General features: G+C 29.7%; 446 protein-coding genes, 5 tRNA genes, 3 other RNA genes, 3 pseudogenes and 1 riboswitch (2 of these 458 only partly in view). Of the genes and pseudogenes, 240 read left to right on the top strand and 217 right to left on the bottom strand.

The window, feature by feature from the left end; genetic code table 11:
* From CS884_RS04670 to mscL, 3 genes are all read right to left on the bottom strand, one after another.
* Nucleotides 1-820: the 5' portion of an ATP-binding cassette domain-containing protein gene (locus CS884_RS04670; protein WP_099320904.1), read on the bottom strand. 41 nt of this gene lie to the left of the window's left edge; only the first 820 of its 861 coding nucleotides appear in the window; it begins with the start codon at nt 818-820; the stop codon falls past the left edge of the window.
* A complete protein-coding gene (locus CS884_RS04665; RefSeq protein WP_099320903.1) occupies nt 807-1,181 on the bottom strand; it encodes a GntR family transcriptional regulator in 375 nt (124 codons plus the stop codon). The genes CS884_RS04670 and CS884_RS04665 overlap by 14 nt, the downstream gene beginning before the upstream one ends.
* A gap of 137 nt (nt 1,182-1,318) precedes the next feature.
* Nucleotides 1,319-1,723 carry a large conductance mechanosensitive channel protein MscL gene (gene mscL, locus CS884_RS04660; protein ID WP_099320902.1) on the bottom strand — a complete coding sequence of 135 codons (405 nt, stop codon included), beginning with the start codon at nt 1,721-1,723 and terminating at the stop codon, nt 1,319-1,321.
* An 89-nt stretch (nt 1,724-1,812) separates the two neighbouring features.
* Between mscL and CS884_RS04655 the strand changes: the two genes are divergently transcribed.
* The 12 genes from CS884_RS04655 (at nt 1,813) to CS884_RS04600 (ending at nt 13,650) form a co-directional block, all read left to right on the top strand.
* On the top strand, nt 1,813-2,391 hold the full coding sequence (locus CS884_RS04655) for a CoA pyrophosphatase (protein WP_099320901.1): 579 nt from the start codon (nt 1,813-1,815) through the stop codon (nt 2,389-2,391).
* Nucleotide 2,392: 1 nt separating this feature from the next.
* Nucleotides 2,393-3,223, top strand: a complete 831-nt coding sequence (locus CS884_RS04650; protein ID WP_099320900.1) for an aminoglycoside 6-adenylyltransferase — start codon at nt 2,393-2,395, stop codon at nt 3,221-3,223.
* A gap of 8 nt (nt 3,224-3,231) precedes the next feature.
* Nucleotides 3,232-4,440 carry a D-alanyl-D-alanine carboxypeptidase family protein gene (locus CS884_RS04645; protein WP_099320899.1) on the top strand — a complete coding sequence of 403 codons (1,209 nt, stop codon included), beginning with the start codon at nt 3,232-3,234 and terminating at the stop codon, nt 4,438-4,440.
* A 120-nt stretch (nt 4,441-4,560) separates the two neighbouring features.
* Nucleotides 4,561-4,637 (top strand) — tRNA-Arg (locus CS884_RS04640).
* A 60-nt stretch (nt 4,638-4,697) separates the two neighbouring features.
* Nucleotides 4,698-5,189 (top strand): nucleoside deaminase, encoded by a 492-nt coding sequence (locus CS884_RS04635; protein WP_099320898.1) that lies wholly within the window; start codon nt 4,698-4,700, stop codon nt 5,187-5,189.
* A gap of 102 nt (nt 5,190-5,291) precedes the next feature.
* Nucleotides 5,292-6,242, top strand: a complete 951-nt coding sequence (locus tag CS884_RS04630; RefSeq protein WP_099320897.1) for an NAD(P)-dependent oxidoreductase — start codon at nt 5,292-5,294, stop codon at nt 6,240-6,242.
* Nucleotides 6,239-6,868, top strand: a complete 630-nt coding sequence (udk, locus tag CS884_RS04625) for a uridine kinase (protein WP_099320896.1) — start codon at nt 6,239-6,241, stop codon at nt 6,866-6,868. Before CS884_RS04630 ends, udk begins: the two co-directional genes overlap by 4 nt.
* Entirely contained in the window at nt 6,858-8,663 is a 1,806-nt protein-coding gene (glgB, locus tag CS884_RS04620; RefSeq protein ID WP_099320895.1) for a 1,4-alpha-glucan branching protein GlgB, read from the top strand. Before udk ends, glgB begins: the two co-directional genes overlap by 11 nt.
* Nucleotides 8,656-9,114, top strand: coding sequence for a UPF0158 family protein (locus CS884_RS04615; protein WP_099320894.1), 459 nt, complete (start codon nt 8,656-8,658; stop codon nt 9,112-9,114). Before glgB ends, CS884_RS04615 begins: the two co-directional genes overlap by 8 nt.
* Nucleotides 9,111-10,274, top strand: a complete 1,164-nt coding sequence (locus CS884_RS04610) for an FAD:protein FMN transferase (RefSeq protein ID WP_257875750.1) — start codon at nt 9,111-9,113, stop codon at nt 10,272-10,274. The genes CS884_RS04615 and CS884_RS04610 overlap by 4 nt, the downstream gene beginning before the upstream one ends.
* 502 nt (nt 10,275-10,776) lie before the next feature.
* Nucleotides 10,777-12,057, top strand: coding sequence for a group II intron reverse transcriptase/maturase (gene ltrA, locus CS884_RS04605; protein WP_099320142.1), 1,281 nt, complete (start codon nt 10,777-10,779; stop codon nt 12,055-12,057).
* Nucleotides 12,058-12,174: 117 nt separating this feature from the next.
* On the top strand, nt 12,175-13,650 hold the full coding sequence (locus CS884_RS04600) for a DUF1846 domain-containing protein (protein WP_099320893.1): 1,476 nt from the start codon (nt 12,175-12,177) through the stop codon (nt 13,648-13,650).
* A 52-nt stretch (nt 13,651-13,702) separates the two neighbouring features.
* Here the strand turns inward: CS884_RS04600 and CS884_RS04595 are convergent, their stop codons facing one another.
* Nucleotides 13,703-15,838 (bottom strand): metallophosphoesterase, encoded by a 2,136-nt coding sequence (locus CS884_RS04595; protein ID WP_099320892.1) that lies wholly within the window; start codon nt 15,836-15,838, stop codon nt 13,703-13,705.
* Nucleotides 15,839-16,014: 176 nt separating this feature from the next.
* Between CS884_RS04595 and CS884_RS04590 the strand changes: the two genes are divergently transcribed.
* The 11 genes from CS884_RS04590 (at nt 16,015) to CS884_RS04540 (ending at nt 27,800) form a co-directional block, all read left to right on the top strand.
* Entirely contained in the window at nt 16,015-16,920 is a 906-nt protein-coding gene (locus tag CS884_RS04590; protein WP_099320891.1) for a hypothetical protein, read from the top strand.
* On the top strand, nt 16,907-18,913 hold the full coding sequence (locus CS884_RS04585; RefSeq protein WP_099320890.1) for a DHH family phosphoesterase: 2,007 nt from the start codon (nt 16,907-16,909) through the stop codon (nt 18,911-18,913). The genes CS884_RS04590 and CS884_RS04585 overlap by 14 nt, the downstream gene beginning before the upstream one ends.
* Nucleotides 18,891-19,340, top strand: a complete 450-nt coding sequence (gene rplI, locus CS884_RS04580) for a 50S ribosomal protein L9 (RefSeq protein WP_099320889.1) — start codon at nt 18,891-18,893, stop codon at nt 19,338-19,340. Before CS884_RS04585 ends, rplI begins: the two co-directional genes overlap by 23 nt.
* A complete protein-coding gene (dnaB, locus tag CS884_RS04575) occupies nt 19,340-20,689 on the top strand; it encodes a replicative DNA helicase (RefSeq protein ID WP_099320888.1) in 1,350 nt (449 codons plus the stop codon). The genes rplI and dnaB overlap by 1 nt, the downstream gene beginning before the upstream one ends.
* Complete coding sequence (locus CS884_RS04570; RefSeq protein ID WP_099320887.1) at nt 20,664-21,236, top strand: GNAT family N-acetyltransferase; 573 nt, start codon at nt 20,664-20,666, stop codon at nt 21,234-21,236. The genes dnaB and CS884_RS04570 overlap by 26 nt, the downstream gene beginning before the upstream one ends.
* A complete protein-coding gene (locus tag CS884_RS04565; protein ID WP_099320886.1) occupies nt 21,226-21,972 on the top strand; it encodes a DnaD domain-containing protein in 747 nt (248 codons plus the stop codon). The genes CS884_RS04570 and CS884_RS04565 overlap by 11 nt, the downstream gene beginning before the upstream one ends.
* A complete protein-coding gene (locus tag CS884_RS04560; protein ID WP_099320885.1) occupies nt 21,959-22,921 on the top strand; it encodes an ATP-binding protein in 963 nt (320 codons plus the stop codon). The genes CS884_RS04565 and CS884_RS04560 overlap by 14 nt, the downstream gene beginning before the upstream one ends.
* 9 nt (nt 22,922-22,930) lie before the next feature.
* Nucleotides 22,931-23,602, top strand: a complete 672-nt coding sequence (locus tag CS884_RS04555; protein ID WP_099320884.1) for an NAD(P)H-hydrate epimerase — start codon at nt 22,931-22,933, stop codon at nt 23,600-23,602.
* Between the two features lie 11 nt (nt 23,603-23,613).
* Nucleotides 23,614-24,564, top strand: a complete 951-nt coding sequence (locus tag CS884_RS04550) for a DUF4349 domain-containing protein (protein ID WP_099320883.1) — start codon at nt 23,614-23,616, stop codon at nt 24,562-24,564.
* A gap of 219 nt (nt 24,565-24,783) precedes the next feature.
* Nucleotides 24,784-26,073, top strand: a complete 1,290-nt coding sequence (serS, locus tag CS884_RS04545) for a serine--tRNA ligase (RefSeq protein WP_099320882.1) — start codon at nt 24,784-24,786, stop codon at nt 26,071-26,073.
* A 161-nt stretch (nt 26,074-26,234) separates the two neighbouring features.
* Nucleotides 26,235-27,800 (top strand): DUF5633 domain-containing protein, encoded by a 1,566-nt coding sequence (locus CS884_RS04540; RefSeq protein ID WP_143434411.1) that lies wholly within the window; start codon nt 26,235-26,237, stop codon nt 27,798-27,800.
* Nucleotides 27,801-27,875: 75 nt separating this feature from the next.
* Here the strand turns inward: CS884_RS04540 and CS884_RS04535 are convergent, their stop codons facing one another.
* From CS884_RS04535 to CS884_RS04525, 3 genes are read right to left on the bottom strand one after another with little or no spacing between them, the layout of a single operon-like run.
* The gene (locus CS884_RS04535) at nt 27,876-29,261 is read right to left on the bottom strand and encodes a peptidase S41 (protein WP_099320880.1); all 1,386 of its coding nucleotides are present in this window, start codon (nt 29,259-29,261) and stop codon (nt 27,876-27,878) included.
* 12 nt (nt 29,262-29,273) lie between these two features.
* Nucleotides 29,274-30,596 carry a cell wall metabolism sensor histidine kinase WalK gene (locus CS884_RS04530; protein WP_099320879.1) on the bottom strand — a complete coding sequence of 441 codons (1,323 nt, stop codon included), beginning with the start codon at nt 30,594-30,596 and terminating at the stop codon, nt 29,274-29,276.
* A complete protein-coding gene (locus CS884_RS04525; RefSeq protein WP_099320878.1) occupies nt 30,577-31,290 on the bottom strand; it encodes a response regulator transcription factor in 714 nt (237 codons plus the stop codon). Before CS884_RS04525 ends, CS884_RS04530 begins: the two co-directional genes overlap by 20 nt.
* A gap of 146 nt (nt 31,291-31,436) precedes the next feature.
* Here CS884_RS04525 and CS884_RS04520 point away from each other — a divergent pair, with 146 nt between their 5' ends.
* Complete coding sequence (locus tag CS884_RS04520) at nt 31,437-31,721, top strand: GlsB/YeaQ/YmgE family stress response membrane protein (protein WP_099320877.1); 285 nt, start codon at nt 31,437-31,439, stop codon at nt 31,719-31,721.
* 82 nt (nt 31,722-31,803) lie between these two features.
* On the opposite strand, the gene CS884_RS04515 is transcribed toward CS884_RS04520, so the two are convergent.
* Nucleotides 31,804-34,713: a transglycosylase domain-containing protein gene (locus tag CS884_RS04515; protein ID WP_099320876.1), complete on the bottom strand. Its 2,910-nt coding sequence runs from the start codon at nt 34,711-34,713 to the stop codon at nt 31,804-31,806.
* A gap of 136 nt (nt 34,714-34,849) precedes the next feature.
* Here CS884_RS04515 and hflX point away from each other — a divergent pair, with 136 nt between their 5' ends.
* The 17 genes from hflX to CS884_RS04430 all read left to right on the top strand — a co-directional run bounded on the left by hflX (nt 34,850) and on the right by CS884_RS04430 (nt 51,846).
* On the top strand, nt 34,850-36,088 hold the full coding sequence (gene hflX / locus CS884_RS04510) for a GTPase HflX (RefSeq protein ID WP_099320875.1): 1,239 nt from the start codon (nt 34,850-34,852) through the stop codon (nt 36,086-36,088).
* Nucleotides 36,063-36,698, top strand: a complete 636-nt coding sequence (locus CS884_RS04505; protein WP_099320874.1) for a YigZ family protein — start codon at nt 36,063-36,065, stop codon at nt 36,696-36,698. The genes hflX and CS884_RS04505 overlap by 26 nt, the downstream gene beginning before the upstream one ends.
* 8 nt (nt 36,699-36,706) lie before the next feature.
* Nucleotides 36,707-37,441 carry a YebC/PmpR family DNA-binding transcriptional regulator gene (locus tag CS884_RS04500; protein ID WP_099320873.1) on the top strand — a complete coding sequence of 245 codons (735 nt, stop codon included), beginning with the start codon at nt 36,707-36,709 and terminating at the stop codon, nt 37,439-37,441.
* Nucleotides 37,441-38,241, top strand: a complete 801-nt coding sequence (gene lgt, locus CS884_RS04495; RefSeq protein WP_180753294.1) for a prolipoprotein diacylglyceryl transferase — start codon at nt 37,441-37,443, stop codon at nt 38,239-38,241. The genes CS884_RS04500 and lgt overlap by 1 nt, the downstream gene beginning before the upstream one ends.
* Before the next feature lie 123 nt (nt 38,242-38,364).
* A complete protein-coding gene (gene mraZ, locus CS884_RS04490) occupies nt 38,365-38,778 on the top strand; it encodes a division/cell wall cluster transcriptional repressor MraZ (RefSeq protein WP_099320871.1) in 414 nt (137 codons plus the stop codon).
* Nucleotide 38,779: 1 nt separating this feature from the next.
* Nucleotides 38,780-39,700: a 16S rRNA (cytosine(1402)-N(4))-methyltransferase RsmH gene (gene rsmH / locus CS884_RS04485; RefSeq protein ID WP_099320870.1), complete on the top strand. Its 921-nt coding sequence runs from the start codon at nt 38,780-38,782 to the stop codon at nt 39,698-39,700.
* A 1-nt stretch (nt 39,701) separates the two neighbouring features.
* Complete coding sequence (locus tag CS884_RS04480; RefSeq protein ID WP_099320869.1) at nt 39,702-40,100, top strand: hypothetical protein; 399 nt, start codon at nt 39,702-39,704, stop codon at nt 40,098-40,100.
* Nucleotides 40,101-40,102: 2 nt separating this feature from the next.
* Nucleotides 40,103-41,053 (top strand): phospho-N-acetylmuramoyl-pentapeptide-transferase, encoded by a 951-nt coding sequence (mraY, locus tag CS884_RS04475; RefSeq protein ID WP_099320868.1) that lies wholly within the window; start codon nt 40,103-40,105, stop codon nt 41,051-41,053.
* The gene (murD, locus tag CS884_RS04470; RefSeq protein ID WP_099320867.1) at nt 41,050-42,375 is read left to right on the top strand and encodes a UDP-N-acetylmuramoyl-L-alanine--D-glutamate ligase; all 1,326 of its coding nucleotides are present in this window, start codon (nt 41,050-41,052) and stop codon (nt 42,373-42,375) included. Before mraY ends, murD begins: the two co-directional genes overlap by 4 nt.
* Nucleotides 42,372-43,472 (top strand): undecaprenyldiphospho-muramoylpentapeptide beta-N-acetylglucosaminyltransferase, encoded by a 1,101-nt coding sequence (gene murG / locus CS884_RS04465; RefSeq protein ID WP_099320866.1) that lies wholly within the window; start codon nt 42,372-42,374, stop codon nt 43,470-43,472. Before murD ends, murG begins: the two co-directional genes overlap by 4 nt.
* Nucleotides 43,456-44,289, top strand: a complete 834-nt coding sequence (locus CS884_RS04460) for a cell division protein FtsQ/DivIB (protein WP_099320865.1) — start codon at nt 43,456-43,458, stop codon at nt 44,287-44,289. Before murG ends, CS884_RS04460 begins: the two co-directional genes overlap by 17 nt.
* A gap of 24 nt (nt 44,290-44,313) precedes the next feature.
* Nucleotides 44,314-45,417, top strand: a complete 1,104-nt coding sequence (gene ftsZ, locus CS884_RS04455) for a cell division protein FtsZ (RefSeq protein WP_099320864.1) — start codon at nt 44,314-44,316, stop codon at nt 45,415-45,417.
* A gap of 1 nt (nt 45,418) precedes the next feature.
* A complete protein-coding gene (gene nrdR, locus CS884_RS04450; protein WP_099320863.1) occupies nt 45,419-45,868 on the top strand; it encodes a transcriptional regulator NrdR in 450 nt (149 codons plus the stop codon).
* 62 nt (nt 45,869-45,930) lie between these two features.
* A complete protein-coding gene (locus CS884_RS04445) occupies nt 45,931-47,250 on the top strand; it encodes a replication-associated recombination protein A (protein WP_099320862.1) in 1,320 nt (439 codons plus the stop codon).
* A complete protein-coding gene (asnS, locus tag CS884_RS04440; RefSeq protein ID WP_099320861.1) occupies nt 47,240-48,628 on the top strand; it encodes an asparagine--tRNA ligase in 1,389 nt (462 codons plus the stop codon). The genes CS884_RS04445 and asnS overlap by 11 nt, the downstream gene beginning before the upstream one ends.
* Before the next feature lie 8 nt (nt 48,629-48,636).
* Nucleotides 48,637-51,072, top strand: coding sequence for a leucine--tRNA ligase (leuS, locus tag CS884_RS04435; RefSeq protein WP_099320860.1), 2,436 nt, complete (start codon nt 48,637-48,639; stop codon nt 51,070-51,072).
* A 183-nt stretch (nt 51,073-51,255) separates the two neighbouring features.
* Nucleotides 51,256-51,846, top strand: coding sequence for a TVP38/TMEM64 family protein (locus CS884_RS04430; RefSeq protein WP_099320859.1), 591 nt, complete (start codon nt 51,256-51,258; stop codon nt 51,844-51,846).
* 59 nt (nt 51,847-51,905) lie between these two features.
* On the opposite strand, the gene CS884_RS04425 is transcribed toward CS884_RS04430, so the two are convergent.
* The 3 genes from CS884_RS04425 to CS884_RS04415 form a co-directional block, all read right to left on the bottom strand.
* Nucleotides 51,906-53,666 (bottom strand): ABC transporter ATP-binding protein, encoded by a 1,761-nt coding sequence (locus CS884_RS04425; RefSeq protein ID WP_099320858.1) that lies wholly within the window; start codon nt 53,664-53,666, stop codon nt 51,906-51,908.
* On the bottom strand, nt 53,650-55,404 hold the full coding sequence (locus CS884_RS04420; protein ID WP_099320857.1) for an ABC transporter ATP-binding protein: 1,755 nt from the start codon (nt 55,402-55,404) through the stop codon (nt 53,650-53,652). The genes CS884_RS04425 and CS884_RS04420 overlap by 17 nt, the downstream gene beginning before the upstream one ends.
* A 209-nt stretch (nt 55,405-55,613) precedes the next feature.
* Complete coding sequence (locus CS884_RS04415) at nt 55,614-56,240, bottom strand: hypothetical protein (protein WP_099320856.1); 627 nt, start codon at nt 56,238-56,240, stop codon at nt 55,614-55,616.
* A gap of 65 nt (nt 56,241-56,305) precedes the next feature.
* On the opposite strand from CS884_RS04415, the gene CS884_RS04410 reads away from it, so the two are divergent.
* Both CS884_RS04410 and holA read left to right on the top strand, forming a co-directional pair.
* Complete coding sequence (locus CS884_RS04410; RefSeq protein WP_099320855.1) at nt 56,306-58,486, top strand: DNA internalization-related competence protein ComEC/Rec2; 2,181 nt, start codon at nt 56,306-56,308, stop codon at nt 58,484-58,486.
* A 116-nt stretch (nt 58,487-58,602) separates the two neighbouring features.
* Nucleotides 58,603-59,616, top strand: a complete 1,014-nt coding sequence (holA, locus tag CS884_RS04405) for a DNA polymerase III subunit delta (RefSeq protein WP_099320854.1) — start codon at nt 58,603-58,605, stop codon at nt 59,614-59,616.
* Nucleotides 59,617-59,676: 60 nt separating this feature from the next.
* Here holA and rpsT read toward each other — a convergent pair whose 3' ends face one another.
* On the bottom strand, nt 59,677-59,946 hold the full coding sequence (gene rpsT, locus CS884_RS04400; RefSeq protein WP_099320853.1) for a 30S ribosomal protein S20: 270 nt from the start codon (nt 59,944-59,946) through the stop codon (nt 59,677-59,679).
* 149 nt (nt 59,947-60,095) lie between these two features.
* Here rpsT and lepB point away from each other — a divergent pair, with 149 nt between their 5' ends.
* Nucleotides 60,096-60,707 (top strand): signal peptidase I, encoded by a 612-nt coding sequence (lepB, locus tag CS884_RS04395; protein WP_099320852.1) that lies wholly within the window; start codon nt 60,096-60,098, stop codon nt 60,705-60,707.
* Nucleotides 60,708-62,528: a translation elongation factor 4 gene (gene lepA, locus CS884_RS04390; protein ID WP_099320851.1), complete on the top strand. Its 1,821-nt coding sequence runs from the start codon at nt 60,708-60,710 to the stop codon at nt 62,526-62,528.
* Between the two features lie 43 nt (nt 62,529-62,571).
* On the opposite strand, the gene CS884_RS04385 is transcribed toward lepA, so the two are convergent.
* Nucleotides 62,572-62,862, bottom strand: coding sequence for a cupin domain-containing protein (locus tag CS884_RS04385; protein WP_099320850.1), 291 nt, complete (start codon nt 62,860-62,862; stop codon nt 62,572-62,574).
* A gap of 135 nt (nt 62,863-62,997) precedes the next feature.
* Here CS884_RS04385 and CS884_RS04380 point away from each other — a divergent pair, with 135 nt between their 5' ends.
* The 9 genes from CS884_RS04380 (at nt 62,998) to CS884_RS04335 (ending at nt 72,955) form a co-directional block, all read left to right on the top strand.
* Entirely contained in the window at nt 62,998-63,516 is a 519-nt protein-coding gene (locus tag CS884_RS04380; RefSeq protein ID WP_099320849.1) for an adenine phosphoribosyltransferase, read from the top strand.
* A gap of 159 nt (nt 63,517-63,675) precedes the next feature.
* Nucleotides 63,676-64,602 carry a DnaJ domain-containing protein gene (locus CS884_RS04375; RefSeq protein ID WP_099320848.1) on the top strand — a complete coding sequence of 309 codons (927 nt, stop codon included), beginning with the start codon at nt 63,676-63,678 and terminating at the stop codon, nt 64,600-64,602.
* Nucleotides 64,603-64,604: 2 nt separating this feature from the next.
* Nucleotides 64,605-67,190, top strand: a complete 2,586-nt coding sequence (clpB, locus tag CS884_RS04370) for an ATP-dependent chaperone ClpB (protein WP_099320847.1) — start codon at nt 64,605-64,607, stop codon at nt 67,188-67,190.
* A 143-nt stretch (nt 67,191-67,333) separates the two neighbouring features.
* Complete coding sequence (locus tag CS884_RS04365) at nt 67,334-67,933, top strand: hypothetical protein (RefSeq protein ID WP_099320846.1); 600 nt, start codon at nt 67,334-67,336, stop codon at nt 67,931-67,933.
* A gap of 405 nt (nt 67,934-68,338) precedes the next feature.
* Complete coding sequence (nrdD, locus tag CS884_RS04355) at nt 68,339-70,459, top strand: anaerobic ribonucleoside-triphosphate reductase (protein ID WP_099320844.1); 2,121 nt, start codon at nt 68,339-68,341, stop codon at nt 70,457-70,459.
* Nucleotides 70,456-70,953, top strand: coding sequence for an anaerobic ribonucleoside-triphosphate reductase activating protein (nrdG, locus tag CS884_RS04350; RefSeq protein ID WP_099320843.1), 498 nt, complete (start codon nt 70,456-70,458; stop codon nt 70,951-70,953). Before nrdD ends, nrdG begins: the two co-directional genes overlap by 4 nt.
* A gap of 27 nt (nt 70,954-70,980) precedes the next feature.
* On the top strand, nt 70,981-71,571 hold the full coding sequence (locus CS884_RS04345; RefSeq protein WP_099320842.1) for a LemA family protein: 591 nt from the start codon (nt 70,981-70,983) through the stop codon (nt 71,569-71,571).
* Nucleotides 71,572-71,581: 10 nt separating this feature from the next.
* A complete protein-coding gene (locus tag CS884_RS04340) occupies nt 71,582-72,442 on the top strand; it encodes a YgcG family protein (protein ID WP_099320841.1) in 861 nt (286 codons plus the stop codon).
* 9 nt (nt 72,443-72,451) lie between these two features.
* Nucleotides 72,452-72,955 carry a nucleoside 2-deoxyribosyltransferase gene (locus tag CS884_RS04335; protein WP_099320840.1) on the top strand — a complete coding sequence of 168 codons (504 nt, stop codon included), beginning with the start codon at nt 72,452-72,454 and terminating at the stop codon, nt 72,953-72,955.
* A 64-nt stretch (nt 72,956-73,019) separates the two neighbouring features.
* Here CS884_RS04335 and CS884_RS04330 read toward each other — a convergent pair whose 3' ends face one another.
* Complete coding sequence (locus CS884_RS04330; RefSeq protein WP_143434410.1) at nt 73,020-73,538, bottom strand: folate family ECF transporter S component; 519 nt, start codon at nt 73,536-73,538, stop codon at nt 73,020-73,022.
* Between the two features lie 19 nt (nt 73,539-73,557).
* A riboswitch (THF riboswitch) is annotated at nt 73,558-73,649 on the bottom strand.
* A 47-nt stretch (nt 73,650-73,696) separates the two neighbouring features.
* Between CS884_RS04330 and CS884_RS04325 the strand changes: the two genes are divergently transcribed.
* Nucleotides 73,697-74,308, top strand: coding sequence for a DNA-3-methyladenine glycosylase (locus CS884_RS04325; RefSeq protein WP_099320838.1), 612 nt, complete (start codon nt 73,697-73,699; stop codon nt 74,306-74,308).
* A gap of 3 nt (nt 74,309-74,311) precedes the next feature.
* On the opposite strand, the gene CS884_RS04320 is transcribed toward CS884_RS04325, so the two are convergent.
* On the bottom strand, nt 74,312-75,076 hold the full coding sequence (locus CS884_RS04320) for a nitroreductase family protein (protein ID WP_099320837.1): 765 nt from the start codon (nt 75,074-75,076) through the stop codon (nt 74,312-74,314).
* 65 nt (nt 75,077-75,141) lie between these two features.
* Here CS884_RS04320 and CS884_RS04315 point away from each other — a divergent pair, with 65 nt between their 5' ends.
* Together CS884_RS04315 and rlmD are read left to right on the top strand one after the other, a co-directional pair.
* Entirely contained in the window at nt 75,142-77,502 is a 2,361-nt protein-coding gene (locus tag CS884_RS04315) for an ATP-dependent DNA helicase (protein WP_099320836.1), read from the top strand.
* Nucleotides 77,474-78,844, top strand: coding sequence for a 23S rRNA (uracil(1939)-C(5))-methyltransferase RlmD (gene rlmD, locus CS884_RS04310; RefSeq protein WP_099320835.1), 1,371 nt, complete (start codon nt 77,474-77,476; stop codon nt 78,842-78,844). The genes CS884_RS04315 and rlmD overlap by 29 nt, the downstream gene beginning before the upstream one ends.
* A 204-nt stretch (nt 78,845-79,048) precedes the next feature.
* Here rlmD and CS884_RS04305 read toward each other — a convergent pair whose 3' ends face one another.
* Nucleotides 79,049-81,151, bottom strand: a complete 2,103-nt coding sequence (locus tag CS884_RS04305; RefSeq protein WP_099320834.1) for a heavy metal translocating P-type ATPase — start codon at nt 81,149-81,151, stop codon at nt 79,049-79,051.
* Nucleotides 81,152-81,170: 19 nt separating this feature from the next.
* Nucleotides 81,171-81,620 carry a CopY/TcrY family copper transport repressor gene (locus CS884_RS04300; RefSeq protein WP_099320833.1) on the bottom strand — a complete coding sequence of 150 codons (450 nt, stop codon included), beginning with the start codon at nt 81,618-81,620 and terminating at the stop codon, nt 81,171-81,173.
* 1,026 nt (nt 81,621-82,646) lie between these two features.
* On the opposite strand from CS884_RS04300, the gene CS884_RS04290 reads away from it, so the two are divergent.
* The 5 genes and pseudogenes from CS884_RS04290 (at nt 82,647) to CS884_RS04275 (ending at nt 86,577) form a co-directional block, all read left to right on the top strand.
* Nucleotides 82,647-82,904, top strand: a complete 258-nt coding sequence (locus CS884_RS04290) for a hypothetical protein (protein WP_180753299.1) — start codon at nt 82,647-82,649, stop codon at nt 82,902-82,904.
* Between the two features lie 531 nt (nt 82,905-83,435).
* Nucleotides 83,436-84,041 carry a CPBP family intramembrane glutamic endopeptidase gene (locus CS884_RS04285; protein ID WP_099320832.1) on the top strand — a complete coding sequence of 202 codons (606 nt, stop codon included), beginning with the start codon at nt 83,436-83,438 and terminating at the stop codon, nt 84,039-84,041.
* A 655-nt stretch (nt 84,042-84,696) separates the two neighbouring features.
* A pseudogene (locus CS884_RS10700) lies at nt 84,697-85,695 on the top strand (catalase); the annotation flags it as partial.
* A gap of 15 nt (nt 85,696-85,710) precedes the next feature.
* Nucleotides 85,711-86,250: a catalase-related domain-containing protein gene (locus CS884_RS10695; protein ID WP_219350575.1), complete on the top strand. Its 540-nt coding sequence runs from the start codon at nt 85,711-85,713 to the stop codon at nt 86,248-86,250.
* Nucleotides 86,251-86,337: 87 nt separating this feature from the next.
* Nucleotides 86,338-86,577 carry a hypothetical protein gene (locus tag CS884_RS04275; protein WP_099320831.1) on the top strand — a complete coding sequence of 80 codons (240 nt, stop codon included), beginning with the start codon at nt 86,338-86,340 and terminating at the stop codon, nt 86,575-86,577.
* A gap of 155 nt (nt 86,578-86,732) precedes the next feature.
* On the opposite strand, the pseudogene CS884_RS10905 reads toward CS884_RS04275, so the two are convergent.
* Together CS884_RS10905 and CS884_RS04270 are read right to left on the bottom strand one after the other, a co-directional pair.
* Nucleotides 86,733-86,849: pseudogene (locus CS884_RS10905) on the bottom strand (hypothetical protein); the annotation flags it as partial.
* A gap of 165 nt (nt 86,850-87,014) precedes the next feature.
* On the bottom strand, nt 87,015-87,665 hold the full coding sequence (locus tag CS884_RS04270; RefSeq protein ID WP_099320830.1) for an IS256 family transposase: 651 nt from the start codon (nt 87,663-87,665) through the stop codon (nt 87,015-87,017).
* 237 nt (nt 87,666-87,902) lie between these two features.
* On the opposite strand from CS884_RS04270, the gene CS884_RS04265 reads away from it, so the two are divergent.
* The 9 genes and pseudogenes from CS884_RS04265 to CS884_RS04225 all read left to right on the top strand — a co-directional run bounded on the left by CS884_RS04265 (nt 87,903) and on the right by CS884_RS04225 (nt 97,005).
* Complete coding sequence (locus CS884_RS04265) at nt 87,903-88,604, top strand: CPBP family intramembrane glutamic endopeptidase (protein ID WP_099320829.1); 702 nt, start codon at nt 87,903-87,905, stop codon at nt 88,602-88,604.
* Between the two features lie 563 nt (nt 88,605-89,167).
* On the top strand, nt 89,168-90,337 hold the full coding sequence (locus CS884_RS04260; protein WP_099320828.1) for a M20 family metallopeptidase: 1,170 nt from the start codon (nt 89,168-89,170) through the stop codon (nt 90,335-90,337).
* A 1,324-nt stretch (nt 90,338-91,661) separates the two neighbouring features.
* Entirely contained in the window at nt 91,662-92,270 is a 609-nt protein-coding gene (locus CS884_RS04255) for a class I SAM-dependent methyltransferase (RefSeq protein ID WP_099320827.1), read from the top strand.
* Between the two features lie 27 nt (nt 92,271-92,297).
* A pseudogene (locus CS884_RS04250) lies at nt 92,298-92,923 on the top strand (L-2-amino-thiazoline-4-carboxylic acid hydrolase).
* A gap of 78 nt (nt 92,924-93,001) precedes the next feature.
* Entirely contained in the window at nt 93,002-93,943 is a 942-nt protein-coding gene (locus tag CS884_RS04245) for an alpha/beta hydrolase (protein ID WP_099320826.1), read from the top strand.
* Nucleotides 93,944-93,951: 8 nt separating this feature from the next.
* Entirely contained in the window at nt 93,952-94,449 is a 498-nt protein-coding gene (locus tag CS884_RS04240; protein ID WP_099320825.1) for an isoprenylcysteine carboxylmethyltransferase family protein, read from the top strand.
* A gap of 107 nt (nt 94,450-94,556) precedes the next feature.
* Nucleotides 94,557-95,729: an iron-containing alcohol dehydrogenase gene (locus CS884_RS04235; RefSeq protein ID WP_099320824.1), complete on the top strand. Its 1,173-nt coding sequence runs from the start codon at nt 94,557-94,559 to the stop codon at nt 95,727-95,729.
* A gap of 30 nt (nt 95,730-95,759) precedes the next feature.
* On the top strand, nt 95,760-96,695 hold the full coding sequence (locus CS884_RS04230; protein WP_143434409.1) for a serine hydrolase: 936 nt from the start codon (nt 95,760-95,762) through the stop codon (nt 96,693-96,695).
* Nucleotide 96,696: 1 nt separating this feature from the next.
* Entirely contained in the window at nt 96,697-97,005 is a 309-nt protein-coding gene (locus CS884_RS04225; RefSeq protein WP_099320822.1) for a DUF4298 domain-containing protein, read from the top strand.
* A gap of 97 nt (nt 97,006-97,102) precedes the next feature.
* Here CS884_RS04225 and CS884_RS04220 read toward each other — a convergent pair.
* Nucleotides 97,103-97,178, bottom strand: a tRNA-Thr gene (locus CS884_RS04220).
* Nucleotides 97,179-97,276: 98 nt separating this feature from the next.
* Here CS884_RS04220 and CS884_RS04215 point away from each other — a divergent pair.
* The 15 genes from CS884_RS04215 to CS884_RS04145 all read left to right on the top strand — a co-directional run bounded on the left by CS884_RS04215 (nt 97,277) and on the right by CS884_RS04145 (nt 114,244).
* Nucleotides 97,277-98,473 (top strand): hypothetical protein, encoded by a 1,197-nt coding sequence (locus CS884_RS04215; protein WP_099320821.1) that lies wholly within the window; start codon nt 97,277-97,279, stop codon nt 98,471-98,473.
* A 7-nt stretch (nt 98,474-98,480) separates the two neighbouring features.
* Nucleotides 98,481-99,254: a TraX family protein gene (locus CS884_RS04210; protein ID WP_099320820.1), complete on the top strand. Its 774-nt coding sequence runs from the start codon at nt 98,481-98,483 to the stop codon at nt 99,252-99,254.
* An 8-nt stretch (nt 99,255-99,262) separates the two neighbouring features.
* Nucleotides 99,263-101,344, top strand: coding sequence for a Tex-like N-terminal domain-containing protein (locus CS884_RS04205; protein WP_099320941.1), 2,082 nt, complete (start codon nt 99,263-99,265; stop codon nt 101,342-101,344).
* A gap of 6 nt (nt 101,345-101,350) precedes the next feature.
* On the top strand, nt 101,351-103,063 hold the full coding sequence (locus CS884_RS04200; protein WP_099320819.1) for a proline--tRNA ligase: 1,713 nt from the start codon (nt 101,351-101,353) through the stop codon (nt 103,061-103,063).
* A 52-nt stretch (nt 103,064-103,115) separates the two neighbouring features.
* Nucleotides 103,116-103,982: a class II fructose-1,6-bisphosphate aldolase gene (gene fba, locus CS884_RS04195; protein ID WP_099320818.1), complete on the top strand. Its 867-nt coding sequence runs from the start codon at nt 103,116-103,118 to the stop codon at nt 103,980-103,982.
* Nucleotides 103,983-104,040: 58 nt separating this feature from the next.
* Nucleotides 104,041-105,345: a transcription termination factor Rho gene (gene rho, locus CS884_RS04190; protein ID WP_099320940.1), complete on the top strand. Its 1,305-nt coding sequence runs from the start codon at nt 104,041-104,043 to the stop codon at nt 105,343-105,345.
* 70 nt (nt 105,346-105,415) lie between these two features.
* A complete protein-coding gene (gene rpmE / locus CS884_RS04185) occupies nt 105,416-105,619 on the top strand; it encodes a 50S ribosomal protein L31 (protein ID WP_099320817.1) in 204 nt (67 codons plus the stop codon).
* 36 nt (nt 105,620-105,655) lie between these two features.
* On the top strand, nt 105,656-106,450 hold the full coding sequence (prmC, locus tag CS884_RS04180; protein WP_099320816.1) for a peptide chain release factor N(5)-glutamine methyltransferase: 795 nt from the start codon (nt 105,656-105,658) through the stop codon (nt 106,448-106,450).
* Between the two features lie 2 nt (nt 106,451-106,452).
* Entirely contained in the window at nt 106,453-107,523 is a 1,071-nt protein-coding gene (prfA, locus tag CS884_RS04175) for a peptide chain release factor 1 (protein WP_099320815.1), read from the top strand.
* Nucleotide 107,524: 1 nt separating this feature from the next.
* On the top strand, nt 107,525-108,520 hold the full coding sequence (locus CS884_RS04170; protein WP_099320814.1) for a cation diffusion facilitator family transporter: 996 nt from the start codon (nt 107,525-107,527) through the stop codon (nt 108,518-108,520).
* Nucleotides 108,501-109,538 (top strand): L-threonylcarbamoyladenylate synthase, encoded by a 1,038-nt coding sequence (locus tag CS884_RS04165; RefSeq protein ID WP_099320813.1) that lies wholly within the window; start codon nt 108,501-108,503, stop codon nt 109,536-109,538. The genes CS884_RS04170 and CS884_RS04165 overlap by 20 nt, the downstream gene beginning before the upstream one ends.
* A gap of 8 nt (nt 109,539-109,546) precedes the next feature.
* The gene (gene upp / locus CS884_RS04160; protein WP_099320812.1) at nt 109,547-110,179 is read left to right on the top strand and encodes a uracil phosphoribosyltransferase; all 633 of its coding nucleotides are present in this window, start codon (nt 109,547-109,549) and stop codon (nt 110,177-110,179) included.
* An 11-nt stretch (nt 110,180-110,190) separates the two neighbouring features.
* Entirely contained in the window at nt 110,191-111,468 is a 1,278-nt protein-coding gene (gene murA / locus CS884_RS04155) for a UDP-N-acetylglucosamine 1-carboxyvinyltransferase (protein ID WP_099320811.1), read from the top strand.
* Nucleotides 111,469-113,625, top strand: a complete 2,157-nt coding sequence (locus tag CS884_RS04150; protein ID WP_099320810.1) for an ATP-dependent RecD-like DNA helicase — start codon at nt 111,469-111,471, stop codon at nt 113,623-113,625.
* Nucleotides 113,618-114,244: a ComF family protein gene (locus CS884_RS04145; protein WP_257875748.1), complete on the top strand. Its 627-nt coding sequence runs from the start codon at nt 113,618-113,620 to the stop codon at nt 114,242-114,244. The genes CS884_RS04150 and CS884_RS04145 overlap by 8 nt, the downstream gene beginning before the upstream one ends.
* A 46-nt stretch (nt 114,245-114,290) precedes the next feature.
* Here the strand turns inward: CS884_RS04145 and scfB are convergent, their stop codons facing one another.
* The 3 genes from scfB to CS884_RS04130 are packed head-to-tail and all read right to left on the bottom strand — an operon-like array spanning nt 114,291 to nt 117,247.
* On the bottom strand, nt 114,291-115,655 hold the full coding sequence (gene scfB / locus CS884_RS04140) for a thioether cross-link-forming SCIFF peptide maturase (protein WP_099320808.1): 1,365 nt from the start codon (nt 115,653-115,655) through the stop codon (nt 114,291-114,293).
* Nucleotides 115,656-115,708: 53 nt separating this feature from the next.
* On the bottom strand, nt 115,709-115,858 hold the full coding sequence (gene scfA / locus CS884_RS04135) for a six-cysteine ranthipeptide SCIFF (RefSeq protein WP_099320807.1): 150 nt from the start codon (nt 115,856-115,858) through the stop codon (nt 115,709-115,711).
* Nucleotides 115,859-115,918: 60 nt separating this feature from the next.
* Entirely contained in the window at nt 115,919-117,247 is a 1,329-nt protein-coding gene (locus CS884_RS04130) for an aminotransferase class V-fold PLP-dependent enzyme (RefSeq protein WP_099320806.1), read from the bottom strand.
* A 110-nt stretch (nt 117,248-117,357) separates the two neighbouring features.
* Here CS884_RS04130 and CS884_RS04125 point away from each other — a divergent pair, with 110 nt between their 5' ends.
* The 16 genes from CS884_RS04125 to CS884_RS04050 all read left to right on the top strand — a co-directional run bounded on the left by CS884_RS04125 (nt 117,358) and on the right by CS884_RS04050 (nt 134,273).
* On the top strand, nt 117,358-118,059 hold the full coding sequence (locus tag CS884_RS04125; protein ID WP_099320805.1) for an ABC transporter ATP-binding protein: 702 nt from the start codon (nt 117,358-117,360) through the stop codon (nt 118,057-118,059).
* 2 nt (nt 118,060-118,061) lie between these two features.
* Nucleotides 118,062-121,532: an FtsX-like permease family protein gene (locus CS884_RS04120; protein ID WP_099320804.1), complete on the top strand. Its 3,471-nt coding sequence runs from the start codon at nt 118,062-118,064 to the stop codon at nt 121,530-121,532.
* Between the two features lie 9 nt (nt 121,533-121,541).
* On the top strand, nt 121,542-122,111 hold the full coding sequence (locus tag CS884_RS04115; RefSeq protein WP_099320803.1) for a histidine phosphatase family protein: 570 nt from the start codon (nt 121,542-121,544) through the stop codon (nt 122,109-122,111).
* A complete protein-coding gene (locus CS884_RS04110) occupies nt 122,108-123,118 on the top strand; it encodes a metallophosphoesterase family protein (RefSeq protein WP_099320802.1) in 1,011 nt (336 codons plus the stop codon). Before CS884_RS04115 ends, CS884_RS04110 begins: the two co-directional genes overlap by 4 nt.
* Entirely contained in the window at nt 123,115-124,926 is a 1,812-nt protein-coding gene (locus CS884_RS04105; protein WP_099320801.1) for an ATP-binding protein, read from the top strand. Before CS884_RS04110 ends, CS884_RS04105 begins: the two co-directional genes overlap by 4 nt.
* Nucleotides 124,923-125,600 carry a metallophosphoesterase gene (locus CS884_RS04100; protein ID WP_099320800.1) on the top strand — a complete coding sequence of 226 codons (678 nt, stop codon included), beginning with the start codon at nt 124,923-124,925 and terminating at the stop codon, nt 125,598-125,600. Before CS884_RS04105 ends, CS884_RS04100 begins: the two co-directional genes overlap by 4 nt.
* Nucleotides 125,600-126,130, top strand: coding sequence for a class IV adenylate cyclase (locus CS884_RS04095; protein ID WP_099320799.1), 531 nt, complete (start codon nt 125,600-125,602; stop codon nt 126,128-126,130). Before CS884_RS04100 ends, CS884_RS04095 begins: the two co-directional genes overlap by 1 nt.
* A gap of 62 nt (nt 126,131-126,192) precedes the next feature.
* Complete coding sequence (pyrB, locus tag CS884_RS04090) at nt 126,193-127,119, top strand: aspartate carbamoyltransferase (protein ID WP_099320798.1); 927 nt, start codon at nt 126,193-126,195, stop codon at nt 127,117-127,119.
* A complete protein-coding gene (locus CS884_RS04085) occupies nt 127,112-127,540 on the top strand; it encodes an aspartate carbamoyltransferase regulatory subunit (RefSeq protein WP_099320797.1) in 429 nt (142 codons plus the stop codon). Before pyrB ends, CS884_RS04085 begins: the two co-directional genes overlap by 8 nt.
* A 1-nt stretch (nt 127,541) precedes the next feature.
* Nucleotides 127,542-128,732, top strand: a complete 1,191-nt coding sequence (locus tag CS884_RS04080; protein WP_099320796.1) for a dihydroorotase — start codon at nt 127,542-127,544, stop codon at nt 128,730-128,732.
* The gene (pyrF, locus tag CS884_RS04075; RefSeq protein WP_099320795.1) at nt 128,719-129,582 is read left to right on the top strand and encodes an orotidine-5'-phosphate decarboxylase; all 864 of its coding nucleotides are present in this window, start codon (nt 128,719-128,721) and stop codon (nt 129,580-129,582) included. Before CS884_RS04080 ends, pyrF begins: the two co-directional genes overlap by 14 nt.
* Nucleotides 129,569-130,294, top strand: coding sequence for a dihydroorotate dehydrogenase electron transfer subunit (locus tag CS884_RS04070; protein WP_099320794.1), 726 nt, complete (start codon nt 129,569-129,571; stop codon nt 130,292-130,294). The genes pyrF and CS884_RS04070 overlap by 14 nt, the downstream gene beginning before the upstream one ends.
* Complete coding sequence (locus tag CS884_RS04065) at nt 130,291-131,190, top strand: dihydroorotate dehydrogenase (protein WP_099320793.1); 900 nt, start codon at nt 130,291-130,293, stop codon at nt 131,188-131,190. Before CS884_RS04070 ends, CS884_RS04065 begins: the two co-directional genes overlap by 4 nt.
* 8 nt (nt 131,191-131,198) lie before the next feature.
* Nucleotides 131,199-131,777 carry an orotate phosphoribosyltransferase gene (pyrE, locus tag CS884_RS04060; protein ID WP_099320792.1) on the top strand — a complete coding sequence of 193 codons (579 nt, stop codon included), beginning with the start codon at nt 131,199-131,201 and terminating at the stop codon, nt 131,775-131,777.
* 54 nt (nt 131,778-131,831) lie between these two features.
* Entirely contained in the window at nt 131,832-132,545 is a 714-nt protein-coding gene (locus CS884_RS04055) for a glucosaminidase domain-containing protein (protein ID WP_099320791.1), read from the top strand.
* A gap of 72 nt (nt 132,546-132,617) precedes the next feature.
* Nucleotides 132,618-134,273 (top strand): alpha amylase C-terminal domain-containing protein, encoded by a 1,656-nt coding sequence (locus tag CS884_RS04050; protein ID WP_099320790.1) that lies wholly within the window; start codon nt 132,618-132,620, stop codon nt 134,271-134,273.
* Nucleotides 134,274-134,303: 30 nt separating this feature from the next.
* On the opposite strand, the gene cbpB is transcribed toward CS884_RS04050, so the two are convergent.
* The 3 genes from cbpB to CS884_RS04035 form a co-directional block, all read right to left on the bottom strand.
* Nucleotides 134,304-134,768, bottom strand: a complete 465-nt coding sequence (gene cbpB / locus CS884_RS04045; protein ID WP_099320789.1) for a cyclic-di-AMP-binding protein CbpB — start codon at nt 134,766-134,768, stop codon at nt 134,304-134,306.
* A 101-nt stretch (nt 134,769-134,869) separates the two neighbouring features.
* Nucleotides 134,870-135,136, bottom strand: an RNA gene (ffs, locus tag CS884_RS04040) — signal recognition particle sRNA large type.
* A tRNA-Ser gene (locus CS884_RS04035) sits at nt 135,136-135,228 on the bottom strand. Before CS884_RS04035 ends, ffs begins: the two co-directional genes overlap by 1 nt.
* Nucleotides 135,229-135,323: 95 nt before the next feature.
* Between CS884_RS04035 and dnaX the strand changes: the two genes are divergently transcribed.
* Genes dnaX through CS884_RS04015 form a run of 4 tightly spaced genes read left to right on the top strand, consistent with a single transcriptional unit; the run spans nt 135,324 to nt 138,888 of the window.
* Nucleotides 135,324-136,976 (top strand): DNA polymerase III subunit gamma/tau, encoded by a 1,653-nt coding sequence (gene dnaX, locus CS884_RS04030; RefSeq protein WP_099320788.1) that lies wholly within the window; start codon nt 135,324-135,326, stop codon nt 136,974-136,976.
* A gap of 10 nt (nt 136,977-136,986) precedes the next feature.
* Nucleotides 136,987-137,325, top strand: coding sequence for a YbaB/EbfC family nucleoid-associated protein (locus tag CS884_RS04025; protein ID WP_099320787.1), 339 nt, complete (start codon nt 136,987-136,989; stop codon nt 137,323-137,325).
* Nucleotides 137,325-137,930, top strand: coding sequence for a recombination mediator RecR (gene recR, locus CS884_RS04020; RefSeq protein WP_099320786.1), 606 nt, complete (start codon nt 137,325-137,327; stop codon nt 137,928-137,930). Before CS884_RS04025 ends, recR begins: the two co-directional genes overlap by 1 nt.
* Entirely contained in the window at nt 137,923-138,888 is a 966-nt protein-coding gene (locus CS884_RS04015) for a hypothetical protein (protein ID WP_099320785.1), read from the top strand. Before recR ends, CS884_RS04015 begins: the two co-directional genes overlap by 8 nt.
* A gap of 269 nt (nt 138,889-139,157) precedes the next feature.
* On the opposite strand, the gene CS884_RS04010 is transcribed toward CS884_RS04015, so the two are convergent.
* Both CS884_RS04010 and CS884_RS04005 read right to left on the bottom strand, forming a co-directional pair.
* Complete coding sequence (locus tag CS884_RS04010; RefSeq protein ID WP_099320784.1) at nt 139,158-140,255, bottom strand: tyrosine-type recombinase/integrase; 1,098 nt, start codon at nt 140,253-140,255, stop codon at nt 139,158-139,160.
* Between the two features lie 2 nt (nt 140,256-140,257).
* The gene (locus tag CS884_RS04005) at nt 140,258-140,734 is read right to left on the bottom strand and encodes a helix-turn-helix transcriptional regulator (protein ID WP_099320783.1); all 477 of its coding nucleotides are present in this window, start codon (nt 140,732-140,734) and stop codon (nt 140,258-140,260) included.
* A 129-nt stretch (nt 140,735-140,863) separates the two neighbouring features.
* Between CS884_RS04005 and CS884_RS04000 the strand changes: the two genes are divergently transcribed.
* The 8 genes from CS884_RS04000 to CS884_RS03965 all read left to right on the top strand — a co-directional run bounded on the left by CS884_RS04000 (nt 140,864) and on the right by CS884_RS03965 (nt 146,964).
* Nucleotides 140,864-141,064 carry a helix-turn-helix transcriptional regulator gene (locus CS884_RS04000; protein ID WP_099320782.1) on the top strand — a complete coding sequence of 67 codons (201 nt, stop codon included), beginning with the start codon at nt 140,864-140,866 and terminating at the stop codon, nt 141,062-141,064.
* A 12-nt stretch (nt 141,065-141,076) separates the two neighbouring features.
* Nucleotides 141,077-141,271: a transcriptional regulator gene (locus tag CS884_RS03995; RefSeq protein ID WP_099320781.1), complete on the top strand. Its 195-nt coding sequence runs from the start codon at nt 141,077-141,079 to the stop codon at nt 141,269-141,271.
* A gap of 10 nt (nt 141,272-141,281) precedes the next feature.
* Complete coding sequence (locus tag CS884_RS03990) at nt 141,282-142,067, top strand: helix-turn-helix domain-containing protein (protein WP_099320780.1); 786 nt, start codon at nt 141,282-141,284, stop codon at nt 142,065-142,067.
* 24 nt (nt 142,068-142,091) lie between these two features.
* The gene (locus CS884_RS03985) at nt 142,092-142,832 is read left to right on the top strand and encodes an ATP-binding protein (RefSeq protein WP_099320779.1); all 741 of its coding nucleotides are present in this window, start codon (nt 142,092-142,094) and stop codon (nt 142,830-142,832) included.
* A gap of 372 nt (nt 142,833-143,204) precedes the next feature.
* Nucleotides 143,205-143,876, top strand: coding sequence for a hypothetical protein (locus tag CS884_RS03980; RefSeq protein ID WP_099320778.1), 672 nt, complete (start codon nt 143,205-143,207; stop codon nt 143,874-143,876).
* A gap of 1 nt (nt 143,877) precedes the next feature.
* The gene (locus CS884_RS03975; protein WP_099320777.1) at nt 143,878-144,141 is read left to right on the top strand and encodes a hypothetical protein; all 264 of its coding nucleotides are present in this window, start codon (nt 143,878-143,880) and stop codon (nt 144,139-144,141) included.
* Between the two features lie 1,879 nt (nt 144,142-146,020).
* Nucleotides 146,021-146,749 carry a sigma-70 family RNA polymerase sigma factor gene (locus CS884_RS03970; protein WP_099320776.1) on the top strand — a complete coding sequence of 243 codons (729 nt, stop codon included), beginning with the start codon at nt 146,021-146,023 and terminating at the stop codon, nt 146,747-146,749.
* 20 nt (nt 146,750-146,769) lie between these two features.
* Nucleotides 146,770-146,964, top strand: coding sequence for a hypothetical protein (locus CS884_RS03965; RefSeq protein ID WP_099320775.1), 195 nt, complete (start codon nt 146,770-146,772; stop codon nt 146,962-146,964).
* 177 nt (nt 146,965-147,141) lie between these two features.
* Here CS884_RS03965 and ssrA read toward each other — a convergent pair.
* Nucleotides 147,142-147,494, bottom strand: a transfer-messenger RNA (tmRNA) gene (gene ssrA, locus CS884_RS03960).
* Nucleotides 147,495-147,642: 148 nt separating this feature from the next.
* Here ssrA and CS884_RS03955 point away from each other — a divergent pair.
* The 9 genes from CS884_RS03955 to CS884_RS03915 all read left to right on the top strand — a co-directional run bounded on the left by CS884_RS03955 (nt 147,643) and on the right by CS884_RS03915 (nt 160,617).
* A complete protein-coding gene (locus CS884_RS03955) occupies nt 147,643-148,776 on the top strand; it encodes a glucose-1-phosphate adenylyltransferase (protein WP_099320774.1) in 1,134 nt (377 codons plus the stop codon).
* A 1-nt stretch (nt 148,777) separates the two neighbouring features.
* Nucleotides 148,778-149,902 (top strand): glucose-1-phosphate adenylyltransferase subunit GlgD, encoded by a 1,125-nt coding sequence (gene glgD / locus CS884_RS03950; protein ID WP_099320773.1) that lies wholly within the window; start codon nt 148,778-148,780, stop codon nt 149,900-149,902.
* Nucleotides 149,902-151,332 carry a glycogen synthase GlgA gene (gene glgA / locus CS884_RS03945; RefSeq protein ID WP_099320772.1) on the top strand — a complete coding sequence of 477 codons (1,431 nt, stop codon included), beginning with the start codon at nt 149,902-149,904 and terminating at the stop codon, nt 151,330-151,332. The genes glgD and glgA overlap by 1 nt, the downstream gene beginning before the upstream one ends.
* Nucleotides 151,313-153,598 (top strand): glycogen/starch/alpha-glucan phosphorylase, encoded by a 2,286-nt coding sequence (locus CS884_RS03940; protein WP_099320771.1) that lies wholly within the window; start codon nt 151,313-151,315, stop codon nt 153,596-153,598. The genes glgA and CS884_RS03940 overlap by 20 nt, the downstream gene beginning before the upstream one ends.
* Nucleotides 153,567-155,456, top strand: coding sequence for a type I pullulanase (pulA, locus tag CS884_RS03935; protein WP_308216799.1), 1,890 nt, complete (start codon nt 153,567-153,569; stop codon nt 155,454-155,456). Before CS884_RS03940 ends, pulA begins: the two co-directional genes overlap by 32 nt.
* 1 nt (nt 155,457) lies before the next feature.
* A complete protein-coding gene (locus CS884_RS03930) occupies nt 155,458-157,149 on the top strand; it encodes a phospho-sugar mutase (protein WP_099320769.1) in 1,692 nt (563 codons plus the stop codon).
* Between the two features lie 190 nt (nt 157,150-157,339).
* Nucleotides 157,340-157,843, top strand: a complete 504-nt coding sequence (locus tag CS884_RS03925; protein ID WP_099320768.1) for an FHA domain-containing protein — start codon at nt 157,340-157,342, stop codon at nt 157,841-157,843.
* Nucleotides 157,830-159,095, top strand: coding sequence for an FtsW/RodA/SpoVE family cell cycle protein (locus CS884_RS03920; protein ID WP_099320767.1), 1,266 nt, complete (start codon nt 157,830-157,832; stop codon nt 159,093-159,095). Before CS884_RS03925 ends, CS884_RS03920 begins: the two co-directional genes overlap by 14 nt.
* Entirely contained in the window at nt 159,088-160,617 is a 1,530-nt protein-coding gene (locus CS884_RS03915) for a penicillin-binding protein 2 (protein ID WP_099320766.1), read from the top strand. Before CS884_RS03920 ends, CS884_RS03915 begins: the two co-directional genes overlap by 8 nt.
* 2 nt (nt 160,618-160,619) lie before the next feature.
* Here the strand turns inward: CS884_RS03915 and CS884_RS03910 are convergent, their stop codons facing one another.
* Nucleotides 160,620-161,405 (bottom strand): NAD(+)/NADH kinase, encoded by a 786-nt coding sequence (locus CS884_RS03910; RefSeq protein ID WP_099320765.1) that lies wholly within the window; start codon nt 161,403-161,405, stop codon nt 160,620-160,622.
* 43 nt (nt 161,406-161,448) lie between these two features.
* Here CS884_RS03910 and CS884_RS03905 point away from each other — a divergent pair, with 43 nt between their 5' ends.
* From CS884_RS03905 to CS884_RS03675, 47 genes are all read left to right on the top strand, one after another.
* Complete coding sequence (locus tag CS884_RS03905; RefSeq protein ID WP_099320764.1) at nt 161,449-162,303, top strand: RluA family pseudouridine synthase; 855 nt, start codon at nt 161,449-161,451, stop codon at nt 162,301-162,303.
* Nucleotides 162,304-162,444: 141 nt separating this feature from the next.
* Nucleotides 162,445-163,197, top strand: coding sequence for a DeoR/GlpR family DNA-binding transcription regulator (locus CS884_RS03900; protein ID WP_099320763.1), 753 nt, complete (start codon nt 162,445-162,447; stop codon nt 163,195-163,197).
* Nucleotides 163,194-164,099 carry a 1-phosphofructokinase gene (pfkB, locus tag CS884_RS03895; protein ID WP_099320762.1) on the top strand — a complete coding sequence of 302 codons (906 nt, stop codon included), beginning with the start codon at nt 163,194-163,196 and terminating at the stop codon, nt 164,097-164,099. The genes CS884_RS03900 and pfkB overlap by 4 nt, the downstream gene beginning before the upstream one ends.
* Before the next feature lie 8 nt (nt 164,100-164,107).
* Entirely contained in the window at nt 164,108-165,988 is a 1,881-nt protein-coding gene (locus CS884_RS03890) for a PTS fructose transporter subunit IIABC (protein WP_099320761.1), read from the top strand.
* 359 nt (nt 165,989-166,347) lie between these two features.
* Nucleotides 166,348-167,016: a YtxH domain-containing protein gene (locus tag CS884_RS03885; RefSeq protein ID WP_099320760.1), complete on the top strand. Its 669-nt coding sequence runs from the start codon at nt 166,348-166,350 to the stop codon at nt 167,014-167,016.
* A gap of 10 nt (nt 167,017-167,026) precedes the next feature.
* Nucleotides 167,027-167,470 (top strand): DUF948 domain-containing protein, encoded by a 444-nt coding sequence (locus tag CS884_RS03880; protein WP_099320759.1) that lies wholly within the window; start codon nt 167,027-167,029, stop codon nt 167,468-167,470.
* A gap of 48 nt (nt 167,471-167,518) precedes the next feature.
* Nucleotides 167,519-168,529: a LacI family DNA-binding transcriptional regulator gene (locus CS884_RS03875; protein WP_099320758.1), complete on the top strand. Its 1,011-nt coding sequence runs from the start codon at nt 167,519-167,521 to the stop codon at nt 168,527-168,529.
* Nucleotides 168,530-168,583: 54 nt separating this feature from the next.
* On the top strand, nt 168,584-168,844 hold the full coding sequence (locus CS884_RS03870; protein ID WP_099320757.1) for an HPr family phosphocarrier protein: 261 nt from the start codon (nt 168,584-168,586) through the stop codon (nt 168,842-168,844).
* 178 nt (nt 168,845-169,022) lie between these two features.
* Nucleotides 169,023-170,732: a phosphoenolpyruvate--protein phosphotransferase gene (ptsP, locus tag CS884_RS03865; RefSeq protein ID WP_099320756.1), complete on the top strand. Its 1,710-nt coding sequence runs from the start codon at nt 169,023-169,025 to the stop codon at nt 170,730-170,732.
* Between the two features lie 20 nt (nt 170,733-170,752).
* Nucleotides 170,753-171,385, top strand: a complete 633-nt coding sequence (locus tag CS884_RS03860; RefSeq protein ID WP_099320755.1) for a kanamycin kinase — start codon at nt 170,753-170,755, stop codon at nt 171,383-171,385.
* A gap of 79 nt (nt 171,386-171,464) precedes the next feature.
* Entirely contained in the window at nt 171,465-172,301 is an 837-nt protein-coding gene (locus tag CS884_RS03855) for a YitT family protein (protein WP_099320754.1), read from the top strand.
* Nucleotides 172,302-172,574: 273 nt separating this feature from the next.
* Nucleotides 172,575-173,126, top strand: a complete 552-nt coding sequence (locus CS884_RS03850; RefSeq protein ID WP_099320753.1) for an RNA-binding protein — start codon at nt 172,575-172,577, stop codon at nt 173,124-173,126.
* Entirely contained in the window at nt 173,119-173,859 is a 741-nt protein-coding gene (locus CS884_RS03845; RefSeq protein WP_099320752.1) for a peptidylprolyl isomerase, read from the top strand. The genes CS884_RS03850 and CS884_RS03845 overlap by 8 nt, the downstream gene beginning before the upstream one ends.
* Nucleotides 173,860-173,867: 8 nt before the next feature.
* Complete coding sequence (locus CS884_RS03840) at nt 173,868-175,247, top strand: hypothetical protein (protein WP_099320751.1); 1,380 nt, start codon at nt 173,868-173,870, stop codon at nt 175,245-175,247.
* Nucleotides 175,248-175,258: 11 nt separating this feature from the next.
* Entirely contained in the window at nt 175,259-175,684 is a 426-nt protein-coding gene (locus CS884_RS03835) for a DUF1292 domain-containing protein (protein WP_099320750.1), read from the top strand.
* The gene (locus tag CS884_RS03830) at nt 175,677-176,624 is read left to right on the top strand and encodes a TIGR01212 family radical SAM protein (RefSeq protein ID WP_099320749.1); all 948 of its coding nucleotides are present in this window, start codon (nt 175,677-175,679) and stop codon (nt 176,622-176,624) included. Before CS884_RS03835 ends, CS884_RS03830 begins: the two co-directional genes overlap by 8 nt.
* Complete coding sequence (locus CS884_RS03825; protein WP_099320748.1) at nt 176,625-177,044, top strand: hypothetical protein; 420 nt, start codon at nt 176,625-176,627, stop codon at nt 177,042-177,044.
* Nucleotides 177,045-177,084: 40 nt separating this feature from the next.
* Nucleotides 177,085-177,630: a DUF6648 family protein gene (locus CS884_RS03820; protein ID WP_099320747.1), complete on the top strand. Its 546-nt coding sequence runs from the start codon at nt 177,085-177,087 to the stop codon at nt 177,628-177,630.
* A gap of 1 nt (nt 177,631) precedes the next feature.
* Nucleotides 177,632-178,588, top strand: coding sequence for an RluA family pseudouridine synthase (locus tag CS884_RS03815; RefSeq protein WP_099320746.1), 957 nt, complete (start codon nt 177,632-177,634; stop codon nt 178,586-178,588).
* A gap of 11 nt (nt 178,589-178,599) precedes the next feature.
* The gene (locus tag CS884_RS03810) at nt 178,600-179,502 is read left to right on the top strand and encodes an ROK family protein (protein WP_099320745.1); all 903 of its coding nucleotides are present in this window, start codon (nt 178,600-178,602) and stop codon (nt 179,500-179,502) included.
* The gene (locus CS884_RS03805) at nt 179,492-180,190 is read left to right on the top strand and encodes a response regulator (RefSeq protein ID WP_099320744.1); all 699 of its coding nucleotides are present in this window, start codon (nt 179,492-179,494) and stop codon (nt 180,188-180,190) included. Before CS884_RS03810 ends, CS884_RS03805 begins: the two co-directional genes overlap by 11 nt.
* On the top strand, nt 180,181-181,620 hold the full coding sequence (locus CS884_RS03800; RefSeq protein WP_099320743.1) for a HAMP domain-containing sensor histidine kinase: 1,440 nt from the start codon (nt 180,181-180,183) through the stop codon (nt 181,618-181,620). Before CS884_RS03805 ends, CS884_RS03800 begins: the two co-directional genes overlap by 10 nt.
* Nucleotides 181,604-183,085, top strand: coding sequence for a hypothetical protein (locus CS884_RS03795; RefSeq protein ID WP_099320742.1), 1,482 nt, complete (start codon nt 181,604-181,606; stop codon nt 183,083-183,085). The genes CS884_RS03800 and CS884_RS03795 overlap by 17 nt, the downstream gene beginning before the upstream one ends.
* Nucleotides 183,086-183,135: 50 nt before the next feature.
* Nucleotides 183,136-183,720, top strand: coding sequence for an RdgB/HAM1 family non-canonical purine NTP pyrophosphatase (rdgB, locus tag CS884_RS03790; protein ID WP_099320741.1), 585 nt, complete (start codon nt 183,136-183,138; stop codon nt 183,718-183,720).
* Nucleotides 183,717-184,187 (top strand): YfcE family phosphodiesterase, encoded by a 471-nt coding sequence (locus CS884_RS03785; protein WP_099320740.1) that lies wholly within the window; start codon nt 183,717-183,719, stop codon nt 184,185-184,187. Before rdgB ends, CS884_RS03785 begins: the two co-directional genes overlap by 4 nt.
* Nucleotides 184,188-184,197: 10 nt before the next feature.
* Entirely contained in the window at nt 184,198-184,743 is a 546-nt protein-coding gene (locus CS884_RS03780; protein ID WP_099320739.1) for a hypothetical protein, read from the top strand.
* Nucleotides 184,744-184,753: 10 nt separating this feature from the next.
* Complete coding sequence (locus tag CS884_RS03775) at nt 184,754-185,497, top strand: HAD family phosphatase (RefSeq protein WP_099320738.1); 744 nt, start codon at nt 184,754-184,756, stop codon at nt 185,495-185,497.
* Between the two features lie 171 nt (nt 185,498-185,668).
* The gene (locus CS884_RS03770) at nt 185,669-186,388 is read left to right on the top strand and encodes a hypothetical protein (protein WP_257875747.1); all 720 of its coding nucleotides are present in this window, start codon (nt 185,669-185,671) and stop codon (nt 186,386-186,388) included.
* A gap of 30 nt (nt 186,389-186,418) precedes the next feature.
* Nucleotides 186,419-186,913 carry a crossover junction endodeoxyribonuclease RuvC gene (gene ruvC, locus CS884_RS03765; RefSeq protein ID WP_099320736.1) on the top strand — a complete coding sequence of 165 codons (495 nt, stop codon included), beginning with the start codon at nt 186,419-186,421 and terminating at the stop codon, nt 186,911-186,913.
* Nucleotides 186,913-187,500, top strand: a complete 588-nt coding sequence (ruvA, locus tag CS884_RS03760) for a Holliday junction branch migration protein RuvA (protein WP_099320735.1) — start codon at nt 186,913-186,915, stop codon at nt 187,498-187,500. Before ruvC ends, ruvA begins: the two co-directional genes overlap by 1 nt.
* A gap of 12 nt (nt 187,501-187,512) precedes the next feature.
* On the top strand, nt 187,513-188,520 hold the full coding sequence (gene ruvB, locus CS884_RS03755) for a Holliday junction branch migration DNA helicase RuvB (protein ID WP_099320734.1): 1,008 nt from the start codon (nt 187,513-187,515) through the stop codon (nt 188,518-188,520).
* Nucleotides 188,521-189,543, top strand: coding sequence for a tRNA preQ1(34) S-adenosylmethionine ribosyltransferase-isomerase QueA (queA, locus tag CS884_RS03750; RefSeq protein ID WP_099320733.1), 1,023 nt, complete (start codon nt 188,521-188,523; stop codon nt 189,541-189,543). It begins immediately after the preceding gene.
* An 8-nt stretch (nt 189,544-189,551) separates the two neighbouring features.
* Nucleotides 189,552-190,673, top strand: coding sequence for a tRNA guanosine(34) transglycosylase Tgt (gene tgt, locus CS884_RS03745; RefSeq protein ID WP_099320732.1), 1,122 nt, complete (start codon nt 189,552-189,554; stop codon nt 190,671-190,673).
* Nucleotides 190,670-190,930, top strand: coding sequence for a preprotein translocase subunit YajC (locus CS884_RS03740; protein ID WP_099320731.1), 261 nt, complete (start codon nt 190,670-190,672; stop codon nt 190,928-190,930). Before tgt ends, CS884_RS03740 begins: the two co-directional genes overlap by 4 nt.
* 71 nt (nt 190,931-191,001) lie before the next feature.
* A complete protein-coding gene (gene recJ, locus CS884_RS03735) occupies nt 191,002-192,732 on the top strand; it encodes a single-stranded-DNA-specific exonuclease RecJ (RefSeq protein ID WP_099320730.1) in 1,731 nt (576 codons plus the stop codon).
* 7 nt (nt 192,733-192,739) lie between these two features.
* Nucleotides 192,740-194,929 (top strand): bifunctional (p)ppGpp synthetase/guanosine-3',5'-bis(diphosphate) 3'-pyrophosphohydrolase, encoded by a 2,190-nt coding sequence (locus tag CS884_RS03730; RefSeq protein ID WP_099320729.1) that lies wholly within the window; start codon nt 192,740-192,742, stop codon nt 194,927-194,929.
* A complete protein-coding gene (dtd, locus tag CS884_RS03725) occupies nt 194,929-195,378 on the top strand; it encodes a D-aminoacyl-tRNA deacylase (RefSeq protein WP_099320728.1) in 450 nt (149 codons plus the stop codon). The genes CS884_RS03730 and dtd overlap by 1 nt, the downstream gene beginning before the upstream one ends.
* A complete protein-coding gene (locus CS884_RS03720; RefSeq protein WP_099320727.1) occupies nt 195,378-195,980 on the top strand; it encodes an MBL fold metallo-hydrolase in 603 nt (200 codons plus the stop codon). Before dtd ends, CS884_RS03720 begins: the two co-directional genes overlap by 1 nt.
* 9 nt (nt 195,981-195,989) lie before the next feature.
* Nucleotides 195,990-197,762: an aspartate--tRNA ligase gene (gene aspS / locus CS884_RS03715; protein WP_099320726.1), complete on the top strand. Its 1,773-nt coding sequence runs from the start codon at nt 195,990-195,992 to the stop codon at nt 197,760-197,762.
* Complete coding sequence (locus tag CS884_RS03710) at nt 197,746-198,162, top strand: SoxR reducing system RseC family protein (RefSeq protein ID WP_099320725.1); 417 nt, start codon at nt 197,746-197,748, stop codon at nt 198,160-198,162. The genes aspS and CS884_RS03710 overlap by 17 nt, the downstream gene beginning before the upstream one ends.
* Before the next feature lie 85 nt (nt 198,163-198,247).
* Nucleotides 198,248-199,567, top strand: a complete 1,320-nt coding sequence (der, locus tag CS884_RS03705) for a ribosome biogenesis GTPase Der (RefSeq protein ID WP_099320724.1) — start codon at nt 198,248-198,250, stop codon at nt 199,565-199,567.
* Nucleotides 199,564-200,139, top strand: coding sequence for a glycerol-3-phosphate 1-O-acyltransferase PlsY (gene plsY / locus CS884_RS03700; RefSeq protein ID WP_099320723.1), 576 nt, complete (start codon nt 199,564-199,566; stop codon nt 200,137-200,139). Before der ends, plsY begins: the two co-directional genes overlap by 4 nt.
* Before the next feature lie 16 nt (nt 200,140-200,155).
* Nucleotides 200,156-201,139, top strand: coding sequence for an NAD(P)H-dependent glycerol-3-phosphate dehydrogenase (locus CS884_RS03695; protein WP_099320722.1), 984 nt, complete (start codon nt 200,156-200,158; stop codon nt 201,137-201,139).
* 66 nt (nt 201,140-201,205) lie between these two features.
* The gene (locus tag CS884_RS03690) at nt 201,206-201,847 is read left to right on the top strand and encodes a cell division protein SepF (protein ID WP_099320721.1); all 642 of its coding nucleotides are present in this window, start codon (nt 201,206-201,208) and stop codon (nt 201,845-201,847) included.
* Between the two features lie 59 nt (nt 201,848-201,906).
* The gene (locus CS884_RS03685; RefSeq protein WP_099320720.1) at nt 201,907-202,671 is read left to right on the top strand and encodes a YlmH/Sll1252 family protein; all 765 of its coding nucleotides are present in this window, start codon (nt 201,907-201,909) and stop codon (nt 202,669-202,671) included.
* Nucleotides 202,668-203,117, top strand: coding sequence for a signal peptidase II (lspA, locus tag CS884_RS03680; protein WP_099320719.1), 450 nt, complete (start codon nt 202,668-202,670; stop codon nt 203,115-203,117). The genes CS884_RS03685 and lspA overlap by 4 nt, the downstream gene beginning before the upstream one ends.
* The gene (locus CS884_RS03675; protein ID WP_099320718.1) at nt 203,114-203,791 is read left to right on the top strand and encodes a uracil-DNA glycosylase; all 678 of its coding nucleotides are present in this window, start codon (nt 203,114-203,116) and stop codon (nt 203,789-203,791) included. The genes lspA and CS884_RS03675 overlap by 4 nt, the downstream gene beginning before the upstream one ends.
* On the opposite strand, the gene CS884_RS03670 is transcribed toward CS884_RS03675, so the two are convergent.
* Nucleotides 203,786-204,691, bottom strand: a complete 906-nt coding sequence (locus CS884_RS03670; protein ID WP_099320717.1) for a ribonuclease H-like domain-containing protein — start codon at nt 204,689-204,691, stop codon at nt 203,786-203,788. The two genes, CS884_RS03675 and CS884_RS03670, sit on opposite strands and share 6 nt — an antisense overlap.
* Nucleotides 204,692-204,757: 66 nt before the next feature.
* Here CS884_RS03670 and CS884_RS03665 point away from each other — a divergent pair, with 66 nt between their 5' ends.
* The 20 genes from CS884_RS03665 to CS884_RS03570 all read left to right on the top strand — a co-directional run bounded on the left by CS884_RS03665 (nt 204,758) and on the right by CS884_RS03570 (nt 219,734).
* Entirely contained in the window at nt 204,758-205,879 is a 1,122-nt protein-coding gene (locus CS884_RS03665; RefSeq protein WP_099320716.1) for a cysteine desulfurase family protein, read from the top strand.
* On the top strand, nt 205,876-207,036 hold the full coding sequence (gene thiI / locus CS884_RS03660; RefSeq protein WP_099320715.1) for a tRNA uracil 4-sulfurtransferase ThiI: 1,161 nt from the start codon (nt 205,876-205,878) through the stop codon (nt 207,034-207,036). The genes CS884_RS03665 and thiI overlap by 4 nt, the downstream gene beginning before the upstream one ends.
* Before the next feature lie 109 nt (nt 207,037-207,145).
* A complete protein-coding gene (rplU, locus tag CS884_RS03655; RefSeq protein WP_099320714.1) occupies nt 207,146-207,460 on the top strand; it encodes a 50S ribosomal protein L21 in 315 nt (104 codons plus the stop codon).
* A complete protein-coding gene (locus CS884_RS03650; RefSeq protein WP_099320713.1) occupies nt 207,460-207,771 on the top strand; it encodes a ribosomal-processing cysteine protease Prp in 312 nt (103 codons plus the stop codon). Before rplU ends, CS884_RS03650 begins: the two co-directional genes overlap by 1 nt.
* A 13-nt stretch (nt 207,772-207,784) precedes the next feature.
* Nucleotides 207,785-208,075 carry a 50S ribosomal protein L27 gene (gene rpmA / locus CS884_RS03645; protein ID WP_180753297.1) on the top strand — a complete coding sequence of 97 codons (291 nt, stop codon included), beginning with the start codon at nt 207,785-207,787 and terminating at the stop codon, nt 208,073-208,075.
* 51 nt (nt 208,076-208,126) lie between these two features.
* Nucleotides 208,127-209,407 (top strand): GTPase ObgE, encoded by a 1,281-nt coding sequence (gene obgE, locus CS884_RS03640; RefSeq protein WP_099320711.1) that lies wholly within the window; start codon nt 208,127-208,129, stop codon nt 209,405-209,407.
* Nucleotides 209,408-209,415: 8 nt separating this feature from the next.
* Nucleotides 209,416-209,700, top strand: coding sequence for a ribosome assembly RNA-binding protein YhbY (gene yhbY, locus CS884_RS03635; RefSeq protein WP_099320710.1), 285 nt, complete (start codon nt 209,416-209,418; stop codon nt 209,698-209,700).
* A gap of 12 nt (nt 209,701-209,712) precedes the next feature.
* Nucleotides 209,713-210,303 (top strand): nicotinate (nicotinamide) nucleotide adenylyltransferase, encoded by a 591-nt coding sequence (nadD, locus tag CS884_RS03630; RefSeq protein ID WP_099320709.1) that lies wholly within the window; start codon nt 209,713-209,715, stop codon nt 210,301-210,303.
* Nucleotides 210,296-210,850 carry a bis(5'-nucleosyl)-tetraphosphatase (symmetrical) YqeK gene (yqeK, locus tag CS884_RS03625; RefSeq protein WP_099320708.1) on the top strand — a complete coding sequence of 185 codons (555 nt, stop codon included), beginning with the start codon at nt 210,296-210,298 and terminating at the stop codon, nt 210,848-210,850. Before nadD ends, yqeK begins: the two co-directional genes overlap by 8 nt.
* Entirely contained in the window at nt 210,843-211,151 is a 309-nt protein-coding gene (rsfS, locus tag CS884_RS03620) for a ribosome silencing factor (protein ID WP_099320707.1), read from the top strand. Before yqeK ends, rsfS begins: the two co-directional genes overlap by 8 nt.
* Before the next feature lie 28 nt (nt 211,152-211,179).
* Entirely contained in the window at nt 211,180-211,812 is a 633-nt protein-coding gene (locus CS884_RS03615) for a helix-hairpin-helix domain-containing protein (protein WP_099320706.1), read from the top strand.
* An 8-nt stretch (nt 211,813-211,820) separates the two neighbouring features.
* Complete coding sequence (locus CS884_RS03610; RefSeq protein WP_099320705.1) at nt 211,821-212,213, top strand: Rrf2 family transcriptional regulator; 393 nt, start codon at nt 211,821-211,823, stop codon at nt 212,211-212,213.
* 18 nt (nt 212,214-212,231) lie between these two features.
* Nucleotides 212,232-214,847: an alanine--tRNA ligase gene (alaS, locus tag CS884_RS03605; protein WP_099320704.1), complete on the top strand. Its 2,616-nt coding sequence runs from the start codon at nt 212,232-212,234 to the stop codon at nt 214,845-214,847.
* 11 nt (nt 214,848-214,858) lie between these two features.
* Nucleotides 214,859-215,119 (top strand): IreB family regulatory phosphoprotein, encoded by a 261-nt coding sequence (locus CS884_RS03600; RefSeq protein ID WP_099320703.1) that lies wholly within the window; start codon nt 214,859-214,861, stop codon nt 215,117-215,119.
* Nucleotides 215,112-215,531 carry a Holliday junction resolvase RuvX gene (gene ruvX, locus CS884_RS03595; RefSeq protein WP_099320702.1) on the top strand — a complete coding sequence of 140 codons (420 nt, stop codon included), beginning with the start codon at nt 215,112-215,114 and terminating at the stop codon, nt 215,529-215,531. Before CS884_RS03600 ends, ruvX begins: the two co-directional genes overlap by 8 nt.
* On the top strand, nt 215,524-215,766 hold the full coding sequence (locus CS884_RS03590) for a DUF1292 domain-containing protein (RefSeq protein WP_099320701.1): 243 nt from the start codon (nt 215,524-215,526) through the stop codon (nt 215,764-215,766). Before ruvX ends, CS884_RS03590 begins: the two co-directional genes overlap by 8 nt.
* The gene (locus CS884_RS03585; protein ID WP_099320700.1) at nt 215,756-216,205 is read left to right on the top strand and encodes a Fur family transcriptional regulator; all 450 of its coding nucleotides are present in this window, start codon (nt 215,756-215,758) and stop codon (nt 216,203-216,205) included. Before CS884_RS03590 ends, CS884_RS03585 begins: the two co-directional genes overlap by 11 nt.
* A complete protein-coding gene (locus tag CS884_RS03580; protein WP_099320699.1) occupies nt 216,195-217,874 on the top strand; it encodes a ribonuclease J in 1,680 nt (559 codons plus the stop codon). The genes CS884_RS03585 and CS884_RS03580 overlap by 11 nt, the downstream gene beginning before the upstream one ends.
* On the top strand, nt 217,861-218,490 hold the full coding sequence (locus CS884_RS03575) for an O-methyltransferase (RefSeq protein WP_099320698.1): 630 nt from the start codon (nt 217,861-217,863) through the stop codon (nt 218,488-218,490). Before CS884_RS03580 ends, CS884_RS03575 begins: the two co-directional genes overlap by 14 nt.
* Nucleotides 218,490-219,734, top strand: a complete 1,245-nt coding sequence (locus tag CS884_RS03570; RefSeq protein ID WP_099320697.1) for a U32 family peptidase — start codon at nt 218,490-218,492, stop codon at nt 219,732-219,734. The genes CS884_RS03575 and CS884_RS03570 overlap by 1 nt, the downstream gene beginning before the upstream one ends.
* An 86-nt stretch (nt 219,735-219,820) precedes the next feature.
* On the opposite strand, the gene CS884_RS03565 is transcribed toward CS884_RS03570, so the two are convergent.
* Nucleotides 219,821-220,081: an elastin-binding protein EbpS gene (locus CS884_RS03565; RefSeq protein WP_099320696.1), complete on the bottom strand. Its 261-nt coding sequence runs from the start codon at nt 220,079-220,081 to the stop codon at nt 219,821-219,823.
* 172 nt (nt 220,082-220,253) lie between these two features.
* Here CS884_RS03565 and dut point away from each other — a divergent pair, with 172 nt between their 5' ends.
* From dut to CS884_RS03535, 6 genes are read left to right on the top strand one after another with little or no spacing between them, the layout of a single operon-like run.
* Nucleotides 220,254-220,685: a dUTP diphosphatase gene (dut, locus tag CS884_RS03560; protein ID WP_099320695.1), complete on the top strand. Its 432-nt coding sequence runs from the start codon at nt 220,254-220,256 to the stop codon at nt 220,683-220,685.
* A gap of 59 nt (nt 220,686-220,744) precedes the next feature.
* A complete protein-coding gene (locus CS884_RS03555; protein WP_143434408.1) occupies nt 220,745-221,221 on the top strand; it encodes a hypothetical protein in 477 nt (158 codons plus the stop codon).
* Nucleotides 221,222-221,271: 50 nt separating this feature from the next.
* On the top strand, nt 221,272-223,878 hold the full coding sequence (mutS, locus tag CS884_RS03550) for a DNA mismatch repair protein MutS (protein WP_099320693.1): 2,607 nt from the start codon (nt 221,272-221,274) through the stop codon (nt 223,876-223,878).
* On the top strand, nt 223,878-225,671 hold the full coding sequence (gene mutL, locus CS884_RS03545) for a DNA mismatch repair endonuclease MutL (protein ID WP_180753293.1): 1,794 nt from the start codon (nt 223,878-223,880) through the stop codon (nt 225,669-225,671). The genes mutS and mutL overlap by 1 nt, the downstream gene beginning before the upstream one ends.
* Complete coding sequence (miaA, locus tag CS884_RS03540) at nt 225,661-226,608, top strand: tRNA (adenosine(37)-N6)-dimethylallyltransferase MiaA (RefSeq protein ID WP_099320691.1); 948 nt, start codon at nt 225,661-225,663, stop codon at nt 226,606-226,608. Before mutL ends, miaA begins: the two co-directional genes overlap by 11 nt.
* Nucleotides 226,598-227,875 (top strand): methionine gamma-lyase family protein, encoded by a 1,278-nt coding sequence (locus tag CS884_RS03535; protein ID WP_099320690.1) that lies wholly within the window; start codon nt 226,598-226,600, stop codon nt 227,873-227,875. The genes miaA and CS884_RS03535 overlap by 11 nt, the downstream gene beginning before the upstream one ends.
* Nucleotides 227,876-227,887: 12 nt before the next feature.
* On the opposite strand, the gene CS884_RS03530 is transcribed toward CS884_RS03535, so the two are convergent.
* The 11 genes from CS884_RS03530 to gmk all read right to left on the bottom strand — a co-directional run bounded on the left by CS884_RS03530 (nt 227,888) and on the right by gmk (nt 241,495).
* Nucleotides 227,888-228,868, bottom strand: coding sequence for a tyrosine recombinase XerC (locus CS884_RS03530; RefSeq protein WP_099320689.1), 981 nt, complete (start codon nt 228,866-228,868; stop codon nt 227,888-227,890).
* 262 nt (nt 228,869-229,130) lie between these two features.
* Nucleotides 229,131-230,672: a ribonuclease Y gene (rny, locus tag CS884_RS03525; RefSeq protein ID WP_099320688.1), complete on the bottom strand. Its 1,542-nt coding sequence runs from the start codon at nt 230,670-230,672 to the stop codon at nt 229,131-229,133.
* 106 nt (nt 230,673-230,778) lie between these two features.
* Nucleotides 230,779-232,533: an ABC transporter ATP-binding protein gene (locus tag CS884_RS03520; RefSeq protein ID WP_099320687.1), complete on the bottom strand. Its 1,755-nt coding sequence runs from the start codon at nt 232,531-232,533 to the stop codon at nt 230,779-230,781.
* The gene (locus tag CS884_RS03515; protein ID WP_099320686.1) at nt 232,530-234,263 is read right to left on the bottom strand and encodes an ABC transporter ATP-binding protein; all 1,734 of its coding nucleotides are present in this window, start codon (nt 234,261-234,263) and stop codon (nt 232,530-232,532) included. Before CS884_RS03515 ends, CS884_RS03520 begins: the two co-directional genes overlap by 4 nt.
* A gap of 89 nt (nt 234,264-234,352) precedes the next feature.
* Nucleotides 234,353-235,021, bottom strand: coding sequence for a translation elongation factor Ts (tsf, locus tag CS884_RS03510; protein WP_099320685.1), 669 nt, complete (start codon nt 235,019-235,021; stop codon nt 234,353-234,355).
* Nucleotides 235,022-235,031: 10 nt separating this feature from the next.
* The gene (rpsB, locus tag CS884_RS03505) at nt 235,032-235,874 is read right to left on the bottom strand and encodes a 30S ribosomal protein S2 (protein ID WP_099320939.1); all 843 of its coding nucleotides are present in this window, start codon (nt 235,872-235,874) and stop codon (nt 235,032-235,034) included.
* 139 nt (nt 235,875-236,013) lie between these two features.
* Nucleotides 236,014-237,156 carry a signal recognition particle-docking protein FtsY gene (gene ftsY, locus CS884_RS03500; protein ID WP_099320684.1) on the bottom strand — a complete coding sequence of 381 codons (1,143 nt, stop codon included), beginning with the start codon at nt 237,154-237,156 and terminating at the stop codon, nt 236,014-236,016.
* Nucleotides 237,157-237,165: 9 nt separating this feature from the next.
* Nucleotides 237,166-239,520, bottom strand: coding sequence for a primosomal protein N' (gene priA, locus CS884_RS03495; RefSeq protein ID WP_308216800.1), 2,355 nt, complete (start codon nt 239,518-239,520; stop codon nt 237,166-237,168).
* A gap of 19 nt (nt 239,521-239,539) precedes the next feature.
* Nucleotides 239,540-240,712, bottom strand: a complete 1,173-nt coding sequence (gene coaBC / locus CS884_RS03490; RefSeq protein ID WP_099320682.1) for a bifunctional phosphopantothenoylcysteine decarboxylase/phosphopantothenate--cysteine ligase CoaBC — start codon at nt 240,710-240,712, stop codon at nt 239,540-239,542.
* Entirely contained in the window at nt 240,709-240,894 is a 186-nt protein-coding gene (gene rpoZ / locus CS884_RS03485; RefSeq protein WP_099320681.1) for a DNA-directed RNA polymerase subunit omega, read from the bottom strand. Before rpoZ ends, coaBC begins: the two co-directional genes overlap by 4 nt.
* Complete coding sequence (gene gmk, locus CS884_RS03480; RefSeq protein WP_099320680.1) at nt 240,887-241,495, bottom strand: guanylate kinase; 609 nt, start codon at nt 241,493-241,495, stop codon at nt 240,887-240,889. Before gmk ends, rpoZ begins: the two co-directional genes overlap by 8 nt.
* Before the next feature lie 84 nt (nt 241,496-241,579).
* Here gmk and CS884_RS03475 point away from each other — a divergent pair, with 84 nt between their 5' ends.
* Nucleotides 241,580-243,322, top strand: coding sequence for an NFACT family protein (locus CS884_RS03475; protein ID WP_099320679.1), 1,743 nt, complete (start codon nt 241,580-241,582; stop codon nt 243,320-243,322).
* Between the two features lie 49 nt (nt 243,323-243,371).
* Here the strand turns inward: CS884_RS03475 and CS884_RS03470 are convergent, their stop codons facing one another.
* The 9 genes from CS884_RS03470 to rpiB all read right to left on the bottom strand — a co-directional run bounded on the left by CS884_RS03470 (nt 243,372) and on the right by rpiB (nt 253,367).
* The gene (locus tag CS884_RS03470; protein ID WP_099320678.1) at nt 243,372-243,650 is read right to left on the bottom strand and encodes an HU family DNA-binding protein; all 279 of its coding nucleotides are present in this window, start codon (nt 243,648-243,650) and stop codon (nt 243,372-243,374) included.
* Between the two features lie 85 nt (nt 243,651-243,735).
* The gene (locus CS884_RS03465) at nt 243,736-244,638 is read right to left on the bottom strand and encodes a peptidylprolyl isomerase (RefSeq protein WP_257875745.1); all 903 of its coding nucleotides are present in this window, start codon (nt 244,636-244,638) and stop codon (nt 243,736-243,738) included.
* Nucleotides 244,619-245,692: a peptidylprolyl isomerase gene (locus tag CS884_RS03460; RefSeq protein WP_099320676.1), complete on the bottom strand. Its 1,074-nt coding sequence runs from the start codon at nt 245,690-245,692 to the stop codon at nt 244,619-244,621. The genes CS884_RS03465 and CS884_RS03460 overlap by 20 nt, the downstream gene beginning before the upstream one ends.
* Nucleotides 245,676-249,182: a transcription-repair coupling factor gene (gene mfd / locus CS884_RS03455; RefSeq protein WP_099320675.1), complete on the bottom strand. Its 3,507-nt coding sequence runs from the start codon at nt 249,180-249,182 to the stop codon at nt 245,676-245,678. Before mfd ends, CS884_RS03460 begins: the two co-directional genes overlap by 17 nt.
* Nucleotides 249,175-249,753 carry an aminoacyl-tRNA hydrolase gene (gene pth / locus CS884_RS03450; RefSeq protein WP_099320674.1) on the bottom strand — a complete coding sequence of 193 codons (579 nt, stop codon included), beginning with the start codon at nt 249,751-249,753 and terminating at the stop codon, nt 249,175-249,177. Before pth ends, mfd begins: the two co-directional genes overlap by 8 nt.
* Nucleotides 249,754-250,740 (bottom strand): ribose-phosphate pyrophosphokinase, encoded by a 987-nt coding sequence (locus tag CS884_RS03445; protein ID WP_099320673.1) that lies wholly within the window; start codon nt 250,738-250,740, stop codon nt 249,754-249,756.
* Nucleotides 250,740-252,131, bottom strand: coding sequence for a bifunctional UDP-N-acetylglucosamine diphosphorylase/glucosamine-1-phosphate N-acetyltransferase GlmU (gene glmU / locus CS884_RS03440; RefSeq protein WP_099320672.1), 1,392 nt, complete (start codon nt 252,129-252,131; stop codon nt 250,740-250,742). The genes CS884_RS03445 and glmU overlap by 1 nt, the downstream gene beginning before the upstream one ends.
* An 8-nt stretch (nt 252,132-252,139) precedes the next feature.
* The gene (gene deoD / locus CS884_RS03435; RefSeq protein ID WP_099320671.1) at nt 252,140-252,853 is read right to left on the bottom strand and encodes a purine-nucleoside phosphorylase; all 714 of its coding nucleotides are present in this window, start codon (nt 252,851-252,853) and stop codon (nt 252,140-252,142) included.
* Nucleotides 252,854-252,926: 73 nt separating this feature from the next.
* Nucleotides 252,927-253,367, bottom strand: a complete 441-nt coding sequence (gene rpiB / locus CS884_RS03430) for a ribose 5-phosphate isomerase B (protein WP_099320670.1) — start codon at nt 253,365-253,367, stop codon at nt 252,927-252,929.
* Between the two features lie 133 nt (nt 253,368-253,500).
* Between rpiB and murC the strand changes: the two genes are divergently transcribed.
* Nucleotides 253,501-254,904, top strand: a complete 1,404-nt coding sequence (gene murC, locus CS884_RS03425; RefSeq protein WP_099320669.1) for a UDP-N-acetylmuramate--L-alanine ligase — start codon at nt 253,501-253,503, stop codon at nt 254,902-254,904.
* Between the two features lie 62 nt (nt 254,905-254,966).
* Here the strand turns inward: murC and CS884_RS03420 are convergent, their stop codons facing one another.
* The 14 genes from CS884_RS03420 to CS884_RS03355 all read right to left on the bottom strand — a co-directional run bounded on the left by CS884_RS03420 (nt 254,967) and on the right by CS884_RS03355 (nt 270,672).
* The gene (locus tag CS884_RS03420) at nt 254,967-255,320 is read right to left on the bottom strand and encodes a type II toxin-antitoxin system PemK/MazF family toxin (RefSeq protein ID WP_099320668.1); all 354 of its coding nucleotides are present in this window, start codon (nt 255,318-255,320) and stop codon (nt 254,967-254,969) included.
* Entirely contained in the window at nt 255,310-256,428 is a 1,119-nt protein-coding gene (gene alr / locus CS884_RS03415; protein WP_099320667.1) for an alanine racemase, read from the bottom strand. Before alr ends, CS884_RS03420 begins: the two co-directional genes overlap by 11 nt.
* A gap of 3 nt (nt 256,429-256,431) precedes the next feature.
* Nucleotides 256,432-257,607 (bottom strand): NAD(P)H-hydrate dehydratase, encoded by a 1,176-nt coding sequence (locus CS884_RS03410; protein ID WP_099320666.1) that lies wholly within the window; start codon nt 257,605-257,607, stop codon nt 256,432-256,434.
* Nucleotides 257,604-258,866, bottom strand: a complete 1,263-nt coding sequence (locus CS884_RS03405) for an amidohydrolase (protein ID WP_099320665.1) — start codon at nt 258,864-258,866, stop codon at nt 257,604-257,606. Before CS884_RS03405 ends, CS884_RS03410 begins: the two co-directional genes overlap by 4 nt.
* A 21-nt stretch (nt 258,867-258,887) precedes the next feature.
* On the bottom strand, nt 258,888-260,312 hold the full coding sequence (gene gatB / locus CS884_RS03400; protein ID WP_099320664.1) for an Asp-tRNA(Asn)/Glu-tRNA(Gln) amidotransferase subunit GatB: 1,425 nt from the start codon (nt 260,310-260,312) through the stop codon (nt 258,888-258,890).
* Nucleotides 260,309-261,715 carry an Asp-tRNA(Asn)/Glu-tRNA(Gln) amidotransferase subunit GatA gene (gene gatA / locus CS884_RS03395; protein ID WP_099320663.1) on the bottom strand — a complete coding sequence of 469 codons (1,407 nt, stop codon included), beginning with the start codon at nt 261,713-261,715 and terminating at the stop codon, nt 260,309-260,311. The genes gatB and gatA overlap by 4 nt, the downstream gene beginning before the upstream one ends.
* An 8-nt stretch (nt 261,716-261,723) precedes the next feature.
* A complete protein-coding gene (gene gatC / locus CS884_RS03390) occupies nt 261,724-262,002 on the bottom strand; it encodes an Asp-tRNA(Asn)/Glu-tRNA(Gln) amidotransferase subunit GatC (RefSeq protein WP_099320662.1) in 279 nt (92 codons plus the stop codon).
* A gap of 1 nt (nt 262,003) precedes the next feature.
* On the bottom strand, nt 262,004-264,004 hold the full coding sequence (gene ligA, locus CS884_RS03385; protein WP_099320661.1) for an NAD-dependent DNA ligase LigA: 2,001 nt from the start codon (nt 264,002-264,004) through the stop codon (nt 262,004-262,006).
* A gap of 1 nt (nt 264,005) precedes the next feature.
* On the bottom strand, nt 264,006-266,201 hold the full coding sequence (locus tag CS884_RS03380; RefSeq protein ID WP_099320660.1) for an ATP-dependent helicase: 2,196 nt from the start codon (nt 266,199-266,201) through the stop codon (nt 264,006-264,008).
* 109 nt (nt 266,202-266,310) lie between these two features.
* Nucleotides 266,311-266,634 (bottom strand): YerC/YecD family TrpR-related protein, encoded by a 324-nt coding sequence (locus tag CS884_RS03375; RefSeq protein WP_099320659.1) that lies wholly within the window; start codon nt 266,632-266,634, stop codon nt 266,311-266,313.
* 99 nt (nt 266,635-266,733) lie between these two features.
* Nucleotides 266,734-268,389, bottom strand: coding sequence for a formate--tetrahydrofolate ligase (locus CS884_RS03370; RefSeq protein WP_099320658.1), 1,656 nt, complete (start codon nt 268,387-268,389; stop codon nt 266,734-266,736).
* A 5-nt stretch (nt 268,390-268,394) separates the two neighbouring features.
* Nucleotides 268,395-269,039, bottom strand: a complete 645-nt coding sequence (locus tag CS884_RS03365; RefSeq protein WP_099320657.1) for a type 1 glutamine amidotransferase — start codon at nt 269,037-269,039, stop codon at nt 268,395-268,397.
* The gene (locus CS884_RS03360; RefSeq protein ID WP_099320656.1) at nt 269,036-270,364 is read right to left on the bottom strand and encodes a Mur ligase family protein; all 1,329 of its coding nucleotides are present in this window, start codon (nt 270,362-270,364) and stop codon (nt 269,036-269,038) included. Before CS884_RS03360 ends, CS884_RS03365 begins: the two co-directional genes overlap by 4 nt.
* A 38-nt stretch (nt 270,365-270,402) precedes the next feature.
* Entirely contained in the window at nt 270,403-270,672 is a 270-nt protein-coding gene (locus CS884_RS03355; RefSeq protein ID WP_099320655.1) for an acylphosphatase, read from the bottom strand.
* 91 nt (nt 270,673-270,763) lie between these two features.
* Between CS884_RS03355 and CS884_RS03350 the strand changes: the two genes are divergently transcribed.
* The gene (locus CS884_RS03350; protein ID WP_099320654.1) at nt 270,764-273,319 is read left to right on the top strand and encodes a heavy metal translocating P-type ATPase; all 2,556 of its coding nucleotides are present in this window, start codon (nt 270,764-270,766) and stop codon (nt 273,317-273,319) included.
* Nucleotides 273,319-273,594, top strand: a complete 276-nt coding sequence (locus tag CS884_RS03345) for a metal-sensing transcriptional repressor (protein WP_099320653.1) — start codon at nt 273,319-273,321, stop codon at nt 273,592-273,594. Before CS884_RS03350 ends, CS884_RS03345 begins: the two co-directional genes overlap by 1 nt.
* 74 nt (nt 273,595-273,668) lie before the next feature.
* On the opposite strand, the gene CS884_RS03340 is transcribed toward CS884_RS03345, so the two are convergent.
* Nucleotides 273,669-274,163 carry a QueT transporter family protein gene (locus CS884_RS03340; protein WP_099320652.1) on the bottom strand — a complete coding sequence of 165 codons (495 nt, stop codon included), beginning with the start codon at nt 274,161-274,163 and terminating at the stop codon, nt 273,669-273,671.
* A gap of 117 nt (nt 274,164-274,280) precedes the next feature.
* Between CS884_RS03340 and CS884_RS03335 the strand changes: the two genes are divergently transcribed.
* A complete protein-coding gene (locus tag CS884_RS03335) occupies nt 274,281-275,177 on the top strand; it encodes a C39 family peptidase (protein ID WP_099320651.1) in 897 nt (298 codons plus the stop codon).
* Nucleotides 275,178-275,223: 46 nt separating this feature from the next.
* Nucleotides 275,224-275,299 (top strand) — tRNA-Lys (locus CS884_RS03330).
* A 103-nt stretch (nt 275,300-275,402) separates the two neighbouring features.
* Here the strand turns inward: CS884_RS03330 and CS884_RS03325 are convergent.
* The 6 genes from CS884_RS03325 to CS884_RS03300 are packed head-to-tail and all read right to left on the bottom strand — an operon-like array spanning nt 275,403 to nt 280,841.
* Nucleotides 275,403-275,888 (bottom strand): ATPase, encoded by a 486-nt coding sequence (locus CS884_RS03325; RefSeq protein ID WP_099320650.1) that lies wholly within the window; start codon nt 275,886-275,888, stop codon nt 275,403-275,405.
* Between the two features lie 9 nt (nt 275,889-275,897).
* On the bottom strand, nt 275,898-276,380 hold the full coding sequence (coaD, locus tag CS884_RS03320) for a pantetheine-phosphate adenylyltransferase (RefSeq protein WP_099320649.1): 483 nt from the start codon (nt 276,378-276,380) through the stop codon (nt 275,898-275,900).
* The gene (gene rsmD, locus CS884_RS03315; RefSeq protein WP_099320648.1) at nt 276,377-276,919 is read right to left on the bottom strand and encodes a 16S rRNA (guanine(966)-N(2))-methyltransferase RsmD; all 543 of its coding nucleotides are present in this window, start codon (nt 276,917-276,919) and stop codon (nt 276,377-276,379) included. The genes coaD and rsmD overlap by 4 nt, the downstream gene beginning before the upstream one ends.
* Complete coding sequence (locus CS884_RS03310; protein WP_099320647.1) at nt 276,919-278,907, bottom strand: ATP-dependent DNA helicase RecG; 1,989 nt, start codon at nt 278,905-278,907, stop codon at nt 276,919-276,921. The genes rsmD and CS884_RS03310 overlap by 1 nt, the downstream gene beginning before the upstream one ends.
* A complete protein-coding gene (locus tag CS884_RS03305; RefSeq protein ID WP_099320646.1) occupies nt 278,907-280,481 on the bottom strand; it encodes a DAK2 domain-containing protein in 1,575 nt (524 codons plus the stop codon). The genes CS884_RS03310 and CS884_RS03305 overlap by 1 nt, the downstream gene beginning before the upstream one ends.
* 6 nt (nt 280,482-280,487) lie before the next feature.
* A complete protein-coding gene (locus CS884_RS03300) occupies nt 280,488-280,841 on the bottom strand; it encodes an Asp23/Gls24 family envelope stress response protein (protein WP_099320645.1) in 354 nt (117 codons plus the stop codon).
* Between the two features lie 280 nt (nt 280,842-281,121).
* Between CS884_RS03300 and CS884_RS03295 the strand changes: the two genes are divergently transcribed.
* The 6 genes from CS884_RS03295 (at nt 281,122) to CS884_RS03265 (ending at nt 286,388) form a co-directional block, all read left to right on the top strand.
* Nucleotides 281,122-282,048: a (Fe-S)-binding protein gene (locus CS884_RS03295; protein ID WP_099320644.1), complete on the top strand. Its 927-nt coding sequence runs from the start codon at nt 281,122-281,124 to the stop codon at nt 282,046-282,048.
* Nucleotides 282,049-282,062: 14 nt separating this feature from the next.
* On the top strand, nt 282,063-283,223 hold the full coding sequence (locus tag CS884_RS03290) for a sulfurtransferase (RefSeq protein WP_099320643.1): 1,161 nt from the start codon (nt 282,063-282,065) through the stop codon (nt 283,221-283,223).
* A 347-nt stretch (nt 283,224-283,570) separates the two neighbouring features.
* Complete coding sequence (locus tag CS884_RS03280) at nt 283,571-284,374, top strand: rhodanese-like domain-containing protein (protein ID WP_099320641.1); 804 nt, start codon at nt 283,571-283,573, stop codon at nt 284,372-284,374.
* Between the two features lie 11 nt (nt 284,375-284,385).
* The gene (locus CS884_RS03275) at nt 284,386-285,117 is read left to right on the top strand and encodes a TVP38/TMEM64 family protein (RefSeq protein WP_099320640.1); all 732 of its coding nucleotides are present in this window, start codon (nt 284,386-284,388) and stop codon (nt 285,115-285,117) included.
* Nucleotides 285,092-285,766: a TVP38/TMEM64 family protein gene (locus CS884_RS03270; protein WP_099320639.1), complete on the top strand. Its 675-nt coding sequence runs from the start codon at nt 285,092-285,094 to the stop codon at nt 285,764-285,766. Before CS884_RS03275 ends, CS884_RS03270 begins: the two co-directional genes overlap by 26 nt.
* The gene (locus tag CS884_RS03265; protein WP_099320938.1) at nt 285,735-286,388 is read left to right on the top strand and encodes a TIGR04283 family arsenosugar biosynthesis glycosyltransferase; all 654 of its coding nucleotides are present in this window, start codon (nt 285,735-285,737) and stop codon (nt 286,386-286,388) included. Before CS884_RS03270 ends, CS884_RS03265 begins: the two co-directional genes overlap by 32 nt.
* Nucleotides 286,389-286,400: 12 nt before the next feature.
* Here CS884_RS03265 and CS884_RS03260 read toward each other — a convergent pair whose 3' ends face one another.
* The 11 genes from CS884_RS03260 to CS884_RS03210 all read right to left on the bottom strand — a co-directional run bounded on the left by CS884_RS03260 (nt 286,401) and on the right by CS884_RS03210 (nt 301,295).
* A complete protein-coding gene (locus CS884_RS03260) occupies nt 286,401-287,228 on the bottom strand; it encodes a nucleoside hydrolase (RefSeq protein ID WP_099320638.1) in 828 nt (275 codons plus the stop codon).
* Nucleotides 287,225-288,148 (bottom strand): ABC transporter ATP-binding protein, encoded by a 924-nt coding sequence (locus CS884_RS03255; RefSeq protein WP_099320637.1) that lies wholly within the window; start codon nt 288,146-288,148, stop codon nt 287,225-287,227. The genes CS884_RS03260 and CS884_RS03255 overlap by 4 nt, the downstream gene beginning before the upstream one ends.
* Entirely contained in the window at nt 288,136-288,927 is a 792-nt protein-coding gene (locus CS884_RS03250) for an ABC transporter permease (RefSeq protein WP_099320636.1), read from the bottom strand. The genes CS884_RS03255 and CS884_RS03250 overlap by 13 nt, the downstream gene beginning before the upstream one ends.
* On the bottom strand, nt 288,908-289,765 hold the full coding sequence (locus tag CS884_RS03245; protein WP_099320635.1) for an ABC transporter permease subunit: 858 nt from the start codon (nt 289,763-289,765) through the stop codon (nt 288,908-288,910). The genes CS884_RS03250 and CS884_RS03245 overlap by 20 nt, the downstream gene beginning before the upstream one ends.
* Nucleotides 289,741-291,069 carry an ABC transporter substrate-binding protein gene (locus CS884_RS03240; RefSeq protein WP_099320634.1) on the bottom strand — a complete coding sequence of 443 codons (1,329 nt, stop codon included), beginning with the start codon at nt 291,067-291,069 and terminating at the stop codon, nt 289,741-289,743. Before CS884_RS03240 ends, CS884_RS03245 begins: the two co-directional genes overlap by 25 nt.
* Nucleotides 291,059-291,496 carry a C-GCAxxG-C-C family protein gene (locus CS884_RS03235; protein ID WP_099320633.1) on the bottom strand — a complete coding sequence of 146 codons (438 nt, stop codon included), beginning with the start codon at nt 291,494-291,496 and terminating at the stop codon, nt 291,059-291,061. Before CS884_RS03235 ends, CS884_RS03240 begins: the two co-directional genes overlap by 11 nt.
* A complete protein-coding gene (locus CS884_RS03230; protein ID WP_257875744.1) occupies nt 291,489-292,979 on the bottom strand; it encodes a TIGR04282 family arsenosugar biosynthesis glycosyltransferase in 1,491 nt (496 codons plus the stop codon). Before CS884_RS03230 ends, CS884_RS03235 begins: the two co-directional genes overlap by 8 nt.
* A 27-nt stretch (nt 292,980-293,006) precedes the next feature.
* Nucleotides 293,007-296,543: a pyruvate:ferredoxin (flavodoxin) oxidoreductase gene (gene nifJ, locus CS884_RS03225; protein WP_099320631.1), complete on the bottom strand. Its 3,537-nt coding sequence runs from the start codon at nt 296,541-296,543 to the stop codon at nt 293,007-293,009.
* Between the two features lie 120 nt (nt 296,544-296,663).
* Complete coding sequence (gene hprK, locus CS884_RS03220; protein WP_099320630.1) at nt 296,664-297,665, bottom strand: HPr(Ser) kinase/phosphatase; 1,002 nt, start codon at nt 297,663-297,665, stop codon at nt 296,664-296,666.
* 13 nt (nt 297,666-297,678) lie between these two features.
* On the bottom strand, nt 297,679-299,529 hold the full coding sequence (gene uvrC, locus CS884_RS03215; RefSeq protein WP_099320629.1) for an excinuclease ABC subunit UvrC: 1,851 nt from the start codon (nt 299,527-299,529) through the stop codon (nt 297,679-297,681).
* The gene (locus CS884_RS03210) at nt 299,526-301,295 is read right to left on the bottom strand and encodes an aminopeptidase P family protein (RefSeq protein ID WP_099320628.1); all 1,770 of its coding nucleotides are present in this window, start codon (nt 301,293-301,295) and stop codon (nt 299,526-299,528) included. Before CS884_RS03210 ends, uvrC begins: the two co-directional genes overlap by 4 nt.
* Before the next feature lie 160 nt (nt 301,296-301,455).
* Here CS884_RS03210 and ychF point away from each other — a divergent pair, with 160 nt between their 5' ends.
* The gene (ychF, locus tag CS884_RS03205) at nt 301,456-302,553 is read left to right on the top strand and encodes a redox-regulated ATPase YchF (protein WP_099320627.1); all 1,098 of its coding nucleotides are present in this window, start codon (nt 301,456-301,458) and stop codon (nt 302,551-302,553) included.
* Nucleotides 302,546-303,172, top strand: a complete 627-nt coding sequence (locus tag CS884_RS03200) for a thymidine kinase (protein WP_257875743.1) — start codon at nt 302,546-302,548, stop codon at nt 303,170-303,172. The genes ychF and CS884_RS03200 overlap by 8 nt, the downstream gene beginning before the upstream one ends.
* Nucleotides 303,173-303,210: 38 nt before the next feature.
* Here CS884_RS03200 and CS884_RS03195 read toward each other — a convergent pair whose 3' ends face one another.
* The 7 genes from CS884_RS03195 to CS884_RS03165 all read right to left on the bottom strand — a co-directional run bounded on the left by CS884_RS03195 (nt 303,211) and on the right by CS884_RS03165 (nt 310,389).
* Entirely contained in the window at nt 303,211-303,597 is a 387-nt protein-coding gene (locus CS884_RS03195; RefSeq protein WP_099320625.1) for a hypothetical protein, read from the bottom strand.
* Nucleotides 303,597-304,367: a YdjY domain-containing protein gene (locus CS884_RS03190; protein WP_099320624.1), complete on the bottom strand. Its 771-nt coding sequence runs from the start codon at nt 304,365-304,367 to the stop codon at nt 303,597-303,599. The genes CS884_RS03195 and CS884_RS03190 overlap by 1 nt, the downstream gene beginning before the upstream one ends.
* A gap of 100 nt (nt 304,368-304,467) precedes the next feature.
* Nucleotides 304,468-305,001 (bottom strand): GNAT family N-acetyltransferase, encoded by a 534-nt coding sequence (locus CS884_RS03185; protein WP_099320623.1) that lies wholly within the window; start codon nt 304,999-305,001, stop codon nt 304,468-304,470.
* Nucleotides 305,002-305,013: 12 nt separating this feature from the next.
* Entirely contained in the window at nt 305,014-305,820 is an 807-nt protein-coding gene (gene map, locus CS884_RS03180) for a type I methionyl aminopeptidase (RefSeq protein WP_099320622.1), read from the bottom strand.
* A gap of 41 nt (nt 305,821-305,861) precedes the next feature.
* Nucleotides 305,862-306,662 carry a nitroreductase family protein gene (locus tag CS884_RS03175; RefSeq protein WP_099320621.1) on the bottom strand — a complete coding sequence of 267 codons (801 nt, stop codon included), beginning with the start codon at nt 306,660-306,662 and terminating at the stop codon, nt 305,862-305,864.
* Nucleotides 306,663-306,790: 128 nt separating this feature from the next.
* Nucleotides 306,791-308,566, bottom strand: coding sequence for a [FeFe] hydrogenase, group A (locus CS884_RS03170; protein ID WP_099320620.1), 1,776 nt, complete (start codon nt 308,564-308,566; stop codon nt 306,791-306,793).
* Nucleotides 308,560-310,389 (bottom strand): NAD(P)-binding protein, encoded by a 1,830-nt coding sequence (locus CS884_RS03165; protein WP_099320619.1) that lies wholly within the window; start codon nt 310,387-310,389, stop codon nt 308,560-308,562. Before CS884_RS03165 ends, CS884_RS03170 begins: the two co-directional genes overlap by 7 nt.
* 194 nt (nt 310,390-310,583) lie before the next feature.
* On the opposite strand from CS884_RS03165, the gene CS884_RS03160 reads away from it, so the two are divergent.
* The 3 genes from CS884_RS03160 (at nt 310,584) to CS884_RS03150 (ending at nt 313,763) form a co-directional block, all read left to right on the top strand.
* Nucleotides 310,584-312,383: an ATP-dependent helicase gene (locus tag CS884_RS03160; RefSeq protein ID WP_099320618.1), complete on the top strand. Its 1,800-nt coding sequence runs from the start codon at nt 310,584-310,586 to the stop codon at nt 312,381-312,383.
* Between the two features lie 42 nt (nt 312,384-312,425).
* Nucleotides 312,426-312,935, top strand: coding sequence for a type 1 glutamine amidotransferase domain-containing protein (locus tag CS884_RS03155; protein WP_099320617.1), 510 nt, complete (start codon nt 312,426-312,428; stop codon nt 312,933-312,935).
* Nucleotides 312,936-313,055: 120 nt separating this feature from the next.
* Nucleotides 313,056-313,763 carry a heparan-alpha-glucosaminide N-acetyltransferase domain-containing protein gene (locus CS884_RS03150; protein WP_099320616.1) on the top strand — a complete coding sequence of 236 codons (708 nt, stop codon included), beginning with the start codon at nt 313,056-313,058 and terminating at the stop codon, nt 313,761-313,763.
* Between the two features lie 36 nt (nt 313,764-313,799).
* Here CS884_RS03150 and CS884_RS03145 read toward each other — a convergent pair whose 3' ends face one another.
* The 12 genes from CS884_RS03145 to nth all read right to left on the bottom strand — a co-directional run bounded on the left by CS884_RS03145 (nt 313,800) and on the right by nth (nt 324,427).
* Nucleotides 313,800-314,417, bottom strand: coding sequence for a DUF4230 domain-containing protein (locus CS884_RS03145; protein ID WP_099320615.1), 618 nt, complete (start codon nt 314,415-314,417; stop codon nt 313,800-313,802).
* Nucleotides 314,418-314,521: 104 nt separating this feature from the next.
* Nucleotides 314,522-315,145, bottom strand: coding sequence for a tRNA (guanosine(46)-N7)-methyltransferase TrmB (gene trmB / locus CS884_RS03140; RefSeq protein ID WP_099320614.1), 624 nt, complete (start codon nt 315,143-315,145; stop codon nt 314,522-314,524).
* Between the two features lie 45 nt (nt 315,146-315,190).
* Nucleotides 315,191-316,540 carry a branched-chain amino acid transport system II carrier protein gene (gene brnQ, locus CS884_RS03135; protein ID WP_099320613.1) on the bottom strand — a complete coding sequence of 450 codons (1,350 nt, stop codon included), beginning with the start codon at nt 316,538-316,540 and terminating at the stop codon, nt 315,191-315,193.
* A 115-nt stretch (nt 316,541-316,655) separates the two neighbouring features.
* Entirely contained in the window at nt 316,656-317,006 is a 351-nt protein-coding gene (locus CS884_RS03130) for a Spx/MgsR family RNA polymerase-binding regulatory protein (RefSeq protein ID WP_099320612.1), read from the bottom strand.
* Between the two features lie 100 nt (nt 317,007-317,106).
* Nucleotides 317,107-318,402 carry a phosphopyruvate hydratase gene (gene eno, locus CS884_RS03125; protein ID WP_099320611.1) on the bottom strand — a complete coding sequence of 432 codons (1,296 nt, stop codon included), beginning with the start codon at nt 318,400-318,402 and terminating at the stop codon, nt 317,107-317,109.
* A 25-nt stretch (nt 318,403-318,427) separates the two neighbouring features.
* A complete protein-coding gene (gene tpiA, locus CS884_RS03120) occupies nt 318,428-319,180 on the bottom strand; it encodes a triose-phosphate isomerase (RefSeq protein WP_099320610.1) in 753 nt (250 codons plus the stop codon).
* Between the two features lie 9 nt (nt 319,181-319,189).
* Nucleotides 319,190-320,386: a phosphoglycerate kinase gene (pgk, locus tag CS884_RS03115; RefSeq protein WP_099320609.1), complete on the bottom strand. Its 1,197-nt coding sequence runs from the start codon at nt 320,384-320,386 to the stop codon at nt 319,190-319,192.
* Between the two features lie 60 nt (nt 320,387-320,446).
* On the bottom strand, nt 320,447-321,451 hold the full coding sequence (gap, locus tag CS884_RS03110) for a type I glyceraldehyde-3-phosphate dehydrogenase (protein ID WP_099320608.1): 1,005 nt from the start codon (nt 321,449-321,451) through the stop codon (nt 320,447-320,449).
* A gap of 94 nt (nt 321,452-321,545) precedes the next feature.
* Nucleotides 321,546-322,475: a thioredoxin-disulfide reductase gene (gene trxB, locus CS884_RS03105; protein WP_099320607.1), complete on the bottom strand. Its 930-nt coding sequence runs from the start codon at nt 322,473-322,475 to the stop codon at nt 321,546-321,548.
* Nucleotides 322,476-322,487: 12 nt separating this feature from the next.
* Entirely contained in the window at nt 322,488-322,946 is a 459-nt protein-coding gene (locus CS884_RS03100) for a tRNA (cytidine(34)-2'-O)-methyltransferase (RefSeq protein ID WP_099320606.1), read from the bottom strand.
* The gene (locus CS884_RS03095) at nt 322,939-323,790 is read right to left on the bottom strand and encodes an HAD family hydrolase (protein WP_099320605.1); all 852 of its coding nucleotides are present in this window, start codon (nt 323,788-323,790) and stop codon (nt 322,939-322,941) included. Before CS884_RS03095 ends, CS884_RS03100 begins: the two co-directional genes overlap by 8 nt.
* Nucleotides 323,783-324,427, bottom strand: a complete 645-nt coding sequence (gene nth, locus CS884_RS03090) for an endonuclease III (RefSeq protein ID WP_099320604.1) — start codon at nt 324,425-324,427, stop codon at nt 323,783-323,785. The genes CS884_RS03095 and nth overlap by 8 nt, the downstream gene beginning before the upstream one ends.
* A gap of 106 nt (nt 324,428-324,533) precedes the next feature.
* Here nth and rodA point away from each other — a divergent pair, with 106 nt between their 5' ends.
* Nucleotides 324,534-325,721, top strand: a complete 1,188-nt coding sequence (gene rodA, locus CS884_RS03085) for a rod shape-determining protein RodA (protein WP_099320603.1) — start codon at nt 324,534-324,536, stop codon at nt 325,719-325,721.
* Here rodA and CS884_RS03080 read toward each other — a convergent pair.
* The 26 genes from CS884_RS03080 to efp all read right to left on the bottom strand — a co-directional run bounded on the left by CS884_RS03080 (nt 325,718) and on the right by efp (nt 348,780).
* Nucleotides 325,718-326,353, bottom strand: a complete 636-nt coding sequence (locus tag CS884_RS03080; RefSeq protein ID WP_099320602.1) for a V-type ATP synthase subunit D — start codon at nt 326,351-326,353, stop codon at nt 325,718-325,720. The two genes, rodA and CS884_RS03080, sit on opposite strands and share 4 nt — an antisense overlap.
* A gap of 1 nt (nt 326,354) precedes the next feature.
* Nucleotides 326,355-327,719, bottom strand: coding sequence for a V-type ATP synthase subunit B (locus tag CS884_RS03075; RefSeq protein WP_099320601.1), 1,365 nt, complete (start codon nt 327,717-327,719; stop codon nt 326,355-326,357).
* The gene (locus CS884_RS03070) at nt 327,719-329,470 is read right to left on the bottom strand and encodes a V-type ATP synthase subunit A (protein WP_099320600.1); all 1,752 of its coding nucleotides are present in this window, start codon (nt 329,468-329,470) and stop codon (nt 327,719-327,721) included. The genes CS884_RS03075 and CS884_RS03070 overlap by 1 nt, the downstream gene beginning before the upstream one ends.
* On the bottom strand, nt 329,454-330,059 hold the full coding sequence (locus CS884_RS03065; RefSeq protein ID WP_099320599.1) for an ATPase: 606 nt from the start codon (nt 330,057-330,059) through the stop codon (nt 329,454-329,456). The genes CS884_RS03070 and CS884_RS03065 overlap by 17 nt, the downstream gene beginning before the upstream one ends.
* 12 nt (nt 330,060-330,071) lie before the next feature.
* Complete coding sequence (locus tag CS884_RS03060) at nt 330,072-330,311, bottom strand: V-type ATP synthase subunit F (RefSeq protein WP_099320598.1); 240 nt, start codon at nt 330,309-330,311, stop codon at nt 330,072-330,074.
* Nucleotide 330,312: 1 nt separating this feature from the next.
* On the bottom strand, nt 330,313-330,738 hold the full coding sequence (locus tag CS884_RS03055; RefSeq protein ID WP_099320597.1) for an ATP synthase subunit C: 426 nt from the start codon (nt 330,736-330,738) through the stop codon (nt 330,313-330,315).
* 30 nt (nt 330,739-330,768) lie between these two features.
* Nucleotides 330,769-332,646: a V-type ATP synthase subunit I gene (locus tag CS884_RS03050; RefSeq protein WP_257875741.1), complete on the bottom strand. Its 1,878-nt coding sequence runs from the start codon at nt 332,644-332,646 to the stop codon at nt 330,769-330,771.
* 102 nt (nt 332,647-332,748) lie between these two features.
* Complete coding sequence (locus tag CS884_RS03045) at nt 332,749-333,636, bottom strand: hypothetical protein (RefSeq protein ID WP_099320596.1); 888 nt, start codon at nt 333,634-333,636, stop codon at nt 332,749-332,751.
* 2 nt (nt 333,637-333,638) lie between these two features.
* Nucleotides 333,639-334,619 (bottom strand): V-type ATPase subunit, encoded by a 981-nt coding sequence (locus CS884_RS03040; protein ID WP_099320595.1) that lies wholly within the window; start codon nt 334,617-334,619, stop codon nt 333,639-333,641.
* A gap of 92 nt (nt 334,620-334,711) precedes the next feature.
* The gene (gene miaB, locus CS884_RS03035) at nt 334,712-336,061 is read right to left on the bottom strand and encodes a tRNA (N6-isopentenyl adenosine(37)-C2)-methylthiotransferase MiaB (RefSeq protein ID WP_099320594.1); all 1,350 of its coding nucleotides are present in this window, start codon (nt 336,059-336,061) and stop codon (nt 334,712-334,714) included.
* 62 nt (nt 336,062-336,123) lie between these two features.
* Nucleotides 336,124-338,262 (bottom strand): bifunctional 4-hydroxy-3-methylbut-2-enyl diphosphate reductase/30S ribosomal protein S1, encoded by a 2,139-nt coding sequence (locus CS884_RS03030; protein WP_099320593.1) that lies wholly within the window; start codon nt 338,260-338,262, stop codon nt 336,124-336,126.
* Nucleotides 338,240-338,857 (bottom strand): 1-acyl-sn-glycerol-3-phosphate acyltransferase, encoded by a 618-nt coding sequence (locus CS884_RS03025; protein ID WP_099320592.1) that lies wholly within the window; start codon nt 338,855-338,857, stop codon nt 338,240-338,242. Before CS884_RS03025 ends, CS884_RS03030 begins: the two co-directional genes overlap by 23 nt.
* On the bottom strand, nt 338,847-339,500 hold the full coding sequence (cmk, locus tag CS884_RS03020) for a (d)CMP kinase (protein ID WP_099320591.1): 654 nt from the start codon (nt 339,498-339,500) through the stop codon (nt 338,847-338,849). Before cmk ends, CS884_RS03025 begins: the two co-directional genes overlap by 11 nt.
* Complete coding sequence (locus CS884_RS03015) at nt 339,497-340,711, bottom strand: NAD(P)/FAD-dependent oxidoreductase (protein WP_099320590.1); 1,215 nt, start codon at nt 340,709-340,711, stop codon at nt 339,497-339,499. The genes cmk and CS884_RS03015 overlap by 4 nt, the downstream gene beginning before the upstream one ends.
* Entirely contained in the window at nt 340,708-341,409 is a 702-nt protein-coding gene (locus tag CS884_RS03010; protein WP_099320589.1) for a pseudouridine synthase, read from the bottom strand. The genes CS884_RS03015 and CS884_RS03010 overlap by 4 nt, the downstream gene beginning before the upstream one ends.
* Entirely contained in the window at nt 341,399-341,932 is a 534-nt protein-coding gene (scpB, locus tag CS884_RS03005) for an SMC-Scp complex subunit ScpB (RefSeq protein WP_099320588.1), read from the bottom strand. The genes CS884_RS03010 and scpB overlap by 11 nt, the downstream gene beginning before the upstream one ends.
* Nucleotides 341,933-341,938: 6 nt before the next feature.
* Entirely contained in the window at nt 341,939-342,634 is a 696-nt protein-coding gene (locus CS884_RS03000) for a ScpA family protein (RefSeq protein ID WP_099320587.1), read from the bottom strand.
* Nucleotides 342,618-343,178: an NUDIX hydrolase gene (locus tag CS884_RS02995; protein ID WP_099320586.1), complete on the bottom strand. Its 561-nt coding sequence runs from the start codon at nt 343,176-343,178 to the stop codon at nt 342,618-342,620. Before CS884_RS02995 ends, CS884_RS03000 begins: the two co-directional genes overlap by 17 nt.
* Entirely contained in the window at nt 343,165-344,865 is a 1,701-nt protein-coding gene (gene recN / locus CS884_RS02990) for a DNA repair protein RecN (protein WP_099320585.1), read from the bottom strand. Before recN ends, CS884_RS02995 begins: the two co-directional genes overlap by 14 nt.
* Nucleotides 344,865-345,317 (bottom strand): arginine repressor, encoded by a 453-nt coding sequence (locus tag CS884_RS02985; protein ID WP_099320584.1) that lies wholly within the window; start codon nt 345,315-345,317, stop codon nt 344,865-344,867. The genes recN and CS884_RS02985 overlap by 1 nt, the downstream gene beginning before the upstream one ends.
* A gap of 9 nt (nt 345,318-345,326) precedes the next feature.
* Nucleotides 345,327-346,154 carry a polyprenyl synthetase family protein gene (locus CS884_RS02980; RefSeq protein WP_099320583.1) on the bottom strand — a complete coding sequence of 276 codons (828 nt, stop codon included), beginning with the start codon at nt 346,152-346,154 and terminating at the stop codon, nt 345,327-345,329.
* Nucleotides 346,147-346,332, bottom strand: a complete 186-nt coding sequence (gene xseB / locus CS884_RS02975) for an exodeoxyribonuclease VII small subunit (RefSeq protein ID WP_099320582.1) — start codon at nt 346,330-346,332, stop codon at nt 346,147-346,149. The genes CS884_RS02980 and xseB overlap by 8 nt, the downstream gene beginning before the upstream one ends.
* Nucleotides 346,325-347,512 carry an exodeoxyribonuclease VII large subunit gene (gene xseA / locus CS884_RS02970; RefSeq protein ID WP_099320581.1) on the bottom strand — a complete coding sequence of 396 codons (1,188 nt, stop codon included), beginning with the start codon at nt 347,510-347,512 and terminating at the stop codon, nt 346,325-346,327. The genes xseB and xseA overlap by 8 nt, the downstream gene beginning before the upstream one ends.
* Nucleotides 347,512-347,886 carry a transcription antitermination factor NusB gene (locus CS884_RS02965; RefSeq protein WP_099320580.1) on the bottom strand — a complete coding sequence of 125 codons (375 nt, stop codon included), beginning with the start codon at nt 347,884-347,886 and terminating at the stop codon, nt 347,512-347,514. Before CS884_RS02965 ends, xseA begins: the two co-directional genes overlap by 1 nt.
* Nucleotides 347,886-348,212, bottom strand: coding sequence for an Asp23/Gls24 family envelope stress response protein (locus CS884_RS02960; protein WP_099320579.1), 327 nt, complete (start codon nt 348,210-348,212; stop codon nt 347,886-347,888). The genes CS884_RS02965 and CS884_RS02960 overlap by 1 nt, the downstream gene beginning before the upstream one ends.
* 10 nt (nt 348,213-348,222) lie before the next feature.
* The gene (gene efp / locus CS884_RS02955; RefSeq protein ID WP_099320578.1) at nt 348,223-348,780 is read right to left on the bottom strand and encodes an elongation factor P; all 558 of its coding nucleotides are present in this window, start codon (nt 348,778-348,780) and stop codon (nt 348,223-348,225) included.
* 128 nt (nt 348,781-348,908) lie between these two features.
* Between efp and CS884_RS02950 the strand changes: the two genes are divergently transcribed.
* Entirely contained in the window at nt 348,909-350,066 is a 1,158-nt protein-coding gene (locus tag CS884_RS02950) for a nucleotidyltransferase family protein (RefSeq protein WP_099320577.1), read from the top strand.
* 66 nt (nt 350,067-350,132) lie between these two features.
* Here CS884_RS02950 and CS884_RS02945 read toward each other — a convergent pair whose 3' ends face one another.
* The 6 genes from CS884_RS02945 to CS884_RS02920 all read right to left on the bottom strand — a co-directional run bounded on the left by CS884_RS02945 (nt 350,133) and on the right by CS884_RS02920 (nt 353,700).
* Nucleotides 350,133-350,306, bottom strand: a complete 174-nt coding sequence (locus CS884_RS02945) for a 4Fe-4S binding protein (protein WP_099320576.1) — start codon at nt 350,304-350,306, stop codon at nt 350,133-350,135.
* Nucleotides 350,307-350,435: 129 nt separating this feature from the next.
* The gene (locus CS884_RS02940; protein ID WP_099320575.1) at nt 350,436-351,242 is read right to left on the bottom strand and encodes a regulatory iron-sulfur-containing complex subunit RicT; all 807 of its coding nucleotides are present in this window, start codon (nt 351,240-351,242) and stop codon (nt 350,436-350,438) included.
* Nucleotides 351,243-351,245: 3 nt separating this feature from the next.
* Complete coding sequence (locus tag CS884_RS02935) at nt 351,246-352,034, bottom strand: DNA polymerase III subunit delta (protein ID WP_099320574.1); 789 nt, start codon at nt 352,032-352,034, stop codon at nt 351,246-351,248.
* Nucleotides 352,031-352,360, bottom strand: coding sequence for a cyclic-di-AMP receptor (locus tag CS884_RS02930; protein WP_099320573.1), 330 nt, complete (start codon nt 352,358-352,360; stop codon nt 352,031-352,033). Before CS884_RS02930 ends, CS884_RS02935 begins: the two co-directional genes overlap by 4 nt.
* 1 nt (nt 352,361) lies before the next feature.
* The gene (gene tmk / locus CS884_RS02925; protein ID WP_099320572.1) at nt 352,362-352,985 is read right to left on the bottom strand and encodes a dTMP kinase; all 624 of its coding nucleotides are present in this window, start codon (nt 352,983-352,985) and stop codon (nt 352,362-352,364) included.
* Between the two features lie 67 nt (nt 352,986-353,052).
* Nucleotides 353,053-353,700, bottom strand: a complete 648-nt coding sequence (locus CS884_RS02920) for a 50S ribosomal protein L25 (RefSeq protein ID WP_099320571.1) — start codon at nt 353,698-353,700, stop codon at nt 353,053-353,055.
* A gap of 120 nt (nt 353,701-353,820) precedes the next feature.
* Between CS884_RS02920 and tpx the strand changes: the two genes are divergently transcribed.
* Nucleotides 353,821-354,327: a thiol peroxidase gene (tpx, locus tag CS884_RS02915; protein ID WP_099320570.1), complete on the top strand. Its 507-nt coding sequence runs from the start codon at nt 353,821-353,823 to the stop codon at nt 354,325-354,327.
* A 70-nt stretch (nt 354,328-354,397) separates the two neighbouring features.
* On the opposite strand, the gene ltrA (CS884_RS02910) is transcribed toward tpx, so the two are convergent.
* The 9 genes from ltrA (CS884_RS02910) to dnaG form a co-directional block, all read right to left on the bottom strand.
* Nucleotides 354,398-355,678: a group II intron reverse transcriptase/maturase gene (gene ltrA, locus CS884_RS02910; RefSeq protein ID WP_099320142.1), complete on the bottom strand. Its 1,281-nt coding sequence runs from the start codon at nt 355,676-355,678 to the stop codon at nt 354,398-354,400.
* 520 nt (nt 355,679-356,198) lie between these two features.
* Nucleotides 356,199-357,185, bottom strand: coding sequence for a peptidoglycan bridge formation glycyltransferase FemA/FemB family protein (locus tag CS884_RS02905; RefSeq protein WP_099320569.1), 987 nt, complete (start codon nt 357,183-357,185; stop codon nt 356,199-356,201).
* Nucleotides 357,186-357,187: 2 nt separating this feature from the next.
* The gene (locus tag CS884_RS02900) at nt 357,188-357,979 is read right to left on the bottom strand and encodes a bifunctional 5,10-methylenetetrahydrofolate dehydrogenase/5,10-methenyltetrahydrofolate cyclohydrolase (protein WP_099320568.1); all 792 of its coding nucleotides are present in this window, start codon (nt 357,977-357,979) and stop codon (nt 357,188-357,190) included.
* 45 nt (nt 357,980-358,024) lie between these two features.
* Nucleotides 358,025-359,629 (bottom strand): C40 family peptidase, encoded by a 1,605-nt coding sequence (locus tag CS884_RS02895; protein WP_099320567.1) that lies wholly within the window; start codon nt 359,627-359,629, stop codon nt 358,025-358,027.
* A 210-nt stretch (nt 359,630-359,839) separates the two neighbouring features.
* An RNA gene (rnpB, locus tag CS884_RS02890) (RNase P RNA component class A) lies at nt 359,840-360,176 on the bottom strand.
* Between the two features lie 41 nt (nt 360,177-360,217).
* A complete protein-coding gene (locus tag CS884_RS02885) occupies nt 360,218-360,991 on the bottom strand; it encodes a Nif3-like dinuclear metal center hexameric protein (RefSeq protein ID WP_099320566.1) in 774 nt (257 codons plus the stop codon).
* Nucleotides 360,973-361,665, bottom strand: coding sequence for a class I SAM-dependent methyltransferase (locus CS884_RS02880; RefSeq protein WP_099320565.1), 693 nt, complete (start codon nt 361,663-361,665; stop codon nt 360,973-360,975). Before CS884_RS02880 ends, CS884_RS02885 begins: the two co-directional genes overlap by 19 nt.
* Nucleotides 361,665-363,479, bottom strand: coding sequence for an RNA polymerase sigma factor RpoD (gene rpoD / locus CS884_RS02875; RefSeq protein WP_099320564.1), 1,815 nt, complete (start codon nt 363,477-363,479; stop codon nt 361,665-361,667). The genes CS884_RS02880 and rpoD overlap by 1 nt, the downstream gene beginning before the upstream one ends.
* Before the next feature lie 17 nt (nt 363,480-363,496).
* The gene (gene dnaG, locus CS884_RS02870; RefSeq protein WP_099320563.1) at nt 363,497-365,143 is read right to left on the bottom strand and encodes a DNA primase; all 1,647 of its coding nucleotides are present in this window, start codon (nt 365,141-365,143) and stop codon (nt 363,497-363,499) included.
* Between the two features lie 334 nt (nt 365,144-365,477).
* On the opposite strand from dnaG, the gene CS884_RS02865 reads away from it, so the two are divergent.
* Entirely contained in the window at nt 365,478-366,335 is an 858-nt protein-coding gene (locus CS884_RS02865; protein WP_099320562.1) for an AraC family transcriptional regulator, read from the top strand.
* Nucleotides 366,336-366,410: 75 nt separating this feature from the next.
* On the opposite strand, the gene CS884_RS02860 is transcribed toward CS884_RS02865, so the two are convergent.
* Entirely contained in the window at nt 366,411-367,784 is a 1,374-nt protein-coding gene (locus CS884_RS02860; RefSeq protein WP_099320936.1) for a putative glycoside hydrolase, read from the bottom strand.
* 409 nt (nt 367,785-368,193) lie between these two features.
* Nucleotides 368,194-369,390, bottom strand: coding sequence for an elongation factor Tu (gene tuf, locus CS884_RS02855; RefSeq protein ID WP_099320561.1), 1,197 nt, complete (start codon nt 369,388-369,390; stop codon nt 368,194-368,196).
* Between the two features lie 124 nt (nt 369,391-369,514).
* On the opposite strand from tuf, the gene CS884_RS02850 reads away from it, so the two are divergent.
* Nucleotides 369,515-369,590 (top strand) — tRNA-Thr (locus CS884_RS02850).
* A 372-nt stretch (nt 369,591-369,962) separates the two neighbouring features.
* Here the strand turns inward: CS884_RS02850 and CS884_RS02845 are convergent.
* The 9 genes from CS884_RS02845 to CS884_RS10495 form a co-directional block, all read right to left on the bottom strand.
* Nucleotides 369,963-370,370, bottom strand: a complete 408-nt coding sequence (locus CS884_RS02845) for a type II toxin-antitoxin system HicB family antitoxin (protein ID WP_099320560.1) — start codon at nt 370,368-370,370, stop codon at nt 369,963-369,965.
* Between the two features lie 99 nt (nt 370,371-370,469).
* The gene (locus tag CS884_RS10815) at nt 370,470-370,598 is read right to left on the bottom strand and encodes a hypothetical protein (protein ID WP_257875740.1); all 129 of its coding nucleotides are present in this window, start codon (nt 370,596-370,598) and stop codon (nt 370,470-370,472) included.
* Nucleotides 370,599-370,709: 111 nt separating this feature from the next.
* Nucleotides 370,710-371,255, bottom strand: coding sequence for a CPCC family cysteine-rich protein (locus tag CS884_RS10810; RefSeq protein WP_257875739.1), 546 nt, complete (start codon nt 371,253-371,255; stop codon nt 370,710-370,712).
* Nucleotides 371,256-371,283: 28 nt separating this feature from the next.
* Nucleotides 371,284-371,499: a hypothetical protein gene (locus CS884_RS02830; RefSeq protein WP_099320559.1), complete on the bottom strand. Its 216-nt coding sequence runs from the start codon at nt 371,497-371,499 to the stop codon at nt 371,284-371,286.
* Nucleotides 371,496-371,795: a polymorphic toxin type 50 domain-containing protein gene (locus tag CS884_RS02825; RefSeq protein ID WP_099320558.1), complete on the bottom strand. Its 300-nt coding sequence runs from the start codon at nt 371,793-371,795 to the stop codon at nt 371,496-371,498. Before CS884_RS02825 ends, CS884_RS02830 begins: the two co-directional genes overlap by 4 nt.
* Before the next feature lie 95 nt (nt 371,796-371,890).
* Nucleotides 371,891-372,094 (bottom strand): hypothetical protein, encoded by a 204-nt coding sequence (locus CS884_RS02820; RefSeq protein ID WP_143434407.1) that lies wholly within the window; start codon nt 372,092-372,094, stop codon nt 371,891-371,893.
* A 449-nt stretch (nt 372,095-372,543) separates the two neighbouring features.
* Entirely contained in the window at nt 372,544-372,966 is a 423-nt protein-coding gene (locus tag CS884_RS02815; protein WP_099320556.1) for a GTP pyrophosphokinase, read from the bottom strand.
* Nucleotides 372,963-373,175 (bottom strand): hypothetical protein, encoded by a 213-nt coding sequence (locus CS884_RS02810; protein WP_099320555.1) that lies wholly within the window; start codon nt 373,173-373,175, stop codon nt 372,963-372,965. The genes CS884_RS02815 and CS884_RS02810 overlap by 4 nt, the downstream gene beginning before the upstream one ends.
* An 11-nt stretch (nt 373,176-373,186) precedes the next feature.
* Nucleotides 373,187-373,474, bottom strand: coding sequence for a hypothetical protein (locus CS884_RS10495; protein ID WP_143434406.1), 288 nt, complete (start codon nt 373,472-373,474; stop codon nt 373,187-373,189).
* A 95-nt stretch (nt 373,475-373,569) separates the two neighbouring features.
* On the opposite strand from CS884_RS10495, the gene CS884_RS02805 reads away from it, so the two are divergent.
* Nucleotides 373,570-374,478 carry a neutral zinc metallopeptidase gene (locus CS884_RS02805; RefSeq protein ID WP_099320554.1) on the top strand — a complete coding sequence of 303 codons (909 nt, stop codon included), beginning with the start codon at nt 373,570-373,572 and terminating at the stop codon, nt 374,476-374,478.
* A gap of 81 nt (nt 374,479-374,559) precedes the next feature.
* Here the strand turns inward: CS884_RS02805 and rplL are convergent, their stop codons facing one another.
* From rplL to purF, 16 genes are all read right to left on the bottom strand, one after another.
* Nucleotides 374,560-374,943 (bottom strand): 50S ribosomal protein L7/L12, encoded by a 384-nt coding sequence (gene rplL, locus CS884_RS02800; protein ID WP_099320553.1) that lies wholly within the window; start codon nt 374,941-374,943, stop codon nt 374,560-374,562.
* A gap of 70 nt (nt 374,944-375,013) precedes the next feature.
* On the bottom strand, nt 375,014-375,568 hold the full coding sequence (gene rplJ / locus CS884_RS02795; protein WP_099320552.1) for a 50S ribosomal protein L10: 555 nt from the start codon (nt 375,566-375,568) through the stop codon (nt 375,014-375,016).
* Between the two features lie 198 nt (nt 375,569-375,766).
* On the bottom strand, nt 375,767-376,477 hold the full coding sequence (gene rplA / locus CS884_RS02790; protein ID WP_099320551.1) for a 50S ribosomal protein L1: 711 nt from the start codon (nt 376,475-376,477) through the stop codon (nt 375,767-375,769).
* Nucleotides 376,478-376,515: 38 nt separating this feature from the next.
* Nucleotides 376,516-376,944 (bottom strand): 50S ribosomal protein L11, encoded by a 429-nt coding sequence (rplK, locus tag CS884_RS02785; RefSeq protein WP_099320550.1) that lies wholly within the window; start codon nt 376,942-376,944, stop codon nt 376,516-376,518.
* Between the two features lie 64 nt (nt 376,945-377,008).
* Complete coding sequence (gene nusG, locus CS884_RS02780) at nt 377,009-377,632, bottom strand: transcription termination/antitermination protein NusG (RefSeq protein WP_099320549.1); 624 nt, start codon at nt 377,630-377,632, stop codon at nt 377,009-377,011.
* A gap of 7 nt (nt 377,633-377,639) precedes the next feature.
* A complete protein-coding gene (gene secE, locus CS884_RS02775) occupies nt 377,640-377,822 on the bottom strand; it encodes a preprotein translocase subunit SecE (protein WP_099320548.1) in 183 nt (60 codons plus the stop codon).
* A gap of 9 nt (nt 377,823-377,831) precedes the next feature.
* Nucleotides 377,832-377,981: a 50S ribosomal protein L33 gene (gene rpmG, locus CS884_RS02770; protein WP_099320547.1), complete on the bottom strand. Its 150-nt coding sequence runs from the start codon at nt 377,979-377,981 to the stop codon at nt 377,832-377,834.
* A gap of 100 nt (nt 377,982-378,081) precedes the next feature.
* On the bottom strand, nt 378,082-379,428 hold the full coding sequence (glmM, locus tag CS884_RS02765) for a phosphoglucosamine mutase (RefSeq protein ID WP_099320546.1): 1,347 nt from the start codon (nt 379,426-379,428) through the stop codon (nt 378,082-378,084).
* 153 nt (nt 379,429-379,581) lie between these two features.
* Nucleotides 379,582-380,262 (bottom strand): phosphoribosylaminoimidazolesuccinocarboxamide synthase, encoded by a 681-nt coding sequence (locus tag CS884_RS02760; RefSeq protein WP_099320545.1) that lies wholly within the window; start codon nt 380,260-380,262, stop codon nt 379,582-379,584.
* A gap of 9 nt (nt 380,263-380,271) precedes the next feature.
* Nucleotides 380,272-381,291: a phosphoribosylformylglycinamidine cyclo-ligase gene (purM, locus tag CS884_RS02755; RefSeq protein WP_099320544.1), complete on the bottom strand. Its 1,020-nt coding sequence runs from the start codon at nt 381,289-381,291 to the stop codon at nt 380,272-380,274.
* The gene (gene purE, locus CS884_RS02750) at nt 381,291-381,767 is read right to left on the bottom strand and encodes a 5-(carboxyamino)imidazole ribonucleotide mutase (RefSeq protein ID WP_099320543.1); all 477 of its coding nucleotides are present in this window, start codon (nt 381,765-381,767) and stop codon (nt 381,291-381,293) included. The genes purM and purE overlap by 1 nt, the downstream gene beginning before the upstream one ends.
* 9 nt (nt 381,768-381,776) lie before the next feature.
* Nucleotides 381,777-383,228, bottom strand: a complete 1,452-nt coding sequence (guaB, locus tag CS884_RS02745) for an IMP dehydrogenase (RefSeq protein ID WP_099320542.1) — start codon at nt 383,226-383,228, stop codon at nt 381,777-381,779.
* Nucleotides 383,228-388,120 (bottom strand): phosphoribosylformylglycinamidine synthase, encoded by a 4,893-nt coding sequence (locus CS884_RS02740; RefSeq protein WP_099320541.1) that lies wholly within the window; start codon nt 388,118-388,120, stop codon nt 383,228-383,230. The genes guaB and CS884_RS02740 overlap by 1 nt, the downstream gene beginning before the upstream one ends.
* 10 nt (nt 388,121-388,130) lie before the next feature.
* Complete coding sequence (gene purH / locus CS884_RS02735; RefSeq protein ID WP_099320540.1) at nt 388,131-389,636, bottom strand: bifunctional phosphoribosylaminoimidazolecarboxamide formyltransferase/IMP cyclohydrolase; 1,506 nt, start codon at nt 389,634-389,636, stop codon at nt 388,131-388,133.
* The gene (locus CS884_RS02730) at nt 389,624-390,178 is read right to left on the bottom strand and encodes a phosphoribosylglycinamide formyltransferase (protein ID WP_099320539.1); all 555 of its coding nucleotides are present in this window, start codon (nt 390,176-390,178) and stop codon (nt 389,624-389,626) included. Before CS884_RS02730 ends, purH begins: the two co-directional genes overlap by 13 nt.
* Nucleotides 390,175-391,527, bottom strand: coding sequence for an amidophosphoribosyltransferase (purF, locus tag CS884_RS02725; RefSeq protein ID WP_099320538.1), 1,353 nt, complete (start codon nt 391,525-391,527; stop codon nt 390,175-390,177). Before purF ends, CS884_RS02730 begins: the two co-directional genes overlap by 4 nt.
* Nucleotides 391,528-391,799: 272 nt before the next feature.
* Between purF and CS884_RS02720 the strand changes: the two genes are divergently transcribed.
* The gene (locus CS884_RS02720; RefSeq protein ID WP_099320537.1) at nt 391,800-392,501 is read left to right on the top strand and encodes a tRNA1(Val) (adenine(37)-N6)-methyltransferase; all 702 of its coding nucleotides are present in this window, start codon (nt 391,800-391,802) and stop codon (nt 392,499-392,501) included.
* A 12-nt stretch (nt 392,502-392,513) separates the two neighbouring features.
* Nucleotides 392,514-393,347, top strand: a complete 834-nt coding sequence (gene rsmI / locus CS884_RS02715) for a 16S rRNA (cytidine(1402)-2'-O)-methyltransferase (RefSeq protein ID WP_099320536.1) — start codon at nt 392,514-392,516, stop codon at nt 393,345-393,347.
* A gap of 43 nt (nt 393,348-393,390) precedes the next feature.
* Here the strand turns inward: rsmI and rpsU are convergent, their stop codons facing one another.
* The 8 genes from rpsU to hemW form a co-directional block, all read right to left on the bottom strand.
* The gene (gene rpsU, locus CS884_RS02710; protein ID WP_099320535.1) at nt 393,391-393,573 is read right to left on the bottom strand and encodes a 30S ribosomal protein S21; all 183 of its coding nucleotides are present in this window, start codon (nt 393,571-393,573) and stop codon (nt 393,391-393,393) included.
* Between the two features lie 48 nt (nt 393,574-393,621).
* The gene (locus tag CS884_RS02705; RefSeq protein ID WP_099320534.1) at nt 393,622-393,957 is read right to left on the bottom strand and encodes a histidine triad nucleotide-binding protein; all 336 of its coding nucleotides are present in this window, start codon (nt 393,955-393,957) and stop codon (nt 393,622-393,624) included.
* A gap of 79 nt (nt 393,958-394,036) precedes the next feature.
* A complete protein-coding gene (gene mtaB / locus CS884_RS02700; protein WP_099320533.1) occupies nt 394,037-395,332 on the bottom strand; it encodes a tRNA (N(6)-L-threonylcarbamoyladenosine(37)-C(2))-methylthiotransferase MtaB in 1,296 nt (431 codons plus the stop codon).
* On the bottom strand, nt 395,332-396,450 hold the full coding sequence (gene dnaJ / locus CS884_RS02695; protein WP_099320532.1) for a molecular chaperone DnaJ: 1,119 nt from the start codon (nt 396,448-396,450) through the stop codon (nt 395,332-395,334). The genes mtaB and dnaJ overlap by 1 nt, the downstream gene beginning before the upstream one ends.
* 99 nt (nt 396,451-396,549) lie before the next feature.
* Nucleotides 396,550-398,367, bottom strand: a complete 1,818-nt coding sequence (gene dnaK, locus CS884_RS02690) for a molecular chaperone DnaK (protein ID WP_099320531.1) — start codon at nt 398,365-398,367, stop codon at nt 396,550-396,552.
* A 12-nt stretch (nt 398,368-398,379) separates the two neighbouring features.
* A complete protein-coding gene (gene grpE / locus CS884_RS02685) occupies nt 398,380-398,946 on the bottom strand; it encodes a nucleotide exchange factor GrpE (RefSeq protein WP_099320530.1) in 567 nt (188 codons plus the stop codon).
* Between the two features lie 11 nt (nt 398,947-398,957).
* A complete protein-coding gene (gene hrcA / locus CS884_RS02680; RefSeq protein ID WP_099320529.1) occupies nt 398,958-399,968 on the bottom strand; it encodes a heat-inducible transcriptional repressor HrcA in 1,011 nt (336 codons plus the stop codon).
* Between the two features lie 79 nt (nt 399,969-400,047).
* The gene (gene hemW / locus CS884_RS02675; RefSeq protein WP_099320528.1) at nt 400,048-401,172 is read right to left on the bottom strand and encodes a radical SAM family heme chaperone HemW; all 1,125 of its coding nucleotides are present in this window, start codon (nt 401,170-401,172) and stop codon (nt 400,048-400,050) included.
* Between the two features lie 120 nt (nt 401,173-401,292).
* Between hemW and CS884_RS02670 the strand changes: the two genes are divergently transcribed.
* The 4 genes from CS884_RS02670 to CS884_RS02655 all read left to right on the top strand — a co-directional run bounded on the left by CS884_RS02670 (nt 401,293) and on the right by CS884_RS02655 (nt 404,764).
* Nucleotides 401,293-401,964 carry a response regulator transcription factor gene (locus CS884_RS02670; RefSeq protein WP_099320527.1) on the top strand — a complete coding sequence of 224 codons (672 nt, stop codon included), beginning with the start codon at nt 401,293-401,295 and terminating at the stop codon, nt 401,962-401,964.
* A 134-nt stretch (nt 401,965-402,098) separates the two neighbouring features.
* Nucleotides 402,099-403,010, top strand: coding sequence for an ABC transporter ATP-binding protein (locus CS884_RS02665; RefSeq protein ID WP_099320526.1), 912 nt, complete (start codon nt 402,099-402,101; stop codon nt 403,008-403,010).
* Between the two features lies 1 nt (nt 403,011).
* The gene (locus tag CS884_RS02660) at nt 403,012-403,857 is read left to right on the top strand and encodes an ABC transporter permease (RefSeq protein WP_099320525.1); all 846 of its coding nucleotides are present in this window, start codon (nt 403,012-403,014) and stop codon (nt 403,855-403,857) included.
* A 73-nt stretch (nt 403,858-403,930) separates the two neighbouring features.
* Nucleotides 403,931-404,764, top strand: coding sequence for a HAMP domain-containing sensor histidine kinase (locus CS884_RS02655; protein WP_180753292.1), 834 nt, complete (start codon nt 403,931-403,933; stop codon nt 404,762-404,764).
* An 84-nt stretch (nt 404,765-404,848) separates the two neighbouring features.
* Here CS884_RS02655 and CS884_RS02650 read toward each other — a convergent pair whose 3' ends face one another.
* Nucleotides 404,849-406,006 (bottom strand): AI-2E family transporter, encoded by a 1,158-nt coding sequence (locus tag CS884_RS02650; RefSeq protein ID WP_099320523.1) that lies wholly within the window; start codon nt 406,004-406,006, stop codon nt 404,849-404,851.
* Nucleotides 406,007-406,110: 104 nt separating this feature from the next.
* Between CS884_RS02650 and CS884_RS02645 the strand changes: the two genes are divergently transcribed.
* From CS884_RS02645 to CS884_RS02635, 3 genes are read left to right on the top strand one after another with little or no spacing between them, the layout of a single operon-like run.
* Entirely contained in the window at nt 406,111-406,611 is a 501-nt protein-coding gene (locus CS884_RS02645) for an RNA polymerase sigma factor (RefSeq protein WP_099320522.1), read from the top strand.
* A complete protein-coding gene (locus CS884_RS02640) occupies nt 406,589-407,476 on the top strand; it encodes a hypothetical protein (RefSeq protein WP_099320521.1) in 888 nt (295 codons plus the stop codon). The genes CS884_RS02645 and CS884_RS02640 overlap by 23 nt, the downstream gene beginning before the upstream one ends.
* Nucleotides 407,477-407,519: 43 nt before the next feature.
* Nucleotides 407,520-407,858, top strand: coding sequence for a VOC family protein (locus CS884_RS02635; protein WP_099320520.1), 339 nt, complete (start codon nt 407,520-407,522; stop codon nt 407,856-407,858).
* A gap of 55 nt (nt 407,859-407,913) precedes the next feature.
* Here the strand turns inward: CS884_RS02635 and CS884_RS02630 are convergent, their stop codons facing one another.
* From CS884_RS02630 to secG, 4 genes are all read right to left on the bottom strand, one after another.
* Nucleotides 407,914-408,867, bottom strand: coding sequence for a 3-hydroxyacyl-CoA dehydrogenase (locus tag CS884_RS02630; RefSeq protein WP_099320519.1), 954 nt, complete (start codon nt 408,865-408,867; stop codon nt 407,914-407,916).
* Nucleotides 408,868-408,942: 75 nt separating this feature from the next.
* On the bottom strand, nt 408,943-409,386 hold the full coding sequence (gene smpB / locus CS884_RS02625) for an SsrA-binding protein SmpB (protein WP_099320518.1): 444 nt from the start codon (nt 409,384-409,386) through the stop codon (nt 408,943-408,945).
* Nucleotides 409,349-411,490, bottom strand: a complete 2,142-nt coding sequence (gene rnr, locus CS884_RS02620; protein WP_099320517.1) for a ribonuclease R — start codon at nt 411,488-411,490, stop codon at nt 409,349-409,351. Before rnr ends, smpB begins: the two co-directional genes overlap by 38 nt.
* A 61-nt stretch (nt 411,491-411,551) precedes the next feature.
* On the bottom strand, nt 411,552-411,779 hold the full coding sequence (gene secG / locus CS884_RS02615; protein ID WP_099320516.1) for a preprotein translocase subunit SecG: 228 nt from the start codon (nt 411,777-411,779) through the stop codon (nt 411,552-411,554).
* 178 nt (nt 411,780-411,957) lie between these two features.
* Between secG and CS884_RS02610 the strand changes: the two genes are divergently transcribed.
* The 3 genes from CS884_RS02610 to CS884_RS02600 all read left to right on the top strand — a co-directional run bounded on the left by CS884_RS02610 (nt 411,958) and on the right by CS884_RS02600 (nt 414,171).
* Nucleotides 411,958-413,337, top strand: a complete 1,380-nt coding sequence (locus CS884_RS02610; protein ID WP_099320515.1) for a leucyl aminopeptidase — start codon at nt 411,958-411,960, stop codon at nt 413,335-413,337.
* 109 nt (nt 413,338-413,446) lie between these two features.
* A complete protein-coding gene (locus CS884_RS02605) occupies nt 413,447-413,707 on the top strand; it encodes a hypothetical protein (protein ID WP_099320514.1) in 261 nt (86 codons plus the stop codon).
* Between the two features lie 110 nt (nt 413,708-413,817).
* A complete protein-coding gene (locus CS884_RS02600; protein ID WP_099320513.1) occupies nt 413,818-414,171 on the top strand; it encodes a class II SORL domain-containing protein in 354 nt (117 codons plus the stop codon).
* A 74-nt stretch (nt 414,172-414,245) separates the two neighbouring features.
* Here CS884_RS02600 and CS884_RS02595 read toward each other — a convergent pair whose 3' ends face one another.
* The 7 genes from CS884_RS02595 to hpf form a co-directional block, all read right to left on the bottom strand.
* Nucleotides 414,246-414,731, bottom strand: a complete 486-nt coding sequence (locus CS884_RS02595) for a hypothetical protein (RefSeq protein ID WP_099320512.1) — start codon at nt 414,729-414,731, stop codon at nt 414,246-414,248.
* Nucleotides 414,732-414,830: 99 nt separating this feature from the next.
* Complete coding sequence (locus tag CS884_RS02590; protein WP_099320511.1) at nt 414,831-415,526, bottom strand: YjjG family noncanonical pyrimidine nucleotidase; 696 nt, start codon at nt 415,524-415,526, stop codon at nt 414,831-414,833.
* Nucleotides 415,527-415,539: 13 nt separating this feature from the next.
* Nucleotides 415,540-416,847: a sodium-dependent transporter gene (locus tag CS884_RS02585; protein ID WP_099320510.1), complete on the bottom strand. Its 1,308-nt coding sequence runs from the start codon at nt 416,845-416,847 to the stop codon at nt 415,540-415,542.
* A gap of 149 nt (nt 416,848-416,996) precedes the next feature.
* Nucleotides 416,997-418,088, bottom strand: coding sequence for a tryptophan--tRNA ligase (gene trpS / locus CS884_RS02580; RefSeq protein ID WP_099320509.1), 1,092 nt, complete (start codon nt 418,086-418,088; stop codon nt 416,997-416,999).
* 37 nt (nt 418,089-418,125) lie between these two features.
* A protein-coding gene (gene prfB / locus CS884_RS02575; protein WP_099320508.1) for a peptide chain release factor 2 occupies nt 418,126-419,242 on the bottom strand; the annotation gives its coding sequence in 2 pieces (ribosomal slippage) (nt 418,126-419,166 and nt 419,168-419,242; 1,116 coding nt in all).
* A gap of 2 nt (nt 419,243-419,244) precedes the next feature.
* Nucleotides 419,245-422,004 (bottom strand): preprotein translocase subunit SecA, encoded by a 2,760-nt coding sequence (secA, locus tag CS884_RS02570; RefSeq protein ID WP_099320507.1) that lies wholly within the window; start codon nt 422,002-422,004, stop codon nt 419,245-419,247.
* A gap of 253 nt (nt 422,005-422,257) precedes the next feature.
* A complete protein-coding gene (gene hpf / locus CS884_RS02565; RefSeq protein WP_099320506.1) occupies nt 422,258-422,794 on the bottom strand; it encodes a ribosome hibernation-promoting factor, HPF/YfiA family in 537 nt (178 codons plus the stop codon).
* 141 nt (nt 422,795-422,935) lie between these two features.
* Between hpf and CS884_RS02560 the strand changes: the two genes are divergently transcribed.
* Genes CS884_RS02560 through CS884_RS02550 form a run of 3 tightly spaced genes read left to right on the top strand, consistent with a single transcriptional unit; the run spans nt 422,936 to nt 427,293 of the window.
* Nucleotides 422,936-424,846 carry a S9 family peptidase gene (locus tag CS884_RS02560; protein ID WP_099320505.1) on the top strand — a complete coding sequence of 637 codons (1,911 nt, stop codon included), beginning with the start codon at nt 422,936-422,938 and terminating at the stop codon, nt 424,844-424,846.
* Nucleotides 424,846-426,390, top strand: coding sequence for a 5-formyltetrahydrofolate cyclo-ligase (locus tag CS884_RS02555; protein ID WP_180753291.1), 1,545 nt, complete (start codon nt 424,846-424,848; stop codon nt 426,388-426,390). Before CS884_RS02560 ends, CS884_RS02555 begins: the two co-directional genes overlap by 1 nt.
* A gap of 42 nt (nt 426,391-426,432) precedes the next feature.
* Complete coding sequence (locus tag CS884_RS02550; protein ID WP_099320503.1) at nt 426,433-427,293, top strand: DUF4300 family protein; 861 nt, start codon at nt 426,433-426,435, stop codon at nt 427,291-427,293.
* A gap of 27 nt (nt 427,294-427,320) precedes the next feature.
* Here CS884_RS02550 and CS884_RS02545 read toward each other — a convergent pair whose 3' ends face one another.
* Nucleotides 427,321-428,511 (bottom strand): ATP-grasp domain-containing protein, encoded by a 1,191-nt coding sequence (locus CS884_RS02545; RefSeq protein ID WP_099320502.1) that lies wholly within the window; start codon nt 428,509-428,511, stop codon nt 427,321-427,323.
* A gap of 82 nt (nt 428,512-428,593) precedes the next feature.
* On the opposite strand from CS884_RS02545, the gene CS884_RS02540 reads away from it, so the two are divergent.
* Together CS884_RS02540 and CS884_RS02535 are read left to right on the top strand one after the other, a co-directional pair.
* Nucleotides 428,594-429,283, top strand: coding sequence for an aspartate/glutamate racemase family protein (locus CS884_RS02540; protein WP_099320501.1), 690 nt, complete (start codon nt 428,594-428,596; stop codon nt 429,281-429,283).
* Nucleotides 429,284-429,349: 66 nt separating this feature from the next.
* Nucleotides 429,350-431,203 carry an acyltransferase family protein gene (locus CS884_RS02535; RefSeq protein ID WP_099320500.1) on the top strand — a complete coding sequence of 618 codons (1,854 nt, stop codon included), beginning with the start codon at nt 429,350-429,352 and terminating at the stop codon, nt 431,201-431,203.
* Between the two features lie 81 nt (nt 431,204-431,284).
* Here the strand turns inward: CS884_RS02535 and thyX are convergent, their stop codons facing one another.
* The 12 genes from thyX to CS884_RS02475 form a co-directional block, all read right to left on the bottom strand.
* Nucleotides 431,285-432,043 carry an FAD-dependent thymidylate synthase gene (thyX, locus tag CS884_RS02530; RefSeq protein WP_099320499.1) on the bottom strand — a complete coding sequence of 253 codons (759 nt, stop codon included), beginning with the start codon at nt 432,041-432,043 and terminating at the stop codon, nt 431,285-431,287.
* A gap of 88 nt (nt 432,044-432,131) precedes the next feature.
* Nucleotides 432,132-433,295, bottom strand: a complete 1,164-nt coding sequence (locus tag CS884_RS02525; RefSeq protein WP_257875738.1) for a YrzE family protein — start codon at nt 433,293-433,295, stop codon at nt 432,132-432,134.
* Nucleotides 433,296-433,399: 104 nt separating this feature from the next.
* Entirely contained in the window at nt 433,400-434,326 is a 927-nt protein-coding gene (locus CS884_RS02520) for a hypothetical protein (RefSeq protein WP_099320498.1), read from the bottom strand.
* A gap of 19 nt (nt 434,327-434,345) precedes the next feature.
* Nucleotides 434,346-435,359 carry a transglutaminase domain-containing protein gene (locus CS884_RS02515; protein ID WP_099320497.1) on the bottom strand — a complete coding sequence of 338 codons (1,014 nt, stop codon included), beginning with the start codon at nt 435,357-435,359 and terminating at the stop codon, nt 434,346-434,348.
* Between the two features lie 105 nt (nt 435,360-435,464).
* Nucleotides 435,465-436,445 (bottom strand): HAMP domain-containing sensor histidine kinase, encoded by a 981-nt coding sequence (locus tag CS884_RS02510; protein ID WP_099320496.1) that lies wholly within the window; start codon nt 436,443-436,445, stop codon nt 435,465-435,467.
* Nucleotides 436,442-437,113 carry a response regulator transcription factor gene (locus CS884_RS02505; RefSeq protein WP_099320495.1) on the bottom strand — a complete coding sequence of 224 codons (672 nt, stop codon included), beginning with the start codon at nt 437,111-437,113 and terminating at the stop codon, nt 436,442-436,444. The genes CS884_RS02510 and CS884_RS02505 overlap by 4 nt, the downstream gene beginning before the upstream one ends.
* Nucleotides 437,114-437,115: 2 nt before the next feature.
* Nucleotides 437,116-439,014 carry an FtsX-like permease family protein gene (locus CS884_RS02500; protein WP_099320494.1) on the bottom strand — a complete coding sequence of 633 codons (1,899 nt, stop codon included), beginning with the start codon at nt 439,012-439,014 and terminating at the stop codon, nt 437,116-437,118.
* Nucleotides 439,011-439,763, bottom strand: coding sequence for an ABC transporter ATP-binding protein (locus CS884_RS02495; RefSeq protein WP_099320493.1), 753 nt, complete (start codon nt 439,761-439,763; stop codon nt 439,011-439,013). The genes CS884_RS02500 and CS884_RS02495 overlap by 4 nt, the downstream gene beginning before the upstream one ends.
* A 30-nt stretch (nt 439,764-439,793) precedes the next feature.
* Complete coding sequence (locus CS884_RS02490) at nt 439,794-440,531, bottom strand: hypothetical protein (protein WP_099320492.1); 738 nt, start codon at nt 440,529-440,531, stop codon at nt 439,794-439,796.
* Nucleotides 440,532-440,623: 92 nt separating this feature from the next.
* Complete coding sequence (locus CS884_RS02485; RefSeq protein ID WP_099320491.1) at nt 440,624-442,720, bottom strand: DEAD/DEAH box helicase; 2,097 nt, start codon at nt 442,718-442,720, stop codon at nt 440,624-440,626.
* Nucleotides 442,717-444,042 (bottom strand): ATP-binding protein, encoded by a 1,326-nt coding sequence (locus CS884_RS02480; RefSeq protein ID WP_257875737.1) that lies wholly within the window; start codon nt 444,040-444,042, stop codon nt 442,717-442,719. The genes CS884_RS02485 and CS884_RS02480 overlap by 4 nt, the downstream gene beginning before the upstream one ends.
* Nucleotides 444,032-445,780, bottom strand: coding sequence for a tellurite resistance TerB C-terminal domain-containing protein (locus CS884_RS02475; protein ID WP_099320490.1), 1,749 nt, complete (start codon nt 445,778-445,780; stop codon nt 444,032-444,034). The genes CS884_RS02480 and CS884_RS02475 overlap by 11 nt, the downstream gene beginning before the upstream one ends.
* Before the next feature lie 331 nt (nt 445,781-446,111).
* On the opposite strand from CS884_RS02475, the gene CS884_RS02470 reads away from it, so the two are divergent.
* Nucleotides 446,112-446,369: a hypothetical protein gene (locus CS884_RS02470; protein ID WP_257875736.1), complete on the top strand. Its 258-nt coding sequence runs from the start codon at nt 446,112-446,114 to the stop codon at nt 446,367-446,369.
* A 56-nt stretch (nt 446,370-446,425) separates the two neighbouring features.
* On the opposite strand, the gene pcp is transcribed toward CS884_RS02470, so the two are convergent.
* The 5 genes from pcp to CS884_RS02445 are packed head-to-tail and all read right to left on the bottom strand — an operon-like array spanning nt 446,426 to nt 451,667.
* On the bottom strand, nt 446,426-447,067 hold the full coding sequence (gene pcp / locus CS884_RS02465) for a pyroglutamyl-peptidase I (RefSeq protein WP_099320488.1): 642 nt from the start codon (nt 447,065-447,067) through the stop codon (nt 446,426-446,428).
* An 11-nt stretch (nt 447,068-447,078) separates the two neighbouring features.
* A complete protein-coding gene (locus tag CS884_RS02460; RefSeq protein WP_099320487.1) occupies nt 447,079-448,095 on the bottom strand; it encodes an alpha/beta hydrolase in 1,017 nt (338 codons plus the stop codon).
* Nucleotides 448,088-448,297 carry a cold-shock protein gene (locus CS884_RS02455; protein ID WP_099320486.1) on the bottom strand — a complete coding sequence of 70 codons (210 nt, stop codon included), beginning with the start codon at nt 448,295-448,297 and terminating at the stop codon, nt 448,088-448,090. Before CS884_RS02455 ends, CS884_RS02460 begins: the two co-directional genes overlap by 8 nt.
* A gap of 2 nt (nt 448,298-448,299) precedes the next feature.
* Complete coding sequence (locus CS884_RS02450; RefSeq protein WP_099320485.1) at nt 448,300-449,028, bottom strand: class I SAM-dependent methyltransferase; 729 nt, start codon at nt 449,026-449,028, stop codon at nt 448,300-448,302.
* On the bottom strand, nt 449,028-451,667 hold the full coding sequence (locus CS884_RS02445; protein ID WP_099320484.1) for a valine--tRNA ligase: 2,640 nt from the start codon (nt 451,665-451,667) through the stop codon (nt 449,028-449,030). Before CS884_RS02445 ends, CS884_RS02450 begins: the two co-directional genes overlap by 1 nt.
* 331 nt (nt 451,668-451,998) lie before the next feature.
* On the opposite strand from CS884_RS02445, the gene ppsR reads away from it, so the two are divergent.
* Both ppsR and ppdK read left to right on the top strand, forming a co-directional pair.
* Nucleotides 451,999-452,808 (top strand): pyruvate, phosphate dikinase/phosphoenolpyruvate synthase regulator, encoded by an 810-nt coding sequence (gene ppsR / locus CS884_RS02440; RefSeq protein ID WP_099320483.1) that lies wholly within the window; start codon nt 451,999-452,001, stop codon nt 452,806-452,808.
* An 11-nt stretch (nt 452,809-452,819) separates the two neighbouring features.
* Nucleotides 452,820-455,447: a pyruvate, phosphate dikinase gene (gene ppdK / locus CS884_RS02435; protein WP_099320482.1), complete on the top strand. Its 2,628-nt coding sequence runs from the start codon at nt 452,820-452,822 to the stop codon at nt 455,445-455,447.
* A gap of 76 nt (nt 455,448-455,523) precedes the next feature.
* Here ppdK and CS884_RS02430 read toward each other — a convergent pair whose 3' ends face one another.
* From CS884_RS02430 to CS884_RS02420, 3 genes are all read right to left on the bottom strand, one after another.
* Entirely contained in the window at nt 455,524-455,859 is a 336-nt protein-coding gene (locus CS884_RS02430; RefSeq protein WP_099320481.1) for a hypothetical protein, read from the bottom strand.
* Nucleotides 455,852-457,099: a DUF1576 domain-containing protein gene (locus CS884_RS02425; RefSeq protein ID WP_099320480.1), complete on the bottom strand. Its 1,248-nt coding sequence runs from the start codon at nt 457,097-457,099 to the stop codon at nt 455,852-455,854. The genes CS884_RS02430 and CS884_RS02425 overlap by 8 nt, the downstream gene beginning before the upstream one ends.
* Before the next feature lie 101 nt (nt 457,100-457,200).
* Nucleotides 457,201-458,088 (bottom strand): DegV family protein, encoded by an 888-nt coding sequence (locus tag CS884_RS02420; RefSeq protein ID WP_099320479.1) that lies wholly within the window; start codon nt 458,086-458,088, stop codon nt 457,201-457,203.
* A 141-nt stretch (nt 458,089-458,229) separates the two neighbouring features.
* Between CS884_RS02420 and CS884_RS02415 the strand changes: the two genes are divergently transcribed.
* On the top strand, nt 458,230-459,120 hold the full coding sequence (locus CS884_RS02415) for a radical SAM protein (protein ID WP_099320478.1): 891 nt from the start codon (nt 458,230-458,232) through the stop codon (nt 459,118-459,120).
* Nucleotides 459,121-459,148: 28 nt separating this feature from the next.
* On the opposite strand, the gene CS884_RS02410 is transcribed toward CS884_RS02415, so the two are convergent.
* The 5 genes in view from CS884_RS02410 to CS884_RS02390 are tightly spaced (at most 35 nt apart) and all read right to left on the bottom strand, a layout consistent with a single transcriptional unit that may run on beyond the window.
* A complete protein-coding gene (locus CS884_RS02410) occupies nt 459,149-459,550 on the bottom strand; it encodes a hypothetical protein (RefSeq protein ID WP_099320477.1) in 402 nt (133 codons plus the stop codon).
* Between the two features lie 13 nt (nt 459,551-459,563).
* Nucleotides 459,564-460,331, bottom strand: a complete 768-nt coding sequence (locus CS884_RS02405) for a nucleoside phosphorylase (protein WP_099320476.1) — start codon at nt 460,329-460,331, stop codon at nt 459,564-459,566.
* A 35-nt stretch (nt 460,332-460,366) separates the two neighbouring features.
* Nucleotides 460,367-460,840: a GNAT family N-acetyltransferase gene (locus CS884_RS02400; RefSeq protein WP_099320475.1), complete on the bottom strand. Its 474-nt coding sequence runs from the start codon at nt 460,838-460,840 to the stop codon at nt 460,367-460,369.
* 5 nt (nt 460,841-460,845) lie between these two features.
* Nucleotides 460,846-461,346, bottom strand: a complete 501-nt coding sequence (locus CS884_RS02395) for a prolyl-tRNA synthetase associated domain-containing protein (RefSeq protein WP_219350574.1) — start codon at nt 461,344-461,346, stop codon at nt 460,846-460,848.
* A gap of 15 nt (nt 461,347-461,361) precedes the next feature.
* Nucleotides 461,362-461,373 carry the 3' end of a hotdog domain-containing protein gene (locus CS884_RS02390; RefSeq protein WP_099320473.1) on the bottom strand. It continues 465 nt past the right edge of the window, so 12 of the gene's 477 nt are visible here — the last part of the coding sequence; its start codon lies off the right edge, out of view; the stop codon is at nt 461,362-461,364.

Below are 461,373 nucleotides of genomic sequence, written 5' to 3'. Positions count from 1 at the left end.
TTAATCTATTTATTTCAGCTACTTCTCTTATTTTTCTAAGCTCATCATCTGTAAAATTATCATAGATATATAAAATGATTTGTTTTCCTATATTAGATTTTTTGATGATATTTTTGCTTTCAAAAAAGCTTAAATTTTCTTCATTTGTTGTGATTAGTAAAGCTTTTTCCAAAAGCTCGTCTATAGGGTCGTTTACTATAATTTTTCCATCATTTATAATAATTAGGTTTGTAACTAATTTTTCTATATCTGATAAAATATGAGAAGAAATTATAATAGTTGAATTATCGATTTCTTGGTATTCAATCAATTTTTTATAAAATAAATCCCTATTTATTTCATCAAGGCCTGTTGATGGTTCGTCTAATAATAAAAATTGGGCTTTTAAAGATAAGGCGACAATATTTCTAAAAAGGCTTTGATTACCATAAGAAAGTTTCCTATATTTGGCTAATAAATCAATTTTAAAAAGAGCGCTTAGTTCATCAAATCTTTCTTGGTTAAATTTAGGATACAATTCTTTTATATACTTTACAGTCTTTATTAGCTTTTTTTCTTTCAAATTATAAGTCAAAAAATCTTCTCCTATGTAAATTAGATTTTTCTTTAAATTATTGCTAAGTAAAATATTTGAGTCCTTATAGTAAATTTCACCTTGGTAATTTATAATTTGATCAGATAAAATTTTCATCAAAGTTGTTTTTCCAGCACCATTTCTGCCAATTAAGCCGTAAATTTTGCCCTCTGTAATCTCTAAATTTATATTGTCCAAAACTAATTTATTGCCGTAAGTTTTGGATAAATTATTAATTTTTATCATCTGTTAGTTCTCCATAAATTTTTTCAATTTCTTTTATTAGATCTTCTTTACTTATTTCTAGTAATTTCAAATTGTTTATTAAGTCGGGCAAAATATTTTCTAAATATTCCTTTTTCCTTTTTTCCTTAATAATTTCTTTAGCATCCTTAGTAACAAACATTCCCATTCCTCTTTTTTTTATCAAAACTCCCTCATCAACCAAAATATTAAGTCCCTTTCTTGCCGTTGCGGGATTTATGCCATAGGCATTGGCAAATTCTGTGGTTGAGGGAGATTGGTCATCAGTTTTTAACAAGCCATCTAAAATTTGATTTTCGACAATTTCTGCAACTTGTTCAAAGATAAGCTTATTAGAATCCATCCATATAACCTCCTTAACTAATTGGTTAGTTACACAAGTAATTAACTAACTTAATTATATTATAGCCAGATTAATTTCATTGTCAAGGAAATTTTTCAAAAAAAAAAAGAACCTCCTTTAAGGTTCTAAAATTAATTTTATGCATTTTCATTATGATATCCAACTAGCTCGCTTGTGCAATGTGGACATCTTGTTGCATCTATAGCAATTTTTGATTTGCAATATGGGCAAACTTTGGTATCTTCTTTAACTTCTTCTTTTTTGTTTCTATTAAATGATTTCATAATTAAAAATAATACAAAAGCTACAATTAGAAAAGTTATTATATTATTTATTAAGTTACCAACCTTTAGAGTTGCACCTGCAACATTGACAGTTAAGTTTTGAAAATCAACCCCAGCCGTAAGACCAGTAATTATTGGCATCAATAAATCCTCAACAACTGAATTTACAATAGCTGTAAAAGCAGTACCCATTATGATACCAATTGCCATATCCAAAACGCTGCCTTTTGAAATAAATTTTTTAAATTCTTCTAGCATATTCTTCTCCTTTTTTTAAAATACAATAATACTATACTATATAGTTGACTAAAGCCTATTAATTTAATATCATTTAATTAGAGGTAATTATGAAAAATTTATTGGTAGATGATGAATTTTATCAAAAAATAAAAAATTACGCAGTATTTATCCCTTTAATAAAAATTGATGGTAAGGATCATATACTCCTTGAAGTAAGAGGTAAAAATATTGCCCAAGCTGGAGAAGTTTCTTTACCTGGTGGAAAGCTTGAGGAAAATGAGTCTTTCAAAGATGCTGCCATTAGAGAAACAATGGAAGAGCTTCTCTTAGAAAGAGATGATATCTTGTATATGGGGTACTCTTCTATGATATTAAACTCTTCTTATATGCACATCAAATCATTTTATGGGAGAATTAATAAAAATATTGAAGAAATAAAGTATAATGAGGAAGTAGAATCAATATTTGCAGTATCAGTGGATTTTTTGAAAAAGAACCAGCCTATTATGTACAGGGCGCCCTACAAAATGGAATTTCCAAACGATTTTCCTTTTGAAAAAATTCCCAATGGTAGAGATTATAAATTTGTATCTTTATACCACGATATGTATTTTTATGATACTAATCCAGTAATATGGGGCTTGACTGCAAAATTATTAAAAAACTTTATAGAAAGCTTAGATTAATATGAATAAAGAAATAAGTAATAAATTAACAGATTATGCAAGAGAAAACGAAGCTATAGAAACGATATTCTATGTTTTAAATGACAATTATGACTCTATAATCCATGTTTACACTGTTGTAAATGATATAATTATTGGCAAATTAGAAGAAGAACTTGTAGGACTTTTTGATAATTTGATAATGGTAAATAGGAGCAAGGGTGAATTTTCTTATAATAAAACTTATATAAATTATACGAATTTAAATATTTATACAGATGACAATTTAAAATTAACCGAGTCTATAATTTCTAGCGAATATGCAGATGATTTTATAAAAACAATTGATGGTGATATAAAAATTTTATACAGCAAGCCTGGATATAATAGCTTTGATATTGAAAGCAAATTTATTTTTGACAAGCCTAAAGAATATGAAGTGATTGCTAATATTAAGAATTTCTTTGCAAGCGCTTATGAAGTATCACTTTATGTCGATCAAAAAGATCAACTAGCAGCTTGTATGAAAATGGATTCATTGAGAAATTATTTAATAGCAATGATAAATTTCTATATCAAAGATAAATATTCATATAAACTTGACATGGGAGATGACGGCCAAAGACTCCACAACACATTGGAAGTTGATATCAAAGAAAACCTACTTCTAACATACAATCATGACGATTTGATGGATATATATTATTCATTGTTTAAGGCTACTGTATTATTTAGAAAATTAGCAATGGATATTTGTAAGAAATTTAATTTTATTTATCCAAAAGAAATAGATGTTGAAACTCACAAAGTTTTAAGAAATAATTATAAAAAACTTGAGTCTTTTTTAAGCTAGGAGCTATTATGAAAAAGAAAATAAATTTAATTTTGATATTTACATTTTTATTTTTTATTTCTCCAATAAAATCTATGGCAGCAAATCAAACCCAAATTGTAGGCCTTGATAAAAATGTAAAAGCTTACATTATTGCCAACGAAGAAAATGGTGATATTTATTACGAGAAAAATGCGGATGAATCTTATCCAATGGCTTCACTTAGCAAATTGATGACCTATTTGCTAGTAAAAGAAAGCATAGATGATGGCAAGCTAAGCATGGATCAAGAAATTACAGTAGGAAAAGAAGCGGCAAAATTCCATAATTGGGAATATTCTTATCTTGGATTAGATGAGGGAGATGTCTTTACTGTAAAAGAATTACTAGAAGGATTGATGGTTGCAAGCGGTAACGATTGTGCCTATCAATTAGCTGTAACAGTTAGCAAGAGTGAAATAGAATTTGCCAGAAAAATGAATATAAAAGCAGCAGAATTGGGATTATCAAGCCAAGTTTACTACAACGCTAGTGGAGTAGAAACAGAAGATGATCAACAAAACTCATCATCTGCCAAAGATTTACTTACCTTAAGCAAATATATAATTGACAAATATCCAGAAGTTTTAGAATATGCGAAAATAAGATCAATTGTCGATCAAAGACGAGAAATTGATGTAAATTCAACAATTCCTTTAGTTGGAGAAATACCAGGAGTTGATGGTCTAAAAACAGGATCAACTAAAGAAGCTGGATATTGTTTGGTTACTACAACTAATATGCAAGAAATTGACGACAAGGATAAATTTAGAACTATTGGCGTAGTTTTAGGCGCAGATCAAAAAGATACAAGAAATAAAGTAATGAGCGATTTGATATACTATGTAAGTAGATATTATGATAGCGTAAGTGTTTTAGATAAAAATGTTGCCTACGAATCACTAAAAGTTAACACAGCTAAGCAAGGATATGTCGATTTATACCCTGATCAAGATATTAATTTGATAGTAAAAAAAGGTGAAAATCCATCTATAAAGGCAAGTTTTAATGACTCTATAAAAGCACCAGTAAAGGCTGGCGAAATTTTGGGCTTGGCAAAAGTAAATTATCAGGATAAGGAATTTGACGTTTCTTTGATTTCAAAAACAAATCTTGAAGAAGCTACACTTTATTCTAAAATGTTAAGAGCTGGAGAAGATGCAACAAACTTTTTGCTCCAAGCCTTAATTGCAAGATAAAATACATTAGAGTATATTATTAAATATATTTTTAAGAGCTTTATTTGAGGTCCGTGCTAGGCTGCGGAATTTCGTGCTTGTTGGCACGAGTGCTCCAGAAGGCGCACGGCCTAGTTTCTTGTTTCAGTAGCTCAGCTGGATAGAGCACCGCCCTCCTAAGGCGGGTGTCGGAGGTTCGAATCCTCTCTGGAACACCATTTTTTTTGAAAAATATCTTTTTTTTAAAGGTATTTTTTTTATTTTGTAAAGGAATTTTTATGACTGATCTTAATTTTTCTAAGAAAGATTATTTTTTTATGAATGAGGCAATTTATGAGGCAAGACTTGCTCGTTTAATCGAGGAAGTGCCAATAGGTTGCGTCATTACTTTTGAGGATAAAATCATTGCACGCACTCACAATTATACCTTTAAGGGCAAGTCTGCCCTAAAGCATGCAGAAATTTTAGCAATTGAAAAGGCAAGTGCCTATATTGATGATTTCAGACTAGAAGATTGTACAATGTATGTCACCATGGAGCCTTGTTCTATGTGCGCTGGAGCTATAATTAATTCTAGGATAAAAAGACTAGTTATAGGACTTGCCGATTACAAACGTGGAGCTTGTGGGTCAAATACAAACATAACAGGTGATAGAAGTCAACTTCATTACCTTGATGCGGAATTTTCGCTAATGGAAGATGAATGTCTTTACGAAATACAAACATTTTTTAAAATGTTAAGAAATAGAAATAAAATAAAGGATAAATAAGGATTTTTTGGGAAAAATTGTTCTCATTAGGTCTTTTTTGTTTGTAAATTCCTTTAGTCTTTAAATTTTATAGTATAATCATATTAGAGCTAGGAGGAAGAAATGAAAATAACTTTACTAAATCCTTTGGAAGTTGATGAAAAAATTATTATTGAAAATAAAAATAAATTAGAAGAAGCTGGTCATGAATTTGTTTTTTATGATGATATTGCAAAAGATGACCAAGAGATCATTAATAGACTCAAAGATTCCGATATAGCAATAATTACCAACAAAAGATTATCCGCTGATGTTATAAATGCTTGCAAAAATTTAAAAATGATTGACGTTGCTTTTACAGGAGTTGATCATGTTGATTTGAAGGCTGTTAAAGAAAATAATATCAAGCTTTTAAATGCAAGTGGTTATAGTGATGATTCTGTAGCTGAGCTTGTAATAGGTCTAAGCCTTGCTATTTTGAGAAAATTTGATGAGAATCGTAAAAATATTTTTGAAAAAACCAATTTTCCTCTAATGGGAGAAACTTTGAAAAATAAGAAATTTGGAGTAATTGGAACTGGAAAAATCGGCAAAAAATTAATTGAAATGTTAAAAGTTTTTAATTGCCAAATTTTAGCTTATTCGAGAAGCGAAAAAGAGGAAATTAAAAATATGGGTGTAAAATATGTGGACTTGGATACTCTTTTAAAAGAATCTGACCTAATTTCCCTTCATATACCAAATAATGAAAAAACAAAAAATTTCCTAGACAAATCCAAACTTGATTTATTAAAAGATCAGGCAATTCTAATAAATTGTGCTAGAGGACCTGTTGTAGACAATGAATATTTAGCAAAAATATTAAATGAGAGCAAAATTCGAGCTGGAATTGATGTTTTTGATATGGAACCTCCTTTGCCAGATGATTATCCACTTAGAAATGCAAAAAATGTAATTTTGACCAACCACGTTGGTTTTTACACCAAAGAAGCTATGGAAAATAGGGCAGAAATCGTCTTTAATAATTTATATGAATTTCTGAAAGGTAATATTGTTAATGAGATAAAGTTATGACAGATATAAAAATAATTGCTATAGCTGGTGGTTCTGCTTCAGGAAAATCATCTATAGTAAAGCAAATTTCCCAAATATTTAAGGATGATTTGATTGTAATTGGCCATGATAATTATTACAAGGCGCACGATGATTTGTGCTTTGAAGATAGAACTAAGCTAAATTACGATTATCCGGGTGCTTTTGATAATGATTTATTTTATGAGGATTTATTAAAACTTCAAGAAGGGTTAATCGTTGATATGCCAACCTACGATTACACAATTCATACTAGAAGTAAGAAAACTATAAGAATCAGTCCTAAAAAAATTATTTTGATTGAAGGCATTTTGGTATTAGAAAATAAAGAAATAAGAGATATTACCGATACGAAAGTATATATAGATGCCGATAGCGATATAAGATTAAAAAGAAGAATACTTAGAGATACAAAAGAACGTGGCAGAAGCCTAGAATCCGTGTTGGATCAATTTATAAAACAAGTAAAGCCAATGCATGAAAAATATGTCGAACCGACAAAGAAATATGCAGATATAATTATTCCACGTGGAGCAGAAAATACCAAGGGTATAGAGATTTTAGTAAAGCATATAGCAGATATGATCGAGGGGAAAAATGGATGTTAATCTAATGGAAACTGATTATGCTAAAATTAAAGCATACATCGAAGGAAATTCAAACGAAGGTCATAAGATATGGGGAGCTCTAGCAAGGGATGATGGTTATATATTCAGACTCTATGCTCCAAATGCCGATAAAGTTTATATAAAAGGTGATTTTACAAATTGGCAAAATGTCGAAATGACCAAAAACGTAGATTATGGTTATTTTTTCATCAAGTTAAATGCCAAAGTAAATGATTATTACAAATATGTTGTCGTTAAAGATGGTAATTATGTCGACCATGCAGATCCCTTTGGCAAAGCTATGGACTATGAGGGAAATTTTGCAAGTCTAATTACAGATGATTCTTATGAATTTGCTGATAAGGATTTTTTAGAAAAAAGATCCAAAAATTTTAATAATCCTATGAATATTTACGAACTTCACATTGGTTCGTGGATAAGATATGGAGATAGGGTAAATTTTTTAGATATAGTTGATAAACTGGTAAAATATTTAAAAGATATGAATTACACTCACATAGAGATCATGCCTATTACAGAATATCCATATTATCCATCTTGGGGTTATCAATCTACGGGATTTTTTGCCACATCTTCTCGATATGGCAGACCAGTTGATTTTAAGAAATTTGTAGACCTACTTCACCAAAATGGAATTGGAGTAATACTTGATGTGGTTGCAGTTCATTTTGCAAGTGATTTTTATGGGCTAAAAACTTTTGATGGCTCTCATCTGTATGAATCGCCTTATGAAGATCTCACTTATTCTCAGTGGGGATCAATAAATTTTGACTATTCAAAAGCTCATGTAAGAAGCTTTATGAAATCATCCTTTAGCTATTGGATAGAAAATTTCCACTTAGATGGGATAAGAGTTGATGCTGTAAGCTACATGATTTATTACAATGGCAATGAAAATAGGGGAATTCATAAGGATAATATCTATTTTATCAAAGACTTAAACCAAACATTAAAAGAAAAATATGAAGATGTTATGCTAATTGCCGAAGATTCTTCTTCATATCCTTTGGTAACAGAAAGTGTTTTAAATGGCGGTCTAGGTTTTGATTACAAATGGGACTTAGGTTGGATGAATGACACCATAAAATATTTTAAGGTCGATTCATATAACAGATCCCATTATCATGACAAAATAACATTTTCTATGTATTATTTTTATAATGAAAAATTTATTTTACCATTAAGTCATGATGAAGTTGTCCATCTAAAAGGATCTATGATAAATAAAATGAATGGTTCTTATGAAGATAAGTTTAAGGAATTAAAAGTTTTGTACACTTATCAAATGGCTCATCCAGGTAAAATTTTAAATTTTATGGGCAATGAAATTGCAACTTTTGATGAGTGGAATGAAAATGCTAGCATCAATTGGGATATTAGATCATATCCTAAGCATGATGATCTTAACAGATTTGTAAAAGATATTAATTATTTATACAAAAATAATCCGGCTTTTTACAAATACGATTATGAAGAAAAAGGCTTTATGTGGAAGGTGGTAGATGATTCAAACACTTCTGTTTTTGCCTTTGAAAGAGTAGCCGAAAATAGTAGATTTTTGATAGTGTTAAATATGACAAACACCTATCATAGTTCATATGAAATATATTACGATGAGAATTTAACATTTGAAGAGAAAATAAATTCTTTTAATCCTAGATATGGTGGAGCAAAAACTTATTTAAGGAATATAAAAATTGAGAAAGGAAGTCCGCTAAAGTTGGAGCTTTGGGAATATGAAGCTGCAATTTTTGAGATAAAAAATAATGAATAAGACAATTAATTTATCTTGGTTAGTAGAAAAATGGACCTTGTTAGATGAGGATTCTTATTTAAAAAATATCTGGCTAAACACAGAAAGTTTAGATATAATTAGAATTAACCAAGGAGAAACTGAAGAAGATATTATAAAAAATTATATTGATATTGATGATGATATTGAAAACTATGTATTAATGCCAACTGCAGATGAATTTGATGAAGAAAAGGTAAGGCAAGCTTTCTTTGAAACCCTATCAAGACAACAAAAAGACCTAGTAATTGACCAATTTGATGGAATGGCGCCTAGAGAAGAATTTTTGGATATAATCTATTCTTTGGGTTTAGAAAAAGAATTTAATGAGTTTACCGCAAAAGTAGTAGCATATATACTTCTTAATTGGGCAGAAGATGAGAGAATATCTGTGAATAAAGATATGGAAACCATAAATATTGATAAGTTATGAAAATTAAAAAAATTATTTTGTTTTTAGCTTTTGTCATAAGTCTAAGTTCTTGTTCACAAACTAGAAAAAGCACAAATGATACGGATCCTAAAAATGTTCCGAGCATAAAGAAAGTTGAAACTAGCGAAAACTCAGATACAAAAGAAAAAACAGACAATGAAAGCTTAAAAGAAACAAATCCTTCCACAGATTTAACTAAGCACGATAAGGTTTATTATGACTATTTTGATACTGTAACTACTTTTACAGCTTACACAAAAACTGAGGAAGAATTTAAGAAATATTTAGATCTTTTAGAAAAAGCTATGCAAAGATATCATGAATTATACAATGGTTATAATTCTTTTGAAGGTATAAATAATATCAAAACTATTAATGAAAATGCAGGCAAAAAACCAGTAGAAGTTGACCCGGAAATAATTGAACTAATTAATTTTGCAAAAGAAATATATAAGGATAGCGAAGGCAAAATTAACATAGCCTATGGAAGTGTCTTAGAGCTTTGGCATAATGCTAGAGAATCTTATCTAAAAACAGAAAACAAAGATGTAATTCCAACAAAAGAAGAATTAGAAGAAAAGGCCAAGCACAAAGATATTGACAAAGTCATAGTTGACGAAGATAATAATACTGTTTTTTTAGAAGATCCAGAAATGAAACTTGAACTTGGAGCTGTTAACAAGGGTTTTGCAATAAAAAAACTTGGGAAAATATTAGTTGATGCTGGAGTTAAGAACGCGGTTTTATCAGTAGGAGGAGATGACCTACTAATTGGCGATAATCCATCAAGAGAAAATGGAGAATGGAACATAGCAATCCAAAATCCAGATCTTAACTCAGAAGAAAATTACAGATCCATAGTTGGATTAAAAAGCACAACAGTTGTTACAAGTGGCGACTATCAGAGATTTTTTGAAGTAGATGGAGTAAGATATCATCATATAGTAGATACTGATACAAATATGCCAGCAAGGTATTTTAGGTCGGTTTCTGTTATTTGCGATGATATTGCCTTAGCCGATGGCCTAAGCACATATTTATTTACCATAGATTTAGACAAAGGCAAAGAAGTTTGCAAGAAATTTGGAATTGAAGCTTATTGGATAGATCTTGAGGATAAAGAATATAAAACAGAAGGTTGGAAAGAACTAGAAGAATAATCGGACAATCGTCCGATTTTTACAGTATGACGGGCATGTTCTAATGCTGGGGTGAAAATCCCTACAGAGCGTAGTTACCAACGAATCTAATAGCGACCCCGAAGTTTTAGGTGGCGACATCTAGGAGAGAAGAACGGGTAGCGAAATCGTGGCTTGACGAACAGGAACAGAATATAAGGCGTAACAGGTGGGCAAGCTAGCTGTAGATAGCAAAGACCCAAAAGGTAACCGTAAACCCAAGGCGTAAATTCTGCAAGTAAACGATGAAAGTATTAGGGCTTATCCCGTGAGGTCTCACTAGCGAAGAAGTAGTAACAACGAATAGTGAGAAGTCAGCAGAAGTCATAGTAGGTGGAAACACCGAAGGACCGAACAATTTAAAAGCACAAGCAAAATGTATGTAGCATAACAAATCTGACAGAGAAAGTAGAAGAAACGTAAATGAAATCAAAATCTTACACCTAAGAAAAAGTTATGTAAGCGGAAAGGAGCAAGTGCACACATGGAAGATAAACTAATCAGTCAAATCCTAAACCCAGAAAACATGCACCAAGCAAAAGTAAAAGTCATCTCCAACAAAGGAGCAGCTGGAACAGACGGCATAAGTGTAGAAGAAATAGATGAATACATCAAAGAAAACTGGGCAGGGATAAGACAAGAAATAATCGAAAGACGCTACAAACCACAACCAGTACTCCGAGTAGAAATCTCAAAACCAAACGGAGGAAAAAGAAAACTTGGAATACCAACAGTAATGGACAGAATAATCCAACAAGCAATCGTACAAGTCCTAACCCCGATAATAGACAAAAGATTTTCTGAAACAAGCTATGGCTTCAGACCAGAAAGAAACTGTCAAATGGCAATAATCAAAAGCCTAGAATATTTAAACGACGGGTACGAATGGGTAGTAGACATAGACCTAGAAAAATTCTTCGACAAAGTGCCACAAGATAAACTAATGAGCATAGTCCATGAGCACATCAAAGCACCAGACACAGAATCACTAATCAGAAAATACCTAAAAGCGGGAATAATGAACAAAGGTATATACGAGAAAAGTGAAATAGGAACCCCACAAGGAGGAAACCTATCACCACTGCTAAGCAACATAATGCTAGACAAACTAGACAAAGAACTAGAAGCAAGAAAACTTAGATACATCAGATACGCAGACGACTGCTTAATATTTGTAGGAAGTAAAGCAGCAGCCACAAGAGTAATGCACTCAATAACAAGATTCATAGAAAAGAAACTTGGCCTAAAAGTAAATGCAGAAAAAAGTAAAATAACAAGACCAAGCAAAATAAAATATCTAGGATTTGGCTACTGGAAAGACAACAAAACAAATCAATGGAAAGCAAGAGTCCATGAAACATCATTTAAAAGATTCAAAGACAAAATGAAGAAACTCACCACAAGAAAATGGTCAGTATCCTTAGAATACAGAATCAAAAAGTTAAATGAAGTAATAAGAGGCTGGATAAACTACTTTAAAATAGCTAGTATGAAAAGTAAACTAAAAAGTTTCAGCGAGCACCTAAGAACAAGACTAAGAATAATCTGCTGGAAAATGTGGAAGGTACCGAAGAAAAGACAATGGGCGTTAAGGAAAATGGGAATAGTAAAAGACCTAGCAAGATTAACATCCTATTGTGGAGATAGGTATTATTTTGTAGCAACGAAAACCTGCTTAGTAAGAGCAATCACAAAAGAAAGGTTAAGCAAAACAGGCTTAATTGACCCTTATGATTACTATATAAGCAGGACATGTGTAAATTAAATTGAACCGCCGTATGCCGAACGGCACGTACGGTGGTGTGAAAGGGGCTAGATCTTAGCCCCTATTCGATTTTAATTTTATTTGTATTTTTTAATGTAAATTTATAAGGAGTAAGCGATGAATAAATTAGCCTTTGACAATGACAAATATATAAAACTCCAATCGGAGAAAATTCTTGAACGAATTAGTCATTTTGACAAATTATATCTAGAATTTGGTGGAAAATTATTTGACGATGGACACGCATCAAGAGTATTACCAGGATTTTTGCCAGATAGTAAGCTAAGGATGCTTGATAGTATAAAGGAAAAAATCGAAATAATAATAACTATTAATTCTAACGATATAGAAAACAATAAAATCAGAGGAGATAATGAAATTTCCTATGACACTGAATCAATCAGATTAAAACAAGCTTTTGAGAAGAGAGGATTTAAGGTAAATTCCATAGTATTAACCCAATTTGCCAATCAGGATAAGGCTATAAGATTTGAAAAATATTTGGATAATTTATCCATAAATCATTACAGAACTTATGATATTAAAGGTTATCCAAATAATATCGATCTTATTTTATCAAAAGATGGATTTGGCAAAAATGATTATATAGTGACAGATCGTCCACTTGTAGTAATAACAGGTCCAGGTCCCGGTTCTGGGAAAATGGCAACTTGTCTTTCTCAAATGTATCTTGACAATGAAAAGGGCAAAAGATCATCTTATGCAAAATTTGAAACATTCCCAATTTGGAATTTAGGCCTAATGCATCCAGTAAATATGGCTTATGAAGCAGCAACTGCAAATCTTAATGATGTAAATATGATTGATCCTTATCATCTTGAAGCCTACGGCATATCAGCTGTAAATTACAATAGAGATGTTGAAGCGTTTCCGGTTTTAAAAAGAATACTTGAAAAAATCATGGGAGAAACTCCATATAAATCTCCTACTGATATGGGTGTAAATATGGTAGGATTTTGCATAGTTGATGACAAAGCTGCAATAGAAGCTTCCAAAGAAGAAATCATTAGAAGATATTACAACGCTTTGGTAGATGTTAGACTTGCCAAAGAATCAAATCAAACCATAGAAAAAATTCAAACCCTAATGAGCAATCTTGATATTAATGCTGATGATAGGATTGTCGCTTTAAAAGCTAGGGAAAAAGAGAAAATTACAGGAAAAGAATCCTTTGCAATCAAATTAAATGATGGAAATATTATCGAGGGCAAAAAATCAAAACTATTTTCAGCACCAGCTGCTTGCATCTTAAATGCCTTAAAAAAACTTGGAAATATCGATGATGAAATTTTGCTTTTAAGTCCACACATAATTGAACCTGTTTCAAATCTTAAAACAAAATCTCTTGGAGAAAGCAAACCATCACTTTCAATAAATGAAATGCTTATAGCTCTTGCAATCTCTGCTACAACCAATCCTCTAACTCACATGGCAATAGAAGAGATTAAAAACTTAGAAAATTTAGATGCTCATAGCACGGTAATTTTAAATGATAGTGAAAAAAGAATGTTAAGAAAACTAAAAATGAATTTCACTCAAGATCCAGTTTTTGGCGAAGATAGTGGTTATTAATAATTTTAATAAAGGATAGGAGCTAGAAAATTCTAGCAACCTATCCTTTTTTCTATTTGTTGTAATCATCATATTCAACATAGTTAAAATATTTTTCTAATTCATTGGTATCTTCATTTTGGTAAATTTCTACCATCTCATCGCTCATGGAATTAACCATATCAATTACAAACTTTCTAAGACTTGCTTGACCAAACATAGTCGTTGAGAAGCTTTCCTTGGCTTTTATCAATGATTTTGACCTTACAATTGTCTTTGCTAAATCAACTCCGCTAATTTTTTTCTCTTTGGTGATATTCATAGAGAAGAAATCTAGCAAATCTCTTAGGGTATTAACCTTAAATTTTAAATATTTATAAGCTAATTTAAACCAAAGTCCTCTAATTTCTGCAAGGTCATCAAAAAATAGATCTTTGGAATTATTTTTTTCAAACTTTACCAAACTAGCTAATTTATCAAAACTTTCGTTTATGTCATCTTTCATGTAATCTAGTAATAGATTAATTATATCATAGCTAGGATCATTGAGATTATCAATCATTTTATTTACAAAATCCGGGCGTTGGTCTTCTCCCAAAGGCTTGTATTGGTATAAATAATTTGCAAAATCGTAAAGTTTGTGGCCGTATTCGTCTATTGGCATATCAAGACCTTTGTTGATGTTTTTATCCCAATATCTTACGATTTTGTAGGGAGTTAATATTTTATCTTGAATTTGATCTAAAATTATATTAATAGCTTCTTCAAGCTTACTAGCCTTAATTATAAAATAATTTTTGGATTTTTCAACTACTAGCTGGTATTCTCCATCTATCTTTCTTAGATAAATATTTCCAATATGTTTTTTATAAATAGGTAGAAATTTTTCTACCATAGGAAATAGAAGCTCATTTACATAGCCTTTTTCTGGAATTTTTATATTTAGTCTTGAAGAAATTTGATTGGAAATTTCATTTTTTAGATTCAAATGTTCAAACTTAGGACTATTTACCTGAATTCTTATGTAATTGTGCAAAACATCTCTAAGTGAAAGTTGCTTATTTATGGTATAGTTTATAGCATCATAAACCACTTCAATTTCATCATCTAAGTTTTTGTAAGTAAATTCTTTTATAAGCTCAGTTTTGATATAAACCTCATAGCCATTTTCTTCGGCCACCCTATTTACAACCTTTATATGCCTAATAGGCAAGGGATAAGTTATTGGAGAGCCTGTTTGGATGTCATAGATAACATTGCCAATTTCTGAAGTATACTTAGCAGTACCATTTTCATGCAAATGACCTGTAAAAACAAATTTTACTCCATTATCAGCTAATACCTCAATTGGAGTTTTTCCATTTATTTTTGGATTATCATCAACATATTTACTTCTCCATTCTTTTATTATAAAAGGAGAAAAAACTAGTTCTTGATTTCTAAAATTTGGCATAATAGCATGGTGAGCCATGACAAAAATTAGATCTTTACGAGCTTTGGCTTGATCAATTTTTTCTACAATCCACTTCATTTGACTTAAAGTTATAGATCCTGCTACATTTTCTCTTTGATCTCTGTGATTTTGCTCAGTGTCTGCTGAATAAATGGATGTGTCAATTGATATTAAAGTAAGGCCAGTGCTATCATTTCTATTGCTTGGAATTCTAGCTACATATGAAAAATATCCATGAGCGTAATAAGAAAATTCTTCTTTTCTATCGTATTTTTTGTTGACTTCATCTAAATAAGTCTTAAAAATATCAGAATCCTTATACATTTCAAGTATATAAGGATTTTTGAAAACAAAATCGTATAAATCCAAAAATTCCCTTGGATTTATATTTTTTGTAGGTTTATCTTTTTTAAAATCGTAGGATTTATGATTATTTAAGTCATGGTTACCTGGAATTAGAAAAACTTCTCGTTTTTCATCTTTATTTTTCCAAGCCAATAAATTTTCTTTTACAACTTGATGAGATTTATATTCGCCATCTTTTACTAGATCACCAGGAATAAATAAAAATTCACTATTTGCTTTATCTACTAAGCTTAAAGCCTCCTTAAACAAGGCTTCGCTTTCAACCATTAATTTTCTATCTATTTTAATTTCTTTTTTAAAATCTTCAGTATCTGCTATTAAATCAAAGCTAAGTACATGAGGATCGCTTATAATCGATATATCGTAATCATCTATTTCCTGTAATTGCATAGGACACCCCTGTATTTTCGTTATAGTTATAGTATACCGACACTTATTAGTAATTACACTTAAAGAAATTAGAGAGATTTTGTAAATAATTATTGATAAGCTGATTTTTTGAAGTAATATAAATAAACACTGTTTTAAAATAGGGATATATGCTAAAATAAGTTAAGAGGATGTTTATGAATATTAGCGAAAATTTCAAGCAAATTATAAATATTTTATTGGGGATTTGCATAGTTACTATTTTATTTTTAATTAGTGATGCATCCTTATTAGTCATCGCACTTTGCCCAATATTACTTGCTATAGTTTGTTTTTCTTATGGCTTAAGCAAATATTTAATAGCCTTAGGTCTTGGCTTATTGATGGCTTATATTTTTTCAAATTTTAAATTTATCATTTTAAATATCTTGCCTTTTTTAATAATTAGTTTGATTTTTATTGCTATTATTAAATCGGGAATCTCTGATAAAGAGCAAATAGTAATATCTTGGATATTTATTAGTTTGATTTTAATTTTAATCTGTAAGCTTTCAATGCTAATGGAAAATGTTGATATAAATAAGCTTGCAAAGGAGCTTAAAGGAGCTTTAGAAGAAAGTACTAATTACAAAATTCCAATTAGCTATTATAAAGCATCTTTTGCTCTATATCCAGCAATACTTTCAAGTATTTCATTAATTTATAGCCTTATAGGCCTTAAAATTATTAGAAATTTTTTATCTTATAAAAATCTTGGCAAAGATTTAGCTAATGTAAATACTTTTAGATTAGAAAAGAAAGATCTGCTTGTAATTTCTATCTTTTCCCTAGTAAGTTATTTTTTGTTAGGCTTTTTTGGGGTAAATAAATCATATATAATGCTTAACATTATTTTTATGCTTTTAGCGATTTTTACCTTTAATGGGATGTTCACCTTTGACTATATTCTTACTTATAGGCAAAGTCTTTTAAGCAGGAGTTTGCAGTGGTTTTTTATATTGATGTTTTTTTATTTGCTAGCTATAATGTTTTTCATTTTAGGTATAATTGATCTATTTATGGATTTAAGAAAAAAACTTGGAGGAATCTATGGAAAAATTTAAGATAAGAGGAAAAGAACAAATACCCGGGATTTTGGCTCTACCAATCGTAATTTCTTTTATCCTTATATATTTTAATCCAGTTCTTGGAATAATTGCTCTAATACTATGTCTCGCCTTATATTTTCATCTGAGAAATATAGTTGATTACAACCAAGATCTTTTGCAAAAATACGTAGATGAAGTAGACATTAGTTTTAATAGCATCACAAAAAGTTTGGTTTTTGAAATGCCATTTCCGATTGTCGTTTTAAATGAAAAAAAACAAATAAAGTGGCACAACACCTACTTTAGAAACTTATTTCCAGACGATGAACTAATAGGAAGTGATATTAGTAAAATAATACCAGCAATTGCCAAATTAAATTTTAACGAAACAAAATCTGATCGAGCTTTAGTGGCTGAGATTGGAGATAAAAAAATTCAGTTTCATTTTAATAATGTCAAAAATGATGAACTAGATGAAATCGAAACTTTTATCTACGGCATTGATAACACTTACGATGAGTCAATCAAGCAACTTTTTAAAGATAAGAGATTGGTATTTTTTACAATTTATTTAGACAATTATGAAGATTTGAGAAATGCAACCGATTCATTAAATAGACCTCAAGTTTTGGGGGCAATTGATAGAACGATTAACGAATATTTCAAATCAAGAACAGGTGTAGTAAGAAAATACGAAAATGATAGATACTTGGTCGTCATGGAATATCAAGATTACATGAAAATATACGAAAGCAAATTTTCAATCCTTGATGAAGTTAGGAAAATTAGCTATGGAAATCTAATAAATCCTACCTTATCTATAGGAGTTGGGGTTTTGGGCCAAAATCCAAATGAAATTTACAATGATTCTAGGGTTTCAATAGAAATAGCCTTATCCCGTGGTGGAGATCAAGCGGTAGTAAAACATAAAGATAATTACGAATATTTTGGCGGCAAAAGCAAGGCCACAGAAAAAACATCAAAAGTAAAATCTAGAGTTATTTCAGGAGCCTTAAAGAGGATTGTAGAATCAAGCAGCGATGTATTTGTTATGGGTCATAATAATCCGGACATGGATTCTTTTGGCTCAGCTTTGGGAGTTTACGAAGGGGTAAGATTTTTAGAAAAAGATGCTTATTTAGTTTTAAATGAAATTCCAAGACAAATTGAAAATATTTACAACAGCTCTATTAATAATTTGGGGGAACTTAAAGATCATATTTTGACAGAAGAAGAAGCTTTATCAAAAATCAAACCATCATCTTTGATTGTAGTTTGCGATAATCATAGGAAAAACTCAACTGAAGCACCAAGTCTTATAGATAAAACTGATCAAATATTTATAATTGACCACCACAGAAGAGGTAAAGATTATATTAAAAAATCTACTATTTCATATATCGAACCCTATGCTTCATCAGCTTCAGAATTAGTAACTGAAATACTTAATTATTTGGATGAGAATTTCAAGGCAAGAACGCCAGTTGCTGAAGCACTTCTTGCTGGAATTACAGTTGATACCAAAAACTTTGTATATCAAACAGGTGTAAGAACTTTTGAAGCTGCAAGTATATTAAAGCGTTGGGGAGCAGATACAGTTTATATAAAACGAATGTTTAAAGATGACTTTGAAATTGTTAGATATAAATCTGAAGTAATTGCAGATTCGAGTATAGTTAATGATATGATTGCTATTGCTCATTTTAATAGAGATATAGACGGTTCAACCCTTATAGCAAGCCAAGCTGCCGATGATTTATTAAGCATAAAAGGTGTAAAAGCAAGCTTTGTTTTGACAAGAGCAAATAATAAAATTCACATTTCAGGTAGAAGCTTAGGCGATATAAGTGTACAATTAATACTAGAGCGTATCGGAGGTGGAGGCCATCTAACGGCTGCAGCCACCCAATTAGATATGAGCATGGAAAATGCTGAAAAATTGCTCAAAAAAGCAATAATTGAATATTTAAGAGAGGAAGAAGAAGATGAAAGTAATACTAACAGATAATATTGTAAGAGTAGGCGTAAAAGGAGATTTGGTTGATGTAAAACCAGGATATTTTAGAAATTTCCTTAACCCACAAGGATTAGCAGTAGAAGCTAACAAGAAAAACATGGCAGAGCTTGAAGAAATGCAAGCTAAGTTAAAAGAAGAAGAAGCTCAAAATAGAAAAGAAGCTGAAGAATTAAAAGCAAAAATCGAAGCACTAACAATTACTCAAAAAGTAAATGTTGGCGAAGATGGAAAACTTTTTGGATCAGTAACTAACAAATCTCTAGCAGAAGCTTTAGCTGAAAATGGCATAGAAATTGATAGAAAAAGAATTGAAAATGTTGAATCAATCAAATCAGTTGGTGAATATGAACTAAATGTTAGATTGTATCCAGAAGTAAATGCTAATCTAAAAGTTGAAGTGGTAGCTGAGGCAGAATAATGACTGAGGCAAATAGGCCTCTTCCATACGACTTTTTAGCAGAGAAAGCTATTATCGGAAGTATAATCAAAAAAAATGAAACTTTCGATAGAGCAAATCAAATAATAAAACCTGTGGACTTTTACGATTCCAGAACTCAAAGGATATATAAATCAATCGTAACTATGTTTGAAAAAGACATAAAAGTTGACGAAGTAAGCTTAATATCCCAGTTAAGGAATGAAAATATATTAGAAGAAGTTGGAGGGGAGGAGTTTATCGCTGAGATTACCCTCTCCTCATTTTATACTCCAAATATCGATACATACGCAAAAACGGTCAAAGAAAAATCTCTGCTAAGAAATCTTATAGAGGCAAGTGCGGATATAATGGAGGATAGCTACAGGCAAAGTGACGATATTGGCACAATCTTAGAAAAAGCTGAAAGTAAAATTTTTGATATATCACAAGATAGACTTAATGATGGCTTGGTTAGAGTATCAGATACCCTAGATGAAACCATACAAAAGATAAACGAGCTATCTTTAAACGATGGAAATATAACAGGAGTTCCAACTGGCCTATCCTTAGTGGATATGAAACTTTCAGGTTTGCAACAATCTCAACTAATACTTTTGGCAGCAAGACCAGCCATGGGAAAAACAGCTCTTGGCCTTACAATTGCTTGGAACGCAGCAAAAGCTGGCAAATCTGTAGGATTTTTCTCACTTGAAATGTCTAGCTTACAACTTAACTATAGACTTATTTCTATGGTAAGCTTGATAGAACTTGATCAAGTAATGAATGGAAGAATAAAAGATCATGAATGGCAACTTTTATTTGATTCTGTAAAAGAAATAGCAAGCAAAGATTTGTATGTTGACGAAACTCCAGCAATTTCCTTATCAGAAATGCGAAGTAAACTAAAAAGATTAAAGGCAGAAAAAGGCTTAGATCTAGTTGTAATAGATTATCTTCAGCTGATGACGGCAGAAGGAAACAAGGAAAATAGGCAAAATGAAATTGCCTCTATTTCGCGTGGGTTAAAAAGTTTATCCAAAGAATTAAACTGTCCAATTCTTTCTCTTGCCCAATTATCTCGTGAGGCAGACAAAAGAGCCGATCATAGGCCGATACTATCTGATTTAAGAGAATCTGGAGCTATTGAACAGGATGCAGATGTGGTTATGCTTCTTTATAGGGAAGATTATTACAACGAAGAAGAAAATCCAAATATTGCCAAAATAATTGTAGCAAAACATAGAAATGGTTCTACAGGAACTTTGGATTTATTTTTCAACAAACCTTGCACAACTTTTAGAGATTTAAGCTTAAAAGAAGAAAATGGAAAAGAAAAATCAACAAACTAATGTATATCTTGAAAAAATAAATAGACAAGTAGCAAGCGAATTAAGTCAATGGGGAAATTTCTCAGATCCACGCTTATCTGGCTATAATTATGGAAATTTAAGCAGCTTTGAGATAAGTTTTTGGTATAGCTCAGTAACTACGCCCAGGAAAAAATATTTTGCCGTAAAAAGAACATCCGATAATAGATTTATTGGATTTTTGGGATTAAAAAATTATAATCCACTAACAAAAAGAGCAAAACTTGGTATAGTTTTTGATCCTAATTTCACATCTATGGGCTATGGCTACGCAGCTATGGAAATTTTACTAGATTATTATTTCAATACCCTAAAATTTAGAGAATTGCTTTTGGAAGTAAACTTATTTAACGATAGGGCCTTAAAACTTTACAAAAGTTTAGGATTTAAAGAAACTGGATTAACAAGCGAAGTGTTTGAAAATCAAGATATAGAATTTGATCAGAGATATTTTGAAGAAAAAAGAGGACTTATATATTCAAAAATATTAAAAATGAAACTTACAAAGGATGATTATTATGGAATTTAAGATAGAAAGCTTAAAAGTTGACTTGGGAATGACCCCGTTTGAAAATATGTTTTTGAATATGTATGTAGATAAGGCTAGTGGCGACGCCCTTAAATTCTACTTGTTAGTTTATAAAGATATTTATAACCAGGGAAATGCCGACCTTAACAAAATTCAAAGACAGCTAGATTTTTCTGATGAAGATATTAAAAGATGCATAGATTATTGGATAAGTATGGGAGTTTTTAGAGAAAAAAAATCAATGGACAATCAATCTTACATAGAAATAGTTTCGTTTAGACAGATGTATTTTGGTGATGACGAAAATCCTATAAATGAAAATAGTTTTGACTTATCAAGCAGAAAACAAGTTATGTTTGAAAATATTATAAATATAATAAATAGAGCCCTCACACCCGCAGATATTACAAGAATTCAGGAAACTTTAGAAGAATATAAGCAAGATCCGGAGCTTATAACAGAAGCCTTTAGACAAGCCAAAACTTCAGGCAATGTCGATGTAAAATATGTTATGGGTTACCTAAAAACTTGGAGAGATCAAAATATTTTTAAGCTAAATGACCTAAAAGTCCAAGAAGAAAGACAAAAACTTCTAAGAAAAAATTCTCCACGCCAATATAAAAGATCAAAAAACACAAACTTATCCAACGATGATTATAAATCATACGCAGAAAAAGCAAGAGCGAAGAGATTCAAAAAAATGCTAGAAAAGGAAGATAGCTATGAACAAAAATAGCAAAGCCAGTGAAATATTAGCCAAAAGACGCGAAGAAAATATAATAAATTTGCAAAATAGAGTAAATGAAGTTTATGGAAAAATTCCAAATATGAAAGCACTTGATAAAACTATAAAAGACTTGGGTTTTAAGATTGTAAGTTTTGGTTTAGATAATATAAATACAGAAGATCTTGAAAATGAGCAAATAAAACTTTTAGACCTAAAAGAAAAACTCTTGGTAGAAAATGGTTTTTCCAAAGACTATTTACAAATGCATTACCACCACGAGCTTTGCAAGGATACTGGCTTTGTCGGAACAGAGATCTGCTCTTGCAGAAAGCAAATTATTATAGAAGAAAATTACAGCAATTCTTCCATAAAAAGCTTGATTCTTAGGGAAAATTTCGATTCTTTTGATGAAAATTTATTTTCAGCAAATCCCTACAAAGACTATCCTATAAGTCCTAGAGAAAATATTTTGCTAATAAAAGATGAACTTCTAAAATTTGTCAATAATTTCGATAAAGAAAAATCAAATCTTTATATTTTTGGAGATGTGGGCAGGGGCAAAACTTTTTTACTAAATGCCCTTGCCAAAGAAATTTTAGACCAAAATTATTCTGTTTTTTATATCACATCTTCTAGTCTTTTTAAATTTTTAAACGATTATAACTGGGCCTTTGAAGAGCAAAGATCTAAACATCAAGAAAAATACGATTTTATTAAAGAATGTGATTTGTTAATAATTGACGATTTGGGTAGTGAAGCAACTAGTAAAAATGATCCAGCAAATTTATTTGATATTGTAAATAGTAGGATGATTAGCGAAAAACCAATAATTTTTTCTACAAATTATGACGAGTCCATGCTTTCAGAAGTCTATGGTGGACGCATATTTTCAAGAATTGTGGGTAATAGTAAAGTATACGAAGTATTTGGAGAAGATTTGAGATTAAAAGAAAGATAGGTGCTAGCAATGATTGTTGTAGATAAAGATCAAATGCAAAAAATAGATCAATATGCTATTAATGAGCTAAAAATTCCTTCCATTTGTTTGGTGGAAAGAGCAGCTCTTTCTGTCATCAAAAATATTGATTTGAATGTAAGAAAAACCTTTGCCCTTGTAGTAGGAATTGGCAATAACGGTGCTGATGGCTTGGCTCTTGCAAGAAATCTTCTTGCCAGAGATTATTATGTCGAAGTCTATATAATAGGAAATATAGAAAAAGCTAAAGAAGATTTTATCTTAAATTACCAAGCAGTCAAAAATTTAACTGACAAAATTTATTTGATAGATACTATTTTGGATTTGGAAGTAATGGAAAAAAATATTTCCAAAGTTTCTACAATTATCGAAGGAATTTTTGGAACTGGACTTGATAGAACGATTACTGGTACTTACGCCTATGTTATAGCCATGCTAAATAGGTCGATGAAATACATAATTTCCATAGACATTCCATCAGGAGTGGATTCTACAACTGGAGAAGCTTGGGGAGAAGTGGTTGATAGCGATTTGATCGTTTCTATGCAGCTTATGAAAAAAGGAGTTTATGACAGATCGATTTATAAAAACAAATGCGTCGTAGAAGATATAGGCATACCTCAAAAGGCAATTGACCATGTCCTTAATGAAACTTATCCTTAGAGGAGTTAATTATGAAATTTAAGAAAAAATTACTAGTAAATCTATTTTTGATTCTAGCTTTAACTTCTTGTGGAAGCAATAAATCTTTACAAAATTCTTCATATGATAATATGAAAAGTGAAGAAGCTTCTGAGCAAGAGATTTCAGATACTACTGAAGAAGCAACTGACAATATAGGCGATTCTTTTGATATCAGTGGTCAGATTGAAGAAAATAATCAAGTAAAAGATAGAAAGATCGAATATTTTTACGAATACACCATAGAAACAACAACTTATGACGATGATTATAAAAAACTAATTGAACTAACAAGCAAATACAAGGGATATATCAATTCTTCTGATTTTTATATGGATAGAAGAAATGATGATAAAATTGATCTTAGAAGTTATCAGGTTGTAATAAAAATTCCTAGAGATACATCAGCTGGTTTTGCCAAAGATCTTACAAAAATTGGAAAAATTAATAATATAAGTCAATCTAGCAATGATTTGACCAAAGACTATAAAGATATAAATTTAAGACTTGAAACCAAGAAAAAAGAACTAGAAAAACTCAACCAGCTAATGGAAAAATCCGAAAATATTGAAGAAACTATGGCCATTAGTCAAAGGATCCTTGAAGTAGAAAGTGAAATAGATCAAATTAAGTCAAATCTTAGAGAATTAGACCAAAGAGTAGATTACAATACTTTCACAATTTTTCTAAGAGAAGTTTACGATTATAATGATATTTCCAAAAACAATCCTCGCTTTGGCGAGAGAATAGCAGAAGCTTTTGGAAATTCCATTGGAATTTTTCTAAATTCTATTATGGATCTACTGGTTATAATTGTATCCTATTGGCCAATCTTAGTTCTAATCATTATAATAATTATTATAATTGTAAAGTTTATAAAAAAGAAAAATAAGGCTAAAAAAATAGACAAAACAAGCAAAGATTTGCCAAATAATCTTGATTAAATTTTAGAAAACTCGTATACTATAGTTAACTAAATAAAGCAATGATAAGACTTAGTACCCTTAGGAAGTTTTTAGAGAGAAGATGGTTGGTGAAAATCTTTGATGGAATTTGGAGAATCTACCTTTAGCTTATAAAATTAAGAAAAAAATTGGGTGGCACCACGAGACCTTCGTCCCATGTAGGGAGGAGGTCTTTTTATATGCCAAAAAGGAGTAATAATGATTGACATTAAATTTTTAAGAGAAAATCCAGATCTTGTAAAAGAAAATATTAAAAAGAAATTTCAAGATCAAAAACTAGTTTTAGTAGATGAAGTTTTAGAACTAGACGAAAAACAAAGAGCTGTCAAAACCGAAGGCGACAATCTAAGAGCAGAAAGAAACAAACTTTCAAAAGAAATCGGCGCTTTGATGGGTCAAGGCAAAAAAGATGAAGCAGAAAAAACTAAAGCCCATGTAGGAGAAATAAACGATAGACTTCTAAAAATCGAAGAAGAAACCAAAAATTATGCAGATCAAGTAAAAACTCGTATGCAAAAAATCCCACAAATAATTGATGAAACTGTTCCAATAGGCAAAGATGACAGCGAAAATGTTGAAAACGAAAGATTTGGAGAGCCAATTGTTCCAGAATACGAAGTTCCTTATCACGTTGACATCATGGAAACATTTGACGGAATTGACCTTGATGCATCAAGAGAAACATCTGGTTCAGGTTTTTATTATCTAAGAGGTGATATAGCAAGACTTCATTCAGCAATCCTTTCTTATGCAAGAGATTTTATGATAGATCGTGGCTATACTTATTACATTCCACCATTTATGATAAGATCTGATGTTGTAACAGGCGTTATGAGCTTTGAAGAAATGGAAAATATGATGTATAAGATAGAAGGCGAAGACTTATACCTCATAGGAACAAGCGAACACTCCATGATAGGCAAATTTATAAATACAATTAATGAAGAAGAAAAAATGCCTCTAAAAATGACTTCCTATTCACCTTGCTTTAGAAAAGAAGTAGGAGCTCATGGTATAGAAGAGCGTGGAGTATATCGTATCCACCAATTTGAAAAACAAGAAATGGTAATCATTTGTAAGCCAGAAGATTCAAAAACTTTATATAACGAATTATGGAATAACACAGTAGATTTCTTTAGAAGTCTAGAAATTCCTGTAAGAACTCTAGAATGTTGCTCAGGAGATCTTGCAGATCTTAAAGTAAAATCTTGCGATGTAGAAGCATGGAGCCCACGCCAAAAGAAATACTTTGAAGTTGGATCTTGCTCAAATCTTGGAGATGCCCAAGCAAGAAGACTAAACATAAGACTAAGAGGAGAAAAGGGAACATATTTTGCTCACACCCTAAATAATACAGTAGTAGCTCCACCAAGAATGCTAATAGCCTTCCTTGAAAACTTACTACAAGAAGATGGCAGCGTAAAAATCCCAGCTCCACTTCAAATGTACATGGGTGGAAAAGATAAAATAATTCCAAAAAATAAATAAGACTATTAAAAGAAAACTCGGCATTAATGTGTCGAGTTTTTTAGTGAAATTGAAAATATACTATTAGTATAAAAAATTGCAAATTCATATATATTTTTATATAATAGAGGTAAATAATAATTAATTATTTGATTATGTAATTATAAAAAATTGGAGGAGAAATGAAAAACAAAAAGAGCACCATACTAGCTTTAGCATTGTCAATTTCCTTTGTAGTTTCAGCACAAACTGCATTTGCTGAAGAAGCTAAGAGTGAAGAAAATCATCCAACTGAAGCTATCGAAACTTTAAAAGAAGAAACTAGCGAAGAAAATTCCGAAGAAGAAATTTCTGAAGAAAAAAAACAAGAAACTGAAAAAGAAAAAGAAGAAACTAAAGAAGAAGCTCAACCATTAGAAGAAACTGAAAAAGCTTTAGATAATGACGGTCTTCAAATTAGTGACTTTGAAGAACCTGAAGCTCTAGAAAGTCCAGAATCTGATAAATTTGAACAAGCTGCTGATAGTATGTTTGATGGAATTTCTAAAAAAGAAGGAGTTTATGAAGCTGTTTACGATAAATATGGCAAGAATGTAACAGTAACAATCCTTGATGAAAGTCAAAGTGCAAAAGAAATTAGCGGAACTGGTATAGTAGCAGGTTTAACTAATTTATATAAAAATAATAATCTTGTAAAAGTACAAGTGGATGGCCAACCAGTAAGAGATCTAACATCTTTAGCTGCTGCTGCACCTAGTTCAGGAATGACTGTAGAGCAATTATTCAAATTAACTTTTGGAGCTGATATATTAAATGCAGTTCAACAACCAGGAAATAACACTGGCAAACTTAAAGATTTTGTAGGCAAAACTGTTAATCTTGTATTAACTGTAAAAAATGGGGACGGAACCGAAGAAACTCTAGTTTACACAATTAATGGCGTAAACAAAAATGGAGAAATTCCTGAAGAAAAACCTGAAGAAAAACCAGAAAACAATGAAAATGGCTACAAAACAAAAGAAGCAGCCGAAAAAGCAGCTCAAGAAGCTTTAAAGAATGATCCAGTTAACAAATCATACACAATCAGCCAAAATGCAGACGGTAGATATATTTATCTCCTATCATCATATGAAAAAATAGATACTCCAGAAGAAGATCCAGAGGATCCTCAAACAGACGAAAAACCAGAAAACAATGAAAATGGTTACAAAACAAAAGATGCTGCTATAAAAGCTGGCGAAGAAGCAATGCCAGAAAATATGAAAAATAACTTTAAAGTTACAGCTGACCAAGGAGCAAATGGAAGATGGTTTTATAGATTTGAAGTAAAAGAAGAAGAAAAACCAACTCCAAATCCAGATAAACCAGTAGTTCCAGATCATCCATCAAATCCAGTTGTACCAGGCACAACAAGTGATTCTGATGACAAAACTGAAGTTGACACTGATGATAAAGTTCAAGAAGAAAATAAAGATGAAAACAAAGCTAAGGATTTAATAGATAAAATTACTAAAAATACAAAAGAGATTGAAAAAATCCTTAAAGAAAACGAAGCAAATCAAGAAGGAAACGACAAGAAAGAAGATCCTACAAAAGATCCAGAAAAAGACAATAAAAAGGAAGAAAAACAAGCTCCTGCTAAAAAACACTCAAATCCAAAAACAGGTGTAGTTAGCATGGCACCAATTGTTGCAAGCTTTGCAATTTCTATGTCATCTCTTGTTGCTTTAAGGAAAAAGAATGATTAATAAACTTAATTTAGAATAAGCGACAAATTAAAACGCCTCCATAAGTTTTATCAAAACTTAGATGGGGGCGTTATTTTATTGATTTACTATGCTTAGCATATTTGACCTAGGATCTTTGGAATTTATTTTCTGATCGTAAGATAGGTAGATATTTTCATCGTTTTTGCAAAAAGATGAGTTTATCGATAAGATTAGACCAGAATGTTCTAATAAGTAAAGATCAGTTGGAGCATTGTAAACTATGTCATTTTTTGTTTCTTTGGAGTCAAGAGCATTTTTTACAACATAAGCTCCATTTTTTTTCAAAAAGTCTGCAAATTTTATTGCTTCGTTGGCTGTGTTAGAATTTGTCAAGACATAAATTTTTCTTGTTGAATAATCTGTATTTTTCCTTATTGACAAGTCTAATTGGTCGTAATATAAATAGTCACTAGGATTAATTAATTTCTTAACTTCCTTGTATTTGCTTGCATCATTTTTTGCAAGAGCTGTATCATAAGGACTATTTTCGTCTTCCTTAAAAGTTTTTAGTGAATCTTCAAATAACTTTGATCTGTAAAAAATTATATTAGATTCTTTGTAGTCTTCAGGAATTAAAATTCTTGCAAATTTGTTCCAATAAACATGATCTATTGAATTATTATTTGATAAGTCTATGATTAGTTTGCCAACTGGTGGATTTGCCAAAAATGTGTCGGTTATTTTTTTTAGATCATTTTCAAATTCTTTAGGTCTAAAATCTTCCATGCTTATTATCATTAGGCCGTTTGTTATGATTTCACCTTTTGTAGCTTCCTTTTTGATATTTACATCAGTTATTAACCTTTTGTACCTATCGACAGCTTGAGGATCTTCAAGGACAGATTTTTTGTTTGAATTTTTCTTATCCTTATAATAATTAAAGAGGTTTTGGTAAGTATCTTTTTCCAAAATAAAGGTTCTGCTATCATCAAGTATTGCTAGGTACTGATTTATTAGTGTAAAGTATTCTTGGTCAGTTTTAGATAGGGCGATTTTTTTTCTAAAATCGTTGTATTGACCTAAAAATTTCTTGTAGTTTTCTTTATTTTCATTATCTACTGCGTAAGATCTTTGGATTACATTATATAGACTCTCAAAATCTGTAATTTTTTCGCCAGCACTTAAGGATCTATTTTCTGATGGAGAAACAAAAACTTCTCTTCCCAAACTTTCCAAGACTTCATCTCTAAAGTCAGGATAGCCCATAACTTTGTATGAGTTTATGGCATTAGAAATAAATTTTGTTGTGAAAATCACTAGAACAAACAATAATAGTCCAAGGATTATTCTACGTCTTATAAATTTTTTCCTTCTTTGAAGTTTTTTTCTTTCGGCTCTTTTTCTTTGAGAATCTGATTGGATTATATATTCTTCTCTATCATTATTTGTTAATGGTTCAGTGTTTTTAGTTTTTCTTTTATTTATGCTTTTTCTTGACATAACATTCCTACTTTATTTTGTAAAGATAAGTGTGAAGCAAGTACCATGATTAAGTTTCGAATCTACTTTTATTTTTCCACCTAAGGCTTCAACAAAATTTTTGCTAATTGCAAGCCCTAAGCCATGGCCGTTGTCACTTGTATTTCTCGAATCTTCAATTCTATAGAACCTATCAAAAATTCTATCGATTTTATCTTCTGCAATTCCAATACCATCATCAATAACTTTTATTTCTATTTTTTTAACATCTTCATTTAGATAAATTTCAATATTTCCATTTTCACCTATAGCCTTAATGGCATTTGAAATGAGATTATTTAAAATTTGTGTGAATTTATTCTTGTCAGTGTTCATAATAACATTTTCAGCAAGATTTTCTGTGATTTTTATGTTATTTTGTTCTGCTTTTGGCAAGAAAGCATAGGCAATTCTTTTAATAAGATTGGTAATATTTGTATCTTCATTTCTTACTTGGATAAATTCAACATTTTCATCAAAGGTCTTTTTTAGTCCAACTATCAAATCTTGCAAGCGTATTACATCTTCAAGCAAAATATCCATTGTTTGACTATCAGCTTCAACAATCCCATCTTTGATTGCTTCTATGTAAAGTTGCAAATTCGTTAGGGGAGTGCGCAATTCGTGAGATATATCTTGAGCGTATTGTTTTCTAATATTTTCTTGATTTTTTAAGTTGTTTGATAAATAAGTTATATTATCTTGAAGGTTTTCAATTTCTATAATATCGGTATTTCTATCAGTAACCTCGTATTTGCCATCTTTAATTTTTAATGTATCATCGCTAATTAACATTATAGGCTCTGAAATGTTTTCTGATAAAATTAAACTTATTACAAATCCAATTATCAAAGAAATGATCAATCCATAAATTATTGCAGTTGTAAAATTTCTTTGCAAATCTTCTATTGGTTCGGGATTAACATTGTAGGTTATATTTAAAGTTCCAGATCTCTTGGCTTTATCAGCATTAAATAATTTCAAATGTTCTTGTTTTAGCGGATAAGTATTTGAAGGATCTCTACCCAAAACTTCATAAGAAATAGTTCCGTCAGGCTCTTCAAAAGTTATATCAACCTTAAGATCTTTAGCAAGATTATCAAGTCCTTGCCACATTTCTTCGATGCTTATCTTGGGATCCTTTTGATACTTTATAAACCATGAGCTAACTTCTGTAACTCTAACATCTTTCATTTCCATTAACATCTGTCTATAGTTAAAGGTGACAAAAAGAGTAACCAAAATTGAGAATACCAAAACGCAAGCTAAAATACCCGCAACAAAGTTTCTTATTATTTTACTCTTTAATGTAATCATCTACTCCACCGGATTTATAGCCCATACCATAAATTGTTTTGATATAAGCAGGTCTTTTTGGATTATCTTCTATCTTCGATCTAATATTTTTTATATGAGTATCAATTGCTCTGTCATAGGCATCGTAATCATAACCAAATGTGAGAGCTATAATCTCATCTCTTGAGAAAATTTTATTAGGAGAAGAAAAGATAGTTTTTAAAATTTGAAATTCGTTTTTCGTTAACAAAATTTCTTTTCCATCTTTAAATATCCTATTGTATTGTAAATCCATCTCTAATCTTCCGTCAGAAGTTTTTATTATATCGGCTCTTGGAATGTTATATTTTTCGATTCTTCTAAGAACTGCCTTTACTCTTTCAACCAATTCTTTTGGGGAAAATGGTTTGGTCACATAATCGTCAGCCCCAAGTCTTAGGCCTTCCACGCGATTATCTTCCTCAACTTTTGCAGATACCATAATTATTGGCAAATCAGACTTGTTTCTAATTTCTTTTATAACTTCTTCACCAGGTAGTTTTGGCAACATTAAATCGAGTATAACTAGATCTACTTCATTATTATTAAAAAGTTCTAAGCCCTCTTTGCCATCAAAAGCTTGTAAAACACCATAACCTTCTTTTTCAAAATAAGATTTCATTATAGTTGAAATTTTCTTTTCGTCTTCAATTATTAAAATATTGATATTATTCAAAAAACTCACCTCTTATTTCATTATACCACACAAAAGCTAGTATTATTTTTACTTTATAAAAATGTTTAAAAAAGTAAAAAATGGATATAAATATAAAGTAATTGAAAAATTTATTACGAACTTTTAAAAAAATGAAAGGAGAAGTTATGTTAAGTGGAAAAGGTATATTAATGACTTTAATATTAGGAGCTTTAGCTGGCTGGATTGCTAGTAGGATAATGGGTAAGGATTCTCAGATGGGAAGTCTTGCAAATATAATCGTAGGAATTATTGGCTCTGTAATTGGAGGTTGGATTTATAATTCGTTTTTCCTAAAAGCTGGTGGACCAGGAACTTTTGCAATAATTTTATGGTCAGTAATAGGTGCTGTAATTTTATTGTGGGTTATTAACCTAGTTACAGGGAAAAACAAAGGACCTATGAAGAAGTAACATTATAAAAATTTCAAAAAAATCAAAAATTTTTTGTAAAAAAAGGGGACTATAGGAAAATTTTCTTATAGTCCCTTTAATTTTATGGATTTGTGTTTTGTTTTTGGTCAGGATTTTGATTTTTTTCTTTGTTGTCGTTAGGATTTTTATCCTTGCCGTCCTTATCTTTTTCTTTATCCTTTCCGTCTTTATCTTTCTCGTCATCCTCTTGCTCTTCTTCTTCAGGATCTTCTCCTAAGTTTGAATATGCGCTTGGAGGTCTATAACCCCAATCTCTAGGATAAATTCCACCAAATTCGTTAGGATTGTAATTACTTTTTGGGCTAATGAATACTCTATTTGTTACATGCTCTTTTGGTGTCATATCTGATGCTAAAAGATTATTTCTATCATCAACTGTTATCATAACATGAACATCATCTACTTCAGTAGGCGTATTGTTTGGACCAAAAATTTCTGTTCTTATTGTTCCTCTTGGATCCCATCTGGATATGTCTGAAGGTAGTTTTCCACTCATGGTATCTACTTGCATTTCTACTATGCCATCTGGAATTTCAAAATTAGCGACTTCATAGCCGTCAAGGATATGATTATTGATTATATTCCACATCAAAGCAGCTCTTTGTATAGAATTGCCAGTCATGCTAAGATTTTGATCATCTGCACCCATCCAAATTCCAACAGTGTAGTAAGGAGTATAGCCCATGCACCAAAAATCTACTTTATTATCGGTAGTACCAGTTTTTGTTGCATAATCTATATCGTTTATATAGATGTTTTTGTAGCTTTGACCAGTTGACTCTAGGGCAGAGGTTATTTGGTAAGCTGTTTCAGCTGATGTTACTTGATGAGTTATTACATTTTTATCATCAAATAAAACTTTGCCTGTTGAATCTTCAATTTTAGAAAATGTCAATGGTTCGTTGTATTTTCCTTGATTTGCCAAAGCTGCGTAAGCTGCAGTCATATCCAAAGTTGTAAGACCATTTGTCATGGAACCTAAACCTAAGGCTGCTAAATTCTCATCGTTAGTTCTAGGGTTATCTTCTTTGCTAACAAAGTTATCTTCGCCATCTTCTCTTATTATTCCAAAATTCTTTAAGTATTCTAAGCTCTTAGCAATACCTACTTCTTTTAGAGTTCTTACCGCAATGGTATTTATGGATAATTCTATAGCCTTTCTAATAGGGACAAGACCCATATAGTATTCGTAAACATTCTTTGGCCAAGGTTGATCCTCTTCATTTTTCATCAATGGAACGTCATCCATGCCAGTAGCTAGGTTAAATCCATTGTCAAAAGCTGCTGTGTAGGTTGCAATAGGTTTTATTGAAGAACCAGGTTGTCTAGGTATTGCAGAAGCTCTATCCAAAATTCTTATACCTCTTTGATCACGACCTCCCATAATTGCCTTAATATGACCGTTTGTTTGGTCCATAATGACTGTTGATGATTGAGGTTGGATAACTCCTTCTAAGTCAATACCATAGAAATCTTTGTTTATTGAAAAGGTTCCGTCTTCATAAGCTGTTATGAGATTTTTATTTTCATCTAAGAAATTCTTTGATATAACTATGTTTTCATCCTCATCAAGGCTTGCATCTTCGTTACTTTTAAAGGTAATGTGGCCAGTTTTGTGAGTTCTTAAATTTTTGTTATTTTTATCTAAAGAATAATAATTTCTAAAATATAGATTAGTTTGATCAAGGTAGGCTTTGTAAGTTGATAGAACTAAATTTCCATCATCGTCATACCAAGCTTCATCATCTCTAAGTCTAATATCGTTATTATCATTTAATATGTTTTTTTCTGCATAATACAATAAATTGCCATCGCTATTTATTATATTTCCATATTGATCATAGCGTAAATCAAGAAGTGGCGCTTGCTTCCAGCCTGATGTATCCCCCATCAAATATGAAGAGAAGTCTGCATAGATATTTTCCAATTCTTTTTGCATGTCTTCATCTATGGTAGTTGTTATCCTTAATCCACCATAATAAAGTCTATCCCAAGCTTGATTTTCGCTTAAATTATAGATTTCTTGTAATTTTCTTACAACTTGTTTTTCTAACAAGGAGTTAAAATAGCTTGCAATTTCGGTATTTGATCTTTCAGCAGGCTTTATTGTGCTTGCTACATCAAAATCTTTTGCCTCGTTGTATTCTTTTTTTGAAATCATGCCAAGTTCAAGCATCTTTTCTAGGGCAAATTGTTCCCTCTCATAAGGATTTTCATTGTAAACGGCTGCATATTTTTCTCCATCAATACTAAATTCTCCCAAAACTCTTTGATCTGTAACTTCACTTACTTTTATTGCTTTGTAAAGAGAATTATCTGATGGTGATTGAACTATACTAGCAAGAGTTGCACATTGAGCTAGGTTAAGCTCTGTAACGTCTTTGTCAAAATAAGTCCTTGCTGCTGCTTGAACACCATAGGAATTTTGTCCCATAAATACTCGGTTAAGATAAGCTCCTAGTATTTCATCTTTGCTCAAGGCCTTTTCTATCTCTAAAGCCAAATAAATTTCCTTAATCTTTCTTTCGTAGGTTTGATCATTAGAAAGATAGGTATTACGAGCAAGCTGTTGAGTTATTGTGGAGCCTCCACGAACAATGCTACCAGCTCTAAAATTTTCTAGGGCAGAGCCTATAATAGATTGAAAATCCAAACCCGGATGCTTATAAAATCTTTCGTCTTCTATGGCGACGAAAGCAAGCTTTAAAGCTTTTGGGATTTTTTCATAATCAATTATTTCTCTATATTCGCTTGTAGCTATAGAATCAACTTCATTTCCATTTTCATCAACTATAGTGGAATTTTGACTCATTTCATACTTAATAATGTTTGGATCGATTTCTGGGGCGGTTTTCATAACTTCAAGAATAGCTCCTCCCATAAGTCCTCCAAATACAACAAGGATAGATCCTATGCCAAGTATTATTATCAAAATTAGTTTTATCACTATAGAGGCGATTTTTTTAAACATTTGGCCTCCTATATTTATTATTTTATTTATTTATTTCAATATCATCTCTATTTTATCATTTTTTTAATAATATATCTATATCTTAGTATCTTTATAATATTTATTGCTATCGTATAATCTTTTAGAAAGGAAGTTTATGCAGGAAGTTATACAAGTAAATGTTTTAAATAGAGAAGATGATCTTGATAATAGAATATACAAACTAGAATCGTTAATAAATACAGCCGGTGGCAAATCTATTGCTTATGTAAGCCAGGTTGTAGAAAAAGTCAACCCAAGATTTTTTATAGGCAGTGGAAAAGTTTCTGAAATTAAAGATTTGGCAAAAAAACTAGAGATAGATACTGTGATTTTTGATGTGGAACTATCAGCCAGTCAATTATATAATCTTGAAGAAGAGCTAAAACTTCATGTTGTTGATTGGACTAGTCTGATCTTAGATATCTTTGCCCAAAGAGCAAATACTAAAGAAAGCAGACTTAAAATTAAGCTTGCTCAACTAAAATACCAATTGCCAAGACTTAATAAGTGGTTTTCATATTTATCAAGGCAAGCTGGCGGTATAGGAACAAGAGGTCCTGGTGAAACCATGCTTGAAACCGACAGGCGTGCAGTAATACGTGACATAAAATCTCTTGAAAAACAATTAAAAGATGTAGAAAAGACAAAAATTACAAATAGAAAATCAAGGGATAATATCTATAATATTTCTTTATTAGGATATACTAACGCTGGAAAATCAACAATACTTAATGGTATGATGCATTTGTACGGTAAAGATAAATTTGTTTATTCTGATGATTTATTGTTTGCAACCTTAGATACATCTACCAGAAGATTAGATTTCTCAAATACCAAGGTAACACTTACCGATACTGTTGGTTTCATCGATAATCTATCCAAAGAATTAAATGATTCATTTTTGACGACTTTAGAAGAAATTAAATTTGCTGATATGCTCTTAATTGTAATTGATGCAAGTTTAAATATCGATCATCAAATAAAAACCATAGAGAAAGCAGTAGAGGACATAGATTTAGAAGATAAGCATATCTTATATGTTTTTAATAAAATGGACAAAATTGATGATGATTTTAAAGTTAAACTTTTTAAAAGAGATAAAGATAGGATTTATATCTCAGCAAAAGATGAGAAAGATTTAGAAAAACTTAAAGAAAAAATCGTAGAAATTATAAAAAAAGATTATAAAAAAGTTTCTATGCACATACCTTTTTCAGATGGAGATGTTTTAGATTATTTAATGACAAATTATGATATTTTGGATACAAAATACGATGGTCTTGGAACTATCATTCAATTTGAAATATCTAGTGAGGATATGAATAAGTATGGAAAATATATCGAAAGCATATAAAACTGTAAAAGGCGAAATAAAAAGTGAGTTTATCGAACAAAAATCTATTTTTATCAGCAACATAAGCCATGTTGAAAGTGAAGATGACGCTAATAAATTCATAGAAGAAATATCTGAAAAATATAAGGATGCTACTCATAATTGCACCGCCTTTATAATCAATACAAATCCTTTGATTAAAAGATATAATGACGATGGTGAACCCACTGGTTCTGCTGGCCTTCCCATGCTAAGTGTTTTAGAAAAAAATGACGTAAAAAATATTGTAGCGGTTGTTACAAGATATTTTGGCGGCAAACTTTTGGGCAAGGGGGGACTTATAAGATCCTACTCCAAGGGCGTAAGTGAGTGCTTAAATAATAAAATTATTTACAAAAGACCTTTTTTTGTAGTAGAATTAATTCATTCTTATAATGTCTTAGGTCAAATTGAAAATTATCTAAATGAAAATAAAATATATATTATTGACAAAGATTTTACAGATAAGGTAAAGATGAATATTTATTTGTCAGAAGAATCTTATGATAAAACATCAGAGGATTTGATAAATTTGACCAGCGGAGAAATTTCAATAATAAAAATTAAAACTGAAATGCTTTATAGTAAATAGGAGGATTTATGTCAGGACATAATAAATGGAGCAAGATAAAAAATAAAAAAGGAACAGAAGATGCTAGACGTGGTAAAATTTTTACCAAACACGCTAGAAATATTACAGTTGCTGCAAGGCAAGGGGGAGATAATCCAGATTATAACCCAACATTAAAAGCAGCAATTGATAAGGCAAAAGCTGATAATATGCCAAATGATAATATCGAAAGAGCAATCAAAAAAGCAACTGGTGAAGGAGCTGCTGATAATTATCAAAGAGTAATTTACGAAGGTTACGGTCCAGGAGGAGTTGCTATAATTGTTGATTGCCTAACAGATAATATCCAAAGAACAGCCCCAGATGTAAGGCATGCTTTTGATAAAAATGGTGGAAATCTTGGAACTGATGGATCTGTTATGTTTATGTTTGAACATAAGGGTGAGATATTAGTAGATAAAACCAACAAAGATTTCGATCAATTTATGATGGATGCACTTGAAGCAGGCTGCGATGATGTAAATGAATATGGCGATTATTACCAAGCCCTAACAAGCCTTGAAGCCTTTAACGATGCTGTCGATAAGCTTAAAGAATTAGCCTATGATATAAAAAGTGCAGAAATTTCATATATAGCATCAAATCTTATAGAAGTTTCTAGTGAACATTTTACTAATTTGGGAAAATTAATTGACACTCTTGAAGATAATGACGATGTCCAAGATGTCTATACAAACTGGGATTTACCAAGTGAGGAAGAATAATGGAATTTAATTTTAATCCAGTAGCTTTTTCTATTTTTGGTATTGAAATACGTTGGTATGCTTTGATAATAATAGCTGGTATGCTTTTGGGAAGTTATTTTGCCAAAAAAGAATTTGTAAGACGTGGATTTGATGAAGATTTCGTCTACGATGTCTTATTTGTAATTGTTCCAATTGGAATCTTGGGTGCAAGATTTTGGTATGTTTTATTTGAATGGGACTATTATTCTTTAAATCCAATCCAAATCCTAAATATAAGAGCAGGAGGACTAGCCATTCACGGTGGAATAATTTTTGGACTTTTAGCCTTGTATATTTATGGCAAGAAAAAAAATCTACCATTTTGGGATATGGCTGATGTCCTAATTCCTTCACTTGTTTTAGGACAAGCAATAGGCAGATGGGGAAATTTTATGAATCAAGAAGCTCATGGAGGACCAACAGACCTTCCTTGGGGGATTATAATTGATGGGGTTAAAGTTCATCCCACTTTCTTATACGAATCTATTGGTGATATAATAATTTTTCTTATTTTAATTAATTGGAGGAAAAATAATCCGGACAAGGGAAAAATTTCTGCGACATATTTTATAGGATATGGAATTTTGAGATTTTTTGTAGAAGGATTAAGAACTGATTCCCTATACATTGGACCAATTAGAACTGCACAATTGATGTCTATATTATTTGTAATCCTTGGAATAATTTTATTTTACATCTCAGATAAAAATAATCTCCCACCTTATTTTAAAGAGAAAAAATTGGTAAAAAAAGAAGAAAAGATTATAAATTTTAAATAAATTAACAAATAAATATAAAAACAGACAAAAATCGACTTAAATAGTCGATTTTTTGTTTGCTTTAATTTCAAATATGGTATAAAATAATTATGAAGTGGAATAAAGTGGTTAATGGTGGTAGAGATGTTTTTAGGAGAATTTACTCACAAATTGGATAATAAAAATCGAATAATGATGCCTAGTGAGTTTCGTGATATTTTATCAGAAGAATTTTATATCACAAAAGGTCCTGAAAATTCTTTAGTAATTTATACAAAAGAAGAGTTTGAAAAACAAAGTCAAAGACTTGATAACCTAGTAATTGAAAACAAAAAAAACAGGGCGATAAAAAGATTATTCTTCTCATCTACTATCAAAACAAGTCTTGACAAACAAGGTAGAGTCTTGCTTAACAAAAATTTGAGAGATTATGCAAATATTGCTAGCGAGGCGATGATTATTGGCAACAATACAACCATAGAAATATGGGATGTAGCAACTTGGGAAGCTTACATTAATGAAGTCGAGGTGAATTTATCCGATATAATGGATAGTTGATATGGAGTTTAGTCATGTATCAGTTTTAGCTGATGAAGTCATAGAAAATTTAAATATTAAGCCAGATGGAATTTATGTAGATCTTACCTTGGGAAAGGGTGGACATAGCAAAAGAATTTTACAAAAACTTTCTTCAAAAGGAAAATTAATTGGTCTTGATCAAGACGCTGAAGCAATCAAAGCTAGTAAGGAAAATCTTAAAGATTTTTCAAATGTCTTATATTTTCAATCAAATTTTGAAAACATAGATGAAGTTTTGCAATCAATAGCTATAGAAAAAGTAGATGGTTTTTTGATGGATATTGGTGTCAGTTCATATCAAATCGACAATGCAGAAAGGGGATTTTCCTATATGCATGATGGTCCTTTGGATATGAGGATGGACACAAGTAATGAGTTAACAGCAGAAAAAATTATAAATGAATATTCACAAGATGAACTTTCTGAGATTTTCTCTAAGTATGGTGAAGAAAGATTTTCAAAAACCATAGCTAGAAATATTGTCGAATATAGAAAAAAACAGCGAATAGATACGACTTTTAAGCTTAGGGATATAATAAATCACAGCGTAAAATCTAAAGAGGCCCATCCAGAAAAAAGAGTTTTTCAAGCTCTTAGGATAAAGGTGAATAGAGAATTAGATGTCTTAGAAAATACTATTGAAAAAGCAGTTGATCAGCTAAATGTTGATGGAAGATTATGTATTATAACTTTCCATTCCCTAGAAGATAGAATAGTAAAAAATAAGTTTAAGGACTTAGAAAAAGACTGTATATGTCCACCGGATTTTCCGGTTTGTGTTTGTGGGAAAGTTTCTAAAATAAAGATTATTACAAACAAACCTATTGTTGCAAGCAAAAAAGAGCAAAAAGAAAATTCAAGGTCAAAAAGTGCAAAATTAAGAGTATGTCAGAGGATTTAATATGGCTGAGATAAGAATTAGGGCAAATTCAATAAATACTAATATTAATAGAAAAAGACTTAAAGTAAAAGAAACTAAAGAAGTATCTCCTAAATATAGAAATAGAAGCTTAGAAAAAAGAGCTTTTCGCTTTAAGAGAATTTTTACTGTATTAACCATATTTATTATTGCCAGTTTTGGATATTTTAATTTACAAAAAAGAAAACAATTGAATAATAAAAGATACGAGTATAATACACTTATGAATGAAGTTATATCAAAACAACTAAAAAAAGATAGATTAAATGCAAAACTTGAAAATGCTATTGATCTAAACAGAATCCAACGCTATGCACTAGAAGAGCTTGGAATGGTATATGCTAATAATGATAAAGAAGTGGCAAATGATAATGGTAACTAGATATGAATCAAATTTTTAAAATAGCTTTAGTAAGTATTATATCTTCAATCGTCTTAGGTTATGCTATAATACCTATACTTAAGAACATGAAAGTCGGTCAAAATATTAGAAAAGAAGGACCAAAAAGTCACTATCAAAAAGCTGGTACCCCAACAATGGGTGGAATAATTTTTATAATTGCAGCTTTTTTGATAACCCTGATTTTTGTACCTTTTGATTTAAGTACATTGATTTTGCTACTTTCAACAATAGGTTTTGGTGCTATTGGCTTTGTAGATGATTTTAGAAAACTTGTCTTAAAACAATCTGAAGGTTTAAAACCCAAAGAAAAAATTGTTTTGCAATTTTCTCTTGCAATAATTATCACAATACTTACTTTTGTTTACGACAAAGAATCAGTCACAATGATGACTATTCCTTTTTCTAATTATCAACTACCAGTAAGTTTTTTGGGCTTTCCAATTCTAATATTTATTATTGTTGGAACAACTAATGCAGTTAATCTTACTGATGGTTTAGATGGACTTGCAGCAAGCGTATCAATTCCAGTATTTTTGTCATTATTTTTGTTAACTAGCAAAGATACGAGCAGAATGTTTTCTGTGATAATGTTTGGAGTTTTATTAGGATTTTTATTTTTTAATTCAAATCCAGCTTCTGTTTTTATGGGAGATACAGGATCAATGGCAATTGGTGGAGCGGTGGTTGCTCTTGCAATTATAGAAGAAATACCAATTTATCTTGTAATATTTGGTGGAGTATACGTTGTAGAAACTTTATCAGTAATAATCCAAGTCTATTCCTACAAACATAGAAACAAAAAAAGAGTGTTTTTGATGACTCCAATTCATCATCATTTTGAATTGAAAGGATATAAAGAACCAAAAATAGTGACAGCCTTTACAATAGTAAGCGTTGTACTATGTTTAATAACTTTGGTGGCTATTTTATGAAAAATGTTTTAGTATACGGATTAGGAATAAGCGGAATATCTGCAGTAAAAACTTTAAGCAAAATGGGATATGAAGTTTATACTTATGATAAAAATAAAAAAGAAATTGATGAATTAAAGGGCTATGATTATAGCCCTATTTCTGATTGTAGATTAATGGAAAATTCTTATGATTTTGTTGTAAAATCTCCTGGAATTAAGCCAAGTGATGAAATTTTAAGAAAATTAGCTGAAAAATTCGAGATAATTTCTGATATAGAACTTTCTTATAGACTTTTCCCTGATAAAAAATTTCTTGCAGTAACAGGGACAAATGGGAAAACATCAACTACATCTATGATAACTCACATTCTAAATGAAAATGGAATAACAGCTGTTTCTGTAGGAAATATTGGCGAGGGAATCTTGTGGCAAATGTATGAAAAAGATTGTGTATTTGTAGAAGAATTATCTTCTTTCCAACTAAAAGATACCTACAAATACCATCCACATATTGGAGCGCTCCTTAATATTACACCTGATCATATAGACTGGCATGGATCTTTTGATGATTATATAAATTCAAAGCTAAATATTACAAAAAATCAAAATTCTAATGATTATTTAATTATTAACCATGAAGATGAAATTTTACAGGATAAGAAAAATCAAATAAAAGCAAATATTTATGAATTTTCTTCAAAAAATAAGATTGATAAGGGTTTATATTTAGAAAATGACAAGATAAAATTTGTAGAAGATGGGAAAACAAGTGAAATTCTTGATGTAAAAGATTTAAAAATCATAGGCAATCACAATTACGAAAATCTCATGGCTGCAATACTAGAAACATATTTATTTGGCTTAAATTTTGAAGAGATTGCAAAAGCTTCAAAAACATTCGTGTCAATTGAACATCGTTTAGAATTTGTAACAGAAGAAAAAAATGTAAAATTTTACAATGATTCCAAGGGTACTAATGTCGATAGCAGTGTCAAAGCAATAGAAAGTTTTAACGATCCTTTAATAATAATCGCAGGAGGTTACGACAAAAAAATCGACTACACAAACTATGTCAAAGCCTTTAAGAAAAATGGCAAAGAAATGATTATCATGGGTCAAACCAAAGATCAACTTAAATCTCTATGCGAAAAATTTGAAATTTCCTATAAAATAGTAGAAAATATGGAAGAAGCCGTAAAATATGCCGTAAGTTTTGCAAAAAGTGGAGATATTATCTTACTATCACCAGCAAGTGCTAGCTGGGATATGTACAAATCTTACGAGATTAGAGGCAAAGATTTTAAAAATTTAGTCAATAAATACAAAGGAAATATTAGATGAGAGTAATAATTTCTGGTGGTGGAACTGGCGGACATATTTATCCAGCCATAGCCATTGCTCAAAAACTTCAAGAAAATATTAAAGATTGCCAAATTCTTTATGTTGGTATTAAAGGTGGCCCTGAAGAAAATATTGCAAAAAAATATTCTTACGAATTTAGACCTATCGAGGGAATGGGATTACCAAGAAAAATCAACAAAAGATTTTTCAAATCCTTAACTACCAATTTGAGAGGCTTTAGTGAAGCTAGAAAAATTGTAAAAGAATTTAAACCTGATATAGCAATAGGAACAGGTGGTTATGTATGTGGTCCAATTCTTTTCCAAGCTGCAAGTGCCAAAGTCCCAACACTTTTACACGAGTCAAATTCTTACCCGGGAGTGACATCTAAATTTTTAAATAAAAAAGTTGATGTTTTGTGCATTTCTTATAAAGAAGCTTTAAAACATTTTAAATATAAGGATAATATTGTAGTAACGGGAAATCCTGTTAGAAATAATTTTAAAAATGAATTTTCCGATTCTGATTTAGAAACTTTAGGAATAAAAAAAGATAGGCCAGTAGTATTCTCTTTTGGTGGATCAAACGGTTCTTATGCTCTTAACAAAGCTGTTTTAGAATTATCAAAAAATATTGGAGGAGAGTATTATCTACTTCATCAAACTGGCAAAAAAAATTACGATAAATTCATGGAAGAAATGACTGAAAATGAATTTATAAAAGTTTTTGCTTATATTGATAATATAGATTTGTTTTATGCAGTAAGTGATTTGGTAATCGCCTCAAGTGGAGCTATGAGTCTTGCTGAAATATCTTCTGTAAAAAAACCTTCAATTTTAATTCCTAAAGCTTATACCACTGAAAATCACCAGCAATATAACGCTATGACTTATGTGGATAATAAGGCATCGCTAATGATTTTGGAAAAAGATTTGAGTGGAGATATGTTAAATGAAACTATTTTAAAAATGATTTCTGATAAGGAAAAACTTAAAGAAATGGGCGATGCTAGTGGAAAACTTGCCCATAAGGATGCAAGCGATAAAATTTTGGAATTGGTAATAGGACTTACAGAAAAAAATGAAAAACACAAATGATGATAGATATCTTAAAAAAAATGGAAAAACTGTAAAAAAGAATTATGTTGCTAGGAAAAATTCTTTAAAAAAAGATACTAACAAGAAATTATTTTCTAAAGGATTTGTATTCATACTAATAATTCTTGCTTTAGCAACTATCACTATCTGTGCGTATTTTCATCCTTATATGCAAATTTCTGATATTTATGTTACTGGCAATAACACCATATCCGATAGTGAAATAATTGGATATTTATCTAATCCAATAGGCAAAAATATATTGTTCTACAAGATAAATGACAGCGAGGAAAATTTAAAAAAACTCGACAAAATTGACGATGTAGAAATAAAAAAAGTTTTTCCAAATATTTTAAGCGTAAAAATTGACGAAAATTATCCTTTGTTTTATCAAGAAAACGAAAATGAAATTTATTTTATCTCTAATAAATGCAAAGTTTTAAAAGCTGATATTAAAGATTATGACAAGTCTTTGGTAAAAATAAAAGGTACAAAAATCAAAAAAACCATAGGTCAAAATTTTACAAGCTCAAAAGCAACAATTGATTTTATCAATGAAATTCAAAAATATCCTTACTTTAAGGATCTTAAAGAATTAAATTTGGAAAATAAAACCGAAATTGGTATAATGTTAAGAGATATAGATGTAAATTTCGGTGATTTAAATAATATCAATTTTAAATTAAAATTGTTAGATCATATTCTTAGTGAAATCAAAAATAAGGACATAAAAGTTAGTTCAATTGATCTAAATAATGGAAAAAATCCAATTGTGAAAGTTTACAGCAAATCTTTTAATGAGAATCTCAATAAGTAATAAATATGAATGATGGGGGAAAATATGGCAAATATTAACATGGAAATGGACAATTACTCTTTGGCAAAAATCAAAGTAATAGGTGTCGGCGGAGGCGGAAATAACGCTATAAGCCGCATGAGAGAAAATGGATTATCTGGAGTAGAATTCGTAGCAGTAAATACTGATTTACAAACTCTTCAAGAATCAAACTCAGATATTCGTTTACAAATAGGTGAAAAACTTACAAGAGGCCTTGGTGCTGGAGCAAATCCTAGTGTAGGAGAAAAAGCTGCAGAAGAATCCAAAAACGAAATAACAGAAGCACTAAAAGGTGCTGATATGGTATTTATTACAGCTGGTATGGGTGGCGGAACTGGAACTGGTGCTGCACCTGTTGTAGCAAGTGTTGCTAAGGATTTAGATATACTTACTGTTGGCGTTGTAACCAAACCATTTACTTTTGAAGGTCGCAAAAGGCAATCTCAAGCTGAAGCTGGAATTGAAAAATTAAAAGAAAACGTAGATACTCTTATAACAATTCCTAACGATAGATTATTACAAATTGTTGAAAAAAGAACATCAATGGTAGATGCATTTAAACTTGCTGATCAAGTTTTGATGGATGCAGTTTCTGGTATCTCAGAATTAATAGCTGTACCAAATGTAATAAATCTAGACTTTGCAGATGTTGAATCAATAATGAGCGATCAAGGCATAGCTCACATGGGAATAGGAAGAGCTAATGGTGAAAATAGAGCTGTTGATGCTGCTAAAGCTGCAATTAACTCACCACTATTAGAAACAAATATCGATGGAGCAAAAGCAGTCTTATTAAATGTCACTGCAGCTGAAGTAGGTCTAATGGAAGCAAATGAAGCAGCTGAGCTAATTAGAGAAAATATCGATTCTGATGCAAATATTATCTTCGGAGTTGGTAGCGATGAATCTCTAGGCGATGATATCAAAATTACTGTTATTGCAACAGGTTTTGATAATGGTCAAAGACCATCAAGAAGAGAAGAGATAAGTCCACAAAGATCTCAAAGAAGAGATTTTGAGGCTCCAAGCAGAAATAGAGTTGCAGAAGAAAAAAAGGCTAAAAAAAATCCATTTGACGATATAGAATTACCAGATTTTTTGAAATAAAATGAAATGTCCATATTGTCATTCAACTAACACAAGAGTAATCGATTCAAGAGCTACAGAAGATGATACTGCAATAAGACGCAGAAGAATGTGCGAAGATTGCAAAAAGAGATTTTCAACATACGAGAGATATGAAGACAACACCATTATGGTTGTTAAAAAAGATGATACGAGAGAATCATTTAATCCAGCCAAAATTATTTCTGGGGTTGTAAAAAGTTGTCAAAAAAGACCTGTAAGCATGGAGCAAATTGAACAAGTTGCCAAAAATATTGAAGTAAAAATCAATAATGAAGGTAATAAGGAAGTTACATCAAATTATATAGGAGAGCTTGTTATGGACGAGCTTAAGAAACTTGATCCTGTAGCATATGTTAGATTTGCATCAGTATATAGAGAATTTAAAGATGTAGATTCATTTTATGAAGAGATACTTAATTTAAGAGATTAAATATGATGCTAGTATTTAGCTAGAAAATAGCTTCTAGCATCTTTTTTATTAGGAAGTTTTCTATGGATTTATTTGAGCTAAATAAAAAATATGAATTGGAAAAATCTGCACCCTTGGCAGATAGATTAAGGCCAAGACGCTTAGAAGATTATATAGGGCAATCTCATTTGCTTGCAGAGGGAAAAATTATAAATAGAATGATTAAGGCAGATAGAATTTATTCTATGATCTTATATGGACCTCCAGGTGTCGGCAAAACTACCCTTGCCAAGATAATTTCAGAGTCAACACGTATGGATTTTGAAGAATTGTCAGCAGTATCATCTGGAATTTCTGATGTCAAAAAAAAGATTGAAATAGCCAAAGATAATCTAAAATATGAAAACAAAAAAACCATTTTATTTATCGATGAAATTCATAGATTTAATAAATCTCAACAGGATTATTTGCTTCCTTTTGTTGAAAATTCAACGATTATTTTAATAGGAGCGACAACAGAAAATCCTTATTTTGAAATAAATAAGGCCTTGATCTCAAGAATGTATGTCTTTGAGCTTATGCCTTTGAATAATTCTGATTTAGAAAAACTTATAAATCAAGCGCTAACTAAAGATAAAATTCTTTTTAGCAAAAATATTTTATTTACTAAAACTGCCAAAGAAAGCCTTATAAAATATTCAAACGGCGATAGCAGAGCCTTATTAAATGCACTAGAAATTGCAATATTTTCACAAGAAGCAAAAGATGGTAAAATCACTATAGACCAAGAATCTATAGAAAATTCTATCCAAAAGAAAATTGCAATTTATGATAAAAATGGAGATAGACATTATGATACTATTTCTGCTTTTATCAAATCCATGCGAGGATCTGACATTGATGCAAGCCTTTATTATTTGGCAAAAATGCTAGAAGCAGGTGAAGATATTAAATTTATCGCAAGAAGAATGATGATTTTTGCCTCAGAAGATATATCAAATGCTGATCCCAATGCATTAATATTGGCAAGTTCAACTTTTGATGCAATTAATGCTGTTGGCATGCCAGAAGCAAGAATAATCCTTGCTCAATGTGTAACTTATCTTGCAGCTGCACCAAAGAGCAATTCTACATATCTAGCAATAGAAAAAGCTAGTAAATTTATAAAAAATAATCCGGATAGAGAAGTTTCTAACAAATTAAAAGATTCTCATTATCCACAAAGTAAAAAGTTTATCAAAGATACCTATCTTTATCCTCACGATTATGGGGGTTATGTTAAGCAGGATTATCTTCCAGAAGATTTTGTAAATGAAAAATTTTACCAAGCAAAAAATGTTGGATATGAGAAAATAATGATAGAAAATTTAAAGAAAAGAAAAGAGGGAAATAATGAAAATTAGACAAATGCTTTCAGATATTGAAAAATATCTTGACAAAGAAGTAATAATTGAAGGTTGGATAAGAAATTCAAGATTTGGTAAAAACGTTGGTTTTATCGAATTAAATGATGGATCTACTTTCAAAAATTTACAAATAGTTGTTGGAACTGACAAAGAAAATTACGATGAACTTTCTCATCAATTCTTATCAACAAGTCTTTGGGTTAGGGGGAAATTAGTTGCAACAGGCAATAACAAGACTCCTTACGAAATTCAAGCAGATGAAATTAAAATTTTGGGAGAATCTTCAGATAAATTCCCAATCCAAAAACAAAGACAAACTCTAGAATTTATGAGAACAATTCCACATTTACGTCCAAGAACTAATACCTTTAGAGCAGTGTTTAAAGTAAGAAGCTCTCTTGCTTTTGCCCTTCACAAATTTTTCCAAGAAAGAGGATTTTTGTATGTAAATCCACCAATAGTAACATCTTCAGATGCTGAAGGTGCTGGAGAAATGTTTAATATAACTACAATTGACCCTAAAGATCCACCATTGACAGAAGATGGAGAAATTAATTACAACAAAGATTTCTTTGGCAAAAAGTCATATCTAACAGTATCTGGCCAACTAGAAGCTGAAGATTATGCACTAGCTTTTGGCGATGTTTATACTTTTGGTCCAACTTTTAGGGCAGAAGTTTCAAATACTCCAAGACATGCGGCAGAATTTTGGATGCTTGAACCTGAAATAGCATTTGCCGATTATAACGTATGCATGGATGTGGCAGAAGATATGATAAAATATGCCATTAATTATGTTTTAGAAAATAACAAAGAAGAAATGGAATTTTTCAATAGATTTATAGATGAAAATTTATTTGAAAGATTAGATAAGGTTAGAAATGCAAAATTTGCAAGAATTACCTACACAGATGCCATAGAAAAATTAAAAGCAAGTGGAGAAAAATTTGAATTTCCAGTTGAGTGGGGCATGGATTTACAAACTGAACATGAAAGATATTTATCAGAAGTTATAGTAGATGGGCCAGTATTTGTAACAGATTATCCAAAAGATATCAAAGCTTTTTATATGAAAAGAAATGCTGATGGCAAAACAGTAGCAGCATTTGATATGCTTGTTCCAGGTGTAGGTGAATTAATCGGAGGTTCACAAAGAGAGGAAAATATAAACGAACTTTTACAATCATTCAAAGAAAATGGTCTAAAAGAAGAAGATTATCAAAACTATCTTGATCTAAGAAGATTTGGAAGTGTCGTTCACTCTGGTTACGGTTTAGGATTTGAAAGAGCTGTAATGTATGTGACAGGAATGAAAAACATTCGTGATGTAATCCCTTATCCAAGATATGTAAATGCCTTTGGAGCTAAGAACTAGGAGTAAAAATGACAGAAAATAACAAAAATTATAAAGAATACAATCCTAATTTCATAGAAAAAAAATGGCAAAAATATTGGGATGAAAATAAAACTTTTCATAGCCAAATTGATAAGGATAAAGAAAAATTTTATGCTCTAGTAGAATTTCCTTATCCATCAGGTCAAGGCTTACACGTAGGTCACCCGCGCCCTTATACAGCTTTAGATGTTGTATCTAGAAAAAGAAGACTTGAAGGCTATAACGTTTTATTTCCAATGGGCTTTGATGCCTTTGGACTTCCAACAGAAAATTATGCAATAAAAAATAAAATTCATCCTGCAAAAGTTACTGAAGATAATATAAAAAATTTCAAAAATCAATTAAAGTCAATTGGATTTTCTTTTGATTGGGATAGGGAAGTAAACACCACAGATCCTGATTATTACAAGTGGACTCAATGGATTTTTATCCAATTATTTAAACATGGTCTAGCTTATAAAAACGAAATGAGCGTAAATTGGTGCCCATCTTGCCAAGTAGGTCTTGCCAACGAAGAAGTTGTTGATGGCAAATGTGAAAGATGTGGTAGTGAAGTTATTCATAAGATGAAAAATCAATGGATGCTAAAAATTACTGATTATGCCGATAGACTCATAGATGATCTAGACTTAGTTAATTATGAAGATAGGATAAAAGCTCAGCAAATAAATTGGATTGGAAGATCTAAGGGCTGTAATGTAGATTTTAAAATCAAAGATAGTGATGAAAAACTTACAGTTTATACAACTCGCCCAGACACAATTTTTGGTGTGACCTATATGGTAATATCACCAGAGCATCCTATATTAGATAAATATAGAGAAAAAATCAATAATTTTGATGAAATTTTGGCTTATCAACAAAAAGCTCGCAAAAAATCTGATTTTGAAAGATCAGAGTTAAATAAAGAAAAAACCGGAGTTATGATTGATGGAATTTCTGCAATTAATCCACTTTCTGATAAAGAAATTCCAATTTGGGTATCAGATTATGTTCTTATGACCTATGGAACAGGTGCAATCATGGCAGTTCCAGCTCATGATACACGTGATTTTGAATTTGCAAAAACATTTGATATGCCAATAATTCCAGTATATCAAACTGAAGATGATGAAGATCTTCCAGTAACTGACATTAATAAGGGAATTTCAATTAATTCTCAGTTTTTAAATGGCTTACCAGCAACAGAGGCTAAGGTAAAAGCTATAGAATATATAGAAGATAAAAATTTAGGAAAAGCTACAACTAATTTTAAACTTCGCGATTGGGTATTTTCTCGTCAAAGATATTGGGGAGAGCCAATTCCTATGGTTTATTGTGATGAGCATGGTTGGGTTCCAATTGATGAATCAGAACTTCCGCTTTTATTACCAGAAGTAAAATCTTATAAGCCAACAGCTACAGGAGAATCTCCACTATCTGAAATAGATGAATTTGTAAATACAACTTGTCCTATTTGTGGAAAAGCTGCCAAAAGAGAAACTGATACCATGCCTCAATGGGCAGGAAGCTCTTGGTATTATCTAAGATACATGGATCCACACAATGATAAGAATCTTGCAAGCAAGGAAGCGCTAGATTATTACTCACCAGTAGATTGGTATAATGGTGGAATGGAGCATACAACCCTACACTTATTATATTCAAGATTTTGGCATAAATTCCTCTATGATATAGGAGTTGTTCCAACAAAAGAACCTTATATAAAAAGAACAAGTCATGGAATGATTCTTGGAGAAGATCATCAAAAGATGAGCAAATCTCGTGGAAATGTTGTAAATCCAGATGATATAATAAGAGATTACGGAGCTGATACTCTAAGATGCTATGAAATGTTTATAGGAGATTTTGGTTCAACTGCAATTTGGTCAGATGAAGGAGTTCGTGGTTGTAGGAAATTCCTAGAAAGAGTTTACAATATGATAGACTTAATATCTGAGGGTGATAATTATTCAAAAGAGCTTGAAGTTTCAATTCATCAAACTATCAAGAAAGTTTCTGAAGACTATGAGAATTTGAAGTTTAATACAGCCATAGCAGCTCTAATGAGCTTATCTAATGAGATGAGAAGTCTTGGAAAGATCAGCAAAGCTGACTTTAAAACTTATATAACTTTACTTAATCCAGTAGCGCCACACTTAACAGAAGAATTATGGCAAATGGCTGGCTTTGATGGTTACTTAAACGAAAGTACTTGGCCAAGCTATGATGAAAAGAAACTAATCCTTAATGAATTTGAAATGCCAGTACAAATTAATGGAAAAATGCGTGGCAAAGTTATGATGAAAATAGATGCCAATAAAGAAGAGGCTATTGAAGCAGCAAAAGCTGATAGGAATGTAAGTAATTATCTACTTGAAAAAGAAATTAAAAAAGTAATTTACGTTCCAGGAAAAATATTAAATATTGTAGTAAGTAAATAAAGGCTTTTTTTAGCCTTTATTTTTTTAAATTAATTTATAATGAAAATAATAATTGACAAATACGCTCCTGTGGTGTATTATTATACATGGTACGTCGGTTATTTTTTTAGTCAAATTAATTTGACATAATCAAAATATAATCGCATGATTGTATTAGATTTATAGTAAAGATCGAGAGCATTTATGAAAGAATTTCTTATAAAAAATAAATACAATATAATAGCGGTCATAGCCTTGGTAAGTCTAACTATTTTAGGATATATAGGATACAAGAAGGGTCTTTTCAACTCAATTGAAAGTTTTAGAGAATTTGTTTTATCCTACGGTACTAAGGCACACATAATATTTATGCTTATTCAAGTCATTCAAATAGTAGTGCCAATAATTCCTGGCGGACTTACTACTGTTTTTGGTGTTGTAATTTTTGGGGCTTTTTGGGGATTTGTATATAATTATATTTCCATTTGTCTTGGTTCAATGCTGGTATTTTTCATTTCAAGAACCTTTGGAAAATCCATTATTCTAGATATTTTTGGCCAAGAAACTTATGATAAGTATAAACATAAACTAAAAGATAAAACTTACGAGAAATTTTTTGCTCTTGCAATTTTATTGCCAGTTGCGCCAGATGATTTCTTGTGTTATCTTACAGGACTTACTGATATGAGTTTTAGGAAGTTTGCAACAATAATTCTTTTGTGCAAACCGCCATCAATTTTCCTATATTCCATGGGATGGGCTATGGGACTTGATTTTATTGTAAATAAATTTTAAAAAACGATTAGATTTGATGTGATCCCAAGATTTGGATCACATCATTTTTCTAATCGTTTTTAAGTGTATAATTCTGCTTGTGTTTCAAACATTTCTTTGTATAATTTATTTTTCTTCATTAGCTCATCGTGAGTTCCAGTATCTTCTATACAGTGATTGTTGCAAACGAGGATTCTATCTGCATATTTGGTTGAAGAAAGTCTGTGAGATATGAATAGGGAAGTCTGATCTTTTGTTATCTCTAGCATATTTTCAAAAATTTCCTGTTCACTTCTAGGATCTAGTGCACTTGTTGGCTCATCCATTATAATGAATTTGCCCTTATGGTACATAGAACGAGAAAGTGCTAGTTTTTGACCAAGACCTCCAGATGGCTCGATTCCCTTATCGTCAAATAGGCTAGTAATATAATTGGCTTTTTTCTTAGTTAAAGAATCGACCCAATTTTTGATATTTAAAAGCCTAAAAGACCTATCCATTTCCTCATAATCCTTATCGGTAATTTCTTCATGACCAATAGTTGCGACATTTTCATCAATCCTAAAAGGAAAGAGTCTAAAATCTTGAAAAGTTGGAGAAAGTATTTGGTAATAGTAATTTTTGTCTATATTTTCTATATTAATGCCATTTAGTAAGATTTCTCCGCTACTTACATCATAAAATCTACACAAAAGCTTTACTATGGTAGATTTACCTGCACCATTTCTTCCAACAAGAGCAAGTGTTTCGCCAGGATTGATGACAAATGAACAGTCTTTTAAGATATAGTCTTCACTTGTCGGGTATTTAAAAGATACATCCTTAAATTCAATTTTCACTTTTGATAAATCTATATCTTTTATCCCATTTTCTGTATTTTCATCTTCTTTTATAGCAAGAAATTCAAATAGAACTTCAAGTATTGTATTAGCACCCATGACATTTGCAGCATTTTGCTGGAGGATATTTAAACCATCTATTAGTCTTATAAGAGAGTTAAAATATAAGGTGAAATTTGCTATAGAAAGCGTATTTTCAATAAGTCTAAAGCTTAAATATATAAATGAAACAATTACTCCAGAGTTATTAATCAAATTCATTAAGCCTAAATAAGCACCATTTGAAGTGAAATATTTATGGTTAACTTTATACATCTGATTAAGATGGAAAGCGGCTTTATCCAAAATTAGTTTTTCGCCCTTGTAAATTTTTAAGTCTTTTGAATATTTAAAGTCTTTAGAAAAATACATATAGTATCTATAAATTCTCGATTCAATGGCGCTTTTTTCTGTATAGCTAACTTCATTCTTTTTGATTTTTTTGGCTAAGGGAATATTTAATAGAAATAGTCCAAATATCAAAAAAGGGACAAATATATTTAATCTAATCAGGATTATGATCGATATTATTCCCGTAATAAGAGCACCAACAACCATTGTAAATACATCAAAAAGACTATAGACATACCAAATAGACTCAGAGGCTTGCTCTACCTTGTTTTGTATAGATTTTGAATCGGTTAATTCTATAGGAAGTCTTAAAACTTTTTCATTGACCATAAATTGTAATTCAAAGATGAAATTTTGAAAAATTTTCATATAATAAAATCTTGAATAAAAATTTATCTCCGAGCTTATAAAATTAATAAGAAGAACTCCAAGTACTATCAAAAGCATAATTGAAAATCTTCTGGCTCCGTTAAATTCGTCAATTACAAGTTTTGGCGCAATGATATTATATAAGGGTAGGATACCTAGAATTAAGGAAAATGAGATTGCTTTTAGCAAAAATCCTTTGTTTTTTTCATTCATCAATTTTAAAATTTTAAAGAGATTCTTCATAAATATTCTCCTTGTAATTTTTGGCTTGAATATCAAATAATTCCTTGTACTTGCCATTTGCATCTAAAAGTTCTTGATGAGTTCCTTCTTCTGTAATTTCTCCATTTTCCAAATAAATAATTCGATCGCAAAATTGCGTTGAAGCAAGTCTATGAGAAATAAATACACTTGATAAATCATCAGTCAAAGTATTATAAAGTTCATACAAATCTCGCTCTGCAATGGCGTCCAGCTGGGCTGTCGGCTCATCTAATATTAACATCTTTGCATTTTTTTTATTCAAGGCACGAGCTAAAAATAATCTTTGTTTTTGGCCACCAGATAAGTCAACACCCTGATCATCTAGAGTTCTTAACAATATTTGCTCATCTTTTTTTTCAAATTTTTCTACTATTTCATCAAGCCCTGTCAATTTGTAAAGATCATCCAAGTTTTCTTTGTTAGAATTAAGCAAAATATTTTCTTTAATGCTATAAGGTAAGAGCAAACTATCTTGAAAAACAGCAGATACAATTTTTGTTAAATCAATATTACTTTCGCTAAGGTCTTTTCCATTTATCAAAACTTTGCCACTTGTTACTTGGTAAAGGCCTGCAAGAATTAACGCAAGGGTTGATTTACCTGCTCCATTTTCTCCAACAAGAGCTATCTTTTCGCCTTTTTTAATCTTTAGATTGATATTTTTTAAAGTGTAGTTGTCATTTGATGGATATTTAAAATAAACATCTTTTAGTTCGATATCAAAATCGTCTTCGGAAAACTCTTCATAATTTTGGATATTTTTGTCTAAAATCTTAAAATAAGATTTGGCAAAACCTATATCTTTGATGTAAGAACCAAAATATAAGGAAAATCTTTCTACAAATAAGATAAAGGAAAAAACAGCTGTAAAATATATGTAAAATTGACCTATATTTATATTGCCATCGTGAAAATTTTTTATCATCCAAGAAAATATGATTACATCCCTTAATAAAGAGATCAAAGTAAAGATGCTTATTAATTTCATGCTTTTTTTAGTGACATCTTTAGTCTTTTCATTTTTATAATCCATTAGATTTTGAAAATATTTTCTAAACAGTCCAATTATGTCATACATTATCAAATCAAGCTTAGATAAGGGATTTTTTATCTGATAATTCATTTGCATAAGTTGTTCTTCACATTCTTCCATTTCAACCCAATAATCGCTTTCAATATTAGCTGCCTTTCTATGAAAAAAAGCCGCGATTAAAGTTAAAATTATTGTTAGGGCAAGAATGTAAAAATCCATAGACGAAAAAATCCAAATGAATCCAAAACTTGAAATTATAAGCCCAATCATATTTGGCATCTGTAAAATCATGCCACCAATCCCTTGAAAAGGATTATCCACAGCGCGCAAGGCATTATTAATAATTTCTCTTTGTTTCTTATCTTGCTGATCAATGTAGGATAAATTTAGACTATAATCAATGATATTTATAGCAAGTCCATATCTAATGTTATTCATTCTCATTCTGTAATTTCCAGTAAGAAATGAAACTAAAAAGCTTGATAGGCTTGTGATTAAAAATAATACGATAAAAAAGGGAATAAAAAACTTCATTCCGAGTGTTCTGTTTTCTATGACATAAGCTGGTGCCAAAATCCAAACAAAGGGAATGATTCCATTAAGTAGTGATGTTACGAGTATTATAAAATACATAAATGGGTCTTTTGACCACATTTCTTTAAAAACAAATTTTAGTTCTTTCATATATGAGGATAAACCTCGACCTCCTTGATTTTCTTAGTCAAGGTAAGGTATTTACTTACAATGACTTTAGTTACATTTTTCTCCGAATTTTCTATTTCTTAATTTTGTCATTTTTCTACTCCTTTCATAAAATATGATAAAATTATATCACTTTATTAATTTAATGTAAATACTTTTAAATAAAATTAAAAAATGACGGCATCAAACCGTCATTTTAGAATATCGTCACAAGCTTTTATTTTTATTTTAAGAGAACTTTTGTTTACGTCTATATTTTCAAAAACAAGTCCACGAACTTTTCCTGTATAATCAAAGCAAATAAAATTATTGATCACATCTCCAATAGGGTCAATTTTTGTAATTCCTTGTTTGCTTTCAATTTTTAGATTAGCTCCTATTAGAAAATTTATTTGATCAAGTATTAATTTTTCATCAAAAACATCATAAAAATCATTTACTTCAATGAAAAAATCTTCCTCTTTTCTTATTAGATTTATGGAGCTTGACCTATAAAAAGAATCAAAAATTAGCTTAAAAATTATGTAAGCGGTGTTATAAGAGAGATTTTTTCTTCTGTTTGTCATATCAAGATCAAGAAAAACTTCGGATTTTTGAGGCTTTCCTTGGATGGTGTGGATTATATTGTCCTTTTTTTCTTCTACATTTAAAACTTCCATAGCAGAGATAGTTCCCTTATCAGCTAAAAATTCTTTTGAATTTGGCATAAAAATTGTCCTATCTAGGATTATTTGAGTTTTGTCATCTAGATAGCGTCTTGAGATTATATTTGCTTTTATTTTTGAAATTTCTGGGTAGTCCATATATAATTTTTGCATTTTTCTCTCCTATAAATTTCATCTTTAAATAAATTCTTATGATATAATATACCCGAGGAAAGGCCATGAGAAAGTTTATTTTTTTATTTTTGATTTCTTTAGTAAGTGGAATTGGAATTTTCATTAATTTTGAAAATCTTAATCCGCTTGTTTTACTAGGATTTATCTTAGTAATATCTATAATTTTACTTTTTATTGACAAGAAATACTTACTTATAAGCCTTGGCATTGGTCTGGGATTTTCATTAAGTCTTCTAAACTTTAATTCTTATAAGCTAAAAGGTTTCAAAAATATCAAGGCTAATGTAACAATTCTTCAAAAAAGAGAAACAAAGGATTCTTATAGGTATTTTGTAAGAGTAAAGGGTAAAAAAATCAAGGAGAAATCGGTCATTTTCTCTGATTATGAATTCGAAATAGGGGATAAACTATTTGTTGATGCCGATATTAATATTCCAAATAGAAATACCAATCCAAATCTTTTCAATTATAGAAATTATCTGATTTCCAAAAATGTAGCAAGTAATCTTGATATAAAAGAATTTAAAAAAATAGGGGAAACTTCTAATTTTTTATTAAAATTAAGGAGAAAATTTTATTCTTATATCCACGATATATATGAAAAAAATCTAAGCAAGAAATCATCCTCTTTTGTAATTTCGGTTATTTTAGGGGAAAATTTGCTGGAAAATAACGATATTAGAGATCTGGGACTATCTCATATTTTGGCAGTTTCTGGTCTTCATATCGATTTGCTTTTTGCATCTATTATTTTTATTTTTAATATTTTTAATTTAGATTACAAAAAGGCTTACATTTTTGCTCTTTCTACCTGCTTATTTTATGGATATTTAATTGCTTTTCCATTTTCTGTTATAAGAGTTTTGTTGGTTAATTTGATAGGATTTTTAGGATTTTTGTACAAGAAGCCTTTCGATAAAATCAAAGCTTTGCTAATAGCAGCTACACTAATTTTATTAGTTAATCCCTTTGCTATATTAAACTCTGGCTTTATTTTATCTTTTGTTGCAACAAGTGGAGTTTACTTAATCTATCCAAAATTTAAAAAGTATTTTAAGGATAAGCTTATAATGGAAAATCTTGGATTTACAGCTACTATTCAGGCTACACTTTTTCCATTTTCAATTTATTATTTTGGTAAAATAAATCTATTAAGCATCTTGGCAAACTTTTTGATAGTTCCAATTTTTACCCTAGCTATGTATTTGATTTTTGGCATAACTTTGCTCTATCCATTGGCGAAAGCTTTTCTAAAACCAGTTTTTACAATACTTAATTATCTTGTTTTAAGTATTACAAATATTAGCTATCTATTAAACAAAATAAAATTTCTAACAATTGACTTTGCCCATCCTAGCATTTTAATTTGCATATATTTTTATTTGTTAGTTTTAACGCTAATCTACATAAAAAAATCTAATAAGGCTTTTTTTAAAAAATTTCTTATAATAAATTTACTTTTTGTAAGCATAAGTCCTATAAAAGATTTGCTAAAACCTGAAGTAAGCTTTTCTATGATAGATATTGGTCAAGGAGATGCATTTTTGTTAAATGATGGATGTGATTATTACTTATTTGATGTAGGTGGTCCCAAATACGATGATTATGACTCAGGTCAAAGAATTTTAGTTCCTTATCTTAAATCACTAGGAATAAAAAAAATAAAGGGAGTTTTTATCTCTCACGAAGACTCAGATCATAGTGGAAATTTAAAGATTTTATACGACAATTTCAAAGTTGAATGTCTAATAACAGGGCCATTAAATAAAAAAATAATCAAAAAATATAAGGCAAAAGTTATAAAAGAAAACCAGGAAATAAAACTTAAAAATGGGACAATGAAATGCGTTTTTCAAGGAATTGAAGGAGAAGAAAATAGCCATTCAACAGGATTTATGATTAATATAAAAGGAAAAAAGATACTAACTTTGGGAGATTTGCCAAAAGAATATGAAGATAAATTAGATTTAAGAGCCGATATATTAAAAGTATCTCATCATGGGTCAAGATCTTCTACTTCTAAATATTTTTTATCCAATGTAAAGCCAAAAGTAGCTCTAATATCTGCAGGTAGAAATAATATATATGGACATCCACACAAGGAAGTTATAGAAAATTTATCAGGGGTAAAAATTTATAATAGCCAAAAAGATGGATTAGTAAAAATTAGTTTTTATAAAAAAGTAAAAATAGCTCCATATTTGAAAGGTGGATATTTTAGATGAAAATTTCAGCATTTATATTATAAACTTCTTTCGATGGTTTAAGCTTGAACTTTTTAATTTTTTTGGTGCATAAAAAATAAAATACAGGTATTATCAATAAAAGGAAATGAGATTAAATGAATTACAAAGAATTTATGAATAATCTGCTAGATAAAAATACAAAAGGAATTTATCTTATAGATTCAGAAGAAAAATTTCTATCTGATAGCATTATTGAAACGACAAAAACTTTGGTTAATATTGCTGATTTTAATTATATAGAAATAAAAGGTTTGTGTGATTTTGAAACCATTAAAACAGCCTACGAAACATATCCAGTTATGGAAGAAAAAAAATATATAGTCTGGAAAAATATAGATCTTTCAAAAAACTCTATAAAAGATTATGAAGAAATACTTGCAAATATCACAAAGGACCTTGAAAATTTCCCGGATTATGCAAATTTCTTGATTTTTTCTGATAATAGACCTTTTAAAGGAAAGTTTTATAAAAAAGTAGAAAAATATGCTAATATTGTAAAAATTGAAAGACTTAGCAAAAAAGACCTTGAAACTTTTATTGGAAGAAGATTTGTTAGAAATAATAAAAAAATACAAAAATCTATGATAGGAGAAATTATCGATAGATTTTCTTATCTACAAAAAGATAGCGAAATCGACTTATATGAAGTTGTAAACACAATTGATAAAATAATAGCAAATTCAACTGATGAGATTATAAAAATTGAAGATGTAAGAAATCAGCTTGATGAGATATTAAACTTAAATATTTTTAATTTAACTGATGCTATAAGTATGAGAAATGCAAAATCCGCTTCAGAAATATATCTAAAAATGGCGGAAAAAGATGATGATTTATTTATGATTTTTCATATGATTATAAGACAAATTAGAAATTTAATAGCCTATAAGACACTAAAAATTAATGGCAAGAACGATTCTTTTATAATGAAAAATATTTCCATAGGAACTTATGAACTTAAAAAACTAAGGGAATTTGAAAAAAATTTCACTTTGGATGACTTATTTTCCGCTCACAAAAGACTTTTTGATATGGAAATTAGACAAAAATCTCAAGATTTTGATATGAAAAGAGAAACTTTAATTTTTATAAATAAAATATGCAAATAAAAAATGAGTAACTATCAGTAATCATATGTGAGGATCCAATACTGATAATTACTCATTTTATTATGCGTTTTGTGCCTTGTTTAAAGCTTTTTGTAATCTAGAACTTGTTCTAGCAACTTTATTTTTGTGGAATACATTCTTAGATTCAGCTTGTTTTAATCTTTTGTCAACGTGTTTGAAGATTTGATTAGCATTGTCTAAATCACCAGCTTCTAAAGCTTGATCAAATTTTTTGATATAAGTTTTGATTTCAGACTTGCGAGATTTATTTCTTAGAGTATCTCTTTTGTTTGTTTCAATTCTCTTTTTTGCTGATTTGATATTTGCCATATTTTCACCTTCTTTCTTGCTTTTATTTTTGCTTGACTGATTTATTCTACCATACATTTGTATATTTTACAAGTGGAATTGCTAAAAATTTATATTTTTGAAGTTTTTTAATTTTAGTTTATAATATAAGAGAATACGAGGAGAAATTTATGGAAGATAATAAAGAGAAGATAAAAATACAAAAAAATAAAAAAGAAGTAAAGAAGGATAGCTTAAAAGATACTATCATAGATTGGATAAAGACAATTCTTACAGCTTTAGTGATAGCCTTAGTTCTTAAACTTTTCATTGTTGATGCTACAAGAGTTTCCGGCAAATCAATGCTTAATACTCTTCATCATGATGATATGCTCTTGGTAAATAAAATAAGTAAGCATTTTACAAGCTATAAAAGAGGACAAATTGTAATTTTGGATGCTCCAGATTATCCTAATAGACTTTATGTAAAAAGAGTTATAGGAATTCCTGGAGATACAATTTCACTAAAAGATGACAAAGTTTATCTAAATGGTGAACAGCTACAAGAACCTTATACTTCTGTAGATTATACTTTGCCAGAAAATGACGGATTAGAATGGAAACTTTCAGAAAATGAATATTTTGTCATGGGAGATAATAGATTAGAAGGTGCAAGCAACGATTCAAGAAACTTTGGACCAATTTCAAAAGATGAAATAGTAGGACACGCTTTCTTTAGATTTTATCCATTTTCTGATTTTGGTTTAATAGATAACAATCCTTATGGAGAAAAGACAAATTAGATGAGTACAAAAAAAGATAACATTAGAAATTTTTCGATAATAGCCCATATAGATCATGGTAAAAGCACCTTGGCTGATAGACTTATAGAAAAATCTGAAAATATTGATTTTAGAGAAGTAAGCAACCAAATTCTCGATGATATGGAACTAGAAAGAGAACGTGGGATTACTATAAAATTAAAGTCAATAAAAATTCATTATTCAGCAAAAGATGGTAAGATTTACGATCTAAATCTAATAGATACCCCAGGACATGTTGATTTTAATTATGAGGTTTCAAGATCTCTTAAAGCTTGTGAGGGTGCTATTCTTGTTGTGGATGCTTCTCAAGGAGTTGAAGCACAAACTCTTGCAAATACATATCTTGCTTTAGAACAAAATTTGGAAATTTTGCCAGTATTAAACAAAATCGACTTGCCATCTGCAAGAGTTGATGAAGCAAAAGCTGAAATTGAAAGTCAAATAGGCTTAGATACCGATAACATACCACTAGTTTCTGCTAAAACAGGTTTAAATATTGAAGATGTTTTAGAAGATATAGTAAAAAATATTCCGGCTCCTGAAGATCACGATGATAAGCCTCTTAAAGCCTTGATATTTGATTCATATTATGATTCTTACAGAGGAGTAATTTGCTATGTGAGAATTTTTGAAGGAATTGTAAGACCAGGCGATACGATAAAAATGATGAATACAGGTAAGACCTATGAAGTAAATACAGTAGGCTACACCATGAGAACTCGTATAGAAACCAAGGAATTAAGATCAGGTGATGTTGGTTTTATAGAAGCAAGTATAAAAGAAGTTAAGGATGCAAGAGTTGGTGATACCATAACAAATGCCAACAATCCTACAGCAAAAGCACTTGAGGGTTACAAAGAAGTTTTGCCTATGGTTTATTCTGGAATCTATCCAGCAGAAGGGGAAAGCTTTGATAAACTTCGTGACGCCTTAGAAAAATTACAGGTAAATGATGCAGCCTTGGTCTACGAACAAGAAAATTCACAAGCCTTAGGTGTTGGTTTGCGTGCAGGATTTTTGGGATTATTACACATGGATATAATAACCCAGAGACTAGAGCGTGAATATGATTTAAACATTATCGCAACAGCTCCATCTGTAATATATAAGGTAAAGATGAGAAATGCCGATGATGAAATTGAGATACAAAACCCTAACGATTTTCCAGAAGCTGCAAACATTGAATATATAGAAGAGCCTATTACAATGGTAGAAATTATTACCCCGAAAGATTATATAGGACAGGTCATGAATCTTTCTCAAAATAGAAGGGGAGAAATGGTTGATATGACCTATATTGATCAATCGAGAGTTTCTATCAAATATAAAATTCCACTAAACGAAGTAATTTATAACTTTTTTGACTCTTTAAAATCAAGAAGCAAAGGCTATGCTTCACTGGATTATGAGTTAATAGGCTATCAAAAAGCAAAACTTGTAAAACTTGAAATTTTAATAAATGAAGAAGTTGTCGATGCTCTATCAATTATAGTTCATGAAGATAGTGCTTATAGTAGAGGAAGATCAATTGTAGAAAAACTAAAAGAAGAAATTCCTCGCCAACAATTTGCAGTGCCAATTCAAGCAGCCATTGGCGGCAAAATCATAGCTAGAGAAACTGTAAAAGCCTTGAGAAAAGATGTAATTGCCAAATGTTATGGTGGCGATATTTCTAGAAAGAAAAAGCTTCTTGAAAAACAAAAAGAAGGCAAGAAGCGTATGCGCCAATTAGGAAATGTGGAAGTTCCACAAGATGCATTTTTGGCAGTTCTTAAATACGACGACGAAAATACCAATTAAAAAAATAAAGCGATCAGGAAAAATTTCTAGATCGCTTTTTTAGTTATTCTGCTAATTTTGATTTGATTACCATTAACTTACTATCTGCTTTTGCTAATAAGCTGTGACTAACTCCAGGTTTTAGACTAACTATATCTCCAGGCTTTATAACAAAAGTATTACCATCTTCTGTAAAAGAAACTTCTCCTTGATAGATAACAACTATTACAGTCATTGGGCTATCATGACTTGGAATTTCCTCACCTTTTTTAATATTTAGATGAGTAACAACTTGATTTTCTGATTCATAAATATTATGAGCTCTTTTTTCTTGGTCGATTACGCTATATTTCATAAATATAACCTCCTTATTATTACAATATATTTATATCCAAAATTAAAAGAATAAAACAACATAAAAAATCTTAACAAAAATATCTATTTCGAAAAATTAGCTTCATTTAGGGTATAATTTTAATTGGAGGATGATATGGAATTAAAATCAAAAATTAGAGTAATTGAAGATTATCCAGTAGAGGGAATATCTTTTAAGGATATAACAACTTTGCTAAAAGATAAGGAAGCTTTTAAAGAATCTTTAGACTTTTTGGAAAAAGAAGTAGCTTCTTTGGACTTTGATTATATAGTTGGCATAGAATCAAGAGGATTTATTTTTGGTGCACCTCTTGCAGATAGACTTGGTGTTGGCTTTATACCAGTTAGAAAACCAGGAAAATTACCAGCAGAAATTGAAAAAGTTTCTTATGATCTTGAATATGGTCAAAATGAACTTGAAATGCACAAAGATGCTCTAAACAAAGGAGATAAGGTGCTTATTATCGACGATTTGATAGCTACTGGTGGTTCTGCACAGGCAACAGCTAAATTAATCGAATCTCAAGGAGCAAAGGTAGCAGCTTTTGCTTTCCTAATAGAATTAACCTCTCTAAAAGCCAGAGAAAAACTAAGCGATTATAAAATTATTTCCCTTGTTCAATACGATCATTAAAATAAGCCTTCTTTTGAGGGCTTTTTTATGATTAATAAGATAATTTAAACTTGTTTAATTTTTTATTTTTTTTAAATTAATTACTTGAATACTAATATCAAGATAGTATAATTCTATTAAGGTCAGAGATGGTCAAACACAAATACGATGGAGGGTAAGATGAAATATAGAGATTATTATGAAATTTTGGGAGTGGACAAAAAAGCAAGTGATGCCGAAATTAAAAAGGCCTATAGAAAACTTGCCAAAAAATACCACCCAGACCTTCATCCAGATGATAAAGATGCAAAAGATAAATTTTCCGAAGTAAACGAAGCTTACGAGGTTTTATCAGATCCCGAAAAGCGTAAAAAATACGATACTTTTGGCAAAAATGCCAATTTTTCAGCTGGTCAAAACTTTAATCCAAATGATTTTGGCTTTGATTTTGGAAACTTTGGAGGATCTTCTTACACATATACTACAGGTTCTGATAGTGGATTTTCAGACTTTTTTGATTCTTTGTTTGGAAATTTTGGCAAAAGTACATCAAACTTTAGACCGGGATCGCAAAGATTTACCAATGGATCAACTTTCACTTCAAAGAAAAAAAATACCTTAAATGCCATAATAGAAATTTCTATTGATGAGGCAATTAAAGGTTGCAAAAAATCTGTAAGTGTAAAAGATTCTAAAGAAATAAAAAATATAGAAATTAATATCCCTAAGGGAATTAAAAATAATAATAAGATAAAAATTGATGGATCAAAATATGGAATAAATGCTTATATTTTAGCAAAAATTATTATTAAGGATGAAGATGATAGAAGACTTGATGGAATTGATATTATAAAAAGAGAAAGAATACTTCCATGGCAGGCGTATTTTGGCTGCAAAAAGAAGATATCAACCATGGATGGCAATCTTATGGTAAATATTCCAAAAGAAACTAATTCAGGTCAAAAAATGCGATTAAAAGGATACGGTTACACTGATAGAAAGGGTAATAAGGGCGATTTGATTTTAGAATTAATCATCGACAACCCTAAAAATCTATCAAAAGAAGCAAAAGAATTATACGAAAAATTACAAGAATTGGAGGAATAATTATGGATTACAACAAATTTACACAAAAATCATTAGAGGCTATAAATAATGCCAATAACATAGCTATCAAAAATTCAAATCCTGATGTTAATGAAATTCATTTAAACTTTGCCTTGATTGAGAATTCAGATTCCATAGTTTCACAAGTAATTAAAACTATGGATATTGATTTTAATAGCTATAGAGAAGAAATTAAAAATATGATGGAAAAACTCCCACAAGCGAAAGGTGGATCAAATATTTACCCTACTCAGACTTTTACGAGAATTTTACTAAAATCTGAAGATGAGGCAAAGGCTATGGGAGACAGCTTTGTATCTTTAGAGCACATTTTCCTATCTTTATTAAATGAAAAGAGCGATGTATCTGATACTAACAATTCCTATGGTTTAACTTATAAGAATTTTAAAAATTCTATAGAAAAGGTCAGGAAAGGTCAAAAAGTTACTACAGATAATCCAGAAGAAACCACAAATCCTTTGGAAAAATTTGGTAGAGATTTGACCAAAGAAGCAAGAGAAGGAAAAATCGACCCTGTAATAGGAAGAGATAATGAAATTAGAAATGCTCTAAGGATTTTATCAAGAAGAAAGAAAAACAACCCAGTTTTGATAGGTAATCCTGGCGTTGGTAAAACTGCAATTGTAGAAGGTTTAGCTCAAAGAATTGTAAATAATGATGTGCCAGAGCCACTCCAAGGCAGAAAAATATTTTCTCTTGATATGGGCGCTTTAGTAGCAGGAGCAAAATATCGTGGACAATTTGAGGAAAGATTAAAGGCAGTTCTAAATGAAATAGAAAAATCTGATGGTCAAATTATAATGTTTATAGATGAAATTCATACTCTTGTTGGAGCTGGAAAAAGTGAGGGAGCAATGGATGCATCAAATATTATGAAGCCGATGCTAGCTCGTGGAGAAATAAAGGTAATTGGAGCTACAACTTTAAATGAATATAGGGAATATATTGAAAAAGATGGAGCCTTAGAAAGACGTTTCCAAAAAGTAATGGTAAATGAACCATCAATTGAAGATACCATAAGTATTCTTAGAGGAATCAAGGAAAAATACGAAATTTTCCACGGAATTAGAATTCAGGATAGTGCAGTAATTGCAGCTGCAGAATTATCAGATAGATATATAACAGATAGATTTTTGCCAGATAAGGCAATAGATCTTATGGATGAAGCTTGTGCGACAGTTCGTACAGAAATTGACACCATGCCAACCTACTTGGATGAACAAAAAAGAAAATTATTGCAAATTCAAATTGAAATAACCGCTCTAAAAAAAGAAGAAGATGAAAATTCTAAAAAAAGACTAGAAACTCTTGAAAAAGAATTGGCAGATTTGTCAGAAAAATACGACCAAGATTTCCTAAAATGGAAAGAACAAAAATCATCAATTGACGATATCAAAAAAATAAAAGAAGAAATTGATAGAGTTAAAGTTGAAATAGAACAAGCTGAAAGAAGATACGACTTTGAAAAATTATCAGAATTAAAATATGGTAAATTAGCATCTCTTGAAGAAAAATTAAAAAATGCGAGTCTTGAGTCTAAGCAAAACGAAGATGATTCTATCAAAGAAGAAGTAACAGATGAAGATGTTGCAGATGTAGTTAGCAATTGGACTGGAATTCCAGTATCTAAGCTTGTAGAAGGCGAAAAGGAAAAAATTCTAAAACTTCCAGAAAAACTTCATCAAAGAGTCATAGGCCAAGAAGTTGCCATAAAATCTGTTTCTGATGCAATAATTCGTGCTAGAAGTGGACTAAAAGATATAAATAAGCCAATTGGTTCATTTATTTTCCTAGGACCAACTGGAGTTGGTAAGACTAAACTTGCAAAAGCTTTGACAGAAGCAATGTTTGATGATGAAAAACACATGATAAGAATTGATATGAGTGAATATATGGAAAAATATTCCGTTTCAAGATTAATCGGTGCTGCTCCAGGATATATTGGTTATGAAGAAGGTGGGCAACTTACAGAAGCTGTACGTCGTATGCCTTATGCTGTAATTTTATTTGATGAAATAGAAAAAGCTCATCCAGATGTATTTAACATTTTATTGCAAGTTTTAGATGATGGTAGGCTTACCGATTCAATGGGAAGAACTGTTGATTTTAAAAACACAATCATAATCATGACTTCAAATATCGGTAGCCATTACCTCCTAGACGGCTTAAAAGATGATGGAACAATTGACCAAAATAGTAAAGATTTGGTTAAAAAAGCTCTTGAATCATCCTTTAGACCAGAATTTTTAAACAGAATTGACGATATAGTAATGTTTAACCCACTAACTGGAGAGGAAGTTTATAAGATAATAGACCTACAAATAGCAGAAATTCAAAAAAGACTTGATCATTTAGATATTAAACTTGAAATAACAGGAGCTGCTAAAGAATACATTTTAGCAAAAGCTTACGATGTAGAATATGGAGCAAGACCTGTAAAAAGATTTTTACAAACTCATGTTGAAACAGAACTTGGTAAAATGATAATCGAGGGAAAAATAATAGAAAAAGATACTGCTATTTTGGATGTAGATGAAAATAAAGAGCTAAAAATTAGAAAAAAATAAATAGCTAAGAAAGTGCCAACTTAATTTATAAATATTAAGTTAGGCACTTTTTCTTTTATATAAAATATTTAAGACTTTCTATTGACGAAATAAATTTCTAGATTTAATATATTATTGATAATTAATAAGACAAGGATCAAATTATGAAAAAGAAGCTAATGCTAATGATATCTATATTAATATTTTTACAATCAATTTCTTATTCTTATGCATATTCACAAGTAGAGAACACTAGTAATTTTAGTACTTTTAGAAATGAAGAGTATGAAAATTATACGACTGTAGAAAACACAAAAATTACAATTTTAGAAAATGATAAAACAAGAACAGTTAGAATGTTAAGTTTAGATAAGGGAACCATAGATGAATTAATTTTTTACAAGAATGAAAATAAGATTTATTCTACAATTACTGGTAAATATACATCTCTGGATACAAATTTACATAATAATAATTTGTTCACATACCGTTTTGCAAGAAAAGGAGTAAACAAAACGTATTACTTTTCATATTATAAGTTAACAAACATCTTGGGGAAAAGTGCAACTGCTGCTGGTGTTGCATCATTAGTTGCTTCAACAATAGGCATTGCATTTCCACCTGCAAATATTGTTGCGGCAATATTTGGCGGTTACTCAACTGGAGTTTCAGCAGCTTTGTGGGACGCTAGTACTAGTAAAAAACATGGAATCTATGTGACAGTTAATCCGAAACCCTATTTTTCATATTATTGGTGTAGGTAAATACTAATGAAAAGTTTTAGAGATATAATTATAAAACTGCTTGCTATTATTTCTGTAATAATTTTATTATTTTCAGATAAATTTTTTGATAGAACCTATGCATTTTATTCGTCTATAGTTTCAATAGTTATAATAATATATTTTATTAATTTTAATAATTACTTTAAAAAAAATATGAAAATAATACTATCAATAACTTTTCTTAGTCTAATCATTGCAAAAATGTCACTATTTTAATATTAAAATAGCTTACTTACTTGTATTTTACTAGAAATATTAAAATTACAAGCTTAAGTAAGCTTTTTTTAATTACAAGTTTTTTACTATTATATACTATATATAGTTAGCTATTGCAAAAAGCATACTACATATGGTATAATTTAATCACAATATAGGAGGAGCGTCATGACAACAGTAATAAAAAGAGATAATAAAAAAACTGAATTTAATAAAGAAAAAATCACCATAGCAATTGAAAAAGCTATGCATTCTCCATCAGGAGTTTACATAAAAGGCCAAGCAGATCAAATAGCTAGTGAAATCGAAAATGAGAAAAAAGATACAGATGAATTAAGTATTTATGAAATTGAAGACTTGGTATATTACAAATTAATAGAAAAAAATAATCCAGCAACTGCAAGAGCCTACGAATCCTACAAATCTGTTCAAGCTTACAAGAGAGAGCAAAATACATCAGATAAGGATATCTTAGGTTTATTAAATATGACTAATATCGATGTAATGGATGAAAATTCCAACAAAAATCCACTAATTGCATCAACACAAAGAGATCTTATAGCAGGAGAAGTTGCCAAAGATATCGCAAAAAGAAAATTAATACCAGCAGAATTGGTAGAAGCTCACGAATCAGGAGCCATACATATTCACGATTTGGATTATCTAATTCAACCTATTTTTAACTGCTGTCTAGTTGATATGAAAGATATGCTAGATAATGGAACGATTATAAATGGCAAATTAATAGAAACACCAAAATCTTTTCAAGTAGCTTGCAATGTCATGACTCAAATAATAGCTCAAATTGCATCTAACCAATATGGCGGTCAATCAATAAACATTAGTTGTCTAAGTCCTTATTTAAAAAAATCCTATAATAAAAATCTAAAACTTGCAGAAAAAACTTTAGGCGAGGGCGAAGTTTCAAAAAAAATGGCAGAAGCTATGACTCAAAAGGATTTGGAATCTGGTATACAAACAATCCAATATCAAATAAATACGCTAATGACTAGTAACGGTCAAGCTCCATTTGTAACATTGTTCATGCATACAGATGAAAATGATCCAAATCTTGATCAAACAGTTAAAATCATCGAAGAAATTATAAAACAAAGATATTTGGGAATAAAAAACGAAGCTGGAGTATATGTAACACCTGCTTTTCCAAAATTAATCTATGTTTTAGATGAAAATAATATCCATAAGGATAGCAAATATTACTATTTAACACAATTAGCTGGAAAATGTACAGCAAAAAGAATGTATCCAGATTATATTTCCGCAAAAAAAATGCGTGAAAATTACGAGGGCAATGTCTTCTCTCCAATGGGTTGCAGAGCATTTTTGCCTCCATATAAAGATAGCCATGGCAATTATAAATTTGAGGGCAGATTTAATATGGGAGTTTGCACAATAAATCTCCCACAAATTGGAATACTTGCTAGAAATGATGAGGAAAAATTCTTTGAAATTTTGGAAAAAAGACTTGAATTGGTAAAAGAAGTTGGACTATTAAGATACGATCACTTATCAAAAGTAACAAGCGATTCTTCTCCAATACATTTTTCTCATGGAGCAATTGCAAGACTTCCAAAACATACGCCTATTAAGCCACTATTAGAAAATGGATACGCAACTGTAACCATCGGTTATATAGGAATTTACGAAGCTAGTATACTTGTAACTGGCAAATCTCATACAAGCAAAGAAGGCAAAGAATTTGCTCTAAAAATAATGAGAATGTTAAATGAGAAAAAAGAAGAATGGTCTAAGGAATATGGCATAGCCTTTGCTGTTTACGGAACTCCAGCAGAAAGCTTAACCCATAGATTTGCATCAATAGATAAAAAAAGATTTGGAGATATAAAAGATGTGACCGACAAGGGTTATTATACAAATTCTTTTCACGTTGATGTAAGAGAAAAAATTTCTGTTTTTGAAAAGTTTGATTTTGAATCGGAATTTCAAAGCTTATCAACAGGAGGTTGTATTTCTTATGCAGAAATTCCAAATATGACCAATAATATTGAAGCTGTCATGACAATGATTAGATATATTTACGATAATATTCAATATGCAGAATTTAACACCAAATCTGATTATTGCAGCGAGTGTGGCTTTGATGGAGAAATATTATTAGATGATGAAAATAATTGGTATTGTCCAAATTGTGGCAACAAAGATCGTAGCAAATTAACAGTTGTAAGAAGAACTTGTGGTTATCTAGGAGAAAATTTCTGGAATGAAGGACGTACAAAAGAAATCAAAGCTAGGGTTTTGCACATATGAATTATGCCCAAATTAGAAAATATGATATAGCCAATGGTCCAGGAATAAGAACAAGTTTTTTCGTAACTGGTTGCTCACTTAATTGCAAAAACTGCTTTAATAAAGAATATCAAGACCATAATTTTGGCGAAAAATGGACTTCTGATACAACAAAAGTACTTATAAGTTATTTGAAAGATCCAAATGTTTCAGGCTTAACTATTCTAGGTGGGGAACCTTTTGAGAATTTGGACGGACTAGTAGATATTGTAAAAATGATTAGAAAAGAAATAGATAAGTCAATATGGATTTATTCTGGTTATACTTTTGAGATATTAATTAGAATTGAAAAAGCTCGTGAATTACTAAAACTAATAGATGTTTTGGTTGATGGACCTTTTATAGAAGAAAAAAAAGATTTAACACTTGCTTTTAGAGGCTCAAAAAATCAAAGGATTATTGATGTAAAAAATTCCTTAAAAGAAAATAAGATTATACTTTTAGAGGGGTATTAATATAATATAAATAATTGAGGAGGAAAAATGAACCAGAATTATCAAAAAAAACGTGGTCTCGGACCTATAGGAATAATAGCAATTGTAGCTATAGCTTTATTTCTAATCGTTCCTACCTATAATAGATTGGCAGGAGCTAGAGAAAATGTAAATGAAGCCTATGCTCAAGTACAAAATGTCGTACAAAGAAGAGCAGACCTTATACCAAATTTGGTAAATACAGTCAAAGGTTATTCTGATTATGAGGGCGAAACTTTAACAAAGATAACAGAAGCTAGAGCTGGTGTTACTAATGCAAAAACTCCAGGTGAATTGGCAAATGCTAACGAAAATCTAAGCCAAGCTATTCGTGATATTAATGTAGTAGTTGAAAATTATCCAGATTTAAAAGCAAATACCCAATACACCCAATTAATGGATGAGCTAGCAGGTTCTGAAAATAGAATTTCTGTAGAAAGAGGAAATTACAACCAAGCTGTGAAATCTTACAACTCTGATATTAGAAGATTTCCGACAAATCTTATAGCAAAAATTACAGGCTACCAAGAAGCTGAATATTTCCAAGCCAGCGAAAAGGCTCAAGATGCACCAACAGTAGATTTTAACAAAAATAATTAAGGAGAAAAAAATGAAGAAAGGAAAAATATTTACAATAAACTTGGTTTTACTCATTAGCCTATTAATTTTTCCTTTTTTTTCTTTGGCTAATGAAAGCTTACCAGATCCTCCAAGTGATTATTATTTGGATGAGCTAAATATGCTTGATCAAAGTGCAAAGGATAATATAAATTCCACCAACAAAGAGCTAGAAAGTAAAACAGGTTCACAGGTCGTAGTTGCAACTGTCAAAAATACTCAATCGCTTCCAGCAAGTGATTTGGCAGTAAAAATTTTTAATAAATGGAAAATTGGCGATAGTAAGAAAAAAAATGGAGTTTTAATACTTATAAGCCAAGATGACACAAGTGGAAAAAGAGAAGTTTTTATTGCAACTGGCTACGGAATTGAGGGAAGACTTAATGATGGTAAAGTTGGAAGAATTATAGATAATTTTATGCTTAGCGATCTAAAAGCTTCTAATTATTCTAAGGCCCTAAACGAAGGATTTAATGCTGTTGTTGCAGAAATTGCCGATGAATATCAAATCAAATTAGATGGAAATTACGATCAATATCTAAAGAAAAATAATCCAAGTCAAAAAGGAATAAGTTTAGGGACATTGTTTTTAATGTTAATTTGTTTTATAATTTTTTCTAATTTGATTAGGAGAATGGTTCACAAAGCTTATCCATCTAGAAAATATTACAATGGATTTCCAATAAACAGGAGAAATTATTATAATAAATCAAATGAAAAAAGCTTTGGAGATCTATTTGATAGTACATTTTCAAGTGATGATTTTGGTTCTTCTTCATTTGGTGGATCATCTGGTGGATTTTCTGGTGGCGGAGGTTCATCTGGTGGCGGCGGAGCTGGAAGAGGTTTTTAAGGAGAAAAAATGTATGGATATTTAGCAAGTCATTTTTTTAATGATGCTATGTTTACCTGGACAGAAAATTTAGCAAAGTATATAGAAGAAAAGACTGATTTGATTTTGTATGTTCCTCAAAGAAATGCAGATATCAACGATAAGAAAAACAATGACGATATAATTACCGATATAAAAATCGCCCAAGCAGACACCGCTGAACTAAAAAAGGCAAATGTATTGATAGCTTGCCTTGATGGACTATCAATTGATGATGGAGTAGCAGCAGAAATTATGGCTCACGGGGTTATGGCGGAATTTGAAAAAGAGAATGGAATTGATTTTCCAAGGCTTATAATTGGAATCATAACTGATATGAGATACATAGGAACTGGCGAAAATAAATTATATAGAAATTTGATGATTGTTGGAAAAGTCAAAGAGCATGGACATCTGATAGTTGGCTATGCAGGAGATGATTCTTACAAAAAAGAATTGGTAGATTTAATAAATGATTTTATGAATGAAAATTAAAAAGCTTTAAGCTTTAGGTAAAATTTCGCTTGCATTTTTTTACTTAAAAGCTTAAAGCTATTTTTTATGCGTATTTTCTTATTCTTGGTAATAATATTTTTAATACAAAGATATTTAGAACAGTTTCAATAGCTTGTTTAGGAACTCTACCTAAAACATAAATCCAATATGGGTTTTTGGAATATTGAACTAACCATATTGAATCAACTAATAATCTTACAAGCATAAATACTAAAATTGAACTAATTATAATGATCCAATTTAATTTTTCATCTAAATCTTTATGAAAAATTTTAAATGAAACAATGCCCGGTAAAAATCCTATCAAAAATGCACTAAAGGTAAAACCAGGGTGGAAAATCCCATCCGGATTTAAAAGCATACCAACTACATCAGCCAAAGCACCCGTAATTCCTCCAAGACTTGGCCCATACAAAATACCTGACATAATTATTGGAATATAACCAATGCCAAGTTTTTTGTTTACAGGAATTGTAATTGTAAAATACCTTCTTAGAACAACTGATAAGGCTGCAAGAATTGCAATCTTTGTAAGCGTGTTAATAGTTAACTTCTTATTCATTTTTCCCCTTTCTATCAGAGGCAGCGGTTGCGATAGAAAATCATAGCCTTTGGCTTCGTCTAGAAACAACAACCCATTTTCTAGCACTTGATGCTTCCTATCTACTCTGATGATTATATGATATCATATAAATAGAAAAATAAAAACATTGAGGGCTTATGATAAAGAGAGAATTTTTTGATAGAGATACATTAGAAGTGGCAAAAGATTTGCTGGGGAAAATTATAATAAGAAGAGATAATAATATAATCTACAAAGCAAGAATTGTAGAAACTGAAGCTTATATGGGAATAGAAGATAGAGCCTGCCAGACTTTTGGAAATAGAAAAACTAACAGAAATAAAATAATGTATGAAGATGCTGGAACTATTTATATCTACCAAACTTATGGCATACATTATCTAATGAATTTTATAACCAGAGATAAAAATCATCCAGAAGGAGTATTGATAAGGGCTATAGAACCGCTATCAGAAATAGACAACTTTTCCTTAAATAGATTTGGCCTAAAGTATGAAAATCTATCGCCATATCAAAAGAAAAATTTAACAAATGGTCCAGGCAAAATAACCAAAGCCTTAGCCATAGATAAAAAACTAAATGGAAAAAATCTATTTACAGAAAATTTTTATATTGAAGATGATCTAAAAGATTTTCAAATAATAACAGATAAAAGAATCGGTATCGACTATGCCAAAGAAGCAAAAGATTATCCCTATAGATTTTATATAAAAGATAATCCTTATGTTTCAAAAGTCAAAAAAGGATAAGATCTAAAGAGTCTTATCCTTAAAATTAATCTTAAATCCTTGGTCTATAAGTGTTTCAAACATTTTAGACCTATTTTTCTTAGTAGTTCCTTGCTTTTTAGGAATTTGTTTGGAAAATGAATCAGAACCTTTATTATGATCTCTCAAATCATAATAAGTAGTGATTATTTCATCATAATCTTTTATCATTTCATTATAATTATCAAAAATTTTGTAAGAATTTTCAAAAGTTTTTAATTTTATATCAATCCTTGGTTTAAGTTGTGGTTCTTGGTTAGCAATTCCAAATCCTACTCCCACAGCAGGATAGGTATATTTTGGAAGTTTTAGCAAATCTATAACCATTTTTGTATCATTGTGGATATTACCAAAATAATTACATCCTAGGCCAAGACTTTCACAAGCGATAGTTAAATTTTGTGCTGCTATTATTGCATCAGAAAATCCCTGGATAAATTTATCAAAGCCAATCATTTCATCATTTTCTTCATTATTTTCTTTTGCTATCAAATAATTTCTAAACAAATCGACTACAAAAATAAAAAGATGAGGAACTCTTGCCATATATTCTTGGTCGCCATTTTCTGCAAATTTTACCTTAATCTTTGGATCTGTAACATTTATTATGGAAAAATATTGCATACCATTACTTGAAGCAGATCTATTTGCAACTTCTAATAATTTGTCGATAATTTCATCATCAAGTTTTTCGTCCTTAAATTCTCTAATTGTTCTGTGATTTAGTTGATCTTTGATTGTGTTATTCATGTTTACTCCCTTTCTTTCTATACATTTATACCCAGCCTTAAGGTATATTAATAAAAGGTGATAAAATGATAGTTAAAATTTCTGTAAGAAATTTAATAGAATTTGTGATGAGATCAGGCGATATCGACAATACTTTTAGAGATAATGCAAGACTTATTGAAGGAATTAGAGCTCATCAAAAAATCCAAAGCTCTTTTGGGGATAACTATAAAAAGGAAGTTTCTCTAAAAAATTCAACGACAATTTCTGATGTCACATTCAATGTTTTTGGTAGAGCAGATGGACTTATAAAAGATGGAAGCGATTTTATTATCGATGAAATCAAATCTACTGCAAGAGATCTTTCTGATATTGACGATACGAACAAACTCCACCGGGCTCAAGGAATGTGCTATGCGTATTTTTATGCATTAGATAAGAAATTATCTAAAATATATATAACTTTAACCTATGTAAGTATTGAGGATTATTCTACAAAGATTTTTAAAAAAGAATTTAGTATTGAAGATTTGCACAAATTCTATATGAATTTATTGGAAAATTATCTAAAATTTTCAGAAATTTTAGCTAAAAATATAGAAAAAAGAAATGAAAGTATCAAAGTTTTAGACTTTCCTTATAAAGATTACCGCAAGGGTCAAAGAAAAATGTGCCTTGCTGTTTATAAATCTATTTTAGATTCCAAAAATTTATTTGTGGATGCACCAACAGGCATTGGCAAAACAATATCGACGGTTTTTCCATCAGTAAAATCAATGGGAGAAGACTTATCTGATAAAATTTTTTATTTAACCAGCAAAAACACCCAAGGCAAAGAAGCCATGAAAGCCATAAAAATTTTAAGAGAAAAAGGCTTATTTATCAAGGCTTTAAATATAACTTCCAAGGAAAAAATTTGCCTAAATGATGAAGTTAAATGTAACCCCATCGATTGTCCCTTTGCCAAGGGTCATTTTGACAGGGTAAATGAGGGGCTTTTAGATATAATCTCAAATGAGGAGATAATAGATTTTGATAAAGTGACTTCTTATGCAGAAAAATACAGAATTTGTCCTTTTGAATTTGAGCTTGATATCTCAAATTATGTAGATTTTATTATCTGTGATTATAATTATGTCTTTGACCCAAACATTTATTTAAAAAGATTTTTTGATGAAATATCAAGTAGATATATATTTTTAGTAGATGAATCACATAATTTGCTAGAAAGGTCAAGAGAAATGTATTCCTTTACGTTTTCAAAAAATAGTTTCACTGATTTGCTAGAAAAATTAAAAGGGAAAAAATACAAAAAAATTTCTAAAATTTTCAATGAAATTATTGATAAATTTGACGAATTATACAATAAACATGGCAAAAAATTATATTATTACCAGGAAAATCTTATCGATGACTTTGATGAATATTTTCAAAAATTAATAAAGCCCTTGCAAAGATTTTTGGTAGAGGAAAAAAATGATACTAATTATGAGGACTTGTTAAATTTATTTTTTGATATAAATAAATATTTTAAGATAAGCGATTATTATACCAAAGGATTTTATTCGATCATATCTTTTGATGAAGAAAATCAAACTATTAATTTTCAAATCAAATGCATTGATCCTTCAGAAGTTTTGGATAATAAGTATAAATTTGCAAGAACAGTGGTGTTTTTCTCTGCAACCTTATCTCCAATTACTTATTTTATGAGAATACTAGGGGCAGAAAATAGCTTAAAACTAAGGCTAGATATGCCATTTCCTGAAAACAATTTTGCCATATTTAGTAGAGAAATTAGCACGAGATACAAAGATAGAAATAGAAATTTAGAGCAAATTTCACAAAGTATAAATGAATTTATCAATTCAAAAAAAGGAAATTATTTTATATTTTTCCCATCTTATGCTTATTTAGAAGAAGTTTATGAAGACTATAAGGAAAAATTTGACGATGAAATTTTATTACAAGATAGGTCGATGAGCGAAAAAGATATAAAGAAATTTCTTAAAAATTTTGATGAAAAATCTGCTAAAACTGCTTTTCTTGTATTGGGTGGAGTTTTTTCTGAAGGAATTGATCTTCTTGGAGAAAAATTAATTGGTGCTATGATAATTTCAGTTGGAATGCCTAAAGTTTCAAGCCTTAGAAATTTAATCAAAGAACATTTTGACAAATTAGGATATTCTGGCTTTGATTATTCCTACACTTATCCAGGCATAAATAAAGTATTCCAAGCAGCTGGACGAGTTATTAGAAGTGAAAACGATAGGGGAATAATCTATCTTTTAGATGATAGATTTACAAGTCGAAAATATCAGATGCTTTATCCAAAACATTGGAGAAAAAAAGAAATTAAAATTGTAAATACGGACTCTTTGCTAAAAGAAGAAGCTAATAATTTTTGGGAGGAAAATATTGAGAAAAAAACAAATTTGCCAAGTTAAGATAAATGAAATGCAATATCCAAATATTTCTCTAGGTCTTAATGAAAAAGGTCAAATAGTTGAATTTAAGGGCGGACTTAAAGGCCAAATTGCCCAGGTAAAAATTACCAGAAATAGAAATAATAAAAAAATCGGAAAATATTTAGGACTAATAGAAGATTCTCCTTTGGAAAGTAATGAAAATCATTGTCCCAATGCCGATATTTGTGGAGGTTGCTCTTATCAAAAATTATCTTATGAAGTTGAATCAGATTTAAAAGAAGAAATGATAAAAAAATTACTTGTAACTAACAAAATAGATATCGATAGTGATATTATCTTCAATTCGCCTCCTAAAATCTATGAGTATAGAAATAAGATGGAATATACTTTTGGTGACTCCTACAAGGGTGGAGAATTAGTCCTAGGCTTACATAGGCAAAATAGATTTTATGAAATTGTGGATACTATAAATTGTAACATAGTAGATGGCGACTTTAACAAAATTAGAGAAGAAGTTCAAAATTATTTTAGAGAAAAAGGTACGGAATTTTACCACAAATCAAAAAAAGAAGGCTTACTAAGACATTTTATCATAAGAAAAGCCCACAAAACTGGTCAAATAATGGCAATATTAGTAACAACAGACGATCAAAGTTTTGATATAAATGAAAAAGATAAATTCGTAGAATTTTTATTAAGTCTTAAACTAGCAGGTAAACTAGTATCCATTTATCATGTTACAAATAATTCAGTAGCTGATGCTGTAATTGCGGAAAAAATTGATCTCTTGTACGGAGAAGAATTTATTACAGAAGAAATGTCGGGATTAAAATTTAGAATTTCTCCATTTTCATTTTTCCAACCAAACTTATTTGCAGCAGAAATAATATATGAAAAAGTCATAGAATTTGCCGATGTAAATAAAAATATAAATGTTCTTGATCTATACTCTGGCACAGGAACTATAACCCAACTAATGGCAAAAAATGCAAAATCAGCAACAGGAATTGAAATAGTTGCAGAAGCAGTAGAAAAAGCCAAAGAAAATGCCAAAGAAAATGGAATCGAAAATATAAATTTTCTAACAGGAGATGTGTTAGAAGAAATAGAAAAAGTTAAAGGTAAATTTGATCTAGTTGTACTCGATCCACCAAGATCTGGAATAAATGAAAAAACTTTAGAAAAAATCCTACAAGTAAATCCAGAAAAATTCGTCTACATATCCTGTAACCCAAAAACTCAAGTAGAAAACTTAAAAACATTCCTAGCAAATGGCTACCAAATAAAAAACTACCAAATAATAGACCAATTTCCAAGATCAAGACATTTGGAGACTGTAGCGTTGATGACAAGAAAATAGAATAACAAGCTATAAAAGTGCTGAAATCAATGGCTTTTAGGATTTTAAAAGAAATCAGTTCTATAATAAATTAAAAATCGTGTTGGTAGAAAAATCGTCTACTTCTACCAACACGATTTTACAAATAGCCAGTACTTACATCTCTTTTTCTCCTGTAAAACTATTGTATCTTGATACTTTAAGGAGTTTCAATTATTCGATCTGTTAACCGTTATTTTTTGGATCTAAATTTAATAAAATAGCATTAATGGCGACGATGACTGTTGACACAGACATTAGAATTGCTCCTAATGCAGGGCTTAATGTGATACCAATAGGAGCCAAAATTCCTGCAGCTAGAGGGATAGCTATAAAGTTATAACCGGCTCCCCAAAAGAGGTTTTGTTTCATTTTACGAGTTGTTTTGTGTGCTAATTCAATAAATGATTCAATATCTCCTGGATCAGATTGAGTCAAGATGACATCAGCTGAATCCAATGCCACTTGGGTTCCAGCGCCTACAGCTATACCAACGTCTGCTAAGGCAAGAGAAGGGGCATCATTAACACCGTCACCTACCATTATAACTTTTTTTCCTTCTTCTTTAAGTGTTTTTACTAACTCATATTTGTCTTGTGGAGATTGATTTGATCTATATTCAATCTCTAAATCTTCTGTCGCGCCTTGAGCTGCTTTTTCATTATCACCTGTTGCCATAATTGGTTGAATATTGTTCTTTTTAAGAACTTTAATTAACTCTTTGCTCGTTGGTTTTAATTCATCCCCTAAAGCTACAGCACCAATAGCATCATCGTTTTCTACTAAGACACTGAGAGTTGCTCCTTTTGGAATATCCATATCCAGATTACGTCCGTATGCTTTTTGGCTGATTAATTGGTAACTATGGCCCTTGGCTTTGCCTTCTACGCCAGCACCGGAAATCACATCAATTGAATCAAAAGATACTGGACTTATACCTTGCTGCTTAGCGAAACTAATAATTGATTGAGCAATCGGGTGACTAGACCCTCCTTCAATACCTGCCAGTAAGGCAATGATTTCCTCTTTATTATATTTGTTATTAAAAAGTTCAACGTCTAATACTTTAAACTCACCAGTTGTTAAAGTACCCGTTTTATCTAAAATCATCACATCTGCATCTTGAGCTATTTCTAAGGCTTGGCGGTCTTTTACTAGTAAGCCACGGCTAGCTCCTAAGCTTGTGCTACGGGCGGTTACCAATGGAATAGCCAGACCCAAAGCGTGAGGACAAGCTATAACTAATGTTGTGATAGCAAATTTTACTGCCGTTGGGATGTCCGCTATAAGCGTCCATACTACAAAAGCAATTAGCGCGACAATAACAGCAATATAGAAGAGCCATCCTGCAACCTTTTGAGCAATATTTTCTGCTCTGGAAGGCTGACTTTGAGCTTGGCTAATTAAAGTCTGTACTTGAGAGATGAAGGATTGATCACCTGTCTCAAGCACTTTAATATAAAGAACCCCTTCTCCATTTGTTGAGCCCCCGATTACTTCATCGCCAGGACCTTTTTTTACTGCTTTTGACTCCCCAGTTAGAAGAGCTTCATTTAAACGTGATTCGCCACGCTCGATAATCCCGTCTGCTGGCACATTTTCTCCGGCTTGAACACGAATTAAATCACCTACCTTTAAGTCAGCAACTGGTCGTGTTTCAATTGAATCGTCTTCTAATACAACGTGAGCATCTTTCGGCACTAACTTAGCCAATTCTGCTTGTGCGTCTCCTGCTTCTCCAATAGCTTTCATCTCAATCCAGTGACCTAATAGCATGATTAATAGTAATGAAGCAAATTCAAAGAAAAAGTCCATAATTTGTTCACCTGTTACGTAGCTTGCTATTACAGTATAAATACTATATAAATATGAAACACTTAAACCTAAAGAAACGAGAGCCATCATTCCAGGTTCTTTTTGTTTAAATTCGTCAACTGCCCCTTGATAGAATGGACGTCCACCATAAATAATTAATATAGTAGATAAAATAGCTACTACAATATCAGAATATGGAAAAGTAAACTGGAATGGTAGGTCAAACCCAGCCATAGGGGATAAGAGCATAATAATGATTCCTAGTGGCAATGATTTTAAGAAAAGTTCCTTAAAGTTTCCGTGATGATGGTGGTCATGCCCACTGTGCCCGCTGTGATCATGTCCAGCATGATGTTCTTGATGTTGATCTTTATGGTCTCCATGTTCATCTGTGATTCCATGCTCGTGTTTTAACTTATCCATGTCGTCATAATCATGGTGATTATGGGACGAATATCTGTTGTCATTATTCATTTTAAATTCCTCCTTATACTTAATGATGATGTAAATGACATTTGCATTGTCCTTCTGGACAATTGCAATCCACTTCTTCTACTGCGAAAGATTTTTTCATCTCTAATATTTTTTCTAGTCGATCTATATCATCGAAGCTTAAAACATGATCTTCAATGATACTTCCTATTACATTTCCGACTTTCTTATTGCAAATACGGTTAAAAATATCTTCTGCATAATCCATTACGGCTTCTGTCTCTTCAATATTGGCAGTGTAAATAAACTTTCTACCTTCTTGCTCTGTATTTAGTACGCCTTTTCCAACTAATCGACCTAAGATCGTTTTGATAGTGGATTGTGTCCAGTCCATTTTTTCTTGCAATACGGAAATCACTTTTTTACTAGTTACTCGATCATTTGCCCAAACTACACGCATGACTTCCCATTCTGCATCTGTGATATGAGTATTGTATACTATTACACCCATTGTCTTTCCCTCCTTATTGTTTACGAGTATAGACTTAATACTTAAAATAAGTTTACTCTTGTAAACTTATCTTGTCAAGTATTTTTAATAAATGTAATCAACGATTATTACGCTTTTTTTCCCAATTTCTTCTCAGTACGATTTATAAGGTTATCATTGATTTACATTTATCGCTCTTTTAATTCCTTATTTTTAATAATATGATAAATATGATGATACCTTTTCTGAATTTATTGTTTAGCTAAATATATAGTCATAAATTTCACAAATTCTACCCTTTCATTTTTTATGGTAGTTTGATTTACTTCACTTCAGGAACTTTACTCAAAATTTGTAGATTTATTTAAATGAAAGTTGTGAAATTGATTCATCTTATTAAGAAAAATCTGGAGAAGTTTTTCATAAGAATATAGGGCCTATTGTTTAAAAATTAGTGACTATGTAAGGTTTACAACCGATTTTTATTCTGTACTTTTATCCAATGGAATTAATGGGCTAAAACTTTGAGATGGTGTTAAGAATCAAGGACTAAAATTAAAAAGTGATTTTATGTAAATTAGTTATTGTGCAAGTTTCGAAGGCTATATTGTAATGAATTTAAAATTTGTCTTTATATAAAGGTTATAGGAGAAATCTTCACACAATAACTATAAAGCTTGAAATATCAATGTAAGAAAAGGTGATAGAATCAAGTTTAGTTAATAAGATAAAAGTGAATAGAGGGCTTTGTCTTAAATTTACATCCCCATAAATGACAGAAATACCAGATAGGATAATACTTCTGCCAAAAAGAAAGATTGAAATTATTGAAACAAAAAGACCTGGAAGAGAACCAAGACCAATTCAAAAAAAGGATAAGGCCATTTAAAAAATTAAATTAATGTTTATGTTCTTGATTTTAAAGAAAATATTGATGAAATAATAAAAAGAATCGAAGATGACAACTTAGAATACACTCTACGTAAATATAAAAACTATCCTACTGAATTTATAAAAGAAAATAGAAAATCGTCACTTTTACTAGATATGGGTTTAGACAAGGTGGTTATAGGCCTAATGGCTATAAAAGATTTATTCTTTGATGCTTTTGCAATTTCTAAAGTTTTAATCATAGTACCATTAAGTGTTGCCAAATATACTTGGAAAGAAGAGATATCAGGGTGGTCCCACCCTGATATCTTAAAATATTCAGTATTAATAGGTAGTGAAGAAGAAAGAATAAAAGGAGTAGATATATTCCCAAGAACGAGGCTTTTGAGAAATATTAAAATTTATCCATACTGACCACTCAAGCCATGTCGAGACGGTGGTGTTGATATCAAGAAAAAAAGATAAAAAATTATAATACTCTCAATGATGTGTTTGCATTGATCGAAATAAAAAGCGAGGACTGCAGGGGTGGAATACTCATGAAAATACCTGATGAGAAAGTACAGAAACGTTTTCGAGTATACCCACATATTGGAAGGGTAAAAATATTATTCAATTTGCTTCGTCAAAAAATCATATAGGAGTATATCTAGGAGAGGAAGGAACTGAATATTTTAGGGATAAATTAACAGATTATGATATAACTAAAGCTACGTAAGGCTGCCCTATTCTAGGCCATTGCCTAAAGATCTGTTAGCTGAGATATCAAAAGGGTGTTATGAAAAATATTCAAAAAGCGATTAACTTAAGAGATTTAATCAAATATTATAATTTATAGATAAGGTTTATATATAGGTGAAGAAAATATTTTACATTTCTCAAGTTTTAAATATGCATATATGGGCATAATATAAATGTACTTTTATATTATATCAAGGAGGGATTATGAGTTTAGTAATTAACAAACTTATTAGTAGTTTAATTCAAATCGTTTTATTTTCACTTATACCATTTGTTTATTGGTATTTTAAAGTTAGAAAAAATCAGAAATTTACAGAATGGATAGGGCTTAAAAGAATTAAAAGGGTAGACAAGACTTTGATATTATCAATATTTATAGTAACCATTATCTATCTAATAATAGGCATAATTCTTCTAAATAGTCTAAGTGGAGTTAATAATGCAACTAGCGAGTTTGCGGGACTTAGATTCAAGGCTATTTTGCCTATTATAATTTATGCAGCCCTTAACACCGCTTTACCTGAGGAGATTTTGTTTAGGGGATTTGCACTTAAAAGGCTAGTTAGTAAAATAGGATTTAATAATGGAAATCTTATACAATCAATATTGTTTGGACTGGTTCACGGAGTGATGTTTTTTCCTATTGTAGGTGTATTAAAATCTCTTTTAATTATTTTTGTTACAGGGTGTATAGCCTATGCTATGGGATATATCAACGAGAAGTTATCAGAGGGATCAATTATTCCAAGTTTTATCATACATACAGTGTCTAATTTAGTAGCTGGTTTATATGTTGCATTTTTTCTTTAAATTTAGTAAGACATGAGCTTAGAGTTTATCTATAGCCTATGTCTTTTTTATTTTTATAAATTAATTATGGATATGTATTCTGATAAGATAAATATAAGGACTTTTAAACAAGAATCCAAGTAAATTAAGATAATATAGAAAATATAATAGGACACCTATAGATAGAATGAAAATCTATAATCTAAAAATAAACCGACATCAGATTTTGTATGTTGTTTTTTTATGCGACTTTTATTGATATATTAGATTTTATCCATACTGACCACTCAAGCCATGTGGAGAGTTTCGTATTGATGTCAAAAGCAAGAGTCTAGATTTATTTTATATCTAATGATTTACCATATTATCTTTTGGGTATAATTCGTATAAGAAAGAATGTTAGAATTTAAAGAAAATGGTAGGAGGCCAAAATGGCAGGTAAAAAAGATAAGAACAAGCACGAATTTATTAAAGCGCCTTTAACACCAAATGGATCTGAAATGGTAATCCTGTAAAGGATAACGACAAGATTAAAGATCTAGAGAAAAATAAGGTTGATAACAAGGGTAAAGCTTTTACTACTAACAAGGGCCTTAAGATGGCATAAGATGAGTTTACACTTAAGGCTGGCAGTAGAGGACCTAGTCTTCTTGAAGATTTTCATTTTAGGGAAAAAATTATGCACTTTTATCATGAGAGGATTCCAGAAAGAATTGTCCATGCTCGTGGTGTGGGTGCTCATGGTATTTTTAAATCTACTAAGGATATGAGTGAGTATACAAAAGCATGTCTATTTTCAGGTCACAATAAACAAACTCCTCTATTTTCAAGGATATCTACTGTAGCAGGATTTAGAGGTTATACAGATACTCCTCGTGACGTACGTGGTTTTGCTATTAAATTTTATACAGAAGATGGAAACTACGATATAGCTGGTAATAATGTGCCAGTATTTATTATCCAAGACGCTATAAAGTTTCCTGATTTTGTTCATGCAGTAAAACCAGAGCCAGATACAGAAGTTCCTCAAGCCCAATCTGCTAACGATACTTTTTGGGATTTTGTAACAAGAAATCAAGAGTCAGCTCATATGGTTATGTGGCAAATGAGTGATAGGGCAATTCCTTTAAGTCTGCGTATGATTGATGGTTTTGCAGTTCATACCTTTAGATGGATAAATAAGAATGGCAAGGCAACCTTTGTTAGATATCAGTGGAATCCTCAATTAGGTGTTCACTCAAGAGTTTGGGATGAAACACTTAAAGTTTCTGGAAATGATCCTGATAGTCAAAGAAAAGATTTGTACGAAGCAATTGATGAAGGAAATTATCCAGTCTGGGATTTTTGCGTTCAGCTACTTCCAGAAGAAAAGGAACATGACTTCCCATTTGATATCCTAGATCCTACAAAGGTTTGGCCAGAAGAGTACATTCCTAAGATAAAAATCGGTGAAATGATTTTTAATAGAAATGTTGACAATTATTTTGCAGAAACAGAACAAGTTGCCTTTAATCCAGGAAATGTTATTCCAGGAATTGATTTTTCAAATGACCCTCTACTTTAAGGAAGACTTTTCTCCTACACAGATACCCAACTTCTAAAACTAGGTGGACCAAATTTTGCTCAAATACCTATCAATAGACCAATTTCTGAAGTTCACAACAACCAAAGAGATGGATGGCATCAACATATGATAAATAAGGGACCAGTTTCTTATATGAAATCATCTATTGATGACCAATCACCTTTCTATGAAAGTCCAGAAAATGGTGGATATGAACATTACCAAGAAAAAATAGATGCAGAAGTTATAAAGGCAAGAGATGATAGTTTTAGAGATCATTTCAGCCAAGCCACAGCATTTTATAAATCAATTAGTAAAGTAGGACAAAATCATATTATTAATGCGTCTTCATTTGAATTATCAAAAGTTAAAAGAGAAGAAATAAGACAAGATGTCGTAGATATGTTTGCAAATGTTGATAAAAAAATGGCAGAAGAAATAGCCAAAAATGTAGGATGTGAAAAACCTGATGCTGAACGTGGATTTGACCCTTCAGGATTAAAAGCAAAAAAAGAAGCTTTAAAAGTTAGAATGCCTGAATTTTCTCAAGAAAATACCATATTTAAGGTTGATACTTTAAAAGTTGGAATATATTCAGATGACGATGATGATTTTGATTTTAAATCTTTGGTTAAAAAAATAGAAGATAACAAAGCAAAGGCTTAAATTATCCAAGCTAATTTAAGTGAGACAAAAGATGGTCAAATTGTTAGCCACAGATATGCTACTGTTCATCCTGTATTAGAAGATGCAATGATTGTAGTTATTCCTAAAAAACCATCCACAGAATTTAGTAAAAATGTAAATGAATTTGTAAATGAAACTTTCAACCATTACAAACCTTTATGGATTATTGGAGATTCTTCTGGTATTCTTGATAAAAAACAAGAAAAAGCAGATGGAGTTATGGTTACAAAAGATGCTAAAGATACAAGTAAGTTTATAGAAAATCTAGGTAAACAAAGATTTTGGAACAGAGAAGGTTCAATTTAAACATTTATAGATAAGAGCTTAGTAATCGCTAAGCTCTTATTTTTATAGAATAGTTTTATTTAATCCTTAAAAAAATCAAGTCAAGTCCATAATATTGTGTAAAATTTACTAGAACAATATTTAGTATTTCATTCTAGTAAACAATTTAGAAGATGTTATCCAATCCTCATTGATATCAATGAGGTTTGGTCTCCAAAAGCCGACGAGCTGAATATTAATCTAATAACTGATTCTTGATTAGGGAATATCCTAATTACTTTTTCACGTCTTCTAACTTTTTAGTTTATTCTTTCTTGGCAATTGGTTGACCTAAGTCTACTATGAACCACTTCATTAGCTAGATATGCAAAAGCATCTTCAAATCCTTCATCTAAGGTGTTTAAAGAGTTTTGATATTTATTTTCGGTTTCGTATTTTAAGAAGATCTCATCTTTTATTTATCTTGCTAAGCCCATATCTTGGATTTTAAATAGTGTTTTGATATCAGTTCTAAATCCTTCAGTGTTTTTCTTTGGTACTTTTGATAGGATATTTCTTAAGAAATGTACATGACATCTTTGCCATATTACATTTAAGAATGTTTCCTTTATTGCTTTTACTAGGCCTTTGTGGGCATCTGATATTATCATTTTAAGTCCAGATAGTCCTCTAGCTTTTAAATATTCAAAGAAGTTTGACCATGAGTATTCACTTTCGCTATCGCTTAGGTCTAAGCCTATGATTTCTCTGTTTCCTTTTTCAGTTATTCCTATTGCAATATAGCGCGCTTTTGATACTACACGATTGTTTTCCCTTACTTTTATGTATACTGCATCTACAATTATATAGGGATACTTAGTAGCACTTAGGTCGCTATTTCTCCATAGTTTTACTTCTTCGTCTAGCTCTTTAGTTAGGGATGATACAAAGGATTTAGAATATTTTTTACCACACATATTTTCTATTACCTTGGATACTTTTCTTACTTGTACTCCTTGGACATACATTTCTAACATGGTTGCAAGTAGTGCTTTTTCATTTCTTTGATATCTTTCAAAAACCTCTGCACAGAATTTACCATCTCTTGTTCTAGTACACTTAGATTTAATGTTCTTATTTTTGTTGTATAGTCACGTTCATAGTAGCCTTAACGATAAGTACTTCTATACTGACTTTATCTTAATACGTAATAGCAAATATATTTATTAAGATATTTTGTAAGTAGATAGATAAAGTAAAATTTTTTTTACAAACTTGCTTTTAAATTTGATCTTATTATAGTAAATATATAGAAAAAACCAGAAATTTTATTGTATAAATTAATGAAAAATTAAAAGGGGTTAGAAATGTATCGAATTTATCAAAAAAATGAACTTAATTTTGCAATTTTTTGGATTGTCATTTACTGTTTGATTACTACTTCAATTAGGGGAAATTTTGGGGATGAAAGTTTCTTTATGCTCATCGGACTAATCTTTATTGCTTTTTCTATTACTTTTTTTATAAATAATCATAAACTTAAAGAAAAATATGGTCTTGATAAGTATCCAGAAAATTCCAAGAGATATTTGTACTTTATTCCAGTATGGATTCTTGTAACTGGCAATTTATGGGGTGGGCTTAATCTTGTTTATTCTGGGATTTCCCAGGTATGGTCTATTATTTCAATGCTTTTAATTGGATACATAGAAGAGATAATTTTTCGTGGTTTTTTATTTAAGGCTATTCTAGAAAAAGATGGGGCAAAAAAGTCTATCATAATTGTAGCTTTAACTTTTGGCATTGGTCATATTGTTAATCTATTTGCTGGCCAAGCGAGTCTAGAAACGATAGCTCAAGTATTTTTCGCCATTGCTTGGGGTTTTATAATGGTAGTTATTTTTTATAAAAGTAAGAGTTTAATTCCATGCATTATTGCACATGGATTGATAGATGCTTTTTCTAAATTTGGCGTAGAAGGTTCATTTTCTCAGTGGATTTATATAGTTGCGACAATTATAATTGCATTTTTTTACTGCAAATATTTGTTGAAACTTGAGGATAAATAAAATTTGGTATGGTTGAATTTACTTTTAATAATGTTTTAAATAATATAATAGGAAAAAACAAAGGGATTAGATTAATATAAATTTTGTCATGTATTATTTTTAGATAACAATAAATGAATTTAATCTTAGCTTGTTCTTATTACAAACAATAAAGATGATATAATATGGAATAATGTTAATAAATATATTCCCATATACGAGGTTTTTGAAAGAAATTAAATTTTATCCATACTGACCACTCAAGCCATGTGGAGAGTGTCGTGTTAATATCACGTGTTAAGGACTCATAGGCACTAGGGCCCGTTAAAGTTTATTTTAGAAACAGTGGTTTTAAAAGAAGATAAAATTATAATATTTGGAATCATATCTATCGCAGGTTTATAAGTTTCTGTGCCTACTATAAGCACTGCAACTGACCCGAGTGTAGGTGAAATTGCAAGCGTTGTGCTTGTACAAATTGTATTGACGCGGTGCTAACAATTATTATCACACCAATATTAACTGGAAAATATGCATAAAAACGCAATATAACAAAGAATAGTATAATTATGTAAGGAGGAATTATGACTAATTATTTTAAAGAAGCTTTGGAATACAAGAGTGAGCTGATTGAAAAAAGAAGAGCTTTACACCAAATTCCAGAAGTTGGACTAGATTTACCAAAAACAAAAGCATATGTAAAGGGCGAACTTGAAGGACTTGGCCTTGAAGTAAAAGAATACGGTTCTTCTGGTTTATCTACTCTTATTCAAGGTGAAAAAGGCCAAGGAAAATGCATTATGATTAGGGCAGACATGGATGCACTTCCAATGAATGAAGAAAGTGGTTTGCCATTTGCTTCAAGTGGAAATACTGCCCACACTTGTGGACACGACCTTCACTCTGCTATTGCCCTAACTGCTGCAAAAATTTTATTAGAAGAAAAGGCAAATTTCAAAGGTACAGTTAAATTTATGTTCCAACCAGCTGAAGAAATTTTCGCTGGATCTAGAATGATGATTGAAAATGGATTATTAGAAAATCCTAAAGTTGATAGGGCAATTGCACTTCACACCGCTCTTGATAGAGAAACAGGTTCAATTTGTTACAATGAAGGCTATATTGCTACAAGCTCAGATAACTTTAAAATTACAATTAAAGGTAAAGGCGGCCATGGTGCATATCCTCACACTACAATTGACCCAATAAATGTGGCTGTAAATATTTACACAAATTTCTTAGAGTTAATCGCCCGTGAATCTCCACCTCAAGAAACGAACACATTGACATTTGGGATGCTAAGTGCCGGCTCAAATTCAAATATTATTCCAGAAATTGCTGAAATGCAAGGAACACTTCGTTCATACAATCCGGAAGTTAGAAACAAATTAAAAACAAGAATGCTTGAAATTATCGAAGGTTTAAAGATTTCAACAAAAGCTGAAATAGATCTTGACTTCTTCACCGGAGTTCCAAGTCTTTATTCAGATCCAGAATTCACAAGAGAAATTGTGGGATATATAAAAAATAGTGATTTTGATGGCGAGCTCATTCCAGACACACAAGTAATGGCAAGCGAAGATATGGCTCTTGTAGCTGAAAAAGTTCCAACCGCATATTTCAATGTAAACTGCAAATTGCCAGGCAACAATTTTAGCCATCACAATCCTGGAGTAAATTTTGACGAGAATATGATGCCGATTGGGCTGGGACTAATGCTTACAGCCGTTGTCAACTGGCTAAACAACAACTAATTTGCTCCAACAGGTCAAAGTGTTGATAAAATAATTTCAAGCTTGAAATAGAAAATAAAAAAATGATGCTTGGAAATTATTAAAAGATTTCAATTCTGGTATCCAGAAATCATAGCTTTTGAACGCTTCTAGTATAAGTATGAAATAGACCATAAGAGGTTTTTGTTTCAACCAAAGCTTGGATCTTGGCTTAAAAAAGAAAAACAAAATGAATTAAAATAAGACTTAGATTCCTTTCGTGGATATAAAAGCTTAATTATAAGGAAAATAGAAAATTGATAAATACCAGATATGAGACTTCTGCAAAATTGTCTTAATTTATTCATACTGTAATTTCAAGAGATGTGGAGACTATAGCGTTGATACCAAAGAAATAATCTCAGTAATTCTGCATTTGTACTTTCAACAAGAGTAGCTTAAAAGGCTGCTCTTTTTTTTATTAAATAGGTTTCATTCTTCAAAAAATAAAATACTCATAAGCTAACTTTACATATTCTGTCTTATCCCTACTAACGATTGGACTAGTAAACGAAATGTTTACAGAAAAGAATAATGACGACTACAAATACAAAGAAGTAGCTACTCAAGATGATTTTGATGGATTCTTATTAAATAGGTTAATGGTATAGTAAAATCAAATAGTAATATTAATCTATAAGAGGAGTAAAGTCGTGAGATATAGTGATTTAAGTAAAGAAGAGTTGGAGTTTTCAATAAAGGGCAATCTCTAGAAGAATATAAGTCTGATATTAAAAGATGGTTGATGTTATGTCCTTGGAAATATTCTTCAAAGCTTGCTGATGACACTATTGAATTCTATAGTACTTATATTTCCTTAGCTTATTTTAATGAAGAGCCTATTGTGAGTATCGCCTGTGATATAGGATATTGTTGTGGCTAAAATAAGTATGCGATTAAATTAAGCATCTATCAAAAAATGATAGGTGCTTTTCTTTTGTGTAAAATTCATTAAGCAGAGATATAGGTGATATGTGTTAACTAAAAAGAATTTAGGCAGTCAAGTCTTTAAAAATTATCTTTTGAGGTTCCAGCTTTAAAAGTGGACGATAGTTAATAATTTTATACGAATATTTTCAGATTACAAAAAATGTAGAAAAAAAATTTTCATTAAAGCTTAAATGGCTAATCGACACAAATATAGCTTTTTATAGAACAATAAGAGTTATAAATGATAGATATGAATTCATTAAGGTGTTTAGATATTGATAATTTATAAAAAGTGCACATTTTTACTAAAAATATTTAATTTTAAAAGTAAACATGATATAATATAATTGATAATCAGTATCAATGGGAGGAGGAAATGTTTAAGAGTTTTTTTGAAAATTTTAGAAAGCCGAAAGACAATTTTGGCGGAAGATTTATGTTAAAAAGTATGAATAGTGGTCATGAGAAATTAGCTAAGTGGGGAAGATCTTACTTAAATATTGATAAAGATTATACTGTATTAGATTTGGGCTGTGGTGGTGGAGCCAACATAGAATATTTTTTAACTAAAGCAAAAAAAGTTTACGGAATTGACCACTCAGAAACAAGTGTAAAAATGTCAAGTGAGATAAATAAAGAAGCGATTGAGTCAGGAAGATGCGAGATTTTTCTGGGAGATGTAAAGAATCTTCCTTTCGAAGATGAATCTATAGATATCGTCACTGCTTTTGAAACTATATATTTTTGGAATGAAATAGAAGAATGTTTTAAAGAAATTTATCGTGTGCTTAAAAAGGGCGGACAATTTTTAATATGCAATGAAGTATCATCTATGAAAAGAAGAGATGTAAAAAAATTAGCGCATATGATAGAAATGGAAGTATACACACCCGACGACTTAACAAAAATGCTTGAAAAATTGGGCTTTAATTGTCAATATCATTTGGACAGAAAAAAACAAGTCGTTTTCATCGCAAGAAAATAGATAAGATAAAGAAAGGCAAAGGATAAAATGAAATATCACAGTTTTTATTTCTATCAGTTTCAACATCCTATGAAAAAAGTTTTGGTGGAAAAATATGGAAAGGAGTATGCCAAGAATATCCTCAAAAAAAGCAAAATAATTTATCGAAAACTAGTAGAAGAAGCAGATGATATCGGCAATGATAATCCCATGGCATACAATGAGATGTTCGCTCTTGTATTTGTTGCACCATATTTAGCAAGTGAAAAAGAAATTGCACCAGAACCATCCAGGAAATGATGCGTCGCTCTCTGTATTTTGTCAAATGGTTTTTTTCATTAACTAATCTAAATACTAAGAGAGGAAAAGAAGCCAATAAGAAAAATATAGTTAAGTATTATAAATGGTATACAGAAGAAAAAGAAAAACTCTATCCCACATCATTTAAGGTCGATTTTGAGGGAGAACCATATGAGGGCGCTTGTTATTACAGAATTACTCGTTGTCCTATTTGTACATACACTAAAAAGCTTGGGGTACATGAATTAATGCCGCTATTCTGTGAATTGGATGAGCTTATGATAAGTCTTCAACATGGAGTTTTACATAGAAAAGGCACGATAGCAAATGGAGCAGATTTTTGCGACTATTTCATTACAGGAGATAGAGAATAAATCTGGGTTATAAGAGTATGATATGCGCGTTAATTTAAGAAACTAAGATCGATAAGTTATTTAAGGGAGTGAAATAAAATGAGTTTAACCTATAAAATTGCATCATCAATAGTAAGACTTATCGGAGTCAAAAAAATGTTTTTAAAGAACAAAGAAGAGATGCTAGAGTACGCAAAGAAAGAAAACGCAAAGGCGGTATTTGATTTAGATAAGGCAAGGAAGAGAGCCGAGAGAAAAAAATACTATCTCATTGTAAGAGATGTAATGGGTTACAGGCTCCTTTCATATCAAAAAAATCAAACGCCCGCCGACGGTACAGTTCTTTATCTATTTGGCGGAGGAATGATTACACAACCGAATAAACTGGATTTTAAATTATCGGAAAGAATAATGCAACAAACCGGAAAAGATGTATGGTTTTTATTTTATCCACTTTGTTCAGAAGATGTAAAGATAGATAAGACATATGAAGTATCATTTGAAACCTATAGACTTATGACCCAAACATATAGGGCAGAAAACATAAGTGTCCTTGGATTTTCATCAGGAGCTTGTCTATCACTAGGGATTTTTCTAAATAATAATGCTTTAGGAAGACCGCTTCCAATGCCAGGCAAGATTATTTCAGTTTCTCCGGGAGGAATTCCGGATGTAACTGTCGATGAGAACAAAGAAATTTGGGAGAAATTAAAAGAACTTAACCACAATGACATAATGATTGAACCTACGTATATTAAAACTGCAAGAGAAATCTCAAAAGGAGATAAAGACATACCTGAATATATGCTTGACGGAACGGTGGGAGATTTTACCGACTTTCCGAAAACATATTTTTATTACGGCGAAAATGAATGCCTCTATGCCTTTGCTGACGAATTTAAAAAAGCAATGGAAAAATATCATGTTCCATATGAAATTATTGTAGGCAAGGGAATGTGTCATTGTTATCCATTGGTAAGATTTTTTAGAGAAGGAAGAAATGCACAAGATGAAATTATTGAATTGTTAAAACAATATTAGAGAAGAAAATGAAATCGGAAGAATTTAAAATGCCTTCATTTGGCGTTGGACCTATATATGTAATTACTTGTTTAATTCTTACAATATTAGGAATATGCCTTCATCTTAGAGGATATCTAAACCTAGGAGAACTAAGGCAAGGTAAAATATTTTTTATTATTGTGGGAATATTATTAATGCTTTTAGGCATATACTTATGGATACAAGCAGTAATAATTCAGAAAATAAATAAAAAAGTTACAGAAAAAAAGTTGATAACAACAGGAGTATACAGCATAGTAAGAAATCCCGTTTATTCAGCATTTATATTTATATTCACAGGTCTACTTTTATTTACAGCAAACTATATTTTATTAATACTGCCATTAGTATTTTGGGCTTTTTTAACAATATTAATGAAAAATACAGAAGAAAAATGGTTAAAAAATGAATTTGGCAAAGAATATGAAGAATATTTAAAAGAAGTAAACAGAGTAATACCTCGGGTTAGAAGAAAAAGAAATTAATTTTATTTTAGCATCTGCGAAAGTAGATGCTTTTTTTCTTGCTTATTTTTACTGGAAATAGGGTAGAAATTAAAAGATAAAGGTAATTTTACAATTAAGGAGAGTTTATGAAAGATTTTACATTTGACATTTCAACAAAGATTTTATTTGGCAAAGACCAACTTAAAAATTTAGCAGGAGAGATAAAAAAATACGGAAATAAAGTGCTTTTAGTTTATGGACAAAAAAGCATAAAAAAAATTGGTCTTTATGATCAAATAATAAAAACATTTTCTGAAAATTCGATTGAATATTTCGAGTTGGAAGGAATTATTCCAAATCCAAGAATAGATAAAGTTCGTCAGGGTGTTAAGATAGCTAAAGAAAATAAAATCGACTTCATACTTGCTGTCGGTGCTGGTTCTGTAATCGATACTGCAAAACTTGTTGCAGCTGGAGCTTTGATTGAAAATGACCCTTGGGATATTGTAATTGGCAAAGCAAAAGTAGAAAACGCACTTCCTATTGGAAGTATCCTAACACTTGCAGCAACTGGTTCTGAGATGGATACATCTTCTGTAATCACCAATGAAGAAACTTCCCAAAAATTGGGTTGGGGTTCAGAATTTGTAAGACCAAAATTTGCAATTATGAATCCAGAATACACTTATACTGTAAATTCTTACCACACGGCAGCTGGAACAGCTGATATTATGAGTCACACCATGGAAAATTATTTCTCTTTAAATGACGGATGTTATTTGCAAGATAGATTTTCTGAAGGAGTATTAAAAACTTGTATAAAATATGGGCCAATAGCAATAAAAGATCCAGAAAATTACGAAGCTCGCGCTAATTTGATGTGGGCAAATTCCTGGGCAATAAATGGCTTATTGGATGCTGGAAAATCAACTGCTTGGTCAGTTCATGCGATGGAACATGAATTATCAGCACTAAGAGATATAACCCACGGTGTAGGACTAGCAATTTTAACTCCATATTGGTTGGAATATTGTTTAGATGATCAAACTAGTGAAAAAATTGCCGAATTTGGCTACAATGTATTTAACTTAGAAAAAAGCGAATCAACCAATGAAGATGCAAAAAAAGCCATTGAAGCTCTAAGAGAATTTTTCTCATCTATTGGAATCCCTACAAAGCTTAGAGATGAATCATTTAGAGAAGAAGATTTACCAATCATGGCAAAAAATTGCATGAATAATAGAAAAACTCCAGAAATAAATGGATTTAAACATTTATTAGAAGAAGATGTCTTAAACATCTATAAAAAAGCCTTTTAACAATTTGGATAAATATTGAATTTAAAAATTATGGAAAATATTGAAAAATTTGCAAAACAAATAATCGAAAATAAAAATTCAGCAGAAAGTTTGATAATATATGAGAATAATTCGGATTATATTTTAGATCTAGCAAATGATAAGGTCTTTGATGTTAGATCCATATCAAAAACTGTCCTCTCTTTAGCATGTGGGATATTAATTGATAAAACATCTGGCGAATTTTCATTGGAAACTGAAATTTTTCCTATTATTAAAGATAAAATCAATTTAACCAATAAGAAAAATTTAAAAAATCTCAAAGAAGTCAAAGTAAAACACTTACTGACACATACTACTGGATATAGAGATTTGTTGCTTTTTTCCAAGGATTTAAAAGAAAGTGACTATGATAATCTTTTTGATTATTGCATTAACTATCCACTTTATTATAAGCCTGGAAAAGAATTTTTGTATTCTAATGCTGGATATTATTTGCTTTCCGCAACTATGGAAGAATATTTAGAATATGATCTTTTTGATTTTATAAATGAGGATTTGCTTGTTCCCTTGGATATAAAAGATAGATCTTGGGGAAAATATGGAAAATATCTAGCAGGTGCTACAAAAATAAAATTAAACGCCTATGACATGCTAAAAATTGGCAAGCTTATAGCAAATAATGGAATATTTAATGGTAGAAAAATTATTGATAAATCATATGTAGATCTAATGCAAAAGCCAATAGAAAAAAATACCAATGAAAATCAAAGAAAATTTTTGTCAGAAGATTATTATGGCTTGGGGATTTGGATTTCTGATAAAAATACTATTTTTGCATCAGGAACTGGTGGACAATTAATTGTTTTTTTGAAAAATTTGGATATAATAATTGTTGCCACAAATAGTGGATCTTTGAGCAAAGCTCATAAGATAAAAGAAGATATTGACCAAATAATAGAAAAAATTTACGAAATAAGAGGATAAAATGAATTACGAACACATTAAAGATTATACAAAAATCTACGAAGACCATATCAAAATCACAGAAAATTTAAGACAAGCCTTGGAAAAATTTAAAAACCACCAAAAAGAATTAGAAAAATTGGAAAAATATTATTATTCTAAGGATTTTATGGATGATTTTGATGCTTCAAACGAAGGTAAAATTCCAGAAGATATAAACCAAGGAATTTTAACAGAAGATGCAATTTACGATCTTTTGGGCGATAATTATTATATGGCAAAAGATTTGCTTGACTTGGCAAATTATATAATACAAGATAAGGATAATTAGGAAAAGATTTAATAAAAAAAATAAAATTTTGAAAATTCAAAATGAAATTGTTTTTAAAACAAGAAAGACCTAGATTAAATCTAGGTCTTTTAAATTTTGGAGCTTCAAACAGGAATTGAACCTGCAACCTACGGTTTACGATACCGTTGCTCTGCCAATTGAGCTATTGAAGCATATTTTTTATTATACTTTCTTTTATAATTAATCCAAAAATATTAAAAATAAATTTGTAAGCTTAAACGAATTTGATATAATTATACAAGGAGTTATTATGGATTATTCTTTTATTTTAAGACAATTACAAGCAATACCTACTAATAATTATATGATTTACATAGGATTGGGCTTAATTATCTTATTTTTGCTTATATTTTTGATATCAAAAACCTTTAGAAAAACAGGACTTTTACTGCTAATTTTTGCCTTTGGCATAGACTATACAATAAAAAAATTACCATTTAATATCTATGATAATTATCCACAAGTTTATAATGGGGTGACTGTACTTTATGTATTGGGATTTCTAGTATTTTTTGTAAAAGTATTTAAAATGCTAGTAAAAAAAGAAAGTCTTAGTGAAGAAAAAGAAGTAGTTAAGAAATCAAAACTTAAGGACTTTTTGAATTTTTCTGGAATATCACCTTTCATGCTAATGCTTGTGATAAATATTTTAAATTACAAGAATTTTATTCCCAAAGATATTATTAGATTAGCAACGTCTATAAGTTTTTTGTATATGGTTTTCAAAACGACTTACTCTACCTATAAATATTTATCAAATAAGGATAATATATTAATAAATGAAAAAATGAATTTTAAAGAGATCAAAGATTTCTTAAATGAAGATGAAAAAGAAAAAAAATCTCCTAGTCAGTCCAAAAATCAGGGTAGAAGGATCAGAAAAAGTGAATTTAGCAAAAATGACGATGATCCAACAGATACCATAGACAGCAAAAAAATTAAGGAGGAACTCCTTAAATCAAAAATTGACGACAAAGAAGAAAAAATAGAAGTTCCAATAAATAAAATTAAGGAAGATGAATTTATTAATAAATTATCTAATACTGACCTACTAAAGATAATTTCAATGGATTCAGAAGATTATATCAACCTAAGTACAATGACAATTACCAATTTATCCACTAAAGAAAAACTTTCTTATACTAGTGATAAGGCTAAATTTAAGATCCAAGAAAATGATCAATACAAAATCGACTTGGAATTTAAAACTTTTAATGAATACGATTATGGTAGATTTATTGATATTTTAATACAATATGCCAAAGATAAAGATGCTTATAAGTTTGAACTAGAAATTTCGCCAAAAACTAAGCCTTTTAGCAAAGTTGTATTTTTTGACCCATCAAATATCTTTGATATTGATCAAATGGATTATGCAAATGTTGGAGGCAAGAATATAAGCATGAATTTTCCTAAATATAAAATAAACTTTATTTCAGGCAATTAGGTGAATTATGGAAATTATAAATTTAAAATCAAAAGAAGAATACAAAAAAGTCTGGCTTAGAGATAGGAATTTTCTTACAGGCGGACAAATCAAAATAATAGCAATTATTGCCATGTTTTTATCTCACCTTGCTCAAAGTGATTTTCTCTATTTACTTGGAGAAAAATATTGGATGCTTGCTGATATATTTGTCTTTATCGGTAGAATTTCTATGCCAATTTTTTGTTTTTTTACAGTGCAAGCTGTAATTTATAGCTCGGATATAAAAAAATATTTTTTAAGGATGTTAATTTTTGCTCTAATCTCAGAAATCCCCTTTGATTTGGCATTAAATGATTCCTTATTTTACTTTGGAAGCCAAAATGTAATTTTTACCTTGCTTATTGGAGCATTAACCATATTTGCCATAGAAAAAGTTTTTCAATCAGAGAAAAATGACATTATCAAAATAATTATAATAATTTTTATAAGTCTTGTCGGAATGGCTCTTGGAAATATTTTAAAAACAGATTATAGTTATAAGGGTGTATTGGCGATAGTTTTGATATATCTAACAAGAAATAGTAAAATTTCTACGGCTATTGCTCTTTTCGTTGGATTTTTCTTCGAATTAGAAGTATGGGGTTATGTTATCGAAATGACCTATGGTTTTGTCTATTTATCAATCCCACTACTTATGTTATATAATGGCAAAAAAGGCAAAGAAAGCAAATGGCTATTTTACATATTTTATCCAGCCCATTTGTTGTTAATTTATTTTTTGAAGTTGTTTATTTTATAAAGGAAATTATGGATATAGTAAATATTTTAGCTGAAGATTTAAAAATCGAAGCAAGTAAAATTGAAAATGTAATAGAACTTTTGGATGAAGGCTCAACTGTAGCTTTTATTGCAAGATATAGAAAAGAAAAAACCGGTAATCTTACTGATGTTGAAGTAAGAGAAATCGAAAAAAATCTTAATAAATTAAGAAATATAGAAAAAAGACAAGAAGAGATTATAAGTGCTTTGGAAAATTCAGGTAACTTAACTGATGAATTAAAAGCAAAAATTTTAGAGACAAATTCCCTAACTTTGTTAGAAGATATTTATAATCCCTATAAGAAAAAAAGAAAAACTCGTGCCGATATGGCAAAAGAATTGGGACTTGAGCCACTATTTGCTTATCTTTTTTCTAAGGCAAAAGACGAAGATGACGCAATTAACTTTGCAAAAGAGTTTGTAAACGAGGACATAGAATCGCCAGAGCTTGCAATTGAAAAAGCTCTTGATATTATGGCAGAAGATATAAATAACAACCTAGATGCTAGAAATATCGTAAGACGTGATGGCTTTATGAGGGCAAGAATTCTTGTAAGCAATAAAGAAGATGAAAAAAATCTATACGAACCCTATCATGATTTTAATAAAAAAATAAAAGATCTTAAGGCTTACCAAACTCTTGCCATAAATCGTGGAGAAAAAGAAGGAGCTTTAAGCGTAAAACTTGAATTTTCTGATGAATATAATAAAAAACTTATAAGCAATTTATATCAAACAGATAATTCCTATCAAAAAGAATTATTAGATATTTGTATAAACGATGCTTACAAAAGATTAATTCTACCGTCAATTTCTACTGAAATGAGAAATAATATTACAGAAATTGCTGAAGATGAATCAATCAAAGTTTTTTCTAAGAATTTAAAACCTTATTTATTACAAAGACCAATAAAAAGCAAGGTTGTTATGGGCCTTGACCCAGGTTATAGAACTGGATGCAAAGTTGCAGTAGTAGATAGCAACGGGAAATATTTAGACCAAGCGGTAATTTACCCGGTAATTCCTCACAAAAAAGAAAAAGAAGCTTTAGAAATACTTACAAATCTTATTAAAAAACATGGAGTAAATTTAATAGCTCTTGGCAATGCAACTGCAAGTCGTGAAACAGAAATTTTTGTAAATAAGCTTATTGAAAGTTTAGATGAAAAAATTTCTTATGCAATTGTAAATGAAGCTGGGGCGTCAGTTTATTCTGCATCAAGCCTTGGAGAAGAAGAATTTCCAGATTTGGATGTAACAATCAGAGGAGCAATTTCTATGGCTCGTAGGCTTCAAGATCCAATGGCAGAACTTGTAAAAATTGAGCCAAAACACATAGGCATCGGCCAATACCAGCACGACTTAAATGAAAAGAAATTGGACAATGAACTTTCAAAAGTTGTGGAAGATTCTGTAAATGAGGTTGGAGTAAGCATAAATAACGCTTCTTACAAGTTATTATCATACGTTTCTGGTCTAAACTTAACTTTAGCAAAAAGAATTGAAGAAGACTTCAAAGAAGGCAAATTAATTTATAGGAAAGACCTAAAAAAAGTTAAAGGTCTTGGGGATAAAACCTATAAATTAGCAGCAGGATTTTTAAGATTTCCTGATTCACCAGAAATTTTAGATAATACATCAGTACACCCTGAAAGTTATAAAATTGCCAAAGAAATAATAAATTACGATCTTGATGATATAAATTTAGAAGAAATTAGCGAAAAATTAGAAGTTGGATTGCCAACTCTAAAAGATATTATCGATGAATTAAAAAAGCCTGGAAGAGATCCAAGAGATGATAACCCAGAAGTTTTAACAAAATCAGAAATTATGACAATAGACGATTTAAAAATTGGAGATAAAATTTCTGGAAAAGTTAGAAACATAACGGATTTTGGTGCTTTTGTCGATATTGGTGTTGGAATTGATGGACTTATTCATATATCAAATATGAGTGATAAATTTATAAAAAACCCAAACGAAGTTTTGACAAATTCAGATATTGTCGAAGTAAAAGTTATTGAAATAGACAAAGAAAAAGAAAGGATAGGTTTATCCCTAAGGGATTAAAAAAATATGAGATTATCGAATTATTATATGCCAACATTAAGAGAAGACCCAGTTGATGCTGAAACTGTAAGTCACAAATTATTAGTAAGAGCAGGATATATTAGAAAACAAGCATCTGGAATATATTCATTCTTACCATTAGGCAAGTTAGTTTTAAATAAAATTGAAAAAATTGTTAGAGATGCTATGAACGAATATGGAGCAATTGAAGTTTCCACATCAATTTTGCAACCTAGAGAAATTTGGGAGGCATCAGGTAGATGGGATACATTTGGTCCAGAGATGTTTAAATTAAAAGATAGACACGAAAGAGAATATGCCCTTGGACCAACAGCTGAGGAAGCCTTTGTGGCATTAATAAAAGATGAAATAAATTCCTACAAGCAATTACCTCTTAATCTTTATCAAATTGTAGATAAATTTAGAGATGAAAAAAGACCTAGATTTGGTATAAATCGTTCAAGAGATTTCCTAATGAAAGATGCCTATACTTTTGATAAGGATTATGAGAGTCTTGAAAAATCTTATATGAATATGTGGAAAGCTTATGAATATGCCTTTGATCAGATGAAACTTGATTATAAGATAGTTGAAGGTGACAATGGGGCAATGGGTGGTAGAAAATCACATGAATTTATAGCTCTTGCTGAAAGTGGAGAAGGTGTAATTTTATACACCGATGGAAGTGATGATGCCTACACAGATGAAAAAGCAAGAATAAAAATCGATCCTATAAGAGAAGAAGAAAGAAAACTAGAATTGGTAGAAACAATCGATACCAAAACTATCGAAGAAGTTTCTAACTTTTTGGATGTAGATCCTTCAAAATGTGCAAAGGCAATTGATTTATTGGTAGAAGGAGAACCAGTTTTCGTATTTATTCCTGGAAATAGAGAGCTAAATATGGCAAAACTCATATCATATCTTAAAGTTCCAGAACATGAAATCCAAATGTTAGATGATGAATCTATCTTAAAAATTACTTCTGCCAAAGCTGGATTTACAGGACCAATTGGCCTAAAAGATGCAAAAATTATCATAGATAAAAGTCTTACAGAAATAAACAATCTTGTTGTTGGAGCAAATAAAGACGACCATCATTATATCAATGCAAATTATGGTAGAGATTTTGATGGCGAAATTGCAGAAGATTTGATTTTGGCAAAAGAAAATGATCCAGCATACAATGGTTCAGGATTATACAAATCAGCAAGGGGTATAGAAGTAGGAAATATTTTCCAACTTGGAACAAAATACTCAGAAGCTTTAAATGCAAACTTTCTAGATGAAAATGGTGTAAGTAAGCCATTTATTATGGGCTCTTACGGCATAGGAGTATCAAGATCAATATCAGCAATCGTTGAGCAAAATTATGATGAAAATGGAATAATTTGGCCAACATCAGTTGCACCATTCCATGTGATTATTACACTTGTAAATACTAAAGATGAAAATCAAGTTAAACTTGCTGAAGATATATATCAAAGCCTAAAAGATAAGGGTATTGAAGTTTTATTAGATGATAGAAAAGAAAGAGCTGGAGTTAAATTTAACGATAGAGATCTAATTGGAATTCCTTATAGAATAACAGTTGGAAAAGATGCCATAAATGGACAAGTCGAATATTCTAAAAGAATTGATATGAAGAATTTGTTAATTGATAAAGGAGAAGCAATTTCTAAAATAGTATCTCAAATTAGTGAAGATTTAAGAAAATAATAGGGTATTATGATAATAGTTGGAAATTTTGAAATTTTATAAGGAGAATGAAATGTTAGTTAATGCAAAAGAATTTTTGGACAAGGCTTATGAAAATGGTTACGCTATAGCTCATTTTAACACAAACAACTTAGAATGGACCAGAGCAATTTTAGAAGCAGCAGAAGAGAAAAAAACAGCAGTTATCATAGCATCAAGTGAAGGTGCTGCAAAATACATGGGCGGATTTAAAGTTGTTGCAGATTTAGTTCGCGCTATGCATGATAGCTTAAATATCACAGTTCCAGTAGCAATTCACCTTGACCATGGTTCTTATGAGGGAGCAAAAGCTTGTATAGAAGCTGGATTTACATCAGTAATGTTTGACGGTTCTTCATTGCCACTAGAAGAAAATATCGAAAAAACAAAAGAAATAGTAGCTCTTGCTCACAGCAAAAACATCTCAGTTGAAGCTGAAGTTGGTGGAATCGGTGGAGAAGAAGATGGAGTTGCAAGCGAGGGTGAACTTGCAGATGTTGAAGAATGCAAAAAAATTGCCGCTTGCGGCATAGATTTCTTGGCAGCAGGTATAGGTAATATCCATGGAGTTTATCCAGCTAATTGGAAAGGCCTAAATTTTGATAGACTAAAAGAAATATCTGATGCTGTGAAAATGCCATTAGTATTACACGGTGGAACAGGAATTCCAGAAGATCAAATCAAAAAAGCCATTAGCCTTGGCGTTTCAAAAATAAATGTAAACACTGAATGTCAAATTGCTTTTGCAAAGGCAACAAGAGAATATATTGAAGCTGGCAAAGATAAAGAAGGCAAGGGATACGATCCTAGAAAATTATTGGCTCCAGGAACAAAAGCAATCAAAGAAGTTTTATATGAAAAAATTGCTATGATGGGCAGTGAAGGCTCAGCTAACAAATAAAAAAATTATTAGGGGTTGCAACTTAATATTAAGAAGCAATCCCTTTTTTAAGGTATATATGGAAAATTTAACAGAAAATACTGTAGCTAGTCTAAGGGAAATTGCAAAGTCACTAGAGATTCCTTCAGTTACTAGGTACAAAAAAGATGAACTTATAAAATTAATAGAAGAGGCAAAAAAAGAAAAGGAAGAAGAGCAAAAAGAAAAACAAGACAATGATTTGGGTGAAAAATTCGATTGCGAAGGTGTACTTGAAATTTTGCCAGATGGATTTGGATTTCTAAGATCTGACTTATATGAACAAGGTGATGACGATATTTACGTACCACCTAAGCAGATAAAAATGTTTAAGCTAAAAACAGGAGATTATATAAGGGGAATTGCTCGAGAAAAACACGACAAAGATAAATTTGCACCATTAATATTTGTAAGCGATGTAAACGGCCTAAAGCCAGCAGATGCATTTAATAGAGTTGGATTTGATGATTTAACCCCAATTTATCCAAATCAAAGAATTAAATTAGAAACTAGCAATAGAGATATTTCTGGAAGAATTGTAGACATAATTTCCCCAGTTGGAAAAGGTCAAAGAGGTCTTATCGTATCTCAACCTAAGGCTGGAAAAACAACTCTTATCAAAAACATAGAAAGATCTATTGAAAAAAATTACGATGATATTAAAATATTTGTTTTGCTAATAGATGAAAGACCAGAAGAAGTTACAGATTTCATAAGATTTGTAAATGAATACAGAGATCCAGACAATGACTATATGAGAACAGAGGTTGCATCATCAACTTTTGATATGCCACCACAAAATCATGTAGAAATAGCAGAGATGATCTTGGAACGTGCCAAAAGATTTGTCGAAGATAAAAAAGACGTGGTAATACTATTAGATTCAATAACAAGACTTGCAAGAGCCTACAACATCATAACTCCACAATCTGGAAAAACTTTATCTGGAGGTCTTGATCCTATGGCTTTGGTAGGTCCAAAACAATTTTTTGGAGCTGCAAGAAATGTTGAAAATGGTGGATCACTTACTATTCTAGCAACAGCTTTGGTTGAAACAGGATCTCGTATGGACGATTTGATTTTTGAGGAATTCAAAGGAACTGGAAATATGGAAGTTCATTTGGATAGAAGATTATCAGATAGAAGAATTTTCCCAGCTATAAACATAGAAAAATCATCAACTAGAAAAGAAGAATTATTATTATCAAAAGAAGAACTTGAAGCAATTTTCAAAATTAGAAAATCACAAATGGATGCGACTGGTTCAATTGTTGAATTAATTGATCTTTTAAGAAGAACAGATTCTAACGAAAGATTTGTAGAATTAATAAATAGAACACTTTAACTTGATTTGTTTTTAAAAACATGGTATAATAAAAAATGCTTATTGAATGAAGGAAAATAGAGGTGTTTATATGAAAAAAGAATTACATCCAGAATATCACCAAGCTAAAGTTACCTGCATTTCTTGTGGAAACGAATTTACAGTAGGTTCTACAGAAGAAGAAATCAAGGTAGAAGTTTGCAGCAATTGCCATCCATTCTACTCAGGTAAACAAAGAAATGCTGAACGTGGTGGTAATGTAGAAAAATTCAACAAAAGATATGGAAGAAAATAATAAGGTTAGGCAACTAACCTTATTTTTGTGTGCATAATGAAAATAAAAGATATAATAGAAAGAAAGAACGAAGATTTAATAATAGCTCTAACTTACTTATTGGATAAACCAAAATCATATTTGTATTTAAATCCAAATCAAAAGCTTGATAGTGATTTAAGCAAGAAAATTCTAGAAATTGAAAGTAAAATAGAAAAAGGATATCCACTCCAATATGCAATTGGCTATTGGAATTTTTATAATCTTAAATTAAAAGTAGATCAAAGAGCCTTAATTCCAAGATTTGAAACTGAGATAATAATAGATTATATAATTAAATCGAATTATAATAAAGAAAAAATATTAGACGTCGGTTCAGGATCAGGTGCAATAAGCTTAAGCTTAGCTTACAATCTTCCTAATTCAGAGATTGTTGGTCTTGATATAAGTAGAGAAGCTATTGACCTATCAAATGAAAATAAGAATAATTTAAGCTTACCAAATGTGGAATTTAAAATTTCTGATTTATTTGATAATATCGAAGAAAAATTTGATATAATAATTTCAAATCCACCTTATATCAACAAAAAAGATTATTTGAATTTGGATGAAAAATTGTATTACGAGCCTAAAAATGCTCTTTATGGTGGAGAAGATGGCTTATATTTTTACAGAAAAATCATAAGTGAAGCCAACAAATTTTTAAAAGAAGATGGTCATTTGATTTTTGAAATTGGATATGATCAAAAGAATGAGATAAATAAGCTGTTGGTCAAATCTGATTTTAAAAATATTGAAAATTTAAAAGATTTTAATGATTTTGATAGATTTGTTATAGCAAAGAAAGGATAAATATGTTTGATAATTTAAACCATATAAGAGAAAATTACAAAGAACTTGAAAGTAAACTTGCCGATCCAGCAATTTTATCTAATATAGATGAGTTTACCAAAATTTCTAGAGAATACAATTCCCTTAAACCAGTTGTAGAAAAATACGAAGAAATTTTAAAAGCTGAAGCCACAATTGAGGAAAATCAAGAATTACTAAACGAAACTAACGATAGCGAAATGGTTGAAATGCTAAAAGATCAAATTGCAGAAGAAAAGAAAAATTTAGAAATTTACAATAATGATTTAAAAATTCTTCTTATTCCAAAAGATCCTAACGACACCAAAGACGTTATTGTTGAAATTAGACCAGGTGCTGGTGGAGATGAAGCTGGACTTTTCGCTGGTGATTTATACAGAATGTACAATATGTATGCTGATAAGGCTGGCTTTAAAACAGAAGAAATAGAAGTTCAAACTCAAGGAGTTGGAGGAATAAAAGAAGCTACTTTTGTCGTAAAAGGCGAGGGAGCGTATTCAAAATTAAAATATGAATCTGGAGTTCACAGAGTTCAACGTGTGCCTGAAACAGAATCAGGTGGAAGAATTCATACCTCAACAGCAACAGTTGCAGTTTTGCCAGAAGTAGATGATGTAGATATAAATATTGACCCGAATGACATAAGAGTTGATGTTTATAGATCATCTGGAAATGGTGGACAATCTGTAAATACAACAGATTCTGCCGTAAGAATTACCCACATTCCAACAGGCTTAGTTGTAACTTGCCAAGATGAAAAATCTCAAATAAAAAATAAAGATAAGGCAATGAGAGTTCTTAGAGCTCGTCTTTATGAAATAGAAGAAGAAAAAAGAAACAAGGAAATAGCCGATAATAGAAAATCTCAAGTTGGTACTGGAGATAGAAGTGAGAGAATCAGAACCTATAATTTTCCACAAGGAAGAATTACAGATCATAGGATAAATAAAACTATTTATCAACTAGAAGATTTTTTAAATGGAGATATCGAAGAAATGATCGATTCATTAATAGCAGAAGATCAAACAAGAAAACTTGAACATATAGGAGAATAATTTGTTTAATTTTCTTTCTGAAAAATTTATTAAGGACTACAAAAATACGGATAATCCTGAAGTGAGATTAAAATTAATTTCTCTTTCATCTTCAATATCCATTATCTTAAATATAATACTAGCTATCAGCAAGTTAGTGATAGGCCTAATAGCAAATTCAGCAAGTATAATAAACGACGCCTTTAACAATTTATCTGATACAATGGTTGCTATTTTAGCATTTTTGGGTTCAAAATTAAGTAGAAAACCTGCAGATAAAGAGCATCCTCACGGCCATGGGAGGATGGAGTTTTTAGTTTCTATGTTTGTAGGAATTTTAATAATGTATGTAGGATTTCAATTATTTCTAAACTCTATTGGCAAATTCAAAGAAGATAATTTTGTAAAAATGAATTTTACAATTGCTTTAATTCTTATTTTAAGTATTTTGGCAAAAATTTATATTTATATTTTAAATAGGAGACTCTATTTTAAATTAGATTCTGAGCTAAACTATGGAGTTATGGTAGATTCAAGAAACGATATCTTATCAACACTTGCAATCATTATAAGTTTATATATCCAAAAATACGTGGATTTCAATGTAGATGCAATTGCAGGTATTTTCTTATCTGTAGCAGTCTTTATCCCTGGATTTAATATGTTTAAGGATACGCTAAATTATTTGATTGGCGAAAGAATAAATCCGGAAATTGAAGAAAAAATTTCAATTATACTTCTTGATAATGATTTTATAGTAGGTTTTCATAATTTGGAAATCCACGAATACGGAAAAGGTCATGTAGATGGTTCTGTGGATGTTGAAATTGCACAAAATTTATCTTTGCTTGTTGCCCATATGCTTATAACAGATATACAAAAAAGAATAAAAAAAGAAGTGGGAATAAAACTAAGCATACACATGGATCCTACTTATACCTTGATAATCGATGATGATATAAAAAAACAGATAGAAAATTTAGAAGAAAAGGCAAAATATGATTACGAAGATTTCTAAATTAGATAGCAAAAATATAGATGAAAATATTATAAAAAAAGCAAGTGACCTTATAAAAAATGGTGAGCTTGTAGCTTTTCCTACAGAAACTGTTTATGGATTAGGAGCTGACGGACTAAATGAAAATGCATGTAAAAAAATATTTGAAGCTAAGGGTAGGCCATCAGATAATCCATTAATTTTACATATTTCTAATATATCTATGTTGTATAATTTAGTAGAAAATATAGATCCAAAATCAAAAAAATTAATAGATAAGTGCTGGCCAGGCCCACTAACTATAATTTTTAAAAAATCAAAGATAATACCAAATATTATAACTGCAGGACTTGATACTGTAGCTATTAGATTTCCAAGCAATAAGATTGCACAAAGCCTAATCGAAACTTCAAATACTCCAATAGCAGCACCAAGTGCCAATATTTCAGGAAAGCCATCTCCAACAAGAGCAGATGATGTATATAATGATATGAATGGCAAAATCAAGCTCATTTTAGATGGTGGAGAATCTGATATTGGAATAGAATCAACTGTAATTGACATGAGTGAAGATATTCCAACTATTTTAAGGCCAGGATTTTATACTTTTGAATTTATCAAAGAAATTTTATCAGATGTAAGATTAGATGATAGCTTAGTTGATAATTCAAAAATTCCTAAATCTCCAGGACAAAAATATAAACATTATGCACCAAAAGCAAAAATGGAAGTTTACCTAGGAGAAAAATCAGAAGAAGCTATAAAAACAAAGGCTTTGGAATTAGAAGAAAAAGGATTAAAAGTTGGTGTATTAGTTTTTGATCAATATAAGAATGATTTTAAGGACTATTTTTTAATTAGCTTAGGAGATAAAGCTGACTTATCTTATATGAGTCATGTTTTATTTACATCCTTAAGATTGATGGATATGGAAAATGTAGATGTAATCCTAGCTCAAGGAGTTGAAGAAATAAACTTGGGTAAGAGTATAATGAATAGGATGAAAAAATCAGCATCAGGAAATGTAATTTACTTATAGGAGAGATTATGCAAGAGAGAGTAAAAGTATTAGACCACCCAGTAATTAAACACAAAATTTCTATTTTAAGAGATATAAATACTGGATCAAATGAGTTTAGATCAATAATTAAAGAAATTGCAATGATTTTAGCTTATGAAGCCAGCAAGGATTTAGAATTAGAAGAATATGAAGTTGAAACTCCAATAACAAAAACAACTGGCTACAGACTATCAGGTAAAAAGCTTGGTATTGTGCCAATTCTTAGAGCAGGACTTGGAATGGTTGATGGAGTTTTGGAAGTTTTCCCAGCTGCCAAAATTGGACATATTGGTATGTATAGAGATGAGAAAACTTTAAAACCAGTTGAATATTATTCAAAACTACCACTAGATGTTGATAAAAGAGACATTTTTGTAATTGATCCTATGCTTGCTACAGGTGGATCTGCTTGCGATGCAATAGAAAACCTTAAAGCAAAAGGTTGTAATTCTATAAGATTACTTTCTATAATTGCAGCTCCAGAAGGCCTAGAAAAATTAGGCAAAGAGCATCCAGATGTGGCTATAACTGTAGCTCAACTTGATGAAGGATTAAATGAAAATAGTTATATTGTACCAGGTCTTGGCGATGCGGGAGATAGATTATTTGGCACAAAATAAAGGAATATTAAATGGATAATAAAGAAATATTAGTAATAAATGGAGGCAAGCCTTTAGAGGGAGAGGTTTGTATATCAGGAGCAAAAAACTCAGCCTTACCAATACTTGCAGCTTGCGTTTTGGGAACTGAAGAAATTATCTTAGAAGCAGTTCCAAAGCTAAAAGATGTGGAGATAATGATTGATGTTTTAAGACATTTAGGCAGTAAGGTTGAATACATTGATGATGAAACTGTAAGAATTGATTCTTCAAATATAAACACCTGCGAAACTCCGTTTGAATTGATGGATAAAATGCGTGCATCTTTTGTGGTTATGGGTCCTCTTTTATCAAGATTCAAAAAAGCCTACACAAAAGCTCCTGGAGGATGTAATATTGGTGCAAGACCAATCGATCTACATCTTAAGGGTTTTCAAGCACTAGGTGCAGAAAGCATGGTAAATGATGATGAGATTTCAATAACAACAGATGGTGAGCTTTTTGGCAATGAAATATATCTTGACTTCCCATCAGTAGGTGCTACACAAAATATAATGATGGCAGCAACTTTAGCAAAAGGTGAAACAACCATAGAAAATGCAGCAAAAGAACCAGAAATTGTTGATTTGGCTTCATTTTTATCAAAAATGGGTGCAAAAATTAAAGGAGCTGGAACATCTACAATTGTGATTGAAGGAGTTGAAAAACTTACAGGAGCTCGTCATACAATCATCCCTGATAGGATTGAGGCTGCAAGTTATATGATTGCTGCAGTGATGACAAAAGGGGATGTAACAATAAAAAATGTTATAGGATCTCACATTAGACCAATCATAGCAAAGCTTATTGAAATGGGAGCAAGTGTAGAAGAATATGAAGATGAGGATATAATCAGAGTTAGTACTAATCATAGGTTAAAACCAACCAATGTTCAAACTCTACCATATCCAGGTTTTCCTACAGATGCACAAGCTCAATTTATGGCACTAATGACAGTTTGCAATGGAGAAAGTAAAATTCAAGAAACTGTTTTTGAAAATAGGTTTATGCATGTTGAACAACTTAACAAAATGGGAGCTGCGATTGCAACTAGTGGCAATAGGGCGACTGTTGTTGGCGTTGACAGACTCCATGGAGCTAGCGTAAAAGCGACAGATCTTAGAGCTGGTGCAGCTTTAGTTATGGCTGGACTTACAGCAAAAGGCGAAACTAGAGTTTCTGATATTTATCATATAGATAGGGGCTACAGCGACCTTGAGGGTAAATTTAGAAAATTGGGAGCTGACATAAAGAGAGTTAAAGAAAAATAAATGGAAATTAAAGGCATAGTAACTAATATAATTTATAGAAATGAAGAAAATGGCTATACTATAATAAAGCTAAAAACATCTGACGATTCTATAACTTGTGTTGGTACTATGCCTATTTTTAATGAAGGCGACAATGTAAATATCATTGGAACTTTTGTTTATCATGATAAATATGGTGAACAGATAAATGTAGATTCTATAAGTTTAGTAAAACCAAATGACAAGACAGGAATTATAAATTTTCTTGCCAATTCAAATATCAAAGGAATAGGCAAAAAAACTGCTATTGTTATATATAATGAATTTGGCAAAGATTCCATCGATATTATTTACAAAAATCCTGAGAAGCTTTTAAAAATAAAAGGCATTGGCAAGAAAAAATTAGAAGAAATTAAAATTTCATCAAATGATCTAAAAGAATCAAGGGATACCATTTTATTTTTACAAAACTTAAATATTTCCTACAACTTATCAATGAAAATTTATAAGCTTTATAAGGAGAACACCATAGATATCATCAAATCAAACCCCTACAAGCTAGTAGAAGATATTTCTGGCATAGGCTTTGCTATTGCTGATAAAATTGCCTTTAATATGCAAATAGCATCAAATTCAAAATTTAGAATTTCGGCTGGTATAAATTATATTTTATCCTACGAAGCTGATTTTAACGGTCACTGCTCTATAGAATACGATTTGCTTGTAAAAAAAGTTTCAAAGCTATTAAATATCACAAGCGAAGATATAAAAAAAGAGATAGACGATGATGCTATCGAGAGAAAAATCGACATTGTCATAATAGAAGATAAGAAATATGTTTACAAAAATTCCTTGTTTAAGGCTGAAAAATTTATAGCAACCGCATTATTTTTAAAGAAAAATAGTCCTTATATTTTTGATGTAGATATAGATTTTGATTTCTCTATATTTTCAAAAGAGCAAGAAAACGCAATTACTGAGGCTTTTAAGAATATGCTTTTAGTAATAACTGGTGGTCCTGGTACTGGAAAAACCACAGTTATAAAGGCTATTACAAAAATATTAACCGACAACAAACTAACTTATGCTCTCCTTGCACCAACTGGCAGAGCAGCAAAAAGAATTCAAGAATCTTCAAACGAACAAGCCTACACAATTCATAGACTATTAGGCATCAAACCTGAAGAAAAAGTCGCCCTATATAATCAAGATAATCCAATTGATAAAGATTATATTATCGTAGATGAGATGAGTATGGTTGATATTTATTTGATGCGACAACTTTTATCAGCTATTTCTGAAAATACAGCCCTAATTATGGTAGGAGATAGCGACCAACTTCCTTCTGTGGGCCCTGGAAATGTTTTAAAAGATATTATAAATACAAATATCAAAACCGTAAGACTTGAAAAAATTTATAGGCAATCACTTAAATCAAATATCATAGTAAATGCTCATAGAATAAACAAGGGTCAGTACCCGATATTAAATGAAGCTGACAAGGACTTTTTTTTCATAGAGGCAAATCAGAATAATTTTGATTTTGTACTTGGAGATTTAGTTTCCAATAGACTAGCAAAATTTTATAACTTTGACAGCATAAAAGATATACAAATATTATGTCCAAGCAAAAAAACTAATTGGGGTTCTCAAAATATCAATAAAAATCTTCAAAAATTGTTAAATAAATCAGAAAAAAGCCTTAAAATAAATGATAAAAATTTTAAAGTTGATGATAAAGTTATGCAAATTAGAAATAATTATGATCTAATTCCAGAAAATTCATCAGTAGATGCTGAGGGAGTTTATAATGGTGATATTGGCTTTATCGACAGTATAGATTATCAAGAAGAGATGATAAAGGTAATTTTTTATGATGGATCTTTGGTAAGCTACAATAAAGAAGATATAAAAGATTTGGAACTTTCCTATGCAATTACAATTCATAAGTCACAAGGTTCAGAATTTGATTGTGTAATAATCCCGATGATGCAAGTTGCTCCAATGCTTTTAAATAGAAATCTACTATACACAGGCATAACACGTGCTAAAAAATTGCTTGTCTTAGTTGGAGAAAAAAGAATTTTAAAGCAAATGATAGATAATAATTATTCCAACAAAAGATTTACAAATTTATCCTATTGGATAAAGGAAATGGAGAATATGAATTTTGATTGACTTTTTATTTTTGGATAAAAATACCTGCTATCTTTGCAAGGAAAATCCTATTTCCCATCATTCTTTGTGCAAAAAATGCTTGAAAAAATTGGATTATGTGGCAAATAAATTTGATATTGATGATATTTCTGCTCATGCTATCTATTACTACAACGAAGAAATGAAAAAATTAGTAGCAGATTACAAATTTAATAGAAATACTTCTTTAGCTAAAGTATTCGCCAGCATGATTTTTGATTATGGCAAAGTAAATGATTTGTTTTCATGCGATTATATTTTACCATCACCATCTTCAAAAAAAGTCTTAAACAAAAGAGGTTTTGACCATATCAAAATGATAACAGATTATTTTATTGACCAAATCAAGCCAAATTACCTTGAAAATTTTAGAAAAATTTCTGAAACAAAAGCCCAACATAAGCTAAATAAAGAAGAAAGATCTTATAATCTAAAGGGAGCTTTTAGTATAGACTCTGATTTAAAAAATAAATCTATTTTGATAATTGATGATATTATAACGACTGGAAATACCGTAAAGGAAATTGGAAAAGTTTTAAAAGAAAAAAATGCTAGGGAAGTAAAAGCACTAGCAATAACATCAGAACATAGATTAAGTTAAAAAGAACTCTTTAGATTAGTTGCTAATCAATAAAGAGTTCTATTTTTTAAGCTTCTTTCATATATTGGTAAATTTTAATAGCTATTGCCATTTCAATTCTTTTTCTAAATAGTTTGCAAGAATAATCGCAAGTTGAATTTATATCGCCGTTAGCATTGTAATTATTTGCAGCACAGCCACCAGAACAATACATACTTGCCCAACAAGTTTTACATTCTTCTTTGGAATAACAATTGCAAGTCTTAAATTCGTTTATCAAGTCATTTCTAAGAATTCCTTGATCAAGATTTCCTATTACAAAATCGCTATTTCCAACAAATTGATGGCAAGGATATAAGGATCTATCAGGAGTAATTGCCATATATTCGCTCCCAGATCCACAACCACTTATTCTTTTTTGAGCACAAGGACCATTTTCAAGATCTATCATAAAATGATAAAAAATAAATTCGTCATCCTTATCAATTGCTTCTATCATCATATCGGCTAATTTTTCGTATTGGTCATACAAAAAAGGCAAATCTTCATCTTTTAGGGCAAAATCTTCCTTGGAATTTCCCACAACTGGCTCAAGTGATGTTCTTTTAAATCCCAAATCAAGATAAGTTTTTATATCATTTGTAAAATCAAGATTATTAGCTGTAAAAGTTCCTCTTATATAGTATTCCTTATCTTTTCTTTGCTTAACAAAATTTTGAAAGTTTGGAACTACAAGATCAAAAGAACCCTTACCAGATAAGGTTTTTCTAAAATTATCATGTACTTCAGCTCTGCCATCAAGAGATAATACCACATTTTTCATATTCTCATTTAGATATGCAATTTTTTCATCATCTAAAAGCATGCCATTAGTTGTAAGGGTAAAATTAAAATGCTTATTGTATTTTTCTTCTAAACTTCTTGCATAAGTTACAGTTTCTTTTACAACCTTCCAATTCATTAGTGGCTCTCCACCAAAAAAATCAATATCAAGATTATAATGATTTCCAGAATTTTTTATAAGAAAATCTACCGCATCTTTGGCAGTTCCAAGAGTCATTAGGGCATCTTTTCCTTGATATTTGCCACCCTTTGCAAAACAATATTGGCAGGAAAGATTGCATGTGTGAGCTACATTAAGACAAATTGCCTTAACGTAAGTTGGTCTTTTATTAAGATCTATGGATAAATTTGAAAAGTTATCAGTTGAAAATAACAAATTTTCTTTAACTAAATTATTAACTTCTTCATAAGCTTCATCATATTCTTCATCTGATAAGTTATATTTTTCTAACTTTTTTCTAATCTCATCCTTATTATAATTTTCAAATAAGGAAATAATCTCATAAGTAACATCATCGACAGCGTGGACTGAACCACTAAATGTATCTAAAACTATATTAAAGCCTTTGGCTTTATATTGGTGTATCATCATTTCTCCTTAACTTAAATAAATCACAAAAGAAAAAAATAAGGGCTAATCCCTTATTTTTCTTTATGGCTAACACATTCTTGGTTAGCAACTCCACAAGATGTTTTGCAAGCAGATTGGCAAGAGGTTTGGCATTCACCACAACCACCATTTTCTTTGCTCTTGTGAAGATTTCTAGTGTTTAAAGTTACTATTCTTTTCATATGTATGCTCCTTTATATAATCGCTATACAACTTAATATTATCAGTTTTATAATAATTTGTCAATTTAGGATAAAAATCCTATCATCAATATTTAAATCAATAGAATTTTTTTGAAAATATTTGATATTGTCAATTATATTTCTGGAAATAATCTCTCCTGGAGCAATTATTGGAATGCCTGGTGGATAAGCGTAAACAAACTGAGCGGATATTTTATTTTCTGCTAAATTTAAATCTATAAGAGTTTTTCTAGCTAAGATTGCACGACTAATCTCCATAGATTTTTTAGGGATTTCATAGGAAAAGTCCATATTTGTATTTCTATATTCTATGGCTCTATCGATTTTTACTAAGGCATTTTTTAATCTTTCAAAGCCTTCTTTTCTATCAAAAATACTTGATATAAGTAGGGCGTAGGAAGGATAAGCCATTTCAATTTCAATTTTTTCTTCTCTTAATTTATTTGCCAGCATTTCCCCAGAAATATTTGTATTTATTGTAGAAATTAGTATTTTTGACCTATCTTTATTTTTTTTATCAATTAATTTTAGTTTATCTAAATTTATATTGTAAATATCATCTAAATATAAATCTAAGATTTCATACATCTTATAAAAAGAATCAAATTTTTCAAGCATTTCATCTATTGATTGCAAGACCACATAAGAGGGGGAAGATGTTTGGAAAATAGCCATATTTCTACGTATCTCATCTGATAAGCTTAGATCATTAATTAAAACAGCTGAGCTAGGTGTAAGTGCTGATAAATTTTTATGAAAAGATGTTATTGCAATATCAAAATTATTCTCATATTTTCCAAAAAGTAAGCTGTGAGAACCATGAGCCATATCTAAGATTAAGGCTGTTTCATATTTTTTTGTAAGTTGATAAATTTTTTTTAAGTCTAAATAATAGCCTTCATAAGATGAGGAAGTTATGACAAGAGCCGCGTATTTTTTTGATTTTAATTTATTTTCCAAATCTTTATAAGAAATATCAATTATAGATCCAATATCATCAACTGAAACATTTACATAATCACTATGTAAATTAAAAATTTCGATGGCATTGTAAACTGATTTATGGCAAGATCTTTGAATTAAAATATTTTTATTTTCATAAGTTAGACTTCTAATTGTAGATAAAATTCCACAAGTTGAGCCATTGGTAGAAATTATTGAATCTTTTACCTTATAAATTTTAGCAATTTTTTCTTCCATTTTTAAAAAAATATCCCTAGGATCATTTAGATTATCAAAACCATAAATTTCTGTTAAATCTCTTTTGTATGGCAAATCAGAACGTAAGATATCAGTTCTTTTTGCTCCTGGCATATGAAAGGGATAATAATTTTCTTTTAAATAAGCATCAAGTTTTTCATTTAGCATAGGTAACTCCTGATAAGTATTTTACTCTAAAAAAATTCTTATAATAATACAATGACTAAAAGTCTAATTTTGGTATAATATTATTTATAAAGTATATTAGAAAGGTTTTTATGGCATACATAAAATTAAACAATTTAAGAAAAGAATATAAATCTGGTAGTAGCATCATTGTTGCTAATGATAACATTAGTTTTTCACTTGAAAAGGGAAAATTATTAGTTATTGTTGGTGCATCCGGTGCCGGCAAAACTACTCTTTTAAATATTTTAGGTGGCATGGAAAAAGCAAGTTCTGGAGAAGTTTTTATAGATGATAAGGACTTATCCAAATTAAACGATATTGATTTAACTAGTTATAGAAGAAATGACGTTGGTTTTGTCTTTCAACATTATAATCTTGTTGGCAATTTAACTGCTTTGGAAAATGTAGAATTATCTGCAGAAATTGCAGAAAATGCCCTAGATCCAAAAAAGATTTTAGAAGAAGTTGGCCTTAGCAATAGGTCAAATAATTTTCCTTCACAACTTTCTGGAGGAGAGCAACAAAGAGTTGCCATAGCAAGAGCTCTTACAAAAAATCCAAAGTTGTTATTATGTGATGAACCAACAGGCGCTCTAGATTATGAAACAGGCAAAAACATTTTAAAGCTTTTGCAAGATGCATCTCATAAAATGGGAGCAACAGTAATAATAATTACCCACAACTCGCTTATAAAACCAATGGCAGATCAGGTAATTGAACTTAGAGATGGAAAAATTATAGAAAACTATATTAATGAAAGTCCAGAAGATATCGAAGAAATTGAGTGGTAAAAATGAACAAGACCTACTTGAAAAATAATTTGAGAGATATAAAAAATAACAAAGGTAAAGTATTATCAATTGCTATAATGATTGGGCTTGCAACTCTTGTAGTAGTTGCAATGACCTTAACTGGGCCGTCAATGAGAAATACCTTAAATAAATCTCTTAATACTTACAAACATCCAGATATAATAGTTAAATCTACTTATGGCTTGGATTATGAAGATGATTTGATAATAAGCAAAGATAAGGATATTGAAAAAATCACAAAAATCAAAGCTTCCGACCTTCTTATCGATGATAATTTGATAAGAGTTAAAGCCTATAATGATAATATAAAAAAATCAGTCCTTACAAAAGGATATATGCCTAGGAAAAAAGATGAAATTGCCTTAGAAGATTCCTTAGAAGATTCTTATAAAATCGGGGATAAGATAAAATTAAAATACATCAAAAACTCAAAATTTGATGAAAAAGCTCTTAAAAATTTAACCTATGAAGTTGTTGGCTTTTACAAATCTTCTGATCATTTTATGGAAGATATGAGAGAGCTTTCTTTTGCTGCAAAAAAAGAATTAAGTGGATATGCCTATGTATTAGAAGAAAATTTTGATACTGATAAATTTTCTGAAATAAATATTGTATATAAAAATACTAATAATTTAGATAAAACAAGCAAGGATTACGAGAAATTTGTAGAAGATAAAAAAGAAAAAATCGAAAAAGATATTGCTAATAGACCAAAAGAAGTTTTAGAAAAAATAAAAAAAGATTCTAATGATGATATCAAAAAAGCTCAAAATGACATAGATTCTGCAAAAAAAGAGCTTTCTGATGGAGAGAAAAAATTAGATGATGCAAAGGAAGAACTTGATAAGGGTTTTAAAGATTATGAAAAAGGCAAAAAAACATTTGACCAAAAAATCCTAGATGGGAAAAAATCTTTAGAATCTTCCAAAAAAGAACTTATTGACGGTGAAAAAAAATTAAAAGATGGTCAAAAAGAATATGAAGAAAATATAGCAATTTTTAATGATAAGATAAAAAAAGCTGAAGAAGAAATTGCTAAAAATGAGAAAGAATTAAAAAATGGCCAAAAACAAATTGATGAAGGCTATTTAAAAATTAACCAAGGCTATAAATTATTAGATGATGAATTTTCTAAAGCTAGAGAAAAGCTAAATGCTGGAAAAGTTCAACTTGATAAGGCAAAAGAAGAAATTGATCAAAAAGAAAATGAACTTTTAAAACTTGAACAATTATTAAATCAAAGTCCTAAAAATAATCTTGGAATGGAAATTCCAAACGAATACAAAAATTTAAGCGCTTCTGATTTATTAAATATGAAAGCTCAATTAGAAGAAGCAAAAAATCAATATAATGAGGGTCTAAATGATTATAAGGCCAACAAACTTTTGCTAGAAAATAAGTACAATGCTGAAAAATCAAAGATAGATGATCAAAAAGCTATTCTTGACCAAAAACAAAGTGAAATAAATTCTGGCATAAAGAAATTAAATGAAGGAAAAAGTAAGCTAGAAAGTCAAAAAACTTCAGGAAAGAAAGAATTAGATCAGGCAAAGAATAAAATATCAAATTCCAAAAAAGAAATTGCTGATGGTTGGCAAAAATATAATGAGGGAATAAAAGACTTTAATTACCAAAAACAAAAGGGTGAAAAAGAGCTTAGAGATAATTACAAAAAACTTTTAGATGGCAAAGACGAATACGATAAGAATTTAGAAAAATTTACCAAAGAAAAAAATGACGCCCAAAAAGAAATTGCCGATGGCGAAGTTGAAATTGAAGATGGCAAAGATGCTTTGGCAAGATTAGTTGATCCAAAGTACACAGTAGAAAATATTTTTGAAAATCAAGGGATAAATACCTATTATCAAAATAGTTTGAATATGGATCAAATGACGAAAGTTTTTCCGACATTTTTCTATCTAGTAGCAATGCTTGTTTCTTTAACAACTATGAAACGTTTTATAGATGAGCAGAGAGTTATAAATGGAACTTTAAAATCATTGGGCTATACAAACTCACAAATAAGCCAAAGATTTTATTTTTACGGTCTAATTCCGACTATTATTGGCTCTCTAATTGGAGCTATATTGGGTAGATTAATTGTAGCAGAAGTAATTATAAAAGCCTATTCATCTGGTTTTAATAATTTAGGAATTGATTATGTAAATCCAATTTCTTATATGGCTTTTGCTATACTTTTATCAGCATTTTTGATAGCAATAACTGTTCATTTATCCTCAAATGAAACCATTAGAGAAACTCCTGCAAGCTTACTTAGAGGTAAATCTCCAGAAGTTGGCAAAAAAATCCTAATGGAAAAGATAAGTCCAATTTGGAGAAGACTTTCATTTTTGCAAAAAATTACCGCAAGGAATTTATTTAGGTATAAATCTAGGATGTTTATGACCTTATTCGGCGTTGGAGGGTGCACTGCTCTTACATTTTTCGGTTTTGCGATGATCGATTCAATAAAAGATACAGTGAACTTACAAAAAAATGCAATTAATCATTACGATGTTGTTGCAGCAATTGATGAAAAATCAAAAGAATCTGATTTAGCAAGTTTTTATAAAAAAATTGAAGATTTTGATCACCTTCAAATAAAAATGCAAGAAGTAAAAATCACAAAAAATAATGAAAAACGTAAGCTAAATTTTGTGGTATTTAATGATACAGATAATTTGGATAAATTTGTAAGTCTTCACACCAACAAAGGAAAAGCTATAGATTTATCAAAAGAAGAAGCGGTTATTACTGAAAAGGCCTTCAATAAATTAAATTTAAAGAAAAATGATTTGATAAAATTTGACAAAGATGGCAAAGAAATAAAAGTCAAAGTAACAAATTTTTCTGAAAATTATACTGGTGATTTTATTTACATGACAAAAGAAAAGTATGAACAAGTCACAGGAGAAAAATACCAAACTAATGCAGTTTATCTAAAGGGAAATTCAGATAAAATAATAAAGAAAATTGAAAATGAAAATTCTATAAACGCGATTACTAATACAAGCGTGATTTATTCATCAATAGATGTATTGATGGCAAATTTAAATTTAGTAATTGGAGTAATAACTTTAATTTCAATAATGCTAGCTCTTGTAGTTTTGTACAATTTGATAAATATCAATGTTAGTGAAAGAAAAAGAGAATTGGCAACAATAAAAGTTTTGGGATTTTATCCAAAAGAAGTTACTAGCTACATCTCAAGAGAAATTTCAATTCTTACTTTGCTTGGAATTTTGCTTGGTTATGTTTTAGGAATTGCTATGTTTAGATACGTAATAGCTGTAGTTGCACCAGAAAATGTACTACTCGCTTACAGAACTCACCCTAGTGCCTATATTTTTAGTGGAGCTTTAACAATACTAATACTTCTTGTTCTTATAATTTTTGTTCACAAAAATTTAAAGAAAATCGATATGGCTGAAGCGATGAGTTCTGGAGAATAGGAGGATTATATGGAAATAATTTTAGTCCGCCATGGCTTAACTAAGGCCAACAAAGAAAGAATTTTTTCCACAGAAGATACAAGTCTTGATGAAAGTTCCTATGAACTATTGAAAAAAACAAAAGAAAAGCTTAAAGATTTTAAAATTGATAGAATATATACTTCAGATCTTCTAAGAGCCAAACAAACTGCACAAATTTTAGGCTTTGAAAATTTTACTAGCGATAGCAGGCTTAATGAGATGGATTTTGGAGATTTTAAGGGCAAATCTTATGATTATGTCTTTAATACTTACGATAATTTTTTCCAAAATCAGAAAGATGATATTTTTCATATAAAATATCCAAATGGGGAAAATAGATTAGATCTTATTAATAGACTTAGTGAATTTTACGATGAATTAGTAGAAAAAAATGAGAATGCCCTTTGCATTTCCCATGGAATTGCCATAAAAGCTTCTTTATTTTGGATATTAAAAGATCTTTCAGCTTGGGATAATTTCTGGATAGAAAATGGGTCTATAACAGTTTTTCAAATAGAAGATAAGAAAAAATTAATAAAGGCACTTAACATATTATGAAATTTATTCATCTAGCAGATTGCCATTTATCAACAAGAAATACTTATGATGATAATAAAGGAAATTTTATTAATAAGATTAGATGGGAATCTTTTGAAAATATTTTTACATCTAATAAAGATGCTAATTTTGCATTAATCTGTGGAGATTTATTTGAACGAGATTATTTTTCCCAAAAAGATTACAAGTATTTATTTAATATTTTTGAAAATTTTTCCAAGGACATTTATTATGTAACTGGCAACCACGATTATATCGATCAAACAAATGAGATTTTTTTAAAATCAAAGCCTTCTAATTTTCATATCTTTATGAACGATAATTTATCTTTTTATGAGAATGACGGTATTAGAATTTACGGCCTATCTTACAAAGATAGGATATATGATAAAGATTTTCCTTATGAATTAAAGCTTGACAAATCGTTTTATAATATACTAATGGTTCATGGAAATTTATCAAATACTAAAAGTTCTTATCTTGATTTAGATTTTAATAAATTAAATGCCTTAGGATATGATTATATAGGCCTAGGTCATATTCATAAGACTTTTATAAAAAATAATATCTATAATCCAGGATCTGTCGAGCCTTTTGATTTTACAGATCATGGTGATTTTGGATATTTTTTATACGATAATGGGAAAATTGATCATATTTCGTCTAGTCAAATGAAATATAATATTTTTGATATTTCGTCTGAACAATTTAAAGATGAAGAAGAAATTATTAGATTTGTAAATGAAAATCTTTCGGATAAAATAAATTTTTTGAGATTAAATTTTGATCAAGCAAATGATTTTGATATTTCTATAATAAAAAATTCTATAAACTCTCATTATATTGAGATTATATTTACAAAAGAAAATACTTTTGAGAATGAAATCAAATTATTTCCCAATTCTCTTTTAAGTAAATTTGCCGATGACTTTGAGAGGCCTTTAAATGAGATTGAAAAAAGAGCCTACCAAATAGGAATGGATGCAATTTTAAGGAGCAAAAAATGAGCGTTTTTATAAAAAAATTGCATATCATTTCCTTTGGGCAATTTTCTGATACCAGCATAGAATTTAGTAAAAATTTTAATCTTATATATGGGAAAAATGAATCGGGCAAATCTACAATTGTAAGTTTTATCGAAGCCTTGCTTTATGGCTTTGACGATGGTAAAAAAATACGTCATTTTAATCAAAAACACGAAATTTATAGGCCGCTTTCATCATATAAGTATAGTGGTTATGGTATTTTTTCTAAGGATGATGTGGATTATAGGATTAGCAGAAATTTTTCAGATGGATCTTATGAAATTTACGATTTGAATTCTAAGGAAATCGTGGCTAGTAAAAATAGCAATTTAGCTTTCCCAGGAGAATTTTTACTAGGAATTTCTTATGATATTTACAAAGATTTGACTTCCATTTATCAAAGTCAAGAATCAAGTTCACAAACAAAAGAGAAAATATTAGAAATGCTTATCAACAAAGATGATTATATTTTTTCATCTTCCAATGCTTTAGAAATTTTGGATAAATCTTTAGCTGATATTGGAACAGATAGGGCTTATAGCAAGCCTTACGCAAAAACTAAAAAACAATTTACTTATTTAGAAAATGAAATCTCAAAACTAAAAATACTTAGAAATTCTTACATCGAAGAATTTAAAAATTTGGAAAAAAATAGAGAAGAAATTGCTAGGATTTCTGAGGATTTAAATAATTTTAAAGATCTAAGAGATTCCTTTAGAAAAAATCTTCGAAATAATAACCTCAAAGAGCAGCTAAAATATGAAAACCAACTAAAAATGGTTGATAAGAAGCTTGAAAAATATAAAAACTATGATGACTATTATGCCAATAGAAACGAAAATTTAACTTTTAATAAAAATAATTATTTTATAGGTCTAGCTTTGCTTATTATATCGGCAATTTTTGCTTTTTATAAAAATAATATTTTTATTTTTGCCCTTGGATTAGTATTGGCTACTTTATTTTGTCTATTTCAATGGCTTAAATTTAATAATCTAAGTAAGATTAGCAATAAAGAGTATAATGCTAATGAGAGCAAGTATTTAGAATTTATTGAGATAAAAAATGAAAAAGAAAAGATAGAAGAAATATTAAGTATTCTTGAAAATCAAGAAAAATCAGAAAATTTAGAAAATTATTCCAGTAAGCAAGATATAAATATTAGAGAAGTTGAAGATAAAATTAATATTTACGAAAATGAACTTGAATCTTTGATAAAAACAAATGTAGATTTAGAAAAAAATCTAGCAATATTTGAAGATGAGCTTTCAAAATTGCCAAATCTTACTAATGAATTTGAAACTTTAAAAGAAAAGCTTAATGATATGGAAAATGAAATCAAAGCTATTAATTTAGCTAAAGATAAGATAATTGCAATAATTGAAAGCTCTAAAGAATCTTTAGATGACTACGACAAGAAAGTTTCAGAAATGATTAACATTTTGACTAGAGGAAGATATGAAAAAATCATCTACGATAAGGATTTAAAGGCAAAAGTATTTACCAATAGTGGAGAAATTTTAGGTATAGATAGACTTTCTACTGGTTTTTATGATCAATTAAATTTTGCCTTTAAGTATTCGATTAACGAAAAAAATTCTCATGACTTTTTGATTTTTGATGATGCTTTTATAAATTATGATTTAGATAGACTTAGAAACGCCTTGTATTTTTTGTTGGATTTGACTAGGTCTAGACAGATAATTTATTTTACTTGCCATAAAAGAGAAATGGAAATTTTAGATTCTGAAGCTATAACTTATAATAAAATTTATTTGGAGGAAATATGATCTTTGCTCTGGCTGATTTACATCTTGATTATACAAACCAAAAGAGCATGGAAGTATTTGGAGATGATTGGAAGGATTATCAGGAAAAAATTTTTAAAAACTGGAATAAATTTGTAGGAAAAGATGATTGTATCTTAATCCCTGGTGATATTTCTTGGGCAATGAGTCTTGATGATGCTTATATAGATTTAAAAAAGATTGATGATTTGAATGGAAGAAAAATTTTGCTAAAAGGAAATCATGATTATTGGTGGACTTCTCTTAGTAAAATTAATAATTTGGGTCTAAAATCTATGGAATTTTTACAAAACAATCATTTTTCCTATGAGGATTATGATATATGTGGGACTCGTGGCTGGATTTCAAGAGATAGCAAGGATTTTACTGAACACGATGAGAAAATTTTTCAAAGGGAATTACTTAGATTAGAAAATTCGTTAAAGGAAAGTAAAGCTAATAAAAAAATTGTGATGTTACATTACCCTCCGATAAATTCTTCAGGAGATTTTAATGAATTTTTTGATATATGTTTAGATTACCAGGTGGATTTTTTAGTATATGGTCACCTCCATGGCTTTGGACATAGATTGATAAAAGAAGGGAATATTAAAGGAATAGGGGTAAGGTGTGTATCTGGTGATTACCTTGATTTTGCCCCGGTAAGGATTATATAATGCAAAGAGAAATTGAAGTAAAAGTATTAAATATTGATGTAGAAGAGATGGAAGATAAATTACTTTCATTGGGAGCAAAGAAGATCTCTGAAGAAGAGCAAACAAATTATACATTTATTCCAGAAGAAGGAGAATTTGCTGATGGATATTTGAGGATTCGTGAAAGCAAGTTTGAAGATGGAAAAAAAATCATTGAATTAACTTTTAAAGAATTTAAAAATTCTGATGATTTCAGAGTTAATAATGAGTATACTGTTAATATAGATTCTGTTTCTGTTATGACAAGTATTTTAAGCAAACTTGGCATAAAATTAGAATATAAGGGAGATAAAAAACGCAAGTCTTATTCTTATAAGAATCAAAGATTTGACATTGACATTTGGGATAAAAAAACTTATCCTGATCCTTATATGGAAATAGAATTTACAAACCAAGGCAAAATCGATGAAATCATTGATGACTTGGGAGTTGATAGGGATAATGTAACAACTTTATCTATTAGCGAGCTAAGAGATAGGTTAAAAAATTAAAAATTACTATTGACTTAATACTTATTTTCGTGTAAAATTTAAAAAAACTTAAGGAGTGCTAAATGATCAACATAAAAAATTTATTAAGTTCTGAAGATTTAACCAAAGAGGATTTATATGAAATAGTTGACTTAGCAAATGAAATAGTTAAGAGTCCAGAAGATTTTTCCCATGTATGTGATGGAAAAATCTTAGGGACTCTTTTTTTTGAGCCTTCAACAAGGACAAGACTTTCATTTACTGCAGCTATGGACAGATTAGGCGGAAAAGTTTTAGGCTTTTCAGAAGCTGGATCTTCTTCTACAACAAAAGGAGAAAGCTTACAAGATACAGTAAGAACTGTTAGCCAATACGCAGATATTATTGCTATGCGTCACCCTCAAGAAGGTGCAGCATATCTTGCAAGTCTTACAGCTGATTGTCCTATAATAAATGCTGGCGATGGTGGCCACCAACATCCAACTCAAACTTTAACAGATGTATTAACCATTAGCCAATACAAACACAGTTTGGAAAATCACACCATTGGTTTGGTTGGAGATTTAAAATATGGTAGAACAGTCCATTCATTAATAAAAGTTATGAATTTATTTGATAATAACAAATTTATTCTAATTTCTCCAGATGAGCTAAAACTTCCTCAATATGTAAAAGAAGAAGTATTTGATGCCAATTCACAATACAAAGAAGTTAGAAACTTAGAAGAAGTTATACCAGAATGTGATATTCTTTATATGACAAGAATTCAAAAAGAAAGATTTTTCTCTCAAAGTCAATACACCAGACTAAAAGATTCTTATGTTTTGGATTGTGAAAAGATGAAACTTGCAAAAGATGATATGATAGTTCTACATCCACTACCAAGAGTTAATGAAATAGCAACAGAAGTGGATAAAGACCCAAGAGCAGTTTATTTTAACCAAGTAAAATTTGGTATGTATGTAAGAATGGCACTTATTATGAAATTATTGGAGGCAAACAATGCTTGAGATTACCAGTTTAAAAGATGGAATAGTAATAGATCACATAAAAGCAGGTAACGGTTTAAAAATCTTTAACCTTTTAAATTTAGAAAGTTTAGAAGATGAGGTTGCACTAATACTCGGAGCTTCTTCTTCAGCAATGGGCAAAAAAGATATAATTAAAATTGAAAATCACACAGATCTAAACTTAGATGCAGTTGCAATAATAGATCCATCTGCTACAGTAAATATTATTAAAGATGAAAAAGTTGTTGAGAAAAAATCGCTTGAACTTCCAGAAGAAATTGAAGACATATTAGTTTGCCAAAATCCAAAATGCGTTTCAACTTCTGAAAGAAGCGTAAAATCAAAATTTGAACTACTACATAATGAAGAAAAATCATATAGATGTGTTTATTGTGGACACATTTACGATGTAGAAGAATAAAATGAAAAAAGTTTTCCAAAATGCTTATTGTTTTGATGATGTCAAAATTTCAAATAAGCCTATTTATGTAAAAGATGGGATAATAGTTGAAGAATTTGAAATTGACGATCAAACTGAGCTTATAGATTGTAATAATCTTGCTCTACTTCCTTCTTTTGTAGATATGCACGTTCACTTTAGAGATCCTGGATTTACCTACAAAGAAGATTTAGAAAGCGGATCAAAAGCTGCCCTAAAGGGTGGCTTTACTTCTGTTCTTTTGATGGGTAACACCAAACCAACTGTTTCATCAGTTGAAATTTACGAAGACATAATGAAAAGAGCAAAAGATCTTGATTTGATAGATATAAATCAAGTTTATACCATAACGAAAGATTTTGATGGAAAAACCTTGGATCATTTGGATAATTTGCCAAAATCAGTTAAATTCATTTCAGATGATGGACATGGAGTAGATGACGATTTAACCATGTATAAGGCAATGCTTAAAGCAAAAGAGCTTGGTGTAAATATGACTTTGCACGAAGAAGTTAGGGGAGTTTCACCTATTGATTACGAAATTGCAGAAGATGCTATGACTCTTAGAGATTGTTATTATGCTTATAAACTTGATTGTCCAGTGCATTTTTCCCATGTTTCCACCAGGGGATCAATTAAAGCTATAGAATATTTTAAAAACTTAGGAGCAAAAATAACTTGCGAAGTAACACCTCACCATCTTTACTTAGCTGATAAAAAAAGAGAAGAAGTAAAGGTAAATCCACCAATAAGAAGTGAAATTGATAGATTAACTCTTATAGAAATGATAAAAAAAGGAGTTGTAGATTGCATATCTACAGACCATGCTCCTCATTCCAAAGAAGACAAAGAAAAAGGATCTCCAGGATTTTTGGGACTAGAGACAAGTTTTTCAACCGTCTATGAAGTTTTGGTAAAATCTGGAGAAATATCTTTAAATCATCTTATAAAACTAATGTCAACAAATCCAGCAAAAATTTTGGGATTAAATAAGGGAAAACTTAAAATCGGTTATGAGGCTGATTTTACATTGATAGATTTAGATGAAGAATATACTTATAGGGAAGATGAAATTTTGTCAAAATCAAAAAATTCCCTAATGATAGGAAAAACTTTAGCTGGACGAGTAAAGAGAGTTTATAAGAAAGGAGTTTTAAAATATGAAGATAATTGATAGACTTTATGAGGAAGTTTCCCAAAAAGGCTTTGTTTGTGTGGGTCTTGATACTTCTTATGATTATATTCCAGATCAAATGAAAGAAGGCCTAAGATTAAGCCAGGCAATTTTTAATTTTAACAAAGAAATAATTGACCACACTTATGATGTTTGTGCAATTTATAAAATTCAAATTGCCTATTACGAATCTTATGGAATTGAAGGAATGATAGCTTATAGAGATACTTTAAAATATTTAAGAGAAAAAAATCTCTTATCTATCGCGGATGTCAAAAGATCTGATATAGCAGCCTCAGCAAGCCAATATGCCAAAGCTCACTTTGAGGGAGATTTCGAAGCTGATTTTATAACTTTAAATCCTTATATGGGCATGGATTCAATTTCTCCATATTTGCCTTATATTGAAAGTGGAGAAAAAGGAGTTTTTGTCTTACTTAGAACTTCAAATCCTGGTGCAAATGATTTTGAAACAGTTATGACTAATGATGAAGAATTATTTTTTGCCATAGGCGATAAAATGAAAGAATTAAATGATAATTACTTAGGACAATGTGGTTTTGGACCGATAGGACTTGTTGTTGGAGCAACTCATACTAAAGAAGTTGAAAAAATTAGACAAAGATATCCTAATCAATTTTTCTTAATTCCAGGTTTTGGTGCACAAGGAGCTGATAGTTTAAACGTCTTTAAACTTTTGAAAAATAAAAATGGTGGAGTTGTAAATAATTCCAGAAAAGTTCTTAAAGCCTATATGGATTATGAAGATGGCAAAGATAATATAGGAAAATACGCAAGAGAAGCAGCTATAAAAACCAGAGAGGTAATCTTGGCTAATGAAAACTTATAAAATCGGACCTATAACAGAAAATACAAAAATTTCAACTGACATTTATAAAATGCTTGTCGATGTAAATTTAGATGCTAAGCCTGGTCAATTTTTCATGTTTAGAACTGAAGATTTCAGAAATGAACCCTTATTATCCAGGCCTTTTGGAGTTTGTGATGATGAAGATGGCAAGCTAACACTCCTATATCAAGTTGTAGGAGAGGGAACTGAAATAATGTCTGGCCTTAAAGAAGGTCATAAGGTAAAAATTTTAGGACCTTTGGGCAATGGCTTCGATTTAAGTGATTCTAAGGATAAAAAAATCGCCATAGTAGCTGGTGGGATTGGCATAGCTCCCTTATTATATTTAGCAAAAATTTTAGAAACTAAGGCTGATTTTTTTGCAGGATTTACCTACGATCCTTATTTTGTCGATGAATTTAAGCCTTATGTAAAATCCGTATCTTATACATCATATAAAAATGATGGTAAATTAGTGACAGATCTTTTTGATCCAAATGATTACGATATAATTTATGCTTGCGGACCAAATCCAATGCTAAAAGCTATCCATGAAAAAAACAAAAAAGCAAAAATTCAAGTTTCCATGGAAGCTCATATGGCTTGCGGAATCGGTGCTTGCCTTGGATGTACTGTAGAAAATGCAAGTCATGATTTTATAAGAGTTTGTAAGGATGGCCCTTGTTTTGATTCAAAGGAGGTTTTCGGATGAATTTATCAGTAGAAATTGCTGGAGTTCATTTTAAAAATCCAGTTATAGCAGCAAGTGGTACATTTGGTTTTGGTAGAGAATTTGCAGAATATATAGATTTATCAAAGATTGGTGGTATATGTTCAAAAGGTCTTACTTTAAATAAAAATTTAGGCAATAAAGGTATTAGAATTTATGAAACACCAGCAGGAATAATGAACTCCATTGGACTTCAAAATCCCGGTATTGATTATTTTGTAAAAGAAGAATTAGCTTTTTTGTTAAAACAAGATACTGTTACAATTGCAAATCTTGGGGGTCATAGCGTTAGCGATTATGTCAAAGGAGCTAGTATTTTAGATAAGACTGAAGTTCCTATGATAGAATTGAATATTTCTTGCCCAAATGTAAAAGAAGGTGGCATGGCTTTTGGCACTGATCCTATTAAAGCAAGTGAAGTTATAAGAAAAGTAAGAAAAGCAACCCAAAAACCATTAATGGTAAAGCTATCTCCAAATGTTGGTTCAATAGGAGAATTTGCAAAAATTGCTGAAGATGAGGGTTGCGATGCAATTTCTTTAGTAAATACCTTTAATGCTCTAGCAATTGATATTAGAAAAAAAGCTCCGATTTTTGCCAATAAAACGGCTGGACTTTCAGGTCCTGCAATAAAACCAATAGCTTTAAGAATGGTTTATGAAGCAGCTAATGCTGTTGATATTCCAGTTGTTGGCATGGGTGGAATAATGAATTATAAAGACGCCCTTGAATTTATCATGGCAGGAGCAGTAGCAATAGAAGTTGGAACGGCTAATTTTATTGATTATAATACAATGATAGATATTGCTAATGGAATAGAAAAATATATGCAAGAGGAAAATATAAGTAATTTAAGTGAAATTACGAAAATAATATAGGAGAAAAAATGGATAAAACATTAGAATTGTTAAAAAAATCAAACGCCTTACTTGAAGGTCATTTCTTATTGTCATCAGGCAAACATTCAGACAGATATATTCAATGTGCAAAATTAATTGCTCATCCAGAATACTGTGAAGAAGTTGCAAAAATTATAGCAGAAAAAATTAAAGAAAAATCTATAAAAGTAGATCTTTGTGTTGGACCTGCTATGGGTGGAATTATAATAGCTTATGAAGTAGCAAGAGCACTTGGAGTACCAGCAATTTTTACTGAAAGAGTTGACAATATTATGACACTTCGCCGTGGTTTTGAAATAGAAGAAGGGGCAAATGTTATAATTGTTGAAGATGTAATTACTACAGGCAAATCTTCATTTGAAACAGTCGATGTAATCAAAAATCTTGGCGGAAATGTTTTGGCACTAACATCAATAGTAAATAGATCAAAAAAAGACGAAATAAATGGACTTCCAATAATTTCAGCAACAAAACTTGATATAAATACTTGGGATGCTGATGATTTGCCAGATAGTTTAAAAGACACACAAGCTATCAAACCTGGCTCAAGAAAAATGAATAAATAGCTTGCTAATATAGCCTTACAAGTATATAATCTATAAAAAAAGTAAGGTTATTATATGAAAAGAAAAAAGAAAAATTTTAAAATAATAAGCTTAGGATTTTTAATAATCTTAATGCTTATTTTTATTACTACAAGATTAGCCTATGCCAGTAAAGAAGAAAAAAAGAAAAATCTTATGGCTGGATTAAATCAAATAAATTATCAAACTAGTCTTTTAAAAGAAGAAAGAGCTTTAGTTTTTAACAAATTAAAAAAGGATCTTGATGACTTTAAAAATAAAAAATCAGCTAAAATTAACGAAAGTAGTAGCTTTTATCTTTTAAAAGAAACAGAATTTACAGCCGATGAATTAGAATCTGCCATAGAAGATACAGGTCTTAGGGGTCTTGGTAAAGATTTTAAAAAAGCTGAAGAAACTTATGGAGTAAATGCTATTCTTTTAATGGCAATGGCAAAACATGAAACTGGCAATGGAACAAGCCAATTATTTGTAAACAAAAATAATCTTTTTGGCTTTAACGCCTATGATGACGATCCGTATAACAAAGCAAGCAATTATGAGTCTCCTGCTGATTCTATTAACACAGTAGCAAAACACTTAAAAGAAAATTATCTAAATCCAAAAGGAACTTACTACAAAGGAGTTTCCACAGAAGCCATAGGCAAATCCTACGCAACAGACCCTGATTGGGCAAAAAAAGTAAATTGGATGATGTCTGAAGTAGCTGAAACTATGATAAATAAATTTGAAGAAAGTACAAGCAATTAGCTTGTATTTTTTGTGATTAAATGGAATTTTGCAAGATTAATTTAAAAGAATATAATGTTTTTGAGGTGAATTATGGATACAAGAGAGTATTTACAAGGCTTATCTAGTGATGGTTATAAATTTTTTGGCTCTCACAAAAAAGATAAGGGTTACATATTTAGAATTCTTGCTCCAAATGCAAAAGAAGTTCATATAATTGGTGATTTCAACGATTGGCAAGAATCAAAACTTAGATCTTATTCAACTGGAGTTTTTTCTATTAATATAAAAAACGCCAAAGTTAAGGATAGATATCAATATATAATAACGGATAAAAATGGTCAAAAATTTAAAAAAATTGATCCTTTTTCAAGAAAAATTCTAATTAATGAGAATTCTTCAGTGGTAACTGATGATTCTTATAAATTTAATAATAAAAAAACAAAAATTAGTCCAACTAATATTTATCAAGTCCATCTAGGCTCATTATTTAAGGACGATAGCAAGGACAAAAATCAAATTCTTGATGATTTGTTAGAACATGTAATTGCTAATAACTTTACTTATATTAAGTTTTTGCCAGTTACAGAATATAAAAATTACAAATCTTATGGCTTTAATAGCATAGGTCTTTTTGCTTTTACTAATCGTTATGGAGAAAGTAAGGATTTTAAGAAATTTATTGACAATTGCCATAAAAATAAAATTGGAATAATTTTAGATTTAGATTTTAGCCAATTTGATCCAGATTCTTATTACCTGAATGATTTTGACGGTACAAGGCTTTATAATTACGATTACGATGATATAAATTACACTTATCATAATACAATAAATTTTGACCCTGAGAAAAATTTGACCAAATCTTATCTAAAATCTTGCATAAGTTTTTGGATAAATGAATTTAATGTAGATGGGATTGAACTTTCTAATATCGATTCTATGATTTATTGGCAGGGAGATTTTTCAAGGGGAGTAAATGATAAATTTATGGACCTAATAAGAGAATTGATTGATCTTATCCATGCAAATAAATCTCTAGCTCTATCAAGTTTTAATGGAAATTATGATTTTGATTTAGGATTTGACTATGTTTATGATTATTCCTTAAGACCTCTTATAAGAATCAATCAAAAACAGCCGTTTGAAAGAAATCATTATAAAAAAGATATAGGTAAAATTATAAATGCTAATAATTCAAATAAAATTTTAGGTTTTTCATATATAGATAGTTTCTTAGATGAGGCAAGTCTTGCTATGAAAATGTACGGAAGCGAAAAATCAAAGCAGATGAAGACAATTTTCACCTTATTTTATAGCTTAAATTCTTCTAAGATGCTTTTTATGGGAGATGAGATTTTATCTAATCAAACATTTTCAGTTTATGAAAATATAGATATGCATGAATTGGATAAAAACCAAGGTACTTTTAATAAATTCTATAAAGATCTATCAAAAATTTATTTGAATTATAAGGCCTTAAATGATGAAAAGTCAAAAACTACAATTCTTGATATAGAAGGTTATAGCCTTTATGCTTTTGTCAGAGAATTTGAAGATGAAAAATTGTTGGTAATTATAAACCTTACAGATATTGATTACAGCATAAAAAGTCCTTACAAAATTAAAGAATTGATAAATAGTGAGGATATTTCCTATGAAGGTTCTGGAAATATAAATGGAAATATAGAAAAAAACGAAAAAATTTATATTAGTCCACACGGATCTGCAATATTTAAAATTTTATAGAAAAATAAAACTCCAAGTTAATCCTTGGAGTTATTTTTCTTTGAGTTCATATATATTTTCTAAATTATGGGCAATGTGGGTAAATCTTTCCATTACAACTTTTCTAGGAATTATTCCAACGAAATATCCATTTTTATGAGTTATACAAATGAAGTTATTGTTGATTAATAGTCTTAAAACTTCTTCAAGATTATAATTATCAAAAAGAATAGGAACAATTTGATTCATAACTTCAGAAACTTTTATTTGCGATAAAGTATCCTCATCAAAGATTGATAGCTCGTGGGGATTGGTTACAATATTTGAAATAGAAATAAGACCTCTTACGCGATTTTCATTATCAAGAACTGGTATAGTTTGATATCCAGAAGACGATAAAACAAGGATTGCATGAACGAGGTTATCTTCTTCGTGGACAATAGCAACATTGCTTGCGGGAATCATAAGATTTTCGGTGGGTTCATTGAACATTTTTTCTATTTTTTTACCTATCATTATTTGCTCCTTTGTATTTATTATAAATCAAATAAAAATAAAATAAAAGATTAAAAAAGTCTTGTAGAATAGATAATTATCTCCACAAGACTTATATATGTAAGCACACCTAGCTTCGAGGCAAATTCCAAATACAGTTTCTAGTAATGTTAGCTCATGATAGGTGACCTTACGGCACACAGAAAGAATTGCTTAATGCTGCTACGTTCCCGTCCTGACATGATTCACAAGTTTCTGTTGCGTAAGACCCATCAATCAACACTAAAATTAATAGGCTTATATTGAAATTTACACCTTAGACTAGGAATTAAACCCTGCTGTAGCGGATTGCAGGTTACAAGGCACCGCTAGTTCCCCGTCTAGTGCATGGCGGAGAGCATGGGATTTGAACCCATGATACACTTTATATATGTATACACGATTTCCAATCGTGCTCCTTCAACCGCTCGGACAGCTCTCCATGCAATTAACATATTAAATTATACCTTTTTTTAAAATTCTTGCAAAAGCTATTAAGCATTTATGGTATAATAAATAATATTAGGAAGGAAAAATATGGCAAAAGCTTTATACAGACAATATAGACCCAAAACTTTTGATAAAGTTTTAGGCCAAGATAGAGTTGTCAATGTCTTAAAAAATCAAGTTAAATTAAATAAAATAAGTCATGCATATTTGTTTGCTGGAGAACGAGGTACTGGTAAAACTTCTTGTGCAAAAATTTTTGCCAAGGCTATCAATTGCCTAAATCCTGTTGATGGCTCACCATGTGGTAAATGCGAAAATTGTTTGGCTATTGAAGAAGAAACGACAATTGATGTTGTTGAGATGGATGCTGCAAGCAATAGGCGTATTGATGATATAAGAAATCTTAAAGATAATGTAATATATCCACCAAATAAGCTAAAATACAAAGTCTATATTATAGATGAGGCTCATATGATAACAAGAGAGGCTTTTAATGCCCTACTAAAAATCATGGAAGAACCTCCAAGTCATTTGGTATTTATATTAGCTACAACTGAGATTGAAAAAATTCCGCAAACGATTTTATCAAGGCTTCAAAGATTCGAGTTTAATAAAATTGGCAGAAAAGAAATTTATCAACAAATCAGTAAGATATTAAAAGATAAAAATATTAGTATGAATGATGATGCTATAAATTTGATAATAAAAAAATCAAATGGAGCTATGCGTGATGCCTTATCTCTTTTGGATCAGGTATTATCTTTAGAATTGGATAATTATTCATTAAAAGATGTTGAATCCCTTATCGGCGTGGTTGATTTTTATGAAATAGACAAATTAACTGAAGCTATAATTAAAAAAGACAGTTTCAAATCTCTTGATACACTTTTTTCCATTAGAGATAAAAATAAAACTAATAGGGAAATAATTAGCTCTTTGATAGCATATTTTGATGATATTTTAATCCACAAAATGACTAATAATGATTCTTTTTTTAAGGATGAAGAAAGACTATCCTATATCAAAAAAAGATCAGAAGATATTAACGATTTAGAAGTTAGCGATTATTTGGATCTGCTTATAGATTATGAAAATAAATTAAAATTTGCTGATAATACAGATGTATTGACAGAAGTTTGTTTGCTAAGACTTGTGAAGTTAAAAAATATGGAAAATTTTGAATCAAGAATTAGAGCAATCGAAGTAAATTCATCTAATGATATAGAAGAAATTGTAAATAATTTGATAGATCAAAAGCTTAAAAATTATAATTTTTCAAAACCTTTGATAGATAATCCAAATGTTAAAGTATCAAACACAAATTCACCAAAATCTAGTAATGAAGTTGATAAAACAAATGAATCAGAAGAAAAAATTGAATTTTCCAAGCAAATTTTTGATAGACTAGATCCCAAAAAAGAAAAAGAAATCCAAAAGATGATAATTAATACTGCTGGAGGTTTTTTGACAACATTATTTAATAATGAGGGTTTTAATTATAAAATAAAAGAAAATGAATTTATAATGCTTTGCAATGATGACTATTATAAGATTTTTATAGAAACAAAAATAGACGATATAGAAAAAAATTTAATGTCTATCTTAGGAAGAGCTTACAAGTTTTCTCTTGATAGAATAGAAAATTTAGATAATAATAATACTATAGAAGAAAGTAAAGAAAATAATGACTACTCTCAAAAACTCAAAGAAGTTTTTGGAGATGATCTAATTATAGAATAGGAGAATAATTATGGCAAGAGGCGGATTCCGTGGTGGTTCACCAAATATGAATAATATGATGAAACAAGTTAAGAAAATGCAAGAAGAGATGCAAAAGGCTCAACTTGAAATAGAAGAAACAGAATTTGAATCAACATCAGGTGGCGGAGTAGTATCTGCAAAAGTTAACGGCAAAAAAGAACTAGTTGCTCTTAAAATTGATCCTGATGTAATAGATCCTGAAGAAAGCGATATGCTTGAAGATTTAATAATAGCTGCAATAAACGATGCTATGAAAAAAGCTGACGAATTTAGCGGTCAAAAAATGGATAAATTAACAGGTGGAATAAACATACCTGGACTTATGTAATGGCTATATATCCAGAAAGTTTATCAAATTTAATAGAACAATTCCAAAAATTACCTACTATAGGCAAAAAATCTGCCCAAAGACTTGCAATGAGTATAGTTTTTCGCGATGAAAAAAGCGTAAAAGAATTTGCTGATGCTCTAATTGATGTTAAAGAAAAGATAAAATATTGTGAGATTTGTGGAAATATCACAGAAGATAATCTTTGCGATATCTGTAAGGACATAACAAGAAATGAAGATTGTTTGTGTGTAGTTGAAGATATTAACGACCTTATAGCTATTGAAAAATCTGGAGCCTTTCATGGCAAATACCATGTATTAGGTGGCTTAATATCTCCATCAGATGGAATTGGTCCAGAAGAATTAAACATAGATAAACTCTTAAAAAGAATCACTGATGAAAATATAAAAGAGATAATTCTTGCAATTTCTTCAACCATAGAAGGAGAAACAACAAGTATATTTTTATCAAATTTACTAGCTGAAAAAAATGTTAGACTATCAAAAATCGCCCAAGGCATACCAGTTGGTTCCAATCTTGAGTATTTTGATCAACTAACTTTAGAAAGAGCAATCGAGGATAGGAGAGAAGTTAATGATTAAATTTAAAAAAATAACTCTCATAATAATGTTTCTCTTAATATTTGTTTCATGCAAAAAAGAGAATTTAGAAAAAGAAAATATTGATGTTACTATTAATGTAGAAAAACCAAAAGAAAAGGAGACTGATTATAAAATTACATCCATGACTTTTGGTGGTGATCTATTAATAGATAATATCGAAAAAAGTGATGATTATAAAATAAATACCGATAAGGTCAATAATTATAGTAGTATTGAGCAAGGAAAATTTGATATAGGGATAATTCCTGCATATTTGGGACCATATTTTAATAATAAAACAAATCAAGCCTTTGAAATTGCTGCTATCACTCAAACAGGTGAACTATATATGCTTAGTGATACTGAAATTAGGGGACAAGAAGACTTAAAAGGCAAAAATGTATTTATTCCAGATCCAATTGGCAACATATCAAAAGTATTAGATAAAAAAATCGGTATATTTAACTTATTTTTGAGATTAAAAATAGAATATCATCCAGATATAAACGATATTGTAAGTAAAAGCAAATCATCAAATAATTTCGTGTCCTTATTGGTAGAGCCATATTATAGCAAAGCAAAAAAAGATAATTTATACAAAACAAATCTTAATACCTTACTACCAATTGGAAAAGGTGAATTACTAAGAGATATAATAATAGTAAATAAAAATTATCTTGTAAATAACAAAGAAAACTTTGACAAATTCTTAGACTTGTGCAAAAAATCAATAGAAAAGATCAATCAAGATCCAGAAATAAGCGATAGCTTATGTGAAAAATACAAAATGTCCAAAGAAGAGTTAAGCAAAGCAATTGATAAAATGGACTTTAGCTACATAGATAAAGATACAATGAAAGGAACTTATCAAGTATTTTTAGAAAGATTAAAACAAATCGATGAATCATTACTCGGAGAAATAAAACCTAGTGATAGCTTATATTATATCGATAAATAAAGGAACAATTAAAAAACAGGGTTAGTCCCTGTTTTTATTTTGCTTAAATTAAATTTTAACTATTATGTTGCCAAAAAGTTGCCAGTAAATTTTTAGATGTTAAGAATTCAATGCTCGTATGTATTTGGTGGAGATGATGGGAGTCTGTCGGGCATTGTTTTATTTTCTATAATGTTGAAATTTAGACATTTGTTTTTTTTAAATTGCTCCCAATTCCACCGTTTTTATGGGTTTTTTAATTTTTTAGTATCATTTTAGTATCAATTTCTTCATGCTTCACTGTTCATTATTTCGATTAGATTTGTTTCAGATGTTGGGTAAAAATGTGCATAAATATCTAATGTTGTTGAAGTGTCTTTGTGTCCTAGTCTCTTTGAAATTAATACTATATTTACGTTATGATTTATTAAAAAACTTGCGTGTGAGTGTCTTAGGTCATGCACTCTAATTCTTTTTATTAAATCTTTTTTTATTTCGTGGGTTTTGTTGTATTTTTCAATCTCTAAGTTGGTTTTGTTTCGTCCGTTTTTTATTCCATTTTCAATAAATCTCTTTTCCCAATTGAAAATATAATCATCATCATTGTGATTGTAACACTTGCTTTTATAGTATTTCATTAGTGCTATTGTTGTGTCTGGTAGGCTTATTTCTCTATTCTCATATGTTTTTGTTTGCGTGATTATGTTCTTGCCCTTAATTCTTTGTAGAGATCGGTTGACTAGTAGTGTCTTTTTATCAAAATTAATTTTTCTCCATGTAAGTGCTAATAATTCACCTTTACGTATTCCTGTCCAATATAAGAGATTTATGGCAGTTTTCGCCTTTAGGTCATCGATGTTGTTATATACACTTTGGTATTCTTCTAAAGTCCAAAATTGTTTTTCTTCTGGTATATAATTGGGATTCTTTGCTCTCTTTACTTGTCTAAATGGGTTTTTAGGTAGATTGTAGTAGTTTACGGCGTGGTTTAGTAGGGTGCTGAACTCTGTTCTTAAATTGGTTATATACCCGTCAGAATAGTTATTCTTGATTAGCTTATTTTGCCAATGTTTTAAGTCCTTGGGTGTGATTTCGTTTATTGGCTTATCTTTAAATGTTTCTAAAATCTTTTTATGTTTAGATGTTTTTGTTAATTGGCTTCTTGCCCTTAATTGTGGGTATTGGTCAAGTCTATATAAGTCGATGAAGCTAGATAATAGCATTGTCGGCAGTCCTTGACGTGCTAACAAATATTCACGTTCGTATTCTTGTGCTTTTTTCTTTGTGTCAAAGCCTCGTTTTAGTTTTTGTATGTTGTTTTCTTCTTCATCTTGACAGTAGAATTTACAGTACCATTTACCCGTTTTTTCGTCTTTGTATGCTGGCATGGTTATTCTTCATTTTTCTCTTTGCTATTATTATCATAATCATTTAGTGTATAATCGTCTATTTTGTAAATATCCTTTGTAAATTCTAAAACTTTATTTACGCCATCGGCATTCAGATATTCTAAGTATTCATTTATTTCATGAATTGCATAATGTATGTAATCGCTATAAAAATCATCATCTATATTGAATTTAAGAAGTAGGCTATCAATCTTTTCAGCTTGTTTTTTAAAAGCTTCATAATCTTCAGCCTTTACATAATCCTTGGTAAAATACGCTAATGGAGCATTGAAAAATTGAACATAGATATTTAGATTTTTATTGCTAATTAAATAATGACCATTCTCCCGGTTAGAAATCATTGATTTAGAAATACTTGTCCCGTAATTACGGTTGAATTCTTCTTTTAGTTTATCCATTGTAAGGTTATTTAATTCTCTAATATATTTTAGCTTTTTGCCAACTATTAGCTTATTCATAAAAATACCTCTCTCGAATTCAATTATAAACTAATGTTCCGTAAATGTAAATAAATTACTATAAAAGTATTGACAAACAGAACACAAATGATAAAATATTACCATAAACAGAACAAGATGGGAGGAAAAATGCAAATCAATTCATTAAAAATAAAAATGATAATGCTAGAAAAAGATTTGAATATTGGTGATTTGGCTGAACTAATGCAATCGTCAAGGCAATGGGTCGGTGCAATTTTAGACCGTGGACATGCTACATTGAACATGGTTAATAAAATTGCTAAAGCCTTGAATGTTGAACCTAAAGAGATTGTAAAACTTGATGAATAAGGGGGTGAAAAAATGTTACTAAATGTTAGGCAAGTTATGGAAATTTTAAATTGTAGTCAAAGTATGGCGTATAAGTCCATAAAGATCCTAAATAAAGAACTTGAAGAAGACGGCTTTTTAACTATGCAAGGGCGTGTACCTGCTGAATATTTAGCTAATAGATACAAGCTTGATGATGAAGATATTAAAAAGCAAGTGGTTAAATAGGGGGTGGTAATTGAATGATATTCAAGGAAACGTAAAAAAATCAAATAATCAACAGATCGATGAAGGTGGTGGATATTATCACAAAATACCTAATAAAGTTTTTTATGATACTGATTTAGCTGATAAGCAAAAGCTTATATATGCGGAGATATACCAATTGTCTTACAAAGACGGCTACTGTTATGCTAGCAATGGTTATATTGCTTCAAAGCTAAATGTTACGCCTTTAACTGTTTCAAGAGCTATTACAAAGCTATCAGATAAAGGCTACATAACTAAGCAATCAGTCAAAAAAGAAGCGACTAATCTATACACTAGAAAATTATTTATAAATTATTTACCCTTATCACAAGAGATAAAGGGGGTAGCTTCTAAAGATGAGGGGGTTATCTCTAGAGATAAGGGGGCTTATCTTTTGAATGACAATGGGGTTATCTCTAGAGATAAACAGAATAAGATAAGTAAATATATAAATAATATATATGATCATGATAGATCTATAAAGACGATTAAAGATAAATGGAATAGCATTGATGAATTAAATTCAATCGAAGCTATAACCGACAAAAGATATCAAGACGTTAGCTATTTAATAAAAACTTATGGTTTAGAAAAAATATTACAAGCTATCGACAATATCAAAAATAGTCAATATTTACTTGGTAAGTTGAATAGTCCACCCGTTAAATTTGATTGGTTTTTAATTGCTGATAATTTTGTAAAGGTGCTAGAAAATTATTATAAAAATCGTGAAGATGGGACAGATTCAACGTTAGCTAATAATTATTCTTGGTAAATAATAAAAAAATAAGGAGAATTTATGAATATTAATAATATGTTAAATGATTATGAAGAAATGGGAAAAAAGAATGGTAATAATGGCAATTCCGCCGAAGAATTGAGAAAACAAAAAGAAGAAGAACTACAAAAAAAAATAGACGAAGCTTGTAGGCAAAAAGACAAGAAAGCTGAATATGAAGCCTTTAAGAGAATGCCACTAAATACCATGGATATGACGTTAAATGACATTAAAAATACTTGGAGCGTTGAAGAGAGCAAGCAAGTAGATAAGGCGATAAAATTTGTCTATGACTTTAATAAACTTGATACTGGATTGTACTTATATAGCAAGCAATCGGGTACGGGTAAAACTACACTAGCTTCTGCTATTGCAAGAGCAGTATTTAAACATCAATCAGTACCAATATTTTACGGTAGTGAAGAATATATATTGTCAAAAATTAGGGAAACTTATCAAGAAAATTCAAGCATAAGCGAAGACGATTATATTAAAAAAATAGCAAAAAACAAGTTAGTTGTTATTGACGAATTAGGTCAAAATGTTTCAGATTGGTCAATAAAAACACTCAAAAGGCTACTAGATGAGATGATGAATTATAATTCTATCTTAGTCGTTACCTCAAATTATGGGTTAAATGACTTAGCTATTAGATTATTGAATAATCAATCAAACAATGAAAATAGAACTGTTACACAATTATTAGATAGACTTAAAGGAATGACCGAACCTGTAAAATTTGGTGATAAAAGTTTCAGATAAAAAATACCTCATTGCTAAAACAACAATGAGGTAGGCAAAAAGAAATATTTAATAAAAATAAGAGTTGGGCAAATCTTATCAATATCAGTATATCAGAATAGGGCAAATTGTCAAAATTTGATAGGTAGATTAAATCAAAAATAAAAAAAGGTGTATTTATATGCTTATGGTCATAAAATCTCTTAAAACTAAAAATATGACGTTTAGAGATGATATAGTTATAAATCTTAGATACACAAATAATTTTATAGATCTATACGGCTTTTAAATTAAAAATAATCGGTTGATGGGGTAGTTAGTACCGACCTCATCGCCGATATTAAAAACAAGAGATTTTAAAATATTTAATTTAAAAAATAAGTGAGGGAGTAAATGAATAAAAACGAATATTTAAAACAAGAAAAAACACAATTAGAGCAATCAAAAGAGCGTATTGTTGACAATATAGGAGTTGACTATATGGCTGGTTACAGAGATGGTTACGACCTAGCATATAGCAACATTATAGGCTATCTTAAATGCTTAGATTTCATGGTTGAAGTTGCTAAAGCGACTAGAGAAGCTTACGAATTATTAAATACAACAGATTTAATTAGTACTAATATGAGTACCGTGAATAAAGAATCTCTAAATTTACACGATTTGAAGATTTATAATAATAATGTTTTTGATTTAAAGGCAACGAATTTAAAATTAATGCAAAACCTAGACAGATTAGGCAAAATTGGGGCATCGCTCGAATACCTAAACGGTACTAGAGAGTTAGACAATTCTATAAATTTCAATGTATCAATTAATGAAGTGGCTGATATGATAAAACAGTATAAATATACAGATGATGAGATTGACGTTATTCTAAAATGCATTAAATCAGAAGCCGACTACTACATTGAATTAGGTAAAGAAATAGCTGAGGAATTAGACGCTAACGTAAATGACGATTACTATAAAATTGATAAAACACAAAGACAAAAATTTATTGAAAAGCAATTGTTAACATTGTATAAAAATAGAAATAATCTGCATAATTGCATAGGAGCATAATATGACAAATAAAGAATTAAGCGATATGACTCTTAAATTACAAAATTGTATGTATGACCTAAATCAAAGTATTAAATTATTAACTTACAAAGTAATACCAGTAGATAGAGAGATATACGGCGACGAAGATTATTGTTTCCCTTTACTATCTCTTATTGGAAAACAAGGCGACTATGTGCTTGGTTTAATCAATGAATTAAATAATATTGTTGAACAAGATAGCATAAAAGAGATAAAGAATAAAACAGATTTAACAGATCGATGATATATGGGGGGGTGCATTTTGTACCTCCTTTATTGATTGCTGATGTTTAGATAATAAATACCATAAGAGATTATAATTTTTTATAATTGAGTCCCTAAAACGGGGCAACGTCAAATTGCCACAAATGTAACACCCTAAAAAGGCTATGGCGACATTCACGATACCATAAAAAGGGAATAGGTAAAATGCTGAACTAGCTTTATGATACTGTCCATAGTATAGACGGCGTCATTAATACTGACGCTATAAAAAATAATACAAAACTAATACAAAACTAACACAAAAAGCTATGATGTTAAAAATCTATCAAAATTATTGTAATTTTATTTTGCTTATATTATGTATATATTATGTATATAAATTTGTAAATTTTTCCTGGAGAATCCTAGTGTAAAAGCCTATGATGTTAAAAATATAACGGTATTACTTACGCCACTAAGATTATGTAAATTGTTAGAAAAAGATAGTGTAAAAGCTTGTGTTGATAAAAAGTTAACAGAATAAGAAAATTATCAGAGATTTTTGAGAAAAAAAGGTCTGAAACCGTTGAAAACAATCCATTAGATGAAAAACCACTAGTGGTAAATAATACTGACTTTTTACTGACTTTTTACTAACTTTTAGCTAACTTTTTATTAGCTGATTTTAATTAATGGCATAGTCAAGTTATGCAAATTATTTACGACCTAATTACTAATTAGGGCGTTGATTACAATGTATTATGGGGTCATTAGTAATGAGGTCATCGATTATAAAATAAAACGGGATCATTAGTGATGAGGTAGGAGGTCATTACTATGGACACCCTTTAAAATAGTGCTAAGGTTTACCCTAATGTAAATACGTCTTTACATTTGAAATCACTCTATAAAATGGTGCTGATGTACCAAATTGCAACATTAGCATTTTTATTATTGCATAAAATAATATGGCTCATTGTTAAGGTTTGTTAAGGTTTGCTAAGGTTTCGATTTTTAAGAGATTGTAAGCCGATATAAATATATTTGAATATAAATATAAGTGACTAAATGTACATAAAATAAAATTAGTGGTATTTTGAAAATTATTAAAAGGTGGTATAATATTTGTGAGTAAAGAAATACAGATTCATGTAAATCACAAAAAAAGCAAGGCGACCGACCTTGCTTTTCTATTTAATGGGCTAGTTATCACGTTTGCAGTGTTCGTCTAACCACTTGTTAATGTAATGAGTAGTTACACCAACCATGACAGACACCAAAAAGAAATACAGTGAGTCCATGCAAATCACCTCCTAACTGTTATCAGTATAGGCGTGATAACAAAATAATTATATCAAATATAATCAAATCAATAAATATCTTGTATTGCAAAAAAATAAGAATAATAATAATATATTAGCGTATTCTCATAAAAAAATTATTTTATGTAAAAGGCACGTTACGGCGTGCTTTTTATTTTTCTTAAAAATCTCTTATGGTATCAAAATATTTAATAATCATCATCAATCAAAAAGTTAAAAAACTGAAAAAATTTAAGATAAAAACATAAATTTAATTTATAATGGCAAATTAGCAAATAATTTTATTAAATAATATTAAATTGGCTCAAGTATTCATAGGTAGATTGCACGATATCAATTATAGGCATATAAATATATGGCTAATAAAATAAAATCGCTTAAATCGAAGAATAGAGCGTTAAGGCTTTTCAAAAGATTTCAGAAGAGTTATAATTATGAATAATATACAGAAATTACAAATGGCTAAACTTAAACATTTATTAAAAAATATTTTTTAAATAATTACACAAAATTTATATTTTGTGCAATAATTTCTACTGATTGGAAAATATTATACAATTATACAAAATCTATACATACATATAAAAAGGCTTGATTATGACTGATACTGAATTATTTTTAGATTATCAAAATAATAGAAATATTGAACTAAGGAATAAGATTGCATTAAATAACTTTGGCTTAATACCGTTAGTCATTAAAAAGATTTATATAAAAGATTATCACGATTATGAAGAATTACAACAAGAATGTTTTTATTGGCTTTTAAAGGCAGTCGAAACATTTAACCCTACATTAGGCTTTAAGTTTTCAACTTATGCTTATAGTCAGATTCTACAAGCTTCAAGGCATAGGCTAGACTACAACAAAGATGTTTCACTTGATACGCCTTTAACTGATTCTGAAGATTCTGAAAATATTTCATTGATCGATACTATCGAAGACGAAAATATAAACATTGAAGAAACAACAGAATATAATCATATTTCTGATAGGTTGAGGGTTCTCCTAAATGATAAGGAATACACAATTCTAAAAATGCATTTTAGATACGGTTATAATTTTGCTGAAATTGCTGATAAAACAAACATAAGCATAAATGTAATTTATGACATAAAAAGGCGTGCTATAAACAAGATTTATACTGACCCTTATTTTTTAGATTATAGACGTGAGATGATGAGGGAAAAAGAAATCTCTTACATTGGCGCTTATGATTATACACAACCTAGAGTACAAACATCAGAAATAAATTCACCAGTATGGCGAACGTTGTTACAACTAGAAAAAGCAGACAACGACATTTATAGAAAAGCTTTTAGATAAATTCAATAAGGAGGTAGTAGATGAATAAAAGCGATTTAAACAAGGTTATTAAAGGCATACTAAGTCAATCGAATGAAGAAGATATTAGGTTATTGCTTGAAGTAATGCAAGCTTACAAGATAAATACGATTGATGAAGCAGTAAAGAAGTTATATAAAATTAATAATTACGGTGATTATTTAGAAATGCTTTTAGAAAATGGGGGTCTATTATAGACTCTTATTTTTTTGTAAAATTAATAATTATTAGATTTTCAAGTATTTTTATACATAAGAGATTTTTTTAAAAAGGGAGAAAAAAATAAAGATTTCAAACGATAAAAAAATATTTATAGTATCATTTTAGTATCAGTAAATTTTTAGATGTTGAAATATCAACGTTTAGAAGGCATTTGGTGGAGATGATGGGAGTTGAACCCATGTCCGTGGAAGCTTCCTTTTTAATATCTACAAGTTTAGTAAGTTTAGAAATTTCGCATAAGAATCATTAAACTTACAAATAATTTTTATGCTAGCTTCATCATTGAACTTTTAGTTCAAAGCTTTACTAAAAGTTGTGTCGCTAAAATATGAAACAAATTATAAACTTGCGACGAGTTTATAATTTATTGCCGCCAGTTCTTAGGCAGCTAGTGCGAAGTTTGCTTCGCTATTATTGTTTGCGTTTATATTTAATGGCTGATTTACGATCAGTAAACGACTTGCAATTAAAAATTTTTCGACCACGTCGAAACCTTGGCATCCCCAAGTATTGTAAATTATACTTTCCAAATTGAATATTGTCAAAAATGATAAAATTTTGTAAAATATAAGATAAGAAAAGGTTTTTATGCACTTAATATTTAATAATGGGTATTAATACATTAAGAAGTTTTATTATTAACAGGAGGACTTATGAGAAATTCAAACAAAACGGCTGCCATGCTTTTAGCTGGTGGTCAAGGTTCCAGACTTAAAGCTTTAACTAAAGATATGGCAAAGCCTGTTGTTCCTTTTGGAGGAAAATACAGAATTATTGATTTTGCTTTGAGTAATTCAACAAACTCAGAGATAAAAGATATAGGAGTTTTAACTCAATACAAGCCACAACTACTAAATAGACACTTAGGAATTGGTTCTGCTTGGGATTATGACAGAAACCACGGTGGTCTAAGAATTCTTTCACCTTATTATACAGAAGAAGGTGGTAAGTGGTTTGAGGGAACTGCCAGTGCTATTTTTGAAAATATTAATTACCTAGACCAAGTTAATCCTGAATACGTTTTAATTTTATCTGGAGATCATATCTACAAGATGGATTATAGAGAATTATTAGATGTACATAAGTCAAAGGGTGCTAGTGCAACAATTGCTGTTATGGAAGTTGAATGGGAAGAAGCTAGTAGATTTGGAATTATGAATACTGACGAAGAGGGTAGAATTACAGAATTTGAAGAAAAACCAGCAAATCCTAAGTCAAATCTCGCTTCAATGGGAATTTATGTATTTAATTGGAAAGTTTTAAGGAAAGCTTTAATTGAAGATGATAAGGATAAAAATTCTACAAATGACTTTGGCCATGATATTATCCCAAAAATGTTAGCTAGCGGCGCTCCCCTTTATGTTTATAAATTTGATGGATACTGGAAAGATGTTGGAACTGTAAGAAGCTATTGGCAGGCAAATTTAGATTTAATAGATCCAAACAATGAGTTGGATATTTACGATGAAGATTGGAAAATTTATACGACTAGTCTTAATTTGCCACCACATAGAATTGGTCCAAAAGCTGAACTTAAAGATGCTTTAGTTAATGAAGCTTGTGTTATCGATGGGAAAGTTGATAATTCAGTTTTATTTTCTAATGTAAAAATAGAAGAAGGTGCAGAAGTCTATAATTCAGTGCTTTTATATGGATCTCATGTTAAAGCAGGGGTAAAAATTTACAATTGCGTAGTTGCTGAAGATGTAGAAATTAATGAAAATATTGGATGTGAAAATTCCAAGAGCGTCTATTTGGTTAGCAATGAAGGTATAGAGGAGGAATAGGATGGATAGTGTATTAGCTTTAGTTTATAGTTCTGAATTCAACCCAGCTAATTATGGTGAATTATGTAAGGTTAGACCAGATTATATGTTGCCTTTTGGTGGAAGATATAGAATCATTGATTTCACCTTATCAAATCTTACTAATTATGATATTACAAATGTAATTTTGTTTGCTGGCAAAAAAATGAGGTCAACCCTTGACCATATAGGAAATGGCAAAAGTTGGGAATTAAACAGAAGACATGGGGGACTAACAATAAATCCACCAAATTATGATATAAAAGATCCATCTGAGGTAAGTAAATATTTTGAATCTTTACCTGCTTATGAACAAAGTAACGCAGAGTTTGTTTTTATTACAAATCCAATGTATATTACCAAGGTGGATATTGGCGATGCAAAAGAAAGAATGAAATCAAATGATACAGATGTCTTGATCTTTACTCAAAAAACTAGAGATGACAATGGATTCTTATTAAACAGAAGAATTATCAATTCTGATGAGAATAATAAGCCACTAAATACTGGGATAAACCTCGGATTAAGTGATGAATTTGATTTATTTGCTGGATCAATTCTAATCAAAAGAGAAGTGTTTATTAAGGTATTAAGATATGCTGTAGAAATGAATAATATAGATTCTTTGCTTTCAGCTATATTTAAGTATCCTTCAAATTTAAGTAAAGATTTTTATAGAATTGACAAGCAATTACAAATTATAATGGATACTTACTCATTTTTTGATGCTAATATAAAATTATTGGATAGAGAATATTTTGATAATATTTTCTACAAAGACGGCTTAGTTTATACAAAATCTAAAGACGAGCCTTCAACTTCTTATACAAAAGATTCTTTAGTAAAAAATTCTTTGGTTGCAAATGGATCAATTATCGAAGGAGAGGTAGAAAATTCAATAATCTTTAGAGGTGTAAATATCAAAAAGGATGCAGTTGTAAAAAATTCTATAATTTTTCAAGATAGCGTAATTGGTGAGGATGCAATTTTGAACTTTACTATATGCGATAAAGGAACAGAAATTGGAAATAATATGAAATTATTTGGAAATAGATCACATCCTTTTGTAAGTAATAAAAATGAAAAATTAAACAAGAGGAGTTACTAATGAAAGTTCTTTATCTTACAAGCGAGGCTGTACCTTTTATAAAAACTGGTGGTCTTGCCGATGTTGCAGGATCCTTGCCTAAAGAGCTTAAGAATCTTGGCGTTGATATAAGAGTTGTTCTTCCAATGTATGAAACTATTGATGAGAAATATAAATCAATGATGGAAAAAGTAACTGAATTTTATGTAGATCTTGATTGGAAACATCAATATGCTGGTATTTATCAATTGGATTTAGATGGAGTAAGCTACTATTTTATAGATAATAAAGAGTATTTTTCAAGATCTTATCCTTATGGATTTGGAGATGATGCTGAAAGATTTATTTATTTTTCAAAAGCTTGTACACTTTTGCCAAAAGAGATTAATTTTAAACCAGATATAATCCATTCTAATGATTGGCATACTGCTATGGTAAATGTTTTTGTCAATGATTTTAGACATGGTGATTCTTATTACGATGATATTAGGACCTTATTTACCATTCATAATCTTAAATATCAAGGCGTATTTGACCCTGATGTGATGAGACTTGCTGGTCTTGACGGTGGATATTTCAATGAAAATGACCTAAAATACTACGATGCAATAAACTTTATGAAAGGTGGTATAATTCACGCCACTGCAGTAAATACAGTATCAGAAAATTATGCTAGAGAAATTCATTATCCTTTTTATGGTGAAGGTCTAGATGGAGTAATTAGACAATATGATTACAAACTATCTGGTATTATCAATGGTATTGATTATAAACATTGGAATCCAAAGACTGATAAGCTTATAGATTATAATTATGATATCAAAACTATAAAAAATAAAAATAAAAATAAATTAGCCTTACAAAAATTATATGATCTTCCTCAAAGAGAAGATGTGCCTATGATTGGGCTTGTATCTAGGCTAAATGAAATGAAAGGAATGGATCTTATTAGATATATATTAGATGAACTTTTATCTGAGGATATACAATTTGTCGTTTTAGGTACTGGAGAATATACTTACGAGGAAATGTTTAAATATTTTGCTTGGAAATATCCAGAAAAAATGGCAGCAAGAATATATTTTAATTCAAAAGAAAGCAATAAAATATATGCAGCAAGTGATTTTTATCTAATGCCTTCTATATCTGAACCTTGTGGAATAAGTCAACTTATAGCCATGAGATATGGTTCGCTACCTATAGTGCGTGAAGCAGGTGGACTAAAAGACACGGTTATTCCTTACAATGAATACACCGGTGAGGGAACTGGTTATTCTTTTTCAAATATTAATGCTCATGAACTATTGTTTGCAATAAAAAATGCTATTAGTATCTACAAAAACAATCCTAAGGCTCATAAAGAATTAGTTAAAAATGCTATGAAAATTGATTTGGATTGGCAAATTTCTGCAGAAAAGTACTTGGATTTGTATGAGAAAACAAAAGCTTAATATAAGCAAAGATTTGATTATAGAAAGAATACAAAATTATTTGTATTCTTTTTACGCTAAGGATCTTTCTTTTGCAAGGGAAAAAGAAGTTTATGATTCTTTGTGCAGATTTGTAATGGAAATTGTCGGTAAAACTTGGGTGGAAAGCAAAAAAATTAAGGAAGGCTATGAAGTTTATATCTTAAGTTTTGAGTATTTGCCAGGTGGATTTTTAAAAAACATTTCCCAAAAACTAGAAATTGAAGATCAAATAAAAGCTGCCTTAAATGAGATTGGTTTTGATTATGATCATATTTTAAATTTTGACAAAGATCCAGCTTTAGGAATTGGAGATATGGGCATGGGAAGCTCTTATTTGATAGATGCGCTTACCAATGCAAAAATAAAAGCAACTGCTTATGCTCTAAGATATGAGTCAGGAGATTTTAAACAATCAATCGAAAATGGTGTACAATTAGCTAAGTCTGATTCATGGCTTAAAGATGGATCAAATTTTGAACATCAGAAATCTTTTACAAATATTATTGATATATACGATAAGAAAGATCAAGTGAAAACTTTTGATATGCCAATAGTTTCAGATGATGGAAGTTTTGTAAATACCTTAAGATTATTTAAATCTGATCCAATTTCCGATGTAGATATAATAGATTTCACTAGAGGAGATCTTATAAAAGCATATGAAAATTATATAAACAGTTCTTCTCTTACGAAATTTTTGTATGTAGATGATTCTACCTATGATGGAAAGATTTTAAGACTAAAACAAGAATATTTTTTTGCAGCAGCATCTATGAGAGATTTTGTAAGAAGATATATCTTGTATTACAAAGATATTAGAAATATAAACAAGCAAACTAATGTAGTTATAAATGATATACATCCGAGCTTAGCTTTAGTTGAATTTATCCGAATACTAAAAAGCCAATATGATTTTTCGATTAAGGAAGCTTTAGCATACACAAGAGAAATATTTTATCATTTGGTTTTTTCTATTACTGATGATTCTTTAGAAAAATATCCTGTAGATGAAATTAGAAAAATGAATCAAGACTTATTTAATACTATAGTTGAAATTCAGGCAGAATTAATAAAAGATGAAAACTACCTGCCATTAATCGAAGATTCTTTTGTAGTTTTTAAAAATATTAATAAATCATTATCAAAAGAATACATTTTTCTTTCAAAAACACTTTACGAGGATAGAAAAGCAAACGATAATACAAGCTTTATAAATATGGGAACAGACACTTTTACTTATGTGAAAAGTGCTAATTCCAAACTTTATAGTTTATTAAAAGATTATAAGATTTATGATATAAATAAAGATAAGGATAAGTTAAATTCTTTAATAAATAACAAAAGATTTTCTGCTGATCTTGAAGAAATTAAATTTGAAAATAAAGAAAAGCTTATAAAGAAATTGGAAAAAGAAAAAGATATCAATCCATACTCAATATTTGATATGCAACTATCAATTATGCATGAGGGTAAAAGGCAAATATTAAACGCCCTAGCCATAGCTTATGAATTTTTCTATTTAAGAGATAATTCCAATACTTATTATATACCTAAGACTTATATTTTTTCTGGCAAAGCCAATGAGGGATATTATGTGGCCAAAGAAGCTATAAAACTAATAATGGCACTAAAAAAACTTGTTGAATCAGATAAAATAATTAGGGAAAAAATAAAAATAATTTTTGTAGAAAACTTAAATGTAAGTCTACAAAAATTTCTCTACCCTGCTTGCGATATTTATTCAAATTTGACCAATCCATTACTAGATAATATGAATTTTGATATTCTTAATTCAGCAATAAATATGTCTAATATAATTTCCACAAGAGGTGGGATTATAAATAATTTACCAACTGAGAATTCATTTTATCTACTAGGTGAAAGCTTTGAAGATTACAAAAAAATGAAAAATAATAAGACATATATGGCTTATGATGTATTAAAAAATGATGATATGGTTACTTATACGACAAATAATTTGATTAATGAATCCTATCAAAATTTTCCTTATAATTTCAAAGCTTTATTGGATGAAATTTTGCTATATAATGACTCATTTAATGTTTTATTAAATTTATCAGAGTTAATTAATTTACGTAAAAATATTTCTTTGGATTATTTGGATATAAATAAATGGACTAGTAATGAGATAAAAAATTTGATGTGGTCTAGTGAATTTAGCGTAGATGATATTTTGCAAAGGAAAAAAAATTTTGTTAACGAAAATAGAAGAAATAAAATATGATGATATAAAAGATATAAATTTTGGGGCAATTTATGATAAATCTAAAACAATATTTAGAGTTTTTGCTCCAGATCCTAAAAAAATAGAATTAAAAATAGGTAAAAATTACAATAACCCTAGAAACAAAAAATTTCCTATGAAGAAAAATAATCTGGGGATTTTTGAAGTGACTTTAAATGGCGATTACCATGGATATTTTTATTCATATATTATCGATGATATCTATGAAGTTACAGATCCTTATTCCTACGCATCATCTATTAATAGTATGTATTCTGTTGTTTGTGATTTGAGAAAAACAGATCCAAAAGGTTTTAGAAATTCTAAAGTTCCCAAAATACAAATTGACGATGCGATAATTTATGAAATGAACGTAAAAAATTATACTGCTGATAAATCAAGCAACGTAAACAATGCTGGAAAATATCTTGGACTTTGTGAAAAAAATAGAAAATATCACGGTTTTTCCACAGGAATTGACAATATAATCGATTTAGGTATTACTCATGTCCAATTGCTACCGATTTTTGACTTCTTTAGTGTAGATGAAGTCTCTGATAAGTTTTTTGATGATGATAACTATAATTGGGGTTACGATCCAGAATTATATTTTGTCCCAGAAGGTTCATATTCTACAGATCCCAAAGATCCCTTAAATAGAATTTACGAATTAAAAAAGATGATAGAATGTTTTCATCAAAATAACATTGCTGTTGTTATGGATGTTGTTTTTAACCATACTTTCAAATCCTATGATTCAAATCTCTATAGCTTATGTAAATATTATTATAGGTTAAATGAAGATGAAACATTTTCAAATGGATCTGGAGTTGGAAACGAACTTGCAAGTGAGAGAGCCTTCGTAAGAAAATTAATAATTGATTGCCTAAAATTTTGGGTAAGCGAATATAAAATAGATGGCTTTCGCTTTGATTTGATGGGCCTAATTGATATAGACACAATGAAAATTGCAGTAAAAGAGTTAAGGAAAATAAATCCAAATATAATAATTTATGGCGAGCCTTGGTTTGCTTTATCTACTACTTTAGCTTCTGAAAAATTAAGCATAAAAGGTAGGCAAAGATCTCAAGGATTTGGAGTTTTTAATGATATATTTAGAGATGCAATAAAGGGAGATACCGAATCATTTGCCATAGGTTATATTCAAGGAGATTTTAAATTAAAAGCTCTTGTAGAAGAAGGAATTAGAGGGTCAACTTCAATTAATAGTTCTATAGGATTTGCAGATAAGGCAAATGAATCGATTAATTATCTAAACTGTCATGATAATTTGATCTTGTATGATAAATTACAAATTTCCTTATCAAATCTTGATAAAATTGACGATTATGTCAAACTTAGTATGGGAATAATAATGCTTTCTTATGGAATTCCTTTCTTATATGAAGGTAATGAATTTAATCATTCTAAAAAAAATGACAGAAATTCCTACAATTCGCCTTTATTTGTAAATGCAATTAATTGGGCAGACAAAGAAACTAATTATGGAATTTTTACCTATACAAAAGATCTAATTACTTTAAGGAAAAGCCTTGGAATATTTTCCAATACAAGTAGAGAAAATATAAAGAAAAATTTAGAATTTATGCAAACAGAAAATGATTCTACGATAATCTACAAAATTTCTGGGCAAGAATGTTTGTTTCTAATAATAATAAATTCCGAGAACCAAATAGAGAATATTAAGAAAGTAGACTTGGAAAAATTCCTTGGCAAAAATATTTACAATATTGAAAAGATTTTTTCTAAAGAGGGTAAAAATACTTATAAGATAGAAATTAATGATACTTTAACAGTTGATGAATTATCAGTAAACGTATATAAAATTGGAGGTTAATATGGATTACAGGAAAAATTTTGAGAGTTGGTACAACAACGACAAATTTGATGAAGAAACAAAAAGAGAATTAGAAGAAATTAAAGATGATGATAAGGAAATTAAAGATAGATTTTATAGCTCTTTAGAATTTGGAACAGCAGGCTTGCGTGGTAAACTTGGAGCAGGAACTAATAGAATGAACGAATATATGGTTGCTCAAGCAACCCAGGGTTTTGCAGATACCATTTCTGAAGGTGGAGAAGAAGCCAAAAAAGCAGGTGTTGCAATTGCCTATGATGTTCGTCACAAATCAAAAGAATTTGCAAAAATAACTGCTGAAGTATTTGCTGCAAATGGCATTAAAGTTTATATTCACAAAGATATAGAGCCAACACCAGTTTTATCCTATACAGTTAGACATCTAAAAACTTCCGCTGGAGTTATGGTAACAGCAAGTCATAATCCAAGAGAATATAATGGCTATAAGGCTTACAATTCAGAAGGAAGTCAAATATTAGATGAAACTGCAAATAAAATCTTAAAGCACATATCAGAACATCAAGACTTTTTTGCAATCCCAAGAATCGATTTCGAAGAGGGATTAAAAGAAGGAATTATTGAATATGTCGATGATCAATTGATAGAAGATTATGTAAAAGAAGTTTTAGCTTGCACTATAAATGAGGATATAGATAAGGATATTAAAATTGTCTACACTCCACTTAACGGATGTGGCAACAAACTTGTAAGACGAATATTGGATGAACGTGGATTTAAAAATATATACATTGTAAAAGAGCAAGAAAATCCTGACCCAGATTTTACAACAGTTGGTTATCCAAATCCAGAAATGCCAGCAGCATTTGAATATTCAGAAAAATTAGGCAAGGAAGTAGGAGCAGACTTATTACTTGCAACAGATCCTGATTCTGATAGATGTGCTGTAGAAATTAAAGATGATAAGGGAGAATATGTATTCTTATCTGGAAATAAAATTGGATCTTTATTAACAAACTATATTCTAGAAGCTCTAGAAAAGAATAATGAACTTCCAGAAAATGGTGCAGTAGTAAAATCATTAGTTTCAACAGATTTGATAAAACCAATAGCCGCAAAATACAATGTAAAAACTTATGATGTTCTAACGGGTTTTAAAAATGTTTATGAAATTGCCAATAAATTAGAAAAAGACAATTCTGGCAAATTTATCTTTGGTTTTGAGGAATCTATCGGCTATAACTACAAAGACTTTGTAAGAGATAAAGACGCAGTAAACTCTGCAATGATGATAGCTGAAATGGCAGGATATTACAAAAAAATGGGTAAAAGCATGCTAGATGTTCTTGAAGAAATATATAAAGAACATGGATTTTATGCAAATGATGTAATTTCTATAACCTTAACTGGAATAGACGGACAAGAACGTATAGGTCGTATTATGGAAAGCGTTCGTCAAAATCCAATAAAAGATCTTGCAGGACTTAAAACAGACCATATAATTGATTACAAAAATGACGATACTGGTTTGGCAAAATCAAATGTATTAAAATACTTTTTTAAAGATAACTCATGGCTTGCTTTAAGACCATCAGGCACAGAGCCGAAAATTAAAGTTTATGTAAATGCCATAGATAAAGATGAAAAGTCTTCAACCGAGAAAAAGGATCTATTGATAAAAGAAATGAATGATATCATCGATTCTATTGAATAGAGTTTATTTAGACCTTTAAAATTAATAATATTAAATCATTAGAATCTAGTCTAATATTTTGGATTAGATTCTTTTTTTCTTGTAAGATGATTGGTATATATGTGTAAAAGCTTGTTATTACATAAAATATGGTGTTTTCAAATACTTTTTATGTGGTAAAATATAAGAACAAAAGTAAAGGATGAATATTATGGATAATTTTTTTAATTTTATAGATAGAATTTTTTCAATAAATGTATTTGGAAATTTAACATTATATCAATTGATTTCGACAATATTAAAGTATATCTTTGTAATTGTTGTTTTTTATTTTATATATTCCATTATAAGAATTATATATTACGATGTAAAAACAACTTTGTTAAAGGAAAAAGAATCTGATACCTATCTAAAATTAATCAACAAAAATGACGCCTTTAGATTTATGGTTCAGGAATACTATTTTATTGGCGAAGAAGATACAATTGGTCGTGATGATAGAAATACTATTTGTATAAAGGATAAGTATTTGTCAAAATTTCACGCAAGAATAATTCAAGATGAAGATATATATTTCCTTGAAGATTTGAAATCTGCCAACGGAACATTCTTAAATGGAGAAAGAATAGAAGATGCAATTGAACTAAAGACAAATGATATCATCCATCTTGGTCAATTACAATTCTTGTTTATCCAAGGAGATGAAAATGAATAAAGACTTAGATTTAACTTTAAGAGAAAATAAGTATAGCAATAAATCAACTATTTTACTTTTTATTTTTACTTTTTTGTCTCTTTCACTTGCGCTTGTTTTTAATATAAAAAATATCGGCAATACGGATTTTTATACTTATTTGGCGATTTTAGCAGTAGTTGTATTATCAACAAGCCTTGTAAGTAAGCTTACAAAAGCAGATAATATCTTAGTTTTAATTGTAAATATGCTCTTTACTATAGGAGTTTCTATGATATATAGGTTAAATCCTTCATACGGGAAAAGACAATTACAATTTTACTTAGTAGGGATAGCTTTATTTTTTATTACATTTTTTATACTAAAAGCATTTAAGTTTTGGTCTAAAATAAGTATTTTTTATGTTGTAATTTCTGTTGGTTTATTTGTTGCAACACTTGTTTTTGGTACTTATCTTGGAGGAGCCAAAAACTGGATAGTTATTAAGAATTTTTCTTTTCAGCCATCTGAATTTATCAAAGTTCCACTAGCATTTTTCGTTGCAAGCTTTTATGCTCGTTATAATGAAATTGTAAGCAAACCCTTTGGTAGATATTATATGGAATTTGTCATTTTAATGTTTATTGGCTTTTTGTTTTTGCAAAAAGACTTAGGAACTGCATTGATATTTTTTGGTCTTATGATTTTAAGCCAATTTGTCTATGAAAAAGATAGGTTTTTTATTGCCTTTAACATAATTTCAATGATTATAGGTTCAATTCTTGCTTATTTTATGTTTGGACACGTAAGAATAAGAGTTGCAACTTGGCTTGATCCTTGGACGGATATAAATAAAACAGGATATCAAATTACTCAGGCTTTATTTGCCACAGCTAGTGGTGGATTATTTGGAACTGGAATTGGTTTGGGACATCCAGATTATATACCAGTTGCAGAATCTGACTTTATTTTTTCGGCTATTACGGAAGAAATGGGAGTATTCATGGGAATTGCAGTAATTCTTTTGTTTATGATTTTGGTATATAGAGCTTTTAAAATTTCATTAACTCAACAAGATAAATTTTTTTCAACGCTAGCGTTTTGTATTGGAGTTTTATTTGCCTTACAAACTTTTATTATACTTGGTGGAGTTTTGAAAGTTATACCCCTAACTGGAGTAACCTTACCTTTTATATCACAAGGTGGTTCTTCCATGCTTTCAGGTTTTATACTTCTAGGTTGTTTGCAATATTGTGCTACAAATATTAAATACGGAGATGAAACTAATGAGTGAAGATAAAAATTTTAAGGCAAAGAAAAAAAGGAAAACTGAAAAAAGCTTCATTGATAAAATAAAAGAATTAGAAAAAGAGCAAAGAATTAAAGATAGCAGAGAATTAAAAGTCCTATCAAAATCAACCCTAAACAAGAGATTGCTTTTTGTAATGATCTTTTTTGTACTTCTTTTTATGGGCCTTGCTATGTATATTGTCTATTTTCAACTTTTCAAAGCCAAAGAGATAGCAAAAAATGAAAATAACAGAAGATTGTGGGTAAATGAGGATGCAATTGATAGGGGAATAATTTATGATAGAAATGGGAATATTTTAGCTTATAACCAAGAAAATCAAGATGGAAGTAAGGAAAGAATCTATAATTACGGCAAAGCTAGTGCAGCAGTTACTGGTTATAATTCAAAAACTTATGGCAAAACTGGTATAGAGAAGACTTATAATAATTGGTTACTAAATTTAAAAGAAGAAAATTTAAGTCAGTTTAGAAAAATGGTTGTAAAAACTGACAAAGGAAATGATTTACATCTAACTATAGATCAAAATATCCAAAATTTAGCTTATAATTATTTGAGTCCTCATCAAGGTGCAATAGTTATTATGAATCCAAAAACAGGTGAAATTTTAGCATTGACATCGGCTCCTACATTTGATCCTAATACTGTAAATAGAGATTGGGAGAATCTAATAGCCAATAATAATGGACCTTTGGTAAATAGGGCAACTTCAGGCTTATATAGACCAGGATCAATTTTTAAAATCATTACATCTAATGCAATGCTTGAAAATAATATTGATAAGTCATACGAGGATACTGGTACAGAAACTATACAAAATTTTGATATCAAAAACTTTGGTGATCAAGTTTTTGGAAGTCTTGATTTAAGAAGTGCTTTTGTTCATTCTGTAAACACATATTTTGCATCAAAAACTAACAAATTAGGCAAGGAATCTTTGATGAAGATGACCGATAAATATATGTTTAGTAAAACTTATGACTTTGATCTGGAAAAATACGATTCAACCATTCCATATAAAGAATTAAATCAAGTTGATTTGGCCATGACTGGTTTTGGTTATGGTAAAACAAAGACAACTCCACTTCACATGGCAATGATGGTTTCTACAATTGCCTCTGAAGGAAAAATGATGAGGCCAAGGCTTGTTTCATCTATAACAAATAAAGAAGGTGAAACTCTTTGGAAATCAGAGGAAGAAGTCTTATCAAAAGTTACAAGCACAGAAAATGCCAATATTATAAGAGATATGATGGTAGATGTAGTTAAGGAAGGAACTGCAAAAGGAGCTTATATTCAAGGAATACAACTAGCAGGAAAAACTGGTACTGTTGATAAAAACGACGGACTAATTGATTCATGGTTTGTAGGATTTGCTCCTGCATATGACCCGAAACTTGCTATTGCAATTGTAATAGAAAATTCTAAAGACACAGCAGGAGTAACTGTAGCGCCTATTGCAAGAAATTTAATTTTAGACATCTTTAATCAAGTAAACTTAGAATGAGACTACAATAACTTATTTTTGATATTAGTCCAATAGTGATTATTGTCAAGAATAAGTTTTTTTATTGTCTTATTTGAAACTTTAATGCTAATTTTATAATCTTTTGTTTGATGTTCTTTTCCATCAAAGATAAAAACAGTATGGTAATTATCCCTTCTTGATACTAAGATATCGACTATAGCATTTTCTGGTAAAACTATAGGACTTTTAAGGGATTTGTTTATATTTGAATAAATAGGAGCAATTGGAGTTAGCTCAAAACCTTTTAAAGATTGGTGAAGAATTGCACCGCCAGCAGATAAATTATAAGCTGTAGATCCATGGGGAGTTGAAATTATCAATCCATCACCTTGAAAATTTTCTACAAAAATCCCATCAATAAATACCTTTAATCTAACAATTTGATTCCTATCACTTTTAACAACAACTTCGTTTAGGCAAGAAATATGATTTCTATTTACATTTGAATCCAAAACTGTAAGCTCTTCTGTAAAATATGACCTGTTTTTTAGGGCCTTTGCAAAAGATTCAATTTCGTTAACTTCAATCTCTTGATAAAAACCCAAGTGTCCTGTGTTAATTCCAATAAAAGGAATATCAGTAAAATTCGTATCGTGAACTGCTTTAAGAAATGTTCCATCACCACCAATAACTAGATTTAGCATGGCATTAGGATCATATGTTTTAGAAATAGAAAAACCATAATTTTCTAAAATATCTTTGCTTTTATAAAAAATATTTTTACTAAATTTCGATTTATTTTTAAATATATTTATAACATTTGTCATCTTGAAAACCTCTCATATAATACATTATAACATAGAGGTTGATATGAATAGTATAAATTTTAAAATAAATGAAAAAATAACTACAAAAAAATTCTTATTAGAAAATAGTTTTTCCAAAAGGGCAATTAAAGATATCTTTGAAAATGGCTATTTCGTTAATGATGATAAGGTTAATAAAAATTTCAACTTAAATATAGATGATTCTTTAATTATTCCAATAGAAGATGAAAAGATTGACTATGATAAAGCTAAAGGTGAATTAGAAATTATTTACGAAGATAATCACATATTAGTAGTAAACAAATCTTATAGTTTGACAGTAAACTCCAAAGGTCAAATTTCTTTGGCTAATTATCTTGCCTATTACTTTTCTGTAAATAATATAAAGGCAAAAATAAGACTAGTTAATCGCTTGGATATGAACACTTCTGGATTATTGATGGTTGCAAAAAATCCTTACTCAATGGCATATTACCAAAATCAAATTGAAAAAAATTTTTTTAAGAAAAAATATTTGGCAGTGATCGAAGGAAAATTAGACATAGATAAACTAATAAAAATAAATTTAGCCTACAATGAAGAAGAAAAAAGATATGAGATTTCAAAAAATGGCAAAACTGCCATAACTTACTTTAAAACTTTAAACTATGACCCATCGAGAAACATAACATATATTAATGCAGATATAAAAACAGGAAAAACTCATCAAATTAGAGCATCTTTAGCAAATCTTGGCTATCCAATTTTAGGAGATGAACTTTATGGATCAAAATTCAAGTTAGATAGATTTTTGCTCCATGCCTATAAAATAGAATTTATTAGATTTATAGATGGTAAAAAAATTATACTTAAGTCAAATGCGAATTTTGGGAAATTCCTAGATTCCATAATAAATTGAAAATTTAATATTTTAATCTAAAGTTTCACATTTTAATATAATTTGAAACTTTATTTTTTTGTAATAAATGATTTATTTTGATTTAAAATGCTTGACAATGATTTAGTATTATTCTATAATAGATTATAGAAAGGATTTGCCATGCTAAAGGAAGAAAGATTTTCAAAAATAATAGAGTTAGTAAATGAGAAAGGCTCTGTCAAAACTACGGAAATATCAGAAGTTTTGGACACTTCGTTGGCAACTGTAAGAAGAGATCTTAATGAACTTCATGCCCTTAATAAAATTGTAAAAGTTTTTGGTGGAGCTAGTTCAATCAAAAACGCTCAATTTATTTCAACTGAAGACGACTTGGATTATAAATTTACAATTAACACCAAGGAAAAAGATCTTATTGGAAAATTTGCTGCAAGTTTAATTTCTGAAAATGACTTTGTTTACTTAGATGCAGGAACAAGCGTTGAGGCTATTATTGACTACATAAGTGCAGATTATACATATTATGTCACAAATTCTTTAGCTACCGGAAAAAAGTTATCGCTTATTGGTAAGAAAGTATTTATAGTCCCTGGAGAGTTTAAAAAAGGAACAGGAGCTTTGATTGGTGCAAGCACTTGTGATTATTTAGATAACTTCAACTTCAGTATTGGATTTTTTGGCACTAATGGCATACATGAACAAGTTGGTTTTACAACTCCAGATATAAACGAAGCTATGGTAAAATCAAAGGCTATTTCAAGGTGCAGAAAAGTTTATTTTTTGGCGGATTCTTCAAAGTTTGGGAAAGTTTCTAAGGTTACATTTTCTAATGATCCTAATTTAGAAATTATAACTAATGTAAAAAATGATGGAAAGGACGAAATTGTTATAAGAAAGTTAAAGGAGGGCCTATGATTTATACTTTAACTTTAAATCCTGCCCTAGATCACATTGTAAGAGTAAAACATTTGGATTTAGGAGAAACAAATAGGATGGATGAAGAAAATATTAAGGCGGGCGGTAAAGGGATAAATGTTTCAAAGCTTTTGAAAAATCTTGGTATGGATTCACTTGCCTTAGCCTACATAGGTGGATTTACAGGAAAAGAGCTAGAAAGATTAGTTAAAGAAGATTGGGGACTTAAAACGGATTTTATTGAAATTTCTAAAGGCTTAACAAGGATAAATGTAAAAATTAAAGCTAATAATGAGACAGAAATAAATGGTAAGGGCCTTATAATTAACGAAAACGAGCAGAAAGTACTTTTTGAAAAATTAGAAAAATTAGGAGATAATGACTATCTATTCTTATCAGGTTCAATACCAAAGTCCTTGGGCGATGATTTTTATGCGAAAATAATGAAAGATTTAGAAAACAAAAACGTAAAGATCATTGTAGATGCATCTGGAAATGCCTTAAAAGAAAGTCTGTCTCTAAAACCTTACCTAATAAAACCTAATCAAAGAGAACTTGAAGAAATATTCGATGTTGACATTAAAACTGATAAAGATTTAAGCTTGTACGGAAAAAAACTTCAAGATTTAGGAGCAAGAAATATTATTATTTCTTTGGGAAAAAAAGGTGCATTTTTGCTTGATGAAAATGGAGATGAATATTATTCAAAAGCTCCAGAAGGAAAATTGGTTGATTCAGTAGGATCAGGAGATTCAATGCTTGCAGGTTTTGTTTATGGAATAATAAGTGGTTTTTCTAAAGAAGATGCCTTTAAATTTTCACTAGCCTGCGGATCAGCAACTGCTTTTTCAGAAAATATCGCAACAAAAGAAGAAATTTATAATTTATATGAAAATATTTAGGAGTAAAAATGAAAATTATTGACTTGTTAAAGAAAAGCTCCATAAAACTTGGGGAAAGTCCTGCAAGTAAGGAAGATTTAATTGGAAAACTTGTAGACTTAATGGAAACTAGTGGCAATTTAAATGACAAAGAAATTTACAAGAAAGATGTACTGTTAAGAGAAAAATCTGGAACTACAGGAATTGGTGAAGGCATTGCAATTCCACATGCAAAATCAGCAGGAGTAAACTTCCCTCAGTTAGCAGCTATGACAATTCCACAAGGAACAGATTATGAGTCTTTGGATGGAGAAGATACTAAACTATTTTTCCTTATAGCAGTACCAGAAAAATCATCTGAAGAACACATAATTCTTTTACAAAGACTTTCAACCATGCTTATGGATCAAAGTTTTAGAGAAGATTTACTAAATTCCAAAGATGAGGATGAATTTTTAACTATAATAGCTAATAAAGAAAAAGAAAAATTCCCAGATGATTTTGTAAAAAATACTGAAAATACTTTAAAAGGATCCTACGACCTATTAGCAGTAACAGGTTGTCCTACAGGTATAGCTCATACATTTATGGCCGCAGAAGCTTTAAAAGAAAAAGCAAAAGAAATGGGTTACACTATGAAAGTTGAAACTCACGGATCAACAGGAATAGAAAATGCACTAACAAACGAAGAAATTAAAAATGCTAAAGGCATTATAATTGCTTGCGATGTAGGAGTTGAAAAATCAAGATTTTCAGGCAAAAGATTAGTAGAAACAAAAGTTTCTAATGGAATAAATAAGCCGGCAGAACTTATAGAAAAAGTTTTAAATGAAAATACGAAAACTTACAATTCTGATGTAAATATTAAAGAAGAAGATGTAAGTGAAAAAGCTTCATTAGGTCAAACAATTTATAAACATCTTATGAACGGTGTTTCACATATGCTACCATTTGTAGTTGGTGGAGGTATTTTAATTGCCCTAGCATTTTTACTCGATGATTATACAATTGATCCTGCAAACTTTGGTTCAAACACACCGATTGCAGCTTTATTTAAAGAAATTGGTGGTGCAGCATTTGGATTTATGTTACCGGTTCTTGCTGGTTTTATAGGAATGTCAATAGCAGACAGACCTGGACTAACAGTTGGTTTTGTCGGAGGATTTTTGGCGAACGCTGGAGGAGCAGGATTTTTGGGAGCTTTAGTAGCTGGATTTTTGTCAGGATATATAATTATCCTCTTAAGAAAAATAACAAGTCCACTACCAAAATCATTAGACGGAATTAAACCTATGCTAATTTTCCCATTATTTGGAATTTTATCGATAGGTCTTATAATGTTACTATTACTAAATCCACCACTTGCAGCACTTAATAAATCTATAACAAATTGGCTAGAAACCATGGGCAGTGCTTCAAAAATTGTACTAGGCTTCTTGCTAGGCGGAATGATGTCAGTTGATATGGGTGGTCCAATCAACAAGGCGGCTTATTTATTTGGAACAGCATCTTTAGCATCTGGATCATCTTTAGTAATGGCAGCTGTAATGGCTGGAGGAATGGTTCCACCACTAGCACTATCACTATCAATGATATTCTTCAAAGATAAATATAGTGAAAAAGATAGACAAACAATACCGACAAATATTATCATGGGACTTTCATTTATTACAGAAGGAGCAATTCCATTTGCAGCAGCAGACCCACTAAGAGTAATACCAGCTTCAATAGTTGGTAGTGGAATAGCAGGAATGCTATCTATGGTATTTAATTGCTCATTAAGAGCACCTCACGGTGGAATTTGGGTAATAGGAGTTATAGAAAATCCAATAATGTATCTACTAGCTATAGTAGTGGGATCATTGGTATCTGCACTTCTATTAGGTGTATTAAAGAAAAAAGTAAATTAATAATAAGAAGCAAGGCAAAGACCTTGCTTTTTTCTTAATCTAAAATAAATTTGATTTATAATTAAAAGTCAAAAACTTATTGAAAATATTTTCCTAATGTATTATAATTGAATCATCCTAAGGAGTATAGGTCCGTATTTAAACCTACATCAATTATATGGGATTGCCTTGTTCCAGCTTGGATGGAAAGCCTCCACAGAGTGGACTTCAGATATTCTGGACAGCTTGCCCACCTTCACAAAAGCGAAGGTTATAATTAAGGGCCACCTTAGGATTTTATTTTTTTAAAAACTTGTGTTATATCCTTTACTTTTAGGGTATATATTATCTAGTAAAACTTAAAAGGAGTGATGAATTATATGTCAATAACTGATTATATTGAACAAAAAGCAAGAGCGAAACAAAGAGAAATTAAATATGAGATTTGGAAAGCTAAAAATCATGATAGCAGAATGAGAACTCAAGGAGCATTATTAGGTGCTTTAGTGGGAGTTACAGCTGGTATATTATTAGCTCCAAAATCTGGTAAAGAAACTAGAGAAGATATAGCAGATGCTTTTGATGAAACCATAAACAATGTTAAAGACACTACTTATGATTTGATGGATAGTGCTACTGATATAGTTTATAATGCAAAAGATTCTTATGAAGATTTAAAATATAGAGCTTACACAGATTTACAACCTGTTAGAGAAGGTTTTGATTATGGCAAAGAAATTGCCAAACAAACTGGAGAACAAATTGCAGAAACAGCTAATAACGTAAAAGAAAACGTAGCTGAAGGGGTTTCTGAAGTAGGTAAAATTGTAAGTCATACAGCAAAAAATATAAAAGAAGACGTTAAAGAAGGCGCTGACGAAGCTTCTGATGTTATAGAAGAAAAACATCAAGAAAATAAAAAAGAAGCTGACAAAGGAAAAGAAAAAGTAAAGGAAAATGTAGAAGATCTTGCTGATAAAGCAAAAGAAACAAAGGAAGAAGTAAAAGAAGCAGATAAAAAAGCTCAAAACGATAATAAGAAAAACTAGGGAGTTTTAAATGTTAACTATAAATTTTAATCTTCTTGGTAATATTATCCTAACAATTGTTGGGATTGTAGCTTTGATATTTTTGATAATGACACTATCAAATATCAACAAATTAATCAAATCTTTCCAAGGGATACTAGAAAAAAATGAAGATAATCTTGATGATGTTATTGATAAACTTCCATCAGTTGTAGATCAAGCAAATACTCTTGTAAACAATATAAACACAATAGTACAAGATCCAAATTTAAGAATGGCAATTGCCAAAGCTAACGATACTATGACAAATGTAAGTAGTATTAGTGATGACATCAGAGATACTGTAAATTATGTTGGTGTTACAGCTGTTGATAGTATTGATACTGTTAATGCTGGAATTTCATCCGTTAGTGATTATTCTTCACTAATTATGGATGTAATTGACATAGTAAAAAATGTAATATCTGGCAGATAGGAGAAAGGTCATCAAAAAAGATGGCCTTTTAATTTAAGAGGGTGAATTATGGGACAACCAACAATAAAAGATGTGGCAAAGCTTGCAGGTGTATCAATATCTACAGTATCAAGAGTAATGAATAATTCTAAACCTGTAAGTCCTGAAGCAAAAAGAAAAGTATTAGATGCTATAAACAAACTTGATTTTAAACCAAATGAATTAGCTAGATCATTAGTAATGAGAAAATCTAATTTGGTAGGTGTAATAGTTTCTGACTTAGGCATAGAATATATGGCTCATTTAGTTAGAGGTATTGAAGAAATTGGTAGAGTCTATAAGTATGATATTTTGCTTTCAAGTTCTTATGGTGCAGAAGATGCAATAAATAATGCAATCGATTTTTTGGCTACCAAACAAGTAGAAGGTTTAGTAGTTATAGATGAAAATATTAGTGATGAAAGTTTATTAAAGCTTAGAGAAACTAAAATACCTTTTGTTTTATTAGATAAATACTATTTTTCTAAAAATCTACATACAGTAAGAATTGATTATAAAAAAGAGGAATACAAACTTATAAAATATCTTTTAGACAATGGCCATAAAAATGTTTTATTTCTAGAATCTAAAGATGATAATATTGTCAAAAAAGCAAAATTAGAAGGCTATAAAAAAGCAATTGAAGAAAATAAGAAAGAAAGTTTTATAGTTGAATTAGATGGCCTTACAAGTAATGACGGCTATAATATCGGCAAAAAAGTTATAGAATTATGCAAAAAGAATAAAATAAGTGCTGTAGCTTGCGAAAATGATGAAGTAGCCATAGGATTTATAGACTATTGTGCAGATAATGGCATAAATGTGCCAAAAGATTTATCCGTAACAGGTTTTGGAGATAGATCAATAGCTAATATTTATAGACCAAATTTAACAACTGTAGCAATACCACATTATGACATTGGTGCTATAGCAATAAGAGCTTTGATTAAAAGAATCAAAGATGAAGATGATATTTTAACTGAGGATTGGATAATAGATGCAAATTTAAAAATAAGGCAATCTAGTAAATCATTCAGTTGAAAATATACAAAATAACTTATATAATATATGTAGAAAATTAATAGGGAGGCTATTATGGCAGAAAGAAAAGTAATTGTTGAAAATGAAACTGGTTTACATGCTAGACCTGCAGCTAGCTTAGTTCAATTTGTAAAAAACTACTCTGGTGAAGTAAAAATTATTAAAGATGGTAAAGAAGCAAATGCAAAATCAATATTTAACGTTATGAGCCTTGGAATTGCTAAAGGAGCAGAAATAGAACTTGTAATTGATGGCGAAGATGATGAAAAATTTGCAGATCAATTAGTTGATTTTATTAAAAACTTATCAGAATAATTTTATCATTAGGGGATGCTGCATAAAATATAAACTGATTTTGTTTTATCTAGATTTTATTTATTATCAAATCCTTGTATTTTTAAAAATATAATCGATTATGATAAATGAATGATAAGCAAAAAAGTTTATATAGCAACAGCCTCTTTTTTTTATAAATTTTTAGGAAAGGATGATTATGAGTAACAAATATCAAGGTATAAAGGCAAGTTCAGGTATAGCAATAGGTAATATTTATCTTTTTAATAGACAAAAAATAGATATTAATCAATCAAAAATAAATAAGGATATGATTGAAAAAGAAAAATCAAAAGTAAGTGAAGCTATAAGTTCATATGTTGAAGAACTTTCAAATACAAAAGGAGCCAACCAAGCACAAATAAATATAGCTAACGCTCACAAAGAACTTTTGCAAGATCCATATTTTTCAGATACGATAGAATCTAAAATAACTAATGAATTAAAAAATGCAGAGCTTGCTTTAAGTGAAACCATCAACGAAATGGTAGAAATAATGAGCCAAATTGACGATGAATATTTAAAAGAACGCGCAAGTGATTATAAAGACATTGGCTATCAATTAATGTATAAATTAAAGGGAATTATTCCAAAAGATTTATCCAACATTGAAAAAAATACAATTATTATTTCTAAAGAACTTACGCCATCAGATACTTCCAATATGAATAAGGAAAACGTTGCGGGTTTTGCAACAGATTTAGGTGGAAAGACCAGTCACACGTCAATTATAGCTCAAACTTTAGATATTCCTGCTCTAGTAGGAATGAAAGATATTTCTACTAAAGTTGAAGATGGAAAATTAGCAATAATAGATGGCAATGATGGTTTTATTATCATCGATCCAACAGAAGAAGAGCTAGAAAATTACAAAGCAAAGATAAAAGAAGAAGAAGAATTAAAACAAAGATTAAAATTAGTAAAAGATAAAAGAGCAACCAGTAAAGATGGAAGAAGTGTTGAAGTTTCTGCTAATATAGGAAACTTAGAAGATCTAAAAATAGCAATCGAAAACGGCTGCGATGGTGTAGGATTATTTAGAACAGAATTTCTATATATGGAAAACACTCATTTTCCAACAGAAGATGAACAATTTGAAGTTTACAAACAAGCTACAGAAATGCTAGGCGAAAAACCACTTATAATAAGAACTCTAGATATAGGTGGAGATAAGGGCTTAGATTATTTTGAATTTCCAGTAGAAGAAAATCCATTCTTAGGTTACAGAGCAATAAGACTATGTCTTGATAGAGAAGATATCTTTATGACACAATTAAAGGCTTTGGTTCGTGCTTCAGCATTTGGTAATTTAAAAATCATGATCCCAATGATTATTAATATTTCAGAATTTAAAAGAACTTTAGAATTAGTTGATCAAATAAAATCTCAGTTTGATAAAGATGGAATATCTTATAATAAAGATCTTGAAATCGGAATAATGGTTGAAACACCTGCTTCTGTTTTTATGGCAGATAAATTAATAAAATACGTTGACTTTTTCTCAATTGGAACAAATGATTTATCTCAATACACCCTAGCTTGTGATAGAGGTAATGAAAATATTTCTTATCTATATTCAAACTACAACCCTGCGGTACTTCGTGCAATAAAACATGTAATTGATGAATCTCACAAGGCTAACAAATGGACAGGTATGTGCGGTCAATTTGCATCTGATACTCAAGCTACAAAGTTGTTATTAGGTCTAGGTTTGGATGAATTTTCAGCAGCATCATCAAAAGTTGCAGAAATTAAAGATATTATAATAAATTCTGAATTTAGTAAGGAAGAAGATTTTGCCATTAGCTTATTAGATCTTGAAACTCCTGATGAAATAGAAGAAAAAGTAAAAGCTCATAACAATGATTAGATTGGAAGTTTTTTTAATCTATGGATAAAGAATATAATTTAAAAAAATATTTATCTAGTCATACAAAAGAAGAAAATTATAAATTAGGTCTAAAATTTGGGGAATACCTAAGAAATATTCATCAAAATAAAGCAAAAAATAATATAAATTCATACGATTTATTTAACACAAAATCTAACTATCTTTTTTATAGACATGGTTTAAGCGATGATATTGGAGATAATGATTATATTTTAGTGGATTATATAAATCAAAACAAGCATCTAACAAAAAATATTGAATCCAAAAGAATAATTGGGCAAGTTAATTTTGAAAATATTTTACTTGATGACGATAATAATTTTCTAATAATAAATAAAGAAAATTTTCTTTACGGTGACCCTACTTTTGATTTTACAAATATTAACAAAATATCTAAAATTAGCGAAGATTTCTCAAAAGCTTGTTACAAAAGCTATTTCTTAGACAAAAAAGCGCCTATAAAGTTTTTTAGGTTATTAGCAATGTATCAAGCATATATAATTTTAGAAGATATTGTTAATAAAAGAGATGGAAGTGATAGATATTTAACTGATGATGAATTTGAATATTTATTAAAAACTTATGATCATTTTAATAATATTATTCCTAGACGGATTAAAGAGAGCAATTAGCTCTCTTTTTTTTATATAGGTAATTTACGAAATAAGATTTTTGTGGTAAGCTTAAATAAGCAAAAGATGGAGGAAGAGGATGAAAAAAAACATTAATATTTTTATAGGATCTGTTATACTTGCTTGTGGTTTACATTTTTTCCTATTACAAAATAATATTTCGGCTGGTGGAGTATCTGGTCTATCACTTGTTTTATCAAAGGTGACGGGAATAAATCTTGGTGTTTTAAACCTTATTTTAAACGTTATTGTTCTAATTTTGGGAGTGATTTTCATAAATGTTGACTTCACAAAAAAATCTATTTTATCGGCAGCTACTGTATCAGTTGTACTGATAGTTCTAGAAAAATGTTTACCACAAAAAGCTCTTACAGAAGAGATAATGCTTAATGTTATATTTGGACCGCTATTGGCTGCAATTGGTATTGGTATTATATTTTACAACGGTGGTTCTTCTGGTGGTACGGATGTAATAGCAGCTATTATTAATAAATACACAAATTTTCCTATACATATTAGCTTATTTATTACAGATTTTATTGTAGTATTATCATCCACATTTGTAATAGGTTTAGATAAAGGTCTATTCGCTATTTTAGTAATAATGATTCAAGATATAACAATTGATTATGTAATTCAAGGTCTAGGAAGAAAAATTGCTATATTTGTAATTAGCGATAAATATGAAGAAATAAACAACTTACTTATTAAAAAACATGATAGAGGTGTAACTTTAATTCATGCTGAAGGTGGATACACAGGTAGAGAAAAAAGATTGGTTTTTACAATCTGTGCAACTAGAAAATATCCTATAATAAAAGATGATATATTATCTGTTGATGATAGAGCATTTATATTCTCTCATACAATATCAGAAGTATTTGGAGAAGGTTTTACAATTAAAGAATTACGATAGGAGCAAATTATAAATAAATATAGATTAAAAAGATTTACAAAAAACAAAGCCTACTTAGCAACCCGATTTGGGGATGCAACTATTGATAAGAAGGAAGTCAAAGATAGAAGACAAGGTGATTTAATAAGCGCATATCTTTATTACGATAGAAATAAAGTAATTAAGGCGACAATAGACTTTCCTTACGAATTTAATAAAATTTATGATCTTAAGGCGGTTGAGGTCGATAAAGACGGTGTTTATTTTGAAATAATAAACAACAACCACATTTTTATGCCTTTTACAGAAAGAACTTATAGGATAATTAAAGAAATGACTTATCCTGTTACATTTAAAATTGATAAAAATGGTTTTATAATACTTTCCTCAAAAATTAGAAATTTACTTAGCTTAGATCACGATTTTAAAGAAAATGACGAAGTAAGCGGCAGAATTTACTCAATAAATAAATCTATTGGAGCATTCATAGCCATAGACAATAAATATGATTCCTTACTAAGACTAAATGAATTGCAAGGCATTCATATTGAAGGCGAGCTTATAGAAGCAAGAGTTAAAGAAGTTAAAAGTGACGGAAAAATAGAATTATCATTAAGAAAAAGAGCTTATCTAGAAATTGATAATGACTCAGATAAAATATTAGATTATTTATATGAAAATGATGGAGTTGCTTACATTTCTGATAAGTCATCACCAGAAAAAATAAAAAAACTCTTTGGAATTAGTAAATCATCTTTTAAAAAAGCCATCGGTAGACTATATAAAAATAATGATATTAAAATATACACTAATAAAATAGAATTAATTGAGGGTAAAAATGTCTGAAAATAAATTAATTGCTGAAGTAAACGGGGTAAAAATTTATCAAGAAGATTTGTTTAATCTTCTATCTTCAATAGAAGATAAGAATAGATTTAACTCTAAAGAAGGCCTAAATATCTTGGCAGATGAATTAGTTAACCAAGAACTTTTGTTACAAGACGCAAAAGAAAACAAACTTGACAATGAAGAAGAATTTGCAAAAGAACTTGAAATAGTAAAAAATAATATGCTAAAAAATTATGCAATGCACAAGATTTTTGAAAAAGTTAGTGTAAGTGAAGATGAAATCAAAAATTATTATGAAGAAAATAAAGACGCTTTATTTTCACCAGTAACCTACACCGCCAGCCATATTTTATTAGAAAATGAAGAAATGGCGGATAAGGTTATGGATGAAATAAATAAGGGACTAGATTTTAAGGACGCAGCAAGAAAATATTCACTTGATCCTACAAAAGATAATGGTGGTTCTTTAGGATCTTTCCCAAGAGGAGTAATGGTCAAAGAATTTCAAGAAGGATTAGATAGCCTAAAGATTGGCGAAATTTCTAAACCAATAAAAACACAATTTGGTTACCACATTATTAAACTTGATAACAAAGTGGATTCATCAAATACCTACGATGACATAAAAGATAAAGTAAAATCTACATACGAAATGGTAAAAAGACAAGAAAAATATATAGAAAAGATAAAAGATCTTACAAAAAAGGCAGAAATAAATAAATATTACTAGGTGAGTTTATGGATTATGAATCATTAACGGATAAGCTAAAATTTAATATCGAAAATCTATCGGATTTCATTATAAATAATCAAGCAAAAAATCCTGTATTAGAATATATGAGTAATATTGCTGTAGAAAATGGCTTTGAAGTTACTGGTGTCAATGATGCGATTTATTTTAAAAGAGGAGATAAGCCATCTGCAATAATTCATTTAAATTTGGAATATAAAAATAGAAATTACAATCTTTCTTTAGATGAAAATAATCCTTCACAATTAGTATCTACTTGTGAAAGTACATATATAAATGCAATTTTGATAATTTCCTTATTGGTTTTAGATCAAGATGCCAATTTTGATATACTTATCACAAATAATGTTATACAAAGTGAAAATAAGAGTTTTAAAACTTTAGCAAATATAATTAGAAGTCAAAACATTATAAATTTAAATCTAAATAAAAGTTTTTGCCTAGCAGATCAATTTAGTTCCTTAATATTATCTAGGATAAATATACCGGTGGAAAGATTTGAGATTACATATGATTATAAGAAATTTAGAATTTCATTGAGTAATCTGATTGGTGGTCATACAGGCGAAGATTTGGATAAACTAAGACTAAATTCAATAAAAACTCTGATAGGATTTATTAGAAAAATAAAATCTAAGGTAGATATTGATATTACTAATATTACTGCTGGAGAAAGATATGATAATATACCAAGCGGTGGTTTCATCGATTTTGTGGTAAAAAGCCAATATGAAAATGAACTATTAGATATTTTCGAGATAATTAAAAATAAATATATAGAAAAAAATTTAAAACACGAGCCTGAAATGGATTTGTCAATTAAAGAAATTGATAAAATCGATTATTTACCAATTACTCAAACAAGTTTTAATCATCTTTTATCATTTGTGGAATTAATTCCTTCTGGAGCCTATAAGGTGGATAATATATCCAATGAACTTATTAGCTCTATCAACTTATCGACAGCTAGAACTTTTGAAGATTTATTCGCATTTGTCATAGTTTATAGATCTCTGTCAGAAGAAATAATGAATGAGATGCAAAATAAGACATCAATAGCTGCTAAAATAAGTTATGGAGAAATAATTACAAATCTTGTAATACCAAAATGGAAAAATACGAATGATAATTTAGTAAACGCTTTTAGAAGAGCATATACAAATATTTTCAATGAAGATTTGCAAGTTATTAAAACCCAATATTCTTTAGATTCTAGTATAATATTTAACAATTTAAATGTTAACTTGGTATCATTAGGGGTAGAATATAAACAAGGGGATGATGGTAATTATTATAGTAAGTTAGCTGATATTGTTAGTGAAACAATGCTAATAGATAATGCTATTACCCAATTAGAAGAAAATTGAGGAGGACATGTGTGAGCGAAAAATTACAAATACATGGTCATGAGCTAGAATTTTTAAAAAATGAAGGCAAAGCTGTAATTCAGTTAGATTTTGGGGAAGATTCTGAAGAGTGCTATTTAATTGATATATTCTCAGTAGATGATGTTGATTATGTGGCCTTAATATCAAGTATGAGTAATGAAATTTATTTATTTTATTACGAAGATTCTTTTGATAATGATGAAAATGAAATAGATTTAAAAACAATAGAAGATGATGATGAAATAGAAGAAGTTTTCCACTTATTTAGTCATTATTGGAATGATGATGCAATCGATCAATTAGTAGAAGATTACAATACTGATTTGGAAATACGTGAAAATACTGAAGATGTAATAATCGATGAAGAAATTATATACGAAAAAGAGGACATTGATTTAGAAGATAAAGATGAATAATGCATATTATTCAGTCAGTGAATATTATAAAACAAAATATGGTGAAAAAATATATAAGTTACCAATAAAATTATCTCTTACTTGTCCAAATAGGGATGGTGAAGCTTCTTACGGCGGATGTATATATTGTTCGGAAGATGGTGGAAGTTTTGAAAATTTACCGTCCTGCTTAAGTGTTGATGAACAATTAGCTAGCAACAAAGCTTATATAGGTAAAAAATACAAAATAAAAAAATTTATTGCCTACTTTCAAAACTTCACTAATACCTATATGGATTTACAAACTTTTAAAGAAATAATAAAAGCTTGTGATAAGGATTATATAGTTGCAGTTGCTATATCAACTAGATCTGATTGTATAAGCGAAGATAAGCTTAGCTTTTTAAAACAATGGAAAAAAGAAACTGGCAAGGATATAATTTTTGAACTCGGTTTACAAACTGCCAATTATAAAACTTTAGAAATATTAAATAGAGCCGAAAGCTTGGCAGATTTCATAAAAGCTTGTATTTTGATAAATAAGTATAATTTTAGAATTTGTGCTCATGTAATACTTTCCCTACCCTGGGATGATATAAGAGATGTCAGAGAAACGGCTAGAATTATTAATGTGCTAAATGTCAATGAAGTAAAAATTCATTCCTTATTTATCATAAAAGGGACTAAGCTTTGCCAAATGTATGAAAATAATGAATTTATCTTGCCAAGCAAAGAAGATTACGAGAAAAATGTTATTGAATTTTTAAGAATATTAAAGAAGGATGTAGCAATTTCTAGATTAGTTGGCAGAGCTCCAAGCGAAAAAACTGTATTTTGCAACCGGAATACATCTTGGTGGCTTATTAGAGATGAAATTGTGCAAATAATGGTTGAAAATGGATTTGTCCAAGGCGATAAGTCCAATGAAAAAATATACAAAAAAATAAAGGGGGACATGTAAATGTTATACTATGTAATTGGAAAATCAGGCTCAGGAAAGACTCAATATTTAGTAGATGAGGCAACAAAAGAAAAGGAAAAAGACGTAAACAACGTCGCTTTTGTAACAACTGAAGATGATAGAACAAGAATTCTAAATCATAAAGTTAGAGTAATAAATGCAAAATCATATAACATTAATTGCATAGGCCAACTCAGAGGTTTTATAGCTGGTATTTTAGCTCGTGATTATGATATCGGCAAAATTTATGTAGATGGAGCTTATGAGATAGCAGATATAAACAAAGACAACTTAGAAAAACTTACTGACGGTTTAATGAAATTATCAGAATATGCAAAATCAGATATTTATCTAAGTTTAGACTGGTCAAAAGAAGATATACCTGAATCTATTAAAGCTGAAATAATAGAAGTTAATTAAAAGATTTATGTGACCGTCTCCTAAGAGGCGGTTTTTTATTATGATAAAAGAAGTAGATAAACTAAAGTCGTTTGAAAATTTTAGAAAGGAAGCCATCGATTTATTAGAAGAATCTAAAATAGATAAAGATAAATTTTTACAATCAAATTTAGATTACATAAAAAAACTTGATCTAAAACCATTTTCTAATATTAAAAATGTAGAAGAAGCAATCTATAATTACCAGTATTACAATCTCTTGGCTAAAAAATCCAATGCGGAAGCAAAAATAATTGTAAACAATTATAAAAAAAGGAAATTATATGCAAGGCTAATAAATGAAAGAGAAAATTATTATTACCTAAAAGATGTTGCAACACAAAGAATATTAGAACTTTTAGATTATAAGTTTGTAGAAAGTTATTTTATAATCCTTAATTCAAAAAGATTAAGAGGCGAAATTTTTGAAATAAATGTAAAATCCATAGAAAAATTAATTTTACATTCAAAAAACAAGAAAATCCTAAATGAATTAAAAAACCATGGTGTATTTTTGGACTATTCTAAGCCATCTTTAATTGATTCTTATGTAAATAAATCTTACTAATATGATAGAAATTACTATAAATAAAAATGATGCCAATCAAAGATTTGATAGATTTCTAAGAAAATATTTTTCTAATGCACCACTTTCATTATTACAAAAAAACATAAGAAAGAAAAACTTTAAAATTAATGGTAAAAGAGCCAAAGCAGAAATGTTTGTTAATGAAGGTGATCTTATAAATATGTACATTTCTGAAAACGACTATAATAAATGGATAAGAAAAACTGATTATAAAGCCAGCGATTTTGATTTGGACATAATATATGAAGATGAAAATATAATAATTTTGGATAAAAAAAGTGGTCTATTAACACATTCATCAGATTCAAAAGATTATGGTAACAACTTAGTTGACCAAATGATTTCTTATCTTATAAAAACTAATAAAGTCGATAGTAGAGATAAAACTTTTACACCAGCCGTCGTAAATAGACTAGATAGAAACACCGAAGGTTTGGTAATAGGTGCTAAAAATGCTATGGCATTGAGAAAGCTAAATAAGGCCATAAGAGAAAATAAAATTTCCAAGTATTATTTGACTATAGTAAAAGGCGAGATAAAAGAAGAATTTACCGTAGACACTTATATATCAAAAAATGAAAATCGAAATAAAGTGAAACAATCAGAACAAGGTTCTAGGATAATTACAAAATTTAGACCTATTGAAAGTAATGGAAACTTTAGTCTTATAGAGTGTGAACTATTAACAGGGAAAACTCATCAAATCAGATATTCATTAAAAAAGAATAAGACTCCAATAATTGGTGATAGTAAATATGGAAATAAAGAAATAAATAATATTCTATATGATAAATTATCAATTAAAAATCAAGTTTTATTGGCTTATAAACTAAAATTTGGACAGATAGAAGGTTTAGAATATCTTAAAGATAGAGAATTTTTTTCAAAGAAAAAAGACAATATAATAAGCCTAAAAAATAAAGTATTTAAATTGTAGGAGATTTGCTAATGGATAAAGTCATAGGTATTGATTTAGGTGGAACAAAAATAAACGCTTGTCTTATTGATAGAAACGGGAAAATAATAGATAAAAATAGCATCGACACTCAAGCAAAAGAGGGTCGTGATGTAGTTTTAAATAATATCAAAAAAGCTATTTATGGCTTAGATTACAAAGAGGCCATAGCAATAGGCATTGGAACTCCTGGTTTTATCGATTCAGAAAATGGAATTGTAACATTTGCTGGTAATATTGAAGGATGGAGTGGTTTAAATCTAAAAAAAGCTGTAGAGGAATTTGTAGATATACCTGTTTATGTAGAAAATGATGCAAACATTGCCTTACTTGCAGAAAAATGGTTAGGATCTTGCAAAAATGCAGATGACATTGTAATGATAACACTTGGAACTGGAGTAGGTGGTGCGGTTTATAACTCTAAAAGAGGGATGTTAACAGGATCACATTTCCAAGGAGCAGAGCTTGGTCATTTAATTCTTCATCCAGCTGGCGATTATTGCACTTGTGGTCAACATGGATGTGCAGAAGCCTATTGCTCAGGAGCTGCTATATCTAAAAATTACAAAAAACTAACAGGTGAAGATTTAAGTGGAGAACAAATCCTAAAAAGAATTGAAATAGATCCTTATGCTAAAGAAGTTTTAAATACCTATCAAGAAGATTTGGCATATTTTTTGACAAGCCTAAGAAATATATTTGATCCAGAAGTAATAGTTATTGGCGGTGGAGTTATAAATTCAAAAGATATTTGGCGGGATGGTATGATTGAAAAATTTAACGAAATTTGCAATAATACCTTAAATATAAGCGTAATTCCTGCTAAATTTATGAATGATTCGGGAGTTATTGGAGCAGGTAAAATTGCTTTTGAAAGGAAAGATAATGGAAAATAATAAAGTCTTAATATTAGATGATGAAAATTCAATCAGACAATTTATGAAAATCAACTTGGAATATCAAGGCTATAAAACTTGTGAAGCATCTACTGGTGAGGAAGCTTTAAAAGTGTTTGAAGAAGAAAATCCAGCAGTTGCAATACTAGATGTTATGCTTCCTGGTATCAATGGATTTGAAGTTTGCCAAAAAATAAGAGAAAAATCTCCTAAAACAGGTATCATCATGGTTTCAGCCAAAAGCCAAGATATAGATAAAATTTTAGGACTTGAAAGAGGTGCAGATGATTATATTATCAAACCCTTTAATCCACAAGAACTAATACTTAGAGTAAGATCTCTTATGAGAAGAGTTAATTTAACTAATGATAAGGCAGAAGGAGAGAAGACAAATTCTATAAACGATGGTCCTTTTACTCTAGACTTATATGCAAAAACTTTTTACAAAAATGGCATTGAAATTGATCTTACACCCACAGAGTTTGCTATACTTAAAATTTTTATTAACGCAAAAGGCAAAGCAATGACACGTGATGAAATCATGAAGAAAACTTGGGGAGAAAATTATAGCAACGATACTAAAATAGTAGACGTTAATATAAGAAGAATTAGAGCAAAAATCGAAGAAGATCCAGCAAAGCCTAAATATATTGAAACTGTTTGGGGTACAGGTTATAGATGGAATTAATAAATAATAAATTGAATTTAAATTCTTCTTATAGAATAACAATAGTTAGATTCATAATGATGTTTGTTATAACCGTTGTAATAGGTTTTGAAATATTTGCCTTTAATAGCATTAAAAATTACTATCAATCCACCTTGATAGGATCAATGCTTAACCAAGCAAAAATAGATCAATTACAGTTTAACAATTATTCAAATAAATATGATCTTGCCGATATAATTATTGGAGATAAAAACGCTTTTTATAGAGGTAATACAACTCAAGTTCAAATATTAGATAATTCAGGGACAGTACTTTTTGATTCTCAAGCGTCTGTTGAAGTTGGGGAAAAGTTAAAAAATGTAGATGTAAAAGCTTCCAAAGAAGGTAAGCAAGGAATTTATAGACGCAAAAATATTAAAACTAAGGAAGAGATAATTTCTCTATCATATCCTTTAAGTTCAAATGAGAAACAAGCTGGAATATTAAGATTAACCAGCTCAATGTCTAAAGTTAACCAAAAAATTAGAGCAGATATGGTTATTTATGTTATATTTGGTCTATTTGTTGTTATTTCTGCTTTTATACTAGCTTTAGTCGCATCAAAAAGTCTTGTTGCTCCAATTCTTAAATTAATAAATGTTTCAGAAAAATTAGCCCAAGGCAATTTCAATGCAAAAGCTGAAATTAATGGAACTGATGAATTATCAGAATTAGGTCAAACTTTAAATTTTATGAGCGAGAATATTATAAGAAGAGAGGATATGAAAAACGAGTTTATATCTTCAGTTTCTCACGAGCTTAGAACACCACTTACATCTATCAAAGGATGGGCTATTACTTTACAGTCTAAGGAAATTCAGGAAAATAAAGATATGCTTAATCAAGGACTTAGCATCATCGAAAGTGAAGGTGATAGATTATCTATGATGGTAGAGGATTTATTAGATTTCTCTAGGTTACAATCAAGTAATTTCAAATATGAGAAAGAAAAAATTGACATAGTAGAACTTGTAAAGCAAGTTCATGCTCAATTAAGTCCTAGAGCTGAAAATGAGGGAATAAATTTTACTCTAACATCATTATATAAATCTATCTATGTTTTTGCTGATAAAAATAGAATGAAAGAAGTTTTTATAAATATAATAGATAATGCCATAAAATTTACAGATGAAAATGGTAATATCGATATACTCATAGAGCAATTAAATGATTATGTAACAATAACTATAAAAGATGATGGTGAGGGTATTAAAGAAGATGAAATTGCCTTTGTAGCAAGTAAATTTTATAAGGGTTCTTCTTCCAAATCACAAACAGGTCTTGGATTATCAATATGTGAAGAAATCGTAAAAGCTCATGATGGAAATATGATTATTAAAAGCAAATATGGCTCTGGAACTTCAGTAATTATAGAAATACCGAGGATGCAAGATGAAAAAGATTATTAGATGTTGTTTGTTTTTTATTTTTAGTATATTTTTAGTATCTTGTTCTAAGGGATCAGATGATGAATTAAACGATCTAATTTTAACTCCTGAACTTGATAGTCCAGTTTTACAAGGAACTTGGCAAGTAACAAAAGTTAATAATATAACTGGCGTTAACAATACAAATTCACCTAAAATTGGCGATAAATTGTATATTAATAATAACTTGGTGGCAATAAATAAAGAATATGCTTTTCCTCCAACTTTCACTTCTAAATATGTAAATTTAAGTGATTATTTAGTAAATCGTGGTTATAATTTTGACAATGTAGCAATAGATGAAAATGTTGTGGTTGTAAACGCCTCACAAGGTCAATATTTTTCAAGAGATTTTATTAAAACATCTGATGATGAAATTTTTTATATAGCCGATGATAATATGATATTTCTATCAAAAGTATCGGATGATGTTGACTCTGAAGTAATAAATTCATTTAAAGTTCTAGCAATATTTGAAAGAAGCAAAGATAAAAATCCAACAAAAAATGATGAAGATGAAGCATTATTATTATCAGTAAGAGAAAGAGATGATCTAGCTGATAAAGAGGTAGAATACAACTATTACACTTATTTAATAAAGATTGCCCAAAATGATAAAATCACTTATAAAAAATCAGAAGACATATTCATAAGAGGAAAAGATGATTATTGGAAAGTACGTAGCAAAAAAAATAATTTAAGTGGTCTATATGATAATATTGAAGCTTATCCAGCCAGATTAGAAGATCAGATGGATCTAGAAGATAATATCAATAGATATAGCTTTAAAGATTATGATATGGATTTAAGGATAAACTTTGTAGATATAAATTATATATCATTTTCTTATACTAAATTATTTGCAGAAAATACTATAAATAAATATGGCTTCTTAGCTACTAACGAATTGCAAGATAATAGATTAATTTCAATAGATGAATTTACAGGTGAAAATGCTGCAACTGATCAATTTCAATATATGGTGTTAAATGAAGCAACTTCTGCTGATTCCGAAATAAAACCTAAAGATATAATAATAGATAACACAAATTTTGGGTTGGTTAGAGATCTTGGAAATTGGATAATACAAACATCTATTTATACAAAAGGAAAACAAATAAAAGCAAGTACGCAAATTCCAATGAGAAATCATATTGAAAAATCAGCTGCAAGTCCTATAGATATTTCAAAAGATCAAGTAAGAAATATTAACTCACAATTTAAAGACTACTATATTTTTAATGACGGAAAATATATTTTAATTCAAACTGCTGATGAAATATTGATTCACAAAATTAATAAAAAATATATAGAAAAAAAACCGATATTTTCAATACCAACAGATAAATCAACTACATTAATATCTATAGATCAACAAAGTGGTGCAAACGTAAAAAATATAGAGGAAAGTTATATAAACAACAATGAGATAATTGATAGTAATTAGTTTTATTGAAAGATTTTTGTTAAAATGTTATTATTAAAAAGGAGAATATAATGGAAATTGTTTTTGCAACGGGAAACAAAGATAAGCTTAAACAAGTTGAATTAATGTTAAAAGATATTGTACTAAAATCTCCTAAAGATTTTGGCTATGAAGATTTTGAAGTTGATGAAGATAAGGATACATTAGAAGGAAATGCTTTAAAAAAAGCAATAACTTTTTATAATTTGACTAAAATTCCTACATTTTCTGATGATACTGGATTATTCGTTGAAGCATTGGATAATAGACCTGGAGTATTTGCTCATAGATATGCAGGAGAAAATGCGACATATAAAGACAATAGGATAAAACTATTAGATGAACTAAAAGGCAAGAAAAATAGAAAAGCTTATTTTAAAACTTCGATTTGTTTTGTAGATAATAATGGCAAAGCCCATTATTTTGAGGGAAGATTAAATGGAGTAATCACAGAAGAAGAAATTGGACCTTACGATTTTGGCTATGATCAAATTTTTAAGCCTGATAATTCAAACCTTACCCTAGGTCAAATGAACGCTTGCCAAATTAATGAAATTTCTCATAGATCAAAAGCTATAAAAAATTTTGTTGATTTTCTAGAAAAAGAATATATATGAAAATACTAATAACTAGTGATACACACGGATATTACGTTCCTATAAGTGAATACATTCTATCTCATGATGATATTGATTTATTAATTCATGCTGGTGATGGAATCGAAGATGTTAAAAATATATATTATGAAACTGGAATAAATTATTACACAGTAAAGGGAAATAACGACTATTTTTCAAATGAATCTTATGATAAAATAATAGAGATTTTAAATAAGAAAATTTTTATAACCCATGGTCATAAGTACAAAATAGATTTTTATTTTGATAAAATTCTCGAAAAATCAAAAAGTTTAAAAGCAGATATAACTATATTTGGCCATACTCACAAATATTATAATAATTATATTGATGGTATTCTATTTATAAATCCAGGTTCTGTGTCTTTGCCAAGAGATGGAAATCCCGGATTTATGATTATGGATATATTAAATGAAAAATTCTCTTTAGAGAGAATTTCCCTATAAAGGAGGTACTATGACAGGAATTATAAACTTAATATCAAATTATTCCTCAAAACTTAATATTTTACCGATAATAGTTGTTATGAATATTATTGTAACAATACTCATACATTTTCTAACAAAAAAGAAAATAACTAAATATTTACCTTCTTTTGTAATGTTAATAGCAGCTATAATAATTTTTGTATACGCTTTATCTATTTTTACCACGAGTAAAGGTCTTAATTTTAGTTGGATTGCTGTATTTTTAGCTTCAGCTGGACTTGTTGGAATATTTGTATCATTAATTATAGATTTAATAAAATCAATTAAAAATTCACAAGAGATAGATGAAGATAAATCTGTAGGAAAAAAAGAATCATCCAATAAAAAACCAGAAAAACTTCTAGCAAATCCTAAAAGAGTTGCTAAAAAAAATAGAAAGTTTAAGCAAAAAAACTCAATCGAAAGTAAATTCGTCACAAAAAAAATTGATACTAAAAGTATAAATAACAAGATTAAAGCTTATAAATTTAAAAAAGAAAATCACGATTTCAATAATAACAAAAAAGATAAATAAAGGTAAAGCTATGCATGAAAATAAAGCTGCATTTTTTGATATTGACGGTACTTTATTTAGAAATAGTCTATTAATAGAGCATTTTTTGCTACTTACAAATGATGGAATAATTCCTAAAACTGCACGGGAAAATGAAATTGGCCCCTTGTATGAAAAATACCAAAATAGGCTAGGAGCTTATGAAGACTATCTGGATAAGGCTTCTCTAGTTTACCAACAAAAGCTAGTAGGTATAGATAGAAAAACCATAGATAAGTACTCTAAGATAGTTATAGAAAAAAATAAAAATAAAGTTTATATGTTTACTAAAAAAGCTGTGGAATTTCATAAAAAAAATGGTTATCTGATATTTTTTATTTCAGGATCTCCAGAATTTTTAGTAGATAATTTTGCCAAAATTTATGGAGCCGATCTAAGTATTGCCACAAAATATGAATTTGATAATGAAGATAAATTTACTGGGACCGTAAGACCGATGCGGGATGGAAGAAATAAACTTCAAGCAGTAATTAAACTGGCAGAAACTTATAAACTAGATTTAAGTAAATCTTATGCTTATGGCGACACAAATGGTGATATAACCATGTTTCAAATGGTGGGATTCCCACATGCTATAAATCCATCTTTTGAACTAATAGACAAACTTTTTGAAGATGAGGAATTAAGAAAAAAAACAGTAATTGATATTGAACGCAAGGATGTAAATTATAGTTTTAATCTTTCCAATTTAAAAACAAATTTTAAAAAATTTTAAATGAATAAAATTTTATTTTAAAAATTTTATAAGCTAAATTTTTAGAGCATTATTCAAATATTTAATCATAATGCATATTTTTACTTAAAATTTAGCTTTTTTTATTTTTCTTGGAAATATATCTAAATAAATATATTAAATTTTGTGTTAAAATGTAATAACGAGGTAGAAATGATGAAGGCACAAGCTAGTGAACAATATCCAATAATTGAAAAACTTGAATATAACTTTTTGATTAATGAAGATATATACTCATTTAATACGCTTATGTCTTTATTATATGATAGAAATTTTGTACAATTTTCAAAAAATGATTTTTATATGAAAGATTATGTCATAAAAAATATAAAAAAGTTTTTTTACGATTTATCTAATATTGATCAAATTATTAATAATTTAGAAAATCTTATTTCAAATGATTTGAATCGTTATGAATATTTGATATCAATTAAAGCTCAATACAGAGCTTTTAGAGATAAAAAAATGATAGATAAACTTGAATATGAACTAATTGAGACTTTTGGAGTTTCTTACATGATGGATACTTTGTCTTATCCAAGTTCAAAAAGGGAAAGCAAAATTTTACAAATTGGTGAGAATTTTAAGGAAAAGATATATTCTGATAAGGCACTTGTATCAAATCTTACAAGAGATATGGGAAAATATTGCAAGTTAAAGATAAAGGCTAATATATTAACTTTGGATCAAAGCACCCATAGGCAATTGAAGTTTGACGATTCAAATTCTATTTATGCGGAAGATATTACCTTAAAGCAAATGAAAAAAATATATGAGAAATCTGTTTCTTATTTATATAAATCCGTAGTAGATGTTTATGCAGAATATTATTTCAGAGGACTCATAAGAGAAGTATTAGAAAGATATCAATAGAGCTTTAAAAGCTCTTTTTTATTAGGAATTATGATAATTTTAGGAATAGATCCAGGGATTGCAATCATGGGTTATGGCGTGGTTGAATTTGATGGAAACAAGGTTAAAGTAATAGAAAATGGTGTAGTTACTACATCCAGTAAGAGTAAAACTCCCCATAGGTTAAAGGTACTTTATGATAATTTAAATGATATTATAAAGGAATTTAAACCTGATGAGTTTGCCATTGAAGAGTTATTTTTTAATCAAAATGTAAAAACAGCCATAACAGTTGGCCATGCAAGAGGAATACAAATTCTATGTGCAGAAGAAAATGCTCTTCCAATTTATGAATATACACCCTTACAAATTAAACAATCAATTACAGGTTATGGCAGAGCTAGTAAAAGTCAAATGCAAAAAACGGTTACTACTCTTTTAAATTTAAAACAAATACCCAAACCTGATGACGCAGCAGATGCCTTATCTGTTGCACTTTGTCATGCTTTAAGTCAAAAATATAAAGAAAATTTTAGGATGAATTAATGATTTCATATATAATCGGAGATGTTAGATCGATAAGCGAAAGTGAATTTGTTATAGAAAATAATAACATTGGATATTTGATAAAGTCTTCTCTTTCAACACTTTCTTTAATAGAATTAAATAATGAATACAAAATTTATACTTCTTTGCAAGTTAGAGAAGATGATATGAGTCTGTATGGTTTTTACTCCAAAGATGAACTTGAGATGTTTTTACTTTTAACATCTGTTTCATCAATAGGACCAAAAAATGCCATAGGAATCTTATCATCTCTTGAAGTAGATGATATAAAACTAGCGATAATAGAAAGTGATATTGATAAATTAACCAAGGCTAAGGGAATTGGAAATAAAACTGCAAGTAGGATAATTTTAGAACTTATTGATAAAATTAAACAAATGCCAAATATTAAAACTGATTCCAAGAAAACACTTACTAATGTTAATGAAGATATTGAGGTTGCTAGAGAAGCTTTAATAAATCTTGGCTATGCACAAAACGATATCAATCATGTCTTAAATGAATTAAAGACTTCAGATTTAACTTTAGAAGAGCTTGTTAAAGAAAGTCTTAAAAGACTTTTGTAGGGAGTGGATGTAATGTATGATGCAAATGAAAGAATAGTTGGATCTAACGAGTTAGTGGAAGATTTGACTAATGAAAATTCAATAAGACCTAAGTGGCTTAAAGAATATATTGGTCAAGATAAGGTTAAGGAAAAACTTGATATATTTATTAAATCCTCACTTTCAAGAAAAGAACCACTAGATCATGTACTTTTGCAAGGCCCGCCGGGACTTGGTAAAACTACCCTATCTACAATAATAGCAAACGAACTTGGTGTAAATATTAGAGTTACAAGTGGTCCAGCCATAGAAAGACCTTCTGATCTTGCAAGTATTCTTACAAATTTGAAGTACGGCGATGTGCTTTTTATTGATGAAATTCATAGAATTAATAGGTCTGTAGAAGAAATATTATATTCTGCCATGGAAGATTTTGTCCTTGATATCATTGTAGGTAAAGGTCCTAACGCACAATCTATTCGTATTGATCTGGAAAAATTTACCCTTGTCGGAGCTACCACAAGATCTGGTATGCTATCTGCACCACTAAGAGATAGATTTGGTGTTATGCTATCATTAAATCTTTATGAAGCAGATGATTTAACAACAATTATAAAAAGATCTGCTGGGATTTTAAATATTGAAATAGAAGATGATGCAGCTTATGAAATTGCCAAAAGATCTAGAGGCACACCGAGGATTGCCAACAGATTATTAAAAAGAGTTAGAGACTATGCAATTGTAAGAAAAGATAGAAAAATCGATTATCAAACTAGCAAAGAGGGACTTTCTTTGCTTGAAATTGATGAGATGGGTCTTGATACTATGGATAAAAAAATAGTTATGACTATGTATGAAAATTTTAACGGTGGACCTGTTGGCGTAGATACAATTGCAGCATCTACAGGAATAGAAAATGTAACTATAGAAGATGTTTATGAGCCTTATCTTTTGCAAATTGGTTTTTTATCAAGAACTCCAAGAGGTAGGATATTAACGAGAAATGCTTATAAACATTATGGACTAAAATACGAGGAATGAATGAAGACAGACGATTTTGATTATTATTTACCAGAAGAGCTAATAGCTCAACACCCAACTGAAAAAAGAGACCATGCAAGAATGCTTGTCTTAGATAAAAAAACTGGAAAAATCGAAGATAAGTATTTTTATGATATTATCGATTATCTAAATTCTGGGGATGTTCTGGTGATGAATGATACTAGAGTAATACCAGCAAGGCTTTTTGGTCATAGGGAAGATAAAGAAGAAACTATAGAAGTTTTTATATTAAATAATATCGAGGGAAAAACTTGGGAATGTTTGGTTCGTCCAGGCAAAAAAATGAAAATAGGAACAAAACTAATTTTTTCTGATGATCTTTCCCTAACAGTAAAAGACATAAAAGATGACGGAAATAGAATAGTTGAATTTGAATATCAGGGGATATTTAACGAAATATTAGACAAATTAGGAAATGTTCCACTACCTCCTTACATTAAGGAAGAATTAAAGGAAGCTGAAGATTATCAAACAGTTTATTCAAAAAATCCTGGATCAGTTGCAGCACCAACAGCTGGCTTACATTTTACCAAGGAACTTTTAGAAAAAATAGAATCTAAAGGGATAAAACTTGCCTATCTAACATTAAATGTTGGTTTGGGAACCTTTAGACCAGTAAGTGTAGAAGATGTTAGCGATCATAAAATGCATAGCGAATTTTATACGATTTCTAAAGAAACTTGCGACATTATTAATAAAGCCCATGAAAATGGCAACAAAGTTATAGCTACAGGGACTACAACTATTAGAACTCTTGAATCAGTTTATAAAAAATGTGGCAAACTTTGTGAATCATCAGGTTGGACTGATATCTTCATCTATCCAGGCTTTAAATATGAAGTTGCTGATGCAATGATAACTAATTTCCATTTACCAAAATCAACCTTGATTATGCTTGTTGCAGCTTTTACATCAAAAGAAATGATATTAGAAACCTACAAATATGCAGTCGAACAAAAATATAGATTTTTCAGTTTTGGTGATGCGATGTTTATTCACTAAGGAGAAGTATGAGTTTAACATTTGAAGTTTTAAAAAAAGATAAATATACAAATGCTAGAGTTGGTGTAATCCACACAGCCCATGGAGATATACCTACTCCAATTTTTATGCCAGTAGGAACTTTAGGAACAGTAAAAGCTATGACTGTTGATGAACTTAAAGAAATTGATGCAAAAATAATTTTGGGTAACACTTATCATCTTTACTTAAAACCAGGCATGGAAATTATGAGAGAAGCTGGTGGCTTGCACAAATTTATGAATTGGGATAGGCCGATTCTTACAGATAGTGGTGGATTTCAAGTTTTTTCCCTATCAGATATGAGAAAAATTTCTGAAAATGGAGTAGAATTTAGATCTCATATAGATGGCTCAAAACATTTTTTCACCCCAGAAAAATCTATTTCCATCCAAAATGACATCCATTCAGATATAATGATGAGCTTTGATGAGTGTGTAGATGCAAATGCTGATTATGATTATGTAAAAAAATCTATGGAAAGAACCATAAGATGGGCCAAAAGAGGACTTGATTACCATAAAGAAAATTCACACCCTGACCAATCTCTTTTTGGCATAATCCAAGGTGGTATGTTTAAAGATTTAAGAGAAATTTCAGTTAAGGAAACCAGTGCAATGGATTTTGATGGATTTTCTATTGGTGGACTTTCAGTTGGTGAAAGTAAAGAAACTATGATAGATATCTTAAACTTCACCACACCATTGTTACCTGAAAATAAACCAAGATATAATATGGGAGTAGGTTCTCCAGATTATTTATTTGAATCTTATCAAGCTGGTATTGATATGGCAGATTGTGTTTTGCCAACAAGAATGGCAAGACATGGTAGTGCCATGACATCTGAGGGAAGATTAGTGATAAAAAATGCGACCTACAAAGACGATTTTTCTCCACTAGATCATGATTGTGGTTGTTACACTTGCAAAAATTATTCAAGAGCTTATCTAAGACACTTAGTAAATGTAAATGAAATTTTAGCAGCAAGATTACTAACCTACCATAATTTGTATTTTTTAATTAAGCTTTGTGAAAATATAAGAAAAGCTATTATGGAAGATAGATTTTTGGAATATAAAGAAGAATTTTATAGAAAATACGGATATAAATGAAATTAGAATATATAATTTTGATAATACTTTTAATATCCTTTTATGAGTTTTCTCTAAAAGATTATATAAAAGAAAAAAAGAATAGAGAATATATCAAAAATCATCTTGAAGTCGGCTCTAAAATAATTTGCAAAAATGGTTTGATAGCTTATGTAAAAGAAATAAATAATGATGAATTACTCATAGTAAGTGGTACTAATGAAAAACATTCGTATATGACAATTCTAGATTCTGATATAAGAAGTATTTTAAGTTAAGGCCTAAGGGCCTTTTTTCTTTATAAACTTTCTAAAAATGGTATAATTTTTTGTATATGAAAGGTGATGTTATGACAAATTGGTTTATATATAATAAAAAATCTAATTATGAAATTAATCTAAAAAATGAAGGGATTACAAAATTACAAGCTCTAATTTTGGCAAATCGTAACATTACCGATCCAAAGATTGTAGAAATGTTTTTAAATCCAAGCTTATCAAAATTACACGATCCATTTTTATTAAAAGATATGGATAAGGCAGTTGATTTGATAATAGAAACTATGCAAAACAATGGTGAAATAAGAATTTTTGGTGACTACGACCAAGATGGAATTGCATCTGTAATGACACTTATGGACGGACTTTTATTTTATTATGATAATATAAGTTACGATATTCCTCATAGAGTTGATGAGGGATATGGCATGAGTGATGGGATGGTTAGTAAGGCCATTTATGATAATGTTTCTTTAATTATCACTTGTGATAATGGCATAACTGGTTTTGATCAAGTGGAAGCTTTAAAGGCTAAGGGTATCAAAGTAATAATAACTGACCACCATGAAATTGAAACTGAAACTGATGGCCAATGGAAAAGCCAAAAATTACCGGAAGCTGATGCTGTAATAAATCCCAAAAGAATTGATAGCTCATACCCTTTTAAAGACTTGTGTGGAGCAGGAGTTTGTTTTAAATTAATTTCCGCCCTTTATGAAAAATTAGAAGGGGATTTAGAATATCTCTATTCTTTATTAGAATATGTAGCCATGGGAACAGTTTGCGATATGGTTTCGTTAACTGATGAAAATCGCATTTTCGTAATCGAAGGGCTAAAGAGATTAAATTATACAGAAAAATTTGCAATAAAAGCTTTATTAGAAGAAAGTTCGTGGAATAAGAAAATTGACGAATATACTTTAGGGTTTATTATTGGTCCAATTATGAATGCTAGTGGAAGACTCGCTTCAGCAAAACTTGCCATAGATTTACTTATGGAAGAAGATATAGATAATATTTACAATATGTCAAAACAATTAGTTGACTTAAATAATAAACGTAAACTTTTAACTGATAAAGCTTTAGAAAAATGTTTGAATCTAATCAAAGACCAAAAGCTATATAAAGATGATATAATTATAGTATATGATGATTCAATTAACGAGTCTATTTGCGGGATAGTTGCAGGACGAATTAAGGAAAAATATTACAAACCTACTATAGTTTTATCCAAATCAAAAGAAGATGATATTGCAAAAGGTTCGGGTCGTTCAATTGATGGTTTTAATATATTCGAATCAATAGACCAACTTAGAAATATGTTAAAGTCTTTTGGTGGTCATCCTATGGCTTGTGGCTTATCAATTGACATTTCAAAAATAGATGAATTTAGAAATTTAATTAACAAAAATTCAACTTTAAAAAAATCTGATATGCAAAAAGTTGTAAATATAGATACGGTCATTACTCTTGATAAACTGTCCTTAGAATTAGCTGAAAGCATTGATAATTTACAACCATTTGGCAAAAACTTTGAAAAGCCGATTTTTGCTGATAAAGGTGTGATAATTGAAAATCTGGAAATGATAGGAGCTAATAGAAAAACTATGAGATTGCTATTAAATAAAAATGGTCAAAGAATAAATGCCATTAAATTTAATGGAGAAGATAGTCTTTCTTATTTAAGAAACAAATTTTCCAATAAAATCCTCGGTAGCAAGATTGATATAGCATATTACACAAGTATAAATGAATTTAGAGGCAATAGAAAGCTACAAATATTGATAAAAGATTTGAGATGAGGGAATTATGACAACTGATTTTATAAAAGAATTTGAAATATTCAAAGATTATATACTTGAAAATAATCCAAATGCAGATATTAACCTCATTAAAAAAGCATTTTATTTCGGAGAGTTTAATCATAGGGGACAAAAAAGAAATTCTGGAGAAGATTATTTTATCCATCCAATTGCTGTAGCTAAAACTTTATCGAGAATGAAGCTTGATGATCAAACAATTTGTGCTGGTCTTATGCATGATGTATTGGAAGATACTGATGTAACTTATGAGCAGATGAAAGATGAATTTGGCGAAGAGATAACCTTTTTAGTTGATGGAGTAACCAAACTTAAAAATTTAAACTACAGTTCAAGAGAAGAAAAGCAAGCTGAAAATATCCGTAAAATGGTAATGGCTATGAGTAACGACGTAAGAGTAGTCCTAATAAAGCTTGCCGATAGACTTCACAATATGAGAACTTTAGAATACAAGACTCGTGAAAAACAAATTCAAACTGCTACAGAAACTATTGAGATATATGTGCCATTAGCTCATAGACTAGGGATTTATTCTATAAAATGGGAACTAGAAGATTTATGTTTTAGATATAGGGAGCCAGAAAAATACTATGAATTGGCACAAATGGTAGCAAGTAAGAGAAGGGAAAGAGAAGCCTATATTAATGAAATAATTGAAGCTCTTACTAATAGCTTAAAAAATAGCGGTATAGATTTTGAAATAAGTGGCAGACCAAAATCTCTTTATTCAATTTATAAAAAAATGATTAGAAATGATATCGAATTTGAAGAAATTTACGATCTTACAGCCGTTAGAGTTTTGGTAGATACCATAGCTGAGTGTTATGCTGTTTTGGGAAAAGTTCATTCCTTGTGGAAACCAATACCAAATAGAATCAAAGATTATATTGGCCAACCAAAGCCAAATGGTTATAGGTCTTTACACACTACAGTTTTTGGAGAAGATTCAAAACCATTTGAAGTTCAAATTAGAACTAGGCAAATGCATAAAGAATGTGAATATGGTGTTGCTGCCCATTGGAGATACAAAGAAAACAATAGTAAAGAAACAGACTTTGACAATGCCATGGAATTTTTAAGAAGAATTATGGAATGGCAAAGAGAAGGCGGAGCTCATGAAGATAATAAGCAGTTTATGGAGACGCTTAAAAATGATTTTTTCTCAAGAGAAGTTTATGTTTATTCACCAAGAGGTGAAATATATTCTTTGCCATTAGGTTCATGCTCAATAGATTTTGCCTACAAAGTACATACTGAAGTAGGTAATAAATGTATTGGTGCAAAGGTAAATGGATCTATAGTTCCAATAACCCAGCAACTAAAAACCGGAGATGTGGTTGAAATTTTAACATCAAAAAATTCTTCAGGACCTAGTAAAGATTGGTTAAATATTGTTAAAAGTTCTCAAGCGAAAAACAAAATAAAACAGTTTTTCAAAAAACATGAAAAAGAAGATAACATAGAAATTGGCAAAAATCTTATCATAAGAGATATTAAAAAGCAAAGAGAAGGCTATAAAAATCTCTTAAAAGATGAATGGATTAATGAAATTGCTAACAGCTTGGGATTTCCAAGTGACGAGCAAATGTATGCAGCAGTTGGTTATGGTAGAATTACAAGTGAACAAGTAATTCAAAAATTGATAAAAAAAGAAAAAGATCTTGAAAATAAAGAGAAACTTTTAAATGAACCAATAGAAGTTCATAAAACTTACGCTTCAAATCAAAGCTCTAAAAAAGAAGTAAGAGTTAGTGATTTAGAAGGAAATATCGATGTTAAATTTGCAAAATGCTGTACACCAGTTCCTGGAGATCCAATCATCGGCTATATAACAAGAGGTAATGGAATATCAGTTCATACAAAATCATGTCCAAACATTATTAATAATAAACAGCCAGAAAGACTTATTGATGTTTACTGGCAAAACGAATCTACTGATAAATTCCCAGTAAAAATTCAAATAATTGCACATAATACTCCTTCTGTTATATACGATGTTACAAAAAATTTATCATCTTTAGATGTTAATATCGTTGGAATGAACGCTAGAGTTAATGATAATAACGAGGGTATTATAGATTTATCAGTTGAGGTTAATAGCACAGATCAGCTTAACGATGTAATAAGTAAGTTAAAGTCTATAAAAACAGTATATAGTGTATTTAGGGTGAGTAATTAATGAGAGCAGTAATACAAAAAGTTAGCAAAGCAAATGTTATAGTAGAAAATGAAGAAGTAGGAAAAATAGATAAGGGTTTATTGGTCTTGCTTGCAGTTAAAGAAACTGACGATAAAGAAGACATTGCTTATATCAAGAAAAAAATTGAAAAATTAAGAATTTTTGAAGATGAAGAAGGCAAAATGAATCTTTCAGTGGAAGATGTTGGTGGAGAAATACTTTTGGTTTCGCAATTTACCTTGTATGGAGATGTAAGAAAAGGAAATAGACCATCATTCATTGAATCTGCAAAAGCAAATAAGGCTAATGAATTTTATGAAATATTAAAAGAAGAATTAGTAAATGACGGATTTAAAGTTCAAACGGGAAAATTTCAGACTCATATGCTAGTAAATCTTACAAATGATGGACCTGTGACAATAATTATAGATAGTGAAAGGGTAATTTGATGGAAGTAAAAAAATTTACTATAGGACCAGCATTGGCAAACTTATATGTTGTTAGCAAGGATGGCCATGGATTTATTGTTGATTGTGCAGATAAAGATGAAGCTGTTGATAAATACATTAAAGATAATAATATAAAAATAGAATTTATCTTACAAACTCATACACATTTTGACCATGTAATGGGCTTAGAATATTATAAAAACTTGTATGATGTAGATGTATATGCAAGCGAAGATGCAAAAGATATAGCAAATGATCCAACATATAACCTAGGGTCCTATTATCACGATCTATATGTTCCAATAGATAAATATCTAAAAGATGGAGAAATTATCGAACCTTTTCATATCAATGCTATAAAAACTCCAGGTCATACTCTTGATTCTATGAGTTTCTTAGTAGATGATGATATTTTTACTGGTGATTGTCTATTTAGATTATCCATTGGAAGATATGATTTTCCAGGTGGAGATTATGATACAATAATTGATTCAATAAAAAATAAAATTTGCGTTTTGGATAAGGACATTAAAGTTTATCCAGGACATAGATCAAGTTCAACGATTGGTTATGAAATAGAAAATAATCCGTTTTTAAAATAAGGAGTAATAATGGAATTTAAAAGAAGCCACATGTGTGGCGAATTAAGAAAAGAAGATATCGGTAAAGAAGTTGTATTGATGGGTTGGGTTGCCAAAAAAAGAAATCTTGGATCTCTAGTATTTGTTGATCTTAGGGATAAAACAGGAATAACTCAAATAGTAGTTAGGGAAGATGACAAGGAAAATCACGAAACAGCAAGTCATTTGGCAAGTGAATATGTAATTGAAGTAAAAGGAATTGTTAGAGAAAGAGAAAGCAAAAATCCTGATATTGCAACAGGCGATATAGAATTAGTAGCTTTGAAAATAAATGTCTTAGATAAGGCAAATACTCCTCCAATCTACATCAAAGATGATGATGATGTAGCAGAAAATTTGAGATTAAAATATAGATATCTTGATATGAGAAAACCATCCGTACAAAGGAATTTAAAACTTAGATCAGATATTATTAGAACAATAAGAGAGCATATGTATGAAAATGGTTTTACCGAAGTTGAAACTCCATTTTTAACAAAACCAACACCAGAAGGGGCAAGAGATTATATAGTACCTTCACGTTTACAACCAGGTGAATTTTATGCCCTTCCTCAAAGCCCACAACTATTTAAGCAAATTTTGATGATAGGATCTCTTGATAGATATTTTCAAGTTGTTAAATGCTTTAGAGATGAAGATTTAAGAGCCAATAGACAACCAGAATTTACCCAACTTGACCTAGAATTATCTTTTGCTAACCAAGATGACGTAATCGAAGTTAACGAAAGTTTATTAAAAGAACTTTTTGATAAATACACAGATTATGATTTAAAATTACCAATTCCTAGAATGGATTATTCTGAAGCAATCGAATCTTATGGTTCAGATAAACCTGATTTAAGATTTGGCTATAAAATAAAAAATATCTCTGAAATATGGAAAAATTCTGATTTTAAAGCTTTCTCCGAAAATACAAGTGATGGAAAATCAGTTAGAGCAATAAACTTTAAGAATCTTGCTGATAAATATTCTAGAAAAGCTCTTGATAAGCTAAGCGATTTTGTAAAAGATTATGGCTTAAAGGGTCTTTCATATATTAAATATGCAGATGAAATCAATTCTTCAATATCTAAATTTTTAACCGATGATATTATGGACAATTTAAAAGTTCAATTAGAAATCGAAGATAATGACTTAATTTTAATAGCAGCTGATAAGGATAAAAAAGTTTTAGAAGCTTTGGGTGCACTAAGAAATAAAATTGCTCGAGATAACAATCTATACGAAAAAGACTATGCACTCACATGGGTAGTAAACTTCCCAATGTTTGAATACAGTGAAGAAGAACAAAGATATGTTTCTCAACACCATCCTTTTACGATGCCTAATGAAGAAGATATTCCACTATTAAAAACTCATCCAGAAAAGGTAAGAACTCAAGCTTACGATATTGTAATAAATGGAGATGAGATGGGTGGTGGATCTGTAAGAATTAATAATTCTGATCTACAAAAAGAAATCTTTGAAGCATTAAATCTTACAGAAGAAGATATAAAAATAAAATTTGGATTTTTCATTGAAGCATTAAAATATGGAACACCTCCTCATGCTGGACTTGCTTATGGCCTTGATAGGCTATTAATGTTATTTGCTAAGACTGATAATATAAAGGATGTTATAGCATTTCCAAAAACTCAATCAGCCTCTTGCCCACTAAGTGAAGCACCAACAATTGTAGATAAGAAAACATTGAATGATTTGGGAATTTATATAAGGAGTGATATTGATGTCAACAATGACTAAAGAAGGTGTAGTTGTCGAAAATAATAAAGGAAATTTGTTAGTAAGTGTCATGAGAAATGAAGCTTGCGGATCTTGTGCGGCTAATGGAACTTGTGGTCAAAAGCAAGAGACTTTAATAAATGTCTTTAGTCCAGATGATATAAAAGTAGGAGATAAGGTTATACTTGAATCAAAAGCTTCAGATATAAATAAATATTCAATATATGTTTATATCTTTCCAGTTATTATGATGGTTTTGGGAGCATTTTTAGCAAATGTATTTTTTAAAAATACTAATTACGATTTAAACCTTATGACACTTTTATTTGTTGCGATTTTTTTACTAATTTCATTTTTACTAGTAAAAAAACTTGATTCTAAGATAAAAAGTAAAAAAATAATGAAAGTGAGAAAAATTTAATGAGTAAAAAATTAAATGGACTTTTCAAAAAGATTACTAATAAAAAATCAAATCTTAGAAATAATTTTAATTATGGAGAAAAATAATGGCAATGCCTATTGTTACATTAGTAGGTAGAACTAATGTTGGGAAAAGTACTTTATTTAATAGACTTGTTGGCAAGAAAAAATCTATCACAGAAGATGTAAGTGGCGTAACTCGCGATAGAGTTGTTGATAAGGTAGATTGGCTGGGCAAAAAATTTAGTCTTGTTGATACAGGCGGTCTTGATATTTCTAATAAGGAAATAATGAATCAAGAAATAAAATCTCAAGTTGAAAAAGCTCTAATAGAGACAAATCTAATTTTATTTGTTGTCGATGGAAAAGAAGGTCTTAGTCCTTATGATAACGAAATCGCTGATGTTATTAGACGATATAATAAGCCGGTAATTATTGTTGTTAATAAAATTGATAATAATAAAATTCCTGATGATATTTATGATTTTTATGCATTGGGTTTTGATGATTTAGCAGTTATTTCAGCAGAACAATCAAAGGGATTGGGAGATTTATTAGATAAAATAATAGAAAAGATAAATTTTGATTCTTTTGAGAATATTGAAGATGAGACAAGAATTGCAATTATAGGAAAACCAAATGCAGGCAAATCTTCACTTGTTAATTTGCTTGTTAACGATCAGAGAATGATAGTTACAGATATTGCTGGTACAACTAGAGATGCTGTAGATACAAACTGGACCTATAATGATAAAAATTATGTATTAATAGACACAGCTGGATTACGCAAGAGAAATAAAGTTAAAGAAAATGTTGAATACTATGCAAATCAAAGAACATTTGATGCTGTTGATAGTGCTGAAATATGTTTGTTTTTGATTGATGCAACTGTAGGAGTAACAGAACAAGATACAAAAATTGCTGGATATGCCCACAATAATAGAAAAGCCATTATAATAGTCGTTAATAAATGGGATATTGTTGAAAAAGAAACCAATACAATGAAAGATTTTGAAAAAGAAATTAGAAATTCATTATCTTTTGCTCCTTATGCACCTATAGTTTTTGTATCTGTTTTGAAAAATCAAAGAATAGATACACTTCTAGATATGATAGAAGTTGTAGACAACAATTATAATACCAGAATTTCCACAGGAGTCCTTAACACAATCTTACAAGATGCTATAATGCTTAATCAACCACCACAAGATAAAGGAAAAAGATTAAAGATATTTTATATGACACAAGTATCTACTGCACCACCAAAATTTATGCTTTCTGTTAATGATAGAAACTTGATGCATTTTTCATATATGAGATATCTAGAAAATCAAATTAGGAAAAATTACAACTTAATAGGTGTTCCATTTAGCTTTATACTAAATGAGAGAGGAGCAAGCAAATGATAATTATAGCTGCAGTAATTGCATTTATTTTAGGTTCTATACCTTCAGGATATATTATTGGCAAAGCTTGGTTTAATACCGATATAAGAAAATTAGGGTCAGGGAATGTAGGTTCGACTAACGCCTTAAGGAACTTTGGATTAAAAGCTGGTGGAGTAACTTTTGCTATAGACATTTTAAAGGGATTTTTGGCAGTGCTCATCGGGGAAAAGTTATCAGGATATAATGGCATGCTAATATGTTATATTTCTGTAGTAATGGGTCACATGTACAGTGTGTTCCTAAATTTTAAAGGCGGTAAAGGAGTAGCTACAACCTTTGGTGGACTCTTATTTATAGACTACAAGTATGCTTTGATTTTGGTTGTTGTATTTGCTCTTGTTTTTTTGCTAAGTCATATCGTATCTTTAGCTTCAATCCTATCTGCGATAACTGTTTTTCTAGCAAGCCTTTTTAGATATGGATTTACACCTATTTGTTGGGTAATGATGTTTTTAAGCTTTATGGTGGTCTTTAGACACAGATCAAATATTGATAGATTAATTCATGGACAAGAAAAGAAACTTTTTTAACAAAAAAGAGGATTTTATGGAAATTTCAATAATTGGTGCAGGTTCTTGGTCAATAGCCATTGCAAGTGTCTTATCGGAAAATTTTGATGTATTAATCTATAGCAGAAATGAAGAAGATGTAAATTATATAAATGCCAAGCATTATAATAGAAAATATTTAAATAATTATTCGCTTTCAAAACGTATAAGAGCTACTAATGATATTTCCGATTTATTTAAAAATAAATATATAGTTAATGGAATTCCAACTCAAGCAGTTAGAGAAGTTTTGGTAAATTGCAAAAATTTTGTAAATAAAGATCACATATTTATTAACTTATCCAAGGGCCTAGAACTTAAAACTCATTATAGAATATCTCAAATATTTAAAGAAGTAATAGGAGATAATCCCTATATTATTTTATCTGGACCAAGCCATGCTGAAGAAGTAATAATAAAAATGCCTACAACCGTTGTTTGTGCTTGCGAAGATGAATCATTAGCAAAAGATGTTCAAAAAATATTTAATACTGATTACTTTAGAGTTTATTCTTCAACTGATGTAGTAGGAGTTGAATTAGGTGGTGCAATTAAAAATATTTTAGCCCTATGCATAGGAATGCTTACTGGTTTAGGATATGGTGATAATACAAAAGCTGCAATTATGACTCGAGGAATTCACGAGATGACTAAATTTGCCGTAAACTTTGGCGCTAATCCAAAAACAATTAACGGACTTGCTGGAATTGGTGATTTAATAGTTACTGCAACTAGCAAACATTCTAGAAATAATAGAGCTGGTATCTTATTTGGCAAGGGATGTACAATTGATCAAGTTACAAACGAAATAAATATGGTAGTCGAAGGTATTCCTACAACACGTGCAATTTATGAAAAAGCTAATGAAAATAATATTGAGCTTCCGATAACCAATGAAATTTACAAGGTTTTATTCGAAGGGAAATCCGCAAATGATTCTGCTTGTGATTTAATGGGTAGAAACTTAAAAAGTGAATTTTAAAAAAATTTTTACTAATTGATATTATAAGATATAATATAAGTAAGAAAATATAGTAAAGGGAATGTTATGTTTGAAAAATTTAAAGAATTTATTGGTATAGACGATAATTACGAAGATGATGAAGATTATTACGATGATTATCCAAAAAATGAAGATGAATCTAAATCAACCGTTAAGGAAAATTACACTAATTTACTAGATGATAGTGATTATACTGACAATAAAGATAAATCTTTAACTTATGAAAGTGATTATTCCGATAGTAACACTTTTGATAGCTCTTTTAATTACTCATCATCAAGTAGTTTTAGCAATTTTGATTCTAGTTATAAAAACAGTGATTATGGTTTGTCAAACAATTATAAACGACCATCAAAAAGAGGAGATAGTATAGGAAAAATGAATGATAATAATTTTGCAAATAGATCAACTATGAGAATTAGCATCCACGAACCACTCGATTATGAAAAAGATGCACCAAGTGTAATTGATGATATCTTAGATAAAAAAGTAGTAGTTTTAAATCTCGAAATGGTTGATACCGATATGAGAAGAAGAATATTTGACTTCGTATCTGGAGCTGTTTATGCCCTAGAAGGAACTGTAGAAAAAGTTACAAAAGGAATTTTTGTGATTTCTCCAAAAGGCGTTGAAGTAAATAGTGCTATAACAGATCAAATTTCTGAAGGCAATTATAATCAACTTTAATCTCAATTAATAGCTGCTTACTTATAATTATTTATTAGCTAGCAGCTTATTTTATTTGTATGAAATTAGAATATAATTTAAATTTTATAAGTGATAAAAGTAAAAAATCTTCTATAAGGAAAGCTTTGACAATACTTGAAAGATCTTATATTAGAGATTCAGAAGAATCCAGCTTCTTTTTGGATCCATTTGAGCAAAAAGTTATAGCAAATATAGCTGAAAAAAACAATATAAAGATAGATTTCATTGGCGGCAATGACTTGGCTGAAAGAAAAATATTTGTTTCCTCTTCTTATTATGAACTTGACCAATCTAATTATATAAGTATTTTAGAATTTGACCATGAAAATCTAAGTCATCCTGATGTATTGGGAGCTTTAATGAGTCTTAATATTGATAGGGAAAATATTGGAGATATAGTAATCAATGACAATATTTGCCAGATGGCAGTTTTAAATAAGATTTCTAATTTTATAAGATTTAACTTAAATAAAATAAAAAGAGAATCTATTAATATTAGAATTAAAGAGATACAAAATCTTGAAATAACGCCATTAACATATATTGACCATAGAGGATTTGTGGCATCAACTAGATTAGATATTTTGGTAGCTGAATTTATAAATTTATCAAGATCTAAGGCAAAAGAAATTATAAAAAACAAAAACGTCAAAGTAGATTTTGAAATGATCGATAATCCATCAAGGATAATAGATGAAAATTCTATGATTTCAATTAGAAAATATGGACGTTTCATCTTCGAAGAAATAACTGGGAAAAGTAAAAAAGGTAATTTTCACATTACTTACAAGGAAATTAGATGATATATATATTAATTATAATACTTGGTTTAATTTTAGATAGAGTTAGTAAAATTTATGCTATAAATAATTTTATAGAAAATCCAATATCTGGAAAGATATTAAACTTTACTTATTTAGAAAATAGGGGAGCAGCCTTTGGAATTTTACAAAACAATAGATTTTTCTTTTTAATACTTACAATTGCTATTGTAGGATTTTTAATTTATTATTTTATTAAAAATTATAAGAAAAATAACAAATTTTTAAATATTGCAATAGCATTTATTATAGCAGGAGCTTTGGGAAATTTTTACGATAGACTATTTAACGCATATGTTGTAGATTTTATAGAGTTCGCCTTTGTAAAATTCCCTGTTTTTAACGTTGCTGATATTTTTGTTACTTTAGGTAGTGGACTACTCATAATATATATGATATTTTTTGACCAAGGCGAGAAAATTAAATGAGTGTTAATATCGGAAATGATTGGGATATGCTTTTAGCTGACCAATGGGATAAGGCTTATTATCAAAATTTAAGAAAATATCTTATAAAGGAATATAAAACTTACAACATATATCCAGATATGTACGATATTTTTAATGCCTTAAAATCTGTTTCTTATAAAGATTGCAAAGTAGTAATTTTAGGACAAGATCCCTATCATGGTAAGGGACAAGCTCATGGTTATGCTTTTTCAGTAAAAAAAGGTGTGAGAATTCCACCTTCATTATTAAATATTTATAAGGAAATGCACGATGATATCAAAACTTATATTCCAAATAATGGATATTTAATAAAGTGGGCAAATCAAGGAGTTTTGTTATTAAATACTTCCTTAACTGTAAGAGAAGCAGAGGCTAATTCACACCAGAATATCGGTTGGGAAATCCTTACGGATAATATAATAAAGATTTTAAATGATAGAGAAAAACCTATGGTATTTATTTTGTGGGGTAGAAATGCTCAAAGTAAGGAAAAATTAATTACAAATGCAAATCATTTGATTATAAAATCTGTTCATCCTTCTCCACTTTCAGCATCTAGAGGATTTTTTGGATCTAAACCTTTTTCTAAGACAAATAATTTTCTAATATCAAATGGCCTTGAGCCAATAGATTGGCAAATAGAGAACTTATAGCTGGTTCTCTATTATTTTTTTTGATAATTTTAAGATGTTTTTGTAATTGTATCTGTGATTTTCTCTTATAATCAATAATTTTGGATCTATTATAGTGTCACTTTCATTTTCTATATTGAAAGTATTTAAAGTTACATGACCCTTATTTTCTTTATCAAATCGCCCGTAAATAACCTGAAGAATAATCTCTATAGAATTTCCATTTGTTCTTAATTCATAATTTTCGGAAGTAAAATAAGATTCTATAAGTGGAGTTTTACTTATAAGATTTATCTTGGCCAAATCATTATTTATCCAAATTGAATTTAAAGTAAGTTTATTTGCTTTAGAATCAATAGTAAGCTCTTTTAGAAAATATTTTTCTATATTTGCCAATTTTTCTGTAGCTATCAAATCATTTTCGTTATGGATCATTATAGGTCTTGGATTATCTCTTTTAGAGATATCATCAGTTAATTTGCTAATTGTCTTATATCTGCTTGGATCATTACGAAATATTCCTATATTTTTTTCTATATCGACTAATTTCATAGATTCAAAAGTAAAAAATTTTCTATAATTACAAATAATACTATAAATATCGTAAGATTCAGGAAAGATTGGCATCAACTTATATTTTTCCAATCTATAATTTAGAAAAGGAATATCAAATTTATTGCCGTTAAAATTTATAATTTTTTTGTTTTCTGCAATTTTTAAATAAATTTGTAATAGTCTTTTTTCTTCGGAATCATCCTCTGCAAAATATTGCCTTATATAACACTTATCATCTTCGTAAGTGATTAATCCAAGGAGAACTAATTGGTCTTCACTCTTATCTAAGCCTGTTGTTTCGATATCTAAAATGATTTCGTTTTTATTTAGATTTTCTGGTGCATATAATTTTTTAAAGCTAATCATAAATCCATTATACTTGATTTGCCATATTTATTCTTAGTAATATAATTATATAATTAAGGAGTATTGATGATATATTTAGATAATGCAGCAACAACAAAAATTTATAAAAAAGCTCAAGAAGCCAGAGATTATGCAGAAGAATATTGTTTTGGAAATTCTTCATCTTTAAATAGTTTTGGCATGAAATCTGAGAAATTGATAAAAACGAGCAAAGAAATTATAGGAAAAATTATTAATTCTAATCCAAATGAAATTTATTTCACCAAGGGAGCAACTGAATCTAATAATATTGTAATTAAATCTTTTTCAAGTCCAAATTCAATAGCAATTACTAGTAAAATTGAGCATTCTTCAGTATTTGACGCTTTTAAAAACAATGATTATAAAGAAATTATTTACTTAAAAAATGATCAACATGGTTTTATTGATCTGGACGATTTAAGAAAGAATTTAACCCATGAAGTTAAACTAGTTTCTATTATCTATGTTAACAACGAAAATGGTGCCATACAAAATGTAGAAGAAATTTCTAAAATCATTAAGGCATTTGATAAAAATATCATTTTCCATATTGATGCAACCCAAGCTCTTGGCAAAGTATCTTGCGATGTAAAAAAACTAGACGTTGATTTAATGAGTTTTTCAGCTCACAAATTTCACGGCCCAAAGGGCGTTGGAGCCTTGTATGTAAATAGTAAAATAATAGGCAAAATTTCTCCAGTTTTATTTGGAGGTAGGCAACAGATTATTTCATCAGGAACAAATAATCATCCAGCTATTTACGCCATGGGAATAGCATTAGATGAACAGGTTAAGATTTATAATAAAAATTATATAAATGAATTAAATTTATATTTTAGAAATCTAATTAAAGAAAATATAAAGGATTACTACATTGTTACTCCTGATACAAATTTTTGCCCTAATATATTAAGTATTGGATTTGCTAAGATAAAATCAGAAGTGCTCTTACATATGCTAGAAGATAAGGAAATTTATGTAACAAGTGGTTCTGCTTGCTCAAAGGGAAATAACAATAGAATTCTTGAAGCTCTTGGAGTTGATGATAAGTATAAAGATGGGGTAATAAGATTTTCTTTTACAGATACAAATACAAAGGAAGAATTAGATCAAACAATATGTATTTTAAAAGAGAAGATAGAAGAAATTAGAAAGGTTATGATATGAAAGCTTTATTAGCAGTAAGCTTTGGAGAATTATTTTTAAAGGGTGCAAATAGAAAAAAATTCTTCAACGATGCTTTAGCTCATATAGAAAATAACATTAAAGTAATTGGTTATGATAATTTCTATTTAGAAAGTGGGAAATTATATATTGATGCAAATATCGATAATTTTGACCAACTAATTGAACAAATACAAAAAGTTTTTGGTATAGCATATATTGATAAAGTTTATAAAGTAAATAAAGATGAGAATGATATTTATTTAGCTGTAAAAAAATCAATCCAAGAAAACTATGGGAATGAAAATAAAACTTTTAAGGTAATTACAAAAAGAGTCGATAAATCTTTTAAATACACTTCACCTGAGCTGAATGTGATAATTGGTGATAAGATCCTAGATGATTTTAATAATCTTAAAGTAGATATTCACAAACCAGATTTTAAAGTTTTCATAGATATAAAAACTTCAGCCTATGTCTATACAAAAAGATATCCAGGTCTTGGTGGACTTCCAATTGGTAGTAGCGGTAATGGGCTACTCTTATTATCTGGTGGAATTGATTCTCCAGTAGCAGGATTTTTGATGGCAAAAAGAGGAATGAAAATAAATGCTATACATTTTCATTCCTACCCTTATACTTCACTAAAAGCTAAAGAAAAAGCCATAGATCTTGCTAAAATAATGTCTAATTATACAGGAAAAATGCAATTATTTATCATAAATCTATCTGAAATATATAAGGCTATTGCAAGTAATTGTGATAGAAGAAATACAACTATTATTTCAAGAAGATTTATGGTTAGAATTTGTGAAAAATTAGCTAATAAATTCGATTTTCAAGTTTTAGTAACAGGTGATAGTCTAGGACAAGTAGCAAGTCAAACTTTAGAATCTCTTACTGTTGTAGAAAATGCATCAGCTTTACCAATATTTAGACCATTAATTGCCATGGATAAAAAAGATATAGTCGATCTATCAAAAAAGATCGGTTCATATGAGAAATCCATCGAACCTTTTGATGATTGTTGTTCAATATTTGCACCAGATAAACCAGTTACAAAACCAAGATTAAAATATATAGAAAATGATGAAAATAATTTAGACATAGAAAATTTAATTAATGAAGCTTTAGAAACTTTAGAAATTATTGAAATTTAAATATTATAGTTGACAAACTATAATACAAATAGTATCATTTAAAGGTAAACCGCTCAGTTTAGGTACTGATCACCCACACTGGCGAGAATTTTAAGTTAGGAGGACACCTATGTACGCAATAATTAAAACAGGTGGTAAACAATATAAAGTATCAGAAGGTGACTTAGTAAGAGTTGAAAAACTACCTTACCAAGTAGGAGAAACTGTTGAATTTGAAGATGTACTACTAGTAGCTAACGATGATGATGTAAAAGTTGGATGCCCAACAGTTGAAAACGCAAAAGTTTCTGCAACAGTAGAAGATCAAAACAAAGCAAAGAAGATTGTGGTTTTCAAATATAAACCTAAAAAAATGTATAGAAAAAAACACGGTCATAGACAACCTTATACTTTAGTAAAAATCGATAGCATCAAAGCTAACTAATGATTAAAGTAGAGATAATCTATATTGATGATCTTATAAGAGGTTTTAAAATTACTGGTCATGCAGATTATGATGAATCTGGTAAAGATATAGTTTGTGCTGCAGTATCAATGCTTGCTTATACTACAGTTAATTCACTCGATTCATATAATTATGATTTTGAATTTAAAGATGATGAAGAAACTATGAAATTATTAGTTAAAAATCCATCTCACGATTCAGAAGTGATTTTAAATACTTTTTCTACAGGAATTTGGACACTAACGCAAAGTTATGATGACTTTGTAAAAGCTTATACAAATATATTATAGGAGATATGAAATGATATTAAATATTAATCTACAAAGATTTTCAAGTAAAAAGGGAGTATCTTCTTCTAAAAACGGTAGAGATTCAGAAAGCAAAAGACTTGGAGTAAAAAGAGCTGATGGTCAATTTGTAAATGCTGGAACTATCATTGTTAGACAAAGAGGTACAAAAATCCACCCAGGTAACAATGTAAAAAGAGGTGGAGATGATACACTTTATGCTTTAAATGAAGGTATTGTAAAATTTGAAAGAAAAGGACGCGACAGAAAACAAGTTTCTGTTTATCCAAAACAAGATATTGCTTAAGAAACTAAAGCTTGCTTTTCGGCAAGCTTTTTTATGTGAGAGGAATTTATCATGATAGATTTGGCAAAAATAAGTCTAAAAGCAGGCAATGGCGGAAATGGAGCTATAGCTTGGAGACGTGAAAAATATGAGCCAACCGGTGGTCCTGCAGGTGGAGATGGAGGAGATGGTGGCAGTATTATAATAAAAGCTACAAGAAATCTCTCTACTTTAGATGACTTTAAATTTAAAAAGATTTTTAAGGCTGAAAATGGAGAAGCTGGTGGCAAGAGCAAAAAATTTGGCAAAAAAGGCGAAGATTTAATTATAAAAGTTCCTGTAGGCACAATATTAAGAGAAGAAACATCTAATAAAATTATAAAAGATTTTAAAGTTGATGGAGAAGAATTTTTAATTGCAAAAGGTGGCAGGGGCGGAAGAGGAAATGTTCATTTTAAAAACTCCGTAAGACAAGCTCCCCGATTTGCAGAAAATGGTAAAAAAGGTCAAGAGATAAATCTTATATTAGAATTAAAAATACTTGCCGATGTAGGACTAGTTGGTCTTCCAAATGTCGGAAAATCAACACTAATATCTGTTATTTCAAAAGCAAAACCAAAAATAGCAAATTACCATTTTACAACACTAAATCCAAATTTAGGGGTTGTAAATATTGACAAAGAAAGGTCATTTATTGTAGCTGATATACCAGGACTTATAGAAGGTGCTAATGAGGGAGAGGGTTTAGGTCACGATTTCTTAAGGCATATAGAAAGGTGTAGAGTTTTAATTCATCTTGTTGATATTTCTGGCATAGAAGGAAGAGATCCTATAAAAGATTTTAATCTTATAAATAAAGAGTTAGAATTATATAACAAGGAACTTGCTAATAAACCAATGATAGTTGCCCTAAATAAGATAGATTTAGACTTTAATGACAATGCAAGTAAATTTATAGAAACTTTTAAAAATGATTATAAAATTTATAAAATTTCTGCAGCTACAACTAATGGTATAAAAGAATTATTAGATGGAGCCTATGATTTATTATCAAAATCTGAGGATAAACAATTTGATTTATTAGAAGAAGTTGATGAGAATTTTTTGGAAGAATTTTATAATAAAGAAATTGAATTTGATCTTAATTTTTCTAAAGAAAACGACGTTTTTGTTGTTACAGGTAGAAGAGTTGATAATTTACTTGAAAAAATAAATATGGAAGATTACGATTCAAGGATGTTTTTTGAAAAGAAACTTCGAGAAATGGAAGTTTTTGATAAATTAAAAGAAATGGGAATAAAAGAAGGAGATAGTGTAGCAATTGGCGATATTGTCTTTGAATATTATGAATAGGAGGAAATATGATTAATGCTAAAGAAAGAGCAAAGCTTAAATCTTTAAGTCACGATTACAAACCAGTAATAAATATAGGAAAAAATTCTATTACCGATGAAGTAATTAGGGCAATAGATGAAGCTCTTAGTTCTAGAGAATTAATAAAAATTAAAATACTAAATAATAATTTAGACGATCAAGATGAAATACTTGAAAATATATTAAATAGTTTAAATGCTGATTTTGTAAATCACTTAGGAAGTATAATAACAATATATAGAAAAAGTGATGATAATAAATTCGAATTATAATCAGGTATAACTATGAAAATCGGACTTTTTGGTGGAACTTTTGACCCAATTCACCTAGGGCATTTGATAGTTATGGAAAATGTTCTAAATTTTATGAATCTAGATAAAATTATTATTTTGCCAAGTTCAAATCCTCCCCATAAGCTAAATAAAGATAAAACTGATGTGAAGCTTAGAGTTGATATGGTCAAAAAAGCTATAGAAAATAATAATAGAATAATTCTTTCCACTTTTGAAGCAGATAATAACGAAGTAATTTATAGCTATCAGACTATAAATTACTTCAAAGAAAAATATCCATCTGATGAATTTTATTATATTATGGGCGAAGATTCTTTTATGAACATAGAAAGTTGGAAAAATTATAAGGATTTATTAAAAGAAAACTTAATAGTTTTTGCAAGATCAAGCATCGATTCTCAAAGTAGTCTAGTAAAAAAAGTTAAGGAAACTAACAAAGAAAATATTTATCTTATCAATAATCTAAATATTAACATTTCATCAACATTAATTAGAAATTTAGTAAGAGATAAAAAGAGTATTAGATATTTAGTGACAGACGATGTTTATGACTTTATCATGGAGAATAAACTTTATGTATGACATTAAAAAATGGGAAAATAATTTAATTGAAGATATTGGAAGAAAAAGATTTGAACACTCCAAAAGAGTTATGGATGCAGCTATTAAATTAAACAATGATTTAGATGAGGATTTTGTAAGGACTGCTGCGATTTTACACGATTGTGCTAAATATAATGAAAAGAAATATTTAAAACTTTATGGCGATAATATTAATAAATCAGATTTAGAATTTAAAAATGTAATTCATTCATTTCTTGGAGCAGAAGTTGCCAAAAAAGTGTATAATATAAATAATGAATATATATTGGATGCAATAAGATTTCATACTACAGGGAGAGCTAGTATGACAAAGCTTGATAAAATTATTTATCTTGCAGATGCCATAGAAAGTAAAAGAAACTATCCAGGAGTAGATCAGATTAGAAAACTTGCTGAAAATGATATGGATAAGGCTATTTTATATAGCTTAAGTCGCAATATCACTTACTTGGTGGAAAAATCTATTCTTATTCATCCATTAACTATAGAAGCATATAATTATTTAATTAGGGAGCATAATGAGTAAATTAGAGATAATATTAAAAGTTTTAGAAGATAGATTAGCAGAAGATATAAATGTAATTAATCTGAAAAATTCTTCAATTGCAGATACAATTGTAATCGCTACAGGTACTTCAGTTATACAAACTAAAGCTCTGGCTGATTACATTGAAGAAGAATTAATCAAGAATGGTTTTTCTTTAATTTCTAAAGAAGGATTTAGAGAAGGCGAATGGATATTGATAGATGCTAATGATATTATTGTACATATATTCACAAGAAAGCAAAGAGAATTTTATGGCATAGATAATTTGTTGAGTGAGTAATCTTTGCCAATAATATCTAGGTGTGAAAATGGAAGATAAGATTAAAGATAAGCTTATAATTGGACTAATAATAGCTTTAGTGGCTTTAATAGCAAATAATTTTATAGATCATAAAGAAGATGGTTTTTCTGACTCAAAAATCTCCTTGTTTAGCTCAGATGATGAATTCGAAGAAACAGAAGAAACAAAAGAAGATTCTAATCAAACACAAGCTAATGAAACAATAAAAGTACATATAGCTGGTGAGATAAACAAAGAAGGAGTCTATGAAGTAAATAATGGCGATAGATTAGATGATTTGGTAAAAAGAGCTGGTGGTTTAACTAAAGATGCTAATAGCAAAAAAATAAATTTAGCTATGAAATTAGAAGATCAAATGAAAATTTACATACCTAGCATCTATGATTTTGAAGATGAACCATCAACTACAAATGAAAATCTATTGATATTAGATAAGCCATCTACTGAAATAGAGAAAATAAACATCAACAAAGCAAGCAAAGAAGAGCTTATGACATTACCAAATATTGGTGAAAAAAGAGCTGAGGCTATTATAGAATATAGAGAAAATACTCCTTTTAAAAAAATAGAAGACATTAAAAATGTAACTGGCATAGGAGAAAAATTTTATCAATCATTAAGAGATTTGATAACTGTATAGGTGGTATTATGAAATTATCAACTAGAAGTAGGTATGGTTTAAGGGCCGTTTGTTATTTAGCAGAAAATGAAATTAGAGGATACATACCAGTATCAGAAATATCCGAACAATTATCTTTGTCAGAAAATTATTTAGAACAATTAATTAGAATACTAAAAAAAGAAAAAATTGTAAAATCTATTAGAGGTCCAAAAGGCGGTTATAGACTAATCAAAAATCCATCAGAATTAACGGTTGGCGAAGTTTTAAGGATTTTAGAGGGAGATTTTAGCATTAGCGGTTGCTTTGATAATAAAGATCACTGTGATAATAAGTGCAACGCTTTTTTAGCTTTTAACAAAATAGATGAAGCTATAAATAATACTATAGATTCTTTAACTATAGATGAAATTATAAATTAACATGATTTAGGAGAATAAATGAAAAATTTAGGAGTAAACGAGTTAAGAAAATTATATATTGACTTTTTTGGCAATGAGAAAAATCACACTATTTTAAAATCATTTCCATTAATACCAAAAGACGATGAGTCTTTACTATTGATAAATGCAGGGATGGCTCCTCTTAAAAAATATTTCACTGGTGAAGAAAAAATGAAAAATAATAGAGCTACTTCTTCACAAAAATGTGTGCGTACTGCTGATATTGAAAGAGTTGGAAAAACTGAACGTCACGGAACATATTTTGAAATGCTAGGAAATTTTTCTTTTGGAGATTATTTCAAAAAAGAAGCTATATCTTGGGCTTATGAATTTCTAACTCAAAAATTAGAAATTTCTAAAGATGAACTTTGGGTTACTGTATACAAGGATGACCAAGAAGCATTTGATATATGGAAAAATGATATTGGAATGCCAGAAGAAAGAATCCTAAAACAAGGTAAGGAGGATAATTTCTGGGAACTAGAAGTTGGCCCTTGCGGACCATGCTCCGAAATTTTTGTAGATAGAGGACAATCAAAAGCCATTGACAGTAACGACAATAAGCCTGGCAATGATAATTCAGATAGATTTTTGGAAGTTTGGAATCTAGTATTTACTCAGTTTAACAAAGATAGCCAAGGAAACTACACACCACTTGCTCATCCAAATATTGATACTGGTATGGGTCTTGAAAGAATTGCTATGATAGTTCAAAATAAAGATAATATTTTTGAAGTTGATATAGCTCAAGATATTATTTCAGAAATAGAAAAAATTTCTAATAAAAAATATAAAGAAAATCCTAAGGATGATGTTTCTATAAGAGTTATAACAGATCACGCTAAGGCAATGACATTCCTTATTTCCGATGGTGTTTTACCATCTAATGAAAAACGTGGTTATGTACTTAGAAGACTCATAAGAAGAGCCTATAGACACGGAAAATTATTGGGCATTCAAGGTGAATTTTTATCAAAAATAGTAGATAAGGTTATAGATTCTTATAAAGTAGAATATGAAGAGCTAGTTACAAATAGAGAAAATATTCTAAATGTAGTTATAGAAGAAGAAGAAAGATTCCAAAAAACTATCGAGCAAGGACTTGAAAGACTTAACACTTTAATTGATGAAATTAGAGAGAAAAAATCTAAAATTCTAGATGGAGTAGAAGCTTTCAAACTTTATGATACTTATGGATTTCCAATAGATCTTACAAAAGAAATTTTAAACGAATCTAATTATGATGTTGACATAAAAACTTTTGATCAAGAAATGGAAAAACAAAGAGAAACAGCTAGAAATGCAAGAAAAAAAGATGCTGGTTGGTCTTTAGATAATATAGTAACTGATGGAATTAAAATAACTGAATTTATTGGCTATGATAATTTCACAACAAAAGCTAAAATTTTAAATTTATTTGACAAAAATAGCGGATTGGTATCGCTAAAAGAAGGTCAAGAAGGTATAGTAGTAAGTGATAAGACTTCATTTTATGCTGAAGGTGGCGGCGAAGTAGCAGATACTGGTTTTATTTTAGGAGAAAATACAAAAGTTCGTGTAAATGATGTTCAAAAGAAAAATGATATTTATTTTCATTATGTTGAAGTTTTAGAAGGGACATTAGAAACAGAAAAGGAGTATTTATTCCAGATTGATAAAAACAGACGTTTAGCTATAACACGCAATCACTCAGCAACACATCTTTTAGACCAGGCTCTTAAAGATATTTTAGGTAACGAAGTAAAACAAGCAGGTTCTTTAGTTGATGAAGAAAAATTAAGATTTGACTTTACCTACAACCAATCTTTAACTAAAGAAGAAAAAAGACAAATAGAAGATATTATTAATGATAAAATCTGCCAACAATTACCAGTAAATAAGGAAATTGTTCCATTTAAAAAATCTCAGGAGATGGGAGCAATTGGATTATTTGAAGATAAATATAGGGATGAAGTAAGAGTTGTTTCTATTGGTGATTACTCAAAAGAATTGTGTGGTGGTTGTCATGTTGATAATTCATCAAATATTTTAATGTTTAAAATAGTAAGCGAATCATCAGTATCAGCTGGAGTTAGAAGAATTGAAGCAATAACTGGCAATAAAGTTTACAATTTACTCCAAGAAAAAATTTCAAAAATCGATGAGATAGCAAATTTAATTTCTTCTAGACCAGATTTTATAGAACAGAAAATAGAATCTCTAAAATCAGAAATTAATAATCAAAAAGATGAAATTAAAAAATTGAAATCCACATCAAGCAAAGATGTTTTTGAAAATTTAAAATCAAATGTTATTCAAAAAGAAAATTTCAATTTATTGATATACAAATTTGATGATGCTAGTATTGATGAAATGCGCGATTACGAAAATAGGTTAAAACAAATATTTGATAAATTAATCATTGTTTTTGTAAGTGTTTTAGATGGAAAAATTGTATTTACAGTATCAGTTGATCAAGATCTTACCGATAAATATAATGCAGGTAAAATTGTAAGAGAAATAAGTCAAATTACAGGTGGCAACGGTGGAGGAAGAAAGAACTTCGCCCAAGCTGGTGGAAAAGATATTTCAAAGATTGATCTTGCTTTAGAGAAAGCACGTCAATTAATATAAAGGGAGTTAAAATGACTGATAATAATAACTTAAATGAAACTATTGCATTTAAACCTGAAAGAGATCAGAAAAAAGATATTAGAGATATTTTAAATACTGTATATTCTGCTCTTGAAGAAAAAGGATACAAACCTACAGGTCAAATTGTCGGTTACCTATTATCCGGAGACCCGACATATATAACTGCTCACAATGGGGCTAGAAAACTAATCAGAGCCGTTGATCGTGATGAAATAATTGAAGAATTATTAAATAGCTATATCAATGACTAGAATCATGGGCCTGGATATAGGAGATAAAACAATAGGGGTTGCATTAAGCGACCCTATGTTTTTGATAGCTAATCCATTAGAAACAATAAAAAGAAAGAAAGCAAGTTTAGACATAGTAAAGTTACTTAAAATTATCGAAGACAATCAAGTTAGCCAGATTGTTGTAGGTTTACCTAAAAATATGAATAATTCAATTGGGCCTCAATCAATGAAAGTAATGAGCTTTGTAGATTTATTAAGAAAACAAACTGATAAAGAAATTGTATATGAAGACGAAAGAATGACCACATTACAATCTGAGAGAGTTCTTATAGACATGGATGTAAGGCGTGAGAATAGAAAAAAATATATTGATAAAATAGCTGCAACATTTATATTGCAAACCTATTTAGATAGGAGAACCAATGGATAATATCATTTTATACGATGAAAATAATAATGAAGTCAAATTTAATATAATAGACACTTTCGGAGTTGATGATAAAAATTATTGTGCATTACAAAAAGATAATGATGATATGATTCTTATCATGGAAGTAATAAATAACGATAAAGAAGTTTTATTTAAGAGTATCAGTGACCAAAAAGAATTAGATGAAATTATCGAACTCTATGAACAAATGAAAGATGAAACAGATGGAAACTAGTGATATAAAAAAAATTTTTGAAAAAAATAATCAAAAATATACTAAACAAAGAGAAATAATATTTAAAGCTTTAAAAGAAAGTTCACCAAAACATGTTACCCCAGAGGAACTTTTTTCTATAGTGCGCGAAAAAAATAAACAAGTTGGCATTGCAACTATATATAGAACGCTTAATATATTCGACGAATTAGGAATTGTAAATAAACAAGAATTTACTGATAATGCTTATACTTACGAGTTGATTGATTCTTCTAATTCCCATCATGATCATATTATTTGCACAAATTGTGGAAAAATTATCGAAGATGAATGTATATCAACAAATCAGTTAAAAAAAGAATTGAAACAAAGATATGACTTTGATTTAAATTACTATTCACTTAGGATCTATGGTACTTGCTCCGAATGTCAGAAATCAAGGAGTAAAAATGACAAATGAAAAAAAATTAAAATTGATACCAATTGGAGGAATGCAGGAAATTGGTAAAAACTGTGCAGTAGTAGAATATGGTAATGATATGGTAATGATAGATTGCGGTCTAACATTTCCAGACCAAGATATGCTTGGAGTTGATATAGTAATTCCAGATTTTACTTATATAGAAGAAAATAAAGAGAAATTAAAAGGAATTTTTGTAACCCATGGTCATGAAGATCACATAGGTGCAATCCCATATTTTTTGAAAAATATAGATACAAACGTTTATTGTTCCAAATTAACTAAGGGTTTATTAGAAAGTAAGTTTAAAGAACATGGCTTAAATCCTAATAGAATAAAAATGGTTAACGTAAATAATAAGGTCAAAGTTGGAGAAATGAGTCTTGAATTTATTAGAGTTAGCCATTCAATACCTGACTCTTGTGCCATTGCTCTAAAATCACCTGTAGGTAGTATATTATTTACTGGAGATTTTAAGATGGACTTTACGCCAATAGATGGCGATCCAACTGATATCCAAAGAATAGCAGAGCTTGGTAGAAAAGGCTTATTGGCTCTTTATGCTGATAGTACAAACGTAGAAAGACCCGGTTTTTCAATAAGTGAAAAAGAGGTTGGTGATACATTTATTAGAATATTTGGACAAGTTACTGGTAGAATTATTGTCGCAACTTTCGCAAGTAATCTTCATAGAGTTCAACAAGTAATCTATGCTGCAGAAAAATACAACAGAAAAGTAGCACTTTCTGGTAGAAGTATGATAAACAACGTTAAAATTGCTAGTGATTTAGGCTATTTAAAAATTAATAACAATACTTTGATTGATATGAAGAATATCAAAAAATATTCTGATGATCAAGTTGTTGTTCTTTCTACTGGAACACAAGGAGAGCCTTTATCAGCATTAACTAGAATGGCAAATGGTGAGCATAAGCAAATTCATCTAAATGAAACAGATACTGTAATTTTATCCTCATCAGCTATTCCTGGAAATGAAATTTCTATTAACAATACAATAAACAAATTAACAAGAATAGGTGTAAATATAATATATGCTTCACTTGCCAAAGTTCATGCCTCAGGACACGCTTGTCAAGAAGAAATTAAGCTTATGTATCAATTAACTACACCAAAATACCTCATTCCTGCCCATGGAGAAGCAAGACAATTGCAAACCCATGAAAAAATTGCTGAAGATATGGGAATGGAAAAAAAGAATATTTTCACTTTAGACAATGGAGATATATTAGAATTTACAAAAAAATCTGCCAAAGTTTCTGGAAAAGTGCAAGCAGGTAAAGTTTTAATTGACGGTTCTGGTATTGGCGATGTTGGTAATATAGTTCTAAAGGATAGAAAGCATTTATCTGAAGATGGATTGATGGTTGTTTCAATAACTTTTGATAGAAATAGTCAAACTTTATTGGCAGGTCCTGAAATTGTATCACGTGGTTTTGTTTATGTTAAAGAAAATCAAGATATCATTGAAAATTCAAAGGAAGTAGTATTAAGATCAATAGAAAAATGCCAAAAAGAAGAAATCAGAGCTTTAAGTCAAATCAAATATCAGATTAGAGAGGATTTAAAATCATACCTTTACAATGAATTAGGTAGAGATCCAATGATTCTTCCAGTTATTTCTGAAGTCGATAATAATGAAATATATTAATTATCCACATACTTCAGCTTATCTAAAAAATATTATTGAAGACAATGATTTTTTGGAATTAAGAGCTTATGCTGAAAAACACAATGTTCCAATTATGAATATTGAGACAAAAGAGTTTATAAAAGCAATATTGGAAATAAATACTCCGAAAACTATTTTAGAGATTGGAAGCGCAATTGGTTATTCTTCCTTAGTATTTTATAAATATACTAAGGCAAAGATCACAACAATAGAAATTGATGAAAAAACTTCTGATATTGCAAAAAATAATTTCAAAAAATATAATGCACCGATTAATTTAATAAATGATGATGCAATTAAAGCCTTGAGTAAAATAAACCAAGGCTTTGATTTTGTTTTTATTGATGCAAATAAAGCGCATTATATTGACTATTTTAAGATAACTTCGAAGTTATTAAATAAAAATGGAATAATAATTGCCGACAATGTATTATTTAGAGGCATGGTTCTAAACGATGATTTAGTCGATAAGAGAATGATAACTATAGTTAAAAGACTAAGAAACTATTTGGCTTATGTTGTCGATAGAGCTGATTTTAGAAGCACTATCGTACCTATTGGCGATGGACTAACTTTAAGTGTTAAGGAGAATTAATGCAAGAAAAAAAAGTAGAATTACTTGCTCCAGCTGGAGATATGGAAAGACTAGAAGCTGCAGTAAAATTTGGAGCTAGTGCTGTATTTATGGCAGGCGATAGCTTTGGACTTAGAGCTAATGCTAAAAATTTTGATAGAGAAGCTATGAAAGAGGCTGTAAATTACGCTCACGCTAACAATGTGAGAGTTCATATAACTATGAATATTTTACCCCACGATTCAGATTTGGATGGAATAGAGGATTATTTGAAGTTTTTGGAAGAGATAGGAGTAGATGCTCTTATCATATCAGATCCTGGAATATTCTCATTAGCAAAAGAACTAACAGATATAGATATCCATGTAAGCACTCAAGCCTCAGTTACAAATACTGCTACAGTAAATTTTTGGTACAAAATGGGTGCTAAAAGAGTTATTCTTGCTAGAGAACTATCTTTAGAAGAGATTATTGAAATCAGAAAAAATACTCCAAAAGATCTAGAAATTGAAGTCTTTATTCATGGAGCTATGTGTATTTCTTATTCAGGAAGGTGCTTACTAAGTAATTACATGACAGGTCGTGATGCAAATAGGGGAGATTGTGCCCAAGCTTGTAGGTGGAAATACAGCATACAAGAAGAAACTAGACCTGGCGAATATTATCCAATAGAAGAAGATGGATCTGGTACTTTTATTATGAATTCGAAAGATCTTTGCCTAATTGATGAGATTGATAAGCTTATAGAAGCTGGCATAGATAGTTTTAAAATTGAAGGACGAATGAAAACAGCTTTTTATGTAGCAACCGTTGTAAGATCATATAGACAAGTAATAGATGCTTATTATGAGGGGAATTATAACAAAGAAATAATAGATAAATATTTTACAGAACTACAAAAAGCAAGTCACAGACATTATACCAAAGGCTTTTTCCATAAAAAACCAGATGGCAACGATCAAATTTACGAAAATTCTTCTTATATTAGAAATTATGATTTTATAGGTACGGTTTTAGATTACGATAAAAATAGTAAAATAGCAACAATAGAGCAAAGAAATAGATTTTTTTTAGATGAAGAAATAGAAATTTTTGGAAATTCTAAAGATTTTTACAAATTTAAAATCGATAATATGAAAAATACCAAGGGTGAAAATATAGAAGTAGCTAACAAACCTAAAGAAAAAATTCTGATATATATTGATTTACCTCTTGAAAAAGGTGATATGTTAAGAAGAGAAATCCTAGAAGATGATAATATTTAAATGTTATAATAAAAGGATGTCAACTTGTAGTATTTACAATATTGACATCCTAAATTTATAATATTTATGTAAAATATTTTTATAAATTAATCCATAGAAGGATTTTCTGATAAATCATCTTCTCTTGTTCTTCTAGCTTCAACACCAACATTTGAAATTTGATCAGCTTCGTCTACTTCGGTTTTAAGCTCTTCTTGATCAGGACTTAATTTTTTATCAATATCCTCTCCACCTTTGGTGGCTTCTGATTGACGAGTTTTTCTATCAAGTTCCTCATTTCCAGCAAATTGGCTAGATTTTTTAATTTCTCCACTGGTAGGATCTAGTAATTTATCATTTTTACTCATAGCAATTCCTCCTTATCGATTTTTAATTTACTATATTATTATTATATAACAGTTAAATTTCTTTAGCAATTCTTTTAAAATAAAGACAATATAATTGACCACAACTTTATCGAACTAAAAATTTTGTAATTATTGTAAAAAATTGGTATATTAAGCATATGAAGGTGGTAAAATGTTAAAAAAATTAAAAGTGATCTCAGAAATTAAAAATTTAGAATATCAGACATCAGGAGCAGCAGGGATTGATTTACCTTGCCTAACTGATGAGGATATAGTTATCAATCCTGGTAAAACAGAAAAAATCAACACAGGAGTAAAAGTTCAAATACCAGAAGGATTTTTTGGTGCAGTTTATCCTAGATCTTCAACCGGAGTAAAAAAATCTTTGATGCTAGCAAATACTGTTGGGGTAATAGATTCTGATTATAGGGGAGAAATAGTTATATTCTTGTATAATTACGGTCAAGATAAACAAATAATAAAAAATGGTGACAGGTTAGCGCAATTAATAATACAACCATATCAAAGATGTGATATTGAATTTGTTGAGGAACTTTCCCAATCAGTACGTGGTGAAGATGGATTTGGATCAACTGGGCAATAATGATTAGAAAAAAATTTAATAAAGGTATAAAGAAAAATAAATATAGAATAGCGCTAGTTATGGCTTTTATTGTAACAATATTAATTTTAAGTCTTATATTTTTTAAAGTTTCTAAAGAAAAAGAAATTGCAAAATACGATAATGAAATAATAATTTTTAAAGGGAATGGAGATCAATTAGAAGCTATAACTTTAAAAGAACTTAGAGAAATTGGTTCTGAAGTTAAGAATGTTTCAATTAATAAAGGATTAGAAAAAACTTCAATCGAAGGGGTCTCTCTTGAGAAGATAATAGGAAAGCTTGATTATAATTTCAAAGATAGTTCAGTAATAGCTGTTGAAGATGATGAGGGGAATTCTAAGAAAATTTCTATGTCGCAAGCTCTAGAACCAGATAGAGTCTATTTAGTTTATAAGTTAAGTGACACTCCAGTGTACGATGTTAATCCAAAATACGGAAAAGTCATCTTAATAGACATAGCTTCTGATTCTTCGTCATCTTGGATTACAAATGTTAAAACGCTTGATATTAGATAATACTCACAATAAGTGAGTATTTTTACTGTAGATTAATTATGGAGGATGAAATGAAAGATAAATTCACTTATGAGAAACTTTCTCCAATGTTAAAACATTACGTTAATGTTAAAAATAATTTAAAAGATACTTTATTGCTCTATAGAGTAGGAGATTTCTTTGAATCTTTTTTTGATGATGCAATAATTATTAGCAAAAATTTAGGACTTACTCTTACTGGTAAAGATTGCGGCCATGAAAATAGAGCACCTATGTGTGGAGTTCCTCACCATGTTATTGACAATTATGTTGCTAAACTTGTAAAAAAAGGTTATAAGGTTGCCTTATGTGATCAAATTGAAGATCCTAAAGATGCTAAGGGCTTAGTAAAAAGGGCAGTTACAAGAGTTATTACTCCTGGAACAATAACTGATATGGATTCCTTGGAAAATACTGAAAATAACTATCTATTATCAATTTTTCATAATATTTATGGCATAGGCTTATCTTATTGTGATATTTCTACTGGTAAGCTTGTTTGCTTTGAAATAAAAGGATCTACTAGTCTTATAGAAAAAAGGACAATTGATCAAATAGAAAAAATAAATCCTTCAGAATTAATAATTAACGAAAAATTTGATCTAAATGAGCTAAAAAAATATCTTAATTATCAATCTAATATTTTTGTAAACTACATAGAAGATGACAAAGACTACGATAGTAGAAGCCAAAGCGTTTATTCATATCTTGGAGCCGAAAATTTTGAAAAGATAAAAAATTTAAGATTATCTATAATTTCCTTAGCAAATTTATTAGATTATATTTACAAATTTTACGATGATAAGCTTAGTCACATAAATAGTGTTGAAATACTTGAAATAAATGATTTTTTAGAACTAGAAGCAAATACCAGCAAAAATCTCGAATTACTCAGAAATTTAAACAATAATTCAAAAGCTGATACAGTTATAGAAATTCTCGACAAATGCGATACTGTTATGGGCTCAAGGCTTATCAAAGAATGGTTGGAAAGACCTCTTATAGATAAAGAAAAAATAGACAAAAGACTAGATATAGTTGAATATTTTTCAGAAAATAGGATTGAATCTCAAAATATTTCAAATTACTTATCGAATATTTTTGATTTGGAGAGATTACTTGGAAAAATCTCTTATAAAAGAGCTAATGCCAGAGACTTTATTTCTTTAAAAAATTCCATAAAAGATATTCCTAAATTAAAATCTTACTTATTGAATTTAGATAATGAAGATATGAAAAATCTTGGAATTAATTTACCAGATATGGATAAATTGTACGATTTATTGGAAAATTCAATAGTGGACGATCCTCCTATTTCAATAACTGAAGGAGGAATAATAAAAAAATATTATGATGATTCCTTAGATGATTTGGTAGAAAAATCAAATCATGCAATTAATGATTTAAAATCTTATGAAGAGTCCGAAAAGGAAAGAACTGGAATTAAAAACTACAAAATTGTTTATAACAAAAATAATGGATATTCTATAGAAATAACTAAAACAAACATCGATAAAGTGCCAAATTCTTATATCAGAAAGCAAACTCTTAAAAACCAAGAAAGATATACTACCGAAAAACTAGAAGAATTAGCAAATTTAATAATTAATGGCAATGATAAGAAAAATGAATTAGAATACAAAATTTTTAACGAAATTAGAGATAAAATTTTAGGGGAAACTTTACATTTGCAAGCCTTAGCTAAGATGATTGCAAATATTGATACCTTAAATACTTTGGCTAAGGTTGCCGTAGAAAATAATTACACCAGACCTATTTTAACTAATGATAATGAAATAATAATAAAAGATGGTCGACATCCAGTAATAGAACAAAAATTAAAAGAAAATGAATTTATAGCAAATGACACAGATATCGGTGAAGATAATAACATTATTCAAATAATAACCGGCCCAAATATGGCTGGCAAATCTACTTACATGAGACAGATTGCAATAATAATAATTATGGCACAGATGGGTTCATTTGTATCTGCATCCTTTGCTAGTATTGGTATTTGCGATAAATTATTTTCTAGAATTGGTGCTAGTGATAACATATCAAAGGGTGAATCTACATTTATGTTAGAAATGAATGAGGTTAGCAATATTTTAGAAAATGCTAGCGAACGATCTTTTGTTATCTTAGATGAAGTGGGTAGAGGAACTTCATCTGATGATGGTTTAAGCATTGCTATGGCTTTAGTGAATTATATTTCCAAAAAAAAGAAATTTAAAACAGTCTTTGCAACACATTTCCATGAACTTACCGAATTAGAAAATGAATTAGATAATGTCAAAAATTTAAAAATTGAGATTTTAAATGATAAGCAAAATTTGGTTTTTCTTAGAAAAATCTCTTATGGCAAGTCTGATAGATCTTATGGAATTGAAGTTGCTAAATTAAGTGGTTTACCAGATGAACTTATTGCCAATGCACGAATATTTATGGATAAAATTGACAACGAAAATTTTGAAGATAGTAAGGCAAATAATATTAAAAAAACTATTAAAACAATAGAAGATGAAAATTATAAGTATATTAAAGGATTAGCAAGTGAAATAAATGTTAATGATCTTACTCCTCTAGAAGCAATAAATAAATTAAATTTCTTAGTTGAAAGGATTAGTGAGCTATAATGCCGATTGTAAAATTAGATAAATATACAATAGATCAAATAGCGGCAGGGGAGGTGATAGAGTCACCTCTTTCAGTTGTCAAAGAGTTATTTGAAAATTCTATAGATGCAAAGGCAAAAAATATAACTGTAGAAATTAAAAACGGCGGGAAAACCTATATCAGAGTAACTGACGATGGAGTTGGCATTGAAAGTAATCAATTAAAATTAGCTTTTGACAAACATACTACATCAAAAATAGTAGATTTTAAAGATTTATATAGCATTTATTCCTTAGGTTTTAGAGGTGAGGCTCTAGCTAGCATAGTTAGTGTAAGCGAAGTGACTGCTATTTCTAAAACAAAAGAAGAAAAAATAGGTCAAAAAATACTTTTAAATGGTAAAAAAATAAGTCAATCACCTATAGCTACAAACACTGGTACAAGTATTGAAGTTAGAGATATTTTTAAAAATTTACCAGTTAGAAAAAAATTCTTAAAGTCAGATATTTCTGAAACAAATGCAATTTCAAAGCTTATGTATTCTCTAGCCTTTGGTTATAATGATGTCTCTATCAAATATATTAAAGATGGTAGACTAGAATTTCAAACTCGTGCAAATGAAAATCTTTATTTAAGAATTACAAATTTATTAGACGATAAATTAAAGGATAATTTGATAAATATAAAAAATTCTAATGATATATATCAAATACATGGTTACATTTCAGATGCTAATTATTATAGAGGCACACGAGCTTTACAATATATCTTTGTAAATAAAAGACTTATATCTAGTAATTTTATAATTAATATTTTTGAAAATGAGTATAAAAACCTAATACCTAGTGGTAGGTATCCCGCTTTATTTTTATATATTGAGACTAATCCTAAAAATATCGATATCAACGTTCATCCAAATAAAAGAGAAATAAAATTTGTCTACGAAGATGAATTAGAAGATTTAATTCTGGCTACAGTTGCTAATGCATTGAGAGATAAGATAAGTCCAGCACAAATACAGGCTCCAGAAGCGAGAGATAATTCCTTATTAGATTTAAGTGATTATGAAAAATTGCTAGATAAATATAAATCTCTATCAAAAGTAGGCGAAGATCAAGCTTCTTATGAAAATGATGATTTTTTTGATGTTAATAAAAAATTAGAAAATAATAATCAGCCTATAAACACTATTGATGAAGAATTATTAGATAATAATAAGATAGAAGAAAATGTAAGTTTTATTGAAAAAAAATTAACTTATAGATATTTAACAAGCATATTTAATAGATACTCAATTTTTTTGACTAGTGATAACAAAGTTCTAATTCTTGATCATAGAAGAGCTGACGAAGCTTTAAAATATGACTATTTTTTAAAAAATTTTGATAAGGATAATATAGATAGTCAAATTTTATTAGATCCAATTATTGTGAATTTAAAAGCTAGTGATAGAATAAAATACAAAAATAATAAAGATTTATTAATAAAATTAGGCTTTGAAATAGATGATTTTGCAAATGATAAAATCATAATAAGATCTATCCCTCAAATATTTGAAAATCCAGAATCCGATCAGTTTTTTTATGATCTGTTGGACATTGAATTGGATAATAAAAAAGATATTCTTTTTGATCATATCAATAAGATAATTAAATCAAATTCCTTTAGAAGAGGTCATTCTATTGGTGCTTTAGAAGCAAATGAACTACTTGATAAGTTATTTAGCCTAAAAAATCCTTATAAAACTCAGCAAGGTAAAAAGACCATGCTAATTTTGACAAATGAAGAATTGGAGAAATATTTTGACAAATAATTTAATTATTATTACAGGTCCTACAGCAAGCGGTAAAAGTGATATAGCTATTAATATTGCTAAAAATTTTAATGGAGAAATAATATCAGCAGATAGCCAGCAAGTTTATAAATATATGGACATAGGAACTAATAAAGTTTTAGATTATGAAAATATAGCTCATCACATGATAAATATAATTAACCCTAATGATAACTTTTCTGTTGATGATTATTCTACCATGACAAGAAATTTAATTAAGGATATAAATAATTATGGAAAAATTCCTATTTTAGTTGGAGGAACTGGTTTTTATATAGATTCAATTTTATTTGATATGAATTTTGGAAATAGTCCAAGAAATGACGATATTCGCAATAAACTAAATGAAATTGTAAATAAAAAAGGTAATGATTATTTATATAATCAGCTAAAAAAAATCGATCCGATTTCTGCAGAAAAATATCATCCTAATGAAACAAACAGGATAATTAGAGCCTTGGAAATATATGAAACAACAGGAGAAATTCCTTCTAAGGCAAGAAGAGGAAATAAAAAATTAAATGAAAATATCAATCCAATTTTATTTTTTCTAAATTACAAGGATAGAAGTAGACTTTACGAAAAAATTAACAATCGAGTAACTTCTATGATGGATGATGGATTGATTGAAGAATTTATAGACTTAGTTAAGATATATAAATTGAATACTTATAGTCAGTCTATGGCTGCAATAGGTTATAAAGAAATCTTTCCATATATTAGTGGGGATATTGGTATAGATCAATTAATAGATAATATACAAAAAAATACCAGACATTACGCAAAAAGACAAGTTACATGGATGAAAAGATACTTAGATTATAGTTTCTGCCACGAAATATTTATGGATAATATAAATAAAACAGATGCTTCCGACATAGTTACAAGCATTATAAAGGATACTTATGAATTTTGATAGTATATATAATTTTTTTAATTTAGATAAATCATTTGAATATTTAATTAAAAGTAAAGAAAATGAACTAAAAGATAATTTTGACAGTTTGGAAGGAATTTCTGAATTTAATCAATTAAAAGTTTTAAAAGCTTTTAATAAAAATAAACTTTCTACCCAAGATTTTATTTCAGCAACTGGTTATGGCTACGCTGATGTCGGAAGAGCCAAAGTTGAAGCAATTTTTGCTGATATATTTAAAGCTGAAGATGCTCTTGTAAGACCATCTATTGTTGCTGGAACTCACGCCTTGTCCTTAGTTTTATTTTCTCTATTAAATTATGGTGATAAGATGGTCGCCATAACTGATGATCCTTATGATACTATGCAACAAGTAATTGGAATTGTAGGAAATAAAAAAGGAAATTTATTATCAAAAGGAATAAAGTATGAAAAATTGGCCTTGGATGATAATTTACTTATAGACTATAAAAATATTTCACAAGTGATAGATAAAGATACCAAACTTGCCTTAATACAAAGATCAACTGGTTATACTGAACGTAGGGCTTTTACTATTGATGAAATTGAAAAAGCGATAATCGAAATAAAAAAAGCAAATCCTGAAACAATTGTATTTGTGGATAATTGCTATGGAGAATTTACCGAAGATAAGGAACCTATAGAAGTTGGGGCAGATATATTGGCAGGATCTTTAATAAAAAATCTTGGTGGGGGAATTGCCATTACCGGTGGCTATATTTGTGGAAAAAAAGATCTTATAGAATATTGCTCAAATACCCTTACTGCACCAGGAATTGGCAAAGATGAAGGCTTAAGCTTTGGAACAAGTAGATCAGTTTTGCAGGGCTTATATTTTGCTCCACACATAGTAAAGGAAGCTATCAAAGTAGGAATGCTATTTGCTAAAATATTTGATTCATTTGGTTATGAAGTAATTCCAAAAATAAACGATCCTCAAAGTGATGTGGTTCAAGCAATAAAATTTAAAGACCCTAATAAGGTGATTACTTTTTGTAAATCTATCCAAGAAGCCTCAACCGTAGATTCATTTTTGATACCAGAACCATTTCCTATGCCAGGATACGAAGATCCTGTAATAATGGCCTCCGGTGGTTTTGTCGAAGGAGCAACATCTGAATTATCAGCAGATGGACCTTTAAGAAGTCCTTATATAGCATATTTACAAGGTGGCTTAAATTATTATCAAGGAAAGCTCGCTCTAAAACTCGTTTTAAGCAATTTTAAAAAACAAGGATACATATAAGTACCCTTGTTTTTAAATCTCCAAATTTGATAAAGGATTTTTTTTAACTGCATTTTTCAAATCTTCATCATCTAAGTGTGTATATATTTGCGTAGTTGAAACATTAGCGTGTCCTAGTATATCTTTAAGAGCTCTAATATCGACATTACCATACTTATACATCAATGTAGCTGCTGTATGACGTAATTTATGAGTAGAATATATAGAAGTGTCAAAACCAGCTTTTCGTAAGTATTTTTCAATTGTAGCTTGAACAGCTCTATTGCTGATTCTTTTTTTTCTAGTTGAAATAAATAAAGCATCAACATATTGGCCTTCTAAATATTCATTTCTTATTTTTAGATATTGATGGATCAATACTAATGCGTTATCTGTCAAATAAATAGTGCGTTCTTTATTTCCTTTACCGATAATTTTAAAATGATCATCTTCGATATCACTGACGTTAATACTTACAAGCTCAGAAAGCCTCATACCAGTTGTTAAAAATGTAAAAACGATAGCCATATCTCTATTTCTTAAAAAAGTATTTTTTTCGGTATTTATAACATCCAAAAGTCTTTCCGTTTCGTTTAGGGTAAGATATACTGGTTGTCTTTGACTTATTTTAGGGTTTCTTAGTTTTTCTGTGATATTTTTATCAATAACTTCAATTTCTTGATATAGGTATTTATAGAAAGACTTCAAAGCAGAAATTTTTCTTGATCTGGTAGTTGGATTATCATCTTTTTCATTATCGAGAAAAGAAAGATATGCGTAAAAATCAGTTATGTTTAGATTTTCAAGAAAAGATGGATTTATAATCTTGTTAATATCCTTGTAATTGAAATTCTTCTCAAAATCTAATTCGTCTCCAAAATAAATCTTTCTAATAATTTGAAATTTTAAAAATCCTTCTAGGTCATAAGAGTATTCTTTAATTGTTTTTGTAGAAAGACCTCTAACAGATTTTAAAAAATTTAAATAGTCTTTTAGTATGATTGATTTAGTCATATTGTTAAAAACTCCAGTATTCTAATAATCTTAATGTTATTTTACTTCTTAGTTTTGATAATTGCAATTATTGCACAAAATAACTATTTTGTGCAATAATTTATTTTTCTTTATAGCTCTCTTTTCTCTTATATTTATTTGCTTCAATAAATCGGCAAAATAAAATTCCTCTAATTTTATTAAATTATACTTTTTTCAGTCAAAAATAATTTAAAAAGAGCCTTGTAAATAAATTTATTTACTAAGCTCTTAATTTTAAAACTTATCTTGCATATTCTATCGCATTTGATTCTCTTAGAACGTTAACCTTAATTTCTCCCGGATACTCTAATTCACTTTCGATTCTCATTGCAATCTCTCTAGCAATTACAATCATTTTATCATCGCTTATTTTTTCTGGTTTAACCATTATTCTTAGCTCTCTACCAGCTTGTAAAGCAAACGATTTATCAACTCCATCAAAAGTATTAGCTATTTGTTCAAGATTTTCTAATCTCTTAATATAATTTTCCAAACTTTCACGACGTGCACCTGGTCTAGCAGCTGATATTGCATCAGCAGTTTGTACTAGAATAGATTCCACACAATTTGGAGCTACATCTCCGTGGTGTGATGCTATGGCGTTGATTACATATTTATTCTCTCCATAGCGAGTAGCCATTTCTACTCCAAGATCAACATGTGTTCCGGATACTTCTTGGTCTATAGATTTACCTATATCGTGTAATAAACCGCCTCTACGGGCAATTTGCGCATCCGCGCCGATTTCTTCAGCCAACATTCCAGCTAAGTTTGCTACTTCTACAGAATGTTTCATAACATTTTGCCCATAGCTTGTTCTAAATTTCATTTTACCAACTAATCTAACTAATTGTGGATGTAAATTACGAACTCCTGCAGCATCTACGGATTTTTCTCCATCTTCTATTATTCTCTGCTCAACTTCTTCTTCTGCTTTTAATAGAGTTTCTTCAATTCTTGATGGATTAATTCTTCCATCTAAAATTAATCTTTCTAAAGCAACTTTAGCAACTTCTCTTCTAACTGGTTCAAATGAAGATATAACAACAGCTTCTGGCGTATCGTCAATTATTAGATCAACTCCTGAAAGTTGTTCAAAAGCTCTTATATTTCTACCTTCGCGACCAATAATTCTTCCTTTCATTTCATCATTTGGAAGATTTACAACTGAAACGGTATTTTCTGCTACCTGATCTGATGCATATCTTTGTATGGTAGTAGCAAGAATTTCTGTTGCAATTTTTTTGCTTTCTGTTTTTATTCTTTCCTCAGCTTCTTTAATAAGTTTTGCAGATTCGTGAATAGTATCTTTTTTTACATTTTCTAAGATTATTTCTTTAGCTTCACTATTTGTAAGCCCAGCGATTTTTTGCAATTCTGATTGTTGTTTTTCAATCAGTTTATCAATGCTGTCTTCTTTTTGTTTTAACCTCTTCTGATCACTAGAGATTTGATCAGCCTTTTTGTCAATCAATAAAGCTCTATTGTCAAGACTTTCTTCTTTTTTAAACAAACGAGCTTCTTTTTTATCTAGCTCATCTGTTTTTTTATTAAACTTTTTATCGTTTTCTAGTTTTATTTTAGATATCTCATCTTTAGCTTCTTTAAGTGTATCACGTCTTAAAGTCTCAGCTTGCTTATTTGCATCTTCAATGATTTGGCGGCTAAGTTCTTCAGCCTTGCCGATCTTTTTTTCACTAGATTTTTTTTGATAAATAAAGCCCAAAATAAAAGCTAACAATACGAAGGCGACAGTAATGATTATAACAATTGGATTATCCATTTATTATCACCTCCTATTTGATTTATCGGAATAATAATTCCTTTATAATTATACCATATTTTGATATTTATACGAAACTTATTTTTTGATTATTTATAAATTACTTTTAAATGCTATAAGTATTTTTATCTTTCATTTGTTTTTTGTACATTTCTTTGTAATAACCATCAAATTTCATCAAATCATCATGATTCCCCATTTCAACAATTGTCCCGTAGGATAAAACTATTATTTTATCTACATCTTTTATGGTAGAAAGTCTATGAGCTATAATAAATGTTGTTCTATTTTCTTTTAATTTATTTATCCCATCTTGAATTATTTTTTCTGTTTCAGTATCAATGTTACTTGTTGCTTCATCTAAAATTAAAATTTTTGGACTTCTTATATAGGCTCTGGCAAATGAGATTAATTGTTTTTCTCCTTGAGATAAATTAGATCCTCCTTCCATAACAAGAGTATGGATGCCTTTTTTTACTAAATTTTCACCACCTACGGCTCTTAATGCCTCTTTAATTTCTCTATCGGTGAAATCTTGATCTAAAGTAATATTTCTTGCTATGTCAGATTTAAATAAAAAAGAATCTTGCAAAACAACCGCCATGTCTTTTCTCAAACTTTGCCTATTTACAATAGCTATATCAACTCCACCAATAGTTATTTTGCCTGAATCAACTTGATAGAAATTTAAAAGTAAATTTATAAGTGTTGATTTACCAGAACCAGTTTGTCCAACAAAAGCAACAGATTCTCCCCTATCAACTTTAAAAGAAATTCCCTTTATTACTTCTTCACCATCTATATATGAAAATCTTACATCATCAAAAACTATTTCTTTATCAATTGAATCAATGTTTTTAGTCAAGTTCTCTTGACTTTCAAGTTTTAAGAGTTCAAAAATATGATCGGCAGAAGCCATAGATTCTTCTACTTCACCAAATCTCATAATTGAAAATCTAATTTCATTAAAAAGTCTACTGGTATAATCAAAAATCACATACAAACTTCCAATGCTTACCTTATACCAATCGGTCACTTGTCCTAAGCCAAAGTAAATTAATACTATTATAGATGCAAGGTAAGATACAATATCCATGGCTCTAAAACCAGAATAGGATCTGATTTTTGCAAGTTTTGAAGAAAGTTCAAAAATTTTGCTATTTGTTCGGTCAAATTTTTCTTTTATATAATCTTCTTTATTATAGACTTGTATTATTTCCATGTTTTGAATGTATTCATTAATTTGTGCGTTAATTTCAGATGTGTTTTTTCTAATTTCACCAGTGTATTTTCTCGTGTAAGTCGTATAAGATTTAAAGATAATATAGACTAATGGAGCTAATATTAGAAGCATCAGACCTGCCCTATAATTTGTGACAAATATAATTATTATCAATCCTATAATCTGAATTTGTGAAGTTAAAAGATCTGAAAACAAGAGCTTAAACATATTTTTAACTTTATTTGTATCATTTGTTATTCTAGAAGAAATCTTCCCAGCAGGTAGGCTATCAAAATAGCTTATAGGAAAGGAATTCACTTTTTTATAAACATCTTTTTGTATATTGTAAGCAACATTATTTGCCGCAATAGAAAATGAAATCAAAGTTTTATTTAAGAAAAATCCAGCCAAAAAATTGATAATTAAATACAATAGCAAAAATAAGATTATTTTCGTAAATTCATCAACTGACATATTTTTCTTGATCAAATTATTTATTATATTAGCTATTATCAAAGGTGATATAATTTGTAGAATTGTACAAAGAACAGAAAATATAAATCCTTTAATAAAATCAATTTTTTCAGAAATTGCATAAGATTTTAATGTTTTGATTTGATACTTATTTTTCTTTATCATTCTATAGCACCTCCTATGATTTGATTCTCATATTGCCTTTTATACCAGCTATCTTTACTCATCAATTCATCATGATTGCCTTCTTCTACAATTTTTCCATCATCAAGAACTATGATTTTATCGCAATTTTGAACTTGACTGATCCTATGAGCAATAATTATTGTTGTTTTATTATCTCTAATTTCTTTTAAATTATTAATAATGTTTTTTTCAGTATTGGCATCTACAGCACTCATGGCATCATCAAGAATTAGAATTTGAGGATCATTTAAAACAGCTCTAGCAATAGAAATTCTTTGCTTCTGTCCACCAGATAAGGAAACTCCCTTTTCACCAGTCATTGTATTAAGTCCGTCTGTAAATTCGTCTATATCTTTTGTAAAATCAGCTATTTTTATAGCTTCATTTATTTCTTCATAGCTAGCAGAAGGATTTGAAAATTTAATGTTATTTTCTATAGTATCAGAAAAAATCATATGCTTTTGAGGAACATAACCAATTAAATTCTTTAGAGAAGCGCTAGAAACGTCGCTATAATACTGATCTCCGATAATTATTGTGTCCTTATCAACTTTATATAAATCCAAAAGTTGTCTAATTATAGTTGTTTTCCCACTGGCAGTTTTTCCAATAATTCCTAGAGAACTTCCATTTTTTATAGAAAGATTAATATTTTTTAAAACATCATCTTTGCTTGTAGGATATGAAAAATTATGATCTTTGAAAATAATATCTGGATTATCATTAACTCTTTTAAATTTGCTGGAATCTTCAATTTCCTCTCTATAAACTAAAATTTCATTAATTCTATCCATGGCCGCACTAGCTTGCTGATGAAGATTTAAAAATTCTCCAATAGCAAAAACTGGCCAAATAAGCATATTCAAATAATAAGTGAAAGATACTAATTGTCCAAGGCTAAGTTTTCCGTTAGATATCAAATAAGAACCAAAAGCTACTGCAATTACAAAAGACAAAGCTGTTAGAGATCTTTCAACAGGTTCTATTATGGCATCCGTTTTTGCAAGCGATACGTTATTATCAGCTAAAATTCTAGCTTTTTCTTTAAAAGCTTCTTCTCTAATATTTTCTATATTATATACTCTTATAATTCTAATACCTTCAACATCTTCAAGAACCTTATCTGTAAGGTCATCAAAAGATTTATTAACTGCTTTGCTCTTTGAGTAAATTTTCTCCATTATTTTAGTTAAAACAAGGCCCAGCAAAGCTAAAGGTAAAATTGAAAATACAGTTATTTGAAATCCAGTATTTATAACCATCATTATTATTATAAAAATAGGGAATAAAATTGCATCAAAAAAAGCCAAAACTCCAAAACCAGCATACATTGCTGTTTGGCTAACATCTTGAGTTGACTTACTCATTAAAGATCCAGTAGGATTCTTTTCAAAAAATCTTTGAGATTGCCTTAAAAACTTATTCATTAATTTATCTCTTGATATATATTCCATCTTTGCTGATGCCTTAAAAATATTATAAGACCAAGCAATAGCAGTAATGTATTTTAAAAATACCATAAATAGTGCAAATAAGATTAAGTTTCTAAATGTGACAGAATCAAGTGAATTATTATAAACAATATCTATAAGTTTTCCAGTAATGTAAGGTAAAAATAAAGAAATAATATCAGTTACAATCAAAGAAATAGATCCTATCAAATAATTTTTTTTGGAATATTTTAAAAACCATTTAAAATTTTTAAACATTATCCCCTCCTATAATTACTAAAAAAGGGTCGTTGCTAAACTAGTAAATAGTTTTATTAGCAACGACCCTATAGTTTGAAATTTTTTTATTAAGCGTTGATTTGTGATGCTACTTCAGCAGCAAAATCTTCTTCTTTCTTTTCTAGACCTTCACCTACTTCAAATCTTGCGAATCTTCTAATTTTTATGTTTTCACCAACACTATTTGCAGTATCTCTTAAGTATTGTTCAACAGTTTGATCTGGATTTTTGATGTAAGCTTGATCTAATAAGCAAACTTCAGACATATATTTTTTAAGTCTTCCCTCTACTTTTTTCTCAGCAATCATTTTTTTCTTATCTTCAGGCATATTTGCATTTGCTTCATTGATTGCTTGTTTGATTAAAATTTCTCTTTGTTCAGCTATATCAGCTTCATCAGCATCTTCTTCAGAAATATAAAGTGGATTAGATGCTGCAATATGCATAGCTATATCACGAGCAAAATTTTTAACTGTATCGGTATTAGCAGAGAAATCTGTTTCAGTATTTATTTCTACTATAACACCGATCTTGTTGTTATGAATATAAGAACCAATTACACCCTCAGCTGCTATACGTCCAGCTTTTTTATCAAGTGTTGCTTGTCCTTTTTCTTTTAAGAGTTTTACAGCTTGATCTACATCACCATTTGTTTCTTCTAAAGCTTTTTTGCAGTCCATCATTCCTGCACCGGTTATTTCTCTTAATTCTTTTACTAAACTTGCACTTATAGCCATATTATTCTCCTTAGATTTCTTCACTATCTTCGATAGCTGATGCTTCGATTTCTTCTTTAGCTGCTTTTATTTCTTCGTCTGATACTTCTATATTATCAGCTTCATCATCATTTTCTTCTATATCTTCTTCTAATTGATCGTTTAAATCATCTTCTCTTGGGGCAAATTCACTACCTTGATTAGCTTCTATAACAGCATCTGCAATTACAGATGTGATTAGTTTTACGGCACGAATTGCGTCATCGTTTCCAGGAATTGCCATATCAACTTCATCTGGATCACAGTTGGTATCAACGATTGCTACAACAGGGATTCCTAAGATTTTTGCTTCGTGAACTGCAATTGATTCTTCACCTGGATCTACTACGAATAAAACATCAGGAAGTTTTTCCATTTCTTTTATTCCGCCAAGATTCTTTTCAAGTTTATCCATTTCTTTTTGATATTGTAAAACTTCTTTTTTTGGTAGAAGGTCAAATGTTCCATCTTCTTCCATAAGTTCATATCTTTTTAGTTTGTCAATGCTTTTTCTAATTGTATTAAAGTTTGTTAGCATACCACCTAACCATCTGTTAGAAACGTAGTATTGTCCACTTCTTTTTGCTTCATACTCTATAGCATCTTGAGCTTGTTTTTTTGTACCAACAAATAAAACTTCTCCACCATCAGCTACAATATCTCTAACCATTAGATAAGCTTGATCAATTTGATTAGATGTTTTTTGTAAATCTATAATATAGATTCCGTTTCTTTCTGTGAAGATGAATCTAGACATTTTAGGATTCCATCTTCTAGTTTGGTGTCCAAAGTGTACACCTGCTTCAAGTAATTTTTTCATTGAAACTACTGCCATATAAATTCCTCCGTTTTCTTCTTCCATCCTCTTCTTATAAATATTTAACCCAATAGTAAGGCAACGAAATACTTATCCAAGGATGTGTATATTTTTGTAGTACCCTTTTATTTTACTATATAATTATTAAAATTCAATACTAAAACAAAGCCTTAACGAAAGATTTAGAATCAAATTTTTCTAAATCATCTATTCCTTCACCCAGACCTATATATTTTACAGGTACATTAAGCTCTGATTGTAGAGGAAATATTATTCCTCCTTTTGCAGTTCCATCTAGTTTTGTTAAAATAAGGCCGGTAATGTCTGTAACATTTTTAAATTCCCTAAGTTGACTTACTGCATTTTGTCCAGTTGTAGCATCTAAGACCAATAAATTATCTCTGTTAGCTTTACCAGCGTGAGTATCTATTGTCTTATTAATTTTTTCTAATTCTTTCATTAGATTTTTCTTATTATGAAGTCTACCTGCAGTATCACAAATTAAGACATCAATATCTTTGCTTTTAGCAGATCTTATGGCATCAAAAATTACCGCTGACGGATCAGCTCCTTGATCAAGAGCTACCATTTCTACATCTGCCTTATTTGCCCATTCTCCAAGCTGTTCTATAGCTGCTGCTCTAAAAGTATCTGCTGCAGCTAACATTACTTTCTTTCCTTCTTGTTTTAAATCATAAGCAAGTTTTCCTATTGTCGTTGTTTTGCCAACACCGTTTACTCCGATTACTAATATAATAGATAGCTCATCTTCTTTAATATTTAGTTCATTGTCTAAATTATTCTTATCCAAATGTTTAATCATTATCTCTTCAAGTAGAGGATAAATTTCATTTGTATCTTTGATTTTTCTTTCTTTTATTTCATCTCTAAGACTATCTACAATTGCTAAAGTACTATCCATTCCTATATCTGCTGATATAAGGATTTCTTCTAATTCTTCAAATAAATCATCATCGATTTTTACATTGGCAGTAAAAAGATTTTTAACCTGAGATGAAAATTTGTCACGTGTTTTAATAAGTCCATCTTTTAGCTTATCAAAAAAACTTACTTTTTTTATATTTTCTTCTATTTCTTCTTCTGCATTATTTAGATCAGTATCTACTTCCAAATAATCGTGTGTTTCATCGATTGGATTTGATTCTAAATTTTCGAAATTTTCTAATTCTACAATATTTTCATTAGAATTATCATCTTTACTTGTATTATCTTCTAAGCTTTCTTCGACTTCTTCTATTTCATCTTTAATATCTTTTTTTCGTCTAAAAAAATCAAACATTTTAGCTCCTTAATTTATATTAGTTGGGTTAAGCGCTGGTATAAAACTAGTTTCAATGTATTTACTGATAAATTCATTGCGTATAAAATTAATTGTTTTTATTAGTTTATCTAAGTCTTTATCAAATGACTTAACAATTATATTATACCTGTATTTATTGTTAATTCTTGATATCTTACAAGGATTAGGACCTATTATATCAACATCTTTATCATTTTTTAAATATTTTCTTAATTGATTAACAAATTCCTTAGAAATTTCTATTGTGTTATTTCTATCACTATTTACAACTTTTAAACTTATGATATTTTTATAAGGTGGATATGAGAAAGCCTTTCTTTGAGCCAATTCATTCTTATAAAAACTCATATAATCATTTTCTTTTACAGCTTGGATTACAAAATTATCTGGTCTATAAGTTTGTATTATAACTCTTCCAGATTTTTCGGCTCTTCCACTTCTACCAGCAACTTGAGTTAAAAGTTGAAATGTATTTTCTTGAGCCCTAAAATCTCCAACATTTAAGCTAAGATCTGCAGAAATAATTCCTACAAGGGTAACATTTTTAAAATCTAAACCTTTAGCAATCATTTGAGTTCCCAATAGAATGTCGATTTTATTATCTTTCATTCCCTCATACATAGCTTGATATTTTTTTTTATTATTTGCTACCATGCTATCCATTCTCATTATTCTAGCATCTTTGAAAATTTCTCTTACCTCTTGTTCAAGTTTTTCAGTACCAGCACCAAATTCTTTAATTTTTTTTGAATGGCAATTAGGGCAAATTTTAACTTGTTTACTAGTTCTTCCGCAATAATGGCAAACTAACCTATCTATTCCTTTATGATAAGTCATAGCAACATCACAAGCTTCGCATTTTACTACATAGCCACATGTTCTACAAAAAGTAAAAGAATCATGACCAATTTTATTTAAAAACAAAATACTTTGTTCTTTATTTTTTAGATTTATTTCAATTTCTTCACGCAATCTATGGCTAATCACTGAATAATTTGATTTTTTAAGCTCTTCTCTTAGATCAATAATCTCTATTTTTGGCATAGACTGGTTAATACGATTTTTTAGATGAATTAATTCATAAATCCCATCTTCAGTTTTTTTCATTGTGCTAATAGAGGGTGTTGCAGAGGCAAGGATTAAATTGCAGTTATTATAGCTTGCTCTAAATCTTGCTAGATCTTCTGTATGATATTTAGGATCTTTTGATGAAATGTAGGAGCTATCATGCTCTTCGTCAATAATAATTACTCCCAAATTATTAAAAGGTGCAAAAATTGCAGATCTTGCTCCAATTGCAATTTTTACTTCCTTATTACTTATCATTTTCCACTGATTAAAGCGTTCTTTTGGGGTCAATCCAGAATGTATTATAGCTATTTTTTCTTTAAATCTACCCTTAAATCTTTCTATGGTTTGAGGAGTAAGTGAGATTTCAGGAACTAAAATTATCGCTTCTTTTCCATTTTTTATAACTTCTTCTACTATTTGCAAAAAAATTTCAGTTTTCCCTGAACCTGTAACCCCAAATAATAGAAATTGTCCAGAGGAGTTGGATTTAATTTTATCAAAGGCTTCTTTTTGTTCTGTAGATAAGTTGTGCTTTTTATAAATATCACAATTTAAGTTTAATTCTCTATTTTGTTCGACTTTTTCAATATTTATATATCCTTTATTGTAAAGAGATATCAAGCTTGATTTACTTGTCTTTGTTTTTGCTAATAATATTTTTAAATTAGTCTTTCCATTTTTTTCTAAAAACTCAAGAATTTCTAATTGTTTCTTTGCGTTTTTATTAAGGATAAAGTTTGTATTTGACTTTAAGCTAACAAATTCGTCATAAGTATCATTTTGCGTTTTTTTAACATCGTAAGTTACATTTATTTTACCTTGATCGACTTTGCTTAAAACTTGATCTTCATTATTTCCGAATTTTGCTCTTATTTCATCCATGGTTTTAGGAAATTTTAGAAATTTCAAAAGATCATTTTCTTCTTCACATACAGATTTATAATAAGTTAGAATGTTTTTTATCTCGGTAGGCGGCATTACTTGTTTTAAAGAAGCTTGTATTGGCGACATATATGATTTTGTCATAAAAAATGCCATATTCATCAACTCATTTGAAATAATTCGTCTTTCATCGATTATTGCAAGTATATCCTTAATCTCATAATCTGCATCAATATTTTCAACTATTTCATAAACAAAAGCAACGCTAGTTTTGTTACCTTTGCCAAAAGGAACTAAAACTCTCATTGCTATTTCTAATTTATTATTAAATTTTTTTGGTATCTGATAAGTAAAAGCTCTATTTAAAAATCTGCTTTTACTATCGATAATTACTTTTGCGTAAATACTATCACCTTATTAAATTTAAAATTTCATTTGCAAGTTCTGCTTTAGTCATTAGTTCTAAATTTTTTACAGAATCTTTAGAAATAATACTTGCAATATTTGTATCTGTGTTAAAACCAGCACCTTCTCTTTTAAGGTCGTTAGCAATTATATAATCAGCATTCTTACTAGTAAGTTTTTTGTTGGCATTTGCTATTAAATCGTCAGTTTCTGCAGCAAAGCCTATTACAGTTTGATTATTTTTCTTACTAGAAAAATATTTTAAAATATCCAAATTTTCTATGAATTCTAGATGCAAGCTTTCTCCTGATTTTTTTATTTTTTTATCAGAAACTTCTTTACACTTATAATCTACAGGAGCTGCAGCCATTATTAGACCATCAGCACTAGCAAAATGCTTTTCAATTGCTTCTTTCATTTCGATATTTGTTTTTACATTTATTTTTGTAATTCCTTTAATTTCAAAAGGATTTACAGGACCAGATACTAAAACTACATCTGCTCCTCTTTTTTTAGCCTCTCTTGCTATATTGTAGCCCATTTTCCCTGAAGAATGATTGGTTATATACCTTACATAGTCAATAGGCTCTATTGTTGGACCTGCTGAAACTATTATTTTTTTGCCTGATAAATCTTTTGTTGTAAAATAGTATTCCAAATACTCAACAATATTTGAAGGCTCTTCCATTCTACCATCACCTATGGTATTACAAGCAAGTATTCCAGATTCTGGATTAATAACTTTTACACCATAGGAAATTAAAGTTTCAATATTTTTCTGGGTCGCAGGATTATTTAACATTTGAGTATTCATTGATGGAGCTATTATAACATCTTTTGAACAAGCTAAATATGAAGCTATTAAAAAATTATCAGCTATAGCATTTGCCATTTTCCCTATAGTAGATGCTGTAGCTGGAGCAATTAAAAAAACATCTGCCCATTTGGAAAGTTCTATATGGTAAACTTCCTTGTGATGACCTTGCCACATATCTTCGTAAACTTCGCATTTGCCCATAGTTTCAAAAGCTAAGGGCCTGACAAATTCTATTGCAGATTTTGTCATTATTATTTTTAGATTAGCACCTTTTTTAATTAATCTTGAGCAAAGTTCCAAATCTTTATAACAAGCTATTCCACCACTAATGCCTAGTAAGATATTTTTCCCTCTAATCATTTCTTTGTAACTTTTCCCTCGATTACTTCATGTAATGCTTGTGTAACAGGTTTAGCCTCAATATGTTTAGTTAATGGAGCTGATCCGCTAACTATTCTTCTAGCTCTTTTTGCTACCATCATACAAATGTCATATCTGCTAGAGCTAATTTCTGAAAGTTTTTTAAAAGATGGATTATTCATCTAAAATCTCCTTTATGTTAAAATCTTCTTCCCTAAATACCTTGTGTTTTTCGGCATTTATTATCTCATTTACTGAATTTATTGCTGAATTTATATGATCATTAATTACTAAATAATCATAATATTTTATATATTGAAGTTCTTTTCTAGCATTATTCATTCTAAGATTTATGTCATTTTCTGTTTCAGTACCCCTTCCTACTATCCTATTTTTTAATTCTGATAGGCTAGGAGGAGCTAAGAAAATAAATACAGCATTATCTGTATTGTTTTTTACATTTACAGCACCTTGAACATCAATTTCTAAAACTACTATTTTGCCTTCGCTAATTTTCTTTTCTACAAAATCCTTAGGAGTTCCGTAATAATTGTTATGTACATAAGCATATTCTAAAAACTTATCTTCGCTAATCATCTTTTCAAATTCTTCATGACTCTTATAAAAATAACTCACGCCTTCAATTTCGCCATCTCTTTTTTTTCTAGTCGTAGCTGAAACTGAATAAACTAAATTTTCTTGAGTATTCATAAGATCATGAAGAACAGTTCCCTTTCCTACTCCGGAAGGGCCTGATATAACCAATAAAAATCCTTTATTCATTACGCCTCCTTATCATATGTATTTTACTTTTATGAAAGCTTATTACAAGTTGATTTTATAGTATAGTAAAAAAAAGGAGATTTTATGAGTTACGATGGAATAGTTACAAGAAAAGTAGTAAATGAATTAAAAGATAAGCTTTTAGGTGGAAAAATACAAAAAATTACCCAACCTTCAAAAAATGATGTAATTTTAAATATATATTCAATGGGCCAAAGTTATAAGCTATTAATTAGTGCCAATAATAATGAGGCTAGAATAAATTTAACTAATAAAAAATATGAAAACCCAGAAGTACCACCTAATTTTACTTTTGTTTTAAGAAAACATATTAACCAAGCAAAAATAGTAGATATTGAGCAAAAAGGTTTAGATAGAGTTGTAATATTTTCTATAAGCTCTATTGATGAAATGGGATTTAATAAATCAAAAAAACTTATAGTAGAGATAATGGGAAAGCATTCAAATATAGTTCTAACTGACGATGATTTTAATATTATAGATTCTATTAAAAGAATCAACCAATCAATGTCATCAGTAAGGCAAATACTTCCTAACTTAGGATATGAATTTATAGATGATGTTAAATACGATATAAGTGCAGATGACTTTTCATTTGATATATTAAAATTAGATCAAAAACTGCCTGACACAGCAATTCCTTACAAAATATTCAACCAAAATTATACTGGATTTTCTCCTATTGTGGGCAAAGAATTGATATATCAGGCTAATATAGATCCTAATATTAAATGGGGATTAGTAAGTGAGGATGAAAAAAGAAAATTAAATGACATTTTTTTAAAACTAAGAGAAAATATAAGAAATGCTAATCTAAAATCCTATTATTACGAATTCGAAGGCAAAATTAAAGAATTTCACACAATAGAGCTAAAAAATTTAGCATATAAAAAAATTGAATGTGATTTGATGAGTGATGCAATTGTAAAGTTTTATGAATCCAACAAAACAAATGATAGACTTAATCAAATCAAAAAAGATTTGACTAAAAAAGTTAATGCTCACATCAGACAAAGCAAAAAAAAGATAAGCATCTTAAATGATAATTTACTAAATGAAGAAAAAATTGCGAAATTTAAGTCGTACGGGGATTTATTAGCCGCAAATGTCCATTTAATTGAAAAAGGTGCCAAAAGTATTGAGGTTATTAATTTCTATGAGAATAATAATCCAATAACCATTAGCCTTGATCCTACAAAAAATTCACGGGAAAATGTTGAAAGCTATTATTCTAAAAGTAAGAAGTTAAGAAATTCTTTAGATTTTGCTAAAAAAGATCTGCCAAAGCAAAAAGAAAAACTATTATATTTAAATCAACTAATAGATTTTATTGAAAGATCAAAAAGTATCGATGATCTTAACGAAATAAAAGAAGAGATGGCAGATAATAATTTAATTAAAAAACAGAGCAAAAAAATTAATAAAAACAAAAAATCAAAACCACTACACTTTATTACAAAAAATGATTGTGACATATATGTTGGAAAAAATAGCAAGCAAAATGACTATATCACACTAAAATTAGCTAATAAGGATGATTTGTGGTTTCATGTTAAAAATTTTCCAGGTAGCCATGTTATATTAAGGTCAAATAATTATAAAGATGAAGATATAAAAATAGCTGCTTTTCTAGCCTATAAAAATTCTTCTGTAGGAAATGAAAATAAAGTTGATGTTGATTATACTTATAAGAAAAATGTGAAAAAAGCAAAAGGTGCAGCTGTTGGTATGGTCTACTATGAAGATTTTAAAACAGTTACTGTAGATTATGTGAAAAAAATCGATGAAGATTATAGAGAAATATAAAAACCGGTTCTTTATTTCAAGTTCCGGTTTTTTTGTCTAATATAATTTTTTATTTATTAACAGCTTCTTTTAAAGTTTTTCCTGCTTTAAATACTGGTGCTTTGCTAGCTGGAATTTTAATAACTTCGTCAGGTTTTCTAGGATTTCTTCCTTCACGAGCTTTTCTATCTCTTGTTTCAAATGTTCCGAAACCAACTAATTGAACTTTTTCGCCTTTTGCTAAAGTTTCAGTAATTGTTTCTATCATTGCGTTTAAAGCTTTTTCAGATTCGCTTTTCTTAAGACCACTTTTTTCTGAAATGCTTACTAATAATTCTGATTTATTCATATTTCCTCCTATAAATCAAATATATGATTCTGTTTAACTCTAATGTTGATTATACAAAATAATTTACTATTTTTCAAGAGTAAACTTAGATAAAAAGCCTAATTTTAGACTTTTTTGTTAATTTATTTAAATAATCTGTATAAGATTCTTTTAAATAGATATCCTTTAAGTTGATTAATAATTCATTTTCGTTTTCATTATAAGAATTTACTCTCAAAATCATGAATTTTCCATCTTTTTCGAATACTTCACTAATTTCATCTAATTTTTTAACTTTAGCTAATGATAAATATGGATCATCAATATAAACAAATTTACTATTAATTACTTCGTAATTTTTTATTAACTTATCAAGATAAGTTTTGTAATCACTGGCTGATTTTATCTTTGCTTTGGCTTTGTCAGCTTCATATTTGCTATCAAAAACTAAAATATTGTATTTATACATTCTCTGATATTTTTGATTTTTCTTGTAAAATTTTAAAATATCAGAATCTTTAATATTATTATGGGCTAGAAAATAGTCATAATGTTGTTTTCTTATAGAGTCTCTAAATAAGATATCATTAAAATCTTTTTCACTTAATCCTAACGCTGTAAGATTTGCCTTTAATGAGTCCTTACCTCCTAACTCATTTTCAAGCTTAGTTCTTAGATCAGATGCTTTATTATCATCAATTTTAATATCTTTATCTTTAAGATCATTAAGCATAACTTGATCTTTTATTAGAGAGTCTACTAATTCTTTTTCTAAAACCTTGTTATTTGTTTTACCTTTTTCAACTTCTTGATCTAAATAATTTTCACCGTACATTTTTGTATAAAAATTTTGGTAAAATTTTAGTTCTTTTGAATAAAGGTCCTGGCTTATTGCTACGTCGTCAACTAAGGCTACATTTCCTTTATAATCATTTTTATTATTACAAGAAGAAATGGATACAAAGATTAGTGCCGATAGCAAAAATATTTTACTTGTTTTTGTCTTCATCTTTAGATTCTTCAGAATCGTCAGCATCTTCTTTTTTCTCAGTTGAATTTGTATCTTTATTTTCTTCTTCTTTACCAGCTTGATCAGTTGTTGAATCCTGTGCCTTGGTTGAATCTTCTGTTTCTATATTTGCTTTTTCTTTTAATTCGTTTATATAGTCAGAATATTTTTTATTGGCTACAGCTGTCTTTATTTCATCTTTAAAATCATCAATTGAATTTAAGATTTTATCAACTTTGATTATATGATATCCAAATTTAGTTTTTACAGGTTCGCTAATTTCTCCAGCTTTCATTGAAAATGCTTTATCCTCAAATTCTTTAACCATTTGACCTCTAGTGAATTCGCCAAGTTTTCCACCATTATCTTTGTTTTGAGAATCTTTAGAATATTCACTTGCAAGTTTTGCAAAATCCTCGCCCTTATCTAACTTAGATTTTACTTCTTTAGCAGTTGCTTCATCTTCTACTAATATGTGTGAAGCATCTACTTTACTATATTGATCTTTGTTTTCTTCATAATATTTTTTTATCTCTTCATCAGTAACTTCGTTATTTTTTTCAAACCATTCTTTATGTTTTTGATACATTAAATCTTTCTTTACTGTTTCTTTAAACATTTCAACGTCCATGTTATAGTCATCTAACATTTTATCAAATGCTTCTTGTCCACCCATTCTTTGGACAGCTTGCATGAATTGATCTGAAATTTCCTTATCTGTAACTTTGATGTCATTTTTTTTCAAGTCGTCAGATATTAGTTTGTCTTGAACCATCATTTGAACTATTGATTTTTTTAGTTGTTGTTGACTAGCTAACATTGCTCCGTAAAAAGAGATTTCTTTCTTATATTCATCTTTGCTTAAATTTTCTCCATTTACTATTGCAACTACATTATCAGGTAGTTTTTTCTTAGAACTTGCTTCTTTAGAGGTTTCAGTGCTTTCTGTTTTTGTATTTTCTTTTTTGTCTGTTTTGTTACTTGCATTATTACAAGCTGAAAATATCATTGAACTTGTCAATAATAATGCTATTAATTTACTTGATTTTTTCATTTTTACTCCTTATTTTTCTTATTGTATTTAAAAATTCATAAGTATCTAATAATTTTATTTTGCTTGCTGGTAGAATAAATGATGGATTAGTTGATAAATTTATTTTCATCTCAGATTTATAATTTTCGCTGATTTCTTTTAATTCTTCAATAGAAAATAAATCTCTATTATCAAAAAACAAGTTAATACTTGAATTTTTTTCTCTAATTTCTTTAAAACCAGTTTTACTAGCAAGTGATTTTATTAAGGATACATACATTATATTATCCACCATTATCGGAATATCGCCATAAATATCTATCAAATCTTCTACTAATATATCGTAATCGTGAGAATTTTCAATTTTAGCTATTCTTTTATATATTTCTATTTTCTGTGATTGATCACTTATATAGGAATTTGGAATGTATGCATCAACTTTTATGTCGATATAAACATCATTGCTCTTGTTTTCTTTAATTTCTTTCCCTGATGCTTTACTTACAGCCTCTTGAAGAAATTTTACGTATAAATCATACCCTATGGAGCTAACGTGGCCACTTTGACTTTCTCCCAAAAGATTTCCCGCTCCTCTTAATTCCAGATCTTTCATGGCAATTTTATAACCACTTCCAAAATCAGAGAAATCTCTTATTGATTTTAACCTTTTTTCAGAAACTTCTGATAAAACTTTGCCCTTTCTGTAGGTGAAGTAAGCGTAGGATGAACGATTAGACCTACCAATTCTTCCCTTAAGCTGATAGAGTTGAGCAAGCCCCATATTATCAGCATCATAAACTATAAGAGTATTGACATTTGCAATATCCATACCAGTTTCAATGATAGTAGTAGAAAGAAGAATATCTATTTCGCCTAATATAAAATCATTCATGATTGATTCTATTTGCTTAGGAGAAAGCTTTCCATGAATTATTTCTATTCTTGCTTCAGGAATTAAGGTTTTTAGATGATTATAAATACTGGTAATATTGTAAACTCTGTTATAAACAAAATATATCTGTCCATTACGATTTAATTCTTTTTCTATGGCAGATTTTATAATGTTTTCATCATATTCCAAAACGTATGTATTTACCGGCATTCTCTCTTCAGGTGGCTCATCAAGGGTAGATAAATCCCTTATTCCTGCCAAAGACATTTGTAGTGTTCTTGGAATGGGTGTTGCGGATAAAGTTAATACATCAATATTAGTTTTTAATGCTTTTAATTTTTCCTTATCTTTAACACCAAATCTTTGCTCTTCATCTATTATTAAAAGACCAAGTTTATTGAATTTTACATCTTTTGATAACAATCTATGAGTAGCTATTACCATATCGACTTTACCAGATTTTAAGTCTTTAAGTATTTCTTTTTGTTTATTTTTACTTACAAATCTTGAAAGCATTTGAATTTCCACAGGGAAATTTTTAAATCTCTCTTTGCTTGTTTCATAATGCTGATTAGCTAATATTGTAGTTGGCACTAAAAAAGCAACTTGATATCCATCAAGTATTGCTTTAAAAGCTGCTCTTAAAGCTACTTCTGTTTTTCCATAACCAACATCTCCTGTTAAAAGCCTATCCATAGGCCTATCAGTTTGCATATCTTCTTTAATTTCTTCTATGCTTCTAAGTTGACTAATGGTTTCCTCGTAAAAAAATGAATCTTCAAATTCATTTTGCCAAGTAGAATCTTTGCTAAAGGCATGACCTTTTTCTTTGGATCTTTTAGCATAAAGATTAACTAAATCATCAGCAATTTCATCTACCGCTCTTTTTGCTCTTTGTTTTGCTTTTATCCAGCTTTGGCTTCCAAGACTAGAAAGAGCTGGTTTTTCACCCCTATTACCTATGTATTTTGAAACTAAATCCATTTGATCAATTGGAACAAAAACTTTATCATTACCCTTATAATTTATAACAATAAAATCTTTTTGTATATTGTTAACTACTATCTTTTCAAGTCCACTGTATATACCAATTCCATTATTTTCATGAACTACATAATCTCCAATTGTAAGATCTGAATAGTTTATAATATCAGATGATGATAACTTTGATTTTGTTTTTTTATGAAAATTTTTCCTATTTGTTTTATAAATGTTATTTTCATTAAAAACAAATAAATTAGCATCTCTAATATAATAACCATCTTTGGCTTGGATATCTAACAAAGTTAATTTTGTGTCATCAGAAAAAGAAACATCAAAATTTTCTCTATTATTGAATTCTTCTAATAGATTTTGGCTTTTGATAGAATTTGGCAAAAGTGCATAAGCCTTACTATTTACAGGCAAATTAGAAATTGTTTCTATAAACTGACCTAAATTATTATTAAAATGCTCAACTTCTATGGTTTTAAGTTCTGTTAATTGTTTAGGGTAAAATAATTTAGATTTTTTTAAAAGTGATGTAAAATTTATAATGTTAAATTTCTGTATATGTTCATAAATTATTTTAATATCTACAAACAAATTTTTAAAACTTGTAAAGACTTCCCCCCTATCTCTTTGATAGGTTACAGCTTCCAAAAATTCAAGATCAGATTTTTCATTTTGATCATAAATTCTATTGACATCATCAAAAATAAATACTGTGTCTTCTGATAAATAATCTAAAAAGTTTTGATAATTTGTAGCTCTGTATGGATTTATAAGATCAAGATTAGAAATATAGGATCTGTCATTAATAAAATCTAATATTTGCATATACTTATCTTTTAATTTTTGATCAGAGCTAGTTTTGATATTTTTAGATAATTTGCTAATTTCATCAGTGATTAACTTGGTTATTTCTTCAAAATCTTTACTTTCATAAGAAAGCTCATTTGTAGGAGAAATAGTAAATTCATTAATTTTCTCTATCGTCCTTTGGGTAGACTTATCAAAAAACCTTAAAGAATCAATCTCATTATCGAAAAGCTCAATTCTTATAGGATTCTCATAATTTATAGGCCAAATATCAATAATAGAACCACGTTTAGCAAATTCGCCTTTATTTTCTACTAGAGATGATAAAGAGTAGTTTAAATTTATTAATTTTTTTATGAATTCATCTTGGTCTATTTCATCCTCAGAGCTAATTTTAACAAAGTTATTATTAAATTGAGATAAAGTAGTTAGTTTATTTTTTATGGCCTCTAAGGTCGTTATAGTAATGAACTTTTCGCCTTTAGATTGTTTAATTAAAATTTCTAGTCGATTTGCAGAAATTTTTTCATCAATGGATTTTATATTGTAGAAATTAATTTCTCTAGATGGATAAAAAAATGCAACATCCTCAATGCTATTGATTATATTTAAATATTCTTTAGCGATTTTTTCATTTTCTACAAGCAGTACCAGATTTTTATTTAAACTTTCAAAAATCGATAGAACTAAATGCGCTTTTACTCCATCGCTAAGTCCATGAATTTGTATAGGAGATTTTTTAGTGATGTTCTCCTTAATAATATTTAATTGTTCTAAATTATTTAACCTATTAATTAGGAAATTATGATTTTTATTCATCTATTAATTTAATTGAGTTAAACTTATTCATTGCTTTTTCAACTCCACTATCTAAAATCATTTCAACAGCATCGCTTGCCAAAGCAATTTCATCTCTTATAATTTCTACTTCTTTCTCAGTAAATCCACTTAAAACAAAATTAGCCAAATCCATATATTCAGGTTTTTTACCAACAGCTATTTTTATTCTTGGAAAAGAATCATCGACTAAGTTATAAATTATTGATTTCATACCATTATGGCTTCCGGAAGAACCTTTGGCTTTAATACGAATTGTTCCAAAATTTATATCTATATCATCTACTATTACAATTAGCTTATCCATATCAAAATTGTAATAATTCCTCAATTCTCTAATAGCTTCACCTGATGAATTCATATAAGTTTGTGGCTTTATGAGCATGACTTTTTGGCCAGAGATTTCTCCCTGACCATACAAAGACTTAAATTTTAATTTTTTTACTTTGATATCAAATTTTCTACTAAGATAATCAATAGTTAGAAATCCCATATTATGTCTGGTGTTTTCATATTTATCACCAGGATTTCCTAATCCCACTATAAAATACATCTATTCTCCATCATCAAACAAACCAGAAATTGATTCGTAAGTATTTATTCTATGAATTGCTTCAGCCAATAGTGGGCCAACTTCAAGTTGTTTGATTTTATCTAATTGTTTTTCTTTTGGTAGCTGTATAGTATCAGTTATAATTACTTCTTTAACTGAGGAATCTGATAATCTTTCGATAGCTTTGCCAGAAAATACTCCATGAGTTGCAGCTATATAAACATCCTTAGCTCCATTATCAATTAGATAATTTGCAGCATTTGTTATAGTTCCTGCAGTATCAACCATATCATCAACTAAAATTGCATGTTTGCCCTTGAAATCGCCTATTACACTCATAACTTCAGAAACATTTGGTTCTGGTCTTCTTTTTTCTATGATTGCAATTGGTAATTTTAAATAATCTGAAAATGCTCTTGCTCTTCTTACTCCACCTAGATCAGGACTTACCACTACAAATTGATCACCCTTATTATAAGCCATATCAATAAAGTATGATGAAAGAAGTTTGATTGCAGAGAAGTGATCTACTGGTATATCAAAATATCCTTGAATTTGTCCAGCGTGTAAATCCATTGTTATAATTCTATCTGCACCAGCTTGTGTAATTAAATTAGCTACAAGCTTTGCTGTTATTGGCTCACGACCGCGAGTTTTTCTATCTTGTCTAGCATAGCCATAATATGGTATTATTGCGTTTATGTAGCCAGCTGAAGCACGTCTACAAGCATCTATCATTATTAATAATTCCATCAAATTATCATTAGTTGGATAGGAAGTCGGCTGCATTATATAGACATCTTTGCCCCTGATAGACTCGTTTATTTTGATTTTAATTTCTCCATCACTGAATTTCTCGATTTCTGAAGCCCCTAATTCGATTCCCAAAGATTTTGCAACAGAATTTGCTAAATTTAAATTTGCATTACCACTTAATAATTTTAGTTCGCCTCTTTGGATAAAAGCCTTTGCATTACTTGATGTCATTAATTCTCCTTTAATTTTTCTAAATCTCTTTTTCTTTTTTTCTCAGTATAGCCAGCTATATTTTTTTGTTCCGCACGCTCAATGGAAAGCATACCAGAGCCAACATCTTTAGTAATTGTAGATCCTGCGGCAATGTAAGCATCTTTTTCAATGTTTACTGGAGCTACAATATTTGAATTAGAACCTATAAATGCATCATCTCCTACAATTGATCTATGTTTAAATTTACCATCATAATTTACAAAAATCACGCCACAGCCAATATTTATTCCACTTCCAAGATCACAATCTCCAACATAGGCTAAGTGGCCAGCCTTTGTATTATCTCCAACGTTAGAATTTTTAACTTCAACAAAATTACCAATGTGTACATGTTTACCAAGTTTTGCCTTTGGTCTTAAGTGAGAATATGGTCCAACATCTGTATTTTCACCAATGGTGGAATCTTCAATAACAGAATTATCTATTTTTACGCCTTTGTCTAAGGTTGAATTTACAATTCTACTTGATCCTTCAATTATGCAATTTTCATCAATAATAGTTTTTCCTAATAATTTTACTGGTCCACTTATTATTGTATCTTTCCCAATTTTTACTTCTGGATCGATGTATACCATATCAGGTGTTTCTATTATTACACCGTTTAACATATGATTTTCATTTACTCTTTTTTGGATTATTTTACTTGCTTCTGCTAATTCTTTTTTTGTGTTTATTCCATAAAACTCATCAGCATGATCAGCTGTAAATGCCATAACTTTTTTCCCTTCGTTTGATAATATTTCGATACAATCAGTTAAATATAGTTCATTTTGATTGTTTGAAGAATTTAGTTTTTTGATTGATTCTTTAAAATTTGAACCTTTAAAAATATAAATACCAGTGTTTATTTCATCAATATTATTTTGGTTGATATTAAGGTCCTTATGCTCGACAATCCCTATAAATTCTCCCTTATCGTCTCTTATAATTCGTCCATAACTAATCGGATTTACTACTTTTGTAGATAAGACTGAAGCATCGTTATTATTTTCCACGTGATTATTGATGAAATATTTAATTGAGGCTTTTGTAATAAGAGGAATATCGCCGTTTAGAACCAATACTTGATCATTATCTTCAATATAATTTGAAGCTAATGATGCGGCGTATCCTGTGCCATAAGGGTAATTTTCTCCGATTTTTTGCTCTATCACAAGATCATTAGGGAATAATTCTTCAATTTGATTTTTATTTTTCCCAGCTATAATTATGGTTTTAGAATCCTCAAATCTTGAAGCGTCTACAACATATTTAATCATTTCTCTATTTAATAATTTGTGTAAAACTTTTGAGGTTGAAGATTTCATTCTTGTTCCCTCTCCAGCTGCCATTATAATTACTTTTAACATATTTTTTCCTAAGCTATTTCTAAAGCTAAATTCATCATATTTGTGTATGATTTTTCTCTATTTTCGGCACTATCTGCAACTTTTTCAACCAAAGAGTCGCTAATTGTAAATATACCAAGGGCTTTTTTACCATATTTTCTAGCAGTCATATAAAGTCCATAAGTTTCCATTTCTACGCACAAAACTCCATATTTTCTTAAATTATCAAATACTCCATCTGGTAGTTTATTATAAAATTGATCAGAGCTATGAACTTGACCGCAATGAGTTGTATAAGACAATTCATTTGACTTGTTATAGGCTTTAAGCAAAAGATCAAAATCTGGTGTTGGTGAAAAATTAATATTTTCAAATAAATTATCGTTTATTGAACTTTCTGAGCAAGCACTTGTTGCTATAACAATATCATGAAGTTTGATATCTTCTTGCATAGAACCAGCTGTTCCAATTCTAACTATAGTGTCCACATCGTAGAAAGCGAATAACTCATTGTAATAAATCATAGATGATGGTATGCCCATTCCTGAACCCATTACAGAAACTTTTTTTTCTTTGTAGTATCCTGTAAATCCGAGCATTCCACGAGTTTTATTAAATTGTTTAACATTATCTAAAAAATTTTCTGCAATAAATTTTGCTCTGAGTGGATCTCCTGGCATTAGTACTGTGCTTGCAATTTCATCAGGACTTGTTGCCGATATATGGGGTGTTGGTATATTCATATTTTTCTCCTTAAACTAAAATTTACACCTATATTTTATCATTTTTATACAAATTTTAAAGTATTAGAATAGTTTATCTTATCTCTAATTTATTTATCTTATCTACTCTTTTTTGGTGTCTTCCTCCTTCAAATTCTGTCTTGACGAATTCTTCTACAATCATATTAGCTAATTCATTGCCTAATACTCTTGCCCCAATACATAGACAATTTGCATTATTATGAGCTCTACTCATTCTTGCAGAATATGTATCAGAAACGCAAGCTGCTCTAATGCCATCAATCTTATTTGCTGACATACTCATTCCAATGCCTGTGCCACATATTAATATAGCATAATCAGCTTCTTTTGATAAAACTTTTTCGCAAGCTAGCTTCGCATAATCAGGATAATCTACACTTTCATGACCATTTGTCCCTACGTGGATAACAACATGCCCCATAGACTCAATTTTTTCTTTTACAGACTCATATAAATCGATTCCACCATGATCATTTCCTATAACATATTTCATAAAATTTTCCTTTCATTTTTTCTTATTATAGTATAAAATTATGGTATCATAGGATGTTAAACTTTACAAGTTTGATAAAAAAGCATATCATATATTTAATAATGCTAAAAGAATAACTTAATTAGGAGTAATAATGTTTGAATTTAAATTAGATGAACATGAAGTATCTAATGTTCATTTTATAGGAATAGGCGGTATTTCAATGAGCGGTATCGCTGCTTTGTTGTTAAATAAAGGATATAATGTTTCTGGATCTGATAGATCAATGAGTGATATAGTTAAAAATCTTGAAAATCACGGTGCAAAAATTTATATTGGTCAAAGTAAAAATAATATAAATAATCCAGATTTAGTAATTTATACTGATGCTATTTTGGATGATAATGAAGAATTAATAGCTGCAAGAAATCTAGATGTTCCTGTTATAAGCAGAGGAGTTTTTCTAGGAGCCTTGATGAGAAATTATGAAAATTCAATAGCTATTTCCGGTTCTCACGGAAAATCAACAACTACAAGTATGATATCAAAAATTCTTCTAAATTCTAAGGAAAATCCAACAGTTCTTTTAGGCGGCGAACTTGAAGATTTGGAAGGTAACGTTCATGTTGGAGATGAGAAATTCTTGGTAACTGAAGCTTGCGAATATAAGGGAAATATAAGATATTATTTTCCTCAAACTCTAATTGTTCTTAATATTGACCAAGATCATTTAGATTATTATAAAAATCTAGATCATATTGTTGATACTTTCAAAGAATATTTGAGAAATCAAGATGAAAATTCTATTACTATTAGTAATTTAAATGAAGCTAACAACCGATTGATTTTTGATTCTGTTCAAGGAAGACTCATTACTTACGCTCAAGAAAATGACGAAGCTGATTATGTTGCAAAAAATATAAAATTTGACGAAATCGGTAGACCAAATTTTGATTTAAAAATGAAAGATGGTTCTATTGAACACTTTGAACTTGGAGTAATTGGTAGACACAATATAAACAACGCCATGGCTTCAATTATTGCAACCTATGAAAACGGAATTGATATCGAAACTATTAGAAAAAACATCAAAGCTTACAAAGGGCTAAACAGAAGAATGCAAATCTTAGGACATGTTAATGATGCCACTATTATGACTGATTATGGCCATCATCCATCAGAAATTGATGTTACCCTAAAAGCTTTAAGAGAACATACCGATGGAAAATTAGTTTGTATTTGGCAACCTCACACTTACAGCAGAACCAAAACTTTATTTAACGACTTTTTGAAATGCTTTGATGGAGCTGATGAAGTTGTAGTTACTGATATTTACGCTGCAAGAGAAAAATTTGATCCTACAATTCATTCAAAAGATGTGGTTGATGCCTTGGTAAAAAAAGGAGTAAACGCCAAATATTTGGGGACTTTTGAAGAAGCTCGTGATTATGTTTATCAAATTGCTAAACCTTCTGATTTAATAATTACAACAGGTTGTGGAAATCCAGATGTCCTTGCAAAGATGATAGTAAATGATTATATAAAAAACGATAAATAAAATAAGCTGACAACATTTATATACTTTAAAATTTTAAAGATAAATATTTGCTGTCAGCTTTTTTAATAGTCACATTCAATATCTAATGAAATTGCCATAGCTTCATCTATTTTTTGCATAATTGCATTATCAAAGCTTCCAATTTTTTCACGTAGGCGCCTTTTATCAATTGTTCTTAATTGTTCTAGCAAAGCCACACTATTTTTAGGCAGACCAAATTCATTTCCCCTTATTTTTACATGAGTAGGAAGTTTAGCTTTATTAAGTTGGCTAGTGATTGGTGCAATAATAATGGTTGGCGAGTATTTATTTCCCACATCATTTTGTACAATAATTACTGGTCTTACTCCACCTTGCTCGCTACCTACAACTGGAGATAGATCAGCATAAAACAAATCTCCTCTTTTAATTTTCATGGCTAATACCTAAATAATCTACGATTTTCACAACTGAATTATTTTTTATGTAAACTCTTGGCACTCTCATAGAAACTGAGGTCATTAATTCATAAGTAATAGTTGAGATCTTTTCCGCTTCCTTATAAATATCAGGATAGATAATGACTTCATCATCAATATTAACATCTAAAGTACTTACGTCAACCATAAGCTGATCCATGCAAACTCTTCCCAATATTCTGCAATTTTTACCCTTAATGCTAAGTTCGCCTATATTTGAAAATGCTCTAAAAAATCCATCTGCGTAGCCAATTGCGACAGTTGCTACCTTCATTTCAGATGGAGAAATAAATGTTGATCCATAACTAATCGGAGTTCCTTTTTTAATTTTTTTTACAAAAGAAACCTTGGATTTTAAGCTAAAGCATTGACTTAGATCAACATTCGAGTTTTCTCTAAGATAATTAGAAGGATAAATTCCATAGATGGCAATTCCAACTCTAACCATATCTTTTACAGTTTTTTGCTTTATTGCTCCAGCGCTATTTGATAAATGCAAAAATTTAAAGTTAAAATCGTTCTTAATTTGATTAATTATTTTATCATATCTTTGAGCCTGCAAATTCATAAAAGTTTCATCTTCTTCATCTGCACTTGCATAATGACTAAAAGCTGAGATTACATTGATATTTTTTAAATTTTTTAGCTCTCTTATTTTATCAACTTCATAGTCTCTAAATCCTATCCTAGAATGGCCTGTATCTAAAGCTATATGAACGTCTATTTTATTTTTTATGTTTAAATTTATTTTTTTAGCATATTCTAGATCGTAAATAGGAATATCAATATGATATTTTATGCATAAATCAACATCTTTATAAGAAACATAGCCTAGGATAATAATTGGTTTTTTTATTCCGTTTTTTCTTAAAATTAAAGCTTCACTAACTTTAGCTACAGCAAAATAATCTACTTCATTTTCTATATATTGAGCAATTTCAACTGATCCTAAACCATATGCGTTAGCTTTTACAACAGCACAAAACATAGAATTTTTATTTAATTCTTTTATTTTTATTACATTTTCTTTTATAGCATCTAAATTAATAGTTAAATATGTTTCCATCTATCACCTCAAAAGTTTTATTGCTTCTGCTATATTATTTATTATATCGCTAGCCATTAAAGATTCTTCTCCCAATTTAATTTTTGCTATATCTCCAGCTAAAGAATGAATATATACTCCTAAAATTGCAGCATTATAAGGATCTAAATTTTTCATAAATGAAGCTATTATTCCAGTTAGGACATCACCACTTCCTGCTGTTGCCATACCTGGATTTCCAATTTTATTTATGTAAATTTTATTGCCATCAGTAACAATGGTATGATTGCTCTTTAAAACTAAAACTATTTTATGCTCTTTTGCAAATTCTTTTGCAATATTTTCCCTATCTTTATTTATTTCATCGATACTCATATTGGTAAGTCGTGAAAATTCTCCAAAATGTGGCGTTAAGATAATATTATTTCTTTTTTTTATTATACTTAAATCTTTGCTTAAAGCATTTAATCCATCAGCATCTATGACTAAATTTATTTTTGTATTTTGAATTATTTCATCTATTAGTTTGTTTAATCCATCGCCTTTGCCCATACCAGGGCCGATCGCTAATACATCTAAGTCTTTGATTTTTTCTAAAATCTCATTAAATATTTCTTTGCTATAATAAAAATTTTCACAGTCAATAGATTTTATAATCTGTTCATTTGCTTTTATTTGCAAAATAGTGCTTATGGATTTAGGTGCAATTAGATAGCTCAGCCCTGCACCAGAGCGCATTGATGCAAGGCTTGATAGATAAATTGATCCAGCCATTCCAGGACTTCCACCTAAGATGCCAATCCTTCCGTAAGTTCCTTTATGAGTATCAGACTTTCTTTTTTTCAATAAAGACCTAATATTTTTATCTATATCAAAAGAATATAAGTCACTGATTTGGCATACTGCTACTGCATAATCTCCATCATGGCTTATTGAAATTGAGGCATTTGTTTTGACTGAATCTATATAAAGAATTGGAATATTATTTATATGTCTAATTTCTATTTTTTTTCTAATAATACTAGAAATTTTAAGTCCATAAGCTTTTAGGCATGCTTCCTTGGCAGCAAAAATACCAGCTAAGCTTTGACAATAGTTTGCTTTTGAACTTGCATAGTCTAATTCTTCTTTAGTGAAAATTTTTATAATATTTTTTTTAAAAGAAAATCTTTTTATTTCTACAATATCTATACCAATCATAATAACTCTTTATGAATACTTTTTGCTTTTTTGAGTATTTCATCCTCATCTAAATAGGTCAATTTTCCCTTATCAAGTAATAAATCGCCATCAACAAAAACATATTCTATATCTCTTTCGTATGTCGAATAACATACTGAAGCAATAAGCTCATCAGTTGGAAAATGATGTACATTGTTAGTATTTATCATAATTAAATCTGCTTTTTTGCCAGCTTTTATTGTGCCAACAAGCTTATCAATTCCAAGTGCCTTTGCACCATTAATTGTAGCCATTTTTAATACATCGAAAGCTTTTAAATTAGAAGCATCTTTTAATTTGGATAAGAGAGCGCAAATCTCAATTTCTTTTAACATAGACTGTTTATTATTACTAGCCGCAGAATCTGTGCCTAAACACACGTTAATTCCATAATCTAAAAGTCTTGTAACATCTAAAATTCCAGAAGATAATTTTAAATTGCTAGATGGATTATGAACAATTGAAACATTTTTTTCTTTTAGTATAGAAAGATCATTATCGGTAAGATAAACGCCATGAGCTGCTATTGTTTTTTGATCAAATATACCACATTCATCAAAAACTTCTGTTGGAGTTTTGCCATATTTTTTTATACATTCATCATTTTCTATTTTTGTTTCTGATAGGTGAATATGAATAGGCATATTAAATTCTTTAGCTACTTTACTAATTTCCTTTAGATAATTTATAGTGTTTGTATAAATAGCATGAGGGCCTAAAGCTATAAATAATTTATCATCTTTACCATTATATTTTTTAAAAAGATCAATGTTTTCTTTTAATTTTGAAAAATTTTCATCAGGAAAAGTTAAACCTCTCGCAATTAGAGCTCTGAGTTTTGAATTTTCTAAAGCTTTTATAGTTTCTTCTTCAAAAAAATACATATCAGCGAAACTTGTAGTACCAGATTTTATCATTTCTACAAAAGATAAAAGCGAAGCACTGTAAACTATGTCTTCATTTAATTTTTCTTCTGCTGGGAAGATATAATCATTTAACCAGGTCATCAAATCAGTATCATTGCCATAATTTCTAAAATGGCTCATTGCAACATGAGTATGAGAGTTAATGAAGCCTGGCATGGTTAAGTAATTGCTCCCGTCAATTATTCTATCTGCCTTAAAATCATCTAAATGACCTATGGCTTTTATTAGGTCATTTTCTATGTAAATATTAGAAATATTTATTTTTTCATCTTCCATAGACAAAATAGAAGTGTTTTTAATTAATATATTCATTTTTTAAAAAAGGAGTGAAATTCACTCCAATTCTCCTATTTTTTCTTTCAATAAAGCATTAATTTCTTGTGGATTTCCCTTGCCTTTTGTTTTCTTCATAGCTTGACCAACAAGATATCCGAAAGCCCTATCTTTTCCATTTTTAATGTCATCAATAGATTCTTTATTCTCGCTTAAAACTTCATCAACAATACTTGCCAAAAAATTAGAATCAGAAATTTGCAATAAATTTCTTTCTTTGGCTAATTTTTCTGGATCCTCATTACTTTCAAAGATATCTCTAAGAAGTTTTTTTGCAACATTATTGTTAATTTTATTATCTTTAGCTAGATTTATTAGTTTTGCAAAATTTTCTACTGATAATTGCATTGTTGAAGGAGTTTTTTCAGTTTCATTTAATCTTCTTGATAATTCACTTAATATCCAGTTTGCTGTAATTTTTGGATCATTTACTATCTGGTTAGTTTTTTCAAACAATCCTGCAAGTTCTCTATCATTAGCTAGTTGACTTGCATCATATTCGCTCATTTTATAGTCATTTATATATCTTTGTAATTTATCTTTTGGAAGTTCTGGGATTTTATCTTTAATTTCTTTTAAATATTCTTCACTAATAGAAATTTCTGGAATATCTCCTTCGATTGCAAATCTATAATCATTTCCAGTTTCTTTTAAACGCATATGAACAGTTTCAAGCAATTCATCATCCCAACGTCTTGTTTCTTTTACTCCTCTTTCTCCCTTAGCTAATAATTCGATTTGCCTTTTTTGTTCGTATTCCAAGGCATTTTCGATAGCTTTGATGGAGTTTATATTTTTAATTTCTGCTATATTGGTTTTGATATTATTATCTAAATCAACTATATTTATATTTACATCACAGCGCATAGATCCTTCGGCCATAATGCAATCAGAAACTCCCAAAAATCTTAGATTTGATGCTAAGGTTTCAACAAATTCACGCGCTTCTTCTGGTGAATTCATTTCTGGTTTGGTTACTATTTCTATTAAAGGGACGCCAGCTCTGTTATAATCCATCAAAACTTTTCCATCTTCATCGTGGTTAGATTTACCGGTATCTTCTTCCATATGAATTTCTATTAAGCCAATTTTCTTGCCATTTGATAGTTCTATGTAACCTTCTTTTGCAAATGGTTTGTCATATTGAGTTATTTGATAGCCTTTTGTAAGATCTGGATAAAAATATTTCTTCCTATCCATTTTTTGATTTCTATCTATTTGACAATTAAAAGCCATACCAGCTGTCAAAGCTAGTTCAACTGCTCTTTTATTCATTACTGGTAATGCTCCAGGATGGCCTAAACAAACTGGGCAAACATTCGTATTTGGTATTGCTCCAAACTCATTAGCACATCCACAAAACATTTTTGTTTTTGTTGCTAATTCAACGTGGATTTCAAGACCTATTATAGTTTTCGTGTTCATTTTGCCTCCTTGATAAATCTTTGTGCTGCATTTAATATTTTATTATCGTCAAATCTATTGCCTATAAATTGAACAGATCCTGATATGCCATCTCTTACAGGTACAGATATTCCACACATACCGGCAAGATTTACAATTACATTAAAACCATCAGCTTTAAAATCACTAAGTGGATTATCGTTATTTTCTGTGATTTTAGTTGGTAAATTTGTAGTAGTTGGTGTAATAATTAAGTCGTATTCTTCTAATAAGCTTTCAAGTTCTTTTTTGATTAGTGTTCTTAATTGCAGACCTTTTTTATAAACTCTTTGGTTATCACTTGCTGATAAATACATTGTTCCAAGAGCAATTCTTCTTTGAACTTCTTCACCAAAACCTTCTGATCTTGATTTTATAAATAAATAATTTAAGTTATCATAATTTTCAGTTTGATGACCAAATCTTATACCATCAAATCTACTCATATTTGAGGAAACTTCGCTACTCATAACTACATTATAAACTGGGTTGGCAAATTTGGCGTATTTAAAATCAACAGTGTGAATTTCAGCACCTAATTTTTCTAATCTTTCTATGGCTAATTTATAATCTTCTTTTACTATGTCTTCTATACCTTTATATATATCGGCATCTGTACTAATAACACCAATTTTTTTGCCGGCAAAATCATAATCTTCATTTTTAAATTCATAATTTTCCAAAATCGAAGTCATATCTTTAGAGTCTGTTGATGAAGTGATACTAGCTAATAATTTCATGTCTTCAATGTTTTTAGCAAATATTGATACTTGATCAAGGGTATTTGCCATTGAAACTACACCGTATCGACTCATTAAAGAATAAGTTGGTTTATAGCCTAGTATATTTGTATAGGAAGCTGGTCCTCTTACAGAACCACCTGTATCTGTACCAAGAGAAACTAAAACATCACCATTGGAAACTGAAACTGCTGACCCAGATGATGAACCACCTGCTATTCTTTCTGTATCCAAATTATTTTTTACAACGCCAAAGTAAGATGTTCTGGAGCTTGATCCCATGGCAAATTCGTCCATGTTGGTTTTAGCAATAATTATTGCATCTTCATTTAGTAGATTTTCTACTACAGTTGCATTATAAACTGGCGTAAAATCTTCTAGCATTTTTGAAGCGCAAGTCATTCTCATGTTTTTATAAGAAATATTATCTTTTACAGAAATTGGTAATCCAAATAATTTTCCTAATTTTTCGCCATTTTTTAACTTTTCTTCCAAAAACTCAGCTCTTTTAATGCTATCTTCTTCGTTGTAACTAATATAAGCGTTATATTCATTGGCTTTGATTTTTGCTAGAGTTTCTTTTGTATATTCGATTACGGAAATTTCACCTGACTTAAATTTATTTACTAATTCTTCTATATTCATAAAAACTCCTATAATTTCCAATCCAATCTGAAATAACCAAATTCAGTATCTTTAGCATTTTTTAGGGCCTCTTCTCTTTTTATTGATCCTTCTACTTCATCATCTCTAAAAATTGCCTTATGGTTAAAAATTTCTTCAGTTATTTCAACACCATCAGTATCAATATCAAAAATATCTTCAACAAAATCCAATACTTTATTAAATTTGTAGGTCAAAACATCAATATCTTTACCTTCGAGGCTAAGATTTGAAAGATTGTATATTTTTTCTACTTCTTTTTGATTCATCTTACTTCCCTTCTAACTTTTCTAAAAAGTCATATAATTTTTTATCTTCATAAATTTCAGCAGAAAATTTTTTTGCTTTATCAAGCTTAGATCCTGGCTTTAGGCCACAGATAAGGACATCTGTGTTCTTTGATACAGATCCTGTTACCTTTCCACCATTATCTTCTATCAATTCTTTAATCTGATCTCTATTATAATTTTCAACAGTACCTGTAATAACAAAAGTTAAACCTTCAAGAGATTTATTAGTGTTTTTATTATTTTCTCTATTTATTATTATTCCCTTTGATAGCAATAAGTCTAAGGATTCTTTAATCTCATCATCTTTGAAAAATTTAACGATTTCTTTTGCAGTAATTTCTCCAATATCATTAACTTCTTGTAATTGTTCAATATTTGCAGCTCTTAAATTATCTAATGTTTTAAATTTCTCTGCTAAATCTTTTGCACTTCTTTCGCCAACATTAGGTATTCCAATTGCATAAATAAAATTGCTAAGATTTGTATTTTTGCTTTTTTCTATTGCGTCAAGTAAATTTCTAGTTTTTTTATCGGCAAATCTATCCAAATTTATTAGATCGTCGTAGGTTAGGTCATAAAGATCATAAATTTCTTTTATCCCCAATTCATCCATCAATTGACCGATAGTTTTTTCTGATAAACCTTCAATATCCATGGCATTTCTTGATGCAAAATGCTGCATTCTTGCCAATAATTGTGGGGTACAAGAAATAGAATTAGGACAAACAATGTGAACATTTCCTTCGATTAGTTCTGTGTGGCAATATGGACAATATTTTGGTTTTTCAATTTCTATTGTTCCTTCTTGATTTTCATCAACTACTCCTAAAATTTCAGGAATTACATCGTTTGAACGTCTAATAAAAACTTTGGACCCGATTTTTACTTTTTTTCTTTTAATATCGTCATAATTATTAAGTGTTGCTCTTGATACGGTAACGCCAGAAAAATCAACTGGTTCTAGAATTGCAGATGGTGTAACTTTGCCAGTTCTACCTACATTCCATACTACATCTAATAAAGTTGTCGTATATTCTTCAGCTTCAAATTTAAAGGCTATTGACCATCTAGGAAATTTATTGGTATATCCTAAAACATCTTGAGTTTTTTTATCATTTATTTTTATTACAACTCCATCGGTTAATATATCCAAAGTTTCTCTTTGTTTTTCTATTATTTTTAGCTCGTCAATAATTTCTTCATAAGTTTTAACTTTTTTATGATAAGTATCTACATTAAATCCTTGTTTTTTTAGAAATTCAAGCTTTTCTTCCTCATTATTAAAATCTAACGAAGTAGTTGAAATATTATAGAAAAACGCTGTTAGATTTCTTTTTTTAGTTTCACTGGTATCTAAATTTCTTATAGCTCCAGCTGCAGCATTTCTTGCATTTTTAAGTTGAAGCTCATTATTTTTATTATACTTTTTTAATTCGGATAATGGCATTAATGCCTCACCTTGTATTTCTAAAAGAGACTTTTCTTTTATCTGAAGCGGGATAGATCTTATTGTCCTAACTTGAGCAGAAATCTCCTCGCCTTGGATTCCATTTCCTCTAGTTGCAGCATTGATAAGTTTCCCATCATTATAAGTTAGATTTATTGTTAGACCATCAAACTTATATTCCATGATAAATTCTAATGGAGGCAATTTTTGAGAATTAAGATCATTATAGGAATTTACAAGTCTTTTTGACCTATCTATCCAATTTGCTAAATCTTCATAAGATTGAGCCTTATCTTGCGAATATAATCTTGATATATGGTTATGCTTTTCAAATTTTTCTAAAATTTCTCCTCCAACTTTTTGCGTTGGCGAGTTTTCAGGTCTATAGCCACTTTCTTTTTCAAGCTTTCTTAATCTATCATAGAGCTTATCATATTCACCGTCAGAAACTAAAGGTGCATCCAAGGTGTAATAATTATAGTTTAGTTCTTCGATTTTTTTTGCAAGCTCATCTATTTCTTTTATTATATCCATTTCACACCTTATAAATTGGGGCATATTTTTGATTTAATTTTTTTAAACCTTTTTTATCAAAAGCAACGACTAATTCATTTCCGTCTTCACTTTCTTTTATTTGAACAATCATTCCCTCTCCCCATTTGGAATGCATGATTTTATCTCCAATATTATAATCTTCACTACCATCTTCTCTTACTTTTAGCTTTGTATCTAAAACAGATCTTCTGGTTTTTTCTCTCATATAATCTTCATTTGAGATTTTTTCATCTATAGTTGATGAAAAGTAAGAATATGAGTAATTTTCTAATTCCTTTATATTTGATTTTATTTCTTCAATAAATCTCGAAGGCTTATAATAAATCGGAATGCCATATGCTCTTCTTAATTTACTGCTTGTTAGGTAAAGTTTTTGGCAGGCTCTAGTAATTCCAACATAAAATAATCTTCGTTCTTCTTCTATATTTCCTTCATCGATTGATCTTTTTCCTGGAAAGAGTCCTTCATCAAGGCCTACAATAAAGACAACCTTAAACTCAAGACCCTTTGCAGCATGAATAGTCATAAGAGATATACTATCATCAATTTGTTCAGTTTTTTCCATCTCTGACATCAAACTTAAATTTTCCAAATAATCAAAAATATTATCAGCTGGGTTATTTTCTTCGTATTCACTAGCTGCAGAAATAAATTCATTGATATTGTCAATTCTCGATCTATCTTCAATTGAAAAACTAGCTTCTAGGGCTTTTATGTAGGTAGATTTTTCCAAAACTACTTTGATCAAGTCTGTTATGGTATAAGCGTAAGGATTTTCAAATAATTCCTTTAGAGGGTCATAAAATTTATTAACCAAAGTTTTCATTCTATCAGTTAAAAGTTTGTTATAATTATTATCTGTGATTAATTCTAGGATAGAAATATCATTTTCAGAAGCTATATCGCTTAGTTTTTCTACAGATTTTAATCCTATCCCTCTTTTAGGCTCGTTAATGATTCTTTTTAAGGCAAGGTCGTCTTTTGGATTTACAATAATTTTTAGATAAGAAACTAAATCTTTAATTTCCTTTCTATCATAAAATTTAAGACCTCCAACAACCTTATAATCAATCAAATTTTTCATCAAACTTTCTTCAAAAGGTCTGGATTGGGCATTAGTCCTATACAAAATTGCCATATCTTTGTAAGAATATCTCTGATTTTTAAGAGATTTTATTTCATCAACTACAAATTTGCTCTCTTCACTTTCTGTAGAAGTGTTTTTATAGATTACTTCGTCGCCCTTCTCATTTTCTGTCCAAAGATTTTTATATTTTCTTTGAACATTATTAGCTATTAGAGAATTAGCAGTATCTAAGATATTTGAAGTTGACCTATAATTTTGCTCTAATTTTATTATTTGTGCGTTTTTAAAGTCTTTCTCGAAATTTAAGATATTATTAATGTCAGCACCTCTAAAGCTATAAATAGATTGGTCAGCATCTCCAACTACAAAAACATTTTTATGAAAACCAGCAAATAACTTTATAAGCTCATACTGGCTAGCATTTGTATCCTGGTATTCATCAACAAATACATACTCAAATTTTCTTTGATAATAATCCAATGTTTCTAAATCTTTATTTAATAATTCCAATACTTTGCCAATTAAATCATCAAAATCAAGAGCATTATATTCAAACTTTCTTTTTTCATAAAGCTTATAAATATTATAAAATTCTCTATGGTATTGATAAAATTCATCCATATTAAGAAAATCTTCTGGGTCAATAGCTTTATTTTTTAAGGTTGATATAATATTTTGTGCATTTTTAGGACTTATTTCTTCTTTGTAACCTAAATCATTAATTATTTCTTTAAGAAGAGTTTTTTGATCATTGGTATCATAAATTGTAAAATTATTGGAATATCCGATTTTTTCTATATTCAATCGCAAAATTCTAGCACAAATTGAATGAAAAGTTCCAATCCATAAATTACTTGTGTCGAAATTTAGTAGCTTGTTAACTCTCTGTTTCATTTCATTTGCTGCTTTATTGGTGAAAGTTATAGCTAGTATATTTCTAGGATCGATGCTTTCATTTTCTATTAGATTAGCAATGCTAGTTGTTAGAACTCTAGTTTTGCCACTGCCAGCTCCAGCTACTACTAATAGGGGGCCTTTATTATGTAAAACTGCTTCTTTTTGTTTATCGTTTAATCCGTCAAGTATCATTGATACATCCTTCCTACCTAAATATTATACCATACAAAAAAAGGAGCCGTTGTAAATCTATAAACTATTAGTTTATTTTACAACAGATCCTTTTATTATTAAATAACAATTACTTTTCGGATTTTTTTTGTTTTTTTAGATCTTTTTCGATAAGTTTTTCAAGTACAAGATCATATCCGCTTGAACCATAATTTAAAGATCTATTTACCCTAGATATAGTAGCTGTAGATGCACCTGTTTCTTCTTCAATAACGTTGTAAGTTTTTCTAATTTTTAGTAATTTTGCAACGTGAAGTCTTTGAGCTATAGATTGGATTTCTCTAGCTGTACAAATATCTGTAAAAAAGTTATAGCATTGATCTATATCTTCTAGCATTAATATTGCTTCAAATAATTCATCAATTTGCGCATTTTTTAATTTTGATTCTGACATATTACCCCCATAAGAATATTTTTTATTATATTTGTTCTTATGGTATATTTTACTTCATTACTTTATATATTTCTACTATTAATTAATTAAATTATTATACTAAGATAAACCAACAATATTATTATTGTTATCTAATTTTATTTCATAAGCCATAGGTGATTTTGGAAGACCCGGCATTGTCAAAATATTTGCTGTGTAAGCTACTAAGAATCCAGCACCAGCGTTTATTCTCATATCTCTAATAGTAATTTTATAATCATCATCAGTTATTTTAACATTAGGATCGTCTGATAGAGAATATGGAGTTTTTGCTATACAGATTGGTAAATTTGAATAAGATAAACTTTCTATTCTTTTTATTTCTTTGTTGGCCTTATCTGTATAAACAACATCCTTTGCCCTATATATTTCTTTGCAAATAATTTCTATTTTTTCTTTAATAGATAAATTAGTATCATACAAGAATTTGAATTCATTATCTTTTTCACATAATTCTACTACATAATTAGCAAGTTCAATCGCGCCACTGCCACCATCGCTAAATACAGATGTTTCAATTGCTTTGGCATCAGCTTTTTCAGTTAATTCTTTTAATAATTTAACTTCATTGTCAGTATCGGTAGCAAATTTATTTATTGCAACAACAATATTTTTACCAAACTTTTTCATATTTTCTATATGAATTCTCAAATTTTTAAATCCAGTTTTTAAATATTCTAAATTTTCTTCTTGAAGGTCTGATAATGGCATTCCTGCGTGATATTTTAAGGATCTTATAGATGTTACAATTACAGTTGCATCTGGTTTTAATCCACCTAATCTACATTTGATATCGTTAAATTTCTCAGCCCCTAAATCTGCACCAAAACCTGCTTCTGTAACAACATAATCAGCTAATCCTAAGGCTGTTTTTGTTGCTAGCAAGGAGTTACAACCATGCGCAATATTTGCAAAAGGACCACCGTGGATAAGTGCTGGCGTATTTTCTATAGTTTGTACAAGATTTGCTTTTAAAGCTTCTTTCATAACTACTGCAACAGATCCTGTTGCTTTTATATCTTCTATAGTTACTGGATTATTTTCTATGTCATAAGCAACTATCATTTTACTTACTCTATTTGTGAAATCTTCAACACTTGTTGCTAGACACAAAACTGCCATCATTTCTGTTGCAACGGTTATATCAAATTTATCTTCTCTTGTCACACCATCAGTTCTATTTCCCAAACCAATTACTATATTTCTTAAAGCTCTATCATTAATATCTAAGCATCTTCTCCAAACTATACGTTTAGGATCGATATTTTTTTCATTTCCTTGATAAATATGGTTATCTAAAATAGCAGCTACGAGATTTACTGCACTAGTTATAGCGTGAAAGTCTCCTGTAAAGTGAAGATTTATTTCTTCCATAGGAAGAACTTGGCTATATCCTCCACCAGTTGCTCCTCCTTTTTTACCAAAGGATGGACCCATAGAAGGTTCTCTTAAAACCGTGATAGCTTTTTTGCCAATTTTATTAAGAGCCATTGATAAACCAATATTTAAGGTTGTTTTTCCTTCTCCACTTGGAGTAGGGTTTGTTGCTGTTACTAAGATTAGTTTAGAATTTTCTTTTTTTTGATTGGCGTATGATAAATCAATTTTTGCCTTGTAGTTTCCTAATTTCTCGTATTTTTCTATCCCAAGATCTTTACAAATCTCATCAATATCTTTTAGTTTAACTTCTTTTGCTATTTCTATATCTGTTTTCATTACTTCTACCTTTCTAAGATATTCAAAAATTCATTGCACAATTCATTATTTCTAGCTAAAAGCGGACCATGCAAATAAGTACCAATAGTATTTTTATAACGAAATCCCTCTGTTTTATCGATTCCATTATTGCCATTACCCTCTTCTACAATTCCAAATGGCTTTTGATTATCTGCTAAATATGTAACGCCACCATGATTTTCAAATCCATTATAGATTGAACCATTAATAGAATCTTTTATCCTAATATTACCTGTAAATCTTTTACCTTCTTCCTGATTTTTCGTATAATGATCAAATATTTTTAAGCCTTCAATTTTATTATTATAGGCATCATAATAATATTTACCTAATAATTGATAACCTCCGCAAATGGCTAAAAATAAACCTGAATTTTCAATATACCTTTGTATTGCATCTTTTTTTTCTTTTAAATCTAATTGAACAATACTTTGTTCGTAATCTTGACCACCTCCAAAAAATACAAAATCATATTTTTTCTCATCAAAAGTATCTCCAAGACTTATAATCTCAGTTTCAACTTCATAGCCTCTTTTCTTTGCTTCATGAGCAAAGGCCATTATATTTCCTACATCACCATATGTATTAAGGAGGTTCCCATAAAGATGACAGATTTTTAATTTTTTCATAATTTTAGTAACTCCCTTAATCTAAGCATTGCGGTGTAGGTTGATAAAATGTATATATTATTGGATTTTGTATTTGAAATAATATCATTAATATCATTTTCGTAATCAAATTCACTGATCTCGCCCTTAAATATTTCAGCTATTTCTAGCCTTCTTTTCATATCTTCTTTTCTTTTCCCAGATACATATACATCCTTAATATCTAAATCTTTTAGTTTCTCATAATAAGAATCGTAAATCCAGCTAACATCTGTCCCATCAGCATAATTATCGTTTAATAGACATATAAGGCTTATTGGTTCTTTTTCGAGTAGCATAAGATCTATAATTTGATTTAATCCAGTAGGGTTTTTTACAAGATTGATTATTAAATTTTTATTATAGATTTGTATATTTTCTTGTCTACCAAAAACGTTTTTTTGATTTTTTAATCCTCTATAAATTTCATCATAAGAAAGACCTAATTCTTTAGCACAACTTATTGCTGCAAGAGCATTGTAGATGTTATAAAGTCCACCAACATTTATTTCATAAAACTCATTTCCCAAGTAAAAGCTAGAATAATTTGCTTCTAATCTATCTTTTTTATCTAATTTATAAGTTATTTTAGGAGATTTAAAGTCACAATTAGGACAAGCAAAATCTCCCAAAGAAGAATAATTATTTAATTTATATTTTAATATATGCTGGCATTTAGGGCAAAGTATCCCATCAGAATTTAATTCAGGATCTAGAGAATAATCATAAGCCTCATCTTTTTTATCTCTAATTGCAAAATAGACTTTATCAAATTCATCCATTTGTGGGTAAGAGAAAATCGGCAAATCGCCATTTGCTATAATTTTTGCCTTAGGCATAATTTTTACACCAGAAATTATTTTTTTAAATATGTTATATATTTCTCCAAATCTATCCATTTGATCTCTAAAAATATTGGTAAAAACTATATAATCTGCTTTAATGTTTTTTCCAATTCGTAAAATATTGGCCTCATCGACTTCAAGCACTGCTATAGTTTCTTCATTACTTGGATTGTCTAACAAAGTAGTAATAATTCCTTGAACCATATTAGAACCAGATTCATTGGTATATACCTTATCATATTTTTCTTTTAGTATGCTTACTAGAAAATGAGTTGTCATTGTCTTTCCATTAGTACCTGTAACGAAAATAAATTTTGTATTCTTTGATAACTCATCTAGTATATTTTTATCTAACTTGTAAGCTACATAACCAGGAAGCGAGGTCGCATTATGGTTGGTAATTTTTAGACCTCCTCTTATGGCTTTAGCTATAATTTTTGTAATTTTACTTTTTAAACTCATATTTTTAATATATCATAAATTTTTATTATATCCAATGATTAATATGTAATTATAAAATCATCTTCATCGTCTACAATTTTAAGCTCATATTTTTCTACATGATCAACTCTAATAAATCTTTGATTTTCTAATTTTTCTATAAATCCATCTATAGCATTGACTTTTCCTTGAACAATGCATTCTACATCATAATTATAAAGATTTCTTACACTTCCAGTTAAATTAAGTTGATTGGCCAAAATTCTTGCTGTGTACCTAAATCCGACTCCTTGGACTCTGCCTTTAAATATCAATTTATATCGCTTCATAAAAGTATCCTCTTATTTTAGTTTTACTTGACAATTTAAAGCTTTCAAGTTCAATATTATTGACACCCCCTATGGGTGTTAAGGAGGTAATATGAAAAAGCGTTTCGACGTGAGTGGAATGTCTTGTTCAGCTTGTCAGGCCAATGTTACAAGAGCCGTTGAAAAACTTGGAGTAAACGAAGTAAATGTAAATCTCATAAGTCAAAGCATGAGTGTTGATTATAATCCAGATATGATTTCTGATGAAGATATTATTACTGCCGTTGAAAAAATTGGCTATGGCGCAAGACTAAAATCTGATGAGAATAAAATAATTACAAAAAGTCCTGAAGATAAGGAATTAGCAAAAGATGAAGATAATACAAAATTTAGATTAAAAATATCATTTTTATTTTTAATTCCTTTGATGTATGTATCTATGGGTCCCATGTTTGGACTACCACTTCCCTATTATTTAATTGGTTATAAGGGATCTTTACTTAATGCAATTGTTCAATTTTTATTGACTTTGCCAGTTCTTATAGTTAATAGAAAGTTTTTTATAAATGGATTTAAAGGATTGATTAATAGAGCTTTTAATATGGATACGCTTATAGCTTTAGGTTCCAGTTCGGCATTTATTTATGGAGTTTTTGCAATTTTAAGAATCGCCTATGGTTTTTCTTTTGGCAATGAAGAAATAATTAATCAATACATGCACAATTTATATTTTGAATCCTCAGCTATGATATTAACCCTAATTACCTTGGGAAAATATTTTGAAGCAAGATCTAAAGGACAAACTAAAGCATCTTTAGAACATTTAATAAATTTAGCACCAAAACAAGCAACAATTATTAAAGACAATGAAGAAATTATTGTTAGTGTAGATCAAATTGAAAAAGGAGACATTGTTTTAATTAAACCAGGTGACTCTATACCAGTAGATGGAAAAGTCATAGAAGGATCTTCTTTAGTTGATGAGTCTGCTATAACTGGAGAATCAATTCCTATAGCAAAAAATATAAATGACAGAGTTATTTCTGCTACTATAAATAAACAAGGTAGTTTTAAATTTATCGCAACTGAAGTTGGAGATTATACAACTCTTTCTCAAATAATTAACCTTGTTAATGAAGCTAATGAAACCAAAGCACCTATTGCAAGGATAGCCGATAAAATTGCCGCAATATTTGTACCTACTGTTATAATAATTTCGATTATTACATTTATAATTTGGAAAATATTGGGTTATAACTTTGAATTTGCTCTAAATATGATGATTTCAGTACTTGTAATTTCTTGTCCTTGTGCTTTAGGACTTGCAACGCCAATGGCAATAATGGTCGCAACTGGAAAATCCGCAGAACTTGGTCTTTTATTTAAAAATGCGGAAGCATTAGAAAATTTACACAAAGTTGATAGCATTTTACTAGATAAAACAGGAACCATTACCAATGGTAAACCTATTGTCACAGATATTGATACGATTTTAGATGAAGATGAATTTATTAAAATTGCAGCCAGCATAGAAAATTCTTCAGAACATCCATTAAGTAATGCAATAGTTTTATATGCCAAAGAGAAAAATATAGATCTTGAAAAAATTGATGACTTTTCTGCAATTTCCGGCAAGGGAATTATTGGAAAACTAAACTCCACAACTTATTATGGAGGAAATGAAAAATTGATGGTAGATAATGATATCGATCTAAATTCTTACAAAAATTTAGCTGAAAAATATTCTTCTGATGGAAAAACTGCTATGTATTTTTCTGACGACAAAAAAGTTTTAGGTATTATTGCAGTTATGGATACTCCAAAATCCACCTCAAAATTAGCCATAGAAGAGTTAAAAAAACTTTCTTATGAAGTCATTATGCTAACTGGTGATAATGAAAAAACTGCTGAAGCAATTAGAAAAAAATTATCCATAGACAAAAAATTTGCCGAAGTCTTACCTAAAGATAAGAATAAGGTTGTAAAGAATCTACAAGATTTGGGTAAAAAAGTAGCGATGGTTGGAGATGGAATAAACGATGCCCCTGCCCTAGCTAGAAGTGATATTGGAATTGCTATAGGAAATGGAACTGATGTTGCAATTGATTCTGCAGATATTGTACTGATGAGAAATTCTTTATTGGACATAGTTAATTCAATAAATCTTTCCAAAGAAACTATAAAAATTATAAAAGAAAATCTATTCTGGGCATTTTTTTACAATGTAATTTTAATCCCTGTTGCCAGTGGAATTTTATACCCAGCTTTCGGAATAAAATTAAATCCAATGTTTGCCGCTTTTGCTATGAGTATGTCTTCAATATTTGTCTGCCTTAACTCATTAAGACTTAGATCATTTAAAGCAAAATTTGAGAACCAAGAAATTATTAAAGATTCAATTGAAGAAAAATTAGAAGAAAATATAAAAGGAGAAAAATCAATGAAAGAAAACAAAAAATTAATCGTAAATGTTTATGGTATGTCATGCGAACATTGCAAAGCTAATGTAGAAAAGGCACTAAATTCTCTAGACTTTGTTGAAAAAGCAGAAGTTGATTTGAAAAATAAAATAGCAGAAGTAACTTATTCTGATTTAGCTAATGAAGAAGCAATTGAGAATGCAATAAAAGATGCAGGCTACGAATTTAAAGGAATTGACTATAAATAATGAGGGCTGATAAGGCAAAGACAATTAGAAAATTAAAAACTGTAAGCGGGCAAATTGACGGTTTGATAAAAATGATTGAAGATGATAGATATTGTATCGATATAAGTAATCAACTTATGGCTTCAATTTCAATTTTAAAAAATATTAACAAGGATATCTTAGGAGCTCATCTTGAGCATTGTGTCTATGATGCCCTTGAAAATGGCAAAAAAGATGAAAAAATAGAAAAAATAAAAGAAATTGAACAAATTATGGATAAATTAAATAAAATATAAAAAAAGCTTCCTATTTTAAACGGATTTCATAAAATTGTATTACCAAGATTATGAATCCGTTTACTAGGGAGCTTTTAAAATTCTTTAATGAAATTAATTAAGAAAGAATTTTTTTCGATTATTTTAAAAATTATAATTCCAATTATGCTAACCATAACAAATTCACTAGCCATAAATGATGCTAACATCATTATAAAGCTTGTGGAATTATCTAAAATAAAATAGGTTCCTAAAGCTGGAACAGAAGTCATTATTACTGGAAATAAAGATGCTATAAAAATATTATCTGTCTTTCTCATTAGCCTAAAAGCAATATATGAAGACAAAGTTCCAAAAATAACATCAAACCATGCCATAGGACTAAAAATATTAGCAATTGCACAGCCTAGCAAAAGACCTGGTATATACTTTTTGTTGTAGAAAACCAATAGTACCAAAATTTCTGAAAACCTAAATTGAATTGGTCCATATTGTGGCATTGGCACAACTAAAGTTAATACAGCATACAAAGCTGCTATAGCTGCGGATTTTACTAAAAAATTAGTGTCCTTAAAATAGTTATTATTCATTTTACTCTCCTTGATTTTTTTATAATGGGTGCCAAGAAACATTACCAAGTTATTATACCACAAAATTAATAAGTGTCCCCATATTGAAGCAAATTTTTTTAAGCGTAGAATATCCTTATGAAAAAGAATTTTTTATGTCTAATACTTATTATCCTAATTCTTACTTCTTGCACTGGCAAAAAAGAAAAGTTAAAAAAAGGTTTGGACAATGAAGAAAATTTGAATATTTTAACAAACATCAATGACTTAGCTATAGATACTTTCATTGCAAAGGCAAAAGATAATCCTGTAAGTAATGATAATTTAAAGACAGATTTGTCTACTAATTACAAATCAGATAATAAATCAGAACTAATTCTTAATATTAAAAAAGAAATAAATAATAATCCAAAAGCAAAATGGGTTTATGATAACTTTTATAAAATAAATGATGTTGATGCTTACTTATCTGGAAACGATTTAGATACAATAGAATTTGTCTATAACATGAATAACAACATTACTAAATTTCCTTATTCAGAAGGCGAATCACTTAAGCTAAATAGGAAAACTCCTATGTATCTTCAATGGGATAATCGCTGGGCTTATAATAAATTAGGTGATAGGAATATTGGAGTTAACGGTTGTGGTCCTACTTCTATGGCCATGATCCTTTCAAGACTAAAAGATGATCCTTCTATTACGCCAGATAAGGTAGCAGAAGATGCTAAAACCTATATGGTAGCTGAAGGAATTTCTTGGAATTTCTTTAATGACTACAAAAATAAGTATAATTACAACATAGAAAATGTAAACCTTGATGAAAATTTGATGAAGAAGGCTCTAGAAAAAGGTCCCTTACTTGTATCTGTAAAAAAGGGTTATTTTACCTTGTATGGACATTTATTTGTTATAGATTCTTATAAAGATGGTAAATTCTTAATTAATGATCCAAATAGCATAAAAAATTCAAAAAGAGAATGGTCTTTTGATGAAATAAAGGATCAGATTATACATATTTGGTCTATTTATTAACTTGACAAACACATGCTTATAATATATAATAACAAAGTATTGTTTTGCACCATTAGCTCAGTCGGTAGAGCACCTGACTCTTAATCAGGGTGTCCAGAGTTCGAGTCTCTGATGGTGCACCAATATTTTTTATTATTTAATAGTATTTTCTTATATGTTATAGTTTTCTATAACATATTTTTTTGCAAAAAAAGTAGGTAAATTACTTACCTACTTTAAATATTTTTATCTAGATTCTAATATAGATCTTCTGTTTTTTTCTAACTGACTTGCTAGTTGTGAGAAATTTTCTGATGAAGATGAGAATAATTTATCTATATACTCATAAGATTGTTGGCGAAGTTTATTTGCTTCTGTTGCAGCTTCTTGCAAAATTCTATCAGCTTCTGTTCTAGCTTGTAGCGTTATTTCATGTTCAGAAATCATTCTTTGATATTGATCTTTTGCTTGTTCTTTAAACTTTTGAATTTCTTTGTCTGCATTTTCAAGTCTTTGATTTGCAGCAGCTTCTGCTTCTCCGATTATTCTATCTTTTTCTGCTATTGTCCATTCTGCTTGTTTGATTTCTTGAGGAAGTGAGTCTTTCATCTCTGTTAAAATTTCGTAAATTTCATCTGGATCTACTGATACTTTTCTTGAAAAAGGTACTGCGCTTGCCTCATCCATTACATCTTCCATTTCATTGATCAATTGTGTTATTGTACTTGCCATTTTTTCCCCCTAGTATTTATATTTTTCTTTTAATTTTAATTCAACATTCTTACTTACAAATGGTGATATGTCACCTTTAAAACTAGCTACTTCTTTTACACCACTTGAGCTTATAAAGGAATAATTAGAATTTGCTAATAAAAAAATTGTTTCTAAGCCTTCAAATAAAGACGCATTAATCCTTGCTATATTTTTTTCATATTCATAATCTGCAACAAGCCTTAGACCTCTTGCTATTATCTTGCAATTTTCTTCTTTCGCAAAATTTACTAAAAGACCATCGAAAGATTTGATTTTAACATGACTTAAATTATTTTCTTTTATTACTTCTCTAATCATCTCTTCTCTTTCATCTAAAGTAAAAAGAGATTTTTTTTCTTCATTTATTAGAATAGCTACAACCACTTCATCAAACATATCATTTAATCTTTTTATTATATCAATATGCCCATAAGTCAGTGGATCAAAACTTCCCGGATATATTACTTTCATTTTTGGTAAATATTAACAATTTTCCTTCCATAGACTTTTTCTTTTATCAAAAAAAGCTTGTATTTTTCATCTAAGTTTAATTTTTTATCAGATTCTGTTATTACTATACCATCCTCATTTAATAATTCATAATCATTTATTAATTGAATTGAAATTTTATAATAATCTGAATCAAAAGGTGGATCTAGGTATACATAATCAAATGTTATATCATTTTCTTTATAAAATTTAAGAGCTTTTTTGAAATCCTTATTAGTTAGCATATAAGTGTTTTTGTCGAATTTATATGTATTTTCTTTTAGAATTCTAAAACTTGCTCTATCAAAATCATTAAGATAAACTTTTTTTAATCCTCTTGACAAAAATTCTATACCAATTTGACCAGAACCAGCAAACAAATCTAGGGCTGTTGATTGAGGGTTTATTGGATAAAGCATGTCAAAGATTGCTTCCTTTACTTTATTTTCTGTAGGTCTAGTTAAATTATTTTTTGGTGCTTTTAGTTTTAGACCCTTAAAATTTCCCGATACAACTCTCATTAATTTAATATAATCCTTTTATCTTCATCAAAAAACTTTTCAATTTCTGATAAATTAACATTTTCATAATTAGTTTTCTTAGTGAAATCTAGTATCTCAAAACTTTTATCGATTTCTTTTTTTGTCATAGTTAAATATTCTATTTGATCTAAATTTCTTCCATGTTGAATTGATGATAATATTTTGCCCCCACCTCTTAGGTCGTAATCTTTTCTTGCAATCTCAAATCCATCTTGACTATTAACTAAAATATTTAACTTAGAATTTTTATTAGTATCGTTGCTTACAAGATAGCAAAAAGATTCATAATTTCCCCTGCCAACTCTACCTCGAAGTTGATGAAGAGTTGAAAGTCCAAAATTAATGGCATTATAAATTACCATGGTATTTGCGTTTTTAATATCAATCCCTACTTCAATTACAGTTGTAGAAATCAAAATATCAATTTTTCCATCAGAAAAATCTTTTAGAGTTTTTTCTTTATCTGCGGCTTTCATCTCACCATGAAGTTTTTTTACTGTAAAATTTTTAAAGTACTCTTTATATCTCTTAAATAAATTTTCCAAGCTATTATTATCGCAAGAATTTATATTATTGGTTACAATATAAATTTGTCTTCCTACTTTTATATTTTCTTTAAGTTTTTCAACAAGTAATTTTTCTAAAGAAATGCTAATAACTTTTGTATTTATTGGCTTTCTTCCTTTTGGAAGTTCTGTTATCATTGAAAGATCCAAAATTTTTGCAATTTTTAAACTTAAAGTTCTAGGGATTGGAGTTGCTGTCATAGACAAATAATTTACTTTTTTTGCTTTTAAAGCTAAATCTTGTCTTTGAAAAACTCCAAATCTCTGTTGCTCATCATTAATAACAAGCTTTAAATTTTTATATTTAACATCATCTTGAATTAAGGCATGAGTTCCAATGACTATATCAATTTTTCCATTGAGCAAATCATTTTTTACCTTATCTTTATTTTTACTTGATCCTGTTAGTAACTCTAATTTTAATCCAAAAGATTCAACAAATTCTCTATTTTTTTCAAATTGTTGGATTGCTAAAACTTCTGTTGGTACCATCATAGCAGATTGATAAGAATTAATAGCAAAAACAATCATTACTATAATAGCAATAATTGTTTTGCCAGAACCTACATCTCCTATTAATAGCCTATTCATAAGTTTACTATCATTTGCATCTTCTAAAATTTCTTTTAGGGCAATTAATTGTGATCTGGTCAATTCAAAGGGGATTTTTTCTAAAATTTCATCCAAATTGTAGATCAAATTTATATCATCCTTATAATTATATTCTTTATTTAAACAATCAAGAAAAATTAATTCTTTGGTAAAATCAAGAATTTTAAGCTGAGATTTAGCTTTTAGGAGCTTTTCCTTGCTTGTAGGTTTGTGAACTTCTAGTAAATTATCATATTTACTTTCTAAGTTAAATCTATCAAGCAAGAGTTTGTCAAATATTTCTTCGCTCTTATCATAATAATCAAGTGCTTCGTTTATGAAATTCGAGATATTTTTTTGATTTAAACCTGCTGTGAGTCCATAAACGGGAATTATTGAGCCAATAGATTCATCATCAAGTTCTGCAAACATTGGATTATAGGCAAGATAAATGCCATTTTCATAATCAATTTTTGTATAGAATTTATAAGTTTTACCCACAATAAGTTTGCTAGCTGAAAATCTATCGTTAAACCAAATTATTTTAATTTTATCAAGAGAATTTTCTTCTTTAGCATAAAGATAAGTAATTAATCCATTTTTTGTCCTAATGAGCTTGGCTTTACTAGTAATTATCCATTGGAAATAATACTTAACACCAATATTGGCCTTAGAACATATGGCTTTATTTCTCCTATCTTCAAAAGAATTTGGATAATAATTGTAAAGATCAGAAATTGAATTTATATCCAATTTATTTAAAAGTTCTTTTTTCTTAGGACCAACCCCTTTAAGATCTAATAAATCCATTATTCTAAAGTTATTGTGTAATAATATACTGGCTGACCGCCATAAATTAATTCTGTATCTATGTCTTTGAATTTTTTCTCAAGTTTTTTTGCTAAGTTGTTAGCATCTTTTTTATCTATATCCTTACCATAATATATGGTCATTAAGGAGATATCATCGTATTCTTCGATAGCTTTGTTTAAAGTCTCAATTACAGATACTTCTAGTTTTCTCTCGGACTTTACAATTTTTCCATCAAGAATTCCTAGATAGTCGTCTTTTTTAATTTCAATTCCACCTACTGAGGTATCTCTTATAGAAATTGAAAATTCAGCTATATGCAAGTCTTTTATTGCTTGATTCATATTTTTGACATTTTCATTAATGTCGCTATCTTCATCAAATTCTAGCATTGCAGAAAAAGTTTCTGGTATTGATCTAGTTTCTACTACAACTGCATTTTTATCAGTGATTTGACAAGCTTGTTTTGCACTCATAATAATGTTTTTATTATTAGGGAAGATTATTATATTCTCAGCTTTAATTCTATCTAGAGAATTATATATATCTTCAGTAGAAGGATTCATAGTTTGACCGCCTGAAATAATTTCATCTATTTCCATGCTTTTTAAAATTGCATCATATCCTTCCCCTCGGCTAACAGCAATAAAACCGTATTTTTTTAGAGGTTTTTCGCTTGCTTTTTCTATCAAACTAAGATCTGCTTTTGTATTTTCTAAATCTAATTTTAATATTATTCCATCTACAGAAAGCATTTGAATAAGACCAACAGCTGAGTCAGTTCTTACTTTGATCTTTAAGATATTTTCTTCATAAGATTGGTCAATAATTTCTGCCATTGATTTAATTGAATCTATTGATTTTTGATACGAATCTTCACTAAGTGCTAATTCTGCTTTTAAAGTGTACGGCAAATCATCAGTTTTTTTATTGCTTTCACTTTTTATATTTTCTATCTGATAATCACTATTTAAGGCAGCAAAAGCCCCTTTAAGAAGAATCATCAAGCCTTGTCCACCTGAATCTACTACACCAGCTTCTTTTAGAACTGGTAATTGATTTGGCGTATTATCCAAAGCTATTTGTCCTGCTGAAATTATTTCATATAAATACTTATCTATTTCAATTTCATCAGTATAAATTTCACTTGCTTTATCAGTCATCTTTTGGCTAACAGTAAGAATAGTTCCTTCTGTTGGCTTCATAACTGCTTTATATGCAGTTTTATTAGCAAGATTAAATATTTCTTTAATATCGGAAACTTTGATTAACGTTTTGTCTTTAGTTGCTTTGGATAAGCCTCTTACAAGTTGTGATAAAATTACACCGGAATTACCACGAGCTCCCATTAAAGTTCCTTGAGATAAGGCTTTAGTTATATCAGCTACATTATTAGTATTGATCTCGTTAGCTCTATCAACTCCAGATCTCATTGTCATAGTCATATTTGTCCCAGTATCACCGTCTGGTACTGGAAAAACATTTAATTCATTTACTAATTCTTTATTTTCATTTAACAATTCATAAGCCCCAACAATCATTTGCTGAAGTTTATTTGCATCAATTTCTCTCATATTCACCTACTTACCAATTCCTTGGACTAAAATATTAACTGAATTTACTCTAACATTTAAGGATTTTTCTACTTTGTATTTTACATTGTCTATAATATTTTGACTTACTACTGGTATTCTAATACCATATAAAATAAATATTGAAACATAAATATCTATGGTGCCATTATCACGTTTATAAATTTCTACACCCTTGTTCATATTTTCAAGTCTTAAAAGTTCGTAGATATCATCTTTGGTTGATCTACTAGCAAGACCAACGACACCATAAGATTGCATCACTGTTGCTGCAATAATATTTGATATTACTGAATCATCAATAGTTACTTTTCCATAATTATTAACATATTTAACTGGCATATCTTCCTCCATTGATTTTTGGAATGTTATATCATATCTATTATACTATAACAAATGTTAATATTATACCATAAATTGAAATAAATATTAAAATTGACAAAAAATAAATTTATGATATATTGCAAGTATATATGTAAGATAGCTTCATATTTGCAAATGCAATAAGTACACTATGAAATATTTATACATATATAAAATAAATTAACCACAATTCTAAGATAGCCTTTTAGCTTTAGTACACACTTAGAATTAGCAAAATTATTATTGATAAGGATTTTAAATGGATTACCTTAAAAACGTAGAAGATAATTGCATAGAATGTGGACTTTGTACTAAAAATTGTACGTTCTTAGAAAAATATTCCATAAATCTAAAAGATTTTATAAAAAGAGAAGATTTAGCATTTTCATGCTTTGAATGCAACAAGTGTCAAAGTGTATGTCCTAAAGACTTAAATGGAAAATATGTATCTGAACTTTTGAGGAAAAAGAATCCTAAATATAAATTTATAAAAATAACTAAAGATTTCTACCCCTATAGAAATTTAGCTAGAAAAAATAAATATTCAAAAGATTTGTTATATTTAGGCTGTAATTTTCCAGCATTTTATCCTGAAACTTCAAGGAAATTAGTAGAGATATTTAGTTCTAAAGACTTTGATTTTTCAATAGATTGTTGTAGAAAACCTGTTGCAAGTACAGGTTTTGATGTAACAACAAGTAAAAGTTTAGAAAAGCAAATTAGAGATAAGGATATAAAAAGAATAGTAACAGCTTGCCCTAATTGCTACCATTTTTTAAAAAACAAATACATGGCAGATGTAATATCTATTTTTCAGTGGCTTGAAGAGTACGATTATATTAACGATATAAATGAACCTATAAATATTTTCTTCCCCTGTTCAGATAGATATAATCGAGAAATCTTCGAAGTTATTAAAAAGCACGCTCCAAAATGGAATGACAAATTTACATCTACTAATTGTTGTGGTGCAGGAGGTCTTGCAAGCAAGTGCGAAAGTAAGCTTGCAAATGATATGATATCTTCAATAAAAGATGATGAGATTTACACATATTGTGCAACTTGCTCAATGAATTTTTCTAAATATAACAAGGTTCACCACCTAATTTCTGCTTTTTTAGGAATGGATGAAGAAGTTAATAATAACTTCTTTAAAAATGCGGTCAAAGGAAAATTCTTATCTTAAATTAGAGGTAAGAAATGTTTAAATTAAACAAATTAACAAAAAAAATTAGCTTTTCATTATTTGCTATCTTGATAAGCTTATCTTTTGCTTCCTGCCAAAGTAAAAATGAAAATTCCGATACAAAGGCTAATAACGAGGCAAGTGAAGAAGTAAAAAGCGATAATGAAAAAGAAGTTAGTAAAACAAACACTGATGCTGACAAAGAGGATCAAGACAAAGTTGATTCTAAAGAGGAAGCTAAACCAGTCGGTGATTGTTGTAGTCCAATAAGCAAGGAAATTTTTGTTACTGCCGATTATCTAAAGGATGTAATTGATGGTAAAAACGATATAAAAGATTATGTCATAGCTGAAGTTACTTGGGGTGAGGACGATGCAAGTCCTGATTATCTTAAAAATCACATTCCAGGAGCTATCCACATAAATACTGATACTGTGGAAGAAGGTCCTGTTTGGAATTTTAAAAGTGATGAAGAAATTGTAAAGTCAATCCTTAATTATGGAATAGATAAAGATACAACAGTATTTTTATATGGACCTAATTCTGGTGTTGCAAGAGTTGCTTTGGCTTATCTTATAGAAGGTGTCGAAAACATTAAAATTATCGACGGCGGTATAAAAGCTTGGATGGATAAAGGTTATGAAACTGAAAGCAAAGCTAACAAAGCAGTTGCAAAAACTGATTTTAAAGGCGAATATCCTGCTCATCCTGATTTGATAGTTAGTCTAGAACAAGCTAAAAAAGATATAGAAAGTAAAGACGAAAATAAGCAATATATAACAACAAGAACCTATGAAGAATATATTGGCGAAACTAGTGGTTATACTTATATTCCAAAAGCAGGAGAACTTCCAGGTGCAATTTATGGCCATGATGAAGCTGATTATAAGAATGCAGATGGAACATATATTAGCTATGATGACATGGTTGAAATGTTGAAAAAAGAAGGTGTTCACCTATCAAAAGAAATGATATTTTACTGTGGAACTGGTTGGAGAGCTGCTATTCCTCTATTAAAATTCTATGAAAAAGGATTTAATGTAAAGCTATTTGATGGCGGATGGAACGAATGGCAAATGCATGATGAACTTCCAGTTCAATTAGGCGATCCAAAAACTGATGTTAAGATGACTACAGTTGGCGAATTATCAAATGATAAAGCAAAAAAAGAATAAAATTATTACAATCAATATAATACAGAGTATTGGACTATTAGGAATTTTTCTAATTCAATACTTTGTAAATAAAAAAATGGGCGTTCAAAGAACTCTCATGTACTATAATTACCTTATAGAAAACAAATACAAATTAGTTTTTATAATTTTAATTATATTGTTTCTTTTAAGGATCATCTTAAATTTAAGAAAATCTAAGAGTATACCCCCTATTTCTTTTATAATTACTACGGTAATTATTGGATTATTATTTTTAGATATTCAAAAATTTAAGTTAACAAAGTATGCTATATTCGTAATGCTTAGCATTATTAATATACTTCAATTTATTAAAGAGGAGAAAGTAAATGAAAAAATCAAATAAATTATTGGCACTATTATTAGTAGGTACATTAGCTCTACAAGCTTGTGGCAACAAAACTGATGAAACAAAAAAAGATGAACCAGCAACTACAACTGAAGATTCTGCAACAACAGAAGATAATAAAGAAGAAAAACCTGCTGAAGAAAAAACTGAAACTGAAGAAGTTGAAGTAAAAGAAATGACAGGTGAGGATCTTGACAAAATAGAAGAAGATAACAAGCAAAAAGAAAAATATCTAGTAATCGATGTTAGAAGTGAAGATGATTATAAAAATGGTCATATTAAACACGCAATTTCTATTCCAGCAGAAGATCTTGAATCAAGATTAGCTGAAATTGAAGGCTGGAAAGATAAATCAGTTGTAGTATATGCAAATAAAGCAGATGATTCTAAAGAAGCTTACAAAACATTAGCTGCCAATGGATTTACAGATCTTTATAACGCAGCTGGTTTAGAAGATTTCACATATACAACAGTTACAAAAGTAAAAACAGTTTTAGGAAAAGAATTTAAAGATTTAGCAGCTAGTGGAGATTATACAATAATCGATGCAAGAGATGCTAAAGATTATGATGCAGGACATATGCCTGGAGCAATAAATATTCCATCTGATAAAATTGATGAAATTTATCCAACACTTCCAACAGATAAGCAATTCTTAACTTACTGCTATTCTGGTAATAAATCTTTTGTAATAGCAAATAAACTTGCTGAAGACGGTCATGAAGTTATAAACGCATTCGACGGAACAAAAGAATACGAAGAATTTGACCTATCTGAAAAATAAAAGAGTAATAAATGAAAAATACACAAGTAGATAAAACAAATCCTAACGAGGAAAAACTAAATAAATCTTCCAAATTAATTGTTTTGATACCACTTGTTGCTTTGATTTTAGCCTACTTTTTAATTCCACCATTTAAAAATGGTGTTAATAGCGCTATTACAGCACTAAAATCTGGTGGTATAAATTCAGTTATTGAATACATTAGAGGTTATGGTAAACAAGCTGCTGTAATTTCATTTCTATTAATGATCCTTCAATCAATTATCTCACCTATCCCAGCGGTTATGATAACACTTGCAAATGCTGCAATATTTGGTTGGGTAAAAGGAGCAATATTATCCTGGTCATCAGCTATGGTTGGTGCAGCAATCTGCTTTTTCATTGCAAGAGCTTTGGGAAGAGATGTTGTTATAAAATTAAGTGGCAAGGGAGCCTTAGAAAGTATAGAAGAGTTTTTCAATAGGTATGGTAATTACACAATACTTATTGCTCGTTTGCTTCCATTTGTATCTTTTGATGTTGTAAGCTATGCAGCTGGTCTAACATCAATGGGTTTCTGGGGATTTTTTATAGCCACAGGAATTGGACAATTACCAGCTACTATAGTTTATTCTTACACAGGTGGAGAACTCGACGGAGGAATTCGTGGAATATTCTTCTTTGTAATTGGTATATCAGTCCTTGCTGTAATTGTAGCATTGTTAAGGAAAAGATATAATGCCAAACACAAAACGAATTTTTAATGTATTAAAAGCTATCCTAGTGATAGCTTTTATAATTTGGATAAATAAATCTATTAATATAGAATCTCTACAAGCAAGAATCGACTCTTTTGGCTCTTTAGCTCCAATTGTATATATAATTAGTTTTACTATTTTACCAGCCATATTTGTACCAACTCTAACAATAGTTGTAGTTGCAGGTACTTTATTTGGTTTTTATGAAGGTATTACTTTAACTTTAATCGGAGTAATTACAAATACTACACTTATGTATTTTATTTCTAATAAATTTGCTAAGGATAAAATATATGATAGATTAAAAGATAAATTATCTCCACAATATTTTAATTTGATTTACACTAAGAATCAAAAAAAACTAATAACAACATTCTTCATTTCAAGGCTAATCCCTGCTATACCATACATTTTTGAAAATTATCTAGCTGGGCTAACTGAAATCAAATTGTTGCCTTATGTACTAACTACCGTTATCGGCGTTATTCCCGGAATGATGATATATTTAAATGTTGGTACTAATATTGGAAGTCAAAATAAAGAAAATTTTATTTTTTCTGTCATCCTTTTACTTGCTTTTACAGTATTAACCTTGTTAGCAAAGAAAATTTATGATAAAAAACATGGTAACGATAATAATTCCGACATACAATGAAGCTGATAATATTAGCAAAATTGAAGAAGTTCTTAGTAATATCAAAGGTAATTTTGAGGTAATATTTTCAGATGGTTTTTCAACAGATGATACCTTTGATTTAATAAAATATCCTAAAATTAGAGAAAGCAAATTTAGGGCAAATCAAATGAATAGAGCTGCAAAATATGCCAAAGGAGATTATCTATTCTTTCTCCATGCAGATTCTATTATTGGCCCTGATTGTATAAATATTATAAATTCTTCAAAGCTTGCAGCTGGTTGCTTTAAAATGAGTTTTACCCCTAATAATTTAAAACTTAAAATTATCGCTTATTATTCAAATAAGAGAGTTAGAAAAAGAAATATAGCTTTTGGGGATCAAGGGATTTTTATAAAAAAAGATTTATTTGAAAAAATTGGAGGTTATAAATCCATACCACTAATGGAAGATTACCAACTTTCCTTAGATTTGATAGAAAGTGGAAATCCTATTAAACAAATTTCTTATCCAATTTATACTTCATCAAGGAAATTATTGGGCAAGGAATTTATTACAGGTTATAGGATGAAAAAACTACAAAAAAAATACAGAGAAGGCTACGATATAGAAAAAATCGCAGAAATTTACAAAAAAATTTGAGGCTCTTATCTTTTAGATAAAAGCCTCTTTTTCAATTACGTTTACAATATAATCCATTGCATCAATACCATCTTTAAGCTCAGGTAAATTAACTTTTTTATCATTTCCCTTTACTAAATATCCATTCAAAAGATTCTCATCAAGGCAAATATTTTTTTTATGGTCTATGAAAAATTCTGGATTTGTAATATACAAAGCAGCTAAAGCATCCCAAACTACAAGCTCTCTTTGACCAAATTCATCTAAAAATTCATCAGTAAGTCGAATTAAAGATTTTTTTAGATAATTCATATATGGACTTTTATAAGTTGGATGATCGTTAACTCTATAAGTATGGCTCATACAGTTATTTCCTGTTATTATATCGACATTTTTAACTTTATTTAATACATAATTTGTTGAAAGATAATCTATACTTAAATTTAATTCACGCATATTTTTTTTCTTAAACTTAAGTTCTTCAGTTATTCCACCCATGGCTACAAAAGAATTTATTTTTTTAGTATCTAGGCCAAGTGAAAGTGCCTTTTGAGTATTCGTTGTTGAACCTAAAGAAAGAATAGTCATATCTTCATTTTCTTCAGCTGTTTTCTTTATGGCAGCTCCCCCATCATTAGTGTAAAGACCGCCTTTTACCAGCGGAATATCTATGGATAGATCATCAAACATTTTTTTAGTAGCCTTATAAGTCACATCTTCGTTGTTATTTCCATATGTTGTTGTTACTAGTTTTACTTCTATATTTGGATTAGCAATCATATATAAGATTGCAAAGGCATCGTCTAGGTCACAGCCCTTAACATCTATGGTGCAGTCTGTATCAATTATTACTTTTTTCACTCTTCCTCCAAAATTATTTTATTTTTAATTCTTATATCTATTCTATCATTAATATCATATTCATCCCTTGAATCGACAATTAGGCTATATTTACCATGAATTTTATAGGAGTAATAATCTCCCCTATAAATCTTTTCAAGTATTTGATAAGAATCACCAGCAACTATATCTATATCGGATTTTTTTATTAGCATATTATCAATGATATTATCTTTAAAAATAAATTTAGCAGTTGCTAGATTTTTTGGATTTTCATAAATGTTTCTAGGCTTATCATAGGCAATAAATTTTCCATTTTTTAATATGGCCATCTTATCAGAAACCTCAACAGCTTCATTAATATCGTGGGTAACAAATAAAGTTGGAATATTATGCTCTTTTATAATCTTAAAGGTTTCATTTCTTAAATTTGCTCTTAGACTTTCATCTAAGGCAGAAAAAGGCTCATCTAACAAAAGCATATTTGGCTTTACTATAAGACTTCTTATTAGTGAAACTCTTTGCCTCTCTCCTCCAGATATTTGATTAGGATACTTATCTTTATGATCAATAAGTCCTACAAGGTCTAGATATCTATTTGTTTCTTTTTCTATAAAGTCTGATTTTTCACCTTGCATTTTTAAGCCAAAAGCCACATTATCAAGGATATTCATGTGAGGAAATAATTCAGCATCCTGAAACATTAAAATAAACTTTCTTTTTCTAATATCTAAAGATTTTATATTATTAGCATCAAAAAATACATCACCTTCATAATTATTGATAATTCCTGCAAGGATTTTAAGCAAAGTGCTTTTACCAGATCCACTACGACCTACAATTGATAAAACTTCTCCCTTATTTAATTTAAAACTTATATTATCTAAAATGAGCTTATCATTAAATTTCTTACTAATGTCAATTGCTTTTATATCTGCCATTTTTTTCTCCTAAATATCTGTCTAAAAATAAGTTCTACAAACAAAATCAATAAAATATTTATCAATAAAAATAATATAATTAAAGCTGATGAAATAGCTCTATCTCTTGATGCAAAGAAAGGAAAAGCAACGGTTATAAATGTATCAACCAATCCAGATCCTAAAACCAAGGTAATATAATATTGACTAACAGATAAAATAAAGCCCATGATAAAAGCAGTTTTTATAAAAGGAGCCATAATAGGTAAGGCAATATTTTTTATAACAGCTTTGTGATTCGCTCCTAGCATATAAGCTGATGATAAAATATTTTCTGAAAGAAATCCAAAACCAGGTTTTATAATTCTAACGCAATAAGGAATTATATATATAGATTGAACCAAACCAATGACTATTTTTGAATTTTTTATGCCAATGCTTAATAAAAAAGTTTGCAAACCAAGGCCTATTGTCGTTGCAGCAATCAAAAATGGCAAAAAAACCAAAAAATTTATAGCTTTATAATTTTTATCCTTGTCATAAATTTTTTTTGCTATAGGATAAGCTAATATCAAGGAAAAAATGGAAGATCCAATGCCGATAATAAAAGAATTAATAGTGCCAGTTCTTAGTTTCATTTCCTTTAATAAATATGAATAGCTTCTTAAAGAGTAATTTGCATTAATTAAGTTTGGATAGGGATAATTTTGCCTAAAACTTGTAAAAATAATGTCAATTCCACCTAAAATTAATAGGATAATATAGATATATAATAAAATTTTAGAGATCTTTTTCATCATTTTTTACTCCAAAAACTAACAACAAAATAATTGATAATAAGCCAATTAAAGTTAGTATTATATTTATAGCAAAGGCATTAGGTTTATAAATAAAACTATTCTTAGAAAATTCAACGTAAGACTTTATGGCAAGAGTTCTTGGTACCGTTGGCCCAATCAATAGTGGAACTTCATAAGAACTAATAGAAAAATTAAATAAAATTAGGAAAATTTCTAACATTTCTCTTTTAATATAAGGAAAAATTACATAATAAAATTCTTTCAAATCACTAGCTCCTAAATTCTTGGCAGCATAGAGTTGATTTATCGAAATCTTTCTATAAATTTCCAAAAATACCATAGCAGCATAAGCTGCTCCTTTGAAGGCATAGGTAAATATAACTCCTATAGCATTCTTATCATAAAACATTTGGTAAAAATCACTGCTATTAGATAAAAGTCCAAAATTATATAAAACTCTTGAAATTATTCCAGTTTGACTAAACAAATTAACAAGACTAATCGCAATAATTATATGAGGGATTATTACAGGTATTTTAAGATAAATGTCAAATATTTTGCTATTAAAGATTCCATAAGATAAAAAAACACCTAATACCAAAGCTATTGCACTAGAAATTACGGATATTTTTAATGAAAAAATTAAACTTTCAATAAAAGTTTTATCGTTAAATATATTAGAATAATAGCTTGTAGTAAAAGTGTTTATGCCAATTTCATCATAAATTCCAAAACTTATAAGTAAAGATTTTCCTAAGCCTATAAGGATTAAGATTATAATTAAAATTAATCCTTGATAGGCTAAGAAACTTTCTAATTTAGAACTTCTTCTTCCCATATCTCTTCAATTAATGGTACTATTTGAGCTGGCATTTCTGGAATCTTGTGTTCTTCTAAAACTTTGTTTGATAAAGTTAATTCACCTGTTGGAATTTCATCATACATCTTCTTTTGTTCATCAGTTAATTTATCATAAGAAATGATTGGTAGATCGCCGAGTGTTTCAGGGTAAGCCTTAGAAATTTGTGCTTCTGGTGATAAAATAAAGTTAATTAAAACCATAGCACCAGCCTTATTTTTAGCCCCCTTACTTATAGCTAAGAAGTGTGTATTAGCAATATTTCCCTTGTCAAATACAAATGTTCTTACATTTTCGTCATAAAGTCCATCAGCATAACCTATTGAAGCGTTGTTAGGATTATAGCTCATAGCCATTATTACTTCTCCATCAGCAAACATATTTGCAAGTGTTGGGTTATCTGGTGGGTAAGATTTTCCTTCATTCCACAAATAAGGTTTAAGTTCATTTAGATAATCAATTGTTGGTTTTAGCATTTCTTTTAATTGATCTTTGGTTAAATTTTTATCCATAAAATCTTCATAGCCTTGGATATCAGAGATTATATTTCTAATAAATGCAGAGCCTGTAAAATCTGGTAAAGAAGCGTAGGTGATTTTACCAGGATTAGCTTTTGCAAGCTCTAGTAATTCTTGAGCATTTTTAGGTGGTGTATCTATTTTTGAACTGTCATAAATAAATACAAATTGTGCTCCACCATAAGGAGCTTCCATATTTTCAACAGGCTCACCAAAATCGCTATTAACAGATGAACTATTTTCATCTACATAATCGTTGTAATTTGGCAATTGTTTAGTAAATGGTCCATAAAGCATTCCATTTTCTTTAGCATTAGCAAAGTTTTCTCCGTTTATCCAAACAACGTCAATATTTCCGTCAGTTGAATCTTTTTCTGCTAGCATAAGGTTATTAATCTCATCAATATCCATAGGAACTCTATTTACAGTAACGTCATATTGTTCTTTAACTTTTGGAATTACATAAGTATCTATCCATTGATTTCTTTTATCATCTCCACCCCAACCGTAGAAGTTTACGCTGGAACCTTTTGCTTTTTCAGCTATTTCTTCAAAGGAAAGATTTGACAAATCATCGCTAGATGTTTCTTCTGATTTTTCCACTTTGCTTTCTTCATTTTTTGCAGTATCGTCTGTATTATCACTAGTTTCAACTTTTGTTTCTTCTTTGGTATCTTTATCGGTATCTACATTTGAATTATTCCCACATCCAGTTAATAATCCTAAACATAAAGCTCCAGTAATAAATAAATTTTTAATTTTCATTACTTTCTCCCAAAATTTCTTCAGTAATGTCTATTGCATTTGTAATACATTTCCCACAAACGCTTGTTAATAAGTTATTTTCTATGGCATAATTCATACCAGAATCAGTATTTACATCGACTTTTAATAGTTCGGCACACTTAGTATTAGCCATTCTTTTTTCAAACTCACTATCAAGCTTAAGTACTTTTTTTATAAGTTCTAATTTTTCCTCCATATCAGTTGATCCATATTTTAAGCCTAAGGCCATATATGATGCTGTTAATGCTCCGCATATATCTGACTTATACATGCCCATCTCAAATGGAGTTGCTATTTTTGCTGCAGTATTTTCGTCCATACCCATAAGGCTTGCAAAATAGCAAAAAACTGTTTGGGAACAATTATAACCTTTTTTTCCGTATTCTATTAATTTTTCTTCATCCATCAAATCTCCTATAAAATTTTTCTAGCATATTCAAAAAATCATAAGATAAAAACTTATTGATTTTATTGTAAGTATCAGCATTTTTGATAAATCTATCTTCTTCATATTGAACTTTTGCCATAGAACACCAGGTCACTCCTCTAAGAGAATTAAACATCAAATATTTATAGAATTTATTGTAATCAATCTTTCGATATTTTTCATAGATTTTTAAAAATTCTAACATTTCATCTTCGCTAAGAATTGTGTCTGTTTTCCAATTAGTGGTTGTTGGAACAAGAAAATGTGCTAAATCTTGCTCGCATTCTCCAATTATCGGCTTTTCCCAATCAATAATTACGGACTTTTCTCCAATAATAAAATTTCTATTATTTAATTCGGTGTTTATTATGCATGGATTTGAAATATTCTCATCTAATCCAGATTTTTTTGCAAAGGTTAAGAAATATAAAATTTTCTCTTCAACATTCCTATCTTTTTTTTCAAAGGCTTGATAATGGCTAAACATACTAACAAATTCATCATACATGGCTTGAAAGGGTTTTTTAGCATAAATAAATTTAGAAAAATCTGCCTTTAGATTATGAACTGAGCTTAAAAGTTTTGCTGCAATTTCCATATCCTTACTATAATCAAGTGCTTGACCCTCAACATATTCCATGGTTAAAAAACTTTTAGGTATTAGTCTTCCCATATCGTAATAATCGAAAACTTTTGGTGTGACTTCTGATTTTTCTAGAGTTTTTAGGGCATCATATTCATATTTTAACTGTTTACCAGCTAAATTTATCTGACTTGCTAAGTTAATTCTAATAACTTTATCGTCTAATCTGTAATTTAAGTTATATTCACCAGCTCCTAATAGTTTTACACTATCATCAGAAAATTCACAGGCAACAAGATCTTGCATATTATCTATATCTCTAATTCTAGGAAGTAAATAATATGACTTATTAAAAGATTTAATTTTTTCAATAATATTATTAAGTACTGACTCATTAGAATATTCTATTCCTGTGAAAATATCAAATTTTTCTTTCATCCCTATTAAGCCAAATCCTCCATCAAATGTTGGAGAAATAACAAAATCATAATCATCTAGTTTCTTAAAAGCATCAATAATGTGAGAGCTTTCTAAATTTGCTAAATCTGAACCTAAAAGAACGACTTTGTTGGCACCATCTAAGTGGTCAAAAATGGCATTTCTCATTTTATAGCCTAAATCCGTTCCATTTTGCCTATGTTTTTTTTCATTTAAAAATTCAATATCCTTAATATCCCCATCATAATAAATTATAAGATCTTTATTTGTTCGTTTTATTTTCTTATAATTTTCATTAATTAATGTAAGCATTAATTCATATCTTTCTTTTGGGGATAAAAAATTACTCATTCTAGTCTTGCAATTATTTAGATTAGGTGCTTTAGTAAAAAATATTAATTTGTCCATTTTTTCTCTATTAATCTTAAAAAAAATCGCCATAGTACTATGGCGATTTAATTTTCTTTTTTATTTTCCAGCTAATCTCTTGTATGTTTCATATCTATCGTTAGCAGCTTTTTCTGCTTCTTGATATAATTCATCTGCTGTTTCTGGGAATGATCTCTTAAGTGATGAGTATCTAACTTCTCCTTGAATAAATTCTTGGAATGATTCGCTAGGTTCTTTTGAATCTAAAGTAAATGGATTCTTTCCTTCATCAGCTAGTCTTGGATCAAATCTCCATAAGTGCCAGTAACCAGCATTTACTGCTTGTTTTTCTCTATATTGAGATTTACCCATACCCATTCTAATACCGTGGTTGATACATGGTGCGTATGCTATTACTAGAGATGGTCCATCATAGCTTTCAGCTTCTTTGATTGCTTTTAGAGTTTGATTTTGGTTAGCACCCATAGCAACTTGTGCTACATATACATAACCATAAGATGTCATCATTAATCCTAAATCTTTTTTACGTACTTTCTTACCTGAAGCAGCAAATTGTGCTACTGCTGAAAGTGGTGTAGCTTTAGATGATTGTCCACCTGTATTTGAATAAACTTCAGTATCAAATACTAAAATATTGATGTTTTCACCGCTTGCAAGAACATGGTCTACTCCACCAAATCCTATATCGTAACTCCAACCGTCACCACCAAAGATCCATAATGATTTTTTGATCATGTAATCTTTTAAGTTTAGAATTTTATTTACCAAATCAGAAGCTTGTTCGTTATCGATTTTTTCATCTTTAAGACTTAAAATCTTTGCTGTTGCTTCTTTAGATGATTTAACATCATCTTTTCCATCAATCCACATCTTGAATGCTTCGTTAAATGGTGATTCGATGTTTAGATCTAAGAAATCATTCATGTGATTTTCTAGTAATAGAGCATTAGAATCTGCTGCAAGTTTCATACCATATCCGTATTCTGCTGCATCTTCAAATAATGAGTTGCCCCAAGCTGGACCTTTACCTGTAGCTAGATTTTTAGTATAAGCCATAGATGGTGCACTAGCGCCCCAAATTGATGAACAACCAGTAGCATTTGCTATATACATTCTGTCACCAAATAATTGAGTAACTAGTTTTGCATATGGAGTTTCTCCACAGCCTGCACAAGCACCAGAGAATTCTAGTAATGGTTGTTTAAATTGGCTGCCTTTTAGTGTCATTGGATCCATAACATCTTCTTTGTATCCAACTTCATCATTTGCAAATATCCAATTATCTTTTTCTTTTGCTATTTCTTCTTCAAAAGGTTTCATTAATAGAGCTTTCTTTGGAGCAGGGCAGATATCAGCACAGTTTCCACAGCCTGTACAATCAAGTGGTGAAACTTGAATTCTAAATTCATAGCCTTCCATACCTTTACCAATAGCTTTTTTGCTTTCAAATCCTTCTGGAGCTTTAGCTTTTTCTTCTTCTGTTATTAAGAATGGTCTAATTACTGCATGAGGACAAACGTATGAACATTGGTTACATTGTATACAATTTTCAATTTGCCATTGTGGAACATTTAGTGCTATACCACGTTTTTCATAAGCAGTTGTTCCTGATGGAAATTCACCATTTTCAAGATTAAGATTTGTAAATGCAGATACTGGGATTTGATCTTCTTTTTGTTCGATCATTGGTTTTAGTATTGTCTTTACAAATTCCGGTAATTCTTTTTCTTCTTTAACAGGATCTGTTGCATTTGCCCAGCTTTCAGGAACTTCGATTTTCTTTGCAGCTGTCAAACCTGAATCTACTGCTGAGTAGTTCATATTTACAATATCGTCACCCTTATGACCATAAGATTTAACAATAGAATCTTTTAGATATTTAACAGCATCGTCAATTGGAAGTACTTCAGAAAGTTTAAAGAATGCTGCTTGCATGATCATGTTGGTTCTTGAACCAAGTCCTAATTGTTGAGCAATGTGACTTGCATCAATAATATAGAAATCAATGTTATGTTTTGCTATATAATTTTTAATACTTGCAGGTAAGTGTTCTTCTAATTCTTCTTCACTCCATACGCAGTTTAATAGGAATGTTCCGCCATCTTTAAGACCAGCTAGAATATCATATTGGTGAACGTAAGCTTGTTTTGAGCAAGAAATAAAGTCTGCTTCGTCTAATAAATATGTTGATCTAATTGGAGATTTACCAAATCTTAAGTGAGAAACTGTTAGACCACCAGATTTCTTAGAGTCATAGTCAAAATATCCTTGAGCATACATATCTGTATTGTCACCGATAATTTTGATTGCTTGTTTGTTAGCTCCAACTGTACCATCAGATCCAAAGCCCCAGAATTTACATCTAGATGTACCTTCTTGGCGTACTTTGAAATCTTCTCTTTCTAAAGAAGAATTTGTAACATCATCTGTAATTGCTAGAGTGAAGTTATCTTTTGTATCTTCTTTAGCAAGATTATCAAATACTGCCTTAACATCTGCAGGAATTGTATCTTTTCCAGCTAAACCATATACACCACCGAATATTTCTGGTGCATTTTCTTTGCCGTAGAACGCTGCTTTGACATCTAAGTATAGAGGTTGTCCTTCAGCACCTTTTTCCTTTGTTCTATCAAGAACAGCAATTTTCTTAACTGTTTTTGGTAGTGCTTTTAGTAAATGTTCATTTGAGAATGGTCTATATAGATGAACTTCTATTAAACCTACTTTGTAACCATCTTCTAATAATACATCTATTGTTTCTCTTGCTGCTTGGCAGAATGAACCCATAGCAACTATAACATTTTCTGCATCATCAGCACCGTAGTAATTGAATAGTCCGTAGTTTGTACCGATTAGTTCATTTACTTGGTTCATGTAGCTTTCAACTATTCCAACTATTTCTTCATAAGCTTTGTTTGAAGCAATAGTTCTTTGAAAGAAAGTATTTTTCTCAGCTGTACCCATGTGTTTTGGTCTTTCTGGGTTAAGTGAATGATTTTTAAATTCATCTACAGCATCAAAATCTACCATTTCTTTTAATGTATCGTAGTCCCAAACTTCTATCTTTGAAACTTCATGGCTTGTTCTAAATCCATCAAAGAAGTTAACAAATGGTAATCTACCTTTGATTGCAGCTGCATGAGCTACTGGTGATAAGTCCATTACTTCTTGAACAGAGTTTGAGCATAGCATAGCACAACCTGTTTGTCTTGTTGCCATAACATCTGAATGATCTCCATAGATAGAAAGTGCTTGAGTAGCTATAGTTCTAGCTGCAACATGGAATACACCAGGTAATCTTTCTCCAGCAATTTTATACATATTTGGGATCATTAATAATAATCCTTGGCTTGCTGTATATGTAGTAGTAAGTGCTCCTGCTGCAAGTGAACCGTGAACTGCTGCTGCTGCTCCTGCTTCAGATTGCATCTCTTTTACAATAACTTCTCTTCCGAAAACATTTTTTCTACCATTAGCTGCCCAAACATCTACAGCTTCTGGCATTGGTGAAGATGGGGTAATTGGGTAAATTGTTGCAACATCAGTAAATGCGTATGATACATGAGCTGCAGCTGTATTACCATCCATAGTCTTCATTGCTCTAGTAATTGTCATTTAGACCTCCTAAAATTAATAATAACATTATCGTTAACACTATTTTAAGTATAATTAAAATTGCTTAAAAAGTCAATAGTTACGGAAAAATATGTAAAATTTTTAACATTCTTTTTACTTCTAAATAAAGTCATCTTCTGGCTTTACTAACTCTTTGTGAAATATATTATTTGTCATATATCTTGCAGCATTATAACCAAAATTCTTCTCTCTTTGATTTTTTGCTGCAACTTCAACTATTAAAGCTAAGTTTCTACCCGCTCTAACTGGCAAAACAATATGTGGAACAGCTACATCTAGTAATTTAATATAATGATCATCAATACCTAGCCTATCATACTCATAATCTTCTTTCCATTGCTCTAATTCAATAACTAAATCTATTTCCGTAGATTTTTTTACAGAACCTGTTCCATAAAGCCTACGCACATTTACAATACCAAGACCTCTAATTTCCATATAATGGCGTATATTGTCAGGAGATGCTCCAGTAATTTTATTATCAATAGCCACTATATCTACCATATCATCGGCTACCAACCTATGGCCTCTATTTACTAAATCTAAGGCTGTTTCTGATTTTCCTATTGATGATTTGCCTATTATTAGAACTCCTAATCCAAATACTTCTAACAATTCTCCATGGACATTGCTTCTTGGAGCTAGCTGATACTCTAGCTCATCAGATATATCAGAAATCAACTTGGTGGTTTTTGCAGGAGATCTTAGAAGTGTCTTATCATAATAATCTGCTAGATCGAGTATATCTTGATTTATATCAGCATTATAGGAAAAAATACATGCTGGTATATCATATGACAAAATTCCTCTAAATCTTTCATACTGGAGCTTACTATCAAGACTTGTAAGATAGGTATATTCAACCGCCCCAATTATCTGTAATCTTTTGTAAGGAAATTCCACCAAATAACCAGTTAACTGAAGACCAGGTCTATTTACATCTGCGCTAGTAAGAGTTATATCGTGATAATCAGATGATTGATGAACTACTTCCAAACCTAAATTTTCAACTACTGTTTGTAGCTTTAAACTTCTTATTTCTTTAAGTAGTTTTATTTCTTTTATATTATTTTCTGATATTTGATTTTCATTAACTTCCATATTTATCTAAAACCTAACCTTTCAGCTTAAAGTATTTATAAATTTCAAGTGCTTGTTTCTTGCCTACCAATGGAACTTCCATAAGTTCCTCTACGCTAGCTTTTTTAATATTCTCAATGCTTTTGAAATGCTTATATAGATTTGTTTTTGTTTTTTCTCCAACACCTTTTATTTGGTCAAGCTGGCTAGTTTTCATAGTATTGCTCATTAGTTTTCTATGATAATTTATAGCAAATCTATGAGCTTCTTCATCAATCTCATAAATTAGTTTATACAAAGGATGACGTGCATTTATAGGAATTTCTATATCTTTATAAATAATGCCTCTTACCTTGTGAAAATCATCTTTTACAAGACCAGCTACTGCAATATCCAAATTGAGTTTATTAAGAATTTCTTCTGCCGCATTTACTTGACCCTTTCCCCCATCCATCAATATTAGATCAGGAAATTTGCCAAAACCAGTAGTGGTATTTGAATTTTCTCTTTGTTTAAGACCTTGGTTAAATCTTCTACTAATCACTTCCTTTAAAGATTCGTAGTCATTTGGTCCTTCTACTGTTTTTATTTTGAATTTCCTATATTCTTTTTTTGCTGGAAAACCATCTTCAAAAACCACCATAGATCCAACAGATAAAACCCCGGATGTATTAGAAATATCATAAGCTTCTATTCGATTAATCTCTTTTAATCCAAGCATCTCTTTTAGATAATTCACGCTTGCATTTTTCTTACGATCTTTTCTTTCTAAGCGTTTTTCATATTTAACTCGCATATCATTAGCATTGGTAAAGGCCATATTGATCAGATCTTTTTTCTTGCCAAGTTTTGGTTTGTGAATATAAACTTTGCTTTTCTTTTTTTGGTTAAGAAATTCGTTAATGGTATCCAAATCATCTGGCTCGCTTTCAATTAATATTTCTTTTGGAACATAGATGATATCAAGATAAAATTGTTTTAAAAATGATGAAAAAATTTCATTATCGTTTTCTCTATAGTCATTTTTTATTACAAAATGCTCCCTATCTACAATTTTCCCATCTCTCATAAAGAAAACTTGCATAATTATTAGACTTGAACCCTTGCTCATAGCAATTATATCCATATCTTCTTTAGTAGAATCTGTAACCTTTTGCCTTTGAGCTATAGTTTGTAAAGCCTTATAATAATCTCTATAGATTGCTGCCATTTCAAAGTTTAATTTTCCACTTTCTTCATTCATCTTTAGTGAAATCCAATCCGGGATTTTATTTGATTTATTTTCCAAAAATTCTTTTACATCAAGAATTGCTTGGTCATAAATTTTTTCATCTTCCTTGTCTATACAAGGTCCCTTGCATTTTCTAATAAAAAAGTTCAGACAAGGTCTTTTTAATTTTTGACCCTTAGAAAAATCTAAATTACAAGTTCTAAAAGGATAGTAGATGTGAAATAAATCAATTGAGTCATTTACTGCATAGGCATCAGGATATGGTCCAAAATACCAGGCACCATCATCTATAATCTGTCTAACTTTTTGAATTCTTGGAAATTTTTCACTAGTAATTTTTATATAAGGATATTGCTTATCATCACGCAATACGATGTTATATTTTGGTCTATTTTTCTTTATGAGATTAGACTCAAGGACTAAGGCCTCTACTTCATTTTCAACTATGATATACTCAAAATGATCAATATGGGAGACCATGGCAAGTACCTTGGCTCCCTTGTTTTTGTTATTATCGAAATATTGGCGTACTCTTTTTTTAAGAGATATGGCTTTTCCCACATAAATTATTTCATCTTCTTCATCTCTCATTATATATACGCCAGGCAAGTCAGGAAGTTCTTTTAGTTTTTCCTTAAGCTCTTTTTTGCTCAAATTTCTTTACAACTCTCTTTCAAATATTCAAGATCAGAGCCTTCTAAGTAAGGACTTAGTAGTTCTTGGCATTTTTTATTATAAGCATTTATCCATTCGTATTCTTCATTTGTTAGCATTTCAACTTTTATAGGTCTAGTATCTATTGGCACATATGTTAAATTTTCAAATTCTAAGAATTTTCCAAATTCATTCTTAAATGCAAATTTAACACGTGCTTGGCTTTCTATCCTAATTCCATGGCTATTAGCTATATAAAGTCCTGGCTCGATAGATGTAAACATATTTTCTTTAAATTCAATGCTTGACCCTTGGGCAATTCTTTGTGGTCCTTCATGAACAGATAGGACATAACCAACTCCATGACCTGTTCCATGGAAGAAGTCTTTACCAGCTTTCCACAATGGATATTTGGCAATGGCATCTAGTCTTTGACCAGTTGTTTTATTTTTAAATTTTGCAAGGAATAAATCTATGTGAGATTTTAAAACTAGAGTGTAATCTATTTTTTCATCTTCGGTTAAATTTCCCAAAGCAATTGTTCTTGTAATATCAGTAGTTCCCTCCATATAATGAGCTCCAGAATCTATTAATACCATTGATTCATTTTTAAAAGTTTTTGATCCTAGTTGTGATGGCTCATAGTGAACTATTGCTGCATTATCTTTATAACCGATGATCGCTTCAAAAGAATCATCGATAAATCCTTCATTTTCCGCTCTCATTTCGTGTAATTTCTTGCTTGCCACATATTCATTAAGAGTTCCTGTAGAAGCTCCAATTTCTAGCCAATTGAAAAATTTAACCAAAGTAACACCATCTTTGATATAAGCATTTTTGTTATTTTCTATTTCTTTTTGGCTTTTTATGGCTTTCATATTTTCTGTTATATTAATTCCCATAGAAATTTTGACATTAGAATTAATTGAGTCATAAATTGCTACATTTGTTCTTTCTGGATCTAGGAAAATTCTATTTTTGCCTGGAATATTTTTTATTAAAGTAAAGATATGATCATAAGGATAAACTTTTATTTCATTTTCTTCCAAATAAGCTCTTATCTTATCATCAAGTTTATTTTCGTCTATACAAAGATTTACTTTATCTTTGCTTATTAGTATATAAGATAGGGTTACTGGGCAATAGTCAATATCATTACCTCTTATATTTAATAACCAACAAATATCTTCAATTGCTCCAAGAAAATAGTAGTCGTAGTCATTTACTTCCATTATATCGCGAAGACGAGTGATTTTTGAACTACAGCTTTCACCAGTGTATTTCTCATCCATAAGCCAAACCTTATCAGTGCGAAGACTTGGCCTATCATGCCATAGTTTTGATATATAATCTAAATCAGAAATTAAAGTTCTAGCTCCCATAGATTCGCTAAGTTTTTTATATTCTTTTACGGAAAACAAATTTCCATTAAAGGCAATTTTGCCAAATTCAGAAACTACATCTTCAAGATATTCTTCAATTGTAGGATAATCTTCATCTCCAATTTTCATAAGTTCAAACTCTGAATTTTCTAATTCACTAGCAGCTTGAAGAAAGTATCTAGAATCCGTCCATAATTTTGCTTGATCCATTGTCACAACTGCTGTTCCGGCAGAACCAGTAAATCCAGATATAAATTCTCTTTCTTTGTAATGGTCTGGTAAATATTCTGATTGGTGCGGATCAGAAGTTGGTACAATGTAAGCTTCAATTTTTCTATCTTTCATTAATTTTCTTAAATTTTCTATTCTTTGGTTAATATTCATAACTTCTCCCTTTTTACATATATTTTTTAAGTAAAAATGTACTTAAAATAACTATACTTAATTGGCAAATATTTGGTAGGAAATTTTTCAATTGATTTTTATCTTAAAACAATTATAATATTAACATCGTTAAGAAAAGAAATTTGAGGTGAAATAGTTTATGAAACTTGGTATAGTCGGTTTGCCAAATGTTGGAAAATCCACTTTATTTAATGCAATAACTAAGGCTGGCGCGCTTATAGCGAACTACCCTTTTGCAACAATCGATCCAAATGTTGGCCTTGTTAATGTTCCTGATCCAAGATTAAAAGTATTAAGTGATATGAATAATTCAAAAAGAATTGTTCCAGCTGTCATAGAATTCTATGATATTGCTGGTTTGGTTAAGGGAGCTAGCAAGGGCGAAGGTCTAGGAAATAAATTTTTGTCAAATATAAGAGAAACTGATGCGATTGTTGAAGTTTTAAGGTGTTTTGATGATCCAAATGTAACTCACGTTGATGGATCTGTCGATCCTTTACGTGATATTGAAACTATAGATTTGGAATTAGTTTTCGCTGATTTTGATATGATTGATAAAGTTTTAGAAAAACGCAGAAAAATGGCGAGAAATGACAAAGAAATTTTAAAAGAAGTTGAAGTACTAGATAAAGTAAGAGATGTTTTGGCAAGTGGAAAATCAGCCAGAAGTCTTGATTTATCAGAAGATGAAAAAAAATTACTTAAATCTTATCAGTTACTTTCTTCAAAACCTATAATTTATGTTTGCAATGTCAACGAAGAAGACGCTGCAAATGATGGTGATAATAATTCTTATGTAAGTGATGTAAGAAAATATGCAAAAAATGAAAATGCGGAAGTTTCTGTAGTTTCTGCAAAAATTGAAGAGGAAATTTCTCATTTAGAAAGTGATGAAGAAAAAATTGAATTTCTTTCAATGATTGGTCTTGAAGAATCTGGGACAGATAAAGTTATTAGAGATTCTTATAGAACTTTAAATTTAATCTCATTTTTAACAACTGGAGAAATGGAATCACGCGCTTGGACCATCAAAGCTGGTACAAAAGCTGTCGATGCAGCTGGAAAGATTCACAGTGATATTTCTAGAGGCTTTATTAAAGCAGAAATTGTTTCCTATGATGATTTGATTAATTCAGGTTCTCTTCTATCTGCTCGTGAGAAAGGACTTCTAAGGATGGAAGGAAAAGATTATATAATGAAAGATGGCGATGTTGTAAACTTCCGCTTTAATGTTTAGGTTAATTATGAAAAAACAAGGAAAATTAATTGTTCACACTGGTTCAATGTTTTCTGGCAAGACCACTTCATTATGGCGTGAACTTTATAGAATGAAAATTGCAAATTATAAAATTGCAGCTTTTAAACCGTCAGTTGATAATAGAGATGATGAAAGAAAAATTGTTTCTCATGATAAGCTAGAGATAGATGCCATCAAAATATCAGACTTAAATGAAATAGTTGATTACGCAGAAAACCATGAACTTGATGCTATTGGAATTGATGAAGTCCAATTTTTCCCAAATGACCCAAGTGAAGTTATAGATATATTTACAAAGTTGATGAAAAAACGAATTACAATAGTTGTCTCTGGATTGGATATGGATTTTAAAACAAGACCTTTTGAAATAATCAAAGAAATTATGCCAATAGCAGATGAACTTACAAAACACCACGCAATTTGTGCTAGCTGTGGAGAAGACGCTTGGGCTTCTTATAGAAAATCATCTGACGATTCAAGAATTCAAATAGGATCAAAAGACGTTTATGAACCCTTATGCAGAGAATGTTATACAAAGAAAATGAGTGAAAGAGAAAAAACCAAAAATCAAATAGCTATGGATGGTCTAAATCAGTAAATTTAAAAGCAGATGAATTTATTTTCATCTGCTTTTTATTAACTATTTTCTATGTTTCTAAGATTTTTGTAGTAATTGTAAAAAGTTATAAAGCTTGTAATTATGATTACTACTATCAAAACAATCTTAAAATCATAAATTTTTAATCCTATTTTAAAAGCTTCTCTTAACTCATAAGCAACCCTATTAAACTTGCCTAGAAAAAATATGATAATCATAGCAAGCTCGCCAATTAATAATGGCTTTGGATTTTTAAAATCTTTTAAAATTATAAATAAGAGCATTATGGCAAAGCATACATAAACTACATGCCTTGCGTGTAATCTCATATCAAGCCAGACACTTAGGCTTATTAAGCTTGATGCTAGCGTAAATAGTATGATCGAACTTATGATATATCTGGAAACTTTATCTATAAGCCTCATTAATCTCTAATTGAATATACTAGAGCTACTGGTGTTCCATCTTCTGGAGCATTGTCTTTATCAATGCTATATTCTACAATTTTTGTTTTTTCAACAGAACCAAGTGGATAGTTAGCATTTGAAGTAATTCCAACTGTACAAGAATCTAGACAAGAAATACAACCTGTTTTAAATTCGTTTGAACGATCTAAGTTTCCTGTAAATCTAATATCTAAATCTTTTCCATTAGAATCTTTAACAATTTCATTTACATTTTTACCATCTTCATTTCCAGCCCAATAAGCTGTGATGTCAAGGTGTGATCCTTCTGATGTTGTTTCTTCTGCATTTTCTGGTGTCATGTTATTTCCTGCTTCAGCACCAATATCTAATAGTGCTTGGTGGAAATCTGCTGGTGATACATAAGAAATAAATACTGGTTTATCACCAAATTTACCAGATTCAGAAACTACTAAGTGTCTTGTTGATTCTGTTAAGAATTTACCGTTGAATGTTGTGTAAATAGTTACAGTTTTATTTTCTTTGTCAACAACTATATTGTTTTCTTTGCTAACGCCTTTGATTTCGTCAGCATTTTCAGTTTCTGTGTTTTCTTCTTCTTTGCTATCTTCTGTTGTAGCTTCTTCGTTGCTTGTATCAGCTTCTGTTGTTTCAGTTGTTTCAGTTTTAGCAGAATCGTCTGTTTTTGCATCCTCTTTTTGGTTACCACAAGCTGTTAAAATAGCTCCCGTTAGGAATAATCCTAAAATTAATGATTTATAATTTTTCATAACTTCTCCTTTTTAATTATATTTCTACATAGCCACTTTACTTTGAGTTAAATTTTTTTCAATGTTTATAATTTAAAATATAATTTAAATCTATTTATTATCAAGCAAGAACTTTTATGTTTTCTTTTATATAGTCTTTATCAAAAATATTTTGATATGTGTTAAAATAATCATTAATTGAAGCATCTTCATTTGTTACCATAAGTTCCATATCAGTTCCAAAATAGTTTATATCTTTATCCATATTATAAAATCCGTTTCTAATATAGAAATTCTTGCGTTTTTTTCTGGTCATAATGTCTGAAGCCTGGTGTTCTTTTGTGCTTTCTATTTCTATCATCAAGTCATCATAAGAATCTAAAAGCACATCCAGAGACTTACTTCCAAGTCCTTCTCCCCTATATTCCGGATCAATTGCAAAATATGATAATAGATTGATATCATCATTTAGGAAAATTACTGCAAGTCCCGTGTATTCATCATTGTGAGCTATCAAATTAATGTCTATTAGTTCTTTATTTGCTAGTTTGTATAGCTTTTGTATTTCAACCTGTTCATATTCTGGAAAGGCTTCATCATATAAATATTCAAAATAATCTTTAGTTTTTTCATTATTTACCGAAACTAAATCCATAAACTTCCTTTTCTAAAATTTGTAAGCATCAATAAAAGCTAGATCATCATCAGTTAGTTGATACTTACTTTGATCTGTAATTACTTCTGGCCCATCTTCATGAATTATTAATTGGTGTTCAAATTGGCAACAAGTGGAGCCATCAACAGTTCTTGCTACCCAACCATTATCATCTATTTTACTTTGCCAATTGCCACTAGCTATCATAGGCTCAATGGTAAATACCATGCCTTTTTGAATTCGTGGTCCTCTGTGAGCTTTGCCATAATGCGGTACTTGTGGATCTTCGTGCATTTCTTTACCTATGCCATGGCCTATAAAGTCACGGATTACAGAAAAATCATGGTCGATTTCTGCTATAGTTTGTATTCTATTTCCAATATCACCAATCCTATTTCCTGGAATTGCTTCTTTTATAGCTTCATTTAAGGCAAAGAGGGTCGTATCCATTAGTTCTTGATTTCTATCAGATAAATCTCCAATTTTGTATGACCAACAAGAATCAGCTAAACCTCCATTTAGATTAATTACATTATCAATTGATACTAAATCGCCATCTTTTAAGATATAATCTGATGGAAATCCATGGCATATCTCATCGTTTACTGATATACATAAAGTGTATGGAAAATCTCCATAACCCAATTGTGCAGGTATTGCTTTTTTGTGGTCTACTATAAATTTATTGGCAAAGTCATCTAAAGCTTTTGTAGAAATACCTGCTTTTATAACTTTTTTTATTGCTAAATGAGTTTGACATAATATTTCAGCAGCAGCTCTCATTTTTTCAAAATCATTTTCAGTGTATAATCTAATCATTATTACCTTCTCTAAGTAAATAAGACGCCAAAGCGCCCTATCTACATTTTTGTCTTTCCTATATAAGTATATTTTTCTGTTGATGTTATCTTAGGATCGATATCAAATCCTATTGGCATTGAATAAGCTCTGCTTAATTCATCTATATAATACATCATAATTCCAGCATCTATAAGGTTAATATAACCCTTATAGTTTTCTATATACAATTGAATTTCATCATCAACAATCAAAAATCTCCATGGTTGAGCATTATTAGTTGATGGTGCAAATTTGGCATAATCAAAGATGTTATTAAGGCCTCTTTGCTCTAATTCTTCATCTGTAGCTGGTGTATCAAAATCACCAAAGAATACTAATTCTTCTGTTGCAATTCTATCATCATACTTATGTTCTCTAACTTCTGGATCAGCTGGATAACCTACTGATAGAAGAATATTAATATCTCCTTTTTCATAGTCAAAAGCTCTTTGTTTAATCTTTTCGTCAACATCACTAACTGTTATCCAACAAGTACCAAGTCCTAATTTATTTAGATGAGTTATTAGCTCTTCAACTCCATAAGCGCCTTTTACTATTGTAATAGGGTCATTATTTTTAGCATCAACTGCTATATAAGCTGGAGCTTTAATCATTACTCCTTTATATCCTGCAATACCATTTAATGCATCGTAAACTTTCTTACCATCTGTATTAAAAATAAAGTCAAGATTTTCTTTTCCTAATTTTTTTGATTCTTCATCAACTAAGTCAAACACTTTTTTTGTAATTGTTTCATCAAGTTTTTCATCTTTATACTCTCTAGTAGATGTTCTAGATTTTAAAAAATTTGTTGTAAGCATTATAACCCCCGTATATCTATACTTTACTATTATTTTATCATATTTCTAAGACTTTTTATACAACAAATTAAGTATAAATTAAAACTACCAGCTTAGCTGGTAGTTTTAAGAAGTAATAATTATTTTTATTAGTCAATTGTTGAATAATATAGTTCTTCGTTTTTTGAAACATTTGGCATTTGCCAACTATAATGATCAGTATGCAATAGTTGATGAGCAAGATGGCTATTAGGTTCTCCAAAGAAATTTTCATAAAGATTTATTATATCTTGATTTTCGTGAGAAAATCTTGGATTTGCATTTTTATCTAAGAAATATAAATTCTTGCTTCTTGTAAAAGCAAGTTCTTCTCCATCATGAATTGGTTGACCTCCTCCACCTACGCAACCGCCAGGGCAAGCCATTACTTCAACAAAATCAAAATGTTTTTTACTATTTTCTAGATCATTTATAAGTTTTCTTGTATTGGCCAAACCATTTACAACTGCTATGTGTAAATCTATATCATTAATTTTGAAATTAGCTTCTACTAATCCAGTTTTTTCAGAATCTCTTCTTACAACTTTAAATGCATCGGCTGAAGGATTTTCTCCAGTTAATGAATGATAGGCAGTTCTTAAAGCTGCTTCCATTACTCCACCAGTTGATCCAAAGATAACACCTGCACCAGATCCATCTTTAAATAAATCGTCAGGATCAGCATCTATTAATGTCTTTGGATTGATATTTGCTATTTTAAACATTCTTATAAGTTCTCTTGTTGTTATAACGCAATCTGTATCATGACCTGCAAATTCTTTGTAATATAAATCTCTTTCTCTTTCACTTTTTTTGGCAAGGCATGGCATTACAGCTACTGAAAATATTTCTGAAGGATCTTTGTTCAATGTTTCAGCGAAATATGACTTCATTACTGAACCAAACATTTGCATTGGAGATTTAGCTGTGGATAATTGACCTACTAAATGTGGATATTGACCCTTGATGAATCTAACCCATCCAGGACAGCAAGATGTAAACATTGGCCTATCTTTAAGTTCACCTTTTGTATATCTTTCTAAAAATTCTGTTGCTTCTTCCATTATTGTTAGGTCTGCAGAAAATGTTGTATCAAAAACATAATCAACTCCTATTTGTTTTAGTCCATCGAAAATTTTATTTACAGTAGCCTCTTCTCTAGCTAGACCCATCTCCTCTCCCCAAGCTGTTCTTACAGCTGGTGCAACTTGTACTACCACAGTTTTGTTAGGATCAAAAATTGCCTCCCGTAATAAATCTGTATCATCTCTTTCTACCAAAGCTCCAACCGGACAGTGAGTTATGCATTGGCCACAAAGTGAGCATGAAGATTCATTTATTGAGTTATAGCCAGAAACATCAATGTTAGCTCTAAGACCAGTGCCACTAAGCTCCCAAATATTTAAATCCTGAACCTTATCACAAATCTGTACGCATCTCATGCATCTTATACACTTAGCTGAATTTCTTATTAGTGGGAAATTCTCATCCCAATCTTGTTTAATTATGTATTCTGTAAAAGGCAATTGCCTTATATTTAAATCGTTAGATAATTTTTGTAAAGAGCAATTTCCACTTCTTATACACATTGGGCATCTTGCATCATGTTCGGATAATATTAATTCAACTGCTTTTTTTCTATTTAGAATAGCTTTTGGAGAATTTGTATGAATGACCATATTTTCACTAACAGGAGTATTGCAAGCTGTAACTAGATTATTTATACCCTCTACTTCAACTGAACAAACTTTACAAGACGCAATTTGATTTATGCCTTTTAAGTAACATAGATGTGGTATCTCTATTCCAGCAAGTTTTGCAGTTTCAATAATGGTAGTTCCTTCGTCAACTTCTATATTTTTATTATCTATAGTTACCTTTACCATTGTTCTATACGTCCTCCCCTAAAAATACCAAATCCATTTTTATCGCATCTTAAACATCTAGAAACTTCTTGCATAGCTGCACCATCTTCCATATTTAGTTCGACAGATTCAAAGTCTCTAATTCTTATACTTGCTTCTCTTTCTGGTAGTTCACTTCTGCCACAAGAAAACTTATCCTCAAGATCAACATCTGGAATTTCAACATCACAAGTAATCTGATGATTGTATCCTAAGTATTGGTCAATATTTGCTGCCATTACTTTTGCTGCTGCAATTGCTTTTATAACCGTTGCAGGTCCTGATTGGCAATCTCCACCAGCATATAATCCAGGAATTCCTCTAAAACCACCATTAGCTAAGGTAAAAATTTTTCCTCTTTCAACTGGTATGCCTTCTTTTTCATAATAAGAACTTTCAATATCTTGACCGATTGCAACGACCAAAACTTCGCAAGGAATAAATTCATCTTCCATACCGTTAGATTTTACTGAAGCTCTGTTATTTTTAATATTTGAAATCATTTGAGGACTTACCCAAATGCCTTTTAATTTTCCATCTTCTATTTCTAGCCTTGAAGGAGATTTTAAGGTTAACATTTCACATCCTTCAGCTACGGCACCTTCAATTTCAACTGGCAAAGCTGTCATGTCAGAAACTCTTCTTCTGTATACACAAGTTACTTTTTCTGCATTAAGCCTTACTAAAGTTCTTAAAGCATCCATGGCAACATTTCCACCACCAATAACAGCAGCTTTTTTGCCTTTTAAGTCCATTTTTTTGCCTAAACCTACTCCACGAAGAAAATCTACTGCAGAAATTACTCCGTCTGCATCTTCGCCTTCCAAGCCTAGTTTCTTATCAGTAGACGCTCCAATTGTAATTAACGTTGCATCATAATTATTTCTAAGATCATTTAAAGTCAAATCTCTACTAATCTTAATGCCATATTTAACTTCAACGCCTGTATCTAAGATTGCTTTTATGTCTTCATCAAGTCTTTCTTTTGGCAATCTATAATTTGGTATTCCATATCTAAGCATACCACCTAATTCTGGTAACATTTCAAATACGGTAGTCTGATGACCCATAAGTTGAAGATAATAAGCTGCTGATAAACCAGCTGGTCCTCCTCCAACTATAGCAACTTTTTTACCAGTTGATGACCCAACTTCAGGCGGTTTTACAAATCCTGCCTTATCTGCGGCATATCTTTTTAGTCCTCTAATATTTATAGAGCTATCTATCATATTTCTACGACATCTTGCCTCGCAAGGATGCTCACAGATAAAACTACAAGTAGTTGGAAACGGATTATCTTTTCTAATTACTCTAACTGCATCTTGGTAACGGCCTTCTTTAATCATGGCAAGATAACCTGGAACGTCAACATGAGCCGGGCATAATCCAACGCAAGGAACTGGTGTAGATGTTTTGCTTAGGCAACGATTATTATGTACATGATATTCATATTCTTCTCTAGCACTTGTTATGCTGACATAAACCATGTGACTGGCTTCAGTTCCAATTGCACAATCAGCTGTTTCAGAAATCATTTTAGAAGTTTGCTCTATTAAATCCAAAGTATTGTCATTTGCTCTACCTTCTAAAACATCATCCATCAAATTTTTTAATTGTAAGAGTCCAATTCTACAAGGAATACATTTTCCACATGATTGAGCTAAACACAATTCAAGAAATGATTTAGTTACTTCAACTGGGCATAAGCCAAGTGGACTTGCTTTTATGCGACTAGCTAGGTTATTGTAAATATCGTTAATAACCAAATCAGCTTTGCTTAGACTTTCTAGTTCTAATCGATTCAAATTAATCCCCCTATTTACGATTATATAATATAGATAAAAGAAAATATTTTCCTAATAATCATACATCGAAAAATTACTTTGCCAAGAATTGCCAAAAAGTAAACATATATTATAATTAAATAAAATAAAAACGTTATTTTTTTATTAATATAAAAGTAATATATTTTCATTCTTTATTATGGTATTATTATTATATGAAACTAACGGAAAAACAAAAGCTTGCTGCTAATCACAAAGATGGACCTTGTTTGGTACTTGCTGTCCCTGGTTCAGGAAAAACTACAATGCTTTTAGAAAGAATTAAAAATTTATCAAATGATATTGATCCAAATAAAATCCTAAATCTAACTTTCAGTAGAAGCCAAGCTGTTGATATGAAAAATAGATATCTAAAAGAAAGTCAAAGGGATAAGTTAAATACTAATTTTATGACAATCCATGCTTTTTGCTATCTTGTAATAAGAAATTTCTACAAAAAACACAACTTGGAGCTAAAAATTTTAGAAGCCGATGATTCTTACAACAAATATAATTTAATTAAAGAAATTTATTATAAGACAAATAAAAGAATCATGTCAGATGAAGATATGAAAAACTTTTTTTCTGTAGTTGGTTATATGAGAAATTCTCTTTCTGGCCTTAGCTATCTTAAAAATTCTCAAATAAAAAATATAAATTTAATTTATCAATCTTATGAAAAATTTAAAAAAGATAATTTTTACATAGATTATGATGATATGCAAACTTTAGCCCTAGAATTAATAAATACTTATCCAAACTTATTAAAATCAATCAGAAATAAGTATAAATATATTCAATTAGATGAGGGTCAGGATACCTCAATTCTCCAATTTAAAATTATTGAAAAAATTGTAGCTCCTAATAATAATCTAATGATAGTTGCTGATGATGATCAATCAATTTACGGCTTTAGAGCTGCAGAACCATCTTATTTGCTAAATTTTAGAGAAAATTATCCCAATGCAAAATTTATTAGTATGGATGAAAATCATAGATCTAGTGGAAATATTGTAGAAGTTTGCCATAAGTTTATAAAACAAAATACTAATAGATATGAAAAAAATATTTTTACAAAAAAAGATTTGGGAAATAAAGTCCATTTGGCAAATCTCAGTGATAGCAAAGAAGCCTACAAATATATAATTGATCATATGGATCCTAAAGTATCTAATGCTATTTTATATAGAAATAATATTTCTTGCTTAAATTTAATAAGCTTTTTAATTGAAGATGATAGGGATTTTACAATAAATTTTCCATCATATGATTATTTTAATTCCAAAATCATTAGAGATTTGGAAAATATTATTGAATTTTCTAATGATTTTTATAATGTTGACCTATTTTCTGAAATTTATTATAAGATAAATACTTATCTTAACAAAGAAGAAATAAAAAAACTAGTTTACAAGCCAAAAAATCTAGATGTTTTTTCTTATCTTGAAGAAATAGTCGATGATGAAAAATCTTATCATCTAGCTAATGTAAAACGAAAATTAATTCATTTGCGAAAACTTCACTTAGATAAAAAAATATCCTATATTTACACTTATTTGGGATATGGAACTTATATAGATACATTCTCAAAAAAATATTATGAATTGATTTATAACAAAGATTTGTATATTGAAAGTCTTATTAATTTTACAAAAGATCTCAAAAGTTTAGACGAATTTCACGAAAAAATAAGAAAATATGAAAAAATGAATCAAAAGTTAACTTCATCTAATTTAATTTTATCGACAATTCATAGATCTAAAGGCTTAGAGTATGACAATGTCTTTATTATAGATTTAGTGAAAAATGAGTTCCCAATGCTTAGAGATGATGAAAATAATCTTGAAGAAGAAAGAAGAGTTTTTTATGTGGCAATGACTAGAGCTAAAGAAAATCTCTATTTACTAAGCTTAAAAAAGAGAATTGGTAAGAAAGTAGAAGCTTCACCTTTCTATTTAGATATAAGAAATCAATAATGGGTAAGAATTAATAGACAGATAAAAAAGAAAGGAAATTTAATGAAAAAAATAGCAGTTTTAATTGAAAATAATTTTGAAGAAAGCGAATTACTTTATCCTTACCATAGATTTAGAGAAGATTTTGAAGTTGATTTAGTAGGAAGCGAAAAAGATAAGGAATATATAGGAAAATCTGGTGGACTAAAAGTAAAATCTGATATTGCAAGCTCAGAAGTAAAAGCTAGCGATTATGAAGCAGTTTATGTTCCAGGTGGTTATTCTCCAGATGCAATGAGAAAATGCCAAGCTACAATTGATTTTGTAAAAAAAATGCACGATGATGGTAAAATAGTTGCTGCAATTTGCCATGGTCCTTGGCTATTGGTGGAAGCAGGAATTCTTGATGGTGTTAAAGCAACATCTGTAAAACAAATTTCAACCGATCTAAAAAATGCAGGAGCAATTTGGGTTGATGAGGAAACAGTAGTTGATAATAAAATAATCACTGCAAGAACTCCAAAAGACCTACCAGCACAGATTAAAAAAATTATTGAAGAACTTTCTAAATAATTCTAATAACTGTTTGAAATAATGATATTTTTCTAAACCATTATTTTAAACAGTATTTTTTATTGATTTTTATTCATTGGATTTAATTTAATATTTTATTAAAAGTGTTATAATTAAACCATGAAAAGAAATTATAATATCGATAAGTTCCGTGGATTTACTATAATATCTATGGTGCTTTTTCATCTAATTTACAATATAAACTTTTACCATCAAGTATCCTGGTATGATGGGACATTATTAAATAGAATATGGCAATTTTCAATAGCTGGTTCTTTTTTTATCATTTCTGGCATAACTTCTAATTTTTTAAGTCCAGAAAAAAATATAAAAAGGGGAATTTTTACAAGCTTAATTGGCTTTGCAATAACTATTGCAACCTACCTCCTAGCTCCTGAGCAATTTATTTTGTGGGGAGTATTAAATGGTCTAGGAATTTCTATGGTAATTACTGGTGTATTTCAAAAATATATTAAAAATAATTTTTTCTATTTGTTTTTTATTTTATTTGTAATAACTTACAATATTCCTAGGGGAAGTCTCTATAATATTGAATTTTTTAGAAGCATTTACGATAAAAATCTATTTTTTTTAGGTTTCCCATCCAATAATTTCAATTCAAGTGATTATTTCCCAATATTACCTCGGATTTTTATTTATTTAACAGGATTTTGTCTTGGAAAATACTTAAATAAGGAAAACTTGCTTTTAAATAAAGGAAAAGATAATATTTTAGCAAAAATTGGCAGATTAGCTATGCCAATCTATCTAAGTCATCAAATAATTCTCTACCCTTTAGTCACATTCATATTTTCTTTAATAAAATAAAACCTCCTTACTTTATTAGTAAAGAGGTTTTATATTTTATTCAAACTTTATATTGATAGTATATTCTTTTGAAATTATAGGATTTATTTCTAAAATTTCTTTTACTGCTTTTTCTGATTTTTCTTTGGCTTCTTCCAAAAGCCCTTTATCAATAGCTTCATTTTCGACCTTTGCTTCTTCTTCTTTTCTAAAATCTGAGTAATCTTCTAATTTCAATGGATTAAAGATAGAATTTTTCTCATCATAAACCATAACAGAATTTTCATCAATGTCATGGCTTAAAATGCTTGCTTGTGGTAAAGTTACACTTATAATTTTTGAAGCTTCGTTTACATCAACTTTTGCCTTGTCAAGATCAACACCTGCATTAATCTCTCCTTGGTAGGTATACAAGAATTTTTTTGTAGTAAATGGAAGGGTGATTCCGTGAAATTCTTGACTATTTTCGTAAGATGCCACATTTTTATAATTGTATTTTAGAGTTGTTAGCTCTTTTGCTTCTTTTAAAGAAGATTCAACAGTTTCTGAAGATATGCTTATTTTTTCTTTGGATTTTAAATTAGAAATTATATAAGCTCCCAGAGCTAATATCAAAATAATTGCAATCAAAAATCCAAAAACTTTTTTATTTGTTTTATTTTTTTTATTAGTCATATTAATTCCTTTATATATATTTTAATGTTACTATACGGGTTTTCTTAATAAAATAAAGTCAATACTTAAGAAATTTTAATATAAATTATAAAGATTATTTAATTTCATAATTTAACTTTGCAATAATAAATATCTTTTCCCCTGTCACGCCATTTTTTCTCATATTCAGTTACTATTGATTTTTCCATATCTAATTTATAGTCAATTTCTAAGATTTGTAATGGGAATTCTTTGTAATATTCTAAGGAATCTAAGAAAAAGTCTTTATCATCAGTTTTTTGTTCAATAATTCCACTATCTTTTATAATGTCCTTATAAATATTTAAAAATCTTGGATGACTTAGACGTCTTTTGTGGTGCTTGGTTTTTGGCCAAGGTGTAGAAAAGTTGATGAAAATCCTATCTATTTCTTTTTTACCAAAAATATCTCTTAAATCTTCTGCGTGATCTATTAATCCAATTACATTTGCCAATTCCTCTTCTTTTATTTTCCTACTAGCGATAACAAAAGCATTTGTATTCATCTCAAGAGCTATAAAATTTATTTCAGGATGTTTTTTTGCCATTTCAATTACGAAATCCCCTTTGCCAGCTCCCACTTCTAGATAAATTGGATTGGTATTGCCAAAAACTTCACTCCACTTTCCTCTTTTATCTCTAGGATAGAAGAATATTTTTGGATTTTCTTTCATTTCTGGAATGGCATTTGCCTTAAATCTTAATCTCATAATTCTCCTCTTAAAAAAACTGGCAGTCTAGCTGCCAGCACTATATCAAATTTTACTTTTATTTTTTGATTTATCAATAATAAAGCCTATTATAAATCCTATTAATCCCAAACTAATCCATGAAAATCCCAAATCAAAGCCTGGTAAAATTCCCTTTGGTAAAGCCAAAAAGTTTTCTACAATATTACTCTTAGAAATTATTTCTGGTGAATTTTTTAAAAAATCAAAAAATGCTGCTATACATGTAAAACCTAGCGTCCACTTGTAAATAATTTGGTTTTTACCCAATTTCTTTGATAAAAGTGAAAGAATAATCAACACAATACATAGTGGATACAAAAACATTAATACTGGTATTGATAAGGAAATTATTTTATTTAAGCCTAAGTTTGCTATTAAAAACGAAACTCCAGCAAAAATAAAGCAATACTTCTCATAAGAAATGTCAAATTTTAATAATTTATTAAACATTTCAGAACAAGCAGATATCAATCCTATGCAAGTTTTTAAACAAGCTAAAGTCACAATTAAACTAAGAAGAATATGTCCATATTTTCCTAAATAATAATGAGATATTTTTGCTAAAACCAAGGCACCATTTTCTTGTATTGGAAAAATTGCTGTAGATTCAGATCCCAAAATTGCAAGCATAGCATAAACCAAGCTCATTCCAACCAGGCAAACTAAACCAGATTTAAATGTTTCTGATGCAACTCTTGAAGGTTCTTTAATTCCTAATTCTTTAACTGCTCCAATAATGATTACTGCAAAAGCCAAAGATGCTGGTGCATCCAGTGTATTGTATCCATCAACAATTCCTTTTATAAAAGGACTATTTGCATAAGTTTTAGTTGGCTCTATGCTTTTTAGTGGTCCCATAGGATTTATCAAAGATAATATTACTAAAATTGCTAATAAAACTAAAAATATCGGCGTCATATACTTTCCTATGGTATCTACAAGTTTACCCTTATTTAAGGCGAAATATAAAGATAAAGCAAAAAATACTAAGGAAAAAAGCAAGAGTGTAATTCCATCGCTAATATTTAACACTCCCTTTAGTGAAACTTCGTAAGAGACAGTGGCAGTTCTTGGAATTGCAAAACCAGGTCCAATTGTTAAATATAGTAGAATCGTCATAAAATAAGCAAATTTATCCCCAGCGGGCCTTACCATTTCAAATAAAGATTCGCTATCTGTAAGTGCTGCTGCAACAATTCCAATTACAGGAAGTCCTACTCCAGATATTAAAAATCCAATCGTTACGGGTGTTAAGTTATAGCCTGATTTTTGTCCTAATTCTAGTGGGAAAATTAAATTTCCAGCCCCAAAATATAAGCCAAAAAGCAAGGATCCTATTAGTAGAATTTCTTTAAAATCTAATTTCTTTTTCATTATAATTCCTTTCTTATTTGGATAATTATATCAAATCATTAAAAATAAAACAAAAAAAATTGACCATTACAAGTAAAATTTATTGTAATAGTCAATATTTGCAAAATCCTTGGCTTTATAAATTTTCTATATATTTTTTAACATCTGGTCCTATATAAATTTTCCCATCGTCAGTAAAAAGTATCGGTCTTTTTACAAGCATTCCATCTGTTGATAATAATTGATATGCTTCGTCCAAAGTAATTGATTTTAATTTATCTTTAATGTTATTTTCTCTATAAATTTTTCCAGAAGTATTAAAAAATCTTTTTATCTCAAGACCTGTTTTTTCATGCCAATCTTTTATTTCTTTGGCAGTAGGATTTTCTTCTTTAATATCTCTATATTCGTAGCTAATTCCTTTTTCTTCTAGCATTTTTTCAACTGATTTACAGGTTGTACATTTTTTATAGCAAATAAGTTTCATAAAAACTCCTTTAATTATTTTATAAACGTTTAATAGGCTTATTTTTCATAAAAAAATCTAAAGGCAGCATTTAAGCTGCTTTTAGATTTTTATTTTTTTATTATTTTTTAAGATTGTAAAATGCGTCCAATCCTTTAAATTCAGCACTATCCCAAAGTTCTTCTTCAATTCTTAGCAATTGGTTATATTTTGCAACTCTATCTGTTCTTGAAGGAGCACCTGTTTTGATTTGTCCAGCATTAACTGCAACAACAAGATCTGCTATTGTAACATCTTCTGTTTCGCCAGATCTGTGGCTTACTACTGCAGTGTATCCAGCTTCTTTTGCCATTTCAATTGCATTGAGAGTTTCTGTTAGAGAACCAATTTGGTTAACTTTAATTAATATTGAGTTAGCAACTCCTTCTTTGATACCTTTTTCAAGTTTTTCGGTATTAGTTACAAATAAATCATCGCCAACTAATTGAACTTTCTTGCCAAGTCTGTCAGTAAGTTTTCTCCAACCTTCCCAATCATTTTCGTCAAGACCATCTTCAATTGATATAATTGGGTATTTTTCAACTAAGCTTTCTAACCAGTCTATCATTTCTTCTTCAGAATAAACTGTGCCTTCTCCTTCAAGATGATATTTACCATCTTCTGCGTTGTAAAATTCACTTGCAGCACAGTCCATTGCTATATAAACATCTTTGCCAGCTTTATATCCGGCTTTTTCTATAGCTTCAACGATTATTTGAAGGGCTTCTTCATTTGATTTAAGGTTTGGAGCAAATCCACCTTCATCACCTACAGCTGTGTTGTAACCTTTATCTTTTAAAACTTTCTTTAGGCTATGGAATACTTCTGCACCAATTTGTAGAGCATTTGCAAAGCTATCTGCTCCAAGTGGGAAAATCATAAATTCTTGAATATCAACAGAGTTATCAGCATGTTCGCCACCATTTAAGATGTTCATCATTGGTGTTGGCAATAATTTTGCATTAACTCCGCCTATATAATTGTAAAGTGGAAGTCCTAATTCATCAGCAGCAGCCTTTGCACAAGCTAATGATACACCTAAAATTGCATTTGCACCAAGATTTCCTTTATTTTTTGTTCCATCAAGTTCTATCATTGCATTGTCAATGGCAATTTGATCAAATACATCGTAGTTTAAAATTAATTCTTCTGCTATTTTTTCGTTAACATTATCTACTGCTTGTATTACAGACTTACCTAAATAATAATCATCGTTTCCGTCACGAAGTTCTACTGCTTCCCATTGTCCTGTTGATGCACCTGAAGGTACAGCTGCACGACCAAAGCCACCCATTTCTGTTTCAACTTCTACTTCAACTGTTGGATTTCCTCTTGAATCAAGAATTTGTCTTGCATATACACTTGTTATTAAACTCATTTTAAAATCTCCTTATTAATTTTATTTATTTTCTATGATTTACTAAAGCAGCAAAATCATCTGCTTTTAAGCTTGCTCCGCCTACTAATGCACCATCGATATTTTCTTTTGCCATTAATTCTTTAACGTTTGCTGGTTTTACTGATCCACCGTATTGAATACGAACTTTTTCAGCTGTTTCTTTTGTATATAAATCAGCAACTAAGTTTCTAATGTAAGCACACATTGCTTCTGCATCATCAGCAGATGCTGTTTTTCCAGTTCCTATAGCCCAAATTGGTTCATAGGCAATGATCATCTTCTCTACTAAATCTTCGCTTACATCTTTAAGATCTGCTGTAATTTGTGATTTTACCTTTTCTTCTTGCTTATTCGCTTCTCTTTCTTCTAAAGATTCACCGCAGCATAGAATAGGTGTAAGATCATGAGCGAAAGCAGATAGAACTTTTTTATTTATAAGTTTATCGCATTCGCCAAAAATATCACGACGTTCGCTATGGCCTAATATTACATAGTTTGCTTTGATATCATTTAGCATTAGTGGAGAAATTTCACCTGTAAAGGCACCTTCTTCTTCAAAATACATATTTTGTCCACCAAATTTGATATTAGTACCCTCTAATATTTCTGATGCTAAAGTTAAGTCAATAGCTGGTACGCAAACGCCTGCTTCTACTTCTGAATCTAGTTCTTTTTCTTTAATTGCATTTAATAGTTCTTTAGCTTGACTTGGAGTCTTGTTCATTTTCCAATTTCCAACAATTACTGGTTTACGCATAATATCTCCTTATTTATCTTCAATTGCTGCTATTCCTGGAAGAGTTTTTCCTTCCAAAAATTCTAAGCTAGCACCGCCACCTGTTGAAACGTGAGTTATTTTATCCTTTAATCCAGCCATTTCTATAGCTAGTGCAGAATCACCACCACCTACAATTGTTATAGCAGAAGAATCTGCTAAAGCTTTTGCAACTTCATTTGTTCCATTTGAGAATTCTTTTATTTCAAATACTCCCATAGGTCCGTTCCAAACAACTGTTTTAGCATTTTTAATTTTTTCAGCAAACATTTCTGCTGTCTTTGGTCCAATGTCTAAAGCTTCTTTATCTACTGGAATATTGTCGATATCAACAATTTGAGTTTCTGCTCCAGCCTTTATTTCATCAGCAATTACTGCATCAATTGGAAGAAGAATTTCAACATTATTTGCTTTAGCTTTTTTGATTAAGTCTAAAGATAAATCCATTTTGTCTTCTTCAAGAAGTGATTTTCCTATTTCTTTGCCTTGAGCTTTTAAAAATGTATAAGCCATACCACCACCGATTAGAATGGTATCAACTTTACTTATTAAATTATCGATTACACCAATCTTATCAGATACTTTTGCACCACCAAGGATTGCTACAAATGGATGTTCAGGATCTTCTAAGGCTTTGCCCATAATGTCAATTTCTTTTTCAATTAACAAACCAACAGCTGATGGTAAAAGACTAGCAACTCCTACATTTGATGAATGTGCTCTATGGCTTGTGCCAAATGCATCATTAACATAAATATCTGCTAGTGAAGCTAATTCTTTTGCAAAAGATTCATCATTTTTTGTTTCGCCTTTTACAAATCTTGTATTTTCTAAAAGTGCAAGATCTCCAGGATTTAAGTTCTTAACTTCATCTTTTACCTTATCGTCAACTACAAGATCTGAAGCTAGGAAATGGAATTTTTCGCCATAGTGATTTTCTAACCAGTTAGCAACAGGTTTTAAGCTAAAATCTGCGTTATTTTCCCCTTTTGGTCTACCTAAGTGGCTCATCAAGATTACGCAAGCTCCATTGTCTAGTAAATAGTCAATTGTTGGGATTGCAGCTTTAATTCTAGCGTCATCGGCAATTGCACCCTTATTTTCTTTTGATAAAGGAACGTTAAAATCAACTCTTACAAGAACTTTCTTGCCTTTAACATCTATATCTTTTATAGTTTTTTTATTCATAATTTTTCTCCATGCGCAAAAAAGGGCAAAAGAATAATTTCCCTTGCCCTCAAATATTTCTTATAGTTTAGCTAAATAATCTAATGTTCTTACAAGGTTTGATACATATCCTGCTTCGTTATCATACCATGCAACAGTTTTAACTAATTGAGTATCTCCATTTTCAACAACTTTTGTAAGTTGAGAATCAAATATTGAACCTGCTGGGTATCCAATAATATCGCTTGATACTACATCTTCAGTTTCATAAGCAAAGGCATCGTTTGAGTATTTTTTCATAGCTTCATTTACTTGTTCAACTGTAACTTTCTTTTCTAGAATTGAATATAATTCTGTAACTGAGCCTGTAATTGTAGGAACTCTTAAAGCTGTACCATCAAGTTTGCCTTCAACTTCTGGAATTACTTTTCCAACTGCTTTTGCTGCACCTGTAGATGCTGGAATTGTATTTTGAGCTGCTGCACGACCACCTCTAAGATCTTTCTTACTTGCTAGAGTATCTTGAATAGCTTGTGTAGCTGTATAAGCGTGAATTGTTGACATTTGACCTGTAACAAAACCAAATTCTTTTAATAGTACATTTACCATTGGTGCAAGACAGTTTGTTGTACAGCTTGCTGCTGAAACAACTGTTTCAGATCCATCAAGTATTTCATGGTTTACACCAAAAACGATAGTTTTCATATCACCTTTACCTGGTGCTGAAATTAAAACTTTCTTAGCTCCAGCTTTGATATGAGATTCTGCTTTTTCTCTTTCAGTAAAGAATCCTGTACATTCTAGAACAACATCTACTCCTAGATCTGCCCAAGGTAAATCTTCTGGATTTCTTTCAGCAAAAACTTTTATTTCTTTGCCATTAACTTTAAATCCTTCTTCAGTTTCTTCAAAATCACCTTTGAATCTTCCTTGTGCTGTATCATATTTAAAGGCATAAGCAAGACCATGTTTGTCAATAAGGTCATTGATTGCTACTACTTCAATATCTTGTTCAATTTCTGCAATTCTTCTAAGTGTAAGACGTCCTATTCTACCAAAACCGTTAATCGCTACTTTTGTTGTCATTGTTCCTCCTAAAATTTTCATTCATAATTATTTAACTATCTGTTATGAATTTGTCAAGTTATTAATCCATGGAAAAGTTTTCCTGATTAAATTGTTACCATGCTTCGCCTTCTAGATATCTATTAGCAATCACTGCTGCTATGCATCCATCTGATGTGGCAGTTACCATTTGACGAACTTTTTTGACCCTGGTATCTCCAACTGCAAATACTCCTTCTATATTTGTCTTCATATCTTCGTCGGTTTTTATATATCCATTTTCCATTTCTATTTGATCTTGGAAAATTTCTGTTTGAGGAAGATATCCTATAAATATAAATACCCCAATTGGTTGATTATCATCACTTTTTAATTCTTTTTCTTCGCCAGTTTTGACATTTTCTATAATTATTGATTTAGCTTGATTGTCGCCTTTGATCTCTTTAATTACAGAATCATATTGGAATTTTATCTTTTCATTATTTTCACATTTGTCAACAACAATCTTGCTTGCTCTAAATGAATCTCTTCTGTGGATAATAGTTACAGATTTTGCAAATTTTGTAAGATGTAAGGCTTCCTCAAGGGCGCTATCTCCTCCACCAACAACAAATATATCAAGGTCTGTGAAGAATGGTCCATCACAAGTTGCACAATAGGAAACTCCCCTACTTGCAAATTCTTTTTCACCTTTTACATCTAAATTCCTATGGCTTGCTCCAGTTGCAATTATTACAGCCTTTGCCTCGTAAATGCTACCATCTTTTGTGTGGATTTTTTTAACTTTTCCTTCCAATTCTACTTTTGTGACATTTGCTGATAAAATTTTACAATATTCACTTGCTTGCTCTCTCATTCTTTCAGCTAAAGCCATTCCAGTTGGATCTTCCATTGATCCTGGATAATTCTCTACATATGCAGTTGAAGATATTTGTCCACCAGGAACTGCTTTTTCAATTATTAAACAATTTAATTTAGCTCTACCTGCATAAAGTCCTGCACTTAAGCCAGCTGGACCTGCTCCTAATATTATTAAATCATACATTCTTATCATCTCCTAAAAATTAAAATTATTTTGTCTTAATGCTTCATAAAGTACAATACTAACCGAATTTGCGAGATTTAAAGACCTATCTATTTCTTTTGTCATTGGTATTGTTAGTATTTTTTCTTTGTTTTTTTCCAAAATATCCTTATCAATACCTTCTTTTTCTCTACCGAAAATCAAATAATCATTGTCCTTAAATCTAACATCAGCATATGCTTTATCACTACCAGTTTCTATTAGATAAAAATTCTTATCCTTGATAAATTCCTCAAATTCTCCTAAGCTATCATGGATTTTTAAATCAAGCTTATCCCAATAATCAATTCCTGCTTTTTTTAATGATTTATCAGATAAATCAAACTTAAAAGGTCTTACTAAATGTAAGGTTGATTTTGTTAAAACGCAAGTTCTTCCAATATTTCCAACGTTGCCTGGATATTCTGGCGATAAAAGAACAATATTAAACACTTGGATTTTCCTTATTGTAATTTATTATTATATCCTTAGCATTAACAAACCCATTTGAATCATTATCCAAAACAACATGACTTGCAGCATTTTTTACAGATTCATTAGCATTTCCCATAGCAAAAGAAATTTCAGAATTTTCTATCATTGGAAGATCATTAAAAGAATCCCCAATTGTTGCAATTTCATTACTATTTATACCCAAAAATGCTGCTAATTCTAAAATTGATGACCATTTATCTACATTCTTATGCATTATTTCTATAAAACCAAAACCAGAAGATGTTACATAAAGCTCGTCTAAAAATCTATCTTCTATGATTTTGACAGCTTTTTCTTGGCCATAAGGATGGCTATCAAGTCCTGATATTAACATCTTATTTGCCATATGTTTCCTTCTTTTTAGCTCCTTATAAGGATTAGAAGAAACATAAATGTCGCATTGGTAATTCATTCCATAATCACTTTGGATTTTTAAATGATTAAGCCTTTCGATGATTAATCGATTGGTGTAAAAAGTATTGGAATCATAAAAATTAAAAGAAAATTCATTTTCATCACAAAACTCTAATAGATTGACTAATTCATCATCATCTAAGGGATGAGTTGCCAATACTTCATCATTGCTTAATTTTATAACTGCTCCATTATTGGCAACCATTGGATTATCAATTCCTATTTTTTTATTGAAGTAATCGACAGATGATGAAACTCTTCCAGAAGTCAAAACTGTTTTAATCCCAGCTTGATTTAATTCTTTGATAGCTTCAATATTTTTTTCGCTAATATCAGAATTGCTATTTAATAAGGTTCCATCCATATCAATTGCAAATAATTTAATCATTTTTACTCCTATAATCTATACAAAATTCATTTATGGGGCAAGAAAGACAAAGAGGATTTCTAGCCTTACAAATTGCTCTGCCATGGGTAATAAGTTGTTTATGGGTCAAATTCCAGCGATTTTTATCAATATTTTCCATTAAATCTTTTTCAGTAGCTATCACATCTTTACCATCGGCGAGACCTATCCTGTTTGAAACTCTAAAAACGTGAGTATCTACGGCAAAAGCTGGTATTCCAAAAGCATTAGCTAAGACTACATTTGCAGTTTTGCCACCTACTCCAGGTAGAGTAATGAGTTCCTCTTTTGTTCTTGGAACTTGACCATTAAATTCTTTTAATAAAATTTCACTTGTTTTTTTTATATTTTTAGCTTTAGTTTTGTAAATCCCTATAGATTTTATCCAATCTTCAAGCTCAGCTAATTCCATATTATTAAAATTTTCTGGCGTATTTGCCACTTTAAAAAGTTTATTTGTGACTTCATTTACTCTTTTATCTGTACTTTGTGCTGAAAGCATAGTAGCAATTAGAGCTTCAAAAGCAGTCGAAAATTTTAATAGATTCTTTGAAGGATCTGGATAAAGTTTATCTAAAATACTTAAAACTTTTTTAATTTCACTTTTACTTAAAATAATATCACCTTTTCCTTTATTAAAAACTATACTCTTCTTGTATTGTTATTACATATTTATGAATTTTAGATTAAATGGTATAATAATACTTTAGAATAGGGAGTGTATAATGTTTAATTTAAAGAAGAAAAATATTAAAGATATAGATTTACTTTTGCTTATATCGACAATTGCCTTAAGTGTATATGGACTTGTAGTCCTTTTATCAGCTTATGGGGGAAATATTTCTGCAATTAAAACTCAGTTGATATCAACTATAATTGGATTTATTACCATAGGAATTTTATGTACAATGGATCTTGATGTTATAAAAAGATCTTTTCGGGTAATTTACGGAATATCTATTGTCCTATTGATATTAACTTTGCTTATAGGTAGAGGATTGGATGCCTGGGGAGCAAAATCTTGGATTTATATTGGTTCATTTTCTATACAACCATCAGAAATAGTAAAAATTTTATTGATATTTTCATTTGCTGCCTACCTTGACAAATACAAATTGACCATTAATGAGCCAAAAAGATTAATCTTAAGTTTGATTTTTGTTGGATTTCCAGTTGGATTGATTTTACTACAACCAGACTTTGGTACGGCTATGGTTTATTTATTTTTTATTGCTGCTATGCTATTTGTGGCAGGAATTTCATGGAAATGGATACTAATTTTGTTATTTGCAGGTTTAACAGTCGGATTTATAATTTTTACAAATTTATCTGGTTATAGAGCCGATAGAATTCAAAACTTTCTAAATCCTAACAGAGATACTTCAGGATCTAACTGGCAACAACAACAAGGGCTTATTGCTATTGGATCTGGAATGTTAAATGGTAGAGGTTATATGAAAGGAACTCAATCACAATATGGTTATATTCCAGAAAAAGAAACCGATTTTATCTTTTCTGTTTTAGCAGAAGAAATGGGATTTATAGGAGCTGTAATTCTTATAATTCTATTTGCTATAGTTATTTTAAGATTAGTAAAAATAGCAAAAAATTCTCGCAATACCTTCGTAAGCAATATGGTAACTGGAATTGCTGCAATGCTTTTTATCCATATTTTTGAAAATATCGCTATGACAATTGGACTTATGCCTGTAACGGGTATTCCCTTACCTTTTCTATCCTCTGGAGGAACCTTCCAGCTAATTTGTCTAGCTGAAATTGGATTAGCACTTTCAGCATCCATGCAAAGATCTATAAAAGATCCTGACATCTTAGATTATGATACAATTTCTTTGGTAGATTTAAGTAAAATTTCAATATCAAGTAAAAGAAACATAAAAACACCGACCATTTAGTTGTCGGTGTTTTTTGTAAGTTTTCTATCTTTTACCATTTTTGTCTTTGAAAATTCTTCTCTTTCCTTTTCCTCTATGAGCGAAGAAATTTCCTTGATCGTATCTTCAAGCTTAGGTATTTGTACTTTTTCTAATGAATTTACTTTTTTACTTGTCTTTTTTATTTGTCTATCTAAATTGTTAATTGTCGTATCAATTTCTGCAAGTTTTAAAATTTTCCCTTTTAATTCGTTAAAAGAAAGTAGAGCTCTATCAAAACTAGGATTAGTTTCATAAAATGAATAAGATAAGGAAAGTTTTGATGGCACAAAATCTATATCGTAGACTTTTGTTTGCATAAATTCACTTTCCTTTAAGCTAATACTATTATCTACTGGTATAAGTCTTGAAATATCAGCAAGCTTTGATTCTCCCATGGTCACCATCGATTTTTTGAAATTTTTCCTAACTTTTTCTAAGCTTTCATTTACCTGGTCATTAAGTTCATTTCTTTGTTTAATTTTGCTATCGTGAGCTTTTATTAAAGCTTTTCTTGATTTATCCAAAATATCTAAACCAGTATTAAGGAGTTTAAGCTTATCTTTGGAGGCAATTAGATTAGCTTTGGTAGGAGCTGTAGATTTAATTTCCATATTACTTACCTATAAACTTATCCAAATTTTCTGGACTTACTCTATGAAGTTCTGTTCTTGGTAAAATGCTTAAAATTTCCCAACCTAAATCAAGACTTTTTTCTAGTTCTCTATTTTCAGTAGGATCTTGAGATAAGAATCTTTTTTCAAATTCATCACCAAATTCAAGATACTTTTTGTCAATTTCTGATAAATCTTCTTCACCGACAATTTGTGAAATATTTCTAACTTCACCAACATGAGAATATGATTCATATATCTGATTCATCAAGTCCTCATGATCAGCTCTGGTATAACCTTCTCCAATTCCATCTTTCATAAGTCTTGATAATGATGGTAAAACATTTATTGGCGGATATATTCCCTTATTAAATAAGGATCTATCAATAACTATCTGTCCTTCTGTGATATAGCCTGTCAAATCTGGAACGGGATGTGTTATATCATCATTTGGCATAGTAAGAATTGGTATTAGTGTTACTGATCCTTTTTTACCTCTAATCATTCCTGCTCTTTCATAAATTGTCGCCAAATCTGAATATAAATATCCTGGATAACCCTTACGAGAAGGAACTTCTTGTCTAATTGAAGAAACTTCACGCAAGGCTTCTGAGTATGATGTCATATCTGAAATTATTACCAAAACGTGATAGCCTTTTTCATAAGCCAAGTATTCGGCAGCTGTCAAAGCACATTTAGGTGCTATCAGTCTTTCCATAATGGGACTATCAGCAAGATTTTGATACATTACAACCTTATCACGAACTCCAGCCTTATTAAAAGCATCTTCAAAAAACATTGCTTCATCTTTTTTTATTCCCATAGCTGCAAAAACAAAAGCAAAGTCTTCATCTGTTTTTAGCTTTGCTTGTCTAACAATTTGAGCTGCAATTTGATTATGGGTTAAACCATAGCCTGAAAATATTGGCAATTTTTGTCCACGAATTAAAGTAGTAAGAGTATCAATTGCAGAAATACCAGTTTGGATAAAATCACGAGGATATTCACGAGCAACTGGATTTAATGGTTCTCCCTCAATGGAATATTTTTTTTCTGCATAAATTTCCCCACCATTGTCAATTGGACGAGCTAGGCCATCAAAAGTTCTTCCTAGAATTTTTTCATTTAAAGGAATTGCTAGTGGCTTTTCTTCAAAATTAATGACTATGTCATCTAAGGAAAAATCCTCAGTATTTCCAAAAACTTCGACTGAAATAGTTTCATCATCAATTTTTACTACTTGTCCTACAAAATCCATGCCAAGAGCACGAATTGATACTACAGCGTTATAACTAACGTCAGAAACATTTTCTATTTCTATGATGGAGGATTCTATTTTTTTTACTTTTGTATATTCTTTTTTCACTAGTTAATCCCTCCTTCCAATGAAATAAAATAATTTTCAATTTCATTATTTAAATTTATGAATTTTTCCAAGTTGTCATTGGCTATAGTATATTTCATTTGTGTAATTTCATTTATAAGATTAGAATTGTATAAATCTTTATAGCTTACTCCATTTTTTATAGCATTGGAAGAATGTTTGAGGTAATTATTTATAACTTCTAGCATTCTAATTTGTTTTTCTAATGGAACATATTTATCAATATCGTTGTAAGCATTTTGTTGTAAAAATCCTACTCTTATAAGTTCTGCAACATCTAGGATATTTTTTTGGCTATCAGATAAAGCATCTTTACCTACTAGCATTAAAATGGATTTAATTTCTTCTTCTTTTAACAAAACATTCATAAGCTCATTTCTAATAGCAATTATGTCTATGCCTGTTTTTTCAATATAATATGATTTTATAGTATCAAGATAATTTGAATAAGATGTCAACCAGTTTATTGCAGGATAATGACGAGAATAAGCAAGTTTTCTATCAAGTCCTAAAAATACGTTGACACTTCTTCTAGTATTTTCTGTAACTGGTTCTGAGAAATCTCCACCTGATGGAGATACAGCACCTATTATTGTAACTGATCCTTCTGAGCCATTTAGATTTGTAAAATATCCTGCTCTTTCATAAAATTGAGAAAGTCTACTTCCTAAATATGCAGGATAGCCTTCTTCTGCAGGTATTTCTTCTAGACGACCAGAAATTTCACGCAAAGCTTCAGCCCATCTTGATGTAGAATCTGCCATCAAAGCTACATGGTAACCCATATCTCTAAAGTATTCGGCAATTGTAATTCCTGTATAAATACTAGCTTCACGAGCTGCTACTGGCATATTTGAGGTATTTGCTATAAGAATTGTTCGCTCCATTAGACCATAACCAGTATTAGGATCTATTAATTCAGGAAATTCCTCAAGTACTTGGGTCATTTCGTTTCCACGCTCTCCACAACCAATGTAAATAATTATATCGGCATCAGAATATTGAGCGAGTTGATGTTGGAGCATAGTTTTTCCTGTTCCAAACCCACCTGGTATAGCAACAGTTCCACCCTTAGCTATAGGTAAAAATATATCAAGAACTCTTTGGCCTGTATTTAATAAAAGTTCAAGTGGTCTAATTTTTTTTACTGGTCTTGGAACTCTTACTGGCCAATATTGATAAAGTTTTAATTCCTTTTCGCCTTCTTTTGTAGATAATTTTACAATAGTATCCTCAAGAGTATAAGAGCCTGAAGCTTTAACATCGATTACAGTTCCATCAAAACTGCTCATAAGCCTATGCTCTATCGTTTTTGTTTCCATAATGGTAGCGTAAATATCACCCTTGTGAATTTGATCACCCTTAGAAACTTTTATCTCTACATCCCATTTTTTTTCATCGTCTAAATTTTCAAAACCAATTCCTTGCGGAATAAAAGCTCCATGCTTATCTTGTATTTTTAGAAGTGGTCTTTCTATTCCATCGAACATATTTTTCAAAAGACCTGGTCCAAGTTTTACAGAAAGAGGTCTACCAGTAGAAATAACTTCTTCGCCACTAGATAATCCAGATGTATCTTCATAAACTTCTATTGTAGCAAGCTCTCCTTCTACAGAAATAACTTCACCAATTAATTTAAGTTTACCAACTGAAACCATCTCGCGAATTTTAAGTTTTCCTGCGTTTTTTGCTGTAACAACAGGTCCATTTATTGTTTTAATTATTGGATTCATTAAAACTCTCTCTTTCAATTAATTTGTACAAAGTTTTACCAATTTCATATTTTCTATCTTTGATCATTTTTAGATATGTTTTGTTATATTGGTAATTGCCCTTAGTTGATTTTAATATAAAACCACCAAGATATTTATCATCCATAATACCAAGATTTGGATAATCAAGATATTTAGTGTCTAATTTTTTGACCAAAATTAAATAATCATTTGGATCTTCTTTTAGATTATCTATGGTATTATCAATGCTTTCTTTTAGTTTATTTTTGTACTCATCAGTTTTTGTATAATTTTCTAACTTTTCTTCTATTGCTTCTATCAAATCATTAAGTAGTAATTCTTTGTGGGAATAAAAATTGGTCTTTTGTTCTTCTTCTAGCTTTGAAATTTTTTCATTTGCTCTAATTTGAGCGAAATTTCTTCGAGCTATCAAAGATTCTTCTAAATCTTTTTCTAGTTTTTCTTTTTTATCTTCAATTTGATTACTATTAACAATTGTTGAATTATACAATTCATCTTCACTTTTTGCTTTTGCTTCACCCCAAACCATTTTCCTAAAGCTTGTAAGTTTTGCATTTAAATCGAGCATAATACCCTCCTATCAACCATCTATTACAACAATTAAAGGGATGCTTTCTTTTTGTTTATATAAGCTAAGCTCTTTACTAATCCATTCTTCAATTGTTCTTGTTAGTATTAAAACTGCCAAGTTTTCATCTTTGATTGAATTTTTAAACATTTCTTTTGCTTCACTTGTATTTTTAACAAGCTTCCCTTCAATAGATCCTAATCTAAACATAACTAATAGACTAGGGTCATTAGTTAGTATTCTTGCCTTCATTTTATGCGTTTAAAATCATTATAGAGATTATAACACCAAAGATAGCAATACCTTCTGCAAGACCAACGAAGATAATTGTACGACCTAATATAGATTGGTCTTCAGAAATTGCTCCAAGTGCTGCAGAACCTACATTACCTACTGCAAATCCTGTACCAATAGTAGCAAGACCAGTTGATAATGCGGCACCTATATATTTTAGTCCATCAGCACTGCTGGCAGCAGCACCTCCTGCAGCTATTGAATTTGCTGGTAATAGCAATACTATAATCATCGCCATTATTGGGACAAAGGTGAATAGGTTAATTTTTAACGCTTTTCTAATTTTATTTTTTGATGAGTCTTCATTTGTTTTTAATAGATACAAACCTGAATAAATTGTTATAGCAACAACTGCTAGTGCTAAAAATGCAATATTTTTTATCATAATTTTCCTTACTTTCCTTTTTTAAATTATTTATTTACTAATTGGTCTAAATAAACGACCATTTCCTTCGTAATACTTACTAAACATTTCATAAAATTCTAGTCTTAATCCTTGGATACCTACAATCATGCCCTCTAGACCTATTATAAATATATTTCCAATTACCAATATTATAAAGCCCTTGACACCACCACCAATAAGTTTTGCCATAACTTCAAAAGCCATATACAAACCAACGTGGTTTATGGCAAAGGCTCCAACTCTTGTAAAGGATACAAGATTTGAAAATACCGAAAGTAGAGCTTCTATAACTGAAAACGAACCTTCGAGATAGTAATCTCCCTTTGCTTGGTCATATAATCTTTTGTTTCCTTCTAACTTTCTTGCTATAGGTTGTTTAAATATTATCATCACTATAGAAAGTATAAGCAAGATTAGGCCAATAGTTTTTGGAATAGGACCTATATTTACAATTGCAAGAACTATAATGATAAATGCTGTCATCATCATAAGCCCTGCAAGCCCTTCTTTGCCAAAGATACCTTCTTCAATGTTTTTTTGAAGGTGAACTTTGTTATAGATACCGATTATATATGAAATCACCATCAAAGTCACACCAAATGCAACTGAAGCAATTAGGACTGTCATAATGTTATCAAATGGTTTTATCAGCAAGGCAGGGATCAAATCTTCTCTACCAAAAAACGAACCATACATTAGCCCAAATACGGATGCTGATATACCAATTCTCTTTAATAGTGCTCCAAAAGTTTCATTTTTCTTTGATAGCCAGAAACCAAGTCCTAAAAATACTAAACCTTGACCAAGATCTCCAAACATTAGTCCATACAAAAGCATATAAGTTATGGCAAAAAATGGTGTTGGGTCAATCTCATTATAAGATGGAGGACCGTACATATTTACCATATATTCAAAAGGTTTTACAAAAGGATTGTTTTTTAACCTTGTTGGCGGCTGTTCACTAACTTCTGAAACTTCTTTGCTATTAATAAGTGTGTTTTTATGTTTGCTTTCTAGTTTTTGAAAACTCTCAAGTTTACTTTCTGGAACCCAACCTGAAAGATAAAAATAATCACTTCCATGAGCCATATCATTTTTTAAATTGTTAGCTTTTTCACTATAATCCAAAGAATAAGGTATATTTTCTAATAAATCTTGATAGTTGCCATTTATATTTCTAATCTCTTTAGTAACTTCATCAAGCCTTTGACTTGTTTTAAATCTTTCGTCATCAATAGAATCAATCAAAAAATCTTTAGGTATATCTTTATCTATAAAACCTAGCGTATTTATAGATCTTGACACATCTTCTCTTACTTGCTTTGGATAAATTAATAAGTAGTTTTCTTCGTTAGATTTTACATATTGATTATTTTTGTTTGTTTTAGGTGGACTTTCTCCATCTTGAGATTCGTATTTACTACTAATTAGAGTGTTGGGATATTTTTTTCCAAGCTTTTCAAAATCTCCCAATTTGCTTTCAGGAACTTTCCCTGATAGATAAAAATACTCGCTTCCATGAGCCATATTATTTTTTAGTTCTTTAGCCTTGTTATTGTAATCCAACGTGTAAGGAAGGTTATCTAAAATTTCTTTATTGTCACTTTTTAAATTTTCAGTTTTCTTGCTTATTTCATCAAGTTTTTCTATAGTAGAAGATTTCTCATAATCCATAGAATTCATAGAAGAATCATCAGGTGTATCCTTATCTAAAAAACCGAGAGTATTAATGGATCTAGATACATCTTCTTTTACTTTTTTCGGATAAATTAATAAGTAACTTTCATCATCAGCTTGTATATTAGACCTAGAATCCACTTTTTTGTCTTTATTATTAAGCATTTGATTTTTAGAAGTCATTTCCTGATCTGGATATTTATTTTTCATAATTTTAACTTCCTTTTTTCATTTATAACTTAAATCTATATTTATAGCTTAAAGTTACTTGTAACATATTTTATACTAAATTCTTAGTTTGATTTTATAGAATCAAAGTTTTAAATCCTTGTCGTCAATTATAGAAGTAACGACATCTTCAACAACTTCTCCCTTATATTTCTCATAAATTTCATCCATAAAATCAATTTTTGATTGATAATCTAAGTTGATTTTCTCAATCTTAACATCTGCAGCATCTAAAATTTCCTTATAGATTTTGTCAGATAAATCTTTATTCTTAGAATTATAGTCTTGATCTAACCTTAAACTTACATTTCTTGTATTGATTATTTCATCGTTAAGAATTTTTTGTGTTTGAACTTCTAAAGTATCGGTCGTTTGATCAAGCGAATATATATCATCCAAAGCTCTAAGATTTGCATTATCTATCCTACCATCAAGGTGAATTATAAGAGATGGTATATTTTCATAATTATTTTTTAATATAAAACGACCATCTTCTGAAACTGATCCATACCTATAATCAAAATGTTTTAAGTTTTTTACTTTTTCGATGTCAATTTTGTATTCCTTCAATAATTGAACATTTTCAGAATAAACATCAAGTATTTTTGACTTTTCTTCCAATTCTTCCTTTTCTTTTAATAAAGATTTCAATTTTTCGTATAATTCGTTGATTTTATTTCTGTCAACCAACCTTTTACTAGAACTATCCTTTAAATTTAAAGATTCTTTTAATTCTTTGAGTTTTTCAATAAAATCATCGGAATCTTCTTTTTCAAAACCTGAAAGTTCATTGATATCTTCAGTTATATCGACATTTTCTGCTGAAGCTTTAATATTAAAGTTTCTGTTAGTCACCTGGTTAAAAGCATCAACTGGTTCAATATCTCCAATTTGTATTACATCTTCAAGAAATTCATCCAGATTTTTTAGCTTTGAAACCATATTAACTAAATACATTTTTTCTACTGCCATAATTACCTCACAATTAAATATTCTAAACGCTCATCAATTGAAAAACTATCGTCCATTTCTATCAAAGCTTCGATATTCTCTCCACTAATAAAAATAATATTCATAGCAGAGATGACATATAATATATCTGACTCTTCCTTAGTTATTTCGCTTTGATAGAGCTTATATTGGTATTTCCTAAATTCTTTTTGAATATTATTTTCATTTTTGAAGATTCTTCTATATTTGCCGGCACTTACAAATTTTACCAAATCATCTATTGATAACATCGATAATTCTTTTAATCTCTTGCCATTAAATTTGTTGCCGCCAGCTATAAGATAATTAAATATACCATTATCATCTATATCATAGAAACTTTTCAACCTATAAATCATTTGAAAATTAGCTAAATTAATCTCTTCTCCCAAAAAATTTAATATCTTATCTCTTTGATCTGCCGGGAATTTTTTGGCAAGTTTAATTAATGATCTATAATAATATTTCATTAAGGAGTTAGATAATAAAAATATCAAATTTTCCCTTTGCATATTTTTATTTAAAAACGGTAAAAGAGTTCTGTAATATTTACTTTCTTTGTTAAATTCTACAAATTTCTCCAAATTCATATCTTCTTGTAAAACAAAATTCTTAGAAAGGGGATTTGCTAAAAAATCCAGATAATTTCTTTTAAAATTTTCATTTACTAATGCTTCTATTATTTCTTGTAAAAATAATATTTCGTACTTTGAAAAATAAAGGTTAAATAAATCACTTTCAATGCCTTGTAGAAAATAGTCGATACTTTTTAACTCATTAAAAATATACCTAAAATTGCTCCTTTCAATTGTTCTTTTATCCATGTTTTGATCGATTGAAGGATTTTTTTTAGCTATGATATCAATTTTTTTATTATAGTCATTTTCTCTAGCAAGATTTAGATAAAATTCATTATCAGGAATTTTTCCTAACTTTGCCTTAGCTTTTACTACCACATCTCTCATTTTCGTCTCCTTTAACAATAGAATGATAACACTGTATTTAATACAAATAAAGGATTATAAATAATTTTTATTTTTAATATATTAATTGTTTACTATTTCACCAAATCTCCTGCTATCGTAAAAGATGTATTATCTGTAATTTTAACATCTACAAATTTGCCAATTAAATCTTTGCTTGCTTTGACATGACAAAGCTTAAAAGTATCTGTGCGGCCTGTCATTATTTCAGGGTTGTTTTTTGATTCTGATTCAATTAGTACTTTAACGGTTCTTCCTATATATTCATTATTTTTTTGATAAAATATTGGATATAATTCATCTAAGAGTCTTTGAAATCTATCTTGCACTATCTCATCGTCAATTATCGGAAGTTTTGCAGCTAATGTTTTTGGTCTTGGACTGTACTTAAAGGTAAAGGCTGAATCAAATTGAACTATTTGGCACGCTTCTAAGGTTTTTTGAAAATCTTCTTCAGTTTCTGTTGGAAATCCTACAATTATATCTGTGGATAGCGCTATGCCGGGGATTTCTTTTTTTAATTTATTGGCTCTTTCGATGTATTTTTCTATTGTATATTTACGGTTCATCTTCTCTAAAACATCATTTGAACCAGATTGCATTGGTAGGTGAAAAAAATTACATATATTATCATTATCACGCATAACATAAACTAGCTCATCTGAAAGATCTTTAGGATGACTTGAGGTAAATCTGAGTCTTTCAACACCTTTTATTTTTGCAACTCTGTTTAATAATTCTGGGAAAGTAAAGCCATAGTTAGTCTTATTGCCGTAAGAATTAACATTTTGTCCTAAAAGTGTAAATTCTTTATAGCCTTGATCCACAAGATATTCAATTTCTTCTATTATTGAGTAAGGTCTTCTAGATTCTTCTCTACCACGTGATTGTGGAACTATGCAATATGAGCAAAAATTATCGCAACCTCTCATAATATTTACATAAGCCTGAAAATAATTGGTTGAATTATATTTTTCAAAATCATCTTTTCCATAATCTGTTGAAATATCTATGACTCTTTGACCAGTTTCAAGAAATCTTAATATTAAATCAGCTAAAGAATTTATATTTTTTGTTCCAAATACTATGTCAACTTCCTTATGCTTATTAACTATAACTTCTCTTGCAGTTGAAGTTTGCATCATACAACCAGAAACTACAATTATTTTTTCTGGGTGCTCTTTTTTTAGTTTTTTTAAGGAAGAGACTTGACCATAGAGCTTTAATTCTGCATTTTCTCTTACTAAGCAAGTATTAAACAATATAAAATCTGCACTATTTCTATCAGAAGTATAAGTATATCCTAAATCTTCTAGAATATATGAAATTCTTTCAGAATCATGCTCATTCATCTGACAACCAAAAGTTGTTATATTGTATTTTTTCCCCTTAAAATATTCTAAATATTTTTCTTTTAATTCCATCTATTCCTCATTTAAAAAGAAGATGACATGAATCATCTTCCTTTTTTATTAACATTTCAGTATTATAATTCTTCGTTGTTTTCGTCAACTTCGTTATTTTCTTCAATAGCTTTTTCTTCTTGATTAATAGCTTCTTCATTGGATTCAGCTGCTATTAAATCAGAGCCACCTTGTTCAAATAAAGCTTGTTCAAGAAGGTTTCCTAAGTTGTTATTTAAGTCAGCATCTGAACTAAAGTTTTGGCTGTGATCTTTTTCAACTTTTCTTCTTGGTTTATTGTTAGCCTTGTTTTCTCTTCTAACTTTCTTTTCTGGTCTTTCTGGAGCTTCTTGTAATTGTTTTATTGATAAACCAATTTTTTCAGCTTCTTTATCTATGGAAATAATTTTAACTTCGATTTCTTGATTTAGATTTAATTCATCTGATGGTTTTTCAACATGATCCCAAGAGATTTCTGAAACGTGAACCAAACCTTCAACACTATCAGCTAATTCAACAAAAGCACCAAAATCTAGTAGGTTAACTACTTTACCTTTTACAACATCTCCAACTTCGTGGCTATTTACAAATGCTTCAAATGGTTTTTCTAGTAATTGTTTACGTCCAAGAGAGATTCTATTTTTCTCTTTGTTTAATTTTAGAATTTTAACTTCTATGCTATCACCAACGTTAAGTACATCAGAAGGAACTTCTACTCTTGACCATGCAATATCAGATACGTGAAGTAATCCGTCTAATCCATTTACTTCAACAAAAGCACCAAAATCTGTAAGTCTTGCAACTTTACCTTCTACTACTTGTCCTTCTTCTAAATCTTCCCATTTTTCTTCTAATTCATTTTCTAAAACTTCTTTTCTAGATAAAACAAGTCTATTTTTTCTTTCGTCTATTGATAAAATTTTTAATTCCCAAGTTTCACCTACAAACTTTTTGAAATTTTTTACAAAGTATGTAGCTATTTGACTTGCTGGAATAAAACCTTGAATGCCATTAACTTCAGCAGTTAATCCACCCTTGTTAGATCCTACTATATGACCTTCTACTATTTCGTTATTTTCAAACTTATCTATAAGTTCTTTCCAAGCTTTCATTCCTTGTACTCTTCTTGTTGATAAAGAAACATTTCCTTCACCATCGTCAAGTTTAATAACGTACACGTCAATTTCGTTGCCAATTTCAAAATGATCTTTTGGATTTTCTTTTTCTTCTTCTGTCATTTCATCTAATTTTACAATTCCATCTGCACGATATTGGATGTCAACAAAAACCTCATCATCTTTAACATCGATAACTGTTCCTTTCACAATATCCTTTGGATAAACTTTCTTAAAGCTATCCTCAATAGAATTCATAAAATCTTCTTTTGTAAATTCGTCCATTTTACTTACTACCTCCTCAATAATCTCATCAGGTGTGGATGCACCTGCGATTATTCCAATTTTTTTAAATTCAGAGAGCTTTTGCAAAGGTAGATCTTTAACAGTCTCAATCCTAAAAACATTTTTATTATATGAACTAGCAACATCAAAAAGCTTGTTCGTATTAGAACTATTAAAACCACCAACTACAATCATGCAATCTACTTCTCTAGATAAATTTTTGCAAGATTCTTGCCTTAATCTTGTAGCCTTGCATATTGTGTTATCTATTACTACACTACTATCATTATTTTCTTTTAAGAAGTTCGCAATACAATAGTAAAAGTCCTCTCTATTTGTCGTCTGAGAGACTACATAGATAGGCTCCTCACTTTTAATATTTTTTGCTTCAGTCTCATCTTTAATTATTATACCATTTTTTATATAAGAGTCCATAGCTTTTATTTCAGGATGGTCTTTATTTCCTACAATTACAATTTGATATCCTTCATTTTCTTTTTGAATTATTTTTTTGTAAATATTTTTAAGGACAGGGCAAGTTGCGTCTAGCAATTCATTGTTATTTTCAATTAAAATATTTTTTAAATCTTCACTTTCTCCATGAGCCCTAATTAGTATAAGAGAATCTTTTATTTTCAAAGCTTCTTCTTTTGTTATCACATTGATTCCTTGATTTTCCAAGGATTTCACAAGCTGTGGATTATGAACTAATGGGCCAATGCAATATTTATCTTTCTTGCTTTCAAGTGCTTTTTTTGCTAAATCAACCGATCTTTTTACCCCAAAACAAAATCCAGAATTATTTGCTATTATAATTTCCATCTTTACTACTTTCTAATTTTTCATTATGGCTTTGATAAATTTTATAAAATAATTCATCTGTCATTTTTACCATTGCTTCTTTTGATTTTAATGGCAGATATTTTTCTACTTCAATTGCTTTATTAATATTTATATAAGTTTTTCTAAAGGGTTTGAATGTTGAAATTATTTCAACGGGGATTATGTTACATTTTGCCTTTAGAGCAATGTATATTACACCCTCTTTCATATTTTCTCTATCAATATTTTTTGTTCTTGTTCCTTCCGGCATTATTCCAAGAATTTTATTTTCTTTTATCAATTTTATTGAGTGTTTAAGGCTTGCCATATCTCTGCCATCTCTTTGAACAGGAAAAGCTCCCAATTTTTTTACGGCACTTCCAATAATTGGCCAATCGAATATTTGTTTTTTTGCCATAAAAATAATAGGATCTTTAATAGCTATAGCTAAAAAAACTGGGTCCCAATTAGATTTATGATTAGAGCAGAGTATATAGCCATTTTCTTTTGGCAAATTTTCATAACCATTTATTCTAATCCTAAAAATGGGCTTTATAATTATTTGTAATATTATTTGTAAAATTTTATAAAACATCTTCTTTATCCATATAAGATATAATCGTTTGTAAAGTTTGTTCGATACTTTGTTTAGAATTGTCAATTTCTAAGGCATCGTCAGCTTTTTTTAGTGGAGAAATTGCTCTTGAAGAATCATATAAATCTCTTTTTATTAATGCTTCTTCGATTTCTTCAATACTTAAATTAGATTCTTTTTGTAAAAATCTTCTTTTGGCTCTTTCTTTAGTGCTTGCAGTTAGGTAAAATTTGTACTTTGCATTAGGAAATACAACTGTTCCAATATCTCTGCCATCAACTACAAAAGATTTTGTGCTTGCTATTTGTCTTTGCTTAGCTACTAAGTTTTCTCTAATAATTTTATTTGCTGAAACCCAGGACGTATTTTTGGTAACTAAATCAGTCCTTATAAGACTTTCTATATTTTCTCCGTTTAAGTAAATTTCATTATTAATAAAATCTATTTTTATTTTATTCAGAGCTATTGAAATTTCATTTTCTGTAGAATTTTCTTTAATATTATTGTCTAAAAAATATTTACTGACTGCCCTATACATTGAACCAGTGTTTAAATATTCTATTTTTAAAATTTCTGCAAGTTTTTGAGAAATTGTAGATTTGCCAGAACCACTAGGTCCATCAATTGCAATAATATATGTCATAAGTCCTCCTTTATGGAACTTTGAGCTTGATAGGCTGTTGTAAATGTCAATTGTAAATTATAACCACCAGTTAATCCATCTATATCTAAAACTTCTCCTATAAAATAAAGTCCTTTAACAAGTTTAGATTGCATAGTTTTGGGATCTATTTGATTAATATCAACGCCACCTTTTGTAATTATGGCTGTGTTAAAGCCACCAAATCTATCAAATTCCAAAGTGAAATTTTTGATAATATTTATAATTTCCAATCTTTGGTCTTTGTTTATTTCATAGGCTTTAAGATCTTCTTTGATATTTAATCTTTTTAAAATTATCTCTGCAAGTGAAGCTATAAGAAAATTTTTTAAGATATTTATTATATCTTTTTTAGGATTTTCATTTAGAACTTTTATAAATTTTTTATCCAGTGTTTTATAATCATCTTCAGATAAATCAAGCTTTATAGAATTTATTTTACTAGAAATAGCTAAAGATGATAGATTTAAAACTATTGGTCCAGAAATAAACTTACTTGTTAATAAAACTGAGCCTTTTTTCGAAAAAATATCTTCATCTGTTTTAATTGTAAGCGTCACATTTTCCAAAGTTATAGCCTTTAAATTGCAAAGATCCTTATCTTTAAAAAATATCGGAACTAAGCAAGGAAATGTTTTTGTGACATTATGATTAAATTTTCTAGCAAATTTAAAACCATCTCCTGTTGAACCAGTATTAGGATATGAAAGTCCTCCTGTGGCTATGATAACTATATCAAATTCATAGCTTTTATTTTTAGTTTTTACAATAAAATTTTTATCTTTAATTAAATCTATAACTTCTTGGTTTTTAATAAGTTTGACAGATTTTTCTTTAATTCTATCTTCAAAAAATTTGATAACATCTTTAGCTTTTTCTGATTTTGGGAAGACTCTATCGTCATCCTCTGTAATTAAATCCAAACCATTTTTTGTAAAAAAGTCAATTGTAGCAAAGTTATCATGTTTTGCAAAAGAAGAATAAAGGAATTTTTTATTTGAAACTATATTATCTAAAAATTCCTTGTAAGTTTTTGTATTTGTAAGATTACATCTCCCATTTCCAGTAATAAGAATTTTTTTCCCAATTTCATCGTTTTTTTCCAAAATAGTGACATCTGTATTTTCATTTTTTAAATTAATAGCGCAATAAAGTCCACTTGCTCCTGCACCAATGATTCCAATTTTTTTCATATATTATTTTTAATAAGTTTTACAAATTCCATTTCTTTTTTATCAAAAGCTTTGTAAGAAGAAAGTTTAAGTCCATCTAGATTAATTGCACCAATTCTTATCCTACATAGGTCAATTACATTTGACCCTAAAGTTTGAAACATTCTTCGTATTTGCCTATTATAACCTTGTTTTATCATAACTCGGTAGGTATCTGTTCCAATTAATTTAAGATAAGAATTGCTTGTTATTTCACCATTTCCTATATCTAGACCCTTTTTAAATTTTTCTTCATCTTTTTTTGATAAAACCCTATCTACTTTTACTATATATTCTTTGCTTATCTCATGACTTGGGTGAGTTAATGCATTGGCAAAATCCCCATCATTAGTAATTATCAAAAGTCCGTGGCTATCTTTATCAAGTCTTCCCGCTGCAAAAAATCTTTGATCCATAAAAATCAGATCGTTTAGATCTTTTTTGTTATAAGGATCAAAATTGCTGGTAATAAAGCCTATAGGTTTGTTTAATTTGTAATAAAAATGTTTTTCTATTTGCAAAATTTGGTCGTCAACGGTAATAATATCGTCATCTTTTGTGTCGTAAGAAAAATCTTCCAAAATCTTTCCATTTACTACGACCTTGCCTGAACTTATAAGTTCATCTGCTTTTCTTCTTGAACAAAATCCAGATTTTGCTATGTATTTATTAATTCTCATTGTTTATTTCTTCTTGATTTTCTATTTTTGGTAATTGTGATAAATCTTCTAAATCAAAATATTTTAAAAACAAGTCGCTTGTTATATAAATTATTGGTCTTCCAATTTTATCAAGCCTACCATTTTCCAAAACCAGTCCTTTTTCTATCAAATTATCGATAGACCTTTGCGAGTTTACACCTCTGATTTTATCAATTTCGACCCTAGTAATCGGTTGTTTGTAAGCAATTATGGAAAGAGTTTCAAGAGCTGAAGAGCTTAATTTTTTTGGAGTGTTTTCTACAAATTTCTCAAAATATTTGTGGTGCTTATTTCTGCTTACTAGTTGGTAAGTATTGCCAAATTTTTTTAAAAGCAAGCCACTTGCACTTTTTTCTCTTTGTATGCTTATATCATTTAGGGCTTCTATTATTTCTTTTTTGCTTGCTTCAGAGATTATTTGACATAGATCGCTAATTTCTAAAGGTTCGCCCCGCACATATAAGATTTCTTCTATAAGTCCTTTTAAATACTCTTTTTCCATTATTTCCTACAATCTTTTTTTTATATAAAATTTGTTTCCCTTATCCTGCATCAAATATATTTCGTCCAATTTGAAAAGCTCTAATAAAGCCAAAAAACTAGCTATACATTCACTTTTATTGTGAATATCATTAATAATTAAATCTAATCTTAAATCATTTCTAATTTCTAAGGCCTTCCTGTAATTTATCACATAATCATTTACATCAGGCAATTTAATAATTGATAATAAGTCATTACTTTCAGGAGTCTTTGAAAAGTTTTTTAATAGCTTTTCATATTGATTTGCTAAAATTTTAACATCACTTGTTATTATCTCTTCATTATCCAAAAATTGACTAAGATCTTCTTGATATTTTGAATAGATTTTGTTTGCCTCATTTTCTAAGATTTTTAAGTCTTCTTGAACAGATTTTATCTTCTTATATTCGATAAGATAGCTTATGAATTCTTCCTCAAGATTTTCTCCGTCTTCTTCTTTTGGCAATAATTTTCTTGATTTAATATTTAGTAAAATAGCTGCTACATAAATAAACTCACTTAAATCATCTATTTGAGGATCTAAATTCTCAATTTCTTTTAGATAATCATTAGTAATTTCTTCTAAATTGATATCATATATATCTATTTTATTTTTTTCGATAAGATTTACCAGCAAATCAAAAGGGCCAGTAAAGCCCTCTAATTCAATCTTTAAATTCATTTTTTAATTTCAAATTATTTGCATATTGAATGGCAATTATAGTTTTTGCATCTGTAATTTCGCCATTTAATACCATATCCCATAAATCTGCTATATTATATGATTTTGCAATGAGATTTTCGTCTTCATCTTCTGCTAGTTTTGATTCTCTTAGTTCACTTGCTTTAAAAAATGATAATTTATCATTGGTAAAACCAGGTGATGAGTACATATTAAATAAGAAGTCAATTTTTTCCGGATAATATCCTATTTCTTCTTGAAGTTCTCTTTTTGCAGCTTCAATAGGAACTTCATTACTTTCCACTAGACCTGCTGGAATTTCAAGAGTTACCTTATCAATAGCTATCCTATATTGACTAACTAGCCACAATTTATCATCTCCATCAAAGGCAATAATACCTACACCTTTTTGATGGTCAACAATTTCTCTTTTGGAATATTTTTTATTAAACAATTCAACGGTATCAACTCTAAGTTTTAAAATTTTTCCATCATAAATTGTTTCAGATTTAATAGATTGCTCATAAAATTTATCTTCGCTCATTTGTTAACTCCTGTGCCATAGTTAAAATTTCGCTTGCGGAATCAATAGTTGTTTTCGTTATATTAACTCCACCTATCAACCTTGCAATTTCTTCTACTCTATCCTTATTTTCAATTTTTTTTGTGCTAGAAATAGTAAAATTTTCCTCGTCTTTTTTGCTTATCAATAAGTGATTATTAGCAAGTGCAGCTATTTGTGGTAGGTGACTTATTGAAATCACTTGTCTATTTTTTGATAAATCAAGTATTTTTTCTCCTACTATTTGGGCTGTTCTTCCAGAAATTCCCGTGTCGATTTCATCAAATATCATGGTATCGACATCATCAAAATCGGCAAAAATTTCTTTAAAAGCCAACATGATTCTTGAAATTTCGCCACCTGATGCTGTATTTTGCAAAGATTTTAAATCTTCTCCCTTATTTGTTCTTATAAGAAAATCAACGTCATCTAAGCCATTTATATCGATTCTATTTTTTTGCGAAATTTTTATTTTAAATAATCCATTTTTTATATTTAACTCTCTAATGGATTTATTTATCTTCTCTTCAATGATTTTACTTTTATTGTTTCTAATTTCATGCAGTATAAGGGCATTTTTTTCTAATTTGCTATCAATCTCACTTATGATTTTGTCAAGATTATTTTTTAAATCGTCAATTTCATTTAGTTCTTCTAATCTTTTAGAAATATTATCGTAGAAGTCTAATATATCTTCTATGCTGCGACCGTATTTTCTCTTTAGCTTAAAAATTATTTCCATTAAATCTTCAAGCTCTTGTTGCCTATAGGAATCGCCTATGAGATTTTCTTCGTATAAATCCATTTCAGAATATATATCGCCTATTTCATCATTTAAGGAAGATAATCTATCGTAAAAAACACTTAGTTTATCATCAAGATCTGTAATTGCTGATAATTCTGTCATAGATTTATTTATCATTTCTGTTGCAGAGATAGTATCATATTCAGATGAATCTAAAATACTTTTCGAATTTTCTATAGCTTCTCTAATTTCATTTATGCTTGTTAATTTCCTGTATTCTTCATCTATTTCTTCTTCGTTAATATTTGATAAATCCACTTGGTCAATTTCTGAAATTTGATATTCTATTAAGTCGCGTTCCCTGCTAATTTCTTCATCACTTAAGTTTAAATGATCAAATTTTTCTAGAAATTCATTTCTTTTACTAACTAATGATTTAATGGTTTTTTTCAAATTTATTGTTTCTTTATCGTTTGAATAACTATCTATAAGGTAAATATAATTTGCCTTGTTCATAAAAGCATTCGAATCGCCTTGCTTATAAATATCTACTAAAATTGGAGCTATTTCTCTTAAGCTAGCTAAATTTACAATTCTTCCATTAATCCTAAGCGTAGATGATTTTTTTCCTATGGTTCTATTTACTATTAGTTTATTGTCATCTTCATCAAATATTATTGTATTATCTTCTAAAATTTTTTTGTTTTTTTCATCTAAAATAAAGATGCCTTCTATGGTTGCTTTATCTGAAAATTTACCGACTACATCTTTACTAGCTTTTTTGCCCAATAACAAATTAATGGCTTCAAGTATTAGAGATTTTCCTGAACCAGTTTCTCCTGTGAGTACATTAAAGCCATCTTCAAAAATTATATGATTTCTTTTTATAATTATAAAATTATCTATAAAAAGTTCTGCTAACATTATTTAACCATATCTCTAATTTGTTCTATTAGTTGATCTAAATTGGAATAATCTTTTGGACTTATAAAAATAGTATCTATACCAGTTACCATTCCACCAACATTTTCCAACTTTGCATTTGTTATAAATTGTCCGCATACAGTTGCACAATAAGATATTGTTTTAATTACACAAAGTTGAGCTGACTTTTCTACTGATAAAACTGACTCTTTGAAAATTTTTTCCATTCTTTCATTTAATGTATCATAAACCGTGTCAACTACTGTGTATTTATACTCATAATCATCTGTTTGTACTTTTGATATTCTAAGTTCTTTGATATCTCTTGATATTGTAGCCTGAGTTGCATCTACTCCATGGCTTTTTAGCATTTTAGATAATTGACTTTGAGTTTTTACTTCATTGTTTTGTATGATATCAAGAATTAATCTTTGTCTTGTGTATTTTTTCATCTTCAATCCTTACATATCTCTTTTAGTTAAATAGTCTATTAGCTTAAGCAAAAAATCGTTATCATCAAAATCAACGATACTTAATCTTGCCATTTTATTTTCTTCTTCTAATAAATTTATAGCATCTTTTTTATCTAATATATTTAAAATATTTAGTTCATCTTTATAATTTTCTTCTAGCAAATCATCTTTGATCTGATATCCTAGACCAATAGCTTTGGCATAGTTTTCTAATTTTATTAATTTATCTTCTGTTAAATCCATTATAAGGCCAGGACTAACCAAGCTTGCCCTAAATAAATCGGCTGTTTTTTTATCATAAACTTTAAATATATAATCTTTTGTAATTTTTATATCTTTTTTAAGATCCAAAACTTGGCCATCTAACATTGCTTTGTATCCTGCATGATCTAAAAGATATTTTGATGCTTTTATATATGACTTATTTTCTAGAGAAATTTCAAAAAGCAAAGAAGCTGCTTCATTTAATAGAGCATCCCCTGTTAATACTGCAATGTCCTCGCCAAATTTTTTATGTACTGTAGCTTTTCCTCTACGAAGATCATCATTATCCATACATGGCAAATCATCGTGAACCAAAGAATAGGCATGAACCATTTCAAGAGCTAAAGCAAATAAAATATCAGTATCTTCTATTTTTTTCCCAAGCATTTTAAGAGTTTCTAAAAATATAGATGCTCTTATTCTTTTTCCGCCCTCCAAGGCATAATCCATGGGAGTTTCAAGATTATAATTTCCATTAAAATAAGTGTTTATTTTATTATCGATTATTGATTTGTTTTCATTAATTCTTTGTTCAAATTCAATATTATTCATCTATATCTATCACTTCAATTTTTGCCTTATAATCGTCTAGTTGCTCACTCAATTCTTTGTATAAATCTTGGGCTTTCTGGTAAATTTTTATACTTTCTTCTAAATTATCTTCGTTATTTTCAAGTTTTGCCAGCAAGTCTTGCATCTGCTTATATTTATCATCAAATGATTTATCCATTATCAATAACCGCCTTTATTCTTCCATCTGAGAAAATAATTTCAATTATTTCTCTATTTTTTACAGAGAATTTCGAATAAATTTCTTCGCCATTTTCATTTTTTATACTTATTTGTTTTTTTCTAAGTTCGATCAAATTTCTACTGGCTTCTAGCCTAGCCTCGATTAGCTTAACTTTTAATTTTTCATCTTTAAATCTATCTTGTATTTCTCTATCAAAATGTAATTTTAAGACCTTAATATTATCTTTTAATTCCAAAATTTTTCTATAAGGATTTTTATAAGATAAATCTTTATTTAAGCTATTTAACTTGACATCATATAAATTTATGATTCTTTGAACAGTTGCTTGCATTTGCCTTAAATATTTTTTATATTCAACTTCAATATCTAAATAATTCCTGCTTACAAAAGAACCAGCTTCCGTAGGAGTTTGCATTGACTTATCTGCTACTAAATCAATAAGAGTGGTATCGATTTTATGACCTATAGCTGAGATGATCGGAGTTTTCGCCTTAAAAGCAGCTTCAATAATTTCTCTACTGTTGAAAACAGACAAATCAATATCAGAGCCACCGCCCCTAGTTATTACTATTGCATCTAAAGATAATTGATCTAAATATTCTATAGATTTACAAATTTTACTAATAGCTTTTTGACCTTGAACTTTTACAGGTATAAGTTTTATCTTTATATCGCTAGGTTTTTGATTAATAACAGATATAAAATCAACAATAGCAGCTCCATCAATCGATGTAATTAAGCCAATTTTATTTGGAAATTCTTTAATCTCTTTTTTATTATTTTCGTCAAAATATCCCTTATTTTTAAATTCCTCTTTCATTTTTAAAAATTGTAGATATTGATCTGAGATACCATCTTTGTCTATAGAATTTACAGCAATGGTTACTCTTGAGGAATAATTATTTAACAGAAGATTACCTTTAACAACTACATCCATGCCAACATTAAAGTCAAGTCTAATATCACTAGTTTCATAATAATAAATGACGCAATCAATTATATCTTCATCTTCTTTTAATGAAAAATATAAATGATTGCCATTATTTCTGATATTATAAACACTGCCCTTTATATAAACTCTAGATAAAATTGGATCATGCTTGATTGTTGTTTTTATATATTCATTGAATTGTTTAACACTTAAAGCCTTTAACATTATGATCTTACAATTTTCCCTAAGATTGAATTAATTATTTGATAATCCTGGTCGTTACAATAAGTTTTTGCTAGTTCAACAGCCTCGTTTATGGATACTTGATGAGGAATATCCATAAAATATATCTCATTTATTGATAGGAATAAAATTGATTTTTCGACTTTTGAAAGTCTATTGTATCTTTTTTTCAGAGAATTTTTAACAATTTCTTCAATTTTTTCATAGTTTTTGTTGTATGAATTTATAGAATCTCTTATAAAAGTTTCTTCTGATAAATCATGATTTTCTAAAACTTTATCTAAATTTTCAATTTTATTTATGCTATCTTCGTATATGAGCTTAAATATCCAATCTCTTTGTATTTTTCTAATCATTAGATTTCAAGTTTTCCAACATTAATATTAATGCGACCAACTGTAAGACCTGTCATAGATTCAATAACTCTTTTAACATTTTCTTGAATCTCTTTGACGATTTTTCTTACATTAACATTCTTGCTTAAATTTATAGTCAAATCGAAATTTACCTTACCATCCGCTTGATTAACGTATGCTTTTGGTTCTAAGTCTTTGTGGTTGGTTGTTATAGATGAATCCTCTAAATTATAAACACCATTAACTTCTTTGCAGGCTCTGACAGCCAGTTGGTCAAGTATTTCATTTGCTATTTTTACATTGCCATGTCTAAAAGAATTAGCCATCTATATCTCCTTAAACTCTTGATAAATAATCCCCAGTTCTTGTATCGATTTTTATAACATCCCCCTCATTTACAAATATAGGAACGTTAATTATAGCACCTGTTTCAACAGTAGCAGGTTTTGTAACATTTGTAGCTGTATCACCCTTGATTCCAGGTTCTGTTTGTGTGACTTTTAGCTCAACGAAGTTTGGTGCATCAACGCTAAATGGTTTACCTTGGTAGAATTTAATTTGAACAGAATCATTTTCTTTTACATATTTTATAGCTTCTTCAACAGCTTCATATTCGATACCAATTTGTTCAAAACTTTCTGGATCCATAAAGTAATAAAGTTGACCATCGTTGTATAAATATTGCATTTCTTTTGTAGAAATTACAGCATTTTCAAATTTCTCACTTGGGTTAAAAGTAACATCTTTTGTTCCACCAGCCATGACAGATCTAATTTTTGCACGTACAAAAGCAGCACCCTTGCCTGGTTTAACGTGTTGGAAATCAATTACTTGATAAACATCATTATCGTAAACAAAGGTTACGCCTTTTCTTAATTCATTTGCAGATAACATATATCCTCCTAATATTTTCTCACATTATTATACCATATTCTGTATTTTATTGGAAATATAATTTATAAATATTTATAAATTTTTAATAAAAATTAGGAAATTATACATTATTAGGGTATAAGAATCTTATGAAAACTTTTGCTATAATTTCTGAATTTAATCCCTTACATAATGGGCATAAATATTTGTTAGAAAAATCTAAAAAAATTTTAAAAAATTACACTTCTCTTAGTTTGATGAGTGGAGATTTCGTCCAAAGGGGCGATCCTAGTATAATAGATAAATTTCCGAGGGCAAAATCTGCTATGGATATTGGCTTTGATATGATTATTGAGATGCCAATCCATATTAGCTTACAAGCAGCCGAATTTTTTGCTAGAGGATCTATTATTTTGCTTGATAAAATCGGTATTGACTATCTTTGTTTTGGAATTGAAAATTTAGAGGCTGACGAATTTTTAGAAAAATCTTATTTGCTGATAGAAAAAAATGACGAGCTTGAAAAACTAACCAAAGAAAATTTAATAAATAAATCCTATGCCAAGGCTAGATATGATTCAATAGCTTTTTTGCTTGATGATGATAGATTCATCTCTGCTAACAATATTTTGGCCTTTGAATATATAAGATCCATTAATGATATTAAATCCAAAATAAAAGTTTTGCCTATTAAAAGAATTTCTTCTCTAAATAAAGATGATGACCTAAGAGAAAATTTTATTTCATCGTCAAGTGCCATTAGAAAAAATATTTTGGGCGATTACAAAGATCATTTGCCAATATATTCCTATAATATGATAGAAAATTTTAAAAAATCTTATAATTTTGCTAATTATAATTACTTCTATGGCCTTTTTAAATTTCTGTTATTGATTGCTAATAAGGATATGACAAATATTATTGGTTATGAAGAAGGCATAGATAATTATCTAAAAAAAATAGCAAATGGCGAGAAATCAATCAGTTCATTTCTAGAAAAATCAACAACTAATAGATTTACCACTTCAAGAATAAAAAGACTAATGCTCAATTACATTTTGGAAAATACACAGAATTTTAACGATTTTGATATTAATTTTTATAAAGTCTTAGCATTTAATAAGAAATCAGAGTCCATATTAAAAAATCCAAATTTAAATTCATTTCTTTGTAAAAATGACAGAAAAAATCTATCTGAATCTGATAAAATCATTTTGGATAAGATGGTAGAAGCATCAAATTTATTTTCTTTAGCTACAGATAGAGCCTTAAACACTGATTATAAAAACAAGGTAATAAAATTATAAAAAAAGTGATATCAAAATCTTTGACAATTTTTGATATCACTTGATATGTCTAATATTATATGTATTTTATTCTGGATCTATTGCGTCTACTGGACATACAGAAGCACAAGTTCCACAATCTATGCAAGTATCTGCATCAATTATGTATGCATCATCTCCAGCTGAGATAGCATCTACTGGACATTCTCCTGCACAAGTTCCACAAGATATACATGTATCTGCTTCAATTTTATAAGCCATTGTATTACCTCCTAATTATTATATAGATAGTATACGATACTTATTCATTTTTGTCAATATTTGGTTATATTTATGCTAAATAGACCGATTATAAAGAAAATTTATTCATTTTTGATAATGAATATCATTCTAATTCCCGCGTATTTCTGATAAGCTTAAAGTCTTTTCTATAAGCTGACCTTCGTCATTTTTAATTCTTACTAGGCACTCTTCTTTAACAAAATCATTTCTAATTACAGTAGCTATGCCTTCTTCAGTCATTATCTCGCTACCACATTTTGGCATAATTTTCTTAATTTGTTCATAGCAATCTTCTTCAAATCCCAAACAACACATAAGTCTACCACAAGTTCCAGAAATCTTATTGGGATCTAAACTAATATTTTGATCTTTGGCAAATTTTATAGACAGTGGTGTAAAATTTGTAAGGTGCCTTGAGCAACAACATTCTTGGCCACATGAACCGTAATGTTTTAATAATTTTGCATGATCCCTAACACCAATTTGCCTTAACTCTATTCTGCTTTTAAATCTTGCTGCTAAATCTTTTACCAATTCTCTAAAATCAACTCTATTAGCAGCAGTAAAATAAAATGTTAGTTTCACGCGATCTAGTGTATATTCGCTTTTTACGATTTTCATATTTAATTTATAGAAGTCTGCTCTTTGTTGACATATTTCTTTGGCTTCTTTAGCATCTATTAAGTTATTTTTATGTTTTTGTAGATCGTTATCATTTGCAATTCGTGTAATTTCTTTTAGTCCACTCTCGCATTTTAAATCTTCTCCATCTACTTTTAAAACGACAACCTCGCCTACTTCTAATCCATCTTCACTTTCCACTACAACTTTTTGTTTTAAGTGTAAATCCAAATTATTAGAAGTAAAGAAGTATATCTTTCCAGCTTCTATAAATCGAATACCAACTACGATCAAATTTTACCTTCCTTTGTTGTATATATTAAAAATTATCTCTTCTATAGCCAAATCAAAATTGACATTATTTTTTACTTGCAAGCTAGTATCGCTTAAAAAATTAACAATTTCTTCTAGCTGATCAAAATTTAATTGACATAAATCCCTAATATTATATGAAAATTCCTCACAATCGGAGTCATCTCCATGATATTTCTTATATATAATATTTTTGAATATGTATAAAAAAGCGTCTATGATATCGTATTTTTCATCTTTATTTTGGAAAAACCCTCTATTTTCATAAAAGACAGCTATATTTTTTTTATAAACTTCTGAAATTATCATAGAAAGTTTTACTAAATCGATATTTGATTTTTCTTCCTCTGCACTAATTCTAATGATTTGACACCTAGATCTAATAGTTGATAACAATAAGTCTTTATTTGTTGTAGTAAAAATTATAATATTATAATTTTTAAGATCTTCTAGTGTTTTTAGTAAAGCATTGGATGCGATTTTATTCATATTTTGACTGTGGTGAATTATATAAATTTTAACCTTATCATTTATTGGCTTTAGATAAATATTTTTTATCAAATCCCTTATTGTATTTATATCGATTATGTCCAAATTTTTATCAATAACTAACAAATCAGGATTTAATTCGTTTTCTATTTTTATTCCGTTTTTAAGAAATATTTTCTCTGCAAAATCATAAGCCTTGGATAAGTTCTCATTTTCATTAATTCCTTCAAAAATATAAGCATTGGATAATAAATTATTATTTATTTGATCTTCTAATATGCTCATATTCTAATGTATTGGTCAACATCGACTACAAAAACAGTAGCGCCACCAACTGTTATATCTATAGGTACTGTATTGGTTAATAAAGAGCTTTCTGATGAAGGATTAATTATTGTCGTGGTTGTATTTCTTTTCTTACAATTAGATTCAATAATATTTAAAACTTCTCTAAGTTGATCTTCTTCAACACCAATTAAAAGAGTAGTATTGCCTTTTTTTAGAAATCCACCTGTCGTTGACAATCTTGTAACTCTATAAGAGTTCTCTGTAAGAGCATCCATTAAAAAATTTACATCTGCATCTTGAACTATTGCTAATAATAATTTCATTTTAATCCTCCAAAATTTTATATATCAAGCTTAATACATTTGCTGTAACTTCATCAATACTTAAACTAGCATCAATTTTTACAATATCTTTTTTAAATTTTTCTGCCATATCCAAATATGCATCAAAAATGTCTTTATGAAATTGAAAATCTTCATTTTCTAACCTATCTGCAGAAAAATTAGCTCTTTTTCTAAGTAAAGCTTCTTTATAATCGATGTCAAAAAATATGGTTAGGTCAGGTTTTATGCCACTTGTCGCAAAATTATTTATTGCTTCCACTTCTTTTATGCCAAGTTTTCTACCAACGCCTTGGTATGTTAGAGAACTTAAAACATATCTATCAGAAAGAATAACTTCGCCTTTCTTTAATAAAGGTTTGAATTTTTCTTCTACCAATTGTGCTCGACTAGCTGCAAATAAAAGAGCTTCGGTTTTATCAGACATTTCTATATTATCATTATCGATTATTATATCCCTTATTTTTTCTGATATTTTGGTTCCGCCCGGCTCTCTAAAAACATTAACTTTATAATTTTCGCTAACTAATATTTCATTTACTTTTTTTAAAATTGTAGTTTTGCCTGAACCATCAGGTCCTTCAAAAACAATAAATTTTCCATTCATGATTATATTATATCAAATGTAAGGAATTTTTGGCAATAAAAAAAGACCCTAAGGCCTTTATATTATTTTAATTTTCTTCTTTTTGCTCTGTTTCATTAACTGTAGGTACATCAGAAGCACTAGCTTCTAAGCCATCTTCTTCAGAATCTTCTTTTTCTTCACTTACTTCTTGCAATGAACAAATTACTTCATCTTCATCTTCAAGAACTGTAATGTTTTCATTAGCAAAAATGTCAAGATCTGCTACAGTTTTATTATCGCCAATTTGGATATCAGTTACATTAACATCTGCTGCTTGAGGAATGTATTTTGGTAAACATTCAACTTCGATGGTATCCATATTTTGTACCAATACAGATTGAGCAATTTCAATATCATCTCTTCCTACTAGTACAATAGGAACTGAAACTCTAATTGTTTCATTTTGATTGATTGCTTGAAAATCTACATGTAAATATTGATTCTTGTATGGGTGAGTTTGATATTCTTTTATAAGAACATCCTTATTTTCACCATCAATATCCAATGTAATTATTGTTGAAGTACCAGCTTTTCTAAGTATTCTATCAAAATCTTTTGAGATAATTTGAACATTAAGATTTTCTTCGCCTTTAGCGTAGATAACACCTGGAATTATTTCTTCTGCTCTTAATTTATTAACCTTATTTTTTCCAACAGCATCTCTCTTGTTTGCGTTTAAAACTAAATCTGCCATATTCCCTCCTTTTCATATTCATACTTGCTAATTATACCCTATTTTAAGCTGCTTTACAATTTTTTTTATTTGTTATAAAATGTACTTATAAACTTAAGAATATATTTAAAGGAGATCGCTATGACTACTAGAAAAGTCGAATTTGGTACATTAGAGTTAAATGTTTTAGGTGACAAACTAAAAATTGGTGATAAAGCTATGGATTTTAATGCTACAAATATTGATTTGTCAGATTATAATTTTTATAAAGATGCAAAATTTCCAGTAATTTTGTCAGTAGTTCCTTCTTTGGATACATCTGTGTGTGAATTACAAACATTTCTTCTAGAGAAGGCGAATAAAGAAAATGATTATAAATTTAATATTATTACCATATCAAATGATTTGCCATTTGCTCAAGAAAGATTCATAAAAGAAAAAGAATCAAAAGAAATGACATTTTTATCTGATTATATAAAAAGGGAATTTGGCAAAAACTATAGAGTTTTAATGGAAGAGTTAAAGCTACTTAATAGAGCTATTTTTATAATTGATGAAGATAAAACTATTAGATATGTTGAATATTTAGATCAAAACACTAATTTGCCTGATATTGATAAGGCTATAAAAGCGGCTAAAGAATTATAAATCGAATAGGGGCTAAGATCTAGCCCCTTTCACACCACCGTACGTGCCGTTCGGCATACGGCGGTTCAATTTAATTTACACATGTCCTGCTTATATAGTAATCATAAGGGTCAATTAAGCCTGTTTTGCTTAACCTTTCTTTTGTGATTGCTCTTACTAAGCAGGTTTTCGTTGCTACAAAATAATACCTATCTCCACAATAGGATGTTAATCTTGCTAGGTCTTTTACTATTCCCATTTTCCTTAACGCCCATTGTCTTTTCTTCGGTACCTTCCACATTTTCCAGCAGATTATTCTTAGTCTTGTTCTTAGGTGCTCGCTGAAACTTTTTAGTTTACTTTTCATACTAGCTATTTTAAAGTAGTTTATCCAGCCTCTTATTACTTCATTTAACTTTTTGATTCTGTATTCTAAGGATACTGACCATTTTCTTGTGGTGAGTTTCTTCATTTTGTCTTTGAATCTTTTAAATGATGTTTCATGGACTCTTGCTTTCCATTGATTTGTTTTGTTGTCTTTCCAGTAGCCAAATCCTAGATATTTTATTTTGCTTGGTCTTGTTATTTTACTTTTTTCTGCATTTACTTTTAGGCCAAGTTTCTTTTCTATGAATCTTGTTATTGAGTGCATTACTCTTGTGGCTGCTGCTTTACTTCCTACAAATATTAAGCAGTCGTCTGCGTATCTGATGTATCTAAGTTTTCTTGCTTCTAGTTCTTTGTCTAGTTTGTCTAGCATTATGTTGCTTAGCAGTGGTGATAGGTTTCCTCCTTGTGGGGTTCCTATTTCACTTTTCTCGTATATACCTTTGTTCATTATTCCCGCTTTTAGGTATTTTCTGATTAGTGATTCTGTGTCTGGTGCTTTGATGTGCTCATGGACTATGCTCATTAGTTTATCTTGTGGCACTTTGTCGAAGAATTTTTCTAGGTCTATGTCTACTACCCATTCGTACCCGTCGTTTAAATATTCTAGGCTTTTGATTATTGCCATTTGACAGTTTCTTTCTGGTCTGAAGCCATAGCTTGTTTCAGAAAATCTTTTGTCTATTATCGGGGTTAGGACTTGTACGATTGCTTGTTGGATTATTCTGTCCATTACTGTTGGTATTCCAAGTTTTCTTTTTCCTCCGTTTGGTTTTGAGATTTCTACTCGGAGTACTGGTTGTGGTTTGTAGCGTCTTTCGATTATTTCTTGTCTTATCCCTGCCCAGTTTTCTTTGATGTATTCATCTATTTCTTCTACACTTATGCCGTCTGTTCCAGCTGCTCCTTTGTTGGAGATGACTTTTACTTTTGCTTGGTGCATGTTTTCTGGGTTTAGGATTTGACTGATTAGTTTATCTTCCATGTGTGCACTTGCTCCTTTCCGCTTACATAACTTTTTCTTAGGTGTAAGATTTTGATTTCATTTACGTTTCTTCTACTTTCTCTGTCAGATTTGTTATGCTACATACATTTTGCTTGTGCTTTTAAATTGTTCGGTCCTTCGGTGTTTCCACCTACTATGACTTCTGCTGACTTCTCACTATTCGTTGTTACTACTTCTTCGCTAGTGAGACCTCACGGGATAAGCCCTAATACTTTCATCGTTTACTTGCAGAATTTACGCCTTGGGTTTACGGTTACCTTTTGGGTCTTTGCTATCTACAGCTAGCTTGCCCACCTGTTACGCCTTATATTCTGTTCCTGTTCGTCAAGCCACGATTTCGCTACCCGTTCTTCTCTCCTAGATGTCGCCACCTAAAACTTCGGGGTCGCTATTAGATTCGTTGGTAACTACGCTCTGTAGGGATTTTCACCCCAGCATTAGAACATGCCCGTCATACTGTAAAAGGGACTTAAAGATTAAATTTTTAAGTCCCTTATATTTATTTAATAAATTCTTGATATTTTTCTTTGTCATAAACTACATCTAATTCACCAATAAAATTATAAATTCCTTCACTCCTTGTGAATCCTTCTTTGAAGCGATATAAACCATCTTTAATATCTAAAGAGAAAACTCCGCCGAAATCGAAGTACCTATAACCATTTTCCATAGTCCATTTTATTTCTTCCCAAATCATCTGATAATTTGGCATCAATTCTCTATTTTCATTTGAGCTTGCAGCATACAAATAATAAACTTTGTCATTATATGGTATTAGTAAAGACGAAGATAAGGCTTGATCATTGTAGTAGGTTGTAAAAATATGTCCATCCATATATTCCATTAGTCTTTGGAAATAATCCTTTGGTCTATGACCTATGCCCTGTCTTTCTGCCATGATTTTTGTAAGTTCATAAAATGTATCTACTTCTGAAAGATCTTTTGTATGGATAGTTTTTAATTTGTTTTTGTAGGCTTTTCTAATATTTCTTCTACAAGATGTTGAAAAACTAGCAAATAATTCATCTTCATCTCTAAAATTAATATCCAAAACCATATTATGTCTAGGTTGGGTGAAAGCATGGTTAGTTAGTGGATATGTCCTAAATTCATAACCTCTATTTTGATATTCATAGATTATTTTTTCATTAAATAATATTTCCGGATCAATCCTAAGCAAAAAAGCATCGTATGTATCTTTTAGAGGAGCTGCTTCTTCGATTAATCTTTCAACTAAGTCAAAATCCCAAAAGTCGCACACTGGGCCTCTTGGTGCATATAAAAAATGTTTACCATTGGTATTTTTAATTCCTATAACGCTTAAAGCTGCTATTATTTGCTTATTTTCCTCTAAATATACATAATCACAAGTCCAATTATTTTTAATTTTTGACCAATTAGGATCTTGCATTGGTTTAGCGTATGGACTATTTCTTACAAAATCTATGTATCTTTGAAAATCTGTTTCATTATCAACTATAGGCATTTTTACTCCTTGCTTATTAAACTTTCGATTAGACTTAATGTGGTAATTGCTCCAATACCTTTTTTGTGGGTTATAACATCTACATCCAAGTCTTCTAAATTTTCATAATCAATATCACCAATAACCATACCATTAACTACAGAGCTTCCAACATCTATAAGCAATTGACCATCTCTAAAGTATTTTTTGTCAAAATAATTAGCCTTGCCAATAGCAGATATAAAAATATCTGAATTTTTTACAAGTTCAACTGGATTTTTTGTTGAGCTATTCATAATACTAACAGTTGCCCCATTTTTTGATAGATATAAAGCTAGAGGTAGGCCTATTAAATTTGTGCTATTTGCAAGAGTTATACTTTTTCCTTTAATTTCTGAGAATTTTGTTATAGTTCTTGCAATGGCCTTACTTGTTGCAGGCAGTGAATCAAAAATTCCCGCCATAACTCTTCCTTGAGATCTGTAGGTAAAACCATCTAAATCTTTGATAAGAACTTTATCTCTTAAAAAAGATAAGTATTCATTATTAGCAAATGGCATAATTATTATGAAACCATCGTCTTTTCTCTGAGAATTTAAATAATCTAAGATTTCTTCTTTTGCAACATTATTTTCAAAGTTCTTATATTCATAAGCTATATTAAAAGCAACTGATCTTTTCACCAAAAAATTCTTATAGGCTATGCCCTCGTCATTTGGCCCTTGAGATACTATTATTAGCTTGTTGTCAATTTTCTTTGACTTAATCTTTTCTATTAGCTCATCTTTTATTTCATCTGTAGTTAAAATTTTCATATAATCTCCAATAAAAAAACGCCCCTTGGACGTTTTATTATATTTTTAAAATATTCTTCTGGCTCCCTTGAAATAGTTTTTATAATAACTATTATACAAATTATCGTATTTTACGCCAGTATTTGGACTTGAAGCATGAATAAAACTACCATCTGAACCTGTTATAATTCCAACATGGTCAATTCCGTTTCCTTTCATAGAAAAGAATATTAGATCTCCTGCTTGTAAATTATTATAATCTACTGCATATCCTGCAGACATTTGACTAGATGCAAGGTGAGGCAAAGAAATTCCAAGTTGCTTATAAGCGTAAACTACAAGTCCTGAGCAGTCAAATCCACTTGATGGATTTGCTCCTCCCCAAACATAAGGGTATCCTGCAAATTGACAAGCAATACCCGCAGCTTTACTTCCGTTAGCATTGACTTGTAAGTTTTGATTTTTATTAGTAACAAAAGTTTGTTCTTCTTTTACAGCTTCCTCTTTAACTATTTCTTCTTTTACCTCTTCAACAGCTTCTTGATTTTCAAGAACTTCAGATGTTGACATATAATATGATGAAGCGTAAGCTTTTGAACCATTGTAATCAAATTTTACCCAGCCATTGGAAATTTCACCAACTACCTTTGTATTTTTGCCCAAAACACCAATAATTTGACCATCATTAGGCTTATTTCTAACATTTATACCTTGAGAATTAGAAACCCAACCAGTAAAGGCTTGCCCGTAAAATTCTTGGTCTGAATTATTAACATTATTTTGTTCAGTTTGAATATTTTCATCTACTATTTGATTTTCTTCCACTGTTTCAGTGCTATAATTTTCTAATTCCTTAGAATTTGCCTGATTAGCTTCATTGATATTTTCTTGGTAAATCTGTTCGTTTTCTTTTTCAGCATTAATTGATTCAACCAAGGCTTGTGGATAATAATCTGAAAGATAAGCCAAACTTACATAACCATAATCTGTTTTTAGCCAATCTCCGTCGATACTTCCATCAATTTTTTGACCAGCTGTAATGGTATTAACAATGTTTGAAAAGCTAGCCATATCTTTTGAGCTTCTAATGTTTAAGGCTTTTGTGTTTACAAATTTACTGACAATTTCATTTGCTTGTTGGTTAGTATTATCAATTGATTTTGTTGTTTCATTATTAGAATAGCTTTGATTTTCAAGATCTTTTTCATTTGATGTTTCAATCTCTTCTGAGGAATTTTCATCTAAATTACTTTGATCAACTTCTACTAGTTCTTCATTAGAATCTTCCAAGTTTTCTTGATTATTTTCAATATTCTCTAAGCTCTCTTCGGTCATTTGATCATCTTCTTCATCTTTTTCATTAGTAGCAGTAATTGTATCTAGCACAATCTCTTTTGCTGCCACTTCTATTTGTAAAACTTCTACTTTGTTATCATCGGTTTTTTTAACTTCTCTTTTTTCATTAGAAATTGAAGTATTTTTTATATCTTTGGTATAATCTGACTTTGCCAATGAATATTGGTCGTATATATTCTCTGTATAATGAGGTTTAATCATTGAATTTGTATTTTTATCAGAATCTAAATTATTCATTGTAGAAGCATATACTGTTGCACCTGCAGAAATTGCGGCAAGTACAGATAAAGCTGCTCCAATATTTTTCTTATTCATTTTTTAATCATCTCCTGGTAAATTTTTATATTCCTATTAATCTCTATACATTCTAACCTATTTTTACAAATTAGTCAATAATTTGTTACAAAAAAATTACACTTTTAACATATTTATAGAAATTTTTTAGGAAATTTCCCTATAATATGAGAAAAAGTGTAATAAAAAAATGATTTTTTATAAAAAATAGTTACAATTTGTAACCTTTATGTAAGGAGCAAACCTATAAGCCGTGTTCTGTATTTGATAATCATCTATCTAGGCTTACTGTCGCCAATAAGCTCAAGCGAACAACCATTCTGGATCAAGACCGAGCAAGTCTTGTTTTACATCCCTTCGTTCTTGCACCGGATGGGGTTTACATAGCCTATATGTCACCATATAGCTGGTAAGCTCTTACCTCACCATTCCAACCTTACCAAAAAATTGGCGGTATACTTTCTGTTGCACTATCCTTAAGATCACTCTCACTTGACGTTATCAAGCATCCTCGCTCTGTGGTGCACGGACTTTCCTCGTACTAAGCCGCGATTATCTGGCTTACTCCAAGATTTAATATACCAATTTAAATTGATTTGTAAAATTCTCTTAGATAAAAGTTCTAAATGAATCTTCTTTAGAAAAAGTATAAACTTTGACATCAATAATCTCTTTAATAACTTTTTCAAGTTTATAAATAATATGATTTTCGCTTGCAAAATGACCAGGATCAACTATAATTAGACCTCTATTAGAATAATCCATAGCCATATGATAAGAAACATCTCCAGTTACCATCAAATCACATCCTTGCTTTATTGCATCATCAAAAAGAGATGAACCTGAACCACCACAAACTGCAACTTTTTCTATGTTTCTATCTAAATTTCCATAAGTAATAAGCTTATTTGCTTTTAATTTTTCTTTAACTATTGTTGCAAACTTATCAACTCTCATAGGTTCTATATTGCCAAATCGACCAAGCCCAATTTCTTTTCCACATTCTAATACTTTGGGATTTTTTATATCCAAAATTTCGCACAAATTATCATTTAGCCCATCAAAGGCTATATCTAAGTTTGTGTGCATGGCAAAAACTGTAATATCGTGTTTTACTATTTTTTCTAATCGTTTATAAAAAGGATCAGAAAAATCAATGGAATTTGTTGGTCTAAACAAATATGGATGATGAGTTAGGATTAGATTACTGTTACTATTTTCTAAAGCCCAATCAATCCCCTCATCTTCTAAATCCAAACTTATCAAAACGCCCTTTAATTTATTGTTAAGATTTCCAATTTGAAGTCCTGAATTATCCCGTTCTTCTTGTAAATCTAAAGGGTATTTTTTACACAATTTATCTATTAGCTCTCTAATTTCCATATATTTTCTATCTCCTCAATTGCTTTAAGTCTTTCATCTATCCTTATAAGTGCATTTTTATCCTGAGATTTTTCCAAAATGTCTTTTTTGAAAGTCTTATTCTTCTTATAATCAATTTCAAGCTTCTCTTTTAGCAATTTACTTTTATTTTTAATGTCATCCTTGCCATAGTAAGTTTCTGCAAGACTTAATTTTTTTCCTTTATTGTAAGCAGTTTTAATTATATCGTAATATTTGTCATTTTCATAAGTTAAAAAATCGTTAATAATTTCAAAATCATTTTCTGATAAGAAAGTTCTCAATTTTTCTGTATTAATATTACTTGCAAGAATCATATAATCTAAGTTTTCGGCAAAATTCATTGAAGCTTTTATAATATCCATAATTGTATTTGCTCCCATGCCTGCAATTATAGCTATTTGATTATGAGATTTTTCTATATTTTTAAAACCATCAGTAACTTTTGTTCTAATTATTTTTTTTGTATCTTTATCTAAAGCTAATTTTAATTTTTCTAAGGATTTTTCAGAGATGTCTGTGGCCAAAATATCATCACTTATCCCATTTTTTGCCAAATATAAAGGAACTAATCCATGATCAGTTCCTATATCTATAACTTTTTTTCCCTTGTCTATTAAATTAATAATATCCATCAATCTTTTTTTATCGTTCATTATAAAAAATCTTTCAAGGAGTCACTTTTGTTAGGACTCTTTAATTTCCTCAAAGCTTTTGCTTCTATTTGTCTTATTCTTTCACGAGTTACGTCAAATTCCTTGCCAACTTCTTCTAGCGTCCTAGGTGTACCATCTATTAGACCAAAACGAAGTTGTAAAACTCGTTTTTCCCTAGATCCTAAGCAAGATAAAACATCATTTAAGTGTTCACGAAGCATTGTGTAATTTGCCGCCTCATCAGGACTTACAGCACTTTCGTCTTCTATAAAATCTCCCAAATGAGAATCTTCTTCTTCTCCTATTGGAGTTTCAAGTGATACTGGTTCTTGAGCAATTTTTCTGATTTCTTGAACTTTTTCAACATCAATGCCCATTTGATAAGCAATCTCTTCATTTGTTGGATCACGGCCTAGATCTTGAACTAATTGTCTTTGAGTTCTTACAAGTTTATTTATAGTTTCTACCATATGAACTGGTATTCTAATTGTTCTTGCTTGATCTGCTATGGCGCGAGTTATCGCTTGCCTTATCCACCAAGTTGCATAGGTTGAGAATTTAAAACCACGATTATAATCATATTTATCGACAGCTTTCATAAGACCCATATTTCCTTCTTGAATAAGATCAAGAAAACTCATACCTCTTCCAACATATTTTTTGGCAATAGAAACTACTAGTCTGAGGTTAGTTTCAGCAAGCTTTTGTTTGGCTTTTTTTGATATTAAAATCGATTTTTTTAAATCAATTATGTCATCATTATCAAGTATTTCTTTATCTAAAATTGTTCTTGAAATAAAATTCAGATTAATGTATTTATCCAATTCTTGTATTTCATCTTCTTTTAGTAAATAACCTTCCTTTAAATCTGCTGCTCTGCGACCTGCATAAATTAAAGCATTTATTGTCATCTTATCAAAAGTTTTCATAAATTCTTGGTTTAGAGCCTTTGATAATAGTTCAGTAAAGGATTCATAGACAAAATTTACTACGTTTTCATTTTCATTGATATTTATAAAATGATCGAAAGAGTCAAATAAGTCACACAAAGAGTTAGCATCGCCTTGGGAAAGTTCATTTTCACTAAGAGAATTTTGAGCTATATTGCAAATTAATATCTTTGCCTTTAACTCTTCCAACTTTTCTAAGTCTGTCTCATCTACTGATATTTCTTCAAACAATTTTCCAATGGCTATAATGCTATTTATGTTTTCTAAACAAATATCTGTTAATTTATCCGATACCTTTAGTCGATTATTACAATCAATAATTGCCTTAGCAATGTTTCCAAAAAATATATTGTCGGATAATTCTATTTTATTTTGTTTATTAAGTTTAATTCCTTGTAATTTTTTATAGGAAATGCCACCCATTTCCATTTTTCTTGCTAGGTCTATTTCTTCTTTCGCACTTAATAAAGAAACTTTTCCTATTTCTTTTAAGTACATTTTTACTGGGTCATCTAACTTGATTCCAGAAATATTTTCCACATCATCTATCTCTTCAGTTAATTTATCATCATCTAAATTTTCTTCATCGATAGGATTTTCATCTTCTAAATCATCAGCAATTGTTTCATCATCTAAATCTTCTTCAAGTTCTGCTTCTGATTTTTCAACTATTTCAATCCCACTATTAATAATTTGAGATATGACGTATTTTTTGCTATCATCTTCAATATCTTTGAATGTTTCTAATGTATATAATTGTGTATATGTTATAATGCCATCCTGAGATTCGCTAATTGTCTGGAATTCTTCAATTATTTCTCTTAAAACATCATCATCAAGCAACTTATCGCTTTCGCTAGTCATTAATTCTCCCCTTGAACTTACTTTCTTAGAGACTTTAGTTCCCTTAACTTTCTTCTCTTTTCATATAGTTTTATCTTATCTATTAACTCATCAGCCATTATTGGATTAGTATCATCTCTTATATAATTCAAAATGTAAGTATAGTCTTCATCATTTTGATCAAATTTGTCTGAATCTTTATCTATAATAAATTTTTTTACATTAATAATCTTTTCATTAATTAAATACTTATCAAAGAAATCTTTGTTTTTTAAATAATCACTTTTTTGATTAAAAAGTAGTCTTAAAATTTCTAATTCGTTAACATTGAATGCTCTTTTTTCTGAGCTTACAATAATTTTAGCTTCTTTGTTCTTCTCATAAGTATTTAAGCTATTTTTTTTATAGCTAGTATTCTTACTATACTTGTTTATAGCTTGATTCAAAGTACTTTTGTCGATAGAAAATAAGGTTGATACATTATTTATAAAAATTTCTCTAGTCAAATCCTTATCTATTCCAGCAAGAAATTCAACAAAAAGATCTAATTTTTCATATTTTTCATTATCTTTGGCATTAGTGTAAATATCTAAAATGTTATTATATTTATAATTATAAGCATCATAAGCCATATCTTTTCTTTCTAAAAACATATCTTTGCCAAATTTTTTAATAAAATCATCAGGATCTAAACCCTCATCCAATTTTATAACTTTAGCAATAACATCATTATCCAAAAAAATATCTACTGCTTTGTTTGCAGCTTTTATACCAGCCTCGTCCTGGTCATAACAAATAAAAATATTATCAGCATATCTTTTTATTAATTTTGCCTGGTCGTTAGTTAGGGCAGTGCCTAAAGATGCGACTGCATAGTCAATTCCATGATTGTTTAAGGCTATTACATCCATATAACCTTCAACTAAGATAATATCCTTACTTTTTTGTTTTTTGAAAATATTCATCCCGTATAAATTGTAACGCTTTTTGAAAATTTCTGATTCAGGCGAGTTTAGATATTTTGGCATTGCATTATCAATGCTTCTTCCGCCAAAACCTATTACATTTCCATAGTGATTAATTATTGGAAAAATAATTCGGTTTCTGTATTTATCATAATATTTGCCTTTGTCAGATTTTTTTATCAAACCAAGTTTTTCCAAATCGTATTTGTCATATCCCTTATATTCTACATATCTTAACAAATCATCCCAGGAGTTTTTGGCAAAGCCAAGCATAAATGTATTGACAATTGCAGAAGATAAGGATCTTTTCTTTAAATAATTTATAGCATCTTTATTGGTTAGAAGATTTTTATAATAAAACATCATAATATCTTTATTAATATCATAAAGAACTTTATTGTTTTCATTATTTGTATAATCATCTGTATAGGATAAATTGACTCCTGCTTTTTCTGCTAAGTATTTCAAACTTTCCACATAGGAAAGTCCCTCTTTTTGCATAATAAAAGAAACAACATCCCCACCTACTCCGCATCCAAAGCAGTGAAATAATTGTTTCTTCTCATCTACTGTAAATGAAGGTGTTTTTTCATTATGGAAGGGACATAATCCTTTAAAAGAGGATCCTGATTTTTTTAAATTAGTATATTCTCCAATAATATCTACTATGTTTAATCTTGATCTTATCTCTTGGATAGAATCATCAGAAATCATCGCCATAAAACCACCTCTTGTAAGATAACTATACTAATTTATTAAGCTCTCTTCAATTGCAATATCTATAAAAAGCTGAGCTAGTTTTATACTTGTAATATATCACAACATTAGAGAATTCTTATTAGATGAATTATCGATTTATAATATTTTTTATAAAATTACTAGTTAGCTTATCCAAAATTTATACAATAAATTTCTTTACTTTAAATAATTTTTAATCTTATCAATTATTAAAGATTATTTTTCAGTCAAATATATTTTTATACTTTTATTTTTTAAAATAATATATTATAATATAAGACAACAAAACGTTTAGTATCGACTCTAGGAGAAACTTATGAATTCAGAAAAAATCAATTTAACAGACTTAGAAAAAGATAATAAACTTTCTGAGCTAAACATAAAAGTTCTTGATGCCCAAAAATATAAAATAAATAAAGATTATTCTTCGAGAATACAATTCCATCCTTTTACCTATTTTTACTTTGTAGTTGATGGAAAAGCTAGATTAGCTATAGAAAGCGAATCAATAAATATAAAAAAAGATGATCTGATCATTATTAATTCAAACATTGGCCATACCCTATACGTTGATGCAAATCTAAATACTTTTGAATTTATTGGCTTTGGTATAGAATCAATTTCTGTATCAAAACTTAATTCTAATAAAATGGAAAATACACAAACTAATTTTTTTAAAACTAATTTAGGTGTAAATAATAATAGTAAAGACATTTTTTACCAGATTTATCATGAAGTAAATAGCAATAAAATTTTTGGGAAATCTATGGCAAACTCCTTGGCTGCCATATTCATAATAAAGATGCTTAGAAAATATGAAGATAAAATCACCGTTCATCACGAAAGAAAAATAAATAGACAAATTGACTATCTAAAACAATATATAGATAACAATTATTCTGAAAACATCACGCTAGAAGAACTTTCTGCATTGGCCTATATGAATAAATTTCATTTGATTTCAGAATTTAAACAATCCTATAGAATCACACCTATAGAATATTTGATCCTAAAAAGAATTGAAATTTCCAAAAATTTGTTGATATCAACAAATCATTCAATGGAGGAAATTTCTGCTATGGTTGGTTTTAATTCTCAAAGTTATTTTAATCAAGTATTTAAGAAAAAATGTGGTCTAACACCATCACAGTTTAGAAAAAAACACAGACTCTAAAACTATATGAAATGAAAAGTAATATAATTACAATAAAAAATTGCTGGCAAGTATTTTTTACTTCCAGCAATTTTTTTAATATTCGCAGCCTTCGCTATAATCTCCAGCAGCATTCCACAATAAAAATTCATTTTGACCTTGATCATACAAGGCATCAACTTCTGCTTGTACAGCTTCTGCATCGTATTTCATCCAATTTCCTTCTCCTATCCAAGTAGCTGTAAAATCTTGTAGCCATGGTCTTGAAATTGGTGGATGCTCTAATTCTTTAAGAACCTTTTGTTCTTCTTCAAGATACTTATATACTAAATTATAAGGCTCTAAGTCAGGCTTTTCTATATCAAATGACCAGCTTCCCCAGTGTGATGGGTAAATCATTGAAGAAATTACATCGGTTTGATTTGATATTTCATCAAAATCTTGACCTATACCCTCAGCTCGTCTTACTTGTAAAGCATAGCCAAAAACGTCAACAGAAATTGGAACATTATATTTTTGAAGTTCTTCACGGGCTCTTTTCACAAAACCTGTAATAGCTGCAACTCTTTTTTCACCTTCGGTCATATCATTAGCATCTTCATATTCGCCTCTTGAATAATTTAAGGTGTCTGAAAATGTCTCAAAACCTTCAGCAAATCTCACATAATCAAATTGTATCTCGTCAAATCCTGCCTTTGCAGCAAGTTTTGCAATTTTTAAATCATAATCACAAACTTCTTTTAAAAATGGATTCATAAAAGCTTCGCCACGATTGTTCTTCCACAAACTTCCATCTTTGAGAGTAAAACCCCATTCTGGGTATTTTTCGGTTATAACTCCATCTTTAAAAGTAGTGATTCTTCCAATTACATAAATTCCTCGATCGTGAAGATCATTTAGCATAGTTTTATAATCAACAGAATCTGACTTAGAATGTAATACATCCTCATCATCTGTATCAAAGTTCATTGTAATATTGCCCCAGTCGTCTTTAACGTCAACAACAACAGCATTTAATTTTGTTGTCTCTATAAGATTAATTAACCTATTGTAAATTTCTGGATTTGTAATTGCTGTAGTATTTAGATAAAGACCCTTAACTCCATCTTTTGGATAATATTTGGATTTTTTCTCATCTAAGGAAAGAAGTCTTGACGTATCATAATCCATATTATAATCATCTGGAGTTACACCAACTTCATATGGTTTGCCCTCTTCTTTTTCTATGGCATCATTAATAAGACCTTGCTTAGAATTTTCTTCTCCATCTTTATTATCTTCTGAAGATTTTCCTAAAGACTCATCGGTGCTTGTGCTAGTTTTTTTGCTTGTATCTTTTTCTAAAACCTCATTTGTAATTTGACTATCAGTTGAATTTTTAGAAGTGTTTAATAAGTCTTTAAAATTACATGAGCTAAAAATAAATACAAATGATAAGAAAAGTGAAAATATCCACATTCTTTTTTTCATATTTGCTCCTTTAAGTAGCAAAGAGCGAGCAAGCATGCCCGCTCCTTATAAATAATTTAATAATTTTCAATTAGCCTTATGGCTATTCTATATAATTAGCTAAAATTAATCCACCCAAAATAAAGATACAGTGAAAGAAAAAATCATTTAGAATTTCACATACAATCCTTTCACAAACTTCTAATACTTTTGCTTAAGTTTTTAAATTCGGATATAACATTCTAGCTAATTTAGGACAAACTTCGCTTCTTCGCTTATCTCGCAGATGTAAATGCTTCGCATTTTCCACCCAGTATGGCATTTGTCCTCTCAAAGCACTTGCAGTGCTTTTCGCTTAGTTTTTCGGGCTCAGCTTCGCTTTGCCTCGAAAATGTAAAATGCTTCGCATTTTCCACCCAGTATGGCGGGACTATTTTACAACCTTTGTTACTACTCCAGATGCTACTGTTCTTCCGCCTTCTCTTACTGCGAATCTTAAGCCTTCTTCTAGAGCGATTGGTTTTTGTAGGGTGATTTTAAATGTTGCGTTGTCTCCTGGCATTACCATTTCTACGCCGTCTTCTAGTTGGATATCACCTGTTACGTCTGTTGTTCTAAAGAAGAATTGTGGTCTGTATCCACTGAAGAATGGGGTGTGACGTCCACCTTCTTCTTTGGTTAGTACGTATACTTGACCTTCGAATTCTGTGTGTGGGTGTACGCTGCCTGGTTTTGCTAGTACTTGACCTCTTGAGATTTCGTTTCTTTGTACGCCTCTTAGTAGGATTCCTACGTTGTCTCCACTTTCTGCTTGGGCTAGTGATTTGTGGAACATTTCTACGCCTGTTACTACTGCTTGGCTTGTTTTTTCGGTTAATCCTACGATTTCTACTGTGTCGCCTACTTTTAGGGTTCCTCTTTCTACTCTTCCTGTTGCTACTGTTCCACGGCCTGAGATTGTCATTACGTCTTCTACTGGCATTAGGAATGGTAGGTCGTTGTCTCTTTCTGGTATGTCAAAGTATTCGTCTACTTCTTCCATTAGTTTTAGGATTTTGTCGCTCCATGGGCCTTCGCCGCCTTCTTGTAGGGATTTTAATGCTGATCCTACTACTACTGGGCAGTTGTCTCCGTCGAATTCGTATTCGTTTAGTAGGTCTCTTACTTCCATTTCTACTAGTTCGATTAGTTCTGGATCGTCTACTTGGTCTTCTTTGTTTAGGAATACTGCTATTTTTGGTACGCCTACTTGTCTTGCTAGTAGGATGTGTTCTCTTGTTTGTGGCATTGGACCGTCTGCTGCACTTACTACTATGATTGCTCCGTCCATTTGTGCTGCTCCTGTGATCATGTTTTTAACGTAGTCTGCGTGGCCTGGAGCATCTATGTGGGCATAGTGTCTTTTTGGTGTTTCGTATTCTACTACTGAGGTGTTGATTGTGATTCCTCTTTCTCTTTCTTCTGGAGCTTTGTCGATGTGTTCGTAGTCTATATATTCACCTGTGCCGTATTTTTTGTTTAGTGCTTGGGTTATTGCTGCTGTTGTTGTTGTTTTACCATGGTCTACGTGGCCGATGGTTCCGATATTCAAGTGTGGTTTGGTTCTTTCAAATTGTTGTTTACTCATGTTTCCTCCTAATGAATCTTATACATATATTAATATTTTACCATAATGTGCAATAAATTTCTACATATCTTATTTTAAAGAAGCTTGATTTATTATTTATTATATGGTAATATAAATAAGTAATGCCACTTTAGCTCAGTAGGTAGAGCGCATCCATGGTAAGGATGAGGTCCTCGGTTCAATTCCGGGAAGTGGCTCCATTTTTTTGCCCATTTGTAGGTATTTCAACGTTTCTGATAATAATTTTTCTTATATTTACGTGGTTTTTCGCCTCGGTTGGTAACATGATGGTAACTAAAAAACAAGACCTAAATTCTTATAACTTACATATCTAGATTGTCATCAAATTTATTTATGATGTTTTTTATTGATAAGGCAACCATATTATTTGGTGTAAATACCCTATTTTTTCACTTTTTTTAATCTAAATTAAAACACTACTATAAACGTTTAAACAATCACAATCGTTCATATTTTCACTTATAAGTGATTTTAAAATCTTTTTATATACTAATATCTATACAGAAAAACAAAAAAGAGTCTGCATATCAGCAAACTCACAAATTATTGTTTTAATTATATTCAGAAACGTTTAACTCTCGTTTCAAAGCTTCCTGCAAAACATAAGAAAAGTTTATATCTTGCTCTCTAGCCATAATATCAAGCCATTGAGGTATGGTTAATGTTTTTTTAATTGATTTATTATTTATGGCTTTTCTTACAAGTGGCATCCAAACGCTTATTAACACAGTCTTCTGATTATCAGTAATCTCTAAATCTTTTAATGCTGTAGGTTCTAGAATCTCTTCTCCATCGGATTCCATAACTTCCATATATAGTCCAAGTACCTCTTCGGCCATAAGCAATGCATCTTCGTCTGTATCAGCACAAGAAAAACAACCAGGCAAATCAGGAAAAACTATATTAATTCCATCATCACCATATTCGAAAATCGCTGGATATACATATTTATCTTTCATAATCACACTCCTTTATATTTATTATTATACGTGTAGATACACGTGTTGCAAGCTATCAAATGCAAAAAAGAGCTTTCGCTCTCTTAATTAAGTTCCTATCTAACTTCTAACATTTTCAGCATCTTTTTTGCATAAAAAATGGGCGTGTTGCTCATAAGCTCCGCCCTCTCTTATAAGTATCCACTTTCTTTTAGGTAATTTTGGGTAATATCTAATTGTTAATTTCATTTTTTGTAATCAAAAAGCACATCTAACAAGTGCTAGTGTGCTTAATCTAATATTTCTATTTTCTTTATTTCACTATCATTAAAAGTAATTTTAACATTTTTATTAAAATATTCAATCATAGTTATTTCTTTCTTTTAAAAGAATTTTACAATAATCATCGTTAGGGTCAGAAACACCAAGTTTTTTATAATTTTCAATCGCTTCTTTAAGTGTGACCTTATTAGGTCCAATAGGATCTCCAATTTTTTCTTTATCCCCACTATTTTGGTATCCACAAACTCTGCAAATACCAAAAAAGTCGACTATATTTCCACATACTGGACAGTCAATAGGATAACTCATTTCTTCATCATCTGAATACTTCATATTTTTTAAACCTATTCTTTTTAATTCATCGTTAGGATCATCTACAATATAAAAAGTACCGCCAACTGATGTCCCATCAAGCGGACTGGGATTTATAAGGCTATAAATATAGTCTTCTTCGCTATCATCAACCACTTTGATATTACCATCTTTGTCTCGAACAATATTGTATTCTCCATTATTTGTTAGACCGTCCACTCCAAATGTTTCTCCGATATATTTTACTTTGCCAATGTATTCTAAAGGAATAGTTTTGTTTAGTTCACACAGGAAAACATCTATATATTTCATTTCTTTCTCCTACTCTTATTATTAAGCGTTAGTCTAATATTTCTATTTTGATAATATCTGGTGTATCGATATCGTAATATCTTTCTGGGGTCTCTAAGCTTATACTTTCTATTTCGGGTTCATTATCTCCTGCTGGTGTGTATATAGAATAAACCCCAGTAAATACACTTTGATTTTTAGTAGTAACTCTTATTTTTTTATTAGAATATTTTTTAAGATTATCTAATCCTATATATTTATTCATCTTCTTAATTCCTTAAATTCTCTTAATGTTGGGACTATATGATATCCATTTTTAGAATAATGTATTATTGCCCTCTTTGTAGTAACTACATTGCCTTCTCTGTTAATACAGTATCCATCCAGTCTATTATCTTCAATTAATTCAGTCAATTGAGATTTATCTCTACTAATAAATTCTCCACAGCCTCTGTTTTCTTTATAGACTAATTCTATTTCTTCTATGGTGTTTTTAAATTGAGACTTATTTTTTACATTTTCAATATTGTTAGGTGAATCTTTTGTTTGTCGACTTTTAATATGTCAAAGTCTTTATTCTCTTTTATATATTTTCTAAGAGGTCTATCTTTTAGGTATATATCTAAATTCTTTTTATCAGAACCTAAATTATAAAGTTAATTGGCTTTCTTTTGAGCTTTTTTTGTTGCCCAAACTTCCTTGTTTGCCTTACTTCTACCATACCCATAAACGTGATTATTTACACTAGTTGAGCGAAGTTTACCAGCCTTGTTAAAGTCTTTGTATAATTGTCTTTGCCTTTGTAGTCTTACCTGGGCAATAAGCTTACTTTCCTTATCCTTAACTTCGTCATACATCATTACCCTGTGCTTGGCTTATCTTATTTTCAGTCATCTTATCTCCTAAGCAAATAAATAAATAAGCCTATAAATCCAATCAAAGCTAAAGATTCAATAACTTCCTTTTTGCTTGGTTTTTCCCAAGATACATCTACATTGATTTTCATAAATAAATTAGTATAATTGTATCAAAAGCTAGGGGCTTAATCCCTAACTATTTTGATTTTTAGTCTTAGACCAAAGAATCGGATTTCAAGTTTGAATTCTTTGAGTTTAGGACTTTTTTTAAAAAATAAAAGCAATATTTTATCATATTTATCCTTAGTTTTCTTCAACTACTACTAAAGCTTTTAAAGCTTACCATTCCCACTTTCTGCTATTAAAGTCGGCTTGTCTATATTTTCGTATACTCTTGTTTCATCAAAGTTTTTTGCAAATTCTGTTGCTCTTCGACTTACATTAACAATACTTTATTGTTCTGACAACAAAATATTTTCTGCTAATTTGTATTTTTCGACTCTTTTTAAATCTTTATCTGTAATATTTGATAATCGTTTTAGATTGGAATTATCTTTCAAATCTGAAAGCTTGACATCTCTAGCAATTTCATCATTTTTTATCTCATTTATATATTCAAAATAAGCGACATCTTCATTATGTGTTAATAATTCTAAAGCATTTTTCTCTTCTTCATTTAAGAAGTCAAAATCTCCAATACTGTAATTAGGATTATCTTCTATAACATCATGAAGTAAAGCTACTAATTTAGCACTTTTGCTTTTACACTTTCTTGATACTCTTATCGGGTGAAATATATATAAGTGATTGCCTTTATCTCTTTGTTTCCAATGAGCTTTTAACATTATGATAAAGGCTTTAATGTAGTTAATCATAGTAAATCAATCCCTATTTTTAATAATTTACTTACCTCTTCCTTAGAGATAGGAGTAGCCATTATACTACCTGTATAAATAGCAAGCATATCCCAATCAGTTATCCAATCTTTTTTAGTTGAATCATATCTTTGTATTGGTAGGTTTTCACCTTCTCTTATTATAAGATTATTTAATTCTTTTGATATATGATAATTATATTTACTCATTTTGCATCACCTTATTTTTTTATCGCATTAATATTTGACGGAATGATGATTTTATTTGAATTTTTTCTCATAATTCCATTTATTTTTATTTTTTCATATGTTGATGTGCTTGCCAACCTTGAATTTTCATATAGTTTATGATTTTGTTCTTTGATTTGTAAGCTTTGATAAGTGTGGATTTGTAATTCGAAGATATATCCATCAGAATTTTTGACTAAAATGTTGATACCTTTGTAAGTGGTATTTAGAATAGGAAAAGTATTATTAATCCCAATAATATTATACCCTTTAACTAGCAAATAATTTTTAATATCAAGAAATTTCTATGCGTAGTTCTTTTTGAATGAATTGGGTATATAATATATATAATTATTTTAATTTTATGGAGTGCATTATGAAATGGCAAGATAGGCAGAGAAGTTCAAATGTTAGAAAAGGTTCGAAAGCAAATAGTGGTTTTGGTGGCTCACCTAGACGTTCTGGACCGATTTTTATTCCTAGAGGTGGAAAAGGTGGTTTAGGCTCCATTATTTTCATTTTTATAATAATGTTTTTGCTAAAGGGACTTTCTGGAATTGGATCTGATATTAATAATTCTAATAATCAGAATATGGATAATCCTAAGCAATATCAAAATCAAAGCACTGATCAAGCTAATGCAAGGGATACATTAGAAGATTTTCTCTCTGTTGTGCTTAAGGATACTGAAGATGTTTGGCATGCAAAGTTTGAAGAGATGAATGCTGAATATGTTGAACCTACAATGGTTTTGTTCGAAGAATCAACTAGATCTGCTTGTGGAGTTGCAAGTTCTGATATGGGGCCATTTTATTGCCCAATTGATGAAAGTATTTATATTGATGTTGATTTTTATAGGCAGTTGAAAAATCAATTTGGTGCCGGTGGAGACTTTGCTTTTGCTTATGTTTTAGCTCACGAAGTTGGCCATCATGTACAAAACCAATTGGGGATTTTAGAGAAAACTAGTAAACTTAGACAAACTTTACCGACTAAAGAATATAACAAATATTCTGTTGCTCAAGAGCTTCAAGCTGATTATTTTGGAGGCTTATTTGCATATTATGTAGAACAAAAAGGCTATCTTGATCCAGGCGATATTGAAGAAGCTATGGATGCTGCAGCATCTATAGGTGATGATAGAATCCAAGAAATGAGTGGAAGGAATGTAAATGTTGACACCTTTACTCATGGTTCATCTTCTCAAAGAAAAGAAGCTTTTGATTTAGGCTACAAATACCACGATATTAATAATTCAATGGTATTTTTTGAAAATATTAATTAAAATTATAGCTTTGCAATTTTTGTTGCAAGCTATTTTTTTGTAGAAAAAAAGAGTCCCAATAGGGACTCAATATTTTTATTACTATGCTAATTCTACTTCAGCGCCAGCTTCTTCTAATTTAGCTTTTAGAGCTTCTGCTTCGTCTTTTGATACTTTTTCAAGTACGTTTGCTGGAGCACCATCAACTAATGCTTTAGCTTCTTTTAGTCCTAAACCTGCTGCATCTTTAACAACTTTAATTACATTGATTTTTCCTTGTCCAGCTGATTTTAAAACTACGTCAAATTCTGTTTTTTCTGCAGCTGCTGCTTCTGCTCCACCTGCTGCAGCTGGTGCTGCTGCAACTACTGCTGCTTGAGCTGTTACGTCAAATTCTTCTTCAATTGCATGAACTAGATCTGATAGTTCTAATACTGTTAATTCTTTAATTTCGTCTAATATTTGTGTTACTTTTTCACTTGCCATTTTATTCTCCTTAATTAATTTGTTTTTTTATAATGTTTAATTTATGCTTAAATTTCTTAATTTATAAATATTAAGCTGCTTGTTCACTTTCTTCTTTTTTAGCACGTACTGCATCAAGTGCAAGAGCAATTTTTGCAATTGTGTTGTTAAGATCTCCTGCAAGAGCTCTAATTGGTGCTTGTGTTACATTTGCAAGCATTGAGTAAAGTGTTTCTTTGTTTGGTAATGATGCTATTGCAATCATTTGGTCACTAGATTGGACAACACCGTCTACTAAACCTGCTTTTATTAGAAGCTTTTCTTTTTGAAGATCTCCTTCTTTAGTATAATCTACTGCAACTTTTGGACCTGTAACAGAATCTTCATTTGAGAAAATTATTGCATTTGAACCTTTAAGTTCTTTTGTCAATTCGTCAAAACCTAATTCTTGGAAAGCAAATCTCATCATTGTATTTTTGTATACTTTGTACTCTGAGTTTCCTTGTCTGAATTTGCTACGAAGATCTGTTATTTCTTCAACGTCCATTTTGTCAAAACCAACTATTGTTATTGATTTTGCGTTTTCAATTTTTTCTTTAATCTCATTAACAACTTCTTGTTTAGCTGCTATAGCTTTTTCGCTCACTTTTTCACCTCCTAAAGGCTTTTGGTAGGTATTAAAAAACCCCACTTTCTAAGCATAGTAACTATGCTTACAATGGTGGGGATTGTAAGTAATTTTTCCCACCTATACGCAATTATTAAACTGTTAGGTCTGCGTAGTCTTTGGTAGCCTGTTTATTTGACTATGATATTATATCACAATTTATTATTTTTGCAAATATTATTTTTCTACTAGGTCCATTGCTCTTTGAGCAGATAGTTTTACTCCAGGACCCATGGTGCTTGCTAGAGTAATTGATCTAATATATTTACCTTTTGCAGCAGCAGGTTTTGCTTTAACTATAGCTGATATAAGAGCTCTGATATTTTCGCTTAATTTTTCTTTTCCGAAAGATACTTTTCCTGTTGGAACATGTATTAAGTTAGCTTTATCTGTTCTATACTCAACTTTACCAGCTTTGATTTCAGAAATTGCTTGTTTAACATCCATTGTTACTGTTCCAGTTTTTGGGTTTGGCATTAATCCTTGTGGTCCAAGAACTCTACCTAACTTACCAACTGTTGCCATCATATCAGGTGTTGCAATTACAACATCAAAATCTAACCAGTTTTCTTTTTGAATTTTTTCTGCTAATTCTTCTCCACCTGCATAATCAGCGCCTGCATTAAGAGCTTCATCTATGCGGTCCTCTTTTACAAATGCAAGAATTTTTTGTTCTTTTCCTGTTCCATGTGGAAGTACAATTGTACCTCTTACTTGTTGATCAGCATGACGGCTATCAACACCTAGTTTAACGTGAAGTTCTACTGTTTCATCAAATTTTGCCTTAGCAACATTTTCTACTATCTCTAAAGCTTGATCAAGCTCATATTCTTTTGTTGAATCATATGATTTTTTTGATTCTAAATATTTTTTTCCTCTTTTTGCCATTTAATTCCTCCTTAGTGGTTATCGAGTTAACTCTCCCACTAGTCTTCTACTGTGACTCCCATACTTCTAGCTGTTCCTGCTATCATGCTTACTGCTGCTTCTAAGCTTGCAGCGTTAAGATCTTGCATTTTTGTATTAGCAATTTCTTCTAATTGTGCACGAGTGATTTTACCAACTTTGTTTTTGTTTGGTTCTCCACTTCCCTTGTTAAGGTTGATAGCTTTTTTGATTAATACTGGTGCTGGTGGTGTTTTTGTAATGAATGTAAAACTTCTATCCGTATATACTGTTAATACTACCGGTATAATCATTCCAGCTTGGTCGGCTGTTTTTGAATTAAATGATTGCACGAAGTCCATGATATTGATTCCGTGAGGACCTAATGCTGTACCTACTGGTGGTGCTGGAGATGCTGCTCCTGCTGGTACTTGTAATTTGACTACTGCTTGTACTTCTTTTTCTGCCATAATTTACCTCCTTGTGGTCATATCGGGGGATTTCCCTCCCACTCTCTGACAGTTATCTAAAATTTTAGATTGTTTCTATATCAGAAAATTCTAAATCGATTGATGTATCTCTACCAAAAATATCTACAAAAGCTTTTATCGTTTGCTTTTCTTTGTCAATTTCTGTAACTTTGCCTACAAAATCTTTAAATGGACCTGCAATAATATTTACATCATCACCAATAGCTACATCTAAGTCTATAACTACCTTTTCATCTGTAACGCCGAATTTTCTTACTTCAGCGTTTGTCAAAGGCACTGGTTTTCTATCAGGACCTACAAAACCTGTAACTCCTTGAGTATTTCTGATGATATACCAACTTTTGTTAGTTATATTCATCTTTACCATTACATAGCCTGGAAATAGCTTTCTTGTTTTTACTTTTTTCTGATCATTTTTCATTTCAACATATTCTTCTGTCGGAACTGTTACATCAACTATGTCAGGGTTTTGCTCGTTATCGATCATTGATCTTATTTTATCGCAAACTCTGTTCTCATAGCCAGTATAAGTATGAACTACATACCATTTTGCCTGATCAGAAGAATTTTTTTCTTCATTGTTAGTATCTTCTACTACATTATTAGTATCTTCTACTACATTTGCTTTTTCTTCTAAGGATTCATTCCTATCGAAAGTTTCTGGCATCTTTCACCTACATCAAAAATCCTAATAGGAAAGCAAATAATTGGTCTAATAGCCAAATTGCCACACCTGTGATAGTACTAATTATTAAAATAATTATTGTATATTCAAGAGTGGTTTTTTTATCTGGCCATTGAATTTTTTTTCTTTCCTTATTAACTGCTGAGAAAAAGCCTTCTTCTTTTTTAGCCATTATATGCTCCTATTTTGTTTCTTTATGGATTGTATGCTTTCTACAGAATGGACAATATTTTCTAAATTCTAATCTTTCTGGATTAGTTTTTTTGTTTTTAGTAGTGTCGTAATTTCTGTTTTTGCATTCAGTACATTCCAATTTTACTTTATCTGCCATTTAAACACCTCCTATTTTTATACGGATAATTCCTACAAGTGATTATGATACCTTGAATAGCCGTCTTTGTCAACATTATTTCAAGATAAATTTATTTATTTTATAAGGTCAAATTTTCAGCTTTCATGGATTCAATTATCTTTTGGCAACATTCTTTTGCTTTGTTATCGCTTTCTGCTTCAACCATTACTCTTATTAATGGTTCTGTTCCTGAAGCTCTTACTAAAACTCTACCACTATCAGCAAGTTCTTTATTTACTTTATCTACCATTTGACATACTTTTTCGTTTGATAAAGTTTCTTCTTTATCTTTTACTTTTACATTTTCCAAAACTTGTGGATAAATTTTTAGATCTCTTGTTAGGGATTTTAAATCAGTTTTTTGGTCTATCATTGCTTCCATCACTCTTAGAGAAGTCAAAATTCCATCACCAGTATTGGCGTATTTTCTAAATATTATGTGACCGGATTGTTCTCCACCTATCTCATAATCATTTTCTTCCATTGCTTGATGAACGTATTTATCGCCAACTTTTGTCTTAACATAAGAAATACCAATTTGATCTAAAGCTTTGTAAAGACCAATATTGCTCATTATAGTTGTTGCAACGGTGTTGGATGGTAATTTGCCTTCATTTTTCATATATTTTGCGCAAATATATATTATACTATCTCCATCAACTACATTTCCCTTAGAATCAACTGCAATACATCTATCAGCATCGCCATCAAAAGCAAAGCCAATATCAAGACCATTTTCAACAACATATTTTTGTAGGGCATTTATATGAGTTGATCCAGAATCAACATTGATATTAAAACCATTTGGTTTGTCATTTATCACATAAGTATCTGCTCCAAGAGCATCGTAAACTGGTTTTGCTATTGTAAAGCTTGCACCATTTGCACAATCTAATCCAACTTTAATCCCCTCAAAAGATTTATTTACAGTTTGAATTAGATATCCGATATATCTATTACGACCACCGATAAAATCTACAGTTCTGCCTATTTTTTCTCCTACGGCTAAATCTATATCTTCAATGTCAGAGTCTATATATTTTTCAAGTTCTTCCAAAAAGTCGTCTTTCATTTTTTCGCCCTTGGAATTTATAAGTTTTATACCATTATCATAAAAAGGATTATGACTTGCTGTAATCATAACTCCACAATCAAAGTTTTCACTTCTAACTATATAAGATACTGATGGAGTTGTGGTTACGTGCAATAAATGTGCATTTGATCCTGATGATGTGATACCTGCTGATAAAGCATCTTCAAACATATATGAAGATCTTCTTGTATCTTTACCAATTACAATTTTACCATTATATCCATTATCAGTTTTGAAGTAATCACCCAAAAATCTACCGATTTTAAAAGCATGATAGACGTTTAATCCTTTGTTAGCTTCTCCCCTAAATCCATCTGTTCCAAAATATTTCATAAAACCTCCTTAAGAGTTTTCTAAATTACTATAATATTATACTCTCATATAAAAAACTCTTAAACTTTTTCTTTAAATTAATTGATATAAATTAAATTAAACTAAAAAAGAAAAATGACTACTATTTCTAGCAGCCATTCTAGTTAATATATTTTAGCCTAACATTATTTTTTCTAATTCTAGAGGTTCGATATATTTATCGCCTTGGTAAGCTCTCATGTTTCCACCAGAAATTTCATCTATAAGAGCAATTTTGCCACCTTCTATTCTACCAAATTCAAATTTGATATCGTATAAGTCAAGTCCTTTTTTAGCTAATTCTTCTTTTACAAATTCTCCAATTTTAAGTGCTAATTCTTTTAATTGTTCATATTCATCTTCTGTCATGATGTTTAGTAAAGCTAGGGCATCTTTAGTTATTAGTGGGTCATTTCTATCGTCATCTTTTAGTGTGATTTCTACATATGGTTTGATTTTTGTTCCATTTTCAATGTATTCACCATATCTTCTGATAAATGAACCAACTGCATAATATCTAACAATAACTTCTACTCCGTGACCAAAAACTTCAGCTTTTTTAACTACTGCTTCATTTTTATCAAGGTCAGCTGATACATAATGAGTTGTAAGTCCTTTATCGTTTAGCTTTTCATAGAAGAATTTTGTCATTGCAACAGCTTGATGACCAGCTCCTTCCATAGTAAGACCAACTGTGTTAGCACCTGGATCAAAAACTCCGTCACTTCCTGTAACGTCATCTTTGAATTTTAATAAATATTCTTCATCATTTAATTTGTAAACGTCTTTTGTTTTACCTGTATATACTTTTTCCATAATTATCTCCTATAAATTAATTTTTATATTTTTTTTGCCCTTTATAATTTTACCTATTTTTTGACCTTTGTCAGCAACAATTTTTAAAGTTTTTTCTAAATCTTTTGGATCTACGAAAATCACCATTCCTATACCCATATTAAATGTATGATACATTTCATCGGTATCTATATTTCCCCATTGTTGGATTTTTTCAAATATAGGATCTATAGCTAAATTTCTTAGGTCAAATTCTACCGCCTGATCTTCTTTTAGAACTCTTGGAACATTTTCGTAAAGTCCGCCACCTGTAATGTGGGCTATTGCTTTTACTTCTATATTTTCTGTAAGTTCTTTAACTTCGTTAGCATAAATTTTTGTCGGTGTTAGAAGTTTTTCTCCAATAGTTTTTTCATCGTCAAATTTATCATCAAGTGATATACCTGCTTGATCTAAACAAGCTCTTACAAGTGAAAATCCATTGCTATGAACTCCGGAAGAATATAGACCTATTGCTATATCTCCTTCTTCTAATTTTTCTCCTGTAATTAATTTATCCTTATCAGCAAGTCCTACTGCAAATCCTGCCAAGTCATAATCATCTTCTTTATAGATTCCTGGCATTTCTGCAGTTTCTCCACCGATTAAAGCTGCATTTGATTGTTTGCAACCTTCAGCAACTCCACTTACTAGATCTGCCATTTTATGTGGGTCTAATTTACCTGTTGCTATATAATCTAGGAAAAACAGAGGTCTTGCTCCTTGGCAAAGAATATCATTAACACACATAGCAACACAGTCAATTCCAACTGTATCGTGTTTATTCATATCCATGGCAAGTTTTATTTTTGTTCCAACTCCATCTGTTCCACTAAGTAAAACGGGATTTTTTATTCCTGTTAGATTTGGAGCAAAAGCACCAGCAAAGCCACCAATATCTGCCAAAACTTCATCACTATGAGTTTTTTTGACGATTTGTTTTATAAGTTCTACTTCTTGGTAGCCTTTTTCTTTATCAACTCCAGCGTCTTTATATGTGAGCTTTGCCATTATATTTCCTCAAGATTTTTATCATCTTCTATAACTTTATCTAGCATTTCTTTTTTGTAAGCTATAAGTTTTTCTGCCAAATTTTCATCAGCTAAGGCTAAAATTTGTATAGCTAAAAGCGCAGCATTATTGCCACCATTTATAGCTACTGTTGCAACTGGAACGCCTTTTGGCATTTGTACCATAGATAATAAAGCATCAAGACCTGCTGTATTTGAGCCACCAACAGGAATTCCTATAACTGGTTTTATTGTCATACCAGCCATAACTCCTGCAAGATGAGCAGCCATTCCTGCAATTCCTATATAAACTTTACAATCGTCTTTTTTTATGGTTTCTTCTAAAATGTTTAAGGCTCTATGAGCTGATATTACAGAAACTTCATAAGAAATTTCAAATTTCTTTAATATTTGGGTAACTTTTTTTGCTACTTCAACATCTGAAGCTGAACCCATTATTACTCTTACATCTGTCATTATTTCCTCCTAGTTTTTAGAATAGTTTGGTGATTCTCTTGTTATTGTTATGTTGTGTGGATGGTTTTCTATTAGTGATGCAGAAGAAATTCTTATAAATTTAGCTTTATCGTAAAGTTCTGCTAAATCTTTGCTTCCTACATATCCCATACCTGATTTTAGACCACCTAGTAGTTGGTAAACAACTTCTCCAACTGGACCTTTGTAAGCAACTCGTCCTTCAACGCCTTCTGGAACAAATTTTTTGGTATTGGTTTGGAAATATCTATCGCCAGATCCATCTTTCATTGCTGCTAGAGATCCCATTCCACGATATTCTTTGTATTGACGACCTTCAAATACAATAGTTTCTCCTGGAGATTCTTCTGTTCCTGCAAATAGAGAACCTGCCATGATTACAGCTGCTCCACAAGCTAGGGCTTTGGTAATATCACCTGAGTATTTGATACCACCATCTGCTATTATTGGAATGCCGTATTTATTAGCTTCGTTAACACAATCTATAATTGCTGTTATTTGTGGTACGCCTATACCAGTTACAACTCTTGTTGTACAAATTGAACCAGGTCCTATACCAACTTTTACTGCATCTACTCCAGCTTCTATTAAATCACGAGTTGCATCAGCTGTTGCAACATTGCCTGCTATTACATCTAAATCTGGATATTTTGCTTTAATCTTTTTTAGAGCTGTTATTACGTTTTTTGAATGACCGTGAGCAGTATCTAAGGTGATGACATCAACCTTTGCTTCAACTAAAGCATCTACTCTTTCCATCATATCATTTGTGATTCCAACTGCAGCTCCAACTACTAATCTATTGTTAACATCTCTTGCTGATTGCGGATATTGTCTTGATTTTTCAATATCTTTGATTGTAATTAGTCCTTTTAATTTGTTGTCTTCATCAACTATCGGAAGTTTTTCTACTTTTGCAGATTCCATAAGTTTGATAGCTTCTTGCATTTTGATTCCTTCATAACCAACTACTAAATTTTCTTTGGTCATTATTTCATCAATTACACGGCTTGGATCATCTTGAAATCTAACGTCTCTGTTTGTTAGTATACCTTTTAGATACATATCTTTATCTACAATTGGTACACCGGAAATCTTGTAATTTGACATAATATCTAGGGCATCTTGCAAAATATTTTCTGGATGTAAGTAAAATGGATCAGTTATAACTCCATGTTCTGATCTTTTTACCACATCTACTTGTCTAGCTTGTTCAGCTATTGGCATATTTTTGTGAATTATTCCTATTCCACCTTGTCTTGCCATGGCAATTGCCATTTGAGATTCTGTAACTGTATCCATACCAGCTGACATCATTGGTATGTTTAATTTGATTTTTTTTGTCAAATAAGTTGTTGTATCAACTTCATTTGGTAAAACTTCTGATGGGCCTGGTACTAATAGGACATCATCAAATGTTAATCCTTCTCCTAAAAATTTCATTACTTATCCTTTCTAAAATATTTCACTGCATTTTCAAAGATTGGTTCACGGCTTACATTGTAAACATTTTTAAACAAATCTTCATCAATTCTTTCAGCATGACCCATTCTACCTAAAATTTTTCCGTCTTTAGAAATTATTCCTTCGATATTGTAATTGGAACCATTTGGGGAATTTTCATATACTGAAAATATTTGATCATTTGCTAAAAGATCTTTTAATTTCTCATCGCTTACTATAAATCTTCCCTCACCATGAGATATTGGAATTCTGTAAGTTTTATCTAAGTCAGTTCCAAGAGTCCATGGGCTATTATTTGTAAGAGTTCTTGTATTTACAAAAGTTGCTATATGGCGAGTTGATGTATTATTTGTCAATGTAGGGTCATTTTCATCAGGGATTCTAATTTCTCCATAAGGCAAAAGTCCAGTTTTTACAAGAGCTTGGAAGCCATTGCAAATTCCCAATATTAAACCATCATTTTCATTTAACAAATGCTTAATTGCCTTAGAAACTTTTTCGTTTCTTAGAATATTTGCTAAGAATTTTGCAGAACCATCTGGTTCATCTCCTAAAGAGAAACCTCCAGGAATTACAAAAATTTGTGATTTTTCTAAAGCTTTTGCTAATTTTTCTATAGAATCTTTAATCTCTTCTTCGTCTTGATTTCTAAATACAAGTATTTGTGTATTTGCCCCTGCATTTTTCAAAGCATTAGCTGTATCCCATTCACAGTTAGTTCCTGGAGCTGCTAAAATTAGTGCTTGAGGCTTTTGGCAAGGCTTGTCAGATTTTAGCTTTCTTTGAATTTTTTGTGGATTAAGTTTTTGATATTTGATATTTTCGTAAGCTGGGAAAACTTCATCTAAATTATGGATATAAGAATCGTATAGTTTTTCTTTATCTAAAGAAACTCCATTTACAATTATATCATCAGTGAAAGTTCCGATATTTTCTATAAAATCACGATCGTCTTTATATTCGACAACAAAAGATCCAAACATTGGATTATATAAATTATCGTATTTGATATCAAAGCCAGTATTCCCAATAGCTTGCTCATAAATATCTGCCAAAAGTCCCTTTCTAGTAAGAGCTATGGCTGAGATAATATTACCTTCTCTTATATCTTTTATAAGTTTTTTATAATTACTTTCTAATTCGCCTAAATCTAAAGTTCCATCTGCTTTGTAATTTGTTTTTACCAAGCCGATTTTGCCCTTAGCTTTTAGGTCGTTTGTAATTATATTTTCAACATCCTCAGTTGTTACTGCAAAAGAAATTAATGTAGGTGGAACTTTTATATTTTCAAAGCTACCACTCATGCTATCTTTGCCGCCAATTGGTGGGCTTACAAAGTAATTACTTACCTCAAAGGCTCCTAATAGGGATTTTAATGGTTTTGACCAAGCTTTGCTATCTTCCATTTTTTCGTAAAATTCTTGGAAAGATAATCTTATTTTCTCTAAATCAGAGCCAACCGCTATTAATTTTGAAATGGATTCGACAACTGCATAATAACCACCTAAATATTGACTTTCTTCAGATAATTTAGGGTCAAAGCCATAAGTCATTAGAGAAACCGTCTTTGAAATTCCTTCTTCTGTTGGAATTCTTGCTGCCATAACTTGAGCTGGATTTAGTAGATTTTTTCCACCTAATGGGTTTAGAACTGTATTTCTTCCTATTGATGAGTCAAACATTTCTATAAGATTTCTCTTTGAAGATATATCAAGAGTTTTTACTAATTCGTAGAATTTTTCAGGATCTTCATTTTTTTCTACCAAAACTTCTGGCAAATCTTCGCTTACTACATCAACTTTTGCAAATCTTTCTGCTCCGTCTGTATTTATAAAATCATAAGAAAGCTTAGCAATAACCGTATCTTCATAATACATGGTCATTGTTTTATTATCTGTAATTGTAGCAACTTCTGTTGCTTGTAAGTTTTCTTCTTTGGCATATTGCATAAATAATTCTTTGTCTTTTCTATCTATTACAACTGCCATTCTTTCTTGTGATTCTGAAATTGCAATTTCAAAAGGTTTAAGCCCCTCGTATTTTAGTGGAACTCTATCTAAGTAAATATCAATTCCATCAGCTAATTCACCAATGGCAACGGATACTCCACCTGCTCCAAAGTCGTTACATTTTTTGATAAGTTTTGCTACTTCGCTTCTTCTAAATAATCTTTGGATTTTTCTTTCTTCTGGTGCATTCCCTTTTTGTACTTGAGCTGATTCAGTTTTTATTGAGCTAATTTTGTGAGATTTAGATGAACCTGTTGCTCCACCAATTCCATCCCTACCAGTTTTGCCACCGATTAGTATAACAATATCTCCTGGTATTGGATCTAACCTTTTGACATTTTCAGCTGGTGCAGCAGCTATTACTGCTCCACATTCAAGTCTTTTTGCCTTGTAACCTTCATGATAAAATTCATCTACAAGACCTGTTGCAAGACCAATTTGATTTCCATAAGAAGAATAACCTAAGGCTGCTTCGTGGGTAATTTTTGCTTGAGGGAGTTTCCCTTCTAAGGTTTTATCATAGGATTCTTTGATATTTCCAGCACCTGTTAATCTCATTGCTTGATAAACATAAGCTCTGCCTGAAAGAGGATCTCTGATAGCTCCGCCCAAGCAAGTTGATGCCCCACCAAAAGGCTCGATTTCTGTTGGATGGTTGTGAGTTTCATTTTTAAACATCAAAAGATAATCTTCAAGACTTTCTTTACCATCCTTAACAACTCTAACTTTTGTAAAAACAGAACAAGCGTTTATTTCATTACTAACTTCAAGGTCAGCAAAATTATCATTTGCTCTCATATATTTGGCAAGAATTGTTCCAAAACTCATAAGATTGATAGGCTTTTTGATGTCCAAAACTCTTCTCATTTGCAAATATTTTTCAAATGAATCTCTAATTGCCTCATCCAATAAAGTTGCCGTATCAAATTCAATATCCAAGTATGTGTTAAAAGTGGTGTGCCTGCAATGGTCAGACCAGTAAGTATCCAAAATTTTTATTTCAGTTTCATTTGGATCGCGATTTTCACTTTTAAAATAATCTCTAACAAGTTTTAAATCATCCAAGCTCATAGCCAAAGAATTATCCATTAAAAACTCATTAAGTTTTTCTTCGTTAAAATCTTTAAATCCTAAATAAGATATATTTTCCAAATTCTTCTTATTTTTACTTTTAAGAGTTGTTGGAATTCCAAGTAAATTCACCTTATGAGAATCAACTGGATTTATAATGAATTTTTCAATTTCTTTTAAATCTTTATCAGAAACGCCTGTAATTTCATAGACTGTAGATGATTTTACTAAAAAGTTTTTGTCATCGATTATTAAAGAACTAGCATCGATTACACCTTGTTCTCTTGGGTTAAATTGTCCTGGAAGATATTGGCTAACTATTGTCTTATCAAAATTTGCTTGCAATTTTAAAGCATGGTCAAAAGCGTAAATTTCATCAACTGGAGCTTCTGCTAGGACAGTTTTTAGAATTTTTTTCAAATTTTCATCGCTTGTTTCAAGGTCATATATCTTGTAGATTTTTAGATTTGAAAGGCCAATTCCTAGAGTATTTTTTATTTTTTCTTTAAGATTTTTTGATTGGAAATCAAACTGATCTTTTCTTCTAACATAAACTCTTTTTACTGAAGGACCGATATCTCTTCTATAATATTTGCCTTCAAAATTTACCTTGTCTGCATCTTGATAAACTTCTTTTATCGCCTGATCAAAGTTATCAGCAGTATAAACAATATTTAAAACTCTTCCACCAGAAGTTAGGATTTTTCCATCAACTTCTTTTGTTCCTGCGTGGATTATTTTTGAATTTATTCCATCTGCAAATGTTATTTCTTTATTTTTTTCATAAGCATTTGGATAACCACTGGAAGCTAAAACTAGGCAAAGAGCTTTCTTATCGTTAACTTTAAGCTTAACTTCATCTAATTTAGCCTCAGATGTTGCCATTAGTAAGTCTAACAAATCATTATCGATTAATTCTAAAACGACTTGAGTTTCAGGATCTCCAAATCTAACATTAAATTCCAAAACATATATGCCAGATTCGTTTATCATAAATCCTATAAATAAAACTCCTCTGTAATCAATATTTTCTTTTCTAAAGCCTTCTATGATTTTAGGCAATATTTCTTTTTGTATTTCATCTTTGAAAGCTTCAGCTTCAACATTTGGAGCATAAGTTCCCATACCGCCAGTATTAGGACCTGTTTCTCTTTCGAAAATTTTCTTATGATCTTTGGCTGTTGGCAATGGAATTATGGTTTTTGAATCTGTAAGGCAAAGTAGGCTCATTTCAAAACCATCGATAAATTCTTCAATAACAAGGAATTTATCAAGAGCAAATATCTCATCAAGTCTTGCTTTTAAATCATCTTCATCGTCAATGATATAAACTCCCTTACCTCCTGCAAGTCCATCTCTTTTTAGGACAACTTTTCCATTTTTTTCTATAAGTTCACTTGCAAAAGCAAAAGCTTTTTCTATATCGTCTGTTTTTAAATATGCTGCTGTTTTTACTTTGTATTTTTCTAAAAACTCTTTGGTGTAAGCCTTAGAAGCTTCAAATTGGGAAGCTTCTTTGTTAACTCCAAATATTTTGAGACCATTTTTCTCAAATTGGTCAACTACACCATCACACAAAGGATTTTCTGGTCCAACTACTGTGTAATCAATATTATTTTTCTTGGCAAAATCCACTAATTTTTCAATTTCATTTACATTAATATCGATATTTTTTCCTATTTGAGAAGTCCCGCCATTTCCTGGAGCAAAAAAGATATTCCTATCTTTACATGCTAGCTTTAGACCCAGAGCGTGTTCACGACCTCCTGAGCCAATTATTAGTATGTTCATTTAATTCTCCTTAATGTTTGAAGTGACGTGATTTGCTAAATACCATACTCATGCCATATTCGTTGCACTTATCAATTGAATCTTTATCTTTGATTGATCCACCTGGTTGCATGATGGATGTTATTCCCATTTGATGAGCAAGTTCAACTGTATCTGGAAATGGGAAAAATGCGTCAGAACCTAGAGCTGCTCCTGTGAAATCTCTATCTTTAAAGTGATCTCTTATTGATTCTAAGGCCCAAACTCTTGATTGTTGGCCTGCGCCACATCCTAAAGTTTTCATTCCCTTTGCAACAACGATTGCGTTTGATTTGACATATTTTACAACTTTTTGTGCAAATAATAGATCTTTTATTTCTTCTTCGCTTGGTTTTTTCTCTGTAACTATTTCTACCTGATCTTCTCCAAAGTCCTTATCTTGAATTAGAACTTTTCCATTTAGATATCTTATTTCTTCTTTGACAGATTCGTTTGCAAAGTTTACTTTTACAAGTCTTACGTTTTTCTTTTGGGTTAAAATTTCAAGAGCTTCTTTGGTAAAATCACTTGCTGCTATAATTTCTAGGAAAATTTCATTCATTTTTGCTGCAGATTTTTCTTCTACAACTCCGTTTACTGCAACAATTCCACCAAATATTGATTGGCTATCGCATTCAAAGGCTTTAATATATGAATCGTAGACATTTTCACCAACAGCAACACCACAAGGAGATTGGTGTTTTAAGGCTACGACTGCATTTTCTCCAAGCTCTTGAGCCAATTCAAGGGCTGGATTTAGGTCGTTATAGTTGTTGTAGCTCATTTCTTTGCCATGAATTACTTCTATATTTTCCATAAGTCCTTTTACAAATGGATCATCGTATAAAGCTGCTTTTTGACCAGGATTTTCGCCATATCTTAATTCGCTTTCTTTTTTGAAACCATAAGTTTTATATTGGCTTTCTTCTCCAGTTAATTGTGAGAAGTATCTTGCTATTACTGAATCGTAAAAAGCTGTCAAATTATAAGCTTTCATAGCTAATTTTTGTCTATAAGAAAGATCTATATCGTCATCTTTTAGTCTTTGTAAAAGTTCATCATAATCACTAGGATCTGTAACTATCAAAACATCTTTGTGATTTTTGGCAGCTGATCTTACCATAGATGGTCCACCAATATCAATATTTTCTATAATATTATCTGGATCTCCTTTTTCTAAGGCTTTTTGGAATTCGTAAAGGTTAACTACAACTATATCAATTGGTTTTATATTGTGTTCTTTGATTGTATCTATGTGACTTTGGCTATCTCTTTTATAAAGTATTCCACCATGAACATATGGAGATAAAGTTTTTACTCTGCCTTCAAGAATTTCTGGAAAATTTGTTATTTGATCAATTTCAATTACATCAATTCCTGCTTCGTGAATTTTCTTGTATGTACCACCAGTTGAAACAATTTCAATTCCCAAATCGCTTAGACCCTTAGCTAATTTTTCAATTCCTGTCTTATCTGTTACTGATATTAATGCTCGCATCTTCCTTCCTCCAATTTCTTTATTACTTCTTTTAAAGTTTCATGCTCAACCTTCAACACTTCTTTACTAACTTCCTCAGCACTTTTGCAAAAACTTATATCCAATTGTTTTTGTAAAATTATGTCCCCATCATCCAAATTTTCATTTACATAATGAACTGTAACTCCAGAAATTTTTTCTTTGTTGGCGAAAACTGCATCGTGAACGTGCATACCATAAAAACCCTTACCACCATATTTTGGTAAAAGAGATGGATGAATATTTATTATTTTATAATTAGCTATTAGTTTAGGGCTAATTTTTGGCAAATATCCAGCTAAAACAATCAAATCTACGTCATGATTTTTTAAAGCTAAGATAATTTCATCATCGTCCTTACTTATAAGATAATCGATATTGTTGGCCTTGGCAAAGTCTAAGCCTTTGGCGTTTTTGTTAGAAACTATAATTTTTATCTTGCTATTAAAATATTTATTTTTTTCTGCATCAATTAACGCTTTTAGATTTGTGCCTGTTCCAGAAATAAATACGGCTAAATTCATATCTCTTCTATCTCCACTGGTTCTATTGGATAATCGCCCGTAAAACAAGCTAAACAATAATCCTTAGGTTTTTTTGTAAGAGAGGTTAAATTTTCTAAGGTCAAAAATTCTAAGGTATCTGCTCCAATTTGTTTTCTAATCTCTTCTGTTGATAATTTTGAGGCTATCAGATTATCTTTGTGAGGAGTATCTACTCCGTAGTAGCAAGGATTTACAAAAGGAGGAGAAGTCACTCTAAAATGAACTTCTTTAGCTCCAGCTTCTCTTATTCTTTTGATAAGTTTTGCACTAGTTGTTCCTCTTACAATGGAATCATCTACTAAAACAATTCTTTTGCCCTCTATTACTGATTTTTGAGGATTTAATTTTAATCTTACTGCAATTTCTCTTTCTTTTTGGGTTGATTTGATAAAAGTTCTTCCCATGTAGCGGTTTTTAACAAGACCTGCTGCAAATGGAATTCCTGATCTTTGAGCAAAACCTATAGCAGATGGCGTTCCTGAATCAGGAACCGGACAAACCAAATCAGCATCTACTGGTGCTTGTTCATATAATTTTTCACCACATCTTCTTCTAAACATATAAGCATTTATATCTTCAATATTTGCATCTGGTCTTGCTGTATATACATATTCAAAAATGCAATGTTTTGGTTTAAGTTCTCTATCAGATTTATAAGATGTAATTCCTTCTTTATCGACAACTACAATTTCACCTGCTTCAATATCCCTATAATTATTAATATCTAGAATTTCCACAGCACAATTTTCACTTGCAATAATTGTAGTATTTTCATCCCAACCAAGTGTTAGTGGTCGCATACCGTAGTAATCACGAAATCCTACTATTTTATCTGGCATACAAAGTACGCAAGAATAAGCTCCCCTAATATCTTCCATAGCTTTTCTAATCGCTTTTACAATATCACCTTCGTAATATCTAGTAATTAATAATAAAATTAATTCACTATCAGTATGGGTGTGAAAAGCCATGCCTATATCTTCTTCTTTTCTTTTTAAAGAATAATAATTTACTAAATTTCCATCGTGCGCAATAGAAAATTCGTTATTCTTTGCAAAACTTATAAGAGGCTCTACGTTATAATCTTTATTTGCTCCTTCAGGAGCTGATCTAACATGACCTATTCCAATTTTTGCCTTTGTATCAATAAGATCCTCTTCAGCAAAAACTTCATTTACAAGTCCCATTCCCCTAATTCTATTTAAATCCTTACCATCAGATAAGATAATTCCAGCGGCATCCTGGCCTCTGTGTTGGATTGAACTTAGGGAATAAAAAAGTTGTTGGGAAATATTTCCATTTGATTTTATACCTACTACACCACTCATAATTATTCTTTTCTTCTCCTTACTTTATCAGAGTAATCTGCCAATATAAAAAAAGAGAACCCAAGAGTGGGTTCTAATTAAAAGCATGGCAAATAAATTCCATCGGAAGTCTAAATTTTTTTATAAAAGAAAAAATTGAGTAAGATAGACAAACAAATTTATTTTTTAAAATAAGTCTTTTATTCATCGTATCCTCCTTCAATAAAATATCTTTATATGTTAATATTATAAATATTTTTATAATTATTGCAAGTCTATGTTATAATTATTTCATGAATAAACTAGATTACATACCAAAAACAAAGATAAAAATGATACATATTTCCAAATCTTATTCTTTTGGCATAGATTCTATAATTCTTCTAAATTTTTCTAAGATGCGAAAAAATAAAACTCTAATAGATATAGGTGCAGGCTCTGGAATATTATCTCTTGGTGCCAATGATTTATACCAGCTAAAAAAAGTAAGCGCCATAGAAATTCAAGAATCTAAGGCTAATTTATTAAAAGAAAATCTAAAGTTAAATAATATAGATAATATCGAAATAATAAATAAAAATCTTAATAATGTTGATTTTCCAATAAATAGCACTGATTATATTATAACCAACCCTCCCTATTATAAAATAACCGATAATATTTCAAACGCATCAGAGGAATTTTTAATATCTCGCCAAGAAAAATACCTAAATTTAGAGGATATATTCACTTTTGCCAACAAAACTTTAAAAGATAAGGGTAAATTATTTATGATACACAAGCCCAATCGCATGGTGGAAATTTTTACAAAATCAGCAAATTTAAAGGCTAAAAGGCTTAGATTTGTTAGCTCCAAAGCTACTACAAAACCAGAATTTATGCTCATAGAGTTTGTAAAAAATGCCAAAGATGGCTTAAAAATTGAAGACCCACTAATAATTTATGAAAATGGCAAATATAGCAAAGAAATGAATGAAATTAGTGGGAGAATTTAGATAGGAAAATTTATGGATTATCAAATATATTTTATTCCAACACCGATTGGAAATTTGGAAGATATGACAATTAGAGCTATCAACACCCTAAAAGAAGTGGATATAATAGCTTGCGAAGATACTAGAGAAAGCAAAAAATTGTTGGATTATTATCAAATAAAAAAATCCACGACCTCTTATCATAAGTTTAATGAGCAAAGTAAAAGTGAAGAGATTATAAAAAATGCTAAAAATGGTATAAGCTATGGAATAATTACCGATCAAGGAATGCCTGGAATTTCTGATCCGGGTCATATTTTGATCAAAAAATGCATAGAAGAAAATGTTTCTTACACGATCTTGCCAGGAGCTAGTGCTTTAATAACTGCTTTGGTGGGATCTGGCCTTGACAACGATAGTTTTTCTTATTATGGTTTTATCCCCAAAAAACAAAAAGATAAAAAGATTCTCTATGACAAATTATCTAAGGAAGATAAAACTTCAATAATCTTTGACACTCCTCATAATCTTTTAAACACAATTAAGGATTTTAAGGAAATTTTTCCAGAAAGGAAATTGTGCCTTGCAAGAGAGTTGACTAAAAAATTCGAAGAATATCTCTTGGTAGATATTGATAATATAGATGAAGAAGATATAACATTAAAAGGTGAATTTGTCTTAGTTTTATCTGGCAAAGTCGAAAAAGAAAGTAATTCTTTAGATGATTTTAAAGAAGAAATCGATGAAATGCTTGATAATGGCATCAAAACAAAAGAAATTTCTAAAATTATCAGTGAAAAATCAAATTTCCCAAAAAATGATATTTACGAATATATTTTAAAAGAACAAAAATCTAAGAGATCTTAAACTCTTAGATTTTTTCAAATAAAAAAGACCCGAAGGTCTTAAATTATTTATTTTTTCTATTTTTTCTTTTAGCAGCGTCATTTTTCTTTTTTCTTATAACGCTTGGTTTTTCGTAGTGTTCTCTTTTTCTGTATTCAGAAAGTACACCGGATCTTGCGCATTGTCTTTTGAATCTTTTAATTGCACTATCGATAGATTCATTTTCTCCAACTCTAATCTCTGTCATCTCTATCCCCCCTCTCGTATAACACAATTTTTTTCAATTCTTAGCAAATCAACCTGGTGGCCAGTGAAAAGATCTGCCTCCAAGAACATGAAAATGCAAGTGAGGAACGCTTTGTCCCCCTTCTTCGCCTATGTTAGTGACAACTCTATAACCTGTTAGGTCATATTTTTTTGCCAAATCTCTAATAACTTTCATTATTTCAGCTATTAATTGGCTATCACTATCGCTAAGCGTACTTAAACTTGTTATGTGCTTTTTTGGTATAACAAGAAAATGGATAGGCGCTTGTGGATCAAGATCATTAAAAGCAATTAAATTTTCATCTTCGTAGATTGCATCAGTTGGGATTTCTCCACTTGCAATCTTGCAAAATACACAATCCATACTTCACCCCCATTGCTATATAATATACCACAATAAAAAAATCACGTCAATAAAATATTGGTAATTAGGCATTTAAAACTTAAATAATTTCTCCAATAAGTTGATCATCCAAAAGATCTGTAATTTTTACATTTACTAGAGAATTTGCTGGGATTTTCTCTTTTATATTTACTTTTAAATAGTTTGTAGAGTATCCACTGCTATAAGATTCATAATCAGATTTGCTTTCTATTAAAACTTCCAAAGTTTTTCCTATTTGACTTTGTAAAAATTCCATTCTATTTTTTTCTTCTATCTTTTCTAAATCGTGGAGTCTTTGTTTTTTGATATTGCCATTTATTTGGCCTTTCATTTTAGCAGCTTTGGTGCCTTCTCTAGGTGAATATTTAAACAAGTGGGTCTTTGAAAATTTTATTTTTTCTACAAATTCTATAGTTTCCTCATGGTTTTTATCACTTTCTGTCGGAAAACCAACGATAATATCAGTAGTTAGACCTACATTCGGGAAAATTTCACGAATTAAATTACATTTTTCTTCATACAATTTTCTGTCGTATTTTCTATTCATAGCTTTTAAAATCTCATCTGATCCTGATTGCAGTGATAGGTGGAAATGGTCGCAAGCTTTGCCAGTAGCTTTCATTCTTATCAAAAAATCCTTTGTTATATGCCTTGGTTCCATTGATGATAGACGAATTCTTTTGATTTTAGGAACTTTTGCTATTTCTTCTATAACATTTATTAAACTTACATCTGATCCTAAATCTTTGCCATAACTTGCAACATGAATTCCTGTTAGGACGATTTCTTTAAAACCATTTGCAGCAAGTCTTTCTGTTTCGCTTACAATTTCAGAAATCTCTCTACTTACGATATTGCCTCTTGCATAAGGAATTAAACAATATGAGCAATACATATTGCAACCATCTTGAATTTTTATATAAGCTCTAGTCATCTGGGACTGGTTAGAAATTTGAAGCTCTTCAAAAGTTTTACTTTCACTTGGCAAGATTATTTTATCTTGGGCATTTTTATTTTGTAAGATATCCTCGCAAAGATCTACTACATTTTCCTTATTTCTAGAACCAAGAACTATATCTACTCCTGGAATTTCAGAAACTTCTTCTGGTTTGACTTGAGAATAACAACCCATTACGGCAATTATTGCATCTGGATTATCTTTTCTTGCCCTTGATATCATCTGCCTAGACTTTCTATCGCTCATATTTGTAACTGTGCAAGTATTTATAACGTAAATATCTGCCTGGTGAATAGATTTTTTGTAGCCTTTTTTCAAAAATATTTCTTCGATGGCTTCAGATTCATATTGGTTAACCTTACATCCTAGAGTTATGATATTAAATGTATATGCCATTATTCAAACAAATCCTTTAGTTTGGCAAAAAATCCCTTTGTCTCTTCTTTTACATCATCGCCAGTAGTTTTCGCAAAGGCTTCAAGGGCTTCTTTTTGCTCTTTGTTAAGATTAGTTGGTGTGATTATATTGGCGTAAAAATATAAGTCTCCCGTTCTATTTCTTCTAGAATCGGTTATACCTTCTTTTCTTAACTTAAATTTGCTTCCACTTTGTGTTCCTGCTGGAATTTCAAATTTTTTAGTTTCTTTTAGGGTTGGAATTTCTATTTCTCCACCTAAGGTTGCAGTTGCAAATGAGATTGGCATATCAAAGTATATGTCAAGGCCATCTCTTTTGAAAATTTCATGATCGCTTACTTCCATAATTACATACAAATCGCCATTTGGACCACCGTTATATCCAGCATTTCCTTTAGAAGAAACTCTCATTATATTATTTGTTTCAACACCTGAAGGTATATCGATTTTTATTCTTTCTGATTTATAAACTCTTCCATCACCATGGCAAACTTTACAAGGCTTTTCAATTATTTTTCCACTTCCATGACATTTATCGCAATTTACAGTTCTAGAAATTCTTCCAAAAGGAGTTTGATTTACCTCATTTATTACCCCTGTTCCATGGCACTTATCGCAGGTGTGAATTGAATCTTCATTTTCTGCACCAGTTCCCTTGCAAGTGCTACAAATTTCCTCACGTCTTATTTGAATTTCTTTTTCTACTCCAAAACAAGCTTCAAAAAAAGTTAATTTTATAACTTGTTGGATATCAGTTCCCTTTCTTGGTCTATTAGCAGAAGAACGGCTATATCCACTTTGGAATATATCTCCAAAAAGATCTCCAAATATATCTCCAAAACCAGAAAATCCACCAGCAAAGCCAGCTCCAGCATTTGGATCAAAGGCTGATTCTCCATACATATCGTACTTATTTCTTTTTTCTTTATCGGATAATATCTCATAACTTAAAGTTATTTCTTTAAATTTTTGTTCAGCTTCGCTATCTCCAGGATTTAAGTCCGGATGATATTTTTTGGCTAATTGCCTGTATTTTCTTTTAATCTCATCATCTGTGGCATCTTTACTAACGCCTAAAACTTCATATGGATTTTGCATTATACCCCCACACTTTAGACTTAAAAAAAGCTATTTCATTGTGAAATAGCCTTTTTATTTTATTTACCATATTATACTCTAGAAAATAATCTATGCTAATTATTCTTCATCATCTATAACTTCATAGTCAGCATCTACAACATCGTCATCAGCTTTTGACTCGTTATTATTTGATGAGTTTGCTTCATTTGCCTTATACATTTTTTCACTCATTGCATAAATTTTGTTTTGTAAGTTTTCTGTTTGAGCTTTTATTTCAGAAATATCGTCAGATTTTATTGCTTCTTCAAGTTTTTTGATTTCTGCTTCAACTTCATCTTTTTCGCTGCCTTCAACTTTTGCATCTTCAAGAGTCTTTCTAGCTTGATATACTAAGCTTTCTGCATTATTTTTTGCATCTATGCTTTCTTTTTTCTTCTTATCTTCTTCTGCAAATTGTTCAGCTTCTTTTATCTTCTTGTCGATTTCATCTTCTGATAAGTTTGATGATGATGTAATTGTGATTTTTTGTTCTTTTCCTGAACCTTGATCTTTAGCTGTTACATTAACAATACCATTTGCATCAATATCAAAAGTTACTTCAATTTGTGGAACACCACGTCTTGCTGCAGGTATTCCTGTAAGTTGGAAACGACCTAAAGTTGTATTATCTGCTGCCATTTCACGTTCACCCTGTACAACGTGAATATCTACTTCTGTTTGACCATCTGCTGCAGTTGTGAAAACTTGAGATTTCTTTGTTGGAATTGTTGTATTTCTTTCAATTAGTTTTGTAGCAACTCCACCTAAGGTTTCAATTCCAAGTGATAATGGTGTTACATCAAGTAGTAATAAATCTTTTACTTCTCCTGTTAAAACGCCACCTTGGATAGCAGCTCCTAAAGCAACTGACTCATCAGGGTTTATATCTCTTTGAGGTTCTTTGCCGATTAAATTTTTAACCAAATCTTGAACTGCTGGAACTCTTGTAGATCCACCAACTAATAGTACCTTGTCAATTTCTGATGCTGATAAGCCAGCATCTTTTAGGGCATCTTCAACTGGTTTCCTTGTTTTTTCTACTAAATCTTTTGTTAGTTCATCAAATTTAGCACGAGTGATAGAAATATCCAAGTGAACTGGTTGTCCATCAACTGCTGTGATAAATGGTAAGTTAACATTTGTAGTCATTGTTGAAGACAATTCTTTTTTAGCCTTTTCTGCTGCATCTTTAAGTCTTTGCATAGCAGTAAGATCTTTTGTTAAGTCTACTCCAGTTTCTTTTTTAAATTCACTTGCTAAATATTCAACAAGTTTGTTATCAAAATCATCTCCACCTAGTCTATTGTTACCACGAGTAGCTAATACTTCAAAAACTCCATCTCCAACTTCTAGTATTGATACATCAAATGTACCACCACCTAAGTCGTAAACCATGATTTTTGCTTGATCGTGTTCTTTGTCTAAGCCGTAAGCAAGAGATGCTGCTGTTGGTTCGTTTATAATTCTATCTACAGTTAATCCTGCGATTTTTCCAGCATCCTTAGTTGCTTGTCTTTGAGCATCTGTAAAGTAAGCTGGTACTGTGATAACAGCATTTGTAACAGTATCATTTAGATATTTTTCTGCGTCAGCTTTTAGTTTTTGTAAAATCATTGCTGAAATTTCTTCAGGTGAATATTTTTTGCCATCTATATCTTTTGTTTTGTAATCTGAACCCATTTCTCTTTTTATAGATGAAATTGTTCTATCTGGGTTTGTTATTGCTTGTCTTTTTGCAGTTTCACCAACTAATCTTTCTCCATCTTTAGAAAAAGCTACTACTGAAGGAGTAGTTCTGTTTCCTTCGCTATTTGGTATAATAACAGGGCTTCCACCCTCCATAACTGCTACTGCTGAGTTTGTTGTTCCTAAATCAATTCCTATAATTTTTGCCATATGTTTTTCCTCCTATTTTGCTACCTTAACCATAGCTGGTCTAATTACTTTATTATTTAACTTATATCCTTTTTGGAAAGTTTCTATTATATGATCGCTTTCTACGCTGTCTGATTCTTCTGTCAAAACTGCTTGATGAACATTGTAATCAAAAGCTTCACCGTCAGAAGCAATAACTTCCAAGCCTTCGTTTCCAAGAACTTTTAGCATCTCATCGCGTGTCATAATAACTCCCTTTATAAGTGGGTCATCATCACTTGCACTAGCTATAGCTCTATCAAAATTATCCAAAACTGGCAAGAGCTTTTCAATTAAGTTGCTACAAGCGTATTTTTTAAAGTCAGCCTTGTTAGCTTCTTCTCTTTGCTTGTAATTGGTAAAATCAGCTAGAAGTCTTTGGTATTTATCCTTAAATTCATTAAAATCATCTTCTATTTGTGCTTCGTTTATTTCTTCATTATCTTCATCAACTATTTCTGCGTCGATGAATTCTTCTTTTTCATCAAGATTTTCTGTCTTATCTATTTTTTGATTATCATCATTTTTCAGCTTTTCATCATTAAATTCTTTTTTGTCCACCCTAAACTCCTTTATTTATTAAGCAAATTCGATATCATCATAATATTTGATATTACTTCTAGGTAATTTAAACGAGTAAGTCCAACTACTGCAATATTTCCTACAATGTCATTATTGACTTTGAAATGGGAGCTAATTACAGTGTTATTTTTTAGCTCATCAATTTGATTTTCATAACCGATGCTTATATTTAGATCGTTATTAATCATATCTCCGATAATTTTATTTACCCTATCTTTGCTATCAAATAACTTAATAAATTCCCTAGCCTTGGATAAATCATCGTATTCTTTGAAATTAAATATATTACCCAGGCCTTCTATTTGAACCTCTCTATCAACTTCATCTAAAGATTTACTCTCTAATCTTTTTTCCATAATATCCACTAGATCATAATAATCTCTTAATAAGCTTAATTGCAGTAATTTAAGATTATCGTCTATCTTATTGATATCAGATCCCACTAAAGTTTCTTCAATAACGTTATTAATAAAATTCAGCTCATCAGAAGTAATCTCATGATCCAAATAAATCTTCTCATTTATAACTAAACCGTTATCAAATACACAAACTAGTAATACTTGAAAATCTGATACTCTAATAAGTTTAATATTATTAATTCGTTTTATTTCGTTTGTTAAAGTTACAGATACAGCTGTTAGCTTTGTCATATCCGCCAATAACTTAGTTGCAGTCTCAACAATGTCTTTTGCATTGTGGTATCTTTTATCTAGTAAACTAATCATCTCATCACTAACATTGGCCTTAAAAGCCTTTAGCTTGTATTCCAAAATATAATCTACAAACATTCTATAGCCCTTATCAGATGGAAGACGTCCGCTTGAAGTGTGAGCTTTTTCCAAAAGCCCCATTTTTTCAAGAGCACTCATCTCATTTCTAATAGTTGCTGGAGAAATATTCATATTATATTCGCTAGCCAGTGATTTTGAACCAATGGGTTCACCATCTAGGATATATGAGTTGATGATAGAGAATAATATTTCTAGTTTTCTATCGTTCATAATATCTCCTTTAGCACTCATTAGCTTCGACTGCTAAGGATAATATACTAGCTTAATCATTTATGTCAAGGAATTTAAATTAAATAATTAATCTAAAAAATTCATTAGATAAATTCATTCCTCTTTTAGAAAATTTAATATCTTCATTAATAATAAAGTAATCTTCATTTTGAAATTTTTCGATTTGTTTTTTATATTTTTCTAGAAAATCAGATCCAAATTTTTCTTTAAAATGAGCTAAATTTATTCCAGAGCTTTCTCTAAGTTTAAAAATTATATATTCCTTTTCTCTTTCATCTTTATCAATAAAGGAATAATCAACTATTGGAAGTGTATTTTCTTTTAGCATCTTGTCATAATGAAAGAAATTTTTGCTATTGGTATATCTAATATTAGACAGATAACCAGCACCACTCATACCCAATCCAAGATATCCGCTGCCTTCCCAATATTTTTTGTTATGTAAAGACTCAAAGCCTTCTTTGGCAAAATTTGAAATCTCATAGCGTTTTAGTCCAGATTTTTCAAGCTTATCTATAATCTCGTCAAAAATTTCAACTTCCAAATCTTCATCCATTAATTTTAATTTTCCTCTTTTTTCTAAGGCAGCAAATCTTGAGCCTTCTTCTAAAATAAGGCTATACCATGAAATATGCTCCGGAGAAATGTCTTTAACTATTGATAGGTCATTTTTTATAGATTTAGAAGTTTGCTTGGGCAAATTAAGCATCATATCAAAACTAAGATTTTTAAAACCCATTTTTCTAATTAAATCTATATCTTTTTTTGCCATATAGCTTGTATGATTTCTGCCAATTTCTCTTAAAACTTCATCATCAAAAGATTGAACTCCCAAAGAAATTCTATTAACTCCAATATCCTTATAGATCCTCAATTTTTCTTGGTCAATGCTATTAGGATTACATTCAATGGTGAATTCCTTCAAATTAATTTTATGAAATTTATTTATTTGCTTTATTATTTCTACTATATATTTGGGATTTATATAAGATGGAGTTCCACCACCGATATAAATACTATCGATTTCTAGATCGACTCTTTCTTGATAAAGCTTTATTTCCTTTATCAAATTTTTTATATAAGAATCAATCCTATTTTCCACATTCATAAAGGCAGTAAAATCGCAATAATAACACTTTTTTTGGCAAAATGGTATGTGAATATAACATCCTACTTTTTCCATACAACTACTCCTTTTTATATTACAATAAAAATATACTGATTATTTTAATATTAGCTAAGATTTTTTTACAAAATAATAGCTTTTATGATATCCTTAACTTATAGATACTAGGAGAGCGCAATGGATAAAAAAATACTTATTGTTGAAGATGATAATGATATCAATGACTTAATTTCAGAAACTCTAACAAAAAATGGTTTTGTTTGTAAAAAAACATATTCTGGAACTGAAGCTCTTATATATTTAAAAGAAAATTTTGATTTGTTTGTTCTAGACTTAATGCTACCAGGCCTTGCTGGTGAAGATGTTATTAAAAAAATTAGAAAAGTATCTCAGGCACCTGTATTAGTATTATCATCCAAAGATTCCATGGATTCTAAATTATTATTATTAAACGGTGGTGCAGATGATTATATGACAAAGCCCTTTAATTTAGATGAATTTCTGGCAAGAGTTAATATACTTATAAGAAGAAATTCAGATAATAAAATAAGTAGTTGTTTAGAATATAAGTCTTTAAGACTAGATATCAATGATTTTTCTTGTTTTATAAATGATAATGAACTTTTACTTACAAAATCTGAATTTAAAATTTTACAACTTTTGATGACAAAGCCTAAACAAGTTTTTACAAAAGAAAATATTTATGAATATGCTTTTGGAGACTATTATTTATCAACCGATAATTCTATAAATGTACATGTTTCTAATATAAGAAAGAAAATCAAAAAATACACAGATGAAGAATATATAGAAACAGTGTGGGGAATCGGTTTTAAGCTTCATAAATAAAATAATTATTTTTCCCATCTTTTTTTGATGGGATTTTTTAATCTTTATGAAATCTTTAAACTTTATTTCTAAATTATTAAAACTTTTCATATATTATAGTTATAGACAAAGATATATACTTGAAAGGAGATCATATGAATCCAATAATTGAAACAAAAAATTTAACAAAATGCTTTGCCGACCATAAGGCAGTAAATAACATATCTTTGAAAATTAATCAAGGAGATATTTATGGTCTTATAGGTAGAAATGGTGCTGGAAAAACAACTTTTATGAAGATGATTTCTAATTTATCTAAACCTAGTTCTGGAACTTACCAAATTTTTCCGTCTTCTGAAAAAGATATGAAGATTAAGCAAACAAGAGTTTCAGCCTTAATTGAAAATGTCGGATCATATCCAACTATGACTGCCTACGACAATATGTTATTAAAAGGAAAATCTCTAGGACTATCCAAGGATAGCTACATATATGAAACGCTTAATCTCTTGGGGTTAGGGAAAGTGGGCAAGAAAAAAATCAAGGATTTTTCCCTTGGTATGAAACAAAGATTAGGTATAGCTCTAGCTCTTGTAGGAAATCCTGATATTATGATCCTAGATGAACCAATAAATGGCCTAGACCCACAAGGAATTATCGACATTAGGAATATAATAGCAGAATTAAATAGGGAAAGAAATATTACTTTTCTTATATCTTCCCATATCCTTGATGAGCTTGCAAAACTTGCTACAAACTTTGCCATAATAGATAATGGATATCTTGTGGCAAACTTTTCAAAGAAAGATTTGGAAGAGTCTACCAAAGATAGGATAGAAGTTCTTACTGATGACCCAAAAAAGGCAATCCTAGCCCTAGATCAAGGACAAATTGGATCATATCGCCTAGTAGATGCTACCATGATTCATATATATGTAGATAGCAAATATACCAATGATATAATTTCTTGCCTTTATGAGGCTGGAATCAAAATCAATTATTTTAATGTTCACAATACTTCACTAGAAGAATATTACATCAAATTATTGGAAAATAAAGGAGTTTAGTATGTTAAATCTTATTAAAATGGAAATCACAAGAGTTTTTAAAAGTAAATATGTCTACTTTATATTTTTTGCAAGCCTACTTACATTTTTTATCACGGTAGGATTGGTTGATTATACTAGCAAAAATATCGACAACTTCGAAGAAAGTGTTGTAGATACAATCGGTGACAATAGTAACGGTGTCAAGGTGGATGTTGACAAAAGTGGCTTAGAATCATTGACTGATTCTGGGGAAGATTTTGTTATTTCTTCATTTTCCCAAACTACTTATTTAATATTTTTAATAATATTTGCTGCGCTCTTCTTTACTAATCCTTATGCCAATGGCTTTGTAAAAAACTTTCTTGGCATGTGCAAAAGTAAGAGTTCTTATATAATGGCTACATTTATTGTAGCTTCCTTGTTTGTAATTGTTAGCATTGCTATTGGAGCTGCAATTCTAACTATTGCAGGAGCATATATAAACAATGGTATGCTCAAATTTACTGATTACCCTAGATTATTCAAAGTCTTATTTGTAGAACTAATTTCCCATATCTCCTACCTTGCCGTAATATTATTGGTTGCTACAATGACTAGATCTACGTCAAAAACCTTGATGTTTACCTTTTTGTACCCAACTATATTTTTTAACTTTTTAAGAGGAATTGGAGATCAATTTCTTTCCTTATTTATAAATTTGCCAGATGATTTTTCAATAGCAAATTATTTAAATATTGGAAATATAATCTCAACAAATTTTTCTTCCACCAATGCTAACCTTACAAGGTCTCTAGTCGTGGCGATATTAATAGGAACTATAGCTTTGATCTTATCTTCTGTTATAATAAATAAAAAAGACATATAGAAGGGAAAATATTATGTACGCTATCTGGATTCTTATTTTGCTATTGTTAATCTCACTATTAATAAATATCCTTATGATAAAAGAAATTAATAGCATTTGCGAGCAAATTAGATTTTTAATAAATAATAATTCACAAATGAGAATAAATACAAGTTTTTCTATAAAAACATTTATGGAATTTGCTGAGATTATCAATAACTTTTTAGATAGTTATCATAATAAAGAGAAAGCTTACATCAATAAGGAAAAGTACTTACAAAATACCATAAGGGGACTTTCTCATGATATTAGGACTCCTCTTACTTCTCTTGATGGATACTTGCAGCTAATTGCAAATAATAAGGAAAATATTAACAATGACAAGTATTTTTCGATTATGAGAAATCGTATCAGTAGTCTAAATAATATTCTCGATCAGTTATTTACTTTTGTGAAACTTCAAGAAAACGAGTACAAGCTTGAGATGGAAAAAATAGACTTTACTTCTTTGGCCTTACAAACGTTGTTTAACTATTACGAAGATTTCAAATTTAGAAATATTGAACCCAAAATAAATTTTCCCAATAATAAAATTTTTATAAATGCAAACACTGACGCCCTAGAAAGAATTTTTCAAAACATTTACAAAAACATACTAGAACACGGACAAAATCCAATTAGTTTGAGTATTTCAGAAGATGAGAAGAAGCTTATCTTTGTAAGCAAAAATAAAACCAAAGATGATCTTACAATAAACAAAGACGACTTATTTAAGGAATTTTACAAGGCTTCCAACTCTAGAAATGGATCATCAACAGGTCTCGGTCTTGCCATTACCAAAGCTTTGGTTGAAAAATTAAATGGCAAAATAACAGCCGATATATCGGATAATTATTTTGCCATTGAAATTTCATTTAATAAAATATAAATTTAATATAACTTCTAAGATTTTCTTATAAAATTTTCAAATTAATGAAATCTTAGAAGTTCTTACTTTTATAGAAAATTTTCACTACTTAGAATCTGGGATATTGATCTTCTTTTTACCAATATCCAAAATTTCTCCAACTCTTTTAAAAAATAATTTATAATCGTAAATCCAATTATCCAAAATCCCCGATTTATAAAGGCCGACAATAAATATTAAAATTATTGGGAAAAATATAGCTCCTTTTACTCCAAATAATCTTAGACCTGCATATAAGCTTATGACGGATAAAAGTGGATGGATGTCGGCTGATTCGCCTATTATTTTTGGTGAAATTACTTGTCTTATTCCTGTCCATGCTGTTAACAATATTAGTAAAGCTAGGGCTTTAAAAGTATTGTTAAAAATTAAAAATTCTATTACTGACCAAGGTAAAAGCACAATTATAGGTCCAATCATTGGTAATAAATCAACAAAGCCTAAGATTAATGCAATTGGTATAAAATATTCTTGGCCTAAGAATTTTAGCACTATTGCCATAAGAATTGCACACATAAGTCCCATCTTTAGTTGTGCTTTAACATAATTCCAAGTTGAGCTTTTAAACACTTTATTAATAAGCTCCAGATTTTTTTTAGAATGTTCAGGAAAATTCTTCTCGTAGAAATTTTCAATATTTACCATATCGCCCAAAATAATATAAAAAGCTACAACAAATGTAATAGCAAAAAATATTACATCATTTGAGGTATTGATAAAAGCCGTTGTAAAACCCAAAGTGATATTAACCGCATTTTTTTGCAAACCTCCCAAGAAATTATACAAGGAATTAAGTCCAGATTTTATGGCATTTGATGCAAAATCAGGCATTAAATTAATGTTTGAATTAATTTTTCTAATAAATCCATTTACCGAATGAACAATTTGTGACCAATTGTTAATGATATTGCCAACAAGTCCAGTTACTTGACTTATAAGAACTTGAAATAACCACAAAGTTAAAAATAAAATAATTATAAGCACAATAGTTCCAACTATGTAAGATATGATACTGTGCTTTATAGATAGACTATTATTTATTTTTTTAATTAATGGTTTTAGTATAGCTACAAAAATACAGGCCAAAATTATCGGCAACAAAGCATCAAAAAGCTTTATTCCAACAAAAGCCACAAACAAAAAACTAAGTATTATAATCCCTGTCCTAAGGGCAATTCTTTCATATAAATTTTTATTTTCCATATCATTTCCTTAAATTTGATATTATTATTATATCATTATAGAAATTTTTTTACAGATAATGTAAGATTTATTTAAGTTATCAGTCTAATATATAGGAGGGCAAAATGGATATTGAAAAAATATATAGAATATACTTTGACGATCTTTATAAATTTTTGCTCTCTTTGACAAAAAATAAAGAAATAGCCCAAGATATCACAAGCGAAAGTTTTTTAAAGGCCATGGCAAATTTAGATATGATAAAAAAAGAAAAATCTATAAAGTCATATCTATTTACCATAGGCAAAAATACCTATATTGACTATTATAAGAAAAATAAGTTGTTGATAAATATTGATGATATAAATAAGTTTGACCTATCATGTCCTTCTTTTGAAGAAGATTTTATTTCAAACGAAGAAGAAAAACTTCTAAAGGATTCTATAGAAAAGTTAGAAGAACCCTACAGAAGTATAATAAAACTTCGAATTGAGGACTTATCTTTCAAAAATATAGGCAAAATTTATGGCAAAACGGATAATTGGGCTTGCGTTTGCTTTTATCGAGCAAAGGAGAAACTAAGAAAAATTTTGGAGGAAGATTATGGATTGTCAAGTAATACGTGATTTAATTCCCCTATGTAAGGAAGATTTAGCAAGTCTTGCTAGCAAAAAAATCGTAGAGGAGCATCTTTTAACTTGTAAAGAATGTAAGGCTTATTATGATAGCTTAGAAGAAAACAAAATTGAATCAACTGAACCTTTGGATTTTTTGGATATGGCTGTTAATAAAAACAAAAAATATTATGGACTAATGATTGGTTCTTTAGTTTTAAGTATCTTTTTAATAATATTTTCATTTTTAACAAGTCCAAGGCCAATTGATTATGAAAAAGATCTTATAAAAAGTTCATCAAATAGCGATGAAATAATCTATGACTTTAGAGATGATGTAACAAGAGTATATACATTGGTCTCTGATGAGGGCGATTTTACTAATAAAAGTAGACCTGGAAAAAGTCTTTATATAGACGCAAGTTATACTTATTTGGATAGGATATTAGGAGGAAAAAAGCAAACATTAAAGGTAAATAAAAAAGATTATGACCTTATTTTTTACAATAAAAATGGAAATGGATCAGCAAAAGTTCTCTATGATCCTTATTCCTTAACAATTAATTCTGGATCTTTGTTATTGCCAAGATTAATTTTTGCTATTTATATAAAAATTGCTTTTGTGATTTTTTTAATCCTTTTAGCCTTAAACTTTACTTTATTTAGAAAATCTACCAAGTACAAAAAAATAAGAATAGTAACTTTGCCTTTGGCTTATATACTATCTACATTTTTAATAAAAGGTCTTAATTTTGCAAGTATGCATCCAGTTAGAGATTTTGTTTTTATTGTACTTACTACTTTTTCTATCTATCTTTTGATAGTGACCATAAGCCTATATTTAGAAAATAAAGATAAATATAAATTGGCAAATTGATTTGGGTATATTTATAAAAGATGAAATAAAGAAAGGAAATATTATGATTGATCACATTACAATGCAAGTTTCAGATTTAAAAAAAGCTAAAGAGTTTTACGAAAAGGTTCTAAATGAAATTGGAATCAAAATTGTAGTTGAGCATGAAAATGCTGTTTGCTTTGGTCAAGTGTGGATGGTTGAGGGAAATCCTAACAAATTCCACCTAGCTTTTACAGTAAATAGTGAAGAAGAAGTAAATAATTTTTACAAAAAGGCTCTTGAATCAGGCGCAACAGATAATGGAGCTCCAGGAATCCGCGAACATTATGCACCAAACTATTACGCTTGCTTCTTCCATGATTTTGATGGAAACAACATCGAAGCAGTATATCACGAATAAAAATTTTAAAAAAGCTTCCCAGATCTTTTCTGGAAAGCTTTTGTATTTTCTCTATTTAATTGTATTTATAGAAACCTTCTCCACTTTCAATTCCCTTTAAGCCTTTTTCTGCTCTTATTTTTAATTTTTCAACAGCTTTTGCCAAAGCGGAATTCTTATCTTTTACTTCAGGGCTTAAACTTGTTATATTAATTACAGTTGTAATTCCAACTATATCTATTATTTCAAATGGTCCACGTGGAGAGCCTGTTCCAATTTTCCAATCCATATCTATATCTTTTGGTTCTGCAACATCATTTCCATATAGTCTTAAGGCTGCATCTAAAAGCGGAACTAAAAGTGAGTTTAGAATATATCCTGGTTGCTCTTTTTTGATAACTGCTGGATACATTCCGATAGATTTAGCAAAATCAACTACTAAATTCAAAGCTTCTTCGCTAGTTGTATCATGTTTCATAACCTCTGCTAGGTTTTGTCTATGAATATTATTAGCAAAATGTAAACTTAAGAATTTTTCTTCTCTTCCTGTATATTCTTTGAAAGTTGATGGTAGTAGTGTTGATGAATTTGTTACGATTATTGCTTCTTCTTTTAGGAAAGGTGCTATTTTTTCATAAAAGGCTTTTTTCTCATCAACTCTTTCTGCAATTGCTTCTATTACCAAATCAGCATCTGCAAATGCTTCTTTTAAATCGGTTGTATATTTTAATTCTTTGTAAACTTTTTCATTAAGTTTTTTTAGCTCAGCAATTTTTTCTTCTGTAATTTCACTTTTATCAGCAAAAAATGATCTTGGGTAATTTGGATTTGATGCTCCTATATATGATGGAGCAATTTCTAATTCCTTAGTATAGATTCCGTGCAAATGATCTATACGAGGTCTAACTCTTTCAATAGAACCCTCGCTTCTACCCCAAATTGTAACATTATATCCATGAAAAGCTGTTGCATAAGCTATTTGAGCTCCTAATACTCCGCCACCTGCTATAGTTACGTTTTTTATTTTCATATAATCATCTCCTTATATTCAGTATCTATATTTTATTTACCCGTTTTTTATAGATATTATCATATAAGATAAATTTTAATAATTTTTTAGAGCTCTATCTATCCTTCTCTTAGCATCTTTTCTCTTAATGGCTTCACGTTTGTCGTATAATTTTTTACCCTTGGCTAGGGCTATCTCAATTTTTATCAAACCCTTATTTTCGTAAACACTAAGAGGCACTATTGTGTATCCATCTTGAGTTTTTTTGCCTATCAAGCTATTAATTTCTTTTTTGTGAAGTAATAATTTCCTTGTTCTTAAAGGATCGACATTTTTATCATAAGCTTCTTTAAATGGACTTACATGCATTCCGTAAATATACATTTGCCCATTTCTATCGCCTATATAAGATTCTTTGATGCTAACCTTACCTTGCTTTATACTTTTGACTTCTTGACCTATTAGTTCAATTCCTGCCTCGTATTTTTTTTCTATAAAATATTCATGAAAGGCTTTCTTGTTGTTGGCTAACTGTTTCATCTTCCTCCAATAATTCAAAATCTATATTCTTTTTCATTATTTCAACTTTCTTTACTCTGATTTTAACTCTATCGCCCAAACTATAATATTTTTTGTTTGTCGTATCATAGGCTTGTAATTTTTCTTCAATAAATTCATAGTGATTTTTTGAAAATTTATACATAAATAGGCCTTCAACTGTGTTTTCTAGCTCTATATAAATTCCAAAATCAGTAACAGAACTGATTTCTCCGTAAAACTCACAGCCTATATATCTTCTCATGTATTTACATTTCATCAAATCTTCCACTTCACGCTCACAATCCTCACTGCGGCGTTCTGTAATTGATAAATGCTCACTAGATTTTTCTAAAGAATTTTCTAAGCTTACCCTGTTAAATTTACCTAGTTTATTCTCAATGTAAGCTTTTAAAAGTCTATGAACTATCAAATCTGGATATCTACGAATTGGGCTTGTAAAATGTGTGTAAAACTTTGTCGATAATCCAAAATGCTCTTTACAATCTTTGGAATATCTTGCTTTTTGCATGGTTCTAAGCATTAGAAGATTTACAATTTTTTCCTTATCTTCACCTTCAACTTCTTTTAGGATTTTTTGAAAATCTTTTGGATAAAGATCATTTCCTCTGATATTATAGCCCATGGTGTTGAGAAATTTTTTAAATTTTTCTATCTTTTCTGCCTTCGGTTTTTCATGTATTCTATAGATAAACGGAAAATCCATGTAGGCAAATAAAGTTGCAACAGTTTCGTTTGCAGCAAGCATAAATTCCTCTATCATTTTGTTGCCGCTTCCACGTTCCAAAACTTCAATATTTAAGACTTTGCCATCATCTGATACATCTATCTGACTTTCGGTAAAATTAAAGTCAATTGCTCCTCTTTCATCTCTTTTTGCTCTTAAAATTTTATAAAGTTCATCAAAAAGCAATAATTTTTCTTTAAGAATTTCATCGGTGTAAATGCTTTCGTTTTTATCATCTAAAAAATCATTTACATCGTCATAAACTAGCCTGTAATTGGAATTTATAACTGCTTGGTAAAATTCATTGGCAATAACTTTGCCTTTATTATTAATAGTCATTTTTAAGCTTAAAGTTAGTCTATCAGAATTTGGATTTAGCGAACAGATTCCATTTGATAATTCTTTTGGCAGCATAGGAACAACTATGTTATATAGATAGGTTGAATTTCCCCTATCATAAGCGTCATTATCAATTGCTGTCGACCTTTTTACATAATTAGCTACATCGGCTATATGGACATAAAGATCGTAATCTTCACCATTTTTTTCTATGGAGATAGCATCATCAAAATCTTTTGAATCTCTACCATCAATTGTTACTGTAAATAAATCCCTAAAGTCAACTCTATCTATATAGTCACTTTCTTGAAGTGTTTCATTGATGTATAAAACTTCTTTTTTAGTTTCTTTAGAAAATTGATAGGGTATGTCGTGTTTAGCAATTATTGTATAGATATCTACATTTTTGTCGTTTTTATGACCGATTATTTCAACGATTCTACCTTCGGGATTGCCTTTTTTTGGTATATTTATAATCTCAACTATAACCTTGTCTTTGTTTTTAGCATTTTTGGAATATTTTTTGGCTATATAAATATCATTGCCAATTGATTTATTATCGCAAATTACAAAGCCAAAATTCTTTGATTGTTCATAAGTGCCTATGATTTTAGCCTTATTATGCTCAATTATATCGACAACTCTACCCTCGGCATTTCTCCCATTTTCTGCTTCTTTAATTATTTCTATCTTAACTCGATCGCCTTGGAAAGCTTGCTTTAGATTTTCTTTTGATATAAAGACATCTTTCATTTTTTCATTATCAGAAATGAAAAATCCATAGGAACCTTGAGCAAGTTCGATCCTACCAAAAAGTGATTTTTCATCTTCACTTAAGGCTAAAATTTTTCCCTTATGGCTAATTCTAATTTTATTTTCTTTTTCCAAAGATTTGATAGCATCGATAATTACATCTTTCATGTACTTATCAGCTTTTAAAAATTTTACCATTTCATTTGTGGTAAGCGGAGAATAATCCTTATCGTAAACTATATCTACTATGAGATCTTTTAAATTCATTTTTAACTCTTTTCTTATTCCTAATAAAAAAGAGGCTAGATAGTTTTCCTATCTCTAGCCCCTACATAACTGCTAAAAAGATTATACTTGTTAAAAATAGCAATACTCCTCCAACAATTACAACTTTATCAAGCATTTCATTTTTTGTTTTGTGAGCACTTCTACCAAAAACGTTAGTTTCTTGGCCAGCTAGTGTTCCCAAACCATCAGTTTTTGGATCTTGCAATGTTACAGCTATTATTATTATAAGTGATGCAAGCATCAAAACAACTGCTAATAAGTTTTCCATAAAGACACCTCCAATTTCATATTTTTTAGTATACCACTAAAAGCAAACAAACGCAATTTTCGTATATTTCTTTGTTATTATCATACTTTATAATAGGAAATTTTTCTATTAATTTATAAAATTTTACTATTAACTAATTTTGGCATATAGTTATATTATCAAATAAAAAGGAGTTTGTATGAAAATTAATTTTAATGATTCTAAAAAAAATCTCGTAAGATTTACTTTTAAAGACGATTTTTCAAATGAATTTTTTGACGGATCTATTGGTGAAGTTTTCCCAGATTTGAATGATAATCTTATTTATTTAGGTCTTGGCGAAAAAGAAAACTTTGATAGGGAAATTTTTAAAGAAGCAGTTTATAAATTAGGAAGATTTTTCCTAAATAAAGAAATTACAGAAATTTCTTTTGATGACAATCAACTCGGACTTGATAAGGAAGATTATATCTATAATATTGTCAATTCTTTAATCCTTGCAGGCTATAATTTTGACTATTACAAAAGTGAAAAAACTAAATACAATATAGAAAATATAAACTTACCAGCTTCCTTTAATTCCTATGAAAAAAATATGGAAGAACTTGTAAAAGTAATAGATGCACAAAGTTTCGCTCGTGATTTGGTAAATTTAAGATCAAATGATATTTATCCTGAAACTCTAGCCAATAAAGCTAAAGAAGAACTTTCTAAATACGGTGTTGATGTAAAAATTTACGAAGAAGATCAAATTCGTCAAATGGGTCTAACGGCTTTTTTACAAGTTGCAAAAGGTTCTGATAATAAGCCAAGATTTATCGTAATGGAATATTTAAAGGCTAATGACGATCAAAAGCCTCTTGTTTTTGTAGGTAAGGGCCTAACTTATGATTCAGGTGGATATTCAATAAAATCTTCTGATGGCATGAAAGAGATGAATTCCGACATGGGCGGATCTGCAACAGTAATTGGAGCTTTAAAAGCTATCGCTTCTAATAATTTAAAAGTAAATGTTGTTGGAATTGTTGCAGCTTGCGAAAATAGCATTTCTGGTAGAGCTTACAAACCAGGTGATGTTATAAAAGCTCGTAATGGAATGACAATTGAAGTTGACAATACCGATGCCGAAGGAAGAATTACTCTTGCCGATGCTGTAAATTATGGAGTTACAGAATATAAACCACAAATGATTATAGATCTTGCAACCCTAACTGGTGCAGTTTTAGTTGCCCTTGGAGAAACTTATACTGGAGCAATTACAAACAATCAAGAAGCCATGGATGAAGTTCTAAAAGCTGCAAAAGAAACTGATGAGAAAATTTGGCAACTACCAAATGATAATTTCCTAAGAAAATATAATAATTCAGAAGTTGCTGATATCAAAAATTCTGGTGGAAGACTTGCTGGATCAATTACCGCTGGTCAGTTTGTAGGAGCATTTATTGAAGATTATCCTTGGGTACATCTTGATATAGCAGGAACTGCCTATCTTTCAAAAGCTCAAGGCCCATATCAAGAGGGTGCAACAGGTGTTCAAGTCAAAACCCTATATCAATTAGCAAAAAATAAAGCAGAATAACAATTTTTAATCTTCTTAGATTTTATAATCTAGGAAGATTTTTTTACCTAATCTTTACAAAAGCAAACTATTTTTCGGGTAAGCTTTAAATATAAGGAAGGAGAAAGTTATGACTGACTTTTTAAATGCTGCTTTGCCTTGGATAATCGCAGGCTTATCTTTTGTAATATTTTTTGCCAATGTTAAAAAGAATAAGGAGATTCTTTCTATTAATAATTCCTATATATTTGAAGCTTTGTGTTTAGCAATAGCAATTTCTTTTATCTTTTTTTCTAGTGACTTAGGCTTAGCTTTATCAGAAGGAATACTAATTGGCTTGGCCCTAGGAACATCAATAAAAAAAGAAAAATTAAAAGGAGAAGAACGTTAAGATAAGCGGAAATTAAAATCCTTATAGTAAATCTTTTGCTTACTCTTGTTTCAAAGAAAAAAGCTTGGGTATATAAATAATGTTAAGAATTAAAAATATTGGAGGCAAATATGAAATTAACTGAAACAGTTCAAACTGCTGATTGGAAAGCTGAAAAACACGTACCTGTTCTACACGTAGAAAAAGCTGATGGCTTACTAAAAATCAAAGCTCAAGTTGGCGAAGAAATTGAACATCCAAACACCTTAGAACACCACATTGCTTGGATCAAAGTTTTCTTTAAGCCAGAAGGTTCTAAATTCCCAATCGAAGTTGGTTCTTATAACTTTAGCGCTCATGGCGAAGAAGAAATTTATTCTAAACCAATGGTTGATGTTGAAATTAAGACAGAAAAAAGTGGAGAAGTTTATGCACTAAGCTATTGCAATATCCACGGTCTTTGGGAAAATTCAGTAGAAGCTTAATATAAAATTAACCCCAGATCTTTTTAGTTCTGGGGTTTTGAATTAGAGAATATTTTCCCTAATTTTAAATTTCTTTATTTTTCAAGTTCCATTAAAAGTTCTTCAGCTTCTTTTACTAATTTTAAAGAGTGGTCGATTATTTTTTCAAGTTTGTCTTTTATCTTACTTACAGTTTTTGGATAATTTGCTAGCAAATCTTTTGCTATTTTTGTTTGCTCTTGGTTTTTATCTATGGCCTCTTCTAGTCTGTTAATATAAGCTATTTTGTTATTTTTTATGATAGAATCAATTGCTGATCTATATCCATCAAAATCAACTGCTAGCTTTCCTTCATCAGATAAAGAATCATACCATTCTAACCATTCACTTCTTTTATTATCCAAGTTTGTTAATTCTTCTATAACTAATTTCTTTGAGATTTTTTCTTCTTGGCTTAAACTATTGTACCAAGTCTTAATCTTTGTATCTTTAAAATCAACATCAGCACTATTATCTGCATAGGATATGCTTGAAAATGCTAAAACTGCTAATAAAGAAAATATTATTTTTTTTATTCTCATAATTATCTCCTCGTGAACTTTTTATATTTTTACCCAGAGACATTTATATTTAATCATGAAAACATAATTTGGCTAATTAATACTATCTGTATTGATTTATTATATATTTTCTAATATTTCGATGACTTCTTTTAGATTATTTATTGTGTAATCGACTTTTACATTTGCCTTATTATCAGCATTTTCTGGATTATACCAAACATTTTTTATTCCAGCGTTATTTGCTCCCAATATATCTGATGTTAAAGAATCTCCTACTAATAAATATTCTCTAGTGTCTGTTGAACCAATATTTTCAAAAACTATATCAAAAAACTCCTTGTTTGGTTTATCTATGCCCACTTCTTCTGATATGAAAACACCGTCAAAGATTTTATCAAGTCCAGATTTTTTGAGTTTTCCTTTTTGTGCTACAATGCTACCGTTTGTAATAGCGTATTGCTTGTATGTTTTTTCTAAAGCTTTTAGAGTTTCTTTGGCATTGTCATTGAAAAATATGTTATTTCCAAGTTCTACTTGATAAAATTTATTGAAATCATAGATAAGTTCGTCGGTATATGCTATATTAAGTCCATCGAAAAATTCACGAAATCTACCATGAAGAACCATCTCTCTTGTAATTTCTCCTCTTTCTAGTCTTTTCCAATATTTATCATTGATCAAATTATAATTTTTGATCTGACTTTCATCTATGGGAAGTTGAAATTTTTCAAAGCCATCTCTCATGGCAAAATATTCGGCTTTTTTGAAGTTTAGCAAAGTGGCATCTATATCCCAAAGTAAGTATTTTATCAATTAAATCTCCTTTTTAGAATGATATTTTAAATATCAAGGCTAATAGTGTAAGTATTACAGCTATAGGTACGTAAACAAATCTACCTATATTATACCATTTGCTTGTTTGTTTTTTCTTTGCTGATAAGTTTACTTCATCTAATAACAAATCTTTTTTTAGTATATAAAACCAAGTTACTGCACCAATTGATGCGCCAATTGGAATAATATAGATGGAAACTATGTCCATGTAATGACCTACTTTATCAATTGTTTCCATATTTACAGAAAATGCAAAGGTCAAAATTCCTACCAAAATTAGCATGAAATTCCTGCTTAATTTTTTGTATCTTGATAACAATGAGGCTACAACTGGCTCAAACATATTTTGTAATGATGAAATTCCTGCAAATATTACTGCCAAGTACAAAAATATAGAAAATATTCTACCAAATTTTATATTTTGCAAAATAGTTGGCAAGGAAATAAATAACAAGCTAGGTCCTCCAACTTGTTGCATATTAAACACGCTTAAAGCTGGAATCATTACACAAGAAGCAAGTAGAGCAGCTATTGTATCGTATAGACCTGTTTGCTTTGATGAGTCAACTATATCTATATCTTTTTTTATATAAGATCCAACTGTTACCATGGCTGATCCTGTCAAGGAAAGTGAGAAGAATGCTTGTCCCATTGCAGCTGCAATGGTATTTAGATTAAGCTTTGATGTATCAAATCTTAGCATATATTTATAACCATCAATAGCTCCTGGTAAGAGTAAAATTCTAATTCCTAATAATAGAAATAATACAAAAAATGCCGGCATCATAACTTTATTTGATTTTTCCATTGTAGATGCTCCACCAATACAAGTTAGTATGGCTACTATTATAATAATTAAATGAAAAGGAATTACTGAGCGTTCTGTATTAGCAAAACTTGCAAACCATGAACTTACATCAGTAGTCATTATTTCACCTGTAATTGAGTCGATCAAGGCCTTAAAAACATATGCAACTATTACAGAGTATCCAATAGCTATTAGAAAAATACCAGTTAAGGGAATAAATCCGATTAATTTTGATATTGTTTTGTTTTTATTAGTTGAGTCAAAAGAGTACTGATAAGCACCCAAAGTACCAGCTTGACTTAATCTGCCAACTGCAAACTCACTTGTCAAGCCCACATAAGAAAATAGACCTACAAAAAATATATAAAATATTAAAAATATAAGACCACCATCTTGTAACTTATATGGAAAACCCCATATGTTTGCCATCCCGACGGCCGAACCAACAGCAGTAAGGACAAAACCAACTTTTGAACTAAATTTTTTGTCCATGATTATCTCCTAATAAAATAAATTTAAAAAAACTATATCACGCTTTAAAGTGAAAGAGAAGTTTTATTTTTAATTATACAATAAAATTTTTATTATACAAGAAATTTTTAATAAAAAAGTCATAAGTTTATCGCTTATGACTTGTGAATTTATTTATTATATTTATTTTCCATTTCTTTTAAGAATTTATCATCAGAAAAATAATCAATTCCCATGGCTTTTTTGACTTGGTTAACTTTTTGTCTGCCAACTTTTCTTGCCTTTTCGCTTCCTTTTTGAAGAATATCTACTACTTTATCAATATTTGCTTCATAGTCAGCTCTTCTTTGTCTAATTGGCTCTAATTCTTCTTCCAAGACCTTTATTAGGAATTTTTTAACTTTTACATCCCCTAGCCCACCTTTTCTGTAGTGAGCTTTAAGCTCTTCAAGATTTTTATATTCTGGCAAATATTTTTGGAAGTGACTCTCGTTAGAAAATACATCAAGGTAAGTAAATACAACATTTCCCTCAACTTTTCCTGGATCGTCTATGTTTATGTGATCTGGATCTGTAAACATACTCATAACTTTTTTCTTTAGAGTCTTTTTATCATCTGCTAAATATATGGCATTACCCAAAGACTTACTCATTTTTGCATTGCCATCTATCCCTGGCATACGTCTTGCAGTTTCATTTTCTGGTAAAACTGCCTTTGGTTCTGTAAAAATTTCACCATATATACTATTAAAAGATCTGGCTATTTCTCTTGCTTGCTCAAGCATTGGTTCTTGGTCAACTCCAACTGGAATAATATTTGCATCAAATAACAAAATATCAGCAGCCTGGCTTACTGGATAAATCAAAAATCCTGCTGGAAGGCTTGTTTCAAAGCCTCTTAACTTAATTTCTGATTTTACGGTTGGATTTCTTTCAAGCCTTGAAAGTGTTACAAGATTTAGAAAATAAAATGTAAGTTCAGTTAGTTCTTCAATTTGAGATTGGACAAATATTGTAACTTTGTTAGGATCTATGCCAACAGATAAATAATCTAGGGCAACTTCGATAAGATTTTCTCTAATTTTTCCTGGATTGTCAAAATTGTCTGTCAAGGCTTGGCTATCTGCAATCATTATATACATTTGATCATAATCGCCTGCTTCTTGCATCAATACTCGATTTTTTAAGCTACCAACATAGTGACCTAAGTGTAGTCTTCCTGTTGGTCTATCTCCAGTTAAAATAATTTTTTTGTCAGTCATTTTTTCTCCTATAAAAAAGGAGGATCTTATCCTCCCATTAATTATCATTAGTATTAAGAGCTAAATAAGCATCAATGAAGCCTTGTATATCTCCATCCATCACACTTTCAACATTACCTACTTCATAATTTGTTCTATGATCTTTTACTAGTGTATAGGGTTGGAAAACATAGGATCTTATCTGGCTTCCCCAGGCAATTTGAGTGTATTTGCCTTTAATATCGGATATTTTTTCTCTTTGCTCTTCTTTGGCTATTTGTATAAGCTTTGCATAAAGTTGTCTCATAGCAGTTTCTTTATTTTGCACTTGACTTCTTTCTGCTTGACTACTTACGACAACTCCTGTTGGCAAATGGGTAATTCTAACTGCAGAATCAGTTTTATTAACATGTTGGCCACCAGCTCCACTTGCTCTGTAGGTGTCAATTCTAAGGTCATTAGGATCGATTTCTATATCAGAAATATCATCTAATTCTGGATAAATGTCAACCGATGCAAAAGATGTGTGACGTCTGGCGTTGCTATCAAAAGGAGAAATTCGAACTAATCTATGAACGCCCTTTTCTCCATTAAGATAACCATAAGCAAAAGGACCACTTACATATAAGGTTACAGATTTGATTCCACCAGCTTCTTCGTTATTAAATTCTGTTATGGTATATTTAAAACCGTGTCTTTCAAAATATCTGGTGTACATCCTAAGCAACATACTAACCCAATCTGTAGCTTCAAGTCCACCTGCTCCAGCATTTATCGACATATAAGCGTTGTTCTTGTCATATTCACCATTAAGTTGGATTTTTAACTTCATGGTTTTGATTTCTTTTGACAAGGCTAGTAAATTATCTTCGATTTCCTCTAAAGTTTTACTCTCCCTATTTTCGCTCATTTCAACTAAATCGAGTAAGTCAACATCATCATCAAGACTTTTTTTAATGAAATTATATTCTTCAAATTCATCTTTTTTTTCAGCTAAGATAGACATAGTTTTTTGAGCTTTCTGACTATCATCCCAAAAATCTGTTTTGTAAGTTTCTTTTTCAAGTCTTGCTATATCAGCTTCCAATTTTATTGGGTCAAAGAGAATCTCCTATTAATTTTATTGCCTTAGATAATTCTTCAATTTTTTCTCTAAGTTCGTAAATTTCGGTCATTTTTATCTCTTTACATTATTTTTTCTAGCTTCACGTTCAAGTCTTCTACGTTCTGCCCTATTTAAATTGTTGTATTGTTCATTTTCTTTTAATTCATCAGCTGATAGCACACTTATATCGTCACTTCCATCGTCAGCTGGTTGAAGTTCTTTATCTGGTCTTAAAATTTGCTTTCTTTGAATATTTTGTCTGATTTCAACATTCATCATGTATCTAACTGTATCTTCTTGGATTGATCTTGTCATTTCTTCATACATATCAAAACCTTCATTGGTGTATGCACGAACTGGATCGTCATTACCCATAGCGCGAACGCCTATTTCTTTTCTCATTTGATCCATAGCATCGATATGATCCATCCATTTTTGGTCGATTACACGAAGCATAATTACACGCTCAACTTCTCTCATATTTTCAGAACCAAATTGAGCTTCCTTATCCTCATATTTGGCTAGAGTAGCTTGATATATATAATCAATCAATTCTTGTTGGGTGTAATCATTTATATTTTCAAAATGCAATTGAGTTACTGGAATTCCTAGGCTGTTTAGGTGATTTAATAAGGCAACCATTTCCCAATTTTCTGGTTTTACTTCAGGATTGGTGAAAGAATATACTGATCCTTCTATTACTTCTTTTATCATTGAAATAATAGCTTCTTTCATATCGTGTCCATAAAGTACATCCTTACGTTCGTTATAAATAATTGTTCTTTGTTTATTCATAACATCATCGTATTGTAGGACTCTTTTACGTGTTGCAAAGTTATTAGCCTCAACTCTTGTTTGGGCTTTTTCTATTGATTTTGTTACCATTCTTGAAACTATTGGTTCATTTTCATCAAAATTAGCATTTGATATGAATTTTGCAACTTGTTCTCCACCATTTAATCTTATTAGATCATCTTCAAGAGAGATGAAAAATCTTGATTGACCTGGGTCACCTTGTCTTCCAGAACGACCTCTTAACTGGTTATCTATACGTCTTGATTCGTGACGTTCTGAACCAATTATATATAATCCACCTGCTTTTTTAACAAGCTCTGCTTCTTCTCTTACTCTTGGTCTGATTAAATCTTTTTCGTGTCTATACTTTTTACGTGCTTCAAGAACTTCTTGGTCATTTGTTTCAGCAAAGCTATCAACTTGTTCAAGCAATTCTTCGCTCATTCCATCTCTTTTTAATTTTTGCATAGCCATATCATCGACATTACCACCAAGCATAATATCTGTACCACGACCTGCCATGTTGGTTGCAATTGTTACAGCTCCAAGTCTTCCTGCTTCTGCTACAATTGCAGCTTCTCTTTCGTGGTTTTTGGCATTTAGTACTGTGTGTTTGATTCCAGCTTTCTTTAGAGCAGCTGATAATCTTTCACTTGCTTCGATAGAAATTGTACCTATTAGGATTGGTTGGCCTGTTGGATGAACTCTATTGATTTCATCAATTATAGCCTTGTACTTTCCATTTTCATTTATATAAACATGGTCTACATCATCTTTTCTTGCAATTGGTCTATTTGTTGGAATTTCAACAACGTCTAGGTTGTAAATCTCATCAAATTCCTCTTCTTCTGTTTTTGCAGTACCAGTCATGCCTGATAACTTGTCATACATTCTAAAGTAGTTTTGGAAAGTAATTGTTGCAAGTGTTTTACTTTCTGCTTTTACTTCAACGCCTTCTTTAGCTTCTATAGCTTGGTGAAGTCCATCGGAGAATCTTCTACCTTGCATAATACGACCTGTAAACTCATCAACTATCTCAACTTGACCTTTGTTTACAACATAATCAATATCTCTATGCATAGTTGTATTTGCTTTTAGGGCGTTGTTAATATAGTGAGATAATTCCAAGTTTTCGCTATCAGATAAGTTTTCAATGCCAAAGAATTTTTCTGCTTTTGCAGTACCTTTTTCTGTAAGGTTAGATGTCTTTCTCTTCTCATCAACTAGGAAATCTACATCTTCAACCTTAAATTCTCTATCAAAAGGATCTATATCTGCATCTTCGTTTGGATCTAGTATTCTACCTTCAAGAGTTAAAATAAACTCGTTTGCCTTAATATAAGTATCGGTAGATTCATCTCCTTGACCAGAAATAATAAGTGGTGTACGAGCCTCATCTATAAGTATTGAGTCAACCTCATCGACTATAGCATAATTTAGTCCACGTTGAACCATATCTTCCTTGTAAATTACCATGTTATCTCTTAGGTAATCAAAACCAAATTGGTTATTTGTACCATAGGTAATATCTGCGTTGTAGTTTGTTTGTCTTTCGCTATTTGTTAGACCATAGACAATACATCCAACAGACATTCCCAAAAATGTATAAATTTTACCCATCCACTCTTGGTCACGCTTAGCTAGATAGTCGTTAACTGTTACTATATGAACGCCCTTACCAGTTAGTGCGTTTAGGTAAGCTGGACAAGTTTCAACAAGAGTTTTTCCTTCACCTGTTTTCATCTCAGCAATCTGACCGTTATGTAGAACAATGCCACCAAGTAATTGCACTGGATAATGTTTCATACCCAAAACTCTATCACTTGCCTCGCGAACTACAGCAAAAGCTTCTGGTAATAAGTCATCCAAAGATTCACCATTTTTGTATCTTTCTTTAAATTCTTCTGTCTTATTTCTTAACTGGCTATCAGTTAATTGTTGCATTTTTTCATCCAGAGCAAGAATTTGATCTACAGCTTTTTGGTTATTTTCAATTTCTTTTTCACTAAATGATTTAAATAGCTTAAATATTGCCAAATTTTTCACCTTCCAATTCTCTCGATTTACAAAATAATCAAGCTTTTCCATTAATATAATAAAGGATAATAGATTATTTGTAAACTAATATAATAATTATACTTTTGATTTAAATATTTCATAGAAAAAACGCAGAATATTCTAGTCAATAAGACTCTGCGTTTAAATTCTTATCAAATAATGATTACTTAAAGATGATAGTACCTTATTTATTGGCTTTTTTCAACAAAAAAAGAGCATAAATGCTCTTTTTCTATTTTCTTGGTCTTATTCTTCCATAATCTCCTTTTTTTCTCTTATAAACGACATTAACATCACCATCAACATCGTCTAAGTATACAAAGAAATCATGATCTACAAGTTCCATTTGCAAAATTGCTTCTTCGGTACTCATAGGCTTAACTGAAATTGTTTTATCTCTTTTGATTGTTAGTTCTTTTTCATCTGAACTTTCATCTATATTATTATCAAAGCTTTCAAATCTAATTGAAGCTTGATGTCTATCTTTTCTTAATCTTGTTTTATATTTATTAACTTGTTTAACAAGTGCATCCATAACTCTATCTATAGCGTTATAGATAGTTTCATCACTTGCTTCTGCACGTAGGATTGTTCCACCTCCTAGCATTGCTGTTGTTTCAGCAACAAATTCATTTCCCTCTTTAGATAACTTAACATCCAATTCTTGTTCTTCTTTGAAGTATTTATCAAGTCTAGAAAACTTTTTTTCAACTTCTTCAGAAATGTCATCAGTTATGTTTAAATTTTTTCCCCTTAAATCTATTTTCATAACTACTCTCCTTTACTTTTTAATTATTTACCCCTATCTGATTAATTATAAACACAATAATTTCTCTAAAAGTAAATTTTATCGTATAATTAACTATATAAATTAGCAAATTAATTAATTGATTTGGGGGGGGAAAAAAAAATGAAAAAAACTAAAATTAAAGATATTTTATCCTATGAATTTTTTTCAAATTTAGATATATCTAATGATAAAAGTAAATTAGCATATACAAGAGTTAAAGGCAATTTTGAAAAAAACAAATATGATTTAAATATTTGGATTTACCTTACAAAAACAGGTGAAACTTATCCTATCACAGACGAAGGTGATTCTTCCATTTATACTTTTGACAAAGACAGTAATTTAATTTATAAGGCAAGGTCAAATAACGAAAAAGACAGCTTTAAAAAAGTTACTGACCATGGAATTGGCAGAGAAATATTTTCTATAAAAAAAGATGTAACTAGTATCAAATGGTTAAAAGACGACTTATTTCTAGTAAAAGCAAGTGATAAAAAAAGCAAAAAAGAAAAAGCAAAAGATGAAAAAAATAAGTACTTTAAAAAACTTGATACTTTGCCATTTTACGCTAATGGAGAAGGATATTTAGATTATAGACCTTCTGCCTACTATTTTTACGACAGCAAAAAAGATCAATTAAGTAAAATAATCGATTCAAATTTTGATAAGGAAATAAATCAATTTAGCTTAAATGATGATTTTACCAAGGCTATTTTCAGCAAAACAAATTACGACGAAAATAAAGTGATGGGTCTTAAAGAAGATCTTATTTTGTTAGATATCAACTCAAAAGAAGAAAAAACTTTGATAAAAAACGAGTTTTCATATTATAGGGCAGAATTTTTGGATGATAAGATAATTTTTGTGGCAACAAATATGGAAAAAGGTGGAGTAAATGAAGATGCCTTTATATACTCTTGCGATTTTGATGGAAATTACAAAAAAATAAACGATGATGATTTTGATATGGACTTTGGCAATTCTTTGGGTACTGATGCAAGATACGGAGATGGCAAAACTTTTGTCAAAGCAAATGATAAATTATACTTTATAAGTACAGAAAAAGAATCCACCAAGCTTTATTCTATCGATATTAACGGCAATTTATTTTTGGAAATAGATGATGAAGTTGAAGATTTTTCCATAAAAGATGAAGATATTTATTATTTTTCTATGGGTGAAAATACTTTGGCAGAATTAAAGAAAAATAAAGTAGAAAAAATATTAATAGCAAATAAAGTTAAAAGTAATGTTTCTCCTATTAAGACTTTTGAATTTGAATCCAACGGAGATATGCTAAAAGGATATGTACTTTTGCCGACAGATTTTGATGAAAATAAAAAATATCCTACTATTCTAAGTATCCATGGTGGACCAAAAACAGAATTTTCTGATATTTTTCATCACGAACACCAAGTTTTTGCAAATGATGGTTATATTATAATTTACACTAATCCACATGGCTCAAGTGGCAATGGAGTTAAATTTTCTGATATTCGTGGTAAATACGGAGATATAGACTATGATGATTTGATGCACTTTACTGATTTGACTATTGAAAAATTCCCACAAATTGATGCAAATAAAATGGGAGTTTATGGTGGATCTTATGGCGGTTTTATGACAAATTGGATAATCGGTCACACTGATAGATTTAAGGCAGCTTGCTCTCAAAGATCAATTTCAAATTGGACTAGCTTTTATGGAGTTAGCGATATTGGCTATTATTTTGCAAGTGATCAAACAAATGGCGATATTTGGAATAGTTTTGATAATATTTGGGATCAATCTCCTATAAAATATGCAGACAAAGTTAAAACACCTACCCTATTTATCCATTCAGATTGTGATTATCGTTGCCCACTAGAGCAAGGTTTGCAAATGTATAGTAAGATTAAACTTAATGGAGTTGAAAGCAAAATGTTTGTTTTCCATGGAGAAAATCACGAATTATCCAGATCTGGAAAACCTCACGCTAGGTTAAAAAGATTAAAAGAGATTAAGAAATGGTTCGATGGACATCTGAAATAATGAATTTAGAAACAAAAATAAAAATCAGGAAAACTTTAGAAAATTTAATATACAGATTTAAAACACACAATATAAGTACAAACTCTGCAGCTCTCTCATTTTTCCTTTTACAAGCATCTATCCCCCTATTGATGGTGCTAGTAAATGTTGTATCAAGACTATTGAAAGATAATGTTGAGGCTATCTATTCTCTAATAGATTTTTTACCTGAAAATGCTAGAGAGCTTGCTATAAGAGTGATAGATACTACTTTTATAAATTCATCATCTGCTTCTGTAAATATCATTACAGTTTTATTTGCTCTTTGGTCAGCAACAAAGGGTATAGATTATCTAATAACGGCTATTAACAGAGCTTACGGTTTAGAACGTGAAAAAAGAGCAATCAAAAAAAGATTGATTTCAGTTTTATACACACTTGTATTTATAATTTTTGTAATATTCATCTTGGTTTCACAAATATATGGACCTAATATTCTTAGTTTTATCAAATACAATATATTAACTAGATTGTCTGATAAAGCCTTTGGAGGATTTTTCGATAATATTATCGCAACTTTGACCTCTCCTTTGTATAGAATTATTTTAACTCTTGCACCAATTTTAATAATTTCCTTGGCCTTTGGATTTTTCTATAGATATGCACCTAATAATAAGGATGATAGGGTTGATTATAAAGATGCTTTTCGTGGAGGTTTGTTTGCCACAATTACAATATATATAGCAACTTTCATTTATTCATTTTTTATAACAAATTTTTCTAAACAGTCCGTTGTTTATGGAGCTTTGGCAGGGATTTTGGCACTTTTCATTTGGCTAACCATAGTTTCCAACGTATTGATTTTGGGAGCTGAATTAATTGATGCTATAAGAAAAAATTACGCTATCGAATCAAAAGAAGAAATTGCAAAATTTAAAGAAGATAACACTTCCTTAAAAAAAATTGTAGAAAAGTCTTTACAAGATACAAATAAGGAAAATAAAAATATGAACGAAAAAAACAACAAAAGATTTTTAAGAAAAAAATTTAGAGATATAAGATATAATATGGATCCAACTAGGAAAAAAATGATTGACTACAGCATATATTCTAGCTTCCTTAATTCTTCTCTCTTTGCCGATGCCCAAACAATTTTCATCTATGTGTCGGTTAATGATGAAGTTGATACTTATGAAATAATCAAGAAATCTCTTGAATTTGGTAAGGATGTTTACGTTCCTTTTATAAGTGATCCTTACAAAAGAGAGATGAAAGCAGTAAGAATTTATGACACAAAAGATCTTGTTAAGGGAGAATTTAAAATTCCAACATCTTATAGGAAAGAATTTATAGAAAATCCCGACCTAACTCTTGTCCCGGGTCTTGGCTTTGATAGAAGTAAAAATCGCCTTGGCTATGGTGGAGGTTATTACGATAGATTTTTAAATGAAAACCAAACCACATCAGCAGGCTTATTTGCAAGTGATTTTGAAGTTGCAGAAATTGATGTGGATGAATTTGACCAAAAATTAGATTATATTATAACAGAAAAAGAAATATTTTAAGTTAAGACCTTAGGGTCTCTTAGATTTTATTAAAGGAGTTTTATGAAAAAATTATTGTTAGTTTTACTTACTCTTCTTAGCTTATCTTCTTGCAAAGAGCAAAAAATTCCAAAAAACGAGAGTTATAAATATATTTATTCAAATCTTACAGATGAAAAATCAAAAAAATATGTAAAAGATTTAATGGAAAAAAGTTCTCTTGGCAAAAATAACATAGAAAGATTTTTCAAACAAGTGGATTTTTTTAATTCCAATATCGATAAGACTTTGTTAGCTAGCAAAGACTATCAAAAATCTAATCAAATACCAGAATATGATGTAGATAAAATGCAGGATAGTATATTTAACAAATATCCGGAATTTGCAGGAGTTAACTGTAGAATTACAACTTTTGGCTTAGTTTCAGACAAAATACAAATAAAAAATCTTGAAAAATCAAATTTATCAGCTATAGAAATCGACAATTCTTCTTTTAAAAACCCACCAGTTCCAACTTTGGAAGGATCTGAAATAGAGAAATTTAACAAATTCTATTCAGCAATAAAAACAGATAATACAGGAGATTCCAAAATTCATTTAGAGAAAATAAAGAATTTTTGGAAGGAAAATGGCATAAATTTCCCAAAATCAGATAAATTTTCTATAATTTCTGTCTATGTTTTTTCCTCGTTAGATGAAAATGATAACGAATTATTCATAGGCCACACAGGAATTTTATTTACTCTTGATGATAATAGATTAATGCTTGTTGAAAAACTTGCCTTTACATCTCCTTATCAGGCAGTTGTATTTGAAAACAAAAAAGACCTATACGATTATCTTATGAAAATGTACGATTTTTCAAGCGAAACTTATCCAGCAAAACCTTTGATATTTGAAAATGATAATCTATTTGAAGATTGAAAAACTCCAGCTAATGCTGGAGCTTTTTTAAATTTCTTTTATTTCGAAAGTTTCTTTGCTTAATCTATCAAGGTATTTGTGGATTTTTATCTTTCTCATAAAAGACATATCCTTATCGTAAATTAGCGGGTTTATAGCATTTGCCATGCGTTTCTCTTTAGTAAATTCATCTTTAAAATTATCAGCTAAATTATCTATTGTTTCTTTTAGCTTTAAATTATAATATGAAAAAGCTTTATCTCCTATGATTTCTAGTTGATTATCATAAATTTGATCTTCTATGGCTATTTTTGATAAATTCACTCCATTTTGTGTGGCATAATAATGGCTGCGACCTTGGCGAAGATTTATTTCAAAAGCGTAAAATTTGCCTGTTTCTATATCTTTTTTGAAGTCTATATTAAATAATCCATAAACTCCTAAAGTCTCTACAATTTTTTTGGCATAATCTACTAGAATTTCTTCATCTGTGTCGATTTTTGCAACGTAATTTCCAATCCACTCCACTCTCTTATCCAATAGAATGTTTTTGCATTTTGCAATACTAATAGTATCTTTTGACCTATAACCATCTACATTAAATTCCGTTCCATCGCTTCCTTTTAGGAATTCTTGGACAAGTATTTCATCATCATAAGAATTTTGGTAAATTTTTTCTATTATTTTTATAGTTTGGTCTTTTGATTTAGAATGATAGCCTTTTTGCCAACCATCAAATCTGTCTTTTTTATAAAATATATCGTTATTTGCCTTGATATAGACATCTTCAGGATAATCTTGATCTTTATAATTTTCTTTGTTAACTAATAAAGTTTTTGGAGCAAGGTCAAGCTTGGCTATTTTTTCATAAAAAGAATTTTTTGTAAGTAATTCATCAATTTTTTTAAGATTTGCGTATGGTAAATGAACTTCAAAATCTAATCTTTCTCTATTTCTAATAGCTATATTTCTAAAATTATCATCAGGTGAAAATATAATAAATTCCTTGTACTTATCTTTATTATCCGCATATATTTCATTTAAGGTTTTACAAAAAATATCCTCATCTTTGGAAAAATTATCTCTTTTATAAAAATCAATTATTTGTGAATTTAAGCAAGGAGCTAAAATCATAGATGTAGCTACCGTTGATTTTATCCCATAAGCCTCATGAATTTCACGAGCAATTGAATATGTATTTAGGTCTGATCCAAGTATAATCGGTAAAAATTCGTTCATTATCTTCTCCATTTCTTTTAATCGCTTTATATATTATATAAGCGTATAATGTAAAAAGCAATATTTTGACTAGGAGGATTTTATGGAAAAATTAGGAATTTTAGGCGGTATGGGCCCTCTTTGCACGGCACATTTTTATGAAAAAATTGTTAAATATACAAAGGCAAATAAGGATCAAGACCATATTCCTACGATTATCTTATCTGATCCTCAAATACCTGATAGAACCAGTGTTATTTTAACTGGAAAAGAAAAAGATCTACTTTTAGAAAAAGCAAAGGAAGATTTGAAAACTTTAGAACAATTATCTGCAAAAAACATCGCAATTCCATGCAATACTATGCATTACTTTTATGATGAATTTGTGAAAATGACTGATGTTAATATTATAAATATGATTTATGAAACAATTAAATATTGTAAGGAAAATGAGGCGAAAAATATAGCAGTTTTAGGAACTAGAGGAACTATAGATTCAGGAATATATGAGAAGTATGCAGATAAATTTGATATAAATATTATAAAATTATCTGAGAAAGAAAAAAATCTTATAATGGAAACTATTTATAGTATTAAAGAAACTAATAATACCAAAAAAGATGAATTTATAAAGATGATTTCTGATATAAAAGATCATGATGTTGATCGTATAATTATCGCTTGCACCGAATTATCTTTAGTAGAAGGAATTGAAAATTTGGATTATATAGTTGATGCCATGGATGTTTTAGCCAGAAAATCTATTATTTCTATGGGTTACCAACTTAAATAATTTTCTTAAACTTTATAAAATCTTAACACTTTGTGTTATAATATATCTGTTGTCGAGGTTAAGATTATGTTAAGAAGAAAAACTTTAAAAAAAGAATATTATTTGCTTACAATACTTAGAGCAATCGCATTTTTTGCTATATCCTTATTTCATGGATATTCACATATGCTGCCAGGAGGATACTTGGCAGTAATTATTTTTTTGCTCTTGTCTGGATTTTTAAGCGAAAGAAGTCAGAAAAAGAAATCCTACAGTTTTAAACAATTTTTTAGAAAATTTACGAATATTATGGCGCCAATATATTTTATAATGGCCATAAGTATGATTGTCGCTTTGATTTTTGCTAGGGAAATATTTGACGATAGTATAAAATCTGTACTTCCTGTAGCATTTAACTTTGAAAATATTAGAAGAATTTTTGCTGGAGATGATTACTTTAATCAATCTGGTAATTTTAATATATTTTTGCACATGTGGTACATTTCTTTATATATGCAATTTATAGGAATCTATTATCTAATAAATAAACTTTTAGCAAAAAGTAAAAATGATTCCATAAAAATCATAATTTATTTTGTATTAACCATTCTTAGCTTTGTAGCCATTATTCATTTTGGCAAATCCCCTAAGGACATTACAAGAATTTATTATGGAATTGATACAAGATTTTCTGCCTTTGCTTTAGGTGGACTCTTGGCTTTATTATCTAAGAATTTCAAAAAAAATTACTTTAGCAAAAAATCAAGCTTTCTTGTTGCAATAAGCGTCCTTATATTCGCAATGCTAATTCCATTTTTTATCATAAGTGGAAGAAAAATAAGCTCATATGGACTATTTTTTATTGCTTACACTATAATTATAGGTCTACTTGTAACCGCTTTATATGAATTTGAAGATAGATTTTTAATAGATAAAAGTAATTATAACATCTTTACAAAATTCCTCTTATATGTTGGAGATAGAAGTTATTATTTTTATTTGTGGCAATATGTTGTTCAAATATTTTTCACATATTTTCTTGCTAATATCTTTGAAAATGTGTTTACAAATATACTTGTTCAATTTTTGATAATTATAATTCTTGGAGAAATCACTTATAAAATTTTTTCTGGAAAGAAACTAAAGGGAAGACTTTTTATTTCTACATTTATTGTTTTAATTATTTTAAATGTAATTTCACTTGCCATAGGCAATAAGAAAAAAGAAGAAATCGCCAATCTAAAAAAAGAAATTACCCAAAATGAAGAAGAAATCAAAGAAAGAAATGAAAAAGCAAAATTAGAAGCTGAGAAAAAGAAAAAAGAAGAAATAGAAAAGGCCAATAAAGCTGACTTGGAAAAGCAAGAAAAAGAAAAAGAAGAAGAAATCAAAAAAGAAGAATTTGTTGAAAAAGCCTATGATGATTTTGAATTTACAGACAAAGAAAAAGAATACTTGGCAAATATTTCTATAAGTTCAGTTGGAGATTCGGTTATTTTAAATGCTGATTCCTATATCAGAAAATTCATACCAAATTTTTATCTGGATGGTAAAGTTGGTCGTGACATGATTGATGGACCAGCAGTTCTTCAATCTATAAAAAACAATGTAGGATTAGGAGATATTGTTGTTATTTCTTTAGGATCTAATGGTTCTGCCAATGTTTCTGATATGGATAAGATTATGGAAATAGCTGAAGGTCGTGATGTTTATTTTGTAAATACTTCTCACACTCAATCTTATATGGATTATGTAAATGAAGAAATCAAAAAATATTGCGACAAAAACGACAAGGCTCATTTGGTGGATTGGAGAAATTTCATCAAAGATAAGGCAAATTATCTTGCCCCAGATAGAACTCATCCTAATATTCCAGGCTCAGATGGCTTTGCAAAGTTAATAATGAGAAAAATATTAAATGTAAATAAAATACAACCATAAATATTTTTATAAATAGAAATACTCTCTGATATTGTAAATTACAAAATTCAGAGAGTATTTTTTATTTATTATTTATTATAGCTAAAGATTTCTATATTTTTCTCTAACTTCTTCGATTTTCCCACAAGTCATCTTGCCTTCAGGACAAGGACCATTTAGGCAATTTGGCCCAGCGTTTTTGAATAAATTCGGATAGATTTCTTTGCAAATTTTTACCATCTGAAAAGCCAATTCTCTTATTTCCCATTGAGCTCTATTGCAACATCTTAAGGAGAAAAAGTGTAAAAGGCTTCTGGCATTCATTGTAAAAACAATCTTTGTTTCGCAAGCATTTGGAAATACGTATCTTGCATCTTCTATGGATTTTTTCTCTGCAGATGATTTAGCTTTTTTCTCGCTCATCCCCTCTTTTAAAAATTCCTCATAGTTTTTCTCAAATAATTGGTCGACAATTTTTTCATAAGCTTCTTGGCTTTGATCCATTGCTTCTATGAAATATTTTTTCGCCACCGGATTTTCAGCTATTGATGGTGGAATTATATATTGAAAATCATCTAATCTTACATATCTTTGAGATTGTTGGGAGTAAGAAGCTAGTCTATGTCTTACTAGTTGATGAGTTAGTGTTCTTGAAACTCCTTCTACTGCAAAAGTAAAGCTTACATGCTCAATCGGGGATAAATGTCCCATATTAGTAAGCATTGTTATGTATTTTTCTATTGAATTTTCGTTTAGTTTTTCTCTAATTTCGTCTACACCAACCCTCGAATAGCAAAGCTTTCCAGCTTGAGCTATAGTTTCTTCTGCATCTTTTGTATAATTTAATAAAACTACTTTCATTTTCTTCCTCCCGATTTTTATTATTTTATTATATCATAGAAAGCGAAAATTTTTCCAAAAAAAGAAGGCCGTAGCCTTCTTTTGCTTATTATTTTCTTCTTACTAATTCAAGGGCTTTATCTTCTCCCATTTTTCCACCCCATGCTGATAAGGCTAGAGCAGCTATTAGACCTAGGAAGGTAATAACTGAACCTGCAGAAATTTTGTTTGAAGCTTTCTCAGCTTCTTTTTTTGCTTCTTCAACTTTTTTGTCAGCTTCAACTGCTAATTTGTTTATTGAGTCTGATGCATCATCAAGAGCTTTTTGAGCTTGTTTGTTTGCTTCATCTAAACCATTATAAATGTTATTGGTAACTTCTTCTGCTTCTGTTTGATTTAATTGTGTATTGTTTGATACTGCATTTGCAATTGCATCTTTATCAGCAGAATCAGCTATTTTTTGAGCTTTATCTTTTAATGATGCTGATAAGTCAGAAACAATTTTGCCAGCATTATCTGGATTTAGTGCAAGCTCTTTTGCCGCTTTTCCTATTTCATCTTTTGATTCTTCTAGTTGTTTGTTTAGATAATCTGGTTGAAGTTCTGGTATTTCAGTATCTGCTAAATATTTTTCTACATTTTCTTGTAATTTACTTGTATCAACATCTCCCATTGCTTCTGTAGCCTTATCAAGACCAAGGCTTAGGGCATCTGTTGAAGCAGTAACTGCAGAGCCTGCAACATCTGCTGCACCTTTTGCGACGCCACCTGCCACATTTGAAGCCATTCCTAAAACTTGTGCAATAGAATTTATTACAAAGACTACTAAAATTAATAGAGAAAGAGCCCAAGTAATAGCTCCATGTAACATACCAGTAGATCTAGCAGAAAATCCTGCTATAAAGCCACCTGCTAAGAATGATACAACCAAAGTAATCGCAGTCCATATTCCAGTTCCAACTCCAACTCCTGCAAGTGGGTTTGCATTTGTCGGTGAAAAGATTCCAAATCCTAAAGCAGCTGTCAATAAACTTAAAGTTGCAAAACAAGCAGCTGAAACTATTGCTCCTGCAATAATTGAACCCCAAGATAAGTTAGTTCCTGCCGGGAGAACGCTTATAGATTTTTCGAAAAATGAATTTGATTCTTTACGATTTCTTTCTACTCTTTCTCCTCTTCTTGAATTTCTATTTTCACGTCTAGGTCTTTCAACGCTTATTTTCTCATCTTCAGATATATCAATAATTGATTCCTTATTATTTTTATCAGTCATATTTCCTCCTTTATATAAAACTATATAAAACAATAAAATTCTTTACCTTAGTAATATACCCTAAAGTCGTAAACTTTAAAATATTCTTACTCCCACAAATTCTATCAATCGATTTTCTTAGTCAATTTAAACTCTTGATATCTTTGAATTTCACTTACCATATCTCTACCAGCTATCATCTTTTTAATATTTTTGACATCCAAGATAATAACATCGTGTTTTAGTAATTCTTTTTTACTAGCTTCCTTTAGATAGGAGGAGTGGATTATAAGAATTGGCGTAATTGACTTAATTAAACCCTCATATTCGGCTATTAAATCGTTTATATAAGTTTCTTTGATCATTTGATCGTACTCATAATTTTTTATATCTATAGCATATTTTTTGTCGTTTTTTCTGGCGAATAATTCAAATTCATGACTTTTTTCGTATTTGTTTTCGTAAATTTCAATAAAATAGCCACATTTTCTAAAGGCTTGTTTGATTAATTCTTGAGAATTATAATCAAATTGAACTTTTTTTAGGGCTTTTAATAAATTTTTTGGATCTATCTTAAAAAATCCCCTATATTCAATCTCTTTATCATATTTTTTGATATCAAAGCCTAGCAAAATATTGTCAATTACATTGAAATTCCCATGAGCTATGGCGTTTCTTATATGTCTAAGTAGTGCCATTACCCTTGTTTCGTTATTTGATATAGTTAAAATTAGCTTTGCAGTTTCAGTGCATACTTCTTGCAAAAAAGGCTTAACCTGCTCATATTCTATATGTTCTGTAAATAATACGTCTTCATCTTTTAAATTCATAGCTTCCATTAGCTCTAAAAATAAGTAATCATCGTATTGTTTGTTTAGCAAAAGTTCATTGACAGATGATTGCTCTGAGCTAATATTTGGTACATACCAAAGCAAATAATAGATAGCTTCTCTTAAATCATCGCTTAATTTGATAGGAATTTGCTCGTGTTTTATTTGATATTTACTTTTATTTTTACAATCGTCATATTCAAATTTATCTGAAAGTTCCATTTACACCTTACCTTTAAAATTACCTAATATAATCTTCAATATCGTTAAAAAATTCGCTTATATAATAATCCGTGAGTTCATTTTTTGATCTATCAAAATAATAATAGTAAAAGTCGCTGCCATTAGCTGCCATTCCAGTTACGTCAACATAGGACCAATCATCTCCCAACTTTATAACATTCCATTGATGATCTGCAGAATATTCGTCAGGCTTATATTTATGATCAGTATTTCCTGTTACTGAATAACATGGTATTCCAACTTTTTGACAAAGAATCGTAAAACTTTGGGCAAAGCCTGAACATTGACTTTTCCCTTTTACAAAGGCTCCGTAAATATTATTTTCTATATAGTCATTGTTAGAACCCTTATATTGGTATTGGTTATTTTCTGCAAGCCATTGGGCAAAATAGTAGGCTTTGTCATAGTCTTTTGTATAATTTTTATTAGCATAGTCAACGAGAGTTTCTATTTGTTTATCTACAATTTCCTTTTCTTCTTTGCTAATATAAGTTTTGGTAAAATCTTCCAATTCAACCCTATTTTCTAAATAAAAAGTATTTTCATTAAAATAATAATCGTAGTAAATATAAGGCTCCATCATCCCTTGTGAATAAAAAGGAGATAATAAAAACAAATCGCTAATAAATTCCATTTTGCCATCAAAATCAGTTTTTAAGCTTACATTTGGATCTTTTATGGCTTCGGTTAAAATTCTACTTACATAAAAAGTTAAATTTTCCTCATCGAAATATTCCATCATCATTTTCCCAAATTTATCTTGAGTTTTGATATCTTTAAAGCGTGATTTAAGTAGAAAATCTGGCTTAATTATTTGATAATCTAATTTTCGGGCAGTAAAACTTGGATTTTTAAGCTTTGGACTTTTTAAAATTACCTTCTCGTTATTAATTTTTGATTCTTCTTCATAGCCACTATCATTAGTATTTATAGCTTTAATACCGGCCATTTTTGTCTTTAAATTACAAGATGTTAGGATAAGAATAGCCAGTAGGTAAAAAATCTTTTTCATATTAATCCCTTATCTAATATTTAATAACATTGTACCCTTTATAATAAATTAATATGTTAAGTTTTATTAAAGTTTTCATAATAAAACAGACCTCTTATAGTCTGCTTATTTTTGGAAATTTAAGGAAATTATAAATTTACCCTTTTCATTGTTTTTTACTGATAAATCTATGCCAAGATCATTTGCATAAACTTTTGCTAAATATAGACCCATGCCTGTTGAGCTTGTATTTGATGATTTTTTGCCAGTATAAGCTTTTTCAAAAATAAAAGCCAAATCTTTTTGATAAACTCCATCTCCATCATCTTCTATGCAAAGTTCCATATTGCCTATGTTATAGATTTTAATTTTACTTTTTGCATATTTACAAGCATTGCTAAGGACTTGAGAAATTATAAAAACAAGCGAATTATAATCACTGATTAGTCTAATATCCAAACTTTCATCTATTACAACTAGCTCTCTTTCGTTAATTATCGAATAATAATTCTCCATAGCTTCATTTATTGCGTCTTTAAGACTTAGGTCTTTGAGTTTATAGTCGATTTTTTTGACATTATATCTCCCATAATACAACAAGCGATTAATATTATCTTTTAGCGAACTATTAGCATATGAAAGACTTTCCAAAAAATATCTTGAAATTTCTTCCTTGTGATTTTCTATTAATAAATCTATTATTGAAATAGGAGTCTTTATTTCATGAGCCCATCTTTCAATTAAATCTTTGTAATCGTAGAGCTCGGTTCTTTGTCTTTGATATTTTTCTTCTCTTTTTTTATTTTTTATATAAATATCATCTAAAATATTTCTATAGTCTACTCCAGCTTCTTTTAACAATTTGTCCAAAGTTTTATAAGATGGTTCTTTTTCAAAATCGATTATTAATTTTTTTATTTTTTTGCTTTTATTTATTTCAGCAAATACAATTATCCCAACTCCAATAAAATAAGATAATAATATAAAAAACATAACTTTATTAAAAAGTTTGCCATTTAATAGATACATTATGAAAATAAATATCAAAGATTGGATTGTTAATATTAATAATGGTAATTTAGAATTTTTTATAAAACTTAATTTCATATTTCCTCAGCATTTATCCTGTAGCCAACAGATCTTACATTTTCTATGACATTAAAAAGACCCAAGGCCTTTAATTTTTTTCTTAATCTTGCAATATTTACAGGCAAAATATTTTCATCTATATATATTGTATTCCATGTTCCCATTAGAAGTTCATCTTTGCTTAAAGTTTTAGGGTAGGCTTTTATTAGAGATTTAAGTAAATCAGCTTCAGTTTGGGCTAAAATAATGTAGGAATTTTTGTAGGAAACTTTATTTGTAGATATTTCTAAGCTTAAATCTTTAATTTTTATCTGATCCTTAAAATCATCGTAAATTTTTAATAATTTTAGAGACCTTGCTAATAATCTTTTGGCTGATACAGGTTTATTAATAAATTCATCTGCTCCTAGATTTAAACTATTTAATTCATCCTCTAAGGTATTTCTACTGGTTAGAACTAGAATTGGTAGTTTAGAAGTATCTTTTATTTGTGTAATCAAATCATAGCCAGAAATATTTGGCAAATTTATATCTAGTATAACTAAGTCTGGAGATTTTTGATAAATAAATTCTACAGGATTTGTAAAATCCTCAACATATTCTACAAGAAAATTATTAGCTTTATAAATATTAATCAGTTCTTTTCTTAGAAATTGATCATCTTCTAATATCATAATTTTTTTCATTATCAAAGATCCTCCACCACAACTACAGATATTTTAAAAATTATCTTTCTAATAATTATCAAAATTAAAAGGCTGATTATTGTAATTATAGCAATAATTTCCCTAAAATTAGACAGGTCGTAACTATAAATATTCCAAATTCCAGTCATTTGATTAAATAAAATATTTAGGGCAAATTCCGCTAATATTACAATAATTATAAGAAGGAAGATTAAATTAATCAATTTTTTTAACATTTCTGATAAAGATTCAGCAGTTTCTCCCAAATCTTTTAGGATTTTGTAAGTATTTTTGTTATCTAATATAAAATTATAGATACTAATTATCAAAAAAGAACATCCTACAAAAAATAATATTGTCGCCATGTAAAATAAAGTATAGATATATCGCAAAATTTCTGTATAATTATTTTTTAGCATCCAAACTTTACTTTCAAATCTTAAATGTAAGTTAAGTAAATCTTCTCTAAGTATTTCTGCAATCTTGTTATTATCAAGATTTCCCAAGATATTCTCTTTTAAAATTAGGTTATATCCATAAATTTCATTGTTAAAAAATTTTTCATAAATCTCATCACTAAGGACATAAACATCTGTGCTAGCAAGTATGTCATTAGCAAATAAATTATCTTCCTTATCTACATGAATTATTTCAAATTGATTTGCTTCTATTGTTATTTTGCTAGTTTGAGCACTTAATATTGAGTCGACATTTATATTTATTTCTTTCCAAAATCTGTCATATAAAAAAATCGCCTGATCATCATCAAGTTTATCTATATTGCTATTTTTAAAGGAAGATTTGTAAGTTGAAAAATTTATTACACTTAGATTTCTTACACTTTCCACATATATATTTTTGGGTGTAAAATATTTATATAAAAATTCTTCCTCATTTACACTAACTTCTTTAGTAAGTTTTATAGGATAAATATATTTGACGTATTTATTGATTGATTCAATTTTATAAAGGTCTTCTTTGTTAATTTCATTTGAAACTACGGTAAAATCTGGTCTTTGTTTTCCATCTGTCTCTACATTATAAAGATTTACACATCCTTTAAATATCATTATAATGGATAGGCTAAGCATAATTAAAATTAAAAAGACTAGGATTTTATTTGTTTTTATAAAAAATTTAAATTGACTATTTAATAAAATGTTTGATTTTCTTAGCAAGAGTAAAAAAATATTATATGTTAAAAATAATAGGATAAAATTTGTAATTATGATAAATATAATTTCTTCTCTAAATATTAAATTAGCAAATGTGGCTAAAGATCCAAGGACAACCATTATTAAAATAATCAAAAAGCTTGAAGTTCTTTTATTTTTTAAAATTTTATCCCCAGGATATTTGCCTGTTACTTTTTTTGTAAAAATAAAAACAGAAATAACTTCTAAAATTGCTATAAGAAAAATAGTTATAAGAAAAGCTCTTTGCGAAATATTGAAATTATAATCATAGATATTAAGGTTAAAAATTTTTACCATGGTAAGATTTAGAAATTCGGATAAAAAAACTCCCAAAACCAAACCAAGACTAAGAGATACGAAAAATTTCCCTAATTGGTCTTTTAGTAAAATTTTAAATAATTTCTTAAAGCCAATTCCATTAAGCAAAAGAACGTTGATATCATAACGCTTGCTTTTTAAATTTATTAGATTGCTATAAATAATAAGTATTGAAATTAATACAAATGATATTATATTTATGGAAAGTAGCTCTATAAGCAAAGATTTTTTGTTAGCATCATAAATATTTATAAACAATTCATTGTTTGAAATAGCAAGCAATGAATAAAAAGAAATAGTTGAAACTACAAGAATTAAGATATTTATAATATTTTCTTTAGATTTTATTATATTTTTATTAAAGCTGATTTTTTCCGTATTTGTCATTTTATTATTTGTTTGCTTGAAAGAGTTATCCTATTTAAGTATTCTCTTTGATTTTCATCATCATCTTTGCTAATTTCGTTATAAATTCTGCCATCTTTAAGAAATAGTATTCTTTGGCAAAAGCTTGCTGCATAGCTATCGTGAGTTACCATTATTATGCTTTTTTTGTATGTTTGATTAAATCCCTTTAGTATTTCTAAAAGTTTTTTTGAATTGTAAGAATCTAAAGCTCCAGTTGGCTCATCAGCCAAAATTATTTGAGGATTAATTGCTAAAGCTCTAAGGGCTGAAACTCTTTGTTTTTCTCCGCCAGATAATTTATTTGGATATTTATTTAAAATCTCATATATTTCTAATTCTCTTGCCAATTTGTAAATATTTTCAAAATCAATTTCCTTATCGTGAATTTTTTGGGGAATAATGATATTTTCTAGGGATGTTAAGCTTTCAATCAATCTAAAATCTTGAAAAATATAAGAAACTTCATTTCCTCTATACGTTAATAATTTTTTCTTAGAAAAACTAGAAAGCTCTTCTCCTTTGTAAATAATTTCGCCATTACTTGCCTTAGTTATTGCTGCAATCATATTTAAAATACTAGTTTTCCCAGACCCACTAGTTCCCATTATCCCCAAAAATTCACCATCCAACAGATCAAAACTTACATCATTTACTGCTTTCTGAGAGTTTTTGCCAAAGCCGTATATTTTATTTAAGTATTTAACTTCTAATATTTTTTTTATTTCCATTTTTTCCTCTTATAGACTTTGGCTTCTAATTTAATGATCTTCTTTTACCGCTGCAAAATCTTCTGCTTCTTGCATATTTTCCATTAAGCTATAGAATTGATTGTAAATTCCTTCAATGTCATTAGACTTATCGATTAATTTTGTAGTTATATTCCCCTCACTATTTTCTAAATAAGTTTCAAATAGATCTCCATTTTCATCATATAAGTAATAGCCATAGTTTAAATCATCTTTTATAGTTTTTTTAAAGCCATAATCAGTTTTCTCCAAAACTTCTTCTCTTTTTCCCTTAAAACATTCTTCTATGGCTAAGGCATCATAAATGCACTTTTCCTTATAAGATAGAGAATTTGGGCCTGTACTTTGATCAGCATTAAAATTATCGACATTATTTTTGATGTATATATTTTTTTCTAAATTTAGTGAATAAGATTCTTCGCCATTTTTAATAAATATATAACCTCTATTATCCTTGTAAGATCCATCGATTACAATTTTTCCGTCTTTATCGTAAGCTTTTATCAAAGTATAATCAATTTTGCCATCATCTGATTTTACATTCCAATAGCAAACTTCACTTTTCTCCTCTTTGTTTAACAAAACATCGATAAATTCTCTTGTGGTTTCATCTGCATTTTCTATGATTTCTTTTACTTCTTCTCTTTTTTGTTCATTTTCATCTTCTTTGTCGTTATTATTTGTGCTTAATAAAAATCCACCTGTTAGAGCTATTGCACCTATAGCCAATAAAGTTTTTATTATTTTCATAATATCCTTCCTTTCTTTGTATCTTAAGGATATCACGATATAATATTAAATTTAATTACAAGTTTTGTAAGAAATCATAAAATATCTTAATTTTAATTTTCTATTGCTAAATATTTGTAGCAGGCTTCAAAATCTAATCTATTTCTTATTATGTAATCAATTTTTAAATCATCAGGCACTAAAACCATGTATTTATTGGCATTAAGGTATGTTTGTAAGAATAGCTCATTTTCCTTAAAAAATTTAAAAATATCTTTTTTTTCTATCTTTTTTATTCTTATTTCATCAAAATATCTGATAATATCAGGTCCTTTTATTGATGAATCAACCTCATCATTTATAAATTTTTTGCTATTTGAAGCTATATTTAGCATAATTGCAAGTGTTCTATTTACCTTTGAGCTTTGAAAAGTTCTAAGAGAGATCTGATCTTTTCCAGCTACAAACAAGTAATCATCATCTGAAAATTCTTCTTTCAAATTATCTATTACTTCATTAATCTCGTCATTATCGAAAATTTTGTCTGGATTTTTTAAAATTTCTTTCATTTTGTTTCTAACAAGTTTTGAAACATCCATATCTCCAATTCCAGAAAATTTTGGTGCCTTGCCAGCATTGGCTTTTTCTACTAAAATTTTTTTATTTTTGTATAGAATTTGAGTAATTCTCCAGATTGAGCCAGCCAAATATATATTGCTATCAACTTGTACTTCCGGTCTTATTTCTAATTCTCCAATTTTGCCCTTATCATTATAGACATTATAAATTCCACTTAATACAAATTGATTATAAAAATTTCCCTTTATCATTAGTTTTTCTATAGCTGTTCCTGCTATCACTTGGTTTTCTATAATTTCTATGTAGCCTTCTTTTTGCAAAAATTCAGAAATTTTTTCAAATTCTTCATCTGTAATGTCAGAAAAACTAGTCAATGTTTTATTTAAATATTTATATTCATCTATATCCATTCCAAAATTTTCAAGTAAGCTTGATAAAACTTGGTGGGCAAATACATCGTAGGCTTTTGCAGTTTTCTCTATTGGATCGAGAATTGAATCTTGATAAAGTTTTATTGTTGCAAGAGATTCTAGTAATTCCCATGGATTTGTTGAAATTTGATGTAAGATTGATGTTTTTGAAATTCTTCCACTTCTTCCTAGTCTTTGAGCGAGTGTTAAGGCATTATGAGCTGAACCGTATTGGCTAACACTTGCTACAGCACCAATATCTATGCCAAGCTCTAGTGTAGAAGTTGCACAAATGGCAAATTTTTCTTTTTTGGCTTCTTTGGCAAAATTTTCAATTTCTGATCTTTTTTGCTTACTAACTGATGAATGGTGGGCAAAAACTTTTATATCTTCGCCTTTTTCTTTAAATAATTGATTAAGTTTTACTGCTATTGTTTCGACCTTATCTCTTGAATTTGGAAAAATTAACATAGGACCATCAAGGGCATATTCTCTTAGTTTACTTATAACATCTAGCGAAACTTTTTCTGTATTAAAATAATCGATTGTAAAATCAAGGTCGTTTCTGCTTTTGTCTACTAAAATATTTGTGTCTAGGCCATTGTTAAAAAATTCTTTGGCTAAATCATAATTATCTTCGCCAATTGTCGCTGATAAGCCAATCATTCTTGGAATATTGTATGTATATCTTAAAATTCGTTCAAGGAGAGATTTTAATTGCAAACCCCTATTTCCAAACAAAAAGCTATGGATTTCATCGACGATTATATATTCAACATCCAAAAAAAATGTTTTTGCAAGCTCAGATTTGTTGACAAGCATTGCTTCTATGGATTCTGGTGTTATTAGGACAATTCCTCTCGGATTTTCAATTATTTTTTCTTTTTTGCTTTGACTTGCTTCTCCGTGCCAGGATGTTATTGGAATATCCATATCCAAACACATATCGCTAATTCTTTTGAATTGATCATTAATTAGGGCGATTAAAGGCGAAACATATAAAATTTTTATTCCCTTATCCCAAGTGCTAACCTTGCTTATGGCAGGCAAAAAACAAGCTTCAGTTTTTCCAGAAGCTGTTGGAGCAGATAAGATTAAGTTGTTATTTGTTGTATAAAAAGCTTTTATTGAGGCATTTTGAATTTTTGTTAGAGATGGCCAGCCTTTTTCGTGTATATAAAATCTTAAATCTCTATTTAATAAGCTATAAGAATCTGTCATATTATCTCTATATCATCATCCAAATTATCTGGATCCTTGTTTACACTTGTCAGATTTTTAAATTTCATATTGATAATATCCTTAATATCTTCATCAGGATTTTGTCTTTTTAGATCAAGAATTTCTATAAAATCTTTTATTACAGCTCTTGGCGTTAAAAATTCATCAGCACCCGGCCTATTTAGCTGTCCTTGCATATACATTATTATCTCTTCATGGCTAATTTCTATCATTTCTTTGTAATTTACATTATATACATTTAGTAAATTTTCAAGCAAAGTATAAATTTCCTCATTGGTCAAAGGTTTTAAAGGCAAAACTGTTTTGTTGGTATTAATGAGCTTATTATCTAAGCTATCTTCATCTCCAAGTCTACCTTTTAAGGCTCCATAAGAAGCCATTCCCCTATTTGTATCGAAAACTGTTTTTCTAGTCGCTCCAAAATTTACAAATAAGCCCCTAGCTTGATTGGATTTAGTTTCATTATAAATGTTTAAAACTCTCTCATAATTTCTTTCTCTGGTTACAGAATATGGTAATTTGTAGAGATTTACCGCCTCGTCAAAATTAATTACGAAACCCTTGTATCCGATTTCAAGAAATAATTCACTCATATTTTTTACTGCCTGAAAATAATTATCGTCTGTAATTATTTGATTGATTCCAAGAAATTTTTTGGACTCAGTTTTTGTGCTTATATCTCCTCTTAGCCATCTTATGGCGTTGGTTCTTAGGATTCTGTTATCGCTAATAAAACCCTCGTAATATTTAACTAAAGCTTGTCCAAATTCATAAGATAGACCGACAGCCTTAAATTTTGCAAGAGTTTCATATATTTGATTTTTGATTTCATCTTGATATTTTCCAGCTAAAACTTGTTCAATTTCGATATTTTTTGATGCAGAAAGATTTTGAGAAAGTTGATTTATCCATGTTTCTATAATAGCATCAAGAACATTGCCGTTTTTTATTGCTTTTGTTTTGATATTATCAATTATTTCACTATATAAGGCAACCGCTTTTCTATCTGTAGCATAAAATCTTCTTGAAGGATTCAAATCTAAAGTAGAAACGACAAAATCTTTTTGTAATGCCAAATTTTCTATAGTGCTTAGCATAAAACTTTTGCCAGATCCAAAATCTCCAACCCAAAATCTTATATCAGAACCGCCATCAGCAATTGTATCTAAAATATTTATAACTTCACTAACTTCTTTGTTTCTGCCAACCAAAAGATGCTCTACTCCAATTTCTGGTACTACTCCACCTTCCAAAGATTTTATTATATTTTGTGCTTGCTTGGGATTAATTTTAATTTCCACCTAGATACTCCTTTATTATTTCAACATAAAATGGATCTACAATAATTTTTCCATCTTCAATTAGTAATGTCTGATCACTTGTATAAGAAAATAAAAATTCGTTTATTTTGTTCAAATAGCTATTTCTTGTAAAACCTTTCTCTTTTGCCATATTATCAAATTCATCTAAATTAATATGATCTTCTTTAACTAAAGTATTTAATATGCTTTTTATCTCTGCTTCTAAATCAGAAGATTCGGTTTTTATATTCTCCTTTTTATCATCTTCAATAGAAATTGCATCATCATTTTCGCTCATAAATTCACTGACAAGGTCAACTGTTTTCTTTAGATTTTCTCTTGATTTTTCAAGATCATTTTGATCTATATTAATTACTTTAGGTTTTTGATTTTTTAATTTTCTAATCTCTTCTATGGTTTTTATATCAAGCTTAGAATTTTTAACAAGTTTTATGAAATCTTGGTAATTGTCTTCATTTATTACTTGAAATAAAACTTTGTCATAAGTTTTCGTATTTTCCTTTAAATTATAAAGATAATAAAGACCTATAATTTTATTTTCATTTTCCAAAGTTAAAAGTTTTTGGTTAATTTTCTCAAAAGATGGCAAATTTTCGATTTCTTTCATGTAGGAAATTTTTTCTTCAATTGGCAATTTTTCAACAAAATTTACTTGATCTTTAATTTTTCCAGGATGCTTGAGGAAATAATTTTTATAGATATCTATTGTTTTTTCTTGAGGAATCTTCTCTAAATATTCCTTTTGACTTTTATCTATAAATTCTAGCAAATTTCCATCATCAATAGAATTTATATAATCTAGCGCTTTGTCTATTTTTATAGATGTAAAAAAAGTGAATTTTTCTCTAAGATTTCTCTCACTTATTTGCAATATAGCATCTAAAATTAGCTTCGAGCTACGATAAGGACTTATTATATTTATTATTAAATTTCTAACTTTCTTATAATTTTCAAAAATTTCTCTAATTGTGTTAAGAAATAAATCCATCAATATTTCAAATACTTCTTTATTTTTCCACAAATTATTGGATCTTTTTGACGTTTGGTTTATGCCAAGAACTTCTTCTTTTGAAAAATTGTATTTATCTCTTCTTTTTCCATCCAAATCCCACCAAAGGCTAACCCTATTATTTTCTGTAAGATTAAAATATTCTCTGATTTCCTTATCTGGAGCTTTTAAGTTTTTCTCTAGTTCTATTGCTTTTTTTTCTATTAAAAGGCTCACTTCTTTTGATATATATCGTTCTAAAATTTCAAAAGATCTTTTGGCATTTTTATTATATAGAGGATTATAAAAATTTAAAACTTGATTTAAAGCAATCTTATAAAGAGTGTAATAAATATCAAAATTTATGCCTTTTCTTCTAAGTTTTGACATAAATCTAGCTATAGTTTCGGATTTTTCGTTTAAATAGCTCTCTAAAAGCTTACACAAACAAACGTACATGTTAAGGGTAGAGTCGTTGATTTGTTCAATTCTCATTGCTGGATTTTTGTAATATAAGTCTAATTTTAATAACCAATATCTTTTATCTTTAACCTTATTTTCAAAGGTGAATTTTTCTTTTGGAATTTTTATTTCATCATCTAAAGAAACATCGATTACTCCTTTAAATGAAGACTTATCTAATTTCCTTTTTATATCTTTTTTATCATTAATTTTTGAAATACTTTCTAATATTTCATTTACAATTTTTTTTATATCGTCAAATTCCAAAATCTCACCTCCAAGCTTAATAATCTTCCTAAACTATCTTTCATTATACTGTTTCTACCTTTATTTTTCCTTAAATATATTTGAAACTTTAAATTCAAAAAATCAAAAAAATATCACAGAATAAACGAAAGATAATTAAAGTATTGATTAACTAAAACATTAATAAAAATGAAATAATATAATTAATTATTCAATTAATTTCCTTTAGCTTTTTGTGTATTTTTTTAATTATATATGAACTATATATATATTTGACATTTTACTAAAATGCTATTATAATGATTTCATCACTGAGATCATTTAAGATTTCTTTGAAAAAAAGGAGAAAATAATGAATAAAAAATTATTAGCATTAGCGCTAGCTGCAACATTTGCTTTTGCAGGATGCGGAAATAACAAAGACGCTAACAAAGATGCTGAAAAACCAGCAGAAACAACAACTGAAGCACCAGCTGAAGAAACAAAAGACGCACCAGCTGAAACAACAGAAGCTCCAGCTGAAGAAAAGAAAGATGACGCAGAAAAAACTGATGATTCAGCTAAAAGCACAGATGAATCAACAGAAGAAAAAACTGACGACAACAAATAATTTTAAAAACAAAAAAAGAGGGTGAACAAATGTTCATCCTCTTTTGCTTAGAAAAATTAATGAGTAGAACCCCCACTTATTTTTAAATCGTCCTTGTTTGAGTATTTTATTATTGTTGCTATCGCAATCTCCAGGGATTTTTTTATATCACTTATATTCATAGAAGGCATATCTTTATCTATTACTTGTTCTGGCAAAAATGGGATGTGAATAAATCCTGCTTTGATATTGCCATATTTTTCTGCAAAATATAAACCTTCATACATTATATGGTTACATACAAAAGTTCCTGCTGAATTTGAAATTTCTGCTGGAATTGCTGCTTTTTTAATCTCTTCTACAATTGCTTTTATCGGCAATGTTGAAAAATATGCATTTTTTCCATCAATTCTAATTTTTTGATCTATAGGCTTTTCTCCAGCATTATCTTTTATGCTAGCATCGTCTACATTTATTGCAACTCTTTCAACTGTTATTTTTGATCTTCCACCCGCTTGGCCTAGGGATAAAATAAAATCTGGTTTTATTTCTTTGATTTTTTCTTCTAAAATCTGTGAAGATTTATCAAAAATTGTTGGCAATTTCAACTTTATTATTTGTGCATTTAAGATATTATCTTCTAATTTTTTTAAAACTTCTAAAGTAGGATTTATTTTTTCATTAGCAAAAGGATCAAAGGCTGTAAGTAAAATTTTCATTAAGGCTCCTTTTAATTTTCAAAAAAATCAATAATATCTCCATAAACCGTAGCATTAGAAGCTTCGTTTAGGACTTCATGTTTCATTCCATCATAAACTATATTTTTAAAGTTATGATAGCCTGCTTTTCTTAGTCTTTCAAACGTGTCAGCTAGGCCCTCATCAGATTTTGTCACAATATCATCGACGCCAGTAACTGATAGTATTGGCAAATCTTTATTTTGACCTTCAAATTTATTATATTCGCTCATTTTTTTATTAAGGTCTATTATTACTGCCACTCCTCTTTCCAAGAAATTATAAACTCTTTGCGGATCATTTTCTTTCTCATAAACATTATTTTTATCGTATGAAATCCAAGAAATATCTCCGTCTTTGCCTGGTAGAAAAGATGTCAGCATGCTTTTTCTATATTCGCCAAGGTAAAAAGAAACAATATTAGCAAGAGCATAACCGAACCAAGCGATATTGCTGCAAGCAACAGTTCCTGATAAGACCAATTTATCAATTGTTTCATCATGTTCTTGTAAATAAATTCTTGCAATCATTGATCCCATAGAATGACCTACCATATAAATTTCTAAATTTTCATGATTTAATTTCATATATCTATTTACAGCGTAGGTATCATCAATTAACTCATCAGAAATGCTCATATATCCATTTTTGTACTTTTCGGAAATACTTCTACCATGACCTCTATGATCATGAGCAACTACAGTATAACCTTGAGAAAGTAAGAATTTTATAAAATGAAGATAATTTGAAGAATGCTCTGCCATACCATGGACAATTTGAATTATGGCTTTAGGATTTTCTACTTCATAAATTCTTACAAAAATATCGTGTCCATCAGTATTTGTTAGATATATTTCCTCATGATCATCCAGGATTTCGCGAGTTCTAACAAAAAATTTTACACCATTATTTAATGATTTATAATCAAAGGATTTTTTCCGATAGTAAATTTGTGGGATTCCTATTATCAAAATTATTATTAGTAATATTTTTAAAAACATTTTAATCATCAACCTTTCTTACATTTATAGCCTGAGGCCCTCTTGGACCTTCTTCTATCTCAAAGTTCACTTTATCTCCTATTTTAAGATTTTTGTAATCATCATTTGATATAATATTTGTGTAATGCACAAAATAATCTACTCTATCAGACGTTGTGATAAAACCATAACCTTTTTTGTCATTAAAAACTTTTACAATTCCATTTTCCATTACTATTCCTTTAAAGCCTTAAACAAAATTCTTTGGCTCTTTTCATTTAATTTATCAAAAGTATCTTCATCGTAAATTTCAATATCTTTGAAATTTTGCTTTTCCAATAAATTTTTTACAAAATCTACTCCGTAAAGCCTCTCTTGTTGAAATTCGTAAATTCTTTTGTAATCTCCATTTTCTTTTTCAACGAAGAAATTTAGGTGCATATCAACTAAATCATCTGCTAAAAAATTATCCCAAGTGTAGAATATATCTTCATATTCGTAGACATAGCAATTAGATCCAAAAATTTCTCTCATTTTATATTCTGAATTAATATCAAAAACTAAAAGTCCTCTGTCTTTTAAATTTTTATAGCTATTTCTTATAAGTTTTTCTAAATCTTTGGGATTTGTGACATAGTTAATAGAATCTAAAAGTATCACAATCAAATCGTATTTATTGTTATTTTTGAAATCCACCATATCATAAGAAATTAGATTTACATGCTCTTTGTCGTATTTGCTTTTGAAAACACTGAGCATATCAGTTGAAATATCAAGGGCATCAATTCTTTTGAATTCATCAAAAAAATAATGAGTAAGCATGCCAGAGCCACAAGCTAGCTCTAGCATACTTTCTTTTTTGATATGGTTTTTTTCTACTAATTTTAGAATATTTTTTGCATACTTTTCATATTCTATGTCAAAACTTAATTTATCGTAGATATAGGAAAAATCTTTATACATTATTTTTCCCTAATATCTTCTAAAGACTTCTTGGTTTTTTCTAATAAGTCTTCATAATCTTTAAGTTTTTTGCGTTCTTCTTCTACTACTTTTTCTGGAGCTTTTTTAACAAAATTGTCATTTTTTAACTTGCCAGATGCTCTTTTTATTTCAGCTTCTAACTTTTTGATTTCATCAGCAAGTCTTTGTCTTTCCTTATCATAATCAATTAATTCATCAAGGCTCATCAAAATTGTAAATTCGTTAAATACAAGATTTACCAAGCCTTCCTTGTCATTGTTGTAGTCTTCTTTTTGCAATATTTTTATATTTTTGGCATTTGCTAAATTTACAAATTGTCCCTCTAAGCTTTCTAGTAAGTTTTTAAACTTATCATTTTCAGCTAAAATTATTAGATCTTGCTTAGTTTTTGAACCGACATTTAAGGTTGCTCTTTGATTTCTAATTGCTGTTATGGCTTCAATTGCAGAGTTAACTGTAGCTTCTTCGCTGTCAAATTCAAATTCTTCCCTAAATTTTGGCCAAGATTCTACTATTAACATATCTTTTTTATCTGGCAAAGAATTGTAAATTTCTTCTGTGATAAATGGCATAAATGGATGTAAAAGGGCTATCATTTTGTTTAAAACGAATAACAAAACTTTTTTAACATCACTTTTAGCATTTTCATCATTTCCATAAAGTCTAAGTTTGGCAAATTCAATATACCAATCGCAATATTCTTCCCAAATGAAATTTTCAATTCTACTAGCTGCAAGACCAATTTCGTAATTATCGAGATTTTTACTAACTTCAACAATCACATTATTTAATCTTTTTAAGATCCACTTATCTTCAAGAGTTAACTTAGTATTTTCGTCAAACTTTAAATCGTCATCTTCATCTATATTCATCAATACAAATCTTGTAGCATTCCACAATTTGTTGGCAAAATTTCTGCTAGCTATGATTCTTTTTTCATCATAACGCATATCATTTCCAGGAGAATTTCCAGTAATTAGTGTAAATCTTAATGCATCTGCGCCATAATCATTGACAACATCGATTGGATCAACTCCATTTCCTAAAGATTTACTCATCTTTCTTCCTTGTGAATCTCTAATTAGTCCTGTAAATAATACGTGGTCAAAAGGAACTTTTCCTGTATTGTAAATTGAAGAAAATACCATTCTTATTACCCAGAAAAATATAATATCATAACCAGTTACTAGTATATCTGTTGGGAAAAAGTAATCTAGCTTTTCATTTTCAATAGGCCAGCCAAGAGTAGCAAAAGGCCAAAGTGCTGAAGAAAACCAAGTATCTAAAGTATCTTCTTCTTGTCTAACATGAACGCCATTTAAAAATCCATTTTCATCTGGATCATCTTCTGAAACGATAATTTCACCCTCATCTGTGTAAAATACTGGAAGTCTATGGCCCCACCACAATTGACGAGAAATAGTCCAATCTCTGATGTTGTTTAGCCAATTCATGTAGGTCTTACCCAATGAATCTGGAATTAATTGTAAATCTCCATTTTGATAAACATCAATTGCCATTTTGGCAAGTTGATCCATTTTTACAAACCATTGTTTGGAAATAAGCGGTTCAATGGCAACATTTGTCCTTTCGCTGTAACCAACAGCGTGGCTTATGGTTTCAATTTTTTCTAAAAATCCTTCTTTTTCTAATTCTTCTATCAATAATTTACGAGCTTCATATCTTTCAAGGCCTGAAAATTTGCCGTAGCCATCGGCTATATGACCTTTTGTATCAATTACTATGCATTGACCAAGATTGTGGCGCGCTCCAACTTCAAAATCGTTAGGATCATGACTAGGTGTGATTTTTACACAACCTGTACCATATTCCATATCAACATAGGAATCTTCTATCAAAGGAATTTTTCTTCCTACAAGAGGAAGTATTAAACTTTTGCCGATTTTATCTTTAAATCTTTCATCTTCTGGATTTACAGCAACTGCTAGGTCACCAAACATAGTTTCTGGACGAGTTGTAGCTATCGTTATATAGTCATCACTATCTTCAAAGAAATATTTGATATACCAAAGATTGCCTTCTTTTTCTTCATGGTAAACTTCTGCATCTGATATGGCAGTTTCTGCTTCAACATCCCAGTTTACAATTCTATTTCCCTGGTAAATAAAACCATCATCATACATTTTTTTGAAAACTCTTCTTACCGCACGAGTTAAGTTTTCATCCATGGTGAAGCTATCATAATCCCAATCGCAAGATACTCCAATGGTTCTTAGTTGTTTTTTGATAGTTCCCCCGTATTTTTCTGTCCATGCCCAAGCTTCTTCTAAAAACTTTTCACGGCCTAGTTCTTTTTTGCTTTTGCCTTCACTTCTGATTTTGCCTACAACTTTTGCTTCTGTTGAAATTGATGCATGATCAGTTCCAGGTATCCATAAAGCTTCAAAACCATTCATTCTCTTGTAACGAATTATTATATCTTGAATGGTATTATTTAGAGCATGGCCAAGGTGCAATTGTCCTGTAACATTTGGAGGTGGCATAACTATGGTAAAAGGTTTCTTATCCTTATTAACTTTAGCCTTAAAATATCCACCGTCTTCCCATTTTTTGTAAATTTCTTTTTCAAATCCACTAGGATTATATTTTGTTTCCATAAATTCTCCTTAATAAAAAAAGTGGTAAGCTCTAGCTCTAGGACGAGTTATCGCGTTACCACCTAAATTTCTTTTTAATAAAAGACTCTCTTTGCACTTATGCGTGCCACATGAAATATGTATAAAAGCAACCTTCAAAGACTTGATTTAAAGATTTACACCAACCATCTTCTCTCTTAAAAATCTTAGCTTTTACTCCTCTTTTAATATTTCGTATTTTAAATATTATATTTCATTTAAAAAGAATGTCAAAGCATATAATTTTGACGGAAAATATTTTCATATTTCAAAAATGGTGTATAATAAAGCTAGGGCGTGAGAAGGAGTAACTATGGATTTATTTGTATATATTATTTCAGATGCAGATGGTATGGATATACTACATTTATCCCGAAATATAATGGATAGATTTGAAATAAAATATAAGGAAAAATCATTTTTAAATATTAGTAATTATGAAATCCTTTGCAAAGCTTTTGCTGATATAAAAAATGATTGTGGTTACAAAATAATTTTCAGTTCTCTAAATCACCCAAATCACGATAGTGCCTTAAGAAATTTTGGTCAAAAGGAAAAAATTCTTTTGATTGATTGTACGAATTATACCATTAGTAAGATCAGCGAATATTTAGGTATAATTCCAAGTGATGATAAAGAGGTAGAAAACAGCAAAATCATACATCATATTAAGAGAATGGAAGCTATAGATTTTGCTATTAAATATGACGATGGCCAAGATTTTAATGGAATAAAATATTGTGATATATGTTTAATCGGAGTTTCAAGATCTTCTAAAACACCTTTGTCGGTATATTTGGCAAGCATAGGATATAAGGTTTCAAATATACCAATTTTATTGCAATCTAGGGTTCCTAGCGAGTTATTTTCTATAGATAATAGAAAAATTTTTGGCTTGACTATTGATAAACATAGGCTTCAACAAATCAGAGAAGAAAGATTAAAGTCTATTAATTTACCTAAGGATTCCAAATATTGTGACATAAAATACATCGAAGAGGAATTAGACTTTGCAAAGGAAATTATGAAAGATCTAGATTGTAAGATTGTTGATGTAACTAACAAATCAATAGAAGAAGCATCTGATTTTATCATTAGTAACATAGAAAATATTAATAAATGAAAGGGGAAATTATGGGCGATAAATATGTTTATAATTTTAATGAAGGCAACAAGGACATGAGAGCTTTGCTCGGTGGTAAAGGTGCAAACCTAGCTGAAATGACTAATTTAGGTATCACAGTACCTTATGGTTTCACAATAACTACCGAAGCTTGCACAAGATTTTATCAAGAAGATAAAAAGCTTTGGCAAACACTAAATGATGAAGTTAGTGAACACATCAAAGATTTGGAAAAAGCAAACGATAAGACATTTGGTTCTACAGAAGATCCACTTTTAGTTTCAGTTAGATCTGGCGCACCTATTTCAATGCCAGGCATGATGGATACAATTTTAAACCTTGGTTTAAATGACGATGCTGTAATTGGTTTAGCAAAGAAAACCGATAACGAAAGATTTGCTTACGACTCATACAGACGTTTTATTCAAATGTTTTCCGATGTAGCTATGGAAGTCGATAAAAACAACTTTGAAGATCTATTAACTGCTAAGAAAAACAAAAAAGGTGTAAAACAAGATACAGAACTAGATGCAAATGACCTAAAAGAGCTTGTAGAAGAATACAAGGCAAAATATAAAGAAATTATGGGCGAAGAATTCCCACAAGAACCTAGAAAACAATTAGATTTGGCAATATCAGCTGTATTCAGATCTTGGGGCAATGACAGAGCTATTTTATACAGAAAACTAAATGACATTGATGATTCTATGGGAACTGCAGTTAACGTACAATCAATGGTATTTGGAAATATGGGCGATACATCAGGAACAGGTGTTGCATTTTCTAGAAACCCAGCTACTGGTGAAAATAAATTATTTGGTGAATATTTAATTAACGCTCAAGGTGAAGATGTAGTTGCTGGAGTTAGAACTCCTCAAGAAATTGCTACCCTAGCTGATGCGATGCCAGAAGTTTATAAACAATTTGCCGATACTGCAAAAAAACTTGAAGATCACTATCAAGATATGCAAGATATGGAATTTACTATCCAAGATGGTAAACTTTTCCTACTTCAAACAAGAAATGGTAAAAGAACTGCCCAAGCAGCAGTAGATATAGCAGTAGATATGGTTCATGAAGGTTTAATCGATAAGAAAACTGCTATTTTAAGAGTTAATCCAAAAGATTTAGATGGTTTACTCCACCCTACATTTACAGATGAGACTATCAAAGCTAATCAAGCAATAGCTAAAGGATTAGCTGCTTCTCCAGGAGCTGCAGTTGGTAAAATTTCCTTTACTGCAAAAGATGCAGCTATTAGAGCAAAAGATGGCGAAGAAGTAATTTTAGTTCGTGAAGAAACTTCTCCAGAAGACTTGGAAGGAATGGTATCTGCAAAAGGAATACTAACAGCTCGTGGTGGTATGACAAGCCATGCTGCAGTAGTTGCTCGTGGTATGGGAAAATGCTGCGTATCAGGTGCAAGCGGAATTCACGTCGATGAAAATCAGGGAACTTTAAGAGTTGGAGATCAAGTTTATACAAGAGATGATGTTATTTCTATAAATGGTTCTACAGGTGAAGTTTATGCAGGAGCTTTGGAAACTCACTCACCAAAACTTGAAGGTTACTTTGGAGAATTCATGAGCTGGGTTGATGAATTTAGGGATATGAAGATCAGAACAAACGCTGATACACCTAGAGATGCTGCTCAAGCTTTGGAATTTGGTGCTGAAGGTATCGGTCTATGCCGTACAGAACATATGTTCTTTAAAGAAGATAGAATTTTCCAAGTTAGAAAAATGATTTTAGCAAATGAGCTTGAAATAAGAAAACAAGCACTAGATAAAATTCTTCCAATGCAAGAAGACGACTTCTATCAAATCTATACACTTATGGGTGAAAGACCAGTTACAGTTAGATTACTAGACCCACCTCTACATGAATTCTTACCAAAAGGAGATTTGGAAATTACTGAATTGGCAGCTGATTTAGGAATTGAACCAGCAAGAGTTCGTGAAAGAATAAGTGAATTACAAGAAGTAAACCCAATGCTTGGATTTAGAGGTCTAAGATTAGGAGTAAAATATCCAGAAATTTCAAGAATGCAAGCTCGCGCAATTATGCAAGCTGCTCTACACTGCCATGAAGATGGTATAAAAGTTATTCCAGAAATAATGATCCCACTTTCTTCTGATGTAAAAGAATTAAAATATGTTATTGATGAAGTAAGAGATGAAATCAATAAAGTATTTGAAGAAAAAGGCAAAGAAATCAAATATTTAGTTGGAACAATGATTGAAATTCCAAGAGCTGCAATAACAGCTGATGAAATTGCAGAAATTACAGACTTCTTTAGCTTTGGTACAAACGACTTAACTCAAATGACCTTTGGTCTATCAAGAGATGACGCTGGTAAGTTCTTACCACTATATTTGGAAAAAGATTTGTTCGAAAAAGATCCATTCCAAGTATTAGATCAAAAAGGTGTTGGTTTCTTAATAGAAACAGCAGTTGCTAAAGGAAAGAAAGCAAATGAAGCTTTACATTTAGGTATATGCGGTGAACACGGTGGTGAACCAAGTACTGTTAAATATCTATACAATGTAGGTCTTGACTATGCTTCATGTTCTCCATTTAGAGTTCCAATAGCAAAACTTGCTGCAAGCCAAGCTGCAATAGAAAAAGAAAATAAATAGTAAAATTCACAGAAATTTAGCTAAACAATAAAATAAGTCCAAGCTCGTAATGAGTTTGGACTTGTTTTTTATTATTCTAATGATTTCTTATAACAGTTATTGATAGTAACTGATTTTTTACCTCAACATCCGATTTATCGACTAAATATCCGATGGAACTAATTTCTTTTTCATCTGGCATATCCAAAAGTCCACCATAATACTCTTCATACTCTACCATTCTCGGATGCTTTAAATTTTCTTTTAATTGATCTATATCCGAAATATCTGAATTTATTCTGCCTTCTATACTTATTTCTGTATAATCGTCATTAATATCAATATGAGCAGATAAATCAGAAAATTCGTGAAGAACAAAATATTCTATCAAGATGTTTAAAATTTTTCTTGCCTTATCTCTTTCTCTATTCATTCATATGCCTTTCACGTAAATTTTTAAAAATCGGAACCAAAATTGCTGCTACCATCCCTCCTGCTAAGCCATTATTATACAAATTAATTCCCCCGTGTGCAAAACCAATATTTGTGGCAACCGCCTTGTGTAAAAATCCAGCCAATAATCCAACAACTATTCCAAAATCACCAGCAATTGGGGCAAGTGTTGTCGCAAAAAGTGCTGTCAAAACTGCCTGGGTACTTGAAGGATCGTATTTGTTTATAACACTTGTCAAGAAAACTCCAACCATAATTGGAACTACATTTCTTGGATGCTTTCCAAAAGCAGCAAAGCCCATAATAGTCAATATTCCACCAACTACAGGACCATTAAATTTACCTGCACTAATAATAACAAAGGCTATCGAGATTAATCCCATTAGACCCATATTAAAAACAACTAAATGCTTATCAGAATTAATGGTAAAATCTGTAAGTAAGCGTCCGCTTTCTGATAATATCTCTTTTTTGTAATTTTTTATCCCATTCGCATTAATCAAACCATAAAGTATGAATGTCAAAGAAAGAGAAAGTAAAAATACAAAAGGATACATATCGTTGCCTTGATAAATCAAGCTAATTTGAGGAATTTCTCTATCAAACATCCTAAGAATTCCCGCAAAAACAATGGCAACTATACCCAAAGTAAAGCCAACATTATACAAGCAATAACCCTCGTGAAAATTTAGCATGGACTTAGATAAAGGAATTATTACAAATCCCACCAAAATCCCAACTAAAAATCCCAAGGCAAATCCTAAAATTGGATTAAAACCTAAAGCAAAATAAAATAAACTTACCAAGGGGCTTATTCCAGTAACAAAGCACATAACGTTCATAAAATTTGCCACGTTATAAGATTTTACTTTAGTGTATAAATACACTCCTAGCATCAAAGGTATGGAATTTATCAAATTCTTTCCAAAAAAGCTAAAGCCGGTTAGGGTAAATAATCCAGCAATATGCGCTCCCGTAAGTCTTGCACCAGATTTATCAGAAATAAAAACTGAAAATAGCAACATTAAGCCAGCATTAATAAAGCTTGCTCCTTGTCCACCAATTTCCATATAATCAGATATTAGTATCGAAGGAGAGCTTATGATTTTTATTAATCCATTAGTATTATTGGTAAAATTACCTAAGAATAAACCAAACAATACCATTATTAAGCTTGCAAGGTAAAATTCTTTGTATCTAAAATCACTTATTTTTTTCATAACAGTCCATAATTTTCAATTTTTTTAAATTAGCTTAGTTCATAATTAACTTTGTTTTAATTATAAAAATATTTTTTTAAAAAAAAGGACAATTTCTTGTCCTATTTTAATCTTTCCTTGCCCCAATAAAACAAATTTATAGCGCCAGGACCAATGTGGCTTCCTATGGTTGGACCTATATTAAAGACCTTTATTTTATCATTAGCGTTTTTGAAATTTTCTTTTAGCAAATCAACTAGGTCATTTACCAATTCAATATTATCTGCATGGGTTATAAAAATATCATCTGAATAATCCAATTCATTTATAGCATTAACTTTCATTCTGTTTACCATGGTTTGGATTAGTTTCTTTTCAGTTCTTACTTTTGTTGTTACCACCATGTGTCCATCATCGCCTACTTCTATAAGTGGTGCAATTTTTAACATTCCGCCGATATTGGCTGCCATCTTTGATATTCTGCCACTTCTCGCTATATATTCTAGATTTGAATTACTGGTATAGCTTATAACGTGAAGTTTATTATCTTCTGCCCACTTATATAGTGTATCTATATCCATCCCAGAATTTTTGAAATTTGCTAATTTGTAAACAAGCATTCCAACTCCAGCAGATGCCATTCTTGAATCTACTGGATAAAATTTTTGATTTGGATATTCCTCTCTTAATATTTCAAAAGCTTCAAGTAAAGACCCGTATTGGCTACTTACTCCAGTAGATAAACATATGTGAATGATATCCTTACCTTCCTTTGCAAGATTTCTAAAATATTCTAAATAAGAAGCTGTATTTATCATAGATGTTGTTGGACATGAGCCATTTCTCATGTCATCGTAAAATGATTTTAAGTCTAGACTTTGACCAAAATCATCCAGATAAATTTTTTCATTAAGTTCATAATTTGAATATATTATTTTTACACCAAGATCATCAGTAAAATCTTGGCTTAAATCTACAATTGATTCTGCACTTAGTATATAATCTTTCATAAATTCTCCGTTCTGTTTGAATAAAGCTATATATATTTTATCACAACTTTCCTTTAAGTCTAGTTATTAAAATTTGAAATAATTATCTATCATCATTATAATTATATAATATAAAGGATTAAATTTAAAGAAAGGATTAATATGCATTACACAGGACAAGTTTACAGACCACCACTTGAAGCTTATACGCCACTACTTGAAGTTACTTATGGATGTTCGCATAACAAATGTATTTTTTGTGCTATGTATAATAAAACAAAATATGGAATTTCACCACTTTGTGATGTTGAAAGTGACATAATTGAGCTAAAAAATTCTAAAAGAAGAAAAGTTAAGCCTTACGAGAGAATTTATTTACTTAATGGCGATCCTTTCGTTTTGCCAACAGAAAGATTATTGGAAATTTCAAAACTAATAAAAAAGCACATTCCAGAATGCAAAACTATTACAGCTTATTGTTCTTTTTACAATTTAGAAAATAAATCTATCAAAGATTTAAAAAAATTAAAAGAGGCAGGCTACAACGAATTGTGGTTTGGAGTTGAAACAGGCTTTAAAAAAATTATCGACTGGATAAATAAGGGAACAGATCTTAAAGGTTATTACAGAGGACTTGATAAAATGAAAGAGGCCGGCATAGAATATCACGCCATTGTCATGCAAGGAATAGCAGGAGCTGGAAACGCAGAAGTAAATGCCAAAGAAACTGCCAAAGTTCTAAATTATTATCCGCCAAAGGGCGTTTACATCATGAGTACAGCTGTAATGGAAAACACTCCTCTATACTATATGAGAGAACGTGGAGAATTTCTGGAATCTACCAATAGAGAAAATATAGAAGAACAAATTTATCTACTAAAAAATCTAAAACTTCCTGATACAAGTCTTTACTCATCAGGTCATGTGGTAAATCTTGTAAATACGACTCATCATATGGACAAAAAAGATAAAATGATAAAAGAATTAGAAGAAGCTTTAGAAGAAATTGACCCAGAACTTTTGGATATGACTAACCAAGAAATAGCTAGATAAAATCACCCGCCATAAGCGGGTTTTTTCTTTAAAGACTTAGTTCAGAAAGTATTTCCTTACTAGTAATGCTTTTCTTAAATTTAATATCCCCTAATTCCAAAACAAAATAAGGGCTAGAAATATCCGAATCTTGATATGACTTAGCTATTGATAAAGAAATGTTTCCAAGTTTTTTTGAAAATTTATCAGGAGCTTTTCCTATTACTAAATACTGAGCAAAAGGATAGTTAAGATCATCTTCCAAAAATGGAATTGACAATTCGTATGGTTTTGAAATATCTAAAGCAAAATCGCTTAAAAAGCTAGAAAGTTTGGGATAATATTTTCTGATATTTTCCCTATAAAATTTACAATATAAGCAATTGCAAGAATCATAATAATCTTTATAAAATTTTTCTGTTTTTTCCATGTCTATTTCTATATTATCCATAACAACATCTTTATTAAATATTAATCACTGCTTCAATAGCAAGTTTTAGAGCATATTCTTCTGAATCTCTTCCAAAATTTCTTTGGTCGTAATTTGCAAGATCGGATAAAGAATCTGCTGTATAGAGAATTTCGCCCCATGTTGCTCCTCTAAACTCTGCCACAGCTGCAAGGGCTGAGCATTCCATTTCAACAACCTTACAACCTTCATTAATTCTATAACTGACCATATCCCCAGTTTCTCTAAAAAAACCATCTGTTGACCAAGTTTTCACTTCCTCGTAGCTTAAATTATTATCAATTAAAGTTTTTTCAATAGCTTTAAGAGCTTTCTTGTTGATATTTACAAAGCGAGATGGTTTTAAGTAATGATAGCTTGCTCCTTCATCTCTAAGAGCTTGTGTTGGTACTAAAAAAGTATTTTCGTTAATGTCTGTTAGATTGCCACAAGAACCAGTAGAAATTATTTCTCTTGCTCCATAAAAAATAAGCCAATCAAGGATTTGTGCCGATGCAGCCGCTCCAACGGGAGCTTGCATCAAAGCAATTTCTATGCCATCATAATTTATTTTATATACAGGATAAGATTTTGTTATAGAATCAAAACTCCATATGATTTCAGCTTTATATTTTTTTGCAATTTCATCGATTTTATCAGCCAAAAATGAAAAAACGCATTTTTTAGGTATAACAATTTCTAGCTTTTCATGATCTGGCATAATTACAGAATCTTTACTATCATCATATTCAAGAATGGGAAATTCATTTTTAAATAATGACATATTATAACTCCTAATTTAATTGATTTTTATTATTCCTAACATAAACACTTTATGTAAATCTGACAAGGATTTTGTTCATCCCACAAATCTTTCAAAATTTCTAGTTTTGCAAAACCCATGGCTTGGTAGAATTTATTTGTAAGATCATATTCCTTGTAATAACCACTTGCCACAGTTTTTACCTGAACATAAGAAAATTCTAGATTTCTAGCTAATTGCTCAAATTTTTCATAGACTAACTTGCCAATGCCAAGTCTTTGAAAATCTTTTTTTACTCCCATTACAAATATTTCACAAGTTTCATCACTTGTTTTATTCAAGACTATAAAAGCAACAGGCTTATCTCCTATAAATCCGCATATAAAGGGCATTTTGCATGATTTTTCTATATAATTTTTAATGGCTTTTTCATTTTCAAACCATTCTGGCAGATCACACAAAACATCTCTAGATATTTCCTTTTTTTCATTACAATTTTCTACTTCTTTGATTTTAATATTTTTAATCATAAGCCTTATTCAATACTTGAATTAGAATAAAAATGAACCGTATTCCCATTTTCTTCTACTAATTTTATCAAATCGCTTACTTTAAGCCAGATTGAAACAGTATTATCATTTGGATGGCAAGCTATCAAAGCTCCTTCTTTGGCAAAATAATTATCAATATATAGGTCTACTTGATTATTTTTGTCATTTAAAATTCCCATTGGACTAACCGATCCTGGAGTTAGGTCAAGAACTTCTTTCAATTGTTCATCACTTGCAAAATTTAGAGATTTTATCCCATGATCTTTTTTGAATTTTTTAAGATTTACCCTATCATCTCCTGAAACTATGATTAAATAATATTTTTTATTTTTCTTATCATAGCAAAATAAATTTTTGGCATTGGCATCATCGTGTAAAAGTTTAACGCCTTCCAGATCTTCCATAGAAAAAACTGCTCCATGGTCTTGTTTTTCATATTCTATATTTTTATCTTCGAGAAATTTATATACTTCTTCTTTTGTCACTATTATCTCCTATTTTTACATATTATC

This window comes from Anaerococcus sp. Marseille-P3625, from assembly GCF_900232825.1.
GTDB lineage: Bacteria > Bacillota > Clostridia > Tissierellales > Peptoniphilaceae > Anaerococcus.
Note: the sequence above shows the minus strand (reverse complement) of the source record. Positions and strands in the feature narration are given on the sequence as shown.

Bases quoted from the DNA above. Each gene is read 5' to 3' on its own strand.
- CS884_RS04665 (WP_099320903.1), bottom strand. From the start codon at position 1,181: ATGGATTCTAATAAGCTTATCTTTGAACAAGTTGCAGAAATTGTCGAA.
- mscL (WP_099320902.1), bottom strand. From the start codon at position 1,723: ATGCTAGAAGAATTTAAAAAATTTATTTCAAAAGGCAGCGTTTTGGAT.
- CS884_RS04655 (WP_099320901.1), top strand. From the start codon at position 1,813: ATGAAAAATTTATTGGTAGATGATGAATTTTATCAAAAAATAAAAAAT.
- CS884_RS04650 (WP_099320900.1), top strand. From the start codon at position 2,393: ATGAATAAAGAAATAAGTAATAAATTAACAGATTATGCAAGAGAAAAC.
- CS884_RS04645 (WP_099320899.1), top strand. From the start codon at position 3,232: ATGAAAAAGAAAATAAATTTAATTTTGATATTTACATTTTTATTTTTT.
- CS884_RS04635 (WP_099320898.1), top strand. From the start codon at position 4,698: ATGACTGATCTTAATTTTTCTAAGAAAGATTATTTTTTTATGAATGAG.
- CS884_RS04630 (WP_099320897.1), top strand. From the start codon at position 5,292: ATGAAAATAACTTTACTAAATCCTTTGGAAGTTGATGAAAAAATTATT.
- udk (WP_099320896.1), top strand. From the start codon at position 6,239: ATGACAGATATAAAAATAATTGCTATAGCTGGTGGTTCTGCTTCAGGA.
- glgB (WP_099320895.1), top strand. From the start codon at position 6,858: ATGGATGTTAATCTAATGGAAACTGATTATGCTAAAATTAAAGCATAC.
- CS884_RS04615 (WP_099320894.1), top strand. From the start codon at position 8,656: ATGAATAAGACAATTAATTTATCTTGGTTAGTAGAAAAATGGACCTTG.
- CS884_RS04610 (WP_257875750.1), top strand. From the start codon at position 9,111: ATGAAAATTAAAAAAATTATTTTGTTTTTAGCTTTTGTCATAAGTCTA.
- ltrA (WP_099320142.1), top strand. From the start codon at position 10,777: ATGGAAGATAAACTAATCAGTCAAATCCTAAACCCAGAAAACATGCAC.
- CS884_RS04600 (WP_099320893.1), top strand. From the start codon at position 12,175: ATGAATAAATTAGCCTTTGACAATGACAAATATATAAAACTCCAATCG.
- CS884_RS04595 (WP_099320892.1), bottom strand. From the start codon at position 15,838: ATGCAATTACAGGAAATAGATGATTACGATATATCGATTATAAGCGAT.
- CS884_RS04590 (WP_099320891.1), top strand. From the start codon at position 16,015: ATGAATATTAGCGAAAATTTCAAGCAAATTATAAATATTTTATTGGGG.
- CS884_RS04585 (WP_099320890.1), top strand. From the start codon at position 16,907: ATGGAAAAATTTAAGATAAGAGGAAAAGAACAAATACCCGGGATTTTG.
- rplI (WP_099320889.1), top strand. From the start codon at position 18,891: ATGAAAGTAATACTAACAGATAATATTGTAAGAGTAGGCGTAAAAGGA.
- dnaB (WP_099320888.1), top strand. From the start codon at position 19,340: ATGACTGAGGCAAATAGGCCTCTTCCATACGACTTTTTAGCAGAGAAA.
- CS884_RS04570 (WP_099320887.1), top strand. From the start codon at position 20,664: ATGGAAAAGAAAAATCAACAAACTAATGTATATCTTGAAAAAATAAAT.
- CS884_RS04565 (WP_099320886.1), top strand. From the start codon at position 21,226: ATGGAATTTAAGATAGAAAGCTTAAAAGTTGACTTGGGAATGACCCCG.
- CS884_RS04560 (WP_099320885.1), top strand. From the start codon at position 21,959: ATGAACAAAAATAGCAAAGCCAGTGAAATATTAGCCAAAAGACGCGAA.
- CS884_RS04555 (WP_099320884.1), top strand. From the start codon at position 22,931: ATGATTGTTGTAGATAAAGATCAAATGCAAAAAATAGATCAATATGCT.
- CS884_RS04550 (WP_099320883.1), top strand. From the start codon at position 23,614: ATGAAATTTAAGAAAAAATTACTAGTAAATCTATTTTTGATTCTAGCT.
- serS (WP_099320882.1), top strand. From the start codon at position 24,784: ATGATTGACATTAAATTTTTAAGAGAAAATCCAGATCTTGTAAAAGAA.
- CS884_RS04540 (WP_143434411.1), top strand. From the start codon at position 26,235: ATGAAAAACAAAAAGAGCACCATACTAGCTTTAGCATTGTCAATTTCC.
- CS884_RS04535 (WP_099320880.1), bottom strand. From the start codon at position 29,261: ATGTCAAGAAAAAGCATAAATAAAAGAAAAACTAAAAACACTGAACCA.
- CS884_RS04530 (WP_099320879.1), bottom strand. From the start codon at position 30,596: ATGATTACATTAAAGAGTAAAATAATAAGAAACTTTGTTGCGGGTATT.
- CS884_RS04520 (WP_099320877.1), top strand. From the start codon at position 31,437: ATGTTAAGTGGAAAAGGTATATTAATGACTTTAATATTAGGAGCTTTA.
- CS884_RS04515 (WP_099320876.1), bottom strand. From the start codon at position 34,713: ATGTTTAAAAAAATCGCCTCTATAGTGATAAAACTAATTTTGATAATA.
- hflX (WP_099320875.1), top strand. From the start codon at position 34,850: ATGCAGGAAGTTATACAAGTAAATGTTTTAAATAGAGAAGATGATCTT.
- CS884_RS04505 (WP_099320874.1), top strand. From the start codon at position 36,063: ATGGAAAATATATCGAAAGCATATAAAACTGTAAAAGGCGAAATAAAA.
- CS884_RS04500 (WP_099320873.1), top strand. From the start codon at position 36,707: ATGTCAGGACATAATAAATGGAGCAAGATAAAAAATAAAAAAGGAACA.
- lgt (WP_180753294.1), top strand. From the start codon at position 37,441: ATGGAATTTAATTTTAATCCAGTAGCTTTTTCTATTTTTGGTATTGAA.
- mraZ (WP_099320871.1), top strand. From the start codon at position 38,365: ATGTTTTTAGGAGAATTTACTCACAAATTGGATAATAAAAATCGAATA.
- rsmH (WP_099320870.1), top strand. From the start codon at position 38,780: ATGGAGTTTAGTCATGTATCAGTTTTAGCTGATGAAGTCATAGAAAAT.
- CS884_RS04480 (WP_099320869.1), top strand. From the start codon at position 39,702: ATGGCTGAGATAAGAATTAGGGCAAATTCAATAAATACTAATATTAAT.
- mraY (WP_099320868.1), top strand. From the start codon at position 40,103: ATGAATCAAATTTTTAAAATAGCTTTAGTAAGTATTATATCTTCAATC.
- murD (WP_099320867.1), top strand. From the start codon at position 41,050: ATGAAAAATGTTTTAGTATACGGATTAGGAATAAGCGGAATATCTGCA.
- murG (WP_099320866.1), top strand. From the start codon at position 42,372: ATGAGAGTAATAATTTCTGGTGGTGGAACTGGCGGACATATTTATCCA.
- CS884_RS04460 (WP_099320865.1), top strand. From the start codon at position 43,456: ATGAAAAACACAAATGATGATAGATATCTTAAAAAAAATGGAAAAACT.
- ftsZ (WP_099320864.1), top strand. From the start codon at position 44,314: ATGGCAAATATTAACATGGAAATGGACAATTACTCTTTGGCAAAAATC.
- nrdR (WP_099320863.1), top strand. From the start codon at position 45,419: ATGAAATGTCCATATTGTCATTCAACTAACACAAGAGTAATCGATTCA.
- CS884_RS04445 (WP_099320862.1), top strand. From the start codon at position 45,931: ATGGATTTATTTGAGCTAAATAAAAAATATGAATTGGAAAAATCTGCA.
- asnS (WP_099320861.1), top strand. From the start codon at position 47,240: ATGAAAATTAGACAAATGCTTTCAGATATTGAAAAATATCTTGACAAA.
- leuS (WP_099320860.1), top strand. From the start codon at position 48,637: ATGACAGAAAATAACAAAAATTATAAAGAATACAATCCTAATTTCATA.
- CS884_RS04430 (WP_099320859.1), top strand. From the start codon at position 51,256: ATGAAAGAATTTCTTATAAAAAATAAATACAATATAATAGCGGTCATA.
- CS884_RS04425 (WP_099320858.1), bottom strand. From the start codon at position 53,666: ATGAAGAATCTCTTTAAAATTTTAAAATTGATGAATGAAAAAAACAAA.
- CS884_RS04420 (WP_099320857.1), bottom strand. From the start codon at position 55,404: ATGAAAGAACTAAAATTTGTTTTTAAAGAAATGTGGTCAAAAGACCCA.
- CS884_RS04415 (WP_099320856.1), bottom strand. From the start codon at position 56,240: ATGCAAAAATTATATATGGACTACCCAGAAATTTCAAAAATAAAAGCA.
- CS884_RS04410 (WP_099320855.1), top strand. From the start codon at position 56,306: ATGAGAAAGTTTATTTTTTTATTTTTGATTTCTTTAGTAAGTGGAATT.
- holA (WP_099320854.1), top strand. From the start codon at position 58,603: ATGAATTACAAAGAATTTATGAATAATCTGCTAGATAAAAATACAAAA.
- rpsT (WP_099320853.1), bottom strand. From the start codon at position 59,946: ATGGCAAATATCAAATCAGCAAAAAAGAGAATTGAAACAAACAAAAGA.
- lepB (WP_099320852.1), top strand. From the start codon at position 60,096: ATGGAAGATAATAAAGAGAAGATAAAAATACAAAAAAATAAAAAAGAA.
- lepA (WP_099320851.1), top strand. From the start codon at position 60,708: ATGAGTACAAAAAAAGATAACATTAGAAATTTTTCGATAATAGCCCAT.
- CS884_RS04385 (WP_099320850.1), bottom strand. From the start codon at position 62,862: ATGAAATATAGCGTAATCGACCAAGAAAAAAGAGCTCATAATATTTAT.
- CS884_RS04380 (WP_099320849.1), top strand. From the start codon at position 62,998: ATGGAATTAAAATCAAAAATTAGAGTAATTGAAGATTATCCAGTAGAG.
- CS884_RS04375 (WP_099320848.1), top strand. From the start codon at position 63,676: ATGAAATATAGAGATTATTATGAAATTTTGGGAGTGGACAAAAAAGCA.
- clpB (WP_099320847.1), top strand. From the start codon at position 64,605: ATGGATTACAACAAATTTACACAAAAATCATTAGAGGCTATAAATAAT.
- CS884_RS04365 (WP_099320846.1), top strand. From the start codon at position 67,334: ATGAAAAAGAAGCTAATGCTAATGATATCTATATTAATATTTTTACAA.
- nrdD (WP_099320844.1), top strand. From the start codon at position 68,339: ATGACAACAGTAATAAAAAGAGATAATAAAAAAACTGAATTTAATAAA.
- nrdG (WP_099320843.1), top strand. From the start codon at position 70,456: ATGAATTATGCCCAAATTAGAAAATATGATATAGCCAATGGTCCAGGA.
- CS884_RS04345 (WP_099320842.1), top strand. From the start codon at position 70,981: ATGAACCAGAATTATCAAAAAAAACGTGGTCTCGGACCTATAGGAATA.
- CS884_RS04340 (WP_099320841.1), top strand. From the start codon at position 71,582: ATGAAGAAAGGAAAAATATTTACAATAAACTTGGTTTTACTCATTAGC.
- CS884_RS04335 (WP_099320840.1), top strand. From the start codon at position 72,452: ATGTATGGATATTTAGCAAGTCATTTTTTTAATGATGCTATGTTTACC.
- CS884_RS04330 (WP_143434410.1), bottom strand. From the start codon at position 73,538: ATGAATAAGAAGTTAACTATTAACACGCTTACAAAGATTGCAATTCTT.
- CS884_RS04325 (WP_099320838.1), top strand. From the start codon at position 73,697: ATGATAAAGAGAGAATTTTTTGATAGAGATACATTAGAAGTGGCAAAA.
- CS884_RS04320 (WP_099320837.1), bottom strand. From the start codon at position 75,076: ATGAATAACACAATCAAAGATCAACTAAATCACAGAACAATTAGAGAA.
- CS884_RS04315 (WP_099320836.1), top strand. From the start codon at position 75,142: ATGATAGTTAAAATTTCTGTAAGAAATTTAATAGAATTTGTGATGAGA.
- CS884_RS04305 (WP_099320834.1), bottom strand. From the start codon at position 81,151: ATGAATAATGACAACAGATATTCGTCCCATAATCACCATGATTATGAC.
- CS884_RS04300 (WP_099320833.1), bottom strand. From the start codon at position 81,620: ATGGGTGTAATAGTATACAATACTCATATCACAGATGCAGAATGGGAA.
- CS884_RS04290 (WP_180753299.1), top strand. From the start codon at position 82,647: ATGGGTTTAGACAAGGTGGTTATAGGCCTAATGGCTATAAAAGATTTA.
- CS884_RS04285 (WP_099320832.1), top strand. From the start codon at position 83,436: ATGAGTTTAGTAATTAACAAACTTATTAGTAGTTTAATTCAAATCGTT.
- CS884_RS10695 (WP_219350575.1), top strand. From the start codon at position 85,711: ATGATAAATAAGGGACCAGTTTCTTATATGAAATCATCTATTGATGAC.
- CS884_RS04275 (WP_099320831.1), top strand. From the start codon at position 86,338: ATGATTGTAGTTATTCCTAAAAAACCATCCACAGAATTTAGTAAAAAT.
- CS884_RS04265 (WP_099320829.1), top strand. From the start codon at position 87,903: ATGTATCGAATTTATCAAAAAAATGAACTTAATTTTGCAATTTTTTGG.
- CS884_RS04260 (WP_099320828.1), top strand. From the start codon at position 89,168: ATGACTAATTATTTTAAAGAAGCTTTGGAATACAAGAGTGAGCTGATT.
- CS884_RS04255 (WP_099320827.1), top strand. From the start codon at position 91,662: ATGTTTAAGAGTTTTTTTGAAAATTTTAGAAAGCCGAAAGACAATTTT.
- CS884_RS04245 (WP_099320826.1), top strand. From the start codon at position 93,002: ATGAGTTTAACCTATAAAATTGCATCATCAATAGTAAGACTTATCGGA.
- CS884_RS04240 (WP_099320825.1), top strand. From the start codon at position 93,952: ATGAAATCGGAAGAATTTAAAATGCCTTCATTTGGCGTTGGACCTATA.
- CS884_RS04235 (WP_099320824.1), top strand. From the start codon at position 94,557: ATGAAAGATTTTACATTTGACATTTCAACAAAGATTTTATTTGGCAAA.
- CS884_RS04230 (WP_143434409.1), top strand. From the start codon at position 95,760: ATGGAAAATATTGAAAAATTTGCAAAACAAATAATCGAAAATAAAAAT.
- CS884_RS04225 (WP_099320822.1), top strand. From the start codon at position 96,697: ATGAATTACGAACACATTAAAGATTATACAAAAATCTACGAAGACCAT.
- CS884_RS04215 (WP_099320821.1), top strand. From the start codon at position 97,277: ATGGATTATTCTTTTATTTTAAGACAATTACAAGCAATACCTACTAAT.
- CS884_RS04210 (WP_099320820.1), top strand. From the start codon at position 98,481: ATGGAAATTATAAATTTAAAATCAAAAGAAGAATACAAAAAAGTCTGG.
- CS884_RS04205 (WP_099320941.1), top strand. From the start codon at position 99,263: ATGGATATAGTAAATATTTTAGCTGAAGATTTAAAAATCGAAGCAAGT.
- CS884_RS04200 (WP_099320819.1), top strand. From the start codon at position 101,351: ATGAGATTATCGAATTATTATATGCCAACATTAAGAGAAGACCCAGTT.
- fba (WP_099320818.1), top strand. From the start codon at position 103,116: ATGTTAGTTAATGCAAAAGAATTTTTGGACAAGGCTTATGAAAATGGT.
- rho (WP_099320940.1), top strand. From the start codon at position 104,041: ATGGAAAATTTAACAGAAAATACTGTAGCTAGTCTAAGGGAAATTGCA.
- rpmE (WP_099320817.1), top strand. From the start codon at position 105,416: ATGAAAAAAGAATTACATCCAGAATATCACCAAGCTAAAGTTACCTGC.
- prmC (WP_099320816.1), top strand. From the start codon at position 105,656: ATGAAAATAAAAGATATAATAGAAAGAAAGAACGAAGATTTAATAATA.
- prfA (WP_099320815.1), top strand. From the start codon at position 106,453: ATGTTTGATAATTTAAACCATATAAGAGAAAATTACAAAGAACTTGAA.
- CS884_RS04165 (WP_099320813.1), top strand. From the start codon at position 108,501: ATGATTACGAAGATTTCTAAATTAGATAGCAAAAATATAGATGAAAAT.
- upp (WP_099320812.1), top strand. From the start codon at position 109,547: ATGCAAGAGAGAGTAAAAGTATTAGACCACCCAGTAATTAAACACAAA.
- murA (WP_099320811.1), top strand. From the start codon at position 110,191: ATGGATAATAAAGAAATATTAGTAATAAATGGAGGCAAGCCTTTAGAG.
- CS884_RS04150 (WP_099320810.1), top strand. From the start codon at position 111,469: ATGGAAATTAAAGGCATAGTAACTAATATAATTTATAGAAATGAAGAA.
- scfB (WP_099320808.1), bottom strand. From the start codon at position 115,655: ATGATACACCAATATAAAGCCAAAGGCTTTAATATAGTTTTAGATACA.
- scfA (WP_099320807.1), bottom strand. From the start codon at position 115,858: ATGAAAAGAATAGTAACTTTAAACACTAGAAATCTTCACAAGAGCAAA.
- CS884_RS04130 (WP_099320806.1), bottom strand. From the start codon at position 117,247: ATGCTAAATGAAAAACTTGATGCTTATTTAAAAGAAAATTATTATCCC.
- CS884_RS04125 (WP_099320805.1), top strand. From the start codon at position 117,358: ATGGCATACATAAAATTAAACAATTTAAGAAAAGAATATAAATCTGGT.
- CS884_RS04120 (WP_099320804.1), top strand. From the start codon at position 118,062: ATGAACAAGACCTACTTGAAAAATAATTTGAGAGATATAAAAAATAAC.
- CS884_RS04115 (WP_099320803.1), top strand. From the start codon at position 121,542: ATGGAAATAATTTTAGTCCGCCATGGCTTAACTAAGGCCAACAAAGAA.
- CS884_RS04110 (WP_099320802.1), top strand. From the start codon at position 122,108: ATGAAATTTATTCATCTAGCAGATTGCCATTTATCAACAAGAAATACT.
- CS884_RS04105 (WP_099320801.1), top strand. From the start codon at position 123,115: ATGAGCGTTTTTATAAAAAAATTGCATATCATTTCCTTTGGGCAATTT.
- CS884_RS04100 (WP_099320800.1), top strand. From the start codon at position 124,923: ATGATCTTTGCTCTGGCTGATTTACATCTTGATTATACAAACCAAAAG.
- CS884_RS04095 (WP_099320799.1), top strand. From the start codon at position 125,600: ATGCAAAGAGAAATTGAAGTAAAAGTATTAAATATTGATGTAGAAGAG.
- pyrB (WP_099320798.1), top strand. From the start codon at position 126,193: ATGATCAACATAAAAAATTTATTAAGTTCTGAAGATTTAACCAAAGAG.
- CS884_RS04085 (WP_099320797.1), top strand. From the start codon at position 127,112: ATGCTTGAGATTACCAGTTTAAAAGATGGAATAGTAATAGATCACATA.
- CS884_RS04080 (WP_099320796.1), top strand. From the start codon at position 127,542: ATGAAAAAAGTTTTCCAAAATGCTTATTGTTTTGATGATGTCAAAATT.
- pyrF (WP_099320795.1), top strand. From the start codon at position 128,719: ATGAAGATAATTGATAGACTTTATGAGGAAGTTTCCCAAAAAGGCTTT.
- CS884_RS04070 (WP_099320794.1), top strand. From the start codon at position 129,569: ATGAAAACTTATAAAATCGGACCTATAACAGAAAATACAAAAATTTCA.
- CS884_RS04065 (WP_099320793.1), top strand. From the start codon at position 130,291: ATGAATTTATCAGTAGAAATTGCTGGAGTTCATTTTAAAAATCCAGTT.
- pyrE (WP_099320792.1), top strand. From the start codon at position 131,199: ATGGATAAAACATTAGAATTGTTAAAAAAATCAAACGCCTTACTTGAA.
- CS884_RS04055 (WP_099320791.1), top strand. From the start codon at position 131,832: ATGAAAAGAAAAAAGAAAAATTTTAAAATAATAAGCTTAGGATTTTTA.
- CS884_RS04050 (WP_099320790.1), top strand. From the start codon at position 132,618: ATGGATACAAGAGAGTATTTACAAGGCTTATCTAGTGATGGTTATAAA.
- cbpB (WP_099320789.1), bottom strand. From the start codon at position 134,768: ATGATAGGTAAAAAAATAGAAAAAATGTTCAATGAACCCACCGAAAAT.
- dnaX (WP_099320788.1), top strand. From the start codon at position 135,324: ATGGCAAAAGCTTTATACAGACAATATAGACCCAAAACTTTTGATAAA.
- CS884_RS04025 (WP_099320787.1), top strand. From the start codon at position 136,987: ATGGCAAGAGGCGGATTCCGTGGTGGTTCACCAAATATGAATAATATG.
- recR (WP_099320786.1), top strand. From the start codon at position 137,325: ATGGCTATATATCCAGAAAGTTTATCAAATTTAATAGAACAATTCCAA.
- CS884_RS04015 (WP_099320785.1), top strand. From the start codon at position 137,923: ATGATTAAATTTAAAAAAATAACTCTCATAATAATGTTTCTCTTAATA.
- CS884_RS04010 (WP_099320784.1), bottom strand. From the start codon at position 140,255: ATGCCAGCATACAAAGACGAAAAAACGGGTAAATGGTACTGTAAATTC.
- CS884_RS04005 (WP_099320783.1), bottom strand. From the start codon at position 140,734: ATGAATAAGCTAATAGTTGGCAAAAAGCTAAAATATATTAGAGAATTA.
- CS884_RS04000 (WP_099320782.1), top strand. From the start codon at position 140,864: ATGCAAATCAATTCATTAAAAATAAAAATGATAATGCTAGAAAAAGAT.
- CS884_RS03995 (WP_099320781.1), top strand. From the start codon at position 141,077: ATGTTACTAAATGTTAGGCAAGTTATGGAAATTTTAAATTGTAGTCAA.
- CS884_RS03985 (WP_099320779.1), top strand. From the start codon at position 142,092: ATGAATATTAATAATATGTTAAATGATTATGAAGAAATGGGAAAAAAG.
- CS884_RS03980 (WP_099320778.1), top strand. From the start codon at position 143,205: ATGAATAAAAACGAATATTTAAAACAAGAAAAAACACAATTAGAGCAA.
- CS884_RS03975 (WP_099320777.1), top strand. From the start codon at position 143,878: ATGACAAATAAAGAATTAAGCGATATGACTCTTAAATTACAAAATTGT.
- CS884_RS03970 (WP_099320776.1), top strand. From the start codon at position 146,021: ATGACTGATACTGAATTATTTTTAGATTATCAAAATAATAGAAATATT.
- CS884_RS03965 (WP_099320775.1), top strand. From the start codon at position 146,770: ATGAATAAAAGCGATTTAAACAAGGTTATTAAAGGCATACTAAGTCAA.
- CS884_RS03955 (WP_099320774.1), top strand. From the start codon at position 147,643: ATGAGAAATTCAAACAAAACGGCTGCCATGCTTTTAGCTGGTGGTCAA.
- glgD (WP_099320773.1), top strand. From the start codon at position 148,778: ATGGATAGTGTATTAGCTTTAGTTTATAGTTCTGAATTCAACCCAGCT.
- glgA (WP_099320772.1), top strand. From the start codon at position 149,902: ATGAAAGTTCTTTATCTTACAAGCGAGGCTGTACCTTTTATAAAAACT.
- CS884_RS03940 (WP_099320771.1), top strand. From the start codon at position 151,313: ATGAGAAAACAAAAGCTTAATATAAGCAAAGATTTGATTATAGAAAGA.
- CS884_RS03930 (WP_099320769.1), top strand. From the start codon at position 155,458: ATGGATTACAGGAAAAATTTTGAGAGTTGGTACAACAACGACAAATTT.
- CS884_RS03925 (WP_099320768.1), top strand. From the start codon at position 157,340: ATGGATAATTTTTTTAATTTTATAGATAGAATTTTTTCAATAAATGTA.
- CS884_RS03920 (WP_099320767.1), top strand. From the start codon at position 157,830: ATGAAAATGAATAAAGACTTAGATTTAACTTTAAGAGAAAATAAGTAT.
- CS884_RS03915 (WP_099320766.1), top strand. From the start codon at position 159,088: ATGAGTGAAGATAAAAATTTTAAGGCAAAGAAAAAAAGGAAAACTGAA.
- CS884_RS03910 (WP_099320765.1), bottom strand. From the start codon at position 161,405: ATGACAAATGTTATAAATATATTTAAAAATAAATCGAAATTTAGTAAA.
- CS884_RS03905 (WP_099320764.1), top strand. From the start codon at position 161,449: ATGAATAGTATAAATTTTAAAATAAATGAAAAAATAACTACAAAAAAA.
- CS884_RS03900 (WP_099320763.1), top strand. From the start codon at position 162,445: ATGCTAAAGGAAGAAAGATTTTCAAAAATAATAGAGTTAGTAAATGAG.
- pfkB (WP_099320762.1), top strand. From the start codon at position 163,194: ATGATTTATACTTTAACTTTAAATCCTGCCCTAGATCACATTGTAAGA.
- CS884_RS03890 (WP_099320761.1), top strand. From the start codon at position 164,108: ATGAAAATTATTGACTTGTTAAAGAAAAGCTCCATAAAACTTGGGGAA.
- CS884_RS03885 (WP_099320760.1), top strand. From the start codon at position 166,348: ATGTCAATAACTGATTATATTGAACAAAAAGCAAGAGCGAAACAAAGA.
- CS884_RS03880 (WP_099320759.1), top strand. From the start codon at position 167,027: ATGTTAACTATAAATTTTAATCTTCTTGGTAATATTATCCTAACAATT.
- CS884_RS03875 (WP_099320758.1), top strand. From the start codon at position 167,519: ATGGGACAACCAACAATAAAAGATGTGGCAAAGCTTGCAGGTGTATCA.
- CS884_RS03870 (WP_099320757.1), top strand. From the start codon at position 168,584: ATGGCAGAAAGAAAAGTAATTGTTGAAAATGAAACTGGTTTACATGCT.
- ptsP (WP_099320756.1), top strand. From the start codon at position 169,023: ATGAGTAACAAATATCAAGGTATAAAGGCAAGTTCAGGTATAGCAATA.
- CS884_RS03860 (WP_099320755.1), top strand. From the start codon at position 170,753: ATGGATAAAGAATATAATTTAAAAAAATATTTATCTAGTCATACAAAA.
- CS884_RS03855 (WP_099320754.1), top strand. From the start codon at position 171,465: ATGAAAAAAAACATTAATATTTTTATAGGATCTGTTATACTTGCTTGT.
- CS884_RS03850 (WP_099320753.1), top strand. From the start codon at position 172,575: ATGCCTTTTACAGAAAGAACTTATAGGATAATTAAAGAAATGACTTAT.
- CS884_RS03845 (WP_099320752.1), top strand. From the start codon at position 173,119: ATGTCTGAAAATAAATTAATTGCTGAAGTAAACGGGGTAAAAATTTAT.
- CS884_RS03840 (WP_099320751.1), top strand. From the start codon at position 173,868: ATGGATTATGAATCATTAACGGATAAGCTAAAATTTAATATCGAAAAT.
- CS884_RS03830 (WP_099320749.1), top strand. From the start codon at position 175,677: ATGAATAATGCATATTATTCAGTCAGTGAATATTATAAAACAAAATAT.
- CS884_RS03825 (WP_099320748.1), top strand. From the start codon at position 176,625: ATGTTATACTATGTAATTGGAAAATCAGGCTCAGGAAAGACTCAATAT.
- CS884_RS03820 (WP_099320747.1), top strand. From the start codon at position 177,085: ATGATAAAAGAAGTAGATAAACTAAAGTCGTTTGAAAATTTTAGAAAG.
- CS884_RS03815 (WP_099320746.1), top strand. From the start codon at position 177,632: ATGATAGAAATTACTATAAATAAAAATGATGCCAATCAAAGATTTGAT.
- CS884_RS03810 (WP_099320745.1), top strand. From the start codon at position 178,600: ATGGATAAAGTCATAGGTATTGATTTAGGTGGAACAAAAATAAACGCT.
- CS884_RS03805 (WP_099320744.1), top strand. From the start codon at position 179,492: ATGGAAAATAATAAAGTCTTAATATTAGATGATGAAAATTCAATCAGA.
- CS884_RS03800 (WP_099320743.1), top strand. From the start codon at position 180,181: ATGGAATTAATAAATAATAAATTGAATTTAAATTCTTCTTATAGAATA.
- CS884_RS03795 (WP_099320742.1), top strand. From the start codon at position 181,604: ATGAAAAAGATTATTAGATGTTGTTTGTTTTTTATTTTTAGTATATTT.
- rdgB (WP_099320741.1), top strand. From the start codon at position 183,136: ATGGAAATTGTTTTTGCAACGGGAAACAAAGATAAGCTTAAACAAGTT.
- CS884_RS03785 (WP_099320740.1), top strand. From the start codon at position 183,717: ATGAAAATACTAATAACTAGTGATACACACGGATATTACGTTCCTATA.
- CS884_RS03780 (WP_099320739.1), top strand. From the start codon at position 184,198: ATGACAGGAATTATAAACTTAATATCAAATTATTCCTCAAAACTTAAT.
- CS884_RS03775 (WP_099320738.1), top strand. From the start codon at position 184,754: ATGCATGAAAATAAAGCTGCATTTTTTGATATTGACGGTACTTTATTT.
- CS884_RS03770 (WP_257875747.1), top strand. From the start codon at position 185,669: ATGATGAAGGCACAAGCTAGTGAACAATATCCAATAATTGAAAAACTT.
- ruvC (WP_099320736.1), top strand. From the start codon at position 186,419: ATGATAATTTTAGGAATAGATCCAGGGATTGCAATCATGGGTTATGGC.
- ruvA (WP_099320735.1), top strand. From the start codon at position 186,913: ATGATTTCATATATAATCGGAGATGTTAGATCGATAAGCGAAAGTGAA.
- ruvB (WP_099320734.1), top strand. From the start codon at position 187,513: ATGTATGATGCAAATGAAAGAATAGTTGGATCTAACGAGTTAGTGGAA.
- queA (WP_099320733.1), top strand. From the start codon at position 188,521: ATGAAGACAGACGATTTTGATTATTATTTACCAGAAGAGCTAATAGCT.
- tgt (WP_099320732.1), top strand. From the start codon at position 189,552: ATGAGTTTAACATTTGAAGTTTTAAAAAAAGATAAATATACAAATGCT.
- CS884_RS03740 (WP_099320731.1), top strand. From the start codon at position 190,670: ATGAAATTAGAATATATAATTTTGATAATACTTTTAATATCCTTTTAT.
- recJ (WP_099320730.1), top strand. From the start codon at position 191,002: ATGACAAATTGGTTTATATATAATAAAAAATCTAATTATGAAATTAAT.
- CS884_RS03730 (WP_099320729.1), top strand. From the start codon at position 192,740: ATGACAACTGATTTTATAAAAGAATTTGAAATATTCAAAGATTATATA.
- dtd (WP_099320728.1), top strand. From the start codon at position 194,929: ATGAGAGCAGTAATACAAAAAGTTAGCAAAGCAAATGTTATAGTAGAA.
- CS884_RS03720 (WP_099320727.1), top strand. From the start codon at position 195,378: ATGGAAGTAAAAAAATTTACTATAGGACCAGCATTGGCAAACTTATAT.
- aspS (WP_099320726.1), top strand. From the start codon at position 195,990: ATGGAATTTAAAAGAAGCCACATGTGTGGCGAATTAAGAAAAGAAGAT.
- CS884_RS03710 (WP_099320725.1), top strand. From the start codon at position 197,746: ATGTCAACAATGACTAAAGAAGGTGTAGTTGTCGAAAATAATAAAGGA.
- der (WP_099320724.1), top strand. From the start codon at position 198,248: ATGGCAATGCCTATTGTTACATTAGTAGGTAGAACTAATGTTGGGAAA.
- plsY (WP_099320723.1), top strand. From the start codon at position 199,564: ATGATAATTATAGCTGCAGTAATTGCATTTATTTTAGGTTCTATACCT.
- CS884_RS03695 (WP_099320722.1), top strand. From the start codon at position 200,156: ATGGAAATTTCAATAATTGGTGCAGGTTCTTGGTCAATAGCCATTGCA.
- CS884_RS03690 (WP_099320721.1), top strand. From the start codon at position 201,206: ATGTTTGAAAAATTTAAAGAATTTATTGGTATAGACGATAATTACGAA.
- CS884_RS03685 (WP_099320720.1), top strand. From the start codon at position 201,907: ATGAAATTAGAATATAATTTAAATTTTATAAGTGATAAAAGTAAAAAA.
- lspA (WP_099320719.1), top strand. From the start codon at position 202,668: ATGATATATATATTAATTATAATACTTGGTTTAATTTTAGATAGAGTT.
- CS884_RS03675 (WP_099320718.1), top strand. From the start codon at position 203,114: ATGAGTGTTAATATCGGAAATGATTGGGATATGCTTTTAGCTGACCAA.
- CS884_RS03670 (WP_099320717.1), bottom strand. From the start codon at position 204,691: ATGATTAGCTTTAAAAAATTATATGCACCAGAAAATCTAAATAAAAAC.
- CS884_RS03665 (WP_099320716.1), top strand. From the start codon at position 204,758: ATGATATATTTAGATAATGCAGCAACAACAAAAATTTATAAAAAAGCT.
- thiI (WP_099320715.1), top strand. From the start codon at position 205,876: ATGAAAGCTTTATTAGCAGTAAGCTTTGGAGAATTATTTTTAAAGGGT.
- rplU (WP_099320714.1), top strand. From the start codon at position 207,146: ATGTACGCAATAATTAAAACAGGTGGTAAACAATATAAAGTATCAGAA.
- CS884_RS03650 (WP_099320713.1), top strand. From the start codon at position 207,460: ATGATTAAAGTAGAGATAATCTATATTGATGATCTTATAAGAGGTTTT.
- obgE (WP_099320711.1), top strand. From the start codon at position 208,127: ATGATAGATTTGGCAAAAATAAGTCTAAAAGCAGGCAATGGCGGAAAT.
- yhbY (WP_099320710.1), top strand. From the start codon at position 209,416: ATGATTAATGCTAAAGAAAGAGCAAAGCTTAAATCTTTAAGTCACGAT.
- nadD (WP_099320709.1), top strand. From the start codon at position 209,713: ATGAAAATCGGACTTTTTGGTGGAACTTTTGACCCAATTCACCTAGGG.
- yqeK (WP_099320708.1), top strand. From the start codon at position 210,296: ATGTATGACATTAAAAAATGGGAAAATAATTTAATTGAAGATATTGGA.
- rsfS (WP_099320707.1), top strand. From the start codon at position 210,843: ATGAGTAAATTAGAGATAATATTAAAAGTTTTAGAAGATAGATTAGCA.
- CS884_RS03615 (WP_099320706.1), top strand. From the start codon at position 211,180: ATGGAAGATAAGATTAAAGATAAGCTTATAATTGGACTAATAATAGCT.
- CS884_RS03610 (WP_099320705.1), top strand. From the start codon at position 211,821: ATGAAATTATCAACTAGAAGTAGGTATGGTTTAAGGGCCGTTTGTTAT.
- alaS (WP_099320704.1), top strand. From the start codon at position 212,232: ATGAAAAATTTAGGAGTAAACGAGTTAAGAAAATTATATATTGACTTT.
- CS884_RS03600 (WP_099320703.1), top strand. From the start codon at position 214,859: ATGACTGATAATAATAACTTAAATGAAACTATTGCATTTAAACCTGAA.
- ruvX (WP_099320702.1), top strand. From the start codon at position 215,112: ATGACTAGAATCATGGGCCTGGATATAGGAGATAAAACAATAGGGGTT.
- CS884_RS03590 (WP_099320701.1), top strand. From the start codon at position 215,524: ATGGATAATATCATTTTATACGATGAAAATAATAATGAAGTCAAATTT.
- CS884_RS03585 (WP_099320700.1), top strand. From the start codon at position 215,756: ATGGAAACTAGTGATATAAAAAAAATTTTTGAAAAAAATAATCAAAAA.
- CS884_RS03580 (WP_099320699.1), top strand. From the start codon at position 216,195: ATGACAAATGAAAAAAAATTAAAATTGATACCAATTGGAGGAATGCAG.
- CS884_RS03575 (WP_099320698.1), top strand. From the start codon at position 217,861: ATGAAATATATTAATTATCCACATACTTCAGCTTATCTAAAAAATATT.
- CS884_RS03570 (WP_099320697.1), top strand. From the start codon at position 218,490: ATGCAAGAAAAAAAAGTAGAATTACTTGCTCCAGCTGGAGATATGGAA.
- CS884_RS03565 (WP_099320696.1), bottom strand. From the start codon at position 220,081: ATGAGTAAAAATGATAAATTACTAGATCCTACCAGTGGAGAAATTAAA.
- dut (WP_099320695.1), top strand. From the start codon at position 220,254: ATGTTAAAAAAATTAAAAGTGATCTCAGAAATTAAAAATTTAGAATAT.
- CS884_RS03555 (WP_143434408.1), top strand. From the start codon at position 220,745: ATGGCTTTTATTGTAACAATATTAATTTTAAGTCTTATATTTTTTAAA.
- mutS (WP_099320693.1), top strand. From the start codon at position 221,272: ATGAAAGATAAATTCACTTATGAGAAACTTTCTCCAATGTTAAAACAT.
- mutL (WP_180753293.1), top strand. From the start codon at position 223,878: ATGCCGATTGTAAAATTAGATAAATATACAATAGATCAAATAGCGGCA.
- CS884_RS03535 (WP_099320690.1), top strand. From the start codon at position 226,598: ATGAATTTTGATAGTATATATAATTTTTTTAATTTAGATAAATCATTT.
- CS884_RS03530 (WP_099320689.1), bottom strand. From the start codon at position 228,868: ATGACTAAATCAATCATACTAAAAGACTATTTAAATTTTTTAAAATCT.
- rny (WP_099320688.1), bottom strand. From the start codon at position 230,672: ATGGATAATCCAATTGTTATAATCATTACTGTCGCCTTCGTATTGTTA.
- CS884_RS03520 (WP_099320687.1), bottom strand. From the start codon at position 232,533: ATGATAAAGAAAAATAAGTATCAAATCAAAACATTAAAATCTTATGCA.
- CS884_RS03515 (WP_099320686.1), bottom strand. From the start codon at position 234,263: ATGTTTAAAAATTTTAAATGGTTTTTAAAATATTCCAAAAAAAATTAT.
- tsf (WP_099320685.1), bottom strand. From the start codon at position 235,021: ATGGCTATAAGTGCAAGTTTAGTAAAAGAATTAAGAGAAATAACCGGT.
- rpsB (WP_099320939.1), bottom strand. From the start codon at position 235,874: ATGGCAGTAGTTTCAATGAAAAAATTACTTGAAGCAGGTGTACACTTT.
- ftsY (WP_099320684.1), bottom strand. From the start codon at position 237,156: ATGTTTGATTTTTTTAGACGAAAAAAAGATATTAAAGATGAAATAGAA.
- coaBC (WP_099320682.1), bottom strand. From the start codon at position 240,712: ATGATTAGAGGGAAAAATATCTTACTAGGCATTAGTGGTGGAATAGCT.
- rpoZ (WP_099320681.1), bottom strand. From the start codon at position 240,894: ATGAATAATCCATCTTTTAAAAAACTTTCAGAAATTAGCTCTAGCAGA.
- gmk (WP_099320680.1), bottom strand. From the start codon at position 241,495: ATGAATAAAGGATTTTTATTGGTTATATCAGGCCCTTCCGGAGTAGGA.
- CS884_RS03475 (WP_099320679.1), top strand. From the start codon at position 241,580: ATGAGTTACGATGGAATAGTTACAAGAAAAGTAGTAAATGAATTAAAA.
- CS884_RS03470 (WP_099320678.1), bottom strand. From the start codon at position 243,650: ATGAATAAATCAGAATTATTAGTAAGCATTTCAGAAAAAAGTGGTCTT.
- CS884_RS03465 (WP_257875745.1), bottom strand. From the start codon at position 244,638: ATGAAGACAAAAACAAGTAAAATATTTTTGCTATCGGCACTAATCTTT.
- CS884_RS03460 (WP_099320676.1), bottom strand. From the start codon at position 245,692: ATGAAAAAATCAAGTAAATTAATAGCATTATTATTGACAAGTTCAATG.
- mfd (WP_099320675.1), bottom strand. From the start codon at position 249,182: ATGAATAAAAATCATAATTTCCTAATTAATAGGTTAAATAATTTAGAA.
- pth (WP_099320674.1), bottom strand. From the start codon at position 249,753: ATGTATTTTATAGTGGGATTAGGAAATCCTGGTGATAAATATGAAAAC.
- CS884_RS03445 (WP_099320673.1), bottom strand. From the start codon at position 250,740: ATGACATCAAGTAATGCAAAGGCTTTTATCCAAAGAGGCGAACTAAAA.
- glmU (WP_099320672.1), bottom strand. From the start codon at position 252,131: ATGTTAAAAGTAATTATAATGGCAGCTGGAGAGGGAACAAGAATGAAA.
- deoD (WP_099320671.1), bottom strand. From the start codon at position 252,853: ATGAATATACCAACACCCCATATATCGGCAACAAGTCCTGATGAAATT.
- rpiB (WP_099320670.1), bottom strand. From the start codon at position 253,367: ATGAAATATGTTATAGGAAATGATCATGGTGGAATCGATTTATATGAG.
- murC (WP_099320669.1), top strand. From the start codon at position 253,501: ATGTTTGAATTTAAATTAGATGAACATGAAGTATCTAATGTTCATTTT.
- CS884_RS03420 (WP_099320668.1), bottom strand. From the start codon at position 255,320: ATGAAAATTAAAAGAGGAGATTTGTTTTATGCTGATCTATCTCCAGTT.
- alr (WP_099320667.1), bottom strand. From the start codon at position 256,428: ATGGAAACATATTTAACTATTAATTTAGATGCTATAAAAGAAAATGTA.
- CS884_RS03410 (WP_099320666.1), bottom strand. From the start codon at position 257,607: ATGATTGGTATAGATATTGTAGAAATAAAAAGATTTTCTTTTAAAAAA.
- CS884_RS03405 (WP_099320665.1), bottom strand. From the start codon at position 258,866: ATGAATATATTAATTAAAAACACTTCTATTTTGTCTATGGAAGATGAA.
- gatB (WP_099320664.1), bottom strand. From the start codon at position 260,312: ATGAACACGAAAACTATAATAGGTCTTGAAATCCACGTTGAATTAGCA.
- gatA (WP_099320663.1), bottom strand. From the start codon at position 261,715: ATGAATATAGAAGAATTAGTAAATAAATTTAAGTCAGGTGAAATTTCC.
- gatC (WP_099320662.1), bottom strand. From the start codon at position 262,002: ATGAATCAAAAAGAAGTAGAAAAAATATACAATCTTTCAAATCTTAGC.
- ligA (WP_099320661.1), bottom strand. From the start codon at position 264,004: ATGGATATAATAAAAGAAATAGATGAGCTTGCAAAAAAAATCGAAGAA.
- CS884_RS03380 (WP_099320660.1), bottom strand. From the start codon at position 266,201: ATGATACTTGACGGATTAAACGATAAACAAAAAGAAGCAGTTTTACAT.
- CS884_RS03375 (WP_099320659.1), bottom strand. From the start codon at position 266,634: ATGTCAGAATCAAAATTAAAAAATGCGCAAATTGATGAATTATTTGAA.
- CS884_RS03370 (WP_099320658.1), bottom strand. From the start codon at position 268,389: ATGAAAACAGATATAGAAATAGCAAAAGAAGTTAAACTAAAAGATATT.
- CS884_RS03365 (WP_099320657.1), bottom strand. From the start codon at position 269,039: ATGAAAAAATTAAAAATCTGTCATCTTTATGGGAACCTCCTTAATACA.
- CS884_RS03360 (WP_099320656.1), bottom strand. From the start codon at position 270,364: ATGAGTTTAAAAAGTAAAATTACAAAAATTATAGCTAAAGCCATAAGA.
- CS884_RS03355 (WP_099320655.1), bottom strand. From the start codon at position 270,672: ATGAAGCGATATAAATTGATATTTAAAGGCAGAGTCCAAGGAGTCGGA.
- CS884_RS03350 (WP_099320654.1), top strand. From the start codon at position 270,764: ATGAAAAAGCGTTTCGACGTGAGTGGAATGTCTTGTTCAGCTTGTCAG.
- CS884_RS03345 (WP_099320653.1), top strand. From the start codon at position 273,319: ATGAGGGCTGATAAGGCAAAGACAATTAGAAAATTAAAAACTGTAAGC.
- CS884_RS03340 (WP_099320652.1), bottom strand. From the start codon at position 274,163: ATGAATAATAACTATTTTAAGGACACTAATTTTTTAGTAAAATCCGCA.
- CS884_RS03335 (WP_099320651.1), top strand. From the start codon at position 274,281: ATGAAAAAGAATTTTTTATGTCTAATACTTATTATCCTAATTCTTACT.
- CS884_RS03325 (WP_099320650.1), bottom strand. From the start codon at position 275,888: ATGGCAAGTACAATAACACAATTGATCAATGAAATGGAAGATGTAATG.
- coaD (WP_099320649.1), bottom strand. From the start codon at position 276,380: ATGAAAGTAATATATCCGGGAAGTTTTGATCCACTGACTTATGGGCAT.
- rsmD (WP_099320648.1), bottom strand. From the start codon at position 276,919: ATGAGAGTTGTATCGGGAAATTTTAAGGGTCTAAAACTAAAAGCACCA.
- CS884_RS03310 (WP_099320647.1), bottom strand. From the start codon at position 278,907: ATGGATTTATTAGATCTTAAAGGGGTTGGTCCTAAGAAAAAAGAACTT.
- CS884_RS03305 (WP_099320646.1), bottom strand. From the start codon at position 280,481: ATGAGAGAAATTGATGCAAATAAACTTCAGCAAATGATTGTTGGGGCT.
- CS884_RS03300 (WP_099320645.1), bottom strand. From the start codon at position 280,841: ATGCCAGTTAAATATGTTAATAATTATGGAAAAGTAACTATTGATGAT.
- CS884_RS03295 (WP_099320644.1), top strand. From the start codon at position 281,122: ATGGATTACCTTAAAAACGTAGAAGATAATTGCATAGAATGTGGACTT.
- CS884_RS03290 (WP_099320643.1), top strand. From the start codon at position 282,063: ATGTTTAAATTAAACAAATTAACAAAAAAAATTAGCTTTTCATTATTT.
- CS884_RS03280 (WP_099320641.1), top strand. From the start codon at position 283,571: ATGAAAAAATCAAATAAATTATTGGCACTATTATTAGTAGGTACATTA.
- CS884_RS03275 (WP_099320640.1), top strand. From the start codon at position 284,386: ATGAAAAATACACAAGTAGATAAAACAAATCCTAACGAGGAAAAACTA.
- CS884_RS03270 (WP_099320639.1), top strand. From the start codon at position 285,092: ATGCCAAACACAAAACGAATTTTTAATGTATTAAAAGCTATCCTAGTG.
- CS884_RS03265 (WP_099320938.1), top strand. From the start codon at position 285,735: ATGGTAACGATAATAATTCCGACATACAATGAAGCTGATAATATTAGC.
- CS884_RS03255 (WP_099320637.1), bottom strand. From the start codon at position 288,148: ATGGCAGATATAAAAGCAATTGACATTAGTAAGAAATTTAATGATAAG.
- CS884_RS03250 (WP_099320636.1), bottom strand. From the start codon at position 288,927: ATGATGAAAAAGATCTCTAAAATTTTATTATATATCTATATTATCCTA.
- CS884_RS03245 (WP_099320635.1), bottom strand. From the start codon at position 289,765: ATGGGAAGAAGAAGTTCTAAATTAGAAAGTTTCTTAGCCTATCAAGGA.
- CS884_RS03240 (WP_099320634.1), bottom strand. From the start codon at position 291,069: ATGAAAATTAAAAATTTATTTATTACTGGAGCTTTATGTTTAGGATTA.
- CS884_RS03235 (WP_099320633.1), bottom strand. From the start codon at position 291,496: ATGGATGAAGAAAAATTAATAGAATACGGAAAAAAAGGTTATAATTGT.
- CS884_RS03230 (WP_257875744.1), bottom strand. From the start codon at position 292,979: ATGGCGATTTTTTTTAAGATTAATAGAGAAAAAATGGACAAATTAATA.
- nifJ (WP_099320631.1), bottom strand. From the start codon at position 296,543: ATGACAATTACTAGAGCAATGAAGACTATGGATGGTAATACAGCTGCA.
- hprK (WP_099320630.1), bottom strand. From the start codon at position 297,665: ATGGAAGTTAATGAAAATCAAATATCAGAAAATAATATAAAAGAAATA.
- CS884_RS03210 (WP_099320628.1), bottom strand. From the start codon at position 301,295: ATGAATATTAACCAAAGAATAGAAAATTTAAGAAAATTAATGAAAGAT.
- ychF (WP_099320627.1), top strand. From the start codon at position 301,456: ATGAAACTTGGTATAGTCGGTTTGCCAAATGTTGGAAAATCCACTTTA.
- CS884_RS03200 (WP_257875743.1), top strand. From the start codon at position 302,546: ATGTTTAGGTTAATTATGAAAAAACAAGGAAAATTAATTGTTCACACT.
- CS884_RS03195 (WP_099320625.1), bottom strand. From the start codon at position 303,597: ATGAGGCTTATAGATAAAGTTTCCAGATATATCATAAGTTCGATCATA.
- CS884_RS03190 (WP_099320624.1), bottom strand. From the start codon at position 304,367: ATGAAAAATTATAAATCATTAATTTTAGGATTATTCCTAACGGGAGCT.
- CS884_RS03185 (WP_099320623.1), bottom strand. From the start codon at position 305,001: ATGGATTTAGTTTCGGTAAATAATGAAAAAACTAAAGATTATTTTGAA.
- map (WP_099320622.1), bottom strand. From the start codon at position 305,820: ATGATTAGATTATACACTGAAAATGATTTTGAAAAAATGAGAGCTGCT.
- CS884_RS03175 (WP_099320621.1), bottom strand. From the start codon at position 306,662: ATGCTTACAACAAATTTTTTAAAATCTAGAACATCTACTAGAGAGTAT.
- CS884_RS03170 (WP_099320620.1), bottom strand. From the start codon at position 308,566: ATGGTAAAGGTAACTATAGATAATAAAAATATAGAAGTTGACGAAGGA.
- CS884_RS03160 (WP_099320618.1), top strand. From the start codon at position 310,584: ATGAAACTAACGGAAAAACAAAAGCTTGCTGCTAATCACAAAGATGGA.
- CS884_RS03155 (WP_099320617.1), top strand. From the start codon at position 312,426: ATGAAAAAAATAGCAGTTTTAATTGAAAATAATTTTGAAGAAAGCGAA.
- CS884_RS03150 (WP_099320616.1), top strand. From the start codon at position 313,056: ATGAAAAGAAATTATAATATCGATAAGTTCCGTGGATTTACTATAATA.
- CS884_RS03145 (WP_099320615.1), bottom strand. From the start codon at position 314,417: ATGACTAATAAAAAAAATAAAACAAATAAAAAAGTTTTTGGATTTTTG.
- trmB (WP_099320614.1), bottom strand. From the start codon at position 315,145: ATGAGATTAAGATTTAAGGCAAATGCCATTCCAGAAATGAAAGAAAAT.
- brnQ (WP_099320613.1), bottom strand. From the start codon at position 316,540: ATGAAAAAGAAATTAGATTTTAAAGAAATTCTACTAATAGGATCCTTG.
- CS884_RS03130 (WP_099320612.1), bottom strand. From the start codon at position 317,006: ATGAAACTTATTTGCTATAAAAAATGTACAACCTGTAAATCAGTTGAA.
- eno (WP_099320611.1), bottom strand. From the start codon at position 318,402: ATGAGTTTAATAACAAGTGTATATGCAAGACAAATTCTTGATTCAAGA.
- tpiA (WP_099320610.1), bottom strand. From the start codon at position 319,180: ATGCGTAAACCAGTAATTGTTGGAAATTGGAAAATGAACAAGACTCCA.
- pgk (WP_099320609.1), bottom strand. From the start codon at position 320,386: ATGAATAAAAAAACTATAAAAGATATAGATGTTAAAGGCAAGAAAGTT.
- gap (WP_099320608.1), bottom strand. From the start codon at position 321,451: ATGACAACAAAAGTAGCGATTAACGGTTTTGGTAGAATAGGACGTCTT.
- trxB (WP_099320607.1), bottom strand. From the start codon at position 322,475: ATGTATGATTTAATAATATTAGGAGCAGGTCCAGCTGGCTTAAGTGCA.
- CS884_RS03095 (WP_099320605.1), bottom strand. From the start codon at position 323,790: ATGATTAAATTATTTGCAATTGATATGGATGGAACCTTATTAAATAGC.
- rodA (WP_099320603.1), top strand. From the start codon at position 324,534: ATGTTTAATTTAAAGAAGAAAAATATTAAAGATATAGATTTACTTTTG.
- CS884_RS03080 (WP_099320602.1), bottom strand. From the start codon at position 326,353: ATGGAAATTAAATCTACAGCTCCTACCAAAGCTAATCTAATTGCCTCC.
- CS884_RS03070 (WP_099320600.1), bottom strand. From the start codon at position 329,470: ATGAATCCAATAATTAAAACAATAAATGGACCTGTTGTTACAGCAAAA.
- CS884_RS03065 (WP_099320599.1), bottom strand. From the start codon at position 330,059: ATGCTCGATTTAAATGCAAAACTTACAAGCTTTAGGAAAATGGTTTGG.
- CS884_RS03060 (WP_099320598.1), bottom strand. From the start codon at position 330,311: ATGAAGGCAAGAATACTAACTAATGACCCTAGTCTATTAGTTATGTTT.
- CS884_RS03055 (WP_099320597.1), bottom strand. From the start codon at position 330,738: ATGATAAAAAATATTGCATTTTTAGCACTAGCAGTTGTTGCTATAACA.
- CS884_RS03050 (WP_257875741.1), bottom strand. From the start codon at position 332,646: ATGAAAAATAAATATCCAGATCAGGAAATGACTTCTAAAAATCAAATG.
- CS884_RS03045 (WP_099320596.1), bottom strand. From the start codon at position 333,636: ATGGCAGTAGAAAAAATGTATTTAGTTAATATGGTTTCAAAGCTAAAA.
- CS884_RS03040 (WP_099320595.1), bottom strand. From the start codon at position 334,619: ATGAGAGATGTGGTAGTAAAAGCTAAGGCAAAGTTAGGAAAAATTCCT.
- miaB (WP_099320594.1), bottom strand. From the start codon at position 336,061: ATGGAATTAAAAGAAAAATATTTAGAATATTTTAAGGGGAAAAAATAC.
- CS884_RS03030 (WP_099320593.1), bottom strand. From the start codon at position 338,262: ATGGAAATTATAATAGCAAATAATTCTGGATTTTGTTTTGGGGTAAAA.
- CS884_RS03025 (WP_099320592.1), bottom strand. From the start codon at position 338,857: ATGTTTTATAAAATTTTACAAATAATATTACAAATAATTATAAAGCCC.
- cmk (WP_099320591.1), bottom strand. From the start codon at position 339,500: ATGACATATATTATTGCAATTGATGGACCTAGTGGTTCTGGCAAATCT.
- CS884_RS03015 (WP_099320590.1), bottom strand. From the start codon at position 340,711: ATGAAAAAAATTGGAATCATTGGTGCAGGAGCAAGTGGACTTTATTGC.
- CS884_RS03010 (WP_099320589.1), bottom strand. From the start codon at position 341,409: ATGAGAATTAATAAATACATAGCAAAATCTGGATTTTGTTCAAGAAGA.
- scpB (WP_099320588.1), bottom strand. From the start codon at position 341,932: ATGGAAAAAGAGTATTTAAAAGGACTTATAGAAGAAATCTTATATGTG.
- CS884_RS03000 (WP_099320587.1), bottom strand. From the start codon at position 342,634: ATGAATTTAAAGATTGAATTAGAGGGCTTTACTGGCCCTTTTGATTTG.
- CS884_RS02995 (WP_099320586.1), bottom strand. From the start codon at position 343,178: ATGAGCGAAGATAAATTTTATGAGCAATCTATTAAATCTGAAACAATT.
- recN (WP_099320585.1), bottom strand. From the start codon at position 344,865: ATGTTAGCAGAACTTTTTATAGATAATTTTATAATTATAAAAAGAAAT.
- CS884_RS02985 (WP_099320584.1), bottom strand. From the start codon at position 345,317: ATGAAAAAATACACAAGACAAAGATTAATTCTTGATATCATACAAAAC.
- CS884_RS02980 (WP_099320583.1), bottom strand. From the start codon at position 346,154: ATGAATAATATTGAATTTGAACAAAGAATTAATGAAAACAAATCAATA.
- xseB (WP_099320582.1), bottom strand. From the start codon at position 346,332: ATGGATAAATCATTTGATGATAAATATAAGCAGATGCAAGACTTGCTG.
- xseA (WP_099320581.1), bottom strand. From the start codon at position 347,512: ATGTTAAAGGCTTTAAGTGTTAAACAATTCAATGAATATATAAAAACA.
- CS884_RS02965 (WP_099320580.1), bottom strand. From the start codon at position 347,886: ATGATTAGAAAAATACAAAGAGATTGGATATTTAAGCTCATATACGAA.
- CS884_RS02960 (WP_099320579.1), bottom strand. From the start codon at position 348,212: ATGGCTAATTCTTTTAGACATGGCAATGTAAAAATAGCAAATGAAATA.
- efp (WP_099320578.1), bottom strand. From the start codon at position 348,780: ATGTTATCTGCAAATGAATTAAGAAAAGGCGTAACCTTTGTTTACGAT.
- CS884_RS02950 (WP_099320577.1), top strand. From the start codon at position 348,909: ATGAAAACTTTTGCTATAATTTCTGAATTTAATCCCTTACATAATGGG.
- CS884_RS02945 (WP_099320576.1), bottom strand. From the start codon at position 350,306: ATGGCTTATAAAATTGAAGCAGATACATGTATATCTTGTGGAACTTGT.
- CS884_RS02935 (WP_099320574.1), bottom strand. From the start codon at position 352,034: ATGAGCATATTAGAAGATCAAATAAATAATAATTTATTATCCAATGCT.
- CS884_RS02930 (WP_099320573.1), bottom strand. From the start codon at position 352,360: ATGAAATTATTATTAGCAATAGTTCAAGATGCAGATGTAAATTTTTTA.
- tmk (WP_099320572.1), bottom strand. From the start codon at position 352,985: ATGAATGGAAAATTTATTGTTTTTGAAGGACCTGATGGTTCAGGCAAA.
- CS884_RS02920 (WP_099320571.1), bottom strand. From the start codon at position 353,700: ATGGCAGATTTAGTTTTAAACGCAAACAAGAGAGATGCTGTTGGAAAA.
- tpx (WP_099320570.1), top strand. From the start codon at position 353,821: ATGACTACTAGAAAAGTCGAATTTGGTACATTAGAGTTAAATGTTTTA.
- ltrA (WP_099320142.1), bottom strand. From the start codon at position 355,678: ATGGAAGATAAACTAATCAGTCAAATCCTAAACCCAGAAAACATGCAC.
- CS884_RS02905 (WP_099320569.1), bottom strand. From the start codon at position 357,185: ATGCCTATAGTTGATAATGAAACAGATTTTCAAAGATACATAGATTTT.
- CS884_RS02900 (WP_099320568.1), bottom strand. From the start codon at position 357,979: ATGAAAATTTTAACTACAGATGAAATAAAAGATGAGCTAATAGAAAAG.
- CS884_RS02895 (WP_099320567.1), bottom strand. From the start codon at position 359,629: ATGAATAAGAAAAATATTGGAGCAGCTTTATCTGTACTTGCCGCAATT.
- CS884_RS02885 (WP_099320566.1), bottom strand. From the start codon at position 360,991: ATGGAAATTAGAGAGCTAATAGATAAATTGTGTAAAAAATACCCTTTA.
- CS884_RS02880 (WP_099320565.1), bottom strand. From the start codon at position 361,665: ATGAACGATAAAAAAAGATTGATGGATATTATTAATTTAATAGACAAG.
- rpoD (WP_099320564.1), bottom strand. From the start codon at position 363,479: ATGACTAGCGAAAGCGATAAGTTGCTTGATGATGATGTTTTAAGAGAA.
- dnaG (WP_099320563.1), bottom strand. From the start codon at position 365,143: ATGGCGATGATTTCTGATGATTCTATCCAAGAGATAAGATCAAGATTA.
- CS884_RS02865 (WP_099320562.1), top strand. From the start codon at position 365,478: ATGAATTCAGAAAAAATCAATTTAACAGACTTAGAAAAAGATAATAAA.
- CS884_RS02860 (WP_099320936.1), bottom strand. From the start codon at position 367,784: ATGAAAAAAAGAATGTGGATATTTTCACTTTTCTTATCATTTGTATTT.
- tuf (WP_099320561.1), bottom strand. From the start codon at position 369,390: ATGAGTAAACAACAATTTGAAAGAACCAAACCACACTTGAATATCGGA.
- CS884_RS02845 (WP_099320560.1), bottom strand. From the start codon at position 370,370: ATGAAAGATAAATATGTATATCCAGCGATTTTCGAATATGGTGATGAT.
- CS884_RS10815 (WP_257875740.1), bottom strand. From the start codon at position 370,598: ATGAAATTAACAATTAGATATTACCCAAAATTACCTAAAAGAAAGTGG.
- CS884_RS10810 (WP_257875739.1), bottom strand. From the start codon at position 371,255: ATGAAATATATAGATGTTTTCCTGTGTGAACTAAACAAAACTATTCCT.
- CS884_RS02830 (WP_099320559.1), bottom strand. From the start codon at position 371,499: ATGAATAAATATATAGGATTAGATAATCTTAAAAAATATTCTAATAAA.
- CS884_RS02820 (WP_143434407.1), bottom strand. From the start codon at position 372,094: ATGATGTATGACGAAGTTAAGGATAAGGAAAGTAAGCTTATTGCCCAG.
- CS884_RS02815 (WP_099320556.1), bottom strand. From the start codon at position 372,966: ATGATTAACTACATTAAAGCCTTTATCATAATGTTAAAAGCTCATTGG.
- CS884_RS02810 (WP_099320555.1), bottom strand. From the start codon at position 373,175: ATGAGTAAATATAATTATCATATATCAAAAGAATTAAATAATCTTATA.
- CS884_RS02805 (WP_099320554.1), top strand. From the start codon at position 373,570: ATGAAATGGCAAGATAGGCAGAGAAGTTCAAATGTTAGAAAAGGTTCG.
- rplL (WP_099320553.1), bottom strand. From the start codon at position 374,943: ATGGCAAGTGAAAAAGTAACACAAATATTAGACGAAATTAAAGAATTA.
- rplA (WP_099320551.1), bottom strand. From the start codon at position 376,477: ATGGCAAAAAGAGGAAAAAAATATTTAGAATCAAAAAAATCATATGAT.
- rplK (WP_099320550.1), bottom strand. From the start codon at position 376,944: ATGGCAGAAAAAGAAGTACAAGCAGTAGTCAAATTACAAGTACCAGCA.
- nusG (WP_099320549.1), bottom strand. From the start codon at position 377,632: ATGCCAGAAACTTTCGATAGGAATGAATCCTTAGAAGAAAAAGCAAAT.
- secE (WP_099320548.1), bottom strand. From the start codon at position 377,822: ATGGCTAAAAAAGAAGAAGGCTTTTTCTCAGCAGTTAATAAGGAAAGA.
- rpmG (WP_099320547.1), bottom strand. From the start codon at position 377,981: ATGGCAGATAAAGTAAAATTGGAATGTACTGAATGCAAAAACAGAAAT.
- glmM (WP_099320546.1), bottom strand. From the start codon at position 379,428: ATGAAATATTTTGGAACAGATGGATTTAGGGGAGAAGCTAACAAAGGA.
- CS884_RS02760 (WP_099320545.1), bottom strand. From the start codon at position 380,262: ATGGAAAAAGTATATACAGGTAAAACAAAAGACGTTTACAAATTAAAT.
- purM (WP_099320544.1), bottom strand. From the start codon at position 381,291: ATGGCAAAGCTCACATATAAAGACGCTGGAGTTGATAAAGAAAAAGGC.
- purE (WP_099320543.1), bottom strand. From the start codon at position 381,767: ATGACAGATGTAAGAGTAATAATGGGTTCAGCTTCAGATGTTGAAGTA.
- guaB (WP_099320542.1), bottom strand. From the start codon at position 383,228: ATGAAATTTTTAGGAGAAGGATTAACATTTGATGATGTCCTATTAGTA.
- CS884_RS02740 (WP_099320541.1), bottom strand. From the start codon at position 388,120: ATGAACATACTAATAATTGGCTCAGGAGGTCGTGAACACGCTCTGGGT.
- purH (WP_099320540.1), bottom strand. From the start codon at position 389,636: ATGCGAGCATTAATATCAGTAACAGATAAGACAGGAATTGAAAAATTA.
- CS884_RS02730 (WP_099320539.1), bottom strand. From the start codon at position 390,178: ATGAATTTAGCCGTATTTATTTCTGGAACAGGCACAAATCTAAAAGCG.
- purF (WP_099320538.1), bottom strand. From the start codon at position 391,527: ATGAGTGGTGTAGTAGGTATAAAATCAAATGGAAATATTTCCCAACAA.
- CS884_RS02720 (WP_099320537.1), top strand. From the start codon at position 391,800: ATGAATAAACTAGATTACATACCAAAAACAAAGATAAAAATGATACAT.
- rsmI (WP_099320536.1), top strand. From the start codon at position 392,514: ATGGATTATCAAATATATTTTATTCCAACACCGATTGGAAATTTGGAA.
- rpsU (WP_099320535.1), bottom strand. From the start codon at position 393,573: ATGACAGAGATTAGAGTTGGAGAAAATGAATCTATCGATAGTGCAATT.
- CS884_RS02705 (WP_099320534.1), bottom strand. From the start codon at position 393,957: ATGGATTGTGTATTTTGCAAGATTGCAAGTGGAGAAATCCCAACTGAT.
- mtaB (WP_099320533.1), bottom strand. From the start codon at position 395,332: ATGGCATATACATTTAATATCATAACTCTAGGATGTAAGGTTAACCAA.
- dnaJ (WP_099320532.1), bottom strand. From the start codon at position 396,450: ATGCAAAATCCATATGAAGTTTTAGGCGTTAGTAAAGATGCCACAGAT.
- dnaK (WP_099320531.1), bottom strand. From the start codon at position 398,367: ATGGCAAAAATTATAGGAATTGATTTAGGAACAACAAACTCAGCAGTA.
- hrcA (WP_099320529.1), bottom strand. From the start codon at position 399,968: ATGAACGATAGAAAACTAGAAATATTATTCTCTATCATCAACTCATAT.
- hemW (WP_099320528.1), bottom strand. From the start codon at position 401,172: ATGGAAAAAGTAGGATGTTATATTCACATACCATTTTGCCAAAAAAAG.
- CS884_RS02670 (WP_099320527.1), top strand. From the start codon at position 401,293: ATGGATAAAAAAATACTTATTGTTGAAGATGATAATGATATCAATGAC.
- CS884_RS02665 (WP_099320526.1), top strand. From the start codon at position 402,099: ATGAATCCAATAATTGAAACAAAAAATTTAACAAAATGCTTTGCCGAC.
- CS884_RS02660 (WP_099320525.1), top strand. From the start codon at position 403,012: ATGTTAAATCTTATTAAAATGGAAATCACAAGAGTTTTTAAAAGTAAA.
- CS884_RS02655 (WP_180753292.1), top strand. From the start codon at position 403,931: ATGATAAAAGAAATTAATAGCATTTGCGAGCAAATTAGATTTTTAATA.
- CS884_RS02650 (WP_099320523.1), bottom strand. From the start codon at position 406,006: ATGGAAAATAAAAATTTATATGAAAGAATTGCCCTTAGGACAGGGATT.
- CS884_RS02645 (WP_099320522.1), top strand. From the start codon at position 406,111: ATGGATATTGAAAAAATATATAGAATATACTTTGACGATCTTTATAAA.
- CS884_RS02640 (WP_099320521.1), top strand. From the start codon at position 406,589: ATGGATTGTCAAGTAATACGTGATTTAATTCCCCTATGTAAGGAAGAT.
- CS884_RS02635 (WP_099320520.1), top strand. From the start codon at position 407,520: ATGATTGATCACATTACAATGCAAGTTTCAGATTTAAAAAAAGCTAAA.
- CS884_RS02630 (WP_099320519.1), bottom strand. From the start codon at position 408,867: ATGAAAATAAAAAACGTAACTATAGCAGGTGGCGGAGTATTAGGAGCT.
- smpB (WP_099320518.1), bottom strand. From the start codon at position 409,386: ATGAAACAGTTAGCCAACAACAAGAAAGCCTTTCATGAATATTTTATA.
- rnr (WP_099320517.1), bottom strand. From the start codon at position 411,490: ATGAATTTAAAAGATCTCATAGTAGATATAGTTTACGATAAGGATTAT.
- secG (WP_099320516.1), bottom strand. From the start codon at position 411,779: ATGGAAAACTTATTAGCAGTTGTTTTGATGCTTGCATCACTTATAATA.
- CS884_RS02610 (WP_099320515.1), top strand. From the start codon at position 411,958: ATGAAAATTAATTTTAATGATTCTAAAAAAAATCTCGTAAGATTTACT.
- CS884_RS02605 (WP_099320514.1), top strand. From the start codon at position 413,447: ATGACTGACTTTTTAAATGCTGCTTTGCCTTGGATAATCGCAGGCTTA.
- CS884_RS02600 (WP_099320513.1), top strand. From the start codon at position 413,818: ATGAAATTAACTGAAACAGTTCAAACTGCTGATTGGAAAGCTGAAAAA.
- CS884_RS02595 (WP_099320512.1), bottom strand. From the start codon at position 414,731: ATGAGAATAAAAAAAATAATATTTTCTTTATTAGCAGTTTTAGCATTT.
- CS884_RS02585 (WP_099320510.1), bottom strand. From the start codon at position 416,847: ATGGACAAAAAATTTAGTTCAAAAGTTGGTTTTGTCCTTACTGCTGTT.
- trpS (WP_099320509.1), bottom strand. From the start codon at position 418,088: ATGACTGACAAAAAAATTATTTTAACTGGAGATAGACCAACAGGAAGA.
- hpf (WP_099320506.1), bottom strand. From the start codon at position 422,794: ATGAAAATAGATTTAAGGGGAAAAAATTTAAACATAACTGATGACATT.
- CS884_RS02560 (WP_099320505.1), top strand. From the start codon at position 422,936: ATGAAAAAAACTAAAATTAAAGATATTTTATCCTATGAATTTTTTTCA.
- CS884_RS02555 (WP_180753291.1), top strand. From the start codon at position 424,846: ATGAATTTAGAAACAAAAATAAAAATCAGGAAAACTTTAGAAAATTTA.
- CS884_RS02550 (WP_099320503.1), top strand. From the start codon at position 426,433: ATGAAAAAATTATTGTTAGTTTTACTTACTCTTCTTAGCTTATCTTCT.
- CS884_RS02545 (WP_099320502.1), bottom strand. From the start codon at position 428,511: ATGAACGAATTTTTACCGATTATACTTGGATCAGACCTAAATACATAT.
- CS884_RS02540 (WP_099320501.1), top strand. From the start codon at position 428,594: ATGGAAAAATTAGGAATTTTAGGCGGTATGGGCCCTCTTTGCACGGCA.
- CS884_RS02535 (WP_099320500.1), top strand. From the start codon at position 429,350: ATGTTAAGAAGAAAAACTTTAAAAAAAGAATATTATTTGCTTACAATA.
- thyX (WP_099320499.1), bottom strand. From the start codon at position 432,043: ATGAAAGTAGTTTTATTAAATTATACAAAAGATGCAGAAGAAACTATA.
- CS884_RS02525 (WP_257875738.1), bottom strand. From the start codon at position 433,295: ATGACTGATAAAAATAATAAGGAATCAATTATTGATATATCTGAAGAT.
- CS884_RS02520 (WP_099320498.1), bottom strand. From the start codon at position 434,326: ATGGAACTTTCAGATAAATTTGAATATGACGATTGTAAAAATAAAAGT.
- CS884_RS02515 (WP_099320497.1), bottom strand. From the start codon at position 435,359: ATGAAAAAGATTTTTTACCTACTGGCTATTCTTATCCTAACATCTTGT.
- CS884_RS02510 (WP_099320496.1), bottom strand. From the start codon at position 436,445: ATGAAATTAAGTTTTATAAAAAATTCTAAATTACCATTATTAATATTA.
- CS884_RS02505 (WP_099320495.1), bottom strand. From the start codon at position 437,113: ATGAAAAAAATTATGATATTAGAAGATGATCAATTTCTAAGAAAAGAA.
- CS884_RS02500 (WP_099320494.1), bottom strand. From the start codon at position 439,014: ATGACAAATACGGAAAAAATCAGCTTTAATAAAAATATAATAAAATCT.
- CS884_RS02495 (WP_099320493.1), bottom strand. From the start codon at position 439,763: ATGGAAATAAAAAAAATATTAGAAGTTAAATACTTAAATAAAATATAC.
- CS884_RS02490 (WP_099320492.1), bottom strand. From the start codon at position 440,531: ATGAAAATAATAAAAACTTTATTGGCTATAGGTGCAATAGCTCTAACA.
- CS884_RS02485 (WP_099320491.1), bottom strand. From the start codon at position 442,720: ATGACAGATTCTTATAGCTTATTAAATAGAGATTTAAGATTTTATATA.
- CS884_RS02470 (WP_257875736.1), top strand. From the start codon at position 446,112: ATGAATAAAAAATTATTAGCATTAGCGCTAGCTGCAACATTTGCTTTT.
- pcp (WP_099320488.1), bottom strand. From the start codon at position 447,067: ATGAAAATTTTACTTACAGCCTTTGATCCTTTTGCTAATGAAAAAATA.
- CS884_RS02460 (WP_099320487.1), bottom strand. From the start codon at position 448,095: ATGATTAAAATGTTTTTAAAAATATTACTAATAATAATTTTGATAATA.
- CS884_RS02455 (WP_099320486.1), bottom strand. From the start codon at position 448,297: ATGGAAAATGGAATTGTAAAAGTTTTTAATGACAAAAAAGGTTATGGT.
- CS884_RS02450 (WP_099320485.1), bottom strand. From the start codon at position 449,028: ATGTATAAAGATTTTTCCTATATCTACGATAAATTAAGTTTTGACATA.
- CS884_RS02445 (WP_099320484.1), bottom strand. From the start codon at position 451,667: ATGGAAACAAAATATAATCCTAGTGGATTTGAAAAAGAAATTTACAAA.
- ppsR (WP_099320483.1), top strand. From the start codon at position 451,999: ATGGATTTATTTGTATATATTATTTCAGATGCAGATGGTATGGATATA.
- ppdK (WP_099320482.1), top strand. From the start codon at position 452,820: ATGGGCGATAAATATGTTTATAATTTTAATGAAGGCAACAAGGACATG.
- CS884_RS02430 (WP_099320481.1), bottom strand. From the start codon at position 455,859: ATGAATAGAGAAAGAGATAAGGCAAGAAAAATTTTAAACATCTTGATA.
- CS884_RS02425 (WP_099320480.1), bottom strand. From the start codon at position 457,099: ATGAAAAAAATAAGTGATTTTAGATACAAAGAATTTTACCTTGCAAGC.
- CS884_RS02420 (WP_099320479.1), bottom strand. From the start codon at position 458,088: ATGAAAGATTATATACTAAGTGCAGAATCAATTGTAGATTTAAGCCAA.
- CS884_RS02415 (WP_099320478.1), top strand. From the start codon at position 458,230: ATGCATTACACAGGACAAGTTTACAGACCACCACTTGAAGCTTATACG.
- CS884_RS02410 (WP_099320477.1), bottom strand. From the start codon at position 459,550: ATGGATAATATAGAAATAGACATGGAAAAAACAGAAAAATTTTATAAA.
- CS884_RS02405 (WP_099320476.1), bottom strand. From the start codon at position 460,331: ATGTCATTATTTAAAAATGAATTTCCCATTCTTGAATATGATGATAGT.
- CS884_RS02400 (WP_099320475.1), bottom strand. From the start codon at position 460,840: ATGATTAAAAATATTAAAATCAAAGAAGTAGAAAATTGTAATGAAAAA.